Genomic DNA, 456,985 nt, shown 5'->3' on the forward strand with positions numbered 1-456,985 from the left:
ACTCTTCGGCCAGCGTAAGCTCCTCGATCCCGTCGAGCAGCAGCTGCATCTGCTCTGCATCCAGCTTCTCGCTGCTTTTGCCGAACATCCGGCGCGAGAGGGCATCGAGCTTGAGGCGCAGCAGCTTGTTTTCCAGACGCACCGCCGCAAGCTCCCCACGAAGCTCTGCGATCAAAGTGGCGGCGTCAGGTTCAGGAGTCACGAGGCTCGTGATGTGGCCTCAAGCCGCGCCCTTGTCCAGCTTCAGATGCAGGAAGCAGGAAACTATCCCGTCTCACGTTCATACCAGGGGCGCATCTTCGCGCCCCGCAGATCAATGCCGTCGGTGAGCATGGCCAGGGCCTGCGGGGCCAGGGCCAGCTTGGTCTGTGCAGGATCGGCGACAGCCGGCCAGCTGAAGGTGCCTTGTTCGAGCCGTTTGGCCAGCAGCCACCAGCCCGAACCGTCCCAGTAGAGGATCTTGAGCACCGAGTGGCGCCTGTTGCTGAAGACAAAGAGCGAGCCGCTGCGGGGATCGTCCTGCAACTGCGCACTGACCATGCCCTGAAGGGTGCCCACCCCGGCCCTCATGTCACAGGGTTGAAGGGCGATGAAGACCTTGAGGCTGCCTGAGAAGCTCAGCATGAGTGGAGGTCCGGGGAATGCTTGAGTTCGAGTTGACGCAGCAGCGCTGCAACCAGGGGCATCTGCGAGGAGCAGGACAGGTGCAGGCGGGCGGTGCCGGGCAGCAGAAGATCCAGGCGTGTCGAAGGCAGCGGGGAGATGGGGACGGCCTCCAGAAACGCCACGATGGGAGGGGAGGCAGCCTGAGTGGCAATGCAGGTGGAGATTTTGGCCTGCCTGCGCCAGGAGACCAGCGTTTGGTACTTGATGCCAGCAGATCTGGCGAACTGGGGCCCGCTCAGGCCTGAGCGGGCATAGGCCTCCAGCGCGGCGTGTCGTTGTGCCGGGGTGCTGCGCACCCTGGACCTGACATCACGCTTGAGTGGAGCTGACGCTATGGAAGAAGGATCACTATGAGTCATACCCCTCAGCTATGACTGATGGTGATAACGCTTCATAGCGACATCAGACGGGGATCGGCTTGACGCTTACTGTCAAGCTCCCGCCCGGTCACCTTCCCAGTGAATGAGGCGGGCCGGTGACCTTCACCGCCAATGGGGTGGATCAGGTGACGGGGCGGGAGCTGGCCTATCGGGGTTATGGCGTGCACGGGGCCGTGGCCCCGGGCAGCACGGTGCGGGTGTTTCATCCGCAGGCCGGGGTGGATGGCGAGGAAATCTATGTGAATCCGGAGACCGGTGCCTACGGTGCCTACTGGACCGTGTCGGGGAGTTGGGCGGGCACAGGGGTGACCCGGGTGGAGCTGCTGGTGCGTGGTTCCAAGGCAGGGGCGGGAATCGGCGGGACGCCTGCCGTGGCGGACAAACAGATGTGGGTGGTGCTACCGCCCAGCCAGGAAACCTACGAGTATGACGGTGCGGGCCGCATGGTGGGGGACGCCACCTGGGCTTACACGTGGAATGGCATGGGTTGTCTGGTGAAGATGGAGCGCAAGGCCGACACCGGTGCGGATCCCAACCTCGCCAGTGAGGTGATCACCTTCAAGTACGATGCCGACCGGCGTCGGATCAAGAAGGAGCGGACCTTGACCTACTCTGACAGCACGCCTACGCGGGTGGAGACCAGCAAGATGATTTGGAGTGGCTGGCTCCCCGCCTGTGAGGAGTTGTCAGTGAACGGCGGCACGGCCAGTAGGCGCTGGTTCATCTGGGGCCGGGACGTCAGCGGGACCTGGGATGGTGCGGGTGGCATTGGCGGGTTGGTGGCCATTGAAGAGGAAGGCGGCCGCCGCCTTCTGGTCGTGGATGACGGACTGGGCAACATCACGGCGCTGATCAACCAGGTGAATGGGGAAACGGTGGCGAAGTTCGACTACACCCCCTATGGCGAGCTGAAGGTCTCATCGGGTGACGTGAACGCCTGCCCGTTCCGTTATCAGAGCAAGTACTACGATGCGGAGACGGGGCTGAGCTACTTCGGGTTCAGGTATTACAGCGCGAAGCTGGGGCGCTGGATCAGCCGTGATCCGCTGGGGGAAGCGGGTGGGTTCAACCTGTACGGGTATTGCGGGAATGATCCGGTGAACCGGTGGGATTATTTGGGGATGTATGAGATTTTGGGGGAAATGCCTGGAGAGTTCGATGTGCGACGAAATGAAGATGGATCCGTTGCTGTGTCTGTTGGGAGACCGATCATCGCCATAAGTGATGAATGGAGGATTCCTTATAAAGTTCAGCCCTCAGAATCCGAAGTCGCGCTATATAATTTCGTGGTGACGAGAAATGAGCGATTCCTTAATCACCCTTTGTTGTGGGATGCATTTAATAGAGGTAGTTTGGATCACGTAGTTTTGGGGCTATACGACCCGGCACTATTGACGCTTATGTGTGGAATCCAAGTTATTCCAACTGGCAGTAGACCTGAATATGTCGTTCCTATTACGGAGACTCGGAACATGGGCTCAATTAGATACTCCTTTGGGGCGAAGAGTCTGCCCAAAGGAGGGGCTGCAGCTAACAAAATAGAGAAAGTAATGCGTGACTTTTCGTCGGGGCAAATAGCGCCCGGTGACGGACATCGGGGCAGGCCTGGACCAATACTGGCTCCCATGGGTGAATTCGGCAATGTCGGGGCCTATCCGCGTCCTCCTATGGCAGATCCCCTAGCCAATTCTCGGACAAAATTGTTGAAAATTCTTGAGCAGCGCAGATTGGGGAGCAGTTTTGAGCAGGGTGGGAAGTTCAATCCTCTCGAAGGGATGGGCGGAAATCGAATTCAAGAGGCATTCGGAGTAAAGATTGATCCTGCCACTCAACTAGGTGTTGACTATGTAGGGCCCGGAAGACTTGGAAACATTCAGCTAAAGGGGCCGTTCTTGAATCGTTCTACTCTGCAACCTCTCCCTGAGTCGGCTCAACAAGACGCAATGAGGAGCATTCTGCGTAGACTTCAGGATAATACTGCGCCTGACAGTTTTGTTGTTGATACTCTTGGGCTCTCATCCGAGAATGCTGCCGCACTAAGGTTGGCTGTAGAGAGTTTGAAATTGTGTAAACCTGTCCACTTCCTCGAATAATGGCGCATAGCTACATACACGGTCGACGTCTGGAATTCGAAGTTAGAGACTCGGCTTGCGAGGCTGTTTTGGAACGATTAATAGACGAATTGTCGAGACCAGGTGGAAATAGGTCAGCTGCGGGGATCGTGAAGAACTGGTATACTTACTGGTATTCAATGCCTCCTGGAACGAAGGATATGAACATTGAATGTTCAGTGCCGGAGGTTCGTGATGCTGTCCTTGTAGCGTTGACTGTGGTAGTGAAGACGCTGGATCTCGATGGGGAAATGACATTGGTGGCAAGGCGTATGATGGATATATTGTCGGAAAAAGAATGACAACCCATAGCAGGCCGTGCCAACGGGCTGCTTTCGACAAATTGGAACTCCAAAACAAGCGTCTCGTGAGCAGGGGCTTTGTGGGCGTGCTCTCTTACCGTCAGAACGCATCAACACACGGTCCCGCCACCATCCAGTGTTCGTTCCCGGCAACCGTTGGGGAGGGTGAGCGGTGTCTTTCAACCTGCCTCTTGCACACGAACCGGGTTAGATGCGCGACTTGTCTGGCTATGTCACCTTGGTAATAGCCTGTCTCGTCGCACTTCAGTAGCCGGTACGCTGGCCGGATTGAGAACGGCGAGCCAGGCTTGAGCGATCCTGCGATCGGTCGGGGGATGGGTGGCGAGGAGCCAAAGGTGGCGTGACAGCGTGGTTCGAGGAGTGCGTCGTGGGGGTGGAGGGGATGATGAGTGGAAGTGCGCGGCTACGGCCTCCCCACCTGACCGGATCCGCCCCGGGTACCCAAGGTAGGCTCGCTGGAAGCTCGCCAACCGTGGGCTGTGGTACATATCCCTTTCAGGGATAGCGGGAGTTGGAGCGGATTGCAGGCGGTGCGTGTGGGAGGCGACGCGCCGGGTTGGAGCTGTTGCATCGTGAGTGGCATCCAAGTGTGTATTAAGATCCGCCCCAGAGAAGGTAGAAGAGCCGTCCCGGCTCTTGGGCGTGCGGAGGGAAGAGGTTGGGTGTGGGAGGGATAATGTCTGAGACGGTGGGATGCGACGAACGGGTCCTTGTGGGCATCGCGACGTCGGGCTGGAGGCTTGGGAGGTCTTCCCTGTCGCGATCCTGAGTCTTCTGCAAGATGCAGAAGACGGGACACGCTGGAAGCGTGCGCTCCCCAGCATCGCTGAGTTATCTCTACGAGGAACGTCACCCAGCGTGGTGCAACTTCGAGTGCTCGACTTGCTGAGGCCTAGCGGTGGCTCACCACCCGACGATGCTACAACGACACCCCGCGCTTCCAAGGAATAAAATCATCCTGCCCCAGTGACACGGCCTTGGGCACGGTAATGCCGCTGGCGGTGTCGAGGGTCAAGGCCAACAACTCCTCGCCCATGGTGAGGACGCTCTTCTCGCCGCGGATGATGGGGCCGGTGTCGAAGTCGATGACGTCACCCATGCGCTGGGCGAGCTCGGTGTTGGTGGCGATCTTGAGGGTGGGGCAGATGGGATTGCCCGTGGGGGTGCCGAGGCCGGTGGAGAAGAGGATGACGGTGCAACCGGCCCCGGCGATGGCGGTGGTGGATTCCACATCGTTGCCCGGGGTGCAGACGAGGGAGAGCCCGGGCTTCGTGATGGGCTCGGCGTAGTCCAGCACATCGGTGATCGGGGAGGTGCCACCCTTCTTCGCGGCACCGGCGGACTTGATGGCATCGGTGATGAGGCCATCCCGGATGTTGCCAGGGGATGGGTTGGCGTCGAAGCCGCTGCCGCAGGCCTGGGCGGCACGCTCATAGGTGCGCATGAGGTGGACAAAGCGGTCGGCCAGAGCGGCATTCACGCAGCGGTCGCTCAGCTCCTGCTCGATGCCGCAGAGTTCCGGGAACTCGGAGAGGGCCACGGAGGCACCGAGAGCCACGAGAAGGTCGGCGGTGTGGCCGATCGCGGGGTTCGCGGAAATGCCGGAGAATCCGTCGCTGCCGCCACACTCCACGCCCACCACCAGATCGCTCACCGGGCAGGGTTCGCGGCGGAGTTCATTGGCATCCCGCATGCCCAGAAACGTGGTCTTGATGGCGCGGGCCATCATGTCCTGCTCGGAGAGGGCCTTCTGCTGCTCGAAGATGTGCAGGGGCCGGGAGTATCCGGGATGGAACTTCTCCAGTGCCTGCTCCAGCAGGCTGACCTGGGCGTGCTGACAGCCGAGACTGAGCACCGTGGCTCCTGCGACATTCGGGTGGGCGACGTAGCCGGCCAGGAGGTTGCAAAGCGCCTCCGCATCCAGCCGGGTGCCGCCGCAGCCCATGTCGTGCTCCAGGAACTTCACCCCATCCAGGTGAGGAAAGAGAGGCACGGGAGTATGGGGGCGGGTGCCAAGGGCAAGGGTTGATTCCTCGATCTCCTGACGGGCGGCGCCGCGCTGATGCAGGCCGACGAGTTCACGAGCATAATGTTCATATGGGCCAGTGCGGCCATAGCCCAGGGCTTTCTGCAGGGCCTCCTTCATGAAGGCGAGGTTTCGGTTCTCACAGAAGACGAGGGGGATGACCAGCCAGCAGTTGGCGGTGCCGGCGCGGGTCCCGGGGCGCTTGTACCCGTTGAAGGTGGTGCGACTCCAGTTCGACAGGGTGGGAGGCGTCCAGGCCGTGTCGCGTTGTTTCCCAGAAAAGCCGGCCGTGGCGTGCTGGAGGTTGTGCGTGTGGACCAGTTCCCCTGCAGCGATGGCGACCTTGGCCCGGCCCACGGTCACGCCGTACAGGGTGACCAGGGCGTCTTTGGCAAAATCCCGGGCGGCGAACTTGTGCTTGGCCCCCACCTTGTGGCGGAGGATCCAGCTTTGCCCATCCAGGGAGACCTGCTCACCCGCCTGCAGGGGGCGGAGAGCCACGATGAGGTCGTCGGCAGGGTGGATGCGGAGGATGCTGGGAGCGGTAGCGGCGGTGGTCACGATCCCCCAAGATGAAATGAAGGGAGGGAAAATGCCAAGGCATTGTTTCCCTCCCTTCGACGAGGAGCAGCGAGGGGCTGAGGCCGACGCTATGGGGTTGCGGCGGTCGCTGGGTGGTTGAGAGTGCGGGCCAGGGCCGCTTGAGTGCGGGCGCTGCGCCACTTCACCCAGAGCCAGGCACCGCCCACATAGACCAAGCCCAGCGGCGGGATCAGCATGCCCTCCCAGGAGGGGTAGAGGCCCAGCCAGGTACCCATCCAGGTGGGGATGTCCAGCCACGTAATGGGGTGAATGGGCAGCCAGCCGACCGTCTGGAAGAGCCGGACGGTGGACCCCAGGAAGGTGACGAGCACCGTGATGACCAGGACGCCGGTGATGACCAGCAGGCGGCGGTAGGGGAGCTTGGCCCCGATGTAGAAGACGCCCAGCCCCATGCCGCTGACGATGGCCAGACCGATGCTCAGGCCGATGAGCACGGGGCGGAGGCCGGCCTCCAGCAGGAGGGACTGGAGAAACAACACGGTCTCAAAGCCCTCGCGATAGATGGTGAGGAAGCCCACGCCGATCATGGCCATGTTGGCGCTGGCCGTCTCGCCACCCGTGTTCACGGCGCGGGTCAGGCTGCGGAGCTTGGCGTTCCATTCCACCCAGTACATCTTGTGGAAGACCCAGTTCGTGACGATGAGCAGCACGATGACCGCAAGCACGGAGACCACCGCCTCCAGCGATTCACCATGCCGGCTCAGCGACTTGATGATGAGGCGGGACACGATGAAGGTGGCCACAGACGCCACTAATGCGGCAAAGACGCCGATGCCGATGTTGCGACGGATGCGGCGGTTCTCACCCCCACGCAGACCCGCGATGAGTGCGGCAAGAATGACCACGGCCTCCAGGCCCTCACGCGTGACCACAGAGATGGTCGTGTAAATGGCCGTGAGAGGGGAGATGGACATCTGCAGCAGCGCGCCGCATTCGTTCATGCCGGCGAGGGCCGCCTCATAAGCGCCCGCCAGGGCGGGGCCGCTCGCGCGGGCGTCCAGAGCGGCCTTGATGCCAGGCTGGGTCTTCGTACCATCGAGGAAGAGCTTCTCCGTGCGCAGGGCAAGATCGGGATCGCGCGGCATCGTGCGGGACTCGATCTCCAGGTCAAAGGTGGTGTAGGCCTCCAGCCGCAGAGATTCGGCGTCGGCCCACTTGCCTGCGCGCGCGGCAGCGTGCGACTCCGAGAGGAGGGTGCGCACATCCAGCAGCGTCTCCGCGATGACCTCGGACGCCTTGCCCTGGCGACGCAGACTGATGGCAAACTGGTCGGCCAGAATTTCCACCGCCTTGGCAGCCTCACGTTCCACAACCGAAGAGTCCGTCTTGGCCTGGATGGCTGCCTCCAGCTTCTCGATGGAGGAGCGCAGAGCCGGCTCATACTGGGTGAAGACATCGCCACGCTGACGCTCCCAGGGGGCGCGCAGTTCATCCAGGATCTGGCGGCTCTGAATGGTGAAAGTCTCCGCCTCGCGATACTCAATCGGGATGACGATCTCACCATCTCGCACACCAGCGGAGTACTCCACGGGAACCAGCTTGAGGAGCTTGATCAGCAGCCGCTCGCGGCGGGTGATGTCCTCTGCGGTGAGAAGGTTCGGGAGATCTCGGCGAATCTGGGCGGACCATTTCTCGAATGCCAGGGGGAAGTTTGTTTCATCAGAAGCCATGAGCACCTGCCAGGAAGCAAGATCCGGCACCGGGGGGGGGGTGTCTGGGAGCACGAGGGTGAGCAGGGGAGCGGGGAAGACCGCCAGGGTCTGGATCTCACCGCTGCGGGTGGCGATCATCTCCGGCGTGCTGCGCTTCTGCTGGATGAGCCGTTGCAGCGCATCCGTCTTCTCACGGATCAGCGTGGTCTGCCACACCAGGTACTCGCGCGCCAGCAGTTGGGACACGGCATCCCGCTGGGCTCCTTTGCCATGCTGGAGGGCCAGCACGCCCTGCACGGCGTCTGCATATTTCGGCAGCTGGATCAGTGCGCGCCACTCGCGGGCGGGCTCCAGTTGCTCCTTCTGCTGGCGGTCCAGCATCTCCAGTGCGTACACATGCTGAAGCAGCGCCTGCCTCTGTCCCAACAAATGGCCGGCAGCCGTGGTGGCGGGAGCCGCCTCCGGAAGCGTGGCCTCCGCCCAGAGTTTCCTGGCGGTGTCGGACTCCAGGTTGGAGGAGAAACTCTGCACCACCTGCCGGGTGCTGGTCCAGGTTTCAGGAGTCACTTCACCGCCGTAGAGCTCGACGATGGCGGACTCAATGCCGCGCTGCACCTCGGCCGCGGCATCCAGGACATCGGCGTGCAGCCGGGTGATGGCCATGGCCACAGCGGCCATGGCGGGGAGGAACCGGCGCGTCAGTCCGGGAGTAGAGAGGAGCTTCATGGATGCGCGATCCGAAAAAAATTAACCTGCCACCTGCACACCCACGAGCGCCGCCGCCTGCTTGATCTGGGGCACCAGCTTGTCGGTCTTGGCCTTGGCCTGGGCGGCCAGTTCATCGATCTGCGCGGTTTTGAAGACCGCCTTCTTCTCCTCGCGCTTCTCCAGCGCATCCAGGAAGGCAAAAATGTCCTTGAACCCGGAATCCACCGCCTTGCCCAGAGCCTTGTCCTTGGCGGTCACCCCGCTCTGGACGGCCTGGTACATGACTGCGCAGCTCTTCATGATGCCCTGCATGTCTGAGATGCGGCTTACGGCGAAGAACCGACCGGAGGACTCCTCGCTGTAACGGGACTCCTTCCAGTCCTCAAAGTAGTCGGAGAGCGTGGGCGTCATCGCCACCATGGCCTGGTAGCAATCCTCTACCGTCGGCACCCAGGAGCGCGCATCGGCCAGCAGTTCACCGATCTTCGCATTGGTATCCACCGCCACGGCGGTGAGAACCTCAGGCCGGGGCAGGGATTCCCGGGGGGCGATCCTGCCGTCTCCATCCAGGTCCAGGGCCACCACCCACTTCTTGCTGCCGCCCCAGAGAGCGGGTTCGATAACATAAGTGAACCCGGCACCTTCACGGTCGATCACCTCCCCCGTGCTCAGCGTCAGTTTCAGCGGGGAGATCTCCTCCGGCTGGCCTTCGTCCTTGGGCAGGCCCGCATCAAGGTACACGTCGTAGTGGGCAAACTTGTCCACGCCGGCGACGATGCCTTCCACCGTCTCATAGCCGAAGCTGTCCATCGCTTTGTAGTTCTCCTGCATCTTCGTCACCAGCGCGGCCACTTCCGGCTTCCTGGTGGCCCAGGCTTTCTCAGGACCGCCGGCAGCGCTGAGGATGGCGGCGTACTCGTTGGAGTTCTTCACGAAGTCCTCGGATGCGGCCTTCACCTTCACCAGAGTGTCCACGAGGTAGGATTTCACCTCTCCCACCTCGGCCCCAGGGGAGAAAGAGGGGATGAGCACAGAAGAAGCGGCCAGAATGACATAAGCGGCGTAGCGGTTCATGGGGGAATAAATGAGATTGAGTATCAAATGCATAACCTCTGCGGCGTCTCTCTGCAAGCTCAAGAACTGACCTTCCCCTCGTTCAGATGGAATTCTGTAGATTCGATTTGCCGATGCGTTTCAGTCTCAAGTAAGAGTAGCAACCCCGAACAAAACTTGTCCCTTTCCTCTCCTCCTGCCCATGCAAGCGATCCCGCTCACCCAGCTCAAGGATGGCTCGTCTGCCATCATCAAGGACATCCCGGTAGGGCATGACGAGCACATCACCCGGCTGCGGGAACTGGGACTGGTGCCGGGCACGAAGATCCGCGTGGTGAGGCGTGCGCCTTTGGGCGACCCTATTGAAGTGGCCGTACGGGGCTCCCGGATCGCCATGCGCCGCAGCGAGGCCCGCCACATCGAAATCCTTCCTGTTCAGGAATAGTCCGCCGCCATCTTTCCATGTCCGTTTCATCTGCCGCCCTGCCTGAGGCAGCGCCCACCTCCGCCACCCGTGAGCCCGTGATTGCCATTGTGGGCAATCCAAACTGCGGGAAGTCCACCATTTTCAATGCCCTGACTGGGTTGAAGCAAAAGGTCGCGAACTACCCTGGCGTGACCGTGGAAAAGCGCGAAGGCTCCTGTTTCTCCCAACATGGGAAGCGTCTGCGCCTGCTGGACCTGCCAGGCGCCTACAGTCTCAATGCACGCTCTCCGGACGAGGCCGTGGTGCGGGACGTGCTGATGGGACGCCGCAAAGACACGCCGCGGCCGGATGCCGTGGTGCTGGTGGCGGACGCCTCCAACCTGGAGCGCAATCTGTATCTCACCACCCAGGTCCTGGAACTCGGCCTGCCCGCCATGCTGGTGCTGAACATGATGGATGTGGCGGAGGCGAAGAAGTGGCGCATCGACCTCAAAGAGCTGGAACTGCGTCTCGGCGTGCCCGTGGTGCCCATGCAGGCCACGAGTGGCAAGGGCCTGGTGGAGCTGAAGGCGGCGATGAGCCGGCAGTTGCCCGCGCCCAAGCACACGCCACCGATGCCGACGGAAATCTCCGCCGCGCTGGATGACATTCGCCTGGATCTGACCAAGGGGGGAGTGCTCCACGACACGGCCTCCCTGCTCGAGTCGCTCTATCTTATCTCTGATCACGATCCTCAGCACTACGGCATCGCGGACGCTCACATGAGCCGGATCTCGGCCTGTCATGATGACCTGGAAAAGAAGTTCCCCGGCTGGGAGGACCGTCTCGCGGGAGCCCGGTATGAGACGGTGGAATCCATCCTGAAAGACGTGCTGCGTCGCCCGGAGAAGGACGAGGCGACTTTTTCTGACCGTATCGATGCCGTGCTGCTGAACCCCGTCTTCGGCTTCGGGATCATGCTGTCTGCGATGGTGCTGCTGCTCTACACCATCTTTGCCTTGTCTGAGGCACCGATGGGCTGGATCGAAGGTGCCTTTGGCTGGGCGGGAGACTGGGTGAAAGGCCACATGGCCGAAGGGGATCTGCGTGATCTGCTGGTGGATGGCGTCATCGCCGGGGTCGGTGGGGTGGTCATCTTCCTGCCGCAGATCATGATCCTGTTCTTCTTTATCGGTCTGATGGAGGACACGGGCTACATGGCACGCGTGGCCTTCATGATGGACCGGATCATGGGCTGGGCGGGTTTGAACGGAAAGGCCTTTGTGCCCTTCCTCAGCGCCTATGCCTGTGCGGTGCCGGGCATCATGGCCACCCGTACCATCGCGAGCTTGAAGGATCGCATTGTGACCATTCTGGTGACCCCGCTGGCCAGCTGCTCAGCGCGTCTCCCGGTGTACATGCTGATGATTGCGGCCATGTTCCCGGCCGGGCAGGTGGCGGCTTGGCAGAAGGCGCTGGTCCTGGTCTCCATGTACGCACTCGGTACCTTGGGCGCGTTTTGCTTCGGCTGGCTGTTTAACCGTACCATCATGCGTGGGGAGACCAGCCTCATGGTGCTGGAAATGCCGAGCTACAAGAGTCCTTCGCTGAAGCATCTGGTGATCTACGTGCTGGAGCGTGCGCGCATTTTCATCCGTCGTGCGGGTACCGTGATCCTGGGCCTCACCATCATCCTCTGGGCCGCCATGAACTACCCGAAGACGGAAGGAGATCCCTCCTCCCAGGTGGCGCACAGCGTCGCGGGTATGGCCGGACATGCCATCGAGCCCGTCATCAAGCCGCTGGGTTTCGACTGGAAGATTGGTATTGGTTTGATCGCCAGCTTCGCCGCGCGTGAAGTTTTCAACAGCACCATGGGCGTCATCTATGCCGTGGAAAACTCCGATGATGAAGACATTACTCCACTGCGTGAGCACATGCAGGCGGAGACCTGGCCGGATGGCGCGCCGGTGTACACCCCGCTGGTGTGCGTGAGCGTCATGGTCTTCTTCGTCTTTGCCATGCAGTGCCTGAGCACCGTGGCGGTGGTGAAGCGTGAGACCAACGGCTGGAAGTGGCCGCTGTTCCAGATCGCCTACATGACCGCTGCGGCCTACTTTGCCAGTTTGATCGTGTACCAGGGGGGGCGACTGCTGGGGTTCTAGAGCTTTGAAATTGACGCCACCGCGACCTCGGCTGCGTATTGCAAACACAGACCATGAATGCAGAACTCCAATCCTGGGCGGCCGGGGCGATTGTCCTGGCCACGGTGGCGATCTTTCTGACGCGTGCCCTGAAGGGGCGCAAGCGGAAGGCGGCGGGGAGCTGCGGGAGCAGTTGTGGATGCAGCGCCAGCCCCGCCAAGAGCAAAGTGGCCAAAGGGTAGCCCAGTTGCGGCAGCCGCTTCTTGGAGGGAGGCGTGATTGTCTAAGAGGAGATGGCAAAAAGACCCCCATTCGCGAGCTTCCAGCGAGCCTGCGTCGGGTGGGGGGGATTGAGACACCTGCTCCGAAGGAGTTGGGGCGGTCACGATCTAGTGCAGAGCGTTGGCAGACCAATAGGCTCTTCAACCTTTGGTCATGCAGCGACTGAGCCGATTGCCAATCGGCGGCACAGCAGACTGCCAGTCTGCACTACGGTCGCTTCATCAGCCCGCTGTGCCCAAGAACGCTGCCAGCGGGCTCGTGGCTGAGGCGTTCTCGGTGGCATTGGCGATGCCAATCTCATAGGCGGCGCGGCCGGCTTCCACGGCGGCGTGGAAGGCCAGGCCCATGCGGACGGGATCAGCGGCGACGGCGATGGCGGTGTTCACCAGGACGGCGTCGGCACCCATTTCCATGGCTTCGGCAGCGTGGCTGGGCACGCCGATGCCGGCGTCCACCACCACCGGGACGGTGGCCTGCTCGATGATGATCTCGATCTGGCGGCGGGTGGTGATGCCCTGATGAGAGCCGATGGGGGAGCCCAAGGGCATCACGGTGGCGGTGCCGATGTCCTGCAGGCGCTTGGCCAGGACGGGGTCAGCATTGATGTAGGGCAGGACGGTGAAGCCTTCTTTGACGAGGATCTCTGCGGCCTTGAAGGTCTCCACGGGATCTGGCAGGAGGTAGCGGGGATCGGGATGGATCTCCAGCTTCACCCAGTTGGGCAGGCCGGCGGCGACGGCGAGGCGGGCCAGGCGCACGGCCTCCTCTGCGTTCATGGCACCGCTGGTGTTGGGTAGCAGGAGATAACGATCCTGGGGAATGTAGTCCAGGATGTTGGCAAAGGGGTCCTTCTTTCCCGTCAGGTCCGCACGACGCAGGGCCACGGTGACGATCTCACACCCGCTGGAGGCCAGGGCATCCCGCATGAGTTCGCCAGAGGAGAACTTGCCGGTGCCAAGCATGAGCCGGGAGCGGAAGGTGCGGCCGGCAATGGTGAGAGAGGTCGTGGTGAGGCTCATTGAATCGTGCGGATACTGAGGGGAGGAGACGGAAGGCTGATGAGAAGGGAGAACGGAAGAGATCCGATCAGGCGAGCTGGACGCGGCGCAGGAGCTCGTCCAGAGGCAGTTGCATGCCGATGTAGAAGTCCCCGAACTCGGCGTACTTGGAGCTTACCTCATCGAACCGCATCTGATAGACGATGCCCTTGATGTGGTAGGTGTCGTGAGCCAGCAGCGTGACGCCCCACTCCATGAGATCCAGACCGGTGGAGCCAGTGATGAGCTGGCGCACCTTGCCATGCCACTGGCGGCCGATGCGGGCGTGGCCCAGCATGAGCTCCTTGCGCGCGTCGCTGGAGAGGTCGTACCAGTTGTTCACGTCGTTGCGGCGCTTGCTCATGGGGTAGAAACAGACCACCGGCCAGTCGGCCATGTTCGGGTAGAGGCGGTCCTCGTTGTACTTGGCCATGCGGGCGCGCCATTCCGCCAGGCGGAGGTCGAGGGTGTTGGTGCTGTCCAGGTCATTGGGGTTCAGCACCATCTCTGTGCCGTGTTCCTGTTGGGACTGGAGTTCCTTCACGAGCTGCTGCTTGTACTCCTCCTCTGAGGTGGCGTACTCGCTCAGTTCCGTCATGGAAAGGTAGCTGTAGGTCGGCTGGAGGACATCGGCACCCAGAGACAGTGTGAGTTCTTTCTCGAAGCGGTTTGCGTCCTGAAGGTCCGGCGTGAGCAGCATGAACCCGAGGTCAGCCTTGGGCGTGGCGACGCTGAAGGTGAGGAGCTGTGTGCGGGGATGGGAGCGGATGGTCTGGATCAGCTCTGTGAAGCGGGTCTTGGCTTCGCGCTGCTCGTCATCGCTCATCATGCGCCAGAGGCCGTGATCAATCGTGTAGAACAGGTGCACCACGTGGAGGCCCTCCACGGGAACGAGGGGCTTTACTACGGAGGCAGGGGGGGCGGCGGGAAAGGGTGTGGTGGACATGATGTGGGGTAAGGGAAGTCTGGAAGACAGAACGTTCCGGGGGTGCAACAAAGCGCGGTTTGCCCTGATTTTCAAAAAAAGGTTTGAAAGGGGGGCGGGCAACGGTATTTTGCGGCCGACTTAAACTTCTCATCAAACATGGCAGACGTTGGCAACAAGTATCCGCAGAACACCACGGGCAAATACTACGTGGATGACCAGTGCATTGACTGCGATCTGTGCCGTGAAACGGCCCCTGCCAACTTCACCCGTGATGACGACGGTGGCCACAGCTTCGTGCACAAGCAGCCCGAGAGCGAGGAAGAGCTTCGCCTCTGTGAAGAAGCGATGGCGGGCTGCCCGGTGGAGGCCATCGGCGACGACGGCGAATAAGCTTTCATCGCCTGCAGGCAGTCTCTTTGCCTCAGATTGATTTTTTCCCATCACGCCTTCGAAAAGGGGGCGTGATTTTTTATTGCGCAAAAGGCTCGGTCTGCGGGTATGGTCTGCCATGCGCTACGCGACGCGACAGCAGCGGCTCCGACACGACCTCATCACGAAGTGGCGGGGACTCGAAGGGGAGCCGTTGAATGAACTCCCCACCGTGGATGTGGGGCAGCTCATCCCGTCCATCCTGAAAGAGTGGAAGCTGGACGAACAGCTCCGTGAAGATGATGTGGCGGCCGCCTGGCAGGAGATTGTGGGAGAGTTTATCTCCCGGCACACGGCCCCTGATGGCATCAAGCGCGGCGTTTTGACGCTGCGGGTGCTGCAGCCGGCCATTCACCACACGCTCATGATGGAAAAAGGGGGACTGTTGCGGAAATTGCAGGAAAGGTTTGGCAGCGGGACCATCCGGGACATCCGATTCCGGCATGGTTGAGCGTTGGAATGCTGCATTGGGGGTGATCGCCAAATAAACATGACCTGGAAAGAGTTTGTTCAAGTTGCCCGGGTGCGGGCCGTCGAAGAGACGGATCGCGACGGGCAGATCTGGAGTGATGATGCGCTGCGGGCGGTCACCCAGGAAGTGGTCCGAAAAGGGGATGTGAGCGTAGGCCAGCTGTTGGTGCGCCGTGCGAAGCTCCTGGCTGGGCGGGCACTCCAGCCGGGCTGGGGATCGCGGTTGACCCCGCCCTCCCTGCCGCGCTGGCTCGTGACCACGGGCTGGATCATTGCCTTCCTCGTGGGTTGGTGGCTTGCTGCGCTCGGGCAGGAGAGCGAGATCAACCTGCTCTCACTCCCGCTGATCGGCATCATCGTGTGGAACCTTGTCGTGGTGGTGCTCAGTCTGCTGCCGGTGTCGAAGGGGGCGGCCCCAGCCTGGACGCAGAAGCTGGTCTCCAAGATCGACCGTCTGCCGGTGGAGGCGGATCCCGCCAGCACCCCGGCGGGCATAGGGTTGCAGCGCTTCATGGCATTAACCTCTGCGCCAGCGTTACGGCGTTTTTACCTGCGCTTCCGGGCGTGGTTTCACATCGGTGCGGCGCTGCTGGCGCTGGGCAGTGTGTCCGGGATGTATGCCCGCGGCTGGTCCAAAGAATACCGGGCGGTGTGGGAGAGCACCCTGCTGAACGAGCGAGGGGCGCAGAAGTTCTTTTCCATCCTTTTTGCTCCGGCCGCCGCGGTGACGGGGAATGCGATACCTCTGGAACAGCTTCCCCAGATGCATCGTCGGGCGGATGCCGCTGCCCCGGCCCCGGGTGAGGCCCTGCCATGGATCCATCTCTATGCGGCGACCCTGGGGCTGCTCGTGATTGTTCCCCGCGCTCTGCTGGTGTTGCTGGAGAGATTCCGCGTCACGCGCATTTCGGATGCGGAAGTCAACTCCTCCGACTGGCAGGCCTACGCCCACCGTCTGCGATCGGTGGTGCCAGGGGTGGGGGATGGGGCAATGGTATTGACCCATGGGCTGGCCCACGACGGAGCGGCGCGCAATCGCTGGCGGCAGCTGGCTCATCAGCAGTGGCGGGACGTTGGGGAGATTGACTACCACAGTGTTCCCGTGGGGGCGGAGGCGGATTTTGTTGCCACCCTGCCCCCCACCGGGGCACGATGCCTGCTTGTCTTCAACATGGCGTCCGTCCCGGAGGAGGAAGTGCAGCGCTGGCTCGTGGAGGCGCTCCTGAATCGCATGAAGAACGACAAATCATCCCCGGTGTTTCTCTCCGTCGCCCTGGATGACGCCGATCTGAGGAAGCGCTGGTCCGGATTTGCAGATGGAGAAAAGCGTCTCGCGGACAAAGCCCAGTCCTGGCGGGCCGTGATGCAGGGCCTCAATGTGAACTGGGTTTGATGAATCCCCTTGCAGCAGCCAGAATTCCGACTTTGGACAAAGACACAAGCGCCGTGCCGAAGACCATCACCCTCAGCCTTATCTCTCACACCAACGCCGGCAAGACGACGCTGGCGCGCACCCTCCTGCGTCGGGATGTGGGGGAGGTGCGGGACGCTGCCCACGTCACGCTCTACAATACCTCCTACACCCTCATGGAGGCGGACGACGCGACGCTTGTCCTTTGGGACACGCCTGGATTTGGCGATTCGTCCCGGCTTCTCAAGCGGCTCCAGCGCATGGAGCGGCCTTTGGCGTGGTTTTTCACCCAGATGTGGGACCGCTTCACGGACATGCCGCTCTGGTGCAGCCAGCAGGCCTTGCGCAACGTGCGTGAGGATGCCGACGTGGTGCTGTATCTGGTGAATGCGAGCGAGAGCCTCGCTGGCGGCACCTTCGTGGAGCCAGAGATGGAGATTCTGGGCTGGCTGGACAAGCCGGTTCTGGTGCTCCTCAACCAGACGGGGGCCCCGCGCCCTTCAGAAGAAGAGGCTGCAGAGGAGAAGGTGTGGAAGTCCCACCTGGAGAAATTCCCGATCGTGAAAGCGGTTCTGAACATGGACGCCTTTTCCCGATGCTGGGTGCAGGAGGGGGAGCTTCTGGACACTCTGGCCGAGGTCTTGCCGGAAGAGAGGCAGGAGACCTTTGCCGAGATCGAGAGGGCCTGGTCCCGCCGCAACCAGGAGGTCTTCCGCCGCTCGATGCGGGCTCTGGCGCATCAGTTGACAGCGAACGCTTTGGACGGTGTCAGCGTCAAGCCGGAGAGCTTTTTGCAGAAACTTGGCTTTCAGCGGGGGCAAATCGAATCCGAATGGAGCGAAGCCCGCCAGAAGCTCAGCCAGTCCCTCGCCGCCCGGGCGGAACAGACCATGAACGAACTCATCGCCCTCCACGACCTGGAAGGTGCGGATGGGGAAGGTGAGATGATCAAGGCCGCCCGGCAGGATTTTTCCACCCCACAGCATGTGGAGGCGGCGGTTTGGGGAGCGCTGAGCGGTATCGCCTCTGGAGCCCTTGCGGGGCTCGTGGTGGACCTCAAGGCAGGCGGGCTGACCTTTGGCGGTGGTGCCTTGATCGGCGGCATCAGCGGAGGTCTGGGAGCGTACGCGCTGATTAAAAGCTACCACCTCGTCCGTGGAGATGACAACAAGCTGCATTGGTCCAAGGAACATTTCCGGGAGCAGGTGAAGCTGGCTCTGCTCAGCTACCTGGCGGTGGCCCACTTCGGGAGGGGGCGCGGGGCCTGGAAGCGCGATCCTCGCCCTGCGCACTGGCAGCAGGAAGTGTCGGTCATCGTCGAGGCGCTCAAAGACAAGGTGGACGCCGTTTGGATGCGCTCCTCCAAGCGCGACGTGGGGGTGAGCAGCCTGAATGAAGAGATGGAGACCTTGGTCGTGGAGCTGGGGACAGTGATCCTGGCGCACCTGTACCCCAAGGCAACGTTGTGAGCCTGGGATGATTGATGCTGCTCCTCGCGGTCAGCAAGCCCACCTCGGGGTGCGGTCGAGCCCAAAGGGGGCCGAGCCTCTCCACGTGGGTGAGCTTTCGGCGAGTTTACGTTGAGTGGCGGCTGAGAACCAGGGCGGTCACCCTACGATGCCGGGGGTCAGATTTTTCCGGCCTCCCAGGCCAGAAAAAAGAGAGGCTCTCCGGCCTTTCGACCGGAGAGCCAGCGATCCAGCAACCAATACGAGGATCGGAACGAAAGGAAACAGCAAACCAGGCTGCGCCCAATCGGCCTGCCAAACTTGGAGTCCGCAGAACAAGGGAATCTTAAAATCTTTTGAGGGGGCGTCAATCCTAACAGGTCACTTTTTCAAAAACAGGTTCGCTTTATCATTTATGCGAACCGAGAGTCGGCGATGGAGGGAGTATATTTTATTATTTTTCCGATTGACATAGATGCATGCCATCTTTGGCAGATAAGGGAAACCTAATGTTTCCGTCCAAAAAGTGTCCAAACTGACCGATGGAGACGGTGTGAACGCACGGATTTCCAAGGCTCACTTTGGCACTGACTGCCAAGTCTCTGCCTGATAGATTTCAGCTCTGGGAGGCGTTCCATCGCCCCGCCCGTGCTGGCATCATCGTGCAGGAGACAGGTACTTCGTCCCGACTTGCAGTCTGTAGAAAGTCCCCCGTCGATTCGCCCTCTGCCCATCCCACAACTTCCCATGCTTACTCTCACACGCCTTTACGGTCTGCTGGCCGTTGCAGCTTTGATACCCGGAGGCACCTCCCCGGCTGCCGAAACGAAGGAGGCCCATCAGTGGGCCGTTTGGCGGGGTCCGCTGCAAACCGGTGTTTCCCTGGAGCACTACAAGCAGGGCAAACTGAACACGACGCCTCTCTGGGTGCATGATTCCAACGGTCGCGGTGCCCCGGTGATCGCGGACGGGAAGGTCTTTTCCTGGGGTTACAAGGGCAAGGACAAGGAGTTGGTGGAGACCCTCACCTGCATGGATGCCAAGACGGGCAAGGCTCTCTGGGAGCATGAGTTCAAGGATTTCCTGAGTGACACGGTTTATGACCGCTATTCCATCGGAGCCCCTGCGGTGGATCCTGTGACCAAGCGGGTTTACCTCATTACCCATTATGGCATTTTTGTGTGCTTTGATTTTGAGGGGAAGGAGCAGTGGCGGATCTCCACCATGGAGGACTATGGCCGATTGAGCTTTCCCAACTCCCGTGTGGGGACTCCGGTCATCGAAGGGGATCTGGTCATTATTCACGGCATCACCTCCAACTGGGGTGCGGACGGTCCCGCTGCAGACCGCTTTTACGCCTATGACAAGCTCACGGGGGAACTCGTGTGGTGGAGCACTCCTGGCGTAATCCCGCCGGTGGACAGTTCGTTTTCCACCCCGGTGTTTGAGACGAGGGATGGCAAGCGGGTGTTCTACAGCGGCACGGGTTGCGGCAACATTGTGTGTGTCAACGCCCGCAACGGCAAACCACTCTGGCGCTGGCAGGCGTGCAAGAACGGAGTGAATGCCTCGGTGCTGCTCTACAAGGGCAACCTCATCTCCGTGCATGGGGATGAAAACGTGGACTCTACGGAGAAGGGGCGCCTCGCCTCCATCAAGCTTCCTGAAACCCTGGCCCCTGCGGCCCCGGGTGCTGAAACCACCGTGCTGGAGACGGCCAAAATAGAAAATTGGCGCAACCACATTGGCAGCAGCAATGGCTCACCCATCATCGTGGGCAATCAGGTGTATCAGATGGATGATACTGGCGTGCTCAACGCCGTGAACGCCGATACCGGCGAGATCGAGTGGACCAAGAAGATGTCCACCGCCAACGTGCATGCCTCACTTTCCTACGCCAATGGCTGGATTTTCGCAGCCCTCCTTGATGGTCGTCTCGTGGTGCTCAAGCCCGGTGAGAAGGATGCGGAAATCGTCTCGGAGGTGAAGCTGGAAGGCCAGTGCCTCGGTACGCCAGTCGTGTTTGACGGTCAGGTGTATGTCCACACCACAGCCAAGTTCTATTGCTTCCAGATTGAGAACAAGGGCATCACCTGGGACAAGACCCCGGTGGCTGAGGTGCCGAAGGCCGGTCCTGCCAAAGCCTTGCAAATCATTCCAGCCGAAGTGGTGCTCACTCCGGGGCACAAGCAGACCTTCCGTGTCCGCAGTACGGATGCCAACGGCTTCGTAGTGGGTGAGGTGAAGAACGCCAAGTGGGAGAGCTTCATCCCCCCGACCGCGAAGGTTAAAAGCTCCATGGACGCCACCTTCAATGAAGCGGGTGAACTGGTGGCCGCTCCTGAGGCAAAGCTCTCGGCTGGTGCTTTCAAGGCCACAGGTGAAGGCGGCATCTTCGGCACCATCCGTGGTCGGGTGCTCCAGGGCCTGCCCATCAACATGACCTTCAACGAAGTGGATCTGCACGAAGAGCAGCCCACCGAGCACATCAAGTTCTCGTACCCGCCGCTCCCCTGGATCGGAGCCCGCTTCAAGTTTGACGTGCGTGAGCTGAATGGTGAGAAGGTTTTTGCGAAGACCTTTGACCGCATCCTCTTCCAGCGCGCCACGACGTTCATCGCGCCCAGCAACCTTTCCAACTACACGCTACAGGCCGATGTGCTCACGGACGGCAGCGCCCGCGTGAAGTCGGACATTGGTCTGATCAACCAGCGCTACTCCATCGTGCTGCGCGGCAACGCCGGCCAGTTGGAAGTGAGCTCCAACCTGGAGCGCCTGAAGGAAGTGGTGCCGTACAAGATCATCGCCAACAAGTGGTACACGCTGAAGACACGCGTGGATTCCAACGCTGATGGGAGTGGTGTGGTCAAAGCCAAGGCCTGGGAAAAAGGCCAGCCGGAGCCCGAAGCCTGGTCGATCGAAGTGCCGGTCTCCATGGTGCACAAGCAAGGTGCCCCTGGGATCTTCAGCTTCACTCCGCTCAACCAGAAGCGCGCCTATCTGGACAACATCTCCGTCATCTCCAACAAATAACTCCGGGCCGTACGCCGGACGTTGATCCAACGTAATTTAGCCTACCTATGAAGAAGCAAACTCTGACCCTCCTTACCGCTGCCTTTGCAGTGGCGGGGCTGCACGCTGCTGACTGGCCCCAGTGGGGCGGTGTGAACTCGCGAAACATGGTGTCCCCCGAAACCGGCCTGCCGGTGGAGATGGCACCCGGGAAGAAGCTGGGTCCAAAGGCGGCACCCAAGATTGCCGGGCGTCTGCGTCCCGATGCCCAGGAGGCCAACACGGCCCCTGGAGCGGAGGACATTGACATCAGCACCACCAAGAACTGTCTCTGGGTGGCCAAGCTGGGCTCCCAGACCTACGGCACGCCGGTCATTGCCGACGGCAAAGTCTTCGTGGGCACGAACAACGAGAGTCCCCGCAATCCGGCGCACATCGGAGACAGGGGCATTGTGATGGTCTTCGAAGAAAAGACGGGCAAGTTCCTCTACCAGATGGTCAGCCCGAAGATGGGCACCGGCAAGGTGAACGACTGGGAGTACTTGGGCGTCTGCGCTTCGCCCACCATCGTGGGCAAGAAGGGCTACGTCCCCGGCAACCGCTGCCAGATCATCTGCTTCGATGTGGATGGGATGGCCAACGGCAACCAGGGCATGCAGGACGAAGCCGCGTTCATGGCTTCTCCGGGGCCTGACGGGAAGCCCGTAGAAGTGGCTCCCGGGGCCAAGGACATGGATATCCTCTGGGTGTATGACATGTACAAGGAACTGGGCGTGTTCCAGCACAACGCCACCTCCGGTTACCCGCTCGTTGTGGGGGACAAGGTGTTCGTCGCCACCTGCAATGGGGTGGACTGGACCCACACGAACATCCCGGCTCCGAATGCGCCGAGCTTCATCATGCTGGACGCCAACACGGGTGAACTGCTTGGGGAACAGAGCGCAGAGACGAGTGCCCGTGTGCTTCACGCTTCCTGGTCCTCCGCCATTGAGGCCAATGTCAAAGGTCAGCAGCAGATCGTCTTCGCCGCGGGTGATGGCTGGATCTACGGTCTGGCTCCTGAGACCAAGGCCAATGAAGAAGGGCTGAACCTGCTCAAGGAATACTGGCGCTATGACGCCAACCCGCCGGAGTACCGCAAAGACGAAAGCGGCAAACCCCGCAAGTACGCGGAGTTTGACGGCCCCAGCGAGATCATCTCCACCCCGGTGTACTATGATGGTCTGGTCTATGTGCCCATTGGCCAGGACCCGGAGCACGGCGAGGGCCTGGGCATGTTCAGCTGCATTGACCCGACCCAGACCGGTGACATCTCCGGCAAGGCCGTGTGGACCTTCAAGGGCATCGAGCGCTCCATCAGCACCCCGGCCATCAAGGACGGCCTCATCTATGTGGGTGATTACACCGGCCGCCTCTTCTGCCTAGATGCCAAAACCGGCAAGGAGTACTGGAAGTTCGACACCAAAGGCCACATCTGGGGCAGCCCCCTCGTGGCAGACGGCAAGGTGTACATTGGCAATGAAGAGGGTGAACTCTTCATCCTTGCCGAGGGCAAGGAGATGAAAGAACTCGGCTCCGTCGAATTCCCGTCCCCGGTGATGGGCACACCAGTGGCCGCCAATGGCGTCCTCTACGTGACCACTCATACACACCTCTACGCCTTCAAAGAAGGCGCCCAGGGTATGGCCAAGAACTAACACTGCACCTGTCAGGCTCTCACGCGGACAGGCTGGCATCCCCCGGCCTGTCCGTTTTTTGGTTTGCGCGCCCTGACCGATCCTCCATTCTCAGACAGACCGACCATGACCGCTCAAGAACGACTCGACTCCCACCTCCGCGAAATCATCCAGTGGCACTTTTCTCCCGAGACCGGCTGCCCGTTTTGGCTGGAGTGGGCCTCCAAGAACTTCGACCCCCGCCAGGAGATCCAGACCATCGGGGACATGAAGAAGTTCCCGCACTTCCAGGATGAATGGCTCCGTGACCTGCAGCCGGAAGTCTGGGTGCCCGCCGCCTACAAAGGCCGCCCCTTCAACATCTTTGAGACGGGTGGCACCACGGGCATGCCCAAGCAGCGCATCGGCTGGGAGGACTACAAGACGGACTACAGCGAGTTCTCGGAGAAGATCAGCGATGAGCACTTCCCCCGTGGCGGAGCCTGGCTCATGATGGGCCCCACCGGCCCCCGACGTCTGCGGCTCGCGATTGAACATCTCGCCAACGTGCGCGGTTCCTCCTGCTATTTCATCGATCTCGACCCCCGCTTCGTGAAGAAGCTCATCTCGAACAAGCAGTTCGACGTGGCCCGCCAGTACATGGACCACGTGGTGGACCAGGCGGCGACGATCCTCAAGCACCGCAAGGTGAGTGGTCTCTTCACCACGCCGAAACTGCTCGAAGCCCTGGCGGAGAAAGTGGACATCTTCGCCGCTGGCATCCGCGGCGTCTTCTGCGGCGGCACCACCATGCTGCCCCAGTACGTGCGTTTCATCGTGGAAGAAGTGCTGGAAAACCGCGTCGGATTCTACCCCACCTATGGGAACACGCTTATGGGACTGGCGGCCAGCGTGCCGCTGCTGCCGGAAGACAAGTTCTCCATCACGTACTATGCGCCGCAGCCACGCGCCGTGCTGCGCGTGGTGAACCCCACCAATACGGATGAAACCGTGGAGTATGACACCTGGGGGCGTGTGGAGCTCACCACGCTGACGAAGGAGTTCTTCATGCCGCGCTTCCTGGAGCGTGATGAGGCCCTCCGTCGCAAGCCACGTGCGCCCTATGAATGGGATGGGGTGGCTGAAGTGCGCCCCTTCGGTGCCATGGAAAACAAGATCGTGGAGGGCGTGTACTAATCCTTCAGATGAGCATTCCCCATCTTCCCGCCCTGCGCAAAGGCGCGCCTTACGAGAGTCTGGAAAAAGTGGAGGTCAAGGACCACCGCACGGGTGAAGTCCTGGCCACCGTGAGCCAGGTGAACGCTGGTATCCTGCGTCGTGATCTCAACCGCATCGGTGAGGCCCGCGAATCGTTGCGCAAATTCACTGTGGATGAGCTGATCGCCATCTGCGCCAAGGCTGCTGATCTTTTCCTGAATGGCGAGCTGCCGCTGGGCGACCAGGGGCACACGCAGACGCCGCAGCAGTACATGGAGACGCTCAGCCGTACCAGCGGCCTGCCCCATGTGATGGTGAAACGAAACATGGCCAAGGTGGCCGATTCCCTCACGAACATGCGGACGGTGCTGAACGGCCTGACCCGCGGTCTCGACACGAAGGTGATCGACGTGGGCTATGGTGAGCAGGCAGGCTGCCCCGTCAGCTATTATCCGACCACGAACGCGCTGGGGCTGGTCATGCCCAGCAACTCCCCGGCGGTGAATTCCCTGTGGCTGCCCGCCATCGCGCTGAAGACTCCGGTCATCATCAAGCCGGGCCGCGAGGAACCCTGGACGCCCTATCGGCTCATTCAGGCCTTCATCGCCGCCGGTGCTCCTGCGCTGGCCTTTGGCTTCTATCCCACGGACCACGAAGGTTCGGGGGAGGTGATGAAACTCTGCGGACGCGCGCTCATCTTTGGTGACGCCAATACGGTCGCCCAGTACAAGGACAATCCAAAGTTCGAATGCCACGGTCCGGGCTTCAGCAAGATCCTCATCGGTGAAGATGAGATCGAGCGCTGGCCGGAGTTCCTGGACGTCATTGCCAGCTCCATCTCCGAGAACGGGGGCCGCTCCTGCATCAACGCCTCTGCGGTGGTGGTGCCCAAGTATGCGGCTGAAATCGCGGATGCCCTTGCTCAGAAACTGGGGCCGGTGGCCCCGCTGGCGTCTGATGATCCCAACGCCCGGCTCTCCGGCTTCGCCAACCCCAAGATGGCGGAGTTCATTGACGCTGCCATTGAGCAGGGGCTCAAGGAGCCCGGTGCGGAGGACGTCACGGCGAAGTATCGGAACGGTCCGCGCAAGGCCGAGTTCAATGGCGGGGTGTACATGCGTCCCACCATCGTGCACTGCAATTCCTTCCAGCACCCCTTGAGCAACCGGGAGTACATGTGTCCCTTTGCCAGCGTCGTGCAGGTGCCCCAGGCGGACATGCTCGCCCAGATCGGACCCTCGCTGGTGGTCACCGCCATCACGAAGGATCCGCAGTTCAAGGAACAACTTCTTGATTCGCCGCTTATCGAACGCCTCAACATCGGCCCCATTTCCACGATGAGAATTTCATGGAACCAGCCGCATGAAGGGAACATGTTCGAGTTCCTCTACAAGCGCCGTTCCATTGAGGTGGCCTGAACCCGGCCGCGATTGAGAGAATTGACCGAATAGAGCCGTCCACCCTCCTCATGGGGGTGGACGCAGGCTCCGGCCTGCCCGCGTGACCTTGCAAATCCCAAGCATAAAACCAACCCGCCGTGACCGATTTGAACGCGTTTGATCATCATCCCCGCACCCGTCTGGTGTTTGGTGCGGGCACCCTGGAGAAGCTCGGTGCCCTGGCCTCAGATCTGGGAGGGAGCCGGGTGCTGGTGGTTTCTGATTCCGGCATTGTGAAGGCGGGCCACGCCGCACGGGCCATGCAGTCGCTGCAGGCGGCCGGACTGGAGACGCAGCTCTTTGACCAGGTGCATGAAAACCCCTCGACGCGGGATGTGGATGAGTGTGTGGCCGTGGCGCGGGACTTCCGGGCCGACATTCTGGTGGGGCTGGGTGGAGGCAGCAGCATGGACACCGCCAAGGGCTGCAACTTCATCTTCACCAATGGAGGGCGCATGCAGGACTACTGGGGCGTGGGCAAGGCCACCCAGCCGATGCTGCCTTTGATCGCGATTCCCACCACCTCCGGCACCGGCAGTGAGTGCCAGAGTTTCGCGTTGATCTCGGACGAGGAAACGCACGTCAAGATGGCCTGTGGCGATCCCAAGGCTGCGGCCCGGGTGGCCATCCTTGATCCGGAACTCACGATTTCACAACCGCACAAGGTCACGGCCGTCACAGGCATCGATGCCATTGCGCATGCCCTGGAAACGGCGGTGACCACCAAGCGCAACCCGGTCTCGGCGCTGTATTCTCTCGAATCCTTCCGCTATCTGCGGGCGGGATTTGACCGCGTGCTGGAATCTCCCACCGATCAGGAGGCTCGTTCATTTATGTTGTTGGGTGCAGCCTTTGCCGGCACAGCCATTGAGAACTCCATGCTTGGCGCGGCGCATTCCTGTGCCAATCCCCTGACCGCCAAGTTCGGCACCGTGCACGGTCAGGCGGTGGGGCTTATGCTTCCGCACGTCATCCGTTTTAATTCGGAGCGTTCTGAGATCGCGAGCATCTACGCCGCCTACGGCGAGCATTTGCCAGAGCAGGTGCAGCACTGGCTGCGTGCCGCAGGCCTCAGTGTCCGGCTTGCTGAACTGGGAGTGACCGAGGCGGATGTTCCAGGCCTGGCGGCAGGTGCGGCCAAGCAGTGGACGGCCAATTTCAATCCCCGTCCCGTGACCGAGGCGGACTTTGCCGCGATCTACCGTGCGGCGCTGTAGTCAGTTCATCATCCTTGTTGTTTCCTTGCCATGAAACTCGCCCTCGTCGCCTTTCTCGCTCTGGCCGCAGCCTCGGCTGCCTATTCGCAAACCGACACGAAACCCAGGTGGAAGAAGGTGTCGCCTGCATTGCCAGAGACCCTGGCGCTGCATGAGAAGGTCGAGTGTTCCAAACCGGGAGGTTATCCCGTGCTGCTGGACATCTATGTCCCCAAGGCAGATGGCAAGTATCCGACTATTCTCCTGATCCATGGCGGGGGCTGGCAGAAACGCCAGGTGGAGGCGGACAAGCCTCTGGCCGAGCGCCTCGCGGCGCGTGGTTATGTGGTGGCTCAGGTGGCTTACCGCCTGTCCACGGATGCGCCGTACCCGGCCGCACTGCATGACTGCAAAGCGGCTCTGCGATTTCTGCGGGCCCATGCGGCGGAGTACAAGATTGATCCTGCGCGTATCGGCTGTGCAGGCGGCTCGGCAGGCGGGCACCTGAGCGGGTTGGTGGGGATGACGGGTGAAGTGAATGCGTTGGAAGGCACGGGTGGGAATCCGGAGCAGTCCACCGCCATCAAGGCCTGCGTGGTCATGGCGGCCACCATGGATCTGGTTGAGGCGAACAAGGAAAAGAATGCGGAGAGTGCCGTCCTTTTCTTTGGGCCGTTCGTCGAAAAGAAGGCCACTTATGTGGAGGCGTCGCCGATCACCCATGCGGGCAAAGGCAGTCCGCCGACCTTGTACATTGAAGGGGAGAAGGACACGCTGAAGGTGGGTCGTGCGGAAATGCAGGAAAAGCTGCGTGCGGCTGGCGTGCCCACCGAGCTTGTGACCTTGAAGGAAGCTCCGCATCCCTTCTGGATGAGCCAGCCATGGCTTGATGAGACCGCCAGGGCGATTGGGGACTGGTTTGACAAGTATTTGAAGTAGGTGCTTGGTGCTTGGTGCTTGGTGCTTGGTGCTTGGTGCTTGGTGCTTGGTGCTTGGTGCTTGGTGCTTGGTGCTTGGTGCTTGGTGCTTTTGCGCGTTATCTCATGAACCCGGAGGGTTCGCCATGAATAGCCATGGGTCGGCCGAGCGGAGCGAGGACTACCCATGGTGTGGCGGTTGGGAATTCTACCGCGGAGCGGTAGGCCAATGGGGTCCAGATGACTGATGGCGCGAATCACGCGATGGTCTTCCGGGGGCGGCAATGCGATGGGCCTACCGCTCCGCGGTAGAGCGCCGGGGGCGATGCAACCACAGGTAGCCCTCGCTACGCTCGGTCGACCTGTGGCTATTCATGGTGAACCCTCCGGGTTCGGGAAATATGGGTATGCTGAGTGATTATGCCATCGGGCAAGGGGCGGACGTGTTCAGAAATGTGGTAGAGCCGTCCCGGCTCTTGGCGGCGCAGCGTCTAGCCCGACTTGGCGGATTGCCGGGGTTGATGATCCTCCAGCCCTTGATTTTGCGACATTGGGTTCAAAAAGTCTTCACTACATCTTCCGCCATTTCGCGACCTTCCGGGGTCTGCTTCAACCAGTGATTTTGGGCGGGGCCTGTTCAGGCAGCGTGATCTTGAGCTGGTCCAGCAGCAGTTGCAGATCCTTTGAAGGCTGCGTGTGGCGGCTCATCACCACCTCCCTTCCATCAGTTGTGGGCAGATGCACATCGAGCATCTGCACCGTCGCGAACTTCTCCAGCACACTTCGCGGTGTCAGCCCGCTGGCCGTCAGCCTCAAGCGCGCCTTGAGCGTCACCTGCAGGCAGTACGCCAGGAACGACACGAAGAGGTGCGCTTCAATGCGATGGTCCAACTGGTGGTGCACCGGCCGGATCCCCAGATCGTGTTTGAGCTCCTTGAACGCCTGCTCCACCTCCACCAGTTGCAGGTAATACTCCCAGAGCTTCGCGGGATCGGTCTCCGTCAAATTGGTGCGCAGCAGGTAACGCCCCTCCCGCCGCCATCCTTCACGCAACAGCTTGCGGTCCAGCTCCCAGCTCAGAGTCGCCCGCTGCCGGCCCTTGCCCTTGCTCTTGCTCTTGCTCTGGTCTTTGCCTGTTGCTGGCTGCAACTGCACGCTGACCTTGACAAAGCGCGCATCCCGCCCCGCCTCCTTTTTGGCGGCACCCAACGCTTCGTACATCGCATCACGGTGCAGGGGGCGCTTGCGCTTGCGCAACCCTTCCAGGGCATCCAGATACTTGCGCAGCCGGCGCCGACGCATCGAGCGTTCCTTGGCCACACGGTCCTGGCTTTGGGCCAGTACATAAGTCTCCCCTTCATGCGGCAGCAGTTTGACGCGCACCTGGGGGCGGGCCTGCTGCCAGGGTTGCCGGGCCAGTGACTCCTCCAGCTTGCTCAAGCGTCCTTTGGGCGTGCCCACCAGATAGCTCACCGGCGGAGTGCTCTGCCGCATCTGTTCAAGGGTCTCTTCAGTCGGGATGCCCCGGTCCATGACCCAGATGCGTTGGGCCTTGCCGTACTGGTCTTCGATCCTGGCCAGGAAGCTCTTGAGGGTGCTCTTGTCGGTGGTGTTGCCCGGCAGCACCTCATAGGCCAGCGGGAAGCCTTCGGGGGTGACGATGAGGGCAATGACCACCTGCACGCAGTCGCTGCGCTTGTCGCGGCTGTAACCAAAGCGGCGCAGACCGGTGGGGTTGTCCGGCGGGTTGCTTTCAAAGTAGGTGCTGGTCAGATCATACAGCAGCACCTCATAACGGGCTCCAAACAGGTCGCGCCAGCGCTCGGTGAGATGATCAAACAAGGCACGCTTGTGGGCCAGGATCTTGTCATGGCATTCGTAGAGACGGTGGATCTCGGCCAGGGCGAAGTCCGCGCCCAGCAGGTCGGCAATGGCCGTCTGGTCAAACCAGTGGCGGTGCAGCCGCCATTCGCTGCCCGGTTCGATGAGCCGGTAGAGCACCAGGGTCTGGAGCACCAGATCCCAGCGGGTGCCCTCACGACTGGGCGGCAGACGTGGTCGCCAGAAGTCAGCCAGGAGCAACTGCTCCCAGAGCAGGCAGGCCAGCCAGCAGGCCCCCCATTGCCGGGGCCGTTCCAGCCGCATGGCCGCAAGGCGCAGACGCACAATGGGCAACTCATCAACACCGACCTGCTCGGGAGCATGATCTTCGGCAAAGAGGGCCACCTGTTGAGGAGCGCTCTGGTCTTTGCCGAAGAGTTCAACCGTCTTGCGCCAGGAGGCTTCCTGACGACCATTGAGTTCACCCAGATAAAGGACGTGCCGCTGGACCACCTGCCGGGAACTGATCCGCCGGTTTTCGACGATGCTCCAGTAGAGGTGCTCTTTGCCATCCTTGAGCCGTTTGGTGGAACGCAGGAACATGATGGCCCAAGAAGTTAGCCAGCAAAACGCGCGTGCAACCACCAAGGTCTGCACTACAAGCCGTTTTTGAAACGGACCCTCGCAAAATCAAGGGTTGCAGCTCGATGGCAGGCCCAAAAATGCCAAAATCGGCCGCGAATCCGCCAAGTTGGGCTAGCAAGAACAAGAACCGAGACGGTTCTTCTACAGTGGCTGTCGCAAGAGCGATGAGGAGTGACATGGCCTCGCGCCAGGGCCACGAGCTACCTGGCAGTCCGGAGGGCGGTTCGGTCTGCAACGTTTGTCAGGCAGATCAGAATCACGCCGCAGAGGCGTAGAGGGTCAGGATATCCCCCTGAAACAGCAGCACCCCGATGATCAGCAAGGCTGCCATCCGGCGCAGAAGCGCGGGCGCAACCGCCTTGCCGATGTATTCCAGGGAGCAGGTTGCAGCGTGAAGCTGTAACCGAACAGGAAAGCGAACCAGCGGTAGAACTTGGTCTCGAACAACAGGGCGACGAGCCACCTCGCCCCTTGGCTTCACACGTCGGCAAACTGGGGATCGATCACGCCGCTCCCATAGTAGGGCGAAGCAAAGGCCATAATGTTCACCAGCAGGATGCCCGCCAGGACCAGGCCGCGCAGGGCGTCCAGCTCCTCGATGCGGGTCGAGGACCTGCCGATGGGGTGGCAGCGGGACTGGTGAGAGCGCCTGCCGGAGCTGACAAGGGGACATGCAGCCATGTCCCGGACTCAGGTCTGGTGCGCCTTGAAATTGTGTCCATCGGTCACGGCGGGCGATGCGTTGCGGGTTTGCCGTGGGCTACGGGTTGTCCGCCTGGGCCGGTGATGAAGCGGGGGCATGAAAAAAGGGAGTCGCGAGACTCCCTTTTCCAATTCGATCCTGGTCCGTGTCCGATCAACCCATGCGACCGCTCAGATAGCGCTCGGTCTGCTCGTTCTCCGGGGTGGAGAAGAGGGTCATGGTGTTGTTGAATTCGATCAACTTGCCCAGATAGAAGAAGGCGGTCTTGTCGGAGACGCGGACGGCCTGCTCCATGTTGTGGGTGACGATGACAATGGTGTAGTCTTTCTTGAGCTGGTGGATGAGCTCTTCGATCTTGGCCGTGGCGATCGGGTCCAGCGCGGCACACGGCTCGTCCATGAGCACCACTTCCGGTCTCACGGAAAGGGTGCGGGCGATGCAAAGACGCTGCTGCTGACCCCCGGAGAGGCCGAGGGCGCTTTCATGAAGGCGGTCCTTCACTTCTTCCCAAAGGGTTGCGGAACGCAGGCTGCGCTCCACGGTCTCAGCGATGAGCTTCTTGTTTTTCATGCCCGCCACTTCGAGACCGTAGGCCACATTCTCGAAGATGCTGCGGGGGAAGGGATTGTACTTCTGGAACACCATGCCGACCTTGCGGCGTAACGCGATGACGTCGAGGTCCGGGTGGTTGATGTCCACATTCCCCAAGGTAATGTTGCCCTTGGTGATGCGGGCACCTTCGATCATGTCGTTGATGCGGTTGATGCAGCGCAGCAGAGTGGACTTGCCGCAGCCGGACGGGCCGATGAAAGCGGTGACCTCGCGCTGGGCGATGCCCATGTTGACTCCGAAGAGCGTCTGGCGGGCACCATAGGCGAAATCCACTTCATTGATCTTCAGCAGCGGCTGCGTGGTCGCGGACGACGCAGCAGCAGTGCTGGCGGAGGAGCTGGACACGGAAGGAGGGGCGACTGTTTGAGTCATGGGGCAGGGTGGGTTCGCACTCTTTTGCCGGAAATAGGAGGGAGGGCGGCGGAGTGATCAGCTGAACTGACCACGGACGTAGTCTTCCGTTTTCTTCTGCTGGGGATTGCCGAAGATCTGGTCAGTTTCAGCGAACTCGATGAGTTCTCCCAGATACATGAAGGCGGTGAGTTCCGCCACACGGCGGGCCTGCTGCATGTTGTGGGTGACGATGACCACGGTGTAGTCTTTCTTCAGATCCACGATGAGTTCTTCCACCTTGAGGGTGGCGATGGGGTCGAGGGCGGAGCAAGGCTCATCCATGAGCAGCACGTCCGGCTTGACGGCCACGGCGCGGGCGATGCAGAGGCGCTGCATCTGGCCGCCGGAGAGGCCGAAGGCGTTGGTCTTCAGACGGTCCTTGCATTCCTCCCAGAGGGCTGCGGCCTTCAGTGCGTACTCGCAGGCGTCATCCAGCTCGGACTTCTTCTTCACACCGTTGATGCGGAGACCGTACACGACGTTCTCGTAGATGCTCTTGGGGAAGGGATTGTACTTCTGGAAGACCATGCCCACCTGACGGCGGAGCTGGGTGGTGTCCACATCGGCATCATAGATGTTCTTGCCCTTGATGACCACCTCACCGCCGGAGATGTGAGCTCCAGCGATACGGTCGTTGATGCGGTTGAAGCAGCGCAGGAGGGTGGACTTGCCGCAACCGGAGGGACCAATGAATGCGGTGACCTGGCGGGAAGGGATCTCCATGTTGATGCCATGGAGGGCGCGCTTGGTTCCGTAGTTGAAGTCCATGTTCCGGACGGAAATCATAGTCTCCCCGGTAGGGGCGGCCTCAGGTGCCTCGACCGATTTCGTTTCGGTAGTTTTAAGAACTTCCACGGCTTTTTGGGGTGGTTCGGCGGTTACCATTTGTATTTGGCGCGGAGTTTACGACGGAGCAAGACCGAAGCGGTGGCAAGGGTCATGACGAGAACGAGGAAGACGAAAACGGAGCCATACTGGGCGCGCTCCGAGTATTCATTCTGCGGGATGCGGGCGGCCAGGGTGTAGATGTGATAGGGAAGGGCCTGCACGGACTCCGTGAAGACGCCCCCGAAGCCTGCTTCACCCTGCCAGGGCAGCTTGTCTTTGAAGGCCAGGGCTGCGGTGAACATGATCGGGGCTGTCTCGCCAGCGGCGCGGGCGATGCCCAAGATGCTGGAGGTCAAGATGCCCGGCATGGCAAAGGGCAGCACGCTGCGCCAGATGGTCTGCCAGCGGGTGGCACCCAGGGCGAGGGAAGTCTCGCGGAAACCCATTGGCACCGCGCGGAGGCACTCCTCACTGGCGGTGATGATGACCGGAAGGATGACGAAGGCGAGGGTGAAGGCACCGCTCAGGACGCTCGTGTCCCAGCCCTGGAAGCTCATCTGGGTGAATCCCAGCGGAATCACCAGCAGGGCCCTATCCAGCGGGGTGTTGGTAAAGACGGGAGCTGCCAGAACGAAGACCCCGAGACCAAAGAGGCCGAAGACCACGGAGGGCACGCCAGCGAGGTTCAGGATGGCCAGCCGTACCCACTCAATGAACTTGCCGGGCTTGGCGTACTCGCTGAGGTAGATCGCTGATGAGATGCCGAGGAAGAGGGCAACCACAATGCAGACCAAGACCAGCAGGAAGGTGCCCACAATGGGGCCGAGGATCCCGCCGCCGGAGTAGGAGATGGTCTTTTCCTGGCGGAGGTTGTCACCGAGCTGGTGCTTGATGGCATCCGCTCCTTTCGGGTCGGTCTTGTAGATGTGGCCCTGCTTGTCCTCCAGCACGTGGAGGGTTTCAGGCAGCTTCGTGAGGAACTCCACATTGATGAAAGGGGCTTTGGCCTGGAACAGGATGGGCGAGCCCTTGACAATGATGTGGAGAAAGATCGCCGCGGTGGCGAACAGGATGAGGTAGGTGGCGCCGCGCAACACGGATCTGACGATGAACTCGTAAGTCTCGAGGTGCGACCTGCGCTTTGCAAAGGGGTTTTCCAGCAGGGCTGAAGGGGCGGGTGCGTGCATGGGAGCAGGAGAGGGTGGTCTCAATCTCTGGTATTAGGAAAGAACCAAATCGCTTGGGGGTCAGATCTTGGGAAGCTGGAAGCGCTTCACGACTTTGCGGGAGACGAAGTTGATGAAGAGGGAGATGGTGAAAAGGAGGATGCCCACCATGAAAAGCGCCTGCCAGTGGGAGCTGCCCTTGGACACCTCACCCAGTTCCTGGGCGATAATGCCTGTGAGGGTGTGGGCTGGCTGAAAGACAGTGCCGATGCCGTCAGAGAAGTCGGGGATGGCAATTCGGTTGCCTGCGACCAGGAGCACCACCATCGTTTCACCAATGATACGGCCCAAGCCCAGGAGCATCGCGGCAAACACACCGGAGAGGGAGGCGGGGAAGATCACGCGGAAGACGGTCTGGAGCTTGGTGGCCCCCAGGGCCTCGCTGGCCTCACTGAAGGCACGAGGCACGTTCTGGATGGCATCCTCGGCGAGGCTGAACATCGTGGGGATGGCCATGAGCGCGAGCAGCAGGCCGGCGTTGAACATGTTTAGTCGTTCCTGAACCGGGAAACCGGGGATCCATTGTAACCAGGCCACATTGCTGGTCTCCTTGATGAGGTCGCCCACCACGGAGATGCCGATGAAGCCGAGCACCACGGAGGGGATGGCCTGGATGAATTCAATGAAGGGCTTGATGAGCTCCTGCTCGCGGGGGGAGGCGAACTGGTTCGTGTAGATCGCGGCAGCCACGCTCAAAGGCAGGGCGATGACCAGGGCGATGATGGCGATCATGAGGGAGCCGGTCAGCAGGGGCACCACACCGTAAAAGTCCTGCCAGGAGCTGTTGGTGATCCAGTCGCCGCCGAACAGGAAGGCGGTAAGGGCTTGAACCATCGGAATGGGCTTGTCCCATTGCCAGGCTTTCATGAGGGCCGGGGACTCTTCAGCATGACTGAGGTGCTTGGGGAGCTGCTTGCGCACTTCATTGATGAGTGCGGTGGACTCCTTGGTTTCACCCTTCTGGGGGACCTTTTCCATGGCGGCCCTAATGGCGGCGACATAGGTTGGGACCATGGCCTCATACTCGGGAAGCTTGGCCACGATGGGCTCGATCTTGCTCTTGTAGTCGATGGCCTCCAGCGAGGTGGCATCCGCCTCTTTCTGGAAGTTGGCTTTGGCTTCGGGGGTCTTGGCGGATTCAGCGGCGGCCAGCAACTGGGCCTTGGCGTCTTCTGCCATATGCTGCTGCACAGCGGCCTCTTTTGTGGACTTGGCCAGTTCGGCGATTCCATCGTGAAGCTCCACGATGGGTTCGGCAGCCTCTTCAAAGGCCTCAACGGCTTCGAGGAAACCCGCGTATTTATCTTTGGCGATGCGGTCCTGCTCGGCGAACTCGGCGCTCAGGGTCTTGAGGATCGCGGGAAGTTCGGCGGCGTCGGGCTGTAGCGTGCTGAGATCGGAAGCGATCTGGCGGCGTTCTTCAGCGCTGAACACATCCGGGAAAACCTCTTCAGCCACGGCTTTTGCGTTGGCCTCGTTGAGGGCCTGGCGGGCTTGTGCGAGTTTTTCCGGCGGGGTGCCGGCAGTTTCGACGGCCTCAGTGACGGCCTCCCTGAGGCGGGCCGTTTTTTCCTCAATCCTGCCTTTGGCCAGGAACAGGGCGTCGCGGCGGACCTGGGCTTTTTGGGTGAGGGTGGCCGTGTCCGCGTTGACCGCGCGGTTCAGTTTGCTCAGGAGTGCGGTGTTTTCCGTAAGGGGCTTCTGGATGAAGTCGCAGAACTCCAGGCCCGCCTGGCGGTACACCTTCAGTTCAAACTGGTAGGTGGGGATGAATCCCGTGCCTTCTTTGAGCAGGGAGTACATGATGAGGAAGAGCGTCAGGATCGTGACGGCGGCGCTTCCTGTGAAAAAGTGTTTGATCAAGCTTTGGCGGTCCACCCGCAGCCCGAGGAAAGTGGGCGGCTTGATGAGACCTTGAAAGTCACTGCTGGGGCTGGGCTTGTCCTCGTTCATGCGATGTTACGGGCAAAACTTGATCGAAGCTGGGACTGGAAGAGGGAGCTAAGTCTGGTGAGACAAAAAGCCCGAGGGGAGGCGGCAGATGCTGTCTCCCATCGGGCGAGATTCACGGGATGAGTCTGTTTCGGAGTCTTACTTGGCGGGGATGAAGCCCACCAGCTGGGAGACCTTCTTGCCAGCGTCGCTGTGCACGAAGTCGATGAACTCTTTCACTTTGCCCTGGGGGGCACCGTTCGTGTAGAAGAAGGTGGGGCGGCTGTAAGCATAGCCTTTCACGTTCTCAGGGGTGGGGGCGGTGCCATCAATGGAGATCGCTTTGACGCCTTTGCCATGAGCGTAGGCGAGGCCCACGTAACCGACGCCACCGGCGTTGCCAGCCGTTTCGGACACGATCTGCTCGTTGCCAGCCATCTTCTGGCTGCTGGAGGCGTAGTCTTTGCCCTTCATAGCAAGGGACTGCCAGTCTTTGTAGGTGCCGGAGGAGGTGTTGCGGGTGTACACGGAGATCGGGCCGGGGGTGCCGCCCACTTCGCTCCAGTCTTTAATGGCACCGGTGAAGATCCCAGCGATCTGCTTCTTGGTCAGATTGGTCACCGGGTTGTTCTTGTTCACCACAACGGCGATCATGTCCCAGGCCACTTCGTGTTCGGTGAGGAACACGCCCTTCGTCTTGGCGAAAGTGCGCTCGTCATCCTTCACCTTGCGGGAGGACATGCCGATTTCGGCGGTGCCTGCGGCGAGGTTGGTGAAAGCGGTGGAGGATCCTTCAGCCGCGATGTCAAAGCTGACGCCGCCGCCCTGCTTCTTAAACTGTTCTGCCCACTGGGGGACGAGCTTCGCACCCAGCGTGTCGGAGCCGCGCACGCGCAGCACGCTCTGGGCGTTCAATCCGGCCGTGAACGCGAGGGCCAGCAGCGAGGTGATGATGGTGGATTTCATGTGTTGGTGTGTTCGATTGGGTTTGCTAACCGGCTTTGAACCGGCTCCTCCACCTTCGGGAACAGCCCCACCTCCAGCAAGGTGGGGTGGGTGAACAAAACGTCACAGGAACATTGGGGGAGACTTCCCTCTCAATTCAAGCAGTCTGACTGCATCGCAAAGGGGGGAATTTCCGCGGTTGCAAGTCGTGGGCGCGAAAAGTACTTGTGATGATGGCGGGATAATTTGTGCAATTTTGATAATTTTCGCAATACAAGGGTCTCGTTGGCACTCCCATCGGCTTTTTGAAGGGGGAAATGGTAAGATTCGGAACAAAGCCTACGGCTGTGGTGGGAGGCGCAGTCGCCCTTGCGGCGGGGCTGCACTGCATAAGCTTGGGGAAAGGGGGGGGCGGGCTAGCTGAGTGGGAGTTCTTGACGAGCCGCACCTTCGACTCGAACGTGCCGGGTTTGACTCTCTCACGGCCTTCCTGCCTGCTCATGTCCCGATTTCGGAACCCTCTCACACTGCTCGCTTTGACGGTCGCCCCAGTTCTGGGAACCGGCATGCTGGATGCCCAGTCCCCCGTGGCCATGAAGGCCGTGCCTGTGAATGAAGATCCAGGCGACCCGCCCGCGAAGAAAAAGGAGCTTACGGCTGGATGGAAAACGGAAAGCGAGGCGCGAGCGCTCAATCTGAACATTCCGGCGCCCCGTGGACAGATCGTGGACCGCAATGGCGTCCCGCTGGCCCAATCCCGGGTGGTGATGTATCTGGCGCTGAACTATCCCTTCCTTGGCAAAGGGGCAACGGACGCTGAAATCGTCGGTTACGGCCGGTCCCGCATCATGCAGGCCAACTCTCTCCTGGGGAAGCGGTGGGATCTGGCACCGGACAAGCTGCTCTCCCACTACAAGAACCGGCGGTGGCTTCCAATGGTTTTTTCAACCGTGGACGGCTTGAATGAGGAGATTACCCCCGATCAGCAGAGGAAATTGACGCCGCTGCTCAAGCCGGGCAGCGGAATGCTGCTACAGGCGGCTTACCTGCGCGTGTACCCCAAAGGGGCCAGCGCCCCGCATGTCATCGGCTTCGTGGGGCGCAAGCGGGCGTTACCCACCACGCCCGCACAGGATGGTGATCCTATTTTTGAGGAGACGGAAGGTCGAGATGGCCTGGAGAAGTCTTTCGACAAAGATCTGGAGGGCAAGCCCGGGGTGGTGAACGTCCTCTTTAATTCGGACGGCTCAAAGGCGACTGAAGAAATGGTGCGCCGTCCCATGCCGGGTAACAACGTGGTCACCACGTTGGACTACAACTTCCAGAAGTACGCTGAAGAAGCCCTGGCACAGAACACGAAGGGCGGTGCCATGGTGATCATGGATGTGAAGTCTGGCGATGTGCTGGCCCTGGCGTCGTACCCCTTGTTTGACCCCAATCTTTTCATCCCAGGGATCACCTCAGAGAATTTCCAGCGTTTGAATGAGAACAAGCAGTTGCCGATGCTGGCCCGGGCCTTCCGTGGTGAGTACCCCCCGGCGTCCACCTTCAAGGTGGTGGTGTCCCTCGCGGCTCTGGAGAGCGGCGTGGTGACGGCCCGTACCGGCTACGACTGCAGCCCCAGTCTCTGGATTGGTGATCGTTATTTCAAAAACTGGAACCGTGACGGAGAAGGTTACATGAACGTGGTGAGCGCCATCAAGCGCTCGTGCAACACCTGGTTCTACCAGGCGGGCATGGCCATTGGGGCCCCGGCCATCTCGGATACAGCCATGCGACTTGGCTTTGGGGAACGCACGGGCATCCCCCTTGCTGCGGAATCGCCCGGTTTCGTCCCTACCGACGGGTGGTGGATGGGGCGCTACGGCTCCAAAATGATGAGCGGCGACATCGCAAACTTCTCCATCGGCCAGGGGGCCACGCTGGTGACCCCGCTGCAGACCGTACAAGCCATGGCAGCGCTCGCTGATGGGGTGAACATGCCCCAGGCGCGGTTGGTGAAGCAGATTCAGGATCCCAATGACCGGGTGGTCCAGGCCTTTGCGCCTGCCACCCGTCGCCGGGTGGACCTGCGTCAAGACGTGCGTGATTCAGTGGTGAAAGGCATGGTGGCGGTGGTCAACGGCTCTGGTGGCACGGGGCGTGCTGCGGCGCTTGAGCAGTGCCAGATTGCCGGGAAGACCGGCACCGCACAGTGGAAGCCGGCGGAGGACCGGAATCTCGCCTGGTTCACCGGCTTCCTTCCTGCAGACAATCCGGTCTATGCGTATGCCGTCATCTATGAAGGGCAGCCCGGTGAAGATGTCAGCGGTGGGCGTAAAGCAGCTCCGATTGTGCATGATGTGTTTGAGCGCATTCTGAAGGATGGAAATCCTGAGGAGCCTCTTCTGCTGGCTGTACAGGCCGAAGGCTCTGCCAAGGGCATACCTCTCTCTAGCGAGGACGAAGAAGTCGAAGGGGGACGCAGCTACGCTGCTGGCTCCGGCCCTGCAGGCGGCGCGCCGCCTCCGCCTCCCCCTCCGCCGCAGGAAGATCGCAAGGGATTGGGCGGATTCCTGAGAAAGCTGTTTGGTCGTTGATTGCAAGAAGGACAAGCCCAAGCAGGGTTCTGTCACGATTCACCCAGACAGCATGCAACTTCTGCTCGCCACCCTTTGTGATTTTGCTGCGGACTATCAGGGGAAGCTCTGTATCACAGGGGCTTTCGACACCTTGTGCGCCCCGGAGTTTCCGGTGGTGCATCCTCAGTGCTCCCTGGCCGTCCGGCTTCTGTTTGAGCCTCGCGATGTTGGGCGTCATCAGATGCGCATTGTGCTACAGGACGAAAGTGGAGCGGAGGTGATGCCCCCCTATCCGCCCACGGTGGATGTGGCCTTTCCTCCTGGCGCGGTGCCCTTTGTCACGCGCAACATCGTTCTCAATCTCCAGCGGTTGCGGTTTGAAAAGACGGGTGTCTATCGTTTCGTGGTCAGCCTGGACGAACAATTGCTCATCACCGTTCCGTTCCGCGTGACCCGGTTTGAAGAAATGCGGGCTTCCAGCGGACCTGCTGGTTGAGGCTGTGGGGATTTCCACCGCCTGAGCCGGTCTCTGTCGCGTAGTTTGTTGCAGGATGCGCCAAAGACTTGCCTGATTCCTGCGTCACGATTCCCATCATGTCCTCATCCATCGAGATTCCGCCGCTCACTCTGGAAATCACCCAGGCCCAGTCACCTGTCCGCCAGATATCCGTGTTCCTTCACAACCAGGTGGGGGCTCTGCTCTCCCTGGTCAAGCTGCTCAACGATCATGAGATCGAGGTGCTGGGCTTTTCCGTGCAGGACTCAGTCGAGTTGACGCTGGTCCGCCTGGTGGTCACAGATCCGGAAGGGGCGCACCATACGCTGATGCAGCACGGCCACTCCTGCACCTCCCGCACCATTGTGGTGGTGGAACTGAAGGAGGGGGTGCATGACCTCGGGCATGCGCTGGCCGCGCTGCTGGGGGCGGAGATCAACATCCATCACACCTATCCGTTGTTGGCTAGAACCCACGGCAAGCCTTTGCTGGCCTTGTATCTGGATGATGCGGAGGTGGGGGCGGAGGCGCTCAACAAGAGCGGCTTTGTGGTGCTTTCCCAGGGTGATCTGAGCCGCTAGACTCCGGTTGCCGGGTGGTGGGGTCCTTGCGCACGACTCTCCATGAGTGTCAGAATGTTTGGAATTGCTCAATACGTGACGCAATCGTAACACAGCCTGTCTCGACGGTTTTAAGTGTCAACGCCAGTATTGGCGCGCCGAGCCCCCTCGGCGATCAACACACACAACTCCGACAAGACACGCATGAAACTGAAAACATCTCTGTTCCTGCTTACCGCAGGTCTTCTCTCCAGCGCCCACGCTGGCGAGGTGATGGTCGCCTCCGGAAAGGGCGTTGAGCCCGCGGTGCAACCCGCCGGATCCGAAAAGTCCATCTACGACAAGATCTGGGGACTGGCCACACTCTACAAGAGCGATGACAATCCGGTGCTTCAGGAGTTCGCTCTCCAGGGCCGTCTTCAACTCCAGTGGGCCGACGGTTCTTCCGACCAGGGTGACTACGGGACCGCTGACCGTCCGGATGAAGTCCTTTGGGGTGACCTGGAAGTGCGCCGCTGGCGTCTTGGCTTCAAGTCGAAGTGGTTCCGCCAGTTCAAGCTTGAAGGTCAGATTGACGTCTCGCCGAACTGGGACCCCGAGTTCTACGGCAAGATCTATGATCTGAACCTGACCTGGACCCCGTCCGAGGCATTCAACATCGGCATCGGCAAGTACAAGGCGAACTTCTTCTCCGTTGAGCAGGCCACCTCCTCGAAGGAAATCCTTACCTTTGAGCGTGCACTCCTTTCGAACACCCTCTTCACCGGCGAGCTCACGGGTGCCCGCGTGAACGGCAAGATTGACAACCTCATCTACACCGCCGGTGTTTACGCCGGTGATGATCAGCGTGAATTCACTGAATTCGACGCAGGTGTGGTTTACCAGGCCGGCATTGGCTATGACCTCACGAGCGTGACTGGGTTTGACAAGACGATCGTCAAGTTCGACTACCAGTACAGCGATGACGCCGCCAACGCTGGTGGCGGTGCGAACTATGAGCACGCCTTCTCATTCAACAGCACCTGGGAAAAAGGCCGCTTTGGCCTCTTCACGGATGTGCTTGGGGGTACTGGTCGTGGTTCGGTGAGCGACGTTTGGGGTTTCCATGTGATTCCCTCGTACTTCATCGCTGATGGTCTGCAGCTGGTGGCCCGCTATCAGTACGCAAGTGGTGACAATGACGGTCTTCGTCTTCAGAGCCGCTATGAGCGCCTTGCCTCCGATCTTACAGACGGTGGCCGCGGTGACGAATATCAGGCTGTTTACCTTGGCTTGAACTACTACCTCTACGGCCACAAGCTCAAGCTCATGGCTGGTACCGAGTACCACAACATGAGTGGCGGTGGAGACGGTGGCGACTTTGACGGCTGGACCACGCTGGTGGGTCTGCGCATGTTCTTCTAAGCTGAACTATTCTAGGGTCAGGTTGGGTTTGGTTGTTTCCAACTGGGCTTAAAAAAACAAAGGCGTGGTGGCAACACCACGCCTTTCGTGTTTTTAATGAACCACCTTGACGAAAGCGTTGCTTGGACGGGAACGCGGGAGATGATAGCGCAGAGGTGTGACTTCATCCGCCACCCTGGAAGGGCCCCGTGAGGGGCAGACCCGCAGCCTCCCTGCCTGGACGCTGGAGCTGGCTCTGCCTGCCCTGGTGCTTGTGGCGGGTGGTTATGTCATGAACCTAACCGGGGTGGACCTGAAGGTTCAGCGCCTCTTTTATTCAGCCGAGACGGGCTGGCACCTGGGTGGCAGGTTCCCCTGGCATGCGCTCTACCACTTTGGCACGTTGCCAGCCATGCTGGCGGTGCTGATGGCGCTGGGCGGCCTGATATTGAAGGTGGGGCGGCGTCTGCCCGCAGAGCGAAACTTCGCCACCGTGTATCTCGCCCTGGTGCTCGCGGTCGGGCCCGGTCTGGTGGCGAACGCCATCCTCAAGGATCACTGGGGGAGGCCGAGACCGCGTGATGTGGTCGAATTTGGCGGGCGGCACGCTTATGAACCGGCCTGGGTGCGGGATGGGAGGAGCACGGGCAAGTCCTTCCCCTGCGGGCACGCCACCATGGGTTTCTTCTTTTTCTCCTACTACTTCATCCACCGGCGCCGGAATGCGCAACTGGCGTGGGCGGGGTTGGGGGGCGGGCTGGTGCTGGGGTGGCTCATCGGGCTGGCCCGTGCAGTTCAAGGAGGTCACTTTCTCACCGACACCTGGTGGGCGATGGGGCTCATGTGGTTCACCTGTGCCGGTCTCTGGACCGGCACCCAGATACTGGAGCGACGGCAGTGGTTCGCCAGGGGTTTTGACTGGCTGTTGAAGCACCCGCGAAGCGGAGGGGCCGTTGTGGGAGGACTGGTGTGTCTGGCCACGACAGCAGCTCTGCTGGCCACCCCCTACCAGCGCCATCAAGTGGTGACCGGGCCAGACCTCCCTGTGAAGGGGAATCTGAAACTCTCAGGAACCTTTCAGGAGGGCAACCTGGATATCGTGGCCGGTACCGCGCCCAGAATGTCCGTGGACGCCAGCGGCCACGGCATGGTCTGGAGCGTGGTGCTTACCGGCGTGCGGTTGAGGCTGGGGACGGTGCAGGACCTCCCCGAGGTCCGCTATGTCCAGACGCGCAAGGGATGGTTCACGGAGCTAAACCAGAACCTGAAGCTGGAGTTTCCCCTGGAGCGTGTGTCTGAGGCCGTTTTCACTTTGGATGGGACAGAGGTCCTGCTCAATCCCGGCAGTGCCACTGTAAGGCAACAGTGGAAGTTTGTCGGGCAAGGGGAGGTGGAACTGGTGGTGCCCCCAGACCGTGAGGTGCTGGTGGTTACGGGTGCCGAGATCGTGGTGGAAGATGCAACGGGCAAGTTCACTCATGCAGGAGGACGGTGGTTCAAACCTGGCCAGCCTCCTCAACTCCGCCTTCAAGGATCCATGGAGCGAGGCGTGATCCGGCTTGTCGGGGCGGGCAGATGAGATGAAGCAAGCCTGAGAACCTGTTTGGATAAAAACATCCGGGTGTGGCAGGTTCAATTAAGGGAATGAGATCAGAGCGGCTTCGCCGAGCCTGATAACGGCCCCTCCGGGTTGCGGTCCTTTTTAGCCTGGACGGCGTTGCGCATCGATTGTGAATCTCGCTTCACGCCCTCTTCGCGCTTTGTCCAGACTCAAAGCGCCCGGCAACACACCCTGCGTTATTATCCAAAAAGGTTCTGAGGTGACGGTAGCTTTGCACAGATGTTTTCGCGAAGGCATTGGGATTGGCGAGGGTGAGGCCACAGCTTCAACCCATCCCATGAGTTCTTCCATTGCACCCCGCTGCATCCGGCTCAAAAGAGTGCCGGTGACCCCAAAAATGTGGCCGGACATCCGGCTGCTCTGGCTGGAGATGGTCGGCGTCATTTCCCGGCATCGCTGGAAGATGGTTGTCGCAACGGTCGTTGTGGTGGGGCTGGTGTTTGCCTTCCTCGTGCCGAGAGATGCGGAGGTGCTCAAGCTGGTGCAGCTCAAGCAGATGCCGAACCGGGAGCTTCGTCAGGATCTGAAGGACCTCTCGGGGGAGATCGGGAAGTGGGGCGACTTTGCGGGATACAATCTGGTGCTCGTGATCGGCATCTGGATGGCGGGACGTCTGTTCAAGTCGCGTTATTTCCAGAGACTGGCCGTGGCCAGCATGCTGTGCGCCATCTTTGCCGGGCTGGTGGCCAATGTCTTCCGCTTCACGGTCGGGCGTCCCCGGCCCAACGCCATCGCGAAGAAAGGGGTGCCGGACGGCTGGTATGGTCCCCAGGTGAAGTGGGACTTCAACTCCTTCCCCTCCGGTCACACTGCGACCGCATTTGGCTCCTCGATCCCGCTGGCCGTGGCCATGCCTGTGGTGGGCGTGCCCGCCCTGCTCTGCGCCACCAGCGTCTGCTGGGCCCGCATGTACGGGAATCAGCACCATCCCTCGGACGTGGCCGTGGCCATCTGGATTGCCACGTTGTTTGGCGTTCCCCTGGGGCTGGCGGTGCGCCGCACCCGGTTCAAGAAAGCGGTCGGGGATCCCGAAGATGCCGCGGCTTCAGAAATGATAAATGATGAATTGGAAATTAGAAATTAGGGATGAGCCGCCGGGTTCTCCGGCCCAAGATCTTCTTACTTCGGCACGATCAGCCTCAACTCCACCCAACTGCTTCGGGCGAGGTTGTATCCCTCCACATCGACCAGCCGGGCATCAGGCAGACTGGCGGAAACGGCATCCACTTCCTTCTGATTGTCCTTGCTGGTGGTGATGGGGCTGCCTGTGCGCCATTGTTTGATTCGGTCGCTCAGGGTCCATTCCCTCCTTAGCATCACGACGGCTCCGGCACGGCCTTTGGCCAGGCGTTCCTTCACGCGTTCCATCTTGGAGAGCATGGTCCACTGGCGGTCGGAGTAGAACACCAGGCTCGGTTCTGTGAACCCCCAGGCGAGGAGATCCTTGTCTCCTGAAACTTGTGCCAGTTCCGGAGCAAGCCGGATGACGGGATGCTCGGTCCGTAGCGCCTTGCCGAAGCACACCAGGCAGGCTGTCGCAAGGACGACAGCCAATCCCATGGCGATACGGTGCCCGCGCTCTGCGGCGATTCCCAGGGCCACGAGAGCCAGCAGCAGACCGGCGCCCGCCGTGATTGCCCAGCGCAGCGCATTCACCGTCACCCAGGAACCGGACCAGGCCAAGCTGAGGGCAGCCATGGCCACCAGCGACATCAACGCGGCGTAAACCCAGCCGAACCTTCCCCAGGCGATCCCTTGCTTCGAGGGAGCCGCAGCGAGTGTGGCACCCAATAGCAGGAAGAAGCCCGGGAATCCAGGCATCACGTAGTGGGGGAGTTGCGTGGCATAGGCCAGAAAGATCAAATACGGCGCGGTGAACCAGCCCAGCAGCAAGGCGGTCTGGGCATTCCAGGATGCGCGCAGGTGCTTCCACACCAAGGGCAGAAACGCAATCCAAGGCAGGAGGCTGAGGAAAGCCGTGGCGAAGTAGTAGAAGGGCAGGATGACCCGCCCATTGAAGGCCTGGGTGCCGCGCTTCACGACGTGTTCTCCCATACCCACCTTCCAGAAAAGTCCATGAGTCTGCATGAGTGCGGGGATGCCCCAGGCGGAGACGATGACCAATGTCATGAGCAAGCCCCAGCCCATGCCCAGCCGCCGCCATGGTGCCGGTTTGCGCCAGAAAGCGAACCGCCATAGCAACACCGCCAGCACGGGTACGAGCAGAGCAATGGGGCCCTTGGCCAGGAAGCCAGCGCCGAGCGAGAGCCAGAGCTGCCACCAGGCTGCCGGGAAGCTGCGGCCTGACACCTCCCGCCCGGTGAGGAGCTCCACCAGGGCGGCCATGGCCAGCGTGACACATAGAACCATGGGCATGTCTGCCACACAGAGCCGCCCGTGAATGAGGGCCTGCAGGCACGTGAGCCAGCCCACTGACGCCCACCAGCCCGCAGTGAGGCTGAAAAGCCGCTTTCCTGTGCGAAACACCACCATGGCCACCAGCCAGACGGCCACTACGGAATGCAGCCGGGCGGCCAGCTCATTGAAGCCAAGCAGAAGGTAGTGCAGACGCATCCACCAGTAAGTGAGCGGCGGCTTGTCGAAACGGTACTCACCATTGAAATAGGGGATCAGCCAGGTGTCTCGCTGCATCATCTCCATGGTCGCGTGGGCGAATCTGGGCTCATCGCGGTCCATCAGCGGAATGTCTCCTGTGCCGGGCAGATAGAGAAGGGCCGTCAGAAGGAGCAGCAGAAGCCACGCGGGAAGGGGGCGCTTCTGAGGAAGGCAGGGGGAGGCGGAAGGAGAGGCAGTCTGCGGATCAGCGGTCATGGGTGCGTACCGTCGCCTCTCGACCTGAAACCCTTGCTCCGTCCATGAGGGCAAAGCAAAGATCTTGTGACATGGCGGAGCCCCTCGTGGTCAGGCACAAAAAAACCGCCCCCTGAGAGTGGGGGCGGTTGGGAGTGACTGGCAAATTTCTGACTGGTAGCTTAGCCCTTGTGGACGCTGTGGCAGGCCTTGCAGTTGCCGGCGGTTTGCAATTCCTGCAGAGCACCGGGCTTTTTGGCCGCGACGTCTTCGGTGGCTTTGACCAGCTTGTCGGTCTTTTCCTTCCAACTGGCCGCATCACCCTTCTCAGGAGACTCGGCAGGGAGGGATTTCACATACTTCAGCAGCTTTTGGGCATCTTCATCAGAGCCCTTGCCGGTGGCTACCTTCTTGTAAAGGCTGGTTTCGCCTTTCATGGCCTCCTTCATGGTGGTGGAGATGTCCGCGAAGGCCGGGGCGGCGAGAGCAAGGCTGAGCAAGCAGGCAAGATTGAATGGGATCGATTTCATGGAGTTGCAGATGTCCCAGAGGAGCAGCCCAGGGAATTTGAGGCGCAATTACAGGCAAAAACGCAAATGGAAGCAAGAAAAACTCCACGAGGCAAAGAGATTATGTTCTTTCGGAAAAGAATGGAGAAATTTGGCTATGCGATAGGTGGAAATTTTCCCAAGTCGCCCTCACGGGTTGCCTCGCCAGCTCAACTGGGTATGGAAGACGATGCCCCACAACCTTGATCTCATCCTGACACTGACGGGAGGGTTGACCGCTGCGTTGGCCCTGGGTTTCATCACCCAAAAGCTCAGATTGTCTCCGATTGTCGGCTACCTGTTAGCTGGCATTCTGGTAGGCCCTTTTACTCCAGGCTTTGTTGCGGACAATGACATCGCGACGCAGTTCGCGGAGCTCGGTGTCATTCTGCTCATGTTTGGCGTGGGTCTGCACTTTCATCTCAAGGATTTGCTGGCAGTGCGGAAGGTGGCCATCCCTGGGGCCGTGGCGCAAATTGCCGCTGCCACCGCGCTTGGCGCGATCGTCACCCACTTCTTTGGCTGGTCGATTGAGGCGGGCATTGTCTTTGGGATGGCCATTTCTGTGGCGAGCACGGTAGTGCTGACCCGCGTGCTCTCGGACAACCGGGCTTTGCATACCCCCAGCGGGCACATCGCCATTGGCTGGCTCATTGTGGAGGATCTGTTCACCATTCTCGTGCTGGTGCTCCTGCCAGCGATCTTCGGCAACCCGGGAGACGCGCAGGGTGCAGGGCACGGTGCAGAGGGAGGCAATGTGTGGCTGACCATGGGCGTGGCCATGTTCAAGCTGGGGCTGTTGTGTGTGTTCACCCTGGTGGCCGGGCAGAAGATCATTCCGTGGTTCCTGGGGTATGTGGCCAAGACGGGTGCGCGGGATCTCTTCACGCTGACTGTGCTGGTGCTGGCGCTCGGCATTGCTGTGGGTTCCGCCAAGTTCTTCGGGGCTTCCATGGCCCTTGGGGCGTTCCTGGCTGGTATGGTGGTGGGGCAGTCGGAGTTCAGTGGTCGGGCGGCTTCGGAAGCGCTTCCCATGCGGGATGCGTTTGCGGTGCTCTTCTTTGTGTCTGTGGGCATGTTATTTGACCCTGGGGCGCTGAAGACAGGCTGGCCGCTGATGCTGGCCACCTTGGGCATTGTCATCATCGGGAAGCCCCTTGCGGCATTGGCGGTGGTCCTGTTCTTCAAGAAGCCCCTCTCCTCTGCTCTCTCCATCTCAGTGGCGCTGGCTCAGATTGGGGAGTTCTCTTTCATCCTGGCGGCATTGGGCACCTCAATGAAGATTCTCCCACCGGAAGCGACCAACGCCCTGGTGCTCACCTCCGTGATTTCCATTACCTTGAACCCGCTCATGTACAAGGGGATCGCTCCCTTGGTGAAGTGGCTGGAAAGCAAGGGGTGGGCACGTCCGGCCCGTCCGGCGGATATGCAGAACGCTCTGGAACTGGATGATACCGTCCACCGTGTGGTGGTGGTGGGCTTCGGCCCGGTGGGGCGCACGCTCAGCCGCATCCTGGAAGACAATGGCTTCCGCCCCGTGATCGTGGAGATGAATATCGAGACGGTGCGCAAGTTGCTGGCCGAGGGCAAACCGGCTGTGTACGGCGATGCCGCGCAGCGGGAGATCCTGCACCACGCCGGCATCGAGAAGGCGGAAGGTCTGATCATCGCCGCCTCTGGCGTTCCGGCCAAAGAGATTGTCGAGGCCGCCCGCGATCTCAATCCCAAAATCCGCATCCTGACCCGCACCTCCTATCTCAACCAAGCAGAGGCTTTGCGCCAGTGTGGAGCGAATGCCGTGTTCACCAGTGAAGGGGAAATCGCCCTGGCCATGACGGACTACCTGCTGGAAGAGATGGGGGCCACGGACGAAATGATCGACCGCGAACGCGACCGGGTGCGTGAAGAGCTGTTCACTGCACCCGAGCCCAAGACTGCGGCATCCTGACAGAGACACCTTGAGGGCCAGGAACCCGTTGATCGCGGGTGCCTGGCACCATCATTCACACAGGCAGGCGAGGGAGGCCTACCGGTTGATCTTGATCACACCATTGCCGACCTTGATGGTGCCTGAGATGGTGGGGCGGCGAGGGAGCTGAATGAAGGGGGGGCAAGGTGCTTGCGGACGGGAGTAGTAGTATCCGCTGCCGTAGTATGGGTAGGCATACCCGTAGTCGTAGTTGTACCCGGCACCATAGCCATAACCAGGGTACCACGGATAGGCGTAGCCGTTGTCCCGGCTGAGATAGCGCCGGTTCCGGTTGGATTCAGGCGAATACACCTCCGTGATGGGGGCGACTGTGGGGACTGCGGATTCCCCCTGCATCACCGCCGAGGCGGGTGCTGGAGAGCCCAGCTTAGGAGTGGGGTCTCCCGGCATGGCCGCCAGTGGTTGGGTTGGCTGGCCTGCGGAACGGGCGGAGTCGCGACGGGCTTGATCACGATCTGCCTGATCCTGAAGCCGTTTCTTCTCCTCCGCCATCAGCCCGGCCATCATGGTGCGCTCTTCCCGTTCGCGCTTTTCTTTGAGGCTGCGAACCCGGGCCACTTCCTGGTCTCTTTTTTCCTGTTCCGCCCGGGCGAACTCGCGCGCCTTCATCGGGTCGTAGTTGAACTTCTTCTGTAGATCGGGCGAAAGGAGGTCCAGGCCGATTTTTGTCACCCCCTGTTCGTGCATGACGGTCACTGTCTCTGGCGTGACTTTCACCACCCGGCAGCCGTAGTAGGTGTCACCGAAATTAGTGGTCAGTTTGAAGGGCTGGCCGGTGAAGTCCGCCAGGTCGCCTGCGGGTGCAGAGGCGGCGAGCACTCCAGATAGGAGGACCAGGAGGGTGGTTTTCATGCATCCATTCAATCAAATTCGGGGATTTTGGTCAAGACGGTTGAGAGGTGCCCACCGGGGTGACCCGGTAGCGTTTTTCTTCCACCTTGATGATTGGGGGCTGCTGGGTGGATTCAAAGGCGGTGTAGCCCGGGCGGAGATCGAGCCAGAACTTCAGCAGTGACGGATGCTCCTCCCCTGCTTGGAGGAGCCGCTCGGAGGTCATGCGGAAGGGGAACACATGCACGCCAAAGGAGGATTGCCCTCTTTTTAAAGCGGCCTCAGCCATGAGGTAAATCTCCTCAATGACGGGATCGGTCATGGCGAAGCAGCCGATCGAAACGGCCTTGCCATGCACCATGATGAAGCTGCCTGTGCGCTGGTGAGCCTGGTCAAAGGCATTGGGGTACCCGATATTGAAGGAGAGGTGGTAGCTGCTGCGGGGATTCAGGGACTTGGTCGTGACCTGGTAGAATCCCTCCGGTGCCTGACGATCGCCTTCCTTGGTCTTGGGGCCCAGCTCGCCGGACATGGCTGCGATGGGCCAGGTCTTCCACTTGCGGAAGGCAGGGGCTGACTTCGCCTTGATCCAGAGTTCGAGTTCCAACGTCTCCTTGAACACTCGGATGAAGATAGGATCACCCAGGGCAAACCCCTGACGGCGCAACTCTTCTGTCAGGCCAGGGGTGCGAAGCTTACGCACCTCCCCCAACCGCTCCTCTGGTGGCACGGAGTCCGGCACGCTGGGCGTCAGCGGTGGCGTAGGCTGTGGAGCAGGCGGGGTGGGCGTCGGTACGGGCATAGGAGGTGCCGGGGTGGGAGGCGCGGGCGCAGGCATGGGCGTGGGGGCCGGAGTCACGGGTGGGGGCGGGGCGGGAGGAGCCGTCTCGATGGGAGCGGGCGTCACCTTGACCGGAGGTGCCGGCTCTTCCTGTCCGCAGGAGGCGAGAAGGCAGGCCAGAAGGAGGGTGCAAACAGCAGTGGCTGAAGGGGTGGGCCAAACCATGGTGATCGGAAAATGCTGGGATCATTTTGTGCCTGCCAAACGACATCGTGATGATGGCCGAGTCCACTCGGACCTTGTCAGTGAGACGAGCTGAGCAGATGTTTGGTTCACTTCTCACGCCCCCAAAAATCGCCATGGACTGCCGCGCCTCACGCACCCAGGATCCCGATGACTGGATCGCCACCTGTCCAGGATTCACCCGCGAGATTTGCGAAGAGCTGCGTGATCTGATTTTCCGCTGGGAACCGGATTTGAAGGAGGGCATCAACTCCAACATGCTCTGCTTCTCAGGTCGAAAGCGGGTCTGTGCGCTGGGAGCCTTCAACGATCACGTGGAGATCGCTTTTTTTCGCGGTGGAGAAGTGGCCGATCCCGCTGGCCTGTTCAATCACGGGCTGGAGAGTCTCTCCATCCGGGGCATCAAGCTGAAGGAGCTGTCTGAGGTGCCCAAGCCCGCCTTGAGGGCCATGCTGCATGCGGCAGTGGCCGTGGATCGGAGCCCAGTGGTTCTGCCTCCTCCGAAGGTGAAGCGTGAGCCCTGGCCCATGCCAGCGGTGCTTGATGCGGCGCTCAAGAAGCACGGGAAAGCTGCCGCATTCTTTGAGAGCCTGAAGCCTACGTACCAGCGGGAGTACATGGTCTGGATCAGCACGGCCAAACGGCAAGAGACGCTGGAAAAGCGCCTGGCGGAGACGCTGAGCGCACTTTCCGCCGGGAAAAAGTGGGCTCAGCGAAAAGAAGCCTGACCTTGCCTGTCAGAAGTCGAGCAGGATCTCCGCGCGCCGGTTGCGGGAGCGTCCTTCAGGATTGTCGGAGCCGTCCGGGTTGGCGTTGGGGCTGAGGGGCAATGCCTTGCCAAAACCCACCGTTTCCACCTGGAGAGGGGGCACGCCCTGATCCAGGAAATACTGTTTCACGGCTGCTGCCCGACGCTGGGAAAGGGCCACATTGTACTGGTCGCTGCCCTTGGCATCTGTGTGGCCGCCGATCTTGAGATTCTTGCTGGGGCTGGCCTTCAAGATGGAGGCCACAATGTTGAGCTGCGCCTGGGCTCGCGGATGCAGCACCGCCTGATCGTACTCGAAGTAGAGGGCGATGCTCTCGCCGCCTTTCGGGTTCTGCACCAGGGGAGTGTAGGGTATGCCGACCATGGCAGAGGATCGGGCATTGTCGGCCAGCAGGCGTGACAGGTTCAGCCCGATGATGCGCCAACCGCTGGCGAGTTTCTCCATCTCCAGGCCAAACTCGGTCTCTTCTTTGTAAATTTCGGAACGCACCTTGGCGATGACCCAGCTAGAGGTCTCCGTTGATACGGTGGCGACCATAGGCTTGTGATCCTGCAGGGAGTATTTGCCATCTTCGAAGGCGATGCAAAGGCCGGCCAGTTTCACCGGGGGGATCTTGCTCTCATCCACATATGAGCGTGCCGTCTCGTAGTCGAGCCTAAGCAGGGCGCGGACAAAATTGCTGGCATGGGTGATGGCGTCTGGCTCGGTGTCCACCACGAAGAGGGACTGGCCGGTGCCGCCAGGAAGGGGAGGGCCGCCGGCGGGGTTGATCATGGGAGCACCGGGAGGGATGACGGCGGCCACGGCGAGTTCGAGTTCCTTGGGCAGACGCAGCTTGTGCACGCGCCAGCCCATGTTCGGGTCCTTAACGACGTCGATCTGAAGATTGAGATCCGGAGCCCCCTGGGTGCCGGTGAGCGGTATGGAGAGGCGGACCACGCCTTCGCTCTGGCCCAGGGTTTGCACCAGGCTCAAGGCACCACCTTTGTAGCCCAGCTCCTTGATCTTTTCCATCACGGCCAGGCTCGCTGCGGCTTGGGAGGGGTCTCCCGCCGCCACCAGTCCGGCGGCTGACTTCAAATCGCCTTCCGCCAAATTTTGAGTGAGCTGTTGAGCGAGGTCCTGAGGCCGGGCAAAGCCGAGGGTCTTGGGAGGGGCGGCTTTCTTTGATGGGGGTACCTCCGCACCGGGCCCTGAAGTGGTCTTGGGGGCGGGCGATGGAGGAGCTTCTGCGGCCGGTTGGGTGCTGGATTGCGGGTCAGGAGCGGGCTTCTCTTTTTCGACCCACTTTTTAGTGAATAGAAAAAACACGGCGGCACTCATTGCCAGTGCCACGATGATAATCAAGAGCGGCCCGAACGCGCCACCATGGGCGCGAGAACGGATGGAGTAACGGGCGTTGGACATAAGCATGTAATGTTCCAACCTTTCGCCCATTGCAACAGCCGGAGGCGCGTTTGTCGAGCCAGGACTGTTCCTCAGTTGGTTGCAGGTCGCGGGGCGATTTCGGCTTTGATGTTCAGGATGCGTCCGTCGCGGACCACAATCATGGGAATCTCCTGCCCGGGGCGCGCCTTGGCAATCATCAGCATCAGTTCATCCACAGAGTTGAAGGTGCGTGGACCGAACTGCATGATGACATCCCCCACCTGGATGCCAGCCTTGGCAGCGGGGGACTCCGGGTTCACCGTCTCCACCATCGCACCCAGCGTGGTGCCCAGGGCGGAATCCACCGCCACGGGTTCAGGACTTACCTCGATGCCGAGGAAGCCCAGCACCGGAGCCCCCCGGTTCATGATGGCTTGAAACGATTCCTTCACATCATTGGCCGGGACGGCGAGCCCCACCCCCTGCCAGGCCTGGTTGGTCACGGCTCCGCGGGTGAAGATGGCCACGTTGATGCCGATGATGTCACCATAGATGTTGACGAGGGGCCCGCCAGAGTTCCCGGGGTTGATGACCGTGTCGGTCTGGAGCAGGGCGTTGGACGTGTCGCTGAAGCGACGCTGTGTGGCGCTGATGATGCCCTGGGTCACGGTGCCGGTGAGGCCGAAGGGGTTGCCCACGGCAAAGACGATTTGTCCGGCGCGTGCCTCGTCCGAATTGGCAAAGTTCAGCGCAGGAAAGTTGTTTCCGCCACCCAGGATCTTGAGCACTGCAATGTCCCGCTGGCTGTCAGCGCCGATGATCTCCGTCTTGTAGGACTTGCGGTCGTTGGTGGTGATCTTGATCTGTGTGGCCCCTTTGATCACATGGTAGTTGGTGATGACGTGACCTTCTTTGCTGACGATGACGCCGGAGCCCAGGCCGGGCGACACATCGTTGCGGTAGCCGCGCAAGTAGCCAAAGATGTCTCTGACAGCCACCCGGCTGATGGTGGCGGTGTCGATGCTCACCACGGAGGGCAGGACCGACCCGGCGAGTTTGGCCGACTCTTCACTGAGCCTGGCCAGACCCGGGACATCTGCAGCCGTCAGTCGTGCAGCGGGGGGGCTGGTAAACTTCTCGGGAGTGGTGGTGTTGGTCTGAATGTAGTCGAACACGCTCTCACCACCCTGACGTGCCTGCCACTGCCGATACAGCCAGGTGGCGGCGAAAAAGATGATGATGACAAGAAGGATGCGGCGGAATTGTTCGAGCATGTCTCAGAGAGGTACGGCAGCCAGGTTGGGAGGGATGGCCCCGGGATGTTCTTCCCTTGGAAGGGGATGGACCGGGGATGTTAGATTTTTTTCGCAGTTCGGGAACTTGGGAACGGTGGTGAAATGGAGGGTTACTGCATGGTGCCCTCGCCAAAGACCTCCTCGCCGACCATCGCGCGCAGGTGGGCATGCTCCGGGTGGAGGAGTTCGGGGTCTCCCTTGAGGGTGCGCTCAGCCAGACGGCGAGCCGTTGTGACCAGGCGGGTGTCGGCGAGCAGCGAGCCGAAGCGCAACGGGGACTGGCCGCTCTGGGCGCTGCCGAGCACATCCCCCGGGCCTCGTCTGGCCAGGTCTTCTTCTGCAATCTTGAAGCCATCCGTGGTTTCCTCAAGCAGCTTGAGCCGCGCCATGGCCTCTTTGTCCCCTTTGGGAACGAAGAGAATGGCATATGACGTGTGTGCGCCACGACCAATGCGACCGCGAAGCTGGTGCAGCTGGGCCAGACCAAACCGGCCGGAGTCGTGGATGATCATGACCGTGGCATTGGGGACATCCACGCCCACCTCGATGACCGTGGTGCTGACCAGCACCTTGACGCTGCCTTCCCGGAACTGCCGCATCACCGCCTCCTTGGCCTCGGTGTCCATGCGGCCATGCAGCAGGCCAGTGGCATGCGGGGCCAGTCGTTTGGTCCACTCTTCCAGCCCGGTGGTCGCGGCCCCGGCATCGAGTTTTTCTGACTCTTCGATCAAGGGATAGACAATGTAGCACTGCCGTCCTTCTTCGAGACGGGTCAGAACAAATTTCGTGACCTCTTCCACCTTGGTGACTTCCCGCACGGCGGTGATGATTTTGCCGCGCTCTTTGGGCCGTTGGTCGATGGTCGAGACATCCAGGTCTCCGTAGAGGGTAAGCGTCAGGGTTCGAGGAATGGGAGTCGCGGTCATCACCAGCACGTCCGGTGCCTCCCCCTGGGCGATGAGGCGGGCCCGTTGGGCCACGCCAAACTTGTGCTGCTCATCGATGACCACGAGGCCCAGGCGGGGCAGGTTGCCCGCGCTGCGCTCATAGAGCAGCGCATGGGTGCCGATGACGATGTCGGGTCCGCGATCGGCTGCAGGGATCTGGGGAGCGCACGCTTCCAGCGTGCTGCATTCCGCATCCTGCGGAATGTCGTCCGGTGTCCACAGCCACGGGTAGGGTTCGTTATCTGCCACCGCGCCCGAGCGAGTGGGGTTGGTGACGATGTAGGTGAATTTTTCCTGGAGGTCGGATTCGGAGCGGATGAGGCGGTCGTAGGATTCCTTTTCCCAAACTGGATCGGTCGATTTTTCCAGCTTGTTGATCTCGTTTGCCGTGAAGGACTTGATGGAGTGAGTGATTCCGCCCAGTGAGTGGAAGGTGGCGTTTCCTTCATCATCCCAAGACTCTGGAAGCGGTTCGAGCAGGGCATGCACGTGATCAGGCATGACGACGACCGCGAAGAGATTGTATCGGATTCTGTTGAAGTATCGAAAGGCGCTCGCGACGCAATCGCGCGCCTGTGGAGACAGCTGGCGATGGTCACGGGTACTCCATGTGAGCATGTACTTGCCCCAGGGACGTTCGATATGGGGCATGCGACGCTTGTGGTAAATGGGTTCGCTTGTCCCGCTGGCGTGTGTAGTCGGCAGGATGCCGACTACGGCACGCTGGAAGCGTGCGCTCCCCAATACGTCGGCTTTTGACGTTTCAGGCTGGGAATCCAGCACCTTGTCCGCTGTGCGCAGCGCCACGCGGATGCCGAGGGGCTCCAGCCAGCGGCGGGCGTTTTCATAGTGCTGCTCCGCGAGGATCTGGGTGGGGGCCATGAGTGCCCCCTGCCGACCGGCCTCCACGGCCATGAGCATGGCGGCCAGGGCGACCACAGTCTTGCCGCTGCCCACATCGCCATGCAGGAGCCGGTTCATGGGCTGGGGCAGGGCCATGTCTGCCAGGATTTCCTCAAGCGAGCGGCTCTGGGCTCCCGTCATCTGGAACGGCAGAGTTTCCAGGAACGCGGTCAGCAGCCGTCCTTCTGCCCGCTGGGCGGTGCCACCATGATGCTTGAACTGCAACTTCCTCCGCACGGCCCGGAGCTGCATGAGGTAAAACTCCTCCAGCGCCAGATAGCGCTGGGACTTGGTGAGTTCATCGAACCCCTCCGGGTGGTGCAGGGTGCGCAGGGCGGTGGCGCGGGTCATCCCGGCGAAGTCTCCACCCGCCTTGGGCCGGGGGAGGATGTCCGGCAGGGCGACGGCGGGGAGATGCTCCATCACCTGCCAGGTGGTGCGGCGCAGGGGCTTCTGCTTCAGTCCGCCGCGCAGGCGGTACACGGGAACGATGCGGGAGGCGTGGATGCCGGCCTCGTCATCGTCATCATCGCCACGGAGGATCTCATACTCCGGGTGGTCCATGAGGAGTCGGTCCTTTATTTCCTTGATCTTGCCGTACACCATGAGCTCCATGTCCACCGCCAGGACCTTTTGCAGGTACACCATGCCGAACCACCGCAACGTGAGCTGCTGGTGCAGGGGATTGGACTCTGCCGCCTCCACCACCGTTTCAAATACGCCGCCGCGCTGGCCAAAACGCAACACACGCGTCTTTAGCACCCTCACATGGTGGCACACGGGCGTCTCGCTGGGGCCGAACCCTTTGAAGTCCATGCGCCGCCGGTCTTCGTGGCGGGCCGGGAAATGCAGGACCAGGCTTCCCACGGTGGTGAGTCCCTCCTTGGCGAGCATGCGCACGGCTGCGGGACGCAGTCCCTCCACCTGATCAAGCGGGGTCTCGATGCTGATGACGCTGGCGGCGGAACTCATTGGGGGACTGGAGGGTGTTGTCATGGCTCTGGCCGGGCGGGAATGCAAGCAGCGGACCGGGCATCCTGCATTGACACCGGAACGCCTGCCTGCTCCCATGAGGCATGGCTGCCCTTACCTCCGGACTCGTACTTGATGCCATCAGCGCAGAGCATGACACCGGAGGTGGGCACCCGGAGTCGCCCCAGCGCTACCAGGCGGTGGCCCGGGCACTCACCACTGCGGGCCTGACCAAAACGATGACGGCCATCACTTCCCGGCCGGCCACTGACGACGAAATCCTGCTCTGCCATACCCGTGAGTACCTGGAAACTGCCAAGCGCGACGTCGCAGGGGGCAGGAGTGATCTCAGCACTGGCGACACCGCGATCTGCCCGCGCTCCCTGGAGGTGGCGCGCCACGCCACCGGTAGCGTGGTGGAGGCGGTGGATGCCGTCATGACCGGGAAGCTCAAGAACGCATTTTGCGCCGTGCGACCTCCTGGGCATCATGCCCGCCCTGCGCAGGGGATGGGATTCTGCTTGTTCAACAACATCGCCGTTGGAGCCCGGGTGGCCCAGAAGAAGCACGGGGCCGGCCGGGTCTTGATCGTGGACTGGGATGTGCACCACGGCAACGGTACGCAGGATATCTTCTATGCAGATGGGAGTGTGATCTTTGCCAGCACCCACCAGGCTCCCTGGTATCCCTACACAGGGTGGGCGGAGGAGAAAGGCGAGGGGAAAGGCAAGGGAATGATCCTGAATTTCCCATTCCCGGCGGGAGCGGGCTATGGCGAGATCGGTGGAGCGCTGGAGCACCACATTTTGCAGGAAGCCGCCCGGCTCAAGCCGGATCTCGTGATGATCTCAGCAGGGTTTGACTCCCGGGTGGATGATCCTCTGGGGCAGTTTCAGCTCACCGATGCGAATTTTGCCGCGCTCACCAAGACCCTCATGAGGTTCGCGGATGAGCACTGCTCCGGAAGGCTGGTTTCCGTACTGGAGGGGGGCTACAATCTTGATGGTTTGGGAAAAGCGGTGACCGCCCATGTGACCGCTCTATCCGGGGGTTGATGGCTCCGCCTTTTGGGTTCATGGGAGGGGCGGCATCTGCAAACTCCCCCCTCTAAACACGCTTGAACTACGCGGAACTCGACAAGGCTTACACCTGGCATCCTTTCACCCCCATGCGCGACTGGTGCGCGGCGGAGCATGAGCCCCTCATGCTCTGTAGCGGAGAGGGGTGCTACCTGGTGGATCAGCATGGCAACCGCTATCTGGATGGGAACGCCTCCATCTGGACCAACATCCACGGGCACTGCCACCCGCGCATCAACGAGGCCATCAAGGCGCAGCTTGATCGCGTGGCGCACACTTCCTACCTTGGTTTTGGCAATCCGCCGGCGGCGCAGCTTGCCAGTGAACTCGTGGGGTTCTTCCCCGATGGCGGGCTGGAGAAGGTCTTTTTCTCGGACAACGGTTCCACAGCTATCGAGGCCGCCGTGCGGATGTCGCTCCAGTTCTGGAGGCAGAACGGTCAGCCTGGTCGGGACGTCATTTTGGCTTTCGATTCAGCCTATCATGGCGATACCCTGGGCGCGGCGAGTTTGGGCGGGATCCCACTTTTCAAGGGGAGTGCCAACCAGTTTGGTTATGTGGTACAGCGGGTACGAACGTTTGAGGACCTGGCAGCTCTCCCGGCTGATGATGTTCAGCACATCGCGGCGGTCATCATTGAGCCGCTGGTTCAGGGGGTGAACACCATGCGTCTCTGGCCCAAGGGCATGCTGAAGGCCCTGGAAACCTGGTGCCGGGGGCAGGGGATCTTCCTCATTCTGGACGAAGTGATGACGGGGTTCGGCCGCACTGGCACGATGTTCGCGTGCCAGCAGGAGAAAGTGGTGCCGGACTTCCTCTGTATGGCCAAGGGGCTCTCCGGTGGGTATCTGCCGCTGGCGGCCACTCTGGTGAATCAACGCGTGTATGAAGGCTTCCTGGGTGCTCCCTCAGAGGGGCGGACCTTTTTCTACGGGCACAGCTTCACCGGCAATCAATTGGGGTGCGCTGCGGCGCTCGCCAGTCTGGGCATCTTCCGGGAGGAGAAGGTGCTTGAGCAGCTGCCTGCCAAGATGAAAGTGTTCGAGCGCCTCCTCCAAGGACTGACTGGCCTGCCCCATGTCGCGGAGATCCGCCGCTGCGGTTTGATCGCGGGTATCGAGCTGGTAAAACAGCGTTCTCCACGATTGGATTACGATGCAGTGGAGCAGGTGGGCACCCGTGTGTGCCTGGCTGCCCGCAAACATGGGCTGCTGACACGCCCCATTGCCAACACCATCGTGCTCATGCCTCCGCTTTGCGTGGTGGAGTCTGAACTGAAGACGATGGTGAAGGCTGTGCGACTGGCTATCGGGGAAGTGTGTGGGGGGTGAGGACTGGGGGGCGGCGGAATAGGAGAATTCGGCCTAATAAGTTGGGCGTACCGGGCGTTGAAGGCGGTCGTACTCCTCATTTGTCTAGAGCTATTGCCCGCATGAACCGCCCCCTTGCTTCCCTCCTAATCGTTGGAATCCCACTTGCTCTTTCCGCGTGCGGCAAGAGCGAAGCCACTGTCGGCAAAGCGACTCCGGAGGTGGTGCAGCAGGAGTCAAAGGAGGCTGTTGCCGCTGCTCCCACAGAGACCGTGAAGCCGGAAGAGGCTCTGAAGACGGATCCGTCCCTGGCGATGGCTCCTGCCCCCGCTCCTCAGCCTGCCTCGCCCTACGCGGTGACTGATTCGCTCTCCGGTCTTGGAGATTTTGGCAGTGGGGAGCCCATTGAGCGGCAGGATCTTCCTGAGCGCGGGGTGATGTCCTTCAAAGTGTCCAAAGATCAGAGCACCTTTGCTCCTATGGAGCACTGGGAGCAATACAACTTCCCGTTCCAGTCAAAGCGCTGGGGACGCTACAGCGTCCGGATCTCGTATTCGCTCAAGTCTTCCACGCTGGGCGTACAGTTCAAATTCGGCGATCTCCGCCTTAAGAAGACCCTGGTGAGCACCAGTGGCGCGACGAAGCGACTCTATATCGGCGACATCTACATCCCGCAGGGCGGTGACCAGTTCATGGCGTTCTACACTCCCAATGGCGTGGCGTGGTCCACGTTCGTCTTGGAAGAAGTTGCGCTGGTCCCCACCCAGGAGGGTGAAGAGGTGAAACCGACCGAAGACGGCTCTCTCCAGTTGCTGGCCAAAGATGCCACGACTTGGAGCGAAAACATGCGCTATGAACCCAAGCCTGAGAAGAATTGCCTCGGCTTCTGGACCGAGAAGGAAGACTTTGCCGAGTGGGAGTTCACGGTGGACAAGGCCGGCAAATACAATGTGACCGTGCACCAGGGCTGCGGAGCTGGGGGCGGCAGCGAGGTGGCCATCCAGCTTGGCGAACAGGCGCTCACCTTCAAAGTGCAGGACACTGGCGGCTTCCAGAAGTGGGCTCCCGTGAATGTGGGTGAACTTGAGATCAAAGAACCCGGCACCTATCGCCTGGCGGTGAAGCCCCAGAGCAAAAATGGCGGGGCCATCATGGATGTGCAGAAGATCGTTCTCGCGCCTGTCTCGTGAGTTGGGGAGGAGTGTTGCCGGACCCGCAATGGCGGGTCTGGGGTTTCTGGCGAGAGCTCTTTGACGGATCGGCCGGAGTTCCCTGAGTGGGGTGCCAGCGTCAGCAAGGTGGAAGAACCGTCTCGGTTCTTGCTTCCGCGAGATCCAGTTTGTGCATAAAGGGCCGAGACGGCTCTTTTTCTTTACCAAGGCTTCGCTGCCAGTCGAAGTACGCCAGCGGAGCGACTGGCCTCCCTCCTTAGCCCTTCTTCTTCGTGGAGACCTTCCGGCTCTCCTCTTCCTTCGCCGGCGCAGGGGCCACAAAATCTCCGGAGACCAGGTCCAGTAAGCGTTTGCCTGCGGCGGTGAGGGTGCCTTTTTCTCCGCTGCCTGCGATGTAACCGCGGGTGTAGTAACCGTGGGGCATGCCGCGATCCTTCACCCACGTGATCTGAGCCCTGACCACAGCAAGCGAGCTGGGCTGGACGCGGATGGGCAGACCAGAGTCGCCGAAGGTGATCTCCCAGGAGGCGGAGGGGGAGGCGGGCGAGTCGGCAAGCCAAGGGTAGTGGCTCAGCAGTTCCAGGTCCCCTTTGCGTGGTATCACAGCTTTCCAGGTGGGCTCTGTGTTGCGGACAAAGGTGGCAATGGTAAGGCCCGGGTCTTTCTGATGTGCCAGATAGAAGCCAGCGATGTTGATCCCCGTCAGGTTGATTCCGTTGTAGATGCCGTGCTTGTTGGGGCTGGGGCGGAAGTTCTGGGCGTGCCAGTCATCGAAACGGCTGCTCAGCATGAGGTTGAGCTCCAGGTGGACGTGGGCCCGCTTCTGGTTCAGCCCGCTGCCTGTGTAGCCCATGACGCCCAAGGGCGTGCCGAGGTGGACTTCCTGACCTGCCTGCACGCCTATCTTGCTGAGATGGGCATAGAGGGAGAAGAAGGAACCGTCTGGAGTGTCGTGCTGCACCACCACGTAGCGACCGTAGTTGCTGGCCCCGGCGAGCAGGGAGCAGTGCACCACTTTACCAGGGGAGATGGCGCGGACTTCATCGGTGGGATCGCCTGCGGCATCCCGTTTTGTCGGAGCAATGTCAATGCCCTCATGGAAGGCCATCAACACCATCTCCCCACCATGTCTGACCGGTCCCCGGACGTAGCCGTACTGGCCGCCTTCCCAAGGAGTGGAGACCTGATTCTCAAAAATCCGGTCCACATACATGTAGAAGGAGGCGTTGTCCCCGCGCAGCAGCGCATCGTTGTCCGTGGGCAGGCCGAGCGGGAACGAGGCTGCTGGAGGGGGGGGCGGCGTCCCCAACGTCGATGGGGCTTGAGCGGTCAAGCTGGCAGTGGCGGCCAGCAGGCAGGCAACGGCGGGGACGATCCGGATCATGCTGCGAAGACGGGTGTGCGGGCTTTTTTATGGCTGAAACTAGCGCTGGGGCAACAGCGGCTCGGTGGGGACGGTGGGGATGGGATTTGACGGAGGGATGTACGGCTCAGGGGCACCGGGGCGCACGGGCGTGGGAGCCATGGTGGGGGCGGCTCCTTCCACAGGGATGCGGCTCGTCGTCGGAGCTACCGGCAGGCTGGGGACTTCAGGTTCCGTGGAACGGCCTTCCTTGCGGGCTTTTTCCTTCGCTTTTTCCTCGGCCTTATGGGCTTCGTAGGCGTCTTTGCGCTCGCGTTTGCCCACAGGAGCCATTTCCATGTTCTTGTTCATGCTGGGCGGGCCGCCGGGTTTGATGCGAGGGGTCTTCTTGTCCATCTGTGCGATGATCTCAGGGGTGAATCCCTTCCAGATGGTGATCATTCCATCCGTGACCGGATCATCCATGACCACAAAGTCCACCGGCTTGCCATTTACCATGGCGATCAGGTATTCCCCCTTGCGACCACGGGTGATGATTTCCAGCGATCCCTTGCCCCGGAAATCGAGCTGGAGTGCGCATCCCTGGGTACCGTCATCTGCAGGAAAGGGATGGAAGGCCACCACGTTCTCCTGGGAGATCTCTGGAATGAGCTTGAACAGCATCCGCTGACCGCCCATGTCGAGCGGGAAGTAGGTCTTGGGGGGGTCCTGCTCCGAAGCCTGGGCATGGAAGGTGATCGAGTACGGGATCTTCTTGCTCATCCCCATGAGGAAGGGGGCGAGGAGCAGAGCAAGCAGGAAAGGGACAAGGCGCTTCATGGCGGAGATTCAAACGGCAGCGGGCGGAGAATGCAAGAGGGGAGTCGCGGGCGGGGAGCGGCAAATATTGACCAATGGCTGGCGATTTGGTTCGCTTTGATCCATGCACTTCCATTTTGGCTGGATTCCGGTGTGCGTCACCCTGGCGGGCCCGATTTTTGGGCAGGAACCGTTGGCTGGCACGTCCCCCCTGGAGGAGGCAACCGGGGAGGCCCGATCAGCTTCGATGGTGGCGGACATTGATGGGTTTGCCATGCGCCTCATTCAGGAGGCAGAGGGAAAGCGAGCAGATCTCTGGAAGCGGGACCTGAGTTCTGCCAAGGCTTACGAGGCCTCGGTAGAGCCCCAGCGGGCCCGTTTGGCGACGATCCTGGGAGTAAACAAACTGGACGTCCGCGTGCCGATGGTGGGGCTGGAGTACCTGAGCTCATCGGTGCATGAACTGCGTCTGGCGGACGCGGCAAAGTATGGGGTGCACGCCGTGCGTTGGCCAGTGCTGAACGGCGTAAATGGGGAGGGCATCTACCTCAAACAACGGGGCGAGACGACCGCGTGCATCGTCCTCCTGCCGGATGCTGATCAGACTCCCGAGGAGCTGGCCGGGCTGGTGCAGGGCAAAGAGGCTCTTGGCCAGGCGGCCCATGAACTGGGCCTGGCAGGGTGTGATGTGGTCATCCCGGCGCTGATCAACCGGCAGTCGGATTTTTCCGGCAATCCCGAGCTGGGCCTGCGTACCGACCAGTCGCACCGGGAGTGGATCTACCGGCAGACATTCGAGCTGGGGCGGAATGTGGGGGGCTACGAGCTCCACAAAGTCCTGGCGCTGGTGGAGTGGATGAGCGCACGGAAGGTGCCAGTGGGCGTCGCTGGCTATGGCGAAGGCGGACGGCTGGCGCTGATGGCGGCTGCACTCGACAAGCGGATCGATGCGACGCTGGTGAGCGGGGCTTGGGAGGAGTTGGAAGAGACCTGGCAACGCCCGCTGGAGCGGAACGGCTTTGGGCTGGTGAAGGAGTTTGGCGAGGCCGAAATCGCCGGTCTGGTGATGCCTCGTCCCCTCATCATCGCCCACGGCCAATATGCCGCCCTCCCTGCCCCGGTGGAGCCAGCTGTGGGTGTGAGGAAAAACGCCGCCCCTGGCACTCTGACCCCACCTGATGAGGAATCCGTGAGAAAAGGGATCAAGCGGGCCCGCCAACTGGTGGGGGACAAGTTGACCGAGCATCTCCGGCTCGTGATCGCCGACGAAGGGGAGCTGGCGATCTTTCCCGTGGAGGCTGTAGGCTGGCTCCGCAAAGCGTTGCGCCTGGGCAAGCTGGACGCCCCTTCTGAACTGCGCATTCGGCGCGGGTCTCTGCCAGATGATAGAGCGCGGCAACAGCGTCTGGTGAGCGAGCTGGTGGATCACGCCCGGCGGGCGCTTCAGGTCTGCGAGCGCCAGCGGAACACTCTGGTGTGGAAGCCGCTGGCTGCCGCCAAGACCGACGTAGAGCGGTCGGTTGCCACGGCGAAGCTGCGGGAGAGTTTTTGGGAGGAGTCGATTGGGCGTCTGCCTGATCCTGCGGGGCCACCCGCCGCCCGGAGCCGCGTTCTGGATCAGAACTCCGAGTTCGTGACTCATGAGGTGATGCTGGAGGTCTGGCCCGGCGTGCCGGCCTGGGGTTATTTGCTTGTACCGAAGGGCATCAAGGAAGGCGGGCGGCGCCCGGTGGTGGTCTGTCAGCACGGATTGGAAGGCCTGCCGGAAGATGTGGTGAATGAGGCCCCTTCAGCCAGAGCCTACGGGGCCTACAAAGGCTTTGCCGCCACTCTGGCCCGCAAGGGCTATGTCGTGTTTGCTCCGCATAACTTCTACCGCGGCAAGGATCACTTTCGGGTCATTCAGCGGAAGCTCAATCTCGTGGGGCTGAGCCTGTTTTCCGTCATCATCGGGCAGCATCAACAGACGCTCGAGTGGCTGAAGACGCAGCCCTTTGTGGATGGGGGGCGAATCGCCTTCTACGGCCTCAGCTACGGCGGCAAGTCGGCCATGCGCATCCCCGCGGTGCTGCCGGATTATGCCCTCTCCATCTGCTCGGGTGACTTCAATGAGTGGGTGCGAAAGTGCGCCACGGTGGACCTGCCTTTGAGCTATGTTTACAGCGGCGAGTATGAGATCTGGGAATGGAATCTTGGCAACACCTTCAACTATGCCGAGATGGCGGCGCTGATCGCACCCCGCCCCTTCATGGTGGAGCGCGGCCACGACGATGGCGTGGGCCTGGATGAATGGGTGGCCTATGAGTACGCCAAGGTCTTCCGGTATTACAACAAGCTGGGACTGGGGGAGAAGTCTCGGATCGAGTATTTTAATGGTCCGCACACCATTCATGGGGTGGGGACGTTTGAGTTTCTGGAGCGACACTTGGGACGGTGAGCCGGTAGCCGGTGCGGGTTCGAGGTAATCCAATGTGGAAGAGTGGGTCATGGCTGGTAGAGCGGTGACCGCCTAAAGGCGGAACTCCAACCATGAAATGGGAGCGGAGAGGGTTGGAGTTCCGCCTTTAGGCGGGTCAGTGGGTCTTGTGCGCTTCTCCTGCAAGATGGTGGTCAACTGATGGCGTTTTGGTTGAAGCTCAGTACAGGAGCTGCTTCTGTTTTCCACCTCCCCATGAATCGCCGATCTTTCATCACGACCACTCTCTCCCTCTCCACTGTCCCACTCATGGCCCAAAAAGGGGCGACGGTGATTTCACCTGAGGGAGCGAAGTCCGCGACAATCACCTCAGAGCCGGTGCCCAGCACCAGCCCGGCGCAGCCTGCCAAGCCCGCGGCCAAGCCTTTGACCTGGCACGATGCCGCTCCGTATCTGGAAGGGCGGGGCTGGCCGGATGAGGCCCGCAAGCGGTACTATGATCGCTTCCCTTCTGTAGCGGAAGGCAAGGTGACGGACACGGTGTGGAATCTGAGCCGCGACAGCGCGGGCATGCTGGTGCGCTTCAAAAGCAACGCCACGAACATCCAGGTGCGGTACAAATTGCTCAAGGCCAACCTGGCCTTGCCGCACATGCCGGCCACCGGAGTGAGCGGCGTGGATCTCTATGCCAAGGCTGAAGATGGCAAGTGGCGCTGGGTGGGGGTAAGCAAGCCGGACAAACAGGAGCTTCAGGCGGATCTCACAGGCACCATCAAAGGGGACGCCCGGGAGTGGATGCTGTATCTGCCGCTCTTCAACGGCGTGGAGAAGCTGGAGATCGGCGTGAGTGAAGGGGCCACCTTTGAGGGGCAGACGGCGCGGCCAAAGCCGGTGGTGTTCTACGGCACCTCCATCACGCACGGGGCCTGTGCCTCACGGCCCGGCATGGTGCACACTGCCATTCTCGGGCGTCGGTTGGACCGGCACGTCATGAACCTCGGCTTCTCCGGCAACGGCAAAATGGATGCGGCCGTGGGGGATCAATTGGTGAAGCTCGATCCCGCGGTGTATGTCATCGACTGCAACCCGAACATGGGAGCAGAACTGATCCGCGAGCGTTGTGTCCCGCTCGTCAAGCAACTGCGCGCTGCCCGGCCCAAGACCCCGATTGTGCTGGTGGAAGACCGCCGCAACACGAACTCATGGATCCATCCCGAGCGTGCCAAATACCACACGGACAACCACGCGGCGCTCAAGGAGGCCTTCGACAAGCTCAAGGCCGAAAACGTGACGGCACTCTTCTACATCCCGGGGGACAATCTGCTGGGAGAGGATGCGGACGGCTCGACGGATGGCTCGCACCCGAGCGATCTGGGATTCTTCCGCCAGGCGGATGCCTTTGAGCCGGTATTGCGGGAGGCGCTGAAGGCCGCAGAGTAGCGGCCTTCCTCTGGTTGACCCTTTTCGTCAGGCGGCGGTGTCCCAGGACTGCGCCTGGCGAATCCATTCGCGTACCGTGTCCAGTGTGGGCAGCTTCCGCACCAGACGCTGTTCGGAGTTTACCTCCTCCATCCAGCGCAACAGCTTCTCTGGCTGGTTCTTTGCCAGATCTGTGGGCGAGGTGATGCCGGAGGCGCTGAGCAGGGAGGCGAAAGACTTTTCGGTGGCCGGGAGGATCTGGGTCAGGGGCGTGATGTTGTTGGTCGTCATGTCCAAGGGGTAAAGGAGGGGTAATGGCCTCCCCTTTTAGCCACGGTCACGGCCCCTGTATGTAAAATTGGGTCCCATCCAAAATAGGGGGGCACCTTAAGTCCATGCTCCTCTTTCAGGGTTGCGAGTGACCAGGATCTGGGTATCAACCTCAGTTTCAAATCCATGCCCGCTCCCAGCCACCGCCGCCCCATCCGTCCCCGTCAAGTTCCCACCGGAAGCGAAGGCTGGTCCATGCCCTGGGTGCAGATCAAGTACTACAATTTTCACCCGAATTTCTTCCCGAACATGATCATGGCGGCTTCGCCCGATGCGAAGCGCGGCGATACGGTCACGGTGTATGACAAAGAGGGCAAGCCTTTTGGGCACGGCTTCTTCAGTCCCGGAGCCCGGGTGCCGCTGCGCGTGTTCCGGCACGGCGCGGAGCCTCTTGATCCCGATCATTTTACCAAGGCGTTGCGCCAGGCGGTGGACCTGCGTCTGAAGACCTTGGGCCTGCCTCAGCAGACGGATGCCTTCCGCGTGGTGCATGCGGATGCCGATGGCATCCCAGGACTGATGGTGGACAAGTTCGGTGAAGTGCTGGCGGTCGAGTTGAGCAATGCCTCGGCCCTCCAGCGCGCAGGGGAGTGGATTCCCCTTCTGCATGAACTGCTGGGCACGACCCGGGCGGTGGTGCATTTCGACGATGCCCCAATCCGTGCCGAAGGGCTGGTGCCGCACCAAGTTCTGGAACAGGTCAGTCAACTCAGCGCTCCGGAGGCGGGCACGAAAATCATAGAGAACGGCATGCGGTTCCATGTGAACTTTGCCGAAGGCCACAAGACGGGTTTCTTCTGTGATCAGCGGAACAACCGGGCTCAACTGGGCCGGTGGGTGAAGGACTGCCGTGTGCTGGATGTCTGCTGCTACTCCGGCGGCTTCTCCGTGGCGGCCAAGCTGGGCGGTGCGGCAGAGGTCATCGGCGTGGATCTGGATGAGAAGGCGGTGGAACAGGCCAGGAAAAATGCCAACCTGAACCAGCAGCGCATCGATTTTGTGCATGCCGATGCCTTTACCTACATGCGGCAGATGCAGAGGAATGGGGCCACGTGGGATGCGGTGGTGCTGGATCCGCCCAAGCTGGTGCACTCCCGCGAGGGGTTCGAGGAAGGCAAGGCCAGATACCATGACCTCAACAAGCTGGCCCTTTCCCTGGTGGCCAGGGGCGGGCTCTTCGTGACCTGCTCCTGCTCCGGGCTCATGCCGGTGGAGCAGTTCGAGGAACTTGTGATCGGCATCGCCCACCGCAATGGGCGCAAGTTGCAGATTCTCGACCGCACCGGCGCAGGCCCGGATCATCCGGTCATGTCCAACTGCCCGGAGAGCCGCTACCTTAAGACCCTGTGGGCACGGGTGTGGTAGGATGCCATGTGTGCGGCCCAGGCGGGGCGAGATCGGTGTGAAGAGATTGAGGGCTCTATGCTCTCGCAGATGGGCTTGGGTCCCATGTCTTGGACGCTTCGCCCCCGGAGAAGGTTTCACGACAGGGGGTGAAATTCACAACCGTCGGGACTCTTGTTAATTTTTTTTACGAATAAATAGTGTGTAGAGCAACCGGCCTGATGTGCGGGACATCAGGATGGTGTTGGGGACTTGGGTTCATGCGCGTGCATGAGCTTCTGCGGCCCTGGCACTGAACGCTCTCATCATGAAACTCCCTCCGTTTGCGCTAAAGCATTTTGCTGCTGCACTGCTTTCACTATGGATCGCACCCACCCTGGCCTGGAGCCAGGGCGGGTTGACGTTGGAACGCTGGTCGGGCGTGGAAGGCCCCCATCTGGGAGGGTTGACCAGCGTGCTCAGTTCCCAGGCACCTGCCTTGAGTTCCTTTCAGGCGGGTTCAGCAGCGATGTTGTGCTCGCTTCCCTACCGCCTCGACGCTGGGGCCAGACTGCGAGGCACGCTGACGATCCCGACGGAAGAAGTACGAAAAGACAGGCTATTACGAAGGAAGGAAGTTGACTGCGCAGTCTTTTAAGGCGATGGGGACCTCATGGCTTCGCCTCGATACTTTGCCGATCAGATGGTTCCGGTTGCGTACTACCACTGCATTTCTCGGGTGGTGGAGCGGCGGCTGGCGTTTGGGCCGGAGGAGAAGGAGCAGTTTGTGCGTTTGATGCGGGCCTATGAGGGGTTCTGTCAGGTGCGGGTGTTGTCCTATTGTGTGATGTCCAACCACTTCCACATCATGGTGGAAGTCAGGAAGCGGCCTGAAGGGGAGGTGTATTCGGATGAATGGCTGCTCAAGCAGGCGGCGTTGATCTATTCCCAACCGGCGGTGCGGATGCTCAAGGAGACGCTGGAAACCTTTCGCAGCCAGGGGCATGACGCGGCGGCCGAGGAGCTCAAGGAAAGATACCTGGGCCGGATGTGGGATGTGAGCCAGTTCATGAAGGAACTCAAACAGCGCTTCAGCTTGTGGTTCAACAAGAGGGAGAATCGCAAGGGCACCCTCTGGGAGGAGCGCTTCACCAGTGTGCTGCTGGAAGGTGAGCTGGCCACGCTCTCGGTGATGAGTGCCTACATTGATCTCAATCCGGTGCGAGCGGGACTGGTGGAGGATCCCAAGGACTACCGGTGGTGCAGCTATGCGGAGGCGGTAGCGGGTGGACGCAAGGCGTTGTCAGCCCTGTACACGATCACGAATGAGCACCGGGCGCATGAGCGGAACCAGCCAGGGGGCTCGCAACGGATCCCCAGTGCGGCCAAGATCCTTTCCGGCTACCGGGTATGGCTCTTTGGCCAGGGGGAGGAGGTTCGAGACGGTCACGGTTCGGACAGCCGGGTGCTGCGCAAGGGGATCAAGCGTGAGGTGGTGGAGCAGGTGCGCACTGAAGACGGCAAGATGACGCTCGCGGAGACGCTGCGTCATCGGGTGACGTACTTCACGCTAGGTGTGGCCTTGGGAAGCCGGGGGTTTGTGGATGAGTTCTTTGAGGCACGGCGAGAACAGTTTGATGCCCGCCGCCAACGAGGTGCCCGCCCCATGAAGGGCGGGAGTTTTGCCGGAATGTTCGCCTTTCGAGCGCCGAGAGTCGGGGTGGTGTGACGGCAATAAGTGGTGCCGCAAAGAAGGGTGACCGGTATAAACGGGAATAGGGACAAATGAGCATTGAGCCCTTGGTGAATCTGTGGACTCGTATCCATGAAGAGCGCTGATTTGCTGCCCGGAACGCAGTGAGTAAGTACGCCGAATGGCGTGAAATGCGACAGAGGTTGGAGGCATGCCTCGAATGATGATTTGGATTGTGAGTTTCTCTTTCTGGATTTTGGCGTATAGTCTGTCTTTTCGTATTTGCATCTAACCCATTGCCCCTCTTTCGCATCGGGACGCTGACGTTGGCAGGGGGGCAGCGTGCCGCTTTCCTCGAAGCTGGGCGACCGTCAGTCGGGGGGATTGGCGGCGTCGTTGTCCTGACGACTTTTTGGGGCAAGATGCAGGAGGATGTTCTTCATGAGTTCCCGATCACGAACCAGTGTGTCCAGGATTTCGCCGTGGTAGTTGCTGACACGTGCCTTGACCTCCCCGAGGTCGTGAAGCGTGGCGGAGTGGATTTTGCTCTGGATTTGGACGAGTCGCTCAAGGGTTTGTAGATAGGCTTCCACCTGGGGAGGCACCTTGCTGGGAGACAGGGCTTTTCTTTGCTGGCGGGCCGCTTTTTCCAGGCCTTTGGCCTCCTTGATGAACTGGTAGGCTTTTTCCCGCCCGCTCTTTCTGGACGCCGAGGCGGAGTCAGACGCATGCGTGCCCTCAGCGCCTGACGGATCAGGACTTGAGGGGGCTTCAAGAGGGTGGGGCTTTTTTGCTCGAACCGGAGATGAAATGACCTGGGTCATCAGTTCAAGCAGGCGGGCGGCGACCGCATCGATGCCATGGCGGTTGCGGATGGTCGCCTGGCCGAGGAGCCCCTTTTTGAGAGCCAGATCCGGATTGGCATACACCTCCTTCATGGCTGCGGCCGCGGTCGGGATGTCGGCTTCCGCCCAGATATGATTGGGGGGATACGGGAGAGCACCGGCCCCCACTGCGACGATTTGATAAGGGATCAGCCACGAGTTCTCAGGGGTCATGAACTCCAGATTGCCGGAATATCCGGTGGCGATGCAGGGCTTGCCCAGGGACATGCACTCCATCAAGGTGAGCCCCAGGCCCTCGGAACGATGGAGGGAGACATAGCAGTTGGCCCGCGCCATGAGGGAATTGCGCTGGACTGGAGTCATCCAGCCGTCCAGAAAAAGTATGTCCGGCCGATGGCGATATCGGGTGGTTAGTTCCAGCCATTCCAGCTCATGGTGCGATTGGCCCGCGATGCTCTTGATCACACAGAGGGGGCCGTCGGGGGAGGGGGAGGGAAACGCACGAATGAAAGACTCGCAGACCGCATGGGGGTTCTTGCGCCGCGTGACGCTGCGGAAGTCAAAGCTGAAGAGAAAGACAAACCGGTCATTCTGGAGGGGCGCTGGTAGTTCCAGGGAATCTGGAACTGCGAGCGGCTTCATCAGATGGGGGAACTTGCGCACCGGCACCGGAGCGGTACGGGACAGGTTGTCGGCGATGAACTGGCTGGTGACCCAGACTTCATCGACCCACTGGTATCCATCGAGATGAGCCTTGGGGGGCTCCTGCTCTGTCTCCCAGTACCACACACCGACGATGCGGCGGTTTTGGAGCCAACTGCCGGGGAGGCTCTCCCCAATGATGTTGTAGGCATCTCCGTTCCATGAAATGATGCTGAGAGGGGCGCGTGGCGGGGCGGAATGGCCTTCGGGCAAAGCAAATCTCTTCGACAGCGGCATCCTGCCGGGAGAGAGAGGCAGGTCCAGCACCTCATAAGGGATCTGCATGTGGCGGACGGCTTCGACCATCTCCCTTCCACACTCGCAGAGGGCTGTCTGTCCGGCATAGTCTCCCATGAGATGCACCCCCAGGTCAGCCAGCAGAGGGTGAAGCGGGGATACGGTGGCTGGCTGCATGGGGGTCGTCGGATGGTGCCCAGGAAGAAAACCTGAACGAGGACCAAGCATGGCCAGTGGTCGCCCGGCGTCAAGAGCGGGGCCTGAAGGGGTGATGGTCGGAGGTGACTGGGGATCCAACCGTCTGCGGCGTCCGGAGACGGGCGACTGAGCGGGGCTGGGAACCCCCGCCTCCTTTACTGATGGGAGGTCGTCAGGGGTGAGTTCGTGGGCTGGGTGCGTGCGGTCTTGCCCCAGCATGTTCGACCCCAGGTAAAGGAGGCGGGATCTCCGGTCCCGCGGGGGAGCGGAGGGGGTAGGTGGGCTGAGTTGATTGAGAATTTGGCTGTCTGCTGCGTCAGGAGACGGGCGACTGAGCGGGGCTGGGAACCGCCGCCTCCTTTGTGGAGGGGGCGGTCGTCAGGGGTGAGTTCGTGGGCTGGGTGCGTGCGGTCTTGCCCCAGCATGTTCGTCCCCAGGTAAAGGAGGCGGGATCTCCGGTCCCGCGGGGGAGCGGAGGGGGTAGGTGGGCTGAGGTGATTGAGAATTTGGCTGTCTGCTGCGTCAGGAGACGGGCGACTGAGCGGGGCTGGGAACCGCCGCCTCCTTTGTGGAGGGGGCGGTCGTCAGGGGTGAGTTCGTGGGCTGGGTGCGTGCGGTCTTGCCCCAGCACGTTCGACCCCAGGTAAAGGAGGCGGGATCTCCGGTCCCGCGGGGGGAGCGGAGGGCGTAGGTGGGTTGAGGTGATTGAGAATTTGGCTGTCTGCGGCGTCAGGAGACGGGCGACTAAGCGGGCCTTCGAACCCCCGCCTCCTTTGTTGAGCAGTTGCCACTACGGCGTCTCGTTCCAATAGATCTTGACGTTCTTGGTCCGACGTCCAGCGGCGATGATGTCGGGCTTTTTGTCGCCATCGAGATCGGCCACGGCGAGGTCTTCGCAAGCCATCTGGTTGTCGTCGATGCTGTAGTCCTTCCACGCTGACCCAGTTGCGTCTGGTACCCACATCTTGATGCCCACGCGGGCCAGTTTGTTGGCATTGGCGCGCCAGCCGGCGACGATCTGGTTGCGGCCCAGACCGAGGAGGTCGGCACAGGCGAGGGCATGGCCGTCGTCGAGGGTGGTGGTGAGGGCGGTGCGCACGGGTGCGGCATCGCCAGTAGCGGGGACGCTGTAAACGGCTAGGTCTGTGCCGTGCATAGGTTCAATCGATGCCACAAAGGTGGACGTCCCCAGCTTGCCTTCCCGCACTTCGCCGGCTCCTTTGAGCGGCCCGCCAGCCTCGTGCTTCACCCGGTGCACCTTCTTCCAGTCAGTGTCGGAGGGGGTGAGCCATTCAATCCCCTCCTTGCCGCCCAGTCGCAGGCGCTCGAAAGGCTCACCGGGATACTGCACCACATCGAAGTTGTGGGTCATGTGCAGGTCTCCGGACACAAGCTCGGTCTTCCATTCGGCTTTGGGATCGGCGGGCTTCTGATAGGCCAGGACCTTCACGCCCTCGCCTTCACCATTCTTGTTGCCGCGTCCGTGAAGCGGCACCACCAGCAGGTCATAGCGATCAGGGCTGCGTTTCACCCACTTCATGCGATGGGTGGTGGGTTCATGAGTCAATTTTACCGGCTCCCACTTCTGGGTGCGGTCGGCCGGAGGAATGAGGTAAAACACGGCCCCGCTGTTGACGGTGTCGGAAGGGTTCCACTCTGCGCCCACGGCGATCTCGCATTTGCCATCGCCATCGATGTCCCGGGCGGCGATGCAGACGTTGTCTTTGGCGGTCAGGTTCTCGGCAATGACATGCTTTTTCCAGGAGGGATTTTCGTACCAGACGAAGGCGGTTTTGTCTGCCAGCAGGATGTCAGGCTTGCCATCGCCCTGCACATCCGCAATGGCGAGGCCGTAGCCGATCTGGATCTGGTTGTCGATCTCCTGGGCTTTGAACACCGGAGTCTTGTCCTGTGCAAAGGTGGAAAGACAGGAGGTGCCGAGGAGGAGGGCGAGCGTGGAAAGTGCGTTCATGAGGAGGCCGGGCAAGGGTTGCCTAAGAGCGTGGAAGCTGACGTAACGGGTCATGCTGCAAAAACCTGTCGGGCATCGCGTAATTGAATGGTGAAACGAGTTCCCCATCTAGCAATCAAGACAGGTGTGATGGTCGCGGCAGTCGGAGTACTGCTGGGCCGGACTTCAGCAAAGGCGGCAGACGATCTTCCCAAAGAGCTGGCCCCGTACTTCACCCCACCGGCTGAGTACGCCGACAAAGTGACGCCGGGCCCCCACCTGGTGGATCTGGGTTCTGGCAAGACCCCGCAATCCAAGGAAGACTGGGCCATCCGCCGCAGTGAGATCCTTAAGACCTGGCAGGGCTTCATGGGGGAGTGGCCGCCGGTGCTGGAGGACCCGAAGCTGGAGATCCTGGAGACGACCCGGCGCGAGGACTTCACCCAGCACCGCATCCGCCTGGAGATTGCTCCTGGCCAGACGGGGGAGGGTTATCTCCTCATCCCTGATGGCAAGGGGCCTTTCCCCGCCGTGTACGTCCCATTTTATGATCCGGAAACCAGCATCGGTCTGGGGAAGATGCCCCTGCGGGACTTTGCGTATCAGCTCACGAAGCGGGGATTTGTGAGCCTGAGCATGGGGGCGCCCGGGGGCGACGCCCGCAAGCCGGTGTTGTCCGACGGCGCGAAATGCCAGCCGCTCTCCTATCTCGGCTATCTGTCTGCCAATGCCTGGCAGGCCCTGGCGGACCGCCCGGAGGTGGATCGCAAGCGCATTGGCGTGATGGGGCACTCCTACGGCGGCAAGTGGGCCATGTTTGGCTCCTGCCTGTGGGAGAAGTTTGCCTGTGCCGTGTGGTCGGATCCCGGGATCGTGTTTGATGAGGCCCGCCCGAGCATCAACTACTGGGAGCCCTGGTACCTGGGCTATGAGCCAGGCTATACGCGCGAGCGGGGCCTGATCACCGCGCAAAGTCCCCGGACGGGGCCTTACAAGCAGATCATGGAGCAGGGCCGCAGCTTGAGCGAGTTTCAGATGCTGATGGCCCCCCGGCCCTTTTTGGTTTCCGGTGGCTCAGAGGACTTTGCTGCACGATGGCTGGATCTGAACCGGGTTCGTGAAGCTTACACGGTGCTGAAGGTGCCGGTGCTGGCAGGCATGCACAACCGGCCTCTGCATGGACCCACGGAGGAATCCAACGCTCTTGCGTACCGGTTTATGGAGTGGGCGCTCAAGGAGCGGCCCATTGAGTAAAGGGGGCACAAAAAGGCCCGTAACCCCAATGCGGGGTTACGGGCTCTTGAAGGGCTCAACGAACCGGCAAATCAGGCAGCCGGTTCGGCATCATTGGCAGCCGCCGCAGTGGTGGCTGCTTCTTTGCGGGCCTTCCACCACTCAAAGGCGATGGGCAGCAGGGAGACGACGATGATCAGAATGATGGTGGCCTCGAAGTTCTTCTTGATGATCGGGATCGTGCCCAGGAAGTAACCCGCGAGGGTGAGGCTAACCACCCAGATGATCGCGCCCAGAATGTTAAAGTAGGCAAAGGAGCTGTACTTCATGCGGCCGATGCCAGCGACGAAGGGGGCGAAGGTGCGAACGATGGGGACAAAGCGTGCCAGGATGATGGCCTTGCCGCCGTGTTTGTCATAGAATTGCTGGGCCTTGATGAGGTAGTCCTTGCGGAGCAGACGGCCGCTCTCCCGGCTGAAGACGGCGGGGCCGAGTCTTCGCCCGATGGCGTAGTTCACGGCGTCTCCCAAGACACCAGCCACAATCATGAGCGGGATCACGTACTCAAGCCGCAGGCTGTTCGTGAAGGCATCATTGGCTGCCACGGCTCCCACGGCGAAGAGGAGGGAGTCACCCGGCAGGAACGGGGTCACCACCAGACCGGTCTCGCAGAAGATGATGAGGAACAGAAGGCCGTAGATCCAAATGCCGTGCTGGCTGATGAAATCCGGGAGGCTTTCATCCAGGTGCATGACGAAGTGCAGGAACTGCTTGAGTAACTCCATAGGCGAAGAGCCTACACCACCCCCAGCGGGCGGGGAAACGAAAAAGGCCTCTTTTGCGTGACGGGCCTGTCACGCCGGGGTGCCCGGCCAGGCCCGCAGTTCCGCCTCCAGAGCGGCATGCCGGTCGTGGTGGTAGTGATGGCTGACGAATCCGAGGCGCTGTCCCGTCGCGATATTGTCCTCCAGATCATCGATATAGAACGTGCGGGCGGGATCGAGTCCGTACGCAGCCACCGCCTGCTGGAAGATCGCGTCGTGGGGCTTCATGCACCGCGCTTCATGGGAGTAGATCCCCCCTGCGAAGTGCCGGAATACAGGGAATTTGGCAAAGAGCCACTCCTTGTGCAGACCGCTGGTGTTGGAGAGGAGGTACAGAGGTACCTGCCCGGACAGTTCCTCCACGAGAGCGATCATGGGGGCGTTTTCCGTAAAGATGTCTCCCCAGGCCGTGACAAATTCCTCCCGAGTGCCATGAAAGCCGATAAGGCGGGTGCTCTCGCGGATGAAGTCGTCATCGCTGATTCGGCCTGACTCCAGATCATCCTTGAACGGCCGGAGCCGGGCGAGCACTTCGGCTTCAGTGGCATCGCTCAGTTCTGCGAATCGGCGTGCGGCAGGGGTGAAATCAAAATGGACCAGCACATTGCCGATGTCGAAGAGCAGGGCGGAGTCGGGCATGGCTTGGGTCACGGAGCGTGGGCGATCACCCAAGAGGCGATTTTCAAGGCGGCATCCGGCTCGCTGAGCGCCTTCATGTTGGCCTTCATCCGCCGTGCTTCCGAGCGATTGTTGGCCAGGAGCCGGGCGGCTTCTTTGCCAGTCTGTTCCGGGGTGGTGGTGGTCACGCCACACTCGTGTTTGGTCAGCAGCTCGGCGTTGCCTTCCTCCTGGCCGGGTACGACGTAGTCGATGATGGCCGGGCAGGTGGCGGCGAGGGACTCGTGCAGGATGGCCCCGCCTGCCTTGCAGATGACGAAGTCATGAGTCTGCAGGAGCCGGGGGATGCGGTTGGTCCAGCCAATGATCTCCACGGAGCCATCTGGGACGGAGTCCACAAACTGGGTCACCACGTGATAGAGCCGGGAGGCGTGTTTGCCGACCGGCAGGGTCAGCTTGGTGCCGGCGAGCAGCAGCGGGCGCAGGGAGGTCAGCGTGCGCTGCACGTGCTTCAGCCCCGTGGAGGGCAGGTAGAGGATCTTCCCATGGGGAGAGGCGCACTCTTCAGGCGTGGGCTGGTCCAGGAAGTCGAGGCTCACGGGAAAGCCTGCCACATGAATCTCATCCGCCGCCCGGCAAAGCCGGAGGGCGCTCTGCCGGGAGTCTTCATCCGCGACGAAATAGGCGTCACTGGGGGCGATGAACCAGATGGGGTGGATGCTGATTGAGTCCGTGATGACCGTGTAGATCGGCGGAGTGGAGATCCCGGTGGCCTGAATCTGCTTGAGCAGTTTTGGATAGATCGGGTAGGTGCAAACGATCGCGCGGGGGCGGTGCTTTTTCAGCAGACCCGCCAGCGCTTTGCGGAGGCCGGCGAGAATGTCGGGGCTCCCGTCAAAGCTCACTTTTGCAGAGCGACCGTAGATCCAGGCCCACACAGAGGGGGCACGGGTGATGAGCATCTGGTAGTTCTCCTTCATCACGGGAGAGAGAACTGGATGCGCGATGTCGAACAAATCCACCACCAGGGCCTCTTCATGGGGCGCAAGACGGCGCAAACCGCCCGCCACGTTGCGTGCCGCTGTGTTGTGTCCGTCGCCGAAGCCTGCCGTAAGGATAAGTATCACGTGAGAGAGCCGATCTAGTAGCCGTCATGCAGACAAGCGCGAACAGAAAATCACATTTCTGTCACGCGCGATGTTTTTGTCCATTTCAGCCCCTCCAGGCGGGGGCTGACAGGGTGGGAATCAGTCTTCAGTGAGGTCGTCGTCCCCTTTGTGAATCTCATCCAGCGGGAGCCGTCCGTTGAGGGTGTCATCGATCACTTCGCGGAACACCACGTGAATGTCGTCATGCTTGCGGGAGAGGCGTTTTCCCTTAAGCCGCGCAATGGAAGGGAGCGCCACGACGGCTCGAAGAAGCTTCTTCACATCGTACTCCGTGCGCTGCACCTCGCGGCCGGTCGGGTAGATGTCCACCCCGATTTTCTCCAGAATTTCCAGGCCCTGCCCGGTGATGTGGAAGTCATCCATTGCCTCGGCCTTGGAGATGTGGGTGTTGTCGGGGATGCTGCTTTCGATCCAGGTGAGCCATTCTTCCACCGCCTTCAGCCAGCGATCAAATTCCGCCACTTTCCCGGGCAGATCGGGATGGCGTTCGAAGGCTCGTCGATAGCCGCGTTTGGAGGTGTTGTCCGGGGAGGTGGAGGAGGGGTTCATCAAAAGGGCGGCTCGTTGTTTCGAGGGTGGAATAATTATGAGAATGGCGTTTTGGTCAATGTGATACCGGATGATGCTTCACCCAATGGTGGTGCAAAAAGCAGGAAGAGGGCCGGGTGCAGGGCGAGGGTGAAAGAAAAACTCCCGCTGTCACAAGAGTTTTTTTCTCCACATGCAGAGCGTGGTGACCTGCGTTCGCAGGAGAGAACCCTCCATCCACCCGTTATCCCATGAAACCCTTATCGCTGTTGTCCCTGATGTTCTCGAACCGAAGCAAGTCCCTGTGGCGGGGGCTCCTGGCCCTGGTGCTCGCGGCCGCGGGGAGCCAGTGTGCTTCACCGGTATCTTCCTCATCCGATGGTACCTTGGGAGGGAGCGCGCGTACAGCCTCCACCCCGGCAGAAATGCGGCGTCCCGGGCTGGGTACCGGCTTTGGAGAGGCGCGCTGGTCTGAGGTGGACAGCACGACTTTTCGCCGATCCAGCTCCACCCCTGATGCGACCACGAAGGTTTTCTACAACGACCGGCAGGGAGTGCAGGCGGCGGCGGGGTATGGCGGTGACAAGTTCAATGACTACAAGCAGGTGGCCGGCGGCTTGGTTTCCTTTGGTTTGAAAAGTGAGGGTGGGTGGCTACGTGGGGTGGAGAGCGGTGGAGAGGTGTATGTGATGGGTGAGCCCGGGGACCGCTATGACATCCTGCTGAGAAACGAGTCCCACCGCCGGATCGAGGTGGTGGTGTCGGTGGATGGGCTGGACGTCCTGGATGGCCGGCCCGCATCCGTGCAGAAGCGTGGCTATGTGATCCCGGCACAAGGCTCCGTCCGCATCGAAGGCTGGCGTACCTCCATGAACCAAGTGGCGGCCTTCCGGTTTGCCAATGTGCGGAACTCCTATGCGGCGCTGAAACACGGGAACACGAAAAACGTGGGGGTGATCGGCGTGGCGGTGTTCACGGAAGATCATCCTCGTGCGGTGGTTGTGGAACCTTCACCTGGTCTCTGGAGAACGGGCGATGTGCAGCGCCGACGCGATGCGAATCCCTTCCCAGCGAGCAGTCGTTGGGCGACGCCTCCCTGATCCTGGCTCTGCTGCTGACCATGAGGGCCAAGAATCACCCGCTTGGCCTTGCAAGTTCCTGGTCTGGGTCTTGAGTTCCCGTTATGAGAATTGGCATCACGGGTGGGTTGGGATTCATCGGCACCGCTGTAGGGCGTGAAGCCCGGCAGCGTGGTCATCAGGTGGTGGTCTATTCGCGCAAGCCTCAGGCCCCGCCTGACTGGGCGGTGGAGCGCAGGGTGCTGGACATGGCCGAGAAGCCGGTTCTGAACCTCAGCGGTCTGGATGCTGTGGTCCATCTGGCTGGGGAGAGCGTGATGGGCTACTGGACCGACTCTAAAAAACAGCGGATTCGCGAGAGCCGCATCCCGGTGACAAAAGCTGTGGTAGAGGCCATGAAGTCCTGCCCTGACGGTCCCAAGGTGCTCCTCTGCGCCTCCGGAACCGGAGCCTATGGGAACCGCGGAGACGAGGTGCTCACAGAGGAGTCGCCCATGGGGGCAGGCTTTCTGGCAGAGGTCTGCCGGGACTGGGAGAAGGCAGCCAGAGAAGCGAACCAGATCCCCGGAGCCCGGGTGGCTCTGCTACGCACCGGCATGGTGCTGGGGCAGGGCGGGGCAGCCTGGCCCATGCTAAAAAAGATCTTCAGCCTGCGTCTGGGCAGCCGCCTGGGGGATGGAAAGCAATGGGTGCCCTGGATCCATCTGGACGACGAGGTGGGCCTCATCCTGCACCTGCTGGAGCACCCGGAGTGCGAAGGGCCTTTCAATCTCTCCGCCCCGAATCCCGTGACCAATGCAGAGATGACGCAGCAGATCGCCAGCGTGCTCGGGAAGACCACGTTCATCCCCACCCCTGCCTTCGGCATGAAACTGCTCATGGGGGAGCTGGCCTCTGTGGTGCTGGAGAGCCAGCGGGCGGTGCCCCAGGCGGCGCTTGACAGTGGCTACGTCTTCAAGCACTCGCAGTTCCGCGAGGCTGTGGCTTCGCTCGTTTGACTCCTTTGACCCGCGTTCCGTTTTCCTCCCCCTCACTCCTTCCTCATGGCAGCCGCACAGACCACTATTGGCCTTGTTTACGACTATGATCAGACCCTCAGCCCGTACTACATGACGGATGAGGTCGTGTTCCCGCACTTCGGCATCCATGTGGAGCAGTTCTGGAAGAAGGCCCATGCCCTGGTGAGGGAGGATGGCTTCGACAATGAGCTGGCCTACCTTAAAGTCATGCTGGACTGCCTGACTCCCGTCAGGCCTTCCAATGCGGAACTGCGTGCTCTGGGGTCCAAGCTGCATTTCTACCCCGGGCTGCCGGACATGTTCCAGGAGATGAACGGCGTGCTGCGCCCGGAACACAAGACCATGGGCATCAAGCTGGAGCACTACATCATCTCCTCAGGTCTCAAGGAGTTGATCGAAGGCAGCGCGCTGCGACCGCATGTGAATGCCGTGTTTGGGTGTGAATTCTCTGAAGACCGCGAGGGCCGCATCAACTTCCCCAAGCGGGTCATCGGTCACACCACGAAGACGCAGTACCTCTTCCGCATCAATAAAGGCATGCTGGAACCGGGCGATGATGTGAACGACCATATGCCGTCGGACATGCGCCCCATACCGTTCCAGCACATGATCTACATTGGTGACGGCCCCACAGATGTGCCGTGCTTCACCCTCATGCGCAAGTATGGCGGCAACGCGGTGGCGGTGTACAACCCGGCGGACACCACCCGCAGCAGCTTCCGCAAGTGTTACCAGCTCACGGCCCATGCCGACCGGGTGAAGTACATCGCGCCCAGCGACTACCGCGCTGGCAGCCACCTCCGCCTGCTGCTGGAGGAGATGGTTTTGGAAATAGCGGATGGCATGCTCCGGCGGAAGCGGTTTGAGATCGAGAGCTCCACGGTGAGTGCTCCGGGATTCTAGCCAATTCTGAATTACAAATTAGGAATGATAAATTAGGTTCCAGTGGGCTGGTTGAGGGCGGCGTTCATGAGAGGAACGTCGATGTAGGGCGAGAACTTGGTGATCTTGCCCTCCTCCACCTGCCAGACGTGCACGACGGGGACCTCGAAGCTGGCACCGTTGGCGTTCACGGTGCCGCGGGTGGTGCCGATGGCGACGATGCACTCCCCGGCGTCGATGTAGCGCTCTACGGTCACCTGGGAGTCGATGTGCTGGAGGAGAATGCCAAAGAAGCGGCTGAAACCCTCCAGTCCCTCAAAGGTGCCACCCCAGGGGAGTTGGGCGCACTGGGTGATGATGGCGTGCGAGCCCAGGAGACTGGCCACCGTGGCGACATCACGGTGCTCAAACGCGGCGTACAGCTTCTGGACAAGCTCCAGAGCTGGCGAGGGGGGCGAAGGGACGGAGTTTTTTTCCATGGTTGGGGCCTTTATCCCGGTTTCCCACTGGGGATGCAAGCGTGGGTTTACTTCGTGTGAACGATGTCATCACCAGAGGAAGATGCAGGCAGGCAAACACTCGCTTGCACGGACGCCTGCTCCACTCTAAGAAGCGCGGCTCAGCTTTGCGCATTTTCCGGATTTCCCCAGTCATCGATTCATGAGTCAGACCAAGCACTTTCACTTCATCGGTATTTGCGGTACCGCCATGGGATCAGCCGCGGCCGCTTTCCGCCAGCTGGGACACAAGATCACGGGTTCTGACAATGCGGTGTATCCGCCCATGTCAACGATGCTGGAGAGCCATGGCATTGAGATCGCCAGTGGGTACAAGGCGGAAAATCTGCCTGATGAGGCGGACATGTATGTGGTGGGAAATGCGGTCTCCCGCGGCAATCCCGAGGTGGAGGCCCTCCTGGAGTGCAAGCTGCCCTATACCTCCCTCCCGGAGCTGCTGAAATGGGAGGTCATGCAGGGGAAGAGGAACTTTGTCGTGTCTGGCACCCACGGAAAAACCACGACGACCTCCATCCTCACGTGGTTGCTGGAGCACGCGGGAAGGAATCCCGGTTATCTCATTGGTGGGGTGCCGGACAATTTCGACGTGGGGGCCCGATACACGGAATCAGAATATTTTGTCATTGAAGGGGATGAGTACGACACCGCCTTCTTCGACAAGCGGTCCAAGTTTCTGCATTACCTGCCGGAAGCGGTGATCGTGAACAACATCGAGTTCGATCACGCGGACATTTTTAACACGCTGGATGACATTTTGCTGACCTTCAGCCGGCTTCTGCGGGTGGTGCCGCGCAACGGCAAGGTGTTTCTGAACGGGGATGAGGGGAACTGTCGCAAACTGCTGGAGGCCTGCCCGGCCCCGGCCGTGACAGTGGGCACCGGGGAGGATTGCGAAGTGCGCCTGCGCGTGACCTCTGCGGCACCGGAGCACACGGACTTTGAGCTCAATGGCGTGGCCTTCCGCCTGCCGATGGTGGGGGAATTCAACGCCCGCAACGCCGCGATGGCCATCTGTGTGGCCCGTTTTGCCGGTCTAACTGACCATGAGATCCGCGCGGCCCTGCTGGAGTTCCGCGGGGTGAAACGCCGCCAGACGGAGCGCGGTCAGGTGCATGGCATCACGATCATTGACGACTTTGGCCACCATCCCACCGCCATCCGGGAGACGCTGCGGGGCTTGCGTCAGAAGTATCCCCACAGCCGCCTTTGGGCGTTGTTTGAGCCGCGGTCCAACACCAGCCGCCGCAACACCTTGCAGGGTGAGCTGATAGACGCGCTCAAGGAGGCGGATGGGAGCATCATCGCGGCGGTGAACATGCCGGAAAAAGTGCCCGCCGGGCAGCTCCTGGACGTGGATGCCGTGGCCGCGGCCGTCAGCGCCTCCGGGCGACCGAGCTACCACGAGCGGAATGTGGACGCCATCATTGAGCGCCTGAAGCCTCTGGCCAAGGAGGGCGATGTGGTGATCGTCTTCAGCAATGGCGGGTTTGAGGGCATCCATGGCAAACTGATGGATCGGCTCTGAGAGGCGCGTTTTGCAGGTCGGCGGCCCTCCGCAGACGTAGTGAAATGCAGCCTTGAAAACTGCCACGACCCCCACGATGCCCGTCCACCCTCTGGCCAACCACCGAGCCCATGACTACCGGGCTCTGGTGAGGGAGTGGCGGGTGCTGGCGAAGGAGGCGGGTTTGAAGATGCAGGCGTTCGCCCGGGTCGGGGGGCAGTTGCCCGTGTATGTCCTCCGAACCAAGGATGCGGCCAATGATCGGCGTCCGACCATCTACCTCTCGGCTGGCATTCATGGCGATGAGGCCGCTGCCCCCTGGGGGCTGCTGGACTGGGCGAGGGAGAATGTAGCCCTGCTCAGGGAGGGCCGGTTTCTCATCTTTCCGGTGCTGAATCCGCATGGTCTGATCCTCAATACCCGGGCCGACCAGGACGGGGCGGATCTGAACCGGAGCTTCAATGTGCCGGAGCACCCCCTGATCACTGTCTGGCGGCAACTCGTGGAGGGGCGCGAGTTTTCGCTGGCTCTCTGTCTGCATGAGGACTATGACGGGCAGGGCTGCTACCTGTATGAACTGAACCCGCGCGGCCCGGTGGTGGGGCATGCGATCTTGAACGACTGCTCACTCGTCCTGCCCATCGATCAGCGAAAGCGGATCGATGGGCGTGCTGCCAAGGGCGGCCTGATCGTGCGTCGGATGTTGCCGGAAATGCCTGGCCATCCCGAAGCCATTGTGTTGCATTTGATGGGTACACCGCTCACACTTACCTTCGAATCCCCCTCGGAGTTTTCCCTGCATGACCGTATCGAAGCGCAAAAGACCTTCATCCGGTCCGCCCTGGAGCACGGCCTCCGCCGTGGCTGACCTGCCAGCTGCCAGTGCCCATGAATCCAAACTGCAGGCGTTTTGCTCCTTCTGGTGCGGCATGTTCTGCCTGCTGCTGGCCAGTTGCGGGAGCCCCGGGGCGGCCCGTCAGATGAAGCCTGAACTGGGAGCCCAGACCTGGCGGAGCTACGACGGGAAGGTCATGCCCTGGCGGGATGGCAAGCCGGTCAAGGGCGGCAAGCCCAAGGCGGTGGTCATCACCGTGCACGGGCTGAGCGGGGCCGCGCTGGATTTCTGGATGCTGCGGGATGCCTGGCCGGAGCTGGGCATGGCCGTGTACGGGATGGAAATGCGGGGACAGGGGAACGACCCGGACCGTCGCCGCCGGGGAGACATCTCCTCCGCCGAGGTCTGGCAGAAGGATCTGCTCACTTTTCACCGTCTGGTGCGGGAGCGGCATCCCGGGGTGCCCATCATCTGGTATGCGGAAAGTCTGGGCACGCTGATCGCTCTGCACACGGTGACGGACCAGATGCGTGACCCCGCAGAGCTCCCTGCGGGACTGGTGCTATCCTCACCCGCGGCGGGACTGCGCCTGCGGCCCAAAGGGGCGCGGGCCACCCTGCTGTACTCCGCCATTGCCATGACCCCTTGGATCAAGGTGAACCTGGAACGGCTGGGCGGGGTGGATGACCGGCAGATCCGGGTGACGCATGACACCACCCATGGGGCCCAGATGGCCATCACCTCCCACTACGTGTCCCACTTCACCCTCCGGCTGCTGGGAGAGGTGGATGGCATGATGCGGACTGCTCCCCAGGCAGCCACTCAACTGCAAGTGCCGGTGCTGGTGCTGGCGAGTCCGAACGACGTGATCGCCAGTGAAGAGCAGATCCAGATCTTCTACGACCAGATCGGCAGTGCGGACAAAACGATCCGCTGGTACCGCCAGTCCTACCACCTGCTCCTGCATGACGCCCAGCGTCAGGAGGTGCTGGAGGATGCCACGAACTGGGTGAAACGTCACACGCAGGAGCGACAGAGATGATCGGGGGGATTTGAAGCAGCTGGGCGTGGATCAAGTAAAAAGCGGCTCTGTCCAGCCAACTATCCAGACAGAGCCACGGGGTTGCTAATCAGTGCCGAGTTTTTGACGCTCAGCCCAGCGCACGGCATAGCGGAGGACGGAGGCACCGTCTTCCAGCTTGAGCTTTTCGCGGATGTGGGCGCGGTGCACTTCCACTGTCTTGACGCTGATGTTCAGGGCATCGCCAATCTGCTGGGTGCTTTTGCCCTCACTGATGAGCTGGAAGACCTCGAACTCGCGATCGCTCAGGCGCTGTACGCCATCCACGGGGCGGGCGGCACCGCGACCGGAGAAGGCTTCCATGATCTGGGCGCTCATGGCCGGGCTGACGTAGCGGCCGCCTTCCAGGACATTGCGGATGGCCTGGAGGAGGGTGGTGCTCTCTGCGTCCTTCATGACATAGCCACGGGCTCCCGCCTTCAGCACCCGCTGGGCGTAGAAGCTCTCATCATGCATGGAGATGACGAGGATGGGCAGGTCGGGATGGAGGGCGAGGGCGTCCTTGATAAGCTCCAGGCCGTTGCGTCCGGGCAGGGAGATGTCCACCGCCAGCATGTCCGGCTTGCCCTGCTCCAGCTGCTGTAGTGCGTCCTGCGTATTGCTTGCTGTCCAGTAGCAGCAGAGGTCTGGCTGGCTCTCCACCAGCTTCTGCAGCCCGTCTCGCAGCATGGTGTGATCGTCCACAAAGGCGATCTTTTTCTTGTCGGAGTGGGGATCGTCAGGGTCGGTGTATGGCTTGCTCATGGCGGTCATTAGTTGGGATTGCAGGTGGAATGGGAGGCGATGACCACAGCGGCGGTGCCCCGGATTCCGTCTTTGCGCGGAGAAATGCGTACGTTTGCCCCGATCGCATTGACGCGATAATGGATAATTTTTAAACCCATGCCCGTTCTATTCTCCGGAGTGTCGCGAAATTCCACTCCGTCATTCAAAACCTCGATTTTCACGGATTCGGTGTTCATTTCGAGGCGGATGTCGATTCGGGTGGCATTGCCATGGCGGGCGGCGTTGTTAACAAGTTCCTGGGATATGCGGTATAAGTTTACCGCAGCGTTGGGGTTGTCCACCATCACAGAATGCGGACAATAAAAGAAGCACGGGATTTCATACATGGACTCGACATTCTTCGTGAGCTTGGCGAGGGCACCCATGAGGCCGTCGCCCTCCAGGTCCACCGGGGCCAGGCCGCGGGCGATATTCCGGCACACGGAGGTGGCCTCTGCGATCTGGCTGCTGATTTCTGACGCCTGGGCCAGATTGGGGGGCAACTGGCGGCGGAGGCGGTCGGTGAAGAGCTCACACTTGAGCTTGATGGCGGCCAGCCGCTGGCAGAGATCATCATGCAGATCGTGGCCGATGTTGCGCCGCTCGCGCTCGCTCACATTGAGCATTTGTTGCTCTGAGGCCTTGCGGTCGGTGACATCCCGGCACAGCGCAGCCACGCGGTGCACCTCGCCCGCGGCGTTCTTGACGGGGAAGAGGCGGCCCTCAATCCAGCGGATGGAGCCGTCGGGATGGCGGATGCGGTACTCGCACTGGGTCATGGTGGCCCCATGCATGAGCGGGTCCATGGAGTGGTCCAGCATCTCTACATACTCCTCAAGCACGTAGTCCCTCCAGCTTTCCGGGTCCTCCATGAGCCGGTGGATGCTGCGGCCCCACATGGTCTCATAGGCGGGGTTCACGTAGATGACTTTCCGGTCCCGGGTGAAGATGAAGAAAAGGTCCCCGACGTTGTCGGCAAGCTGGTGAAAGCGGTCCTGGTTCTCGCGCAAGGCGCGGCTCAGCTCGGCGAACTCATCGCCGCCTGAGAGGGGCTCGGGCAGGGCGGTGCCGGCCTCAGTGATGCGCGCATTTTCGAGCAACTGGCGGGTGCGCCGGGTGAAGAACTGGTGCAGCCCCAGCCACAGGAGCAGGCAGGCCGCGGCATGCACACCGGCGGAGACAAGGCCCTGGCTGCGGGCGCTGCGGTAGGCAATGGCCACTGCTTTGGTGAGATCATGCTCCACGATCACGAGCCACTGGAGGGGGTCATCCGACTCACTGGGCAGCGGGCGCACGGCGTAGGCGGCCTGTTTGTGATCGGTGCTGAAGGCGGGGGCGCGGTCCCGGGCCGCGCGGAGGGCCAACGCCATCGCCTGTGGAGGCAGGCTAGAGGCGGCGGGTTGACCCAGCCAGCCTTCCTGGGTCTGGGTGGTGAAGACGATGGTTTGGTCTTGATTGCAGATGACGGCCCAGTGCACGCGGGGATCCCGCCCCAGGAAGGCCAGCTCCCGCTTGAGGTCGGCCTCACTGGTGCCCTGCCGGGAGGAGACCATCTCCGCCAGACGCGCTGCGGTCCGCTCCGCTTGATCGATGACCCGGTCCTCCGCAAGGCGCAGATCACTCCGGAGAAGCAACCACGTGTTGAGCGTAACAAACCCGAGACTGAAGACCAGCATCAGCAGTGGGATGCTGATGCGGAGCGGCGGCGGAAATCGCTGCCAGAATGACGTCATGCTCCAAGAACAACGCAAGCAAGGACAAAACGCAAGTGCGGATTGTCAGGGCTGCTGCTGAAAGTCGATGAAACAATGCCCCCGGTGAGGTCCCTGCTAGGGCTTGCTGCCGACGGGGGCGGTGATCCATGCGGCGCGGGTGTTGGTCTTGCGTTTGTAGATTTTGTCCCCGGCACAGACGAAGAGCCAGTCCCGGCCGGGGCCGGCGAACTCCACGCTGACGATCTTGGCCCCCGCGTAGGGCGGAGCGATGGTGCCGGAGAGACGGCCCATGGCATCGAAGACCTGGATGCCGAGCTCGGTGGTGACATAGTAGCGGCCTTTTTCGTCGGTGGTGGCCCCGTCACCCAGGGCCTCACCCTTGGCATTGTTGGGCGAGACGAGCATCGTCATGTAGGGAGCCCCGCCCTTGAGCGTGCCATCAGGCTGAATCTGCCAGGCCCAGACCTTGCTGCCACCATGCTCAGACACGGCCAGCGTGTTCTGATCGGCGGAGAGGGTGATGCCGTTGGGCCGGAGCACGTGGCCTTCATCCGCCACGAAGGCTTTGCCGTCGGGTGTGATGCAGTGAATGCGCTTCGTCGGAGTTTCTGTGAAGTAAACGTACCCTCTGGCAGTGACGATAAGATCATTGGGCTTCACGTCCTTGACCAGCTCCTTCACGGTGCCGTCCTTCTCAAAGACCACGACCTTGCCAGCCTTGTTCTGGCAGGCGTAGAGGCGGCCTTCCGGGCCCGTGGCCAGGCCGCTGATGCCAGGCTGGTTGTCGATAAGGAGGCTGACTTTGCCATCCTGGCCCAGCTGATAGATGCCCTTGCCGGCCTTCACATCCGTGAAGAGGAGATTGCCCGCGGTATCGGAGGCCAGGCCATCTGTGAAGGCATAGCCCGTGACGGCCTCCTGCCAGCCTTCGCCGGGCAGGAGATTGTCATGAAGGGAGGTGTCCTGGGCGGCGAGTCCAGCGAATGGGGCAAGCAGCAGGGCGGCGACGAGAAATTGTTTCATAAAGCCTTGGTAAAATGAGGACGTGAGCAGGGAAGGGGGGGCAAAACGGCTATTGCTTGCGCCAGAGCCACTGCATGGCCTCCGGGAAGATGGAGCCGCCGTGCTTGCTGTTGTGCTGCCCGTCGCCGTACTCGAACTTCACGTCGTACTTCATGAAGGTGAGGGAGGCCAACATCATCTGGTTGGCCAGGGGCCAGTTGCCATAGGGATTGTCCAGATCATTGGCCCCGTCCTGGAGGAAGATGCGCAGGGGTTTGCGCTCGGTGACGCGGATCAGGTACGGGTAGGCATGGCCACCGGCCAGGTCCACATAGCTGCCAATGGTGGAGAAGACCTTGCGGAACTTGTCCGGCCGTTCCCACGCGACGGTGAAGGCGCAGATGGCCCCGCTACTGGCCCCGCCGATGGCCCACTGCTCTGGATCATCCACCAGCTTGTACTGCTTCTGCACTTCGGGGATGATTTCATCGAGCAGGAACTTTGAATACGTGTTGCCCAGGGTGTTGTATTCCTTGCCACGGTTGTTGGACTTCCACGCGCTCTGGGGCTTCTCAGGGCCCAGATGGCCAGGGTTGATGAAAATCCCGATGGTGGGCGGCATGGCACCAGAGGCGATGAGGTTGTCGAAGACGGTGGGCACGCGCCAGTTGCCCTTGGCGTTCACATAGTCGTGCCCGTCCTGAAAGACCATGAGCGCGGCGGGCTTCTCCGGGGTGTACTGGGCGGGTGCATAGACCCACCAGTCCCGTGTGGTGCCAGCGTACACCTTGGAGTTCCACGTGGGCATCTGAGTCAGGGTGCCTTTGGGCACGCCCGGCTTCTCCAGCGCCAGGTCGCCGATCTTGTAGTCATCAATGGCAGAGGCCTGCGAGGCGAGGAGCAGGACGGAGAGGAGGACGGGAAGGCGCATGCGCATGGTGGCTGCTATCAACGCCCGGCGGGCGGAAAATGTTTCCTACGATCGCCTCGTGCACTGGCCCCCGGCGATCTCGAGCACTTCGTCGCACAACATCTCGATCTCATCCCGGGCATGGCTGACGTAGATCATCGGGATGGAGAACTCGCGGCGGACGGCCTGGAGATAAGGGAGCACGCGCTGACGCAGCCTTTGATCGAGGCTGGAGAGAGGCTCATCCATGAGCAGGATGGCCGGGGAGGCGAGGAGGGCGCGGCCCAGGGCAACGCGTTGTTTCTCCCCACCGCTGAGGTGATGCACCCGACGGTCCAGGAGCGGGGCGAGTTCGAGGATTTCCACCACCTTGAGGCTGGAAATGGGGCCGCCTGGAGCGTGGCCGAACTCCAGATTGGCCCGCGCATTGAGGTGCGGGAACAGGGCGAGATCCTGGGGGACGTAGCCCACATGACGCTTCTCTGGGGCCAGGTGCCGACGGGTCGCGGCGTCATCGAGGACGCGACCATGCAGTTGAACGCGACCTGCGGAAGGGCGGCGCAGACCCGCGACGACCTCAAGCAGGGAGGTTTTGCCCGCGCCGGAAGGGCCGAAGAGGCCAGTGACTGGGGCAGCGAGCTCCACATTCACCTCAAGGGCGAAGTCGGCCAGGGGAAGGCGCAGGTTTGCCAGGACCAGGCTCATGAGGGCTGTTTCCGGCGGGTGAGGAGTTCACTGATCCAAAGGGCGGCGAAGGCCAGCACCACGGAGATGCCCAGGAGCTTCATCGCGTGGGCGTCCTGGCCGGTCTGCACGAGTTGGTAGATCGAGAGGGAGAGCGTGGAGGTCTTGCCCGAGATGTAGCCAGCCACCATGATGGTGGCACCGAACTCGCCCAGCGCCCGGGCGAAGGACAGGACGACTCCCGCAGCCAGACCGCGCCGGGCCAGCGGGAGGGTAACGGTCCAGAAGACATTCCACGGGCCGCGCCCCAAGGTGCGGGCGATGCCTTCCAGCCGCACGGGCACCCCTTCAAAGGCGGTGCGGAGGCTGCGGACGAGCAGGGGGAAGGACATGACGGCGAGGGCGACCACCACGGCCTTCCAGGTGAAGACAATCTCCCAGCCAAAGGTGTTGTACAGCCAGCCGCCGACGGGGCCGCGTCGGCCGAGCAGCTTGAGCAGGACCAGCCCGGTGGCCACAGGGGGCACGACCAGAGGCAGGGCCACCAGGGTCTCCACGAGCGTCTTCCCCGGCCAGCGCTTCCGTGCCAGCAGCCAGGCCAGTGCAGCCCCAGGGGGGAGGATGAGCGCCACCGCCGCTGCCGCCGTCCAGAGGGTGAGCCAGAGGGTCTGCCAGTCGTCAGGGGTCATGAATGAGGTGGAATCGCGGAAGGAGCCGGGCTTTAAGTCCCTAAGGCTCGATCAGGGGGCTGTCAATTCTGCCCGGGCGCTCCGGGATGGTCCTTGACCTGCCGGGCAATGCAGACTTGCTTGCCACCCCTCCCATGAAACCGCTTTCCTTCCTCGCCGCCCTCCTTCTTACGCTTGTGCCTGCCACGGGGCGTGCGGATCTGACTCTGGTGCAAAAGTCCAACGCCCCAGGGGCAAAGAATCCCCTGGTGATGAAGGTGAAGGGCGGCAAGATCCGGATCGACTTCGGCAGTGACCAGACCAACATGGTGGACACGGCGACCGGGGAGATGATCGTGCTCAATCATCTGACCAAGAAGATGACCAAGTCCAACTACAAGACTGGGCCCATGGCTGTGGAGATTGCCAGAAACCTGGCGTCCGCCAAGTTGCACCGGCCTCTTAGTACGGGCAAGACGGAGAAGGTGGGGGCATACGACTGTGATATTCACGAATGGGATTTTGGCGGCGGGATCAAGAGCAAGCTCTGGGTCGCGAAGAACTATCCCAACTATGAGGCGATCAAGGCGGACCTGGCCACCATGAGCGCCCTGGGGGGCGCGAATGTGCTGACCGATATCAATGGCATGGTGGTGAAGAACCACATCGATCTCGGCGGTGCCACCGCCACGACGACTCTGGAGGAGGCCAAGATCGATCCACTGCCAGACACCGACTTCGTGGTGCCTGCGGGCTATGTGCTGGAGGAAGGGAAGAAGTAAGCAAATCTGAGTGCAGGCCAAAGAAAACCGGGCTGCCCTGGAGGACGGCCCGGTCTTGCTGAAGGAGTCAAAGGTGAAAGACGGCGGGCCTATTTGGCCGGAACGGGTGCTGCGGTCGTCTTGGCCGCGGGCTCAGCTGGACTGGCGGTGCCTGCATGGCCCGCCTGCCAGAGCCAGCGTAGGGTATCAGGAAACAAAGAGGCGCCGTGCTTGCCGTTGTGGGTGCCTTCTCCCAGGACGAACTGATAGTTCCAGTCCGCGAACTTGAGCGCGGCGGCCATATCCTGATTGGCCAGAGGCCAGTTGCCAAACTGGTTGTCCAGGTCATTCTTGCCGTCCTGGAGGAACACGCGAATCTTGCGGCGGGATTCCAGGAGCTTCTGGAGTTCGGGCGTGTTGTAGGTGTTCTTGGCCACCTCCAGATTGGTCTTGCGGATGAGGGCCGGGTAGATGTAACCGCCGCGGATGTTCGTGAAGCTGCCGATGTGGCTGATCACTTTGCGGAAGGCATCGGGCCGCTCCCAGGCCACGGTGAAGGCGCAGATGCCGCCGCTGCTGCCGCCAGCGATGGCGCGCTGCTCGGGATCGTCCGTCAGTTTGTATTGCTTGCTCACTTCCGGAAGGATCTCTTCGAGGAGGAACCGGGCGTATTGATCAGAAGGCGTGTCGTACTCAAAGCTCCGGTTGCTGCGGGGCTTCTCGGTCGGGCTGGCTGCGGGGAAGCTGCCGGGACTGATGAAGATGCCGATGGTGACGGGCAAATGCTTTTTGTGGATCAGGTTGTCCAGTACGTAGGTGGCATTGTTGGGGCCCGTCTGCTTGGGATCGCCTTTGGAGGCGCCACCGTCTTGCAGCACGAGCACACTGGCTGGCGTGGAGCCGTCGTACTGGGCAGGCACATAGATCCACCAGTCGCGTGTCGTGCCTTCAAAGATCTTGGACTTCCAGGGTGGCATCGGGATCACCTTGCCGCGCGGCACGCCGTCCTGGGCGAGGGAGTCCGGACCCAGGACATATTGGTCATCCTGCGGTGCGGCGGAGAGGGATAGGGAGAGTGGGAGAGTTGCGGTGGCAGCGAGCAAGGGGAGCGCAAGGTAGAGGCGGGTCCGGGCGAAAGAGGAGGAGAGGGTGCGGAAGGTCATGGCAGGATGCCGGCGTGAAAGAAGGCGGCAGGCTGAGACGAACGGAGGGGCGGGCGGGGATCTTTCGGGGGGCGCGGGGGAGGGGGAAAGCTTGCCGGGAATGTAGAAGTGCCGTCCCGGCTCTTGGGCTGGACACTGGTTGGGCGGGCAGGCGGGGCGTGGAGATGCTGGTTGCGGCGAAGGAGAAGCTGGTGTCGTCAGGGTCCACACCTTGAATTCCCACCTGAGGACACCCTAGCTAGCTTCGCTGGTTGGCTCAACCGATTGAGGGGAAGATGACGCGGTCCGGAACAGGAATAAGGTGTCGAAATAAAGTGTCTGTCCCTTTGTCGGATGTGTGAACTCGGCTACCAATGGATGCGGGGATATTTGCCGGGCAGTGTCAAAGACCTCTCGGCCCTGTCTCGAGGAAAGGTCTCCGAGCGGATCGTTGGCAAGTTTCCTGTTGGTCAGGATGGCCATCGTCGGAATCCGTTACTTGAAACCATTCGTGGTGATCAGGTCGAGCGCATGCTTGCCAATCGATTCAAGCAAACCGTTTCTGCAAGGAAGCGGTGGCATCCCGGCGAACCTCTGCCGCCTCATCTAGTGTCCCTGGAAGCATGCCGGAATCATGCCACGGCATCCGAAAATGAATGCCATGGCATAGCCGAGGCAATCCCACAAGAATGCCCACCACCCACCACCCACCAGTATTAGAACACACACTCCGCGCGAGGGGGGCGACTCCTGGCCGACGGTGGACGAGGTGGTCGCCTACGCCGAGCAGCAAGCAGCCTTGGCTGTTCACTCTTCCAGGTGCGGCCCTCGTGGGTACAAAGTGTCTGTCCCTTTGTGGCTACAAAGAACGGCCGGAAGATTACGACGGCACTGCCTCAGAAGGGCTGTATGTCATTGCGGTGCGAGGTGATGGTCCGGACTACATCAGTATCGACACTCATCCCTCTCGATTGGGGCGCTGTTTTGACAGCTTTTCAGGCGATCATGCCACCGAGGGTAGTCGTGTCATCGCTCTGTCGTTTGCAGAAATGCTCAACAAACTCGTCGTCTGGAGGCAGGAGGGATACTTCTGGGAGGAGGAGTTTTATGGTTACTTTGGGCAACCGGATCCTTTGTTGAAGTTGCAAGGGCGGGGGCAAAAGCGCGTAAACCTTCCTTGAGGTGCTGATGCCACCGTGGCTTTCTCGATCAACTATGTCTTCAGTAGAGCTAACACGAGCGGCCCTCCGGGTAGTTTTCGAAACAAATGCCGAAGCAGGGTTGCCTCTCGACGATATTCGGAAGGTTCTCTCGTTTACAGAGAGTCTTCCGGATGGCGCTATGGTGCGTTACTTGAGTTTTGAGACTTCCTATGGACACACGGTTGAGGTCAACGACTCCGACGTTGGTTGGGAAAGCGTATTGGAAGCCGTGCCCCGTGTCCTGGAGGGCACGGATGGAGCTTTCTCCGCGGTTGGATTTCCCTTGCCAGATGAGCCTGCAGTGGTGGTTTATTCGCGTGATGCATGACTCTCGATCTGAACCAACCATCTTGTGAGCGAACGTGCAAGTTACCAAGCTCCCGTATGTGTGTGCTTGCGGTGAACAAGAACTGGAACCGACGAAGTACGTTCGAGCGATCGGAACATTGAGATTCATCGAGTGAACAAAGACGCGCGCCTATGAGATCTCTCGGTTTTACCCTCCCTGATGACTTGCTTGGCTATTGGTGGGTGGGGCATGGTTTCGAGGGTTCACCAGGTGTTCTCATTTTCGATGAGAAAGGGCATGCGGTACAGTTCCTTACGACGAAGGACCGACGCAAGGGGCAGTCGATCATGCGACTTTGGGTTAGGGTGGATGATCCGGTTACGTTGAGATTTCGGTTGTCGTCCAAAGGGGAGAGTTGGACGAGGACGATTGAGCGCACTGAATCCGGATTTACGATTTTTGCCGGGGATATCGCCTTTCCTGTCTGGCGTGCCGAACGGACTGAATTGCCTGGTTGGCTTGAGGCGGACTATCAGGCTGCGATTCAGAAAATGGTGGAGCAAGAGAATGACGCTTGATGCTAGATGGTTGCGGATGAGAGCCGCGATCCGACGTCCCTCCGGGACGGGAGATTATTGTGTTCGTAGTCCGGTGGTTCCCGGCCTGATGACAGGCCTCCACCACCGGCTAATTTCCGACGTCCCTCCGGGACGACTGCATATTGCTTCGAACTCCGTGCTCAAGGGACAACCTCCAGGCCGCCCCTCCGGGACGGGGGCTTTGAGAAGCGGGAAATGTTTGTAGGGTGTAACGAGCTCCAGCGCTTGCAGCCTCGCGAAGCGTCTTGGAGTGCGTGTGGCTCGACACCGCTTTGGCGGCTGTGGTGATGGGATAGAACCTTGGTTTGGGAGCAGGGGCGGTGCGTTGTCTAAAAGAGATAGAGGCTTTCGCGGGTGAGCGGCGCGAGGGGGGGTGCTTGTGGCCTAGCGAGTAGGCTTCGCCAGCTGGCAACGGTCGAGTTGGGCTTGCGTGCTTCTGTCGCAGGCGAAAGCGGCGTCAAGCCGCCAGCGCTCCAAGACACAGGCGTGCAGGGGGGCGGTGCCAGGGTGAGGGGGCAGCTTCTGCAAAGTGCGCAGGAGTGATGTGATCATGCTTTTGCGCGAAATTTTGCCCCAACCGCTTCGTTCTAGCGCGCGAAATCAGCATTGCTTTCCTATGAAGATGAAATTCTTTGGTTTGGTAGTGGTTGCGTTGAGTTCCGTATCCTGGCTTCGTGCGGCCGATCTGGTTCTCGCTGAGAAGGGGAAAGGGGCTCTTCCCATTGTCTTGGCGAAAGAGTCTTCAGCTTTCACGCGGGAGGCGGTGAAGGAACTGGCAGTTTCCATTGAAAAGGTCACTGGGGCGCGTCCGCAGATCATCGAAGGTGAGCCGGCGGTCGTGCCGCCACAGGCGATCTGGGTGGGGGTGCAGCCGGGTGTCGCGAAACTGTTTCCTGGAACGAACTTCGAGTTTCAACATCCTGAAGAGACGCTTCTGGCAGCGAACGACAAGCATGTGGTGATTGCGGGCCGGGATCGCTGGGTGGCTCCCAATGCACAGACCGAATACGGCACGGTGAACGCTGTGTACTCTTTTATGCAGGACCAGTTGGGCGTGCGCTGGCTGTGGCCAGGGGAGCTGGGGGAGGATGTGATTCCCAAGGAGCGCATTGTGATCGCACCGTTTGAGCAACGGTATCATCCCCAGATCCGTTCCCGGGAAGGGGTCTTTCACTATTCCAGCCTGGACAACAAAGGGTATGGCAAATCTCATGAGTGGACGCTCCGGCAGCGGCTCCAGTTGGGCTCTTTGGCCATGGAGGGCGGGCATGGTTTTGGAGACTGGTGGGAACGTTACCATGACAAGCACCCGGAGATCTTCGCCCTGCAGCCGGATGGCACGCGCAGCGGGTTCCCGAATCCCCGTACTGCAAAGCTTTGTGTCTCGAACCCGCTGGTCTTGAAGCTTTGGCTGGAGGACGTGGAGGCTGACTTGAAAGCGAATCCCGGCAAGACGGTCTTCAATGCGTCTCCCAACGATGGATGGGCCAGCGGTCACTGCGTGTGCGTCAATTGCCGGGCGTGGGATCACCCTGATGGTGAGCCAAGGCGCTTCAACTGGTACAAACTTGCTGAGGTGCACCCGGCTCTTTCTGACCGGGACGTGACCTTTGCCAACAAGGCAGGCGAATTGTTGAAAGCCAGGTACCCCGGAAAGGACTACCGTGTGCTCATGCTGAGCTATGGCCACTCCCGACCTGCGCCGGTAGCGGCCCGGCCCGCGGACAATGTGCTCATGACCTTGGTGGCGAACTTCTATGGCAGGACCGGGCTGGTGGATATCGGGTCCACAAGAGGTGACACGTATCGTGAGCAGTTCGATGCGTGGACCAAGGTTTCTTCGTCGTTTCTCTGGCGGCCGAACACCGGGAGCCCTGCGGGTTGGCAACAGGGCCTGCCCGATCTGTCCACCCAGCAGACGATCCGTGATTTGAAAGATGTCGCGGCGGCGGGTTGTGTGGGCATCTTCATTGATGGAGTCTGGGAACACTGGGCGACATTGGGCCCCCAATACTACGTGATGGCTCAACTGGTGTGGGATCCGAACAAGGATGCGCAAGCGATTCTTGCGGACTACTATCAACGTGGCTTCGGGCCGGCGGCTGGGCCGGTGAGGGAGTACTATGAGGCCCTTGAGAAAGCGCGCATGGCATTCACGGCCAAGAATCTCGACGGAGGGGTGTTCTTGTTTCCTGAACTCTACACTCCGGAGCTTCTACGCGAATCGCAAGGGAGGCTGGACCGTGCGGCTGCGGCGGTGCCTGCGGGGTCGGTGTATCAGCGTCGGGTGGCGTTTGTCCAGGTGGGGCTGGATTACACACGGCTGATCATGGAGAACGTAACGCTGATGGGGCGCTATTGGAAAAAGAAGGACGAGTCCGTGGCGAAGCAGGTGAGAGACAACTGGGCTGCCATCGACAAGCTGATCAATACCACCCCCTACGCGATCAATGTTGGTCCCGTCCGTCCGATCACGCCACGCATGGCAGGGCTGCATCCCGACTATCCGCCTGCAAAGGTGAAGAAGGCGCGGGCGGTGGATTTGGATTTGAATTAGCCGCGAGTTGAGGAGGGGGACGGGCTCGTGCTTTGTTCCCCTCTCACTCTGCCCAGCCATAGTACTGGGCCAGGACGTTCAGCAGCATCAGGATGATCAGACCCACCAGCAGTATTCTTGCTATCTGGGTAACGTCGGAGGTCAGGCGAAAGACATGATCGCAGCTCTGGCAGCGCATCGCTTTGCTGCTGCTGGCGCTCCATAGCAGGGAGAGGAGAAAACCACCCAACAACCAGGCCCAGATGCTGAAGTGTCGCTTGAAAGGCTCGGCATGGAGCAGGTCGTGGCTGCCGCACTTGGGGCAGGGATCAGAGGGCGGAGGCATGGAAACTGGACGGTGAAGAAATGTCTGTGTCGAATAAACGATGAATTGTACGGACCACAACGGCAAAGCAATGGGCGGGCGCGCTGCGCAAGCGAGCTTCAGAACCTGCTGCAAAGCTTCGTGATCTTCCTGCGTATGCATCCACGCATGCGACATCTTCTCTGTCTTTCCCTTGTCCTCGCTACTGCACCGCTCCCGATGCTCCACGCGCAGAGCGCGCCGTATGATGTCTTTCCCGCGGCGGAGGTGCCGTACTACCGGGTGAGGTATGAGGCTTCCAAGGAGCCGGGCGGATTGATCTTTCCGGTGAACTACACGGTCTGGATTCCGCCGGGGGTGAAGACCTTGCGTGGGGTGATCGTGCACCAGCATGGTTGCGGTGAAGGCTCATGCAAATCTGGGCTGACGGGGGCGTTTGACCTGCACTGGCAGGCACTGGCGAAGAAGCACGACTGCGCGTTGCTCTCCCCAGCGTATGAACAGCCTGAGAAGGCTGACTGCCAGATGTGGTGCGACCCCCGCAATGGTTCCGGTGCGGCGTTTGAAAAAGCGTTGGGAGCCTTGGGGAAGGCGAGTGGACATCCGGAGTTGGCGACGGTGCCTTGGGCGCTTTGGGGACATAGCGGGGGTGGACATTGGGCGGGGGGCATGACGCTGCTGCATCCGGAGCGGGTCGCGGCGGCGTGGCTGCGCAGCGGGGCCCCGCTGCTGAAGGCCAATCCTGAACGGTCGGCGATCAAGGCGCACACCCTCTCCCAGGCGGTGGTGCAGGTGCCGGTCATGTGCAACCTGGGTACCAAAGAGGGCGTCACGGTCAAAGAGGGGCGCTTCGCGGGAGTCTGGCCTTCGAATGAGACGTTTTTCAGCGAGCTGCGGGCCAGAGGAGGCCTGGTGGGCGTGGCGGTGGACCCGCTGACGAGTCATGAGTGCGGCAACCAGCGCTATCTGGCGATTCGGTGGCTGGATGCGTGCATGGCGGCGCGTTTGCCAGAACAGAGTGGCGGGGATATGAAGTCGATGTCGAAGCAAGGGGCGTGGCTGGCACCGTTGCTGGGGACGGAGGCGGTTCCCGCGGCAAAGTTCGCGGGTGAGGCGGCGACGTCCGTTTGGTTGCCGGATGAGGCGACCGCAAAGGCCTGGATGCAGTACGTCAAAGACACGGCGATTATGGACGCCACCCCGCCGCCTGCGCCGACGAATGTGCGGGTCGAGGCTGGGGAGTTGAAATGGGACGCGGTGGCGGATCTGGAAAGTGGCATCGGCCACTTCATTATTGAGCGTGACGGTCAGGAGATTTCGACGGTGCCTGCACAACCGAAGAATCCTTTTGGCAGGCCGGTGTTTCAGGGGCTGCAGTACAGCGACACGCCAGCGATGCCGCTGGTGAAGATGAGCTTCGCTGTGGCGGAGGGGGCGAAAGGGGATGGCTACCGGGTGATTGCCGTGAATACGGCGGGGCTGAGGTCTGGGAAATAACGTGACAGGAGGGTTGTTGGTTCGGCGGTGGCGGTGGGGTGGGCCGATAAGCCAGAGCGCCGCAACTCTTTCGGAGCAGGTGCCTCTATTCGCCCACCGCCATTAACGCCTTCAGGTCGGGCGGAGGCGATGTCGTGTGCTGACTGACGTTCGCGGCAAGATGTCGCGAACAGCACGCAGGATGCGTGCGCTCCCCAAGCTTCTCTGGCACAGGCCATTTGAGGTCTATCCAAGGAAGTGAGTAGGTGGCATCAACCCTTGGGCTTCTTGTCCAGTTCCTTCATGAGCACTTCGCGGCTGCGGGTGAGGGCGTCGCGATGCTCCTGGGGGAATTCGGGCCAGGCAAGGTGGAACTTCTTCATCTCGGCGCGGATGATGGTGGCCACGAGCAGGCGCATGTTCTTCTTGCTGTCGGCTGGGACGATGTACCAGGGCGATTCCGGGGTGGCTGTTTCGCGGATGGCCTTCTGATAGCACTTCTGGTAGTCGTCCCAGTACTGCCGTTCTGCGAGGTCGCCTTCGTTGAATTTCCAGTTCTTCTCCGGGTCATCCAGGCGGGAGAGAAAGCGCTTGGCCTGTTCGCGTTTGGAGACGTTGAGAAAGAACTTCACGACATGGGTGCCGTTGCGCGTCAGGTGCTTCTCCAGATCTCGGATGCTGTCGTAGCGCTGCTCGTAGAGCTTGTTCATGTTTCTCACCGCGCGCTCGGGGAGCCGCTGGATCTTGGTGACAATCTCGGGGTGCACCTTGCAGACGAGGACTTCTTCATAGTAGCTGCGATTAAACACAGCAATCTTGCCGCGGCCCGGCATCAGGGTGTTGGCCCTCCAGAGGAAGTCGTGATCCAGTTCTTCCTCGCTGGGTTTCTTGAAGGAGTAAACATCCACGCCCTGGGGATTCACCCCGCTGAAGACGTGCTCGATGGTGCTGTCCTTGCCCGCCGCATCCATGGCCTGGAAGATGGCCAGCATGGCGTAGCGGTCATGCGCGTACATCTGGAGCTGCATCTCATGCAGGTCATCGCGATACTTTCCCAGCTTCTCCAGGTAGTCCGTTTCATCCAGGTAGAGACTGGGGATCTTGGTGGGGTAGTCCTCCAGCTTGAAGGCTTCGCCTCGGGTGACGCGGAATTGCTCGATATCTGGGCCTTTGCTCATTGGCTGGGATGGGGAGGGCAGGCGGAGTCTCGCCGTATCCCATCTTCGTGGAGGAAAGGGTAAAACCAAAGCTCAATGTTTGGGAAGATGGGGCTTCAGTGCCTCGCCCCAGATGGCATAGCCCTTCTCCCCGGGATGCAGGAAATCTGGCATCACATCCCGTGAGATTGTGCCGTCGGGGTTGGTGAGCTTGCTGGTGAGATCCAGCAGAGTCACGCCATTGCGCTTGCCCAGCGGGACGAGGTGTTCGTTGATCTCCTTGATCTTTACACGATAAGTGTTGTCCGGTTTCTCCCCACGGGGGAACACGGACATGATCACGATGGCGGCGTCCGGGCACTTCTCATGCACGCGGTCCACGATGGCCCCCACGCCTTCGGCGATCTCTGCCGGGGTGTTGGCGCGGGCGTTCTTGGTGCCGGCCAGGTTGTTGGTGCCGATGTGGATCACCACGAGCCTGGGGATGAGGCCGTCCAGTTCACCTTGCTGAATACGGTACAGCACGTTTTGGGTGCGATCCCAGCCAAAGCCGAGGTTCAGGACCGGCAGATCGCCAAAGGTGGCGGCCCAGGCTTCCTTGCCCCGATTGCCCCTGGGCTCATTCGGCGGACCGGCCCAGAAGTGGGTGATGGAGTCGCCAATCAAAACGACCTGGGGCTTCACCTGGTCTTTCACTGCGAGGATCGCGGCATGGCGCTGGTCCCAGTCGTACATGTCCTTCTCCAGTTTCCCCACGGGGATGATGGCCGTGTTCCCTGTCGGTGCGGCAGCGGGCGGGCTTGCGGGGGCGACTGGGGCCGCTGGTTCGGCATGCAGGGTCGAGCTAAGGGCAAGGAGTGAGGCGAGGGAGAGCGGGGAAAGCCAGGCGATGCGCATGGGCATTATTCAGCAGGCTGATTCGGGAGAGTGCAAGTTGCCAAGTGGGCTGGGTTCGATTTTCCAGGCGCGGCAGTTTGGATGCGCTCTTGCAGGCAGGCGCTTGGGGGACGCCGACGGATTTCCGGCTGGCCAAAGCGGCGTCGAGCCGTACGCACTCCGAAGACGCTTCGCGACGGAGGCCGTGATGAGGCTGGCGGGCCCACATTTGGCGGGAATCCACCCATGCATGATCTGCGCATCCATCATGGGAAATCTGGTAGCGGTGTGGGATTTCACATCGCCCTGACGATTTACGTTTGGTGACATGATCTGATGCCGCTGTGGGAGGGCGTATGCCGCCGCCGTCCGTGCCATCTGGATCGCCCCTGTCGCCTTTTTCCATTTTCAGACAGAACACGACCCCGCCCGTCTTCCATGATATCATCCTTCCCATCTGCTTCCGTCCGGTTCGCGTCGCTGCTGGCTCTTGCCACCCTTTCCTGGCCTTCGCAGGGAAATGCCGCCCCGAAGAAAGAGGAGGTGGTGGACCCCAATGCGCCGGTCAGCTTCTACAAGCAGATCCGCCCCATCTTTCAGGGGCAGTGCTACGGATGCCACCAGCCCTCCAAGGCCAAGGGCGACTACATCATGACGGAATTCACCCGCCTGATGAAGGGCGGGGAGGAGGGACATGCGGTGGTGGCCGGGCAGCCGGATGTCAGCCATCTGCTCAAGGAGATCACCCCCGATGCCTCGGGCAAGGCGGAGATGCCTCAGAAGGCGGACCCTTTGCACGCCACCCAGATCGCGTTGATCAAACGCTGGATCACTGAGGGGGCCAAGGACGATACGCCGGCCTCGGCGCGGCAGCAATATGACATGGAGCACCCGCCCGTGTACGCAACTGCCCCGCTGATCACCTCCCTGGACTATGCACCGGATGGCAAGCTCATCGCGGTGGCAGGGTACCATGAGGTGCTGCTGCATCGGGCGGATGGCAGCGGCATTGAGGCCCGGCTGGTGGGGCTGTCGGAGCGCATCCAAAAGGTGGCGTTTTCCCCGGATGGCAGCCGTCTGGCTGTGGCCGGAGGCAGCCCGGGACGCATGGGCGAGATCCAGGTGTGGGATGTGGCGAAGCGGAAACTGGAGGTGAGCGCAAGCATCACCTTTGACACGCTGTACGGGGCGAGCTGGTCTCCAGACGGCAAGCTCATCGCCTTTGGCGGGGCGGACAACTCCCTGCGGGCGATCGAGGCCGCCACGGGCAAGGAAGTGCTTTTCACCGGATCGGCCAATGACTGGGTGCTGGACACGGTGTGGAGCAAGGACGGCAGCCACGTCATGGGTGCGGGCCGGGACATGTCCGCAAAGCTGACCGAGGTGGCGACGAAGCGGTTCGTGGACAACATCACCTCCATCACCCCCGGTGCGCTCAAGGGCGGCATGCATGCGGTGACGAGGCACCCGCAGAGGGATGAGATCCTCATCGGCGGGGCCGATGGTGTGCCGCAGATCTACCGCGTGTTCCGTGAGACGAAGCGGGTTATTGGAGACAACGCCAACCTCATCCGCCGGTTCCCTGCGGTGGAGGGGCGCATCTTCACCGTGGACTACAGCCCTGATGGCAAGGTCATCGCCTGTGGCAGCAGCTATGAGGGGCGCGGCGGTGTCACCCTGTACAGCGCGGAGTTTGATCCCGCCATGCCGAAGGAGATCCAGGCGATTGTACAGAAGGTGGTGAGCAGTCAGAGCGCGGATGAGAAAAAGCAGCTAGAGGCCTGGGTGACGAAGGATGTGAAGCAGCTCAAGTCCGTGCCGATGGAGCGTGGGGTGTTTGCCCTGACTTTCAGCCCTGATGGCAAAACGGTGGCGGTGGGCGGGGAGGATGGCCGGCTGCGCCTGGTGGACGTGGCTGCCGGTACGGTGGTGAAGGAGGTGATGAGCGTGCCGCTGGCGGATGAGAATACTCTGGCGGCGCTGGATGCGGCCACCCCGGATGAGACGGTGCGGAGCAGTGTGGAGAAGTCCTTGACTCCTGAAACCCTGCCCCAGGGCGCGGTCATTGGCTCGCTGGAAGTCAGCCCCCGCAACATCCAGATTGGCAAGCGGACGGAGTACGCCCAGGTGCTGGTGACGGCGAACTTTACCGATGGCACCCGGGCGGACGTGACGCGCCAGGTGAAGATGAAAGCCAAAGGCCTGCCGGTGGCGGTGTCTGCACGCGGTCTGGTGCGTCCGGAGGAGGATGGCAAGGGCACGCTTGTGGTCTCCCTGGGCACTCATCAGGTGGAGGTCCCCGTGGAGGTGTCAGGGGTGAAGGCCAGGTTCGAGCCCGACTACGTGAGGGACGTCATGCCGGTGCTTTCCAAGGCGGGGTGCAACATGGGCACTTGTCATGGATCGAAGGATGGGAAGAACGGCTTCAAGCTCTCCCTTCGTGGTTATGACCCCATTTATGACGTGTCTGCCTTCTCCGAGGAACTCTGGAGCCGCCGGGCCAACATCGCTGCGCCGGGCCACAGCCTGATGCTGCTGAAGGCCAGTGGGAGTGTGCCCCACGAAGGCGGCCAGATCACCGTGCCGGGTGAGCTCTACTATGAGACGATCAAAGCCTGGATCGCCAATGGCACCCGGCTGAAGATGGACTCGCCCCGCGTGACACGGATCGAGGTGCTCCCGCGCAATCCCGTGGTGGAGGTGATCGGCTCCCGCCAGCAGATGCGGGTGCTGGCCACCTATGCGGATGGGGTGACCAAGGACGTCACGGCCGAGGCTTTCATCGAGAGCGGCAACATCGAGGTGGCGGAATCCGACAAGCAGGGCCTGGTGACCACCCTCCGCCGTGGCGAAGCCCCCATGCTGGCCCGCTTTGAGGGAGCGTATGCCGCCACCACCATCACTGTGATGGGGGACCGCTCCGGCTTCGCCTGGGTGGAGCCGCCCAAGCACAACAAGATTGATGAATACGTGGCTTCCAAGTGGCAGCGCATGAAGATCCTGCCCTCCGAGCTGTGCAGCGACACCGACTTCATCCGCCGCGTCTATCTGGATCTCACGGGCCTGCCGCCTTCGGCTGCAGAGGTGCGCGCCTTCCTGGCCGATCCCGGCGAGTCCCGCGCGAAGCGGGATCAACTGGTGGACAAGCTGATCGGCAGCCCTGCCTTTGTGGACCAGTGGGCCAACAAATGGGCGGACATGCTGCAGGTGAACAGCAAGTTCCTGGGGGATGAAGGTGCCAGGATGTTCCGCGAATGGATCCGCGCGCAGGTGGAATCGAACCTGCCGTACGACAAGTTTGTTTACTCGATCCTCACGGCTTCAGGGTCCAACAAGGAGCATCCCGCGGCGAGCTACTACAAGATCCTGCGTACGCCGGAGGAGACGATGGAGAACACCACACACCTCTTTCTGGCCATCCGGTTCAACTGCAACAAGTGCCACGATCACCCGTTTGAGAAGTGGAACCAGGACCAGTACTACCAGACGGCGGCCTTCTTCTCCCAGATCGGTTTTGACCGTGATCCGGCGAGTGGGGAGCGGAACGTCGGCGGCACGGCCGTGGAAGGGGCCAAGCCGTTGTTCGAGATCGTGAAGGACACGGGCAAAGGTGAGATGATCCACCTGCGCACGAACAAGCCTGCGGCACCGGAGTTCCCGTACCCGGCCAAGTTCGCAACGCCCAAAGAATCACCGCGACGCGAACGACTTGCCGCGTGGATGACCAGTGCGGACAACCAGTACTTTGCCATGAGCTATGCCAACCGCATCTGGGGCTACCTCACCGGCACCGGGGTGATCGAGCCGCTGGATGACATCCGCGCGGGCAATCCGCCGAGCAATCCGGAACTGCTGAGCTATCTGACCCAGGAGTTCACCAACAGTGGGTTCAATGTCCGGCACCTCATGCAGATGATCTGCAAGTCCCGCACCTACCAGTTGGGCATTTCGACGAACAAATGGAATGAGGATGACAAGATCAACTACAGCCATGCCAAGGCACGTCGCCTGCCGGCGGAGGCGCTGTTTGACGCCATCTACACGGTGACCGGTGCCACCAGCAAGATCCCCGGCGTGGCTCCTGGTACCCGGGCTGCCCAGCTGGCGGATTCGCAGACCAAGATCCCTGATGGGTTCCTGGGGAACTTTGGCCGCCCGGTGCGGGAGAGCGCCTGTGAATGCGAGCGCAGCAACGATGTGCAGCTTGGCCCGGTGATGGCGCTGATCAGCGGACCCACGGTGGGAGATGCCATCAGCGATCCTGGCAACGCCATTGCCAAGCTGGCCAAAGAGATCCCCGATGACGCGAAGCTCGTGGAGGAGCTCTTCATGCGCATCCTGAATCGTCCACCCACCCCGCAGGAGATCAATGCCGCCCTGGCGGCCATGGCGGGCATGGATGCGGAGAACAAAGGGCTCCTGGCCGAGTGGAGTGCGCAGGAGGTGAAGCAGGCACCGGAAATCGCCCGCATGGAGCAGGAACGCCGGGACAAGATCGCCACGGCGGAGAGCAGGCTGGAAGGTTATAAGAAAGAACAAGCTCCGATCGTGGCCAAGAAAGAGGCCGACCGGGCCGCCGCGATCAAGAAGGCGGAGGAGGCCTCCGCCGCGCTGGTGCAGGCTGCGGTGCCCAAACAGGAAGCCTGGGAGCCGTACGTGGACCTCTCCACCGTGTGGGTGCCGCTGGATCTCACCGTGGTGGATGCCAAGGGGGTGCAGAAGATCGAGAAGCAACCGGACGGCTCACTCTTCGTCACCGGCACGCCCGAGGGGCCCAATGTGGACGCCATCTACACGCTGCGTGGCAGCACGAACCTAAAGGGCATCACGGGCATCAAGATCGAGGCCCTGCCGGATGTCCGCCTGCCCAACAACGGGCCGGGCCTCGCTCCGGATGGCAACTTTGTCCTCACTGAGTTCATGGTGAGCCAGACGCCCGCCGGGCAGAAGGCTCCGGGCGCCCCCAAGCGCAATGCGGATCTGAAGGGGGCGGTGAAGCTCCTGTCCCCCAAGGCCACCTTTGAGCAGAAGGACTTTTCCGCCGCCGCCTCCATCAACGGCAGTCGCGATGTGGCGGACCGGGGGTGGGCAGTCTCCCCCAACACCGGACGGTACCTGCAGGCCGTGTTTGAGACGGATCCCGCCACCACCGGGTACGAGGAAGGTACGCAGTTCACCATCGTCATGCAGCAGGGCTACCAGCGGCAACGGTATCAACTGGGGCGGTTCAAAATTTCCGTGACGACTGCGCAAGCGCCCTTGCGTTATGGAGCCTCCCAGTTGGTGGCGGACGCCGTGCGCCGGGCACCTGACAAGCGTAGCAAAGAACAGCAGGCGGCTCTGAAGGAGGGATACCTGCTCACAGATCTGGGGTATCAGAAGGCCCAGCAGCAGTTGGTGGCGGCGCGCAAGCCGCTGCCGGAGGACGCGAAGCTCAAAGAACTGGATGGAATGCTCGCGGATGCGAAGAGCCCGATTCAGCTAGACCCCAAGCTGTTGCAGTTGCGTCGTGATGCGGAGTTGAGCAAGGAGCAGATGGCGAATCAACGGCTTACGGCGGCGCAGGATCTGGCGTGGGCGTTGATCAACTCGCCTGCTTTCTTGTTCAATCATTGAGGGCTGCTTCGCAGCAGACAGAAGACTGGAAAATAGGAGACGAAAGACCTGAGGTGCTGGACGGGAAGGCAGAAGAGCCGTCCCGGCTCTTGGGCATTGAGGGGCGGGGAGCCAAAGCCTGCTACCCTCACTCCCCCGGGAAAAACAGCCGCCGCAATTTCTGTCCGAAATTGCTGGCCTTGACCTGCTGGGTCCGGAGTTTTTCGCCCAGTCGGAATGCTTTCTCCTTGGCGGCTTGCAACCTGGCTCTGTCGTCGACGCGTTCTTGCTCGAGCCGTTTCACACGGTCGGACAACTGGGCGATTTTCTCCTGGAGTAGTTTGCTCTCTCCGCCCGGGCCTTCAATGCCAAACCAGCCCAGGAGTGCCCGCCTGACCCAGGGTGGCGAGGTTTTCAACATGGGCCGGATCACCCGAAGATGGTTCGTATGGAAGGCCCCCCTACGGCTGAAGCTATGCGGCAGATGCCGATAGTAAAAGAGCGACTGAGGCACGACGTCAAGGTCGTGCCCAGAGTGGACGAGCCTGCCGAGGAACTCCCAGTCTTCAAGGCTGAAGCCGGGGATCTCGCGGAATCCTCCGAGCTTCTGAAACACCTCGGCGCGGATGATGAAATTGGTGTCGCCGAACACATTGGTCAGAAAACCCGCTTCGAGACAGGGGCCCACCGCGTGATACTCCGCGAACCAGGAGGGATTGGCGGGAAGAGCGTCTCCTTCGAATAACAAAAAGTGGCAGGAAAGCGCGTCGGCTCCCGCCCGGTGTATGGCGTTGCTCAAAACTTCCAGCATTTCGGGCCGGGCGACATTGTCGGAATCCATGAACACCAGGTGGGTGGTTTCAGCCAGCCCTGCGGCATGGTTCCGCGCTCCTGACGCCCCCCGGTTGGTGGACCTTATGAACTGCCACCCCCGATGCCGGTACTGACTTTCCAGCGTATGGAAGGTGGCGAGCGAGTCTGCGTCCGTGGAGCCGTCGTCCACAATGATGACGGTGAAGTCCGCAAACGTCTGGGCGGCCAGTGAGGCGAGCGCCTCCGCCAGATACGCACCGTGATTGTGATGGGCCATGCAGACGGTGACCGCAGGTGGTGCTCCCTTTGACGTGGGGCGGGTGACATGCATCGACCTTAGGTCCTGTAATTCCTGAAGCCACCGGGCCCACGCAGTGTTGGCCTCATTTTCGGACCCAAAGAGGGGAAGTGTCACCCGGGTATCAGGAAACTCCCAGCCCTGCTCCTGGTCCCAGGCTTTCACGTCAGAGGCGGGCAGGATGGCGAGATGCGCATGCTGGACGGACCAGCGCTCCGCATGACAGGTGATAAGATGGTCCAAGGTGCCAGCCGGAAAACTGCCACGACATTCCATCTCGCGTTCGGTGCCGCCATGCACCGTCGTCGTGACCACGGGATTGCCTGGCAGACCCAGCGTGCGGCATCGTTGCAATGCGACGAAGCCGTTGCCTTTCCAGTCTTGAAAATGGATGAAGTGAAACTCCCGGGTGCTGAGAAAATCTGCCACCTGCACAGAGAGCGCTAGGTCTGCACAAGGTGGGAAGTGAGGGTGATCTCCCACTGGGGCTTGCAAGAAGCACTCCTCCACTCCTGGAAGCAGAGGGGGCGGAGTTCCATCACTGGAGACCACACCGCCCGCTGCATAGAGGATGGTCACTGGTTGGTTCTGGCTCTGGAGCCATGCTGCGAACCCCAGACAATGGGCACGAATGGGCTTCAGCCACTCGCCTTCGCCAGCGGAGGGATGAAAAGGGGCGACAACGCAGTGCCGGGACAGGATTGAGGTTGGGGGGGCGATGTTATCAAGCTAGGCTCAGAACCTTTTTTTGCAATACGACGGTGGGCAGGTGCAACTCCCCCGTCATTCGACAAGGGGGTACGCGCCTGCCCTGAAGGTCGAAGCGGGATCCTGCGTGTCAGTTTCCCTGCAAGGAGGCAATGGGCGGAAATGGCTGGGAGAGAATACGCACTGGCGGTTCATTCAACGCTTCCAGGAACGCCTTCAAGTCCGCCAGCTCCCCGGCGTCCATTTTCAAAGGCTTCAGGAGAGGATCGGTTTTTGGGAAGAGCGGGTCGTTCTCTTGTCCGGGTTTGGGCCGGGGGCGGGGCATGCCGGCATTGTAGAGCCGCAGGACCCCGTCGAGGGACGGGAAAAGGCCGTTGTGCATCCATGGCCCGGTGCGGGCGACATTCCGGAGCGTTGGGGTCTTGAACCTCCCAACATCCTCGGGTTTGCCGGTCACCTTGTAGCGCCCCAGGTCCTCATACTTCCGGCCGTAGTAGGTGAGGCCGAGGTTGTGGAAGGTATCGCTCTGCAGCATGGGCCCCTGGTGGCAGTTCAGGCAGCGTCCTTTGGTGCGGAAGAGATGCAGCCCCCGGACGGCGGCATCACTCAGAGACTCAGGCTTGCCCGCAATGAACTTGTCAAAAGGGGAGCGCCCCACCTTGAGGCTGCGTTGAAAGGCCGCCAACGCCTGGACCACACGCTGAAAATTGATGTTGGCATCGCCAAAGGCCTTGGTGAAAAGCGGCGCGTAGAATCCAGCCTCCATCTGCAGGCGCGCCACGACCTCTGTGGGATCGCCGGCCATCTCATCTGGGTTGGTGATCACTTCTGTCGCCTGATCTTCCAGGGAGCTTTGACGGCCATCCCAAAAGTACGAGGCAGCGTGCCCAATCCCGAGCAGGGAAGGAGTGTGACGTTTCAGAGTGCGACGGAAATTCCCGGCAGCAAAGGAACGACCGTCAGCCCAGCCCAGCTCCGGACTATGGCAGCTGGCGCAGGAGATCTGCTGGCTGCCAGAGAGGCGAGGATCAAAAAAGAGGCTCAAGCCCAGCGTGGCTTTGGCGGGCGAGGTGGGATTGTCGGCCGGGCCTGCTGGGATCGTGGGGGTGCTGAGTTCCGCGTACATCACGCCGGGATCGATCTCCGGAGTCGGCCACTCGCTGGAGGGGTGGCTGTAGCGTTGACGTAGATCGGCAGTGAGGGCGGCGAGCAAGGCGGGATCGCGCTCCGGTGGAACTGCGGCTTCCGCATTCTCACCCTCCTCTGTGCCAGGATCCTGCGCGTGCAGGAGCATGCTGCCACCCAGGATGGCCAGCATGCTCCAGATGAATGACAGACGGAGCGGTCTAGCGGGTCTCCACATGGCCGTCGGCATAGAGCCAGTTGATCGCTGTCCCGTTCTTCCACGGGTAGAAGTAATACTGTTTGGAAGCATTGCGAGGGCCGCCGTTGCTTGATGACTCAGCCACATTTCTCACGCTCGGGATGGTGAAGGTATGGGCGTTCCAGAGCAGGAGGAGTTTTCCGAGGTTTTTCTGCATTCCGAGAGCCTTTTGGGTGACATCCGGGGCACGGGACCAGGCGTAGGTGTTGCCATACCGGACGAGCTTGGGATTTGGGCGGGGGCTCATCCAGACTTGCTCATCCTCGAGCCAGGGGTCAATGACCTGGCAGAGGCTGAGGCGGTCTTCATAAGCGCGGAATGAGGAGTTTCCAATCTCCTCACGTGTGTAGAAGTAGCCGTTGTTCTCTGCCGCGCGCGCCATGACGCCGTTGCCGATCTTCCGCATCTGGGAGATGTCCTTGACACAGAGGGCCTTCAATTTGATGGCATTGTAGCCACTGAAGCCGATGGTTGCCAGAATCGCGAGGATCACGATGGTGACCAGCAGTTCCATCAGCGTGAATGCTTTGGGTGATGTAGGTTTCATGAAATAGAAAAATTGACAGAGGATGCTGGGCGACGGCGGCGCAGGAAGGCGGTGGCGAGCCCGGCCATGAGGAGAAGCGCGCGGGAGGGCTCGGGCACCAGATCCAGGCGCAGGAGCGTGCCGTGGTCATACAGACCGCCCTGTCGGGTGAGCAGGTAGAGAGCGGGAATGCCGTCCCAATCGGAAAACGCGAAGCCGCTCTGAACGTCTCCGCCCAAGTTGTTTCCTGTATCTGAGCTGAGGTCGTAGAGGACGGTGTTGGTGGAAGTGGCCAGGTCAAACTGGTTGATGGTGCCACCGTTATAGAGGCCGCCCTGGCGGGTGGCGTAGTAGAGAGAGCCTCCCCACTCAAAGGCCGAACCGTAGATAAAGCGGCCATCGGGGAAGGGGCCAGAGGAGGTGGGGGCTCCGGTCACTTCGTAGAGAGTGATGAGGGTGCCGGTGGCGATATCAAACTTCTGCAGGCTGCCTGGCTGGGCAGCCGTTCCCACGGTGGTGAAGAAGAGAGCGTTCTGCGCAGCGCTGTAGAAGGGGTTGTGCGCAGGGAGTCGTGTGGAACCATCGCCCAGTGGCAGAAGAGCCAGCGTGCTGAGCGCTTCACTCCCGCTTGTCGTTACATCCAGAACGGAAAGCGTGCCGGCACCGTTTCCTGAGGCGGGGGTTTGGCCCGTGGTGGTGGCATTTCCTCCAGTGAAGGTATTGAAGTAGAGCTGGTTGCCCACCTGGGTGAAGCCCTCAAAGGGCTGGCGGCCCTGTGTCGCGCCACCTGTAAACTCGTGCACCGTGGTCGTAAGGCCGGTCGCCGTATTGTATCGCTGAATGGTGCCGAACCCGGAGCCGCTGGCACCGCCATTGCCGGTCATGAAATAGACATCCTTTCCGGCGGCCCCGCGGTCCACGATCGCCACGTTTCCAGACGGGCTGTTCGGATTCGTGGCGGGAGAGTTGGCGGGGGAGTTCCACAGAGTGGTGTTGGTACCTGTGGTGGTGTCGTACACGTTTAACGTACCCCGGTCACCGGTGCCTCCCCGGGTTGTGGTGTAGTACAGGAGGTTCCCATCCCGCGTGAAGCTGGTAGTGGGGGTGTTTCCCTGATCGTAAGGGGAATCCTCGCCGGGCACCCCTAGATCCAGTCGTTTTGTCAGGGTATTGGTCGCCAGGTTGAAGCTCGCCAAAGTTCCGAACCCCACCTCGCCACCACCTTCGGAGGTAAACCAGAGTTCCGACCCGATCACCAACGGGGTGCTCATGGGGTTCTGAACACTCTCCCGCGTACCGGTGTTGTTGAAATCGATGAGCTTGGTGATGGTGGCACCATGAGCTGGGACCGTCGCCAAGGTGATGGCAATGAGGGGAATAAGGCCAAGAGAGAGGGAGGGGGGCCGCATAGGTAGCTGTCATTTATGCAAATCGGTCTCATTAGCAATGCTTGTTGCTACTAAGTCTCAATCTTGTTAAGGTAGGCTGTTGCCTGATGGAGTTTCGTGTTTTCTGTGAGGTTTTGGTCCGCAGTTGCTCTGAGCAAGATCCTCAATTGCAGGAGCAGGATAGTGCAGTGCTGCGGGCAGGTGGGGTGCAATGCTGGGGTGACGGCTGGCGTTCTTTCCGGCATCATCGTGTCATCAACCCACCCCGACTGCCATGTTCCGCATCCCCGGCCAGCTAGCCAAAGACCTGTGTGATTCCCACCTGGGGCTGACCCGGCGCGATGTATTGCGCATCGGCGGGGCCGGTATGGTGGGCATGACGCTCAACAATATCTTCCGCGCCCAAGCTGCTGCGGCGGCCAGTGGGGCTGGCGCGGCGGGCTCACCGGGCTGGGGCAAAGCCAAGAATATGGTCATGATCTACCTCCAGGGTGGGCCGAGCCATATTGACTTGTGGGATCCGAAGCAGAACGTGCCGGACAAAGTGCGCAGCGCTTTCAACACCATCCCCACGAAGATTCCCGGGCATCACTTCACGGAGATCCTGCCCCGTCTGGCCAAGGTGAACGACAAGTTCACCATGATCAACAGCATGAGCTACACGCCAAATGGGCTCTTCAACCATACGGCGGCCATCTACCAGATCATGACGGGCTACACCACGGACAAGGTGAGCCCCTCCGGCCAGCTCGAGCCGCCGAATGCGAAAGACTACCCAAACTTCGGCTCCAACATCATCCGCCTGCGTCCGCTGGATGAGCCGATGCTGCCGTTCGTGATGCTGCCGCGTCCGCTCCAGGAGTCCAACGTGATCGGCAAGGGCGGCACGGCCGGCTTTCTGGGCAAGAGCTATGATCCCTATACGCTGTATCCGGACGGCGATGACATGGACATGCTGAAGATGAGCCGCATCAAGATCGATGACCTGCAACTGCGGCCGGATCTCTTCAGCGTGCGTCTGCAGCGCCGGGCCCGCCTGCGTGAGGCGTTGAGCGACCAGATGCCGGCCATCGAGAATGCGGTGAAGGACATGAGCCTGGACGACTACTACAGCCGTGCGCTCAACCTCATTGCCAGCGGCCGGGCGCGTGATGCGTTCGCGTTGGACCGCGAACCCGAGAAGATGCGCGAGAGTTATGGGAAAAACACCTTTGGCCAGAGCCTGCTGCTGGCCCGTCGTCTCATTGAGGCTGGCACCCGCGTGGTGGAGGTGATCTGGCCCAAGGTGGCGAACTCAGACAATCACTCGTGGGACCATCATGTGGGCCTGACGAAGCGCATGAAGGACCAGAGCGGCCCGATGCTGGATGCCGGTCTGTCTGCGTTCTTTGACGACATGGACAGCCGCGGTCTGCTGGATGAAACGCTTGTGGTGGCGATTGGGGAGTTTGGCCGCAGCCCAGAGAAGGGCGTGAGCACGAGCGGCAATGGCAACAGTGCCGACGGGCGCGACCACTGGCCCTACTGCTACACCAGCATTGTGGCGGGTGCGGGCATCAAGCGCGGTTATGTGCACGGCAAGTCGGATGCCACGGCCTCTTCTCCGGCCGAGAGCCCGGTCCACCCGGCAGAGTTGCTGGCGACCATCTACCATGCATTCGGCATCGATCCGGAGACGATTGTGTACAACCATCTGAACCAACCGCGCGAGCTGGTGAAGGCGAAGGCGGTGACGCAGTTGTTTGCGTAGGAGAACAGCCCACCAAGCACCCTGTGGTTGGTGGATTTCGAACCCGGAGGGTTCACCATGAATAGCCACGGGTTAGGCGAGTTTAGCGAGCCATACCCGTGGAAAGTGTCAACACCGTGCTACCGCGGAGCGGTAGGCCTTGGGCGGGTAGTGTCTGCTCGGGGTGTTTGACTGCGATGATGGCCTACCGCTCCGCGGTAGAGTTTCCGCGCCACGTTTTCCATGGGTTTCACTCGCTCCGCTCGTTGCACCACATGGCTATTCATGGTGAACCCTCCGGGTTCGACTGAGTGGGTGGCCGAATCAGAGCGAGAATTGCGTGAGTGACAGCAAGCATTGCCTCGCTTCGGCTGCCGCATCGGGAGTCTCCTGGACCCATTTTCTGACACTGGCGCAAAAAAGCCGCGCTGCCTCAAAGTAGGCGGGCGCGGCAGATGCGATTCCTGGGAAGGTTATTTCACCGATTCCGCCAGGGCGGCCATGGAGGCCTTCATGTCGGGAGGTCCAAAGGAGGAGGTGCCCGCGACGAAGAGATTGGCCCCGTGCTGGCGGGCGATGGGGGCAGTGGTCACATAGATGCCGCCGTCCACCTGGAGATGGTATTTCAGCCCGTGAGCCTCCCGGTAGTCGCGGGCGGCGGCGAGCTTGGGCATGGTCTCTTTTTCCATGAAGGGTTGCCCGCCAAAACCAGGCACCACGGTCATGATGAGAAGGAGGTCGATCAGGTGCAGATAGGGGATGGCCGCTTCAAAAGGCGTGCTGGGATTGAGCACGAGACCCGCGCTGAGCCCGGCGGACTTGATCCGCTGCAGGGTGGAGAGCAGGGAGGTGTCGTAGCGGGCCTCGACGTGCACGCTGATATTGCCTGCACCGGCCTTGATGAAGCGGTCCAGGAAGTGGTCGGCGCGCTGGATCATGAGATGCACGTCCAGGAACATGTCCGTGTGGCGCTTCACGGCCTCGATCATGGCGGGGCCGAAGGAGATGTTGTCCACGAAGTTTCCATCCATCACATCCAGGTGCAGCCATTGGGCACCGGCGTCCTCGGCACGTTTTACTTCCGCAGCGACGTTGGAAAAATCGGCAGCGAGCAGGGAGGGGAGGATGAGAGGCGTAAAACAGTCCATTACCAGGCAGTATGCGCGGCCCTGGCGGCTTTTCAAACGGTGAGGTGCGGGCGCGAGGTCAGAACTGGTCACAACCGATTGCGCACTGGCCTGGGATTGCGCATGTTGGCCGGTGGATTTTGAGATCAACTTCGAAGACCCCCTGGGTGATGAGCACTATATGAGGGAGGCTCTGCGCCAGGCGCGCAAGGCTGCACGGCAGGATGAGGTGCCGATTGGGGCCGTCATTGTCCACGGCAGCCAGATCATTGCCCGCGCGTGGAATCAGGTGGAGACGCTGAAAGACGCCACCGCCCATGCGGAGATGATCGCTCTCACCCAGGCCCAGGGGGCGCTGGGGGACTGGCGGCTCAACGAGTGTGATCTCTACGTGACCAAGGAGCCCTGCCCCATGTGCGCCGGGGCCATCATGCACTGCCGCGTCCGGCGCGTCATCTTCGGCTGTCCGGACCTCAAGGGCGGGGCGGCTGGCGGGTACTGGAACCTGCTCCAGTCACCGAACCTGAACCACCGCTCTGAGATCACCGCCGGGGTGCTGGGGGAGGAGTGCGTGGAGGTGCTGAAGAGCTTCTTCCGCGAGGCGCGTGCGAGGAAGGTCAACGGCATCAACCACAAAAAAGGCATTTCCGACGCGGGTTCCTGAGCAGGTGCGTGAAGGCCGGGTGAAGATCGGGTGAAAAGGGTGTGAAGCCCCACTTAGCCGTTGCCAAAGCGGGCATGGGGTCGTTAGTTTTCTCCCATGCCAATGGAAAACTCTGCCCGCTACTGGCAATCGGCAGCCAGGCGACTGGCTCAATTTGTAAATCTGGGCTGGTGGTTGGAAAGCTGGCTCACCTGGGTGGTCTCGGCCGGGCTCGCGGGCGCGGTGGCGATTCTGCTGGTGCGGTGGATGGAGGGGGTGGAACTGCGCTGGGTGTGGGCCGCCCTGGGAGGCGTGCTCGTGACGGGTGCCCTTGTGGCCTGGGGGACGGTGCGAAGGAAGTTTGAGTCTGAGGAGGCTTCGCGCATCCGTCTTGAGGACGCGATGGGGCTGAAGACCCGACTGACCGCTGCGGCTCAAGGCGTGGGTCCATGGCCGGAGCCCGCCGAAAAGATCACCTGGCCGGTGCGCTGGAGGTGGCAGCCTCCCGTCATCACCGTAGGGCTGGTGGCCGCGCTGCTGGCGCTGGCGGCGTGGGTGCCCATTGAGGCCCGGGCGGCCTCAAAGAAGCGGACCATCGAAAAGCCGTCCGCGGTGAAAGACGTGGAGCAGTGGATCGAAGAGATGCGTCACAAGGACGCTGCGGAGGACGAGTCGCTCAAGGAACTGGAGAAGAAGATCGCCGAGCTCCTGGAGCGCCCTGCGGAGAACTGGTATGAGCACGGCAGTCTGGAAGCGGCTGGCAATTTGAAAGAGCAGACCTCAGAAATGCTGCGGGAACTCTCTGAGAACCTGGCCGACGCGGAGCGAGCGGCCTCTGCGTTGCGGGCCGCGGGCGATGCCTTCCCCCAAGAGGCCAAGGAGGCGATCGGTGGTGAGCTGGCCAATGCCGCCCAAGGTTTGCGTACCGGGGGCATCAAACCTGGCGAGCAACTCTTGAAACAGCTTCAACAAGCTTCCAACGGGCAGGGGCAGAATGGCATGGGCAATCTGTCCAAGGAGCAGCTAGAGCAGCTGGCCCAAATGCTACGGGACAACGCCAAGGCGCTGGCTGAGGCCCTGGCGAACTCCCCGGAACTGAAGCTGAGCCAGTGCGCTGGCGGGAATGGCGAAGGTGAGGGGGATGGTCCAGGTAAAGGGGGGATCAAGCGCGGGCCGGGCACTGCGCCGCTCTCCTTCAAAAAGGATGAGACCAATCTGGATACCAAGAAGCTTGAGACCCTGAACTCCCAACTCGACCTCAATCGCATCGCCCCCGGGGACGTCATGGGGGTGCAGGATGGCAAGCACGATGTGGACGAGAACGCCTACACGGGCTCGAAGCAGGGCGGTACCATCCAGAATGCGGGTGATGGCGGCGCAGCGGTGTGGCAGAACTCCCTGCTGCCCGGTGAACGGGAGGCGCTTAAGCGTTATTTCAAATGACTTCTGGTCCCGTCTTGGAAGGGGCTGTCGGCCGGCCCAGGTGCGAGGTCGGCCGCTTGTCACCCTCTCACTACCCACCGCTGCGGCGGTCACATCTACAGATTTTTGCACAAACTTCAGCCATCTCCTCATGACCCCCATCCAGCCACTTACTGAAGAAGAAGCCGCCCAGGGTGCCGCCTCCATCAATCGCCTGCGCACTGCGCTACAGCAGGTGCTTTTTGGCCAGGAGGCCCTCATTGATCATGTGATCACCGGCCTGCTGGCGCGGGGGCACCTGTTGCTGGAAGGTCTGCCGGGCCTGGGCAAGACGGAGCTTGTAAAGGGCCTGTCCAAGGCCCTGGCGCTGGAGGCCAAGCGTGTGCAGTTCACCCCGGACCTGTTGCCGGGCGACATCACGGGCAACCCCATGCTCCAGGATACGCCGGAAGGCCGGCGCTTTGTGTTCCAGCCGGGGCCCCTTTTCGCGAACCTGGTGCTGGCGGATGAGATCAACCGCGCCTCACCTAAGACGCAGTCGGCTCTGCTGGAGGCCATGCAGGAGCGTCGTGTGACGGTGATGGGAGAATCCCACCCGCTGCCACAGCCGTTTTTTGTGCTGGCCACGCAGAACCCCATCGAGCTGGAGGGCACCTATCCTCTGCCTGAGGCGCAGCTCGACCGGTTTCTTTTCAAGCTGGATGTGAAGAGCAACGATGCCGAAACGCTGGAGAAGATTGTGCTGCATCGCGAGATCGGCGTGGAGCCCACGGTGGAGACGGTGATGACCGCTGATTCATTGAACCATCTGCTGGACATGACCCGCCGCGTGTTCATGCCGCAGCCAGTCGCCAATTTTATTGCCCGCCTGGTCAAGGCCACGCATCCTGGCGAGCCTCACGCTGGCGGGGTGAAGTACGGAGCGAGCCCCCGTGCTGCCCTGGCCCTGGCCGCTGCCTCCAAGGCACGGGCGTTGATGGATCAACGTCTGAATGCCAGCTACGAAGATGTCCGTGCAGTGGCTCCGGCCGTGCTGCGTCACCGTTTGCTGCTCGACTATGGGGCCAAGCTGGAAGGGCTCACGCCGGACCTCATCGTGGCACGTCTGCTGGAGCAGGTGCCCGCGCAGGACAAGCCGCTGCCTACCAGTCTGAAGGCTGCCAAGATCTGACCTCGCCCGCCGCCATGCCCCGGCGGTGGGTTTGTGTGCTGTTTTTTTCATCATCGTGTTGGTCATGAGGGCGCATGATCCGCGCACTCCGTTTTACCCCGCTGCATTGTTTCCTATGATCCGCATCTTTCTGTGTTCCCTGCTGGCAGGAGGCCTGTTTTTGCCACTGTACGGCGGGACATCCTACTCGCCCGGAGTGGAGACCGGGGCCAACTTCCATGTGGAGGTGAAGTCCTGGCTGGAGACGTGTCCTCAGTACGGGCTGGTTCCGCTGGAGTTGCGCATTCGCAACGGCGACTCCCGGCCCCACACCTGGACCCTGCGGGCGGGCAACCTTTACGGTGGCGGCCTCTCGACCGAGGCGAAGCTCACAGTGGAGGCGGAATCCTCCGGGCGCGTCATGGTGTATGCCCCAGTCACACCGCCGACGGACAACTCCTACTACTACGGCAACCTCGGCATCACGGTGGAGGGCCCGGGCATCAACCGCCCCCAGGCGGGGAACTTGCACAGCCAGGGTTCGGCCTACCGCAGTAGCAGCACGGAGTTCATCGCGATGGGAAGGAAGCTCTCCACCAAAGGATGGAGCGGACTGCGCGGCAAGATCAATGGCGGTACCGGCAGTTCCAGCTCGAACAACGAACTCATCGGGAGTGAAGTGGATATGAAGGACGCGCCGGATGACTGGCGCGGGTACACGGGGCTGGCGCATCTGTGGCTGGACGCTGGGGAGTGGCAGGGGATTGACGCCAAGACCAAGGGAGCGATCCTCGACTGGGTCTCGCTCGGAGGCCGGCTCTATGTTTTGAACGCAGGTTCTGGAGGCAACTCGGTAAAAGAGCTGTTCCCCATGGTGAACGGGCCCGAGGAGCGCCCGGGCAAGATGCGGCACGGTGCAGGTCGGCTGGAGGTGCTGACGTGGGACGGGAACACTTTCCCACTGGATGAAGTGACAAAGCGTGTGAAGAGCGGGGGCGACCTCGGGAGCTGGAATCGGCTGGACGACTATGACCAGAGATGGCTCCTCAAGGAGAGGGTGGGCAAGCTCACGCTGAAATCGGGATTGATCTTCACCTTCATCCTGACCTTCGGGGTTCTCATTGGTCCGGTGAACTTGTTCTGGCTGGCGGGTGGGGCACGACGGCACAGGCTCTTCTGGACGACGCCGGCCATAGCTCTGGCGGGCAGTGCGCTGCTGGTCGCGCTGATGGTCCTGCAGGATGGTACGGGTGGATCGGGATCGCGACTGATTCTGGCCACGCTCATGCCGGACCAGAAGCGGATGACGATCTTGCAGGAGCAGGTGTCCCGTACGGGCGTGCTCATGGGCAGCACCTTCCCGGTCACGGAGCCGGTATGGATGATGCCCCTGGACATTGATGACGAGCATGTGCCCAATTTTGGCACCTCGAACCGCGTGGGTACTTTTGGCGATAATGGAGAATCCCGTTGGGGGGACTGGTACGCCAGCCGGTCTGTGCAGGGGCAGCTCATTCAGACGGTGCGGCCGACGCGGGCGGCGGTGGAGTTCCAGCCTGCGGTGGGAGACGCCACACCGGTGGTGTTGTCCAGCCTGGAGGTGCCTTTGAAGAAGATCTTCATTGTGGAGGAGGGGCCGCGTTTCTGGGTGGCGGATGATCTCGGCACCGGCGAAAAGAAGCCGCTGCGTGCCGCGACGGAGCAGGACTTCAGAGGCTGGATTCGGGAGAAGGTGGAGTCTGATGGTGGACCGATCGCTCAACAGGTGTTGGGGCCCGTCAAGGGACTGCCAGGCCGCATCTACGCTGAGGCGGCCGACGCTGAAAAGCTGGCCGTGCCCACGCTCAGCTCCATCCGCTGGAAAGACGACCGCCTGATCATCCTGGGCAACTACGTGAAGAAGCTCTAACTCACCCACCGGCAGAGCGGATGTTGTTGCCTCATGGAACCGCCGCCACGCCGACTCGATTCAACCCTTTCCTGTCTTCGCCATCATGGAAACTCCCGCTGCTGCCGCCCCCGCTGTCGAACCGCCGCAGTCTGCCCCGGCGGACGTTAGTTCGGCCCCGCCACCGCCACCCCTGCCGGAGACCCTGGTGGAGGTGCGGCATCTGCACCGGGTGTTTGACAACGTGCATGCGGTGAAGGATCTCAACTTTGACATCCATCGTGGGCAGGTGGTGGGGTTCATCGGTGCCAACGGGGCGGGCAAGACGACGACCATGCGCATCATGGCCACCCTGGACTCGCCCACCAGCGGCATGGTGCGGGTGGCTGGTGTGAATGTGATGGACCGTCCGGAGAAGGTGCGTCGTCTCATCGGCTGGATGCCGGACCACTACGGCACCTACTCCTGCATGACGGTGTATGAGTACCTTGACTTCTTCGCCCGCGCCTATGGTTTCAAGCGGGCCGAGCGCCGCGCCCGCGTGGAGGAGGTCATGGATTTTGCCGACCTGCTGGTGCTGGCGGACCGTCCCATGAACAAGCTCAGCAAGGGCATGGGGCAGCGTCTTTGTTTCGGCCGCATGCTGCTGCCTGATCCGGACTTCATGATCCTGGATGAACCGGCGGCGGGTCTGGATCCCAAAGCGCGCCTGGAGTTCAAAAACCTCGTCCGCCTCCTCGCCCAGCGCGGCAAGACTCTCTTCATCAGCAGCCACATCCTCAGTGAGCTGGGGGAGATGTGCGACACGCTGCTGTTCATCGACGGGGGCAAGCTCGTCTATCACGGGGCTGCGGAAACCCTCCGACGCGGTGCCGGCCGAGCCAGCAACGGCGACTCCCAACTGGTGGTGGACATCACCGTGCTCGGCAAGGTGGAGGAACTCCACCTCTGGGCCGGCATGAACCCCGGCTGGAGTCTGGTGGAACAACGCCGCGACGGCGCCCGCCTCGCCCTCGCCAGTGATGACCTCAACCTCCTCTCTGCGGGCCTGAAAAAAATGGTCAACGAAGGGATCCCCGTCGTGGAGTTCCACCGCGAGGTCCGACGGTTGGAGGATGCGTTTGTGGATATGCTGAAAAAACAGTAAGTCAGTGGGCAGTGGGCAGTGGGCAGTGGGCAGTGGGCAGTGGGCAGTGGGCAGTGGGCAGTTTTACCGTTGAAGATGATGAGTGCAGACGAAGTCAATAGTTCAAAGAAGATATTGAAAGTGGCTCGGTCCTATCGGGATTTGGAGCTCTATCGTCAGGCATTCTTGTTTCAGCAGGCAGTGTTCAAGGTGACCCAATCGTTCCCCAAGGAGGAGCGGTATTCACTGACGGATCAGGTAAGAAGAAGCTCACGGGCCGTTGGAGCCAACATTGCTGAAGCCTGGTCCAAGAGGCGGTATGAAGCCCACTTTTTGAGCAAGCTCACAGATGCCGATGGCGAGTTGCAAGAGACCCTCCACTGGCTGCGCACCGCCTACTCCTGCAAATACCTTTCCAAAGAAACGTGTGAAACCCTCGTCAACCAGGCTTCTGAATTGGGGCGCATCCTTGGTTCCATGATAACCAACCATCGCAGATTCTGCATCATGCCCCCGACGTCGGAACACTGACGCACTGGCAACTGCCCACTGCCCACTGAACTCCTCCCCCCTGACTCCCCATGTCCTCACCTGCCACAACAGCCCCTCTGAATACCCTCCCGCCTCCAGACTTTTCCGATTGGCTCAGTCCTATCTTGGTCAAAGAACTCCGGCAGGGGTTGAAGACGAAGGCGTTTATTGCCATCTTCATTCTGGTGCAGGTGGTCATGACGTTGCTGGTGGGCATGCAGCTGCTGGCGCTGGCCAACGGGGCTTCGCGAGGCGCGATGGTGGGCTTCGACGGATTCTTCTGGGCCTTTGTCTGGATTCCTCTGCTGGTGCTGATGCCGGCGCGGGGGCTGTTGGCGGTGAGTGATGAGGTGAAGGCGAACACGCTGGACCTTGTGCAGCTCACCCGGATGAGTGCCTTCCGCATTGTGCTGGGGAAGTGGGTGGCGCTGGTGGCGCAGTCGTTGTTGCTGGTGGCGGCGGTGCTGCCCTATGCGGTGCTGCGTTACTTCTTCGGCCAGGTGAACGTGGTGGATGATCTGACGGTCATCGCCGTCATGGTGGCGGTTTCTTTTGTGTTCACGGCCTTCGCCGTGGCGCTCTCCAGTGCGCCCATGGTGTTTCGCATCATCGCCCTGGTGGTGTTTCTGCCCTTTATGTTTTCCGTCGGCATCAGCAGCCTGTTTGCCAACCGCCTTGGATTCATGGGCATGTCAGGCAGTGCGCCTTCGGTCTGGTTGATCGTCACGGTGGTGGGGCTCTATGTGTACCTGCTGCTGGAGATTGCGGCCACCCGGATTGCCCCAGTTTCCGAGAACCATTCGGCGCGGAAGCGTCTGACGGCCCTGGGCATGGCGGTGGTGGCCAATGTGCTGGCCTACACGGCGGATGAAGATGTGTCTGGCTTGTGGTTTCTGCTGTGCACCCCCATCTGGGGATGGATTATCCTGGAGGCGCTGTGTGAGCACACGGTGCGCCTGCCCAGCCTGTATTCGTCGTGGGCACGGCGGGGGCTTATGGGCCGGATTGCGGGCCGGGTGCTTTATCCGGGTTGGGCGACAGCCCTGCTCTTCACGGGCATCCTGTACATCGCCCAGTTCAATGCGGTGTATCAGATCTCGCAGCAGGCCGGGTCCGGCCTGACCGATCTGAAGCAGATGGAGCTGATCGTCACCTTTGTGCTGATCTATGCCTCGGCCATCGCCCCGTTGCCGGTGTTGCTCCTGTTCCCGCGCGTGCGCCAGCCGATCTGGTTGTATGTGCTGATTCAGGCGCTCTTTGGCCTGCTGTTTGCCATTGCCTCCATTGTGGCGGGCACTCCTGGGGTGACCAAGGAAGCGGCCTACCGTTGGCTGGCCCCGTTCCCCCCCAGTGCTCTGTTCGCGTTCATGGAGGGGGGCACAGATGGCACACCGCTGGACTTCTATTTCAAGGTGACGCTGGCGGTGGTGGTCGTGTTGGTGGGTTATCTGGGCTTCCGCATGATCAAGGAGTTTCGCGCCATCTCAGGCCTGGAAGATCAATCACGGCCTGATGGCGAGGACCGCGTCACCCCAGCCTCACAGTCATCCTCATGAGCACGGCATCACCCCAGATGGATCTGATGGCGGCGGACTTTCGGTCCCCAGCACTCGCGTCTGTGCACCAGCGGATGAAGGGCGCGGCGGCTGTGGCCCGGCTCCCTTTGCGCAGTGGTCACTGGAGCGGGGTGGCGGGCAGCGTGCTGGGGCAGGGTACGGGGAGCTCCATCGACTTTCAGGACCAGCGTCCCTACATCCCTGGGGATGACCCGCGCCACATCAACTGGCAGGCCTATGCGCGCACGGGGAACTACACCATGAAGCTCTACCGTCAGGAGGTGACGCCCAAGGTGGACCTGCTGCTGGACTTGAGCGCCTCCATGTTCCTCACGCCTGCCAAGGCGATGCGTACCTGGGAACTGGTGTACTTCTGCCTGGAAAGCGCCCTGCGGCTGGGTGCGGCGGTGCGGATTCACGCACTGGGCCGGGATGCGGTGGACGTGCCGCTCGAGCGGGCGCTGGCGCATGACTGGCCCGGTGGCGAAGTTTCAACGAACCCCAATGTCAAAGCCGATGTCGCAGGGATGTTGGAGCGGTGCCCGCTCCGCGCAGGATCTCTGCGGGTGCTGGTGAGCGATCTGCTGAGCGAGACCCCGCCGGAGCGGATGATGAACGCCCTACTGCATGGGAAGGGGCGGGCGCTGGTGTTTGCCCCTTTCTGCATTGAGGAGGCTCATCCGGCCTGGGACGGCAACATCGAGTTCGAAGAGTGCGAGTCGGCCCTTCGCGACAAGCGGCGCGTGGACAAGGACATCCTCGTCCGCTACCTCCGGGCGTACCAGATGCACTTCTCCCTCTGGCGTGAGCAGGCCGTGCGCCGTGGGGCGGGCCTGGCCAGGGTGGCGGCAGAGCCTCCCTTCCTGGTTGCCCTCCGGGCGGAGGCACTGAGCGCGGGTGTGGTGGAAATGGGCTGACCCGGACGCGGAGTTGATGTTGAATGAAACTTGATCGTCTCCGCCTCGGGTGCCGCCCGAATCGGCTCCATCGTAACCTTCTCTGAATCCTACTAATCCCACTTTTCTCATCCACATGAAACTGATCCACTTCACCGCAGCCGTCCTCCTGACCGTTGCACTGTCCTCCTGCAACAAGAAAACGGGAACCCAAGGCGACAGCACCGGCGCTGTTGTGCCTGCTGAGGACGGCCCCAGTTGCACGACTGGCGCTGGCGCGGCCCGCAGCCGCATGATCACTGGTGAAGACACCAAGGAAGCGGGGAGCGAGAAGGAGAAGCCTGCGGAGGGCGGCAGCCGCCTGAAAGAAGCGGCCCCCAATGCGCCTGCCAAGCTGGGCAGCACCGGAACCGAAGACAGCTCCGGTCCTGTCCCGGGTGAAAGCAAGGAGGTGGAGTTCGAGGTGAAAACCAAGGGCAATGATGACGCCACCCGGGCTGCCCTGGACAAGATCCTGGACAAGACCCCGACTGTGAAGCCCTGATGTGACCCTGGTGACCGACCGTTGATCCGCCCCCATGCGACTGCTCCTCGCCAATCCTGCCGGCCTCTGGGCCCTCCTGGCCATCCCGGCTGTGTTGGTCATCCACTTCCTTCAGGAGCGCTCCCGGCGGCTGCGCGTGAGCACGCTCTTCCTCCTGGAAAGAGTGAGGCCGGAGAGCACGGGCGGGGCCAAGTTTGAGCGGCTGCGGAACTCGGTGCCTCTCTGGCTCCAGCTCCTGGCGGCGCTCATCTTGACCTGGCTGCTGGTGGAGCCCCGCTGGATCAAGGAAGACTCCCGCCAGACGGTGGTGGTGGTGCTGGACAGCTCCGTCTCCATGGAGGCGTTCAAGGAGCCAACGCGTGAGCTGCTGGCAGAAAAACTGCGGGGCTGGAGCCGGGCGGCAGCGCGGACGGAATGGCACCTGCTGGAGACGGATGTGCGCAAGCCCACTCTCTACACCGGGGCGGAGCTGGCCGGAGTGCTGCGGGCGTATGATGGCTGGAAGCCTGTGCTGGGCACTCACCGGCCGGATGAAGCCCTGCAAGTGGGCTCGGGTTTGGTGAAAGAACATGGCATCGTCATCTTTGTGACGGATCGCAAAGTGGACGTGGCTGCCGGAGTGGCGGTGCTCTCTGCGGGAGAGGAGATTGAGAACGTTGGCTGGGCCGGGGTGGAGACGACTCTGGTCAAGCCGGGGGTTGCCGACTCAGGCGTGAAGTGGTCGGTGCTGGTACGCAACTATGGCAAAGCACCGCAGACCCGCCAGTGGTGGGTGGAGCAGGAGGGGGGCACGGAGCCGAAGCGCTCCAGTCTGACCTTGGCCCCAGGACAGACCGGAGAACTGGGCGGCGAGCTGCCGCCGGGCGTGGATCGGGCCACGCTGGTGCTGAGCGGAGACCAGTTCACCTGGGATGATCGCATGCCCTTGCAACGCCCCGTGGAACGGGTGGTGAATCTTGCGTTTGAGGCGGGTTCGGCCCCTGGGGCGGTGCTCAAGAAGATGATGCAGGCGTTGGATGGCGTGGCCGTGACGCCCGTCACCCAAGCACCTGACCTCACGGTGGCGGAACTGGGCAACCCGGTGAACACGGATGCGGTGCAGATTCTGGGGGGCGGAGGCGAGAATCTGCCGCTGGACGGCAGCTACACCGTGGCGGAGGACCATCCGCTCACCCGGGACCTCAACTGGATGAGCCTGTTGACTCCTCGTCCCATGGAGCTGGGCCTGACAGACCGGGACGAACCGTTGCTCTGGAAGGGCGGGCGCCCGCTGGCCCTGCTCCGGCATGACCTCACCGCCACCGGCACGCCAGTGCGTCGCCTGCTCCTGGCCTGGGACCTCTCCCAGTCGAATGCCGCCCGGCACCCGGCGTTGCTCGTGATGCTGCATCGTTATGTGGAGCAGTTGCGCCGGGCGAAGCGCGAGCCGTGGGCAGGCAACTTCGAAGCGGGTCAGAATCTGGATGTGCCTCCGCCGCTGGCCGCTTCTGGGGCAGCCCCGGCTGCGCTCACGCTGCGTCGCGATGATGGCACTCGCGCAGAGTTCACGGGGCGCGTTCCGGATGGAGTCGGCTTCTTTGACCTGAAGGAAGGTGGTAAAACCATGATCCGTGGGGCCATTCATTTTGCCGACACTCGTGAAGCAGATTTCCGTGAGGCCGCTCCGCTGGATACAGTGGATGCGCGGCGCTGGGAGGCCGCCCTCAAACAAACGGAGGCCGATCCGCTGACGGGCCTGTGGGTGCTGCTGGTGCTCGGCTGTCTGCTGGGGGCCTGGGGCTGGCGGTCCGGCCCGGCGCGTGCGTCTGCCGGCTCCATCGTCGCCGCCCGAAGCTGAGCGGCGTGTCTGTTTCCTGAAACTCTGAATTTCTCATGCGTCTCCTTTCCCCTGAATGGTTGCTTCTCATCCCCGTGCTGGCGGTGGCGGGGTGGTTCTGGCGTGGACTGAAGCTGGCGCGGCCGTTGCGTGTGCTTTGTCTCCTGGTCGTGACCGCTCTGCTGGTGCAGCCGCAGGTGCGCAAGCAAAGTGATGCGCTGGACCTCTGGGTGCTGGTGGACCAGTCGGAGTCGGCGGGCGATCTGTTGGGCCCCAGAATCTCGGAGTGGGAGACCATTCTGGAGAAGTCCCGTCGCCCGTCTGACCGGCTCCACTTTGTGGACTTTGCAGGGGAGGCGGTGACTCGTGGAGCGCAGATTCGCGCGGGCTCCGGCACCCAGTATGCGGGCCCTCGTGGGGCCACGCGGCTGAAGTCGGCAGCTTCCTATACCCTGGCGCAGATCCCAGAGAGCCGGGCCAGTCGCCTGCTGGTGCTGACTGACGGTTTCAGTACGGAGCCTCTGGACGGCCTGGCCGAGCGCCTGCGTGAGCAGAGGGTGCCGCTTGACTACCGCCTCGCGGCCCAGAGCACCGTGGGGGACTGGCGCATTGCCGCGCTGGCCCTGCCGCGTCGCGTCCAGTTGCGTGAGGCCTTCCTGGCTGAGGTGGTGGTGCTGGGGGATCGCGATGGCAAGATCCCGGTGGAACTGACCCGGAACAACCAGAGCATTGGCCGGCGGGAAGTGGAGGTCATCAATGGCGTGGGACGTCTCCGCTTCACTGATCGTCTCGGCGTGGCAGGGGCCTTTCACTATGAGGCCCGGCTCATGGCGGCGGATGATGCGGTGGCAGGAAACAATGCGGCCTCCCAGTGGGTGGAGGTGCAGGGCGGCCCGCGCGTGGTGCTGGCGACTGCGTATGAGAATGACCCCCTGGCCCAGGCGCTCCGGGCCCAGGGGTTCGAGGTTGAAGCCATCACCGATCTGGGCCTGCTCAATGTGGGCACGCTCACCGGGACCAAGGTGGTGGTGCTCAACAACGTGCCCGCCTACCGCCTGGATCCTCGGTTCACCAAGGCCCTGGATTTCTTTGTCAACCATCAGGGCGGCGGTCTGGCGATGGTCGGCGGCAAGCACAGCTTCGCCGCGGGTGGCTATTTTGGATCCCCGGTGGAGCCGCTGCTGCCGGTGAGCATGGAGTTGAAACAGGAGCACCGGAAGCTGGCGGTGGCCATGGCCATTGTCATGGATCGTTCTGGCAGCATGTCGATGACGGCCCCCGGCACCTCCCTGGTGAAGATGCAACTGGCCAACGAAGGCGCGGCACGCGGCATCGAACTGCTGGGGGACAGTGACATGGCCTGTGTCTATGCCGTGGACAGTGAGCCGCATGAAGTGAGTCCGTTGGTGGCGGTGGGGAGCAATCGTGGCACACTCCAGAATGCCGTGCGTCGCGTGGAGAGCACGGGCGGGGGCATCTATGTTTACCAGGGACTGAAGCGGGCCTGGGCTGAGCTGGAAAAGGCAAAGGTGGGACAGCGCCACATCATCCTGTTCGCGGATGCGGCAGATGCTGAGGAGCCCGGCGAATACAAGGCCCTGCTGGAGAAGATGAGCAAGGAGAAGGGGACGGTAAGCGTCATTGGTCTGGGCACGGAGAAAGACAGTGACGCGGATTTCCTGAAGGATGTGGCGCTGCGCGGCAATGGGCGCATCTTCTTTAACTCCGACCCGAAGGAACTGCCCGCCCTCTTTGCGCAGGAGACGGTGGCCGTGGCGCGTTCAGCCTTCATCGAGGAGCCCATTGATCTGAAGGGTACCCCGGGTTGGATGGAGATGGCCTCGGGCAATCTGGAATGGCTGTCCAAGGTGGACGGCTACAACCTGAGCTATCTGCGGCCGGGGGCGACCCAAGCCGCCGTGAGTGGGGATGAGTACGCCGCGCCGCTGGTGGCCTTCTGGCAGCGGGGGGCGGGGCGGGTGGCTACGGTATCGTTTCCCCTGGGGGGCGATTTCTCGGCCACGACGCGGAGCTGGCCGGGTTACGGTGGGTTTGCCCAGAGCCTGGCCCGTTGGCTGATGGGGGAGACCGTGCCGCCTGGGGTGGGGCTGCGCACGGCTCTGGAAGGCAGCAAGCTGAGGGCCGATCTGTTCTATGATGAGAGCTGGAATCAGCGCATCGCCGCGCATGCGCCGGAGCTGGTCCTGGTTCAAGGGGATGACATCCAGGCGGCCCCGGCAGAGTGGGAGCGTCTGGCCCCGGGACACTACCGGGCGACGGTGGAGTTGGTGCCTGGAACCTATCTGCGTGGGGCGGTGAAGATCGGCGATGCAGCGTTCGCCTTCGGTCCCGTGAATGCCGTCACGAATCCCGAATGGAGCTTTGATCGCAAGCGGCTTGATGAACTGAAGTCCGTGAGCGCCCGCAGTGGTGGGGCGGAGCGGGTGGACCTGAGCGATGTGTGGAATGCGCCGCGCCCCCCGGCATGGAAGGATTTCCAGAGATGGCTGGCAGTGGCTCTCGTGCTGGTCCTGCTGCTGGAGGCCTGGCAGACGCGGACGGGGTGGGGAGTGGGATGGTTCAAGCGGGCAGACAAGCAGGCGCCCGAAGCCGTGTCTTGAAGTGTCGATCGCAAGGAATTGTGTTTTACCACGCATGCCTGTAGGCTGCGATCTCCATGAAGCGTTCTTTTTCCCCTTTGGTTTTCGCCGGTCTTGTTGCCGTGGCCTCGCTGGGCATGGTGGGCTGCAACAGCCGGTTTGAGGTGAATGACAATGTCAGCAACACGGTGCCGACAGCAGAGGCGAAGGCCCGGCTGGAGACGTTCATGAAGGAGGAGCTGGAACGTCTCTCCAAAGGCCCCGGTGCCGATCTGTCAGTCATCAAGGCCTGGTGTACCGTGGAGCTGGCCCATCTGCTGGAGGTTGAGGAAGCCCGCGGCAAGGCCTATGGCGAAGGCTTCGCCGCCGCCAAGGGTGACCCCGCCCATGTGGAGAAGCCACCGTTTGCCGATTCAGGTTATTTCATCAGTGCCACGATGGAGGGTGAGATGAGCGCGGCGGTGACGGAGGCGGAGGTGGCCAGCAAGGGGGAGGACAGGAGTCGGGCGCGCTTTGAGGTGAAGTTTACGTCCAGGGCGGATGGCAAGAGTTATGACCAGGGCCAGGAAGTGGTGGTCATGGCTCAGGAGAACGGAGCTTGGAGGATTGCCGAGGTGGAGTTCTCGGATGGCATGACGCTGACGAAGATGCTGAAGCGGCCAACGTACATGGAGCTGCCGGCTGAGGGGGCGAAGTGACCCAAAGTAGTCACAGGCTTCAGCCTGTTCAGGTGCGTGGCGGATGTGGTGCGTCGCCCGACCGCCGCAACTCCTTCGGAGTAGGAGTCATCGTTTCATGCACCCAACGTAGACTCGGTGGAAGCTCGTCAACGTTGGGCTTGTAGCCGCATCCTCTTCGAGGAACAATGACAAATGCCAGCGAACGATCCTCTGGAGCGTCGCGATAGGTGTAGTCCGATGGTCCCCATCGGCTCAGTCGCTGCGGGGATGTACAATCAAATGCCGAAGGACGGCAGTGGACCTTATGGTGTTGGCCTATGCCATCCCTTCGCTCCCCAACCGACGGGGACCGTCGGACTACAACGACTGATACAACGCATCAATGCGCTGCAGATCCAGTCCTGCGGGTGCGGTTTCGAGCAGTCGTTTCAGGTCCTCTTTGGCTCCGGGGCTGTCGCCGGTCTTCATGCGGGTGAAGGCGCGGTTCAAACGTTCGCCGGGTGAATCGGGCTCCAGGGCGAGGATCAGATCCAGATAGGGCAGGGACAGCTCCGGTTTCTTGGCGAAACTGGTCAGGTTGTAGAGCAGTCGCAAAATCATGGCCCTCGGCGTGGCAGGCTCCCGCTGGGCTTCGCTGACCACCTGCCCTGTGGTCTGGATGATGAACCGCTCGGCTTCGGAAGGTTGGAGGAATTTACCCCCGTCAAACACGTCGATGTAGGTCACCACCTTCTCGCCGCCAAACTGCTCGCGGTAGGCGACCATGAAACGTCCCGGGAGGGAGACGCCATAGACATCCGTGAGGCCAAGCTGACGGGAAAGTTCGAGGAATACAATGGACAGTGTGATGGGGATTCCTTCGCGGTCATCCAGCACCTGGTTGAGGTAGCTGTTGGAGAGGTCGTCGATGGCATCGCTGCGGGACCCGTGAAAACCGTTTTCCTTGAAGAGGTATTGCGCGAGCCGGGCCGCGGCCTTGGAGGTGGAGCCGGAGGTGATCTCGGGATCCTTCTTCAGCTCATTGGCCATGCGCTCCACGGCACGCAAGTAGGCATCGGTGTCCAGCTCGGCGTTGTCATGTCGCGCGACCAGCAGGGCGGCTCGCATCAGCTCGGTCTGGTCAGCGGGGCGTTGCAGCACTTTCACCAGTTCCTCCGCGGTGTTGCGGCGATGCACCTCCCGCCCGAGCTTGCGCAGCGTGGCGGCCTGCTCCTCCAAGGTCTTGGCGCGCTGCTCCAGCAGACTGCGGGAAGCGGCAGGCTCGGCCAGGAGCTTTTCCATCGTCTTGTCCTTGGGCCCCTTGTGCGCGAGGTAGTCGGTGAGTTCAGCGTTGAGCTGCAAGGCGAGCTGGTCAGAGATCTGGTTGTGTGAGACCTTTTCCCCGACCTGGAAATGTTTGAAGCAGGCCTTCGTCTGGCGGAACTTGCAGAGGCCCACCCGGCCGCCACGCAGTCCGGTGTCCTGCTGCTCCGTCACCAGGGTGTCATTCACGAAGCACTGGATCTTGTTCTCATCCACCCGCACCCGGAGCGTGTTCCAGTCCCCGGAACGGTAGGCAGGGCTGGCGGCATCGCTGAGGATGGACCACGAGAAGACATCGGGTCCATTGAACCTGGTGAGGCGCAGTTTTCCAGCGCTGGGGTAGAAGCCGTAGTGCACATCTTTGCCGTCTGCGCAGAAACTCAGTCCTGCTGCTCCGCTCTCTTCATCCAGCTTTACGGTGACGCTGGCTTCAAACGGCGTGGCAGGCGGATTTTCTTTGCTGAGGCACAGTGAGCGGCCCCCAAAACCTTCACCGGATCCGTCCACCTGGATGACTCCTGCGTGCTGGGTCCAGCTGGCTCCTTGCAGTGGTTCCCAGAGCCGGTCGTCCAGGCGGCCGATGGTGAGCCAGCGCTGCATGGGGATGGGGTTGGGCTTTTCCAGAAGGAGCCGCAGGTCATTCACCGAGTGGGCAAAGCCCAGATTGTTCGTGACGGCGCTCTTGAGCGTGATCACGCCCTGTACTTCGCCCTTGAGGTTGAGCAGGGGCCCGCCGCTGTTGCCCTCTTCGATCGGGATGGCGATCTGGATCATGTTGGACCCTTCCACCTCCCGGAGGGCAGAGATCACGCCCTCCACCACGCTGAATTCCAGTCCTTGGGGATTGCCCAGAGCGACCACAGGTTGGCCCTGTTTGATCGAGTCGGAGTCGCCCAAGGGCAGCGCGGTGAGGTCTTTCTTGCCGATGCGGATGATGGCGAGGTCTAGGGTGGGGTCGGTGGCATGCACCTCCGTGACCTCGTGCATGGAGCCATCGGAGAGCTGTACCTTGATGCGGCGGGCGTTCCCGATGACGTGCAGATTCGTGGCGATGAGGCCATCCGTACTGATGATGAACCCGGTGCCCAGCGCCTCCTGACTGCCTCCGCGGCCGATCTGGGTGACTGTGACCAACGAGGGGCGAGCCGCCACGGTGAGCTCCTCCACGGAGTGGGCGTGCGTGCCTGCGGCCGAGTCGGCCTTGGGCTTGGGTTTGGCCAAAACCAGGCCGCTGCCGAGGGCCAGCCACAGCGCAGTGAAAAGCAACGGGCGCATGATAAAGAAGATGTAGCAAGTTTCGCGCAGGGTGGACAGGGAAATTTCCCCTTGCAGGAGACGGTTTGGAAGTAACCCCGGAAACTCGCCAGGGCAGCAGAATTCAACGTTCCGGCCGGGGGCATTCTTATGCCTGACCTTGCCGGGCGTCAGCAATCTGGCGGAGCAGGCGGTCACGCTGGGCCTGGTATTCCGCTTTCGCGGACTCCATTCCTTGGGCTTTCTGGAAGTTGGAGAAGAGCTGATAGGCAATGAAACCTGCCACCACCAGCCCGAAGATGGGGAACACTGCCGGAGCCCCCATGGAGGTGGCGGTGCTGATCCAAAAAATCAGGAACGGGATGCCGATCACCGCCCCGATCACCGCTCCCGCGGGGCTGGGTGGGCTCCGGTGGCCGTTTTTCCCTGAGACGTAAAAGGTCTCCCGGTGGTCTGTCCATTCGCGATCGAGGCGCTCCAACTCGTTTTGGAGTTCGATCACCTTCAGGTTTCCCGCCATCTGGCTCGTGGTGGCCGCGATCTGCTCAATGACCTCCGTGTAGGCGGCCGAGCCGGTCTGTTTCACCGCGAGCTGGCTGTGGCAGAACTGGCAGGTGACAAACCGGGTGGCGGGGCCGACTTCGAGAGGGGCTCCACAGTGATTGCAGCGCAGGGCGACCGTTTCCACGGGGACAGGGTAGGTGGGGGGGCGGGGTGTGGAAAGGGGATTTTTGGGTGTCAGTGCGTCAGTGCGTCAGTGCGTCAGTGCGTCAGTGCGTCAGTGCGTCAGTGCGTCAGTGCGTCAGTGCGTCAGTGCGTCAGTGCGTCAGTGCGTCAGTGCGTCAGTTTTTGGGTTCGAGGTAAGTTGTAGACATGGAGGGGGGCGCTGGGTGGAGGTATCCTGACCGCGTAAACGCGGAACTCCAACCCTGCTGGCGGGAGCGGAGAGGGTTGGAGTACCGACTTTAGTCGGCTCAGTGGGGCTGTAGGTCGCCGCTCCTGTGGCGGAGACTTTTCATCAATTCCCGTACCCCGTGGAGATCGTGATTTCCAGGGTGGCGTTCTTAACATCGGTCAGTACTTCGTTGATCAAGTGGACGCTTCCCAAGTGGGTGTCAACTTTGGGGCCTTCTTCGGAGTTGGCGATGACATTGCCAGAGGGATCCAGCAGCCGGGCAGAGTCAAAGTTTGCACCAATGACATGGAATCCAGTACCCTTGATATCGCCGCCGAGGAAGATCATCACATTCCACTGCGTGAGCACGGGATGGTCGATGGGCGTGTTCCATTGGCCAGAGCTCCAGGGGACCTGGATGGTTTCGTGCTGAGGTTCAGCGACGAACTGAAAATCTGCGACCAAGCTAACAATGCTGCCGTCAGCAGCGAGGCCCCAATAGCAAGGTGACTCGCCGGAAGTATCGCCAGCATTTACACAGATTGCGTCTGGATTCTCCGGCGGTGTTGACCTCAAATGCATGGTCCGGTGCGTCTCAGTGATGTTCTTTCTTATCGGTTCGAGGTACGAGAGATTGAAAAGACGTTCTTTCTCTCTTTTCTCCAGTGACATCATGGCCCCGGCATCCACAAAGGCGAGATTCATATAGGCTATCTGCGTGTGGTGAGCGCCTCCGTTCACAGTTGGGGCTGGCACCCATGTGGCGACTTCGCGGTCGGGTTGGAAAACGACACGCGCGGCAGCTCCGTACCCATGGGCGATGGCGAGCTCTACGGGATAATCACCTGGCACAACTGAGCGGCTCAAGGGAAGGAAGTCATCATTGTCTCTCCCTAGGTCACAAACTCCAATGATACCGGAGGGCAGATGAAGAAGGCCAGCGGATGCCACCTTCAATGGGGTTTCGAGACCCATGACTCTGATCACCCGGTTGTCTTCAAAAAGCCGACCGCAATTTGGGCTGATGCCGGGCGGCAAATCTGGCAGGGGAGCATCGGGTTTCACCATCGCCAGGACTTGGTTCTTGAGCGAGTCCGAGAACAATCGCTCGCCTTCCGGCGCATAGAAGGGTGATACCTTGGTGATCCGCCAGTCGTTGCCCACGTGTTTCAACTCATACTCATAGAAGGCAGGAAAATGTTCGGCGTTCTCCGTTTCTATGACCGCGGAATCGATTTCTGCGCTGACATTGATGATGCATTCGTGCGCTGAATGGTGGGGAGGCTGGCTCCAGGAGAAGCCGAAGCCGAATTCATCTTTTGGGGCATCAGGGGTGAAGTGACGTTGGTGCACCTCTTTGCAGGCCTCGTTCCATTTCTGGAACGCCACCGGGTCGTAGTCAAAGGGTCCGCTGCCCATGGAGTCCCTGGCTGCAAGCCATTGGAGATACAAGTCGGAAATGTAGGCGCGGACGCGGGCCTCGGGGCTTTCGAAAATAGGGTCTGCCATAGCGAGGTGGGTGGTGAGTCAGTCGGGGGCGAGATGCTTGTGCTCGGGGCCAGGAGCCTGACCGCGTAAACGCGGAACTCCAACCCTACTGGCGGGAACGGAGAGGGTTGGAGTTCCGCCTTTAGGCGGCTCAGGGAGAGAGTGAGATTGTCCAGCGGGTGCTAGTGGCCGCTCACACCGGATACTCCCACGGCCCGCGATAGGCGCGGCTGAGGAGCTTGTTGGCCTCGGCGTCGCCGGGGATCACTTCTTTTTCACCGTCCCAGGCAATGCTGCGGCCGAGCTTGTAGGAGAGCATGCCCAGGAGGGGCAGGCAGGAGGAGCGGTGGGCGCTTTCGATGCCGGCGACGGGCTCGCGCTTCTGCTCGATGGAATCGAGGAAGTCGGCCCAGAGGAGGGCGATGTTGTGACCGTCGGGCTCCTGGAGCTGGTGATCGCCGTGGGCACCGGCGTCCTTGCTGTTGGCCGGGTAGAAGGTCCAGCCATCCCGCCAGCCGATGTGGAGCACGCCTTTCTCGCCGAAGAAGCGGGTGCCGATGGGGTGCTTCTCGTCGCCGCTGCCGGCGAATTTGCGGTGCTCCCAGGTGGCGGTGAACTGCTCGAACTGGAAGACGGCGACCTGGTGGTCAGGGGCGTCGCTGGTCTGCTGTTTGTCTGTCAGCACGATGGGGCCGGCCACAGGGCGGCCGCCGGTGCAATAGACGCTCTTGGGTGCCTTCTCATCGGTCCAGAGGAGCACTTGATCCAGCCAGTGCACGCCCCAGTCGGCCATGGTGCCGTTGGCAAAGTCGAGGAAATTACGCCAGCCGCCGGGGTGGATCTTGGTGTTGAAGGGCCGCAGCGGGGCAGGGCCGCAGTACATGTCCCAGTCCATGCCGTCGGGTGGCTCGCTGTTGGGCTTGGGCACCTCTGGCCCCCCCTTGCCTGCGACGAGGCATCGCACTTCGCCGATCTTGCCCAGGGCTCCGCTCTTGAGGAACTTTATGGCCTCCACATGATGGGGGCCGATGCGGCGGTGCAGGCCCACCTGCACCTTCACCCCGGCGTCCCGGGCGGCCCGCACCATGGCGGAGCTTTCCTTCACTGTGTGGCCAGTGGGCTTCTCCACATAGATGTGCGCGCCCGCCATTGCGGCGGCAATGCTCTGCAGGGCGTGCCAGTGGTCCGGGGTGGCGATGATGACCACCTCTGGCTTCTCCTTGTCCAGCAGTTCGCGGTAGTCCTTGTAGGTCTTGGGTTCCTTGCCGGAATCGATGGCCACATCCCCTGCGGCGTTGGTGAGGACGTTCTCATCCACATCGCAAAGCGCGACCACATCAATGCGCTTGGAGGCCATGGCCTCCCGCAGGATATTCATGCCCCACCAGCCCGAGCCGATGAGCGCGGTGCGGTATCTCTTGTCCGACTTCTGCCCCAGCAGGGGAATGGCACCGAAGGCGGCCGAGGCTGCGGCGGCGGATTGGAGGAAATGACGGCGTTGCATGAGGGACAAACCAGAGGAGGAAGGCGAATGCGAGAAACGAGGGGATTAACCGGGGAACTTCATCTTCTTCCACCAGGCTTCCAGCTCATCGGCACCGAAGTCGGCCAGGATATGGCCATCGACATCGATGCTGGGGGCTTTGCTTTGACCGGTGAGTTCATGCATCTCGGCACGGGCTTCGCGATCACTGGTGACGTCGAGCACTTCGTATTTCACGTTGTGGTCTTCGAGCCAGTCGATGGCTTCGTCACACCAAGGGCAGCCGGGTTTGATGAAAAGGCGGATACTCATTTGAAGAAAGGATGCGGGAAATAAAGGGGGGATGGGGGTCAGCCTTTCACGTCCAGGCAGACCACGTCGCCGGCGGCGTTGCGGCAGTAGATGCGGCCGTTGGCCAGCACAGGCACGGTCCAGCAGCGTCCGCTCAGCACCTGGGCGCGGGAGAGGGGCTTGAAGGCGTCCTTGGAAGCCTCGGCGATGATGAGCTCGCCTTTTTCGCTGAGCACGATGAGCTTCCCGTCCGCCACGGTGACGGACCCGGCTCCCGCGCTCTTCTCTGACCACTTCTCCGTGCCGGTGCTGAACTCGATGCACTTCAGCGAGGCGTCCTTGCCTTCATTGCCATCGATGCCGTAGAGATGCCCGTCGATCAGTACGGAGGGGTTCATCTGATTGCGCATCACGCGGCTCTGCCAGACGACGTCGGCATTGCTGCCGGCGGTCTCGAGGAGGGCAGCCCCCTTGTTGTAGCCCGAGGAAATAAACACCAGATCCCCCTGCGCGACCGGGTCGGCGGCATTCACGCCATAGCTGGTGTTCCACGGGTGCTCCCAGAGCTTCTGCCCATTCGCCGGGTCCACGGCCACGTAGGAACGTCCAGAGCCAAGGATGACCTCAGTCTTGCCGTTGCGCTCAATGGGATAAGGGGTGGAGTAGCCCGCGTTCCGGTCATCCGATTCCCACACGATCTTGCCGGAGGTTTTCTCCAGAGCCAGCCCGCCCTGGCCAACATTGAGGATGAGCAGATTCTTCCACACGAGAGGCGAGCCGCCAAAACCCCAGTCAGGGATGCGGGCGTCGGTCTCCTTTTGCACATTCTTGGACCAGACGATCTTGCCGGTGGCGGCTTCGAAACAGAAGACGTCCCCCCAGCGGCTCAGTTGATAGAGCTTGTCGCCATCGACGGCAGGCGTGCCGGTGGTCCCGCCTTCGAAATACTTGTCACCCAGATCGGCGTCGTAGGCGTGCTTCCAGATCTCCTTGCCTGTCGTCGCGTCGAAGCAGAAGACGGTGTCTTTGTTGTCGGCATTTCCCGTGGTGTAAACTTTGCCATGGGCCACCGTGAAGGAGGCGAAACCGGTGCCGACGTTGGCTTTCCAGAGGACCTTGGGAGCGGTGCTCCACCGGGCGTTCCAACCGCTCTCGGCGGAGATGCCATTGCGATTCGGGCCACGCCATTGCGGCCAGTCGGCAGCAAGAGCAGCCTGGGCGCAGAGGGCGGTGGCGAGACAGAGGGAGGTAGAGAAGGGGTTCATGGGGGGATCGATAGGGGCCCCGCCGACGGCGGGCGGTTGATTACGCTACGTTCCAGACGGGACTCCCGCAGGCATCCATTGCCTCACGGTTTCACGACTTTCACCAGATGGGTCTTGGTGCGGAAGAAGAGGGCGCCATCGGCCACGGCGGGCGAGGCGGTGACGGGTTCATTGAACTTGTTGCGGGCCAATACCTTGAACTCGGGGCTCGGCGCGATGACCGTGGCGTCACCCGTATCACTCACGAAGTAGATGCGCTCCTTGGTGGCGATGGGCGCGGCGACGAATTTGCCGGGAGAGATGCGCTCACTCCAGACATCGGCACCATCCTGCAGGTTCACGCAGACGCCCACGCCTGCGCCGGTGGCCTGGAAGATATGGCCATTCACGAGCACGGGTGTGGAGAGGGTGGCGTTGCGCTTCTCACGATCCCAGAGCACGTGACTCTCTGTAATGTCACCCTTGGCCGTATCATCCAGCTTCACCGCCATGAGGTGGGCGCGCTCCGAGCCGGTGTTGATGTAGGCGATGTTGCCCAAGGAGAGGGGGCGGGCGGAGGCGTTGAACTCCTTGTGTCGGATGGTCCAGAGTTCCTTGCCGGTGTTCAGGTCATAGCCAAAGGCGGCACGGGAGCCAACGGAGAGCAGTTGGAGCGTGTTGCCCACTTTCATGACGGAGGGCGTGCCATAGGCCTTGCGCAGGTCACCGTCACGGGTGGGCTTGCCTTCTTTGTCGAGGTCGCCGTAGTCGGTGGTCCGGTTCGTGGTCCAGAGCGTCTTGCCGGTGGCCTTGTCCAGCGCGGTGACGAACTGTTTGTCGATCCCGTCGAAGGTCAGGATCAGCAGACTGTCATAGATGATGGGGGAGGAACCTGGGCCGCGGAAGTGGCGCACATTGATGTCCCGCCGCTGCCACACGACCGCGCCTGTTTTGGGGTCGAGCCGGGCTGTGCCATAGGTGCCGAAGTGGGCGTACAGGGCGTCCTCCTCCAAGACGCAGGAGGGGGCCGCGTAGTTGTTGATGGGGTTGCCCAGTTCCTCGGGGGCCTCGTTTTGGAAGAGGAGCTTGTGGTGCACGATCTTCCCATCATGCCGGTTGATGGCGTAGAGGAACATCTTGTGACCGTCCTTGGTGGCGGAGGTGAACCAGATCAGATCGCCACCGATCACGGGTGTGGAGTGGCCTTCATCTTCGATCGGGGTGGACCAGGCAATGCCCTTGCCAGAGGCCTCGTCCCACTCCAGCGGCAGTTTGGCGGCCTCGGATTCCGGGATCAGGCAATCCTTCGTGGGACCCTGCCGGTCTGGCCAGAACAGCGGTGTCACCGCCGGAGTGGCCGCGTGGCTGCTGCTGACACCTACGGCGAGCAGAAGGGCGGCGAGACGGGAGGAAAGGAGGGCGTTCACAGGCATGGTTCAAAGGCAGGGATAAAGGTGTGGGCGAACAAGAAAAACAAAACGCTGACAGAATGGCAATCTCTCGCTGGTTGAAGGGATGTTCCCACCACCGCACCCGTTTCTCTCATGAGCCCACTTTTACCCCGCTTTTTTGTCCTTGCAGGTTGCACCGGACTCGCCCTCGTCATGGCCACCCCCGGACGGGCAGAGCTCACGGCTGAGCAGCACCAGGTGCCACTGGAGGAGGAGAGCCCTGACCCCAAGCTGACCAAGATCGTCCTCATCGCCGGGACGCCGAGCAACAAACCGCTGCAGCACGAGTACTTCGCCGGATGTGCGCTCATGCGCCAGTGGCTGAAAGAGGTGCCGGGCGTGTGGCCCGTGCTGGTGGCGGAAGGATGGCCCAGGAATGAAAAAGTGCTGGACGGGGCCAAGGCCGTGCTCTGCTACATGGATGGCGGGGACAAGCTGGCCCTGCTGGAGCCCGCCCGGTGGGCGAAGATCAAAGGGCTCATGAATCAGAAGGCGGGGCTGGTGATGCTGCATCAGGCTGTGGAGGTGCCAGCGGCCCAGGCCCAGGAGTTCCAATCCTGGCTGGGGGCGGTGTGGCAGAAGGACATCGGCTCCCGCGGGCACTGGGACATGGCTTTCAAGAGCATCCCCTCCCATTCGACCACACGTGGGGTGCAGGTCTTTGCTGCGCCCAAGGATGGGTGGTTGTTTAATCTGCACTTTGCCGAGAAAGGTGTGACGCCTCTCTTGGTGGGGGCAGTGCCGGACTCAGGGCGATCCACGGCGGATGCCAAAAGCCACACCGGGCGGGCGGAAGTGATCGCGTGGGCTTATGAACGCCCCAACGGCGGACGCAGTGTGGGCTTCACCGGTTGCGACCTGCACATCGGTTGGGGGTGGGAGAGCCAGCGTCGGTTCCTGTTGAACTCCCTGCTCTGGAGTGCCGGGCTGGAGGTGCCTGCCGATGGTGTCACGGTGAAGTGGGACGCGACCTCGCTGAACACGAACCTGGACCGGAAGGTCTTTGCTGCCAAAACGAAGAAGGCGGCAGCGCCAGCGGAAGCTGCCAGCGTGCCGCCTGCGGTAGTGAAGTAGGGCTCGGAGGGTTACTCAGCAAGGAGGCGCTCGACCTCGCTCTCGACCTTGCCCCGGGCATTGGTCTGGGCGAGCAGGCCCTGCTTGTTGATGAGCCACATCACGGGGATCATCTCGATGCCGAAGCGCTTGCAGAGTTCCCCGTCGCCCCCTTTGCCATCGAAATGCTGGGGCCACTTTAGGTTGTTCTGGCGGACGAAGGTCTCCAATGCGCCGCGATCCTGGTCGAGGGAGATGGCGACGACTTCGAAGCCTTTGTCGCGGTACTTTTCATAGGCTTTCGTGACATGCGGGAGTTCCTCGACACATGGGCCACACCAGGTGGCCCAGAAGTCGATGAGCACCACCTTGCCCCGCAGGGTTTCGAGATTCACTTCACGGCCGTCCAGGGCCGTGAATTTCAGATCCAGAGGCTTGGTGCGATACGGGGTGGTGAGCTGACTGCTGGCGAGCAGACGCTTGATTATCGCGTTGCGTGGGGAGAGCGGGTATTTCTCCAGGTGCTCGGCGGCCAGCTTTTCCCAGGCGGCAGCGCTGGCAGTGCTGCCGTCATTGGTCTCGTCCTGCATCACGCGCAGGGCACTGGCTTCAGACTTCGTGCGGTTGTCGGCATCGGGGGCGTTCAGAATCTGGGCGATGGCGTCCTTGGAGCCCTCGCGTACGGGCACGCCCAGCTCCTCGCGGGAACTGTTGGTCTGGCTTTCAAAGAGCAGCGCGCTCCAGCGGCGTGGGTCGGTGGGGAACTTCTCCACGAGCTCGCTGTAGGCGGCGTCATAGGCTGCGATGCTGGTCTTGTAGTACTCCTTGGCTTCCTCCTTGTTCTGGAACTGCTTGGTGGGGCTGGTGAGAGCCTGACGTGCGGCGCTGACTTTCTCCCAGAGGGCGTCCGCAGAGGAGGCGTCTGCCGCATGGAGAGAGGAGGTGAGTGAAAGCAGCAGGGCGGCAAAGAGAGGCAGGGCAGGTTTCATGGAAGCGTTCACAGCAGGGGAGGGAATGGGGAGGCTATCGAAAGGGTCAGACTAAAACGTACGATGCCACCGATCTCCGAACGTGTTTTTTGCCGAAACACAGCTTCAATGGCGCTGGGCGTGGGCAATTCTCCTGCAATCCAGTCCAACCTTGCGCGTATCCGGGGTCTTTACTACGATCCCTCTCCATGATGAAAAGTCTGCCTCTCCTCACTGCCTCTGCAATTGGGCTCCTGGCCGGAGCTGTCTTGCTGACCTCCCAAGCCGCGGATGCGCCTGCCGCTGCCGCCGCCTCTGAAAAGCCGACCACTGGCCTGCAGCTCTACAGTCTGCGGAGCCAGTTCAAGCTGCGCGGGGTGGCCTGGACGCTGGACCAGGTCAAGAGCTTTGGCATCACCGAGGTGGAGCTGGCGGGCACCTATGACCAGACGCCGGAACAGTTCAAAGGCGAGCTGGAAAAGCGCGGTCTCAAGGCGGTGAGCTCCCACTTCCCCTTTGGCCGTCTGAAAGGCGACATCGCCGGTGTGGTGAAGGACGCCAAGGCGCTTGGGCTCAAATACGCAGGGTGTGCCTGGATCGACCACAAGGATGGGTTCGATGAAGCAGAATGTCGCGAAGCCGCCTCCGTCTTCAACAAAGCTGGCGAAGCGCTGGCGAAGGAAGGCATCACCTTCTTCTACCACCCGCACGGGTATGAGTTCGTGCCTCATGGTGAGGGCACGCTGTTCGACGTGCTCTTTGCCGAGACGAAGCCGGAGTTTGTGAGCTACCAGATGGACGTGCTCTGGATCATCTTCCCCGGCCAGGATCCGGTGAAGCTGCTGGAGAAATACAGCAACCGCTGGAAGCTGATGCACTTGAAGGACCTGAAGAAGGGCGTGGCCACGGGCTCCCTGTCCGGCAAGACAGACCTGGAAAATGATGTGGTGCTGGGCTCCGGCCAGACCAACTATCCCTCCGTGCTGGAAACGGCCAAGAAGGTGGGCGTGAAACATTATTTCATCGAAGACGAATCCCCCTCCGTCATGGAGCAGGTGCCCCAGAGCCTGAAGTACATGAAGTCTCAGGGATTTGAGTGAGATTGGGTTGCGCGCTGATTAGCGAGTGAATTTAGAGGCCGGGGGTGCGAACCTCCGGCCTTTTTGTTTGAGGAGGTGAGGACTAGACGCCTGAACCAGTGCGCTGCGACACCATCGACACCCTTTTTGGAGGTTCACTGAGAAAGAGAGGAGGTGTTTTTTGGGGTAAGTTGTAAAAAGGGTGTCGATGGTGTCGCAGAGAGCGAGGTTTTGGGGGTGCTGACTGGATGGCCTGCTCCCTATTGCGCGAGCGCACAGGCTGCCTGCCAAGAAACCGACTCCGGTTCAGTTCGCAGTTTATCCCTGAAGGGGATATCTAGCACAGCCCAGTGGTTGGACGAGCCTTAAGCGAGTCAACCCTGGGTACCCTCCGCAGAGGATGATCAGGTGGGAAGGCTGACAGCATTCGCTTTCTTGCCACCGCTTTCAACGCCTCCACGTCAGACGGATGCGATGTCATGTGCTGTCTGACGTTCGCGGCAAGATGCCGTGAACAGCACGCAGGGATGCGTGCGCTCCCCGAGCTTCCCATGCACAGGTCATGTTGAGGAACTGCCAGACCGCTACAACTCCTTCGGAGTAAAAACCTCCAACACCCGTACCCAACGTAGACTCGCTGGAAGCTCGTCAACGTTGGGCTTGTAGCCCCATCCTCTTCGAGGAAGAACTTCGACTGAGGGCGTGGACGGTTGGTGTCTTGGTGGCCACCCCGAGCGTGGGGCTTGGGCAGTTTTTCTTAGGTAGTCAACCACAGGGGTGTCTGTGAACAGGTGTTTTGCGACACCATCGACACCCTTTTTACAACTTACCCCAAAAAATACCCCCTCTCTTTTTTTGTGAACCTCCAAAAAGGGTGTCGATGGTGTCGCAGAGAGCGAGGTTCTGGGTGTGCTGACTGGATGGCCTGCTTCCTATTGCGCGAGCGCACCGGCTGCCTGCCAAGAAACCGACTCCGGTTCAGTTCGCAGTTTATCCCCGAAGGGGATATCTAGCACAGCCCAGTGGTTGGACGAGCCTTAAGCGAGTCAACCCTGGGTATCTCCGCAGAGGATGATCAGGTGGGACGGCCGACAGCATTCGCTTCTTGCCACCGCCATCAACGCCTCCACGTCAGACGGATGCGATGTCATGTGCTGCGTGCGCTCCCCGAGCTTCCCATGCACAGGTCATTTTGAGGAAATGCCAGACCGCTACAACTCCTTCGGAGTAAAAACCTCCAACGCCCGTGCCCAACGTAGACTCGCTGGAAGCTCGTCAACGGTGGGCTTGTGGCCCCATCCTCTTTGAGGAAGAACTTCGACTGAGCGCATGGACGGTTGGTGTCTTGGTGGCCACCCCGAGCGTGGGGCTTGGGCGGTTTCCCTTAGGTCGTCAACCACAGCGGCGTCTGTGAACAGGTATTCTGCGACACCATCGACACCCTTTTTACAACTTACACCAAAAAAACACCCCTCTCTTTTTCTGTGAACCTCCAAAAAGGGTGTCGATGGTGTCGCAGAGGGCGAGGTCCCGGGGGTGCTGACTGGATGGCCCGCTTCCTATCGCACCAACGCGCAGGCGGTCGGCGTGTTGTAGGCCGGGAGACTCTGACCGGAACGGTGTGCCCGCGCCTCCTCTCAACCAACAAAAAACCCCGGAAGCTGCCTTCCGGGGTCCTTTGAATTTTGACGTTTGAATTTTGAAGTTTTATTTCCTCCTACTGCCCTGGCAGCGCCACTTGGGAGTCGCTCGTCAAATAGGCCATGAGGTTGCGCACCTGCTCGTCGGTCAGCGCCAGCAGCAGTCCCTCGGGCATCAAGGACACGGGCAGCTCCTGGATGCTGGTGATGTCTCCGCGCTCCACGACCTGCTCCTGGCCCACCATCTTGATGGTGAGGGTGCGGTCGGTCTTCGCAGCGATGTTGCCACTGAGGATGCGGCCATCCTTGAGGTTCACCACGGACATCTTGTAGTCGGCGGCCAGCGTGGCGCTGGGATCCGCGATGTTCTCGATGAGGTAGTTCACGTCCTTGCGGCCGCTGCCGGTGAGGTCGGGGCCGATGAGGTTGCCCTCACCGTAGAGCTTGTGGCAGGCGGCGCACACCTGGTTGAAGATCACCCGCCCGGCGCTGGCGTCTGCCTTGGACACGAGTTCCTTGGTCAGCTTGCCTTTGAGGGCGGCGATGAGTTGCTGCTTGTCGGCACTGGATTCGCGGATGTCGCCCCACACTTCGGTGAGTTGCTTGTCCAGCTCGGCGTCCTTGAAGCTGCGCATCTGCCGGGCCTGGTAGGGGGTGATGTCCTTCCGGGGGATCTGGTTGGGAGCCGTGCCCACCTGCTTGAGCATCGCCTTGGCGAAGTTTGCCCGGGAGGTGAGGGTGTCCATCACCGCCGGTTGCTCGTTGGGGTAGAAGCTGCGGTAGCTCTTGGCCAGGGACTCGCCGATCTTCAGGTCGTCATACAGCGCCAGCCCGCGCACGGCGGTCATGTTCAGATCGCGCGTCTTGAGCAGCTTCTCGCACACCTCGCGCAGGCCGTCGGCCTTGGCAGCAATGAGGGACTGCAAAGCGTTGCGCCGGGCGGCGAAGTCTGCCTTGTCATCCAGCACCAGTTTCTTGATGTCGTCGAGCGCGCGGCCGTCGCCAAAGAGGGCGCTCAGGGCGCGGAGCTGTTCCTGCTGGGTGGCCTCTGACACCTTTGCGGCAAAAGCATCCCAGGCGGCGGGCTTCTTCGCCTTGGCCCAGCCCTTGAGGCCGTCAGTCATCCCTTGCAGGATGTCGGCGGAGTTCGAGGGGGCAACGTTGCCCAGCAGGGTGTTGAGCGGAGCCGGGTTAGTCTCGATGTCCTCCGTGCAGCGGCGGGCGATGAACTGGCGGACCAGCGGGATCTGGCACCCGGGCTCCAGCTTGGCGAGCTCTGCCGGGGGCATGTCCATGATGCCATACCAGTACATCAGCGGCAGGTAGGCGTCCTTGGCATCGTCAGCATGACTTAGGAGCTGGTTGGCCAGGGCGGGCTTTTCTGCATCGGCCAGTCGGCCAAGAGCGGAGGCCAGATGCAGGCGGACGAATGCGCTGTCCTCCTCCTTGGCGAGGCTCGCCAAGATGCGCGCGGTGCGGGGCGTGGGGCCCTCAGCCGTGATGGATTGCAGCACCCAGCGGCGCAGGAATTCGCTATCGGACTTGATCATCTCCGCCACCATGGCGGCGATGGCATCCTGGGCGGCGGGGGAGTCTGCTCCCAGCAGCCCGGCGTATCCCATGGTCCACCAGGCGTTGAGCTTCTTGGCGGGGGTGGGGGCGGTCTTGAAGGTGTCGAGCACCTGCTTGGCCACTGCGGGTACTTTGCCGCGGTGGGCGCGCTCGCGCAGCTCCCAGCGGGCCATGCGCACGAGCCACTCGTTGTCGCTGAGCTGGAGTTTCACCAGCTCTTCATCGCTGAGCTTGGTGACGTCTGTCTCCTTGGGCTTCACCGCATCGCCGTAGGTCACTTTGAAGATGCGGCCGGAGTTGCGATGCACGCCGTCATTCTCATGGCACTCGCCGATGTCGCTCCAGTCCAGGATATACACGCCGCCGTCCGGCCCGTAGGTGAGCTCCACGCCGCGGAACCACGTGTCGTCGCTCTTCAGGATGTCGGGCTCATGCTTGCCGACGAAGGTGCTGCCCTGGCGCTCCAGACGTTCCACATTGATGCGGCGTCCGTGCAGGTTCAGGGTCATCACCTTGTCCCGGTATTCTTTGGGCCAGTTCGTGCCCTGGTAGAGGATCATGCCGACGTGGGCGTGGCCGCCGCCCAACTGGTCGTTCACACCCACTCCGCCACGGGAGTCCGTCCAGCTCTTGCCGGTATCCCAGTGGTAGTGGTCGGCGATCTGGTCCATGAGCTGGTAGGCCCGGGGATTGAGATCCTGCCCGTGCATGCGCTTGAGGTGGGCTCCGTCAATGCCGTGCCAGAGGTGGCCGATGACGGTGTTGATGAAAATGAGGTCGCCTGTGGCGGTCCAGTCATGGCCCCAGGGGTTCGTGGTGCCGTAGCACACGATCTCAAACTTTTTCTGCCCGGGCTGGTAGCGCCACAGGCCTCCAGCAATTCCCTGGCGTTTCTCCACCGGGGTTTCCGGCGTGCCCACGTAGGACGTGCTGCTGATGCCGCAACGTCCGTAGAGCCAGCCATCTGGACCCCACTTCAGGCCGTTGGCAAAGGTGTGCCGACTGGCGGCCTGGGTGCTGAAGCCGTCCAGCATGACCTGCGGAGGACCGTCAGGCTTGTCGTCGCCGTCCTTGTCCGGGATGAAGAGCAAATGAGGCGGGCACACGGCCCAGACGCCACCCAGGCCACGCTCGATGCTGGTGAGCATCTGCACCTCATCTGAGAACACGGTGCGTTTGTCGTATTTGCCGTCGTTGTCCGTGTCCTCGAAGATGAGGATCCGGTCACGAAGCTTCATGTCGTAGCGCTCTTTGGTGTCGGAGTAGGTGAAGTTCTCCGCGACCCAGAGGCGGCCTTTCTCGTCCCAGCAGCAGGCGATGGGATTGTTGACGTCTGGCTCTGCGGCGAAGAGCGTGGCTTTGAAGCCCTGAGGAAGGTTCAGCTTCTTGAGCGACTCTTCTGCGGTCGGGAAGGGTATGGTAAGAGGCTGGTTGTCTGGTGGTACCGGGAAGTCTCCCGTCGCGAAAACGGGCAGGGCCATCGCGACCGTCAGGCAGGACGCCCCTAAGAGGGCGATTCGTGAGAGGGTGTTGCAGTAGGGCATGGGCAGGTCTGGGAGCTGAAAAGCAAGGCATCGCCCGCTGGCAGCGGTGAGGGCGCTTCCGGGCGGGCGGGAGATTTACAACGGTCCCAAAACTGAAACCCTGTCGTGCAACTTGCTCAGAAGGGTGAGCACATCGTTGCATTCGGCAAGAGGAGGACGCCCCAATAAGCTGGGGGATGCTCTGTGAAGTGCTCAGAATGAGTGAATTACATCGCTTCTGGAGGCGTGGCATATTCACCGCTGGAAAGGGGTGAGAATGGTTGCCCCACCGGGCCGCCGGATTCCAACCCCTGTACCCATGAAACTCATTCTTTCGGCACTGACCCTGGGAACCGCCCTCGCACTGAGCAGTTGCGAATCTCCGCCTCCTCCGCCGACGGTGACGACCCAGACGACGACGGAAACTGTTCGTACAACCTTAAGCCCGGTCACGACCACGACAGGCAACGTGACGACCTATCATAGTCCGGCACGGCGTTCAGTGACGACCACGGAGACCACGACCTTGCGCTAAGAACCTGCGGTCTATGCAGGTCGGGCGGCAGATGTCCCCTCTGAACAACCCGGTGGCGGCAATGCGCCCCACCGGGTCTTTCTTATACAAATGTGACATTTCAGACGGTGGTCTGGCAGTTTTTCAACAACCGTCTGGCGGGGGAAACCCGCTTCGGTTTAAGAACCGTGCTGGATCAGCTCGATCTCGTAACCTTCAGGGGCATCGATGAACGCAAATTTGCCGCTGGAGCTCTGGGTGGGGCCATCGGAAAGCGGGTAGCCCTTCTCAGCGGCATGCTTGGCAAACGCCTCCAGATCATCCACCTGGAAGGCCAGGTGAGTGAGGTCTGGGCCCACGACCACAGGGCCGCTGGCAGGATAGCAGCAGATCTCCAGCAGTTCCTCGCTGCCGGGTGTTTTCAGGAAGACGAGCTCGGAGCCCCGCGGAGACTTGTGACGTCTCACCTCTTCCAGCCCCAGAACGTCTTTGTAGAAGGAGATCGTCTTGTCCAGATCGGCGACGCGATAGCGGGTGTGAAGGAGTTTGGTGACCATGATTGGGAGCGATAGGGTAGAACTGGAATACGGGCAAGGACCGTTTGGTGGACTGGACGAGATGAAACAATCGTATTAGATAAGATTTCATGGCGGGCGGTAAAAGACCCCGCTATAGGCACGATTCGTCTCTCTTCTTCATCTCCTCACCTCACTTCCATGTCCACCTATTACCTCGGCATCGACAGCGGCACCCAGAGCTCCAAAGCGATCGTGCTGGAATTTGAAACCGGTCGGATTGTTGCCCACGCGAAGCGGGAGTATGACCTGATCCCCGGCCTGCCGTCGGGCCATCTGGAGCAACATCCGCAGGACTGGATCGATGCCATCAACGGCTGCATCACGGACTGTCTGGATCAACTGGGCACCGGGCGATCCCAGGTGGCGGGCATTGGCGTGAGCGGCCAGCAGCACGGTCTGGTGGTGCTGGATGGGGAGGATCAGGTGGTGCGCCCTGCGAAACTGTGGTGTGACACCTCCACCCAGGAGCAGTGCGCGGAGATTGCCCACGAGTTCGGTGGGCAGCCGGGCTGCATTTCCCTGGCCGGGAATGCCATGCTGCCGGGCTACACCCTGCCGAAAATCCTCTGGCTGAAGCAGAACGAGCCGCAGAATTTTGACAAGGTGAAGACCATCCTGCTGCCGCATGACTACATCAACTTCTGGCTCAGCGGGGTGAAGCGCATGGAATACGGTGATGCCAGCGGCACGGCCCTGCTGGATGTGCGGACGCGGGAGTGGTCCAAGGAACTGGCCGACTTCATCGATCCGCGCTTGATCGACATGCTTCCTCCAGTGGGCTCCTCCAATGAGGTGCACGGGACCCTCCGCCCGGATCTGGCCAAGCAGTGGGGATTGAGCGAGAGCGTCATCATCAGCGCCGGTGGCGGTGACAACATGATGGGCGCAATCGGCACCGGCAACGTGAAGCCCGGTGTGATCACTGCCAGCTTTGGCACCAGTGGCACGCTTTACGGCGTGGCGGATTCGCCCGTGGTGGATGGTCAGGGCGAAGTGGCGGCTTTCTGCGACAGCACCGACCAATGGCTGCCGCTGGTGTGCACCATGAACGTCACCGTGGTGACGGAGCAGATCCGCGAGATGTTCGGCTGGACGATTCCGCAACTGGAAGCCGCGGTGGCCAGCGCTCCGGTGGGAGCGGGCGGCGTCACCTTCCTGCCGTATCTGAATGGCGAGCGCACGCCGAACCTGCCCAACGGAACGGGCGTGCTCCACGGACTGCGCACCACGAACATGAGCCCGGCCCATCTGGCCCGCGCCGCGGTGGAAGGGGCCACGCTGGGCCTCGCCTATGGCTTGAAGCGTTTCCGCGAACTCGGCCTGTCTCCCAGTGAGATCCGTCTCACTGGCGGGGGCAGCCAGAGCGCCGTGTGGCGTCAAATTGCGGCCAACGTCTTCAATGCGGAAGTGGTCACTCTGGCCACGGCCGAGGGTGCGGCGCTGGGCTCCGCCATCCAGGCGGCATTCGCACTGCTCAAGCAGCAGGGCAAGGTGAGCAAGTATGAGGAACTAACGGACCGCCTCGTCGCGCTGGACGAAAGCACCCGCTGCAAGCCGGAGCCGGAGGCGGTGGCTTTCTACGATGCGCAACTGGAAAAGTTCACCGGGCTGACACGGCGCCTGCACGAGGTGGAATACCTCTAGCCTTGGCCCGGTTTCACTCGTAGAGAATTGCGTGGCAAAGATAAGGCTCAAGAATCCCGGACGTCCGGTGGCATGGTTGATCCGTGCCATCGGCAACACCCTGAAGTACCGCATCATCAACCGGGCTGGCATGGCTTACCCGACGGATGAGCGGCACATCTGGGTGTTCTGGCACAACCGCATGTTCCTCATTCCCTGGCTGCGGCAGAACTTGATTCCCGGTCAGGAGGGGGCCTTCCTCACCAGCCCCAGCGGGGATGGGCAGATTATTGCCGAGGCCTGCTCGGACTTCGGGCTCAAGCCGGTGCGCGGCTCCAGTTCCAAGCGGGGTGCGCAGGCCATGGTGGAGCTGGCGCATTATGTGAAGACCGGCCATGACATCGGCATCACCCCAGACGGACCCCGCGGGCCGAAGTACCACATGAACATGGGCGTGATCAAGCTGGCCCAGCTCACCGGTGGCAAGCTCATGCCGGTGCACATCCGCTACGACAAGGCGTTCACCTTTAAGACCTGGGACGGATTCCAGCTGCCCCTGCCGTTCTCTGGCGTGGAGATTGAGTTCGCTGAGCCGTTCTCGGTTCCCCGGAGGATGACCGAGGAGGAATGCGAGGCGCAACGTGCGGAACTGGAGCGGATCCTGCGGGAGGGAACGAGGGAATTTCCGGTGGATCGGTAGGTCAGTGCGTCAGTGCGTCAGTGCGTCAGTGCGTCAGTGCGTCAGTGCGTCAGTGCGTCAGTTGGGGTTCGAGGTAACCTTTATTGAATGGTAAGTCGTGGGCCGGAGTGGGGTGACCGGGTAAACGCGGAACTCCAACCCTCTCCGTTCCGCCAGCAGGGTTGGAGTTCCGTCTCGCATGCGGGACGGTCAGGGTACAAATACCCAGTGCGTTGCATTGCAGAAAGAACTCAGTTTTGGAGTATCGCCTTTAGGCGGCTCAGGGAATTCTGAGTGGTGCGGGGGCATTGTGCTGAAATCGACGGTCGTCCCCATTTCCCACCCCGGGACTTGCCGCCCAGCCTGGCGCGTGTTAGGGACATTCATGCAGTTGATCAAAGGATCTGAAGTGGCCGCCAAGGTGCTGGCGGAGTGCCAGCAGGACATCGCCGCCCTGGCTGCCCAGGGGCACAAGCCCGGGCTGGCCGTCGTGCTGGTGGGGGATGATCCCGCGTCCCGCGCCTATGTGCGCAGCAAGGACAAGAAGTGCCGCGATCTGGGGCTGCACTCGGTGAAGCTGGAACTGCCGGCCGAGACGACCCAGGAGGAACTGCTGGCGCACATCGCCTCCCTCAACGCCGATCCTGCCATTCACGGCATTCTCGTGCAGAGCCCGCCTCCCAAGCATATCGATGAGAGCGCCGTCGTGCTGGCCATTGATCCCCGCAAGGATGTGGATGGATTTCACCCGGTGAACGTGGCGAAGCTGGCGCTGGAGGATTCCTCCGGATTTGTGCCCTGCACGCCGGCGGGCTGCCAGCGGTTGCTGCTGGATGCCGGTGTGGAAACCAGCGGGGCCAAGGTGGTGGTGCTGGGACGCAGCATGATCGTGGGCAAGCCCATGGCGTTGCTCCTCATGGCCAAAGGCAAAGGGGGGGACGCGACCGTGACGGTGGCTCATTCCCGTACGAAGAATCTGGCTGAAGTCACCCGCGAGGCCGACATCATCATCGCCGCCATCGGTCGGCCGAACTTTGTCCGCGCCGAGCATGTCAAGGAAGGTGCGGTGATCATCGACGTGGGCATCAACCGCGTGGAAGACCCGGGTTCAGAAAAAGGCTACAAGATCGTGGGTGATGTGGCCTTCGACGAAGTGGCCCCCAAGTGCCGCGCCATCACCCCGGTGCCCGGCGGTGTGGGCCCGATGACCATTGCCATGCTCATGGCGAACACGATCAAGGCCTGCAAGCAGTTGGTTGGGGCTTAGTCGGTGCGTTGGTGCGTTGGTGCGTTGGTGCGTTGGTGCGTTGGTGCGTTGGTGCGTTGGTGCGTTGGTGCGTTGGTGCGTTGGTGCGTTGGTGCGTTGGTGCGTTGGTGCGTTGGTGCGTTGGTGCGTTGATTTGCGTGTTATCTCATGAACCCGGAGGGTTCGCCATGAGTAGCCATGGGTCGGCGGAGCGTAGCGAGGCCTACCCATGGAAGTCTGGACGAAGGTTTCTACCGCGCAGGGGTAGGCCGATCGCGTTGCGAACCCCACACGAGATCCCGCCACACCACCCACTCAGACTTTGGTCGCCATGGGCCTACCGCTCCGCGGTAGAAATCTCCATGTTGCTGTCCACGGGTAGCCATCGCTTCGTTCGGTCCACCCGTGGCTACTCATGGTGAACCCTCCGGGTTCGGCGTATGATGGAAGGTTCTAGGTGGTGACGACTTGGTCAGGGTGGGAGGTTGTTCGTAGTTCAAACTTTAGTTTGCTCAGTTTGCGGAATATCCCCTGAGGCAAACTAAAGTTTGAACTACGAACAGAGCCTCGCAAGCCATGTCAGGGGGCGATGGAGCGGTCGCGAGGTGAGTTGCCTGAGCTATCGTGAAAGGGGGAGGAGATTGTTTTCATGAATCACCTTCTTCCTCAGCCCAATCCTTCTGATTCTAGTGAGCCCTCTGTGTTCTCTGTGCCTCTTTGGTTAATCTTCAGGAACACTCTGGCATATCAAAAGCGGGCGGATTCTCCTCCGCCCGCTCTGTTTGGTTTTTGTTTTCGGTTTGGTTTTGGGGTGGGAAATCCTGTCGGCCAACTTAGTTTAACTCACTTGCCGGGCGCTGTGGCAAGGTGTCGCGCTTCACCATCATGGCCATGAGGGCATCCAGGAGGCCGCTGCCACCCTGGGCACCTGTGACGGCGACATCGGGCACGACGCGGACGTTGCGCTCGCCGATGATCTGCATGAGCTGGAGCATGGCGTAGTTCTGGTGGCCCAGTGACTCAACACCTGCCGTATAGGCTTCGGCCTTGGCGGTACCGGTGGCTCGAATGGCGTCGGCTTCACCATTGGCCCGCAGGCGGATGCTTTCGGCCTCACCCTCGCTCTTGCGCACGCTGGCACGGGCTTGAAGTTCGGCGATCTGCACGCCCTGCTCTGCGCCCACCACCTGATGCTGAATGTCTGCGAGTGAGGTCTGGCGTACCAACTGCTGGCGTTGGGTCTCCGCCGCCTCCTGCATCTCATAGGTCTTGCGCTGCTCCTCCGCAATCTTGCGATCCGTCTGCGTCTTCATGAGTTGCTCGGGCGGGGTGATGTCGCCGATCAAAGTGTCGATGGCCTCCACATCGTACTCGCGCAGGGCGGCGGCAATGTGTTCCGCGGCCTCCGACTGGCGGTGACTGCGGGCACTGAGGAAGTCGAGCACGGTGTAGTCCTGGGCGGAGTTTCGGAAGTAGTTGCCCACGATGGGCTGCAGCACGTGGTCGATGAGGTTTTGGAGCGAGCCGGCGCGGCTGATCACTTTGGGAGCTTCGAGGGCGCCAATGTGAATGATCTGGGACACGTCGAGATTGAAAGCGAAACCGTCACGCGAGCGCACGGTGATGGAGCTGAGCTTGGCATCAAACTGGTGCGACTCCGTGCGGGTGGCCCAGTTCAGGACGATGTTGGTGGTGGGAACCAGCTCCACGCGCATGATGCGGGTGTTGAGCGGGTGTTTGCCCGGGTAGAGAGGGGAGATCCAGACGCCCTTGTGCCCGGGCAGGACGAGGTCGCCGTGCTTGAAGTCCACGCCGCTCACGTCCTCATGGGCTTGTCCAACGTAGGAAATAACAACGCCAACGTGGCCGATGGGGATCTCCACCATGGGCACCTGCTCGACCTGGGCAAACCAGGGGTTGAGGTTCCACACGCCGCTCAGCAGAACCTGCTCCTGCAGGCCGCGGTGGCCTTCACTGTCGAGGAAGGATTGCGCGTTCTGGAAGTTGTCGTGCCCGGGGATGCTCGTGCCCGCGATCTCACCTTCTGCGATGGGGGCACCGTCCAGGGTGGTGACAATGCCCACGCGATCAGGCTCTACCTTGTAGAGTCGCAGCATCTCGGGGTTCAGGCCGTGATCCGTGGCGTTCCAGGAGGTGATCACGGTGAAGAGGGCGGAGTTAATCCGGTAGGTGCCGGCGGTAAGGATGGCGAGCTGGCGGCCTTTCTCCCCGCCTGCCGCCAGGAACGCCCGGGCGTTCTCAAAGTGGTTGCAGGGCACGGTGCGACCGAGGATTCGACCCGGAGGGATGGGGGCGCCGGCGGCGGCCACGACGAGGGCAATCTCACCGGAGGGCACATAGGTGAGCGGCAAGTGAAGGATTCGGTACTGCCACTTCCAGTAGAAGAAGTGCAGGCCGGGCGGGAGCACATCCGCCTGGTAGCCGGCCTCGCCTTTCAGCGCGATGATCTGCCCCGGGGGGAGGTTGCGCATGGCGAAGCGCTTGATGACAATGCCGACCTTCTGCTCCCCGATGTAAACAACACCAAGGAAGTACCAGAGGGCGATGAGGCTGAGGGGGATTTTCAGCCACCAGCTGTTCCAAATGAACTCTAAGATGTTCGTGATCATAAAATGCAGGGTAATGAGGTGCGAGGGGAATCTTGGATGACGATATGAGTGGTAGTTTCCTGGTGTCCCGTTTGCAGACGAGAGAGCGAGGCGTGGGCCTTGGGCGCACGTATTCCCTGTGCCGTTGACCCGGAGGCGGACCTCCGGCGGAGACACCAGATGGAATTGGGGGCGTATTACCGCGAACCGTGTCGCGGTGGCACGGGAAGATTCAGAACCTGAACCCTAGGGCGCGATGGGGCGCAGGAAGGGCTGGTGGGATGACGGACTGCCGTGCAGCCGTCGGTGAATGGCGTGGCGCCGGTGCGTTGAGCAGTTGGCGCTGGCTGGGTATTTCATGTTCTCGTTGACCTTGCCGAACGAGACGGTCACCCGCCACGTGCAGCATGTTGCTGTTGGGGAGACCATGAAGCCTGCGAAGCAGACCCCAGAGAGATCGTCCCTCCCAAAATTGCCTGCGAGGTTAGCTGACGGGCTGGACCTTGGAAGTGGTCCCTGCAAGCGGTTGCCCGCTTCGTTCGCCCCGTCCTGATTCTCTTGCGAAAACCAGGAGTTCGGTTCCCCCGCGCCACTACTGAGGAAGCAGTAATGACTTCGGCTGACAGTGGGATGTTATTCCATGGACCTTTTTTGTCAAATGGAACCGGTGACACCCCGGGCGGACCCTGCGCAAGTCCTTGTGATTCATGCTTGAAGTTGCGGGCGTTCGTTGTCTTTATCGGGTGTGAGCGAAAGCATTTCCAATGCGCCATTGGGCGTCTTTGATTCCGGAGTGGGCGGCCTGACGGTGGTGCGCGCCCTGCTGGATCTTCTGCCGAACGAATCGATCATTTATCTCGGCGATACCGCCCGGGTGCCCTATGGATCCAAGTCGCCCGACACAATCCGCAAGTTCTCGGTGGAGGACACCCAGTTCCTGCTGAGCAAAGGGGTGAAGGCGGTGGTGGTGGCCTGCAACACCGCGACGGCCCACGCGTTGCCGCAGTTGCGGCAGATGTTTCGTGTGCCGGTGGTGGGCGTGTTGGAACCTGGTGTGGAGGCTACGCTGGCCGATCCTGCCTGTCAGCGGGTGGGGATCATCGGCACAGCGGGAACCATCAAGAGTCATGCCTATCAGCATGAGCTGGCCATGCGTCGTCCAGACCTGCAGATCTATGCCGAGGCGACGCCTCTGCTGGTGCCGCTGGTGGAGGAGGACTGGATCGACCATCCGGCGACCAAGATGGTGCTGCGGGAGTATCTCAAGCCCATGCTGGACAAGGGCATGGACACTCTGGTCCTAGGGTGCACTCACTACCCCCTGCTGAAGCCCTTGTTAAAGCGGATCTTGAACAACAAGGTGCGGATGGTGGACTCTGCTCTGACCTGTGCCGAGCACGTCAAACGCATGCTGGCGGAGCAGGGGCTGGAACGCACCGCCAAGGGCAAGCCCAAGCTGGAGGTGTATCTGACGGACTTGTCAGAGCACTCTGAGGAGTTGGCGAAGCGGTTCCTGCATACCGAATTCGGCAAGGTGCAGCGCGCCAGCCTGGCATCGTAGGCACGGTGAGAGAGCGGGCGGCTCAGCCGCTCACGGCAGGGCGGATATTCAGGATGCCCTTGGCGATCGCTTCCGCCAGCTTTTGACGGTGGGAGGGGGTGTTGCAGAGGATCGCCTCGGCGGGATTGCTCAAGAAGCCGCACTCCACCAGAACGGCGGGGCCTTTGGTACGGGTGAGGACGGCAAAGTCCTGGTACGTGATACCCCGATCTACGCCGGGCACGTTTTCCTTGAGGGAGGTCTGGATGCTTTGGGCAATCTCCTTGCTCATAGCTCCCCGATAGAACGTCTCATACCCGGAGATGCCGGAGACGCGGATCGCATTGAAGTGAATGCTGACCAGCAGGGAGTTGGGGAACCGGTTGGCCATGATGGCCCGATCGTCCAGCGAGACGGTTTTATCATAGCGCCGGGTCATGACGGTGGTGACGCCTTGGTCCCGGAGAATTGTTTCGAGGCGCTTCGCGACGTCCAGCGTGAGCGTCTTCTCCAGCAATCCGTGCCAAGAAGTGCCTCCATCGGCACCTCCATGCCCAGGGTCAACAACGACCAGTTGAAAGGCTCGGGCAGGGGGCGTGCTGGCGAAGAGCGTCAAAAATCCCCAAACGAGAATGGCAGCGAGAGTGAGAGGGGGCCGCTGGGGGCGGGGAGAGACGAGCTTGCCTGGGAGGGACATAAAGCTGTCGAGGTGAAGGGTGCTTTCTCGATGCTCGCGTGCTCCGGTGGTCTCCCGGCCTCAGTTGGAATTGCTAACGGGGAACCTTTAGGGATTTTCCGATGCTCAAGAAGTCGGAGCTCATACCGTTGGCGGCCTTGAGTTTTGCGACTGTGGTGCCATTGCGCCGGGCGATGGCTGAGAGGGTGTCGCCTTTCTTCACCACATAGCTGCCACCGCCGCCTCCGCTGCTGCCGGACTTGGAGTTCCCTGACTTGGATTTGGAAGAGGCGGTCTTGGAGCTGGAGCTCTTGGACTTGGGGGTGGTCTTGATGACAATGCGTCGTCCCGTGGCGGCACCTTCGTGTGAACCGGACCATTTTTCCTGGTCGGCAGAGGTGGCAGCGGCGGCACGACCGGAACGACGCTCGCCTTCGGCTGCCCAATCACTGACGTAGCGACCATCGGAGTCGAACGGATAGGCATGGCTGGGCATCGAGTGGGGAGGGGTCCGAACGGTTCCTGTCAACGTGATCGGCGGGAGTTTGTCAGGAATGCCTTTGATCTTGGACGTGGAGGAGCACGAGCTCAGTCCGAGCATGGGCAGCGCAGCCAGGGCGATGAGGGCGAGGGTGCGGAGATTCATCCTAGAGGCGAAGGCAGACATGTCGGGAAGGATGCTAGCACGGAGAAGGAATTGCGCCAGCAGGCGATTTGAATCGCCGGGGAAGAGGCTTGAACTGGGGGAGTTCGTATTGCGGTCGCAAGAATCGCAACACCCACGGTCCCTGGCTGGTGGGATGGCCATCAGCCGGGAGCTCGACGTGGGGGCAGGGAGGTCTAGTTCAACTTGGCCAGCTCTTTGGGCAGGAATTTGCCGTTCTTGCGGATCAGCACGTTGTCGAACCAGATCTCACCCCCGCCGTAGTCGGGGCGCTGGATATTGACGAGGTCCCAATGCACCTGACTGCGGTTGCCATTGTCTGCCACACCTTCATAAGCCTGGCCGGGCGTGAAGTGGAAGGAGCCGGCGATCTTCTCGTCGAACAAAATGTCGCGCATGGGCTCGCGAATCTCGCGATTGAAGCCAATGGCGAACTCGCCGATGTAGCGGGCGCCTTCGTCGCTGTCGAGGATCTTGTTGATGGCCTTCGTGTTGTTGGCCGTGGCATTGACGATCTTGCCCTTGCTAAACTCGAGGCGGACGTTGTCGAAAGCGATGCCCTGGTAAACGGTCGGGGCATTATAGGAGATGACGCCCTCCACGCTGTCGCGGACCGGAGCAGAGAAGACTTCGCCGTCGGGGATGTTGTGGGTGCCGCCACAGGCGATGGCCTTGAGACCCTTGAGGCTGAATTTCAGATCGGTGCCGGGCCCCTTGATGTGGACCTGGTTGGCTTTGTCCATGAGCTTCTTCAGGGAGTTCATGGCGGGGAGGAGGGCCTTGTAGTCCAGCAGGCAGACGCGGAAGTAGAAGTCCTCGAAGGCCTCGGTGCTCATGCTCGCCTGTTGGGCCATGGCGGAAGTGGGCCAGCGCAGGACGCACCACCGGGTGTTGTTGACGCGCTCGTTGATGACGGGGCGCATCTTCTCCATGACCAGCTTCATCTTGTCCGCGGGAACGTCCGCCATCTCGGTGATGTTATGGCTGCCGCGGATGGCGATGTACACCTCGATCTCCTTCATGAGATCGAGGTTGTTCTTGGCGAGGAGATCATAGCCATTCGGGTCCGCGTGCTTCATGAGCTCGCGGGTGATGGTGGCGTCGTGGAGTTTGACAACAGGAATGGCTTTGGCAGCGACGACGGCACGGATCAGGGCCAGGCAGATGGAGTTCGGCGCGTCGTAAATGTCGAGTAGGACGCGGTCGCCTTTTTTCACACTGGTCGAATAGCGGACGAGTTGAGTGGCGAGTTGATCTATGCGTGGGTCGTGCATGGCGATTTTGTAACGGCAGCCCCAGCAAAGCGCAAGCCCGATGCGGCGTCAGCTTTCGGTTTCAGGATCAGGGATGCGCGTGAAGGCGATTCGCATGGGGGTGTACTCCAAAGCCCCCAGAGCGCCGCCAAAGCACACGGCGTTCTGGCCGTAACGTTTGTTGATGGCATCCATCAGTCCGCAGAGTTGCTGTTGTCGTTTGTCAAATTCCAGCAGGCTCGGCGTGACCTTGGTGGCAGGGGCAAGGCCGGAGAGGTTGACGCCGGTGGCCTTGGGCTCCAGGCCCGCTCGACGGGGACGTCGATCCCAGAGCACTTCGAAGGCTTCCAACAGGCGGAAGGTGTCCTGCGTATCACAGAAGGAGATGTCGGAGGACCAGGAGGGGCTGTTGGTGTACTTGATGAACAATTCAAGGCGGCAGGTGAAGTGGTCCATTTTCCTCAGGCGCATCGCCGCTTTCTGAAGAAGGCGGCAGCTCACGGCGTGAGTGCCAAGATCGTTCCGCAGCCGGGTGGGAAGCACGTGGGAATGGCCGATGACGCGGCGTTGGGTGGGCGGCGGTTCGGTCACCTCGCCCCGAAGCCAGTGCCAGAGGTGGACGCCGCCAATACCACCCCAGACGTGATGGAGGGTTTCGCGAGTCGCGGAGGTGAGCTGCGCCACGGTGCGTATGCCGTGGGCGACCAGGCGGGTTTCCATTTTCTGGCCGATCCCGCAGAAGTCCCTGAGCTTCAACTGGTGCAGGCAGTGGGGGAGATCCGCCTGCTCGATCATGAAGAGGCCATCGGGCTTGCCCATATCCGAGGCGAGCTTGGCGAGGAAGCGATTCGGAGCGATGCCGATCGAGTAGGTGAGCCAGTCGCCCACCTGGCTGGTGAGCGTGGCCTTGAGCGAGCGTGCAAACGCCTCCGCCTGCGTGCGATTCGTCACGGATTTCGGCAGTAGGCACCAAGCTTCATCAATGGACATGACCTCCGCCACCTGGATGCGAGACTCCAGAGCGGTGACGAAGCGCTGATGAAACTCCGTGTACAGACGCGGCCGGGATTCTACAAAGACGATCTCCGGGCACAACTGCCGGGCATCCCGCACGCGAGTGCCCGTCTTCACCCCAAACCGGCGGGCCTCCTTGCTCGCGGCAATGCAAGACGTGGACTCCGACTTCACCGGCACCACTCCCACCGGCCTTCCCCTCAGGCGTGGATCGAGCTGCTGCTCCACCGAGGCAAAGAAGCTATCCAGATCAAGAATAAGGTCCGGTCCCATTCTAAATAATACTGTTCACAAGAACATTTAAAATTGCATTTGCATCAATAAAGTGTCTGTCCCTTTATAAGGTATGCGGCAATCTCGTTTGAAGGCTCCGAAGGAATGGCCGGTGGCTTACTACCACTGTGTGTCGCGGGTGGTGGATCGCCGATTCGTGTTTGAGAAGGAGGAGAAGCGCCGGTTCGTGGAGTTGATGCGGTTTTATGAGCGGTTCTGTCAGGTGCAGGTGGTCACGTTCTGCGTCATGTCGAACCACTTTCATCTCTTGCTGGAGGTGCCGCAGCGCCCGCAGGTAATGCCGTCGGAGGAGTGGCTGATCGGGCACATCAAGGGGTGCTTTGGTGAGGCGATGGCGGGGGTGGTCGCGGAGCAGATCCGTCAGTTTCGTCAGGTCGGGGCAGACGGAGCGGCGGCAGAGGTGATCCAGGGCTGGTTTTCCCGCATGTGGGATGTGAGCCAGTTCATGAAGACGCTGAAGCAGCGCTTCACGCAGTGGTTCAACAAGCACCATGAGCGCCGGGGGACGCTGTGGGAGGACCGGTACAAGAGCACGATGGTGGAGGGAGGGCCAGCAGCACTGGGCATCATGGCCGCTTACATAGACCTGAATCCGGTGCGTGCTGGTTTGGTGAAGGACCCGAAGGACTACCCATGGAGTGGGTACGGTGCCGCAGTGGCAGGGGCGAGCCGAGCAGGGAGGGGGCTGGCGATCGTGGCGAACTGCCTGGCCCAGCGCGAATTGCGACCCGCAGAGGTTTTGGCTCTCTACAGGCAGATGCTTTATGTCGCGGGAAATGCAGGTGATGATCTCAGCATTCAGCTTCGCAGGGAAGCCGGGACACAGAAAGCGGGCCTCCACAACGACGAAGTGACCAAGGTGCACGCCCAAGGTGGAAAACTCACGCTACAGGAGATGCTGCGCTGTCGGGTGCGCTACTTCACGGCAGGAGCGGCGGTGGGCAGTCGGGAGTTTGTGAATGCCGTGTTTGATTCTGCCCGCGGTCGTTTTGGGGCGACACGGATCGAAGGAGCCCGCCCCATGCGAGGAGCGGATTTCATGGGGCTGTGCAGCCTGCGTGATCTGCAAAAGCGCGTGATCACCCATCCCTCAGACGCGGGTGGAGGCGTCAACTGAAGCCTGGGTGATGCACTCAAGCACCGAGGGGCGTTGAGCCCAGATCTCCTGGCTTACGCCAACCCTGCCTCGGCAAGTCGGTCGTGGATCTCACTGGCCTGCAGCTTGTCCACCAAATCCCCAATGCGACCGTCCACGAACATATCCAGGTTGTAGAGCGTCACATCGATCCGGTGATCGGTGATGCGGTTCTGCGGGTAGTTGTAGGTGCGGATCTTCTCTTCGCGACCACCTCCACCGATGAGTGCCTTGCGGTGGGCGGAGTATTTGGCGGCCTCTTCCTGCTGCTTTTTTTCCAGCAGGCGGGACCGCATGATCGTGATCGCCTTTTCCTTGTTCTTGAGCTGGCTGCGGCCGTCCTGGCAGCGCACAATCATGCCCGTGGGAAGGTGCATCACCTGCACAGCGGAGTCGGTCGTGTTCACCCCCTGGCCGCCGTGACCGCTGGCGCGGCATACTTCAATGCGAAGCTCGTCCGGCTTGAGTTGCAGGTCCACCTCCTCGGCCTCGGGCAGCACGGCCACCGTGGCGGCAGAGGTGTGAATGCGACCCTGAGCCTCGGTGGCTGGCACCCGCTGCACGCGGTGCACGCCGCTCTCATACTTCAAGGTGCGAAAGACGTCCTCGCCACTGACCTTGAACACCACTTCCTTGTACCCACCTGCGTCTGAAGGGCTGGCTTCCATGGACTCGATCTTCCAGCCGCGCTCCTCCGCATAGCGGTTGTACATGCGGTAGAGATCGCCGGCGAAAATGGCGGCTTCGTCGCCGCCGGTACCAGCGCGGATTTCCATGATGACATCGCGACCTTCCAGCGGGTCAGGGGGCAGGATGTGCCGTTGGACTTCGCCTTCCAGTTCCAACAGACGTGCCTGTAGCGTCGGCAGTTCTTCTTCGGCCAGGGCTGCCAGTTCGGCATCGCCAGACTTCGCCAGTTCCTGGTTGTCGGCAATCTGCTGCTCCGTGCGCTGATATTCGCTCCAAGCTTTGACGAGAGCTTCAAGCGAGCGGTGCTCCCGAAGCAGGTCGCCAGCTTTGCGGTTGTCGTCGTAGAAGTTTGGGTGGCCCATCATCTCTTCCAACTCAGAGAAGCGGTCCTTCTTCTTTTCGATGATCGAGGAATAGTCCATGGCGGGGAAAGGAGAGAGCTGAGATTGGGGATCCGAGGGCAGAGTCGGGGGGGAACCGAATCCGTATCCGAATCTGGTAGCCGGGATGCAACCCAACAAGTTGACAAAAGAACTTACGGCAGCCGAAGCAGCGAAAACAATGGGACAGGCAGACGAGAAACAAAAAACGGTGACGCGCCACCAAGGGCGCGATCACCGTTTTTCTGAAAAGCAAAGATGCCGTCGCTAGGCCGTGGGGGCAGCAGCCTTGGGCTTGGTGCGGCGGGTGGCGGAGGTCGAACCGTAACGCTGGGCGAACTTGTCAACGCGACCAGCGGTGTCCACGAAGCGCTGCTCACCGGTGAAGAACGGGTGGCACTGGGCGCAAATACCGATACGGAGGTTTTTCACCGTGGAGAGCGTATGATAGACCGCTCCACAAGTACAGGTGATCGTGGTTTCGTGAGTTTCGGGATGAATTTCCTTTTTCATGGCAGGGATCGAATGTTATGGGGCATTCGGGGCCGCGCGTTGGCGCGGAAAGGGAAGCGACTGTACACATCTTACCACCTGGGTCAAGTTTATTTCCCCGTCTGCGGAATGTGCCGGGAAACGGTGAGATTGTCATTCGGATGCAAAACGCCGCGTCTCAGGCCGTTGTACGCGTGATTGCTCCACGCGATCCTTTTCCAAAACGGTGTCATGTCCAGACCCAGTTTGCCCCTGACCCACCTCACCCTGCTTGGGATTGGGGTGATTTCGCTTCCATTGATGGGGGCGGGCGCGGAGCGAACGCCTGATTTCGACCGCGATGTGCGCCCGATCCTCGCAGAGCATTGCCTGGAGTGCCACAGTCTGGACAAGGCCAAGGGCGGGCTGGCCCTTACCACAAAGGGCGGTGCCATGAAGGTGCTCAAGAGCGGGCATGCTGGCATTGTCCCGGGCGATGCCGGGGCCAGTGCGGTGATTGCCCGGGTGGAAACGCATCAGATCGACGAACGCATGCCTCCCGAGGACCGCAAGCCTCTCACACCCAGCCAAGTGGCCACCCTGCGGGCTTGGGTGGCGGCGGGTGCCGACTGGCCGGCGCACTGGGCCTATCGTCCTCTGGCCCAGCCCATCCTGCCTGAGGTGCGAAACACTCAGTGGCCTCGGGGAGAGATCGACCGATTCGTCCTGGCCAAACTGGAGGCCGCTGGCATTCAGCCCTCCCAGGAGGCGAGCCGTGCCACGCTCATTCGCCGGGTCTATTTGGATCTTCTAGGCCTGCCTCCCACTCCCAGACAGGTGGAGGACTTCGTAGGAGATTCTTCTTCTGATGCCTATGAGAGGATCGTGGATGCCGCTCTGGCCTCCCAGCACTTTGGCGAACGTTGGGGCCGACACTGGCTGGACATGGCCCGCTATGCGGACAGTGACGGGTATGAGAAAGACCGGCCACGACCTGATGCTTGGCGTTATCGCGACTGGGTGATCCAGGCCTTCAATGACGATCTGCCGTTCGACCGCTTCACCATTGAGCAGCTGGCGGGGGACCTGCTTCCAGCGGCAGGACCTGAGCAGGTGCTGGCCACCGCCTTTCATCGGCAGACGCTGACGAACACCGAAGGAGGGGCTGATCAGGAGCAGTTCCGAGTCGAAGCCGTGTTTGATCGGACTGAGACGACAGGCTCCGTTTGGCTGGGGCTGAGCGTTGGATGCGCCCGCTGCCATTCGCACAAGTACGACCAGATCTCCCACCAGGAGTACTTCCAGCTATACGCCTTCTTCAACAATAGCGATGAGGCGACCCGGCAGGTCGCCACCTCCCAGCGTGCCTGGCAGGAGTATGAGAAACAACACGGCGCTGACGCCGCCAAGCTCGGTGTCCTGCAGAAGCGGCTGGATGAGGCACGGGCCGATCTTCGCGGCCGTCTGGCCGAATGGGAGAGAGTTTTGCAGGAGCGGCTGGCGGCCGCCCGTCGAAATCCGGCCAAGGCCATTTATGAACCGCTGGTGGTTTCAGGCGTGCACTCGTCAGGCAGGCAGACCACCTTCACCCGCCAGGAGGATGGCTCCTGGCTGGCCGGCAGTGAGCAATCGAAACAAGAGATCTATGAAATCACGGTGGACTCCTGGCGCGAGCCGCTGGTGGCCCTGCAATTGGAAGTGTTGCCTGACTCTTCCCTACCCGGCGGTGGACCCGGACGGGCCGGGAAGGGAAACTTTGTGCTGAGCGAGCTCAAGGTTTCCCTGGGGCGGGATGCGGCCTCCGCCGTGCCGGTGGCATTGCACTCTCCAGCGGCGGATTTTGAACAAAAAAGCTTCACCGGCAAAGCTGCGGTGGACGGGGATCGCGAGACGGGATGGGCCGTGCAACCCCAGTTTGGCAAGGCTCACCAGCTTACGGTTCAGTTCGAGGAGCCCGCCAAACCAAGTCCGGGAATGAAGCTCTTCGTCAACCTGCACCAGGCCTACAAAAGCGGGAACCACAACATCGGACGGTTCAGACTGCTGGGGAGTGCGGTGCTCACGGAGGAGTCGGTGGTGCCGGCAGAAGTGCTGCGGGTGTTGAATGAGGAGCCGCTCCGCCGCAACGAGGTCGTGATCAAACCGCTGCTGGACTGGGTGGAGAAGCGCGACCCGCAGACCAAGGCTGCGACCGACGCCCTGGAGGCAGCCCGTGGACGACTGCCGAAGGCCCCGCTCATGGATGTCCGGGTCATCGCCCAGCGAACTCAGGACACCAGGGTCACGCATCGTCTGCACCGTGGTGATTTCCTGAGCCCCGCGGAGACCGTTTCTCCGGGTGGGCTCGCGGTCCTGCCAGCGCTGGCCGGGCGGAGCGGGAATGGCAGGGCGGCAGACCGCCTGGATCTGGCGCAGTGGTTGGTAAGTCAGGAGAACCCGCTGACTCCCCGTGTCGCCGTGAACCACATCTGGGCTCGTCTCTTTGGTGAAGGATTGGTTCGCACGGTGAATGACTTCGGGGTGCGGGGCGAGCGCCCGTCTCATCCTGAACTGCTCGACTGGCTGGCTGGGGATTTTGTGTCTCGAAAAGGCTGGAGCCGCAAGCGCTTCATCAAGACCATCCTGATGTCCGCCACCTACCGGCAGTCCAGCGGCCATCGGCCGGAGCTGGCCGATGTTGATCCCTTGAACCGCCTGCTGCATCGCCAGAACCGCCTGCGCGTGGAGGCGGAGATTGTGCGGGATCTTCATCTGTCCGCCAGCGGGCTGCTGTGCCCCAGGGTGGGCGGCCCCAGCGTCTATCCGCCCCTGCCGCCGAACATCGCGGAGTTGAGCTATGCCAACAACTTCAAGTGGGCCACCAGCAGCGGGGAAGATCGCTATCGGCGCGGGATGTACACGTTTTTCAAACGGACTGCGCCCCATCCCGACCTGACGACCTTTGACTGTCCAGACGCCAACACGACCAACGTGAAACGCACGGTGAGCAACACCCCGTTGCAGGCACTCACAACACTCAATGCCGGCACCTTTGCGGATGCGGCGAAGGGGCTGGCTACGCGCGTGCTAAAGGAAGGGCCGACCGCCGATGCCCAGGGGTTGGACCGGTTGCTGGTCATTTGTCTCTCCCGCCATGGCGCGGCTGGTGAACTGGCTTCACTCCAGGGGTTGCTGAACGATTCTCGCCGCTGGTATCTCGCGCACCCGGAGGAGGCGGCAAAGTTCGTGAAGGGGTTCGAGGTGTCATCCGTGGCTCCCGCCGAGCTCGCCGCCTGGGCGGCCACGGCGCGCATGGTGCTGAATCTGGACGAATTCATCACGCGAGAATAACCCGCCACCTCACCCCATCCCGATGACCGCCATGCACCCCCTTGCAGCCCAGACCCGCCGGGAATTTCTGACCACCACCGCCAGCGGTCTGGGCATGATGGCGCTGGGATCCATGCTCACGCAGGAGGGGCTCTTGGTGCCTGCCAGCGCCGCGGCCGATGGGCAGGGAGGCGTGGTGTTGGATCCGCTGGCGCCACGCCTTCCGCACTTCCCGGCCCGGGCCAAGAATTGCATCTGCATTTTCATGGAGGGGGCTCCCAGCCAGATGGATCTCTTCGATCCCAAACCCAAGCTCAATGAACTGCATGGCCAGCCGTTGCCGGAGAGCATGACGAAGAACGTCCGGTTCGCCTTCATCAAGAAGGAGACCGCCCGCCTGTTGGGGAGTCCGCGCACTTTCAGCAAACACGGCGAGTGCGGCATGGATTTTAGCGACCTGCTGCCGCATCTGGCGACCTGTGCCGACGATCTGCTCATGGTGCGGTCGATGCACACGGACCAGTTTAATCACCACCCAGGCCAGCTTCTTTTGCACAGTGGACGGGCCACGTTTGGCCTGCCAACGATGGGTTCGTGGTTAAACTACGGCCTGGGCAGCGAGTCCCAAAATTTGCCGGGCTATGTCGTGCTGACCGCCGGGCGGGGGACCAGCGGGGGGGCTTCCCTCTGGCAGAGCGGATTCCTGCCCAGCCACTATGCCGGAGTGCTGTTCCGCAATCAGGGTGAGCCGGTGCTCAATTTGCAAAATCCGGAAGGGCTTCCACCAGAGTTGCAACGCCGCGGGTTGGACGCGCTGATGGAGCTGAACCAGGCCCGATTTGACCAGTTCAAGGATCCCGAGATTCGCAGCCGCATCTCAGCTTACGAACTGGCCTTCCGCATGCAGAGTGCCGCGCCGGAGCTTATCGATCTAAAAGGGGAGACGGCGCAGACGTTGGAGATGTACGGGGTGAACCGCAAAGACATGGACGTGAAGGCCTCCCGGGCCGGCGGTCCCGGCCAGTACAAGAGTTTTGCCTCGAACTGTCTGGTGGCCCGACGCCTTGTGGAGCGCGGGGTGCGCTTCGTCAGCATCATGCATGCGTCCTGGGATCATCACTCCAACCTGAACCCGGAGCTGGCCTTTAACTCCGGCATGGCGGACCAGCCGATTGCCGCGCTCATCAAAGATCTGAAAGACCGCGGCCTGCTGGACTCCACCATGGTCATCTGGTGCAGCGAGTTTGGCAGGACTCCGCTCGGTGAGAACCGGGGTGGCAATCCCAATGTTACAGGGCGGGATCATCATCCCTTTGCCTTCACCATGCTCATGGCCGGCGGCGGCATCAAGGGCGGGCAGACCTATGGTGAGACGGATGAAATCGGCTGGAGCATCACCAAGGATCCCGTGCATATCAATGACTTCCACGCCACGCTGTTGCACCTCTTTGGTCTGGATCACCTGAAACTCACGCATCGGTTCCAGGGCCGGGACTTCCGGCTGACCGATGTGGGGGGCAGGGTGATTCCGGAGTGGGTGGCGTGATTGCCGGATCTTGTGAGAGTTGCGGAGCAGGGTTGTGGGGAAGAGCCGTCCCGGCTCTTGGGGGAGCTGGGTGGTGCGTGGACAAGAACCGAGACGGTTCTTCTACCATGGCGGTTGCCCGCGAGAGAGAAGGTAGAGGAGCCGTCCCGGCTCTTGGGTGCGCTGGATGGTGCGGGGACAAGAACCGGGACGGTTCTTCTACCCTGGCTGATGTCCGCGAGAGGGAATGTGGAAGAGCCGTCCCGGCTCTTGGGTGCGCTGGGTGACGCGTGGACAAGAACCGGGACGGTTCTTCTACCGTGGCGGTTGCCCGCGAGAGAGAAGGTAGAAGAGCCGTCCCGGCTCTTGGGTGCGCTGGATGGTGCGTGGACAAGAACCGGGACGGTTCTTCTACCGTGGCGGTTGCCTGCGAGAGAGAAGGTAGAGGAGCCGTCCCGGCTCTTGGGTGCGCTGGATGGTGCGGGGACAAGAACCGAGACGGTTCTTCTACCGTGGCGGTTGCCTGCGAGAGAGAATGTAGAAGAGCCGTCCCGGCTCTTGGGTGCGCTGGGTGACGCGTGGACAAGAACCGGGACGGTTCTTCTACCGTGGCGGTTGCCCGAGAGAGAGAATGTAGAAGAGCCGTCCCGGCTCTTGGGTGCGCTGGGTGACGCGTGGACAAGAACCGGGACGGTTCTTCTACTATGGCGGATTTCCGCACGTAGCTTAGAGCTGTGAGGATATTCAAGTGTTGGTTCCTTCGCTCAACTGCCTATTGCTCCCCACATATTCTGGATGTTCGCGAATGTAGTTCCGGATTCGCTCCAGACTGGCGCGGCTGCGCACGATGTGGTCGAAAGACTCGCGTTGCCATACCCTGCGATTCGGAAAATGAGATCGCAGCCCAGGCAGATGATCATCGATGATTTTGTTGAGTCGATGCGCTGAGTAGGACTTCCAAGAATGCAGAATCTTGGAGAGATCATGTTCGGGATTTGGCGTCAAGATGGCGTGGACATGGTTTGACGCTACGACGTACTCGTCCAACTCGTAGCGAGCTCCAGCAAAATGACGGATGGTTTGGGATGCGGAGTCCTTTGCGGGTTGATGGCTTAAAAGGCATGAACCACTGTTTGCATCCAACCAGCGCTGGAGACGCCTGGGAAATCGATCATAGTACTCCTGACGGGTTAGCTTGTCATGAGGTTCGGGATGGCGCTTGAGCCAGTCTTCTCGATCCAGATGCCATTGATGTAGCTTGTCTTGAGGCAAAGCATCAGCCAGTCGAAAGGTGATGAAATAGGTCGTCGAGGCCTGCCTCCAATGTGGAAGATTCCCCGAAAGCACTTCTGTCGGAACGAGCTCTGAGTAGTAGACCCGGCTCTCATCTGGATTGGGAACGGGTTTATCCGGGGAATCCATGCGAAAACGAAGTGGCAGGTGTGCGGTAAAAGCCTGCCCATGTTGCGCCATGGTTTGGTTGGGCGCAACCGACTCTTGGGAGTGCTGAGCCGTGCGGGGGCAAGAACCGGGACGGTTCTTCTACCCTGGCTGATGTCCGCGAGGGGGAAAGTGGAAGAGCCGTCTCGGCTCTTGATGGCGCTGAGCCGTGCGGGGGCAAGAACCGGGACGGTTCTTCTACCCTGGCTGATGTCCGCGAGGGGGGAAAGTGGAAGAGCCGTCTCGGCTCTTGATGGCGCTGGGCCGTGCGGGGCCAAGAACCGGGACGGTTCTTCTACTGTCCGGGATTCACTCAGGCCGTACCCCGTGGTACCGTCAGGCGGGCAATCACATCTGCCTCATTGCGCCAGGCAGTGTAGGCATTCATCTGGCTCTGCATGTGTTTTTCAATCCAGTGGGCGATGTCCTGGGCGGCCATAACGAGTTCAGGACGTGACTGTGGAAATCTCTCGGAGGCGTCTCTCAGGAGGGAGAGGGCGGGCTCGGTGGCGAGGTTGGCTCCCAGAACTCGAAAGCGCAGCATGGCAGATGCTGCGGTGTCGGGCAGTTCGGGGCTGCGGTGCAGTTCATCCAGGGCCTGGGAGGGCATTCCGAGTTCGAGGTAACCTTCGATGACACCGGCGATGGCCAGGCTTTCGTCGAGGGGCTCAGGCTTGTCCTTGAGGATCACGCCTTGAAGTCGCTGGGTGATGGCCTTGGGGAGCTGCCCGTTCTGAACCGTGGTGGTGCTGCCTGCTTCGTCCTCGGTGGTGACCATGTAAACCCAGCCGTCGCCCTCTTTGTTCAGCCGCCACTGGTTGTAGGTCAGGACGACGACGAGACCGATGATTGCCACGGTGGTCTCCAGGATGAAGGGCGTGGCGAAGATCGAAAACAGCATGGCCACCGCATCGCGAGTGACTTCGCGCGCGGAGGGGCTGTAGATCAGGAGGGCAGTGAACCCTGCCACGCTCAGGAACGTCCAGATCCAGGGCCAGAGATGTCGCATTGAGGTGGGGGATGACATGGTGGTGCGGCGGAGCCCGTCTGCCCCGCATCCACTAATATATAAGCCTCTTGGGCTACTTGACCAGTTCGGCTTTTACCACCGGTGGGTCAGGGGCGACAGGGATTGCCTTTGGGGGGCTCACTGATGGCGGGGGCACTTGGAAGGTCTGCGTCGCCGTCTGGCGGATTTCACCCGACCTGGCGGCGACGGAATCGGACGGCTCGAGGTGATCAGTCGTCGCTGGGGCAGGAGGGGGCGCTTCCCGGTTCTGCTGGAAGGCTTGGGCTACCAAATAGGAAGCACCTAAAAGAAGTGTGATGGCGCAGGCGATGGCCATGGCCTTGAGTTCGCGCCCGAGGGGGTCTCTGGCCCCAATGGCCTTGTTGAGGGGGCGACCTGGGGTGGAGGTTCGGCGGCGAGCAAACGCGGAGGGCAACACCCACTCCGGAGTCCGTCGCAACCCAGGCAGGTCCGACTTGGAGTCTGGAGGGTGTGGAGCGGCCAGCCGGGCCAATGCCTCGCCAGCATCGACCTCCAGCCGGGCCGCGTAGGCCTTGAGGGACATCCGGACGTAAGCGATGCCGCCAAAGGTCGTGTACTCGTCGTTTTCCAGATCCCTGAGACGGGACACCGGGATACGGGTCTCATGGGCCAGATCGGCCAACGTGAGGTACTGGAGTTCCCGAGCCCTGCGAAGCTGCTGACCGAGAGTTGGGGACATGGGAGGGGAGGTTCCCTTGGGTTACGCGCGACAAGGCGTACTTGGCGGTCAGAGTTCCACAAGAATTTCGCGGGGCTTGGCCCCTTCTCCTGGCCCGATGATCCCACGCTCCTCCAAGATATCCATCATGCGGGCGGCCCGGGTGTAGCCGAGGCGCAGACGCCGCTGAATGAGGCTGGTGGAGGCCTTCTTTTCAGTGCTGATGACATCCAGTACTTTCTCCAGAATGGCTTCATCCTCAGGGGTGACTTCCTCCCCGCCTTCGCCGTCCATTTCGTCAAAGCTGTCCGCCAAGGTGGCCTCGAAGACTGGTTTGCCTTGGGCGCAGGCGTGATCTACAAGGTCGTGCAGCTCGTCGTCGGTCACCATGGTGCCCTGGGCACGGATGAGCTGGCTGGTCCCGGGAGGGAGGTAGAGCATATCCCCTTTGCCCACGAGGCGGTCGGCCCCTTTGCGGTCCAGAATGACGCGGCTGTCGAGCGCCGAAGCCACCTGGAAGGCAATTCGGGAGGGGACGTTGGCCTTGATGATGCCGGTGACCACGTCAGCGCGGGGCGTCTGGGTGGCGAGAATGAGGTGAATGCCGGCCGCACGGGCCTTCTGGGCGATACGGGCGATGGCCACCTCAATATCGGCGGGGGCCGTCTGCATGAGGTCTGCCAGCTCGTCCACAATCACCACGATGTAGGGCATGGAGTCTGGGATCTCGAGCTCGGGCTCCTTGCGCTTGGGCGGCTCCGAGCTGCCTGCCCAGACGGAGGCGTCCGTGGTGTCAGTGCGGAAATCTGGCTCCTCCTCCATGGGATCGTAGTCGTCCGGCAGGACGGGCGCGGCAGCGGGAACGGGCACTGCTTTGGCCTTGTTGCCAGCACCCACCCGTGACGTGGTGCGGGGCGAGGACTTGCGATTGTTGAAGGTCTCGAAGTTGCGGCACCCTTCCTGGGCGAAGATCTGGTACCGCTTTTCCATCTCATTCACCACCCAGCGCAGGGCCAGGAGGGCCTGCTTGGGATCGGTCACTACGGGCAGGGCGAGGTGGGGCAGGTCTTTGTAGCCCTGCATTTCCACGACCTTCGGGTCGATCATGATGAACCGGAGCTCATCCGGCGCGAACCGGCAGAGGAGGCTGGTGATGATGCTGTTGATGCAGACGGACTTCCCTGAACCGGTGGCCCCAGCGACGAGGAGGTGCGGCATGGTCGCCAGATCGGCGATGATGGCCTTGCCGTACACGTCTTTGCCCAGTGCGAGCGGCAGTTTGGCCTTGCCCTTCTGAAACTCGTCGTCCTCCAGGAGTTCCCGGATGGGCACCACGATCTTGTCGCGGTTGGGGAGTTCGATGCCCACGGTGTCTTTGCCTGGGATGGGGGCCAGGATGTTGAGCCGCTCCGCTTTCGTGGCGCGGGCGATGTCGGCCTCCAGGTTGGCGATGCGGCTGACGCGGAGACCTTCGCTGGGATAGACCTCATAGCGCGTGATCGCAGGCCCCTTGGTGATGTCACCCGGGGTGACATTGATCCCAAAGGTGGAAAGGGTCTTGATGATGTTGCTCTGGGTCTCGCGCAGGATGGCCTCGTCCGCAGGGGTGCGAGCCTTCACTTCCGGCCACTGCAGCAGGTCCAGCGGCGGCACCGAGTAGCCCTTGTAGCGGGCGGTGAGGCTGGCAGGCTTGGCAAAGAGCGCCCGTTCATCCTTCTGAGCCTGCCGCTTCTGCCACACCTCAGCGAGCTGTGGCTTGGCCTTGGGCTCTTTCGGGAAAGAGGAATCGATGATCTTCGGCAGAGGATGCACCTCCGGCAATTCCAGCTGTGTGGCGGGGCCAGAGGGGAACTCCTTCTCTTCCTCATCGTCCAGCATCGCGGCGGCAGCAGCTTTCTTCCGCCCTCTGGTCTTGGCAGGCGGAGGGGCGCTAAGGGGCAGGATGGCTTCTTCTTCCGCTTCCAGACGACGGCGCTGGCGCTCGGTCCACCAGTTCACAAACGCGCGGCCCGCCATGTCCTTGCCCTGCACCAGGACCTGCACGGGGTGCATACCGGTGACAAAGATCATCCCAACAAGGTAAATCACCCCCATTACGAGAAGGGAGCCCACTTCGCCCAAAATGCCGAGCAACAGAATGCCCGCCACCACGTGGCCGAGGCCGCCGCCCGCGCCATAGGGGGTGACACGGTGATTGTCCCACTCCCAGAAGTTCTGGAGGTACAGGATGCCTGCTCCACAAACGATCATGAGGCAGAAGCCCACCCAGGAGCGGAGAGTGATCTTGGTATGGGAGGCCAGCTTGCAGACGCCGAACCAGGTGAGGCAGGCGGGGATGATGTAGTTCGCACCCCCGAACATCCAGAAAGTGTAGCCCGCCATCACGGCCCCCAGGCGACCGATGAGGTTGTGCGCCATGGGGGTGGCCGTATCACTCAGGGCCAGGTGACACCAAGTGGGAAGATCCGCTGGGTCATAAGAAACCAGCGCCAGAAAGTAAAAAAGGGCCGCAACGATGAACAGAAACCCGACCGACACATGCCACGTGGGGCTCTCAGCGGGCGGCTCGGTGGAGCGGCTGCGGGTCTGGCGCTGAGGGGTGCGGGCGGACATGGGCGGGGCAGGGGACCAGGAAAGCAGCGGTTCCGGTGAAAATTAGCGGTGAATTCTAAACGATCAATCTTAGTAGAATTTCCGGAGTTATTCAAGGGGGGAGCTAAAACGAGTCGAAACTAGCTGGCCACCGACAAATCCGAACGACGGCCGGGAAGGGGGTTGACCCCTCCCAAAGACCCGGTAACCGTATTGAATGATCGCGTCCCATGAACTTTCCGTTTTGCAGTTCGCGCCGATTTATCAGGAACGGGTGTGGGGGGGGCGGAATCTTGAGCGCCTCTATGGCCGCCACCTTCCTGAGGCGGGCCCTCCCTACGGAGAAAGCTGGGAAATTTGTGATCGGGAAGAGGCTCAGAGTGTGGTGACCGCAGGTCCTCTGCAAGGGTGGAGCCTGCATGATCTCTGGACGCAAGCCCGGAATGAAGTCTTCGGCTTTGCCTATGCCGGGCATTCCTCGCCGCGGTTTCCGCTGCTGATCAAGATTCTGGATGCCCAGGAGGATCTCTCCATGCAGGTGCACCCAGATGATGCTTCCGCGGCCGGGGTGGGTGGGGAGGCCAAGAGCGAGGCATGGTACGTGACTCACACCCAGCCGGGTGCCACCCTGTATGCGGGCATGCGTCCCGGCACCACCTCAGAGATATTTAGGCAGGCCATGGTGGAGGGTTCGGTTGCTGAGCATGCGCTCTCGCTGAAGGTCGCCCCTGGGGATTGCCTGGCGGTCCCGGGCGGCACGCTGCACGCCATTGGAGCTGGGGTCGTTATTTTTGAGATTCAGCAGAACAGCGACACGACCTACCGGGTGTTTGACTGGAATCGCTTGGGGCTGGATGGCAAGCCCCGCGCCCTCCATCAAGAGGAGGCCATGAAGGTGCTCCATTTTGACGCTGAGCCGCCTGATCTTCAGAAACCGCAAGGGGGCCGCCTGCTGGACTGGCCCTACTTTAAGATCGACCGCTGGGAGATGACCAAGTTCGAAGGGCGCTCCGTGATCGGCCGTTCCCGTTTCAAGATCGGGGCGGTGGTGGATGGGGAGATTTCCTGGCGCAAGGGGAATACCATGAAGGCAGGGGACTTCTTCCTGGTGCCTGCCTGCCTCGGGGACGAACAACGACAATTCAAATGCACCAGTGCGCGGGCGACGTTGTTGTGGATCTCCCTCTGAGTGGGATTGCCCATCGGAGAGTGGAACCGCGAAGCCAAACCCAGCAGCGCAAGGTGCTTTGTTCCGGCAGTCTTGATGATGCAGGGCAGGCTGCCCACTTGATCCCTGTGTTCCTGACCGGGTGCCACCCGCGAGGGGAATTTGTCCGGGATTGTGGTTGAGTGGTCCTCTTTTGCTTGACCGGGTTGGTACTGCGTGATGAATTTCGGGGAACACTTGATTTTTCATGAAGAAACCAGCCATTATCTTGTTCGCCGCCAGTGCTTTTGGCGGGCTCGCCCTGCTTGCCCAAACTCCCGCTGCACCCGCCGGGGGGAAGGTGGACTTCGAAAAGGAGATCTACCCGATCTTCAAGACGAAGTGCCTGAAGTGCCATGAGACTGAGCACACGGATGCCACGGGCAAGCTGAAGAAGCCCAAGGGTGGTCTGATTATGGACACAGTGGAAGGCTTGAAAAAGGGTGGCAAGGAGTCCGGGGAGAAGACCCTTGTGGCAGGCAAGGCCGCCGAGAGCGAGCTCTACAAGGTGACGACGCTGCCCGTCAGCGACGAGATGGCCATGCCCCCAGAGGGCAAGGGCGACCCGCTCACCGATGCAGAAAAAGAACTGCTGAAGAAGTGGATCGACCAGGGTGCTGATTTTGGTGCCTGGAAGGGTGCTCCGGCCAAGTAATTTTTGGAACGACTCCAAGTATTTTAAGCTGCCCGGTCTCTGGAAACGGAGCCGGGCAGTTCTTTTTTGGGTTCCCGGGATACGTGAAAGAAAACCAGCATTCGTCTCACAAATGCCTTGCGCCTGCCCCGCACCAGGTTAACCTCCCGACCCTCTTTTTAACGGCAAACCTTTTACTCAGCCATGTCCCAGCATCGTAGTCTCAAGTCTTCCGGTGGTTCCGTCGGCACCAAGCGCAGCGTCCTCAAGCGTGGCGAACGTATCAAGCTGATGAAAGCCCGTGGCCAGTGGAATGAAGGCCGCAGCCTTTACAACCTGCCCAAGACCAAGCCGGAAGCTTAATCCCGCCGAGTGCGTCTTAATCGCTATCTCAGTTCCTGCGGTCTTGGTTCTCGCCGAGGCTGCGAGCAGTTGGTTCGCGATGGCAGAGTCATCCTGAACGGGAAGATCTGCACCAATTTGTCCACCACGGTCACGGACTCCGATGACGTCGTGGTGGATGGAAACAAGGTCCGCCCTCACAAAGGGGTCGTGATTGTGCTGCACAAGCCGAGAGGTCTGGTGTGCAGCCGCCGCGATGAACGAGACCGCGACACGATTTACAGCCTTCTCCCAGAGAAGTTTCATACCCTGCATCACGTAGGGCGTCTGGACAAGGAGAGCGAAGGCCTCCTGCTCATGACCAACCGCGGGGAAGTCTCCCAGCGGCTCCTGCACCCCAGCCAGGGCGTGGAGAAGGAGTACGAAGTGATCCTTGAGACTCGCTTCGACCCTGAGAACCTCACCCGGCTCACCAAGGGATTCCACACCGAAGACGGTTATGCCAAGGCGGAACGTGCCTGGATGATCGGCGACTACAAGATCGGCATGGTGCTGAAGCAGGGGCTCAAGCGACAGATTCGCATGATGCTCTATTTCCTCGGCTACGAGGTGAAGCGCCTCGTGCGAGTGCGCATCGGCAATCTGGCCATCAAAGGCATCCTCGAAGGCAACTGGAAGGAGCTCAGTGACAAGGATGTGGACAAGATGCTCCTCAATCCGCTGGCCAAAGACCGGCCGAAGATGAGCAAGCCGAAAACGGCCTCCGTCCGCAAAAGCCTGGAGATTCACCGCCAGAAGGAAGCCAAGCGCAGCAGCCGAAAGACTGGTGCGCGGAAGCGGACTGGCGGCACGAGCCCGGCCTCTGGGGCGGGTGCGGGTAGCAGCTTCGGTGGTGATCGTGGCCAAAGTGCTGGCGAAGGCGCTGCGCGTGGCCCTCGTGGTGGGAGTATCCGTGGTCGTGAACGTGATGGAGGTTCCAAAGGTTCCAGGGGTCCCAAAAGTGAAAGCGGCCCAAGAAGTGGCAGCAGTCCCAGGGGCGGTCGTGACGGTGACAGCAGCGGCCGTGGCGGCAAAAGCGGTGGCACCGGCCCGACCGGGCGTCGTCGTTCGCCCCGGCGTGAGGTCTGATTTTTTTTCCGGCAAAGTTGTCGGAAATGGAGAAGTTGATGCATGAGTTCCCTCGTGCCCTTTGATGCCCTATGGAAGCGGGTGATTGCGGAATGCGCGCCCAAGTGGATGTCAGTCCACGGGCCGGATCACTGGCGGCGGGTGGAGCGGAACGCGCTGATTCTTACCACCCAGACCGGGGCGGACGTTGATGTCGTGCGGCTGTTCGCCTTGTTCCACGATTCCCAACGGCTGAATGATGGCTTTGATCTGGAGCATGGTCCCCGGGCGGCGGTGTATGTCCGCAGTCTGCGGGGGCCTGCGTTTGAGCTTCCGGACGAGGCTTTTGAGAAGCTGGTGTATGCCTGTGAATGGCATACGACGGGATTGCATCATGTGGATCCCACGATCGCGACCTGCTGGGACGCGGATCGCCTGGACCTGGGCCGGGTGAGTATCATCCCCAATGAGAAATTCATGAGCACAGCATTCGGGAAGGAGATAGCCAGGTATGGCTCGTTGCAGCCTTGGGCGCATCTGGCACCTCCGATCTTTGGATCGTAGTCCCAAGTTCCTCTTTTCCCAATCTGGGGCTTTAGCTCGTCAGGATGACCGAGGCCCGCGATCACTCTGCCTGGCGTAGTGTCGAGCCGTGTGTCTCTCTCTGGCCAGCAAGCCTTACCGCCAGCTTGACCGCGTGGCTCATGCTGCCCGCGTTGGCCTTACCCTGCCAGGCGATGTCCAGGGCGGTGCCGTGGTCCACGCTGGTGCGGATGACTGGCAGACCGAGGGTCGTGTTGACGGCGTTGTCAAAGGCCAGTGCCTTGACGGGGATGTGCCCCTGGTCGTGATACATGCAGACGAAGGCGTCGGTGCTGCGACGTTTCCACGGGAGGAAGGCGGTATCAGGAGGCAACGGCCCCTCGACATCCAGACCCTGGGCGCGGGCGGCTTCGATGGCGGGGATGATGATGCGCTCTTCCTCACGGTTGCCAAAGAGGCCGTGCTCCCCGGCGTGAGGGTTCAAGCCACAGACCACGATCTTAGGGGCGCGACCCCGGATCTTCTGAAGCGCTTCCGCCGTGAGTTCGATCACCTCCAGAATACGCTTGAGGGTGAGCAGCGCGGGCACCTCCGCGTACCCGCAATGCACGGTGACAAAGGTGCAGGTAATTTCCTCAGAGTACTGCATCATGCACCACCGGTCGGAGGATGTGCGGGAGGCGAAGATTTCCGTGTGACCGGGGAAATGGATGCCGGCCATGTGCATGGCCTCCTTGTTCAGCGGGCCCGTGGCCACGGCAGCGACCTCACCAGCCAGGGCGGCATCGATGGCTAGGTTCACATACCCATAGGCGGCAGCTCCAGTGTGAGCACCGATGATGCCAGGTGTCACCGAGGATGGGTTCACTTCGCCGAGGTCCAGGATCGCGGGAGTATCCAACGTGGTGTGCGCCTGTGACCACGCATCCCTTGGGATCAATCTGGCTGGGATGGGGAATCCTGTGGCCTTGGAAACTCTCTCCAAAATGGCAGCACTGCCGAAGATGACCGGGGAGCACTGGGAGGTGACTTCCTCATTGGCGAGCAGTTGCAGGCTGACCTCCGGACCGACGCCGGCGGGGTCGCCCATGGTGATGGCGATGATGGGTTTTCTGGACATGAGCGGGGAGTGCGTCGGCACCAGTACACTCCATGGCAGGGGGCGCGCAAGGGAGGCCATGCTGCTCCTTGTCACAGGGGGGAATCTGCGTCAGGCTCAAGCAACCTTTTCCTATGCCCACTCTGAGACTTGCCCGGCGCGACGACCTCGGTGCCATCAACGACATCTACAACCACTACGTGCTGCACTCAACGTGCACCTATCAGACCGAGCCCTCCACGCTGGAAGAGCGGCAGGCCTGGTTTGAGGTGCACGGCGTTCGTCATCCGGTGACGGTGTTGGAGGAAGAGGGCCGGGTCATTGGCTGGGGTGCCTTGAATAAGTTTCACCCCCGGGCAGCGTATGGGCACACGGTGGAAAATTCCGTCTATCTGCATCACGATCAGCAGGGGCGCGGGTTGGGGAGTGTATTGCTGGCGGACTTGATGGATCGGGCAGCGCAACTGGGGCACCACGTGGTCATTGCGGTCATTGATGCCAGCCAGGCTCCCAGCGTGGGACTGCATGCCAAGTTTGGCTTTGTGCAATGTGGCCATTTTCGTGAGGTCGGGTTCAAGTTCGGCCAGTGGCTGGATGTGGTCTATATGCAGAAGGTGATTTAGGTGGGGGGGGCGGGAGCGGGAGTGATGGAGTGATGGAGTGATGGAGTGATGGAGTGATGGAGTGATGGAGTGATGGAGTGATGGAGTGATGGAGTGATGGAGTGGGCTTCTGGGAAGCTTGGGGAGCGCACGCATCTTGCGTGCTGTTCTCGGCATCTTGCCGGGAACGTCAGTCAGGGCGTTGTCGCGAAATGCACGTCCATATGGGAATGTGTCGTCGCTGCTGGAAATGGTAGAAGAGCCGTCCCGGCTCTTGGCTTTGGAAGAGGGAGACGTCGATCAATGACTGATGGCCATGGAGATGCAGAAGGCACCGGGCTGGGCGCAAGTCTTGTCGCCCTCCCCACCTGATCACCTTCTCCGGAGATACCCAGGGTCTCCGTCCACTTCGTGGCCTTTGCTCCTGGGCTGGGCTCTGAGGGCCTTTCAGGCACCAAACCCGCTCCGGAGACTATCAACGGAGGACCGACCCGCCAAGGAACCGCCTCCAGGGCGTTCGAATGCGATGTTGCACGAATGTTTGGTTGCGCCTCACGAGGCCCCCCGCTGACTGACGTTCCCGGCAGGATGCCGGAAACAGCACGCAAGATGCGTGCGCTCCCCAGGCTGCTCCCCCGGCACCCCTTTTCGTGCATTACCCTGAGTCAGCCATCAGGTTTAAGGAATTGACGAAAATGAGTTGATAGAAGGTTCTGTTTTACTGGGCATCTATTGTGGCTGGCAACCAACAGGCCGCATTCCAAAATTCTGGGATTAGATCCATCCGTGTGGAGTCAAGAGAGCGATCCCCCAGTGTTGTCGATGACGTCAACAACACCAAACAAACTGACCCATGAAAATACTGACCCTACCCACCATCGCCGCAGCCCTGTTCGCCGGTTTTGCCATGCTTGCTACCGCCTCTGCTGAGGAAAAGAGCGCTTTGAGCGCTGCTGACCAAACGTTCGTGAAGACTGCCTCCCAGAGCGGAATGAGCGAAGTGAAGGTCGCAGAGCTTGGAGTGAAAAAGGCCGAAAACTCCGAGGTGAAGTCCTTCGCTGAGATGCTGGTCAAGCATCACACCGAGGCCAACACCGAACTTGGCAAGCTGGCCGAGGCCAAAGGAGTGCAACTCTCGGCCTCCGCACCGGCAGAAGCCGCTGACAAGGTCCAAGGCCTTGAGAAACAGAGTGGCAAGAACTTCGACAAAGAGTTCCTGCAAGGCTTGATTTCAAGCCACAAGAAGTCCATCAATAATTTTGAGAACGTCTCAGCTGAATCGAAGGATAGCGAGCTCAAGTCCTGGGTGGACAAAACCCTGCCGACTCTGAAGGCGCACCTTGAGCAGGCGCAGGCATTGGAAGCCAAGTACTAACGGCTCCAACGAAGTCCCGCAGCGTCTGTGGGCTTTCGAGAATAAATCCCCGGCCCCCTTGCTGATCCCTATTTGTGATTGGTGAGGGGGTTTTTTTGAAGGGAAAGGGATCCTCCCCAAACAAAAACACAACCCACTGAGATCATGGTTATTCCTACAGACAGCTTGAAGGGAAAGGTAGCTGTGGTGACGGGTGCCGGTTCTGGACTGGGCAAAGCCACTGCAAAGGTCCTGGCACATGCCGGGGCCAGGGTGCTGGTGTTGGGGCGTACCGCAGAGGAGATTCAGTGCACCGCAGAGGAGATCCATCACGGTGGCGGCGAGGCCATGGCTATCGAGGCAGATGTGGCCAAGGATGCAGATGTGAAGGCTGCCATGGCCCGGGCGGTAGGGACGGAGGGGCGAATTGACGTGGTATTTGCCAACGCCGGGATCAATGGCGTCTGGGCACCCATTGAGCTGATTGAGGAGAAAGAATGGGATGAGACCCTGGCCATCAATCTCAAGGGGACCTTCCTGACGATCAAGCATGCCCTGCCTTTCATGAGGCAAGAGGGCGGTTCCGTGGTGGTGACCGCTTCGATCAATGGTACTCGCATTTTCAGCAACTCAGGAGCAACGGCCTATGCGTGCTCCAAGGCGGGGCAGGTGGCGCTGGTGAAGATGCTGGCGCTGGAACTGGCGCGCCATCGCATTCGGGTGAATGTCATTTGTCCTGGAGCGATTGAGAGCCGGATCGATGAGTCAACTGAGAAGCGGGAGCTGGAAGGGATTCACCTCCCGGTCGAGTTTCCGCAGGGGAATGTGCCCCTGACGGGAGGCGGGGCGGGGGCTGCAGGTCAGGTGGCAGAGCTGGTGTGGTTTCTGGCTTCTGACCTTTCATCGCACATTACGGGGACCGAGGTTTATATTGATGGGGCGCAGTCGTTGTTGCAGGGGTGAGGGGGAAGGAATTAGAAATTAGAAATTAGAAATTAGGAATGATGAATTAGGAATGATGAATTAGGAATGATGAATTAGGAATGGGGGCACGAGCTTCAAGCTCCCTCCTGGTGCGGCCTTGCTCGTGACTCGTGGCTGCGTTTGTCAAAACGCGGTCAGAGGCGTTGCTTGCACCTCAAGGCAGCAAGCCATCCTTTACGGTCGCCTGCACCCACGCATTCTTACGAATGCGTCCACGAGCTTCAAGCTCCCTCCTGGTGCGGCCCTGTTCGTGACTCGTGGCTGCGTTTGTTAAAACGCGGTCAGCGGCGTTTCTTGGACCTTAGGGAAGCAAGCCATCCGTTACCGTCGCCCGCACCCACGCATTCTTACGAATGCATCCACGAGCATCGAGTTGCCTCGTGGTGCGGCCCTGTTCGTGACTCGTGGCTGCGTTTGTTAAAACGCGGTCAGCGGCGTTTCTTGGACCTTAGGGAAGCAAGCCATCCGTTACCGTCGCCCGCACCCACGCATTCTTACGAATGCATCCACGAGCATCGAGTTGCCTCGTGGTGCGGCCCTGTTCGTGACTCGTGGCTGCGTTTGTCAAAACGCGGTCAGAGGCGTCGCTTGCACCTCAAGGCAGCAAGCCATCCCGCATGGTCGCCCGCACCTACGCATTCTTACGAATGCGTCCACGAGCTTCGAGTTCGCCCTCGTGATCGGTGTCCACTTCAGGGATGAATTGCAGAAAAGCCCGCGTTACCGCTCATACAAATCCGTCGCATCTGCCGCAGCGAGTTCGACCAAATAACTCGCAAGACGGCTGGAGAGCAGGGCGGCGTATTGGGCGCCTTTTTCCGCGGTGGATGCCGCTGGCGTGCCGCTGCCGGTGTCTTGGGTGGCCTGGGTCCAGGCACGTTGTGCCCAGGCCCATTTCTCCTTCATGGCCTGGAGCTTCCAGGCGTTGGCTTTGCCGTCGCCCCAGGTCTCTTTGGGCAGCACCAGCTCGGGATGAAAGTGGAGCATGAGGCTGGTCTCGCGTTCGTCGGCGTGATCCCCGAGCACGTCGAAGATGCCGGCACCGCTGTCGATATTGGGCCAGAAGACGGTGCTGAGAAAGATCTGGGGCCACTTGGCCTGGAGCTCCCGGAGCATCTGCTTGAAGTCACTTCCTCCGTGCCCGTTAAAGACCACGAGCTTGGGGATGCCTACGCCGACCAGGGAGGCAATGACATCATTCAAAAGCGCCAGCTGGGTGCTGGGGTTCATGTTGATGCAGAAGGGGATGTCGAGCTGACCCGTCTGCACGCCGAAGGGGATGTTGGGCAGGATGGCCACCTTGGCCCCTTGTTCCCAGGCCTGGCGACCGGCTTCAGAGCAGAGGGCGACGTTCTGAAAGCTGTCGGTTCCGTAGGGAAGGTGCCAGTTGTGGGCCTCGGTGGCGCCCATGGGGAGCACGGCCACCTCATACTTGGTGGACTGGACCTGCTTCCAGTTGGTCTCGGCAATGATCCAGGGGCGGGGGGCGGAGGATGAGGTGGACATGGCAGGAAGAGATTGGCGGGCCGACAGGCTGTGGGTGCCTACCGGTAGCGAGTGAGGGATTCCAGGAAATGACGCGCCAGGTCGGTTCCGGGCTGCTCGAAGAACTGGCTGGCAGGTGCCGACTCGACGACAACACCGTGGTCAAGAAACACCACCCAGTCTGCAACCTTGCGGGCAAAGGTGATCTCATGCGTGGAGAGCACGGTGCGCTGGCCGTCTTCCGCCAGACGGAGGATGAGGTCGAGCACCTCCTGTGTCATGACGGGATCGAGGGCTGAGGTGGGCTCATCCAGCAGGAGCAGGCCGGGCTTGGGAGCGATGGCGCGGGCCAGGGCGACGCGCTGCTGCTGACCGCCGGACATTTCTGCGGGCCGCTTCTTCACATGCTCGGCCAGGCCAAACTTTTCGAGCGTCTCATGGGCCTGGTGAAGGGCCACCCGGGCGTTGATATCGTGAACCTCCCGCAGCGGCAGGGCGACATTTTCCTCGGCGCTGAGGTGGGGAAAGAGGTTGAAGCTCTGGAAGACGAACCCATTGCCGCGTCGCTGTTTGAGCATGGCCTCGTCTGTCCAACCCAAGGCAGTTCCGTTGATGTGGATGCTGCCTGAATCGGGAGTGAGCAGTGAGCCGAGAACTCGAAGCAGGGTGGACTTGCCGCTGCCCGATGCCCCCAACAGGACGAGGCAGTCCACATCAGCGGGCACCTCAAATGAGGCTCCGTCGAGAGCGACGTGGCTGCCGTAGCGTTTGACGAGCTGGCTGACCTGAATATGCATGCAGCGAAAGGTGGTGGGGCGGAAGCGGCAGCGTGACCTAGGTTTCAAACTTGTAGCGTTCCTCGATCCGACGGGTCCACCAGGAAAGGGGGATGGTGAGCAGGATGTAAAGCACGGCCAGGGGGATGAACCCCTCCAGCGCCGTGTAGGCCTGGGCATTGGCGGCACGCACCATCTGCGTTAACTCCTCGACGCCAATCACGCTGAGGAGGGAGGAGTCCTTGATGAGCGAGACCATCTGGCCGGCGGTGCCCGGCAGGGCGCGGCGGAAGGCCTGGGGAAAGATGACAAAACGCCAGGTCTGCTGCTGATTGAAGCCCACCGCGCGAGCGGCCTCCAGCTGGGAGGCACCGATGGACTCCCAAGCACCGCGGAAGATCTCGGAGAGGTAGGAACTGTGGAACAGTGCCAGGAGGCAGACCCCGGGCAGCCAGGGCTTGGCGATGCCGAGGGCATTGGCCACGCCATAGTAGCCGATGAGCAGCAGCACGAGCAGCGGGGTGCCCCGCACGAGCTCCACACATCCCCGGCAGGCCAGACGCACGGGGATCCACCGGCTGCGCTGGCCAAACATGAGAAGCAGCCCCAAGGGGACGCTGACCATGAGGGCCAGTGCGGAGACTACGACGGTAGCGCCCCAGCCACGGAGAATGAGCCACCGCCACTTCCACAGGGATTCCCAGTGCCAGTTGTACTTGATGGCGTGGAAGACGAACCAGATTCCGAGAAGCATTCCCAAGCCCAGAAGGAGGTTCCAGACAACCTCTGCGAGAAGGGTTCGAGGTTTGGATTCTGGGGTCATGAAGGAAGGCGGGGCACGGTGAAGTTGCCCCGGCGGATGGTCAAGCGATTCAAGGGGGAGGGGGCTCTGGTGCCGGAGAGGCATCCGCTGCCACGGGGGGCGCGGCCCCTGGCGAAGGGGTTCCTTCAGCCGGGGTGACCGGCGCTTCCGGCGTAGCAGAGTTTTCCGGATCAGGTTTGGGCTCCGGTTCCATGGCGGGGTCCTGTTCGTCCACCAACACAGGTGGGGGCTCAAACCGCAGCCCCCGCCGGGGATTCATCTGGATGGCGCGCAGGTACTGCACGACGCCGTTGGCGACGGCTCCGATTACGCCGTCTTTGTACCCGTTGTCCGTGAAACAGAGCGACTCTGCCTGATGGGTGAGGTAGCCGCACTCCACAAGGATGGCGGGGCATTCAGTCTGCATCACCACGATGAACTGGCAATCCCGCACATTCCGATCCGGTGCGCCGGTGGTACGGCAGACCCGGCTGTGAACCATTCCTGCGAGCCATTCACTGCGCACGTCTCGCACCGGGATGTCATGCCTCAAGCCCAGTAGCTCTCTGAGAGGGGCCATGCTGAACAGTTTTTTGCGAGAGCTGTAGTAGGTCTCGATCCCGTGAGTCTCAGCCGACTTGGCATCCGCATTGAGATGGAGGCTGATGAAGACTGCCGCCTTGGCCTGGTTTGCCACCTCGCAACGCTCCTCCAGGGTCAGGTAGGTGTCGTCTTTTCGGGTCATGAGCACCTGACAGCCAGCCTCCTGCAGGCGTTTCTCCAGGCGGAGCGCCAGATCCAGGGAGATTTCTTTTTCCAATTGGCCAAAGCCCTGAGTACCCCCGTCGATCCCACCGTGGCCGGCGTCCACCACGACCAGAAATGGCAGCGGATCCGCTGCGGCCGCCTCGCTGAGCTGCTTTACGAGCCGTTCTTGCTCGTCGTCCCAGCTTTTTTCCACCATCCACAGGCAGACAACTGCCCCCAGCAGAGCGCTGGACGACAGGAACAGGCGGATGGCACCTCCGGGTGACATGAAGGGGGGAAGACTTAAGCGCGATGGGAGCTTACAAAATTTCCGGTGGATTTGATGATTAAATTTTATAAAATGGTCTCATGCGTCCGCCTGGTCTCCACCTTTGCGGCATCGTGGCTCTGGCGTTCATGGCCAGCCCGATTCATGCCGCCAGCAAAAGCTCCTCTGCCAAACCCAAAACCCCGGCGAAGAGCAGTACGGTGAAGGCCGATACCGCGAAGTCGAAGTCTGGAAAGGACTCCGACGCGAAAGAACATGTCGTGAAAAAGGGGGAGACGCTCTGGAGCATCTCCCAGAAATACAGCACCAGCGTGGGCGAGGTGATGGAGCTCAACAAGCTGCCCAAGGAGTATGTGCGGGAGGGCATGAAGCTCAAGATACCGCCACGCGGCGGGTTGGTGGACCCCCGTACGGAGCGGCGCAAGGTCCACGTAGTGGATGATGAGGAGACGTTTTGGAGCATCGCCGGGGCATACAACATCTCCCCGGAGGCACTGGCCAACGCCAACCCGAATGTGAACCCCAACCGGTTGCACCCGGACATGGAGCTCATCATCCCTCCTTCCGACGGGAGTAAAACGGCCAAGCCAGGCGTGCCGCTGAAGCCAGCCGTGACCCTGAAAGATCCCGATGGCCAGAGTCCGGCTGACAAGCCGCCTGTGAAGCCTGGTGAGGTGAAGCCGATGACCAAGCCTGCCAGTACGGCGCTGGCGAACTCCTCCCCTGCCTCGGGCAAAGAGTATGTCATTGAAGAGGGGGACACCTTTTACGCTTTGGGCCGAAAGTTCGGAGTGCCCATGGAGGCCATTCTGGCGGCCAACCCTCAGGTGGATCCCCGCCGGATGAAGAACGGAACCAAGATCGTGATCCCTGAGAAAGTGGACAAGCCGGTCAAGCCGCCCACAGGGACAGCTCCCGCAGAGGAGGGGCATGCGGGCTCCAAGCCCGGCGTGACGGAGCCAGTGCCAACTACCAAACCTCCCACAGCCGCTCAGACGACGGTGGCCAAGATCACGAAGCCGCTGCCGTCCATTCCTGGACCAGAAACATTGCCCATCCCCAAGCCGAAAGTGACCGCCCTGGCCTCTGAGCAGGTGAAAAAACAGATCGTCAATCCCGTGAGTGACAAGAAGGGGACGAATGGCAATACCTCGCCGGTGGTGATTGCGGCTCCAAACGTGCCGCCGCCAGCACCGTCAGAGACCAAGCCGACGGTGAATCCACCTGCATCGGGATCGGTAGACGCACCGCCCTCCGCGCCTGTGATGGCCAAGGCTGACAAGCACGAGGAAAAGACCTCAGACGAGCACGCTCCGGTGGCGAACAAGGGAAGTGATGCGTCCTCTTCACCACTCCCGCCCGCTGCGATCAAGACCGTCCCTGCCTCTATCGGCACTCATGAATTGGCCTCAGGCAAACGACAGACCAACACGGTGGGCAGCGATGGCGTGATCCGCTCCTATATTGTGAGCGATGGGGAATCCGAGGGCACCATCTGTGAGGCGTTTGGGATCTCCAAGGAGCAGCTCTATGAGTACAACCGCCTGCCCGCCTCGGCGCGTCTGAAGGCGGGCGATGAGATCATGATTCCCCGGGTGGCGAAGATCCGGTGAGTCAGGGGTGGAAGACGCTTTTTTGAGACAGGATTGACAAGATTTTGAAGGATTAACAGGATTGGGATTGGGGTGAAGATGAGGGTGTTTTCAGAGTCCTGACGGGGGAATGAAAAGTCCTGAGTACGGCGGCGAAGTTGCCGGGCACCCAGGACCTCAGGTCTTCTGTCTTCTCGCGCAGCGGGCCCTACTTCTTCACGACCCAGATGTTTCGATAGCGCACCGGGTCGCCGTGGTTCTGGAGGTGGAGGGGACCGGGGCTGGCGTCCTCTGGGAGCTTGGCTCCGCCAGTGACTTTGGGCAGTTCTTGATCTTGATGGATGACCACGCCGTTGTGCTTCACGGTCATCTTGGCGTTGGCGGTCTTGTTGCCGGAGGCGTCGAATTTGGCGGCGGTGAAGTCGATATCGTAAGTCTGCCAGGTCAGAGGCGGGAAGCACATGTTCACCTTGGGTTTGGCGATCTTGTAGAGGCCGCCGCACTCGTTGTCCTCACCGCTCAGACCGAAGCTGTCGAGCATTTGGACTTCGTACCGATGCTGAAGGTAGAGCCCGCTGTTGCCACGCTTCTGGCCGCGACCCGTGGGCGTGTAGGGCAGACGGAACTCAATGTGGAGGGTGAAATCCTGGAACTTTTCTGTGCTGGTGGCTCCTTCCATGAGAAGTCCGTCTTCTGTCACGCGGGAACCGGCGAAATCGTTCTTGTCCTTGCCGCTGAAGAGAACCACGGCACCTGCGGGTGGGGCGGCTTCCAGAGTGGGAGAGGCGCGTTGCACGCGGGAGAGTTCGAAAACCTTCTCTCCGTCCTTGGAGTACACCGCGATGGAGCTGCCATCCACAGTGCCCTGGATATCACCGGTGTCGGCTTCGAAGGTCACGGTATTTTGGCCGGCTTCACGTTGACCTGCAGTGCGGGTCACCTTGCTGGTGTCCCCGTCCCAGCCATCGCCAGGAAGGCCGCCGGGATAACTGATTGCTTCAAACTTGCCTTCGCCCAAGGCGATGATCTGAGCCCCAAACTTCTTGCCATCCTGCTCTCCTGCATATTCGCCTTGGATCGGGAAGTCTTCATCCGTCTTGTCCGGATCCGCATAAGCCTTGGGCGGCGGCGGCTTGGGAGCGTCTTGCTTGGGGGCCGGCGTTTGGGCTTGGAGGGAGAGAGCAGCCAGGAAGGGCAGAAAGTGAGTGAGGCGCATGGGCGGAGGAGTGAAAAGTAAAAAGTAGTAAGTGAAAAGTGAGGAACCACTGAAGTATGCCAAACGCATCTTGCGAGGTTGTTTGAAGCTCAACTTTTCACTTTTTACTTACCACTTTTCACAGCGTCGCCCCGCCCCTCAGTCCTCCACCCGCCTAATCTGCACCTCCACGCACAGTTCCCGGGTGCCCTTGCCACGGAAGGTGCCGCTCACGGGCTTGATGTCCCCGTAGTCCCGACCGACGGCGAGCTTCACATACCGGGTGTCGGGGACGCGGTTGTGAGTGGGGTCGAAGCCCTTCCAGCCGTAGCCGGGCAGGTACACTTCCACCCAGGCGTGGCTGGCCTCGATCTCGTCCGGAAGTCGGTTGGGATTGAAGAAATAGCCGCTGATGTACCGGGCGGGAATGCCGTGGCTGCGGCACATGCCGAGCATGACATGGGCGAAGTCCTGGCAGACACCGCGACGGCTCAGCACCACCTCGGCGGGGCGGGTGTTCACCGTGGTGGTGAAGGGGGTGTAGGTGAAGCTCTTGTAGATGTGACGACCCACGGCGAGCGCATCGTGCCACAGGTCGCTTACCCCGTTGGGGAGAGCGTCGATGGACTCTCGCCAGACTTCTTTGTCCAAGGAGACAAAGTGGGAGTCATTGAGGAAGTCGAAGTAGTCCTCCACCTCGGCATGGTCCTTCAGGGCAGAGGGGGGATTGACCGCTGGAATAGGGCCGCGGGTGTCCGCACAAGTGGCGACACGGGAGAAGGCCTCCACTTCGAGCCGCGCATGCTTCTGCGGCACGTCAAAGTAGTGCACACAGTTGCCGTAGAAATCCGGGTAGTCTCGCAGGCTGGTGGCCGTGGGCTCGACTCTCAGATGGAATTCCCGACATTCTTGGGCAGTATCGCTGACCGGCTGGAGGCGAGCTTCATTGAAGCTGTCCCAGACATCATCGTGGTAGTCGTAGCGCGTCAAATGGCGGACGCTCAACAAGAGAGGGTCCGTCCATTCATCGTCCTGGGTGCTGCCTTCGGCGGGATCACTCATGCCGCCGGCTGTTGCTGCTGCTGCATCTCCTGCTGATGCAGCCGGATCTCCGCCTCCATGTCAGTGGGGGGATGGTACATGAACTCCTGATAAATGAAGTCATCCAGGTGGTCGATGGTGCTTTGGATGTTCCCGAGGAACTCGTGCAATCCGAGATTAAAAACGTCGTCGATGCTGAGCGTCCGCATGTCGCCGAGGAGTTTCTCAAAAGCCTCCTCCTCCGGGGTGTTGCAGACGCCGTTCTCCGTCTCGGTGAGGAGATGAAGGTACTGGTAGAGCCGCTCCAGGCTGTAGCGGATGGAGCGGGGGAAGGATGGGGAAAAGATGAGAAACTCCGCCACTTTCCTGGGCAGAATGTCCGACATGTGGAAGCGCCGGTACGCCTCCAAGGCGCTGGCAGAGCGCAACACGGCCTGCCACTGGGCGGCATCCACGGCACCACCGACATCCGACACGCTGGGGAGCAGGATGTGGTACTTGATATCCAGGATGCGGGTCGTCTTGTCAGCACGTTCCAGGAACTTGCCGAATTGGATAAACTCGTAGCCCTCATTCCGGGAGAAGGTGGAGTTCGTGAGCCCCTGGAAGAGGTGGGAGTACTTCTTGATCTGGTCGTAGAACTCGTGGGCACCGCTGTCCCAGATCTCGCGGGCGTTCTTCGACTTCAGGAAGAGGTAGCACTCGTTGAGCGCCTCGAACATCTCCAGCGAGATCTGATCACGGATCTGGCGGGCGTTTTCGCGGGCGGCAAAGAGGCAGGAGATGACCGAGTTGGGATTCTCCTCCCGGAAGGTCATGAACTCGGTGACGGTGCGGCTGTTCGCCACCGTATAGTGCTTGAAGAACGTCTCCTCATCTCCTGCGGAGCGGAGAATGGGGAGCCAGTGCTCCTTGAGCTGCTCATCATCCAGATGGGAGAAGTCCAGCATGAGCTGGAGGTTCACATCCAGCAGGCGCGAGATGTTCTCGGCCCGCTCGATGTAGCGGCTCATCCAGTAGAGAGAGTTTGCCACCCGCGACAGCATGATTTCGCTGCCGCGATGCGTGGTGACGGGGAGCTGGGGAAGGGGAAGGGACATGCGAGGTGGTGAAGCGCTGGGAAAGGCGGGAGATTCAAGACCTGGGCAGACAGGTCTTCGGTAGCGGAATGGAGGTCGGGGTCAATCTTATTCGTTGTCGTGGAGGACCCAGGTATCCTTGGAGCCGCCCCCTTGGGAGGAGTTCACCACTAGCGAACCCTTGCGGAGGGCCACCCGGGTGAGGCCGCCAGGGGTCACCTTGATTTTCTCGCCAAAGAGGATGTAGGGGCGCAGATCCACATGCCGGCCCTCGAAGTCATCCCCCACCCAGGTGGGGTGGCGGGAGAGAGAGATGGGAGGTTGCCCAATGAAGTTGCGCGGATTGGCGATGATGTTTTTGCGGAAGTCTTCAATCTCCTCCTGCGTGGCCCAGGGGCCCATGAGCATGCCGTAGCCGCCTGCTTCGTTGGCGGACTTCACCACCAGCTTCTCCAGGTTTTCGAGGATGTACTTCCGGTCCTGGGGCTCGCTGGCCAGATACGTATCCACATTCGGTAGAATGGGATCCTCGCCCAGGTAGTACTTGATGATGCGGGGGACGAAGTAGTAGATGACCTTGTCATCCGCGATGCCGGTGCCGATGCTGTTGGCCAGGCTGACGTTGCCAGCGCGGTAGGCGTTGACAAGTCCGGGTACTCCGAGCAGGGAGTCTGGACGGAAGACGGAGGGGTCCAGGAAGTCGTCGTCGATACGGCGGTAGATGACGTCCACCGGCATGAGACCCGCGGTGGTGCGCATATACACCTTTAGATCACGGACGAGGAGATCGCGGCCTTCCACGATCGGGATGCCCATCTGGCGGGCCAGGAAGGCATGCTCGAAGTACGCGCTGTTGTACACGCCGGGGGTGAGCAGCACGACGTTGGGCTTGTCGCTTCCGATATTGTCCGGGGTGACGTAGTTGAGCACCTTGCGGAGATCGGCGGCGTAGTTGTCCACCCCACGAACGCCAGCGGATTGGAAAAGGTTGGGGAAGGCGCGCTTCAGGGCGGCGCGGTTCTCCAGCATGTACGAGGCACCCGACGGGCAGCGGAGGTTGTCCTCCAGCACGAGGTATTCTCCATCGCGACCGCGGATGAGGTCGGTGCCGCAGATGTGGACGTAGATGTCCTTGGCCACATTGCAGTTCATGAACTCACGCCGGAAATGCTTGGCCCCAAGGATGTAGTGGGGCGGGATGACGCGGTCGCGGAGGATCTTCTGCTCGTGGTAAATGTCGTGCAGAAACATGTTCAGCGCCTGGATGCGCTGAATGAGGCCTTTTTCCACCCTCTCCCATTCTGCCGCGGGTATGACCCGGGGCATGAGGTCGAAGGGGAAGATGCGCTCCGTCCCCTGGTTGTCATTGTACACCGTGAAAGTCACGCCACCGCGCATGAAGGCGAGGTCCACGGCCGTCTGCCTTCGATGGTAGTCTCCCGCGTCGAGTCGCTGCATCCGCTCGAGCACCTTGCGGTAGTGAGGTCGCACAGCGGCTTCCTCGTCGAACATTTCATCAAAAAAGTTTTCCTTATCGTAGCTGTCCAGCAGCATGGGCATGGGAGGAGGGGTGCGGGTTAAATGTATTTAACGGAAAGCAAAAACGGGGCCAAGTCCGAAAATGGATGTCTCTTCCGATCTTGAGCGGCGGAACTGACTGGCTAGAGTGACCCCATGCACCTCCAACACGGCATCCACCTGGGCTACTGCACGAACATTCACCGCGGCGAAACTTGGGCACAGACCTGGCGCACCCTGGAGGACTATACCCTGAGGGTGAAGGATCGCGTGGCGGGAGGCAAGCCTTATGGCATCGGATTGCGGTTGGGGGACCAGGCTTCCCGGGAGCTGGCTGAGCCCTGCCAGCTGGCGGAGTTCCAGGAGTGGCTGGAGAAGCACAACTGTTATGTCTTTACCATCAATGGATTCCCCTATGGTAATTTCCATGGCGCGCGGGTGAAGGAACAGGTCTTCAAGCCGGACTGGACCTCCAAGGATCGGCTGGAATACACGAACCGGTTGTTTGACATTCTCTCCCAGCTCCTGCCCAAGGGCATGAGTGGCAGTGTGAGCACGCTGCCGGGTTCACACAAGGAGTTTGGCATTGGCATTGAGGAATTGGAAGCAATCTTCGCGAACCTCAAGGCCTGTAGTGAGCACATACAGAGCATCTGTGACCGCACGGGTCAGGATCTGCACCTGGGCCTGGAGCCAGAGCCCCTGGGGCTGGTGGAGACAAGCGGGGAGCTGCTCAAGTTCTTTGGCCTCTATGTGGACCAGTACCCGGGGGATCGTACTTTCCTGAAACGGGTGGGGGTGAACTACGACTGTTGTCACCTCGCAGTCGAGTTCGAGGAAGCAAATGAGGCGCTCAGCCGCATCCACGATGCCGGCATCCGCCTGAGCAAGCTGCACCTGAGCTCCGCACTCAAGCTCAAGCCCACGCCGGAGAATCTGGACCGCCTGAAGAGCTTCGATGAGCCGGTGTATTTCCACCAAGTGGTCATCCGTGAAGGCGACACTCCCCTCCGCCGTCTGCGCGACATCCCCAATGCCATGGAACTGGCCGCGAGCATGCCGTATGAGATCGGCGACGAATGGCGCGTGCACTTCCACGTGCCGCTCCACGCCGAACCGAGCGGCGGGTTCTCCGACACCAAGGACCACATCCTCGGTGCCCTGGACTGGCTGGCGAAACATCCCACCGCCTGCCAGCATCTGGAAATGGAGACCTATACCTGGGAAGTGCTGCCCGAGGAGTTGCGCACGGGGGATGTGGTGGACCAGTTGAGCGCGGAGTATGCGTGGACGCTGGGGGAACTGGGGAAACGCGGATTCAGTGGGCAGTAGGCAGAGGGCAGTGGGCAAGGTGTTGGTCGATCCAACCCAAATGGAGATGATATCAGCTTGCTATGTCATCTCGCCACTCCATCCGGCGGGACGCTGGGAGCACGCACCGGCGGGAAGCCGGTGTCACCTGTGGTGTTAGCAAGCTCTGGGGATGCTTAGGTTGAGATGGGCGTCCAACACCTTGCCCACTGAGAACTGCCTACTGCCCACTGAACTCAAGCCCGCTCCCTCTCCCGTCCCACGCTCAGGGCCCCCGCAGTTGCTTGAATATGCGCCAGGCCCACGGCCAGGGCATCGGCGGCATCAGAGGGCGGGGTTTCACGCAGGCGGAGCATGGAGCGCATCATGAAGGCGACCTGTTCCTTGGCGGCGGCCCCTTTGCCCACGGCAGCCTGTTTCACTTCGCGCGGGGCGTAGTCGTAGATGGGGAGGCCGTGTTCGGCAGCGGCGATCAAGACCGCGCCACGGACGCTGCCGAGGGTGATGGCGGTCTTGTAGCTCTGCACGTAGATGGTGGATTCAACCGCGCAGGAAGTGGGGCCGAATTTCTTGATGACCTCGCTTAGCTGTTCTCGAATCGCGACAAGGCACCCGGAGGTGAGGAGTTTGGCGGGATTCTGAATCACGCCATAGGCCAGTGCCGTGGTGGTGCGCCCCTCATGCTGGAGAACAGCCCAGCCGGTGTTGCGAAGCGCAGGATCGACCGCGAGAATGCGGACGGGGGCGGCTGGGGTGGACATGTGGAATGGAACTCGAAGAGGAGAACTTAGACAGAATTGACGGAATTAACAGAATTCCACTGATCTGAGAGGAGCTAATTCAGGTATGCAGCGGGCCGATGTGGGTTGGTCCACATCGGCTGTCCAAGTTCTAGGAAAAGACGAAGACCGTTTCCACTCAGAGATAGATCGCCTTGCGCTGTTTCTTGCCGCGAGAGAAGAGGGCGTCCACGGAGAGCCAGCCGGGTCCCTTGATAATGAGCGTGATGGCGATGAGCAGGAAAAGGATGCACGACTCGGCACCGAAGCTCTGGCCCACGCGATTGCACACCCAGAGGGCACCGAGCGTGACAGGGATGAAGGCGACGGAGGCGAACCGGGTGAAGAACCCGAGGATCCAGCACACTGCGGTGAAGATCGCTGCACCGGCAGCGAAGGCGGCGAGGACCTTCGGGAGGGGGAGGCCGGACTGCTCCACCACGCCAATGACTTCCCAGGGTTCCTGGTTCCAGACGGCACCCCAAGCCAGGAAGGCGTGCTGCCAGGCGTGCATGTAGAGCAGGGTGAGCCCTGCACCGATGCGCAGAGGGATGACGTCGATCAACGGCTGCTCTGGGCTGCCGGGGGCGGTTTCGTAAGGCATGCCGAAAGGGGGGGTGGGGGTTGCGCAGAGATACGGATCAGAGCGAGTCTGAGAACGTCACAATATCGCCTGGCTCCAGCGGGATTTCCGAGTTTAGATAGTTCACGTGAAAGGCGCGCTGGCCATTGCGTGTGACATACACGGCCGTGGCAGTCGGATCGCCGGTGCGGCCGCCAGCGTAGCGGAGCACCGAGGCAGGGGTGGCTCCCTCAACAAATTGAATGATGCCGGGCTGCTTCACAGCGCCGCGAATGCTTAACAGAGGGAGGTCTTCCACCCGGATGACCTGCACGTTGATGAGAGACTGGCCACGTTGACGGCGAAAGGCGCTCTCCAGCGGCAGCACCGCCTCATGCAGGCGCAGGCCGCCCAGCTTGACGGTGCCGTACTTGCCCAGATCCACCAGACCGCTTTCGTCCACCATCACGCGACCCACGAACATTTTGCTGGGGGAGATTTGGCCAGCATAGGCGGCAATCTCGAGGGTGTGTCCTGCACTCAGCGGTTGATTGAGCTGGAAGGGCAGGGAGGGGTCATCGGAAGGAGCCGTGCTGTCGGTGCCGACAAAAGGCACTTTGACCTTCATGTCGGGCAGCTTGGGCATGGAGACCTTGGGAAGCTTCTCCAAGGTGCCACAGGCAGAAAGGGCGAGTGCCAGCGGCAGGCTGAGCAACGAGAGCGGAGAGAGGGGGCGAAGCTTCATGCGGTCCGTCATCATGGACAGACTTCCCCGGGTGACAAGCAGAACTGTGCACCCCGTTCCGCTCGGGGAATCACAGAACAGGCGGATCCAATGGGGGGATCAAGCGCGAGCAAGCTTTTCCATGCCGAGCTGCATCAACTGCGCGGCGAGCTCCGGCGTGTAGCGCAGGATGTCGTGGGCAAGGATCTCGAGGTCGAACATGCTCGGCTCGCTCTGGAGACGAGGCTCGAAGGTGAGATCGGCAGCGGCCAGCATGCCTGACTCAACTTCCGGCGTAAACTGAAGCACCGGAGGAAAGGGGGAGCAGAGTTCCTTGTTCATGAGTGTGGTGGTGATAGGGGAAATTTAAGCGCTCGCGATCTGCACCTTGCCTTCACCCGTGGAGACCCACTCTTTCGGTTTCAGGAGCCCTTTGAGGACCAGCTCCTGAATGGAGTTGTTCAGCAGGTGTTTTGCAACGTCCTGCGGACTTCCCCCACCGAAAATACCCTGCACGGAAAGCACTTCGAGATAGTGCTTGAGCTGGGGCGTGACCGAGATGGTCATGCTTACCGTTTCAACCGTGTTTGCGGGCCGCGCCATGAGTTAAGGCCGGTAAAAACCGGATATTAACCGTGTTTTTACCAGACCTGCGGAATTCCGCAAGTATTAATGGCGTTTAAATGGGGATAATACCGGTTCTTTGGGAGGTTTAAACGGGGTTCTTAACTGGGGGCTGTTTTTGAAAGTCGTTCAGGCTGAAAGATGGATCGCAGATGGCGAAGGTCAGACTGCATGTCCTGGACCACTCCATGGGGGATTTTAATCCCTTCCATATGGATCCAGCCGCGGTAGTTAATTCCGTCCAGCGCCTCTTTCACCCGGGTGAAATTCATGCTGCCTTTGCCATATAAATCGTCGTAGTCCTTGGCGTGGACCTCGCAGATGCGCTCCCGGCCGAGGCGCAGGATGGCAGCGTGGATGTCCTCGCTCTCCTTCTGCATGTTCCCCACATCATAGTAAACCTTAATGGCGGGCGACTTCACGGCGTCGAGGATGCGCTCCAGATCGGCGACCTTGAGCCAGGACTCGATCCCGTAGGTGATGCCGGCGGCCTCGGCCGTGGGGGCCAGGGCCTTGAGGCGGGAAATCGTGGCAGCGATGCCAGCCTCATCTTGGCGGAGATCCCCTTTTCCGAAAAAGGCGAGGAGCACCACCGGAGTCTTGAGCTTCACGGCCACGGGCACGCTGTCCAGCACCCACTTCTCGGCGCTGGCCTCACTCTTGTAGGCGATGGAATTGAGCACGCCAAGGGCGAGGGAGGGGATGGCAATTCCCGTCGCTTGCGATTTGGCGAGAAATTCCTCCTGGAGCTTGGGATCATGTAAAGGGAGGGAGCCATCGGCCGCGGGCGTGTGGCCAAAGTCCACCTGCACGCCATCGAGACCGATCTCCTTCGCCACGTCGAGCGAGGCGGGATTGGCCGTCTGGCGCAGGGTCCAGTCGCAGGCACCAATGCCGGTGAGCTGGCATTTGCCGCCTGGAGCGGCGACACCGTGGGCATTCCAAGCGCCCAAGACGGGCAGCGTGGCAAGGCTCTGGACAAAGTGACGGCGTCTCATCCTTGAGATGGTCTCTAGTTACACCACAACAGGGCGGAGTCGTCAATCCTTTAACAAACCTTTAAGATCTGGGGCGAGGACCTCTTTGTCCGCCAGCAGTTCCTGCCAGGTGACCATATGACCCTTGTACGCGGCGCTTCGCACCAAGAGGGAGGTAAGGTTGCTGGTGAGGCTGGGTTCAAGCGTGGGGTTGGTGAAGTCGCCCTCCGTGATGGCTTTGTGGAAGGTGGTCATGTTCTCGCTGATGCCGGTGCGGTAGAGTTCCCGGTTCTCTCCACCCCGGTAGAAGGTATCCGCCCCGCCGCGGATGATGACGTTGCCACCATACTCGCTGAGGAGGGCACCCTTGCTGCCGTAGAGGTCGAACTTGATCCCCTCCGGGGCGCCCTGCGCATCAAACTGGCGGGAACTGAAGGTCACGCCGACCTGGTTGGGGTACTCCAGCAGTCCGCTGAAGGTGTCGTTGGCATCACCCACATCGATGCGGACCCGGCGGGCGCAGGTGGCGGTGGCCTTGAGCGGGCCGGCGTTGCCGAAGGCCCAGGACATCATGTCCAGGGTGTGGATGTTCTGCTCCACGACGATGTCTCCGCTGAGCGCCTTGTCGAAAACCCAGTTGTTGAGGCGATCTTCCGGTGTGGTCCCGGTGCCTTTGGGCTTGAGGCGGCCAGCATGGTAGCGGGCCTCACCGAAGGCGAGATCGCCCAGAGCCCCGGCTTGGACGCGCTTCATCGCTTCTATAAAGAAGGAGTCGGTGCGGGACTGAAAGTCGATCAGGAAGACGCGCTTTTTGGCACGGGCCTGTTCGCCACTGGTCCGGACACTCTGGATGCCTGGCACATCCACAGCGACGGGTTTGGCCAGGTACACATGCAGGCCAGCGTCCACGGCGGCCTTGGCCTGGGCGGGGTGAAAGTAAGGCGGACTGATGATGGCGATGGCGTCGAGGCCGCCCTTGGCGATCATTTTCTCTGCGCACTCAAGGCCGGAGAAGGCGCGGTCGGCACCGAGTTGATAAGCGCTGCCCAGCTTCTGAGCCTTGTCCGCGAAGTAGTCTGCGGCACCGCCGATCTCAAAGTAGCCGTTCTCGACAAACATCTTGGCGATCAGTCCGCCGCGTCCGCCGCAGCCCACCATGCCGACCTTGATGCGGCTGTTCGCCTGCGAGCCGAAGGCGGTGCGTGCGCTGATAGTGGCCACCAGGGCGGTGGTGGAGGTTTTGAGGAAAGAGCGGCGGGTGGGCGAGTTCATGGGGGGAGGGCTTGATGTGCAGGGGGGAGTCACTACGGCTGCTGCGATTGGATTCTGCGAAACGACGATGGCGGCAGTCAAGCGGCCGGGTATGATAGGATCAGATAATTCATGGATCGAGATGATGTCTGAAGTGTCTGCCTAAACTTGTCGTTGCGCGGCCTGATGCGTTGGAAGAGCATGGTTGGAAAAATTTCTCCCACATGCCTCTCTCTCTGACCAAAGAACAACGGGCGAAGGTTGTCGATTCCCTTCAGCGATTTGCTGACGGCCACTTGGACCAGGAAATGACTGATTTGCAGGCGGGGGCTTTCCTCGACTACATTCTCAAAGAGATCGCCCCCTTTGCTTACAACCAGGGAGTGGAGGATGCACAGAAGAGCTTGATTCGATTTTCAGAGGATCTCGCGGCTTCCTGCTTTGAAGAGCCCATGACCTATTGGGATGAGCGGGGAGCGACGCGGGTGGTTCGACGCAAGCCGTGAGGGATGACGGAAGATAGGGGAGGGCGATGCGATCCCTTCGCTCAACCGTTTCGTGAGTGTGCGTTGTTCCCGGTTACAAAGCGGTGTCAAGCCACCGGCACTCCAAGACGCTGGCGCGAATGCGTGCGTGCTTTTGGAGATTGGTAGTGCCTAGAACCTTGGGGGTTCGGCGTGCCGGAATGCTGCCAGCAAGAGTAAAGGAGGCGGGGGTTCCCAGCCCCGCTCAGTCGAGCAAGCCCTGATATTGCAGACGGTGGGGGCGGCGTTTCGAAGGACGTGGTCGGTCGCTTCGTTCGCCAGCGGGACCGGAGATCCCGCCTCCTTTACCGGCAGACGGGAGCGCTTCACGGTGTGGGGCGTGTGCTGGGCTGGCGAAAGCGGTGTCGAGCCGTACGCGCCATCCATCTGTCGCCGGTGTGCACGCCTCGCCCAGCCTTCATCAAACCTTCACACGCAATTCATGCTTTGTGCATTGCTGGCAAAACACTGCCGACGCATGTTCCCGGAAGCAAACCAACGGACCTGCATATGACTCCAACCACTGCCATCCGCCGTTTTCGCATCGTTCTTGGCCTTTTCATCGTGGGGTTGATCGTGAGCGGCGTCACTGCTTTTCCGCTGCTCCCGGAAATGAAGCTGCTCGCCGGTTGGCTGGGGGTGGGGGATGCCGTTTCCCCGGCGGGGCACGACGGCCTCACGTTTTGGATTCTCACGGTGAAGTGCGGACTCGAAGACATGTATGGCCAGTATCCCTGGATTGCCTATGGCACGGACTGGCTGGCCTTTGCGCACATTGTGATCGCCCTGTTCTTCATCGGTCCCTTGATCAAGCCGAGGGAGGCGCGGTCCGCAATCTGGACGGGCATCGCGGCGTGTTTCCTGGTGATCCCACTCGCGCTGATCTGCGGCCCGGTGCGCGGTATTCCTTTGTATTGGCGGCTGATTGATTGCTCGTTCGGGGTGCTCGGTTCGGTGCCGTTGTTCTATTGTTTGAGTTTGCTGAGAGATGTTTCACCTCCCTCGGAAGAGCAGCGATGACGGACTCTAATACAATCGGGTAGTTGCTCACTCATCCCCACAACCAACACTCGCCGGAAGCTCCTCAACGTCGGGCTTGTGGCCAGATCCTCTTCGAGGAAGAGTTTCGGGATCTCAAGGCGCATTCACGCCTTCTGCGAAAGATCGAAAAAATATCATGAAGGCCGGGTTGATCGGCTGATGCTTAGGGGTGAAAAGTCCTGCACCATGCAAGCCGACCCCAAGACGTGGTCCCCCTTACAGTCACCCCAAACGCGGGAGATCCGTGCTCACATGACGGAGTCCGAAAAATCCGGGGCGGCATGGAGGGCTGCGTTCTATGGTGTGTGGTGTGCGGGAACGTTGGCATTGCCTCTCCCTTACGTCTTTCTGGGCCAGGAGCCGTGGGTCACCTACGGGGCCGCGGCACTCGTGGTGATTCATCTGGTGTGCATTCCCATATGGACCAAGATGCAACGTCGCTTTCTGTGCTCCACTGCATGGGCTCGTGCTCAGGGCATCAGGCCGGAGGGGCTGGTGCTGTTTTCCTCCCGGTAGTGCCGCAGCGACTTGCCGCTCGCGCCGCATTCAACCGGCGGAGTCTCCTGACGACAAGGAAGGCCAGGGAAGCCACGCAAAGCAGGATGAGGCTGGCGCGCAGATAGGTGGCGGTGGGCAGGGTGATGCCGATGCCGGTGGCCAGGGCCACGTACCCCGCCACACAGGCGGGGCACTTGGGAATGAGGGCCAGAGTGGCCGTAGGCAACAGCCAACTGGCGATCTCGCCTCCGCGTCCCCACTTGGAGGCCGGGGCTTTATTCCTGCTGCAACATGCGGAAGCTTTCATGCTGGTGATGAGGTGGTGCAGCCACAGCCAGTGGCGCGGGTGGAGCCGGTGGCGATCTCCGGCCAGTAGGGCTTGTCGGAGTCGGCGAACTCCTGCTGGCTTGCCTCATAGCGGTCATGGTATCGAACCCAGTCCATCGCAAAGGGAAGGTCGTCTTCATCGCGACCTTTTGGCATCATATCGAGGATGCGGTAGGTGCCGAGAAGCTGGTCCAGCCCCCGTCCGTAGGTGGAGTAGGTGTGGTAGATGTCGCCGGCGTCATCCTTGTAAAAGACGCTGAGACCGGGGCCTTCTGCGCTGGGGAACTCCTGCTCGGTGTAGTTGTAGTACACCTTGCCTTTGGCCTGTTCCTCCGGCGTGAAGGAGACATGGAAGTCGGTGTTGAAGTCGCTCTCACAAGCCGACACCCAGTTGAAATGCCAGCCCATGCGTTTTTTGAAGGCGTCGAGCTTGGCGAATGGCGCGTGCGAAATGGCCACGAGGGTGACATCCCGCGCGGCGAGATGGGGTAGTGCGGCGTCATTGTGGTCTGACACGTATGAGCAGCTCGGGCAGCCTTCCTGCCAGTCGGTGCCAAACATGAAGTGATAGACGGCGAGTTGGTTGCGACCGGCGAAAAGTTCCGCCAGGGCGACCTTGCCGTTGGGGCCATCAAACACGTAGTTCTTCGTGATCTTCACCCAGGGCAGGTTGCGGCGTTGCTCGCTGAGTTGATCAAGGAGGCGGGTGGTCTCCTTTTCTTTCTTCAGCAGTTCCTTGCGGGCGGTGACCCATTCGTCTTGGGAGACGATACGATGTTTGTCCTTCAGAATCTGTGGTCTGGGTGCTGTGGCAATGGTGCTCATGGTTTCCTTGGGTTGTGGGCATGGCGGTCCCTTTCCAGAGGGCCTGCCCTTTTCTGGTTATCTTGCTCGGTTCACAGGCACGACGAACGGGCAGTCAGCGCCCGGACAAGCGTGCCTGAAAAATTTCAGGAAGTTGCAGGTGGCTTCGCCAGCTACTTACTCTCCAGATAGGCGGCGAGGGTATCGATGATGCGGCCCCAGCCACGTGCGTGGTTGTCGCGGCTTTCTGTGGTGGCGAAGCGGGTGTGCGTGAAGAACATCTCCGTCTGCGCACCTCGTGGGATGAACTCCACGGTGATCTCGGTCGTGTTGCCTTCCAGCTCGCCAAACTCGTCTCCACTGCCGTCTTTCTCCCAGTCCCAGGTGTAAACGAGTTTTTCCGGCGGCGTCACTTCCTGGAACTCCCCTGCGGCGGTGAAGTACTCGCCGTCTTCATCCTGCATCTGGATGCGGAATCGGCCACCCACGCGCAGATCCATCTTTGCCGAGCGGGTGCTCATTCCGGGCTCGGGCCTCATCCAGTGCTGGATGTGCTCCGGTGATGTCCAAACTCTGAAGGCCAGCTCCTGTGGCGCGTTCAGCACCCGGCGGAGGATCAGGGAGGCATTGTCCGGCTTCTGCAATTCATTGGTCTGCGTCATCATGTTTAGGCTCCTGTTTGTGTAGTTTTTCCAGGTAAGTGGCAAAGCTGTCCAGGTTGGCGTCCCAGAACTTCCGGTACTGGTCGAGCCAGGCCTGCGCTTCCTGCATGGGCTTGGGATCCAGCGTCATGGAATGGACCCGCCCGTTGCGCTGACGCTTCACGAGTCCGGCCTTTTCCAGAACGCCCAAGTGCTTCGATACTGCCGCCAGCGAAATGGCGTGGGGACGCGCCAGATCGGTGACACAAGTCTCTCCGGCCGAGAGTTGGGCCAGCATCTGCCGTCGCGTCGGGTCGGCCAGGGCGCCGAAGGTCCGGTCGAGCAGTTCTGAGCTATATTCAACCATATGGTTGTATATCGCCGGAAGCTGTCGAAAGCGCAAGGGTAATATTCAATGTTTTGGTTGAATGATGGAGCGCCGGGAGATTTTCCCGGTGGGTGGCGGTGAGCTTCATCCAGTCAGAGCGGCGATGGTGCCTCCTGAATGAAGACGGGCCCTTGGCGTTGAGAATCCAGTTGTCTGCAAGCTTGGATTTGTGCTCGTCGAAGACAAGCAGGGCCGGGAGCAGAACATGCGATGGATGGTGATTACGCCGCCAGGGGCCAAAGGATGCGGTCAATTGCCGCAGAACGCCCTGAGCAACCACCACGCCGCTTGGACTCACTCGCGCGACCCCTCCGCTGCCTGAGCCGACGGGGACCGTCGGACGACTCTTCAGCATCGCCAGGGGCCTAGTCCGGTTGTGCCAACCGGCTCAGTCGGCGAAGGGACATGCGGTCAAATGTCGGAAGACGTCCTGCGCAACCAGACGGTCATCAAGCCGCAGGCGCGGTGCGGCTCAGCCAGTCGGCAAAGGAGGTGGTGCCGAGGCGTGGGTGGGCACCCGGAGTCAGGCTCTGATCATTCACGGGCGTGCCGAAGTAACCGGCGGCATCGTCGGCAACGACGGTGCGGGAGTCCTGATGCGCCTGCAGGTAGGCTTGAACGATTTCGGTGATCGGTTTGGCTTCTGGTCCGGCAAGGTCAAAGGTGCCGTTGAGCGGCTCTGCCACGGCCGCCTCTGCCACGGCCTGGGCGACATCGCCGGAGAAGATGGGCTGCATCAGTGCCGTGGAAAGGCGCACGGTCTCGCCGGATGTGGCGGCCTGGGCGATGCTGCCGACGAACTCAAAGAACTGGGTAGCGCGGACGATGGTGTAGGGAATCGGGGAGGCCTTGATCATGGTTTCCTGAACCAGCTTCGCGCGGAAGTAACCGCTGGCGAGGAGCCGCTCGGTACCGACCACGGAGAGGGCCACATGATGCTCCACCCCGGCGGCCGCTTCTGCGGCGACCAGATTGCGGTTGGAGCTCTCGAAGAACTCCATGACCGCTTTGTCCTCAAAGGAGGGTGAGTTCGACACGTCCACTACGACCTGGGTGCCGACCAGGGCTTCCTGGAGCCCTTTACCCGTCACGGCGTTGATGCCGAGGGAAGGGGAGGCGGGGATCACTTCATGCCCCAGGAGGCGGAGGTTGCTCACCACCTTGGTGCCGATCAAGCCGGTGCCGCCGAGGACGACGATTCTGAGTTTTCCACTGGTGCCGTTGCTGCTGGATGTTTGGTTTTTCATAACGGCACCAGCATGTCATGACCGCCGAAAATCGGTAGCCACGGCGTGTCGCTATCAGCTATACACGTTTTGCATGACCGCCTTCGAAGACCTCTCGCTGCTTCGCGCCTTCATCAGCATTGTGGAATGCGGGAGCATCTCTGCCGGGGCGCGACGGCTTCGCATCACCCAGCCCACCTTGAGCCGGCAGCTCAAGACCCTGGAAGAGCGCTGCGGCATGGCTTTGCTGAGGCGGGACACGCATCAGATGAGCCTGACGGAGGCTGGACATCGCGTGCTGGCCGACGGGCATGCCCTGCTGGCGCAGGTGGAGGCGGCCGACAAGCGGTTGCGGGAAAGTCACACGACGCTGTCCGGGCACTTGAGGCTCTTTGCGACGATCGACTTCGGCCAGTTTGGAGCGACCCGGATGATCAGTCAGTTTCTCCTGGCTCATCCCAAGGTGAGTGCCTCCCTAGCTCTGACCAACCGGCCCCTGCACATGATCCAGGAGGGCGCGGATGTGGGCGTCTTGCCCGGCAAAGTGACGGATGATAGCGTCATCGCACGTCGGGTGGGGGCCTTCTCGTTGATCCTGGCTGTAGCACCCGCGCTGGTGAAACGGCAGCCGCCGGCCAAGAAGCCGGACGATCTGACATCTTGGCCCTGGATCGCGCTGGCGGGTGCCCAGTTCTGGAATGCACGGGAGCTGGCCCTGCGGGGGCGATCGGGCAAGACTCATACCTTGCGGATTGATCCGGTCTTCACCTCAGAGGGAGTGACAAGCTGCCGGGAAGCTGCGCTGGCGGGAGTGGGTTTGACGGTGCTGCCGCGATGGATGATCGAGGGCGATCTCAGGGAGGGAAACCTCCTGCAAGTGCTTCCTGATTGGAACCCCGGAGACCTCCCTGTGCACGTGATTTACGCAGGGCATCGGTTGCTGCCGGTTCGGGTGAGCGCATTTATTGATTTTGCGGTGAAGTATTTTTCCAAAGGGGGTGAAGGAGCCATTGGGTGATGGGTTCTAGGGGATAATCTGATGGGAGGCTGCAAGCTCCAGGATGGGCATCAGGAAAGTGGCTGCGTTCGTGAGAACGCGGAAAGGGTTGGGGAGTGCTGGAGGGACAAGCTACGCTGAAGGTGTCGGCGGCATGATCCGCATTTTTACAAATGCAGCCACGAGCTGCTGGATGGGCATCAGGAAAGTGGCTGCGTTCGTGAGAACGCGGAAAGGGTTGGGGAGTGCTGGAGGGACAAGCTACGCTGAAGGTGTCGGCGGCATGATCCGCATTTTTACAAATGCAGCCACGAGTTGCTGGATGGGCATCAGGAAAGTGGCTGCGTTCGTGAGAACGCGGAAGGGGGGGGGAGGTGGTGGAGGGACAAGCCACGCTGAAGGTGTCGGCGGCGCGATCCGCATTTTTGCCAATGCAGCCACGAGTTGCTGGATGGGCATCAGGAAAGTGGCTGCGTTCGTGAGAACGCGGAAGGGGTGGGGAGGTGGTGGAGGGACAAGCCACGCTGAAGGTGTCGGCGGCATGATCCGCATTTTTACAAATGCAGCTACGAGCCCGGTACAAGTCGCCCTTCTTGGCGAAACGTAATTTTCACGAGGGCAGTGCAAGCTTGCCACGTCGCAGTTCACCCGCTTCAATGGCGCACCTATGAGTTCCGAAGTCGAATACATCACCGTAGCAACTCGTGTCGAAGCGCCTGTGGCGAAAGTTTGGGAGTGCTGGACCGAACCCGACCATATCGTGCAGTGGAATGCCGCATCGGACGACTGGTGCTGCCCCCGGGCCTCGAATGATGTTCGCGTGGGCGGGGAGCTGAACAGCCGTATGGAAGCCCGCGATGGCAGCATGGGGTTTGATTTCTCCGCCACCTATACCGAGGTGGAGCCCAATGCCCTCCTGGCCTTCCGTATGGGAGAAGGGGAAGAGGCCCGCGGTGTGCGGGTGGAGTTTAAGGAAGACGGCGACGGTACGGTGGTGACCGAGACCTTCAAACCCGAGAACACCTTCCCGATCGAGATGCAACGCGCTGGATGGCAGAGCATCCTCGACCGGTTCAAGGCGCATGTGGAGGGGCAAGGGTGATTCCAGTGCGTCAGTGCGTCAGTGCGTCAGTGCGTCAGTGCGTCAGTGCGTCAGTGCGTCAGTGCGTCAGTGCGTCAGTGCGTCAGTGCGTCAGTGCGTCAGTGCGTCAGTGCGTCATCTGTTGCGTGTTGACTCATGAACCTTGTTTGTGCTGGCGCAATTGGCAATAGATGACGAAGGCATCGTAGATGGTAGCCTGGGGTCGAGGGAGGAGAGCGACCGAACACCCCTGGTAATCCCCCTTGCCGTGCATCCTGAAGGGATGCCGGAAGGCGGGAGGTGCAATGGTGTCCCCTCTCGTGCTGGGAAGGTCATTTTGTGATTCCCAATCCCGATCCTTTGGTGTGAGATTGGAAAAACCCATTTTGCGGCATGCCTTCAACTTCCAGCAAACTCAAAGCACTCCAGAAGAAATCGGTGGAAAAGGGCCATTGGCAGGTGGTTGCGGCCATTTCCGCGCTGATGGCGGATGAGTCCTCGTTGGATGCTCGCATCAACCTCATCGGGGCGATGCAGGAGGTGGGGCTGCTCTCCAACAGCCTGGAGCCGTGGTGGAAGGAATGGCGTTCTGACGACCAGACCACCGCGGAATGGGCGGGACGTTGTCTGGACCGTCTCAAGTCCGTGGACACAGACTACTGGGCGCTGACGGGACTGCTGGGCCTCCCGCTGGAGGCGGCAACCGGGGCCCTGGCTGCCAGGAACTATCATCTGCTCGGGATCCGGTTTGCCACGACTTACAAGGACGGTCGGTGGTTGATCGCGACGTTCTGCTTACAGCGTCCCTCGCCCATGTCCAAGGTGGCCGCTCCCATCATCGAGGTCGGCTGGAGTGAGGGCGTGGTGACGGAAGCCTCGCGGTGGCGAGCAGTGATTCTCTCTGAGCAAAGCGAAGTGGCTGGAAACCTGTTTGGAAAGGGCAGTGGCACCTACTATCTGCGAGCCAAGTTGCCTTACGGTTGCTGGCGCATTGCCGAGGATGTCTTTGAGCTGCGTGAAGACTGGATGGTGCCGAAGTCGGAAACGCCCTTGGCGGACTACCCGGTGCTGTAAGGTGCAAAGGGTTGTTGCCTCAGACCGGTTGCACCGGAGCGCTGCGAAGTCGAAGCATCGGAGTGGCGGGATCGACGGGGCGAAGTGAGCCCACTCCCGCGATGTGATACTCACGCTGAAGTCTGGCGGAGATCTTTTCCACGGCATCCAGGTAGGGGGCATAGATGCTGTCCAGCACGGCTGGCTGGCGCATTTCATCGTAAGTGTAGAAGGTTTGCCAGTGGCCTTCCAGGGTGCGGGAAACGCTGCTGAAGTGGAAGAAGACCAATGGCTGGTCATCCACAAGCACCCCCTGTGGAGTCTGGGTCAGCCGGTGGCTGCCAATGTTCCACGGGGCCAGGTTGAAGCCGGGATGGGACAGGGCCACCACGCCATCATGCCGGGATGTCCAGCGGTTCAAATATCCCTGGTTCATGAAACGCTCGCCTTCCACGCGGCTGTAGCACCAGTCAAGGCACTCGGCCTTCCAGTCACGGAGCACGGCGAGACCCTTCGCGTCATGCTTCCAAAGTCCGAATCCGGCGTTGTACAGGCCGTAGATGGAGAGGTGTTCTGTGCCCGGGCTGAAGCGATGTGGACTGATGACTACGGAGGTCTGCGCTGAGATGACTGCGAATGTCTCGACCGGGCTGGAATAGAAAAAGGTGTCTGCATCCAGGAATGCGACCCATTCCCCGGGGGCGACCGCATTTTCCAGGACATGCAGCACGAGGAGCGGCTTCTGGCTGGCAAAGAATTCCCATGGTGTTCTCGCGGAGCGAATGGCCGCCAGGCGCGGTTCCAGTGCTGCAAGGTCCTCGCACGTCAGGAGGGTGAGGCCGGTGGGAAATGCATCCTGAAGAATCCTGCCGATCAGGTCATCCAGACAGAGGACGGTGAAGCTGCAGCCGGGGCACCAGCGCCTCAGAGACGTGAGCATGGCCAATCCCTGGGCGGCATAGTGCGAGTCAAAGTAAGTGATGAAATGCGGCGTCATTTGAGACTTGGAATGGGAGTGGCCGGAGAGAGGGGGGCGGTATGTGCCCGCAGGGCCTGCGTGGCAGCAAGGAGTTCGGCCTGGTCACAGGCGAACCAGTGGTTCAGGCGCTCGCACAATTGGTCCAGCGCATCTGGCAGCGTGGCGGGTGTGAGGTGGTTCACAAAACTCCGGGCCAGCCACGCGGAGCGAGCCCCCAGGCAGGCATAGCGGGCCAGGAGGAGGTCGGCAGGCACGGGCAAATGGGCCAGGCCCTCGATCCCCGGGGCGGCCACGCCTCCAAATCCAAAGGCCAGGCCGGCCTCCCGGGTGATGCGGGAAATGTCATCCAACACCGGGGATGCGGCCATCTGCATGGGGTGGCACAGGCCCATGGACTGGCTGAGATCATTCAGCCCGACCATGAGCTCGCTCACGCCCGGGATGGAAACGACTGCTTTGAGTTCGAGGAAAGCGCCAGCCGTCTCCAGGAGGAGCAGGGCTTCCGCTCGTCCATCAATCCAGTCCACGAAACGATGGGCCTCGGCCGCGCACTGGAACTGCGGGAGCATGATGGCCCGAGCACCCAGGGCGATGGCTGTGTCGATTTCCCGCTGCGTCTCGGCGTGAAGGGGGTTGAGACGGATGAACGGACGGGCGTGACGGATGCTGGCGACGACTTGGGAAAGGTCTGAGAGTTCGTGATCCGAGATGCGTGCGTCGGGGATGTGGCGTTGGCGCTCGTGTTTGCCCAGACGTTCGATATCAATACCAATGCGGGCCACCCCAGCGCTGTCTGCCGCCGCGATCCAGGCCGGATCGCGCGACAGCAAGGTGAAGGTGTACCCGCGAGGGGCGGGGGCGCTGGCCATGGCTCGCTTGCTTCCGGCTCAGACGAGATTTGTGGGAAGGGCGGGAGAGTCGGGGGCGAGCGTCCAGTCGTCGGGATTCTCGTAGTCAAAGGCCACGTCATTCAGCACAATGAAAACCGACTCATCGGCTCCAATGTTACGCAGGCAATGCCAGACGCCCGGCGGGATGTGGAGGTAGCGCGGGCGATGGAGGTTGAAGTTCAAGGCAAAGGACTTCCCATGTGTGGGGGACTCCGGACGGGCATCGTAGAGGCCGATGCGCAAGTATCCCCGCACGGGAAAGACGATGTCCCGCTGGATGTGGTGGCAGTGCCACTGTGTCACCAGTCCGGGCAGGAGTGAGACGTGAACCACGTGGCCCACCGGGAACTCGTCCTTAAACCACTCAGGGCGGTAGAGCTCAGTCAAAAGACCGCCACGATAGACCACATTCTTGACGTCTCGCACGTACACCCCGTCGATCGGCGGGGGATGAATGGGATCCCATTCGCTGTTCAGGGTTTGCCGCGCTCTGGCCTCGACGAGAATGCCGCCCTCCATCTTTTCCTGGGTGGGGATGAACTCTGAAGTGCCGGGGTTGGAGGAAGGGGCGGTAGCGCTCACGGGCACCACCTTACGAGTGGGCCGGGGTGGGTCAAGCCTCGTGCCGTGAAGTGTGACGCTTCCTGTGAACCAGCTTATCTTTCTCCCAGGTAGATGGCATGCACGCCCGCTTTCCTAGCCAGGGGTGTTCCCTCCTTTGGGCCCAGTGCGAGCAGGGCAGTGGACCAGGAGTCGGCCTGAAAACAGGTGTCAGCGACCACGGAAACGGACACGGCACGATGCGTGACCGGGCGACCTGTACGGCCATCAAGGACATGCGCATGGCGATGCCCACCTGCTTCATAGTACTGGCGGTAGGTGCCAGAGGTGGACAGGGCTTGATTTACCAAAGGCATGCGGATCACCGTCTCGCCCTTAACGGCGTTGGGTTGTTGAATGCCCACCTGCCACGGGGTGCCGTCGGTCTTGTTCCCCCGGGCGACCAACTCGCCACCGACATCAAGAAGGAAGTCATGATATCCAGCAGCTTCCAGCTTGCGCACGATGTCGTCTGCGGCGTAGCCTTCCACCAGGGCGGAGACGTTGATCTGAAGATCAGGGTGCGTTTTCCGGAGCTGGGGAGGATTTAGTTTTACCTCCAACCGCTGCCAGCCACACTGGCTCTGGGCGTGGATGATGCTGGCCTCATCTGGCGGCGTGACGCGACGGCCCTTTGCTCCAAAGCCCCAGAGATCAATAAGCGGGCTCAGGGTGATGTCGAAGGCTCCATCGGTCTCCTGACTGAGTTTTTGAGCCTGCGTCACGACTTCGGCGAGCTCTTTCGGTACGACCTGCCAGTCAGTGCTGGTGGACTGATTGAACCTGGAGACAGGAGAGTCGGGCTTCCAGTTGGTGAAGAGGGATTCGAGTTCATCGAGTCTGGCTTGAATGAAGCTGCTGGGCGTGGCTGACGATGCCTGACTCGGCGCGTTAACCAGTTGAATGCTCCAGGTGGTGCCCATGGTCCGGCCTTCTGCACGGACCACCTGCGGGCCGTGGTCGCGGCAGGCAGTCAGCGACAACACAAAGGCCAGGAGGATATCGCAAGGCTTGGTGGTCATGGGCAGAGTGCACTATTCTCACACAAAGGCACGAAGGCACAAAGGTTTGAGATGCTTCAATTCTCCAGTTGGCAACACGACAGGGTCAGTTCTTTGTGCCTTCGTGCCTTTGTGTGAGGAATGGCAATGGGCCGATTGCCAATCTGCGCTACTGGAGGAGAGGCAGGATGTGCGCTCGCTGCCAGAGGATGAGCAATGCGAGCCCCACCAGGATCAGCGCGGCGATGTCCCGCTTGCCGAAAGTGTCGCCATGACCGGCGTAGCGGATGAACTTGAACAGCGCGCCGGTGGGACAGCCGTATTTGCAATAGGCCATGGGGATGAAGAGAGAAGCGACGAGGCCCACGATGGCGACGGTGAGCGTGCCCCAGCCGGCCACGCGGATCAGCCATGCGTCAAAGGGCTCCATGGCGTTGAGGTTCACGTTGAGCCCGAGCATGGAGATCAGGACCACGGCGACCAGGAGCGTCCAGGGGATGCGTTCCGGCCAGCGGGCCACTTTGGGCGGAATGTGAAAGCGGACCTTGGTACCGAGCCGGTTGGCCAGCACCATCTGAAGCGTGCCGTGGGGGCAATAGTGATGGCAGTAGAACTGACGGCGGAAGAAGACGGGGATGGAGAGCGCCAGCGCAGCCAGAAGAACCAGCATGGGGGCCGTCTGCCACGGGACGCCATGTCTGGCCCAGCCGACCAGGAGGCCTTGGGAGAGCATGGCACCACTGAAGGCTCCTGCGTAGCCGATGAGCACGGCATGGTGCAGCCAGCGCAGCCATTTTTTTCCCCGCCACGGGGAAAAGGTGAGCAGCGTGGAAAGAACCAAGACCCCAAGCAGCCCCCAGTCGGCCGCCTTCATGGATAGGCTCCCCAGCACGTCGGTGGCCTGGGGCAGGGGCGCGCTGAGCACCGCCGCGCGTTTCTTCAATCCCTCCGCCACAGACCAACTCGTCTCGGTGGCCCCAGACACTCCTTCGATGTGAGACTGGGCGAAGTCGATCTTGCCCAGCTCGTCGAGCGTCTTGCCATTGAAGAGATTCAGGAAATAGCTGTCGTCCGTGACATAGCCCACATAGTCCTTGGTATCGAAGCTCTTCCGCAGGCGGATGCCGGTGACTTTCTCCCCGGCGGCGTCCAGCATGACCAGCGTATCGGTGGGGCCTTTGTAGCCGATGATGGTATCCGCAGAAGGGGAGGTGCGCGTGACCTGGCCGATGCGGGTGCCTTTCTCATCCAGCACTTCCAGAATGCCGGCGCGCTCCGCCAGGGGGCGGAGGGATGCTGCACCTTCAATGAGCGGCTTCACCTCCTCCAAGGCAATTTCCTGGGGGAATCTCAGAGACTTGCCCTCCTGGCCCAGGCGGCGGCGCACGCCATCTGCGATGGCGGTGCTGGTGAGGGTGGCCCCGCTGACCGCGTCCACCTTGAGCTGGGCGTCGTGATCGCCCAACTTCAGCCCCTTGAAAGCCTCAAAGAACGGGCGGTGGCGAATGATCTCCGCCAAGTGGTCGGGGGTGTCATCGCTGTGGAGGATGCGCAGGCCGATGACTTTCTTTTGAGCATCGCAGACAATCAGGGAGTTGGTAGGGCCGGCGTAGCCGAGGATCTTGTCAGAGATTGGGGCCGTCTGGGTGACCATGCCCAAGACGCTGCCGGACTCGCCGAGCACCTGCTGCACGCCGGTCTCGGGATCGCGGGGGCCCATGGAGACGGCATCGGGGAAGAAGTCCTTCACCTTTGAGACCGGGATCGTAGCCTCCCGCTGGGCCTTCATCCACTGGTGCTGGTTGTGAAGCAGCCAGACGATGATGGCCAACACTCCCACGCGGTAAAGACGGATCAAAATCGGGGTGACGCGGGAGGTGGACATGGGTGATCTGAGCGGAAATCTAAAAACGCAGACTAGTGGAGGATTTGGACGGGGAAAAGGCTCGTGTAGGTGCCATAGAGAGTCCTTAAACTCCAGAGATTGGACATGACGAGCGAGCGTGGCGCTGATTGGCAATAGGCACTCCTTGGAGGAGTCGGGTAGGGAGGATTCTCACGCGAAGGCACAAAGGCACGAAGGTGTGAGGATTGGGCGTTGCTTGACTCTCCCGCGCGAACCGGCATGGCAGGTGGAGACTGGCGAGCCGCCAATCTCAGCAGGTGGGCCACCTGCGCTCCCCGAGTATCCAAACGCAAAACGCCCCGGGGATTGCTCCGCGGGGCGTTTCAAAGTGATCTCCTTGTCGAACGGTCTTAGGCGAGGCGCTGGAGCAGCCAGCCGAGGAGTTCGCTGATCTTCACGCGGTGCTGGGCGTTGCTGTCACGCTCGCGAACGGTGACGGTGTCTTTGAGCTCGTCGCCTTTTTCGCCGAGGGTCTCGAAGTCGATCGTCACGCCGAAGGGGGTGCCAGCTTCGTCCTGGCGGGCGTAGCGGCGGCCGATGGCGGCGGTTTCATCGTAGAAGCAGTTCATGTGCTTCTTGAGCAGGTCGTACACTTCGCGAGCCTTGCCCACGAGTTCCGGCTTGTTCTTCAGCAGCGGGAACACGCCCACCTTGATGGGGGCGATACGTGGGTGCAGACGCATGATGGTGCGCACTTCCGTCTTGCCGTTGACGTCGGCCTTCTCCTCCTCTGTGAAGGCCTGGGCCAGCACAGCGAGAGCGAGGCGGTCGAGACCAGCGGACGGCTCGATGACGTGCGGGACGTAGAAGCCCTTGAAGAGGCGGTCGAACCAGGCGCGGACTTCAGCCTCCGTGAGAGGGGTGCCCTTGGTCTTGGCGGCCTCGAACGCGATGCGCTTCTGGATGAGTGCTTCCTTCTGCTCGTCCGTGAGCTTGGCGGCGGCCATCTTGAGCTCGTCGTCGAAGAATTCCTGCGGCTTGCCGCTGTGCTTCTGGTGCTGGCTGAGGTCGAAATCACCACGAGCGGCAATCCCTTCCAGCTCTTCCGTTCCAAACGGGAACTTGAAGAGGATGTCCACGCACGCACGGGCGTAGTGGGCGAGGTCGTCCGGACCCTGCCAGTAGTAGTCCAGCACATCCGTGCCCAGACCGATGGAGTTGTAGTACTCCACGCGCTGGCTCACCCAGTAGCGGTGCCACATGTCCCAGCCCCAGTTGGGCTGTGGGGTGGAGAGGTCGGCACCTTCTGACCACGTGACCACGGAGCCAGCGAGGATTTCGACGGCTTCGTCGGGCTTGATGAAGAACTCGAGCTCCATTTGCTCGAACTCGCGGGAGCGGAAGGTGAAGTTCTTCGGCGTCACCTCGTTGCGGAAGGCCTTGCCGATCTGGCAGATGCCGAAGGGCACCTTCACGCGGGAGGAGTCCACCACGTTGCGGAACTGGGCGAAGATCGCCTGGGCGGTCTCCGGGCGCAGGTATGCCACGTCCTTCTCCGTGGCGGTCGGGCCCACGTAGGTCTTGAACATGAGGTTGAACGGGCGCGGCTCCGTGAGTTGGGCACCGTTCTCGGGGTTGTAGGCGCGGGTGTTCTCCACCTTCTCGCCCTGCTCGCCGCCGGTTGGCTCCGGCGTCTTCACACCACGGGATTCGTAGAAGAGCTTGGCCACTTTCAGGGCGGACTCACGGGGCTTGCCGAAGGGGGTGAGCACTGCGAAGGGTACGTCACTCTTGGTGCCTTCCTCACCAGTTGCGCCGGTGAAGTGGTACACCATGCCGCTCTGGAGATCCACATGGTCGGCGCGGAAGCGCTTCTTCGTGAGCAGGCAGTCCGCCATGGGGTCCGTGAAGGTGTCCACGTGACCGCTGGCTTTCCAGATCTGCGGGTGCATGATGATAGTCGCATCCAGGCCCACCACGTCTTCACGCTCGCGGGTCATGGCGCGCCACCAGGTGTCGCGCAGGTTGCGCTTGAGCTCGGCTCCGAGCGGACCGTAGTCCCAGAAGCCGCCGATACCGCCGTAGATCTCGCTCGACTGGTAGATGAAGCCTCTGCGCTTGCAGAGACTGACGAGCTTTTCCATGGAGGACGTGTCTTTCTTGTCGGTGGACATGCTGGGGTCTGGGTTGAAAGGGACCGCGAAGAAGCCACCTTTCGGGGGAAAAGCAAACGGGCTTTTGTTTGCTTGCAGCGCCCGCCAAATCCGTACAGTTCAATGACAATGAGCATCGTAAATCTCGGACTGATCCAAACCCACGCCACGGAAGACAAGGCGGACAACCTTCGCCGCACCCTGCAACTGATCCGGGATGCGGCCGCGAAGGGTGCGAACATCGTGTGCCTGCAGGAGCTGTTTCTGACGCCCTATTTTTGCAAACGGGAGGACACCGATCTCTTTGACCTGGCGGAAGATGTTCCGGGAGACACCACGGCCCAGTGCCAGGCGCTGGCCAAGGAGTTGGGCGTCGTGATCATCGCCTCCCTCTTCGAAAAACGCGCCCCCGGCCTGTACCACAACACGGCGGCGATCATCGACGCAGACGGCACCTACCTGGGCAAGTACCGGAAGATGCACATCCCCGAAGATCCAGGGTTCAACGAGAAATTCTACTTCACCCCTGGGGATCTGGGCTACCGGGTCTGGGACACGAAGTTCGGCCGCATTGGCGTACTCGTGTGCTGGGACCAGTGGTACCCAGAGGCGGCCCGCCTCACGGCCATGGCCGGAGCGCAGATCCTCTTCTACCCCACGGCGATCGGGTGGCTGAAGTCGGAGAAAGACAGCCTCGGCACCTCCCAGCATTGCGCCTGGGAAACGGTGCAGCGTGGCCATGCCGTGGCCAATGGCTGCTACCTCGCTGCGGTGAACCGCGTGGGGACCGAGGAGGAGACGGAATTCTGGGGCCAGTCCTTCGTGGCCAGCCCGTATGGGGAATTCGTGGGCAAGGCGTCCTCCGACAAGGAGGAGATCCTCATCGTGCCCTGCGATCTGAAGGCCGTGGAGGACTTCCGCCGCATCTGGCCGTTCTTCCGTGACCGGCGGATCGACAGCTACGAGGACGTGACCAAGCGGTGGCGTGATCGCGATTGAGGCTGCCTTTTTGAGACAGGATGAACAAGATTTCGGGCAGATTGACAAGATGGGTCCGGAGTTTTTGGGGAGGGGTTTGGACAGAATTAACAGAATTTACGGAATTAGGGTTTCCTGATTCGGGCCAGGTAGGGAGGGGGGGAGTATTTGGAACCATGCTTCCTCCAGCCTGCGAAGCGGGCGTCTCAACGGCCCGCTTGCTGGCCCCTCAACCAACGAAGTGTCTCAACCAGCGCAGCGTCTCAACTACCTTCCCCGGCGGGGATGGTATGTGGCGAGGTTGCCAACAGAAAGGGATTGAGTCGAGACTGATTCTCGCTTTGAAAGGGGGACGATGTCTGCCAGCAACGCTACCCTTGATTCAAGCGAAAACTATTACATGCCTGCCGAGTGGGCACCGCAGGAGGCCGTTTGGCTTTCCTGGCCCGCCAATCGTGACAGCGCGCCGGAGACGCATGAGGCGTTGCAGGCCAAGTTCGGGGAGATTGCCTCGGCAATCACTAAGTTTGAGCCGGTGCGGATCAATGCGGCCGGGGACTGGCACAAGCGCATCTGGGCCGCGATTGAGGCGCAGAAGGGCGATATGTCCAAGGTGGAGCTTTATGAGCACCCGACCAATGATGTGTGGTGCCGGGACCATGGGCCCATCTTTGTGAAGCACAAGGAGACGGGCAAACTGGCGCTGACGGACTGGCAGTTCAACGCTTGGGGCGGCAAGTTCCCGCCATGGAATCTGGACAACGAGGTGCCGGAGCGGGTGGCCAAGGCGCTGGACCTGCCGCGTTTTGCCTCGTCCATGATCCTGGAAGGCGGATCCATCGAGGTGAACGGTGAAGGCGTGCTTCTCACCACGGAGGCGGTCTTGCTGAACAAGAATCGCAACCACGAGTGGTCGCGCAAGGAGATCGAGGCGGAGATCAAGCGCCACCTCGGCATCAGCAGCATCTTCTGGCTGCGTGAAGGCATCGAAGGGGATGACACGGATGGGCACATTGATGACATCACGCGCTTCATTCGCGAAGACGTGGTGCTGACCATGGTGGAGAAGCGCCAGAGCGATGCGAACTACAAGATTCTGGAAGAGAACCGCGAGAAGCTGGCGGATCTTCGCACGACCAAGGGCGGGAAGGTCGAGGTATTAACCCTGGAGATGCCCGAGCCCCTGGTGCCCAAGGCGGGCTGGCGCCTGGATCGCCTGCCCGGCAGCTATGCGAACTTCCTGATCGTGAACGGCGGTGTGCTCGTGCCGGTGTTTGACCAAGGCAAGCGCGATGATCATGCCCTGGGCTTCATCCGCGAATGCTTCCCCGGTCGCGAGGTGATTGGCATCGAGTCCTCGGACATCGTGTTCGAAGGCGGCGCGCTGCATTGCATTTCCCAGCAGCAGCCCAGATAGAGGGAAAAGGGAAGAGGGGTAAGGGATAAGTATCAGGTTAGACAGAATTAACAGAATTTACGGAATTAGGGTTTCTGATTTCTATTCTGTTAATTCTGTCTGGATCCTCACCCTTTCTTGCTTTCCTCGAACTGCTTCCGCCAGTACTCGAGGCGTTCGCGGACGCGGGCTTCCATGCCGTTGTCGCTGGGCATGTAGTAGATGCGGCCTTCGCCTTCGGGCAGGTAGGACTGGGGGACGTAGCCGCCTTCGTAGTCGTGGCTGTACTTGTAGCCTTCGCCGTGGCCGAACTGCTTGGCCCCTTTGTAGTGACCGTCACGCAGGTGCTTGGGGACGGGGAGGGTGCGGCCGTTTTTGACGTCGTCCATGGCCTTGCCAATGGCGACCGTGGTGCGGTTGCTCTTGGGGGCGGTGGCGAGGTAAACGGTGCAGTGGGCCAGGATGTGGGCGGCCTCAGGCATGCCGATGAACTCGGCGGCGTGCTGGGCAGCCACGGCCACGCGTAGGCCGTTGGAGTCGGCCATGCCGATGTCCTCGCTCGCGGAGATGACGAGGCGGCGGCAGAGGAAACGGATGTCCTCGCCCGCGTAGAGCATTTTGGCCAGCCAGTAGATGGCGGCGTCGGGATCTGAGCCGCGGATGGATTTGATGAAGGCGCTGATGGTGTCGTAGTGCGCGTCGCCGTCGCCGTCATACACCACGGTCTTCTGCTGCACAGATTCCTCTGCCACGGCCAGGTGGATGTGCACTTTGCCATCGGCACCGGCCGGGGTGGTGAGGGCGGCGAGCTCCAGGGCATTCAGACACTTGCGACCATCGCCATCGCAGACCACGGCGAGATGGCGTTTGGCCTCGGGGGTGATTTCTACATGCAGTTTGCCCAGGCCGCGTTCTTCATCCGCAATGGCCTGGTCGATGAGGCGCTCCAGGTGCTCAACGGTGAGGGGTTCGAGGGTGAACACCTGGGATCGGCTCACGAGCGGGCTGTTGATGTAGAAGAAGGGATTGTGCGTGGTAGCCCCGATGAACCGCAGGGAGCCGCGCTCCAGATGGGGGAGCAGCACATCCTGCTGGGATTTGTTGAAGCGGTGGATCTCATCCACAAACAAGACGGTGCCGATGCCGTTGAGGCGCTCTTCTTTCTCCGCCGCGTCTGCGACCATGCGGATCTCGGCCACGTTGCTCTCCACGCCGCTCAGGGTGACGAAGCGGGAGTGCGTCTCGTTGGAGATGATGGTGGCCAGGGTGGTCTTGCCCACGCCTGGGGGCCCGTAGAAGATGAGGGAGGAGAACCGGTCGGCCATGATGGCCCGGCGCAGGAGTTTGCCTTCCCCTAGGATGTGCTCCTGACCGACATACTCGTCCATGGAACGCGGCCGCATGCGGGCGGCCAACGGGGCGTGGCGGGAGAAGGCGGCCTTGCCCTTCGTCGGCATCTGGCCGCGAACTTTGCGTGGGGGTTCGTCGTCTTCGGGGTTGAAAAAGTCGGCCATCGGAATCGAAAACATCGCCCACGGGGCAGGGGAGGGCAACGGCAAAGCAAGCCGCCGTCGCCCGCGGGAAAATCCAGACAAAATTGATAGGGAATCTTGAAATGTGTCCTCGTCGGCGCTAACGACGGGAAGTGAAAATTTCGAAGAAAGCCGAATACGCCCTCCGAGCGGTGCTGGCCATGAGCCGCAGCGCTACGGGCACGATCTTCTCCATCCAGAGTCTGGCGGAAGAGGAGCGTATTCCCTTGAAGTTCCTTGAGCAGATTCTGCTGATCCTTCGCAAGGGCGGCATCATGCACAGTCGCCGTGGGGCGGGTGGGGGCTACCAGCTCGTGCGTCCGGCGTCCCGGATCACCGTGGGCGAGATTTTGGAACTGGTGGATGGGCCGATCGAACTGCTGCCAGATGGCAACTCCCTGTCGCCAGGACTGACGTCAGCTTTCCAGGAACTCCAGGGGGAGATGCAGGCGTGGCTCACGAAGATGACGCTGGCGGATGTGATGCAACGGGAGCAGCTGCGCGGAGCGGTGAGCTTCGATATTTAGGAGTTGAGACGCCCGGTCCGTGCTGGTTGAGGGGGCCGCAAGCGGCCTGGTGAGACGCGTTGCTGGTTGAGACGGGCTACGCCCTGGAGGGGGGCATCGAGATCAGCGACGGGAAATGTGTGAAGTTGCTGTATCCCCTTGCTTTTCTGTCACATGGCGTTATGATCAGTCAGTGACTTTCACTTGGGGGCGTTCTGGTTTCGACGGATTGCTAGAAGTGGAGGCTGCATGCCGCGGATGATTCGTTGGCCGCGTTACCAATTCGGATCAAACAAACTAAATGCGAACTCTAACGAGCTTGCCCTCGCCGCTTAATTGACGGTGACGTTCCTCCAGTGAAGTCTGTGAATTGGAGGGGCGACTACTTACAGGCTGGCCAAAAGAGCGGGCGACCGGCTCCGAGGCGAGATCTACAGGCCGCTGGGTGGACGGTATCCTGGCAGTAGGAGACTGGACATCGAGATCAAATTATTGCCTGAGCATGGAGACGCTTTCATGGAAGGTGGTTCGGACAGGGGTTCAACTCCCCTCGCCTCCACCACTTACAAACTCCCGTAAGTGGTTGAATTTGAGTCAGTTGTGAGTCAGTTTAGGGTTCATTCAGATTCGGACTATTCCGCACTTTTCCCTTGTTTTCCCGCCTTTTCCGGGAGTAAAAGGGAGTATGGGGAAGGCTGAAAAGGACGACAGTATCGAGGTGAAATTCGGCGGGGCGCGTGTCCTGGTAAAGCAGCGTCCCGGTGATGGGCTCTGGGTTGCCCGCTGGCGACTTGCTGGAAAGGGTTGCAATACGACCGCCCGGACCAAAGAGGGAATACTCAAACTCGCGGGGAAAAAAGTCCGCGAGCTATCGCGTCAGCAAGGTGGGCGCGTCATGACTGCGGAGGATGCCGAGCTTGTTGAGCGGCTGAAAAAGATTGCGGGCGAGAGATCCCCTTTTTCCCTGCTCTCTCAGATCGAGCGAGCTTGTGCAAAGCTTGGGGGGTGGGACTTCCTTGAGCGGGCGGTGCAGCACTACGAAAAGAGCGGCATGGCGCAAGTTGACCGGGTCTCGATTGCGGACGCGAAAAACAAGTTCCTGCGGCTCTACAAGGCTGATCAAGTCTATACCGTGGCGGGGCTCCGAAAGGAGCTTGATGGGTTGGTGAAGGTTCATCCCACGATGGATGTGTGTGACCTTACGGAAGACTTCCTACAGGCTTGGGTGGATCGAGGTGACCCGGGACCGGTGTTCCAGAACAATCGTATCGATACCTGGCGCACCTTCCTGAACAAATGCAGGAAATGGAACTACTGGCCCAAGGGGGAAAAGCACCCTGCAGAATTGGTTGAGCGGGCTGTCGAGCCCGACAAGATCCCGGAAATTTTCACTGTAGAGCAAGCGCAAAAGATCTTGGATTCGGTGCCGTTAAAGCGAATCCCCTACGTCGTGATTGGCGGCTGGCTTGGTCTTAGGCCTACTGAGATGACAAGGATTTTCTGGGAGCGCGATTGGGATTGGGAGCGGCGTTATTTGCACGTGCCTCCCGACGTGGCGCGGAAGACGATGAGGGAAAGGTACGTGCCTATTCCTGACGCTGCATATGAGATGCTTGCGCCCTGGCGTGGTGCGAAGGGTAAATGCTGCCTCACGCATGATCGTGAGTACATCAGCAAGGATCTCCGTGACGCTGGTGTCATCGAGGAGTGGCCTCAGGACGTGCTGAGGCATAGCTCAATCAGCTATCGAATTGCGAAGGGCGATAGCATCGGCCTTGTGGCTGAGCATCACGGCAACTCTGAAACGGAGATTCGTCAGAGCTACAGAAGGCCGCTCCGAAAGGAGGACGGTGAAGCGTGGTTTTCGCTTCGAAGGACGGTCGATAATGGCGCGCACGTGCGCGCCAATTCTAACGGGACCGGCGAGACGCTTTAGCGTCTGTGTGCTCGAAGTGATTCACCACGGCTGCGGCGAGGAAAATGAAGATGCCTGCTCCGATGGTGGGTAGTGCCCAATCCCCAGTGAAAAACGCCAATAGGAGTACGGCGATACTGAGGCCGAAAAGGGATAGGGACTTCATGGGGCAAGGATGCGGTTTTTGTCTTACGGGGTCAACCTTAAGGTTTATTCCTTAGGGTATATTTAAAGTCAGGAGATTTTAGCTATTGAATAAAAAAACGCGGGAACGCTATAAGGTTCGCTGGCGGTGCTGGAAGCACTTCTAAGCGGTACGTTTCTTGGCGGGGTTGTTCGGTTTGGGGAGTGGTAGCACCTTGCTTTGCTCGTCCTTATCCCCCTGGAAAAGGTCTTGTTCCTTCTCCAGAATGTCTTGGGCTCCCTGCATGATCACGTCATGATAAAACTCATGATGGAGGGAGTAGCCGCCGACCTTCATGGCCTTTTCAATCTCCATCCATTCGGAGTGAGAGAACTTGAGGTCGTCCATCACGCCTGAGCTCTGGGTGGGGGTGGCAATCCGTGAAATAGCCTTGAGTGACCAGAGGGGGAATCCTTTTTGGCTGAGCCAGTTGTCCACGGTGCCTTTGGAGACGCCAAGTTCATCGGCAAGCGTGAGTCGCGTCCGACCTGTGGCGGTCATCCACGCTTCGATTTCTTCCTTGGTCGTCAGTTCCATGGCAAAACGGTGAATCCTTATTCGCAAATCGTCAATTTTTTTGTTGTAGACTTCGCGATTTGCGAATATCATTTCGCAAATCATGAAAACATCGACTTCGATTCTTGAGGATCTGGATATTGATGAGGACACTCTGAGCATCTATCGCCGCGAGGCGGTGCGTCGGAAGGTGCCCGTCATGGCAATCATCAAGGAGAAGCTTCTTGAGGCGGCTCGGGAGATGAATGCCAAGTCCAATCGGCGTCAGGGGGTGGTGGCGTGAGTGCGCGTGGGCTAAGGCTTAAGAAAGGTTCGGCTGCGATGGCTGCGCTCGTTGGCTCGATCTGCGCGGATATTAAGCGTGATCATAAGCTTATGCTTGAGCGTGCTCGCAAAGCTGATTCGGTCCTGTACTTCTATTACAAGGGGCGGCGGGGTGCTCAACTTGAGATCCTTGGCAAGCTCCTCTACCCAGACGGTCGAGGGTGGGCTGCTCGATATGAGGGGCCGATGGAGGAATTTAGGGTTCGTCTCGACTATGTTGCTGCTGCGAAGTCTAGGCGTTTCGTTTCTGTTAACGGCACGTGGGGTAAACCTAGGGGGGGTGTGTCGTGAGCGCTCTCCCCTCTGCTCTCTGGAAGGTGCGCTTTTCTTGGGGCGATGGTGCCGTCAGTGACGTTACGGTTGCTGCCTGTGAGTCATCCTCTGTGCATCGTCTCGCCATAGACAAATTCCGGGCGAGATTCCCTGAGGCAAGGGTCACGCCTGCCATCGTTGCGACGTGGAAATTCAATCCGCCTAAGCGCTGGTATCTTCGGCGTGCAGGGCGTTCTTTGCGTGAGGCTATGGGTGCCTTGTGCTGTGAGGCTCTCCTGCCTTGTGGACTCTGCTTGCGTGAGTTGTTTGCTGAATCCCCTTGGTTCACGGTCTTTGTCTGTGTGTTCTATATCGGGATCTCGCTCCTTGTGCTTCTGCGGCTCGGGGGGTGGTTGATGAGTTTCCGTCCTTCGCCGTCTGTGTGGTGTGGGTACTGTCCTCAGTGCAAGCAATTCCATCCGTCGGGGCAACATGTCGCGGTGGCTATTGAGGAGTTTCCTGACCGCGAGACCTTGATTGTTCAGTATGAGGCTTACGAAGAAGAGGGGCGCATCAAGTTCCCCCAGTGCCTAAAGCGTCCTTCAGAGGGGGGGGGGCGGCCATGATTACTGGACCATTACCTCTCCGTGTGGTCGCGGAATTCCTAGGCAAGCCTGAGGGGAAGGTCGTCGATCTGATTGATCAAGACGGGCTGCCTGCGGTCAGTATCAATGCTGATTCAAGGCCTGTTCTTAAAATCTATTTCTCGCCGCTTCTGAGGTGGCTGAATCGTTCGGCGCGGAATGAGCCGATGACGGAGGACCAGCTCGAAGCGGAGCTTAAGCGGTGTATGGCTGCCGTTGCGGAACGTGATCGTGCAAAAGCGGACCGTGCGAAACGCAGAAGGGAGAAAACGGCCGCGTGAATCCATCTGGATCAAGCAGGTTGCCGGCGCATCTGTCGACCGTTGTTCGGGCGCAAGCGGAAGGGCTGCGGGCCATCGCGGGCCGCATACGTGGCATTCAGCAAACCGTCAAGGCTGATTCCCCTTTGTGGCGAGAGTTGGCCACGCTTCGCAACGACTTTTGCGTACTGCTCGCGGGGGCTAACGACGCTGTTGCCACGGTGGGCGCGCTCGTTGCCACGGGGCAGGCTGAGTCTGCACCCACGCTCAAGGTGGAAGCTCTTGAGCTTCATCCCCTCAATCACGCTGCTACTCCCAATCTGGACTCCCGCCAGAAGGCGGCAAACGACCACTCACTTCAAGATTGATTTCCTCGCCCATGGGCAAACGGACTATTCGGATCGCTGATCTCTTCTGCGGCGGTGGTGGGACCACTACCGGGGCCAAACTCGCCTGCTATGACCTTGGTTACAACGTCGACCTGGTTGGCGTCAATCACTGGGAGCGGGCGGTGGAAACGAGCAGGGCGAATCATCCGGACTCGCGGCACTACTGCGCGAGCTTGGACAACATAAACCCCCGGCATATCTACGGCGAAGGTGAGTTAGATGTGCTCTGGGCGTCGCCTGAATGCACAAATCACTCTCCTGCTCGCGGAGGGCTCCCCGTGGTCGATCAGAGCAGGGCCTCGGCAATGTGCGTCATCCGTTGGGCGGAGGCGCTGCGTCCCCCGATCATCTTGATTGAGAACGTGCCCGCGTTCTTGCAGTGGGGGCCGCTGGACTCGCGCAACCGCCCTATTAAGGCTCGTAAGGGTGAGATCTTCCGCGCCTGGAAGGGTATGCTGGAATCTGTTGGTTACAGGGTGGAGCATCGGTTGCTTTGTGCTGCCGACTACGGTGACCCGACTTCCCGGACGCGCTTGATCATTCAGGCGGTGCGAGGAAAGAGGCGTCCCGTTTGGCCTGATGCGACTCATGGGATCACACCTCAGGGTGAGGTGCTGTCGCTCGTGGAGCCGTACAAGACTGCCTTTGACTGCGTAGACTGGTCGCTCCCTGGCAGGTGGTTGGACGAAATGCCCGGAAAGAAGAAATACGGTGGGCTCCCGTTGTCTCCCAATACTCTCAGGCGCATTCATGCGGGGTTCTATCGCCACGGGCTTCAGCCTATGCGTGAGGGCTTGGTAAAGGGTGAGGTCGCAAATGATGGTTATTCCTACATCGTCAATCTTCGGGGCACTTCAGAGCAGGCTCTAGAGGGAAGTTCTCGGGGCATGAATGAGCCAGTGGTCACTATCACGGGCGGCGGTGGACATGTCGCGTGGGTGAATGCGTTCGTCGTCCCTATTGATCACACGGGGGGTGGGCGGATCTCCTGCTCAAGTCTCGATGTCCCGTTGAGCACCATCACGACTGAGGCGCGGCACGGTCTCTTGCAAGCCTACTTGGTGCAGACTTGCCACGGGGACGGTGGCGATGCTGGTGCCGTGCTGCGTCGCGTGCGCGGTGGTCATCAGCCGTTCCCTACCGTTTGCGGTAACCGCGGGGAATGGGCTTTGCTGAAGCCGTATGTCGTCAAGTATTACGGCAACTCTATTTCCTGTGCTCTGGACAGGCCTCTCGATACCATCACCTCACATGATCGTTTTGCCCTCGTGTGTCCTGAGATTGAGATCGCGGGGGTGAAATGCCGGGTGCGTTTTCGCTGGCGGATGTTCCAGCCTCACGAGTTGGCGAGGGCTCAAGGCTTCCCGGAGGACTATCAGTTCAAAGGAAATAAAAGTGAGGTCGTCAAGCAGATCGGCAATGCTGTCCCGGTCAATCTTAGTCGCGCCCTGGTTAAGGCTGCTCTGCGGAGGTATGCGGCATGAGTAGCGCCAAGCAAGAGGCTCGCATGAGGGGCAGTCAGGGCGTCTACGATGTCCGCAACAAAGCTTGGGTGCGCGTGGATCACGGCACTCCGGAGGCTGTGTTTGCAGACATGGATCTCAGAACTGGAATGATGGCTCCTGAATCTGACGGGGACTTCTACCGTGAGAGTGACTGTTGGAAAACGCTACTCCGTTATGTCTGGCATAACGCCCGGTGCATGAATGAGGCTTGCGCTTACTTTGGCTTTGCTGCTCTGAATGTTGATCCGCAGTATGGTTCCAGAATGGCTCAAGATGAGCTGAAGTTTGTGAGGAAGGGTAAGTTCGCGAGGGCTGAAAAAGTCTTTGGCTTGGGAAAGCGTGCGGTCTATCGGGACTGGCAGTCCTTGCAGGGATACACTCCTATCTCTGCCTTGCTCGATGGTGAGCAAGGCGAGTGGGCTCAAGATCATGAAGAGCGGGAGCGGCGGCGCGATGTCTTGCGGGCCATCCTTCGTTCTGCGTGGCAGGATCTTCGCACAAGCAAATGGACGCGCACTCTCCGGGCGGCGTTCGCGAACCTGACGGTGCTGGCTGCTGAGGATCGCGCCCTGTTGGCCTGGATCACTCAGACGGAATTTGCTCGGGGGTTCGTTGAAACGCGTGCCGCCATGTGTGCCCGTCGAAAGCGTCGTGTCCGTGTGCCGCTCGAACTCAATGGTTACTCGGGCCTGACGGCTCCCGGGGGGAAGAGTGAGAGTGCCATCGCAACCTATTCCAAGGTGCAAGAGGGTAACAAAAACCGGGCGGGCGCGGTCGAGGAATCCTTGGATGCGTTGTGGGAAAAGGAGAAGGCTCGCAAGGTTCTCCGGGAGCACTCCCATATTCCCCGTCGTCCCGGGTTGCCTACCGATCCGCGTGCTCTCAAGGCCTTTCTCAAGCGTGAGCAGGAAGCGGCGGAGCTGCGGCGGCTCACGAAACTTTTCCCGGAAATCGCCGGGGCAGAACTAGGAAAATCAGACCTCGAAACCGACAACGACCATGAGTGAACGTACCCTTGAGCCCAAAGAAGCTGAAAACCGCGCCTGGGATATCCCCCTCGCGCTGATCGATCCCTCTCCCTACAATCGCACTCGCTTCGATGAGGGGAAGCTCAATGAACTCGCGGGGAGTCTCAAGCTCCATGGGCAGCTAGATGATGCCTTGGTGCGTCCCAAAGAGGGCGGGCGTTATGAGCTTGTCGCGGGTGAGCGGCGGTGGCGCGCCTGCCCTCTGGCTGGATTCGTCTCACTGCGGGCGAAGATTAAGGAAATGACGGACAACGAAGCTCACGAGCTGGTGCTCGTTGAGCAGCTCCAACACGAGGAATGGAGCGTCGTCGAAGAGGCCCGGGGCTTTGCTTCGCTGATGTCCCTCAAAGATGGTGAGGGCGCGCCCTTGTACACGCTCGAAAAGTGCGCGGTTCGGATCGATAAATCAGAGAACTACATCCGTGAGTTGCTGGCCATCCTCGACGCACCTCAGGAATTGCAGGCGGCGGTTGAGCGTGGGGAGTTGGCGAAGGCGTCGGCGGCTGTTGTTGCATCGATCCCAGATCGTGAGCAGCGGGAGTTGGCGGGAAAGATGGTGCTTCGACCTGCCAACAAAACGAGCGGTCCGCTGTCGGTGCTTGAGACAAAGGAGCTGATCAAAGACCGATTTGCCCGGAGTCTACAGGGCGCGCCATTCAAGCAGGCGGATGCCTTGCTTGTCCCAGAAATGAAAGATATCGCTGGTGCTCGCGTCATGGGTGGGGCGTGCAGTGACTGCCCGTTTCGAGCGGGTAATATGCCTGCCTTCAAAGACGATCTGGCTGTCAGCGGTGGGCGTGGTGGTGCAGGTGGTCAGTCGGGCATCAATCCCAACCTTTGTACTCAACCTAAGTGCTTCGCGAAAAAGTGCGAAGCGGTGGCTGAGACGGTACGTAAAGAGGCCTTGGCGCGGGGTTGCGAGTTGCTTGATGCAGATCAGGCAAAGAAAATTTTCGGGGAAGATGGTAAGCTCAAAGATTCGAGCGGGTATGTGGATATTGAATCCAAGGTCGATCCTACTCTGTTCAATCACTTTGATGCGGCCAAAGTCCCGACGTGGAAAGCGATCATCAAAAAACACGGCAAGGGCAAAGGTATTACCGTCTGGCTCGCTCAAGCTCCCTCGGGTGCCTTCGTTGAATTGGTGAAGTGGGAGGAAGCGGTTGCCTTGGTCAACAAGGAGACTGAGCCTCCCGCGAGTGGGGCTGATCCGGTCTTTCCACCTATGCCTGAATTTTCTGACGGGCCACCAAAAGAGCCGACGCCAGAAGCTCCGCGTACCACGTGGGATGAGGGGGCGGCGAAAGAGGCTAACCGATTGGCTCGCGAAGTGGCGGCGACAAAGGAGCGTCGGACTCTGGAATTCATGGCGAAACTCCGCGTGGCCCTGCGTGTCGCGGTCGCGAAGCAGGACAAGGATATGGCTTCGCTCCTGGTGGTCGATGCTGCGGAACGTGTAGCTGGGCCGGATGCAATGAAACTACTGCGGAAGCTGCCTGGGGTGAAAGTCGAACTGGACAACCTTGAGGATGAATTCGGGCTGTCGGAGTGGCCTGACTATATCGCCCTCGTCATCATGATGTTCCTCGGACGTTGCATGTCCCAGTGGGGGCCTGGTTGGCAGGGGTGGGAGGATTGGGGGGATGCTCTCGGTGTGCGCTTTGAGACTGATCCCGTGGTTACTCCGGATGAGACATTGGGCCTTGAGTTGTCCGGGGAAAGTAAGGAAGAGCGGGCGGCGCTCGATAGTCAGTTGATGGTGTTGGCGCGGGCGGCAAATGCTGCTGATCCGATCAAATGGCTCAACGATGTTGTGAGGGATAACGCTATTTTCGTAGATCCTCAATACGTCTTGAGCTTGGAGGGTACAAAGGCCTTGCTTGATGCGGCCATGGAGGCAGCTCGCGTTCAGGGTGTGATTATTCCTTCTGAGGCTCTGGTGGGCGGTGAGAAGGCGCTTCGTGCTGAGTTGATTGGTGAGATCCGGGCGCTCGCGGAGTTGGCTGAGGGGGCGGAATATCCCGATCTAGTGCAGGGGTGGATTGATTCTGTCGCCCGTGACAACGGCTTGAAGTCCACTTCTGATGAGAGTGCGACCATGGATGATCTCCAAACTCTCCTTGTGCGGGCGAATGAGGAAGTGAAGTCTCTTCAATCGCGAGATGTGCCTGAGGGCGGCTCTGATAAAGTGGGCGCTGAGCCTTTGCGGGAGACGTCTGACTTTCACCTAGTCTCGGCTTCCGAGGCGGCATCGCCAGAGGGAAGCGGGGGCGTCGTCGTCCTCGATGAAATCAAAAGCGAAGTGCAGCCAGAGTTGGACATCGCCTCCGGTGGCGATGGCTTTTTCCTTAAGGCTCACAAGGCGGTCGAGGCTGCGAGGAAGATTGTGAAACAGAAGTCCAAGATAGCCGCGAAAAAGGCGGCTGAAGCCTCGCGCCAAGTGGTGAAGAAATCCGCAAAGGCGGTGGCTAAAAAGGTTGCCAAGCCTGCCAAGAAATCGGCGGTCAAAAAGGCTGGCACGAAGAAAGGAGGGGCCTCGAAATGAGTATCGCGGTTGAATTGGCGTGGGCAATTGTGCCCATTGCTGAGGCTGTGGAGCGGGATGAGCGTTCGTCGCGCTTCCGGTTTGAGGAAATCATTGCCTCGGCTCGGCAGCGGAAGTTGCTGAAGGATGTTGTTGGCTTGGTGGGTGAGGTGCCAGCCGACAAGATTGAGCTTTTGGAGAAGTGGATGGGCTACGTCATCCGCAATAAGGCGATGATGACTTTGAGCCAGACGACTTTTCGGGTCATTGGAACGGAAACCGAAAAGGAATATCAGATTGTGTGGAGTCCTGCACGGGGCAGGAGCGTGGTGCAGGAATGGCCTTCGAAACTTCCGATGATGCAGCAAACGGTTTTGCTCTGTGCTCTCAGGGGACCTGATGGCCTTCGGAAAGAGTCACCAGCAAAAGCGGTGCTGCGGGCCTACAGGCGGGTCATCCTGCTTTCGGCCATGGACGGACTTGTCCTGGCGGACGCATATGTCCCCGGTGGAGGGTCCTTCACGGGGCCTTGCTCTCATCCTGATCGGCTACAGGGCGCAATGAGGGACTTTATTCGTGGGGTTGATGAGATGCCTCATCACTTCCTGATGCACTTCATTCATGCAGTCGAGATCGTTGGCTACAAGCACCCTGATCCCTTGGTCGCGGGGGAATGGGGTGCGTTCTATACGGCTCTCTGCAAGGGCCTTCATATGAATGAGGAGACAATGGAGCAGCTCGACCATCGTCTCGGCGATAATCGTGAGCGGTGGATTGAGACCCAGCAAACCCCGATTGGGGAAATCGTGCAATGACGCCCCGTCGGCCACTCATTAGATACCATGGCGGCAAGTGGCGGCTTGCCCCATGGATCATCTCGCATTTTCCGAAGCATCGAGTTTACGTCGAGCCATTCGGGGGTGGCGGTAGTGTGTTGCTGCGAAAGGAGCGGAGCTATGCGGAGATCTACAACGACCTTGACTCTGAGGTCGTGAATCTCTTCAGGGTGGTGCGCGATGACGGATTGAGATTGAGGGAGGCGCTTCGCTGCACACCTTTTGCGCGGGCGGAGTTTTTGGGTGCGTGGTTGCCGGCCGATTCCTCCTTTGAGCAGGCTAGGCGTTCCGTTGTCCGGGCATATATGGGATTCGGCTCTGGTGGTGTGTCGGAATCTCGCCCCAATGGACGGGTGATGACTGGATTTCGGTCAAACACTTCGAGAGCTTATTCCACACCGGCCTCAAACTGGCATTCCTTCCCGCAAGCGTTAGAGTTGATTGTTGAGCGCTTGCGCGGCGTTGTGATCGAAAACCGAGAGGCTGTGCAAGTCATGAGTGCTCACGATGAGCGAACAACGCTTCACTACGTTGATCCCCCGTATGTGGGTTCTGCGCGTGGCGATGGGTGTGGCGAGTACCGTCATGAAATGACGGATGAGCAGCATCAGGAGCTTGGTGAATACCTTTCAAGGCTATCGGGTTTCGTTGTTGTTTCCGGTTACCCGTCAGCTCTGTACAATGAAATATTCAAAGGGTGGTTTCGTGTTGAGCGTAGGGCAATGGCTGACGGGGCGCGGCCTCGAACCGAGGTTCTATGGATGAACTATGAGCCGCCGAATACGGCGCTCGGTGTGACGGATGGAGTGTTTAACTGGCCTCAGGAATAATTCTGCGACAATGGAATCGGACGAAAATCCTCGTGGATGGTATCAGGCGGAAGACGTGCGTCAGGCGGCGAACGGGAGGTGGGTCGACGTGCTTGCTCGTTTTGGTGTACCTACTGACCTGCTGACGGGCAAGCATTGCCGTTGCCCTGGCTGCGGTGGCAGGGATCGCTTTCGCTTCGATGACCGCGATGGGGATGGGACTTTCTTTTGCTCTCAGGGCGGCGGGGGTAACTTGTCCGGCGATGGTCTGATGCTGCTCGCGCACGTCACGCGGTGGGAGTGGAAGCGGTGCGTCGAGGAAGTGGGCAGGTATCTCCTCCCTGATGCTGTGAGAACCTCGCACACGCGGCGACTCTACGGACCTGTTGAGCCGGGCGTTGCGCCTCGCCCTACGATGCCTGCGAAAGAGAAGCGTCCGCCTTTCGATCTGGCGAAGCTTGAGCGTTTCGTTGAGGGGGTTCAGCCGATTGACCGCGAGTGGCTCAGTCGTCGCTCGCCTAAGCCGGTGCAAAACATGACTGCTGCGGATTTTATCGAGACGATGTATTCCAAGGATGAGCGAGTCTTGATTTTCACCTCGGAATACTCGCAGGGTGATTTTATCCATAGGTCCGGCTTTGGGAGCTATCGCCTCGCGGCGGAGCGAGGGGTTAAGGCGGTGCCTTCAGCGTTGCCGACCACGGGGAGGTGTGGCGTTTGGTTTCTGACGAATCCCGTCACGGGGCAATGGGAGAATAAGGCAACCAAGATTCGTCACGGTGACCGGGCGGGTGAACTAAACGCGGAGTGGACGCGTCGGAGCTGGCCCAATATCACCTCGTGGCGACATATGATTCTTGAAAGTGACGAGGCTCCGGAAGAGCTTTGGTTGCGCGCCCTGGTCAAGCTGGCTCTCCCAGTCGTTGCTATCTACAGTTCCGGAAAACGCTCCCTGCATGCCCTGGTGCGTGTGGATGCAGGGAGTAAAGTAGAATGGGATGCCATTCGTGATTTCATTGGCCCGATGCTGGCCCCTATTGGGGCAGATCCGGGGGCTTTGTCTGCCGTGCGACTTTCCCGCCTGCCGTGTTGTTTCCGCGAGGGGTATGTCGACAAGAAAACAAAACAATACATTCGATTTCCTAAACCCCAATTGCAGGAGCTTGTTTACCTGCATCCTGAGCCTCCCATGAAGCCAATTCTGACTCTCAAAGAGAGGGCAATTCATGCTTAGTGCAGATTCATCGGCTAAAGACATCACGGTCCCGCGTGGGCTGTTGGAAGCGCTCAGGCCTCAGATTGAGGCTCTCGGCGAAAATCTGCCGGGGTTCGACCGCATCGTTCCCAAGGTGGATCTTGACCTCGGGGTTCGTGAGATGGGTATGCAGCTCGGCGGCATGCTGAAGAATTGCGGGCTCTACCGCAAGGGGATCAGTCGTCGCCTTGTGGCCATGTTTTCCGATGAGGGTTGGAAGGAAATGACGCCTCATCGCTTCCCGGGGTGGGTCGAGAAATTCGTGACCTGCTACAAAAACCATCGTGGGGGCAAAGGTGGGTACTATATGCAGGAGACTTCCATGGGGAAGGATCTGGCGGCGAAGGTCCTGGAAACCGATGACTTCCTAGTCCAGATCCCAATCATCGAGCACGTCGTGAACGTGCGCGCCCCCGTGCTTAGGAAGGATGGAAAGATCGAGTTGCTGAGGCCCGGGTATGATCACGACAGTCAGATTTGGTGTGATGACGCTGTGCCCTATCGCCTGGACATGACTCCCGCTGAGGCAATCGACGTGATCAACGAATTTTGCTGCGAGTTCCCGTATGCCGACATGAAGCAGCCCTTCAAAAAGCACGCCTGGACGAATCGCTCATTCCTTGTGCATGTCGCGGGTATGCTGGGGGTCTTCAACCGCTTCCTGCTTTCGCCGGGGGTCATTCGTCCGTTGATGATGTACTTTTCTAACGATCAGGGTTCTGGCAAATCGATTCAGGTGGCTATGTCCCTCGCGTCTCTCTACGGGATTGCGGGCAATACTGATCTTCCCATCAGTGGGAACGGCGGGCTCAACCAAGATAGATTCACGGCTCTGCTTGAGACGGCGGCTCAGAGCAGCGCGCCCTTTCTCTTCCTTGATGACGTGCCTCCATCAGTCTTTTCGAACGCGCTCAATCGATTTGTGACCTCCCCGAAACACGTGGGGCGCAAGTACGGCGGCAACGATGAGATGTTCGAGGTTCCTGCGGTCACGCAAGTATTCGTTACAGGAAACAACGTTAACGTGACCCGTGACATGCAGCAACGCGGGCTCATCTGCGAGCTGTTCTTGAATGTGGATGCAGAGTCGATCAAGCACTCGCACAACATGACTGCGCATTGGATGGGGCTGGCTCCTCAGCGTGAGCGGCTCTTATCCGCGCTGTGGGCGATGACTCGCCACTGGATCACGCTGGGGCAACCTCCGGCCACGTTCAGCAAACCCCGTGCCCCTGAGTGGAGTGCCCTGGTGGGTGGCATCATGGAGTCACTCGGGGTTACTGATGATCCGTTCGTTGCGGCTGAGCTTCCGTTCTCGGGCGATAAGCAGACGGATGAAATGCGCAAGCTCCTGACGGCTCTCGCGGATGATGTCGAGGAAGACTATGAGATCTGGCTAGAGGATCAGGATGAGGAAAAGGAGCCGTGGGCTGGCAAGTTGATCACGACGACTGTTGTCGTCGAGAAGGCCCGGAAAATCGGCGTCCTCATCGAGGTTGTCGGTGGGCCGGAAGAGAAGCAGCCCCCTAAGGCTGGCGACCTGCGCAAGCTCGGGAGGCGGCTTGAGAAGTGGCGCGGCAAGGAGGATCTACGTAGCTCCAAGGGGCGGCGCTTCCGCTTTGGTAAGCGCAAGCAGGAGCACGGGCAGATTTACCCGATTGAATGGCTCGATGAGCTTCCGGTCGCGCCTAAACCTGAGGGGGGCTAGTGGTATCTTTATGCCGAGATCCAGAGCCGAAATTCATCTGCAGTAGCGAATTTTTCTATCAGTCCTTGAGGTTGAGGGGTGGCGTCTTCTCGACCTCTGTCGCCTCGCGGGCGAGCTTTTCCTCGGCAGCTTCCCTCAGCCATTCTACCAGCTTTTTGCCCTGCTTGCCTGCTGCCTTCACGCACCTGGTCTTGAGGTGTCCGAAATCGGCGATCACTCTTCCTCGCCCGTGGATCTTCTCTTCCTCGGGCTTGGTGGCATTCTGGTTGCCCGTGGGCGCTCCTCTCTGTTTGGGCTTTTCGTCGGGGGGCTCGCTGGCTATGGGTTGCTGCATGAGATTATTCGCGAAAGCGGTTTGGATGGGTGTCGTAGTCGTCGGCGGTCTCCTGGGTGTGCTCTGGGTAGAGCGTCCCGGCTATTTCTGCAAGGCTTGAGATCTCGCCACCTTCCGTTGAGGGGCAGGGAATCTTCTCTGTCATGAGGCGGGTTGCGATTGCGGTGATCCTCTCCATCCTTTGCAGCACGGTTTCCAGAGCGTTTGCGGTTGCGAGGCCTCGCTCGTAGCGCTGCATGGTGGAGGCAACTTCCTTGGTGATGAACTGCCACCGGATCTCCTGGCCTTGGGAGTTTGAAAACCCGGTCTGCTCAAAGTGGAACTCGTGGGTGAGTCTGCTCGCTAGGTGCTGATTGTCCCTGATTCTGCTCAGATCCCGCCTGCTGTAGACTCCTGAGGCTCGGGCTTCCCGATACGTTTCCTCGGCGTTGAGGGAGGTCCAGAAGGGCGCAAGGATCTCGCGGGCGCGATTAAGCCGCGTCTGGGCGTCTGTAAGGGTTTTGTGGCAACTAGTCATTGTCGTGAAGATTGAATTTGCTTTTTTGACTTTCAAGCGGGCTTCCCAGAGGGCGGCGGTTTCTGAGCCGCCCTCTGGGAGGATTCGATTTATCAGGCCTTCAGTTGCTTCATGCCCTCAGCGAGAGCCCAAAGCGCCCGATTGAGATTGGTGTTCTGATCGATGCCGCGCACCTCGCGGGTCTGCCTGCGGGCCACACGGCGCCCTTGATCGTCACGTTGAATGTAGCTGATGCCGCCTCTGATGACGTTCTCTTGAACTGTGTTGAGGGTGTTCCAGAGATTGGAGGGTGCGTCATCCCTGCGCCGGACGTTGAGCAGTTGGGTGGCGGTGACTGGGGCCGGCTCGTCTCCGTACTTGGCGATCAGGGCGGAAGATGCAAAGAGAGCCTGCTCTTCGGATGTGAGACGAAGGTCGCTCATTTGGCGAACGCTCTCGCTCACCTCGGGGAGGCGGTTAAGAACCTCGACGCAACCATCGAGCACGAGATCCGACACGTTGCCTTTGTGTGAGATCCTTACGTCTGCCACGCTGTTTTCAGCCACGACCATTCCGTTCCCGCAGACAAGACGGAAGACTCCGGCCATGAGGCGATATGAGCTCGTGCCGTCATGGCTATTGAGCAGCACAATCTCATTATGTGTGCCACCTACGGTCAGGGCCTGGGAGGCGTGGCGGAGTCTAAGGAGGTGCTTTGTGAAGCCTCTCTTCTGCTCGTCGCGGCTCCCGCCCTGCATCACGGCGTGGACCTGGAAGTCTTCAGCCATCAGCCGGGTGAGCACCTCGCTGGTGGGAATGTGAGTGTAACGGTTAGAGCGGGACTCGTGAGCGCTGTCAGCGAAGATGGAGGGGGCGGCAGCTTGGATTTGGCCAAGGGTCAAGGGGGTGTCTGAGCGAAGGTGAGTAGCGCCAGATCCGAACCGATTAATGCGAGTGCTAAGGGTATTCATGTTAGGTGTCCGGGAATTGGCCCGCCCGGTCGGGAGTTGAGTTTGTCTTGCGGCGTTGTGTCGCTCGACATTTGAATAGTATATACAAATCAAAACATTGCAAGAGGGTTTCTCAACTTTCTTTTGCCGAGTATGTGCGCGCCATTGTCATCGGCCCTCGCTCCCCCGTGCCCCTGGGTGGATCATGGTCCCTCGGGTGATTGATGGCGGTGACCCGGTGACTACCTCCTCTCCGCCTATGGCTCGCCCGTGAAGCGGGCCTATTGAGGCGAGGGTGTGCCTCGGGTGATTGACGAGCAACCGCCCATGATGCGCCCCCTCTCTCTACCTTCGCCCGCGAAGCGGGCCACTTGATGCGCATGAGAGGTCCCTCGGGTCTATACCCTCCCCTTCGACCCTATTTCTTGCCCCCTCTCCCCTCGCGCTCCCCTCGCGAAGCGACTCTTTTGCCGGGGAGGGCGCGCCCTCCCCGTGCCCCCTCCCCGTACCCCTCATCATCATCTTGGCAGGCATCTTGCCAGCCCGCGAGGGGCCGAAAGACCAAGGTTTCTGACAAGATGCTAAGTCTGACAAGAGAGAGGGATTGCAGTTTGCTTCTTTGCGGGGTATCCCCCGGTGACAGAACGCGGGGACAACATGTCAGACTTGCCATGTATTGACTCTTAAGGTGTGTTAATTGTCCTTGCTGATAGATACTAAGGCCCCCTTAAGGAATCTTTTGGCCCCCCGTCCCGGGAGCGAGTAGGTAAAGCGTCCCCCCCGCTTTTTGAGAGGGGGTGTCACGATTCCATAACGTCCCCGCTAGGGTGTCCCCGTGCCTCTAGGGCGCGCTGTGGCGGTGCGGTCGGGGTGCCGGGGACAAATTGACACGCGGTCGACCGCGTGCCCCATGGTTGCTGAATTCGCCCACATCCTGACCAAGCTCGCGTGCGGGGGAAACCTGAACGGGGACGAAATGACCCGGCTGACAAGTGGGCCGTCCTGCTCGTCTGAGACCCGGGAGTTGCAGAGGGCGCGCCTCGCTGCCCTGGTGAGGCGGTGGGCGAAGGGTGGTGACCTCACGAAAGAAGAGATCCGGGAGATGGGAACCACGGTCCCAGACGGGCGAGCTGGTGCTCAGCGTGTGACCGCTGAGAAGTACAAACACACGCTCGCGCACTATGCGGCTCAGCTCGGGCTCGACTCGAAAGATCCGACCCGGAAGCTCAAGAGGTGGATACAGGCAGGGCGGGGTAAGTCTCCTCCGGACCTGCCTCCCTTCGATGACTTGCCATCCATGGCGGACTGGTGGGAGCGCAACATGGAATGGCGAGTGCCTGACTACCTGCTCAAGCTCAAGGGTGGTGTGCCTACGTCGCCTCCTACCGTGCAGGTGACGCAAGGGGCGGCTGCGGCTCCTCCCGGGGGTGCTGGCGCGTCAGACGACGCGTTGCCTCCTCCTACCCTCGACATGGATGCGGACGTATCCTCTGACCTCGGCTTGCGTCAGGTCCGCGCCCTGGTCGTCGGTGTCTTTGATCAGATGGAGAAAGCGAGGTTGGCGCAAAACTTCACTCAGTACCGTACCTTGCAAGCTGAGTGGCAAAAGCTCGTCGGCACCCTCAGGCAGTGGGAAAAAGATAGCGTGAAGATTCAAGAGGCGAACGGCTCGGTCATCCGGGCCAGTGTGCTGAATGCCGAGATGGTGGGTATGCTGTCGGTCATGTCCTATTCTATCTTCAATGCTATGATGGTCCTGTCGGAAAAGTTGGCTCCTCATATCGCACCCAGTGACAGGCGCGCCATCGTTGTTCCGCTGCGCGATGCTGTCTTCATGCACCTTAAGAAGACTCGATACCGCTCCGCGTGGGACGGCACTCAGAAACTCACTGATCCTGCATGGACCTCTTCAGTAGCCTGAATCCAGCGTTCCCGCTGTGCATACCGTATCAACTGCAACCGTCGACCACTCCGGAGCATCGTTGGCTAGCGGGGCATGCTGATCGGTGCTTTCGAGGGAAGCCTACTGAGGCGGCGTGGCAGTGGGCGGGGCGTGAAGTCTGGTTGGGCGGCAAGATGTCCGCCACCCCCAAGCAGTACGACGTCAGCAACACTCCCTGGACAAAGGAGTGGCAAGAGTTGCCCCTGCGTTCTGACGTGCGTGTCGGGGCATACATGAAATCCTCTCGAACGGGGGTCACTGAGGGCGCGCTCAACATCCTCCGGTGGATGCCTGAGAATTGGCCGGGGAATGCGCTCTACTCCATCACGTCAGACAAGAAGGCCCGGGAGATTGTCGACCGCCGAATGTTGACCACGATGTCGGCGGGGGTGCTGTCGGCAGACCCGAAGGACACGGGCCTCTCTCGGATCTCACTCGACTCCATGGACATGGTCTTCAGCGGCTCGGGCTCCGCAGATCCATTTCAGGAAATTTGGTATCGCCTCATCATCCTAGATGAGATCGAGAACCACGTAAAAAATCAGGAAACAACTACCTACAAGCGAGCACGGTCCCGGCAAACGGACGTGCCTGACGGGCTGGTGCTGGCCATTGCCAAGCCTGAGTTGGCGGGCGGAATCATCGATGAGATATTCATCTCGGGGACTCAGAAGAAATTCCTGATCCCTTGCCCTCGATGTGAGCGATTGATCGAATTGCGGACTGATCACCTGGTTGTCGAGGGGTGCTATGAAGGAGGTGAATGGGATCTCGCCCGGGTGGTGACGGAAACTTACTATCAATGCCAGCTCTGCCACGGAAGGATTGAAGAGAAGGAAAAGCGCTCGATGGTCAATAGTGACCTTGCGCGACAGGTGCCCACGCCTCCCAGTGAGCGGCGGCGTTCGCCTTCGGGGAAGTATGTGCCTCCTGAGCCCGGGGTGGAAAGCTATCACATCAGCGACCTGTACTCGCTGCATGAGCGCGTGAGTTGGGGTGAGCTGAAACAAATGCACCTGCTCGCCCATGTGATCAATCCCACCCAAGAGGCGAAGAAATATTTCCGAATCAACCACGAGGGATGGCCTTGGGAAGATGAAGTGTATTCGGTCACGGCGGAGTCGGTCAAAGCGCTGAAGGCTGGCAGGGTGGAAGACGTGAAGGTCTCGAATGCGGACGGCACGGAAACCATTATTAAGACGACGCTGGCCCCCCTCTGCCTGCTCACTGATCACAATGGCGATCCGCGAAACCCTGTCTTCTATATGGCCTATAAGGACGGGAAGCCTCAGGGCCGATTGCCGTTCAAGCCTGTTTGGATCACCATGACTGCTGACAAGCAGTTCAGTTATTTGAAATATACTGTCTTTGGCTGGTTGCCTGATGGGCAAGCCTTCTGGATCGACCGTGGCACCGTGCAGGATGAGGATCAGCTTGACGCGACATTGCGGCTCCGTCCCTACTTTATCGAGGGCGAGGAAGAGCCGATGTTCATCACGGCGGGGCTTATCGACTCGGGACATAGGCCTCATGAGGTCTATCGTTTTTGCTTGAAGATGATAAACCTTCACGGGTGGATGATCCTCCCTGCGAGGGGTGAGGGCGAGCACGAAGGGTATAAAGGTAAAACGTGGCGGCTCGTGAAAGACTATGTGGACGGCACTCCCATCATGGTCAGATACTTTTTCGACCATGGCATCAAGAATGAGTTCTATCTCAGTCACGTGCAAAAGAGGGCTGAGCCTCGGCTCTGGTTGCCTCATGACCTTCCTGAGACCTCAATCGCGGAGCTGACGGCTGAACGATACTCAGAGGAAGAAAAGAAGTGGATTCACGAAAAATCAAAATACGGGCCTAACGATGAGGGTGACGGCTGCAAGATGCAGTACGTCCTATTTCATGAGAACCGAGACGCGTTACGGGCGCTCGGTCGATAGCCGTCTTGACAGCCTTATACCCGTAGATGTCCGAATCGAAAGATGCTCAGACGGCACTCTTGCAGGCCCTGCATGATCAAGGGGTTGCGGGCAACTTGGTGTGTCGCTTCCGGGGTTACGGTGTGCTCGTGCTGTGCCTCCCGGAGTACGGCAATGCAGAGCAGTTGCTTTTGGAGCCTACGCCTCCTGTGTCGGTGAATGAAGGCTCTGGGCCATAAGTGCGAATACCCTTAGCTCGTTGTGCCGCGTGGGACATTGACACGCATTTCCCAGCGTGTCCGCCCTGCAAGCAAACCCTGAGTTGTTAATCAGTTCCCTCCTGCGTCATGCAGGGACGTTGCCAGACGGCAAGGGGTGGCTAGTCACCACTCAAAACACGGCTCGAACCGCCTGGATGAGTGGGGATGAGTACGCGACTCAAGTCTCAGATCAGGGGAGCAACACGAGCTGGATGCGGGAAATCGCCGCTCACGTGCTCGACCAGCTCTGCGAGTCAGCCATTCAAAGGCTGGAACTCACTGAGGAAACGGGTGGATCAAAGCCGCCTGTTGGAAATCTGAGCTACGCGGATTTCAGCGGCGGGCCTTGCACCATGGGATAATCTATGAGCAGACGCAAAAGGTACTCTCATCAGCAAAACAATGGCGCGCACGTGCGCGCCATTTCCGCTCCAGACCTGACGCTCTCTGCCATGCAGGGTTCGTTTCAGGGTGCCGAATTTTCCCGGGATCGAGGGTATATCTACCTTCCCACTCTCGATACAAAAAAGGAAGTCGATGAGTGGAGCCGACTTGAGCTGCTCAAGCGGAGTCGCTTCATCTACAACTCCGGGGGTGGGTTGATTCATCGGGCCGTCAATGGTGTCGCTCGAATGGTGGTTGGCACTGGACTGATGCCTTACCCGCTGGTGAAAAACAAGGAGTGGAGTCGGCGCGTCCGGATGCTCTACTCAAGCCGTTGCGGATCGGCCAATACCTTCCACCTCGGCAAGCGCTTCAACACTGGTCAGGCTCAGCGAGCTATCATTCGCTGCAAGATCAAAGATGGTGACGGGGCTGCGGTGTTGGCTCGGGACGAGGAAACGAATCGCCTGCGTATCGCGCTCTACGAATCCAACCAAATCGGAAACGGTCGGAAGCATGAACCAAACAAGCGTTGGCATGACGGTGTGTTGCTTGATCAACACACGGCAGCGCAAGCCTTCCGATTCTTGGGCACGAATGACCGGAATCAGGAAACGACTGTTGATGTCCCGGCAGAGAACGTCCTGTTCTTTGCGAATTACGAGCGCATCAATCAGGTGCGCGGGCTCACTCGATTCTATCCAGTGCTTAACAAGGTGCTGGATCGTGGTGAGATCATGGCGGCTCTGACAAAGGGCATCAAGGTCGCGAGCCATATCGCCTACGTTATTGAGGAAGCGGCTCAGCAAACGAGCAATGTTGCTGGAGCTGGGGGGGCTTTGGCTCCTCGTCCTCAAAAGTTCATCGAAACGAATGACGGGAAAAAGATCTCTCTTGAGCAGTTCCTCATGGGCGGGGAAGCGTGGGGCCTAAAGCCCGGGCAGACCTTCAAAATGGTTCAGTCCACGAATCCTAGCCAGAACGTCAGGGAGCACCTGAATGACCTGGTTAGAGACGTGGCTCTCGCGCTCGATTATTTCCCTGAAATCCTCTGGAACATCATTGGCCTCGGTGGCGCGAATATGCGCTTCGTGCAGGCGGACACTCAGAGCAAGATCGAGGAAGAGCAGGAGGACTTGGTTGATCAGTTCCTCGGGCCTCACTACATCGCCTGGTTGCGCGACATGATCGAGCACGGTGAGATTGAGGATATTGAGGGGTGGGAAAATCACGCGTGGCTCGCGCCCGCTCGCTTGACCGTCGACTTTGGTCGGGACGGAAAGCTTCACATCGAGCAATACAAGCGGGGCATGATCACCATGAAATCCCTCTACGGGTTTCGCGGTGAAGAGTGGCAGATCGAGATTGATCAGTATCTCGACGAACGGCTCTACATCAAAGAGGGAGTCGAGGCCCGCAAGCTCACGTGGGAGGAAGCTTATCCAGAGCAGCGGCAGCAAACCATTGAGCCTGCCAAAGATGAGGAAGAGGAAGAAGACAAGATCCCTGAGGTAACACCATGAATTTCTCCCACCTTTTACGTGCAATGTACTTCGAGCCGCTCAGCGTTGAGCCCTCGGTTTTTCAGGCTATGCATGCAACTATTTGGCCGCGCATCGTTGGCGGTCATAGCTTGGAAAACCTTGAGTTGCAAGCTGCCGGCTCTGGACAGAATTCGAAGGTCTATCGAAATCCGTACTCTTCACGGCGTGCCACTCAGCTCTTTCCCTCGGTGGACCGGATGTCGGGGCAGGTGGTCAATGATGAGTTCTTTTATCGCCTCGAAGGTAAATCGAATGTGGCGGTCATCCCGATCTATGGAGTCTTGGCGAAGAATGCAGGCCTCCTTCAGCAAGTCTGCATGGGTTTCTGTGACATCAATCCAATCGCTCACGCGGTCAATCAGGCGGCGAAAGCAAAGGATGTCTCGACCATTGTGCTCGATATTGCCAGCCCTGGCGGTCAGGTGAAGGGTATTCGTGAAACCGCCTCAGCGGTGAGGGCTGCGGCGAAGACTCGTGGCAAAACGGTCTATGCCTTTTCAGATGAGAATATGGCAAGCTCTGCCTACTACCTTGGTAGTCAGGCGAATGAAATCTACGTCACGCCATCTGCCACCGTGGGGAGTATAGGAACTTACCTCGCGTGGCTCGATCCCACGATGAAGCTCGCCATGGAAGGCTTGAAGCTTGAGTTCTTCGGGGCGGGGCAGCACAAGGGAATGGGGCTGCCTGGAAAGCCTTTGAGCGAAGGTGACCGCGTCTTGCTTCAGGCCACCGTGGATGAGTTCAATGGATGGTTTACCTCCGCCGTACAAGGGGCGCGTCCGAAAGTGGTGAATGCCACTATGCAGGGGCAATCCTTCAGTGGTGAGCGGGCGGTGGGGGTTCGACTCGCTGACGGCATCTGTGATACGTGGGACGAATTCATCGATCTGCTCTGAGTTATTCGACAACGGTCTCAGTGCATGAAGAGAATCGTTCAAGTCCTCGTGGTTGTCTGCCTTTTCTGTTGGGAGGCATTGAACACTCTTGCCATCAACAAGCTGATGTCTGCGGACGAAAGTCTTGCGGCGGCGCTGGGCGACTCCGCTCGAAATGAGAATTGGATGCGAGGTGAGGTCGATGAGCTTTGGCAGGAGTGTCAGAGGATCGATGGCGGTGTGTTCTTTAACCGATATTTCCACGACAGGCTTCGCGAGCGAGTGGATAGAATGGAGTCAGCTCCCCGTGATCTCAAAATAAACCCTGTGCTTCCTTCGGAATGATATGAAACTTTTCGCAATCAATGACTACGAGGTTTGGATGGGGCCTTCGAAAGAAGCGGTTCTTGAGGGATTGAAGTCTGAGTACGTCGAGCTTGAAGATTTAGTTTTCGAGGATGGCGTTAAAGAGTTGTCAGATGAGGCTCTTGATCGCTTGATGTTCAATGATTCCGATGATCGGGATTATACCGGTTTCCATCATTGGCAATGTGAGTGCGGAGCCATGGCGGACGCTCGTTGCAGGTGGAATGGTCAGGCTTACGAGCATCCTCACCCTTACCCTGTTGGGCACGTGCTCATGAAGAATATTCATCGGCGGCCCTTCCGTGAGGAGCTGGCTCGTTTGGTTGCCTCTGGAGCGGGGGTGCAGATGTTTTCCTCAACCGAATACTGAATGAGTGTGGGTGAGCAGATGCATCTCCTGTTGGGCAGTGACAACGTGCCCTGCGTGTGTTGTGGTGGCCGTTCGTGCGAGCATCTGGATGATTGCCCGGTTTTCTCAAAATCGTTGCAGGAGCACCTAGAGGAGTTGGATAACTGGCTATGGAATGAATCTGAACTCTATCGCATGGAAAAGAGCGGTGAGTTGAGAAGACGTCGGAGGCTCCTCAGTATTGACAGACCTTTGGCAGGGTATGAAGAAACGCTCTGCCCTTGTTCCCCTGATCTCCGGTGCGATCCTTATCGCGATGCTGGTGCCGATGGCTCTGGCCTTCGGAATGATTCCTCTCCCTGACCTCGTTACCTTGGGGGCGGGCGCTCCTCATGTCACCTCGGGGGGCGTTCTTTGCGCGAGTCTGGGCGGAATGATGTTCCTGCGTCCGCCTCTAATGGAGGCTGAGGATGACGTGCCTCCCGGGTCTGGGGGCGGCGGCAAGGGCGATGGTCCTCAGGCGACCATGACTATCGCTCAGCGATTTGTGGCGGCAGCCTCTCTGATAGCCAAAGGTGAAAAGGCTGTGGCGGATCTCAACGCGACGATTGATCAGCTAACTTCTGATGTGTCCGCCAGAGACGCAACTATAACTGAGTTGCAGGGAAACTTGACCGCTGCGAACGAAAGAGTCGCTGCTCTCGAAGCTGAAGCGAAGGCTACGGAAGATGCGCTCAAAGCGATTGAGACGGAATCCGAAAAACTTAAGGCGAAGGAAGCGGACGTTGAAAAGAGGGCGGACTCCAAAGCAAAAGAGAAGGTGGCGGCTCTTGGTTTCCCTGCTGGTAAGCTCCCTGCGGCGACCTCTGATAATCCGGGCGAAGTCTCGGCGGAGGATCAGATTCGCAAGCTCCGGGGCTCTGAGCGCATTCGTGCAGGTATCGAATTCAAGCAGAAGGGGAAGCTCCCGGATTGGGTGCCTGATGCAGTCGCAAAGCTTGAGGCGGCAGCGAAGAAATAACCCTCCGCGTTGACATAGGTCGCCCCTCGTTACCCAACAGTCTAACTTACCTAAACTATCATGCCTCAAGGTCGAATCACCATTGTTGATGCGATGCAGCCCCATCTTGTGTTGGGCAACATCGTTGAAGAGAACGTCGCTCAGACGCCTGAACTGGGGGTGATCCCGGTTCGTGTGCTCGAAAGTGGCATCAGGTACAACACTCTCGCCATGGTCGAGTTGCCAACCACGGGCTTTCGTAAGCTTGGCGAGGGCATGCCTGCCAGCAAGGGGCGCTATGAGCCGCGTGAGCACAAGTGTTTCCTTTTCGGCGGACGCGTCGAGGTGGAGAGGGCTGCTGCTGCTGCTGACGCTGGCGGGATGTCCGCCATTGAGGCGCGTGCAACCCGGGGTGTTATGCTCTCGGCCCTGGCGACGCTTGGGCCTCAGATCTTCTACGGCACTGATCGCGGTGCCGATGGCTTTCAGGGTCTCAAGGCCTTCACTCCTTTCGGTGGTGCGTATACCAAAAACGCCACGGGTACGACTGCCTCAACGGCTACGTCAGTGTTTGGCGTGAAGCTTGGCGAGGATTACGCTGAGTTGATCGCGGGTCAGGGCAATGTCTTCGACCTCGGTGAGTTCCGTGATCAGGACATCCTGGGGACGAACAACAAGCCGCTCCCCGGTCGGGTCGCTGATCTTGAGGGCTGGATCGGTCTTCAGCTCAATCACAAGGCCAGTGCCGTTCGAGTGTGCAACATCACTGCCGACGTGGGCAAGGGTTGCACGGACAAGTTGCTCGGTGACGCACTGGACTTGCTGCCTGTGGGTGCGGAGCCTGATTACTGGTTCATGAATAAGCGCTCCCGCAATCAGCTTCGCCTGAGCCGCTCCACTCCGGAGAATGTGTATCCTGACATGCCGACTGAATCGAACGGCATCCCGATCATCTGCACGGATTCGATCCTCAACACGGATGCCATCGAAGTCTAGTCCCTGGCTGATCAGCGCGTCCGTCTGACTTAAACCCACTCTTTCAATCGGAGATAAATTTTATGCCTCCCTCCTCATATCCCGGAAAAATTCGCGACACTCAACTCAAGGTCAGCAAAGTGTTGCCTGCGGCTAACGCCAACAACAACACTGACCCTATCGACCTGATCGCCGATAACCCTGGTATCAATGCCCGGGGCTACGAGGCTGAGATTGTGGTCGATGTACTGCCTTCCTTGGTGGATACCAAGAAGGTCACCGTGACGGTTCAGGACAGTGCAGACGGCACGAACTTCGCGGCCATCCCTGAGCTTGCTACCGTCGTCCTGACAGGGGCGGGTGGTGTCGGTGCTGCTGCGGTCACTCGCACGGTGAAGTTGCCTCAGACTGTGCGCCGTTACATCCGCCTCAACACGGCGGTCGAGGCGGCTGGCGGTGACAATACCGCCAAGAGCGTCGCTCTCTCCATCGTCTTCTGATCCTCAATCCGGATCGGGTCAACTCAAAAAGTTCTTTCCTGTAACTCATGAAAACCGTTCATTACCATCAAGCTGGCAAGCCTCCCACCGAAATGCATGTCGTAAAGACGCATCCCGGGGGCGCGAAGGTGGATCTTGCATACGAAGAAAAAGGTGAGGTGGTCGTCTCTGGCTGCGTCCTCAGCCTCACGCCTGAGATTGGCTCGGCGACAGTCATCGTCGACGAATCCGACAAGGGGAAGAAGAAGACTGAAGCGAAGGTCAAGCTCCCTGAGGGTGGTGCGCCTCCCGCTCCTGCTGTCCCTCCGGTCGGCGGCGAGAGTGGTCCCCCGGTTGAGGGAGATCCCAAATAACTTTCTGGCCATAAGGCTGGATGCTACCAAGGTTGTGTGTCACAAACGCCGTTCGGGACTTCTCCCCCGGGCGGCGTTTTCTTTGACAGTAGTTCGCTTGCATGCCCTCTGCTGCTGCTGTTCGTGCCGCCTTTGACCGTGACAGGGAGATGCGCCACGCGTGCTATGCGAAGGACGTGACGCTCGATGGCACGAAGAAAACGGGGATCTATTCCCCTCCCGTGTTTGAACGTGTGCAGGCGGGTGAAGGTGGTGGCTCCGAATATGACTTCGATGCAACGGTCAAACTTAAGAAGGCGGATTGGCCCGCGTTCCCGACCTCGGTGTCATTCAATGAAAAGATCATCAAGATCCACTTGGAAGGCGGGCTCGTGGTCTATCAGATCAAGGCTGTGACTGATCTCCATAATACCGGGGAATGGAAGCTGGTGCTTGAGGCGATGGTTTGACAGGTGCTCGCCTTCAATGAGTGAAATGCCCGTTGAACCGAGGATTCTGGTTGGTGACATTGAAACTACTGGCTTGGATGAGAGGCGGCATAGCATCCTAAAGATTGGCCTGACCTGGATGACTGGGGGAGTTGGGCAGTTCTCCATTCAATGCCGCATGTGGGAAGGTGCGGAATGGGATGCGCGGGCGGCGGAGGTGCACGGCATCAGTTTCAAGGAGGCTAATGATCCAGCGTTGCCGACTGAGCATGATGCAGTTTCGAACGCGTTCGATTGGATTGGGCAGGAAAAGTTCATCTTCGCGGGATTGAATCCCCATATGGATCGGCGCTTTCTGAATTATGCCCGTATCCGTCCTGGCTTTCAACGCGGGGTGCTTCCAGACATTGGCCATCGGATGATTGATCTGCATTCCTTGGCGGTGCCTTTCGCTTTGGCTTCGGGGGCTGCTGTGCCTCCCCGTGGTTTCAATACGGATGAGATTTACAGTCTTCTGGGGATGCCTCCAGAGCCTCGCCCTCATGACGCGATCACTGGGGCCTTGATGGAGGCTGAGGCGTTCCGAATCCTGTTCGGGTGGCCTACGCTCTCAGAGGTGCAACCATGAATTCGGCCATTGAACAAGGCCTGCGTGCGTACCTCACCGAGAAGTTCGGGGCGGTCGACACCCTGATTGGTGAGGGTGTGGGCGCGGTTACCCTGTTGGCTTGCGTGATTGAGGGGGCAACGGTCTCCCTGCACTGCAACGTTGGGAAAGACGTTCTGCCGGACTCCGTTCCATACGTGATCGTTGGGATCAAGGATGTCCAGCATCGAGTTGGTGAGCTGTACGATGGTGAAGTCTTAATCGCGGTCTCCACTCCTGACAACGTGGCGGGAGTGAGTGAGGTGCAGCATCGAGCGGTGGTCAAGGCTCTGCGGCAGTGCTGGCCAGATATGCAGAGGCTTTACGCGGATCGCGCCCGGGCCGTATCGGCGGAAGACATTGCGGCCACTCAGGCAGCGTTGGATGCGGGGCTTGCGAATACTGCGGCGATTTCTGCGGCTCTGGAGGCTGCTGCGGGGGTTTCCACGGCGGGCTACTTTTTTCAAGGTGTGGGTGAGAGTCTTGGCAACAACCGCTGGCAAGCTCAGATCAGGATCAAGCTAGGGTTGCGGGAGGTTTGACAACCTCTTTCCACCATGGCTGCTGCAATCGGAGTTCTTTCTACTTTTGGCATCGTGCTCCCGGATGGGGCGGAGGCTCAATCATCGCAACGGACGCAATCCGTAGAGATCTCCGAACTTGTCGGAGCTGCGGGTGAGTATGTGAAAGCTGATCCGCTGCACGCCAAAAAGACGGATGTCACTGTGACCTATGTAGGCGAGCCGATGCATGCCTCTGTGACATCGGCAGCTATCGCGCTGCCTGCAACTATGACGATCATCAAGAGTGATGCGACTGAGGTCAACAATGGTCGCGTCTCTTGCACCGTGATGGCGTCAGGGCATTCGGCCTTTACTGACGCTGCGGGGGCGAGCCCTGGTGTGGGCGCTGGTGATCCGGATGAGGACACGCTCAACATCGTTAGTTGTTCCTTCTCCCTAGCGGAGAACGTTCAGGTTTCCCACGAGGTTCAGGACAAAATGATTCTGGGGGGCGATGGTGCTCCCGGGGCTCGTGCGACCTGCCTTCAGAAGAATTCCTTCACGACGCGCTTTCGTGGTGACCTTCCTGCCGGGGTGGTACTGGGCACCTCTGGCGCGGGCGTCAAGGGCTTGGAGGACGGCAAGCTTCTTGTGAATCAGCTCATGGAAGAGCAGAAAATGGATGATTTCAACGGCGGGTCGGTCGGTGGAAACCACTACCCTCTCGCGGCATGAGTCTTTGGCTCGGCTGTGTGCCTGTGGTGTTCCACGAGCGCGATCTTGTTGCCCGCATTCCTTCTTGCGTCCCTATCGTGGCTGCGGTCATGGCTGCGGGTTGGCGGCTCTCCAATGATGGTTTCCCCAACCATACCGACGTGTTGGAGGGGGTGGCGCATGTGCAGGATTTTAAGCGCGCCAGTCCCTCCAAATTGTCACGTGTGATCACGTTTCGTTTCCGTACTCAAAGGATCGCCTGCGAAGGTGACTTGATGCGGATCGAGGAATTCGTTGCTCGGTGTCAGAGCGAGCCTGCGTTCCTCCGTGCGGCAAAGGCGCTCCCTCGCTATGAGCACTGGATCAGGCAGCTTTGTGCCAAGCTGCCGGAGGTCCCCCGTTCGCTGCAAGCCTCGGAGCCTGATGCTCATGATCGCACCTTGGTTGTTCCCATGCATGGGCGGCCCGATTGGGTGAGGCGGTTCGCTCAACAATATGAGGATGGATTCTGACCATGGAGCTGAATGATTTCGAGCGATCCCTCTTTCTGGATCTCGCGTTCTTCGCGGAAGACTCGTCCTTTGAATCGCATGACCTTCGCCCTGTCTCACTGGCAAGCTTTAAGGCGATGGAGATCATGGGGATTAAGCTGATGGAGTTGGACCCGGGTCTTTCGGTCGAGGAAGAGACTCAGCAAATCGCGGCCTTCATCTGGCTGCACGGACAGCCTTTGCCTGCTGTGTGCTCCGCACTTTGGTCGGGGCGTTGGAGGGTGGTAATGGAGTCTTTCAATGAACCCATGCCGAGCATCGTTGCTGCCTTTCGCCAGTGGCGAATTCGCATTGTGGCGATGATTCACGCGGCAAGCATCAACATTCGGCCTAGGCCGAAAAAGGTGGGTGCTAAAGATGATTCGCCCCGTGACCTTGTTGGGCCTAGCCAGTTCGCGTTCACTATCGGAACCATTGCCAGCTATACCCATTTCAGTCGCCAAGAGATCAAGTGGCATATCTTTCTCCCTGAGGCGATGCAATACTACCACGCGGCTTTGCGCGACTCGGGTTACTGGACGGTCCCCGTGGGGAGGCGGGTCACTGAGGAAGATGTCTCGGACCTTGTTCCGGACTTCCTCAAGGGTGCGGTTGACACGGGGCAACCTCCGTGAATGAGAGATGGCCTTACACTAAAAACGGATCGCTTCGCCCGGGCAATGACCCTGCTGGCGGGCTATACGAGTAAGACTATCGAAGATGAAATGCTCTCTCAGTCGAAGGGGGTAATTCGTGAGGTGCTTTCGATCACGCCACCCGCACAACGGGGCGAGGGCGTCAAGCTGATGGGCGTAGCTGCTCGTCGAGCTGGTGAGGCAAGAATTGATGCGGATCTACGCGGAGTGTTTCAGGGTGTGAAGATCCGGGGCTTTCGGATGGTGCCTCATCTCTTTGGTGATCGCTCGCCTGAGGTGGGGAAAAAGCCGCCCTATCGCGTCGCGACCAAAGAGAAGCATTTGAACGTTGAGGGCATTTACAATGCCCGTCAGGCCTCGCGTTCACGTCGAGGCAAGAAGTCTCTGACTCGTGGGCAGAGGGCTCCTTACTATGTGGATGAAAAGAAGCTCGATGCCCTGGCGCGAAAGCTGAAGGGGAACGTCGGGAAATTGGCGCAAGGGTTCAAGCCTGCGGCTGATCGCCTAGGGTTGGCGATGCCTGTCTATGCGCGGGGTCAACACAATGCGCCCGGGTCCATCGACATCGATTTTAAGCCGAATCACCTCCGCATCGTTTTCACAAACAATGTTTCATACAGTGCCCTGGTGCCTGATATGCCTCGTCGGATGCAATGGGCTGTTGATCAACAGGCCCGAAAGATTGAGCGGCAGCTTCCCTATCTGATCCGGAAGGCTGCTCGTGACAGTGGTTTCAAAGTGCGTTCATAAATATGATCCAAGGTGAGTTAGATCTAGAACTTGCGCGGTTCAACACGCGGCTCGCTGAGGCGGTGAACAGTTCCGCAAGGGCTGGCGATGCCATGCGGCGAAATATGTCCGGCGTGGGTGACGCTGCCGCTGCTGGAGCTGGTGGTGTCGGCGATGCTGTTGCCGAGCAGATCACGGGGTTGCTTGCGGTTGGGGGTATTGCCGGGGTGGCCTCGGCAATCAAGTCGATCACGAAAAGCATGGGGGACTTGAGTGACATGTCCACCCGCCTTAATGAGAGTCCTGAGACGCTGCAACGTGTTGGGGCTGCGGCGTCCTGGACGGATAGCTCTGTAGAGGGGTTGGCGAATAGTTTTCTCAAGCTTGAGAAGTCATTGGGGACCATCGACAACGAGCCAGCCGTTGAGGCTCTGGAGAGGTACGGATTGACCGCCTCTCAGTTGGCGGGGATGCCTCTGGACCAAAAGATTCTGGCTCTGGCTGGGGCCTTCCAGAAGGCTCGGGAGACTGGCACGGGGCTCGCGGATCTGCAAACGCTGTTGGGCAAGTCTGCCTCGGAGCTGATCCCGCTTCTATCCATGAGTACGGATGAGATCAAGGAAATGTTTGAAAGTGTTTCCGTCGTGTCTGATGAGGTGATCGACCGCCTTGCCTATCTCGATGATCGGATGGATCAGATTGGGCAGTCGGCATCGACAATGGCGGCAACGGTGATTGATGCCTTTGCGGGGATTCTAGAATTCTCGTGGGATTCACTGGCTCATGGTGGCCCTGGTCTGGCCTTCGAGCGGCTCGGAGAAAAGCAGTACGAGGCTCAGTTGGCGCGTGCGAAGCGTGCGCGGGAGCGGGAGGAGAGTCGCGCAAAGGCGGCGGAGGGTGTGGGTGCCGCTCAGAGTGTGGCAAAGGAAGAGGAGGCGAAGAAGAAGAGCGAAGCCTCAACCAAGAAACTCGATGAATCGAAGGAGTCTGTGCAGTCCCGCAAGTATGAGGGGATGACTGACATGGACAAGCTGAGGGCTCTCGATGAGGAGTTGAAGGCCATCTTCGATAAGATGCAGAACTCTGGAGGCAAATTCTTCGCCTCCACCATCGAGGGGTTAGAGCAGTGGGCTAAGAAGCTCGAAGGCATGGGCATGAAGGATGAGGCCACTAAGGTCTATGAAATGCTCAGGAAGGCCCTTGAGGTCACTCAGAAGATGGACGGCATCAGCTCGGGCATGCGTGAGAAAGCGGCTCAAGAGGCGGAAACGAAGCAAAAGGAGCTGGAAAAACTGAGGGATGACTCGGATGAGAAAGAGGGCAAGTTGCTCAGTCCGGAGGAGCAGGCGACTCAGCTCCGGGAAAAGCTTGCTCAGTCCCTCGGGCTTAAGATCACGAGTGCTGCTGATGTTTCCAAGGGGCTTGAGAAGGCTCGTGCAGAAGTTGAGGAGAAGAAAAAGAGCGGTGACGTGAACGGTGAGCTTGAGGCAAGGAAGCGCTATAACACTGCTCTTGAGCAGGCAGATCAGCTTTCGGGTTTGGCCAGTGGGGCAAGGGCTCCCGCTGCCCTCGCGGGCGAAACGGCCGGCGCTCTAAGTCTTCTGATGGGCGGTAGTGGGAACGACCTGGTGCTTGATGAAACCAAGCAGCAAGGGCAGACCCTCAAGGATATTCAACGCGTTCTTGAACGGATCGAAAAAGGTGCAGAGGGCGGGTATACGGGAAACAACTCCGGATTTGGATTTGATCTAAACTAGCATGAGGATACAACTCAAGGGCATCACTGGGGGAAAGGATCGTCGCGGGCTGTTGGGCCTTTCGTATCGGTTCCTGTTTACCGACTCATCGGAATCGGAAGCGCTGCTTGCGGCTTTGCCCGTGTCCATCGGTCTTCCAGAGGTGGATCGGAATATCAGTGAGTGGGATGTCGACAATAGCGGTTTCATCGTTCAAGCGAATTTTGAGGGCTTGGTCGATGAGCCGGGGGAGGATCAGGATCAATACATTATCCGCCCTGAGTGGAGAGAGGAGCCGATTGAGGCGTTTCCAGATCGCGGCACGCTTGAAACAAAGTACGGGGCATATGAGGAAGAGGGGCGCATTAAGTTTCCGCAATACATGGAGCGTCCTTCAGAGTTGGGCGGGTCGAGCGCGAAAGAGGATGAGCCCAATCCGCTCTTTGGCACTACGACTTATCCCGTGATGAGGATCACGGCCTCGCATAGCTATGTGAGGTTTCGCGTGCCTTCATCCGTCTATACCAACGTCGGCAAGGTGGTGAAGCGGTTGCCTTCGGGGTTTCAAGATCCACCCAAGCGGACTTGGATTGTGGATGTGCCTCAGGTGCGTCGACGGGGTAACTGCTGGGAAATCGTCGAGACGTGGAAGGAAGTGGATCGACTGAAGCACCTTGAGGCCCTGTATCTTCTGTTGGGTAAACTTGGAAACAAATGACGAACCATCTCACGCGGACGGGGCCGATACGTGTGCATCAGTATCGGGCAGGTGTCGCCATCGTGGCGGATCTGGCAACCCCGGGATATTTGGGGGCCTTCAAGGTCGCCATGGCGGGAGCTGCTGCGGTGCGCGTGGGCTTGGGGCTCATTGAGAACATTGTGCCAAAGCTCCGACGTGTCCCCTTGGATGGTCGTGACTCGAAGGGGCGTCGTGTGTCGGTGCCGGTGCTCAAGGTCGAGGATGGTCCGAACAAAGACTTGCAATCGTGGGTGTGTCTCAAGGTCACCGTCGACAAGCTTGGGGTGATCGATGCAAAGGCAGAGATTCCGGTCGACGTGGTGCATTTGAATGACCTGACGGGGAAGTTCGCCAACGGTTTTAGCGTCGATCAGGATGGCGTGGGATACCTACCGATTGCGCTGCTCCTCTGGCGTGATCAACGTCGGCTGTTCAAGGTTGTTCAGAACGTCTACTTCAATCAGCGACATTCCTTTGCGCCTCCGGAAAAGGACGGCGGCAAAGGGTGGCACGTCTTCTCTCCTGTTGCATGAGTGGCGGCAACCGTATCTTGAGCCTTGTTGCTTTGGAGGGTGCGCCCTGGCGGCATCCTTGGGGTGTTCGCCTGAGGTGGAATCGGAAGCTTGAGGTGTGGGAGTGTAATATCAAAGCGGGCCTCGTGAACTGCGTTGATCCAACGATCTCCATCCCGGGTAAGCAGGCCCCTAAAAGGACTGTGGCGAGGTTGGGTCGTTTGGCTGCTGAGCAGGCTGTTGATGCATGGTTGACCGAATCCCCTTGGTTCGAGGTTGGTCCACTTAGGGCGATAGGTCCTGACAGTTCGCCGGAAGGTGTTTCCTCCAATCCTGACGGGAGCCTCAACCTCACGTTTGAGGCGGTGCCGGAATTCTTCAGCTATCGGGGTGTCGGTCCTCCGCCTGCGGCTACGTTTGATCCTGCGGGTTTAGGTGGGCAGGCGGTGTCCGGACTGTTGGATAAGTCCGGTCAGGGCACGCGGCTCCTGCGGGCGTGTGACCTGGTGCTTTTCATAGACCGTCCGTCCAACTCTACTCAGTGGGATACTGGCTCGGGTGTGGATGGATTGTTTGCTCAATTCACGGTCACGACTGTTGAGAAGCCGAATGCTAAGGAGCGTCCCTATATTCGGCTCACGTCCAAGTGGGAGCCTCCCATAGATTCAGCGGCTTCTGACAAGCTTGCAGGGGATTGGGAGGGTCAGCCTTGGGATGAGTATCTCATCGCCACGGTGTTCTTGATGTCGCCACCCAATGCGGCTTTGGACAGTCCTCCCGATGGATCATGGAGTGCCTTTGTGAAGCACTCCTTGTTTTGGAATTTGCATCATGGGGTGAGTCGACTCGATCCCTCTCTGGCGAGATTGCAATTGTCTCTGCAGACGGGTTTGGCGGGCGGCGTTGGCGATGCCTTGGGGCTCTTTATTCAGGCTCAAATCAATGATGCAAATAGCGCTGCCTCTGAGTTCCTTGGGCGAGAGGAAATTCAAACGCACCTCTGGACGGTTTGACTCGCGGTCCGTTTCATGGCTGGACTCGACAAGGCGTCACGAATGGAAAGGGAGCGAGCGGATAGGCTCGCGGCAGAGAGGAAAAAGAATCGATCCTTAGACCCTAGATTCCCGTTCGTGGCGCGGGCGCTGAATCCAAGCTTCTTTCGCCTGCTGGGTCGGCGGAAGCTTTGACAGCCTCGCGCTCTCGTGCAGGGGATACTTTACGCAAACATCACGGCGCTGGAATTGCGCGGGGCGCTCGACGGCGGAGAATACTCCTTTCCAAAGGTTGTTGCTGGTTCTCACCTCTCCCTCAAGCTGCGGCTCTCTCAAGATCTTGAGGGGGAGCCTGCCGATGTAAGGCGAACTGTCCACGCTATCAAGGCTTCACTCGGGCGGGCGGATGCGCGTCCTTTGGGGGGTGGTTTCCAGCTCAAGCTGGGGGATGCTGCGGAATCGGCGGGGGTTAATGTGACCGTTCCGCTCGCCTATAATTGCACGGCGGCTCAGCTTGAGTCGGCGATCAACGGCTTATCCGGTGTCCCGGACCTCAGGCCCTGCAAGGTGCAGTTTGCAGAAGGCTCATTCGAGATCCGGTTTGCTGATGATTCAGCTCCGGTCGAGATCGTGTGTGTCGACAACGATCTTTGGCCCGTGTCCTTCGTCAATGCCTCAGCGGTCGCGTTCGATGAGGGGTTCACCCACGAACTTAGGTTGGTGCAGTCTCCTGTAGCTCAGACGGTCGAGTTTGGGTTGATTGTCCCTGATCCGCCTGAGGTGATTAGGCTGCAAGCGGGGGGTGAGAATACCGGTGTGACCTTCAATGAAATACAGAAGCTCACGATCCCCGTTGAGTTCCGCGGGGCCTTCCAGCTTTCCCGGGGGTTTCGTCGGACGGCTCCCATAGGCCTTCCTACGGATGGCGATGAGGTGTTGGAAAAGATTGAAGCTCTTGCTGATGTCGATGGCGTTTTCAGTGTGACGGAAGAGCAAGGTTCGCTCTTGATTGAGTTCGGCGGTTCCATGGCGGGTGAAGAGCAAGAGTTGCTCGCGGTCACGGTTTTCGATCCTCCCCCCGGTGATCTCTTGATCAACCTGGACACGGACAAGGCGGAGATGTATCGCCTCATGCGGGGCGTCGACCGCAACGGCGAGGTGAAGGTGCCTCTTGAGATCACTCTTACCCTCGAAGATGAGCAGTTCCCCGATGTTCTTCGCTCGGTGGTCTTCCGGTCTGAAGTGACTTTTGTTCCGCGTGTAAATGCGGAGGCTCAGAATGTCACGCCTTCGCTAGAGTGGAATCAGCCGCCCGCAAAGAGGCGTTACATTCCGTTCAGTCCTGATCAAATCCTCATCGGTCAGAGAAACTACCGGGCTCCCTTCGGGGATGGGGTGGCAACGGGTTATACCTTTAACCATGATCTAGACACCTCAGAGTTGCATGTCACCGTGAGGCAAAACGTTGAAGGGGGTGAAAGGATTCCTGACGACGAATACACGCTGACTTACGACAACGACAACTCGGTGACGGTGTCGTTCGTGGCTGCTCCTGCCGTGAATGCGCTGGTGGTCCTCATTACCACGGCAGACTTTCCCGCGACGTTTCAGGCACACAATCACGCCATCGGGGAGGTGGATGGACTCGACTTGATTCTAGCTGAGTTGGGAAGCCGTTTGACCGAATTGGAAACGCTTGTGCCGTCTGGGTCTCTGACCGCTAGTCCAAAGCAGGAGTTGCCTGTTGCCCAATGGGTCTTGCCGGACATTCTGGAGTTGTTTCCTGTGCCACGTTCCTATGAGCTTCCGGGCTCCGCTACCAACGGTTTGGCGGATCTGATCAAGGCTGACTTGCCTCGTATCGGTGGCCTGCTGCCTGCCGTGCATGATGCCGCATCGGAGGCGTTGAGTCTCCCGCTTGCCACGGCCCCCAGCGACAGTTTGGAGGGCAAGGTTTTCCAGAATACTTCTGGCGCAGTCGTGCAGCTCCCTGGCGGGCTCGGTAGGAGGGCAGTGGCTCTCAGGGCCAATGAATACTGCGCGTGTGTGTCAGAGGCTCCCAATCGACTCTCTTGGTATCGGGTGGCGAAAGCGGTCGGATCGGAAACGAGCTGGTACCCTACAGACTTCGACCGCGAGTTGTTTATGCTTTCGGTGAATGACAAGCAGTTGCGTTATAAGAAGACGCTTCAGGTTGGTTTCGCTCTTGAGCTTGCAATCTTTGCCTCAAACACTCGGGCTCATTACGTCGTGGTCATCGAGTGGGGTAAGTATGCTGACGACTTGGTGCCGGAAAGTGCTGCAAAGACTTTCACTGCCAACTTTTCAACGAATGTACTGACCTCAGTCGCGCACGGGTTGGGTAACGGCACTCCTCTCAGGTTGGCGAGCAGCACGGCGCTCCCTGCGGGCCTAGGTGCGGGTAATCGCTACTATGTGATCAACGCTGCTGCCGACACGTTTCAAGTGTCTCTAACGCTGGGTGGTGCGGCGGTTGATTTTGCGGACGCTGGGACGGGGGTGCATCAAGCATTTGCCGTTACGGGCCTAAACCTTGCGTCAATCACCTGGCAGACGGCCGCGCCGATTCTGCAACAACGGGTGATCCTGACCTCGGTGCCTTGCACACATGTCTTCGGGTGCCGCATCAAGCGTGAGTTGTTGGGTGGCGTAGACACTCTTTCCTCGGTCCGTATTCTCTATGGCGGGGAGGAAGGTGGGGCGAGCGCTCCCGATTCCGCCAACTTTGCCCTGCGGGCGCGGCTCATCCGCTTCGACACGGAGAACTCGGAGGCTGATCCTCGGGGCCTTGTTGGCATCGCGGGACTTAAGCGCGTTGTTGGGGCTGAGGAGTCCGGAGGCGCGGGAACGGCTCAAATCATTTAATTCGCCATGGCTGCACCTGTCATCGATCCAACTACATCCATCCTCGCCTACCGGGTTGGTGAGCATTTCGTTTATCAGCCCGCTGCAACAAACTCCCCCACGAGCTGGACGGCTGAGGGGCTTCCTGCGGGCCTTGCTATCACCTCCGGGACGGGGCGGATCAGCGGGGCAGCTACTGAGGCGGGTGTCTACAACGTCGCCTTGAGGGCGATCAATGGAGACGGGGCGAGTGCTCCGCTCTTCGTGGCTATCGGCATCGAGACGAGTGCCTATAGGCCCGACGCGTTCGTTGAGGTGAATGTGGACATTTCCACGGGGAAAGTTTCTCTGGTTGGGGGTGAGGTCAGTGAGACGGCTGTGCTCTTCGGAAAAAAGGGTGACTGGCTGATGTTGTCGGTTGGCTTCGTCAAGGGTGGCATCTTGCAGGATTTGCCTGTTTCAGTGCTGACGTACGTCATCAAGGAATATGACCTTGAGGGTATTCTTGTGCAGAGTGCAGGCGACTTTGAGAAGATTGGGTCCTATGAGGCAACGCGTTATCGCATCGTGTGCCACCTCGACCCGGTGCCGGTTGGCAATGCCCTGATCAACTACGATGACGACAAGGGCACGAGCTTTGATGCCGTGAGTGAATTGCGGTGGGGCATCTTGCATGAGCTTCCGGGCGATGAAGATCCCGCGGAATTCGAACGGTCTTCCCAGAACTTCACAACGGCGATCTGGCGCGATTTGGCTCCCGACCTGGCTTGATTATGGCAATAGCCACGATGAACTTTCCTGCGGCGAAACGCTATGCCAAAGCAGGCTATGCCATTCGCCGTGTAATCTGGGGCGCTGAGGGCGGTCTGCCTTTGGCATGGGTCACTTATCGGTGGGGGCTCTATCATTTCACTACGGCCTCTGAGGCGCGAGTAGTGCGGGCGCAAGACGTGGATGTCGATGATCTGCGGGCAAGTGACTGGACGCTTCAGGGTGTCGACGGCGTGGCTGTCGACGTTCCTCCGGTGGATGAGTTGCCAGACGGTCCGGGTGCGCCTCCTTCGGGCGGCGGCTCCTCTGGGGGGGCTAGCGGCGGCGGCGGTGGCTCAGGCGGCGGTGGTGGTGGTGGCCCTGGTGACTACCCGGGTGGTGAAGGTCCTGGTGACCTTGACAATCCCAACGGCGGCGGTGGCCCTGGGGATGGTGACGGCGGCGGTGGGGATGGTCCACCCCGGAAGCCTAAGCCTGCGCCCACGGCTACGGGCATGACGCTCGATGTCACCCGCACCTCTGGAGATTGCATCGTGCAGGTGGGGGGTGCTCCTAATCAAGGGGATGTGACGGACAATTTTTCGTTTACCCTTGAGCTGTCGGGAACAACCGATGCTCCTGCGGGCTTGTGGATGTATACTGTTCGTCACGGCTCGCCTACAGGGCCAAAAGTTGCGGGGCGTGGCACCATTGCTCCCGGTGATTCAGCGGATGGGGTGTTTGAAATAACGGCTCCTCGGGGCTCAGGGTCGTTCAAAGTTTGGGCAAGTGCTTATCGTTCGTACACGGGCTACAGTGCGCAAGCGAGCACTCAGGCTCAGATGCGCAACACTGATTGTCCTCCGGTGGGGCATCGCTATGACGGTGGGGGAAGTCTGACGGGTGGAACGGGGGAGGTGAATCTTTTGCTAGGCTGGCTCGCTGGTGATCTCCTGGCGTTCCCGTTTGCGGAGATTGATGATATTCCCGTTGAGTCGCCCGCTGATGGGCGGGCTGCTCTGGCTGCTGCTCTCTCGTCCTCGGTTGATGATCTCACGGTAACGGCTGGTTTAGTGGACGATACTTGGGAGGTTCAGGTCAACGGTGATCCTGTGTTGGTAAATGTAGAGTGGGCCATCTACACGGATGGCAATCCTTTGGATGGAGGCACGCACGGTGGAGGTGGCACGATGTTCGCGGTGGACTGGGTTTGACATATAGCGCCGTCGATGCGCATAGTTAACCTTACTTATGATCTCGGGTCCGGCGAGCTGTCGGCTGATTCCACCGTCAATCTCTTCAAGGGGTGCAGTCTTGAGCTGCGTCTGAAGTGTGTTTCGGGTGGTGCTCCGGAGCTGCTCCCTGTGGGGAGCTTCCTCGTTGCGGCAATGCGGGCAGATCTCGACGGTGAGGCTGTCACTGCTCTATCGGAATGGGTGTCGCCACCTGATTACAAGGGGTATTACAAGGGGGTGCTCGTGCTCGCTGGTGATGAGATGGAGGCGTTATTTCCTGTGGAAGTGTCGGAAAAGCGCGTCTGGCTTCAGATCATCCACCGTCCCACGGAAGGAGACTTCCCGATCTTCTCCGGTTTCGTTGAATGTGTCGTCAGGAAGCCTGCGGTGCATCCGGATGATGCGCCTCCCTTGGTGACGGCTCCCAATCCCTTCGCCGTCACGGACGCCCGTTATGCGGCGGTGCAAGAGTCGTTGACGGCGGTGGTCGACATCACGGGCGATGATGACACGGGGGAGATTGGCAAGCCGGGCCGGCCCTTCTTGACCATGCAGGCCGCTCTCTCCGCCATCATGGCGGCGGAGGCTTCAAATCCTTCCGATGTCTTTGTGTTGCGTGTGAAGCGCTTGGCTAGCTATGAGCCAGAAGTCACGGTTCCGGAGGTGGATTACCGTACCATTTTCCTCGACCTTGAGCCGGGTTACGGTGCGACTACTGGCACCCTGAACCTGACGATAACCTTCGTCCCGGGCGCTGCCCACTCGATGACGATCTTGCTTCGGGGTGAGATGTCCAACCTGTACGCAAAGGGTATTTCCCTTACGCTCGTTGGTCAGGGTGGGATTGTCTCTGGGATTGAGATTTCAGATCCAAGTGATGAGCAGAACAATCCGTATGCGGCTCTTTCCGCTTATGGGGACCTGCAAATTCAAGGTAGCATCAACGCATTCGGTGCCAGTGGTGTTCCGGGTAAGAATGTGAGTCTGGGTGGGCGGGTTAACTTCGCTAACAACGCTGTCTCCATCTCGACGAATGGTTCTCCCATGGGGAGCATCAGTGTGCAGGATTTTGCGCGAGTGTGTCCCATGAACGGCGGGTTGAGTGTTCTGCCCAACCTGGACTCTTCCATTCTGCGGGCGGGGGTGCGTGATTATCGCTCGATTAACACGTATACTTTGACCTCGACGCCTCAACAGATGGGGGGGTATGTGGAGCTTCCTTCACCCGGTCTCTGGCTTCTGAGTGGGCAGGCGGTTGTGCAGCTTGCGGGAGCGACCTTTTCATCGAGCCGCACGATCTCGCTGCGCTTCCGTAGGGTCAACAACACTGAGGCGGATGTCGGGAATGCGCTTGAGATGCCGACTCAGGTGGCATCCAATCAGACGCGTAGTCTGGGGTCGTGCGCCCTGCCTGTGCAGTTGTATCAGACGATTCGGTCCGGCGACCGAATCTCGCTATTTGGTGGCGTCTCCGTTTCGCCGTCGGCGGGGAATCTTGAGGTGGTGGGCTGGAGTATGCTGGCCTTCCGGGTTGCGTAGTCGTCCATTGTTTTGACAGGTGGCGGTGCCAAGAGGTGCCGCCACTTTTTTATGATCATCACGTTCGCTGTAGAGAAAGGAAATAACAAAGAATGCTCACGCTGATGAATCTCTTTGCTCTCATTCACCACGCCGAGCCTCATTGGAAATGGGCGCTGGCTGCTGGAGCGGGGATTATTGCGGCTGTGGGAGATATTGTTACACCGCCTGAGGCGGTCTGGGAGGATCGCACTTGGAAGGGCATCCTTGTGGCGGTGATCATCTTCCTTTTCAAGTTGCTTCTGAGTCAGCAAAAGGAGCATAAAGCGGAAAATCTTGAGCGGGAAAAGAGCATTGAGTCCTCCATGAAGGAGTTGAAAGAGAGCCTTGAAAAAGTGACCGAGTCGAATCAGAAGCTTGTCACTGTGACGGAAGAGCAGACCGGGTTTTTTAAGGCTGTTACCCGTGATCTTGTGAAAGAGCGATTGGTCGGCAAAAAGGAGGCTAGGGAAACAAGAGATCTGCCATGAAACGAGGATATTGGAAATTAGCTCTGCTGTCGTCCGGGGCGATGGCTTTCGTGTTGCTCCTCTTTGGAGTGCTTTTCATGGTCCCTGGGAATCCTGCCAGAAAGTGCCAGTGGAAGCCAAGCGCACCCTGTACATGTGCAGGCATTCGTGGGCCTTACGTCTATGCTTGTGAATGCTGTGAGGCGAGCCCTTGTGTGCCTGAGTCGAATCTCAAGCTCGATGCCATTCTCAAGGATCAGCGCGAGAGGGCTCGGAAGGCCCACGAGGCGGGCAAAGAACTGCGGGATCAGCCGCATGAAGAAATTTTACGGAAATAACTCGATGAACAAAGTTCGCCTCATTCTTCTTTTGGTGGCCCTGCCTCTCACCTCCTGTTATCTCCAAAACTACAAGCGGACCTACAGTGTCAGCTACATCACTCCGGAGGGGCAGCAAGTCGGGGTGGGGGCCACCTTCGACCCGGTGAAAAGATCGAGCAAGTAGGTATGCAGAATCACCCTAAGCAACCCTACGCGCTTCCAATTCCATCGCCTGATGATGGCCCTCTCTATCGGGTCACATCAGATTGGAGCTATGTTTGGAAGATCAACAGGCGAACCTATCGCCTTAGGGTTCCCAGAGGCTTTGAGTTCGACGGCGCTTCCGTGCCCTGGTGGATGTGGTCACTGTTGCGCGTTCCTCCGGATGGGCTCCATAGGGCTGCGGCTCTGGCTCACGACTACTTGTATCGCCATGTTGGACGGGTCCCTCTGGGGCATCAGCAAGAGTTGATTCGGGGGAAGTGGATGGACTGCACCTCTCCGTGGCTGCGTGAGGAAGCGGATGCCCTCTTTGCGCGGATTCTCCGGGAGTGTGGCGTGAGCATGGTTCGACGGCGGCTCATGTACCTCGGTGTCCGGATCTTTGGCAAAAGCAGTTGGAAGACAAGAATCGTATGACGCTGGATCAAATCATCAGAGAGGTGCAACGTGAGTTGCGTGTCGTGCAAGACGGGAAGCCTGGGCCTGGGACGTGGTCGGCCATTCATGAGCGCATTGTCCCCCGGGTGGTGCCTACTGTGGTCACTGGCGGTCGGGTGGATGATCGTAGCGAGCGAATGATTGCTACCCTTGTTCCGGAGGTCAGGGGGTACGCTCGAACGCTGGTGCAGCGTGCTGCGGCCATGGGGGTCGAGATCAAGGTCATCAGTGGCACGCGGACCTACGAGGCTCAGGATGCCTTGTACGCGCAAGGCAGGACGGCTCCGGGCTCGATTGTGACAAAGGCCCGGGGTGGCTACTCGAATCACAATTTCGGCATAGCGTTCGATATTGGTGTCTTTGAGGGTACCGAATACATCGGGGAGAGCCCTAAATACGCGGCAGTTGCGGCTATCGCGAAAGACTTGGGTCTTGAGTGGGGTGGGGATTGGAAGAGTATCCAAGATCAACCGCATTTCCAGTTGCGCCCTGTGTGGGCGCTTGGCATGAAGGAATCAGTCATGCTTGCTCAGCTCCGGGCTCGCGTGGCGGCGGGAAAGCCGATCTTCGATGGTCCGTGACTTTTTGAGGCTTGGGGAGTATTCAGGGAGTATTCAGAAACAAGCGACGTAAAGCATTGATAATGAACGGTGACGCAAGGCTTCAACTCCCCTCGCCTCCACCAAGTGACTGCCCCCGCAAACGCGGGGCGACAAGTGGGCCCAAAAATGGGTCACCTCGAACCCACAGCCGGATTTCAAACTCCTGTTGCCGCAGACTGCCCGTCCCGAAGGGACGAAGGATGGGAGCCGGTGGTGCAGGGAGCCTTGGCGACCGCAACCACCGGCTCCGGGTCCGCATTTCCACTCGTCCCGGAGGGACGCCGGAAGCCTGCCACAAGTTCCTGGCTCAGTTGCTCCGCCGGGATCGCCGTGTTGGCCAGCGCATTGGCGAACATCCCCACCAGCTCAATGTTCTCTTCCGTGCTCACGCCGGCAGATTGCGCACTGGCCGCTGTCGCCAGTAATCCCTGCACCAGGTCATTCAGCCCCGCGGCCGTCTCCGGCTCGATCCGGTTGATCGCCGCCATTGCCTTCGCCGCCTCTTGTTTCGCGGCCTCCTTGTTCAGCCCCTGGAACTTCGCCAGCACATTCGCGATCCCCCCCCCTCCGCGTCCCCCATCGCCTGGTTGAACTCAAAGCCCTCCCGGGTCACCGCCGCCACTGCAGCCAGGCCACGCACCGCCGCACTCATGCGACCGATCGCCCCCGTGAATCCACTCCCGATGCTCCCCAGGATCCCCTCCGTCTGACCCTTGAACCCCTTGATAACCCCCGCCGTCTCCTTCGTCCCCTGCACCACCTGACTGCCATCCCATCCTACTCTGGTGACGACATCGGCGGAGTTGGGCATATCGGCAGGGTTGGGATTCCCCCACACCCCGCTGTCAATCCGACCTGTTTAACAAAGAGCCGCTTTTTGTTATACGAAGGACCAACTTTCATGAAAGTGGCCTAGGCTGTTCAAAAAACCTGTCCGCGCTGCAGCCCTTGTAGAATGGGCGTCGCAGCGGTTTTCAGCCCTGCTGCAAACTGTATGCTCCTTGCGCTTGATCACCACTAGACCTAAAATCAATACAGATGGCTTCGTACAAAGAGACCCCACCCAAAAGATCAGTCCTTGCACGGACTGTTTCTCAAGGATGGGGTCGATTGTCGGAGATAACGGCGAAGACTCGCAATTACCTCGTTCGATTCATACACATCGAATCTAAGGTGCTGGAAACAGGATTGCAAGCTGAGCTCCCACGGAATGTGGAACATTCCCAGCAACCCCGCACACAACCATCACCTTATGACTCCCAGTCATCCGACGGTGGAATGTGGGCTCAGCCGAACCATCGACCATCGATGGCGTCTTGAGGTCAAGGTGAGTCATCGCCTTCACAGTCATTCCCTTACGACGTACGGAGAGCACATCTTCACCCGCAAGCACGAGGCCGCCAGGTTCAAGAAGGAACTGAAGCGCCGATACAGTTAACTGTATCTCCCTCTCAAGCGATCCCGCCGGCAATTTAGCCCCGCTAATTTGCTGGCGGGAACCTTTTCCCTCTCCCCTTAAACCACTCACACATCCGCTCCCAATACCTCCCCACCCGGCTCAGCTTCCGGTCCGGCCACTGCATCGGCTTTCCAGCCAGCACACAGCCCGCGTGGATCAGCACCAGCCCCTTGGCCTTCGAGATCTCCCACTCGATCTGGTAGAGCGTCAATGAGAGCACTGCCCGCGCCAGCAAGACCACATACTGGGCCGCTGAGACCGGCAATGGTAGTTTCCTTTGTCAGTCCATCCGTCGCTCGAACTTGTTCTCCTGGATCCACGCCGCACTCTCCGCCAGGTGGTGCAGGCACTGCGCACGCGCATACGGGATCCGGTTCGAAACCACCACAAAGTACGACTTGCTCGTGATCGTCACCCGCACCGTCCCGTACTTGGAGCCATGGCGCTTGATCCACGCCGACACTGCAACTCCTAGCCGCTGCGCCGCCGCATTGTAGCCCGCCGCCAGTTTGCCCACCGCGGCCCGCGTCTCCTTCTCGAGCGCCCGGAATTTCCTGTCACTCACATACTACGCCTGCTTCCGGCCTCGCGTCATCTTCCCATCGTGGCGCCGCTGCCTCCGTTGGTTGTAGATCACAATCAGGTCCGAATGCGTCTCCGTCGTCGGCACCGTGTACGGCGGCTGCCTCTTGATCCCCTCCGGATTCTTCTCGCCGAACAGGTGCGGAACCACCCGCTTGCCCTTCATGCGGACGGGTTGAAATACCCGCATTAGATCCCGGCACACACTCTCCTCCCCTTGCTTCTTCGCGGCCGCACCCGTCGTGCCCACGCTGGCCGGAGGCGTGATCGCGATCACCGTCTTCACGAACCCCTTCGCCTCCTGCGGGATTACCGTCGCCATCGTGTCCTGCATCACCTGCGGCACCGCCGCCAGCTTCTTCAGCAGCACACCGATCTCCACCCTCGTCTTGCGCTGCGCAGCCATTCTCCGCCAAGCACCAAGCACCACGAATTGGTTCAACACACCCCAGCCGCCACGCCACCTCATGGCGATCACGGCCGCCCACCTCGTTCACCTTGTAGGTTTCGTTCCCCTGCTTCACCAGCGTCCCCACACTCGGCTCCCCAAGCATCGCCGACTTGGGAATCAGCACCGTCATGCCACGAATCGGCCGCAAGCCTCCCTGCGGCGTCTCCTTCATCATCGTCCCCTTGTCTACCGCCGCCTCATAACACCACCCCGCCGATCACCACCTGGCCGCTATACACCGCCAGAATCGTCGTCACCAACATTCCCTGGAATGCCTTCAGCGCTGCTTGGTTCATCGTCGCTGGCGCGTGTCAATTCTTTCTCACGGCCCACTAAGGTCATGTAGGCAACCAACATGGCGTGGCGCAGCGCCGGGATCTCCTCCAGCACCCGAATAAATTGGCTCTTCGTAAAAGCCCGTGGGATTTTTGGTTGGGCTGGATAGATTGCGCCTCATGCAGGACACAGAGTTTTATGAGCGGTTGCTGGGCTTGAGCAAGCCTTGGAAGGTGACGGATGTCGACATGGACATAGCCGCTGGTGAAGTCCGGGTGAAGGTGACTTGCAATACCACTGTTTGGGTGGGGGATGCGGGACAACGTCTCCATGTTCACGGCCACGAACAGCGTCGCTGGCGGCATTTGGACACCTGCCAGTTTCGCACCATCATCGAAGCCTCGGTGCCCCGTGTGCTTGACCCTGCCGATGGCAAAACACAGATGGTGCAGGTTCCCTGGGCGGGGCCACGCAGCGGATGGACCCTCATGTTTGAGCACTTTGTCGTCCGGGTCCTGCTAGCTTGCACCACTCTCAGTGATGCTCTGCGTCTTACCGGGCTGGAGTGGCACCAGGCTCAAGGGATCATGAGCAGAGCCGTTGAGCGTGGCCTGCAAAGGCGCAAGCTGGAGCAGGTTGACTATGTGGGGCTGGACGAGAAGAGCTTTCGGCGGGGGCAGGACTACATCTCTGTGATGACTGACCTTGTGGCTCAGCGGGTGCTGGAGGTGCAACCCGGACGGGACACCGCCGCAGTGCTGAAGCTTTGGGAACTGTTGCCCGAAAACACCCGACAGCAGGTGCAAGCGGCGGCCATGGACTTTGGAGCGGCCTATGCAGCGGCAACGCGCCAGGCGGTGCCGCATGCGCTCATTGTCTATGACAAGTTCCATGTGAGCCAGATGTTGAGCAAGGCGGTGGACACCGTGCGACGTCAGGAACACAAGATCTTGATGGGACAGGGTGATGACACGCTCAAAGGCTCCAGATATGTCTGGCTGCGTGGACTTGAAAAGATGAGCGACGCGGAGTTTTTGAACTTCCAGCAACTGGTGGAACTCTCGTTGAAGACCTCGCGGGCGTGGGAGCACAAGGAGCTGTTTGCGGCCTTCTGGGAACAGCGCACTGCCGCAGAAGGGGCCAAGTTCTTTGCCCGATGGTTGAAGCGGGTCATGAGTTCACGTCTTGAGCCCGTCAAGAAAGCAGCGCGCACGTTGAAGACGCACCTACAGGGGTTGCTCAACTACTTTACCCACCCCATCACCAACGCGCTGACAGAAGGGCTCAACAGCCGCATTCAACTGCTCAAGGCGTCGGCACGGGGCTTTCGCAACTTCGACAACTACCGCATACGCATCCTGTTCTTCCTCGGCGGGCTCGACATGCTCCCCGCCTTGTCAAAATCCCACGGAAACTAACGAAGAACCAATAAATTCTTGCTTATCACGCACCATCCTTGGGGGCTGATCCGGCGTTCCCTTTAAATCCTCCACGAGGAACTTCCGCTTGGCTTTCATCTCTGGACTCGACATTCCTCTAATCAGAGCACGCGTTGGATCACCCTGAAACTGCAATGGGACTCTTTGCAACATGAGCTCCATGCGTCTCTCAGCCACATCATACTTCGCGACCAAGTGACTCACTTCGAGTTGCCGGTTCATCGCTGCAGCGAGAGTCGTCGTCGCCTGCGTCTGGGCGTTCATTGCATCAATCTGCTCGCGGGCCAGTAATTTATCAGCAGCGTGCCGCACTTCCGAGGCGACATCATCTTTATGCTTTACGTGCAGCCCGTAGGCAACGGCAGCAAAACCCACGATCGCCACCACGGCATTCAACGCACCGAAGCTGTCCCCAAAGACACCACGTTGGCCGGGATCACAGATTTGCCTACCTAGCACCCAGTGATAAGCCAAGGCAATGAGGATCGCCCCAGCGAGGGCTCCGAGCATCATAAGTGGAAACTTGGGTTTCTCCATCCTCCAACCCTGCCCCATCCCCACCACCCCGCAACTTAAAACCCTTGTCCCTTCCCCCTCTTCCCTTCCATAAAACAAGAACGCCCGCCTGGATCTCTCCAGGCTGCGGCTATGGCTGAGGGACTGAGGATGAACACCGACAAACAAAGACACCTGTCAAAACAACCACATCAGCCCAGCAGCAGCGCAAGGTGCTACGCCTGGAGGTAGATCCCGTGATTGGCCCGGATGGTTATACCATCGACCTCAACCTCGCCCCCGAGGTCACAGAGTTCGAAGGTTTCATCAACTACGGCAGCCCCATCAACACTGCTTCGACGGATGCGCTCGGCAATCCCACCACCGTCACGCTCACGGAGAACAAAATCGAGCAACCTGTCTTCTCCACCCGCAAGGTCACCACTGCGGTGACTGTCTGGGATGGCCAGACTGTCGCCATGGGCGGCCTCATCCGCGAGGATGTCCAGGATGTGGAAGACAAGGTGCCGATCCTCGGCGACCTGCCCTTTCTGGGGCGACTGTTCCAGAGCAAGGCCGAAGATCACTTCAAGCGCAACCTCATGATCCTCGTGACTGCCAAGCTGATTGATCCCTCCGGCGAGCCCGTCCGCAAACCCGCGCCTGCCCCCACAGCGCCCGTGTCTGGCGGAGCGAGCACCACTCCCGTCAGCCTGGATGGCGGCCCGGGACTGCTGCCCGCGGTGAACCCGTGAGAGAGCAAAGGGTGCGGTGGGTCAGCAGGAGAGTCTGGCCCACCGCATTTTTTGAGTAAGGTTCTCGTTAATTTAAAGCACAAGAGCACGCACAGTTTTCTCGGCCGACCACAGTTCCGACTCACCCAACGAAAAGTTCGACCAGTTGACACTTTTATTCATCCCATTTCCCGCTCATCTGCATCGTCGATAGAAGACAGAGCCCCGGATCGATGGAGATTGCAGCATTTGCGTTGAATATAGCGGTCTCGGCACTGGACATCGTTCGCCACTTACTCGAGATCTTATCTGTCGGGGCAGTAGCGTAGACACTTCTCCAGCAGGCGGTGACGGGCACTTCGAGTGAAGTGCCGGAGGGGGCCTGCCTCTACCGACGATTTAAGTAGCAACGTAAAAATATATTCCTTGATGCTTTAGAGTAAACTACATTACATTTGTGCTCCCTTTTGGAGCCACATTCGTATGCGTCTCGAAACGATAGAAGTCAGAAATTTTCGACTATTGCGCCGATTGTCGATCGACCTTACCAAGGAGAAGACGACGACAATTCTTGTGGGGCCAAACAACAGCGGGAAGACATCTGTGATGGACGCCCTCCGATTGTTCGCTGGAGTCGGCTCAGACGCCCTCCGGATTACATTTCACGATCTGTCCCAGCTACGGCACCGGAATCTAAGGTGGATCGAAACCAAGCTCAGCAGATCCAAAGACGCGGAGGAAAAGATCGCGGTCCTGAAGCGATTTTCGCCACGCATGCGCCTGGATCTAACCTTTACTTACGATGAAAGCCCAGCCGATCTTGTGGCCGCCACGCGGCTGTTGATGGACCTGAACCCAAGCACCAACAAGGTTCGGCTACGGATTGAATATGCACTGGACAATGCCAAAAAGCTGCTAGACGATTTCGACAATAGGCAACGGAAAGCACAAACTCTTTGCGAATTTCTTCGGGACAGTTTCCGTGAATACTTCAAACGGACCTTTTTCAAGATCTCCTTGAACGGTCAAGAGGTCGAATTACTCGAGGAAAGCGGGCTCCTCAATACCCTTCTGCGTATCGACATCGTGCCTGCACAGCGCCATGTCGATGATGATGACAACAGCAGATCGGCAAAGCTTTCCAAGCTACTGCACGATCACTACGAACGATATTACAAAGTTGACAATGCCGCTGGCTATCAAGCACTAGAAAACGCTGTGACAGAGAGCGCTAGCGATCTAACGGTCAAATACAGTCTTGCTTTCGGGCGTCTCACTAAACGCCTCAAGAGCTTCGGATATCCGTCCGGCCAAACAGCACCCGATCTTCGCGTCCGCGCCGAATTGAGTACCGAGACAATCTACCGTGACAACGCCCGCATCTTCTACGCAAGTGAGCATGCAGGGAAGCAAGGTTTGAAGGAGAAATTCGAACTCCCCGAAAAATACAACGGACTGGGCTTCAAAAACCTCATCTATATCGTACTTCAGCTCGAATCTTTCCGAGCGGCAATTGACGCACTCACGGGCGAAAAACCCCGCGTTCACATTATCGCTGTTGAGGAACCGGAGGCGCATCTCCATCCTCAGATGCAGACCGTTTTCATCAGCGAGATTTCCAAGGTGCTTGAAAATGACGGAGGCTCCACCGCTCAGGTCCTGCTTTCTACGCATTCGTCACATATGATCGCCCACTCGGGGTTTGAACCGATTCGATACTTCCGTCGAATCGGACGCGAGGTTGTCATACGAGACTTGTCGAAGCTCCCGTTGGACCACGATGACTCCGACCTGCTTGGATTTCTAAGGCGATATATCCGCCTGACCCATTGCGACCTGTTTTTCGCAGACAAAGCGATCTTTGTTGAGGGCCAGGTCGAGAGGTTGCTATTGCCGATGATGATCGAAGAGCTCGCCAAGGAAGAGGGTTGCGAAAACTTAGCCAGCCAATATATCAGCATATCCGAGGTCGGGGGAGGTCACGCCCACAAGTTCAAACCGATCATTGATTTTTTAGGCATACCGACTTTGATCATTACCGACTTGGATTCCGTGGATGGAAATGGAGAAAAATGCCCAGTAGCCGACGGCGAAGGCACAAGCAATGCCTGCTTGCGCGAATGGATTCCAGCAAAAAAGACCGTCGGCGAACTACGTGCATGCGTTGACCACGAGAAAACACGTGGAAGCATCCGAGTTGCCTATCAGGTAACCCAAGAGCGCTACTGCGGTCGCTCGTTCGAAGAGGCTTTCATTTATGCTAACATTCCTTGGCTTACAGCCAACTTCGGCAAACTCAGCACCACCAAAGCTGCAATCAAGAAGGCCTTGAAGAATGGCCTCGCAACCCAGGCCTGGGACTTGAGTGGGAAGCTCGGGAAGGTGGATTTTGCCCTCGATCTAATCAGCGAGCCTGGTTGGAGCACCCCCCTCTATATTAAACAGGGACTTACTTGGCTCGCACAATTTCCATCAAGATGATCACCGAGGCAGATGCAAAGATTCTTGAATGTATAAAGGAGAGGCGAAGTTTTTTGATAGACGCCGGAGCGGGATCTGGCAAAACATCGTCCCTCATTCGCGCCTTGGATCACCTTCGTGGCCCTGATCGCATAAAATTTTTGACTTGCAATCAACAGATAGCTTGCATCACTTTCACGAACGTCGCCAAAAACGAAATTATAGAGAGAACTGAGCACGATCCTCTGTTTGTTGTCACTACCATCCACGATTTTCTCTGGGCAGCGATTAGCCCTTTTCAAAAGGAGCTGAAACTAGCACTACAGTCATTCAACGCCAGCCTCCCAGGTCGAAGCCGCCGCAAGCAGGATGAAACTGAGTTGGAGAAAGCCCTAAAGGGGGGGGCAGAGATCCGTTATTCCGATCGAGGTGCCAATTTCATGGAAGGCCGCATTTTCCATGACGACCTTCTTGGCGTAGCGCATTTCATGTTCCGCGATCATTTCATGCTTTCCAAGGTGGTGGCCGCACGCTTCCCGTTCATCTTCGTGGATGAATATCAGGACACCGATCCGCAAGTAATCTCCATCCTACTAGACCATCTCATCAAAACCGATTCGCCCCCACTTCTCGGATTCTTTGGCGATAAAATGCAAAACATTTACACGGGCGGAGTGGGCGAACTGTCGCCCGATCACCAGAGCATGCTTGTGCAGATCAAAAAGGAAGAGAACTACCGCTGCTCCAAGGCAGTGATCAATCTGCTCAATAAAGTGCGAACTGATATTAGACAAGAGCCTGCCGGTAACAATCTCTCCGGCGGGGCCGTCTATTTGAACTTCGCCGGCATTGATCCGGCCGTCGACCTGACCAGGATGGAAGTTCAGAAGGTGCGAGAAAAATTCTACTGGGAACTGGAAGGCGAGCTGAAAGTCCTTTTCCTCACCCATCGGCTCATTGCTCGGAAGGCTCGCTATGAGGCATTGTGGACCGCCTACAGCGAACTGGGCGGCTTCGCGAGCGACCGCTTTCATGGCGGTGAAGATCCGATTGCCATCTTCTTCCTCGACGAGGTTGAATCCGTGATCACCTCCTGGCGACAAGGAAAAGTTGGCCGCACCATCAGTCTAATTAGTGATCGACCCCAACCAATTGCGGCGCGACTTGAGAAAGTCCGAGTGAAGACTGCACTGGATGGTTTGATCGCATTAGTTGATGGCGGCGCAACCGTAGAAGCGGTTCTGAAACATCTCAAGGCCACCGAATTGGTGCCCCTGCTTGACGACCTCGAAGATGGAATTTCAGGAAAGCTAACGCCAGCCGAAGCCGGGACACCTGAGGCACAGCATCAAGCCTTCATTGCCAAGATACTAGCCACCCCTTATGCCGAAGTCAGTAACTATTGCGCTGTGCTTCAAAAGAATCTCCCCTATTCCACAAAGCATGGCGTAAAGGGCGATCAGTTTCAGAACGTGTTAGTCATTCTAGACGATGCCGGAGCAAATTGGAATCAATATGCTTTCGACAAACTACTAGCCGAAACAGACACTAGTGAAGCTCGCACGAAGAGGTCGCGAAATCTCTTCTACGTATGCTGCTCAAGGGCAAAGGATAAGCTGATTGTGGTGAACATGGGCGCAACCAACCAGACAAAGATCGAAGCGCTTTTTGGAGCAACAGCGGTAGCGATGTAAGGGTAGTCAGTTCGACTTTCTTGAGTCCGATTCTCCGACGTCAACAGTATGAGAAAATGTACGAATGGGCGGGCTCTGCCAACACGCAATCATTCAGCCAGCTTACCAAGATGACCCCGCCAGAACTCTGAGGAGCTCGATGTTCGTTGACAGTAAGCAGATCAGCAAGGCCGTCTGGTGCGCGGAGCGCAGCCGGGCAAGTTTGCGCGTATGCCTCGATATACAGCCCTGCAACGTCGTCGTCTAGTGCGCCAGTTTCAATCCAGCGGCCTGACCCTGGCAACTTTTTGCCGGCTTCATTCTTTGAGTGTCTCAAGCCTTTGTGCCTGGCGTCGCCATGTTGAACTTCAGAAGCGCTCCTCTGATCCTGCGCCGCCTCCATGGCTGCCGGTGGAAGTTTCCTCACCTCCGGGGAGCACTGCTGCGGGACTTCCCGGCTTGGATTATCTCATCGAAGCGGGTCTCTGGCGTCTGCACGTCCCTTCAGGCTTTGGCCGCGATGAAGTGGCCGCCCTCCTTGAACTTCTCCATGCCAGGCAGGGAGGTGCCCCATGCTAAGCCTGGGTCCTGCCACCAAAGTCCATTTGCTGGCAGGCGCCACCGACATGCGCCTTGGGTTTGAGGGGCTGCTCGCCCTGGCTTCTGGTCTGTTGCGCGAGGATCCTTTGAGCGGTCACCTCTTTGTCTTTTGCAACAAGCACCGCACCCGTCTCAAGGCCCTCTACTGGGACGGCTCGGGCTTGTGGGTGTGCGCCAAGCGGCTGGAGAAGGGGCGCTTCCACTGGCCGCAGCCCCCAGCGCAAGGAGCTTCACGCAAGGTGGTGCTCACCCAGGCGGAGCTCACTTTGCTGCTGGCGGGCATTGACCTGGAAGGCACCCAACGGAGGGCCTGGCACCGGGTCGGGTGAGGGTGCGGGAAGAGGTGTTTTTTAGGGTTCGCGGTAACAACTTGTTGCAACGAGCCCGCTGCTGGGCATCATGCAGCTCCCGCTGCTCATGCCCGCCACTCCTGCCACCCCGGATCTGCCTGAAGCCCTGTTGCTTTCTTTGGGACCCCGGGAGCGTCTTGCCCTGGAGGAGATCCTGCGTCAGCGCGATGAGCGTATTGCCACCCTGGAACTGGAAGTGCGCCTGCGTGAGGAGCAGTTGCGGCTGGCCCTCATCAAGAAGTACGGTCCCAAAGGCGAGGGCCTCGGCAAAGACCAGGCCCTGCTGCTGGATCTGGAGCCCGGCGTGCAGGAGGCCGAGGTGGCCCTTGAAGTGGGCCTGGCCCTGGCGGACAAGACCCTGCCCGAGGCTGGACGCCTGGAACAGGAGCAGGCCGCCCGGCTCAAAAAGAAAAAGCCCGGCACCCCGCGCTACGCCCAAGTGCATCCTGGGCGGCACGAACTGCCCGCGCATCTGCCGCGGGTGGAAGTCATCCTACCATGCTTGGAAGCGGCGCAAGGCGAACTGGTGGGCTATGAGATCAAGGAAGAGCTCGTCATCAAGCCTGCGGAGTTCTTTGTGCGGGTGCTCAAGCGCGAGAAGCGAGTCATCCAGCTGGGGGACCGTCGCACGGTGGCCACAGCCGCCTCCCCTGGGCGCATCGTCGACAAAGGGCAGCTGGCCAACGAGACGGTGGTGGAGCTGGTGGTGCGCAAGTACGCCGATTATCTGCCGGTGTACCGTCAGCTACAGGGGTGGGAGCGCGATCACAGTGTGACCGTGCGTCAGGCCACGGCGACGCGGGCGGTGATGGCCGCAGGAGCGTTGCTGCAACCTCTGGCGCGGGCCATCGGCCAGGAGCTGCGGCAGGGGCCGCTCATTCAGGCCGATGAGACGAGGCTGCCGGTGCTGCAAGATCTGGGTAAAGGCCGCAACGATGTGGCGTGGTTGTGGCAGTACTCCATCCCCGGAGGGCTGGTGTACTTCGAGTACCAGGACAACCGTGCCCAGGCGGGGGCGAGGGCCTATTTGAAGGACTACGGAGGCATCCTGCAAAGCGACGGCTATGTGGTCTATGACTGTCTGGAGGGGCAGGTGCAGCGGCATGCGGGATGTTTTGCCCACGTGCGACGCAAGTTCGTGGAGGCGTGCCAGGCCGCCCCCAAGGAAGTGCCGTGCGAACCGGGGCTGGCGGTGGTGGCCAGCATCGGCGCGTTGTATGGAGTTGAAGAGCGGGCGCGGGAAAAGCAGTTGAAGGGGCAGGCCCGTCTGGACTACCGGCAGGAGCAGGGTGTGGCGCAAAAGCTCTCCAGCCTCAAGGCGCAGATCCTGGAGGTGCGGGCCAAGGCCCTCCTGCCGCAGAGCCTGCTGGCCAAGGCCTGTGACTATGCGCTCAACCAGTGGGAGAAGCTGGAGGTGTATGCCAGCCACGGGGAGGTGGAGATAGACAACAACTGGTGTGAGAATGCCATGAGGCCGGTGGCGCTGGGGCGCAAGAACTGGCTGCATCTAGGAAGCCACGAGAGCGGGCCCAAAGTAGCGGCGATCCTGACGGTGCTGGCCAGTGCTCAGCGGCTGGGGCTCAACGTGCGGGAGTATCTTGGGGAGGCGCTGGAGACCCTGTGTGACGGTGAGGGGTTCAACATCACGCGCATCGGGGAACTGCTGCCCAGCCGCTGGAAGCCCAAACCTGCGTCAGGGCTCGAACCTGAAGCTATGCCACGGGATTGCTGAACTGCATACCGTTGACACGTTGCAAGTGACACATGGTAGAGACAAGAGAAAAGGACATCGTAGCAACCAATCAATGACCAACATCCTTCCCTTTGCCACGAGCGAATCCTTTCAAACTGCTTCTCCAAAGAGCCACTCGGGCGTAAAGCCTAGCAGCTCCTTGGAATGTGGACACAAAGAGACAATCTCAGGCCTCAGAAAGCATATTCACAATGCGTTCCTAAAAATCCTCTTGGACCCAACTCACAAATCTTCACTTGGTGGAGGCGAGGGGAGTTGAACCCCTGTCCGAACCACCTTTCATGAAAGCGTCTCCATGCTCAGGCAATTATTTGATCTCGATGTCCAGCCTCCAACTGCCAGGATGCCGTCCATCCAGCGTCCTGTAGATCTCGCCTTGGGGCCGTTCGCCCGCCCTTTTGGCCAGCATGTAAGTAGTCGCTCCTCCAATTCACAGACTTCACTGGAGGAACGTCACCGTCAATTAAGCGGCGAGAGCAAGCTCGTTAGAGTCCGCATTTAGTTTTTTGATCCGAATTGTTAAAGCGGCCAACGAATCATCCGCGGCATGCAGCCTCCACTTCTAGTAATCCGTCGAAACCAGAACGCCCCCAAGTGAAAGTCACTTTTTCAAAGTGGTGGTACGTGCGGAGAATGCAAGTGGAGACATTCTGAACAGGGCCTTTTAGGAATTTACAGGGCGGACAGGGTGCCCTGTCCGCCCTGCACGAAGGGGGAGGTTTTGAATTCTCAGCTATGGATTGATGGTGGGCAACAATCCGGGGCCGCCATCCAGGCCTACGGGAGAGGGTGAGGTGGGCGCAGGGGCGACCGGGGTGGGGGTAGGCTTGCGGACGGGCTCGCCGGAGGGATCAATCAGCTTGGCAGTCACGAAGATCATGAGGTTGCGCTTGAAGTGATCTTCGGCCTTGCTCTGGAACAGACGACCGAGAAAGGGCAGATCGCCGAGGATCGGCACCTTGTCTTCCACATCCTGGACGTCTTCGCGGATGAGGCCGCCCATGGCGACGGTCTGGCCGTCCCACACGGTAACAGCGGTGGTGACCTTGCGGGTGGAGAAGACGGGTTGCTCGATCTTGTTCTCCGTGAGCGTCACGGTGGTGGGGTTGCCGAGCGCGTCGGTGGAGGCGGTGTTGATGGGGCTGCCGTAGTTGATGAAACCTTCGAACTCCGTGACCTCGGGGGCGAGGTTGAGATCGATGGTATAACCATCCGGGCCAATCACGGGATCTACCTCAAGACGGACGCCGACGGGGCGCATCTCAAACGCGGTGGGCGTGGTGGGGGTGACGGGAAACGAGGAGGTGGAGGAGGTGCCGGTGGTGGAGGTGGAGCTGGTGGCACCGAAGTTCTGGGGAATCTGCGGTGGATCGAACTCCGTGGGATAGATGAATTCACGAATGACCTCTACGGTGGCGCGCTGACCGGAGCGAGTGGTCACACTGGGGGCACTCATGAGATCCACGCCTTTCTTCTGGCTGAGCGCCCGAATGGTGACCTGAAACTGGGGATCGGTGAAGACCCCGGCCAGGGTGAAGACTCCGGGGGCCACGCTGGAGGCCTGGCTCTGGCCGGAGATGAGACCATCAATGGAGTCTGCGGCGATGGCGGAACTGCCAGAGCGGTTCCCGGAAGTAACGGAATAGCCCCCAATCGCCGTGCCGTCCTGGGTGAAGGAATAGTTGCTGGAGGTGGCCGCGGTGCCGCCGGATGCGAAGGTTCTGCCTCCGATGTCGAACTGCCCGAGCAGCCAGTCAAAGCCCAGTTCATCCGTGTTCTTCTGACTCACCTCCACGAACTTGGTGGTGATGTAGATCTGCTGGGGCACAGCCTTGGTGAGCCCTTCCACAAAGGCTTCCACCTGGTCCAGATTGGGCTGGGTGTTGCGCACAATGAGCTGGGAGGTGGCGGCTACGAAGGTGGCGGAGGAGCCTTCGGGGAAGTTGATGCCGTTGTTGCGAAGAATCTCCAGGGCGGTGGCCTTGGGCTTGAGCGTGGCTGCGGCGGTGGAGGCACCACCGCTGGCGAAGGGATCGGCCGCAGTGGCCGGGGAGGCGGCTGAGCTGTCCTGACCCAGGCTCAGAAACGATGGCGGCACCTTGAAAGTGCGGGTGTACTGTTCCGTGCCTACATCCGACAACGGCACCACCACCACGGCATAGGGCTCGATCTTGTACTTCATGCCCGCGAGTTCGGTGATATAACGGAGGGCCTCGACCATGGGCACGTCTTTGAGATCCAGGCTGATCTGTGCCGTGGATGGGGAGGCTCCTGACTTGAGGATGAGATTGACACCCCGCCTGCTGGGATCGCGCTCCACCGTGTCATAGTCGCGGCTCTTGATGCGCATGAACTCGATGGCTTCGTCAATGCTCGCACCCTGGAACTGCACGGCGGGGAAGATGATGCGCTGCATCTTCTCCGTGTAGTAGCGGGAGGCGTCGGGGCCGCCAGTGTAAACATCGGTGACGGTGGAGGTCACCGCCGCCGGGACCTGGTCCTCCCAACCGGCGTTCACCGCGTTGAGCATCTTGGCGCGCTGATGATCGCGGGCGGTGTCGTAGTACTCGGCACGCTTCTGCTCTGCGCGCTCCATGCCGCGACGTGCGGCACCGTTGTGCTTGTCGATGCGCAGTGCATCTTGAAAGGTCCGAATGGCGGCATCGTAGTCGCCAATGTTGTAGTAGCTGTAACCCATCTGCAATGTCGTCTCCACCTGGGCCACGTTCTTCACGTGCTCTGGTGTGAGGGCTGGCTCGTAGCGGGCGGGGTCATCGAGATCGGCCAGGAGCTTTCGCGCCGACTCAGAGGGGGAGTTGAGTTTCAACACACCCTCCAGAAGGGTGCGTGCCTCCGCGTAGCGTCCGTTCTTGGCGCGCTCCCTGGCGAGGCACACGGCGGCATCGCCATAGCGGGCCATGGCCTCCTCCCTGAGCGCCTGGGTTCTAGGAGCATCGGGGAGGAGGTCGATGGCGGCCTGGTACTCCCGGGCTGCGGCTTCACAGTCTGCGTCCTTCATGAGGGCATCCCCCCTGGTCAGGCATTCCCGGGCCTCAGTCTCGCGCTGCATGCGCCTGGCGAGTTCCCGTTCAGCGAGGCTGGCGGCTCCTCCGCCAGGAAGAGGGGCTCCGGCCATGGCGGGGGCCAGGGCGCAGCAGCACATGAGGGAGGTGTGACAGAAGATGAGGGCGGGATTCATGGGGGGGGACGGAAGGTGGTCAGTCAGAAGCAGATGAGTCGCGGGCGCGTTTCATCGAACCCGCGACCGTCTGGGGGGCCGGGGCGGGATCGATGCGTGGGGCTGGAACGGTGAAAGCGCTAGCGGGAGGACAGGAAGTAACGACGTGATCCTGTCACAGTCATTTTGAGGGTTTCGGAGCTTTCAGAGACCTCGTCGATGGTCTTGGGGGTGATGGCTGCGAGGAAGTCAGGATCGCTGAGGAAGTCGAAGACATCCGTCAGCACCACCGTGGTATCCTCATCGGTGCTGATTTCGGCGAGACTTTCCGCAATCTGCTGGGCCAGGCCGGCGACGATGGACTGGGCGTCTGGGTTGATCAGGGTGAGCTGCCCGGTGCCGCTAAAGCGGAGCTGGGGATAGGTCTTGGTGATCTTGGCCACAAAGTTGCCGTTGGCCACGAAGCCACGGCCGCCGTTGTTGACCACGCTGCTGGAAGCATTGACCGAAGAGCTTGATGTGGTCTGCGAGCTGGTGCTAGATTGCTCGTCAAGAGTCACTTCCGACTGGGAGTTGAACACACACGTGACCTCACGCGTCTCCATGTCCGACATGCCCGTGGCATTGCCAAAAAACGCCACCCCCTTGTAATAGAGTACGGCGCGATTGAGGTAACTGCCCACGGATGAGGCTGAAGTGGTGGTCGTACTGCTGGATGAGGATGACCCGGACGAAGCCGAGGGGCCGAGGTCTGCGTTGTTGGCCCATTGCACGTAGCCGCTGCCATTCTTGTAACGGATGGAGGCCTGATAGACCCCCTGGTCATCGAGCGTCGCGCTATAGTCTCCGTTGTCAAACGGCCCTCCCACCCAGGCAAGAGCCGAGGTGTGACTAATCAAGAAGAGTAGGCCTGCCAGGAGGCAGGCGAAGGAGGACTTCCGCTGGGGGTGATAGAGGGGGGGCATAGCTGTATGGTTGGGGTGGTCTAACATGGTTGGGTTCAGCGAATTCCGCGGGCATGTCGCAACTGACCTGCCGGTGTGGTGTTGTGAATGAGTGTCAGTCAGTTTTTCGGCCTGCCAGAAGGCTTCGCTCTGTGCGGAGAATGATGGAGGGCATCAACGAGGTCGAACCTCTTGGTACCAAGCCGGGGAATGATGTCGCAGACGCCTTGAAAGTGATGACGAAACAATCTCCCCTCCGCTGGCGGCAATGCCGCCCCAAGCCCATCCCATGCGGGTTGGGCGACGCAGGAATCATCAGAAACCTGTTGCAGTGCGCCCTTGAAAACGGCTTGATGACCGGAGCTGTCACGCAAGTGCGCGGGCAGACTGGACAGGAGAGTGCAGATCGCATGCCATCATACCCGGGGCGGTTCACGGTATCGCGTCGCTCACGCTCCACTTTGTCTGTGACAGAAGGTGAAACTGAACATCCACCCGAAGAGGCCGGGGGGCCACTTAACAAATTTCATGAACCCTGATGCTTCTTCCAGTGTTGCAAAGGTGTCTGGAGGAGATCCCAGTCGCCCCGATCCAAGAACTCGTGCGCTGGAGGATGACCTCAGGTTTGAGAGGACCACCAGGGTGGTAAATGTGATTCTCTGGCCGATGCTGGCGGTGCTGTTCGCCACGCAGTTCAAGTTTTCAGCAGCCCATTCCTGGACCTTTGCCCTGCTCTTCGGGGCCATGATCTGGATGCCGTGGATGCTGTTGACCCCGGTTATTGTCAGAGGAGTCAAGCGCTGGTGCACGACGCCCCATCACCTGGCCATGGACATGCTCGCGTGGACGGTGGGCATGGTGCTGTGTGTGGGATTCTACGCCGTGGTGGCAGAAGCGGGCATGGATGAGGCGAGGGACAAGACCCGGGATTTGCGACGTCCACCGCCCTCGTCCTGGCGGGAGAACCCTCCCCCCAAGCCGCCGATGTTTGTCCCGCAAGTGTTGGTGGGAATGCCTGTCTATCTGGGGATCACCGCGTTTGCCGTGATGTCGGTGGCCAGAGTCAAGATGCGGGAACGGGAGCGCCGGGTACTGCAGGCCACAGCGGAGCTGCATCGGTCACGATTGGAGATGCTCTATGCGCAACTGCGACCACACTTCCTGTTCAACACCCTCAATACGATCGCCTCGCTGGTGCATCGTGAGCCGGAGGTGGTGGATCGCATCGTCACCTCGCTGGGGGTGTTGCTGCACGAGACTCTGGAAAGCGACGTCAACCGTGAGGTCACCTTGGAGCACGAGATCGAACTGGTGGAGATGTACCTCAAAATCGAGCGCGCGAGATTTGGCGAGGGATTGAAGCTCACGACGGACATCGACGCAGACTGTCTGACGTGGATGGTGCCGGTGTTGATCCTGCAGCCAGTGGTGGAGAACGCCGTGCGGCACGGACTGGGACCCCGAAAAGGGGTCGGGACCATCGCCATCAAGGCGCGTCTCGAACCCGAGCGGCAGATGCTGCGTCTGGAGGTGCGGGATGACGGGGTGGGGATCAAGGAACCGCTTCGCGACGGTATTGGGCTGGAGAACACCCGCGCCCGGCTACGGGCGGCGTATGGAGATATGGAAGGGCTCGATGATAGAGTCACGGTGCTGCCCTGCGAAGGAGGCGGCTCTATCGCGGTGATCGAAATTCTACATGGGAGGCGACTGTGAAGAACTGGAATCTGCTGGTGGTCGAAGACGAGACGCCTGCCCGTGAGCGGATGCGGCGGCTCTTGTCGGCCCATGGTGATATAGAGGTGGCGGAGGTGGAAGACGGGGCGCAAGCCATGCGCTGGCTGGACAGCCACGAGGTGCACATCATGCTGCTGGATGTGCAGCTTCCTGATGTGAGCGGACTCGAAATTCTGCAACGGATGAAGAACGTGCAGCCACCGGTGACCATTCTGGTGACGGCATCCAGAGCGCATGCGCTGGACGCCTTTGAATTCAGCGCGATCGACTACCTGCTCAAGCCAGTGGAGAACCGGCGGTTGGATGTGGCGCTGGACAGGGCGAGGAAAATACTCACTGCATTGCAGGATCAGCCCGTGAAGCCGGCGCTGGAAGCGGGGCCGGGAGCTCTGCCGCAGTCGCTGGCAAGGATCCTGGTGCGCTCTGGCATGCGGGAGCAGATCGTGAGGGTAGAGCACATCCTGTGGGTGGAGGCTGATGGCAACTATGTGAACCTGCACTGTGTGAAGGAGAAACACTTCATCCGTGAAAACATCGGCAAGCTGGAGCAGATGCTGCCGTCCTCCCAGTTTGTGCGGGTGAACCGCTCCGCGCTGGTGAACATCGAGAGCATTGTGGAGATCCGCCATTCCGGGAAGGCGGCACGAGCGGTGCTGACGGACGGGAGTGAGTTGCCCCTGACCTGTGCGATGCGGGAGCTGAGGGACCGGATGCAGTTTGGAGGAGGGTAGGGCGGTGATTCAGTAGATCGGTGCGTCGGTGTTGCAAGGTTGTCTCATGGACCTGGAGGGTTCGCCATGGGGCGGCCGAGCAAAGCGAGAACTTTCCATGGTCTGGGTAGTTGTTTATGGGAACCGCCGGGTTCGGGGACCGCAAATGCGGAGTGGTGTTTCGACGTAAGTTGAATTGCGGGTGGAGAAGGGGACGTAGCCTCTTTGATGAGTGATAGCCGTGATTGGAGGGCCTCGCTTCCGCCTGACGTGGCTGCGTTGATGGCGGTTGGGGGAAAGCGAATGCTGTCTGCCTTCCCACCTGATCATCCTCTGCGGAGCTGCCCTATGTTGGCTCGCTTGCCGCACGTCCAACGTTGGGCTGAGCTAAAGATCCCCGCTGAGGATCAACTTCGAACTGAGACGGGCACCTCAAGGAACCAGCGATCCCGTGGAGATGGAAGCTCCCAGCAATCATCACTAAAATAGTGAGGCAGCACGCGGCATTCATGATCCGGTGCAGGTAACCAGGGGAAATGCCGTGGCTTCCCCGATACGGGAAGAGGCGAGGTTCTTAGGCGCGCCCGATGGATACAGCCCGAACCCTCATTGGACCCCCTGTCTGGACCGGGACACGCTTCACCCATGGCACCCTTAGGATGTATGGGCGTGCACCGCCCGTGCGGGCTTCGCTTCCAACCCACCAAAACCCTACCAAAATGAAAAATCGCCCCTTTTCGGGTCGCAAGGCCTTCGCCTTCGGCTGCCTGCTGACCCCCATGCTTGCATTTTCCGCCCTCGCGCAGAGTCCAACGACACCCACTGCAACCGCCCCCGACCCGGATGCACCTCGACTGGAGGTGCAAACGCAAGCAGAGGGCTTCACGCTTTTTAATGGTAAAATGTATCGCATTAGCAACGGTCAAGCCATGCCGGTGACTGAGGAGAAAACGCTGCGCATCACCAGCAGTGGGGCAACGGACTTCACCGGGCAACCTCTGAAGATTCCGGCTGGATCCATGCTCACTGCGGGCGGACGGGTGGTGCCCATGCCGGGCGGCATCCGATTTACCGACGGCTCAGCGGCGACGACGGATACCAGCCCGCCGCCCGCGACACCCGCCAATGCAGGCGCAGTGGCAGATCGGGCCTCCCTTCCGCCCTTGGGGGGCAATCCAGGCTATCCTGATCGGGGTGTCACGGGTGAAAACCTCTCCGGGCTGGCTCCTGCGACGGGCAGCCCGGCTGCCTCGTCTGGCGCTTCCCAGCAAAGCGGGCAGAACATGACCTCTCCAACTGCTGCCGGCGGTAGCGGCAGTGATCATAGCTCTCCCAATTCCCCGGATCGTGATCCCAACGGGGGCGTGGCCAATCCGGGACTGCCAGTCATCATTGGGCCCGGTACGGGAGTGAGCGGGGGCATTCCGGGGGGAAATGCCGTAAACACGGGGACAGCAGCCGCCAGTGCCGCAACCAACGCGAACCCCAATGCCGCGGCTCCAAATAATAACAATGGCAATGGCAACATGAATCGTGGAAACACGGGCAATGGAGCTGGAAACAACTCAATTGCCAACCCTGCCGCCACCAACACGGGAGCCACCGGGACGGCACCGGGAGCCAGGAGCACCGATTCCAACAGCAATACCACGAACCCGAATGCGGTGCCGGCCAGAGGTAGCAACGCCACCCAGCCTCCGGCGGGCGGTGCGAATACGGCTCCAGGCGGCCCTGCCTCCAGCGAGATCAATCGGCGCACACCTGCGGCAGGTCAGAATAACGGGGCAGGCACTGGCACAAATAATGGGGCGACTCGCCCAGCCAGTGGAGCCTCCGGTTCCGGCGCGAGCACGGGTGCAGGCGGTGCAGGACGATAAGGGGCATCCCAGAAACGTGGCTCCCCCGCCAGTGCAGCGGCTTCCAGAGAAAAGAGTTTGGGTTTTTCAATCAGAACAAGAACAACTCACCTGTGAAATCCATGAACTTGAGAACCTCCCTTCTGTTTGCCGGCGCGGGAGCCGGTGCGAGTTTGGTTGCCGCCGTGGCGGTGGGATTGATCTCCCTCGGCGGGCTGGCCCCTTCGTCAGCCCGTGCCCAGAACGTGGTGGTGGAAGCTCCTCCCGGAGCGACGGGGGCCACTTTGCAGACCGCTCCACGCCTTGAGCAATACAAGGTGGTGGACATCTCTACCGTCCCAGTCGCCAGGGCATCGGGTGGGCCGGTGGGGACGCTGGAGGGGGTGCTAAATGGCCTGGCGGCAGAGGGGTGGAGACTCCGGGAGGCTACGGGAAATTACCTCATTTTTGCGAGATGAGATTCGCTTGATGGGGCGTCCCTTAGTGACAGGAGGGACATTTGGTTTTTGCGGAGATTAACAAGATGCGGCGGGGCGGAGGCAGGCACCCGGCGTGGAGCGGCTATGGAATTGATGGGGTGCGCGTGACGGAGGGTGGCGGGAATTGTTTTTAATTGTGCCTTTTTTGCGTCCACCTGATTAGATGCGAATCGAGATCCAAGAAGAGATCGGCGCAGAAAAATTACAGCAGGTGACGCGCTTCGTTGAGCCTGCAGGGCTGATCAGACGCCTCAAGCCAGGTGGCGGTAGATGATGGGTTCATGGAAAAAACGAACAATTTTGAAGCGGCGTCTCCCGACAGAGGTGCCTGGCAGCAATGGAAACGGGTGTTGCGCATGACTTTTCTGGCGTATCGTTGTTGAGATGAAGAATCAGAACGCGCTCAATGCGGGGCTGTTTGGTGCTGCCCCCGTCCCCCACCCAGAACCGACAGCGGAGTCCTGGAAGGAGATTGTGCGCAAGTACCAGGTGCCCTCCTCGTGGCGCGCGAGCTGGCAGGTGGTGAACACGCTTGTGCCGTACGTGGCTCTGTGGGCGCTCATGTACTGGGCGATGTCTGTTTCTTACTGGCTGGTGGTGCCGCTGGCCATTCTGGCCGGCGGTTTTGTGGTGCGCACCTTCATCATCTTTCACGACTGCACCCACGGCTCTTTTTACGCTTCTCGGCGCGCGAATGACATTCTGGGTTTTATCACGGGCGTCTTGACCTTCACGCCCTATCAGCACTGGAAATGGGAGCACACGGTGCATCATGCCAGCGCGGGGAATCTGGACCGGCGTGGCATGGGGGATGTGTGGACTCTCACCGTCCAGGAGTACCTTGACGCTTCGCGCTGGAAACGCTTTTCCTACAAGCTGTCTCGCAATCCGGTGGTCTTGTTCGCCCTGGCTCCGTTGGGACTCTTTCTTGTTTTGAATCGGCTGACCGCCAAAGGGGCGAAGGAGAAGGAGCGGCGCTCAGTTTACATCACCAACGTGATGCTGCTCGTGATCGCAGGTCTGCTGACCTGGGCCTTCGGCTGGAAGGCGTATCTCATCATTCAGCTTACCATCCTGGTCGTGGCAGGCACGGCGGGCGTGTGGTTGTTCTATGTGCAGCATCAGTTTGAGGACGTGTACTGGGAGCGGCATGATGAGTGGGACTTTGCCCAGGCAGCGCTGCAAGGCAGCTCTTTCTACAAGCTTCCCAAGATCCTCCAGTGGTTCTCCGGGAACATTGGTTTCCACCACATTCACCATCTCAGCCCGCGTATCCCCAACTACCGCCTGGAGCGTGCTCACAAGTCGGAGCCGCTCTTCCAAAGCGTGCAGCCATTGACGTTGCGCAAGAGCTTGAAATCACTGACCTTCCGGTTGTGGGATGAAGGCAAGCGCAAGCTGGTGGGGTACAAGGCGGCGAGGCTGGCACGGGCGGAAAGGGCGAAAAAGGCGGCGGCGGAGTGATTGGAGATGCTGAGGTTCAACCACAGAGACACCGAGCGCACAGAGTTGTGATCTTTTTAGATGACTGAGTTTCTGGGTGAAGGCAGTGAGTGATGATGTCCCCGCACCTTTGGGTCTGGATTCAAAACCTCCTTTGCGTGGTAGTGCTGATTCTCGGCCCCGCGACGGCGGGCTTTGGGAATCACTTTGAAGGAATGTCCCGGTGGGGCGTACAGGTGTTGGGCGGAGCTTTGATTTTGCGAGGGGCGTGGCTCGGCATCGCCGGGGTCCGGGATCTTGGCAGCAGTCGCTCACCGCACCCGCAGCCGCTGGAGAGCGGTCAACTGGTGACCCATGGTGTGTATGCACGTGTGAGACATCCGCTGTACAGCAGTCTCATTCACGTGGCCTTCGGCTGGTCTCTCGTCTGGGGGAGTTTCGCTGGGATGCTGGCTTCCGGGTTTTTGACCGTGTGGTTGATCGCGAAGGCGCGGTTGGAGGAGGGGTTGATGAGGAGTCGATACCTTGGGTATGCGGACTACGAAAAGCGGGTGAGGGGATTCTAGCGGAGTTGCGTTTTTTGCACCGTCAAAGGCGTGTCAAAGTTGCATCATTGAATGGTTGAACGTTTTTTCTTGTGAGCAACTTTCCGGTGCATCGTTGGACCGGACAAAATGAAGAAGCGCACTCTACCGTCGGGATCAAAAAGTTCGGAGTTTGGCAGCTCAGTCGAACCTGAAGCTCGATCATCTTTGGGCCGTGCGAAGGACGAAGCAAGGTTCACTGCTGCGCCTTCCAAGCTGGGGCTTCCAGATGCGTATGGGACCGCCTTACAGGAACTCAAGCTAAGAATTGGGAAAGAAAGAGTGCGTGCAGTTCTTGCTGCAAACGCGGCCATGGTCTTGCTCTACTGGGATGTTGGGCGCGTGATACTGGAACGTCAGTCTGCTGAAGGATGGGGCGCAAAGGTGATCGACAGGCTGTCGTCAGATCTTCGCGAAGCGTTTCCCGACATGAAGGGCCTGAGTCCTCGCAACCTCAAGTACATGCGTGCTTTTGCTGAGGCTTGGCCAGACAAGGCCATTGTGCAAGGGCCTCTTGCACAAATTACGTGGTATCACAATATCGCTCTCTTGGAGAAGCTCGACCAGCCGCAGGTCAGGTTGTGGTACGCCGAGAAAATACGTGAGTGTGGCTGGTCACACAACGTCCTGATTCTGCAAATTCAAGGTCAGGCCCATGAACGAACCGGAAAGTTGACGAACAATTTCGAACTTACGCTGCCTCCAGCCCAGTCTGATCTGGCAGTCCAAATTTTCAAAGACCCCTATCTGTTCGACTTTCTCGGGACGGCAGACCCAAGGACGGAGCGCGAGATGGAGGTGGCACTGGTTGATCACATCCAGAAGTTTCTACTTGAGTTGGGGGCTGGGTTTGCGTTTGTGGGCAGGCAAGTGCACTTGGAAATTGGAAACGAGGATTTCTACATTGATCTCTTGTTCTATCACCTTCGCCTGCGTTGCTTCGTGGTGGTAGAGCTGAAGTCGGTGGCATTTGATGCGGCATTTGTTGGACAGCTGAATCTTTACCTTTCTGCTGTTGATGACTTGCTCCGACACACTGACGACAAGCCGACAATTGGCCTGCTGCTCTGCCGATCACGCAACAAGTTGGTGGTCGAGTATGCTCTGCGGGATCTGAAGAAACCCGTTGGCGTAGCAGAATGGCAAACTCGGCTGACTCAGTCGTTGCCCAAAGATCTCAAGGGGAGTTTGCCGAGTATCGCCGAAATCGAGGCTGAGCTGGCAGCGGGGGAGATCGAGCCGCTAAAAGTCGGCAAAAAGTCTCCGTCTCAACGAAAAAGACGATGACCTACGAGGGGGCAAACAGCGTGGCAATTTATTCTGAAGTGCTTTCTGCCAGAGAGGCATTGCTCGGACAGGGCAGGAGTTTGCCATGCTGAAAGCTTTGCGTAGGTGCGGAGTCTCCTCAGGTTCGTTGGAATGGTTGTCCTGCGCAGAACTACGACTTCAGGTCAGGTGGACGGCCTATTGAAATGCGCTGAAGGGACATCGCTTCCTCGATGACATCCGGGTGTCACTGCATGGCTCCCCTCAAGGTCTCTTGTTCGGAGTGGGTGTAGCGTTCTTCCCAGCAGCGAGCCTGGCTTTGTTCTTCTGGGCTTCAGCCAGGGCTTTGTGAAGGTCCGTACCAACCCAAACTTCGGTGCAGACTGCCGGGGCGTTGGCGAAGTCGCCGTTGAGATTGATGATGAGGGCGTCGCCCACAGCGAGATCCTTAAGTGCGGCGTGTGTCTCAAGTGTCCCTTTCCACACCTTGGTGTCCTTGTTGAGGCGAATGAGGCTGCGGCCGATGTCGGGCGGGCGCTCCATGTCACCGTTGTAATTCTTCACCTCGGGGATCTGCCAGCTTACGTTCACGGTGAGGCTGGAGGGATCTGTGGAATTCAGCGTGGGCTGGAGGGACTCCACACGATAGGTCATGGCGTTGGTGGCCAGACGGGTGAATTCATCGGTGACGAGGCTGGCCTTTGTGAACTTGCCCTGCTCATCCTGGAAGAGATGAAAGCGGCAGCGGGTACCGATTGGCAGATCTGCCAGGGTGGCATCGGTATTGAGATACTTCACCGTCCCGAGGTTCTGCGGCAGGAGGCTGAAGTCCACTAGCTCGCCCGTGCGGTCGGTTTTGAACTGGCCGGTGCGGGTGGCAGCGTCCACTTTCGTCAGTTCTCCTAGAACCACGTGCTGGGCGAAGGGGGGCGGAGCGATGCCGGGTTTGAGCTGGTACCAAGGTAGGTGTTCGTTGCCAAAGTCGGTGCGGAAGGGGAACTGATCGGGATACTCCTTGGCGGGGTTTTCCTCGAGTTCAGGAGTCTGAAGACGGCCGAAACCATAGCCCATCAGGCTCTCGCCATAGAACTGGTCCTTGGTGGGCCAGCCGGAGCCAAAGAAGCGGACGACGCGTCCTTTGCGGAAGCCCTCCAGCATGTTGGAGACCTTGAACGTTGCGCGAATGCCGCTGTTGCCATAGCCATCGGTGGGGATCCGCTCGGAGGCGATGATGCTGCAACCGTCCTTGTCCACGCCTGGATTCCAGGTGCGCAGATCCTGGTTGGCCACACAAAGATTGCCACCCTTGCCCTGGGCGAGCACCTCGCCGTAGAGAGTCTGGTACAGCTTGGCATCGCCGCTGAAGAAGGTGACCGTCACCGTATTGCCCTCGGTCTTGGTCACCCAGCCGGGCAGGCCGCGATGTTTGGTGAAGGCGTCAAACTTCTCGCGCATCTGTTTGGTGGCCAGGGCGTGGGTTTCCACGCCTGCCCAGATGTCTGTGCAAACGCCGGGGTTCGAGGAAGTCTTTCCCGTGAGGGTGTAAAGCAGTTCGTCGCCGGGTTTGAGATCTGCTGGTTTGATCTGGTCTGTTCCTCGCCAGCAGCGGGTGGCGGGAGTGAGCAGCAGTTCCTTCTTGCCCAGATCCTCCTGTTTCTTGCTGATGCTGTGCTTGGTGGTAAGAAGCTTGTTCTCCGCCAGCTTCACCTCATCCAGCCGGTAGGTGAAGCTGCGGCTGGCGTCCATGGTGTACTGGTCCTGCATGGTGGCCAGCCGGGTCCAACCGCCCTGGGTGTCCTGGTTCAGGAAAAACAGGAAGAACGTGCCCAGCGGGAGATCGCGGAGCGAGGCCTCTGAATTCAGATACTGTGCGGTGCCATAAGGGGGCAGGGTGAACTCCACGAGTTCCCCGGTTTTGGTGGCGCGAAACTGGCCGATGCGGCGGATGAAATCGATGCTGACCAGTTCCCCGCTGATCCGCTGGTCCGAATGGTGGGCAGGGAATGCCGGTGAGGAGGTGGTGCTGGTAGTCGCTGCTGGGGGGGCGGCGGCCTTTGCGTACGCGGGAGGCAGGAGGGTGTTGCAAGATAGGAGGACGCAGAGAGCGTGGAGGAAGCGGCGTTGCATCGGCGGAGTTGTCAGTGGGCAGTGGGCAGTGGGGTGGATGATCGGAAATATTCGGAGGAGCAGGTCAATCCAAAATCACAAATCACAATTCCCAAATCCGTCTCTCCTACACGATCTCTGATATGGGGCCGAGGCTGTCCACGAAGGTCTCTGAGTTGACTTCCATCTTCTGAAGCATGGTGAGCAGCACGTTGTTGAGGCGGGCTTTGGAGTCTTTGGGTTTGCCGCAGAGGCTGCGCCATTCGTCGTAGCTCAGGGTGTAGTCTTCCTTCAGGTGAGGGCGGTTGTAGTCGAGGTGCTGGCCGTGCTTCAGCCCCAGGCCCCTGCCGCCGGCGAGGAGGATGGGCAGGTTGCTGTTGCAGTGGCTGTGACCATAACTCATGCCGCTGCCAAAGAGGACCATGGTGCGATCGAGCAGGGGGGCGTCACCGTCTTTGACTGTTTGAAGTTCATTCAAAAAGTGGGCGAACTGCTCCATGAGGAATGCGTCGCTCTTGGCCAGGCGTTCCAGCACGACTGGGTCGCCATTGTGGTGGGAAAGATTGTGGCGGGCCTGAGTGATGCCGATTTCCGGAATGGCGAGGCCATTGCCCTCACTGCCATTCATGTAAGTGACCACTCGTGTCATGTCGGTGCGCAGGGCCAGGACGATGAGGTCAAACATGGTGCGCCAGTATTCACCGGCCTGGGCTTTGGGGACGTCTTTCTGGAAGGGGGCGGAGCTCTTGTTGTCCACCGCGGGCTTGGGGACATCCAGCCACGAGTCCAGTCGCTCGGTGCGTTGCTCAACATCGCGAACGGCGTGCAGGTACTCGTCCAGCTTGGTGCGATCTTCAGTGCCCAGCGCCAGTCTCAAGGACTTGGCGTCATCCATGACCGCATCCAGGACGCTGCGACGTTTGGTCAACCGGGCCCGCTGGGCGGCGATGCCGCCGGTTTCTTCACCAAAGAGACGGTTGAAGATGACTCGTGGATTGTCATCCGCAGGGAGGGGGACGCCATCCCGGGAAAAGGCGAGGGTGTTGCTGTTGAAGGGCTGACCCGTGCCTGAGGAAATGGAGAGCTCCAAGGAGGGGAAACGAGTCTGTTGGCCCGTGACCTCGGCCATGACCTGATCGCAGGACACACTGTTCTCGTACTTTCGTCCACCTTGGGCATCGATCTTGGCACCGGTGAGCCAGGTGTCCGCGCAGACGTGGGCCTGGCCCAATCCATTAGGATGATGCAGGCCGCTGAAGACGGTGAAATCCGACTTGTACTTGGCCAGGGGTTTTAACGACTCGGACAGTTCGTAGTCCCGGCCGGCCTGCTTCACCTGCCAGGTCATGCCGTTCACGCCATTGGGCACATACACGAACACGCTGCGCCGCGGCTTGGCGGCTGCTGCCACACTGGCGGTGGTGGCGCGCACCTTCATGGGCAGCATGGCATCCAAAAGTGGCAGCGCCATGGTGGTGCCGAGGCCGCGCAAGAAGCGGCGGCGGTCGAGGAGCCAGTTCTGGGAGAGGATGTTGCTCATGGAGTTGGTGAAGTGAAAAGTGGCTAGTGAAAAGTAAAAAGTGAAGTCAGTCGCCTGTGGTGGGTTAGCGCTTCTGGAAGAGAGGGCTGGTGACGAAGGCTTCGATGAGGGATTGGATCTTGTAGTCGGAGGACTGAGCCTGATCGGAGATCTGCTTCAGTTCCTCACGGTCGCTGAAGGTCATGCCGCGACGCAGGGCGTAGGTGGCCAGTTTTTCGGTGAAGGCGAGGGCGAACTTGTCGGCGTCGGAGAGGAGCAGTTGCTTGAGTTCGGCTCCGTTCTTGAAGGCGCGGCCGTCGGGCAGGGCTCCACTGGGATCGAGCTGGGGATCCGCGCCGGTGCCATCACGTACTGTCTCCACGGTGCGCCAGCGACCGATGGCGTCATAGTTGTCGAAGGCGACGCCCAGGGGATCGATCTTGTTGTGGCAGGCGGTGCAGTTTGGATCCGCACGATGCTGCTCCAGTTTCTCGCGCACGGTCACCTTCTTCTCTCCAGCAGCCGGCGTGGTGAGCGCGGGCACGTTCGCAGGGGGCGGGGGCGGGGGCTTGCCGATGATGGACTCCAGCACCCATACGCCCCGGTGCACGGGGCGATGACGGGTCCCGTCTGAACTGAGGCTGAGAATCGCTCCCTGCGTGAGCAATCCTCCGCGGTGATCTTCTGGTTTCAGTGAGACGCGCTGCACTTTGTCCCCCCGGACGCCCGGGATGCCGTAGTGCGCGGCCAGACGCTCATTGAGCATGGTCCAGTCGGAATCGAGGAAAGCACGCAGGCTGTCATTCTTCTTCAGCACCTCGCCAAAGAAACCCACCGTCTCCGCCACCATGCTCTGCTCCAGGTTTTCATCGTATTCAGGGTAGAGCACTTTGTCCGGCGGGAACATGCCCACCTTGCGCAGTAGCAGCCACTGGCGGGGGAAGCTGTCGGAGAATTCCGCGGCCTTGGGATCGGCCAGCATACGCCGCACTTCTGCACGGAGTACTTCCGGTTCGTGGAGTTTGCCGGATCGCGCCTGGTTGAGCAGGCGGTCGTCTGGCATGCTGCTCCACAAGAAGTAGGAGAGGCGGGAGGCAAGCTCCCAGTCGGTCAGGCGGGGGGAGCCGTGGGACGCGTTGCCCTCCTCCAGATAAAGGAAGCTTTTCGAGCACAAGATGGCCACCAAGCCACCGCGGACAGCGGACTCGAAGCCCTCGCCCAGTTGCTGGGCTTTCTCCACAGGTTTCAGGAAACGATCAATTTCTCCGGGCTGCACCGGGCGACGCCAGGCCTTCTCCGCGAAGCGGGCGAGGATCTCCCGGGCATACGGGATGTCCTTGTCTTGCTCGGGGACATCACTGCCACGGAAGAAGGCGCGCTGGTGCGCGGGGGTGGGCCAGGACTCCACGATGGGCCCGTCCCACTCCACGGAGTCGATGATCAACGTGGGCTGGATGGGCTTGTAGTCATCATCCGTCAGCTTCATCTGCCACGGCACGCGGCTCTTCGTGGTGGTGAAGGCATTGGCGGTGCCAGAGTGGCGGGAGCGACGGGCTTCCGGATTGGGCCCGGGCACGGAGTTGATGAGGCGGATCGGATACTTCCCGGCGATCAGGTGCACGCGGGCCTCCACGGTGATGGGCGAGTTCTCCGGGGCATCCACATCCTGCTCCAGCAAGGTCTTGTCCACGCTGGACATGTACACCTTCAGGCGGGGAGCCCGGCCCCCCTCCGGACGCAGACCGCTGAGCTTCACCCGCAGGAGGTAGTCTCCCGTGGTTTTCACCTCCAGGGGCCAGGTGTCTGTGGTGTAGTTGTTCGGGACGATCTCGATGCGTACCTGATCTGCGATGCCCCGGGCTTCGTACTCCTTTGCGAATCCCTTCCAGCGCATGTCAAACGGCATCCACCGGATGACGTCGCGCTTGGGCTCCGGACGGAGGGAGAGAGCTTCATCCAAGACGGCCTCTGCGGCAGCAAGGTGCTTCTCAACATGAGCGGGAGACAATGTCAGCACTGGCCCGATGCGCTCGAAGCCGTGCCAGTCCGGGTCCTCCGGCAGACCGGAAGGGCCTTTGACATCAAAGTTCACCCCTAGCAGGTCGCGGACGCTGTTTGCATACTCGCGCCGGGAGAGCTTGCGAAAGGAGACACGCTCCGCACCGGAAGCCTGGTTCTGTGCTTCCGCCTCGCGGAGCTGGCCCACAATCCACTCGGCGACTTTGGCCACCTCAGCGGGGGCGGGGCGCGGCTCATCGTCAGGTGGCATGTCGCCGGAGTTGATCCGGTTCATGATCTCCTCCCAGTGCCCCATGGTCTTGGGAGAGCGGGCGTTGATCAGGAGCGTGTCCGTGCGCAGATCCGCCTTCTGCTTCTTCTCCCCGTGGCAGGCGTTGCAGTGCTGCTGGAAGAAAGGACGTACGACGTCATCGAGTCCGGCAGGGGTGCCAGTCCCTGCGGCGGCAGTTGACTCTGCCGACCAGAGGGAGGGGCAAGACCCTGCTGCCAGCAAGGCGGCCATACCCAGTACTGGGAGAGGGAGAGGGAAAGGGAAGATGGGACGTGACGGGGAGGAAATCATGGAGCAGGACTGAGCAAACAAAGGGCGCACGGATGCAGACCTTTCGGGGAGTGACCCCCGAGTTTTCGGGGTGGCACGGTCACTTCTGGCGGAAGATCTCGCTCTTCACGCACTGGAGGATGATCTCACGAAGAGGGAAATCGGCCTCTGCCGTGCCCTCCACGATACGACGGATGGCCGGGCGGTCCGTGACTTCCAGATCGCGGCCCAGCGCGTGAATGAAGAGCTTCTCTACCAGACAGCGGGCGAACTGGTCACGTCGGTTGAGCAGCTCCGCCTTGAACCCGGTGACGTCGTTAAAATGCGTGCTGCCGAACTGACCGCTCGCATCCACCGGCAGAGCGGTCTTGTTGTTGAGGTAATGCCCCCGCCAGCGGCCGATGGCGTCGAAGTTCTCCAGGGCAAAGCCCGGCGGATCAATCTGGCGATGGCAGCTGCGGCAGCTCCCGCTGGCCTGGTGCTTCATGAGCTGGTCCCGGATCGTCTTCGCCCCGCGGATGTCCGGCTCAATGGCGGGTACATTGGGCGGGGGAGGTGATGGTGTGGCCCCCAGGATGTTTTCCAACAGCCAGACTCCGCGGATGACGGGCGAGGTGTCCACCCCATTCGCGGTGAGCGTGAGCACACTGGCATGGCCCAGCACCCCGCCACGGCGGCGATCGGTGAGCTTTACCTGCGTGAAGCCGAGCGATGGTGCGTGCCCGGCCCCGTCAGGGACCAGCTCCTGGGGCGTCAGTCCCGGCACTGCGGTAGCAAGGTTCTTTGAGACAACTTCCGGGCTCATCCCGTAGAGCCGGGCCAGGTCCAGGTTCACCAGCGTGTAGTCAGAGTCCAGCAGACGGGTGGCGGGGCCGTTCGTGTGAAGGAGCTGGCGGAAATAGAGGCGCGTCTCCATCCGCATGGCGGGTTCGAGGTCATTGTCATAGTAGGTGGCAAACTTGTGCACGTCTGGGGCCATGGTGCCGAGCTTGCGCAGGTCCAGCCATCCGTTGAGGAACTCCTCCACGAAGGCCTCTGAGCGAGGATCGGCCAGCAGCCGCAGAGCCTCCCGGCGCAGCACTTCTGGCCGGGCAATTTCCCCGCTTCTGGCAAGCTTCATCAGGGGCTCATCCGGCATGGAAGACCACAAGAAATAGGACAAACGCGAGGCGAGCTCGTAGCCCGTGAGCTGAGACGCCTTTTCCTCGCGATAGAGGAACTCCGGCGCACAAAGGATGGCCTTGACGCCCTCCTGGATGGCTGCCTCTGCACTCATGCCGGATTGCTCTGCCTGCATCACGAGCGCGAGGAGAGGAGCCACCTCGGTATCTGCCACCGGCCGCCGCCATGCCTTGGAGGAGAAGTGTTTCAATACTTCCGCCGCAGACTCTTTGCGATAGGGGGCGCTGCCGAAGATGGCCTGATGGCTCTCCGGTGGCCAGGTGTCGTGCAGAGGGCCAGTAACCTCTATGTGGGAGACCTGGATGCGTGGTGACTCGAACCACATGAAGAGGTTCCAGTCATTGGACTTGTCCTGCTCGTACCTGGCCCGTTGCTCTGCATTTAGCAGCCGCTCAAAGTTCGCTTTGAAATAGTTGCGCAGCCGGTTGTTGCTGTCGCTGGGACCATTGGGGAAGCCCAGGCGGGGGAACTGCCCACGATCCATCCACACGCGACATTCCAACCACGTGGCCTGATCATCGGGCAGATCCCAGACGGCGAGCTGGCGCTGGCCCGACTGGTAGCCCGTCGCGGCCGTGTCCAGCGCCTCTTTATTCTCGGGGTCAATGCCCTCCAGCGTGCCGGTGTAGATGCCCAACCGGATGGGCTCGGAAGGATCCCAGAGAGAGGGGAACTTTTGTTTCCTCAAATCCAGGGCGGGATCCTTGGGATCCAGGTCGGCATAGCGGTGCTTCGCCTCGGCGCGGATGCGGATCTGGTACCAGCCACTCTCCGGGACTCCGGCGCGCAGTTCATCCACTGGCGCATAGCCCATCTGGGGAAGCCCACGCATCCGCTCTGTGAGTGACTGGTGAGGGGGACACTGGCGCAGCGTCTTCTGATAGTACGCGTTCTCTGCGTAGGCGAAGCCTCGCGTGGTGCGGTCAAAGGGCGGCACCAGGTGCCATTGCTGCACCTTCGGCTGCGCGCGGAACTGCACGGCCCGGGTCACAATCTGCTCTGCGGATTCCAGATACTGCCGCAGCAGGAAGCTGGAGGTGACGAGCTTCTCCCCGTTGCTGGCGAAGCCATGAACCCGGGTGTCCTCTGGAAACTCACGGCTGGGGTCAAAGCTGCTCACGTCCAGGTGCAGCAGATCTCGAATCGTGAGCCGGTACTCGGTACGGTTCAGGCGGCGCAGGGTGGCGGGCCGGTGGGCGGCACTCCCCACCGCCGTGACCTGGCCCCGGGCGTGAGCCACGAGCTTGTCCTCCAGCGTCTGCACCACGGTGTGCCGCTCCTCACGAGGGGGCTGGTCTTTGTCCGCTGGCGGCATGTTCTGTCGCTCGATCTGCTGCAGGACCTTCAGCCAGTCTTTGGCATTGGCCGGGGTGATGGTGGCGTCCAGATGCTCCATGCTGAAACCGCCCTTCTTCGTGGAGTCATCATGACAGTCAAGACAGCGTTCCGAGACGAAGGTCCCCAAGTCAGGGCCCGCACCGACGAGGGAACTGGAGACTATGGGAAATAACAGTGATGCGAGAGCGGCGGCCGGCGTCATGGGAGGGAGAGTCAGATCACGCCATTCATCGTGCCTGTGCTGTAGCCAAAGCGCTCCGCATCCCGGCCAAAGCGCTGCGCCATCGTGAGGTAGAGGTTGCTCAGCGGCACCTTCCTGCCTTCCTCCTCCGGCATCCTCACATGAGTCTGGTGGCGATATCCTCCTCCGGCCACCAGGATGGGCAGATTGCGATTGGTATGAGCGCTGCCGTCTCCCATGCCGCTGCCAAAGAGCACCTGAGTGCTGTCCAGCAGGCCGAGGTCAGAGAGCTTGGTGATGAATCGGGCGAGCTGGGTCATCTGGTAGCGCTCCACCTTCCGCATCCCCGCCATCAGCGTGGGGTCCTTGCCATGGTGAGAGTAGGCGTGGTATCCCTTGGCCTCGATGCCCACTGCCCCTGTGTCGAAGGCACCGGGAATCTCGATGGTGGCCACTCGTGTGGAATCGGTTTGCAGGGCCAGGGCAATGAGGTCGAACAGAATCGGGAGCTGCTGCGTCACCGTGCCATTTTTGGGCTCTTTCATCTCCACCTTGGGACGTGGACGGGAGACCCAGTCCCGCTCCTGCTGGAGGGTCTTTTCCACTTCACGGATCGAGGTGAAATACTGGTCGAGCTTCTCCTTGTCGCCGTGACTCAGCCGGCTGTTCATCAGCCGGGCCTGTTCCTGAATGGTGTCGAGAATGGAACCCTGCTGCTGATACCGGGCGGTGCGCTGGGCCGCCTTCTCGGCAGGATCATCCACAAAGAGCATCTGAAAAACCTGGCTCACCTTTTGGATGGAGGGCACCATCACTCCAGAGCGTGTCCATGAGAGCTCGACACCGCCGCCATTGTTGCTACCCGCAGAGGTGTTCAGCACGGGGAAGCGGCTGGCCCCTGCCACCTGCTCGGCACAGTACTGGTCCAGCGTGATGTTCCCGTCCGGCATGCCTGCGGCCTCGGAGGATCTCACTCCAGAGAGAAACGCATGGGTCCCGGAGTGGCCTCCGTTCAGTCCGTGGTCCAGATGGGAAAAGACTGTGAACCTCCCCCGCACCTCCTCCAGGGGCTGGAGGCTCTCTGGCAGGGCGGCGTTCAACCCCGTTTCTGCAGGGAAGAAGGCGTCCTGAATCATGCCGAATGGGTTGGCCACGCAGACGAAGCGTTGCACGCTGGTCTGACCTGGGATCCCCTGACCCATGGCCTCCAGAAACGGCAGGGCGAGGCAGGCCCCCGCCCCGCGGAGCAGATGGCGGCGGGAGAGACGTCGGCGGTAAGTCAGGATGTGGCTCATGGCGGAAAGGCAGGGACAGGCGCTCGGAGAGTAACGGACGGAATCCTGAATTGCCTCCCCCGAGTTCTCGGGGTGAACAGGTGAAAATGGTGGATGGCAAACGCAGGTCGCGAAGCTAAGCTGGGCGGGTCCCACCGATGAACGCTGCTCTACGCGAACGAGATTCCTTCCCTCCAACCGTCCGGTGGGGGAAGGGGGGGACGCGCAGGACGGCGACCTTGGTCGTGGCCGGGGCTGCATGGGGGCTGGCTCTGTTCTCCCTCCCGTGCCACGCCGGTATTTTGGAGTGGTTAAGCCCGGAGCTCGCCCACATGGAGCGGGAGCGCGCGGACCTGGAGCAGCAGCTTCCCAGCCTCCCTGCTGCGCCTGCTGTGCATCCGTCCGAGCGGATCGGGTGGCACAGCGTTTATTTAGGCTCGCCCGACACGGAGCAGTGGGTGGATCTCCGGCTGGGCCGGCCACAGGTTGTCGATGCTGTGGTGCTGATTGCTCCTCCACCTGGCGGTGCGACGACGAAAGCGGGCTATGGCTTTCCCAAGCGTTTCCGCGTGGAGGCGATTGTGGCAGAGGATGCGCAAGACGGCACCGATGACGATGGTCCTGTGGTACTGGCGGACTACACGCGGCAAGATTTCCCCAATCCCGGCAATCTGCCAGTATGGATCCCGGTGGGGGGGAGGATGATCAGGGAGCTTCGCATCACGGCGACCCGCCTGTACACTGAGGGCGGGCGCAGTTTTGTAGCGCTGGGGGAGGTGATGGTGATGCAGGGGAAGAGAAACCTCGGGCCGGAACTGGAGGCCGTGGGGCCAGACCGGGTAAAGGCCCGTAGCAGCCAGGGCACGCGGCCCGACTGGGGGAGGATCAATCTGGTGGATGGGCACACGGTGCTGGGGCCACCGCTGGGGCGCCGCGAAAGCCCGGCGTTGGGATTCCGCAGCAAGCCAGCCAGTGAGAGTCTCGGGCTCACGCGACCGTGGGTCATGGTGGACCTGGGTGAAGTGGTGCCCGTGGATGAGGTGAGGCTGTTTCCTGCGCATCCGCCAGCCTTTGCCCACAGCCCCGGGTATGGTTTTCCGGTGCGTTATCACCTGGAACTCCGGCTGGATCAGACGGAGCTGCCGGAGTATCTGGCACCCCCGCAGTCCGGCAGCTACACGGCACCTCCCGGGGATAATGTGGTGACCCTCGTCGGGGAAGGTCGGCGCGCCCGGTTCGTCCGGCTGAATGTGGATGAGCCTCACGTCAGCAACGGCAGTGCCGTCTTTGCCCTTGCGGAACTGCAAGTGTGGTCTGGTGGGCAGAATGTGGCGCTAGGCAGGCCGGTGACTTCCTCTGACTCCACAGAAGTGGAAGGCTGGGAAAAAGGGGCGCTGGTGGATGGCTATGCCAGCGTGGCCGACATTGTGGACTGGCCCGACTGGCTGGAGGGCCTTTCAAAGCGTCGGGAACTGGAGCAGCAACTGGCGGCGCTGGCTGTGCTGCGTGGTAGCATCGTCCAGCGCTGGCAGCGGGCGGGCTTGCTGATTCTGGGTGGATTGGCTGCGGCAGCCGTGCTCGCCATGGTGGGTTGGAATTTGCGCCAGCGTCAGCTGCGGCGGTCGGAAATGGAGGCCCTGCGGGAACGAATTTCCCAGGACCTGCATGACGAGATCGGCAGCAGCCTCGGCAGCATTGCCCTGATCAGCCAGGACGCTCTGGCCATGGCACCGGATGATGATCTCAGGCGGGAGTTGCAGGAAATACGGGATACCGCCCAGCAGACGCTGGACTCCATGCGGGATATTGTGCGGCTGGCCCAGAGCGGGGTCTATGGGCAGGGAGACCTGACTGCGCATCTGCGGGAGATCGCGGACCGCATGCTGCGTGGCATTCCGCATGAGTGGACGTCCGACCCAACAGTGGACCGGGCCTTCAACGCGCTGCCGATGAACCAGCGGCGGGACCTGGTGCTGATGTTCAAGGAGACCTTGCACAACATCATGCGCCACTCCCGCGCGACAAACGTCCAAATCCACTTGAACCGCGAGAACTCCATGGTCGAGGTCTCGGTCCGGGACAACGGGTGCGGGTTTGCCTCCACAGCGCAAAAGGCAGGATCATCGGCCAATGGCAGCGGCATGGGACTGTCCAATCTGCAGCGGCGCGCTGCCAAACACGGCGGGCGTACCATCATTGATTCCACTCCCGGACAGGGCACCCACATTCGCCTCCGGCTCCCACTTTCCTAGACCATCATGGCTGACGCATCTGCCCCTTCTCATTCCCCTGTGCCTGTCTGGCTGGTGGAGGATCACAAAACCTATGGCGAGCGGCTCATGCGGGCTCTCAACCGGCTGGACGGCATCACCTGTGGACAGCGATTCACCGCGGTGGAGGATGCCGTGGCCCGGTTGCAAGCGGTGGGTGGCAGCGATCCTCCGGCAGTGCTGCTGTTGGATGTGGAACTCCCTGGCATGAGCGGCATTGAGGGAATCGCGTCCTTGAAGGCTCATGCGCCGAACCTGGCAATCGTCATTCTCACCGTGTTCGAAGATGACGACAAGATCTTCCGCGCCATCTGCGCCGGTGCCGCAGGCTATCTGCTGAAAACCGCCGGGGTGGAGGACATTGCCGGGGCCATCAGGACGGCAGCCAGCGGAGGATCACCCATCAATCCCGCAATCGCCAGGCGGGTGCTGGAGATGTTCTCCAAAGTGAATGCAGGACGGGCGGGGGATCAAGGAAACACCGTTGGGTCAGAAGGAGCAGTGAACCGCGGAGGTCAGGTCTCGTACGGCCTGACCCCTCGGGAGCTGCAGATCCTGGAGCTGCTGGTGCAGGGGCACACCATCAAGCAGGCAGCGGGAGAGATGGGCATCGGCTACTACACGGCGGACGAGTACATCCGCAGCGTGTACGAGAAGCTACAGGTGCGCAGTCGTGGTGGAGCGATTGCCAAAGCCGTGAAAGAACGGTTGGTTTGAGAAACGGGTAGGCCCGCAGGGGAAATTAGGAATTAGGAATTAGGAATTAGGAATTAGGAGGTTTGAGGTTTGAGGTTTGAGGTTTGAGGTTTGAGGTTTTGAAATGGTTGGGTGCTCACGACAGGATTCGCACCTGCACTGGCGGCGCTCTCAACGCCGTGCCTCTGCTGTTGGGCTACGCGAGCGAAGTGATGGTAAATTGGCAACCCCAGCCGGATTCGCACCGGCATTCTTCGATAGAAAGTCGAAGGTCTTGGCTGATTAGACGATGGGGTCAAGGGGAAAGGGAAGAGGGATAAGCCTGCTTCTAGAATTGGCGGAACGCGGAGGACATGCTCCCCATCGCACAGTAGAGTACGACGAATCCGTTAGCACCGGGCCCCAGCGCGCTTGTCTGGTTCACGTTCCGTTGAGAGAGGTAAGGGTTTAGACTGAGTATGATGGGTTGGCGTAGCACCAAGAGAGGAGGGAAGCCTGAGATGGGTGGTTTCGCGCTCAGGTGGAGGAGGTGAAGAGTAGTTTGAGGGCGTGTTGGCCTTGCCGGATCACGAGACGTTCGAACCTGGGGCAATGAGATGGTCCCGATGGCAGGAGTTGCACCTGCACTGACTCCGGTTTGAGCGGAGCGCCTCTGCTGTTGGGCTACACCGGGGGAAGAGAAAATGGTGCTCGTGGCAGGACTTGCACCCGCATGGGTCTATTACGGTTTCAAGGAGTTAGAAACTCCAGCCGATACACGAGCATGGTGGAGATGAAGTTGGTCCCGGCGGCAGGATTCGCACCCGCACTGGCTCCGTTCTAAGCGGAGTGCCTCTGCTGTTGGGCTACGCCGGGGAAATGGTGCTCGCGGCAGGACTTGCACCCGCATGAGTCTGTTACGGTTTCAATGGGTTCGAAGCCCAAGCCGATACGCGAGCATGAATAGTAAAGTGGACCCACAGTCATCCCATAGCCCTGCAAAAGCAGCGCCAGAGGCTTGAGTTGGTGATGTTTTGAAGTGCCTTTTGCGAAAGTGATTTCTCAAACGGGGCGGTCCTGCTCCGTTATGCGACGCCTGCTGTCCCATAGACGGGGGGCTCCAGCCCAGGCAGATACACGCTTTGCGGGCTGGCTCGCATCTTCCATGGACCGCCTGCTGTCCCATAGAACGCCAGCAATCTGAGCAGATCCACCCGGCTCCAAGTCACCCCTCGGATCATCGTGAAGAGGCGGGTGAAGCTGTGCGGCCAGCCCGATACTTGTGCCAGGAACCGCAGCAGCACATAGAGCAACAGGGCCGCCCAGAGCTGCCAGCGGATCGCGTTTTTGCTATGTCCCAAAAAATCACAGATGCAGAGCGTTTGCTTGATCTGCTTGAAGAACACTTCAATGCCCCAGCGGCTCTGGTAGAGTTCTCCTACCGTGCTGGCGGCCCATTCTGTCTGGTTGGTGATAAAGGCCATGCGCACTTCCTTGCCGTCAAGCTCCACGAGCATCTCCACCCGGCGCAGCGGGCCGGGATGTTGCGAAAGGCTCCTGGCTCCTTTGAGCACAATGAGGTCATCGCGCAGCACCTTGCCTTGCGGCCGTGCCTGGAGCTTGCGCGTCACCCGGTAGCTCATGTTGTCCTTGGCACGGGTGACCCAGAAGATGCCCCGCCCGGTCAACTCCCAGAGGTGGGCAAAGTTGATGTAAGCCTTGTCAAACAAGGCAATTTCCCCGTCTTTGAGGCTGGCACAAAGCGCGCGGGAGCGCGAGTCATCATGATGAGAGGCTTCTTCGATGATGGCAAAGGCTGGCAGGAAGGTTTGCAGGTTGAGACGCAAATGGAGCTTGGCCGCCGCCTTGCGCTGCCGGTGCTTGGCCCAACTCATACAGTTGGCCACCAGGGCGATGGTGCTGGAGTCGATGGCGTAGATGGCCCGTCTAAACCGCCGGGGCAGTCCTTCATAGCGCAGGCCAAACCCGGGGTGCCGATGCTGGAGATGATCCAACATCTTCCAAAAGAGGGTCTCCATCAGGTCGCTGTCCCGATTCTTATTGGCATGGGACAGGGTGTTGCGGGCTGGCGGTGTCGCTCCGCGGATGGCAGCGAGGGCCCCGGCATGATGCCTCAAGCTGTCGCACACATCGTTGAGACTGATGGAGTGTGTCAGTTGCGCGTAGAGCAGGCTGACCACGTGACTCCAGGAACTGAAGGTGCGCGGCTGGCTGCCGTGGTGGTGTTGAGCGCAGAGGTTCGCGACCAAGTGCCCGGGAATGAGCTTGCAAAGCTGCCCCAGAACGCTTCCAATGACTTTGGCTGGTTTGAATTTCATCTCAGGCCTACCCTGTGTGGGGTAGGCCGCCAGTCACCTTTTTGTTTCGCTGTGGGACGGCTGTGAAGTGGACCTGTGAGTTGCTTGCTGCCCCGCAATTCACCAAGCGGCTCCGGATGGATTTGCACCATCAACCACCCGGTCCAAAGCCGGGTGCTCTGTCTGATTGAGCTACGGAGCTCCTCGTGGTGAATCTGAAACATGGTGGCAAGGGGGATTGGTCGGGCGCGTCCGAGTTGCACGGCTCAACTCCACACCGAATGGAGCATGCTGCTGTCACATCCCGCGCCCGGGATCTTTGAGCACTGAAAACTGGTCACGCAGGCAGGACTCGCACCTGCTTCCACTTGTCTCCCGGACAAGTGCCTCGTCTGCTTTGGCCTCTGCGTGAGCTGGGGTTCATGAAACACTGAAGGGAAGTTGGACGCACGCCCCGGACCTTCACCGGGTAATCCGGTTTTGCAGACCGGTGGCGCGAGGACTTTGCCTTGCGTGCGATTGGCGGGAGAAATTGGGGTGATCAACGGGACTTGCACCCGCACGTCAGCCTTCACAGGGCTGGATGCTAACTATTACATCATGATCACCATTTGATAAGGGGGCTAAAAAGTTTGGCGGAAGCCGGAGGGCATGCTCCCCATTCCACTGTTGGAGTGGAACGATCCGTGTTCGAGACGGTCCCGGCGCGCTGGTCCGGTTCAGCTTCCAGCATATAGAGGGGGACGGAGAAAAAAGCGGAAGTCAGTGGACATGCTCCACAGCCCGGGAAATCCAGGCCCGGCCGGTTTCCAGCCGGCGGCGGCTCGCTTGTCCGCTTTGACTTCCAAAATTGTTGAGGTTGAGAAATGGTGCGCCATGCCGGATCTGCCCCGGCACCCGCGGTTTGGAAGACCGACATGCTGCTGTTACACCAATGACGCGTTAAATGAAGTGGTGGCTGCGTCCGGTATCGCGCCGGACTCTCTTCGTCTTCAGCGAAGCGCTAATCTGTCTCAGCTACACAGCCTTTTGAAAAGTGGTCCTTCCGGCAGGGTTCGCACCTGCGACCTGCGGCTTATCGGGCCGCTGCTCTGCTGACTGAGCTACGAAAGGTGGTGGAATAAAATGAGGTGGTATGAAATAAAGCGGAGCACCAGGGACTTGCACCCTGAACGCCTGGAATGCAGGCGCGGCTGGTTTCAAAGCAGCGTCCTCGTCTGGCCGGTCGTGCTCCATGCAATGCTATGTGGCAATCTAAGAAATTAAGAAATGGTCGCGCACCCCGGTGCTGCCCCGGGCGACGCCTCGTTCCAAACGAGTCGGGTTCGCTGGCTCCCTCATGCGCGATGAAGTTGTTGAAAAAAGTACCGCGTCCAGGTAATGCTCCTGGCCGATCCTCGAGGGATTTTGGTTTTACAGACCAATTCGTGTCTTTAACGAACTACCGCGGCGTTGGGAAAATGGTTGCGGGACGTGGGGTCGCACCACGATGGGAAAGCTTATGAGACTTTCCAGGTTCTCAACCTTCCCGCGGTTGAATTTGGACGGCTCCAGAATTGGAAACTGGACCAGAATTGACGGAAAAATGGTAGCGGGGGCAGGAATCGAACCTGCTCAGTCTCCGGTTTATGAGACCGGTGCCTTCCCATTTGGCGACCCCGCCGTTTAACGACGACGAATGGCACGGCGTCCCGGTGCTGCTCCGGGCGGGCTGAGTTTTGGAGGCTCTGCTGCGCGGCTGGCGCACGCCGTGTTCGACATTTTTTGACTAATTGTTTCCTGAAGCGGAAACGCTGTATTTTGACTCTTCAATAAATGATCGCTCACCGCTGCCAGCTCTCCTTGAGCTCGCACCCGCAGGTGATTTCACGGCGGATGTTTCGGTGATTTTGAGGCACACCTCCTAAATTGGGTGCAGCGAGGTTCACCCTGATGGAGGGTGTAGTCGGGCTGCGGCCCAGGCCTGTTGGGATTTGTCTGAAAAGTGGATGCCCGCAGAGGGGAGAGGCGTTGGTGCGGTGCAAAAGTATCCCTAAGTTAGGCCACCCAGTTCCAACTAAGTGGATAAGTGGATGGGATAACTTGACAGTGGGAGGGCGTGCTGCCACTGTTATAGTGGAAGCCAGACCATGGAACCCAGTCTCTGCTAGGGACGGTTTATGTATCGGTGACCAATCCGGCTCCGTCGTCAGTTGCCGCTGACGGCGGGGCCTTTTTCACCTGAGGGGGCGGATGTTTGTTGGGTGGGGCACGCTCCTTTCCAGGAGTGGACCATTAAGGTCCTTGTGTAAGTGGTTGAAAATGAAGAACCCTGCGAGCCTTTTGAAGGCGGGCAGGGTTCTCGGAAAAGGGATCCTCGGATGGAGGTCTTGAGAACTAGCTGCCGGCGTCTGCGCACAGAATGCCCATAAACTCGGATTGCTCGTGATACGGCAATCCTCTCAGGGCTTCCATGGAGCGACTGCGATACCCCCAGGGTATTCCTGGAAGTTTCGAGAGGTCGCTGTGCCGGAGTGAGTTCATTTGCTTTGAATAGATGATGTTTAACTCGATGTTATTCAATCGTCAATGAAAATTCACATAACTTTCTGCGAATTTTTCTCCGTGTGGGAGGGGATTGGTTGGGAATGTGTTAGGGTATAGAACCTGGGTGTGGGAGGTTTATGCCGTCTCCGGACAACGGAGCCCCGGCAGTCAGGTCAGGATGCATGAGACTGTTTCCTGGCCCGACTGCCGGGGTTTCTTCGACTGCTGGTCGCCACGTGGCGCGAAGGTGCTAGGTGCACCCGCGCATGAGGAAGAAAATAAGGAGCACAGGGATGGGTACGCCCAGGAGCCAGAGGAGAATCCAGCCTGCCTTGCCCTCTTGTTGACGTTGCCAAAGGGTTTGGAGTTTTGTTTTCATATCCCTGAATCGGGAGTTCCTGCCAGTGGGATGGATCAAATGTGAGCAGGGCTGTCATCTTTGGGGATGCAGTGGTGGGTACACCTCGGGGGCGAACCATCTCGTGACGGATGGCTCTGCCAAACTTGCGCTATTTGAGCTTTTCTTCCGTCTCTCGATACAAAAGTGCTCTGTCCGCAACACCGGCACAGGGGCTGCGTTCTGTTCTCCTCATGTCTGATGCCGATCTCCTTGCCCAACTTGCCCCTCTGTACGCCGCTGTTGTTGCCGATGTGCTGGACGGACTGGGTTTCCCCAACCAAACGCTGCCCGCGAATCTGCGTCCGCTCACCCAGGTCCACAAGATTTATGGAAGGGTGTTTCCTGCCCAGGCCACGACGGTGACAGAAGTGCCTGCTGAACCGTACAAGCTGGAGATTGCCGCAGTGGACGCCATGACCCGTGGGGATGTGCTGGTGGTGGACGTGGGCAATGATGAGACCTGCGGATTTTGGGGGGAGTTGCTGACCACCGCCTGCCTTTTCAAAGGGGTGCATGGGGTGGTGATGAGTGCCTGCACCCGGGACATGTGGAAAATTCGGGAACTCGGCTTCCCAGTGTTTGGCATTGGATATCATCCTGCCGACAGCAAGGGGCGCGCCGACATCGTGGAGATTGCGGAGCCAATCCGGCTGGGAAACGTGGTGGTGAAGAAAGGTGACTACATTCTGGGTGATGAGGACGGTCTGGTGGTGATCCCGCAGGAAGTGGCGACTGAGGCGATCCGCCTGGCCAATGAAAAGGTTCAAGGTGAGAACATCGCCCGCGAGGACTTGGCCCGCGGGGTGCCCATGGGCGAGGTGTTCCGGAAATACGGCATCCTTTGAGATCCAGGCATGAGACCCCGGATACTTCTTGCAGGCTTGTTTCATGAAACCCACACCTTTGTGGAGGGCGAGACTTGTCTGGCGGATTTTGCCACGCTGCGTGGGAACGATATTCTGGCCTGCAGAGGCGACGCTTCACCTCTGGGTGGCGTGCTGGAGGCTGCGGAGAGGCTGGGCTGGGAGGTCATCCCGGCCATTGACATGCGGGCCTCGCCGGGGGGCATGGTGCCGGATGAAGTGGTGGAGACATGGTGGCGGGAGTTTGCCCTGGTGGCGGATGCGGCACTCCGGACCGGACTGGATGCGGTGTATCTGGTGCTGCACGGGGCGATGGTGTCCCCGGTGCATGAGGATGTGGAAGGGGAGCTCTTGAGCCGGATCAGGGAGCTGCCGGGGGCAACTTCCTTGCCGGTGTTCGGTGTCTTTGACCTGCATGCCAACTACACGCCACGCATGGCGGCCGGGGCCAACTGTCTGGTGGCCTACCGTGAGAATCCCCACACCGACGGGCGTGCAATGGCCGTTCATGCTGCGGAACTGCTGCATCGTTGTTTGAATGCGGGAAAAGCTCCCCGCCAATATTGGCGGCATGCCCGTGTGGTCTGGCCTCCCACCGGCACAGGCACGGCTGCGCCCCCCATGCGAGATCTGGAGAGCATGGCGCGGGCACTGGAGGCCCGGCATAAAGCCTTCTATGCAGTGAATGTGGTGGCTGGCTTCTCCTTTGCTGACACAGCGGAAACTGGTGTGAGCTTTTGCATCTCCTCTGAAGGTGAGTCGGCCGAGGCAGAGGCGGCCCTTGCCGATCTCTGCAACCTCGCGTGGGAGCTGCGCGAGGCTGGAAATGTGCGGGACGTCTCTCTGGACGAGGTGATGGCCCAGGTGATCGATGCTTCGCAGACACCTTTCCGCGGTCCGGTGGTGATTGCCGAGCCGGCCGACAATATCGGAGGTGGGGCACCGGGCGATGGTACCGGGCTGCTCCGGGCGTTTGTGAAACACGACCTGCAGAATGCTGCCATTTGCATCAATGACCCCGAGGCAGTGAGTCGCTTGCAGGGGAGTTCACCTGGCTCCAAGGCAATGTTGCCCATTGGCGGCCGCGGGAGCTCGCTGGATGACGGGCCACTCCACCTCGAGGTGGAGGTGGTGTCTCTAAAAGATGGGCTCTTCCGTCTGGAGGACCGCCGCAGCCACCTCGCCAGCATGTGTGGAGACGCTTTTTACATGGGCCCATGTGCGGTGGTGCGTCACCGCGGGGTGACAATCCTGCTAACCTCCAACAAGACTCCGCCCTTCGATCTGGGGCAGTGGACCTCCCAGGGCATCGCTCCAGAGAAGCTTGAGGTTATAGGAGTCAAAGCAGCGGTGGCCCATCGCCGGGCCTATGAGGGCATCGCCTCGCTTATGCTTTGGGCGGACACCCCTGGCCCCTGCCGCAGTGATGTGACAAAGATGCCCTACCGCAGGCTGCGGCCTGATGTTTACCCTTTTGTGAATAGCTGAATCTGCTTGAAGCCAGACACTCCCGTCAGACAACGAACTCCCCATTAACTCATGACAGTTTCCTATCCCCGCGATCCCAATACTCCCGTCTCACATCTCCCCTTCAGCCCCGTGGTGGTGGCAGGTGAGCTTGTCCTCATTTCCGGGCAAGCCTCCGTGGATGAAACGGGGCAGATTGTGAGCGACACCTTTGAAGGAGAATTCCGGCGCTCAATCGAGAACGTGCGCAAGGTGCTGGCTGCGGCGGGGTGCACCCTGGCTGACGTGATCCAGACCCGCAACTATGTGCGCGATCCCGCCGATGTGCCGCTCTACAATCAGCTCTACCGGGAGTATTTCTCCGAGCCATTCCCGACTCGCACCACCATCACCAACTGCCTGCCTCCGGCCTTGAAGTATGAGATCGAGGCGGTGGCGGTGAAGCCCAAGGGCCAAGGTTGAAGATTGGCAAACTATTGCTGAGCAGCGTGAATGAGTGACTCTGACCTTGTTCGTTTCCGTGGCAGGGTTGGAGTTCCGCGTTTACGCGGCTCAGTTGAATTATTGGGAGAAAACAGACGTTCGCACTGAACCGCCTAAACGCCAATGCCATCAGGGAAAACGCATCGTCTTGCTGTTTTGCCTTGGCGCGCCTCGGAGCCGCGATGGTGCAACCGCCACGACTGTAACTGGTGAGCCCCTTGCAGAAGGGCCGAAGGTCCGGGTTCATACCAGCCTGGGGCAACGCCCCGGGGATAGATGGCCAAACTACCCTTGAGGGCTGTAGGCCCGGTGTCATCAAGTCTGCCTATGACGAGCATCCCTGAATGACGTCGGGCCTGCAGCCCTCAAGATCTAAAACGAGCGCCTACCTTGGGCGTTGCCCAAGGCTGCAATGATGCCGGACCTTCGGCCCTCAATACTTTCACAAAAGGGAGATGCTCGACCTCTCCACTTTTCCCTGATGGCATTGGTCCCGCATGCGGGACGGGACTCCAACCCTGTTTGAGATATTAAAGGGGGAGGTGAGTGGACTCTGTGAGGTCGCCGCCTCCTGATAACATCATGCCTCCGCGATCTTCCGGTCGGCATTGATCCCAAACGACAAAATCCCTGCGAGGGTGAAGGCCAACGCGCAGGCGATGAAAAGCTCCTGCTGGTCACCGTTCTTGTCGAACGTCTTCAGGAGCCATCCCGCAGTTGCGGCCTGGATGGCGGCACCAAAGTTGCCCCACATGTTGGCCCAGCCGAAGATCGGCGCGACATTGCGGCCGCCGACGTCCTGGGCCCAGGCCCACACTGCGGGCAGGGCGGAGTCGGTGGAGAAGACCATGAGGCCCAGGCACACAGCGAGCAGCCAGGGGCTGTCTGCCCAGAGGCAGGCCAGACACATGCCCGCTGAAAGGAAGCGGGTGACCGACAAGGGAAGCAGCCTGCCCAGACGCAGTCCCAACTTGCGTGTCAGCCAGTCCGTGAGCAGGCCGCCTAGCAACAAGCCGAACATGCCGATAAACAGCGTGAGCGTGGAGATATAGCCGTTCATGTCCTCACTCAGGTGGCGCACATCCCGCAGGTAGGTGGACATGGAGTTGATGACGAAGGCCCAGCCGAAATTGGTGAGCATCTGGTAGAAGCACATCATCCACAGGCTGCGATCACGAAGGACTGCCTTGAGCGGAAACCGGTAGCCGGGGCCACCTGCCTTGGTGTCGGCGGGAGCGGCGGGAGCGGCGGTCCGTCCTTCGGCGAGCAGGGCGCGCTCCGCCTCATTGCTGCCCGGGTGTTCCTCCGGCGTCTCGCGGAAAGCCATCCAGAACAGCCATGCGACCAGGAGCCCGGACAATCCATACGCCCACCCCGCCCATCGCCAACTGCCGAAAAGGAGGATCACCTTCACGGTGATGAGCGGGGCCAGCACAAACCCCAACCGTCCGCCGAGCGATACCACGCCGCTGGCGAAGCCCCGCCAGTTGATGTGCGCCCAGCGACTGAGCAGGCTGCCGCTGATGGGGTAGGCACCCGCCTCCGCGATGCCGCAGCCAATGCGAGCGATGAACAGCATCGCGACGCCATTGGCAAAGCCAGATAGCGCAGTGAATGCGCTCCACAGCACAATGAGCACCGTCATGAGTGTGCGCTTGCCAAAGCGTTCTGCAAGCCACCCAGCCGGAACTTGCGCCAGCGCGTAAGCCCAGAAGAACGCGCTCTTCAAATGACTGGCCTGATCGTTGGTAAGATGGATCTCGTCCTTGAACGACTGGGAGTCCAGCATCCACGCGAGGCAAGCTCGATCAATGTACATCAAGAACGCCGAAAGGGTCGTGACGGCGAGAATCCAGTGGCGGACAGGCGTGGGGGAGGGCTTCAATTGGGTGGCAAGTTCTAGCAACTACGCTGCCACTCGCACCGGGTCTTAGCGGATGATCATTAATGTATCACAATGGGATACATTGGGGTGGAGCAGATGGGGGAGCTCCGAATTTCAAAAAGCAAACTTCAAGGGGAGCCTGGATCGAGCTCCCTGAGGTCGTGGAGAGGGCTGGAGGAGGTAAGTTTCTCCAGTCTGATTCTAGCGGCCCTCTGGGGGAGGGCTGTTGCTGGCATGATGGTGCTCAATTTCAACGCGATGCAGAGAAACGGGCGGTCGGCACCTGGGAAACCGGGGCTGCCCGGAGCCGTCTGTCAAGCAAGTTTCCCGTCAGGCTTGGCAAGCGAAAATCGCCCCCCTGCACGTTTTGGGTTGCCGCTGGCGGGTGGGGTCGCTAATTCACCTTTGCACGTTCCTTCCCCCTCATTTGATCCATGAATCTGAAACACGTTGAAACCATCGCCCGCGAGCTGAATGTCAAAGCTTCGCAGGTGAGTGCCACGGCCAAGCTGATCGCCGAAGGCGGCACAGTGCCGTTCATCGCCCGTTATCGTAAAGAAGTGACCGGCTCGCTGGATGAGGTGGCCATCACCGGGATCCGCGACGGCATGCTGCGCTTGGCCCAGCTCGATGAGCGCCGTGAAGCCATTGTGAAGTCCCTGGAGGAGCGCAAGCTCATGACAGACGCCCTCAAGTCGAAGATCGAAAAGGCCGAGACCATGGCCGTGCTGGAGGACTTGTTTGCCCCCTACCGTCCGAAGCGCCGCACCCGGGCCACCATCGCCAAGGAAAAGGGCCTTGAGCCCCTGGCTGATTTCATCGAGCAGAATCAGACTGTCTCCAGCGCTGATCCGGCCAAGGAAGCTGCGAACTACATCAAGACCGAAGATGTGGCGGATGAGTTGAAAGTTGCCAGTGCAGATGAGGCTCTGGCAGGTGCCCGCGACATCATTGCGGAGCGGGTGAGCGATGCAGCCGAGGCCCGCGCGGCGATCCGCAAGCTCATTGCGGAGCAGGCCACGATCAGCTCGAAGGTGATGTTTGGGAAGGAAGAGGACAAGGATGCCGCGAAGTTCCGTGACTACTTTGACTGGAGCGAGCCGCTCAAAGCCATTCCCTCGCACCGCATGCTGGCCATCCGCCGTGGGGAGAAGGAAGGCTTCCTCATGATGCGCATCACCGCGCCGGAAGGTGAGGCCATCCGTCTGTTGGAATCCCAGTTTGTGAAAGGGCACACCGCCTGCGCCAGACAGGTATCCGAGGCTGTGCAGGACGGCTACAAGCGCCTTCTGGCCCCCTCCATGGAGACCGAAGCCCGCCTGGAAGGCAAGAAGAAGGCGGATGCCGAGGCCGTGAAAGTGTTCGCAGATAATCTCCGCGAACTCCTTCTGGCCGCCCCCCTGGGCCAGAAGCGTGTGATGGGCGTGGATCCCGGCTTCCGCACGGGTTGCAAGATCGTGTGTCTGGATGCCCAGGGCAAGCTGCTGCACAACGACGTGATCTACCTCCTGGGTGAGGGCAACTCTCTTGTGCAGGCGCGAACCCTGATTCTCAATCTTGTGGAGCGCTTCAAGATCGAGGCCGTGGCGATTGGCAACGGTACCGCCAGCCGCGAGACGGAAATGTTCTTCAACAAGATCGGACTGCCCAAGTCGATCCTCATCCTCATGGTGAATGAGAGCGGCGCATCCATCTACTCCGCCAGTGAGGTGGCTCGTGAAGAGTTCCCGAACCATGACGTCACCGTGCGTGGTTCCGTTTCCATCGCCCGCCGTCTCATGGATCCCCTTGCCGAGCTGGTGAAGCTTGATCCCAAGTCGATCGGGGTTGGTCAGTACCAGCACGACGTGGATCAGACCCTGCTGAAGGACGGCCTGGATGACGTGGTCATGAGCAGCGTGAACGCCGTGGGCGTGGAAGTGAACACGGCCAGCAAGCAGCTGCTGTCCTACGTCTCCGGCTTGAACCAGAGCCTGGCCGCCAACATCGTGGCGTACCGCAACGAGAACGGTCCCTTCAAGAGCCGTGCCGAATTGCGCAACGTGCCGCGTCTGGGTGACAAAGCATTTGAGCAGGCCGCAGGTTTCCTGCGAATCCGAGCTGCGGAAAACCCGCTGGACTCCAGCGCCGTGCACCCGGAGCGCTATGAAGTCGTGACCCGCATGGCCAAGGATCTCTCCTCGGATGTGAGCGACCTCCTCACGAAGGAAGAGCTGCGCAAGAAGATCGATCTCAAGAAGTATGTCACGGAGGATGTGGGGCTGCCCACCCTTCAGGATATCGTGAACGAACTCGCCAAGCCGGGCCGTGACCCGCGCAAACAGTTTGAGGTGTTCAAGTTCCAGGAAGGCGTGGAAAAGCCCGAAGACCTTAAGGTGGGCATGAAGCTCCCCGGCATCGTCACCAACGTGACCGCCTTTGGCGCCTTTGTGGACATTGGCGTGCACCAGGACGGTCTCGTTCACGTGAGCCAGCTCTCGGATCACTTTGTGAAGGATGCGAGCGAGGTGGTGAAGGTGCAGCAGAAGGTGCAGGTGACCGTGACCGAGGTGGATCTGCAGCGCAAGCGCATCGCTCTCTCCATGAAGTCGAAGCCGGACTTTGAGAAGAAGTCTGGCGGTGGCGGTGCGGGTGGCGGGAATCGTCAAGGCCCCGGTGGCCCCGGTGGTGGCGGCGGAAACCGCAGCTTTGGCGGCGGTGGCGGTAACCGTGGCAGTGGTGGTTTTGGCGGCGGCTCCGGTGGCGGTGGTGTGGACTGGTTCTCCGCAGCCGTGTCCAAGGGCAAGAAGTAAGCGGGTGCCCGGTGCCGAGCTGAAATAGAAATGATCTATGAAAACCCCGGTCCGTATGAGGCGGCCGGGGTTTTCTTTTTGGGAGAGCAACGAGGGCCAGTGGCTCGTTTGAACTCGTCCAGGTGGAGCACAGCGCTTCCGTGTTGGGCGGCCAGGATGCTGTTAGTTTGACAAGTCGTGCCCTCTGCTCCCGCACCGACGGGGGCCGTCGGACTACTGTGCAGCGTCGCTTCGGGTGTAGTCCGGATGTGTCATCCGGCTCGGTCGCCGCAGAAACGCACGATCAGAGCACCGATCCGCTTTCGCCGCAGTGATCAGTATAATTTGGTCCTGCTGACGGATTTATCCACCCCGGTTGACAACCAGTCATTCGGCGGTTTGTCTGCCACGATGAAAGCCCAACAGTCCGCCGCGGTGTTTCAGGTGTCCAACCTGGAGGTGGCACTCCAACACTACGTGGAGGTGCTGGGCTTCAAGGAGGATTTCCGATTTGGCGAGTACGCGGGAGTCATGATCGGTGACGTGAGTTTGCACCTCTGTGAGCATGCCATTCACCAGCGTCCCGTGGGGGGCGGCACGGTGTGCATCTTTGCCGATGAGGTTGATTCCTATTACCGGGAAATTCTGGCAAGAGGGGCGCAGATCAAAGCGGAGCCTCGCGATTATCCCTATGGCATGCGGGACTTCATGGTGGTGGACCTGGACGGGAACCACCTGTCCTTTGGCTGTGAGGTGACAGGCTCATAAAGCTCTCTATGTCTGAATGACCGTCAACCACCTCCCCAAAAACCGAACCAGCCCCGGGCCACAGGCACTGGACCTGTGGGCAGCCGACGCAAGGCCGACTCTTTCCGGGACTGGTTTAATGGTCTAAATCTTGGATGGGGGCAGTGACAATTCTACTTCCCCTGTTCATCAAGTGATTCGTCTGCCAAGCGTTACTGGATGCCCAGGGATTCGAGGAGGTAACTGTCCACGCGTCCGGTCACGGGCAGGTTGTAGTCCTGCTGGTAGTTGATGATGGCGGAGCGGGATCCAGGACCGATCTGGCCGTCGATCTCACCATAGTAATAGCCCGCGTTGGCCAGTTCTACCTGCACGGCATAGAGGGTCTCCAGATCATATCCGTAGCCATCATAGGCCGGGCGTGCCGGGTAGCTGTAACCTGAGTTGTAGGCCGGACCGCTGGTGTCAAAGATAAAGGTGGCCATCAGGTCATTGTAGTAGCGGTGCTGGCGATGAACGCGGTAGTAGTCGTAGTCATAGTCCCAGCCGTTGTTGCGATACCAGTCATGCGAGTGGTGCTCATGACGGCTGTGATAGTGTCCCCGATCGCGTTGGCGGACATTGTGGCTGTGGCGCGGTTCTCGGTGGCTGCTGACGTAGCGATTGCGGTCATGGTCGCGGTCGCTGCGCACCACATGCTTCCTGTCCGAATCTCTGCGGACCGGGGCGCGGCGGATGTCGTGATGGCGGTCAGCGCTGCGGGCGATGGCACGGCTCCTGGCATCTCTTTCGCGCTGGGAGATGGAAGAGGATCGCCTGACAGGCGAACTCTTTGTCACTCGGTGATCACGGTTGCGATCATTGTCATGGCGATGGACGGAAGCTGAGGCCAGACGTTGCTGCGGCACCCGACTGCGGGACGAAGAACGCGATGCGATGTGCTTCTTTACAGGCTTGCGCTGAATGGTTCGCGACGGGCTCGGCCGGTGTCGGCTGCTGGCCACGGCGCGGCTCTTTGAACTGTGGCTGCGAGACGGGGCAGACCTGCGGGCCACTTGGGCATTCCGGGGGGTGCCCCGATTTTCCCGGTGCTGCACGCTGGACCGGCTTTTCTTCTTGCTGCGGTCATCATCCTTCTTCTTCGCTTCCGCCGCAGGAGGGACGCTCAGTCCCAGCGCCAGCATGGCCGCCAGAGCTGGCGTGAGATATCGTGAGGGGGTCGTTTTCATGTGAGTCATCATCTTGGTTCACAGGTTTCGACTCCCTCTCGTCACGAGGTATTCAAGGATGGGGAAAGATAGAGAGACATTTTGGCACCAAAAAAGAGGGCCGTTTGCAGGCGGCATACGTATCGCCGATAAATTGTGGATCGGGAATAATTGACCAGGGTTGAGTGAGTGTGACTCCTTGAACCGGTGGGGGTAGATGTCACCATGAAAAAGCCGCTCCCCGGGTGGAGGGAACGGCTCAGAAACGGCGGACGGAGTCTGGTGGTGATCAGAGGCTGATCTTGGTGCCCAGCACTTCCAGGAACTTGGCCAGGAAGGCCGGATGGGCTGGCCAGGCGGGGGCGGTGACCAGATTGCCTTCCACAAAAGCCCCGTCCACGGCGATGTTTTGGAATTCCCCGCCAGCCAGAGTCACTTCCGGCCCGCAGGCATAGTAGCCAGCGCACTTGCGCCCTTTGAGTCCACCCGCGGCGGAGAGCAACTGGACGCCGTGACAGACTGCGGCGATCGGTTTACCTGACTCGGTAAAGTGACGGACGGTGTTGAGAACGATTTCGTGAAGGCGGAGGTACTCCGGGGCGCGACCGCCGGGGATGAGCAGGGCGTCATAGTCAGCTGGATTGATCTCGGCAAAGGTCGCATTGAGCGTGAAGTTGTGACCGGGCTTTTCAGAGTAGGTTTGGTCGCCTTCAAAGTCGTGGATGGCCGTGCGCACCTTGTCGCCAGCCTTTTTGTCCGGGCAGACGACATCGACCTGATGACCCACCATGACGAGAGCCTGATAGGGCACCATCAGTTCGTAGTCTTCGACGAAATCACCAGCCAGACAGAGAATCTTTTTTGCGCTCATAGATGGCAGGAGATTACGAAACGGCGACCCGGTTGGGCGCGGTTGAAAAGCGTCCTGTTTCAAATGTCACAGAAATCGCGGGGGACAGTGGTCCAGAGAAGTCAAATCCCTGCTGAAGTGGTGAAGGATGATTTGGGGAAGTGGCGTTTGTGAGAATTATGCATCGCCACTTCGCCGCCGTCATTGTCGTCCTACAGGTCTTTTCCATCGTGGCTTCCGCAGACAACGCGGTCGCCGTGAAGGACCAGTTGATCGCATTGGGTGGCAAGCTGGTGGAGAAGGGCGGTGCCATCACGGAGCTTACGATCACGGACTGCAAGAAGCTGGGGCCAGCGGAGTTCAAGCTGATCGGCCAAGTGACGACGTTGAAGAAACTGACTCTCTACGGGGGCTGCCATGGGCTGAACGATGAAACCCTGCCCAGTCTGGCGGGACTGAAAGAGCTTGAGGCCATCGGCACGGATGGCTTGAAAGTCACCGATGACGGACTCAAGCATTTTGCCGCCTTCGGGAACCTCAAACAGGCGTCATTCTTTCACACCTCCTTTGGCATGCCGGGCTTCACTGGTGTGGGCTTTGGACATTTGAAGGCCTGTCCCAAACTGGAGCGGCTGACGGTCGCAGGCATCTCCATGGGTGACGAGGGATTCGCGGCCATTGCGACCATCTCCCAGATCAAGGACTTCTCCACCTGGCACACGTATCAGACGGAGGCAGGAAATGCCCACATTGCCAAGCTCCCCAATCTCCGCTCTCTGAAGCTGGGGCAGCGTCTCCCTGGCAAGGACCGGAAAGCCACCAGCCTGAGCGATGCCTCGCTGCCGACCCTCGTTGGCATAAAGACGCTGGAGGATCTGAAGATCGGTGAAGCACGCTTCACCCTGGAAGGGGTGAAGGTGCTGAAGGGGCTTCCCTCTCTGAAAACCCTGTTGCTCTACGAAACCGATTTTCCTGTAACGGGACTGGAACCCCTGAAACAGGCACTGCCCAATGTCAGGGTGACGCTCGAGCCGCTCACGGAGCCGCAGCGGAAAAAGCTGGATCAGTATGTGCCTCTGCACTGATTGCCTGGCCACCCTTCGCAGAACTTGCTGGATGGGGTGAAGCTCCTCCAGAGGGACTTGCGGTGCCCCGTTATGACTTGGTGGACTGGGGCAATTCAGCCTCAACCAGTTTCAGCAGCCCGGGGAAACGCTGGTCCAGCTCCTTCTTGCGGAGGGAAGTCATGCACTTGGTCCCCTCTGACTGCGTGTGAATGATGCCAGCCTGACGGAGCACGTCGAAGTGGTGGGAGCGGGTGGCTTTTGAAACCTCCAGCGGCACCTCGTGGCAGGCCAGAGAGACGTCGCGGGTGAGAAGTTCCCGCACAATCGCCACCCGGCACGGGTCCGCCAGTGCTTGCATCACAGCAGGCAGAGTGACGTCTTCCATGGGAGGATGGTGGTAGGTCTTCATTTCTCTGGGGCGTTTGATTTACCACTGGGCGTGGGGTTCGACAATGGATGGAAGTATTTTCATGCAAAAGAATGCGTCCATGGTTCGACGAAGCTCGAACTTGCTGGGAATTCATCACCATATGCCTTCCCTTCAAGATCCTCTCCAAGTCGGCGCCTGGACGCTGCCCAACCGCATTATCATGGCCCCGCTCACACGGTGCCGTTCCAGCGAGGGCCGGGTGCCCAACGCGATGATGCAGGAATACTACGCGCAGCGGGCTGACGCGGGACTCATCATCTCAGAAGCCACGTCCGTCACCCCTATGGGGGTGGGCTATCCCGACACTCCGGGCATCTGGTCAGACGCCCAAGTGGAAGGCTGGAAAGGCGTGACCGATGCGGTTCACGCGAAGGGTGGGCGCATTCTTCTACAGCTCTGGCACGTGGGGCGTGTCTCGGACCCAGTGTATTTAAACGGGGAACTGCCCGTGGCTCCCAGTGCTGTCCAGCCGGCTGGGCATGTCAGCCTCATTCGCCCGGAGAAGGCCTTTGTCACCCCGCGCGCGCTGGAGCTTGATGAAATCCCCGGGATCATTGAGGCCTACCGCAAAGGCGCGGAGAATGCCAAGGCGGCGGGCTTTGATGGGGTGGAGATCCATGGTGCCAATGGCTACCTTTTGGACCAGTTCCTTCAAGACAAAACGAACCTGCGCACGGACGAGTACGGTGGGAGCGTGGAGAATCGCGCCCGCCTCATGCTGGAGGTGACGGACGCCGTGATCTCCGTGTGGGGGGCAGATCGCGTAGGCATGCATCTGGCTCCGCGTGGAGACGCTCATGACATGGGGGACAGCCACCCACTGTCCACCTTTGCCTATGTGGCCAAAGAGTTGGGAGCTCGAGGGATCGCTTTCATTTGCGCCCGCGAGTCTCTGGGAGAGAAACGCAGTGGCCCGGCCCTCAAGCGGACCTTCGGCGGCGTGTACATCTCCAATGAGCGCTTTACGAAAGAAACGGCCGAGCAGGTGCTGGCTGCTGGCGAGGCTGATGCAGTGGCCTTTGGCGTGGCTTTCATTGCCAACCCCGATCTTGTGGAACGCTTCCGCCAGGATGCTCCGCTGAACGCACCGGATCCCTCCACTTTCTACGGCAAGGGACCCAAGGGCTACACCGACTATCCCACGCTGAAAGAAGTGGCAGCACTGGCCTGATCCCATCGCGATCCCTTAAAGAGCAACAAAGACAATTGCCACACCATGAGCACACTCTCTCACGCGCCTGACCTCTCCCAGCGCCCGCCGCGCAGTCCCCGAGTCCGCCTTGGCGGATATGTCATCCTGCCCCGAATGCTCGACAAAGGACGCGCCTCCCTCATCGGCAAAAATGGCGAATACCACTATGCCTGCCCGCTGGATCAGCGATTTCTGGCCTTCGCCGGCATCGATGCCGAGAAGCTGAAAGAGCAACTCGCGACCGGTGCGGGCGATGAAGAGGTGTTGAACTGGATCACGCAAAACAGCAGCACGAAGCCCCAGGACTGGGAGATTGCCCACTGGACCACCTATCAGGAGCAGCGCACCCCCTCGGATGTGGAGACGAAAGGTTATTTCGCGAAACTTCAGTCTTCCGTGAGCGAGACGCGGGAAGACATCCTGACGTGGTTCGACCTGCTGGATGCGGACGATTTCGTCAGCTACGGCGGCAAACCTTGACCCGACTGCTCCGGGCTTCATGCCACAGCATGAAGTCCGGAGCTTTGCCTGGTCAATAACCGAGCTGTCTGCTTTTTTGTCTTTGGTTGCCCCCCCCTTCCCAGAATCCCTCCTGAACTCCTCGATCGCACCTCCTATGAAAGCTGCCCGTGGTTACGCCGCCCAAAGTGCCGAAAGCCCGCTGAACTCCTATTCGTTCGAACGTCGGGATCCCCAGCCCCACGATGTGCAGATGGAGGTTCTTTACTGTGGGGTCTGCCATTCAGATCTTCATCAGGCCCGTAATGAGTGGCAGAACACGATCTACCCCTGTGTGCCCGGGCATGAGATCGTAGGGCGGGTGACGGCGGTGGGGGGCAGTGTGACGAAGTTCAAGGAGGGGGATCTGGCCGCTGTGGGCTGCATGGTGGACTCCTGTCGCGAATGTGAAAACTGTAGGGCAGGGGAGGAGCAATACTGTGATCAAGCGCCAGTATTCACCTACAATGGGCCTGACAAACACACCGGCACCCAGACCTTTGGCGGCTACTCGGACAGCATCGTGGTGGATGAAGCCTTTGTTCTGAAGGTTCCCGCCAATCTGGACCTTGCTGCAGTGGCTCCGCTGCTCTGTGCGGGCATCACCACGTACTCCCCTCTACGCCACTGGAACGTGAAGAAAGGGCAGAAGGTCGGCATCGTGGGCCTGGGCGGATTGGGCCACATGGGGTTGAAGTTCGCCCATGCCTTTGGTGCCCACACCGTCCTCTTCACCACCTCTCCGAACAAGGTGGAGGATGCTCTGAAGCTCGGCGCAGATGAGGTCATCATCTCCAAGGATGAGGACGCGATGAACAAGCACGCCCTGAGCTTTGACTTTATCCTGGATGCGGTGTCCGCCCAACATGATCTGAATGCCTACCTGAACCTGCTCAAGCGAGACGGCACTCTGACGTTGGTGGGCGCCCCGGAGCACCCACTGCCGGTGTCTTCCTTCAGCCTGCTGTTCAAGCGTCGTCAACTGGCCGGGTCCCTGATTGGCGGCATTGCAGAAACTCAGGAGATGCTGGATTTCTGCGGCACCCACAACATCACGTCAGAGATCGAACTGATCAAGATTCAGCAGGTGAATGAAGCCTATGACCGGCTGCTGAAGAGCGATGTGAAGTATCGATTCGTCATCGACATGGCTTCGCTCAAGGAGAGCGCTGCGGCATAGGCTGGGCCTGTAGAGGGCGAGGATGGAGACCTGCCTGTCCAGTCTCGGAAATCCTCCTTGCCTACTGCGGAAGTGGTGTAAGAAGAGGACGCACGCAACTCGTGTGAACCGATGATCCGTCCCTCCTCCTCTCGCACTTCTGTCACCCTGCATCGATCCACTTTGTGGATGATGGCGGCAGCGTGTGGGGCATCGGCGGCGAACATTTTCTACAACCAGCCCCTGCTGGGAAAGTTCGCGCTCGCCTATCAGGCCAGCCCTTCCAAGGCCGGGTTGGTGGCGACCGCGGCGCAGGTCGGCTACGGCATCGGGCTGTTCCTCTTTGTGCCATTGGGGGATCTGCTGAACCGCCGCAAGGTGGTCTTGCTCCTCATGAGCTTGTGTACAGCTCTGCTGGCCGCCACGGCTGCCGCGCCAGGGCTGCTGACGTTGATCTGGCTGCACCTGCTCATTGGCATCACCACCATGAACGCGCAGATCCTCATTCCCTTCGGCATGGAGCTTTCTCCGCCGAAAGAACGGGGGCGCACGGTGGGGGTGCTCATGGCCGGTCTGCTGTGCGGAGTGCTGCTGGCGAGGGTCGTCTCAGGCTTTGTCGGGGAGCACATCGGCTGGCGCATGGTGTACGTCCTGGCCGCGGTGATCATGCTCGTGATCCTCGTTTCCTTGTACCGGGGGCTGCCTCATCGCCCTCCGGTGGCGGCGCACATGAGCTACGGGAGGTTCATGAAAGAAATGTTCCAGCTCTGGGGACGGCTTCCGGCCCTGTGGACCGCCTCTGCGGTAGGCGGCTTGTCGTTTGGGTGCTTCACCGCGTTCTGGACCACGCTTTCTTTCCTTCTGATGGATCGTTTCGGGATGGGCGCGTCGGCCGCTGGCACCTTTGGAGTGATCGGCCTGGCCGGAGTACTGGCTGCACCGCTGGCTGGCAGGGTCTCAGACCGTCGCGGCCCCCGCTTCACGGTGACCGTTTCGCTGTTGCTGATTGCCCTTTCATTTGTCGGCATGTCCTTTTGGCTTACCCTGCCCATGCTGGTGTTGGGCGTGATCTTCATGGACCTGGGAGTACAGGCCATTCAAGTGGCCGCTCAGACCCGCGTCATCTCCCTCGTGCCTGATGCCGGGAGCAGGCTGAACACCTTTTACATGGTGATGCGATTTGTCGGGGGAGCGTTGGGTTCCTTCCTGGGGGCGACGGCGTGGGCCCACTGGCAATGGCCCGGCGTCTGCTGCGTGGCGGTGGGGTTGGTGTTGGCGGCGTTAGTTGTGCATACCGTGGACCGGGGAGGTCGGTGACTCGGTAAATCAGTAATTCGGTGAACCGGTAAGCCAGTAGCCCAGTGGGCAGTTGAAGTCTCAGGGCGAAGGGAAAGGCAGGTGACAGATGGACGCAAAAAAACGGCGACCCGGTGAAGGCCGCCGTTCTCTGAAACTGATGAGGAGCAGTTGTCTTCCGCTTACTTCTCCAGCCGCACCATGAGGTCCTTGCTCTCGACCGTGCTGCCCACGGCCACGAGGATTTCCTTCACCACGCCGGTGACCGGGGAGGTGACGGTGGTAAACATCTTCATGGCCTCGAGCGTAAGGAGGGCGTCGCCTTCCTTGACTTTGGCTCCGGGATTGACAGCGATGCTAGCCACCATGCCGGGCATGGGGGCACCCACCTGCAACGAATCTGCCGGATCCGCCTTGAGGTTGGTCTTCACTTCCTTGCCCAGAGATTTGTCCCGGATCTGGACGTGGCGGGGATAGCCGTTGAGTTCGAAGATGGCCGTGCGCTGCCCGGCCTGGTCGGCCTCGGTGATGTTGAGCAGGCGTGCGAACAGGGTTTTGCCCGCCTCGAGGTTGATGGTGATCTCTTCCTTGTCCTTCAGCCCGTAGAAGTATGCCGAGGTGGGCAGGACGCTGATGTCGCTGTACGAGTCGCGGAACTTCACGAAGTCTGCGAAGACCTGTGGGTACATGAGGTGGCTGTACAGATCGTCGTCGGTGACGGCGTCTTCGGCCACCCCGAGGCTGGTGGCGAGCCCGGCACGGGTCTTGGCCAGATCCACCTTCTCGGCGCGTTCGCCGGGGCGGTTGGTGAAGGGCTTGCGCTTGCCGAGGATGATCTTTTGCACATCCGCAGGCCAACCGCCCATGGGCTGGCCGAGGCCACCCTGGAGCATGTCGATGACGCTCTCCGGGAAGCTGGTGCCAGGCGGGAGGCTGTGCAGGTAGCTTCGCGCCTCTCCGGACTTCACGCCACGGGTCACCATGAACATGCACATGTCTCCCACCACTTTGCTGGAAGGGGTGACCTTGACGATGTCGCCAAAGAGCTCGTTCACCTCTGCATACATGCGGGCGATCTCTGGCCAGCGATGCCCGATGCCCATGCTTTCGGCCTGTTCCTTGAGGTTGGTGTATTGACCGCCGGGCATCTCATGGAGATACACCTCAGCGGTGCCGTAAGGCTCGGCGGTGTCGAAGGGCTTGTAGAAGGCTCGAACCGCGGCCCAGTAGTCGCTGAACTCCTGAAGCGCGTCAGAATCCAGTCCGGTGTCGCGTGGCGTGTGCTGAAGGGCGGCGACGATGCTGTTGAGGTTGGGCTGGCTGGTGCAGCCGGAGAGGCTGGAAAGAGCGGCATCGCAAACGTCCACTCCCGCCTCGGCGGCCATGAGAATGCTGCTGGCGTTCAGCCCGCTGGTGTCATGCGTGTGGAAGTGGATGGGGATGCCGATCTCTTCCTTGAGGGCTTTGACGAGCTTCTTGGCGGCCATGGGGCGGCAGAGGCCGGCCATGTCCTTGATGCAGAGCATGTGGGCTCCCATCTTTTCCAGCTCCTTGGCCAGCTTCACATAGTACTGCAGGGAGTACTTGTCGCGCTTGGGATCGAGGATGTTGCCGGTGTAGCAGATAGTGCCTTCGCAGATGGACTGCGTTTCTTCACGGACCGCCTGCATGGCCTCAGTGAGGTTCGGCAGATAGTTGAGGCTGTCGAAGATTCGGAAGATGTCCATCCCGTTCTGCGCCGCGTGCTTGATGAAGCCGCGCACCACGTTGTCGGGATAGTTCGTGTAGCCAACCGCATTGCTGCCGCGGAAGAGCATCTGGAAGCAGATGTTCGGGATGCGCTCACGCAGATCGCGCAAGCGTTCCCAGGGGCACTCCCGCAGGAAGCGCATGGCGGTGTCGAAGGTGGCACCTCCCCACATTTCCATGGAGAAGAGCTGGGGTGCCCGGTGCGCCACGGCATCGGCGATGGCCAGCATGTCATAGCTGCGCACGCGGGTGGCGAGGAGGGACTGGTGCGCATCGCGCATGGTGGTGTCCGTCAGGAGCAGTCGCTTCTGCTTGCCCACCCACTCGGCGAATTTCTCCGGCCCGAGCTTGGTCAGGAGCTGCTTGGTGCCCTCCTGCGGAGCGGTGAGGTGGTCGTAGGCCACTTTGGGCGCGGAGACGAAGGCCTTGGCAGGCTTGTAGCCTTTGGCATTGGGGTTTCCGTTCACTGTGACATCCGCAAGGTAGCTCAGGAGCTTGGTGGCGCGGTCTTTGCGCTTTTCAAACTGGAACAGCTGCGGGTTGGTGTCGATGAAGCGGGTCGTGGCCTTGCCTTCCGAGAAGATGGGGTTGGAGATGACGTTCTCCAGGAAGGGGATGTTCGTCTTCACCCCGCGGATGCGGAACTCGCGCAGGGCGCGGTCCATCCGGCTGAGGCTCTGCTGGTAGGTGCGGCCGAAGGTGGTGACCTTCACCAGCATGGAGTCATAGTACGGCGTGATGACGGCGTTGTTCGTGCCCAGGGCACCGTCCAGACGTACGCCGAAGCCGCCCGCGCTGCGGTAAGTGAGGATCTTGCCAAAGTCTGGCGTGAAGTTGTTTTCCGGATCCTCGGTGGTGATGCGGCACTGAATGGCGTAGCCGCTCTTTTCCACCTGATCCTGTGCGGGCAGGCCAATGGGCTCCTCGTGAAGCTTGTGCCCCTGCGCGATGAGGATCTGACAGCGCACGATGTCGATGCCGGTGACTTCCTCCGTCACGGTGTGCTCCACCTGGATGCGGGGGTTCATTTCGATGAAATACCAGTCGCCGGTATCCACATCCACGAGGTATTCCACCGTGCCGGCGTGAGAGTAGTTCACCTCTCTGGCGATGTTCACCGCGGAGGCACAGAGGCCGTCGATGATGTTCTGGTCAATGCCGTAGCTGGGGGCCTGCTCAATGACCTTCTGGTGGCGACGTTGCACTGAGCAGTCGCGCTCATGCAGGTGCAGCACGTTGCCGTGCTTGTCTGCGAGGATCTGCACTTCGATGTGCTTGGCGCGGCCCACGAACTTCTCCAGGAAGACGGCTCCATTGCCAAAGGCGCGCTTGGCCTCGGTCTGGGCTTCGTCGAGCAGGCGCTCCAGTTCCTCAGGCTTCTGCACGACGCGCATGCCGCGACCACCACCACCGAAGGCTGCCTTGATGATGAGGGGGAAGCCGATCTTTTTGGCGGCGGAGAGGGCTTCCTTGCGGTTGTCGATCGGGTCATGCGTGCCCTGCAGGGTGGGGACCTTGAGCTTGTCCGCCACGTTGCGGGCGGCGGTCTTGTCACCCATCATGTTCAGCACCTTGGGATCGGGGCCGATGAAGATGATGCCTTCGCGGGCACAGGCGGCGGCGAAGTCAGGGTTCTCGGAGAGAAAGCCGTAGCCTGGGTGGATGGCATCCACGCCTTTTTCCTTGGCCAGGGCGACGATGCCTTCGATGTCGAGATAGGCTCCGAGCGGTCCTTTTTCGGTGTTGAGCTGGTAGGCTTCGTCTGCCTTGAAGCGGTGGGGGCAGAAGCGGTCCTCATTGGCGTAGATCGCCACCGTACGGATGCCCAGTTCCGTGGCTGCCCGCATCACGCGGATAGCGATTTCTGACCGGTTGGCCACCATCAGCTTTTTGATCGGCCGGATCGCTGGGGCGGCGGACTCGGCGACGGGTGCGGCAGTCTTGGTCTTGGCAGTCTTGGGCATGGTTGGTTGAGGAAGGAGGATGGGAGTCCAAATGGGAAGCTCGCGATTGTCGGATTGGATACCGGGGTTTGCAAACGGATCATGGGAAACGTCAGTAACCGGCGATATTTTGAGCAGGATTGGCACAAGTTGGCGATTGGCATTTGCGTCTGGGCGCGCTTGAATGGCGGGATGAAGACGCCTGCAGTTGCCCTGGTCACTGGAGCTGGAAAAGGGATCGGCCGGGAGGTGGCCCGGTTGCTGGTGGAAAAGGGGCTGGAAGTATGGGTGGCAGCGCGCAATGCGGGACAAGCTGCGGAGGTGGCAGAGGCTCTGGGACCTCAGGCGCATGCCGTGACGTTGGATGTTACGCATGAAGGTTCGGTGCAGGCCGCCGCAGCGGAAGTGGAGCAACGGTCTGGCCGGCTTGATGTGCTGATTAACAACGCCGCCGTCCTGCTGGACCGGGCAGATGACATCGCTGCCGTGCCGGTGGAAGTCCTACGGCACACGCTGGAAACCAACGTGCTCGGGGTGTGGCGGGTCGTTCAGGCCTTCCTGCCCCTGCTGGAGAAGAGTGCGGCTCCACGAATCGTCAATGTCTCCAGTGGAGCCGGGCAACTCAGCGACCCTGGCAACTGGGCTCCGGCCTACAGTGTCTCCAAGACGGCCCTCAATGGCGTGACCACTCAGCTCGCGGTGGCGCGCCCGCACATGGCGGTGAACGCCGTATCTCCCGGATGGTGCCGTACGGACATGGGCGGACCTGGCGCGACGAAGTCTGCCGAGGAAGGTGCGGACAGCATTGTCTGGTTGGCGGTAGAGGCACCCCAGAACCTGACCGGGAAGTTTATCTCAGACCGGCGGGAGATGGCTTGGTAGTCAGGGGTGAGAGGGCGTTTTTTTAGACAGGATTGACAAGATTTCTGAAGGATTAACAAAAGGGGATTTAGGTTGCATCTTGAGGGGCGGGGAGACTAACGGTTGGTCGCCCTCCGAGCCAGCGCTGGTCACGTCTTTGAAGGTCACAAGGCCCTTCTTACTCCAGGTAGATGTCGTCTCCCAGGAGGAGTTTATCGAGGTAATAGCTCTTCAGGTAACCAAGGGTGGGGTGCGTATCGAGATCGCCCGTGTATTTAAAGTGGACCGGCACCCATGGGTCACCGGTAGAGGGGAGCTGCACCGGGGATTCCAAGGAGCGGCTCGTCTGCGTCAGTTCCACCGGAGTTGAGAGCAGCGGGGAGGTGACAGTGAGGGAGGACTGGCTGCGGTTCTCTCCCATAAACCGCACGCGCAACTTCAGCACAGGTTCACCTTCCAGATTGCGGGGCAGCTTCAGCCACAGGGTGCCCTCTTGTTTGCCCCAAATGAGCAGATGACCATCTTTGGTCCTGGGTTTGGTTGAAGCAAAGTCACCCCAGTGGATCTGGGGCTGTAGCCCCAGGTTTTGAGTCAGCGTGGGGGGCGGCAGACGAAAGAGGCGTTCCTCACCCAGCTGGACTTGGTAGGCGGTGCCAGGGGTCTTGCGGAAGAAGAAGAGACTGTCTCCAGCTTCGCCTTTCACCGGAGGCACGAGCTCAACGAGAGACATCTGGGGGTGCAACGCTTTCAGGGTGGATTCCTGCCATTGGCGGGTGGCAATGATGAACCCTCTTTCAGCGGCGCTCTCAAGCACGGCGGTGCGTGAGAGCGCTTCGCCTTGAGGGCTGGGCACCAACCTGATATAGCTGCCGTTCAGTTCGAGATAGGGCGTTTTATCAGGGGCCTCCGAGTAGGTGAATAGAGGGAAATCGGCAGCTGGCTTGCTGGGGCCTTCCTTGAGCGTGGTGCTGATCTGGCTGAGGACTGCTTTCGAATAAAGCGACATTTCGAGATGGCGATGGCCTCCCGCGTCGCTGAAATGGGCACCTTGATCAAGGCGGAACATCATAATGCCCCGGCCCAGGCCAAACTGATGCCACCCCAGTGCCGCCAGAAGCACGAAGCTCAGGCTGCCCGCGAGCGGTGGCAGCCAACGTTCTGATTTGACCAGAATCCTGCTGCCGCGATCCACGACAACCAGCAGGCCTCCGAGTGCGGAGAACGTGGCCAGCGGCCCCCAGCACCAGTTGGGGATATCCTTGGCCAAATCCCAGAGGTGCTGGGGATGGAAAGGCAGGGGGACGTGGGGCAGATGGGCCACGACCAGCGACGGCAGCAGCGCCGCAAACGGGAATACAAGTATGGCAGCCAGGCCAGGCTGCCAGGGCTGGCGACGCCAGTGCATCAGCATCACGAGCATGCCCGCCAGGGCCACCGCGCCCACATATGGACGTGTCGCCCAGTGGTTCAAAAAGAAAACGTGCGCGAAATCCGACTTCCCGTCCAGGGGCGAGCGGGCGCAGGGCGTGAACTCCACTGGCAGCAGCAGCCAGCAGGCTGCCATGGAGGAAACGAGTGCCGCCAGGCCCACGCCAGCTTGTTTTCCTTGAACCCGCTGATGCCAGTAGCCAAGGATGGAGTCGATGGGTTTGTTCAGGTTCCAGAGGGCTGCCATCCCAACCACGGTGCCCACACCGGCAAGCCATTGAGGCTGGTGCAGCATGGTGGCCAGTGAGAAGGAGAGGGGGAGCCCACACCACCACGCGACGGCGAGCAGATGCCGGCCCGGCCGCATCAGAGGCTGGAGCACAAGCACGAGACAGAGGAACACCGCCAGATAGGGGATGGTGATGGCTCCAAACCCAAAGGCCAAACTGAAGAGGGCCCCGGCCTCCACCCCGGCCTGGCCTGACTCACCCCGGGCAGCCGCCCAAACCCATCGGGCCATTCCGGCAAACAGGAAGAACACGGCGAAGGCAGTCTCCTTGGCACTGATGAAGAGCCCGTAGTCACCCATCATGGTCGTCAGGAAAAGGATGTAGAGGACGAACGGGGCCCATGCGCTGCTGGCACCGGGAAGGAAGGCGCACAGGCGTTTGGAACAAAAGAATGCCAGAAGATTGAGCACCAGTTTGCTCCCGGCTGCGACCGTGGCAGCAGGGATGGTTGGAGCCAATAACACTGAGGGCCAGTAGAGCCAGGCGATGTAACCCGGTGAACCCTGGGCCGTCAGAAAGCTCACGCCGGGCTTCATCACCGCACCCGCCATCCAATACAGGGCGGCGTTGTCCGAAGCGTAAGGGAACTGGAAAATGGCAAAGGCGGCAAATGACAGTGCGAGGGCCATCCCTGCCAGGTTGAGCGGCTGGCAAAGCTGTCTCACCAGACCCGTCAGCAGCGTGATGTAGTTCTTCCAGAATCCTGGGCTGGACAGGCTGCAAAACGCGATCAAGGCCGCATCCGTCCCTTGTTTGACAAGCCATGCGGTCGCAGGCTGGCCTTTGAGATCCAGCGCCAGGGCATGCACCACGAAGAATTGCAACGTGGACCAGAGCAGACCGAGGGCCATGGCGTGCACTGCGGTGTCTCCGGCCGCGGAGGAGAAGGGGATCCATTTTGCGCACCGGATCCGGAGGGCGTATCCAGGCAGCATCAATCCTGCGAGAAACCAAAAGACGGTAAGCGATGACGCAAGAATGAGAGCGGACATGACAGCGCGCCCCCTCTACCCCTGGGAAGGCCAAACGTGTCAACGCCTGGTGTGGAGATTCAGCAGTCTCTTGCAGGCCGGTTTAGCGGCATGACTTTGGAATATTTGGCGGACTCTTTCGTATGGTGGTTGTTCGCAACCTCCCATACACCATGACGCGCCGACACTTCCTCGCCACCACCTCCGCCGCTGCTGCATCCCTCCCTTCTCTTCAGGCTGCCCAGGGGGGCAAACTGAAGGTGGCGGTAATCGGGCACTCCGGTCGCGGTGCGTACGGGCATGGGCTGGACACGATGTGGCTGCAAGTGCCAGAGACGGAAATCGTGGGCGTGGCGGATGCGGATGAAAAAGGGCTGGCTGGCGCGGTGACGAAGCTCAAGCTCAAGAGCGAGCAGGGATTTGCAGAATACGCAAAGATGCTGGCGACGGTGAAGCCCGACATCGTGGCCATTGGTCCGCGTCACGTTGACCAGCATCGCGACATGTTGCTGGCTGCGATCAACTCGGGGGCGAAGGGCATCTACATTGAGAAGCCGTTCGTTCGCACGCTGGCCGAGGCCGATGAGGTGCTGGCTGCGGCGAAGGCGAAGAACGTGAAGATTTCGATCGCTCATCGCAACCGCTTTCACCCTGTGCTGCCTGTGGTGCAGAAGCTCATCGACGACGGCACGGTGGGCCAGGTGCTGGAGATGCGCGGTCGTGGGAAGGAAGACCAGCGTGGGGGCGGACTGGACCTCTGGGTGCTGGGCACTCATGTGATGAATCTGGCCTGTTACTTCGGGGGCAAACCGTTGGAGTGCTCCGCCGTCGTTTTGCAGAACGGCAAGCCGGTCACCAAGGCTGACGTGGCGGAAGGAGCGGAGGGCATTGGTCTGCTCGCCGGGAATGAAGTGCATGCCCGTTACCAGATGGAGCGCGGCATGCCGGTCTATTTTGACTCCATTCAGAATGCGGGGGTGAAGGAGGCAGCTTTCGGGCTGCAGATCATCGGCACCAAGGGCATCGTCGATTTTCGCATTGATGTGGAACCCCTTGCGCACTTCCTGCCGGGGAATCCTTTCCGTCCCGTGAAGGAGCCCCGAGTGTGGCAGCCTATCACTACCGGTGGCATTGGCCAACAGGAGCCGATTGCGAACCTCGGGAAGAATGTCGGTGGACACCTCACTGCGGCGGCAGACCTGATCGCTGCCGTCCGGGAGAACCGAGAGCCGCTTTGCAGTGGCGAAGAGGGGCGCACTACTGTGGAAATCGTGGCCGGAGCGTTCGAGTCCCACCGGCTGGGGGGGGCTAGAGTGGCCCTGCCGCTGAGTGACCGCGGAAATCCTCTGGCGAAGTTGTAGGGACCGCACCGAGTGTTCCAGAATTTATCGACTCAGAGAGACGATCTTGTGCACCTTCTCAAAACTCGCGTTTGACAGGGCCGCCAAAATGAATTTCATCGCCTATGGGCGAAATCTCATTGTCTCTCTCTTTCGACGACGTGCTTCTGCTGCCTGGCAGAAGTGAAGTGCTTCCTGGTGAAGTTTTTCTGGGTACGCAGCTGACCAAGGCGCTGCCTCTGAACATTCCCGTGCTGTCCTCCGCCATGGACACTGTCACGGAAAGCGAACTGGCCATCGCACTGGCCCGTGAAGGTGGCATGGGAGTCATCCACCGCGCCTGCACCATCGACTTTCAGGCTGAGCAGGTGGCCCGGGTGAAGCGGTCGGAGAACACGGTCATTCAGAAGCCCCTGACTGTCCGCCCCGACACCACCCTGGCCGAACTCGCCCGCCTCATGCGGGAGAAGGGCGTCAGCGGCTTCCCGGTGGTCGATGAAAAGAACGTTCTCGTGGGCATGGTGACCAGCCGTGACATGTGGTACCTCGAAGACGAGTCCACCCCGGCACACAAGATGATGACGCCTCGCGAAAAGCTGGCGGTGGGTGAGCCGGATACGAACTGGGAAGAGGCGCTCAAGATCCTCTATATCAATCGCATTGAGAAGCTTCCCCTGGTGGATGCGGCCGGACACCTGGCTGGTCTGATCACCAAGCAGGATATCGAGAAGCGCCAGATGTTCACCAGCGCCGCCAAGGACGGCCAGGGCCGTCTCCGGGCCGGTGCTGCGGTGGGCGTGAGCGAAGACTGCGTGGATCGCGCACTGGCCATGCAGGCGGCAGGGGCGGATGCCATCTTCATTGATGCCGCCACGGGACACACCTCCCGTGTCATGAACGTGATCAGCCGACTGCGTGAAGCGCTGGGCGACGGCACCCCAGTTGTCGCTGGCAACGTGGTCACCAAAGACGGCGCGAAGGATCTCTGCGACGCGGGTGCCTCCGCCATCAAAGTGGGCGTGGGACCAGGGTCTATCTGTACCACGCGCATCATCTCCGGCGTGGGCATGCCGCAGTTCAGCGCGGTGCAGGAGGTGGCCGAAATCTGCCGCCCCCGCGGTGTGACAGTCATTTCTGACGGTGGGATTCGTTTTTCTGGTGACGTGGTCAAAGCCATCGCCGCTGGCGCGGATCTGGTGATGTTGGGCTCACTTCTCGCTGGTACCGCGGAAAGCCCGGGGGCCATGGTCAAGTGGCAGGGCCGCACCTTCAAGGAGTACCGTGGCATGGGCTCCCTCAAGGCCATGCGCAAGGGGGCAGGCGACCGCTACGGTCAGAACTCCTCTGGCAAACTGGTTCCTGAAGGCGTCGAGGCCCGAGTGCCCTACAAGGGGCCGCTTGCCGACGTCGTCTTCCAGCTCATGGGCGGCCTCCGCTCCGGCATGGGCTACGTAGGCGCGGACAACCTTCAGCAACTGCGCGACAAAGCCCGCTTCGTCCGCATCACCGCTGGCGGTCTCAAGGAAAGCCATCCTCACGACATCGTGATCACGGAAGAGCCCGTGAACTACGAAGTGGGTTGATGGGAAAGCAAAGACTGTAGACAGAGATCTAAGTTTGAAGCCTCCCGCATCGGTGCCGCTTGTTGGCTGGTGCGGGAGGCTTTGTGTTTAGAGCTTGCTCGCCAGACATTGAACTGCTGGTTCGCGAGTGGAGTGAAGAACTTGAGTGTTCTCCGATGCGGCAGTTCCCATTTGTTCGTGAAATGCTTTGGTGCCTCCTATGGAACAGAACGCTTCTCCTGACGCTTTTGAGTTTGCCTCGCTCTGGGAGCGACTGGCCGCGCATCTCATTGATGGCGTGATCATGATCGCCATTTTTCTTGCTCTCATGTTCATGTTTACCCAGCTGGGCTCTTACAGTCCGCTTCCGGAAAACGCTGCATTGGTAGGGACGATGGTCTTGGTAGTGGGGTATCGGCTCTTCGGGGATGCTGCAATGGGTGGGCGCGCGATTGGGAAGAGGCGGATGGGAATTAAGGTCGTTGACGCAACCACTCGGAAAGCTTGCACTTTCTGGCAGGGTGCACTTCGGAACGTGCTGTTCTTCATCCCACTGCTGAATGTCCTTGATCTGCTCTTTCTGTTGCTGGGGAGGCAGGAGCGGCTTGGCGACAGACTCGCCCGTACCTATGTGATCCGGAATGAACTTCTAGGGCCCCGACCTCAGAAATCCCTGTATTGAAAGTGCTCCCACCTGGTAAGGTTCGGCGTAGTGACGGGCTTTACCTCTCACAAAGGGGCTGGGCTCTCGGGAGCCATTCGGGCCTTAATACCTTTCAAACAAGCCTGGATACGTATCTCGCCGGACCTCGGTAACTCACTTATCCCCTCCCCAACGCCTGATTCAGAGCCGCAATGGCAGACGTCAGTTCCTGGAGATTACATCCTCCGCCGAAGCCAATCACGCGGTCGCTGAGGACAATGACGCCACGGTGTTGGACCTCGGTGGTCTGCTGGTTTCCAGAATTGGATTGGATGGATTGGAAGATGCCGGTGCGGATGTCCTGAACCTCTGCGGCGGGAACGAGGGTTTCATGCTGGGTAGCTCCGCAGGTTTCCACGACTTGCAGCGCCTCAGGCGTGGCCGTGATCTGGTGATGCGTGCGATTCATACGCCAGCCTGTGATCATGACCCCCAGTCCCATGACGCCGAAGGTGGCAACTCCGCCGCACCAGAAGAGGCAGAATCCGTTCCACAGGAGTCTGAAGAACAGTGGTGGACCATCTGAAGAGTTAATCCACATGCGTGCTCCCATCACGATCATGAAGGTGGCCACCGCCACGAAGACTGTCCCCATGATCAGAATGCCCTTGCCGATCTTTCCAGGAGAGATGTGGACCACGCTGCCATGACCCCGGCGTTCCACTTTGATCCGTGAGCGTGGGGCGGAGCCCAGTATGGAAGTGTTATCGCGCAGAGGGGCCTCGGCAGATGCTGATAAGGGGGCGGCAGTGTGACGGAGGCTCACGGCTTGACGCAGTTCCTCACAAAGCCAGGCCTTCTCCTCCGCTGTCAGCGCGCTGCCAAACTTGATCTTCCTGGGGCCAGCCTTGATTTCAATGCCGTGGACCGGTTTGTAGTTTTCAGTGTAGAAGACCACAAGCTCGATGCTCGATATATCCTGACGAGGTAGTGATCTGCGCTTCAGCCGGCCCAACGTCCGTCGTTCATGGATGAGTTCCACCGCATCCACCTGTAGAATGTGAAAGCTGTGGGATTGGCACAAACCGGCATAGATCAACCCGACGCCGATCAGAACAAAGGTGCCGACGATCAAGATCGCTCCGAGTTCAATGCCGCCCGGTTTATTCGCCGACAGCATGGAGACCACGAAGAAGGAAGAGAACAGGAACCAGATGATGCCGAACAGAAGTATGCCGCTGCATCCGCCCTTCGCTGGAACCGTCCAGGTACGGGTGGTGCCGTTGACTTCGACAGTGATCCTGGAACTGGGCGGCAGGACGGATTGGAGCCGTCCTTCTCCCAGCAAGTCCTCGGGAGTCTTGTCGCGATCTGCGGCGATTTCCATGAGCGATGTCGTGTGGCCACAGTGGGGGCAGGTCACCAGCATGTCCCACAGGGCGTCGTTCAGCCGTTGTGGGAGGGGTACGTGTCCCTGGCATTGGGGACAAGGGAGAGAGCGTTTTCCTTTCCGGATTTTACGTTCGAGGAACCAGCGCAACAGAGCGCGCTGCCAACGGGGCAGAGTTTGGACTGACATAGGAGTCAGATGAATGACTTGTTACTGAAATGATGATCCTCATGGGAGGGATCCAGCAGGTTTGCTGGGAGACCATGGGGGATGGATTGGATCTGCTGGCAGAACCGCTGTGGCCCGGGGATGGCTCGCAGGGATCGGTCAGGGGAAGGTCACTCATGTCCCAGCGCTTGCTTGAGCGCGGTCGTGGTGGCGGTGAGTTCAGGCAGACTGCACTCACCGCCAAAGCTGATCACGCGATCTTGCAGGACGATGAGGGCGCAGTGGTTCACCTTGGTGGCTCTATGGGGGCCTGAACCGGAAGCCATGGTGAAATAGATGCTGGTGCGGATGTCCCTCACCCCTGAGGCGGGGACGAGTGTTTCATGTTGCCAGTTCCCATGGCTCTCCAGCACCTGTAGAGCCTGGGGAGTGGCGGTGATCTTGAAGTGGGTGCGCAGCATGCGATAACCCGTGAGAAGGGTGCCCAGCCCCAAACCCACGAAGAGGATGACGCTGAGGCACCATAGGATGAAGAGGCCATTCCAAATCAGAACCAACGGCAGGGGCCAGGTTCCCGAGAATGGCAACCACAGGCTCCGTGCCATGATCAGCAAGAAGGTCGCGAAGGCGAAGATCACGCAGCCGAAGATCATGATCCCCTTGCCCAAGTTCCCCGGGGCCACGTGAACGACGCATCCCTGTCCGGGAGCCTCGATAACTATGCGGGGTGCTGGTGCTGACCCGGCGCTGTCTGTGGTTGTCACCTCTGACGAGATGGGGTCCCGTCGCTGCCCAAGGAGGGTGCGACGAAGATCGCCGCAGAGCCCTGATTTTTCGTTGGGAGGGAGCGCGCTTCCGAACCGAATCCTCCCTGATTGACCCTTGATTTCGATCACATAGACGGGACGACGGTTCTGGGAGTACAGGCGCTCCAACTCCACGCTGACGATGTCCTCACGGGGAAGAAACTGGCGTTTGGTGGAGCCAAACACGTTTCTCTCGTGGACCAGTCCCGAAGCATCCAGCGACAAGACATGGCTTGAGAAACTCTGGAGCATGCCGGCGATGAGCAGTCCGACGCCGAGCAGGACAAACCCCACCGCGATCAGGGGAGGTGCGTACCCCTGACTGGCGGCTTTTTCAGAAGAGAGAACGGCAAACGCGACGAAGGCGCAGAACGCCGTCCAAAGGGTGCCGAACCTGAGCAGCGGGTTCCAACTCTTGGGCGCGGGCAGCGTCCAGGTGTGAGTTGCCCCGTTGTGCTCGTGATGGATGTGCGAGGTGGCTGGAGGGCTCTCTTCTATGTGCTCCCCGGCAAATTCTTCTTTGACGCTCTTGTGGCGGTAGGAGGCGGTTTCCAGGACGGAGCACGCATGACCGCATGCTGGACAGGTAACGACTGCCTCCCACAGGATATCATCGCTCAACCGATGGGGGGTGGGAATATCTCCCTGGCACTGGGGACAGGGCAGAGAACGCACTCCTTTTCGGAGTTGTCGCTCTAAAAACCAGCGCAACACGGTGCGCTGCCAACGGGGCACTAGGTGTACTGACATGCATTGCCGGACCCTCCGGCGCGGCTAGCAACGCGCATGGACGGAAAAAATCAACTCCTTCCTCGCGAAACCTTTGTCACTTGGTGATGGATTCCCTGGGCGGTCGGTGGGACGGTGGGACCCCACCATGCGAAGAAAAGCCCGTTCGGATGCCGAGATTGCCACGCTTTACCAGCGGTTGGCGGCTCATTTTATTGATAGCTGCATCATGGTGGCGCTGATGCTCGTGTTTGTGATTCTTGCGGCAATGATGGAGAATGTGAGCAGCCATCTCGCAGGAGCCATGCGAGTTCTGGGAGGCCTGGCGGCGCTCGCCTACCGGCTGCTGGTGGATGGATTCAGGCAAGGCCAGGGGGTGGGAAAGAGACGCATGGGCATTCGGGTGGTGGCCAGCTCAACGGGGCATCCCTGCGGGTTGGGACAGTCTGTGGTGAGGGCGTTGCCGATTTTCATCCCCTTCATCGGTCCGGCGGATGTGTTCCTACTTTTGGTAAACAAGCGTCGACGTCTGGGGGATTTCCTCGCCCGAACAGAGGTGCTACAGGGCAACCCTCCGCCACCACCCGCGCGGAAAAAGAGACAGCGGGCAAAGAAGAAGGGCTGAGGGTTTCAAGGGTGGTTTCGGAGTGTAGGCAACAAAATTGCTGCAACATGCCGCCAATCTGTAGAGAATCGGCGATGAAAAAGGTCAGCGGGGGAGGGCCTATCGTGTGTTAGGCCGTTGCCCGTGATCAGATAGCAATGCCCTGCCACCTGCGATTTTCCCCATGACTGAGATCATCAAACCGACTGAACTGGAAACCGCGTCTGTTGCCCAACGGGTGGTGGCGCATCTCATTGATTTGGCGGTGATGTTTGGGGCAATGATGTTGCCGGTGATGCTAAACCCAGGTGGGAATGTGGAGGTGCTGATGCTCTTTTGCAGCATGTTCGCCGTTTTGGGCTACCGGTTGTTCGGCGACGCGGTCTTTGGCGGAGCGGCATTGGGCAAGCGCCTGCTGGGACTGCGGGTGGTGGATGCGGAGACTCGCCATCCCTGTTCCTACATGCAGTGTGCCATCCGTACCGGCATCACGCTCATACCCCTGGCTCCGGTGGTGGAGTTCATCCTCCTGGCCATTGATGGTCAACAGCGCTGGGGTGACCAGCTTGCCCGCACCTATGTGCTGCGCCGTCACGCGAAGGCGGAGCCCTATCACGCTCCTTCGCATCCCATTGATTTCGCTGGATTGAAAGAAACGGTCAGTCACCTGCATCCTCACGGGCATGCGGAGGATGAGGTGAAGCGGTAGGTCAGTGCGTCAGTGCGTCAGTTTTTGGGTTCGAGGTAAGTTTATGGTGTGTTTGATGCTGGTCTCCCAGGAAATCACTTCTGCTGTGCCCTCGTGGCGGGCTCACGCCCCAGATATCCGCCCACTGGTGTTTGATCGCCAACCATCCATCGCCCTGTAGTTGTCGACGGGAGGAGAACGGACCAGCCGCGCGCGTTTTTTGGGGTGGCCGCCAGGGAGCCACCTTGAGGCGGCCGCCCCAGATCGAAGTTGATCCCCAGCGGGGATCTCTAACACAGCCCAACGTTGGACGAGCCCTAAGCGAGTCAACGTTGGGTGCCTCCCAGAATGATGATCAGGTGGGTAGGCCGACAGCATCTGCTTTCTCCCCACCGCCATCAACACCCCCACGTCAATGGGACCCGATGTCATGCGCTGACTGACGTTCCCGGCAAGATGCCGGAAACAGCAAGCAGGATGCGTGCGCTCCCCTGAGGATCCCTGGCAGGCACTAGCCTCTGCGTCGGCAACCTTCGCGTTCGCGTCATGTCACCAAGATTCGAAAGACGCTGGGGCTCCATGAAGAGGATTAGAGGCAAGTTTGACGAAGTCCAGCTCTCGTCAAGGCCGGGCTAGAGCTCTGGACAGCTCTTACAGACAAGTCTTGAATGCGAGCGAGTGCTTTAGGAGGGCGAACTGCGTGAATCTGAACCGACCGTTAGACGGTTGATTTCCTGCCGCAGAGCTTCGTTCTCACTTTCAAGTATTCGAATCTGTTCGTGAATGGGGAGAGGCGGCGGGCCGGAACCTGGTTGCACAACCCTCTCGTGGCGGATCAGGACATGATGATGGGGGCCAGTCTGCGCAAGTGCTTCATGAATCCGGCCAGTCTGATCTTGATATCTGATCCTGTAGGTGCGATACAGACTCCTTCCATTAAGGAATGCTTCGGAACTGCATGACAGGAGGGTGTACCCCAAGGCTGTCACATGTCGAGCGATCAATCGGCGGCTTCTTCGACTCAATTCGCTGTAGCAGAGAATTGCCACGGCTGCCATGAACAACGAGCATGCAGGAAACCACACATAGAGAACGTCAACTGTCATGCCGTTGTGGAGTGGAGTCGAGATTCCTCGTTGCTCTGCAACTCTGCCAGACGGTGTTTCAAGAGGCGATTCTCCTCCTGAAGTTTGAGGAGATGTCGCAAATCCGATTCTGAGAGCAGGTCAATGGTGTTGGTAGGCGTGTAGATGGGGGTCCAGTGTTCTTGAGGTGCCTGAACCGGGGTTGCTGCATCTTTAGAGTTGAGGGGCTTCTGTTCACCGATGAACACACCAGCGATAGGCGTCACGGCCGCGACAGCTTCATATTCCTGCCCTTCTGCATCGCAGTAACGGATGGCATAGAGGGCGCCGTCCAAGGCCACGTGAGCACGCTGTGAGCGCTTTCCTGCTGTCAGTGTCAGGCCTCTGAGAGCCAGATACTCGCCGATGCGTCGAAGGTTCTTCGGTTTGCCAACGCCGTATTTCCAGTAGAGAAAGAGGGGCAAGATCGCGATGGTTGCCAAAAGGAGCCAGCCAATCGTGCAGATGAAATTCCTGGCGAGCTCCGGAGACATGGTTTGGTCGAACACCTTAAGGAATGCGAGTGACGGGGTCAAGATGTACCGGCCAGGCTGTCCTTTGCAAGTCGTCAACTAAGAGAGAGGACTTGCTGAGTTCAGGGGAACTTGAGATATGCAAGCTGGGAGCCGACGGTATCTTCTTGGCAATACTGGATGCTCATCAGGAGAGCTTTTTCGAAATGCATAAAAGCCCACGGCTTTTGAGAAAAAAATCAGCAAGAATGAACCCAAGGGAGGCGTAAAAACCCGCAGGATGTTTTGCCGATACATGCTAAAAGTGTGGAGGTCTCATTCGCCTTATCCAGTATAATCATCTCCCCCCAATCAAAATCATGCGCTGCTTGCTTTCTGTTGCCCTATTGAGTCTAGCCTTTGCCTCTGTTTGCGCGGGGCAATCGATTGGCCATTTCGACCAAAAAACGGCTAAGGGGGCTTTCTATGTGTCGGTCGATGATCGGGCGACTCTTTACATCAATGGGATGCTCATTCACCGATGGTCGGTGGGGGAAGAACGTTCTCCTGAAATTGAAATTCGCACAGGAGATCGAATCACCGTGAAGCTGGAAGATGACGGTGGAGAAAAGAGGTTCATGATGATCTTCGCTTCCACAGATGGTCAGACGGTAGTGAGCTTTCGGAACCGGGATTTCAAAATCATCCCGGAACTTGATGCTACGGATTTCACTCCTGAAGAGTTTGAGAAGTGGAAGAAGTTTGCCGTCCAGTTCAAACACAAAGACCGCTTGCCCATAAAGAGTTATTCGGATTGGGTGTGGGGGGATTTGAAGAACTCGATTCTGGGTTGCGTGCTCATGCCCAAGATGTTCACGCAGAAGCCCAGGTAACTTTTGGCAGCCTCGTTTTCTTGTCCTCGGGCGGAAATGTCTGGCGCTTTGGATTGAGTCACTGCCGACGGTCGCCTGTGACATGAGGCATGGGTGGCCACTGAGTGCCTATTTTAATATTGCGTCGATAAACCATCTCGACAAAATAAAACCGCTCCGCCGGAGCAAAGCTCAACAGCAGAGCGGTTTAGAGTCCCACCTGTGTCGTCTCAGAAGCTGGCTGCCGTTCCCAAGGAAAGCGACAGGGTGGAGACCCGCATAAAGTGCGTTTGCCGTCCAGTGAAGGCGTGGCAGCGGCACCCAAAGCGCAGTCTCCGGTGCTATCAATTATCGGTTCGGGCCATGTGCGTCTGCAAAAACGAACACCGCAGGAGAGGGGATTCCGTTTCCGGAAAAGTTGATGTCAAAGATCGAAAGAAAAAGCTCCAAGAAGGGCTGTTACCGGATGGTAGCGGGGAGCGTGCCAACCAGCGTTTTCAGCACACGGGCGTGCGCTTCATCCACTTCTTTCGCCGCCAACGTGCGGTCGGACGCACGATACGTCAAGCACCACGCCACGGACTTTTTGTCACTGGCGAGCTTTTGTCCCGTGGTGTCTGTGAACACGTCGAAGAGCGAGGCTCCAGCGAACAAGGGCTCCTTGAGCGTGCTGAAAAATGCGGCCACTTTGGCGGTCGCCAGATCGGCAGGCACCTCGAGCGCGACGTCGCGTGTTATGCTGGGGAAGCGGGGCAGATCACTGAACTTGGCCACGCCTTGGGCACCTTGTTGGAGGGCGCTGATGGCGAGCTCTGCGACGAAGACGGGGCTGCGGGCATCCAGCTCGCGAGCGCGGGAGGGATGGAGCTGGGCCACCCAGCCGAGCGTCTTGCTGCCGCGTTTCACCTCGGCGCTCAGGAGCCAGCCGGGGAGGGGCTTGGGCACCAACTCCAGGCCCAGGCCAGCCAGACCGGGCAGCGCTTCCAGAAGGCCGCGGAGGTCTGTGAATTCCAGCGCGGGGCTTTCTTTGGTGTGCCAACTGGGCGGCAGAGAAGGGCCGCTCAGGAGCAGGGCGAGGCGTTCTTCCTCACGAGTGCTGCCATTGGGATTTTTCAAGAAGACGCGACCGATCTCGAAGAAGCGCAGGCGCTGAAGGCTCTGCCGGATGTTGAGGGCGGCGGTGGCGATCAGTCCGGGGACAAGGCTGGGGCGCAGGGTGGTGTGATCTTCGCTGAGGGGATTCTTCACTCCCACGGCTTTGTCCGGCGTCAGGGCAGGCCCGAGGACGTCGGTGAGCTGGGAGCCGGAGATGAGGCGCAGGGTCTGGGCCTCAAAGACGTCCCGGTTCACCAAGGCCTGGCGCAGGGTCATGGTGAAGTCATAGGTACGGTCGGGGGCGAGGCTCGGGGAGAAGGCGGCGGCGGTGCGGCTGGGCACACGGTCCAGACCGATCACGCGAGCGACTTCCTCGACCAAGTCCACGGAGCGCTGGAGATCCCCACGGTAGGAGGGGATGTGCCAGAGGGAGGTGGTATCCGTCTCACTCTTCTTCGCCAGGCCCAGACCGGTGAGCACGCCGTGCATCTCTTCACGGCTCAGGTCGGGGATGCCGATGAGATTGCGGGCGCGGGTTTCGTCAAAGGTGACGTCCTGGGTGAGCTGGGGGGCGGTGCCCGCCACGAGGACCTCGGCCTCAGCCGTGCCGCCGGCAATGTCGAGGATGAGTTTCACTGCCAGGTCTGATCCAGCCAGGGGACCCTGCGGGTCCACGCCACGCTCAAAGCGGTAGCTGGAGTCAGAACTGATGCCCAGACGCCGGGCGGTGCGTCGAATGAAGCTGGGGGTGAAGTAGGCTGACTCCAGCAGGAGATCGGTGGTTGTCTCCGTGACGCTGGAGGCTTCGCCACCCATGACTCCGGCGATGGCCACCGGGGCACTCGTATCTGCGATGACGAGGTCGTCGGTGGTGAGCTCATAGGTGGCCGCATCGAGAGCCACGATCTTCTCACCCTCCATCGCCTGGCGGACGATGATCCCGCCGTTCAGCTTGTCGAGATCGAACGCGTGCAGCGGCTGGCCCACCTCGAGCAGGACGAAGTTCGTGATGTCCACCACGTTGTTGATGGGGCGCAGACCTACGCTCTGAAGACGGCGCTGGAGCCACTCGGGGCTCGGGCCCACCTTCACGCCCTTGATGATGCGGGCGCTGTAGAGAGGGCAGCGCTCGGTCGTGTCCAGACGCACCTGATCGGGTGTCGCCTCCTTCACTGTTGCCTGCGGGACGGGGGGCTTGGGTTCGAGACCTTTCTTGGTCAAGGCGGCCAGTTCGCGGGCCAGACCAGTGTGGCTCAGCAGATCAGGGCGGTTGGGGGTGATTTCCAGATCGAACACCACATCTGGCGGCACCACTTCCGTGAAGGGCGTGCCCACCTTCAAAGCAGGATCCAGGATCATGAGGCCGGCGTGGTCATCGCCGATGCCAAGCTCGCGACCGCTGCACATCATGCCATTGGAGACCACATCGCGGAGCTTGCCCGCCTTGATCTCCAGTCCGCCGGGGAGAATGGCTCCCGGCAGTGCCAGCGGGACCTTGTCGCCCACCTTGTAGTTCTTCGCCCCGCAGACAATCTGGCGCGGCGTGCCGCTGCCGTCATCCACCTGGCAGACACTCAGGCGGTCCGCATTGGGATGCTGGAGGGACTCAAGGACCTGCGCGACCACGATCTTGTCGGAGTCAACACCCCGAACCTCAATGTCCTCCACCTCAATGCCCGCAAACGTGAGGAGGTCACGCATGCTGTCCACGGTGTTGCCGGAGAGGTCGAGGTGCGTTTTAAGCCAGGAGAGGGAGACTTTCATAGAAGAAAAAGGGTTTGGACAGAATTAACAGAATTTACAAAATTAGATTTCTTGAGATCAGGCTCTGGGGTTGATGCGGGCCTTCTTCTTAAACTCGAGCGAACGGGAGCCGAAGTTCAGCAGCAATCCATCGTCAATGCCGGTGGCTGAGAGGTAGTTCACGACTTGGACTTCGTGGGCAGCACTCAACTTCTCGATGGCTTTTAGCTCGATGATGAGTTTGCCCTCGACAAAGACGTCCGCGAAGTAGCTGCCGACTTCGATGCCGCGGTAGCGGACCTTGATGGGCTCTTCGGTCACGTACTTGATCCCGGCTTCTTTGAGCTCCACGCAAAGGGCATTGCGATAGATAATCTCCAAGAACCCAGGGCCGAGCGTGCGGTGTACCCGCATGGCGCATCCAATCACCTCTCCGGCAAGATCGTAGTCCCGACTCATACCTAATTCCGTTAATTCTGTTAATTCTGTCTGAATGAATTCGAATTAGAATTGGGACAAGAACCGGACGTCGTTCTCAATGAGATGGCGGATGTCGGTGATGCCGTGCAGGATCATCGCGAGGCGGTCGAGGCCCATGCCGAAGGCGAAGCCGGTGACTTCCTCGGGATTGAAGAGGTTGTCACCGCGCATCTGGGACACCGCCTGGAAGACGGCGGGGTCCACCATGCCGCAGCCTGCGATCTCGATCCAACGGGCCTCCTGGCCTTTCACCTCGAGCTTGATGTCGATCTCAAAGCTGGGCTCGGTGAAAGGGAAGAAGTGAGGGCGGAAACGGACCTGGGTCTGGGGGCCAAAGATCTCCTGGAAGAAGACTTCCAGGGTGCCTTTGAGGTCGGCGAGGCTGACATTCTTGTCCACGTACAGGCCTTCGAGCTGATTGAAGACGCTGAGGTGGGTGGCATCGATCTCATCGCGGCGGTAGGCGGCACCGGGAGCGATGATGCGCACGGGGAGGGCCTTCACGGACTCCATGGTGCGGATCTGCACGGAGGAGGTGTGCGTGCGCAGCAGACGGCCGTCCGGAAGATAGAAGGTGTCCTTCTCATTGCGGGCCGGGTGGTCGGCCGGCGTGTTCAGAGCGTCGAAGCAGTGCCACTCCGTTTCAATCTCCGGGCCGTCTGCGACGGCGAAGCCCATGCGGCGGAGGGTCTGGATGGCGCGGTCACGAATGCGGGACAGCGGGTGGAGCGTGGCGCTGGGTGAGGGGCGGCCAGGAAGCGTGATATCGATCCCCTGAACGGAAGCCGCGTCTTTTTCGGCCTGAAGGGAGAGGAGTTTTTGCTCGATGCCAGCCGTCAGGGCGGTGCGGACTTCGTTGAGTTTGGCACCGACGGCGGCTTTCTGGTCGGGAGGGACGTCCCGCATCTGGGAGGCGACTGCGGTGAGGCGGCCTTTTTTGCCCAGGAAGTTCACTCGCAGGGCTTCGAGAGCGGTTTCATCGCCCACGGAGGCCAGCAGGGTGAGACCTTCGAGCTGGATGGTGTCGAGTTCTGAGAGCATGGGAAAGGGGAGGAGTGCGGGAAAATCAGGTCAGGTCAGACCGGTTAAAAAAACAAAAAAGCCGGAGCAAAGCTGCCCCGGCTTTCGTAGAATTTTTTGGAGGGGTAAAGTGTGCTTTTCGTCGCGAAACCGACACACCTTACGGGGTTGGCTCCGGATGCTTAGGCAGCGGCCTTCTTCTCCAGGGCTGTTTTGGCTTGCTGGATGATGGCGTTGAAAGCAGCGGCGTCCTTGATGGCGATATCGGAGAGGACCTTGCGGTCAAGCTCGATGCCCGCGGCCTTCAAGCCCTCGGTAAATCGGCTGTAGCTCAGGCCCTGGGCGCGAGTGGCGGCGTTGATACGCTGGATCCACAGCTTGCGGAACTCACGCTTGCGGACCTTGCGGTCACGGTAGGCGTAGGTCATCGCCTTGCGGACAGCGTCCTTGGCGTAACGGAACAATTTCGAACGGAAACCGCGGAAACCCTTGGCTTTCTGAAGGGTACGCTTGCGGCGGGCGCGACTGGCGGGTGCGTTGGTGGCTCTTGGCATTTTCTTCTTTCCTGGATCAAGCTGTTGGTTTGGAACTCGACGGTGGCCTCACTTGATCGAAGGTCCCGCTAAAAGAAGCGAAACCAGGCCGGGTCGTCGTGGCTGCATAAGCAGCCTTCATGGTCACTTGGAAGCGAGCATCAGGACCAAGGCATGTTGGCCTTGACTGCTGCGGCGTCCGTGTGGTCCACGAGGACGGTCTTACCGAGGGAGCGTTTCCGTTTGCGGCTCTTGTTCTGGAGCAAGTGACGCTTGCCCTGCCGGCGACGGAGCACTTTGCCCGTTCCGGTGATTTTGAACCGCTTGGAAACTGCTTTCCGCGTTTTGGCGATGCCTGCGTTTTTGGACATAGGGGTCGCGAGGATACGGGAAAAGCAGGGCGACGCAAGGGAATTCTGCCTTGCTCGCCAAGAACCTTGTCACCAGTTTGGCGGGATTGGAGACTGTTTCCATAAAAATCGCGCACTTCAATAACCCCTGCGTGCCATTTACCATAATATGGGTGAGACTGAAAAAATGGCTTTGCTGAAAAGCTCGCAACATGCTAAAAGCTAAGGACTGTTAACTATTATGGCCGACATGTCCGCCCTCGCCGTCGAAACTCCCCGCTCGCGCGTCTGCGCAGCTCCCGACACGGGCGCAGATCCGCTGAAGACGGCCCATCTGGCCAACTCCTTTTTGCGTACCGCGCTCGATCAAGCGAGCGAGGGCATCATGATTGTGGAGGCCAACCTCTCCCACCGTCTGGGTCCCCGTATTCTGCTCCACAACACCCGTATGGCTGCCATGGTAGGAGCCGAACCCGAGAGCGGGCTGCGGGAGCGCTTCGTCACGCAACTGGTGGCCTCCCAGGCCGAGGCAGACGATCTCATGCAAACCCTGCGTGGAGCGGTGAAACAGGGTGGGGCTTCCCAGTGGGAAGGCAGCCTGAAGACGCTCTATGGTGGTGGTGCGCAGCGCTGTGTGTGGCGTATCCGCGCGGTGCAGGACGAGCACGGCAGCGTCTATAATTACACCCTCACGGTGGCACCCGCTCTCGCGGCTCCGGCGGCGAGTCCTGCTGGTGGACCAGGAGTAGTGGAGGTGGATGACAGTCGGCGCCTGCGCAATGACAACCTTGCGACGCTTTCCCTTGGGGTGTTCCACGATCTGAACAACCTGCTGGGCATCATGATGACCAATCTCTCCGAGGCGGCCCGGCTTTCCCCGGGTGGCGTCCCGGCCGTGGGGCATCACGTGGATGAGGCCTTGGCAGCCTCCCAGCAGGCGCGTGCCTTTATTCAGCAGACTATGAAGATGGCCAAGGACATTCCCGCCTCCCGTGAGCCGGTGGACATGGCTGATCTGATTCGCGAGACTGCCCGCGTCGCCCAGAGTGGCAGTGGCGTGACCCTGCACATGCATCTGCCCAAGGACCTTTGGTGGTCGGTCGTGGATGGCGCAAAGATCACCCAAGTCCTGCAGAACCTGATCATCAATGCGATCCAAGCTATGAACAATCATGGCTACATGGATGTGCTGGCCCGCAATGTGGTGGTGCCCCAGGGCCATCACCAGTTGCAGCCCGGGCCCTATGTCGAGCTGCTGGTGCGAGACCGCGGGTGCGGCATGGATCCTGACGTGGCCCGTCGCGTCTTCCAGGAATCCTTCACCACCAAGCCGGATGGCAACGGCATCGGCCTCACCACCTGCCGTCGCATCATTCTGGAGCACGCTGGCCACATTGTGGCTTCCTCGATGAAGAATGTCGGCACGGAAATCACCTTCTGGCTCCCAGCGACGCAGCCACGCGCCAAGCAGGCTGCCACTGCACCCTCCAAGCCCGCCTCACGTGGTCTGCAGTCGGGCGTGGGAACGGTCCTCGTGGTGGACGACGAAAATCGCCTGCGGCAGGTGATTCTGGCCGTGCTTAAACAGTGCGGATACAAGGTTTACGAAGCAGAGAGCGGTGAACAAGCTGTCTCCACCTACCGGAGCCTTCTTCTGGAAGGAGAGCAGGTGGACATCGTGATCATGGATCTGACGCTGAAAGGCGGACTCAATGGCGAGGAATCCATGAAGGCCATCAAGGCCCTCGATCCCGCAGCCCGCGTCATCGCCTCCAGTGGTGGCATGGTGGAGGAGACACGCGAAAGCTACATCTGCCAGGGCTTCGACGACATTCTCCCGAAGCCCTACCTCGCGCCCGATGTGGCTGCAGTGGTGCATCGTGTGCTGCATCAGGGCAAAAGCGCCTCAAAAGGCAACATGGTGGCTGCGTGACAGGCTTCGCGTGAGGCAGAGGTCGAAAGACATGAGGCCCAACGGCAGGGCGACTGAACCGGGAAGGAATGTCTCGCTGATCGCGCCACACCCTGCGTCAGCTCAAGTCTTCTGTCCTGAGTCTTCTAGTCTTGGGTCTTTTTTGAACTTGCTGCCTGCGGTCTCGCTGCGATAGAGACGCCATGAATATCTGGGTTGCCGCCATCACTGCCATCACTCTGGCCTACTTGAGCGGTTCGCTGCCATTTGGCTATTGGGCGGGGTTGATGAAGGGGGTGGATATCCGCAAGCATGGGAGCGGCAATATTGGCGCGACCAATGTGATCCGCGTGCTGGGCAAGAAGACTGGCATTCCCGTTTTCATCCTTGATATGTTGAAGGGGTTGTTGCCGACACTGTTTGCGCAGGCATGGCTCAGCAGCCTTGGGGCTTCCAGCACCATGGTCACCACGGTGGCGGTGTTGTGTGCGGCGGCGTCGGTCATCGGGCACAGCTTCACCTTCTGGCTGGGTTTCAAGGGGGGGAAAGGCGTGGCCACCTCTGCGGGGGCTTTTCTCGGGCTGGCACCTTGGGCACTGTTGGTGGCGTTTCTAGTGTGGCTGGTTCTTTTCTTCACGACCCGCTATGTGGCGCTGGCCTCGATCGGGGCCGCCATCAGCCTGCCGATCTCCATGTATGTCATCATGCTGGTAGGGGGCGGGCTCAATGTAGGGGCCTACATCCTGCTTGCCCTCGGGCTGGTGATGGGCGTTCTAGTGGTGGTGCGGCACCGCTCCAACATCAAGCGGATGATGGCCGGGACTGAGAGCCGGTTCAATCGGAAGTCCAAGGGCAAAAAAGGGGGCGTGAATTAGCAGTCATGGGTGAGCGAATCGTGAAGATGGAGCGTGCGATTGTCATGGGTGCAGGCAGCTGGGGGACGGCCCTGGCGGCGATGCTGGCCCAGCGGGGGCTGCGAGTGCAGTTCTGGGGGAGGGATGAGGCTCTCATGCAGGAGATTGCCTCCACCCGGAGCAATGAGAGGTATCTGCCCGGTCTGATCATCGAAGGGGAGCTGGAAGCCACGCACGAACTCAACCGACTACAGCCGGCAGATCTCGTCTTGTTTGTCACCCCATCCAAGGCCATGCGCACCGTCGCGGGGGCATTGCGAGACGCTTCGGTGCTCGGCGGAGACGAGGTGCTGGTCTCCTGCACGAAGGGGATTGAGCTTGCCACGGGGCGGCGCATGTCGCAGCTCCTGGAGGAGTACTTCCCGCAGCACCATCTGGCGGCGCTCTCCGGGCCGAATCATGCGGAGGAGGTCTCGCGAAAGATGCCTTCGGCTGCCGTGGTGGCCTGTGCGGACGCTGTCTCTGGAGTAGCGCTCCAGAGCTGCTTCACCCTGCCGTGGTTTCGCTGCTATACCAGCGAAGATGTTCCGGGCGTGGAGTGGGCGGGTGCTTTGAAAAATGCTTACGCGATCGCGGCCGGGATTGCCCAGGGATTGAATCTTGGTGATAACGCCATTGCGGCGCTGGTGACGCGTGGGCTGGCTGAGATGGTGCGTCTCGGGGTAGCCTCGGGGGGGCAGGTGGAGACCTTTTACGGCTTGAGCGGCGTCGGGGATCTGGTGGCGACATGCTATTCAGAGCACAGCCGCAACCACCGGGTGGGCAAGTTGCTTGGCCAGGGCATGCCCCTGGCGGAGATCGTCTCCAGCACCCGCATGGTGGCAGAGGGCGTGCCGAACACTGAGAGTCTCTGGCATGCTGCCCGTGCGGCGGAGGTTCGCACTCCGCTGCTGGATGAGGTGTATGCGGTGCTCTACCAAAATAAATCTCCCAAGCTCGCACTACGGGAATTGCTTGGTCGGGATCCGCGTCCAGAAGTAGATTAAAACCGCATGATCCATATTTTGTCGATGGCGAGGACAAGGAGTGATCATTCAGGGTGCCAGTGTGACTGTTTTCTGCTCTAGAGTGCGGGAAAAGAGCGTCGTCGCTTTCGTGATTTAGTGGGATCAAGCGCTTGCAAGATGTGCTTGCATGTTTCAAGCTCCCCGCGCTCCGCCTTGGAGCTCTCTGAGTTTTCTCCATGCACGACTTCAGCCCCAAGCCCGGTAATTCTCATACTCCGCCAGACCACCACTATATGTGTGCTTTGGGAGGTATGTACAGGGTACAAACGGTGCGCTAAAGTTCCGCGGTGGGTGTCACCCGTGTGTCGCTACACCTGTCATAAATGTATCATTCGAAATTAACTGTTCATCCCAGGAGGTCCCCAACGTGAAGTTCAAGTGCCCATCATGTGACATGAGTCTGAAGGCCGAGCCGGAATGGGCTGGCAAAGTGGTCCGCTGCCCCGGCTGCAACACCAAGCTGCAGATTCCTGAGAACATCGGTGGTGCGCCGCCTGCGGCAGAGGCTCCCGCTCCTGGTCCTGCTCCGTCCTTCAGCAGCTCTGCGCCGCTGCCAGATGCTGCTCCGCCTCCGCCTATTGGCGGCGGTTTGGATAGTTTCGTGCAGCGTCCAGAGCGCCTCGGTTGGAAGGAAAGCGATCCCACCAACCCCAACGGTTACCTCAGCTTTGCCATCGGTGTCGTGCTGACCGTTGCGTGGTTTGGCATTGTCTATCCCTTCCAGGCACCAGCCGCCAAGGCGGTGGCGGAGTACAGCTCGATGGAAACGATCGCGAACGTGTTCTTCAAGCACTTCCTGATCAGCTTCATCAACACGATGTTCTTCTTCTGGGCTGCGGCGATTCTTTATCTCAAGCTGGGCAAGTTGAAGCATCAGCGTGAAGCCTTGTTCTTGGACGTCCTCCCGGCAGAGTTGGGCCGTGAGATCAACGGCCAAAACGTCGGCAACTTCATCGATCACCTCTACAATATGCCTGTCCGTCTGCGTGACAGCTTGATGGTGAACCGCATCCGCAAGGCGCTGGAACTCTTCGAAGTTCGCCAGAACACGCCGGATGTCGGCTCCATGATGTCCAGCCAGTCCAGCATCGATGGTGCCCGTATCGGCGGCAGTTACATCATGCTGAAGGCGTTCCTTTGGGCCATTCCGCTCATGGGCTTCATTGGTACGGTTATCGGTCTTTCCCACGCCATCGGGGGCATGAGTTTTGCCAACATGGATGACGTGAGCGCGATTGTGGGTTCCATCAGTGCGGTGACGAGCGGTCTCGGTACCGCTTTCGACGCGACGCTGTTGGGCCTTGTGCTTGCGGTGTTCCTGAATTTCCCAATGAACGCCCTCGCCAAGAACGAGGACGAGATGCTCAACGAGATCGACGCCTTCTGCAACGAAGTGCTCCTGCCCCGCCTGAACGACGGTGCTGGCGCGGGTGGTGGCGATGTGGCGGCAATCGCCGACTCCGTGATGCGCGGCCTGGCCGGCGCTCAGAAGGAGTTCCTTGTGGACCTCAATGAGCTGTCGAAGCGGATGAACGAATACGCCAGCAATCTGGACAAACGCTCTGACGCCTTCCAGCAGGTGGTCACCAAGGAGTTCATCAACAACACGACCCAGATGCGCACGGAGATGCAGGAGTCGCTCAAAGATTCCCTCAAGGTTGTCACCCAGTACATGGGCGCGCTTGAGACGGGTGTGCGTGGCTTGAACACCGTGCTCAAGGAGCTGGGTGAAAAGCAAATTCTCGTACAGCAGGTGAAGAAGAAGGGCTGGTTCGGCCGCGACTGATTTCCTCCTGCGTGCCTGTGCTGACTCTTTCAACCCTACAACTCTGAGCCGCTGACCGCTGATCCATGAGCCGCCGCCGCCACAAGACTGAGGAGCTTCTCCTGATTCCCTTCCTGGACATTCTGTGTTCCCTGATTGGGGTGCTGATCCTCATCATCGTGGTGCTGTGCGTGGCCCAGTCCCAGCAGACCAACGGACGCACGCCGGAAGAACTGGCGATGTCCAAGGAGTTCGTGGAGCTTCAGAAGAAGCAGAAGGAAGACGTCAGCACGGAGACGCTTATCAAGGAAAAACTCGCCGCCTTGGAGAAGCTCAAGAAAGAGCTCCAGGAAAAAGAGGAGCGGTCGGCCAAGCTGCGCAAGCTCCTAAGCACCGGGGCGGACATTCAAAAGATGAACGAGGAGTTGAGCCAGAACCTGATGAAGGAACTCGACAATCTTCTCCTCGAAATCGAAGGCCTCACCAAGACTCAGACGGAGATGAAAAAGGAGATCGCGGTGCTCATGGAAGAACTCAAGAAGCTCCAGATCCCGCCGGACAAAAAGCCCCCGCCAGTGATGGTGCAACCGGGCGGTTCCGGTTTGGCAAAGGGCTCCAAGGTCTTCTTTGTTGAAGCGGGTGGTGGTCGTATCATCATTTATTGGGATGCCAAGCAGCGCACGCAGGTGAGTGCATCCGCTGAAGTCATCGTGGCAGATGCAGCCTACAATCACTTCCTCAAAGAGGTGAAGAACGTGCCCAACTCCAAGATCATCTTCCTCATGAGGGATGATGGCACGGGGGCTTTCAATAACGCGGCAGGTTGGGCCCAGACGACCTATAATTATCAAGTCACCCAGATCGGGAAACTGCTGCTTCCGGGCCGTGGCGATGTGGACCTCCAGATGTTCAAGGATTTCCTCGGCACCCTGCCTCCGCCACCGGAGGCCAAGCTCATGCCCCCCGCTGGTGCCGCTCCTGCGGCGGCACCGAAGCCAGCAGCTGCCGCTGCTCCTGCTGCATCCGCAATGGCCCCTGCTCCTGTCGCAGGAGCCCAGCCCCCCAAGCCTTAAGCCCAGTCTGATCGAAGCCTCAGCCCCTTACTGCCATGGCCAAACGCAGAGAAGCTCATGACGAAGAATTGCCCTTCGTCGCCCTCATGGACACCATGACCAACGTGGTGGGCGTGTTGATCATCGTGCTGGTGATGATCGGCATCAGCCTTGCCCAAGCGGTGCGCAAGGTGCTTTCTGATCTGCCGCCCGTCACCAAAGAACAGCTGGAAGAGCTGAAGAAGGTGGTGGTCAAGGATACCCCCAAGGAAGATCCCAAGAAGCTTGAGGAAGAGATGAAGGAGACTCAGCAGGCTCTCAAAAAGGCCAGCGAGGAACTCAAGACCATGGATCTTTCCATGGATAAGAGCTCGCCCAAGCACATGGACTTGGACGAGTTGCGCAAGCAGCTTGAGGAGCGCAAGAAGGTGCGCGACACCAGCAAGGAAGAGGTGGACAAGCTCCTGGCCGAAGTGGACAAGCTCAAGAAAGCGATTGATTCCACGCCGCGGTACGTGCCACCGCCCGCGACAGTGGTGAAGTTGCCCAATCCACGTGAAATTCCTGAAAATGCCACGGTACAGCGCTTCATCGTCACTGGCGGCAAGGTGTACTATCTGAACGACATTGAGTTCATGAAGTACGTCGTGCAGGAAATCGAGAAGAATCAGAAGAGTCTCGTCTTCGGTGAAGTGCCCGTGAAAGACACGTTTGGCAATCCGGTCATGGAGAAGGTGCGCGGCAAGGATGTGCCCAAGATGAAGACCGTGTTCGACCAGAAGAAGATTGTTCAACATTTCGTGAACCTTCGGCTTCCAGTGCGTGATCTGAAAATGGAACTGGTGGAGGCACCCAACGCCCCTCGTATGCCCATGCGACTGACCCCCAATCCCCAAGGAGGGGAAGGCATTGAGCAGTTCAAGAACCCCGCTTCCACGTATCAACGTGCGGTCCGCAAATTTAAAAGCGAGCCCAACACCGTGATGTGGTTCTATGTGTTTAAGGATTCGGTGGAAGCCTTTCTTGCCGCTCGTGACTATGCTGACACCGAAGGTGTGCCTGTGGTGTGGGAGCTCTACGGCAATCCCTTCTATCAGAGGAACGTGGCTGAGTTCGAGGTGAACTTCACCCCGCCCAAGCCGCAACCGCCTCCGCCACCTGGTACAGTGAAGATCGCTGCACCGAAGATGACGGCGGACTGATGACCGCCCGGTGTGCGGGAGAGGAAAGGCCAAAGACTTCTGCTGCTGGGACGACGAGGAGTCGTCCCAGTTTGCGTTTGGGCGCGATGTCGATTGACCCGCCTGAAGGCCGGAACTCCAACCACGGTGCGGGCATTGAAGGAAGTATTCGAGTCCATCTCGCTGTTCGAGATTTCACATCATCAGGAGCAAAGCGTACCCAAAATACGCAACGGCGTTCGAAGCAGCGTTGGAGTTTCGTCCCGCATGCGGGACCAATGCCATCAGGGAAAACGCATTGTCTTGCTGTTTTGCCTTCGCGCGCCTCGGAGCCGCGATGGTGCAACCGCCACGACTGTAACTGGTGAGCCCCATTCAGAAGGGCCGAAAGTCCGGGTTCATACCAGCCTGGGGCAACGCCCCAGGGATAGATGGCCAAACTACCCATGAGGGCTGTAGGCCCGGTGTCATCAAGTCTGCCTATGACGAGCATCCCTGAATGACGTCGGGCCTACAGCCCTCAACATCTAAAACGAGCGCCTACCTTGGGCGTTGCCCAAGGCTGCAATGATGCCGGACCTTCGGCCCTCAATGCTTTCACAAAAGGGAGATGCTCGACACTTTCCGCAATCCAACACGTTCCCCTCCGCTCCCACTACCGACGGGGACCGTCGGACTACACCCTGCGCCCCGCCACAGGGTTGGAGTTGCGCTTTTAGACCAATGCCATCAGGGAAAGCTGGCGAGGTTTTACAAACAGGAGGCCAAGCGTGGAGTAAGCGAGCCGTTTACTGATGGCTCTGTCATAGAGACGGCGCTTGAGAATGAGGGCTAGCAGAGTCATCGCGGCTGGCTCCGGTAATGAGACTTCCCAACAGGGGCCCTACGGCGAGCGAAGCGCAGTAGAATGCCAAATTGGCATTGATGGGGAGAAGCCGGGCTATGAATACAATGAACCGCTCCGCGAGCTGCACAACGGGTCGTGTGGCTGCCACCACCATGACCACCAGCACAAATTTGGGTTCAGTGAAGTTGAGTCCCTCTATATAGTGCACCGCTTCTGCGACAGAGCGGTTGAAGGCGGCGATTCCCACAAAAAGAGCTGCTGCCCAAAGGCCGAAGACGACTTCTGTTTCGGCCAGGAAGTGCAGGGCGTTTTCACGCACGGACCCTTTGGGATAGCGGTGTGCCCAGTGCGCGAAGCGCTTCACGCAGAAAGTATGGACGACGGCCAGGGCGAAGATGGCAGTGGCGAGGATCTCGTCAGGAGTGGGGTTCATGGATGGAGGCACGGAGTCAGATCACGAATGGCGACCCTACCACCCAAACTGTGTCACTCCTGGTCGGAACACGCCCAGACCAGAAACCTTTCCAAGGTGTATAGTTTCCTGCGAATCGAAGTCAACCGAGAGCGGAGACCGTGACAGGATTTCGATCCCAGCGAGACGATAGCTTCAGTCTGATGGAGGGGCTATTTGGGCCAGATATAGCCCAGATAGACGAAATAGGATAGCAACAGGACTCCTCCCTCCCAGCGGCGGATGATCAGGCCGCTCCAGAGCATGGGGATCATCAAGACTGCCACGGCGGTCATGTAGATCAGGTCGAGCTGGCTGATGCCGGGCCCATGCAAAGGTGTGGCCAAGCCCGAGATGCCGAGAATGGCGAACAAATTGAAGATGTTGGAGCCAATGATGTTGCCCACGGCGACATCTGCTTGTTTACGAAGGGCAGCGACGACGGATGACGCCAGCTCGGGAAGGCTGGTGCCTGCGGCGACAATGGTGAGTCCGATGATGGCCTCTGGTACTTGAAGCGTTCTGGCGATGTTGACCGCCCCCGACACAAAGGCCTGCGAGCCGCAGGCCAGAGTGAGAAGCCCACCCCCGATCAGCAGGATGATCATGGCGATACTGAGCTGAGGCTTCGCCTCGACATCGATCATCTCCTGGGCAAATTCCTCTTTCACTTCGCGTGAGGCCTGCCGTTTGGCCAGCCAGATATTCAGCGCCAAGTAGAGGATGATAAGGATGACAAATCCCGCGGCCTCACCTTGTGACACTGTCCGGTCTGAGAAAGCCCAGAGGAACAGAAGGGTTGCCACCACCATGAAGGGGGTGTCGAACTTGAGGAGTTGGAACTGCACCTTCAGCGGTACGATCAATGCCGTCACCGCGAGGATGAACGCGATGTTGAAAATGTTGGACCCAACGACATTTCCCAATGCGATATCCCCCTGGCCGCCAAGGCTGGCGGTGAGGCTTACCACCAGTTCCGGGCTGCTTGTCCCAAACGCCACGACGGTGAGTCCCGCGATTAATGGGGACATCCCAAGCTTCAATGCCAGAGAGGTTGCTCCCCGGACGAGCCATTCGGCTCCAAAATAGAGAGCAAGCAGTCCTATGCCAATCAGTGACCAGCTCAGTATCATAGGGCAATATCCGGGACACCTCCTTTTGGGCAAGGTAAACCGTCGAAAAACGGCGGTTTTTCACGTGACTGGGAAGTCACCTGATGGTCAGCCAACCGACGATCGCCAGAATCGGAACCAAGATGGGGATGGAGAAGCAGAAGAGGTAGCCGAGAAAACCGGGGGTGTGGATTTTTGCTTTGTCTGCAATGGCCTTGACCATAAAATTGGGGCCGTTTCCAATGTAGCTGCCTGCCCCAAAAAAGACGGCCCCCAGAGAAATGGCAACAACATAAGATGCATGACTGGAGAGGTAGGAGACCACATCTCCGGGATTCCCCACATCCAGATGGGCATTGCCCATGGCTGCGGCCAGGAAGGTAAGGTAAGTTGGGGCGTTGTCGAGGAATGCAGACAGGGAGCCGCTGGCGAAGTAGTACTGGAGGGGGGCGGTAAGTGTGATCCCTTTGCCTGAACCGAGGAGTTCCAGAGCGGGCACCATGGTGAGAAAGATGCCGATAAAAAGGTAACCCACCTCTTTGACCGGCCCAAAATTGAAGTCGTTGGCTTCATGAACCGGTTTTGAGGTGGTCAGGTAGGATGCAACTGCTGCCGCGACCATGATGAGGGCGGTCACGCTGATGGAGAACTGTTCGGTACCGATTTTCCAGGATTGGGGGAGGAAGACCGCAATGAGAACGACCAGCAGGAACCCAACATTATGCAGCCCCCGGAAGAGCCAGGTTTCATTGGCAGCCTCTTTAGCGGCAACTTCTTTGGGGGCGCGTGCAAAGTTCTTTTTGTCCAGGACAAAGAATACGCCGAGCAACAGTGCCATGGCCCAAAGCCAGGTAGTCCACACGTGCTGGATGACCCACCAGAACGGAACGCCGCGCAAGAAGCCCAGAAAGAGCGGTGGATCGCCGATGGGAGTAAGGGCTCCTCCGACATTGCTGACGATGAAGATGAAGAAAACAATGTGGAACTTGGTAATACGATACTTGTTCATCTTGATCCATGGGCGGATCAAAAGCATCGAGGCTCCGGTGGTGCCAATCAGGTTGGCGAGGACACCGCCAATGAGAAGGAATACCGTGTTCACAAATGGCGTGGCTTCGCCCTTGACCCGGATGTTGATGCCACCGGAGATGACGAAGAGTGAACCGATGAGGGCCATGAAACTCACATACTCCATCATGGAATGCAGCACCGCTGCGCCATGATGCAGACCGAACAGATAGTAGGCTGCTGTGACCAAGCCGAGTCCTATGGCCACCTTGGGGTACTGATGTTCCCAGAAGTGGCTGGCGAACAGGGGCATGAGCGCGATGCAGAGGAGCAGCAGGGCAAATGGGGCGACCATCCAGGGTGAAGGAAGAGCCGTGGTATGAGCCGCACTGCTGGCGGAGGAGAAGAGGGGCGTCATGTTGAAGGTCGTCGGTAGGTCCGCACCGTGTCTCAGGTAGCCTCGGAGTTACTGTGAATCAAGGAGCCGACGGGCTGACAGGGACGTTTTTGTCCGCTCATCGAACTCGGTCTCGGGGCTGTTCCGGGCAGTTGCCCCCATGGGGTCGGGGGGGCGAGGGAACCCCAGCCGTTGTCAACGCCTGCCTCTGGCTGCCGCCCTTCGGAGTAGTGGAAATAACAGGTTGTTCCGTGGGCATGGCCCGGCTGCCATCTGCGATGCCTTCGGCAGGGAGACGGGGAATCGGCATCCCTGGCTTTTTGCGCACCCCCGAATTTTCTGTGGGGCAAACGCTGCGACAGCGGCGAGTGTTCCCCGAACCTGCGCGGGTCCCCTCCACCTCGTCTGGGAGGACGTGATAGAGCCACCTGCGACACCATCGACACCCTTTTTGGACTTTTTGCCAAAATCGCATTTGTTGCGATTTATTGTGTATGCTTCTGGCGGTGAGCAAGATGTGATGGAAAAAGTGCGCGTGTTCGATGGATTGAGTTTATCATCAGACTGGCCCGTGGGTCCGGTATGCCGAAGGCCTTGCAGAAGGTAGCCAGGGAAGTAATCGCAGCGATACCCTGGAAAGCCGCCAGTCATTCGCTGGCGTGGGCATGATCCTTTGCTTAACTGTTGTCGTGTTTCTTGGTGAAGCACGGTCAGAAAACGGTGCCGAGCCACCGTACTCCAAGACGCTTCGCGAGGATTGGGAGTGCCGGGCGGGGCTGGGCCGAGGGTGGTTTGGTTCTACAACCCAGAATGGGAAGAGGCCAGGGGGGTGGAGAAGGTGCGCGGGTCCCCTCCACCTCGTCTGGGAGGACGTGATAGAGCCACCTGCGACACCATCGACACCCTTTTTGGACTTTTTGCCAAAATCGCATTTGTTGCGATTTATTGTGTATACTTCTGGCGGTGAGCAAGATGTGATGGAAAAGTGCGCGTATTCGATGGATTGAGTTTATCATCAGACTGGCCCGTGGGCCCGGTATGCCGAAGGCCTTGCAGAAGGCATTGTAGAAGGTGAACGCCATGATGAGCGCAGCGATACCCTTGGAAAGCCGCTCCCTCTTTGGCAACCGTGGAGGGTGCTTGATCGTCTTTCAGTCGGTGGCATGGGTGCCCTCCTCCGGCACCCTGTAGGCGGACCAAACATCGTTTGTAAGTGTTTCGCAAAATTCTGGAGTATGTCGCTCACGCTCAGAGAGATGTGCCAAAAACACATAACTTTTCGTTTTTGGCAAAAAGTCCAAAAAGGGTGTCGATGGTGTCGCACCTAGGCTCTCTCGAGCCAAAAAAAGCCCCGCACCGGGTGAGGTGCAGGGCGGAAATCAGCAGCAAAGGCGCGGCACGGCCGCGCGCGGTGGCTTACAGGAGGGCTCGCATGGTCACGGGAAGTGTTGCTGCAAGGCGGTCGCGGCGGCTGACGGGTAGCGGGGTGGTGAGGGTACGCTGGCCGGGAAGAACGATGCGGCGGGTCGGGGCGTCGGCATTCAGGTCGTTGTCCATGGCTGCAGGGGCGACGAAGTTCGCACCGGCTGTCTCCACGATCATCCAATAGCGCAGTGCTCGCAAGGGGATGGAGACTTCGAACTGGTCGAGGAGCCACTTGCGGGTTTCCGTGACGTTCTGCCATTGATGCCGCTCGATGCCTTCTCGGAAGGCCCGCACCACATGCTGAGGCAGGCGGGAAACGGCGGTGCTGTCCAGTAGCTTGGCAAAGCCACCATTGCGCCACGCGGCCAGACAGCCGGCCACGCTCGCGCGGGACATGGTGCCAGCTTCGGCCAGGCGGGTAAGACTGCGCTCGCCCATAAGGGCAAGGCGGAGGACGTTCAGGCGTTCCCTGTGGCGACGGGGACTGCGGGCGGCGCACAAAAGGCGTTCGACGGCAACGGCTTCACGGGATGGGGTGGGATGGGGGGACCGGATTCGAGTCATGAGCAAAGGGGTTCGGGTTGTCATGCTCAGAGCACCGGCCATGCCATTAATGAAGTATTGATGGAGGACCTTAGTGAAAATGATTCTTTTGTGATCGAAAAATTGGAATGTTTTTCCATTGCACGTGTCTCTACAAGCATTTCTGTATCAGATCAAGTCACATTCCTGTTGCACAGGACATGGGTTTGTTCGCTCTTGCTCAATGGGTTGTGATTTTTGCACGGGAGGCTGTGATGGATGCTTTATTTGGCCTGTATTTGATCTGGAAGTGATGTTAAAACGGAGGAGTGAAATCACTTTTCGTCGCTACCGGCAACCCGCACAAAACGGGCGAGATTCGCAGCATGCTTGGAGACGCTTATGACGTTTCGGACATGACTGCGCACCCACATCTGCCCCTACCTGAGGAAACGGGCGAGACGTTTGAGGCCAATGCCACGATCAAGGCTCTGGCGGCCAGCTCGGCACTCCCTGATGCACTTGTGCTCTCTGACGATTCAGGGCTGGAGGTGGATGCTCTGGGTGGGGCACCTGGCGTCATCTCCGCGAGGTACGCAGGTGCCAATGCTACGGACTCAGACAATCGCAGGCTCTTGAAGGAACAACTTGCCCAACTGGCGAAGCAGACGGAAACACCACTTTTCAACGGTCGATTCCGTTGCTGCATGGTGCTGGCACAGAATGGGCGCGTTCTGGGCGTGTTCGACGGAGCTGTGGAAGGGTGTCTCCTGCTGGCGGAGGATGGGGGAGGCGGCTTCGGCTATGATCCGTTGTTTGTTCCCGAAGGTTATGAGAACAGCTTCGGCGTGCTGCCACTGGAAGTGAAGAATCAACTCAGTCATCGGTCCCGCGCCCTGGCCAAGGTGGTGGCATGGCTGGCGGAGCAGGCCTGATCTGCAGATCTTGACTTGGAGGACAGTGGCATGACCTGGCGACTCGCATTGATCCTGCTGCTGGCCACAGGACTGCCTGGCGGCGGCAGACTCCCGGCGCAGGATGTTGTTGTTTCCTTGGGCCATGGAGTGGTGTGGAGCCGCAAGGACATCAGTGCTCCACTGGAAGGATGGTTGCAGGTAGTAACTTTTGATGCCTCCAAAGTGAAGGTGGAGGTGCTGGCGAGGCAGGACAGGGAGACTGCGCTCCCCATGCATCGCTGGATGACGGAGGCGCGGGCGATCGCCGGTTGCAATGGGGGGTATTTTGATCCCGCCACCTTTGCTCCTTCAGGGCTCCAGGTGGTGGAAGGTCTGGCCACGGGCAAGTACCAGCAGTTCGGAGAGTGGGGTGGCGGATTCGGGGTGCGGTCAGGGAAAGCCCAGATCTGGACGGAGCAGGAAATACTCGCGATGCCAACGTTTGAAGCGGAATCCTTTGTTCAGTGCAGTCCCGTGCTGGTCGATGGAGTTCGTCGATTTACAGGTGCTGGGGAGGATGTTCGCGCACGCAGGACATTCATCGCCCACGACGGTGGGGCACGCTGGGCCCTGGGGGTGACGTCAGGGATCGGATTGAGAGAGCTGGCCGAATTGCTGGTCAACCAAGGGGCTGGACTTTTGGGGTTCAAGGTGAGCCGCGCACTGAATCTTGATGGTGGTCCCTCCACAGGGCTGTGGGGCAGAGATGAAAAAGGGAAAGTGGTGGTCCACGAGAAGGAGATGTGGTCTGTGAAAAACTGTGTGGTGATCCGCCCTCTGCAGTGAGAGAGAGCGTTCTCAAGATCTTCTTGAGTTTCCGGGGCGGAATCGTTCTGTGCCTCATGGTTTCCTCCTTCCGGCTCATTTCGCATCTTGCTCCGTTATTTCTGGTGATGGGGGTGATCGTTGAGACGCTGCCTGCGCAGTGGACGGTGCGATCTCAAGCCGGGCCCGTTAAACTGCCCGGTGGTGCGATACAGGTGAAGAAGCAGCTTGCGGGCCCCACCGAGGCGGAGTTGAACCTGATCCTTTTCACCGCTGGCAAGTATGAGATGCGGGTGGTTCATCAGCCTGAGCGTGACAAGGGGGTGTCTCTGGCCACGAAGATGCGTGAACTGGGGGCCATTGCGGGGTGCAACGGAGGATACTTTACGCCAGATTTTTTGCCCCTCGGGTTGGAAGTGAGTGATGGGGTGCGCAGTGGAACGTTTCAGCGCAGTTCCCTGCTAGGGGGCGTCTTTTTGGTGAGGCACGGCAGGCCAGCCATGGTCTGGAAGGATGAATACATCGAGCAGAAGGGGGTCACCCAGCTCTTACAGGCGGGACCGCGCCTGGTTCACGCGGGACTGCCCGTGGCGGGCCTGGAGGCGACGAAGCGCCGTGCACGAACCTTCATCCTGACCGACCAGGCAGGGAACTGGGCGCTCGGCACCTGCAAAAGTGTCACTCTCCGGGAACTCTCGGATCTGCTCTCGACCCGCGCTCTGCTGCCGGAGGTCACGGTGAAGCGGGCCTTGAACTTCGATGGTGGCAACTCCACCGGGCTGTGGTGGCGGGCGGAGGGTGGCCAGGAGCACGGTGAAAGGGAGTATGCCCGGGTTCGAAACTTCCTGGTGCTTATGCCCAAGACGCCCGTGGCCGCCCGTTGAGCGTAGCGTGATTTGAGGATTTCTGGCGCGCGGTCTGCGAAGCTGTCGCGCTTGATTGATCCCTGTACTTGTGCCCTCTGTCAGGATCTGGTTCTAATTGGACCCCGTCGATCTGGGCTCAACCACGATCCAGTAGAACTTCTCCAACCCTTCTCTTCACCGCCCTCAGTCCCATGCTTGAAGCACCTGCCAAAGAATTCCTCCTCGACTATCTCAACACTCCCAGCCCGACCGGGTTCGAATGGCGGGGCCAGCGCAAGTGGGCCGACTACGTGCGCAAGTTTTCCGATCGTGTGGAGAGCGATGCGTACGGCACCGCCTGGGCCACGCTGGAAGGCAGCGCCAAGAAGCCCAAGCAGATCATGCTGGAGTCCCATGCTGATGAGATTGGCTTCATGGTGAAGATGATCACCAAGGACGGGTTCCTCTACCTTGATCGTGTGGGCGGGTCTGATGCGGCTACGGCCCGGGGGCGTCGTCTGGACATCTTGGGCGACAAAGGGGTGGTGCGCGGCATCATTGGCAACACGGCGATTCACATCCGTGAACGGGAAAATGAAAAGGCACCCCAGGTGCACGAGCTGTATGTGGATATTGGCGCCTCGAACCCCAAGGAAGTCGCTGAAGCAGGCATCCGCGTGGGCCATCCGGCTGTGTATTCCTACGGTGCCGAGTTCATGGGCAAGGAGTTGCTTCTGGGCCGGGCGCTGGACAACCGCATCGGTGGCTTCATCATCGCGCAGGTCATGAAGCGCCTGAGTGCGAAGAAAAAGCGCCCTGGTGCCACGGTGGTGGCGGTGAACGCCATCCAGGAGGAAATCGGCGGCAACGGGGCCAAGATGATCGCCAACCGGCTCATGCCGGACGTGGCGGTGGTTCTGGATGTCACGCATGCCACGGACACGCCGGGCATCGACAAGGCCAAGCACGGTGATGTGACTCTGGGAGGCGGCCCCAGCATCACCCACGGCACTTGCAACCATCCCATGGTGGTGCAACGCCTCCTTGACTCCGCGGAGAAGGTCAAGGTGGAGATCCAGCACGAGTCCTCCTCCCGGTACAGCGGGACGGACACGGACAGCATCTTCACGGTGGGCAACGGGATTCCCAGCGGATTGATCTCCCTGCCGCTGCGCTACATGCACTCCGTGGTGGAGATGGCCAATCTCAAGGACGTGCAACAGGTCATTGACGTGCTGGTGGCGTTCGTGGAGAGCGTGGGGCCTGACGACGAGTTCAAGATCAAGATCTAGTCTTGAGGCCCGGTCTGGTGTAGGAAAGAGTCAGAATCTGGATCTGGATCCCGGTCTGAACCTCCCACTCCACCTGTGACGCCTCCGCCCGCCCCTCGTCTGCTTTTGAGCCTCCGCGATGGCACACCCGTGTTGTTGCGGATGTTCACCCCGGCCGATCGGGCGGCGGTGCAGGAGGCCTTCCGCCGCCTGTCGCTGGATTCCCATTACTACCGGTTTTGGACTCAGCATCGCGACTTGCCCGACTCGCTGCTCACGCGATTTCTCAACCCTGAACCGGGGCTGCATGAAACCTGGGCGGTGCTCGATCCTGCCCTGCCAGACGAGCCGGGTCAGGGAGGTGGGTCTTTTTGGAGGCTGGAAGAAGAGCCCTGGCGGGCTGAGATCTCCTTCACGGTGGCAGACGAGGTGCAGCACCGTGGGGTGGGCAGCTTGCTCCTCGCCCTTCTCTGGATGCGCGCATGCGGAGCTGGCATCACCGAGTTCTTCGGCGTGGTGTTGCCAGACAACTACACCGTGTTGGACTGGTTTCGCGCTCTCGGTGCACGGATGACGCTACATGGGGGACAGTATGTTTTTGAGCTGGATCTGAATGAGGCAAAGCTTAAACCGACTCCCACGACGGAGCGCTTCAAGCAGCGATTGCGGGAGGTGGAAGCGGCGCTGACGGGGGCCGAAGACCAGGGGCCCTGAACGGGATCGACTTTTCCGGCTCAGGCCCCAAGCCCGTAGGCCTCCGCCAGGATCTCCTCGTCTTCCTCCCAGAAGGAGATGCTCATGGGGCGACAGCAGACCTCACAGTCATAGTCCACCGTGCACGGTACCTCTGAGAAGTGCGGGGCCGGGACCTCGAACTCCTCAAAACAAGTGGGGCAGGTGACGGAGGGCATGGGTGTGAAGTGCTTGGTGCTTGGTTTGAGTGGAGCATGAGGCTCGCGAGTTTCGCACGAAGCACTCGGAACTTTCTCACGGCAACTTCCACGCTGAGCGCATTTTCTGGTACTCACTCTGCGGGAGGAGCACGTAGTAGGGGTACTTGTCCGTCTTGATCCAGCGGATCATGGACTCGAGATTCTCCACGGCCATGGTGGTGCAGCCTGCGCTGGGGCGGGTAGGGCCGCGGCGGACATGAAAGAAGATGGCGCTGCCGTATCCCGGGGAGGCGGGATTGGTGTTGTGGCGGATTTCCAGGAGCCACTTGTAGGCGTCATCGCCCAGGCGCATGCGCTGGCTTTCAAACCACGGGGGCACATTCTGAGGATCTACCCGCACGTGCTGATTGTAGTGGGGAAGCCGAGGGTCATCCACCCATGCGTCCCATGGGCCCACTTGCAGGTATGGCCAGGAGGCCCCTTTCGGTGGGGTGGCAGCGGCTCCATGCAGTCGTCCCAGCTCAAACACGCCTGCCGGTGCCTTACCGTCCTTTTCCACCTTCCAGGGGATTTCTGGATTGCTCGGTTGGAATACTCCACGCCCCCATGCCAGTCCGTGCCGGCCTAAGTTCACTGGCCAGGCATTCTTAAAGACGGGACGCCACGGGCTCTCAGCGGAGGGGCGTTCCCAGCACTGGAGGGTGGCGGTAGCGCTTTCCCAGCTGGGGGCCACGGCCACAATGACCTGCCTCGCAGAGCTGGGAATCTGGGAATAGGCTGATCCAGGAGATAAAAAATTCGCGATCGCCAACAAAACAGCGATGCATGTAATTACGGAGTGGTTACAATGGAAGGTCATTGGCGGAAAATCTTTGGTTTAATTGCTGCGTTGTAGAGATTTTTCTTTGCACAGAGAGGGTAAGTAGGTATTTTTGCACAAAGCGATCCCGTTGGATCATTGTCCTCTAGGTTTTGGGGGTTTTTTTTCCTAGAGTCAACCCAGCGGGATCGCTTTTTTATGCCTAAATGCCATTTTCTTGGGTTTCATGAGGGTGGGAGAGACGGGCATGCCTAGATACGCAGCCACTTTCGGCACGGACGGCGGCAGGTAGCAACAAATGCGGTAGGCAAGAATGCTCCCGTTGAGACGTACTTCTGCCTCCTCATTCAAGCGATTTCCGCGTTCTTCCCATGATGGCTATTCAGATGCCTGCGCTGGTGTCCGCCCTGCTGGTGGCATCCTCCGCTGCCCTATCCGCAGCAGGTGACGCCCCTGTCAGGCGCATCAGCTTCAACCGGGATATCCGGCCCATCCTTTCCGACAACTGCTTTGCGTGTCACGGCTTTGACGCAAAACATCGGAAGGCAGGACTGCGGCTGGATATCGAGGACGGTGCCCGGCAGCCCAATGACGACGGACGTGTGGCAGTGAAACCAGGCGATCTGGCCTCCAGTGAGGTGTGGCAACGCATCATCACGGACGATGCAGATGAGTTGATGCCGCCACAGGATTCTCACAAGACTCTCAAGCCTGCGCAGCGCGAATTGATCCGCCGTTGGATTGAGGAGGGGGGCGAGTATGAGATCCACTGGTCATTTATCGCGCCAAGTTTACCCAAGGTGCCGGATCTGCTACGGTCGGAGAACTTGGGGCCAAGCGGGGCAGTGGATGCCTTTGTCACATCCCGGCTTAAGTCTGAGGGGCTCCAGCCGTCTCCAGAGGCAGATCGTGCGACGCTGATCCGTCGCGTGACCTTTGATCTCACTGGCCTGCCGCCGACTCCGTCAGAGGTGGATGACTATTTGCGGGACGCTTCGCCACAGGCCTATGAACGAGTGGTGGATCGCCTCCTGAATGGCTCTGCCTTTGGCGAACAGATGGCGCGTTACTGGCTGGACCTGGCGCGCTATGCGGATACCCACGGGCTGCATCTGGACAATGAGAGATCCATGTGGCCCTATCGGGACTGGGTGGTGCGGGCGTTTAACGAGAATCTGCCCTTTGACCAATTCACGGAGTGGCAGCTTGCTGGTGATCTTATTCCCCAAGCATCTCGGGATCAGGAGATCGCCTCGGGGTTCAATCGGTGCAATGTCACCACCAGTGAGGGGGGCAGCATCAATGAGGAGTTCGTCTTCCGCTATGCAGTGGATCGCGCCTCCACCGCTGTGGAGGTGTGGATGGGGCTGACGGCTGGCTGTGCCGTCTGCCACGATCACAAGTTTGATCCTATTTCGCAGAAAGAGTTTTATTCCCTCTACGCCTTCTTCAACAGCGCGGCGGACCCGGCGATGGATGGCAATATCCTGCTCACCCCACCGGTGCTGAAGCTGAGCAGTGCAGAGCAGGCCCGCCAGTTGAAGGAGTACGATGAGAAGCTGGCTTCCCTGAGCGCGCGCATGACATCGATGCTGGCGCAGATGCCGTACACGGATCCCGCCACCGTTCAGCCCCGTCCTCCGGTTCAGGAGTCGGAGACCGTGTGGGTGGAGGATGATTTCCCTGCCGGTGTGACGGCCCAGCATGCGGGGCAGCATCCGCTCCAGTGGATCGCAGATGCTGCGGGCAAGATCTTCAGCGGCAAGAGAGTCATCATGCGGAAGGACACTGGTCTGGCGCAGGATTTCTTTTCCGGCCTGAGGGAGCCGTTTGTCCTCCCTGCCGGTGGGCGGATTTTCGTGCACGTCTATCTTGAACCTGAGAATCTGCCCAAGGCAGTGATGCTGCAACTGCACTTGGATGGCTGGTCGCACCGGGCGGTATGGGGTGACGTTGAAGCGATTCCGTTTGGAGAGGTGAATACAGAGCAGCGCAAGAGCATGGGGCCTTTGCCGAAGGCGGGCGAATGGGTGCGCTTGGAAGTGCCCATGGAGGCGCTCAAGCTCAAGGCGGGGACGAAGGTGACGGGGCTGGCCTTCACACAGCAGGGGGGCACCGTGTACTGGGACAAGGCGGGCGTGAAGAGCCGGGTGGATCCCGTGACGGCTGAGGAAGAGTCTGAGACTGCGTGGCTGACGAAATGGCAGGGCAAACGCCATCCTGAGGCACCCGACGATGTGCGTGACATTCTGCGCACCAAGAAGCCAGAGGAGCGCGCAGACGCTCAGAAACAGCGGCTGCGTGCCTACTGGCTTGAGAAAGTGAGTCGGGCGGGCCGGGCTCTGGTGGCGGACCTTCAGGCGGAACGCGCCCCCGTGGAGCAGGCCAGGAAGCAACTGGATGAGGCCATACCTGCTACGCTGATGATGAAGGACCTGCCCACACCGCGGGACAGCTTTGTCATGAAACGCGGCCAGTATGATCAGCCAGGGGAGAAGGTGCAGCGCGGTACACCTGCGGTCTTTCCAGGTCTGAAGAAGCGCGATGGGGATGCCAAAGCGGACTACGACCGCCTGGACCTTGCCCGGTGGCTGGTGAGTCCAGACCATCCGCTCACAGCACGGGTTGCTGTGAATCGGCTCTGGCAGCAGTTCTTTGGAATCGGGCTGGTGAAGACGAGCGCGGACTTCGGTTCCCAAGGTGAACCGCCCAGCCACCCGGAACTGCTGGACTGGCTCGCGGTCACCTATCGCGAAAGTGGGTGGGACACGAAGGCTTTTGTCCGCCTGCTGGTAACCTCCCAGACCTATCGTCAGAGCAGCCGCGTGACGCCAGAGTTGCTGGCCCGGGATCCGGAAAACCGTCTGCTGGCGCGGGGGCCCCGCTTCCGCCTGGATGCGGAGCAGCTTCGAGACAACGCGCTGTATGTCAGTGGCCTCCTCGATCCCACGATGGGCGGCAAAGGGGTGAAGCCCTACCAGCCGGAGAACATCTGGGAGCCGGTGGGCTTTGGCGGCAGCAACACCCGCAACTACAAGCAGGATGCCGGCAGTGCGTTGTATCGCCGCACGCTCTACACCTTTCTCAAACGCACCGCCCCGCCGCCAAGCATGACCACGTTCGATGCGCCGAACCGCGAGCAGAGCTGCACCCGGCGGGAACGGAGCAATACGCCCCTGCAGGCGCTGCAGCTCATGAATGATGTGCAGCACTTCGAGGCTGCGCGCCACTTCGGTCAGAGGATGATCAAGGAAGGCGGCCGTGCTAATTGGGAGCGTCTCTCCTGGGGCTGGAAGGTGGCCACGTCGCGCCTGCCTACGGATGATGAAATGGCCGTGGTTCAGGAAACGCTCAAGTTGCATCTGGAGCGCTACCGCTCCAGCCCGGACGCGGCGAAGCTGGTAATGAGCGCTGGCGAGTCAAAGCCCGACCCCGCCCTGGAGCCCGGAGAGCTGGCAGCCTACACCATGGTGGCGAACCTGCTGCTGAACCTGGACGAAACCCTCACCCGGAACTGATTGCCTCCATGAACCCGTTTGTTGACTATCACCAGCAGACCACCCGGCGTCGGTTTTTTCAGGGCACCGGGTTGCGGTTGGGCGCGCTCAGCCTGAGCTACTGTTTGGGGGATCGCCTGTTGTTGGGGGCTTCTGGCGCGGGTCCCGTGGCCCAGGTGCATCCTCCCCAGCCAGGTTTTCCGCACTTTGCGCCGAAGGCCAGGCGGCTGATCTACCTGCACATGAACGGGGCGCCGTCGCAGCTGGATCTTTTCGACTACAAGCCAGGGTTGCGGGAGTACTTTGACAAGGATCTGCCGGACAGTGTGCGCAACGGACAGCGCATCACGGGGATGACCAGTGGGCAGTCTCGCCTGCCGGTGGCACCCAGCATGTTTAAGTTCAGCCAGTGTGGTCAGAGTGGCACCTGGATGAGCGAGCTGGTGCCGCACATGCAGACTGTGGCAGACGACCTGGCGATGATCCGCACCGTGCACACCTCCGCCATCAATCATGACCCGGCCTGTACCTTTGTCATGACGGGCAGTGAGGTGCCGGGCAAGCCCAGCCTGGGCTCGTGGCTGAGCTACGGCCTGGGCAGCGTGAGCAACAATCTGCCAGCGTTTGTCGTCTTCACGCCCACCTTTCCGTCCACAGGCAATGCGCAGGCGCTGTTCACGCGCATGTGGTCCAGCGGGTTCCTCCCAACGAGTCACAATGGCGTGGCGTTGCGCGGGCAGGGCGATCCGGTGTTGTACATCAAGAACCCACCCGGAGTGGAAGGCGGAGACCGCCGCACGATGCTGAACGCGCTGAACAAGCTCAATCAGCAGAGCTTTGACCGCTTTGGTGATCCGGAGATTCAGACGCGCATTTCCCAGTATGAGATGGCGTTCCGCATGCAAACGAGTGTGCCGGAGCTAACCGACCTGAGCACGGAGAGCAAGGCCACGCTGGATCTGTACGGGCCGGATGTGCAGCGCATGGGCTCCTTTGCCTCCAGCGCGCTCCTGGCCCGTCGTCTGGTGGAGCGTGGCACACGAGTGGTGCAGATCCTGCACCGCGGTTGGGATCAGCACAGCGGCCTGCCCAAGAACATCAAGGCGCAGTGCCTGGATGTCGATCAGGCTTGCGCCGGCCTGATCAAGGATCTCAAGCAGCGCGGTCTGCTCGATGACACCCTCGTGGTGTGGGGTGGGGAGTTTGGTCGCACGGTGTACTCCCAAGGCACCCTGACCAAGGACAACTACGGTCGCGACCACCATCCGCGGAATTTCTGCATGTGGATGGCCGGCGGCGGCGTGAAAGCCGGGACGACCTATGGCGAGACGGATGACTTCAGCTACAACATCGTGAAGGACCCTGTGCACATCAATGACCTCAACGCTACGATTTTGCACCAGATGGGGGTGGATCACTCCAAGTTCAGCTTCAAGTTCCAGGGGCTCGATCAGCGGCTGACCGGCGTGGAAGAGGCGAAGGTGGTGAAGGGCGTGCTGGGGTGAGAGGCGGGGGCTCTTGAGACAGGATTAACAAGATTTTTAGAAGATTAACAAGATGGGGTGTGAGGATGGCGGGTTTGGTTTAGCCTGGCCGGGGATGTGCAGTACATGTGAGGATGGAGGCCTGTTGAGGGTTCAAGCCTTCACAAGCTGTCCATCACCTGGATGCGAAGCATCTTGGGGAATGCGGCGAGATTCGCCGCTTTGGGGAGTTCTGTGTCGGGCTGCCAAGAAAGAGCTGCAACGGAGTTCCTGACTTCATTGCGGTTGACGATAGCTTCGAGCTTGTCACAAGGCGTAGCCAAAGCGGTGATGCGCACCGCAGTCCAAAATCCTGCTGCGCAGGATCAGGTGGAGGAGGTGATGGGAGAGGGGGGGGCGTTTCAGGCTTTCGATGTCGGAGGGACGGCACTCAGACCATCAGGGTAATGCATGAGGCAATAATGCCCAGGAAGGTGTCGAATGCGTCGCGCATAAGGAGGCAAAGTGACGGTGGAGACTCAGACTTTGATCTTTATCGACTGGCCGGTGGCGGGATCCAGTTCGTAGGTCTTGCCTTCCTCGTTGGTGACTCGAAGGGTGGCGTTCCCGCTGGAGGGGCTTCCTGTAGGCCAGTGGACCTCCATCTTCTTGATGAAGACCCACTGAACGTCTTGCTCGATGAGAGGATTCGTCTGAACGGTGTACAGTTGCTTTTCCCACCGCTTCTTGCCGGTGCGGATGTCCGTTGCCGTGACAACCCCCATGGTGTCGGGGCAATTGTTGACAGTGAACTGAATTCCTTTGAGGGTGATTGGCGGAACCTGAGGCAGAGCGGCGCGCTTGGCGTGGAGGGCAGTGGTGCTTGCTGCCGCGATGAGGAGAAGGAGAAAGAATGCGGTCGGCAGCTGGCGGCGAGAGTGGTGCGAATTGCTCAGACCGCGGACTGAAGCAGGATGAAATCCTGCAATGCCGACAGGTTGGGAAACCTGTCCTACCAATGCGGACTGAACTGGCGGGACGCCAGTACCACGCACCGGCAAGATGCCGGTGTCACTCGCAGGCAAAAAAAAGGCGTTGGACGATTCACGGTCCAACGCCTTGACGCACTGACAACTGGCGCACTGCCCACTGGCGCACTGCCCACTGGCACGCAACATCAACGAGGCGTGCCAGCTTTCAAAACCACCCAGCGCCTACCGACGCCTTTTGGCCGTTTTCCGGCCGGTCATGATGGCCTTGGCTTTGTCTTCGTTGTCGAGGACGGTGGTGAACTTGTACTTGAAGCCGTCGAGCTTCCGGCGCTCGATCTTCTGATCGATGAGGCGCTCGATGGAGTGGACGTAGGAGATCTCATCTGCGGCAAAGAGGGTGAAGGCATCGCCCTCTTTTTGCGCGCGACCGGTACGGCCAATGCGGTGCACGTAGTCTTCAGGATTCTCGGGCACCATGTAGTTGATCACATGGGTCACGCCGCTCACGTCAAGCCCACGGGCGGCAAGGTCGGTGGCGACAATGATGTCGAAGGCACCGTCGCGGAAGCCTTGAAGGGCTTTCTCACGGTCACGCTGATTGATGTCGGAGTGCATCACCGCCACCTTGTATTTCCCAGTCTGCTGAATGGCGGCGAAGAGACGGTCGGCATGCACTTTCATGCGGGTGAAGATCATCACGCTGTGGAACTCCGTGCTCTGCAGCAGGGCCAGCAGCAGTTCCTCACGTTGATCGCTCGCGACGGGATACATGTAGTGGCTCACCGTCTCCGCAGGGGAGAAGCGCAGGCCCACTTCGATGCTCTCAGGCTCACGCAGGGCCCATTCGGCCAAGCCCTTGATCTGAGGGGGCATGGTGGCAGAGAAGAAAAGCGTCTGTCGTGATTTAGGGGTCTCACTCACGATGCGGCGCACATCAGGCAGGAAGCCCATGTCGAGCATGCGGTCCACTTCATCCAGAATGAGCACTTCGATGTCGGCGAGGTTCACGGTGCCATCGCTCATGAAATCGAGGAGGCGCCCAGGGGTGGCCACCACGATGTCCACGCCGCGCTGCAGGCCTTCGCGCTGCTTGCCGTAACCCACGCCGCCATGCACGAGAAGCGTGCGGAGGCCGGTGTGCCGGTTGAACTTGTCGAATGCTTCCACGACCTGGGCGGCGAGTTCGCGGGTGGGCTCCAGGATCAGGCAGCGCAGTTTGCCAGGAGCGCCAAGGCGGGAAAGAGTGGGCAGACCAAAGGCGGCAGTTTTGCCCGTACCTGTCTGGGAGGCGCCGATGACATCTTTACCGGCGAGAACTACGGGGGCGGTGCGGGCTTGAATTTCAGTGGGCTTTTCATAGCCCATATCGCGCACACCGGAGAGAACAGCGGGGGAGAGCCCCAAGATTTCAAAAGCTTCTGGATAAGGACCTTCAGGAACGGGCGGTGCGGGCGGCGGGGGTACGGCGGCAACGGCGGGGGCGTGGCGGCGGTCTCCAGCTTCGCGTTCCTCGCGCGGGGCCCGGTCCCGGTCGCGTTCACGACCTCCCCGGCCCTGGCGACGGTCTCCGTCGCGGCCGGAACGGGGGCGCTCACGGTCGCGTTCCCCAGTGCGGGGTGGACGGCCAGCCCCGGCTCCGCCTCCTTCTCGCTGGCGGTCGCGATCGCGTCCACGATTGCCATCGCGGTCCCGCTCACGCTCCACTTTGGGGCGATGTTCGGCGGCATCTCTGCGGGTGGCGGCCTTCGCGGCATGCAGCTTCTCCGGGTGCTTTTCGTGATGTTTCGCGCTGTCGTCAGCGGTTTTCTTCTTGCCCAGGCCCGTGAGGCGTTTCAGCCCTGACGTGATTCGTTGAAGCAGGGAGGGTTTGGTCTTGGTCGATTGGCTCACGAGCGATAGATGGGGAAGAACAGGGGGGCACTAGATAGAAGAACCCCTAATCCGATGTCATCCCACTTTTTTACACCTTTTGCAAACGGAGATGTGCCCCGGAGCGGGAATCGCCCCGGGGGACGGGCGTTTTTCTAGTGCATTTCCACCGAGCAGGATCCCAGGCCGCCACGGAAGTAGTTGAACTGGACGTTGGGGTGGTCAGCGAGCAGGGACATCGGCACGGCAGAGTCCGCCAGGCCTTTGGAGATCATGAGGGCGGTGAGCCGCTGCCCCAGCGGGTTGTCATGCGTGCCCGCCTGCCAGATGCTGACCTTCTCTGCGAGCCAGGTCTCTTTGGGGCCCACGGTGATGGCGGTCTTGGGAACCATGGTGATGTTGCCACCACCGCTGGTGCGGGCGTTCTGCGCCAGGGTGATCGGATGCAGTTCTACGATGCGGGTGCCCAGCTTCCGGTATTCCTCGGGTGTGGGGGGCTCGTTCTTGTACTTGCCCGTACGCTTGAGGGGATCGTTGAAGGCCCAGTGCTTGATGTCGCCCTGCCCTCCCTGCATGACGGCGCAACGCACGCCGGCGCTCCAGCTCTGCACGTACTCCTTCACATCCCCCTTCGGGAAATGGAGGTTGGCATCTGGCATGGCGAGCTTCTTCTGGATGCGGTTGAAGAGCAGCTCACGGTCGGCTTTTTCAAAGGAGAGGGGGTGAGTGATGGGCACCTCCTTCTTGGTCTCCACGTCGTACCACTCGTCCATGCCCCAGAAGTGGGAGGTCTTGAGGCTGAGGCCCAGTTCGTTGACGAGGCGGGCCACCAGGGGGAGCTGTTCGGTCGGCCCGATGGGGCCGCAGACACCCACGGGATTGTCGGCCGTGGATTGGCGCCAGGCGGAGATGTATTCCAGCGCCTCAGCCAGGTAGAAGTCCTCCAGCGTGTCATACATCACGACCTTGAACCCCGGACGGGAGAGCTGGCGAAGATCCTTCTCCGTGAGCTTGGCGGCGTCGTTGATGAGGCTGCTGTCCAGGGTGGTGTAGTCCCACCAGTCGGGGGCGATGTGGCTGAGTTTGCGAGGCATTTGGGGAACAGTGAAAAGTTTAGAGTGAGAAGTGAAAAGTGAGGAGTCTGAGGTCGGGGGACGATTGTGAGTCTTGGCGGGAGAAATGAGTGAAGTTTGGAGTTTGAATTTTCGACAGCGGAGGTGTCGCCTACTCTTCGAGCCAGCGTTCGTAGGCCTCGTTGATGAGGCAGTCGTCGCCGAGGGTTTCTTTGAGAGGGTCGGAGTCGGTGGCGCTGAAGCCGAGGTGGAGGTGGCGACGCCAGCCTTCGGCATGGGTGAAATTGCCGGAGAGGGTGCCGACTTTTTGAGCGGCCTCGTCCATGGAGATGAGGTAGGAGTCCATGCCCTGGCTCACATCCAGCCAGTGCTTCTGGCTCTCGTGCGCGGCGAGGGCCTGACGCTTGATTTCATGAACCGGGTCGGTGTTCACATAGGATCCGGCGTGGATGCGTTTGCGCAGCGGGTCCCGCAGACCGTGGGGCATGGCGTGATACACGGTGACGTCATGAAAGTAGGCGTCGCGCGGGGGATCGGTGATGAAGTTGGGGATGCCGTGGGTGAAGGCCGCAGTCACGGCCAGGCGGGAGGCGGCCATGTGATCCTCCATGTAGTCGCTGGGCGCGTGGGTGAGCACGATGCGCGGCTGGGCCTCGCGTACAATGGCGGCGACTTTTTTGAGTGCCTCCGGGTTGTAGGTAAGAACCAGGTCGTCACTGATGGGAGGGTAGAATGCAGCCCCGAGGATGCGGGCTGCCTCCTGGGCCTCTTCGAGGCGCTTGCGGGCGGTGGTGGGGCCGTCCATCTGCACGGAGCCGCCGTGGCCGTTGCAGAGGTTCACATAATGCAGGTCCCAGCCACGGGCCTTGAGCTGGAGCATGGTGCCGGCGGCGACGAATTCGATGTCATCAGGATGGGCGAAAATGGCGAGGACGGAAGGCATGGGGAGAGGGAAAAGGAAAAACGAAAAAGGGAAGAGGGGGAAGGGATAAGGGCTACGGCTTCCGTCGCAGATCTGAAATGCAGAGGACGGTGTCCTGTGGATGTTCGCGGGAGGGAACCCACCCGCCAGTTGCCGTGTCCTTGGCGAGGATCATCAGATCAATGTCATCCAAATCAGCGTCCGCCTGGGCGCGATGGTATGGCACCCCGACCAAGCGCCCATCCTGAAGTGGGTGGTGTTCCAGGGCCTTTGAGCGGAATGGGCCCCGGAAACTGTTATGGGGGACCAGGGTGAGAGGGGGGCTCGAAGGGGGCAGTGTTGCATAGAGCTCCTTGCGAGAGATGTCCGGCCGGATGCTCTTCAGTGCCTCTTTCGTTTGCGAGAGGGAGGGCGCTGCTGCTGTCTCAGGTTTGGAGGCGCAGGACACCGTGGCCCCCGCAAAAACTGCCACAGCCAGCGCCTTGATGAGGGGCCGCGTGGTCTGTGGCAGTCGGATCATTGCAGGAGGGTCGGGAAGGGAGCGGGGCTAGGCCAGCTCGCTGATTTTCACGGGACGGCCGCCTTCCTCGGCGGACTTGTCGGCGGCGAAGAGGACCTCGAAGCTCTTCAGAGACTCGCGCAGGCTGGTGAGGGGCATGGCTTCCCCTTTTTCCAAGGAAGCGAAGAAGGTCTCAAACTGCGTCTGGTACGGGTGATCGCTCACGTCGCCGCTGTCGAGCATCTTCATGTTCAGGTTGCTCCAGCCCGCCTTGTTGGTGTGGAGCTTCATGGAGTGGAAGCGATTGTCCAGCAGGCTGCCCTCACTGCCGCACAGGTGGGTGTGGAAGTAGTAGGGCTGCAGGCAGTCCACGACGGCGGAGCATTTGCCCACCTTGCCGTCCTTGAAATGGACGAGGGTGATGCTGGTGGTGTTGTACTCGTAGGGGGCGAAGATGTCGCTCTTGGATTTGGTGGAGAGGCTGGTCACGCTTTCCACCTCGCTGCCCATGACCATGAGCAGGGCGTCAAGTGCGTGGCAACCGGCGGTGAGCAGGGCGCTGCCACCATTTTCCTTGCCGATGTTCCAGCGGAACTGGCCGTACCAGGGCCCGATGCCGTGGTAGTAGTCCACTTCACCGTAGTGGAGCTCGCCCAGCAGACCCTGGTCAAGAATGGCCTTGGTGGACTGGAACTGGCCGGAGAAACGGCACTCGAAACAGACGCAGCCAAGCACCTTGTTGGCTTCTGCGGCGTTGACGATGTCCCGGCATTCCTGGAGAGACATGCCGAGGGGTTTCTCGATGATGAGGTGCTTTCCCGCGCTGGCGGCGGCCACCGCCTGGTCGCGGTGCTGGGCAGGCATGGAGCAAATGTCCACCACCTGGATGTTGGAAGCGAGGAACTCGTCGAAGTCCGTGTAAGTCTTGACCGGGCAGCCGTGGCGGGCGCTGACTTCCGCATTGTCGAGCTTGCGGGAAGAGAAGATGGCGGTGACCTGGGCGTGCGGGGTGGCGTTGATCGCCGCGATGTGGGCACCTGCGGCCCAGCCATATCCGATGATTCCGACGTTGTATTTCTTCATGTTGTTGCGTTAGAAAGGGCCTTGTGAGCGTGTTCTTTGTGACATCAAACTCATGTCCGCCTTATGAAAAATGATACGCTTTTTAAGCCAACAATTTGTCAAGCGGGCAAGGGCCTGTTGACCCTGGGAATCGTGCTCTATGGGTGGTGTTTGCAAGGGCCGGCGCAGGAGCCCGTGCCGCCCCGCGCGCTCCGTGATTTAAATACCAGTTACTTTCCTTTCACGCCAGTCAAGGATGCGGCTGCCTGGGCGAAACGTCGGACGGAAGTCGAGCACCGGGTGCGGCTGGCGTCCGGGCTATGGCCCATGCCGGAACGTCCACCGCTCAATGCCGTCATTCACGGCCGCATTGAACGGGAGGATTACACGGTGGACAAGGTTTACTTTATGTCCGTTCCCGGTCATTTTGTGACTGGAAACTTGTACCTTCCCAAGAACCCGCCGGCCAAGATGCCGGTCGTGCTCTGCCCGCATGGACACTGGCCGGATGGGCGGTTCATGCGCGCCAATGATGCAACGGTGGCCAGGGAACTGGCAACGGGGGCGGAGCGCTGGGAAAACGGGGCGCGCTCGCCCTTGCAGGCCCGCTGTGTGCAACTGGCGAGGATGGGGTGCGCCGTTTTCTTTTACGACATGCTCGGGTATGCGGACAGCATTCAATTTCCTGAGCACCGCCATGGACCGCAGGAGGAGGGGTTTATGAGTGTGGATGCAGAGCAGAACCTGTACGGTTATTTCCCGCTCCAGATCTGGAACGGCGTGCGGGCGCTGGATTTCCTGCTTTCCGTTCCGGGGGCAGATCCCGCCCGGGTGGGATGCACAGGCGCGAGCGGTGGCGGTACGCAGACGATGGTGCTGGCGGGCATTGATTCCAGGATCACAGCGGCATTTCCCTGCGTGATGGTCTCCACTGCCATGCAGGGGGGCTGCACGTGTGAGAACTCGAACCACCTGCGCATCAACCAGGGGAACATTGACATTGCGGCTCTCACCGCTCCACGCCCGCTGGGGCTGACGGCCGCCAATGACTGGACGAAGGAGCTGGAGACCAAGGGGTTTCCGGACCTGAAAGGGCTCTACCAGATGACGGGCAGCCCTGGGAATGTGAGTGCGTTGTTTGCCACCCATTTTCCGCACAACTACAACCACGTGGCGCGCACTGCGATGTACGGCTTTTTCAACAAACACTTCAAGCTGGGCCTCGCAGAACCGGTGCTGGAGCGCGACTTTGTGCTCTGCAGCCAAGACGAGCTGAGCGTGTGGGATGCGCAACATCCCGCACCCGCCGGAGACCAGGTGGGCAAGCCACACGAGGTGGCGGTGGGCAGGTGGTTCAAGGAGCAAACGGCGAACACCCTGGCTCCGCTGCTGGCGGCCAAAACGGATGAAGAACGCTCCAAGACGGACGAGGTGGTGGGCGAGGCTTGGCGCATCCTGGTGGGACGCACCCTGCCGGGCAAGGGCGAGACCTCGTTTGACGTCGGGGCCAAGGAGGAGCGGGGAGATCACTTTCTGATTCGCGGTCAGGTGCATTTCAAGGACACGGATCACGTTGACGTCACTTTCCTCTATCCCAAAAACTGGAACAACAAGGCGCTCCTGTGGCTGAGCGGAAAGGGGCCCGAATCCTTGGTGAGTGCGAGCGGGGATCTGACCGGCGCGGGCCGCAAGCTTCTGGCAGAGGGCTATGCCGTGGCGTGCCCGGTGCCGTATCTGGCCGGGGCTGCCCGCAACCCCAACGTGTATGGGAAACGGAAGCTGGAGACATATGAAGGGTATGCCGGCTACCACTATGGGTATAATCCCAGCCTTTTCGCGGAGCGGGTGCGGGATGCCCTGACTGTGATCGCGATGATCCGCGACCATGACAAATATCACACTGATCAGATCCTGGTAGCTGGCTTGGAGGGCAGCGGTCAGGTCGCCGCGGCAGCCGTGGCCCAGGCCAAGTCTGTGGTGGCTCAGGGAGTGATCGCCACGGGCGGATTCCGCTTTGGGAGTCTCAAAGACGTGTGGGATGTGAATTTCGTGCCCGGCGCGGTGAAGTATGGGGATGTCCCGGCACTGCTTGCGCTCTGTGCTCCGGTGAGTTTGAAAGTCCTGGATGAGGCGAAACCCGGAGAGGTGGAGTTTGTGCTGGGGTCGTTGGGGCAGTGAGCCGGGCGTCCCGACTGTGAGTGCCACCCGCATCCTGCCGGTGGTTCGAGGTATGCGCGGAGGTGTTGGGTGGTTGATCGTCAAACTCCGCCGACTGCAGTCCAATGCCATCAGGGAAATAAGTCGCTTCATCGTGGCACCTCCCAGGGGGTGCAAGTTGAGGACTGAAAGCCCGGAATAATTCCAGCCTTGGGCAACGCCCAAGGTCATTGGGGAATAGTGATGCTCAGGGCTGTAGGCCCGGTTCATTCAGGGATGTTTGTCGTGGGCAGGTTTGATGAGGTCGGGCCTTCAGCCCTCAATGAGTCTTTGATCTGCAAACTTTGGGCGATGCCCAAGGCTGCAATGAGGCCGGACCTTCGGTCCATTTGAACCTGTGATCTCACCAACTGGAACCTCAATGCGCCAGCCTGACGCCGATCCCATTCTGAAACCCATTGGCAGTCAAAACAGCGGTGCCATCACTTTTCCCTGATGGCATTGGACTTCAGTCGGCTCAGTGGTGAAGCGTGTGCGTGTTCGACTCGCAACTTGCAAGATGTCTTGCGAGGTGCCATGCAGGTTGCCCACGGCGATGGCCGGTTTAGGGGAGGGGTGTCTTTGCGTAAGTGGTTGATTGAGAGTGAGGTGAGGGGTGTCCAAGGCGGGTGGCCTGAGTTATGCGCAAGGAAGGGGCACCCCGGCGCTTTTGCGTCGGGTCGCGCGGCAAAGACCCCTTTCACTCCCAAACCAAATCCAGATGAACCACATGAAAACGTACCTTTTCTCAGCCTTGGCCGCCGCAATGATCCTCCCCAGCTGCGCTTCTTCAGATGTGGCCAGAAACAGCACGCCGGGTCAGCCTATGGCGATTGACCGGGCGGAACGGAAGATCTACGCAACGCCGACGCCGGTATCGGAGGACCCCACCTCACCGCTTTATCATGTGGAGGCCAATGGAAGCTCCGCCAGTGTGGCGTTGGCCAGCTTTTAGCATCTCGCGGCCCGGCCGGTGTCCGTCGGTTTGGGCTCGTGTTTTTGGTGCCGTCTTGCTAAACTGGTCAAACAATTCACTCATGAAAACGACACTTGTCAGCTCCGCATTGGTTATTTTTGCCTCGACCCTGCTCCCGGGTTGTGCCTCCAGCGACCCCACCTCCTCCGGTCAGCCGGTGGCTGCGCAACGGGAGGAGGCGAGGAAATATGGCACCCCAACGCGGCTGTCATCCGACCCCTCCTCGCCGTTGCATGGTCTGGAATCCAACAAGGGACAGGTCAGCACGAAGATTGCGGAGTTTTAGGCTGAATGAAGCCCGTCTGCATACTGGAGTAACAAGATGGCGTCTCGGGTTGGAATGGCCAACCCGAGGGGGCAATGCTGGATGGGCTATTTGGTTTCCTTCAACCGCGACTGCCAGCCTATGGGCTGGGTCCACGCCATTTCGGTCTGGCCATCGTAGCTGGGGCGGGGGTGCGGGCGGTTCGAGGTGACGATGGCGCGCACGTACAGTTCGTCCCCTTTCAACCGGTATTCTGCCACGGGACCTTCTACGGTTGCGAAGGTCTTGCCCACATCGGTGGAGTAGATAATGCGCTCGGGGCGGAAGTCGTCCGCAGGCGTCTTGACGGTGGTGGTGGTTTTATCGAACCCGGTCGGGGTGCCGACGAACTTGATGGTGTAGGCGACGCCATTTTGGGGTTGGACTTGAACCTTGAGGATGCCGTCCTTGAAGCTGACGTCTTCCAGCGTGACACCGCTGGAGGCATAGAAGTCGCCCGCCCGCATGGCCGCGATGAGTTTATCCGGAGCGAGCGCTTCGCTGCGCACCATGACCCACCCTCGCCCGGGAGCGCTGTCTTCCCCGTGGTAGTGGTGGGCGTCATCTGTGCCCACTCCGTAGAGAGGGGGGGCGTTGAATTGGGTGATACGCAAGGTGTTGGCCACATCCCAGATGGTTTCATGACCGGGACGGGTGGCGTCGCCCAGGTAGTTGATCATGGGGTGGCCGTTGTAGATCTCGAAGAAGTTCTCCTCCAGCACGGCAGCGAGGTCTTCCGGGGTGAGTGCCCAGCGGAAGTTGGGGTGGTTTACATGAGCCAGCACGGGGCGGCCGGTAGCGCGGCCTTGTTCGTGGATGGCTTGCAGACTCTTGCGCATCACGTCTTGGATGCTGGTCCCATCAGGCGGCAGGATGGCTTCCTGGATGTTGAGCGCGTTTATGTGGATGGGGACCCGTTTCTTGAGCTCCATCGCGTAGTTGGCGCTCAGTTCTTCCGCCTGGATCAGAAGGAATTCTTCCGGGCGCTCAAACTTCGGTCGGTATTCCTCCAGCTTCTTGAGTCGAACCTCTTTAGCGCCGTCTTTCTCACGGGTCTCGACCCAAGGGGTGCCAAAGCGGGCCAGATATTTATCCAGGGCAGGGGGGGCACCAGGGGCCGTCTGGCGCGTTTTCACCAGCTCCTCGGTGACCCAGACTTCCTTGGCCTGGAGGACGTTGTGATCAGAGATGGCGAGGAACTGGTACCCGTTCTTCTGGTACCAGTCGGTGATCATCTCTGGAAAGTCATTGCCATCGCTCCAGAGGCTGTGGGAGTGAGTGTTGCCCTTGTACCACTTTTTCGCAGGAGCGGGTGAATCGGCGGCGGCCAAAGAGAGGGAAAGGGCCAGGCTGGCGGCTCCAAGGGTGGCGTTGAGGGCGAATGTGCGACGGGTCAAGTGGCGGGTGGGAGTCATGTGGGACGCGCGGTTGAGTATCTGGAATACTGGAGGGCGAGCGCGTTTCTTCTTGGGAAATGGTGGTGGGCGGGGAGAGGGGTGTTCGTAGAGGTAAATGGCTTACTGGACATCGGAGGCCAAGGCGAGGTACACGAGCCCAATAGCGTCCCGCACCTGGATGCGAAGCATCTTTAGGAGTGTGGTGAGAATCGCCGCTTTTGGGAGTCCTGTGTCGGTCAAACTAACGATGCGTCTTGGGCGGAGCGTGTGATGTCATTCGACTTCTGCGGCCGACATCAGGTTCAAGGTTGTCTCAAGGCTTAGCCAAAGCGGTGATGCTCACCGCAGTCCTAAAATCCTGCTGCGCAGGATCAGGTGTTGGGTGTCTGGGGTGGGATGGCGATTTTGGGCAGCTTGCCAGATCGAAGACGTGAAAAGTAAAAGGCCTGCGATGCGCCGGGGCGGCATCGCAGGCCTGGGGTTTGTTTTTCTATGGTGGCCCTCTCACAGGCCGGTTGGTCGCACAGGGGTTATTGCACCGCGATGACGCGCGGTTTGGCGGCTTCCTTGACGGGAAGGTTCAAGGTTAGGACGCCGTCCTCCAGCTTGGCGGAGAGTGCAGCCTCATCCACCTTGGCGGTGACCTTGAGCTGGAGCTTGTAGCCATAGCTGCCAAGTTCACGATGAAGGGACTTCCAGGCTTCCTGGGCGACAGGTTTGCGCTGCGCGCTGAGGGTGAGGATCCCTTGGTCAAGTTTGACATGGACGCTGTCTTTGGCGGCACCGGGAAGGTCCACCCGGACCTGGTAGGCATCTTTGGCGCTGTTGACGGAGTAGCGGGGTTTCACGAAGTTCTGCGCCTGAGTGGTCGTGTTGGTGGAGGCGGTGGCGCAGGCGCTATCAGGAGTGCAAGTGGTCATGGTCGTATGGGGTTGGAAGGAAGGTGGATATGATATGTGCTATGGGTGACTTGCCGCGGCCGGGGCTCAGGGGCAGCGCCTGGCCAGCGGATGGGGATCTTTTTTAGCGAACAAGCGAGATCACTGCACCTCGATGGTTCGCGGTTTGTGCGCTTCAGCTTTTGGCAGAGTGACGGTCAGAATACCGTCTTCCACCTTGGCCGCGATGGCGTCGGACTTGACACTGTCTGGCACGGAGACGGAGCGGGTGGAGGTGAAGCTGGATTCGCTTTCGCCGTTCTTCTCTTTGCGCACGACGGTGACGGTAAGAAGGCGGTCGTTGAACTCGACCTTCACATCTTCTTTCTTCACGCCGGGGATTTCGAAGGTAGCGTAGTAGTTGTCCTTGTCCTCGTGGATGTCCGTGGCAAGGCGGCCGGTCACGGCCCCACCGAAAGCGGTGTCCCAATCGAACGCTCGAGCCAGGGCTGGCAGGTTGCCAAATGGATGGCTGAACCAAGTTTCGAGATTGGAGACAGGATGATTATAACGTGTAAGTTTCATGGTGTTTGTTTTGTGGGAACCAAGAGTTGTCTTGGACGCGTGATGATTACCGGTCCTAGTGTTGCAAGCCTTGTGCCACCTTCATTGATTTGATTGCAGCGTGTTGAAAATGAACATGTAATGCGTAGCTTGCGTTTTGATCGGATTCGATCATCCCCCCCAAGTGAGAGACAATGTGACTCTTAAGAGTTATTTTGGAGCGCGGTCGAGAAGAGTCATAATGACTCTAATGATGAATATTCCACCGGCCAGCGCTCAGGTCAGCGGCCATCAACCAAAGTGAAACTACGTCTTTGCGGTTGCAATTACCATAATTACCATTATTTTAGATTGACCTGCCAACACCCCCGTCCAAGGCATCATGAAACTCCTGCTGAAAATCGCCATCGTTGTGATTGTGGCCCGCTTTATGGTTCACACGCCGAAGGGGGCAAATCACACCCTGGATGCGGTGAACAGCTTCACGCTCCGCGACATGGCGATGCGGGTGGATAGCCTTTTCGTCTTCATCGAAGAGACCGTGATGAGCTGGTTCTCCTAGCTTCGGAAACTAGCCCGCATTTCTCATACCCCCTGACTTGACAACCCAAGATCAGCGGGTTTTTGGGTGTGCGCCTTCTGTGGGGGGAGACTTGGTGGGCGAAATGGGTCGGGCCAGGGGACTGAAGGCTCTCAGGGCGTGTTCAAGAGGCCTGGATGCTCTTTGCCCAGGGTTCGAAGGCATAAGCATCCCTCTGCATGGGCTGCAGATGTCCCTTTGAGTGAAAAGCCCCCGGTCTCAGGGGCTGCATCCAGCCAGTCTTCGCTGGGCCAGACCATAGACTTCTTTGAGAGTGCAGGCACTTGGCAGCTGCACATAAATGCGCCTCACGCTCACGGTGATCAGGGCCGCGATTTTGAGCAACTTCAGCCGGATCGTGCCCACCGTGGCTGTAGCCAGAGGCGTGCCGTGCAAGGCCACCGCACGCATCTGGCTCAACAGCAAATAGGCAAAAGTCGAAAACCACAGACGCAACTGGTTGCTGCTCTTCCAGGCAGTTGAAGTGCGGTCGGCAAACAGGTCCAGCTGCTGTTCCTTGATGCGGTTCTCCATGTTGCCCCGGGCGCAATAGAAGCGTTCATACAACCCGCTGCCCGTGGCAAACTGCTCCTCCCCCTGCGCCCATGGCTCCCTGGAACTGATGTTGGTGACAATGAAACGGGGGTTGGTCTTGCCCTGGGTTATTTCGGCCTTGCCGATGACACGCCGTTCCCGGCTCCAGGTCTTGAGCGTGCGGTAGCTCAACTCCTCAAACTCCCGTGCGGTTCCTTCCAGTTCGGGCGGAGCCTTGGCTCCGGCAGCTTTTGCAAGGCGCACCGCCTCGGCATCGAGCTTCGCGGCCGTCCGCCAGAAGGTGGGGGCGAGCATCTCCTGCAAGCGGACGTTGCGGGCCAGTCCAAAAACATAGTACAGCTGCGGCTGGGTCTCGATCCAGCTCATGAGCTCATCGCGGCAGAACCCGCTGTCGGCACGCACAATGATGACCACCTGCCTGCCAAACCGGCCGCGGATGGCCTTCACGATCTTCTGGAGGGCCTCCAGGGTGCCGCCTGCCGCATCCCCGTCGGCGGTGCGCAACTGTGACCACAGAGGCACATCCCCACAAAAGCAATAAAGGGGCAGGTAACAGTAGCCTTTGTAGTAACCGTGATAGAAGCGGCCTTCCTGGTGGCCGTGAAGCAGGTCGTCGGTGGCATCAAAGTCCAGGACAATGACCCCGCTTTTGCGTGGGATGGCCGCCACCGCCATCTGCAAAAGCAGGTCTTGGATCCTGTCGGCATCAGCGTGGATCTTTTTGGTGAGCGCGTGTTCCTGGGCACCCAGCTCCATGCGGTTGAGGGTGCTCTTGCCCGCCAGGGGGCAGCCTGCATCCTGCGCATGATGCCGCTCCTGCCCCAAGACATCGGCCCGCCCGCAAGCGGCAGCCAGGAGGGGATCTCGGCGCAGACAGTCGTGGTCATTGAGGTCTTCGTAGCCCAGGGCCAGACCAAAAATACGCTGACGCAGCATGCCCGCCAGATCGTGTTCGACGAAGCGCTGGTCGCGTCGGTCCGTGAAACAACCCGCCAGCTTCTCACACAGGCCCAGCTTCTGGTCGATCTGGCGCAACAGGAGGCTGCCCCCTTCACTGGAGAGGTAACCTCCTGAGAAATCCGCCTCCACGCGCCTGCCACCCAGCGCTTGAAACTCCAACTTGGCCTGTGTACACTGTGTCGCTGCTTGAGTCTGGTGCATGCCTTGGTTTTTGCCTTGGTAATCAAAGACTAATGCGCCGCTGCACCCGGCTCAAGCTTCTCGCGTATGAGAAATGCGGGCTAGGAATGATGAATTCGGAATTAGAAATGAAGCTTCCTCTTCAAAGCTGGTCTGGGAAATGCGGAAGGACCTTTGCCGATGGATTGACAATACCACTAATTCAGCATCCCTAGTTCCCAATTCCTGCTTTCCCCGGTGCCTCCGTAGTTATTTCCAGTGTCCCTCTCTCACGCTTTCTCGAGGAACAGCCGTCCTGCCTTGCGGCGGAGGCGGAGTTGGCTGGGGAGATTCACTCGGGACACGCGGGGAGAGCTGAGGAGTTCGAGGGCGCTCTCGATCTCGGCATTGCCGATATTCGGCACGGCATGAACTTCGCGCAGCCACCACCGGAGAATGCGGCTCTGGAGCGCGGGGTGGGCGGTTTTCAGCGCGGAGTTGACCGTGAGGCTGCGGTCTGCCTGAAGGAGTTGGTGATCTGTGAGAAACGCGCTGGTGGCGGATTGCAGGAAGTCTTCATCGCGACCGGCCAGCCGGGCAAAGCGCTGGAGCGTGCCAGCGACTTCGCGTTGGAACATCTCCTTTAGAAAGGGGAGCACGCGGTGGCGGATGCGGTTGCGGGTGGGGGCTCCCAGACTTGATCCCGCGTTGGTGGAGTCCTCTCTGAAAGCGAGGCCGTGCGTGGTGATGTAGGTGTCGATCTCCTCGCGCGTGATTTCCAAGAACGGTCGCGTGATCAGAAGTCCACCAGGAGAGTTGGAGATGGGATCCATCCCTCGGATGCCTCGAAGGCCACTGCCGCGAAAGAGGTGATGCAGGATGGTTTCCACATCGTCGTCCGCATGGTGCGCCAGGAAGACGTTACGGCAATCGTGACGGGCGGCGGCTTGCTCAAAGAAGGCTCGTCGGGCGTCCCGACCGGCCGTTTCGAGGGAGGTCTTCGTGCGGGCCGCCTCTGCAGTGATGTCCACGGTGATCTCCTCATGCCCCAATCCGTGGGCGATGGCGAGATCCCGCACGAACTGGGCGTCAGTATTCGACTCGGCGTCGCGCAACTGGTGATTCAGATGGCAGACGATGAGTTTCCTGTAACCCAGGAGCAGGAGGAAGTGCAGCAACGCTACCGAATCCCGTCCGCCGGAGACGCCCACCAGTTGCGGGGCATCGAGCGATAGCTCCGACCGCTGCCCCTGCAGGTTGCGCAGAGTGGTGCGAGCCTTGCGTTCCAAACGGGTGAGGGCCGCCGACGCGTGTGTGCGCGCCGACGGGGAAATCACGGGGGATGCCTCGGGATCAGCCGATTTTTTCTGTGCCGAAGTAGCGCTGGAGCGGGGCAGGGATGGTGATGCTGCCGTCTGCTTGCTGGTACGTTTCGACGAGGGCGACGAAGAGACGCGCGAGCGCGGTGCCGGATCCGTTGAGCGTGTGGCAGAATCGGTTTTTGCCATTCTCATCTTTGTAGCGCAGATTCATGCGGCGCGCTTGGAATTCGCCGAAATTGCTGCAGCTGGACACTTCCAGATAGGTGCCCTGGCCGGGGGCCCAGACTTCGATGTCGTAGGTCTTGGTCGAGCCAAAACCCACGTCCCCGGTGCAAAGCTCAATGATGCGGTAGTGCAGCCCCAGGGTCTGGAGGACGGCTTCGGCGTTGGCGGTGAGCTTCTCCAGTTCGTCCATGGAGGTCTCCGGGGTGGTGATCTTTACGAGCTCCACCTTGTCGAACTGGTGCATGCGGATGAGGCCGCGAGTCCCCAGGCCGGCGCTGCCTGCCTCACGACGGAAGCAGGGGGTGTAAGCGGCGTACTGAATGGGCAGAGATTCCGCCTTCACGATCTCCTCACGATGGAGGTTTGTCACCGGCACCTCGGCGGTGGGGACGAGGTAGAGGTCGTCCTCCTGGCAGTGGTACACCTGATCGGCGAACTTCGGGAGTTGGGTGGTGCCGACAAGAGCGTCGGCCTTGACCACGAACGGGGTGTTCACCTCGGTGTAACCGTGGCTGGTGGTGTGGAGGTCGAGCAGAAAGTTGATGAGGGCGCGTTCCAGTCGGGCACCTGCACCACGGTACACGACAAAAGCGCTGCCGGTGATCTTGGCACCAGCCTCGAAATCGAGCATGCCGTGCTGGGCTCCGAGGGCGACGTGGTCCTTCGGGGCGAAGTCGTAGGTGGGCTTCTCGCCCCAGACTTTCACCTCGGGATTCTGCTCGGCGCTTTCACCGATGGGGCAGGCATCGTGCGGAAGGTTGGGGATGCCCAGCATGAGGTCGCGCTGTTTGACATCCAGAGCGTCGGCGTCACGACCGATCTGCTCGATGCGGTCGCCGATGCCCCGGACCTGGGCCTCGATGGCGCTGGTGTCTTCGCCCTTTTTCTTGGCGATGCCGATCTCTTTGCTGATCCGGTTGCGGTCGCCCTGCAGCTTCTGGCGTTCCGTTTCCGCTTCGCGGCGCTGCTCGTCCAGAGAGGTCACCTCATCCACCATCGAGGAAAGGCCGGCACCACGGGTGCTGAGGCGTTCTTTGACGTAGTCGGGTTTCTCACGGAAGAGGCGGATGTCTAACATAGGGCGCGCAGACTAGCGTGGAATGGGAAAATGTCGAGCCGGAGGGCGGCGGAGGTCGGCTGGGACAAGAAGAAAGTGGCGCGCAGGGGAAAATTGCGCTTTGGTAGGCGGTTCGTGGCCACGTCTGGTCGCGGTTCCAGTCCTGTGAAACTCCATCGTCACCTCATCGAACAAATCATCGCCACCCTGGCGGAAATCTTTGCGCGGGGGGTGCATGCGGACAAGGCCATCGAGCGGATGATGAAGGCGTATCCGAAGTGGGGTGCGCGGGATCGACGCTTCTTTGCGGAGACGTCCTACGAGCTGGTGCGCTGGTGGCGCTGGTACTGGTACCTTGCCGGGTTGCCGGATTCAGAGTACAACAAGGTGGAACTGCTCAACGACGGCAAGGTTTGGCGGGTGTGGGCCGCTTACTGGATGGTGCAGCATGGTGAGGCACCACCCTTTGCCGAATGTCGAGGCTCATGGAATGCCACCGTCAAGTCCAGGTATGACGCGGACGTTCTGCCTGCGATCCGCCTTTCGATCCCTGACTGGCTCCAGGAGCGCGGCTCCAAGGAGTTTGGCAGAGAGTGGCCGGAGCTGATGAAAGCGCTCAATGAGCCCGCCGACGTCTTTCTCCGTGCCAATACGCTGCGAATTACCCCGGTGGAGCTGCAAGCCCGGCTCGAAGGCGAGGGGGTGGAATCCCATCGGGTGAAAGGGCTGCCCGATGCGCTGCGATTGAGCGTGCGCAAGAACGTGTTCACCACCCAGGCGTTCAAGGACGGCCTGTTTGAGGTGCAGGACGCCGCTTCCCAAAAAATCGCGCCATTTCTAGAGGTGGCACCGGGTCAACGGGTGGTGGATGCCTGTGCCGGGGCTGGAGGCAAGACGCTGCACCTGGCCGCGCTCATGCAGAACAAGGGTTCCTTGGTGGCCATGGATGTGCACCAGTGGAAGCTGGACGAAATGCGCCGTCGCGCCCGCCGCAATGGCGTGAGCAATGTGGAGCCGCGGCTCATTGAAGATTCCAAGTCCATCAAGCGTCTCGCCGACAAAGCGGATCGCGTGTTGCTGGATGTGCCGTGCAGTGGCCTGGGGGTGATCCGTCGCAACCCCGATGCGAAGTGGAAGCTGAGCGAGGAGGAACTCGACCGACTGGAGAAACTCCAGCAGGAGATCCTGGTAAGCCACTCCCGCATGGTGAAGCCCGGCGGGAAACTGGTGTATGCGACGTGCAGTCTTTTCCCCAGCGAGAATGACCGGCAGGTGCAGACCTTCCTCGCCTCCCATGGTGATGAATGGAAGCTGGAGGAGGAGCTGAGCCTCCGGCCGGATCGCGAAGGGTATGATGGGTTTTATGCCGCGAGATTGGTGCGGAAGAGTTGAGGGCCGCTTCGCGGCGGTTGAGGCGCTACGCTGGTTTAGGGGCCGCTTCGCGGCCGGTTGGGCGCGTTGCTGGTTGAGGTGCACAGCCGTCCGGGCTGTGAGTGGGACCGGCATCTTGCCGGTAGATCGCTCGCGGAGGGCGCTGACTTTATTCTCACACAAAGGCACAAAGGCACAAAGGCGCGAAGATCTCAGAAGTAGCGCAGACTGGCAGTCTGCTGTGCCGCCGATTGGCAATCGGCATCTGGCGCGAGTCGGGTGAGGCTCCAGCTCGACTATGAGCCCGGTGCAGTGACCGTCACAATCTGTGTCACGGAGTTGTTTCCACGATTAGCGGTTCCTCCAGCCAGCGTTTGCCATGGATGTAGAGGCGGATGGTGGTTTCACGATGTCTGGCGGTGTTTGAGCCCGCAATTCGCAACTCCCGCTGTGGCACCACCACCTGGCCTGTGTTTGCCGAGGGCAGGAGAGGCGAATTCCCACCGCAAAGTCCACAGGCGTGGTATCGGGCCGCTTCAGGAATGCGATAATACTGATCGCTCAAACAAGGAGGTGAGGGGGATGCGCCAGCGGAGCATGGGGTGTGGTGAGGCAGGGAGACTGAGCGCAATGGGGCGCGAAATCCCTCGGGATCCGGGCGTGACAAGCTGAATCGCCTTCGATTAGCATGCTGCCATGAAGTTCGTCGATGCAACCGCCTTCTTCTGCATGGCCATGACTGCGCTTCCGGTGGCGGCGAAGGAGATTCACGAGGCCGCACGGATCGGGGATCTCACCCAGTTGGAACGGTTGCTCACGGAAGGCCACGCGGCCGATGAACCGGAGGATAGCTTGGGCGTGACCGCCTGGCAAATCGCGTCCTACCATGGCAGGAAGGAGGCTCTGGACTTGCTGGCGAAGGCAGGAGCGGATGTGCAGCGCCCTTTCCCCGATCCCCAGGAAATTGTGGATCGGGTTCTCTCGCCTGCAGTGAAGAAGAACGGTCCCGGATTTGCGCTGCTGGCAGCGCGAGATGGAAAGGTGCTCTACGCCAAGGGCTACGGATTGGCGGACCTGGAAAAAGGCGTGCCCATCACTCCGGACACCGTTTTTCGCATTGGGTCGGTGACCAAGCAATTCACGGCCGCGGCGGTCTTGCTTTGTCTGGAAGACGGACTGCTCAGGCTCTCGGATCCTCTGACCAAGTATTTTTCCGGCTATTTGGATGGGGACAAGATCACTCTGGCCCATCTCTTGTCGCATCGGTCCGGCATCCGCAACTTCACTTCGTTTCCCGCTTTTTCTGAACAGGTCACCGGCCCGCGGACCCCGGGGCAGGTCATCGCCACCTTTCGCGATATGAGCCTGGAGTCGGAGCCGGGCACACGCTATGCCTACTGCAATTCGAGTTATTTCCTGTTGGCTGAAATCGTGAAGCGAGCATCGGGGGAAAAGTACGATGACCTGCTGGAGCGGCGGGTGTTTCGCTCTGCGCACATGTTCTCCACTGGTGTGCACCGGCCCGAACTGGCCCTGCAAGGGGAGGCTCTGGGGTATGCCAGAGGCGAGGACGGAAAGGGTGGCTGGCGACGGGCTTTGGACTGGCACATGTCTCAAGCGGGCGGTGCAGGGGAGTTCTACTCTACGGTAGGAGATCTCTACCGATGGAATGAGGCCGTCTTTAACGGAAAAGTTCTGTCGCCTGAGTCTCTAAGTATGGCGCATCGTCCCGCGGCACCCCATGCTGAGGTCAGTGCGGAAATGACCGGACTGGCGGCAAAGTACGGTTATGGGTGGGTGGCGGACGAGGAGCGGGGGCTGCCCAAGATCTGGCACACGGGTGGGTTGCCTGGCTTTTCTTCGATCCTGGTCAGGTATCCAGCTCAGAATTTCACGGTGGTGGTGTTGTCCAACACGCTGGAATCCATCGATGGCCAGACTGCCTCTGCCCTTGCCGCGGTGGTGGCCCGGCAGCACCTCTGGCGGGAGATGGGTGGGCAGCCCTGTTTCCGCGAACTGCCTGTGCCGGAGGGGGTGCGTCTCGCCGACTATGCGGCCCCGTTTGATTTCGGTGGCCTGGGGGTGTTGAGGTTTCGCGTGAAAGATGGCCGGCTGGAAAGCAAGCTCGCCGCCCAATCGTGGGGAGCCGTGCGTTACCACGGAGAAGATGAATTCCGCAATGATGGCGTGGATGCGACGTTCACCTTCCGGCGTGATGAAAAGGGCATGGTGAATTACGTGAAGCTTCTTCAACGTGGCTCAACTTTGGAAGGCGAGCGCTTTGACGAACCCGAGACCGGCAAGCTCTCCCGTGAAGCACTGGACGCGGTGGCTGGCCATTATGAGTTGCCGTTCGGCCAGATTCACTTCCGGGTGGACAACAAGAGCGGCGAATTGAGAGGACGGGTCAAAGGGCAGCAGGAATTTTCCTACTACCCGGTGAAGGGTGACGATGGGCGGTTTATGTGCAAAGCCGTGCGCGTCCAAGTGATGTTCCTTCGCCCTGATGGTGCGAAGGATGGGCCGGCTACGGGGCTGATCATCCAGCAAGGCGGTGGGATGGTGCCAGGACGGAAGGTTTCGGTAAGTGGTGAAAGGTAAGTGGTAAGCAGACCTGACAGCATCCTTTGTGAAGAAGGGTGTATTCGAAGGCGTCAGCTCAGGTCTTTTGTCTTGAGTCTTGAAGTCTGGTGTCTCCCGCGAAGCGGGCCTCACTCATATTCCCATTTTTGCGCCCAGGGGTCGCCCATGGTTTCCTGAAACTTTTTCAGGCGGGCTTTGTATTCTTCGAGCGTCTCGGCGAAGGCGGGGTCGGTGGCGAGGTTCTTGGTTTCGTCCGCGTCGTACTGCATGTCATACAGTTCGAACGCTGGGCGATGGATGTACTGTCCCACGGTCTTCTGACCGTAGGGGGCGTTTTCGCCTTTCTTGAGCTGGGCCTGCCAGGTGGAGGCGGCCCAGAGATCGGTGGAAAAGGGGAAGGGCAGGGGGTGGGCGATGTTCCAGATGAGCTTGTACTTCTGGTCCCGTACCACTCGCATGGGGTAGTACATCTGCACCTCATGGAAGGTGTGGGAGGCAAAGATCTCTGTGCGGGTGGGGTCATTCTCCTGCTCCAGGATGTTGAGCCAGGACCTGCCGTGGTAGGAGGAGTAGCGCCTGCCGCGGTTCTCGTACTTGGAGATGCCGCGTTCCTTCCAGAAGGCGTCGGCATCAACAGGCTTGATGGGGGCGTTTTTCTCCCGGTCCAGGCCACCGGCGAAGTCGAGCATGGTTGGGGTGAGATCGGTATGGCTGACGAGTGCGTCGTTCTTGATCCCGCGCCGTTGCACGTAGGGATTCCGGACAATGAGAGGAACCTTCAGGCCAGGCTCGTAGACGGTGGTTTTGCCCCCGGGGAAAGCCATGCCGTGGTCAGACGTAATGATGATCAACGTCTTGTCATACAATCCCGCCTCTTTGAGGAGCTTCACCAGGTGGCCGATGCCGAAATCCACCCGGGAGACGCTTTGGTAGTACTGGGTGAGTTCAGCGCGGCTCTCGATGGTGTCAGGCAGGAAGTGCGGAACGATCACGTCTTTGGGATCATAAAACACTTCGGTGATCCCCGGGATGCTGCCGCGGTTGGGCTTGTTGCCAAAGGCATTGGGTCTTCCTTCGATGTCCAGCTCGGGGCCTCCACGATGTGGGTCGGCGCTGGCGATGTAGGCGATGAAGGGTTTGTCGTTCTTGGCTGTGATGAACTCGCGGGCGTTCTCCATCAGTTCGCGGGTATTGCGCCCCTTCTCCGCCACCATCACGTCATAGGTGAAGATCTCAGTGGGGGCGACGTGGTGCTTGCCAAAGATGCCTGTGCGGTAGCCGGCAGCTTTCATGACCTGCGGCAGGGCCAGGGAGACGACATTGGGGTAGCAGGAGAAGTGGCCGGTGTCGTGCTGGTGGCCATACTGGCCGTTGGCATGGTTGTGCAGACCCGTCATCACCACGGAGCGGCTGGCGCTGCAACTGGCCGTGGTGGCATAGGCATTGGTGAAGATCGTGCCGTCTGCCGCAAGTGCGTCGATGTTGGGCGTCTTGATGGCCTTGTTCCCATAGCAGCCCAGCTCCGGGCTCATATCGTCGGCGATGAAGAAGACGATGTTCTTCTCGGCAGCGGATGAAGGCGTTGCCAGAAGCAGCATGGCAAACATGGAAGCCAGTTTCAGGCAGGACGATATGAGAGGGCGTGAAGGCATGGGCGATTAACGGAAGGAGAGTCTGGGTATTTCACTCCAGCCACGCTTTCGTGATGCTTGGAGTGATACCCTTCGATGATCACCCCAGGCAGACTGGGACGATCCCGGTGCAGCAGGCTGAAAGGCTACCGCCGTTCAAACCGCAGTCCCGGGTTCTCTATGCGAATTCCCGGTACAGCATGAGGGGGGCGAGGCCCTGCCGGGATGGTTGGCATTTTGCTGAATGAGGGGTGACCGGAGGATGCGATGATGCCTGACAGCCTTGCCCCTTGGGCGGTGACTGCGTGATGGGTGCCTGCGGGCAGGGGCGGGGCGATGACGCGAAATTCACTGCCCCGACCCTCTCCAATGGTGGGAAGGAGCGGAGAGGGGCGCGGAGGTTCGGCAGCGGGAATGAGGGGCACCATCGCTACAGCCACTACCATCGCATCGATCAGGGCCGCTTTCATGATACGAAAAGGGGTGATCTGGGAAGGATACCATGCCAGATCACCCCCTGTCACGAGTCAACTCTGTGGATGACCCGTCAATCAGGCCAACCGTTTGGGCGGGATCAGATCAATTCGCCCAGCCGTTGGCTTTGAGCCATTCACCTACCCGCTGCGGCCAGTCGTTCACGGGATTGCCAGATTTTTTCATGCCGTAGCCGTGGCCGCCTTTGCTGAAGATGTGGAGCTCGGCGCTGAGATTGGCCTTTTTGTACTCCAGATAGACGAGGGCGCTGCCTGCCGGGGTGATGCGGTCATCATGGGCATGGACGAGGCAGATGGGCGGGGCTTGCGGGCCGACTTTGATCTCGGGCTTGAGCTGGAAGTCGTTTCCTTTCTCCGTGAGGTAGGCGGGATAGACCGGGATGGAAAACGCCGGGGTGGCATCAGCGATGTCGAGCTCCGGATCCTGTGCGTAGGTGCGCTCGTTGGGGTGCAGGGTGGACATGACGCAGAGATGGCCGCCGGCGGAAAAGCCGAGGATGCCGATCTTGTCAGGCTTGATGCCCCACTCTGCGGCGTGTTTCTTGACGAGGCCCATGGCGCGCTGAGCGTCCTGAATGGGTTCCTTGCTGGGGTCGGTCTCGCTGCGCTTGGGGACGCGGTACTTGAGCAGGATGCCGGTGACGCCCAGGGTGTTGAGCCATTCACACACCTGAGAGCCCTCGTGCTCGATGGCGAGGATGCCGTAACCGCCGCCGGGGCAGACGATGACTGCGGTGCCGTTGGGTTTTTCCGGGCTATAGACCGTGATGGTGGGCTCCGTGACGTTGGTCACGCGTTTGACGTCGCTTTCATTCTTCGGCGGGATTTCCTTTTCCGCATCCATCTTGAAGCCCTCTTTCTCAGGTGCCCCTTGGGGCCAGAGCTTAAGGGTGGGACGATCCGCTGCCATGGCAGCAGTGGAGAAGCCTGCGGCGATGGCCGTGGCCAGGGCGAGGGGGAGAAGTCGGTGAGGGATGATGCTCATGCGGGGAGGGTACGGTGGGAGGAGGGAAGTTTTCAGGTTCAAGTTTTCAGTTTTCAGTGATGCGTGTGAAAAGCAAGGGGGGGCGAATGGGCTGCGAGTTGCGCACGTCTCGTGTCGTAGGGGTTGGAATGTCGATTTTTCATCTTTCCTCAATGGTGATCCCTCTTCTCGGGGCGGGGGTGTTTCTGGGTGCCGCCGTTCACGCGGCCGATGCGACTGATCCGGTGGCTGTGAACGTGGAAAAAGCACACGGCGAGATCTGGCGTCGTTTCATGGATCCGTACCACCTGCTGCTGGACTCCACGGAACTGGACGGGAAGTACGACCGGCCGACGCCAGAGGAGTGTCGGGAGGGCAAGCCCAATGCGCTGGCCTGGTGGACACCGATCGAGAACGGCGCGATGTTCAATGGCTCCTACATGGAGGCGGCATGCCTCCGCTGGCAGCAGACCAAAGCGGAGGAAGACCGGGTGAAGGCGCAAAAGGTCTCCCAGGGGCTGCTGCTGCTGGCCTCCGTCAGCAAGGTCCCGGGTTTCATCGGCAGAGGGGTGGCGACGGATGGCAAGACGCCCTATCCCATGGGGTCCAATGATCAGACTTCGCCCTGGTTCTACGGCTTGTGGCGGTACGTGGATAGCGGTATCCCGGAGACGGCAGAGCGCCGGCAGATCGTGGCGAAGATGGAGGAAGTGGCAACGGCTCTGGAGGCAACCGGCTGGCGCATGCCGTGCAATCCTCCTGCGCCGTCACCTTTCCGTGGTGACTATTCACCCTTCACTTGGGAGGGGGCACCCCGTCTGCTGTTCCTCTGCAAGGTGATGCATCACCTCACTGGCAAGGAGAAATGGGGCGCGCTGTACCAGAAGCTGCTGAGGGAGAGTGGTGGCAACCCCGCGCGGACTCGTCTGCAGATCTGCGAGGCCGGCATGCACTTTGACAATGAAAAGCACCGCCAAAGCTGGACCGGTGCCAGTGGCGTGACGGTCTTGCGCGGGCTGTGGGAACTGGAGCAGGATCCCGAAGTGAAGGCGGCTTATGGTCGTGGACTGGCGGCCAGCGCCGCCCTGGCTGCTGGGGGACTGGAGATGCATGCGAAGTTCAAAGTGGACGCGCCGCAGAAGTTTCACCATGACTGGCGGGTGCTGAACCAGTGGTGGAGGCCTCAGCATTCTGAACAGGATGCGGTGGATGTGGCGATTTTTCAGGTGAAGGAACTGGGCAAGCTCTCTCCGCAGCGCTATCAGGAGCATTCGTTTGTCCGCGAACCGTGTTATGCCGCCTGGGTGGTGACTCTGTGCCCAGACCCGGCGGTGGTCGCCGCCCATCGTGATGCCATCCGTGCCGTGCTGGGACACTACAAGTATGACCGCCTTTACTACTCCCAGTTCTTCCCAGTGGAGGCGGCCTGGTATCGGCTGCGGCAGATTCCTACGGCTGAGCCAAAGTCGTAGGCGCGTTGCGCTTTTGGTTTGTTGCGCAAGAATGGCGCATGGCGAGCCCCCGCACTAAAACGAGCAATTGGATCTGGCCGGCGGTCATCATGGTCGTCTGTCTGGCCGTTTACGTTGCCCGCGCGGTGGCTTTCCATCCGGACATTCTGACCCTGGATGAGGAGCGTTATCTGGCCTGTGCCAAGCGGATCTGCGCGGGCTATTTGGTGACGGATGACAACCCGGACTTTGTGAATGGACCCGGGTACCCTCTTGTGCTGGCTCCCTTTGTGAAGGCGGGCTTGCCCCTCTACTGGGCGCGGGCCATGAATGCGGTGTGGATCGGGTTGTGCGGGACGTTGTTGTTTGCCACCATCCGCCACTATGCCAACACTCCCTGGGCGGTGGCAGGGTCTCTGTGGACCGTGTTGCAACCCAGTCTGATGAGGTTGGGGCCCTTTCTCATGTCCGAGGCATTCATGATGTTCTGCGTGGCGGCTTTTGTCTGGACGTTCTGCCGGGCGCAGCGGGCGGAGACGAGGGTGTTCTGGCATTGCCTGCTGGCAGCGGTGGCACTGCTGGCCATGGTGATGACCCGGGTGATGTTTGGCCACGTCACCACGGCCATGTTGATCCTCACTCTGCTGGCGTTGCCCTTTGTGAAGAAACTGCGCCGCCCTGTGGGTCGTACCGCCCTGATCATGGGACTGGGGCTGACTCTGTGCCTGCCCTATCTTGCCTATACGAAGGCCAAGACCGGCAAGACATGGTGCTGGTCCACCAATAGTGGAGAGCTGCTGTACTGGGTGACGAGCTCGCACCCCGGGGAAAACGGCTTTTGGTACTGTGAGTACGATGCGCTGAATCATCCAGACCTGGCCCCTAATCACCGGGCATTCTATGAGCGGGTGATGAAGCTCCCCGTATTGGAGCGCGAAGCTGCCTTTGCGGAGAAAGCCAAAGAAAACCTGCGCACGGTGCCTCCTCAGCGTCTCGCATACAACTGGCTCTGCAATGTGTGCCGCATGGCCTTCGGATTCCCGCGGGCCTTCATGACAGAGGAGGTCTCTCGCGGCGTCATGGTGGCGTTTAACGCCCCACTCCTGCTTCTGTTGCTGGCGGCCAGTGTGGTCTGGCTGATGAGGCCCGGGTCGTTGCCTGCGGAGATCCCTCTGCTGGGGCTGGTGGCACTGGTGTATCTGGGGGGGAGCACGTTGCCGCCGGCGTTGATCCGTTATGCCATGGTGGTAACGCCGCTTGAATGGGTGGTGGTGAGCGCGGTGCTGTGGCGGAATGTGGAGGTGAGGCTCAGGCCGGCCGGCTTCGCCGGAGACAAAAGACTGGAAGACGAAAGACAGAAGCCCTGAGATCGCGAAGACCCTGTATGCGATACAGCATGACAGGCGGGCGATAGCGGGCGGCTCTGGGCGTGATTCACCGGGGATGCTCAGGCACTACGAGGGGGTGGGGCAAGACGTCGCTAAAGCTGTGAAATTATGGTAATTATCTATTTTGGGGTGTGTGTTGTCGGCGTGCACGAATGTTTCGGGCGGCATTTCAGGCGAGAGACCATGATGTTCAATGATCAGAAGGAGAGTGATAAGCTGAATTTATAGATATTTCATGTGATTGTGAGTAGATCTATCATGCTCACGATGAGGTGGTAAACGGTCGAGAGCAGGTGATTGGGTTAAGCTTTGTTGTTTAAGGCCTTCAAATATTCCCTATAAATTAAAAGCTTTTTTACGAAAGTTATTGATTTTGCGTTTCATGATTGCCATATATTGCTCTTGTGAGAACGCTCGCAAAAGTGGCTATCGTATTTGGAACGAGACCGGAGCTTATTAAGCTGGGTCCTGTGGTCCGTGAAGTGGAGCGCGTGGGGATGGAGGCTTGTGTGGTGAACACCGGGCAGCATTCTGATCTGCTGACCCCTCTGCTGGGGCACTTTCAGGTGAGGCCCAAGTATGACTTGGCCACGATGGAGCCCGGGCAGTCCCTCAATCGCCTGGGCGCACGCATTCTCGCGGGAGTGGATGAGGTGCTGACGAAGGAGCGTCCCGATGTGGTGCTGGTCCAAGGAGATACCGCCACGGCGCTGATGGGGGCGATGGCGGCATTCAACCATCGTATTCCGATCGGTCACGTGGAAGCGGGGCTGCGCTCAGGCAATCCCATGAACCCTTTCCCAGAGGAGATGAACCGCCAGATGATCTCCCGCATGGCGAGTTTCCACTTTGCCGCCACGGACAACAATGCGCGCACGCTCTTGCGTGAAGGGGTGCCTGCAGAACAGATTTACATCACGGGCAATCCGGTCGTGGACTCCCTTCGCCAGACGCTGGTGACCTCCCGGCCCAAGGGCGAGTTGTTGGACATCCTGAATCGGGTGGGACAGCGCAAGATGGTGCTGGTCACCACCCATCGCCGGGAGAATTTTGGCAGCACCATGCGCGGGCACCTGAGGGCGATCCGCCGTTTTGCCACGGCGCATCCGGAGGTGTGCGTGGTCTTTCCAGTGCACCCGAACCCCAATGTGCGTGAGGCGGCAATGGCGGAGCTCGCCGGGCATGATGGCATCGTGCTCACCCAGCCGGTGGGCTATGCGGATTTTGTGCACCTGCTTTCCCATGCCTGGCTCATTGTTTCTGACTCGGGCGGGATTCAGGAAGAAGTCACCGCGCTGGGCAAGCCCATGCTGGTGCTGCGCAACAATACCGAGCGGCCGGAGGCGGTCGAAGCCGGGGCTGCCCGTCTGGCGGGCGAGTGTCCGGCGAATCTTCACCAGATGTTGGAGGCCGCAGTGACGGACATGGAGTGGTTCGTGCGTGCCAGCCATTGCCACAGCGTCTTTGGCGATGGGCACAGTTCCCGTCACATTGTGGACATCTTGAACCAGCGGATGGTGGGCGCGGTGCAGGAGTTGCGTCTCGCTGCCTGATCGGTCTCTGCCAACCCTTTCCTCAACTCAACCTGCCTGCGCCATGCCTTTGCAGCCTGCGAGCGTCTCGATCGATCTGGACAACCTGTGGTGCTACTTGAAGACACAGGGAGAGCCGGGGTGGGAGACGTTTCCTTCTTACCTGGACCAGGTCACGCCGCGCATTTTGCAGAGGCTGGAACGGGCGGGGATCAAGGCGACGTTTTTCATCGTGGGGCGGGATGCCTCCCGGGCGGAGAACTGGTCGGCGCTCCGCTCCATCGCGGACGCCGGACATGAGATCGCCAACCATTCCTTTGATCATGATGTGTCACTGTCCGGATTCTCCCGGCATGAACTGCACCGGGACTTCGCGCGCAGTGAAGCGGCCATCCTGGATGCGACGGGGCAGATGCCGAGTGGCTTCCGGAGTCCGGGCTTTTGCATGTCGGCGCTGATGAAGGAGGTGCTTTTCCACCGTGGCTACAAGTACGATGCCTCGTCTCTGCCCACCTTTCTAGGGCCGGTGGCGAGGTGGTACTTTTACTTTTTCGCAAAGCTGCCTGCGGAGGAAAAGAAAAAGCGCTCCAGTCTCTATGGCGGCGTGGCAGGGGCTTTCCGCCAGTTGGGTCCCCATGCCATTCAGGCGGACTTTATGGAAGTGCCTGTGACGACCATGCCGCTTGTGAGGGTGCCCATGCATTTGAGCTATTTGCTGTTCCTTGCACAGCGATCAGAGGCTTTGGCCCGACTGTACTGGCAGACGGCAGTAGGGCTCTGCCGGGTGGCCGGGGTGGGGCCCTCCCTGCTCCTGCACCCTACGGATTTTCTGGATGCGAACGATGTCCCTGAGATGGGCTTCTTCCCCGCCATGCGGATGCCTGCCGACAGAAAGATGGCCATGGTGGATCTCACACTGCAATCCCTGACGCGCTACTGGCAGACGGGGACGGTGGCGGATCACGCTCAGGCCCACGTGCCCGCGGAGGCGCTGCTTCCGCTCTTTGTCGCGGAGGGGGCCCGCTTGGGGGTCTGATCCCTGGGGCTATGCACCGCTTTCCTTTTTCCGTTCGTCCACCTTCGCATTCGGGCATCTGTGTTATTTGATCTCTCTCGCACACCTTGAATCCTAACTCCCACACGGTGAATCCCTCGCTCCAATCTTCTGCTCCCATCCGGGTAGTCCTGCCTGCCTACAATGAGGAGAAAGATCTGCCACGTTTGCTTGATCGATTGCAGGCGTCGCTGAATGCAATGGGCCGGCAGTATGAGATTATCGTCGTGGATGATGGCTCCAGGGACCGCACGGCAGAGATCGCGGAGGCGGCAGCCGGGCGCATGCCCGTGCGGCTCGTGCAGCACACGGTAAACCAAGGGTTGGGGCGGGCCATGCAGACGGGACTCTCCGTCGCGGCTGATCTGGGTGGCGTGGTGGTGACCATGGACGCGGACAATTCTCACGACCCCTGCTACATTTCGGAGATGGTGGCAGTGCTGGAGCGGGAGTCGATGGGGGTGGTGATTGCCTCGCGATTCCGGCCTGGCAGCCTGGTTCAGGGGGTGCCGTGGCACCGGCGGATGTTGAGCTGGGGTTGCTTCCTGGCCATGAAGCTGGTGCTGCCGTACAAGGGGGTGCGGGATTATTCGACAGGATTTCGAGCATACAGCCCGGAAGCCATTAAGGCGCTTGTGGAAAAATACGGCGACCGCCTGGTGGAGGTCAGTGGCTTTGCCTGCATGGTGGAGATACTGGCGAAGCTGCGCACGGTAGGAACGCCTGCTAAAGAGATCCCCTACATCCTGCGCTATGACGAGAAGCAGGGGGTGAGCAAGCTGCGCATCATCCGGACACTCCGGCAGTATGGTTCTGTTGTCGGGCGCTTCTGGATGCAGGTGCCCGCCGGTGCCTGGCAACGTTCTTTATTGTTGATGGTGGCGGATGTTTGAGTTTGTGCTTCAGTGCCTCCACTACTAACGAGGCACACTGTGACGCAATTTTCTTTCCCTGAACCCGTGGCGAATGCAACAGCTGCGTCGGCAGCTGACAGTTCAAGCCCACAACTCGACAACAAAGGTGTACAGTCCCGGACTGTGGCCGTCATCGGAGGCGGCATCGCAGGGCTGACCTGTGCGCTGCGACTGGCGGAGGCTGGGCGGCAAGTCACTCTGATTGAGGCGACTGAGCAGCTTGGTGGCCTTGGCGGCACCTGCGACTACGACGGGCGCACCTTCGAAAAATTTTACCACTGCATGCTGCCAACGGATTGGCCGCTGCTGGACCTTCTTACGGATCTTGGATTGCACGACGAGGTGTACTGGAAGCCCACCACCTTTGGTTATGCCAGTGGGACGAAAATTTTCCCCCTCAACAAGGCACTGGATCTGCTTAAATTCTCCCCTTTGGGGATTTCGGATCGCATCCGGGTCGGTCTGACGGGGTTGCAGGGGCGACGCGTCTCCAGTGAGGGGTTGGATGACATCACGGCCGCGGAATGGCTCACCAAGCTCTCGGGCCGCAAAGCTTTTGAAGTCTTCTGGAAGCCGATGTTGCAGGCCAAGTTTGGCGATCGCTATGACGCAGTGCCTGCGCTGTGGTTTTGGTCGCGGTTTAATCGCGAGAAGGCTGACAAAATGGGGGAGGTGAAGGGGTATATTCGCGGAGGCTACCGGAGGATCGCGGAAATAATCGGGAAACGCATCACTTCTCTGGGGGGGGTGGTGCGTCTCCGTGAGCGAATGGTGATGCTGGATCTGGACCGGTCTGACCGGCCGCTGGTAGTGACCTCCCGTGGTGAAGCGGTGTACGACCAGGTGGTGATCACCACCCCGTGGCAGGGGATTGACCGCACGCTGGGCGCGAACCTCCGCCGGGCGCTGCCGCCGCTGGACATGAATATTGACTATCAGGGAGTGACGAATTGTCTGCTCTTCCTGCGACGTCCCCTGAGCCCCCACTACTGGGTGGCCACCCCGGAGCCCACCTATCCCTTTGATGGTGTGATTGAGACCTCCAATCTCACAGAAGAGGTTGAGCGCGGAGCCCGCCATGTGGTGTACCTCACGAAGTATATGCACCGGGAGGATCCTCGTTTTCGCGAAGATGAAGACCTGCTTTCGATCGAATGGTGGGTGGCTTTGAAGAAGCTCTTTCCGGACCTGCGTGATCAGGATCTGGAGCGCCGTCAGGTGTTTCGCGCCCCCTTTGTGGAGCCCGTGTACACCACCGGATACAGCGCCCGTCGTCCTCCAGAAGAGTTGGTGCCAGGCCGGGTGTTTCTCTCCAACACCGCTCAAGTGTATCCCATTGTGACCTCATGGAACGGGAGTGTGGCGCAGGCGAACAAGACGCTTGAGCACGTGCTGGTTGATTGTTAGCGAATGGAAATAATGTCGATCGTGTAGGGTTGACGCCAGAAGTATCGTGGACATGCTCGGGCGATGGGCCGCGCATCCCCTTCGGCGACTGAGCCCCTGGGGACCATTGGACTACACTGACTTGGTAGGGGCTGTGATCCCGCTGAGGGCGAAGCCTAACGCCGGTGGCGCACGCTGGAAGGCGGTGTCACTCGGCTCACTCTGCCCAGTTGGAGGCGGGGTAGCTGCCCAGGATCTTGATGGCATCGCCATCACTGACTACTTCGTCGAGGGCGGTCTTCAGATTGTCGTCGTTGCAGTGCCCGGTCACCTCCAGAAAGAAGCGCACATGGCTTTGGGCTGCTGACTCATCGGAAGGGACGGGACGGTTTTCGATCTGGCGGACGTTGATGCCTTGCTTGACGAAGGCTTCGAGGATCTCCAGAAGGGTGCCGACGCGATCACGGGCCGTGACCATGAGAAGGGTGTGATCGTTGCCGGTGGGAGGGGCTGGACGGCGTCCTAGAATGATGAAGCGGGCTTGGGAGGCGCTGTCATCGATCGAGGTGGCAATGATCTTGAGCCCTTGCAGCTCAGCTCCGAGGGCGGTGCCCAGAGCGGCGGAGTGGGGGTGCTCACAGGCAAAGGCCGCCGCCTGGCTGGTGGAGGGCGCTTCGCGAAGTTCGGCGTCGGGGAAGTTCACGGCAAGCCACTTGCGGCACTGGGAAATCACCTGCGGGTGGCCGTAGATGTAGTCCACCGTATCGCGGGGGCCGTTTGACATGAGGACGGTCTCCGTACGCCAAAGGAACTGGGCGTAGATCTGCAACGGAGATTCCACCAGGTGGTCCAGCGTGTGATACACGGCACCTTCCGTGGAGTGTTCGATGGGAAGCACCCCGTAGTCGGCCTCCTGGGTGGCCACGCGCTCAAAGACATCCTCAGTGCTGGCCTCTGGAAGATAGAGCACGCTGTTCCCAAATCGGCTGATCGCGGCCTGATGGGTCCAGGAGCCCGCAGGGCCGAGAAAGGGGATGCGCAGATCTTGCTCCAGTGCCAGGGCGGCAGAGATAATCTCCCGATAAATCGCACGGATGGACTTCTCCGGCAGGCGGCCTTTGTGTTCCTTGTTGGACTCCACCAGCTTGCGTAGCAGGCGTTCTTCACGGTCCGGTGCGTAGATTTCCAGGCCTTCCTTGCGTTTGATCTCGCCCACATGGTGCACGAGATCGGCCCGTTCATTCAACAGCCTCAGTAGCTGTTGATCTACGTGGTCAATGTGTGTGCGTACCTCTTCGAGTGTCATCGTGTGCGGAAAATCCGCCACGATTAAGAGCAAGGCTTTGCGGGGAGGAAAGCAGAAAATGCATGAAGCTGAAACAAGTGTGAGTCAGCGGGGTCATTTGGGGTGACAGGATGGTTGGGTGGATTGCTCCTGTGGGGTTCTTCTCAGGGCTGAGAGGGCTTTGTCAGTGCTTCAGTGGGCAGTGCGTGAGTGGTCCAGGTGTTGGAACGGACACCGTGGGGAGGGCATGGCTGGGCCTCTGAGGCATTTGTGCCCGGTGGCTTGCGATTGCTCCAGCTGAAAACTTGAAACTGAGAAGTTCTGCGAAGCAGACCTATTACAGCCCAAGCTCCATCGCGTTCTCGGCTTTTTTCTCTTTTTCCTTCGCCTCGGCCTGTTCTGGGCTTGGGCTTTCGACGGTCTCCTCGGGGGTGGGGAGCTTGACGCGGCGCAGTTCCGCAGCGTTGGGGAGGTCGTCCAAATGGCGGATGCCGAAGTGATCGAGGAACAGATCGGTGGTGGAAAAAAGCAAGGGTCGGCCTGGGAGATCGGCGCGGCCGTCAACTTTGAGCAAGTTGCGATCAAGCAGCTGCTGCACCATGGCGTCCACCGAGACACCGCGGACAGCTTCGATGGCGGACTTGGTGATGGGCTGTCGGTAGGCGATGATGGCCAGGGTCTCCAAAGCGGGGGCGCTGAGCCGGGCTGGTTTCTTGCTAGGGTAGAGAGCGCGGCACCATTCCCCGAACTCCCCCCGTGCACACAAGCGCCAGCCGGCAGTGCGTTCGATGACCGTGAAGGAGCGGCCGTCCTGCTCGTAGTGAGAGACCAGCTGGTCCAAGGCTTCGCGCACCTGGTCGTCCGTAACCGCTTCCATAGCGGCTTTTGCCTCGTCCACCTCGACGTTGTTCTCCTGAGCGAACTCCTTGGCTTCGCGCGCGGTTTCCCGGATGGCGCGCCCCATCTCCACAACAGAGAGAGGCTCTTGTGTGGCGAAAAGCAGGGCTTCAACGATCCGGGTAAGGTCCATGCGATGCGCGAGGTGAGGGGAACGGTGAATGTGGGGAGCGAAGGACAAAGTTCAAGTTTTGATTTCGCTGGGTGGTGCGGTGACGTTCGGGGACAGGATTAACAAGATGGGGTCATGGGGCTGATTGGAAGATGGGAGGGGCTTTTAGACGGAATTAACAGAATTTACGGAAGTGGTGAGGTGCCTGGCTGGGTGGGGAGCGTCGAGGGGGCAGTTTCAGGTCTTCTGTCTTTCGTCTTCCAATCTGTGGTCTCGAAAAACAAAAAACCCCTTCCGGGTGGAAGGGGTTGGTGAGGGGCTCAGGCTGGGCTGTAAACGCTTAGTTGGCGGTGGCCACCATCGGGGTGGCGGTTCCAGCGGCCGGGGGCGACCAGGAATCGACGATTTGGACCGTGGTCCCTACGGGAGCGCGGTCGAAGATGAAGTGGGCGCTTTCCAGGGGCATGCGGATGCAGCCGTGGGAGGCCGGGTAGCCGGGGAGTTCGCCTTCATGCATGCCGATGGGCATTTCGCCCACGCGCATCCAGCCGGGAAGGGGGCACTTGTAGATGGTGGAGATCTTTCCTGTGCGGATTTTCTCGGTGATCTTGAAGGTGCCGCGTGGGGTCATGCGGGGGCCGCGACCGGTGGAGATGGGGGTTTCGAAGGCGATCTGTCCGTCCTTCACAAGGAAGGCGCGCTGGGCTCCGATGTTGACGATGACGCGCAGGTCGGTGTGTTCGCGGTCCAGCACATCGCGGTAGTAACGGGGGCCGTCCTGGACCAGCTTTTGTGTTTTGATCTCAAGCTTTTCGCCAGCACGGGTGTCGCGCTGGAAGAAGGACGTGAATTTGCCGCCGGTGGGGCGGCCGACACTGACGCCGTCATCAGCCTTGGCCGAGGCTCCGCCGAAGACAAGGGCGAGCATGGCGGCGCTTAGCAGGGCTTCCTTCAGGCCGCGACCTTCCACCTCGGCAGCGTCGAGCAGGATGTAGTGATTCTGACCGGCCGCGGCACCATCATGCCAGGACTGTCCGGGCAGGGTGGAGCGCATTTCTGCCATGGTGCGGCTGTCAGCGAGCCAGATGCCCAGGAAGGTGACGCCGACGCCCTTGGTCTCAGGATGCGGGCGCAAGGTGAGCAGGGGGACGGCCTCACCCGCAAATCCGAGGGCAGCAATGCCCGCCATCTCGCGGACTGCTTCGGTGAAGACGCGGGCGAGTTCCTCAGGCGTGCCGAGGAAGTGCTCGTCCAGCAGAGCGTCGGACACTTCCTGCATCACGCCTGCCCAGTCGAAGTGGCTCATGGCGGGCCGTACGTTGATGTGAGGCTCGCCCGATTCTTCGTCGCTGGAGACTTGAATCAATTGCAGGCTGCTTTCTTCATGCAGTTCGCCGTCGAACTGGACATCCCCGTTGTCGAGCAGGAATTCGCCGGCGCGGGGCGAGGCGAAGTGCTGGAAAACCTTGAACAGTTGGGCCGCCGCAGGAGCGGTCGTGTCAAAGGCATTAAACGACAGATCCTCCCCTTCACCCGGCAGGAGCGCGGCCGGAACGAGGATCGAAAGGGAGGTGGCGGTGGTGGCAACAGCGGGCATGGCGGTGGAGGTGAGAATGGCAGAAGTACGCAGGTGAGAGCAGGAACTTTGCCCTACGCACTGTTGTAGAGTGTATGTCAACCGGAAATTGTCTGTGACAGGGCAGTTGGAAGTTGAAGACGTTTGCGTGGGGGCAGGCCGCTGGCGATCTGGTGAAGCAGTCCCTTCGCCTGGAGGGGAGACAGGTGAGGGAAGATGGAAAGCATGCGCGCAAGCAGGGCGGCGGCGCGTGGCGCGGCGAAGCTGCTGCCGGTGGCATCCCGCCGGATGCGGCCCTTCCACGGGACGTTCACATTCACTCCCAACGCAGCGAATTCCACCAGCGTGCCTGGCTGGTTGCGAAAGAGGCACTCACGCTCCGGCGTAGCGAGCATGTTGACGGTGATGACTGAGGTGAAATCTCCGGGCCACTCTGCGCGCCGGAAATCTTCATTGTTGCAGGCGGCCACGACGTGATGACCACTGAGGTAAGCCCGGTCCACCCACGACTTGAACATGAGGACCTGCGCCTTGAGCCGGGCACCGAAGCTGCAGTTCAGGATATGGTAACCACGCTCAATGGCGAGTTGGGCACCGAAGCAGATCATCTCACTCTGGGACTGATTACGGAGATCTAGGACACGGAAACTGCCAATCTCCGCCTCGGGGGCGATCTCGTGCAGAATCCCAGTGACGGCGGTGCCGTGGCCGAAGACATCCTCACCTCCCGCGGGGGCTGGGACGGCCTCCAGGCGGCCACCTTCTTCTACGATGACGAGGTCATCAGCGCGGCGCACATTGGCAAGATCCGGGTGGCTCCACTCCACTCCGGAGTCCAGCACGGCGATGCGAATGCCATGGCCGCGTCCACGGCTCATGGCGGCGACAGCTTGTTCTGGCGTGATCCACGAACCCACGATGAATAATCGACGCGGGAGGGATTAGCTTTCGTCCACGCCGATCGCGGCGCAGAGGAGTTTGTGATCCAGCAGGCGGCCGAGCAGCCGGGTGAGCAGGGTGACCTCCTCCATGGCCTCGGGTTCGAATGCGGGTGGTTCCGGGGCATCGTGATTGGCCTTGGTACGGTAGCAGGCGATGAGCCCGCGCATCTGGCCGGAGATGAAGAATGGGGCGAGGATGCGGCTACAGACGATAACGCCCAGGGCCTCGTCCAGCTTGCTTGCGCCGGAAGGGTTGGAACTGAGGTTGTTTTCACAAAACGCCTGCTGGGTGGCGAGGACCATGCCAGCGACGCCGCTGTCGATTGGCATTCTGAAGCTGAGCAGGCGACTCGAGGTGGGCCCCTCCTGATGGGCGCAGAGGAGGTTGCGGCCGGATGTGTCCATGAGCCAGATCACGCCCTCGTGAGCCCCGGCGTCGCTAAAGCAGTCGTGGATGAGCCGCGTCATGAGGGGGTCCAAAAACTCCTGGAGATTGGCCGCACGGATGAGCCCCGCAAACTGGGTGACGCGCTCCTCAATGGCCGGGACAAGCGGCACCACCCGAGGCTCCGGCAGCCAGCGCATGGTAGTGGTGGTGGAGAAATCGCCGTAGGCGGAGGACATGAACCAATTCTAGGCGGGAACGGCGTGGGCGTAAATCAGGAATTGTGGGTCAGGGTGTGGGAGGGCGATGGGGGGCGGGATTAACAAGGTTTGGAAAGATTAACAGGATGGAAAGCAAGGGGGCGGCGATGACGGCGGAGGGAAATGAGGGTGAAGGCGAGTGTGACCAGCACGGCCCGCGAGGGCTCGGGCACGGTCTCGACGGAGAAGCCGACGAAGGCGTAGTTGGCTCCTCGTCCCGAGGTGGCGGAAGTGGTGGTGTTGTCTCCCCAATACACGCGTGAGACGGCGGTGTTGTCGATCTCTGTGCCTTCATAGCCGGTGGCGGTGAGGGTGCCGTCGATGTAGAAGGAAGCATTGCCGAGCACGGGATCGTAGATGATACGGTAGTCGTGAAAGCCGGAGGATACGGTGTAGGTGGAGCCGGCGGAGTAGAGGCGCACCAGGGTGTTGCCGGAGGCGTCATTGCCAAAGTACAGGCCATAGAGGGTGCGCTTCTGGGTGCCACTCACCACGACTCCCTCATTGATGAGGAGCGTGCACCATGCGTTGTTGGACAGTGCTGTCGCTCCAAGTGGATCGGGGGGTACATACTGGATAGTGGCAGAGAGTTCCCAGCCCGTGGTGAGAGCCTGGGTGAGCTGCGGGGTGGTGAGGTTCTGATTGTAGGTCAAAGCATTGCTTCCACCGGGCTCCATGACCTGCCAGGCGCTGGTGGTGCCGGAGGTGACGGCCTGTCCCGCGCCGGAGCCTGTGAGGGCTGACGACCAGCCTTCGGTGGTGGGATTCGTGCTGCCTTGATGGCTGAACAACAGGGTGGCCCCCTTCAAGGCGGGACTGAGGAGCCCAATCCAAAAAAGAACGAGGGTCAAAGGGGCTTTCATGGACTCATCGCGTCAGCATCAGCCGTGCCCGGGGAACCCTGAGGTCAGCGGAGTATCGGAAGAGGTGACAAGCGACGGTGTGGGCGCGGCCCACCAGTTTTGAGGACGACTGCCGGTTATTGGAGAATCCCGATGCTTCGATGCGGCGGGGCCCCAAAGCTGCCAGAATGCAAAAGGCGGCACGCTGGTGCCGCCTTTCTAGCAGCCTGTCGGATTTGCTGGATGCTGCAGGAGTGCGATCGGGGAACCGGAGTCGTCGTGTCAGATGGATGAGGCGCGGTTGGAGCCAGCCGTGTCGTTGCATTTCCCGCCGCTGAGCTCGCTTGAGCCGCTTTCTTCAGGCTGGGAGCCTTGTCCCAAGGTGATACAGACGCTTGAGATTGTAACTGAGCGTGACCAGCGTCCACTCCAGCCCCACTTTCGTGAGCCCGCGCAGGCTGAACCGACGAAAGCCCATCGCAGATTTGATGATGCCAAACACAGGTTCCACCGTCTGCTTGCGCAACCCGTAGAGGGCTTTGCCCTCCTGGGTTTCCAACCGCTGCTCCATGATCGCTTTGACCGGCGCTCCGGGCGGTGGTGGCGGCGGATCGTCATGCTGCTCAATGTCCTTGACACTACGCCCGTGCTTGTGCCGTCGCGTCGCCGCATACACCTGCGGACTCACCCCGGTGTCTGCATCAGGCACCTCCACCTGTCGGATCGCCGCCTCACTGTAGTAACCGCTGTCCACCAGCACCACGCTGAGGCTCTGCACAACGGGGCTTTTGTTTTCCAGCACCGGCACCAGCTGCTCCTTGTCGTTGGGCGCATCGCTGACCAGCTGGCTCACCACAAGGCGGCTTTGCACCTCAACGGCCGCCTGCGCATTGTAACTTTGCTCAAAGTGCTCCCCACCGCCGTGTTTCATGATCCGGCTCTGTGGATCGGTAAAGTTGTACTGGTCTTTGGCTTGAGGCCCTTCCTTGGGTGGTTGAGGGGCCTTGCCTCCGGTCTTTTTGCCCCGCGCTTGTTCCCGGTCCTGGCGCTCCTGAAGCTTGCGTTCATAGGCCGCCTGCTCCTGCTGATGCCGCTCACGAGCTCTTTGCTCGATGACCTGCACTGCCTCCCGCAGCTTTTCCTGCCGCTTCTGACGCCGCCGGATCTCCTCAGGGCAGACTCAGCCCCTCGCGCAACGGCGTGCTGTCCGCGGCCTCGGCTTTGGCCGTGAGCTCTTTGATCTGCTCCTCCAGCAGCAGCAACTGCTGCTGGGCGTGCCCATGGCTCACGGCGCTGTGCTTGCTGGCGCTGGCCAAAATCTTGGTGCCATCCACCGACAACACCACCTGCCCCACTTGCAGCACGTTGAGCCGTGCGGCACACTCCAGCACCTGATGAAAACTGCTTTCCAGCAGCTCCTTGTTCTCACGCCGGAACTTGCAGATGCTGTCGTGATCGGGGTGGGTGTCCGCACACAGATAACGCACCGCCACGCTCTCATAAGTGAGCGTCTCGATCTTGCGGCTGCTGAAGGTGCCCGTGGCATAGCAATAGATCAGCAGCCCCAGCATCATGCCAGGAGGGTACTGGGCGTAACCTGTGCCCCGGGTGTTGACCCTGGCCTGGCACAGATCCAGCAGTTTGACCGCATCCATGATAAAATGCACCAGATGGTCCTCGGGAAGCCAGTCCCTCAGGTCAGGAGGCAGCAACAGAGGGGTGTCGTGATCAATGACTACAAACCGGCTCGCCATCGCTCTACCTAACACAGCCCAATCGCATTTTCAAAGTCCGACAGGCTGCTAGTGGAAATGATGGGGAGGCGTCGGAGGTGCTGACGTCGCCTATGTGATAAACCCTGGCGCTACTCCGACAATGCGGGCTGACTGGTGTAGTCCGTGCCGTCGAAGGTGTCCATGGGCACCTGGGTGAAGACTTTGTCGGAGGGGCGCAGCACGAGGATCTCACCCAGCACGCGCTCCTGCTCGATCTTCAGGAAGTTGAGCTTCATGAGCTCCAGCATGGCGAGGAAGGTGATGATGACTTCACTGCGGCTGGTGGCCTCGGTGAAGAGGCTCATGAAGGGGACCTTGCCGCCCACAGGGAGGACGGAGAGGAGATAGTCGATCTTGTCACTGACCGTCCACCGGTCGTCCACGATCTCGCGGAGCGTGTGCACGTCCTCGAACTTCTTGAGCACCTTCTGGAAGGCGCGAATGAGGTCGAAAATGCCGATTTGCGGGAGACCTTCCACCGGAGCGTTGAGGTCGGGTAGTTCGGGGTTGGCCGCAAAGAACTCCGCGCCCGAGCTGTCACGGATATGGAGGAACTGGGCGGCGTCTTTGAACTTCTTGTACTCCACGAGCTGGCGGATGAGTTCCCACCGGGGATCCTCCTCATCTGCCTCTTCATCGGGAGGCTGCACGTCCTTGGGCAGGAGAGTGCGGCTCTTGAGGTACATGAGATTGGCCGCCATGACAATGAACTCGCCGGAGAGCTCAATGTTGAGAGCCTTGAACGTCTCGATATAGCCGAGGTACTGGCTGGTGATGCGCTCGATGCTGACATCATAGATGTCTATCTCATCTTTCTTGATGAGATAGAGAAGGAGGTCGAGGGGGCCTTCGAAGATTTCGAGCTTAACCTTGTAGTCGCTGTCCGTGTTTTCCACCGCTCCACATAGAGCGTTGTTGGCGGTGGTGCAAGTGTTGTGCGTCAGGCAGAGGTGGGGGGCTCCGTGGAGACCAGGTAGCCGCGGGCGACTAATTCAAAGTCAGCGATTTGTGACTTTTCCCAAGCGGCATCGTGACCCAATTCCCGGGCGAGCAGGGTGGCCACCTTGGGTGCCATGTGAAAGGCAGCACGGGCATTGAGCAGGAGGGCTCGGGTGCGGCGGGAGAGGATGTCCTCCACGGTGCGGGCCATCTCCCGACGCGCGGCCCAGATGACCTCTGCGGCGGTGTAGGGGAGGGCGGGATCGAGTGGCTCGCCCAAGGACGGATCTTCTGTGATGAGGGCCTGAATCTCGTGGGCATCTGTGCCGTACACCCCCAGGGATCCCAGATCGGCAGTGTGGGTGTGGTAGCCGTGGATGTTGAGGGTCTTGGTGACGCAGGGCTTGTCGGGCAGGTTGCCCAAGGTGGCGGCCTGGTCCACGCAGTCCTGGGCCATGTTGCGGTAGGTGGTCCATTTCCCGCCGGCGATGCTGAGCAGGCCGCTCTGGTCGATGTGAATGGTGTGGTCCCGGGAGAGGGAGGCGGTGTTTTTGCCGTCGCCCACCTTGGCCAGAGGGCGGATCCCGGCGAAGGCGCTCAGGATGTCGGCCCGGGTGGGCTTCTTGTCCAGATAGAGGGCGGCGGTGGCCAGCATGAACTCGATCTCCTGATCCATGGGTACCGGCTCCAGTGGAGCGTGGTCGATGGCCGTGTCAGTGGTGCCCACCAGAGTGTGACCATGCCAGGGGATGGCAAACATGACGCGCCCGTCGCTGGTGTGTGGCACCATGATGGCGGTGTCGCCGGGGAGGAAGGACCGGTCCAGCACGATGTGGGCGCCCTGGCTGGGGGCGATCATGGGCGTGATGTGGGTGTCTGCGAGCTTTCGCACGGCATCGGTGAAAGGGCCGGTGGCGTTGATGACCACATGGGCATCGGCCTCAAAGGTCTGCCCGGACTCCAGATCCTGCCAGGTGACACCGTGAACCAGGTTGTCGGGTCCTTTCCTCAAACCAGTCACCGGGGCATAGTTCAGCAATACGGCACCTTGGGTGGCGGCAGTGGCCGCCATGTTGATGAGCAGGCGTGAGTCATCGAACTGTCCGTCGTAGTACACCACCCCGCCCACGAGTCCCTCGGTGTTCACATTGGGCAGACGGCGCAGCGTTTCCTCCTTGGAAATAAACTGGGAGGGGCCAAAGCCGTATTTGCCGGAGAGCATCTGGTAGAGCTTCAGTCCGATGCCGTAGAAGGGGCCCTCCCACCAGGAGTAACTGGGAACGACAAAGGGCATCTCCGTGACCAGGTGCGGGGCGTTTTGCCGGAGCATGCCACGCTCCTTGAGCGCCTCCATCACAAGCGCGACATTGCCCTGCTCCAGGTAACGCACGCCGCCATGCACCAGCTTGGTGCTGCGGCTGGATGTTCCCTTGCCAAAGTCGTGCTGCTCCAGCAGGAGCACGCTGTAGCCCCGGGTGGCGGCGTCCACCGCCACGCCCACGCCGGTGGCTCCGCCGCCGATGACGACAATATCCCAGATGCCTTGATGATCCTGGGCCGACTTGAGCATTTCGGAGCGATTCATAGGAGGAGGGGGAAGGGGAGTTGAGATGCCGCTGCGCAGCTGTTGAGACGCTACGCTGGTTGAGACGGCGCAAGCGCCTGATTGAGAAGTTTCGACGGAGTGGAAAGTCAGGGGGCTGGAAGGGACCAATAGGCGAGGGCTTGGACCGCTTCTTTCTGTTTGATCCGGCAGTCAGGGCTGTTGGTGAGGTGGTTAATGTAACAGCGGACTGATTCCCGTTGGGCGAGGTCAAGCAGCTTGAACTTTTCCAGGTTATGTGATGAGAGGTCGGTAAGTCTGTAGATAGTGCCGTAGTCTTCGTCCTGAAGAAGGGAGGCGATCAGAAATGCGGGTAGATGGAACCGCATGCCTTCCGCGTCAAAGAAGCTGAGGCTGCTGTGGCAGGCGTTCAGCGTGCTGCGGTCAATCCGATGCCAGTCGGCTTTTTCATCCTTGGCACGCAATGCAGCGCAGGTCCTTTCGTCTGCATAGTCATCCAGACCTTGGGCTTGGTGCAATCCAATACCATTCCCGAGTGTCACCCGTGAAAAGGCGGCATCGATCATTTCGATGATCTGCTGGGCTCTTTGCTCGCCGGGCGCAGGTATTTCCGCGTCCCCCATGACGACTCCGTCGTTGCTTCGGGCACGGAACTCAGTGATTCGTTCTGGCGAAGGTGAGGACAACTGGGGTTGAGGCCGCAAGAGCCTGGTTTAGCCGGCCCGGCTGAGCGCGGTTTTAGAGGTTACGCGGGATGAGAGGGCGTAGTTGCGTTTTGAATGGGAGGAGCAGGTTCCGGCTGGGCCTGCATTTTGGTTCTGTCTAAAAGGATACCGGCTGCGATCTTGATGAACAAGGTATAAATGATAAGCCCCAGGGCCCAGATGCCGGCGGTGACCTTCCATTCGATGTCGCTGGGACGGTACTCGACGATCTCGTGCAAGGTGGAGGGCACGCACCCGAGAATGATGAGGCGAGTGGTGGGGCACGATCATGGCGCTGCCGGATGGGTTTCGGCTGGTGAGGAGCAGGGGTGTCGTCGTGACCTATGCGGCTGCGGGTCACTAGCCTGTGTGAGATCTCGCGTCGATGATGTGTTGTTTCATGGCCGCCAGATGCTCTGTCAGGTGTTCAAAGGGATCACTAGCGGGAATCGATGTGAGCTCGTCGGGATTGGCCTCGGCAAAGCTGATCAGGAGATCGGCTAGTTCGAGGACGCTGTCAGCCTGCCGCTCAATGGGTTTGCGCTGTTCGCGGGTCTGCTCCCAATAGGCCTCCTGTTCGTCGGGAGTGCCAAGCGCCCGTTGTTGGCCGTAGTATTCTCTCAGCGCCTCGGCGGCCTCCAGTGTTTTGAATGCTCCGATGGCGCGGAATGCCTCGGGATGGTTGTAAATCATGGAAACGCGGCGGAAGAAGTCGCCGTCGTTGGAAAGAGTTTCATAGAAGTAGCGAAGCATTCTCCAGTCCTGCTGGCATGGGCTGAGAATTTCATGTATCTGCTCCTCGGATGCGAAGTGCCACTGCAGACCAAGGGCATCCTTCAGTTTTGCATCGATTCCGGCATCATAGTCGCTTATCCGGTTGTTTTTTTCCTGGAGGGCTTGATGCGCCGCGACCATGGTAGCCATGTGCTCGGGAGTGAAGGATTGCATGGGGTGGATGGGTGGTGCCACCATTGTAGGGCTGGATTGCGGGAACGCGAATGGTGGGGTGATTGGAGATCTGTCGCGAGAGCGGGCCTTCTGCAGGATACAGTAGGTGGCATGCAAGATGCGCGCTCCAATGCGTCGTGGATTGGGGGCTGCGTAGAGCAGACAAGGTGCCGATCAGTCACTCAAATCCCCAGACGGCCCGGGTGCGCCAGCGGCTCTTACAATCGGGACATGCGAAGACGCCGTCCGATTGATTCTTCTTCGCATCCCAACCTTGGGACATGGGAGTTGAGCAACTCGGGCAGGGCGCCGAGTTGGCGCGGGCGAAGGTTCGGAACATCCACAGGAACGCAACGAAGGCGATGACGCCGCCGATGATCTGGACGATGATGGAGTTCCATTTGAGGCCGAGGCCGAAGACACCGATGCCTGCGGCCATGCCGAGCCAGCATCGTAGGAAGTACCCAAAGGTGCGCCGGTAGTGTCCAGGGAGGACAGGGATGTCGGCAGGCGGTGGTGAGGGATTCATGAGAGGAGCGTGGAGTTCACGAAAGGTGTGTTGGCTGACCCGGCGGGCTGCCGGGAAAAGCAGGCCAGCGGCCTGCGCTCCCCCAGCTGCTATTAGGATGACGGCGGTGTATTACTACCTTGCACTTGCGTCCACTGCTTACCTCTAGCCATTCACTTCTTACCAACCTTCCGCGCCGCTCGCTTTTTTCCTGCTGCTCCCTTCGCTTCATGCGGTTCCCATTCCTTGGCGCGACCGAGGGCTTGGTTCCAGCGGCTGCGGAGTTCTTGGACGCGGGCTTTGGGCATTTTAGGTTCGAAGGTCCTCTCCACCTGCCATTGGGTGGAGATCTCCGCGGTGTTTTTCCAATAACCGACCGCAAGGCCGGCGAGGTAAGCCGCTCCGAGGGCAGTGGTCTCGACGACGGCGGGCCGAATGACGGGCACGCCGAGGATGTCGGCCTGGAACTGCATGAGAGGCTCGCTGCGGGAAGCTCCGCCGTCCACGCGGAGCTCGGGGAGCTTTTTGCCGGTGTCCGCGTGCATGGCATCGAGAAGGTCGGCCACCTGGAAGGCGACACCTTCAAGCGCGGCACGGGCGATGTGAGCCGCGGAGGTGTCACGGGTGAGGCCGACAATGGTGCCGCGGGCGTAGGCATCCCAGTGCGGGGCGCCGAGACCGGCAAAGGCGGGTACGAGGAAAACACCGCCGCTGTCCGGGACTGAGGCGGCCAGGAGATCGACCTCCTGGGCAGAGCGCACCAGCTGGAGGCCGTCGCGGAGCCATTGCACGACCGCGCCACCGATGAAGACGCTGCCTTCCAGGGCGTACTCGAGCCTGCCCTTGCTGCCGAGTTGCCAGGCCACGGTGGTGAGCAGGCGTTGCTTGGAAGCGACCGGCCTGGTGCCGATGTTCTGGAGCATGAAACATCCCGTGCCGTAAGTGTTCTTGGCCAGACCGGGCTTCACGCACATCTGTCCGAAGAGGGCGGCCTGCTGGTCGCCGGCAATGCCCGCGACGGGCACGTGAGCAAGCCCGAGGGAGGTGCTGACCTCCCCATACACCTCGCTGGAGCTGCGGACCTCAGGCAGCATGCTGGCGGGGATCTTGAAGAGCTTGAGCAGGTCCTTGTCCCAGTCACCGGTATGGATGTTGTAGAGCATGGTGCGTGAAGCATTGCTCGGATCGGTGATGTGGATGTTTTTGCCGCTGGTGAGCTTCCAGATGAGCCACGAGTCCACGGTGCCGAAGGCGAGCTTGCCCGCCTCCGCCTTGGCTCGAGCACCGGGGACGTTCTCAAGGATCCAGGCGACTTTGGTGGCGGAGAAGTAGGCGTCGAGGATGAGGCCGGTTTTCTTCTGGATCACCTTGTCATGCCCTGCAGCTCGTAGCTTGTCACACATGGGGGCGGTGCGGCGATCCTGCCAGACAATGGCGTTGTAGATATTCTCGCCGGTTTCCTTGTCCCACACCACCGTGGTTTCGCGTTGATTGGTGATGCCGATGCCTGCGACGTCACTGGGGCGAATGCGGGCCCGGCCCAGAGCCTCAACTGCGACTGCCATCTGGGAGAACCAGATCTCCTGGGGATCGTGCTCCACCCAGCCGGGCTGGGGGAAAATCTGCCGGATCTCCTTCTGGGCGACGGAACAGATGCGGCCGTCATGGTCGAAAAGAATGGACCGCACACTGGTGGTGCCGGCATCGAAGGACATGATGTAGGACATACAAAAGATGAATTAGGAATTAGGAATGATAAATGGTGAAAGCGGTGGGCAGCCTCTCAGACGTAGAGGGTGCGCTGGAGGAAGGCGCCAGCGAGGCCGCCGATGATGGGGCCAACGATGGGTACGATGGCATAACCCCAGTCGGAGGAGCCTTTGCCTGCGATAGGCAGGAGGGCGTGGGCCAGGCGGGGGCCAAGGTCACGGGCGGGGTTGATGGCATAGCCTGTGGGGCCACCGAGAGAAAGGCCAATGGCGAAGACGAGCAGGCCGACGAGCATGGGGCCGAAGCCAGTGGCCCAGCCGTTGTCAATGAGGTTCGTGCTGCTGGGGATGGCGAGGGCACCAAAGACGAGGACGGCGGTGCCGATGATTTCGCAGATCAGATTGGAGAGCCGGTTTCGGATGGCGGGAATGGTGCAGAAGACTCCCAGCTTGGTGGGGGCGTCTTTGGTGGCACCCCAGTGGGGCAGATAGGCCAGCCAGGTAAGCGTGGCTCCAAGGAAGGCGCCGAGGACCTGGGCGATAATGTACCCGGGGACTAAAGTCGCATCAAACTTGCCAATCGCGGCGAGAGCAATGGTGACAGCCGGATTCAGATGGGCTCCACTGATCTTTCCCACGGCATAGACGGCAAGCATGACCCCCATGCCCCATCCTGCTGTGATGACAATCCAGCCGCCGCCATTGCCCTTGGACTTGGTCAGGACCACGTTGGCCACGACGCCGTTTCCAAACAGGATGAGGAGGGCAGTTCCGACAAGTTCAGCCAGGTAGGGAGACATGATGGATGGGTGTTGGATGTTGGAATGGGCAGTGCGGCAATGATTGGGATGCTCGGAGGAAGGAGCGTGCTGCTGATGCGTTTATTTTGAAGAATTAGCGCTGATTGTACCGGGAGCATTGGAGCGAGACAATGGTGAAAAGAGGAGGGGGAGAAGGAGGGAGTTGAGACGCTGCGCTGGTTGAGGGGCCCGCAAGCGGGCTGTTGAGGCGCTGCGCTGGTTGAGACGGCGCAAGCGCCGGGAGAGCTGCTTGTGGTGAGCGCCAGGTGCCGGCGAGGGATTGAAGGAAATCACGGAGGTGGCCAGGCGGTTCGCAGGCTCTTTGTTTCTACAAAGTCCTTCCACACGTCCAACACCTGGATGTGAAGCATCTTTGGAGTGCGCGCGGGAACCGCCGCTTTCGCACCCCTTGTGAAGGTCTTGAACCCTTCGCCTCCAGCAACGTCCAGTGCAAGCGTCGCAGGACTTCGTTGCTGGTCTGCAGACCGTTGTCTGACACAGGACTCCCCAAGCGGTGATGCTCGCCACAGCCCCCGACAACCCATCCTGGCCCTCAGCGTAAGGCACGCGGGCACAAAAAAGGCGAACTGGCTGGCAGTTCGCCCGAAATCTCAAGTCTTCTGTCTCCCGCGAAACGGGTTCGCCTCAGTGCGCGTGAGCGTGACTCAGGCCATGGGAACCGTGCCCGGCCCTCTCCTGATCCCGGTAGGCGCATTGACCAGTCCGGCCAAGTTGATCGCACTTGGCGACGATGCGGATGGTCTTGGATGCCGGTGTGAAACCGAGACGACGGGTGATGCAGTCTTCCATCACCGCGATGTGGTCATCCTCAAATTCAACGACCCTGTCACAGTCCACGCAGATAAGGTGATTGTGTTCCGGTTTGTCCAGGAAGTTGGGGTCGTAGTAGGTCTGATCGCGGCCCAGATCCACCTCGCGCAACAGGCCGCAATCCACCAGCAGGCTGAGCGTGCGGTAAACGGTGGCCCGTGAGATGGTGCGGTCAATGCGACGCGACATGGCGTGCAGATCTTCCGCGTTGAAGTGTTCCTGCGTGCCAAAGGCAGCCTCAATGATGACATCGCGTTGTTTCGTGCGGCGAAGTCCCTTGCTGGCAAGGAAGGATTCCAGGGTCTGTCGGATGGCCTCGGTCATTTCTTATCCATTGTTCTCACGCGGAATGGAATCGTCAACCCTAGATGCATCCGGGTTTGACGGCGGTTTGCTCAAGATCGAGCGTTGAATGATGTTGATACTGGATCTCTATAAGCCTGTTGCTCGAAAAGGCAAGCCACAGAGATGGCCCCGTTGGGGGGCATGGGTGGCGGTTGCCCTGGCTGTAACAGCCTGTCATCCGGAAAATACGGCACCTAACAAACCTTTGGACGCGGCATTTATCCGGTTGTCACCTGCGGAGGTGGCGGCGTTGCCGACGGCGGTTCGCTTTGATGCGCCGATGGGCACGGAAAGCGGTGCATTCACTTACAATGCCCAGCGGTTTCGCGTGAACCGGCATCTGGGGGATGATCTCAATGGCATCGGTGGATGGAACTCGGATCTGGGAGATCCTGTCTATGCCAGTGGGGTGGGGAAGGTGATCTATGCGGGCTGGGTGGGGCCAGGATGGGGGAATATGGTGATCCTTGCACATCAAGTGCCAGATGCCTCTGCGCCAATGGGTTATCGTGTGTGCCAAACCATCTATGCCCATCTGGATGAGGTCCTCACTCAGTGCGATGCGGTGCTAGCCCGGGGGGCACAACTTGGCACGGTGGGCACGGCCAACGGCCGGTATCTGGCTCATCTTCACTTCGAAGTGAGGGAGAGCCTCTCGGTGTATCCCGGCATCGGCTATGCGGATGCGCCTCTGGATCGTGTGCCGCCTGAGGAGTTTCTGAAGCGGTACCGTGGGAAGGGTGGGGATTTGCTTTTGCCTGGGATGAGGGAATGAGGCCATCGGCAGAATGCTGGTCCCACGTCCAGTCGGGACGTCTGTGTCATGAATCAAAGCGGCAGGCGCAGCTGGGTGCGAACGGGAGGGACGAGGGTGGAAACACCGATGCCGATGAGACGAAGGGGGGACTTGACCAGCTGATGGCGAGCGAGGAGGTGACAGGCGAGACGATAGATCTCGTCGGTCTGCGTGAGCGGATCATCCACGCGAAGCTGGCGCGTCAGAGTGGTGAAATCACTGTAGCGGACTTTGACCTGGATGGTAAGGGCTCCGACGCCTTCCTTTCCCAACGTCTGGGCTACATCGAGCGCAAGCTCCTTGAGGGCAGCACGAAGCGTGGGACGGTCGTCCGTGTCATTGAGGAAGGTGTTCTCGGAACTGATGCTCTTGCGCTCGTCGGTGGGGTCAACCGGCCGCTCATCGGTGCCTAGGGCGCGCTGTTTCAAGGTGGCGGACCACGAGCCGAGGATGTCAGTCAGTGGAATCGTCGTCTCCTGGAGGTCGCCCACCGTCATGAAGCCGCGCTCGTTCAACTCCTTGGCGGTGACGGGACCGACGCCATGAATGGCCCCGACTGGCAAGGGGCGGAGGAAGGCTATCTTGTCCCTTTCCCGGATGAGGGTGAGACCATCTGGCTTTTGAAAGCCGCTGCCCAGTTTGGCAAGGAACTTGTTGGACCCGAGTCCCACCGTGGCGGTGAGTTGCACCTCCTGTTTGATGCGGGCTTTGATCTCACGGGCCATGGTCTCCGCAGCCTCCAGAGCGGTGTCCTGATCGTCGTAGTTTTGATAGGAGGGGCTGACGTCAAGGTAGGCTTCGTCCACTGATACCTGCTCGATGCAAGCGCTGAAGTTCTGGAGAACCTGCATGATCTTGGCCGACTCTGCGCGGTACACGCTCATTCGAGGGCGAACAAAGATGCCCTGGGGGCAGAGTTTTCCGGCGGTGCGGGAGGGCATGGCCGAGTGCACCTTGAAGGCGCGGGCTTCATAGCTGGCCGCGCAGACCACCCCACGTTGATCGGGCGGGGAACCGACAATGACGGGCTTGCCCTGGAACTCTGGATGATCACGCTGCTCGATGGACGCGAAGAACGCGTCCATATCCACGTGCATGACGATCCGGGGCTGAGGCATGGATGAGAGAGTACGGCGGGCAACCGATCTTTGACGGTGCCAAGTCGTCTCCCCTTTAGCCCATGGCACAAAGGTGAGCCAGTGCCGGGAGAGGATCTGACTTGGTGTCCCTGTGGAAATCCAAGGGAGCGGCAGAAGCTGGCGAACGTAGCAAGCGCCCGGTTTGAGATGGATTTATCAAAGGTTTGATAAATGGCCTGCCTCCACGCCTCCCATTTTCAAGTCCCTTGAAAGCCCCTTTCAAGGCAGGGGCATCGGTGGACGCCCGTAGAACACCCCATTGCTCTTGGGCCTCCCGTACTCATGCGCGGCCCCGTAGGCTCCCGGAATGAAGCCTGGGGCAAACTGCGACTCCACCCCATCAAAGGGATAGGCCGGATACAGCGCCAGCACGTCACGGTGGGGCCACAGCCAGTCTGTGAACGTCTGCCCCTCATGGGTATTGTTGATGCCCGCCGCTGGATCTGGGGGCTCTGGGACCGTAGGCAAAGGGGTCTCCACAATCTCCGTGCCCGGCCATGTGGTCCAGTCCCCCACATCGTACCCCTCAGGCTCCTCACCCTGCCACCAGTGCTCTTCGGGGTCGCCCCAGCTTATGCTGGGCGTCCCGTTGACCGTCAAACGCTCCTCCAGCCTCCAGCGGATGTGCACCATGCGCCATGCCATCGGGGAGGAGTCCACCTCCCAGATCCAGCGCCACCGCACCTGCTCCCTCCGGATCTCCGTCACAATCGAAGCCTCCTCCGTGCTCTTGGACTTCCGCCATAGCAACCTCGCCAGCCGGAAGGCGGTCAGTGGAAAGATGTCCGTCACGATCACATCCTCATCCTCCCACGCCGGTGGCGTCTCATCATCGGACCACGAGCGCAGCTGGTAGGCAAACGTCATCCTCGTGTACCGGCCGCGCCACTCCTCAGTGGCCAGCGGCACGCACAAGGGCGGCGGCGGGGCAAATGCCTGCATCAGCTGCACGCCCGTCATCTGCTCAATCTGCGGCTCCGGAAGCATATCACGCCATCACTTGGACGAACCCACCGGGCGGGAAGAGCACCAGCACGATGTTGCTCGTGTTCTCCGGGCTCACAGTCGGGGCCTCAGCGCCCCCGGGCCAGTTGGCACTGCCGATCCTCAAGCCCAGCTTCATCGGCTCATTCACCTCTCCCGTCATAAAGTTGAGGTCCCACACCTGCCGTGTTGGCTCCACGGAGACAATCTCAGTTTGCGCCCCAAAGATAAACGGCCCAGTAGGCCGCCATTCCACCACCTCCGTGCCCATGGCATCCGTGAAGGTGTGCTCAGTCATCGTAGGCGTCAGTTCCAGCTTCAACCACACATCCACTGAGCCACCCACCCCCAGCGTGATGTAGGGCGCAGGCACCGCATCCAGCTCCGTGTCATCCAGGGTCGGCGGGATCTGGTCTTCCTCACCCCCAAACAGAGACGTACTCACAAAACCAGGCGTCACCCGCAGTTTCGCCACTCCACCAGTCACCTCCGTCGCATACAGTGTGAGCGCCGTGGATGGCGCTTGGTCCACCGCAGCAGCCTCCAGCCGCTCCTCACCAGCAGCATCTGCATCCTTATCCTGGTCGTTATGGCGGCGGCGCGTGAGGTGAAACAAGCGAGGCCTGGCCCCGCAGAATTGTGGCAGGCCAAACTCCACCGTGGTCTGCCCAGACATCAGATCCTCAGACACACTCTGGATAAACGCCTGCATCGTCTCCCAGGCCACTTGTCCACCCGTCACATTCACACTCATGCCGGGGCGCAATCCCGTGTTGCAATCCTCCTGCACCAGCGCCATTCCCCCCTCCCAGATCAACCCGGAGTACGATTCAAACAGGCGCTCCGCCAGCCCTGGCACCGCCACATCATTGCGCCCCACTGTGATGGTCTGCACAATGGCATCCATCGCCGTTGCGTCCGCCCCATCAGGATAGTCATCCACCAGTTGAGCCGGGCGCATGCCACCCGCGCTCACTTGCAGCCCTCCGCGTTCGTAGCGGATCACCACGCCAGAGGTCACCAGATCCGGGCGCGGCATGGGTGAGCACTGCTCGATATCCCCCCAAGTGAGGACTTGCACAGTCCCCGTATCACCCCGCTTGGTGAGGTGGAAGGTGGGAGGGTCCGTCTCATAGTCGAACCATGCAATCACATCAGGATGCCACTCCAGAGCAGAGGTCACCAGCTCATCACACCGGCGGTCCAGCTTCACCGCCTTTGGCGGCTTCGCATCATCCAGCACCAGCGTCCCCACCTGCATCACTGCTCCTTTGGCAATGGCGTAGTCCAGCACCTGGCTGATGATCTCCAGTGTGGTCTGCCGCTCTCCGCTTGTGGTCGCTCCGTAGGTGTATCGCGGGGTTGTTTCCCCCCCCACCGGCAGGGTGAGCTGGGTGTATGTGAGCCGCATGAGCTGCCACCACGGCCCGCCAATCTCAATGCTCATGCCCTCCATACCTGACTGGCCAGCCACGATGGGAGACATCACCCAGCCACGGAACCACGTCACCCCGTCCCGCGTGATCACCACCTCATCATCATAGGCAAAGGGAAGCACCCCCGTGATGCCCTCCTCCGTCGTCACTTGCAGCGTCACCGTGTCAATCGCCTGATTGCGCCGCACACGTCTGCACAGCTCCACCCCCAGTGATGCCGGGCTCTGTCCGTTGATCAGATAGGTTGCCATCGCGTGTTACTCCTGACTCGTCACCTTCGCCTCCAGTGCCTTGATCCGGGCCTCTGTTTGCTTCGCTCTGTCCAGTGCTGACTGTGCCACCTTGATCAGCCGCTGCGCATTCTGGTCCTGCGTCTGGCTCGCATCCGTGAGCAGCTTGCCCACAGCGTCCAGCTCCTTGCTGTCCGCTCCATCTCGCAGCGCTTTGGCCGCAGCTTCCAGCTGCTCCTTGGCCGCCTTGCCTGCCTCGGTATTGTCATTCGCCGCCTTGGCCAGATCGCCCACCTTCTCCGTCAGATCCCGGTCTGCCGCCTTGTCCTGCCCTTGAGCTTCGCGCCGCGTCTTGTTGCGCTCCCGCTCCGCCACCGACTCCGCTTTCTGCTTCTCTTGATCCTGCTGCTGCTTGGCTCGCTCTTGCGCTTCGGTCACAGCCTTGCCGTCCCGGATGTCCTGGGTGCCCTCAGTGATGTCGAATTTCTTCTCGGCCGTCTCCCGGTCGCGCCGGATGGCGTCCACTTCATCGAGTTGTTTCTTAAACTCCTCTTCCAGCTGCTTGATGCGCGTGGTGGCGTCTTGAATCGCCTGCTGCCCCTTCGCCGCTTCCTCAGCCCACCCCTCCAGCTTTGGGTAAGCTTTGTCGAATTCATCCAGCCTCTGCTTTGCCTCGCGGAATTTCTCAGTGGCCGCATCCAGCGCGTCTAGCGCCTCTTGAGAGTTGGGATTGTCCCGATACGCCTCCGCCGCGGCGAGCCGCTCCCGCCCAGCTTCTCCCACCTCATTGGCCAGTGCCGGGCGCTGCCTCGCTGCCTCCTCACGGCGTTTGGCATTAGCGATCGTCTCCTCCTGCTCCCGGATCTCCGCCTGGGTAGCACGCCCTTTGCGTATTTGCTCGCTCTCATCGCGGGCGTAGTTGTCCAGCGCCTCCTGTTGTTTCCTTGCCCGCTCTCGCTTCTCCAACTCCTGGGTCTTGCGGAGTTTCTCCTCTTCAGTCCCGCCACCCGCTTCGATCTCCGCTCGTTGCCGGTCCGCCGCAGCATCCGCCAGCTCATTACGCCTGGCTGCCTCCTGATCGCGTAGTTGACCGACTCGCTCCAGCTTCTTCGTGATGCGATCATACAGCGCATCCTGCTGCCGCAGAGCCTCATTGTGCTCCTCAGTCTGCTTGTGCAGTGCACTCACTGCATCACGCACTTTGGCAAACGACGCCGCCGCCGCGTCAGTGTCCTTCTGGAGCTGCTCCCAGTCCGGCGTGTTGAACAAGGTCTTCCCCAGCAGCGTGCCCACATCCCACGCCGCCTGGAAGACAGTGAGCAGATCCAGGTTCATGGTCCCCAGGATCTCATTGGCATCGGTGCCGCCTTTCGTGATGCCCTTCAGTGACTCCACCGCCTCACTGCCCCCATTCACGATTGAGCCCAGCGCACCGGCCATCGTGTCCCCCAGTCCGCCCGCAGCTTCTTCGACGGACTCTGTAGCCTCCGCCAGTGCGGGCATCTCACTGCTCAGGGGTCCCACGAACTCCGCCAGCGAGTCCCCCATGCTGGTCCCCACCGCCTCCACCGCGGTACTGACTTCTTTGGCGGCCTCTTCCGCCTCCTTCATTCGGGCCAGGAACTCCGGCCCGAAGAACTGCTTTTCCTCCTCGCTCAGCGCATCGGCAGACGCTGCCACCTCCTCCACCGCCTTTGCCGCCTCCTGGATGGGGGCAGTGTCAGCGGTGGAGGTGATCCTGATGTTGATCTCTTTGTCAGCGTCTGCCATGGCCGTATTAAGAAGCCTTGAATGAAGTGATGCTCAGCCCCACCACATCGGCAGAGCCAGCACTGGGCACCACAGACACATCGCCAAAGATGGCGATGCGATCACCCGAGCGGGGCGTGACGTAGATGCCCAGCGGCATCATGCAGGAGCCGAGTGATCGGGTCTGCGAGCTCGTGATCTGTGTGGGCAGCGTCAGAGACGGGCCGCCCACATCTGCCGCCGTGTTGTTGATGCGGCGGAATCTGAACGTCATTGTCCGCGAGCTGGAGAATGTGGCAGCGGCGAACTGGAGATTGACGTTTCCGAACAACAGATAGACGCCCGGCATCGGCAGCTCGACATAGCCACCGAGTTGGGTGGATGTGGCAGTGAGAGTGTCGGTACTGGTGCGGTTGTATTGCACGATGCCTGTCTTCGCGACTGTGTTCCAGTTGAGGTTGTTTACAGCGAATTGGCCATTCTGTGGCCCCACTTGGGCATTGCCACTGATGGTGAGATCACCAGCATTCCCAGCCCCCGCACCACCGTTCCCACCGCCAGCCAGGTTGATGTTGGAGCTACCGATGAACATGCTCCCATTGTTAAAGCTCACGGCCTTGCCATTGGTGCCAGCATTGGACATATCTCCAACTGCTCCCATGCCATTGATACCACTGTTAAAAGTTACTGGCCCTTCCACGCTTAGGCCTGCTCCAGGGTTGGATTCAGTCAAGCTGTTGTCTGACACATCCACCGCGCCCACAGTGGCCGCACCCACCCCCTTGAGGGACACATAATGTCCCTTGGCAATGATGTCTCCCATCTCGCCTCGTACCGACAGTTGCAAGGTATGGAGTCCTACAGGGTCCCAGTTGACTGTGAGTGATGAGAAGGTGCCCATGTTGTTGTATCCGGGCAGCAAGTCGAAGAATAGATACCTGAAGTCTTCATCCATGGTCACCGCCTCTGATGCCGCCAGCGTACGCACACGGACGGTCCGCTGCTCATAGGTGGACGGCGCTGCAAGCAGGTCATCCAGTGCCGCTTGGATTGTCAGGTACGGCTTGCTCGGGTCACCCACGGTCCCGGTGCTGTCGTTGCCACTGGCATCCACGACGGCCGTCAGGCTCTCCTGGGGGCTGGTGATGCCCAGCGTGGCCCGGGCCGTGGCGGCATCAGCATCATCCATGAGGGTCCGCGCAAAGGCGCTGAAGTCGGTGACAGCAGCCGCATCGGAGCCCGTGAAGTAGGGCAGCTTGTCCGCCGCCGTCGTCAGCCCGGCCAGAGCCGCCAGCGTGTTGTCCGCCGCCTGTTTCCCCGCGAGGTCGCTCACCAGATTGGACACACCACTTTGCGGCACACCCGTGATGGTATTGCTGCTGCCGCTGATCGTCTTGTTGGTCAGCGTGAGCGTGGTGCTGCCCAGCAGATCAATGATCTTCTGCACCGTTGCAGATTTCGTCACCGGCGTACCGCTCGGGTCCGTCACCGTCAGCACCAGATCCGTGGCGCTCAGGCTGCTGGCCGCTGGCAGTTCCGTGATTTTCGCGGAGGTCTGGCCCATCAGGGGAGCCGCCGCCAGCAGCATCAGCGCTGCCGTTGCAAAGGGGTTGAAACGTCCTTTCATGGATATCATTTTGTTGGGTTGGGTTTGCTCGTTGCTTGCCTGCGTCACTCCGCGTCCCCCCGACCAAATTGCTCCTACAGTTGCGGCTCCTGCCTCACCACGCTGCCGCCCTCCGTGCTCAGCGGCACGCCGCCCTCCGTCGTCACCGCATGGATGTTGCCCACCCGTGTGCCCGTCAGCAGCCCGCGGATCTCATAAGTCAGATGCAGCGCCAGGCCATCCAGCTCTCCCGTGGTCAGGGTACTGATGGCGTGCAGCTCCAGTTCATCGTAGTCACCGTTGGGAGCCTCCCTCCGGAGCGTCACCATATCGGTGGACGGATACAGCTCCCGCGCCTCCTCCAGCCATGCCGCCAGCCCTTGGAAGGTGGTGAATGCTTTCACCGCTGGCACGATCAGGTGCCACGGTTGCCCAGAGGCTGGCAGGGCCAGCGCCTGACTCCAGTCATCATGGATGATTGTTCCGCCTATTGAGATGATCATGTTTCGATCTGGGTTGTGTGTTGTTGTTTCCTTGCCTCACTCTATCATCAGCGTGCTGCCATCTTCCGTCAGCAGCCCGTCCCCCTCCTCAGTCAGCACCCTTCCCATCAGTGCCAGCGGGGCACCTGTGATCGCACCGCCTTTCAACGCATACGTGATGCGTGAGCACTGCTCATAAGTCCCCGTCTGCACATCCGTGATGGTGGCAGAGGCGATCACCATTTCCCCCTCGTGCCCCATCACCTCTATGATCAGATCCACGCCACCCGTGGGCAGGCTGGCCAGTGTGTGCAGCCGGAATGCCTCAGCCGCCTGGGGAGACTCGTGCAGCCGCATCACGGTCCAGCTGATGGAGTGCATGCGGTTGCCACGGTCAAAGGTCTTGCCTCCCGCAGCCCTCACATACTTCACCTCCTGCACTTCACCTGTCTGATCGATCTTGGGAAGCCCACCTTCAAACCAAGCATCATAGTCCACCAGCACGGTGGCACCCAGCGTGATCTTCAGGGGGCTTTCCCGGACCTCAATCATATCAGTGTTTTAGGGCAAGCGCTCCGCCTGCTGTCTCAGTGTTGGAGTACCGCCTTTAGGCGGAATCAGTCAGATGCTCTGCCAGGACTGCCGCCTTAGTTGGCAGTGAGGGCATTGAGGTTGTAGGTGTTCAACTCGCTGTCCAGCACCTCCCAGGTGACGTCATACGCGTACTCCTTCTCCGCGCTCTTGCCTTCCGTCACCATCATCTCCACCCAGAGGAACATGGTGTTGATCAGCGTGTCCGTCTGATCACGTTGCTCAATCTTCAGCCATCCCGTGATGGGCTTGCTCTGCTTCAGCGGCTGTTGAGCCGTGCCAATGGTGATCGCACCCGCCAGTAGGAAGATGGACTCCATCACCAGTTGGTTGGCATCTTGCAGCTTGGCCTTGAGCGTCAGCTCCTGACTCAGCGGAATGCTCTTACGGCGGCGGTAGGTACCACGGCCAACCGGTGGAGCCTTCAACACGAGAGCGTCCGCCTTGTTGGTGACACCAAAGGTTTCCACAGCTCCCATGGCCTCATACAGCTCAGAGTCAGTGGCAGGTTTGTAATCCACACCCACGGTGTGCTCCACCATGGTGATTTCTTCCGTTTCCCCTTCACGGGCGAACCATACATGGCTCCCCAGAATGACAGTACGATTTACAAGTGACATAGCTTCTAAGTGGGTTGTTGGGTGAATTGCCTGCCACCCCGCGGTCCCGCCAAAAAGCTGTTCTGTCTATACTCCTGTTTACCTGTAGGGCAAGCGCTCCGCTTGCCTCAGCTCAAGATCCTTTCAAGCACATCACTCGGCGCATTGCCTCCCTTATACGCCGCCGCCCGCAGCACTGCCCCGGGCACACTTGCAAAGGCCGCCTCATACTCCACGGCCTCCGCATTGGATGGCCCGGGAAAGCTGCCATCGAGCGTGTACCAGATCTCCGCGCTGGCCGCGGCACAAGTCAGCGTGATGTCGCCACCGCCCACCGTCATCACCGGCACCGCAACCTGCTGCGCATTGTCTGCACCATGGTAGCAATAGACCGTGACATCATACGCCACCTTGCCCACGATATTGGCCGCCCTCACCGCGTTGCTCTCATCACCGCGGAACTCATGCTTCCGGCCCGCATCCCATCCATGCAGATACATCAGAGTATCTAGCGCGAGCTGCTCAGCGGGCACATGCGTTCCCTCGGCCCCCTCATTGACCAGCGGGTTCTCAATGATCCGCACCGTCAACTCAATCCTAAGAAAGCCCTTCACCTTGTCCACTGGCACCCCGGCTGAGGGCATCAGCACCATGGCCGCAATGCCTCCCTTGCCGTTCTTCTTGAGCATCCCCGCCAGGGCATTGTTGATGTTTGTCTGTATCAGTGTGGCCGCCCCGGCATCACGCGGGCGGACCACCGTGATGGGCACATACTGGTATTGCCCCAGCGTCCCCAGGTACCCACCCACATCCAGTTGCAGTTGTTGCAGAATGTTCATCGTTTCGTGTGCTCGTAAATGTGCGGTTGCCCAAAGTCTAGGCGTGCGTCTGCAATAGGGTGCCGTGGATTGAGTGATCCGTTCTTGATCGCTTCATCTATGGCCTTCATCACCGCATCAGCGGCCCGCAGCCTCAGTTCATACCGCTTCAATTTCTGTGCATCTGTTAGCGTTTCGTTAGTGTCCATTAGCGGTTCCTCCTCATTCCGCCGCTGTTGTCTCCATCATCTCACTCATGAAGCTCTCCGCCCCACGTTCCGCCGCCGCTGCATAATCATCATCCGTCGGCAGAATGGTCTTGTCCTCCTTGAGGTTCACCTCTTCCCTCAGCCAGTAATAGACCTCGGTCTTACGCTCTTTGCCCTTCCCCGTCACCATCGCCAGGGCCTTGGCTCCAGAGGCAAAGGGGATGAACTGGAGCAGGGGGAACTCACCCGCCCGCCGACCATAAGCCACCGCCGCCGCGGGGATCGTCAGATACCGTGAGTTGATCGCCACGATGTTCACTGCCCCAAAGGCTGGCGCGAACGCCTCCCGGCTCCCCACCGCAGACCCGCCCACCGACTTGGAGAGGTTGCTGATCGCACCCTCCCCGGTCGGGATCACCACCTCCGCACACGTCTCATCATACCAGCTCTCCACCGCTCTCGACTTGTTCTGGAAGTAGTAGGTGGGAGTGGCACCCAAACGGCTCGCCGTCTTGTGCTCACTCTTCACATTGATCAAGTGGTTGGCGGTCAGAACCTCCGCCTCACCGGCTATGTGCTTGTTCAGCTGGGTGGGATCCTCCAGCTTTGGCAGCAGCGCCGCCAGCAGTGGCGTCGCTTCATTGGTGTACGTCGCGACGATCTTCATGCTGCATCCTCCATCCCATCCAGCACCGCCAGCAGATCCACCCGCCTTGCATTCACCTGTAGGGCGACCGCTCCGGTTGCCACCTCATCCAGCACCGCCAGCAGGCCGCGCCTCATCGTTGGAGTTCCGCCTTCAGGCGGGTCAACGGCATTGATCACGGACAGCATCATCTCCCGCGCATTGCTCGCGATCTCGCGCTTCACCTGGTTGCCCAGTTCACCCGCCTCCCGGTCCGTCAGCTTGCCCGGCGTCGCCTTCAGCTTGGCAATCAACGCCGCCTTGAAGTCAGCGGGCATCCCCCGGGTGCTGAACACCGGCTCGGGGATCTCCACCTTTGGCGGGCTCTTCTGCGTTTTCGTTGACTCCTCTTCCTCACCCGTCTCAGTCTCACCACTTTTTACTTTTGACTCTTCGCTTTTTACTCCGCCGCTTGCCGCCAGCCACTCCGCCCGGGGCACCTCCCGCCAGCCCATCCCGCTGGTGAATGCAAACGGTGGATGATCCACATCCAAGGCATCGGGGAAGAGATCCCCATCACCCAGGGCCTTCCACACGGGATCACTCTTCGCCGCCATCATCAGCGTCTTGGCGCCCACGCTCACCGGCTGACCGCCCGCCTTGGTCCAGCGTTCCGCCCATCCCATGGAGCCGCTGTCAGGCGATCCACGCTCTTTCTTGCGGGGGCTGACCCTCACCAATTCCCAGGCTGGAAACTGATACACACGATCCATGCCGCGGGCCTTCTGCCCGGCTCCACGCATCAGCCCCACTTGCGTATCAAGGATCAGGTTCAGCCGCTTGTCACTGCTCAGGTCCTGCAGGCTCCCCGGCTCCGCTGGGGGAATGCCAAGCGCCTCATCACCGGCGAATCCCGTCTCAGGGTCATACAGCAGCCGCGTCAGCAGCCCCTTGAGGAAGATCCTCAGCGCTCCACGATCACTCTCATACCCACCTTTCAACTCCCTTTCCGCCGCCTCACGGATGCCGTTGAGATACACGGCATTCGCGGTCCGGGCGGAGAACACCGACCGATCCCGCAGCGCCTTGGCAAACTCCCGGCGCTGCGCCGCTGATCCCAGGGCACTGGGCAGCAGCCCACGGCTCCGCGAGCGGCGGTAAGCCTCGGGCGGGTCAGAGGGTGGAAAGAGTGCGGCCATCGTTGCTACCTCTTTTTCAGTGGCACCACCCTTGCCGCGCATTGGTCGGAGTTGGTCTCCAGCTCCTCTATCTTGCAGCCGTAGGGTTGCAGCAAAAGGTTCAAGGCCGTGAAGCTTGGGGAGGCTTTCCAGTCCCACCCAACGTATTGGCCTGGTCCTGGGGCACCACACTCCCGGCAGAAGTTGTCCTCCACCGACACATCACATTGGCATTTATAGCAAGACTCCATCACTCCATTCCTCCATTCTTTTGTTGTAGCAACGAACTCTTCACCAGCATGCCGTCCACGAACCGCCACATGCTCCCATTAAGCGCCGCCTTTCCGAACCAGTCGCCATGCCCATACCCCGGCTCAGTGATCACCTCCGGAGCCCGCCGCGCATTCACCGGCCCCGTCTTCCCCAGGGCACCATAGCCCAGCAGTCTGCCCAGTTGCGTCTTGGCCAGGGCAAGAGCCCAGTCCTTGCCCGCCACATACACACACACCCGGCCAATCGCCGCCGGATATTTGTTGAGCCCATTGGCGTCGAAGTCCGCCTCACAGGCGGCACTCACCAGATGCAGCTCCTCAATCCTCGGCCAGTCCAGCGAGGCCAGCGCATCAAGGATCACATCGCAACCATTGGAGTGGCCCACCAGCACGATGTGCCAGCCCGCGTAAAACGTCAGCGTCTTGGCCAGCTTCTCCGCACGTTTCCGCTGCCCCAGCATGCGCCCAATCGGTCCCACAAGATATTCAATCTTCTCCGCCCTGAAAGGGGTGTGCAAGTGCGTCCATGTGACCGCACGGCCATTCCAATTATCGGAAGCGCCCGGCATCGTGAGGATGCCATTCACAAAGATGAAGACGATGCGAGCAGGGTTCATGGTGTTACCTCATCCTTTGAATGAGCTTTCTACCGATCCACTCAGCAACTTGCGGAACCACGGCGTTACCCGCCGCGTGAGCCGATGCAAAGTCGGTGTCATCCAGTCCGAGGGGAATCCCGCAACGCTCAGACTCTCTGGCCCGCTCAACCATCTTATTCCATCCGTCTTGCTCAGCGACGAGTAGCTGACCACCAAGGGTGATTCGGCAGGCAGTGTTTGCGGCCAGTAGAGTATAGCCAGGCGCGCTGTGCGCGGCCCGTGCGACTTCGCCCGCAGCGAACGCGCTAGGAATGCCCTCCACTGGGCTGGCGTCAAATAGCAGCTCAGCGGGGGGGGGCTGTCCAAGGCCGCCGACCATGAAAAGGCGGCGACGTCTCTGGGGAACGCCGAAGCCTGCAGCATCCAGCACCCGGAAGCATCCCAAGTACCCGCGGTGGGCAAGGTCTTGGATGATCGTCGCAAGGTCCGCATGATCGTTGACCCAGAGCAACGCCTCGACGTTTTCAAGCACAACCCATCTGGGCCGAATCGCATCGATGATTCGTAGGGCCTCCCGGTATAGACCGCTTCGCTCACCCTTGAGCCCTGGGCGTCCTTGCTTGCTCGACGTTCCGGCAGCACTGATGTCTTGACACGGGAACCCGGCGGTAAGGACATCAACCGGTGAAAGGTTGTGCGCGCCGCACTCACGGACGTCTTCAAACTGTCGGGAATGGGGAAATCGGTCAGCAAGCACAGCCCGGTTGATGGGGTTGATTTCGACGCTCCAAGAGCATTGGAATCCAGCCCGTTCAAACCCGAGTTCAAAGCCACCGATCCCCGCGAAAAGGGAGCCGTGCGTTGGCTTCGTTTTGTGGCCTGCATCTTTTTCATAGGTCATGTCTTGCGTCTTGTGTCTTCACGTCTTCTGTCTCCCGCGCAGCGGGTCAAAGCCCGCTCAACTTCCTCCGCGTGGCCTGCCTCTTGTTCCCTGACACCTGCTCAAACACGGGCGTGGCAATCACTTCCTCACTGGGCGTGGCCGGTTGCTCAATCACCGCGTCACACTTCGCGATGCTGTCCAGGTACTTCAGCGCATCATTCTTGCGCTTCTCCCGGGTCTCATAGAGAGACGGATCATTGCCCGGCAACCGGGTCAACATCTCCCAGGCCAGCATAGCCTTGGCCGCACTCAAGGTCTCATCAGGGATGGTCATCCCCGCGCCCATCGTGTTGCTCTTGCAGGCCGCCACCCGGCTCCGGATCTGGCGCACCACCGCCTCAATCAATCCCGGCACCGGGTCAGCCTGCCCATCAGCAAGCGCCGCCGTGCGGAATGCCTCCACCTCCGGACCGGAGAGGGCCTCTTTCAGATGGATCTCTGTCAGTTCAATCCACATGAGCAATCACGGGTTCAAGTTGTTTCAAGCGCTCTTCAACCAGGGCAGCCAGGGCATCCAGCACGTCACGCTCTTCATCCGCTGGCACACCTGCCAGCCGTGCGCGCACTTGCCCCATCAGCTCCGCTGCCAGTGTTTCACGTTCCTCTTCATTCATGGCCTCAGGTCTTGAGTCTTGTGTCTTCTAGTCTGGCGTCTCCCGCGTAGCGGGCCGGTGTCGCCTGAACCGGGTGTGGAGGGTTGCCCCTCCACACCACGATTTTTCAGGAACCCACCCACTTCACTCAGCCGGTTCAGGGCTTAGCTTTGCGAAGCCGTGAGAGTCCGGATGCCCAGGGTGGAGGTGATCTTGAGCAGCTCATAGTGCTCCACCACGATCTCCCACAGCTTGGTGGAGATCTGCCGGGAGTACACGCGGAGCGGGCCACCACCCTCCACCGGAGAGGTGAAGCGCTTGATGTTGCTGGCGTCTTCCGCATCCAGCCCGGCCAGCGCGTTGAAGAGCACCACCTTGTTGCTCACAATCTCGCTCTTGGCAGCGGCCGCACTCTGGTACCGCTCACGCGACACCTTCACCTGTTCAACGCCGAAGTAGGAGGCGAGACGGTTTTCATCCCGCCCCAGGGCCATCGTTGAGCCCGCGTTTTCTTGGCTCTCATAGGCCGCAACGCGGTAATCATAGCTCGTGTCGCCATAACCCACGCGATTGGGCCGGATGCCGCTGACGTTCGTCGCGGCGATCAAGGCAGCCCGCACATCAGCATCAGGCTGGCTTGTGTTGCCCCAGGTCTTGTTGGCGTTGGTGGCAGCAGCCACCAGCAGAGCCAGGGAGCGACGCAGGGCGTTGCGGCGGATGCGGCGGATCAGCTTCTCTGTGTACTTGGTTTCCCAGTTCTGCTTGTCCGCCACCTCATCCAGATCCACCACCACGCGGAGCCCCCGGTTCTGGGTCTTGCCTTCCACTTCGCTGGCGGTGTACTCCACCGTCTTGAAGTCGCCACGCATGGCGCGGAGGTCATCCAGTTCGGAGAGCCACTCTTCAGGGTTGCTGAAGGTGCGGTAGCTGAACCGGCGCGGCACCTCACAAGCCGGGGCGAAGAACTCCAACGTCTCTTCAATGTTCGTATTGTCCTTGAACCCTACCGCGAACGCGGTCAACGGTTCAGAGAGGAACGCCTCATTGAACCTGGAGGCATTCACGGAGGTGATCAGCTCCGGGCGGTCGCTGCCGTCATCCGCCGGGTCAAAGGACTTGTTCTCCAGTCCGCCCAGCAGTTGCAGGCGGCCGTTGTACTGCTTTTGCAGGCGGGTGATCTCCGCGCTGTTGATAGTGATCTTCTTCATAGTCGTTGTCTCGATCTTGGGTTTGTGGATTGCCTGCCACCCCGCCGACCTGTCCCGCGTTACTATGATTGGGTGAGTCCGATGCCCTGGGCTTAGGTCACCACCAGCTTGATGGGCACGCAGCTTTGCACCTCCACCAGATCGCCATCAGCGCCAGAGGTAGATTGCAGGATGCCGACCTGCCAGTAAGTGCCTGCGCCCGCTGGCGTGTCTTGGATCTTGCCACCCGCCGCCGTGTACACGGGCACGCCCACCGTGGCCAGTGCTTCACTGGCCGTCATGAGCTTGGTGGGCCCAGTGCCCAGCAGGCCCACGGCAATCAGCTCCTCCGCCGCCGTGGTCTCATCCAGCGTCGTGGCATAGGGCATGTCATTGGCACCGTTGACGGCAAAGTGATCGTTATCACTGCCCCTCTTGACGAGGAGATAACGCGCAATCGCCGCGTCAGAGTACCGGCTTAGTGCCTTGTCATGGGTGCCCTCCGCGATGTTCACCGCCATCATCAGGCCCGCCAGGTGGGCCTTGCGGCGGATCAGGGAAAACGCCAGCGCCAGCACGAGGGCCAGCGCAAAGAGAAGAATGAATGTCGTCATAAGATTCAGTGGGTTTGTCGTAGTTGGTGCCTGCCACCCCGCCGCCCCGCCTGAATCAGTGTTGGAGTACCGCCTTTAGGCGGAAGGTTCCGCCGTTTTGGTTTTCTTGCCGCCTTTGGCCTCGCCGCCAGCCTCATCGGTTTTCGGCTCTTTGGCTTTCGGTGCTTTCGCGCCTTCTTCCTCGGCCAGGGCGGCGTCATGTTCCGCCTGGGCATTGAGCACGGCAACCGCCTGCTCACGGGAGAGCCCTCCGCCGCTCTCTTTGATCTTCGCGTTGATCGCGGTTTCATCGGGCGGGGTGATCTTGGGCATGTTCCGGTTCCTCTTGAGGGGTTGGGTTCTTGATCGGGTTCGTTGAAACTTTGCTTGCGTATCTCGTCAGGGGACTCTTGGCCTCAGCCTTTCGGCTTGGAGTTCATGGCGGCGATCAGCCCTTTATACTTCGGATCACGCTTCACCTGGTTGAAGGCTTCAGTGTAGGTGAGCTTCGGGTTCTTGGCCTGGGCATCAGCCACCGCCGTGTTGAGCGCGATCCGGCGGGATTGCGCATCCGAGACATCCACCTTCGCGCCACCAATCTCCAGCGCCTTGTTGTTGAAGGCGGTTTCCAGTTTGTCCAGCTTCTCAGCCTCAGCCTTGAAGGCGGCACCACCGTTGGCGATCAGCTTGCCTTCCCACTCGGCGCGTTGTGCCTCCGTGATCTTGCCGCCGTTCACCGCCATATCCAGCACCACACCGGCGTTGGTCTTGAGCGTCTCCATGGCTTTGGAGTTGGCGGTTGCCAGGGCACCCTCCATCTCTTTCTTCTTGGCCTCCAGCTCAGCAGTCTTGGCCGCTTCTGCCGTCAGGTCCGTATTCAGTTTGGTGGCTTTGTCGGCCCCTTCTTTCATGGCCGTGATCTTCGCAAAGATCTCATCGTCCGTTGCCGTGGCCGGGTCCAGGCCCAGCAGTGCGCACAGTTTCTCTTTCATCGCTTTTTCGTCGGGTTGTTTGGGTTGTGTGTCAGAGTCCTGGGAGTTGGTCCAGGGCCTCACAGTTTCAATGTTGGGGTCATTCACCATGCCCACATGATCCAGATGCACGGGGAAAATCTTGCAGGAACCGGGCGCGGGCTTGGGGTGCATCCAGCCAGGGGAGGGGAAGACCATATACCCTTCCCTGAGGTTCTCTTTGCCCAGGCTGTTCCACTCCACCTTGCCATAGAGACCGTCATCTCTGGCCTCCAGTTTCATCACCTTGCCGATCCGGCGTGGATCTGAGAAGCGCTCCGGCATCTGGGCGGGATGTCCCATGTACACCGGCACACCGCGGAACATGCGGCCCAGTTGGTCCACCGTGGAGTTGAACTCCGCCACCATCTTCCCGGCTTCATCCTTGCCGAAGACCTGCACCATCTCACCGTTGTTGGTGGGGTACTGGCCGTAAGGTGAGATCTGCATCCAGTCATCACCCTCTGCCACCGCCGCCCCGTTGTAGGCCAGACTCATCTCGCGGCTTGCCTTGCCTGCATGGTTCACAGTCATAACCAAGCCTCTGAGGGCCTTCTTCTTGGAAATCAGTCTCATAAAAAATTAGTGTTCCGTTAGTGTCAATCAGTGGTTCAAAATCACTCCCACCCCCTCAGGCCGCTTCCTCCAGGCTTGCCGCCCCATCGAAGAAAGCCCCCAGCATGATCTTCTCCCAGGCGCTCTGTTGCGCGGCATCCTGGCTGATCGCCGTGGGCAAGGTCTTGAGGAACCCTTTCAGCTCATTCTTCATCACACCATCATCCGTGATGGCCATGATGCGTTTCAGATCCTTCACCAGCATCTCCCTGTCTTCTTTGCCCGCCTCATGAAGGAGACGTGTGGCTTGCGTGATGAAGTCCATGTCAGGAGCTGCTTCACCCTTGGCATTCACAGAGGTGCCAGTGCCAGACCCCAGACCCGCCGCCGCCGCATCCGCCAGGGCCTTGCGATCTGCCGCTGACTTGAGCAGCTCCGCCCCCTCCTTGGGTTTGGCAAACCCGAACCGCTCCAGCACATCCGCGATTTCAATCGGAGCCCCCAGCTCGACAAACGCTTTGATGGCATCCAGCAGCAGCTTCATGTCCTCCTTCACCGGCACAAGGATTTTGAAATACGCTTTCGGCTTCACCCCCTTGCCGAAGTACCACTCCAGAACGTGGCGCTCGATCCCGTTCAGAGTCTCGCTCACGGTCACAGCGTCATCCAGGGCGAGGATGTCCGCCTCTCCGCCTTGCAGGCTGGCTCCGGAGCCCTCACCACTGCCCGCGCTCATCGTGCTCAGATCTGCCCCACGATACAGGGCCGCAATCTTCCGGTCGGCCCTTTCAATGAGAGAGGGAAAGGGCAGGGTGCTGTTGTTAGCCTTGGCCTCCACCAGCTCGATCTTGCCGCTGCCGTCATCACCATAGATCACCGCGCTCCAGTCATTGCCGAAGGACTCCACCGCCTCCTTGAGGGCATTGCCCGCCTCACTGCCTTGAGCCGCCGCCGTCCGTCCCAGGGTGCCCGGCATGGCAAACTTGTCACTGAAGGCAAGCCAGTCATGATAAGAGAGCCGCTTGAACGTGTAGGCAATGGAACAGGCCATCATCAGCCCTTGTCCCGTGTGCACCATCCATTCACCCCGCGGCATCTCCACCCCTTCCATGCTCACCCCATCCGGGATGAACCGCAGCTTGCCCGTCCGGTTCTCAAAGAAGTGCAAAGGCACAAACTCAAACTCCGCCGTCAGGTCATTGGCCCGTGGGGACCACACCAGATGGTGCGCCGCATACTTGTAGCTCACCGCGCTCATCATCTGCTTGATCAGACGGCTGATCCCACCCGTCTCATTGCGGTCAAAGGCATTGGTCGCCGTCGCCTGGGCCCAGAACCCATCCAGCACCTCCTTGTGCCGCTTCGCCTCCCGGCTGTCGTCCTTCGTCAGTACTTGCCAGTCGCGGTGGGCCGTGTCCGCCTCACGCTTGAATTTCACCCCAGGGATGGTGTCGTCACGTTCCGCGATGAACTCCCACAGCTGGGCCGCCTGACGCAGATCCCCGTAGATGAACGAATCCAACGCCTGGGCCAGCGTCTCCGGCGTGAGCATGCGCAGCGGATTGAACCGCATGCGCTTCTCGCGCTGGATCATGTCAGGGGTTGAAATCGGCTTCGTCTTCATGCGGGTTTGCTGAAAATGGTGCAAACGGCGTGCACACTATTTGGCATTGTCGATTTTGAGGCGGTTTAGGGGGTTGAAAACCCCTTGAGAATCCATTTGAAGCCCCCTTCACGGGTGTAGAGACGCCCAAAGCGCCAGAGGGCCGTTTCTGTGCAATTGGCGGTCATATTCCCCACCGCCCCTTTCTGCGGCCAGATCCACCCCCAGAACCCGTCGGCAAACGGGGGATGGAGTCATACCCAAAATCAGCCAGCACCCCGTTGTCCGCCTCAGAGGAAAGGGCACCGCTCCAGGCGATGTCGCAGTGACTGGCATCATTCCACTCATTGGCCGTCTCGGTGAACACCACCTTGCCGCCCTGGTGCACCTTCTGAAGCGCGTAGTAGTCGCCTGCAATATCTTGGTGTTCGTCCTTCTCACCAGCGGGGATGATCTTCTGGTGGGCACTGAGCTGGTCCATCAAGCGCATCCCCATGGTCACTTTCAGCGTGCTGAAGTTGACCCCTCTGAACTTCGTGGGGAACTCCTGCTTCATGTCCCAGCAGATGTTCCGGCCCAGCCCGGTTTCATCACCGCACCCCATGATGGCGCTCAGGTTGGTCAGGAACCAACGGCATGCACACTTCATGAAATGCCAGTCCTCTGTCTGGGTGGTCAGCAGTCCGCGAAGCTTGAAAACATCACCCTCCTTGCCGTCCACGTAGAAACTGCCTAAGTCGCCATGGCCAGAGGCAGCGATATCGAAGCCCATGCGATACATCCGCAGCGTGGCCCGCAGCTCACCAAACACCTGTTCCATCCATTGATAGATGGCAGTCTCCCGGCGCTTCTCCGTCTCGCGGTTGTAGGTGCCAAACAACTCCACCACCATCTTCTGCTTCATGTGATGGCGGGCGATCTGGTACGCCTGCACACAGGCTTGCACCGTTGCCCAGGGCACGATGGCTTCCACATTGTCCTGAGGGTTGCACATGTACGCTTCTTCAAACACCCCAGGCAGCTTGGCCCGGCGTTTGCAGTCCTCCACGAACCCCTCACGGGTAAACTTCGTTCCCCGAATCTCATTGATCTTCTCCACCAGCCCTTGAGCCACAGCATCCACAATGGTGGTGCGGTGGTGGCTCCATCCGCCTTTGCCAGCGCGGGCCTCTTTGGCAAACTGGTAGAAGAGGCTTTTGGTCCCCTTGTGGCTACCCCACACAGAGATATCATAGCCCCATGTCACACGGGCTTGAGCGACCGCCCATAGCTCCTCCCCGCGATCATGGCGGGGGAACTCATCCAATCCGACATCACCACCATAGACCAGCATGGCAGACGGGTTGCTGGTGAAAGCAATGATCCGGCTTTCGTTGTCGAACTTGATGTAGCCAATCTTCAGCTCCTCGGTGAACCCCGTGGCTTTGCCATCCTTCATCACTGGCACCTTGAGTACATCCTCACCGTGGGACACGATGCTGGCCGTGCGGTTGTACATGTCCACGAAAGTCTTGCACCCCTGCATGTATTCCAGCGCGCTGGGGTAGTCCTTGGTGCCAAAGAGGTAATCCCGCTTCTTGTGGTGCAGCCGCTTGCGCACGTTCTTGAAGCCATCTGCCCAGGTGGCCCCGATGCGGAACGACTTTTCCCAGAGAGTCATTTGAGCCTGATCCACAATCCAGTCCAGCTGGTAAGGCAGGAAATAATCCCGCTGGTTGGACGATGCCTCGCCCACCTTGTCCATGTCAGGGCCTGATTGGATGGTCACACTCATTTGCGGTTCGTGATGCCTAGGGATTCGTCCATGACTTGCAGCACCAGCTGCCGCTCTTCCGGAGTCAGCTCCGCACTGGGACGGCCCTTCGTTGCTTCCTTGATCTGATCGTAAACCTTCGCCTTCTCTTCCAGCAGCTTCACCCGCCGCTCTTCCACATCGATCTTCCGGTTTTGCACCAGCACTCTCGCCATGGCCACGAAGGTCTTGGGATCGTTGTCCTTGGTGGCCTGGGCGAGAAACATCAGGTTGCCCAGGGCGGAGATCTGCTCCGCACTCATGGCCATGTCGGACTCCTGCAACATCTGCTGGAAATCCTGCGTGACACTCTCCGTGGAGCGGAAGCGCCGGCGCATCTGAAACCACGAGTAAAACTCCGACAAGGCAGCTTGCGAGGTTTGCACGTCCCACTCCGCGGCGAGCCACTCGGCCACCTTCTTTTGTGTCCCCCCCTTGGCCTCCAGCCGGGCAATGATCTCCTCCTGCTGGTCTTCCGGCAGTGTCTTCAGGTTGGAGTCTCCTCTGTGCTTGCGCATACATCGTTGTTTCCTTGCTCGTGTCGTTAGCTCGCTGCCTCATGCTCCCGGCCCGCCTTGGTCAGGTACCACTCATCCTGCTCCAGCTCATCATTGTGTAGCCGTCCCACATGGCCCTGGTCATGGTTCCAGTTCACGGCATCACGCACCTCATCGGCACTTGCCGCCACGGCCAGCAGCTCATTCACCAGATCCGTCAGGATCTTGAGCGTGATGCGTCTGCCCTGGGGCAGTGCCATCAGCGCTTCCCGCACCTTCTTGCGCAATTGCGGCCGTGCCACCGGGGCGGCCACCTTGATGGATGTCTTGCGTTTGCTCATACCTACTTCCTGCCTCCTCTGTTGAGGGCCTTGAGTGCGGCGATGTCTTCGCCGTGTTGGTTCATGCGGTCATTCCCAGCCGCCAGACGCTTTTCATATGTCGCATCCAGATTCTCGATCTGCTTTCCCATGCGGTCCCCCACAGAGCTGATGTGCTTGTGAAGCTGCTCAATGGAGCGGCCCCTCTCTTCCTGCAACTCATCGAAGCGCCGGTTCAGGTCCGCCTTCAGATCATCGAAGTCACGGCGCGTCACATATTCCACCTCGCCCTTCACCTTCAGTGGCTGATCCGCAATCTCCGTCTTCGGCTTGCGAAGAAACGCGATGATCCCCATCCCCACCGCTGCCACCCAGCCCAGCACCGTGATGATGCTCTTGAAAAGCGCGGGCTCCACATCAGTGGGCACGGGCGGGACAGTCTGGGCAAGGATCGCAATCAAGGTCATGAGTCGTCGTCTTGGGAGTATTGTAGGGCGACCGCTCCGGTTGCCTCAGTGTTGGAGTGCCGCCTTTAGGCGGAATCAGTCAGATGCTCTGTCAGCGTTGTCTCATCGATCCTTGCTCAGCCAGAACAGGGAGGGCAGCACGGCGGCGAAGAAACAGGCACCCGTGAGAGCGCCATAGATCGCCAGCCCAGGCGATGCCATCAGAGGCACATGGAAGAACACCAGCACCAGCAGCCCGTTCAGCAGATACATCACCGCTGAAGGTAGGCCGGGGTTGCGCTTGTAGCCCTGGGCCGTGGGGATCAGGTGGGAGAACGTGGCGTCACCCAGTTGCGCACCGATCAGGAGCCCAATGAAATAGGGCTTCACCTCCTCAATCCCGTGCCCAAACCCCAACCAGATCGCACCCAGTTGCAGCCCCAGTGCAGGGGCCACGAGGAAGAGGAAGCCATGCAACGGCCTCAGCCCGGCCACGAAGGAATTGCCGCTGATCTCGCCGAAGTGCACCCACAGCGCTCCGCCCGTTTCCTCAATCGCGTGAATGATCACCACGCCCGCAAGCCAGAACATGAGAGCATGCAGAGGGGAGAGCCCAAAGCCCTTGAGGGCCAGCATCAGAATGAGAAGGAGATAAGCCATGGTCGTCAAAAGGTTCGATCCTCAAACACACACACACACACTCAGGCCTTGCCCGGCACATACCGGCGTACGCCAATGATCACCCCGGAGGAAAAGGCCGCGATACTCACCTTGTTGCCCTGGTTGCCGCCCAGCAGATACACCACATGGCCTTCCAGCCGGTCAAAGAGTGCCACATGATGCCCGCCGCTCCGCTGCGTAATCACCGTGTCACCCTGCACCGCCTGGGCCAGCGTCACCGCCTCACCCCATTCCATCCAGCGGCGGGCGCGGTAGTGCTCACGGGGCAGGCCCGTCATCGTCACATGCCCCACATAGCCACGGAAGAGCCCACACCATGCCGTGGTGGAATCATCCTGATCCAGCCAGTCCGGAGCCAGGTCAAAGAACCGGGCAATCTCTGGATTCGTCTTGGGGCCAGGATACTCCGCCACCCCCAGCCACTTACTGGCCCATTCATAGATCCTCTGGTTGTGTGGCAGTGCGATGGCGCTCATGATCGTGATGGTTGGCGTTTGAAAACCTGCCGTCTCTCCGGCTGTCACGCATAGAGCCCGTTCCCGGGACCGCCCGCGTTCACGGCTCCTTCGTTGTATGTAGTATGGCCAGCACTGCGACACTCTCTTCACGCGACCCCAGGCAGCTTATGCCCCGACTGAGTTTCGACCCGCGCTACCGCTGGCACTTGAGAAATCCTTAAGGGGGTGTGATGGCATTCACGGCAGGCACAGCGCCGCTTTCCATTGCCTTGTTGGTGACGCTCGTCTTCGCTGCCAGCTCCGCAGCCTTCGTCCTTGCCTCAGCGTCGATCCTTGCAATCTCAGCCTTGGACAGTCCCGCCGCTTCCATCTGTTTGGTTGTCTCCTGCACCTTGATGGCCGCCCCCGCGAAGTAGGCTGTCGTCAACGTGTCCAGGAACTTCCCCGCAACATCCGCCCCTTTCTCAAAGGACTTGTGCATCTCGGAAACCACCGTCACCCGTTGCGTGCCATCAGGCTTGATCTCGTAGTCAGCGGCAATGTCTCCGCCAAACTGCTTGATGGGTGGCAGGCTCGGGTGAATCGGGATCTCGGCGCATGATACCATCAGGAGCGTGATCACCACGGACAAGAGGGAAGGGAGCGCTTTCATTCCGCATCACCTCCCACACGATTGTTGAGGCGGGCGCTCATCCGCTCAAAGATCTGAGCCTTGATGATGTCCAGCTCAGTGGTAGGGCGCGCTTCAGCCGCAGCCGCCTTTTTGGAAGGCATCATATCGCTGAAGGTGTTGCAGCTGCTCAGCATCATCAGAGCCAGCATAAGGAGAGCGATGCGCCCGGCCACCTCCGAGCCCGGACGCACCGCCCATTTGGCGACAGCAACCAAACTACCTGCCGCCAAAATCAGACCCGCGATCACCGCCACGCCCTGAGGACGCCAGTTTCGGCGGAGCTTCCCATATGCTGCCACCAGCAGGCCAATCGCGGGAGCAATCACCAGCTCCCAGTTGTCAGACGCCAGTTGCGCCAAATCCTTTGCCTCATCAGTGGGCACCTCCACACCCACCACCCCGGCGATCATGCCCACCACCGTGATGATCAAGCCCAGCTTGGTCATCTTCCCCTGAAGAATCTGCGGCTTGTCATAGACCGGGCGGGCCACCGGCGCTTGTTGGAGTTCCGCTTTCAGGCGGTCATGTCCATTGATGGACGCGGGCCGGGTATGTGGATCAGAGGGCATCAGTTTGGTTGGTTGAGTTGCATTCAACCCACTCCACCAGACTGGCCCGGCCCACCATGATGTACCGGGCCAGCCCTTGCAGTCGGAGACTGCGGAGTAGCAGGCACAGCGATCATGCCCCAGCTTTCCCGATCCCAAACAATACCCGATACACTTCGGTTATTTCATCCACTTTCCCTCTCCGGGGGCGTGCCCGTCGTGGGGTAATGACGCACGCGATCGCGCTTTTGCAACGATCCGCCTTAGACGCGCTGGTCCTGCTGGGCCAGCCACTTGGCTTTTAGGGCATACACGCTCGCCATGTTCACGCGATACTTGCCGTTCTTGGCTCTCGCGTTTGGCTTCCATGCGTGAATCTCTTTCTCTTCAATCAGGAGGTACACCAGCTGCTTGTTGGGCAGGCCCAGTGCCTTTGCGGCATCGCTCACTGATCCTTCCACCAGCACCTTGCCCGGCGTCACCAGCACCCCGCCGCCCGGGTGCGGCGTCACCTTCACGGTGATAGACGAAGTGAAGCCCAGGAGGAGCTGCTTGCTCTCCTCCTGGGCCTTCTTCAACTTCGCTGGGGATTCGTAACCCATCACTACTTAGGGAACACAGTGGTAACAAATCGATCTCTCCATGCGCGGACTTTTTCCTCTGTTAGATCGTCGGCATCGATGGTTTCGGATGGCCCCTTGAAGACGTTCTCAGGCGTGGAGATCTGAATCCCGATGCTATTGGGGGCTTTTGCGTGGAATGCCAGATGACAATCCAGATGCCCATCCTCTTGAGACGCAATTGAGAGAGCCACATCCGCTTCCTTGTGAGGAGTTGGATCATCAAACAATGAAACGACATTCTCGGAGGTCGAATCAGCTGTTGCAGGAGTCTCCACGACCGCAAAGAATCCGTTGTCATTTAGTAATTTAGCTGTCTCCCCCAAGATGGGGAGCACCCTAGTTTGAATGAGGCTGTTCAGGACTTTGATCTGAGAGGCGCGATTGTTCATCTCAGCTGTCGCTTTTGCTTGCTTCTCCGACTGTGCAAGGTCGCGATCTGATCTGATGCCCTTGATGTAACTGTTAATATCCATAGGTTGTGTTTGGTTTCTCTTTGACACATCACATCTACCACGAGTCTCCACTTTTCGCAAGCAACCCCGGGACGAAGCCCTAGAGCGGCAAACTCAGCTGGCCGCTCGCCGCTTCCAGTCGCGCCCTTCTGCGGGCCAGCCTGTCCTTTGCGTCATGCCTGTTGTGCCACCGTCAGCACCACCTTGCTCTTGGTGATGGGATGCGGCTCATGGTTCCTGCACCCGCACCACTCACAGCGATTCCTCGCCCGGTAGAAGCGCACGAACTTAGACCGCAGTTTCCAATCCTTCGGATATCGGGCTTTGTTCTCAGGGAAGATGGGCATGGCTTTGTTAGTGTCTGGTTAGTGTCAGTCAGTGGTTCGCATTACTCCGCTTCTGTTGCGCACGCCTCCGCATCACCAGCGTGATCTTCAGCTGCTGGAGCTGCTCCTCATCCAGCCCCCGCCACTCAGCGGTGCCGAACTTGTCCATGGCCACTGCTTGCACATAAGGCTCAGGCCAGCCCACCAGCTCCACACCCTTCACGGCCCGTTTCAACGGCCCTTCAACCGCCCGCTGTCCCACCTGGGGATTGGAGATAGCCAGGTATTTATCGAACGCATCAAGCACCCGGTCCAGGTCGGAGTTGGTAAAGTCCTTGCTGCTCTTGTCCTTGCCCAACGCCTCAGTGTGGATCTCATGCCTCATGGCCTCCGCCTCCTTGGCAGAGTATCCGCCCAGCTTCACCAGCACATCCTTCACCGCCAGCCACCGGCTGAGATACAGTTTTTGTTGTTTAGCGTTCATGGCAACTAGAGCTTGAACCTGTTGCCATTCCCAGGGCGAAGTGCGGACGATCCACGAGAAAGCCGCTTGGTCGTGCCTGCGACTGGAATCGTCACAGGCTCTTCCTGCCCGCCCGGAGAGAGTTGAACAAACTTCGTTTTACTGGGCACAGAGAGCACCTCAAACTTTATCTCATCATCTCTGAGGGTGATCGTCTCCTTATACAGTCTGTCTTCCGCCTTCACGGCTTTGCTCATCAACTTCACCACCTTGGTGGCATCATCGATGTTGGGCAGCAGGAAGGCATCATATCCAATTTTCAGAATGGCTTTCATGGTCGTTTGGTTGGTTCGCTATCAGGGTTGGAGTACCGCCTTTAGGCGGAATCAGTCCTCAGTTCATCAGCTCAGCACAAGTCGCAGTTGTTCTTGTCCCTCGCCCACCTTCTTCGCCCGCTCCCAGGCATCACCCGTGAGTGATTTCCTGATCCTCTCGCGGCGGACGTACTCTTGAACTTCGCGCTCTGTCACCTTGCGTGACGTCGGGGCTTTGGCGGGCCGATCGCTCGGCTCAACGTCAGCATAAATCTTGTACTTCATCCAAAGCACCTCCAGCAGCTCCGCCTTGGTGGCGGCATTCTCCTTGAGCTTCGCTTCCAGCTCCTTCTCAATTTGCTTAATCTGCTCCTTGGCCATGGCCTTGGCTCGCTTCTCTCGGTCAGTGATGGCGTCAATCTGCTCCTCCATCATCTGGGCATAGTACGCAAAGCAAGCCCGCAGATCCGCCGCATCCAGTGGAGTCAGCAGAAACACCGCATGCTCCTTGGTCACGCTCATGACGGGCACCTTCACCTTGTTCATGATCCAGCTCGCACACTGCAACATCAACTTGCGCCCCCACCGGCGCTTGCCCCACACCAGCACACTGGGCCCAGCAACATCACTGCTCACACTCTCCTCAGTCAGCCCATGCTTCTTGAGGATCTCATCATACCTCAGCCGGGCGCTCTCACGCTCACCCTCGGTTGCCCCAGGGCAATCAATCAGCGTCTTCAGTTTGGCCAGCTTTTCGCGGATCGTTTCGAGGTTGGTTGTTTGGTTGTCGTTCATGGCATCAGGCACTTGGGACGGTGGAGGGTTTGACCTTTCATCTTGCGGCTCTCGCGCAGCGTGCGGGCGGTGAGGCGGTCCACATAGCGGCGGAATCGTTTCACCGCCGCCTCACCTCTGCGGATCTCACGGGCTGGATACCGCTGGCGATCCTTGGAAGCCCTCGCCTGGGCAAGCTCAGCCTCCGCCAACGCCAACACCAATTGATAGGCTTCCGTGGAGTTCATCGCTTACTTGCTCTCCGGCTGAAGGTTCAAGTCGATCACGAAGCTCTCCGCGCTTACCACCCTCGCGCCCAGTGTCGCCAGCTGGATGGTGGCAATCTGTGCCCGCTCAGCGGCCAGTGCTTTCGGATCTTCATCCTCCTCCAGGCCGTCCACTTCCTTCACCTCCTTGGCCTCGCGGAACCACTTGAGAACCGCCTCTTTGTCCGCCTCCTCAACGGTGCGCACAAAGCCCTCAGCCCAGCCACCAGATGCCTTACAAGCAATGATAAAACCTTCCTCCTTCTGCGTGCCGCTGCCGCCCGTGGGCTTGCACCACTTGACCGCTGGAGGGCTCGTCTGGAAGCCAATCTTGTGCCCGCCATAGACCTCCATCTTGCGGGCGTTGTCGCCTTCAAAGCTGGACTTGTTCTGCAACGCCCAGTTCTGCACGGTAAGCGCGTTCACCTCAAGGGTCGCCCGAAAGCTCTTGGAGTCCTTTTCCGCCTGGGCCTTCAGCTTCTCCACCGCCTGGGCAAACTCCGCCTCAATCCGGGCGATCTCACAATGCGCCTCCACATACTTGGTGAGAGCCTTGCGCATCTGCGCCTCGGTCACTTCATCCGGAGTCACCGCCACTTTGGTTGTTCTCTTGCTCATAGGTAGTTTCCTTTCGTCTTGTGTGTTGCTTCACTGAAAATCTCACTCTCCCGCAGCGTGCTTCAGCCGGGCGATGATCTCTTTCCTCCGGGGCTCACGCTCCGCCCAGCGCTGTGTCTCCAGCACGCCCGCCATCTTGACCGCCCAGTTGCGATCAAAGGCATAGTCCCGACCATCCCCCAGCTTGATCGTGATCACCGTCTTACCTCGTCCCAGCTTGGTGATGTCCTTCGTGATCGTGACGTTGTTCAAGTCGTCACCCACCATCTTGATTTCACGCTTTACGCTCATGGCTTCAGGTCTTCAGTCTTTCGTCTTCCAGTCTTCTGTCTCCGCGCAGCGGTCAGGCGGCCAGCTTGTAATCCACCACCTGCTTGGCCAAAGCCATGCGGAAGGCATCCTCAAACGTCCCGGCCCCGCGCTTGCCGTCGGCATACCAGCCCTTGGCCACGCTCACCACCTGACGCAGCGCCCGCAGCGCACCCGGGCGCTCCACCACCTCCGCCGCCAGCCCGGCCAGGTCCGCCACCGCTTCCGGCCAGGTCTTTTCCAGATACGCCTTGGCCACCTCCGCCGTGGTCCGCTTAAGGTCGCACTTCGTGGTCACACCGATCCGGCTGGGCCCGCGCTGCACCTTTCGCATGGTCGTGGCCAGCTCGCTGTTTCCCACCAGCACCACGGGGCACCCCGTGCCATCGTGAAATCCTAGAACCCACTCCAGCCCCTTCTCAGAGAGCAGGTGGGCGTTGTCGATGATCAGCAGCCGCCCCGTGCCCGTGAAGCGGTCCAGCAACCACTCACCCTTGCTCTGCTCCTTGGGGGCAAAGCTGGCCGTGTTGATCCGCCTCCAGAACGCCCGGACCATCGCCGTAGGGGTGCCGCCACCCGTCACCGTGTTCAACTCCAGTCTGATGGCCCACGGGTCCGCATCCGCGTACATCTTCAGAGCGCAGCTCTTGCCCAGCCCGGGCTCACCGATCACCATGCCCATCATGGCGTTGCGCTTGGCAATGTCACAAGTGTTGCTGATCTGCTTCACCACCAGCGTGTGGAACAGGCGCTTGTCCTCTTCCGGCATCTGGGCCCGCAACTCCGCATTGATCACCAAATCCTCCAGCTTGGCCTCCAGCGCCTTCACGTCCCCCTCCGGTTTCCCGTTGAGATACTTGCTTATGGCAGCGGGGGAGTTGCCCAGCATCTTTTGCAGATCCGTCAGGGTCCATCCATGCTGCACCTTCACCGCCAGCAGCCGTGCATGCAGCTGCTCGTTGAAGGGCTTCACCTTTGCCGCCTGGGTGTTGGTTGTTGTTGTCGTGTCCATCGTGTTTGGTTGTTGGAAATTGTCTTTGCCCGTCCTCACGCTTCGCCGCTCTGCATCGCCCTCGTTGCCTCGGCGATGTTCCTTTCAAGCCCGCTGATGCGCTGGCTCTCTTCCTGAAGGTGCTTCCCCAGCTTGGCCCTCTCGTGCCCGATCCAGAGCACCCCGGTGCGCACATGCTTTCCCGCCTCCGCCGTCCGCATCACCTCATCATGACGGGAAAGCAGCGCCTCCAGCTCAAGCTCCACAATCGCCAGCTTGCCGCTCTTCTCCTCCACCTCCCGCAACCGGGAGCGGGAAGAAACCAGCCTCTGTTCCAGTGCCATCAGTGCGTGATTGCTCATACTCTTATCGTGTTCGGTTGTGTTATTACCTTATCCCTTTTCCCTTGCCCCTTTGACCCTCTCTCTCACTCGTCCATCGGGTCCATGCCGTCCATTTGCCCCGCCGCCACTCCCAGCGGCTTCGCGCGCAGCCCTCGGCCCTTATCACTTGCCCCTCTTTCCGCCTCATCCATCACCCCCTCAGCCGCCCGCCCGGCCCGCGCATTCTTGCCCGCTGCCGTCACCTCCCGCTCCGTCACCGGCTCCCCATCCATCACCGCCTGATTGTGCTCGATCATGTGCTGACGCTGCACCACCAGAGACTGTGCATGCGCCCGGGCCTCGCCCTCCAGCTCCACGCGCAACTGCTCAATGCTGCCGTGCACCCTCATGGCTCCATCCGCATCCAGTACCCCAGACTTGGGCATCAGATTGACCAGCCCAATGGCGGCGTCTGACTCATCGCAGACCAAGGCAGTGTCAGGGCTGAAAGGGTTGGCGTACACCCTCAGCTTGTCCCCAGGGCTCAGCACCTCAATGCGTCCATGCTTGTTCGTTGCCCGCGCCATATAGACCAGACTGCCGCCACCTGGGGCGCGGTCCTTGATCTTGATCGTGTGATTGTCCTGAACCTTGGTTGCTGTCGCGTATTCGTTGGGGAGGCACAGGTTCCACAAATGCCGATTGAGTTTGGTGAGCTGATGTTTCCCACCATTGAACACCTCACGAGGGGACAGTTTCCGCAGCCGTCCATGTCCCGGCATCGCCATCAGGCGCAGGGCAAATTCCTTGGCCCGCTCATCAGGCAGCCGCAAGACATCCTCGTAGCTCATCCACTCATCTCCCCGGAGATCCACGCGCACCTCATTGGCCACAAACCCGCACTCCTCCCAGCCCTCCAAATCGTGCCAGTCACGCTGGTTCATCATCTCCATCAGCGTGTGATTCACCTGTCCAAACTCCTGCCAGGTCATCACTTCCTTGACCAGCAGAGCAGCCCGTTGCGGGGGCAGCTTCTCTGCCCATTTCAAGAGCTTGTCATTGTACTTGAGCAACGCGTAATTTTCCTCCGGAGCCGTGAGCCGTGTGCCTGTCGCGCCTTTGAGATGACTCATGATCGTGCGGACCAGTGCGAAGGAACTTTCAATGTGACTCTTGAAACGGAAGTTGCCCCGTGGCGCTCCCTTGAACGCGAGCCCCTCCAACATGGGCCCGCCCAGAATGCCGCTCGTGGCCACCTGCACCTTGCCATCCGTCACCCGGGCCAATCCCTCAGCCAGGGCCGCACGAATCGCCGCCGTGCCTTTCTCCGCCATGAAGGTCGTGCCGACGTCCGCCCGATACCCGTGCTCAGTCAGCACAAAAAGCACGAACCACGCGCAATCCTCCTCTGTCAGACGGGAACGTGATCCATCCTCAGGATTGTAGATCATCGGCTTGGCGCAATGGGCAAAGTGACAGGCACTCAGCACCTCCAGCGCATTGAACCCACTAGGCCGCATCGCCCGGCGATTGATCCCCACAAGGTTCGTGTACACGTCGTAGTCCTGGTCATCGATCTGGTACAAGGCACCAAACTCCAGCCCCACCCGCGTGCGGATGATGTTGGGGAGCATCTCCTTTGCCGCCATCGTCCCGCGGCGACGGGTGATCAGGCTGAACTTGCTCGGCTTGAGCCGGGAGAGATTCTCCTTGCTCCATCCCTCTGGCAGTCCCGTGTGCACCTGCGGCTCCGGTGGGCTGTCGTATCCAGGGATCTGCATCGTCACATCTCCCGCCCGCCACTTGCGCCACTGGGCCACCACCTTGCGGTGCACCTCCCGTCCAGTCTGGCCGCGCTGATGGGCAAAGTACATGGACTGCACAAAGTCCCGGAAAGCAGGCGGCAACCCCGCCTCACGATGCACCGGCCACTTCGCCCGGTTGATCAGCTTTTCCCAGCCGTGATCCTGCCAGTCAAACCACTTTCGGTTAAAGGTGCTAACAGGAATGCCATTCGCTTTGGCCACGCTCTCCCGCGCCGCCACAATGCCCATGCCCGTGGCCACCGCCTGCTGCACCTTGCAGAACATGGACAGCCAGCGCTCCACATCCTTCCGGCAATCATATTCCAGCTGGGACATCTCCAGATGTTCCTCAGGCTTAAGCGCAACGGTCAGGTTCATAGGGTCTCTTGGTCGTGTCTATCGGGGTCAGTGTTGGAGTTCCGCCTTTAGGCGGTCAGGTCCTGCGGTTTTGGCAGCAGGTGGGCAAAGAGCCCTTTGCCCGTTTCCGTGAGCGTCACGCTGGTCTGGTGATGGTTTGCACCTCGGGTCACGTTCACCCATCCAAACTTGGCAAAGCGGTAGATCGTAGCCTGCACACCCCGCTCATCCAGCCCCAGCTCCTTGGCTATCTGATAGGAGCCCTTGGCTGGCAGACAACACAGGATGGACAGTCCCGCGATGGTCATCTTGGTGTTGGTTTCCACCAGAGGCTTCAGCACCCGTCTAAAGCGCCTCAGCGCCTGCTTCAGTTCAACGTCTTCCATAGTAGTTTCCTCACCTTCAGTTTCTGTGATATCGCCCTCTACTCATCCAACGGGTCCGGCCTGCCTCTGCCACCCTTGCCCCTCTGGTGCTTGATGGCTTCCTCCACCATCCCCAGCGTCTTTTGCAGCTCCTGCTTGAGGAACTGCAACCCGGCTTGCTGCCCCTCGTTGGCATCCGCCACCATCGGCAGCGCGTAGATCATCGCCTCCACATTGGGCTGCATGTTCAGCTCTCCAATCGCCTCCAGCACCGGCCACACCTCCTTTTGCGCCAGCTCGTCCAGCGACAGCTTTCCGCCGCTCCCGGGCGTCCGACCATTCCCACCGCCCTGGGCTCCGTTCGCCTTTTTGCTGATTCCCCAATGGGCCATCAGACCCTTGACCGTGTTCCCGTCCGTCACCTTGGCCACCGCCTTCATGATCTCATCGCGGTCTTCGCTGGAGAGCTTCATGAGAGGAGTGTTCAGGAGATCCTTGCCTTGCAGCACCGGAATCCTCCGCTTCGCTTCCTCCGCCATGGCCATGCAATAGCGGGCCTTGTCGTCCCCGAATCCCATTTCCTTCTGGACCAGTTCTCCCCAGGAGATGGAAATTCCCGAATCGTTTCGGGAATTTCCCGGACGACCTGCTTTCACCCCGTACACCTTGTGCAGGCGGAGCAGCTCCACCCCGCACAAGATCAGGCATCCCGCCATGGCCATCGCCGCCCGGCTCGCCGCCTCCATGTACTCCCTCGCCTGGGCAAAGTCCTCCGAGACTTCGCGTGGCACACCCAGTTTCCCCGCCTTTGATTCCGGTGGCAGCACCGTCAATGTTCCTGTCTTGCTCATAATTCAGTCTTGTAGGGCGACCGCTCCGGTTGCCTCTCTTCGTTGTTAATTCCTAGTTGCTTCCAAAGTAAGCCTTCAGATCCGTGTCAGTCGGCTGCGACCTCAGCTCCGCCAGCTGCCATGTGTCGTACAGGTCCGCATCCTCCCGCTTCTCCACACCCACACGCCACACCCTGATTTTGCCTTGCTGCATGCCCAGCACCCGGCCAAGCACCATCTGGTTCATGAGCCCGCCGATGTCCCAGGCCGTCACCTGCACCAGCTCCCCAGTCTTGGGAATGCGTTTCAATCCGATCCCTGGCATGGCTACACCCCCTCCTTTCCAAGGATGGCCCGCAGCTCCCCGCGCATGACCGCTTCAGCGTACTTGAGCCCTGTGATCTCGCAGTGCAGTTGCCCCATACGATGCACGGCAATGGGATCACCGTCTTTCCGATAGCTTGCAGAGATCAGCTCCAGGCGCTTGATCTCCACCTTGACCCGGTGCCTCGCCCGCATCAGCGCTTGAGCTTCCAAAGGCACACGGGGGCGGCGTATAGAAGTGGCTTTCATATCTGCAAAAAATTAGCGTTTCGTTAGCGTCAATCAGTGGTCCCCATCCCAGTTACTTCCTTGAACGCACCCCTTGTTTGGAGTCCCCGAACTCGTCAAACGCGCTCATCTTGTCCTTCTGATCCTTGCTCAAGGACGCCAGGAACTGGGGAAACGTCCCGCCTCCCGTGGGGTCTGCCATCTCCTCCGTTTCATTGGCGATCACATACGGCACTGGGTCATCACTCTTGCCCAGGTGCAGCTCCACGGCATCATCCCACCCGTCCCCATACCCTTCACCATTGCCCAGGGCATAGCAGATTACGGCCGCTGCAATCAGGGTGATGGCACACACAAGTGTCTCACCTGAACTCAAGCTCGCCCCGATCAGGATCTGTTGGAACCCAAAGGCAAGGATCACGGTCACAACGGCATTCCTCAATTCAGCTTTCATCGTGGTTGTTTGGTTGGTTGGCGTTTGGCTGTCTGTTGTTTCACAAACCGGAGTCACTCCGGAAAAAGTCCTTGAACCGCAGTTGCAGCGATTCACTGGCGCGGAGCGATTCCGCATACCTCCGTGCATCCCGTGCAAGGGTGGGGTCCGCAGAGGCCATCACGTGAGCAATTGCGTCGTACACATCCGCCCGGTCAGCAGGCGGCATGGTCTCAGCAGCAAGTCCCGCGGCTCTCACCATCGGCTCCAGCATTGCCTTGCGAGTGGCCCGGTCCATCCTCATGGCAGGCGCAGCTCCTCCTTGATCATCTTCCGCAGCTTCGGGTGCACGGTGGGATGATTGATGACCCTACTGACCGCGTTTCTGGAGCGCTTCAGTTTCTTGGCCAAATCCGTCACAGACAGATGCCTGTCGATCAGGGCTTTTTTCACGGTGGTGGTGAAATCCGGTTGCATCAGTGGGCACTTGTGGTTAGCAGTTGGTATTAGCAGATGCACACTATTTGTCATCTCGTGCCAACAGTGCAAGCCAAAAAATGCCCAAAATGCAAAATATTGCCGAGAGGCTCCGAGTACTACGCACAAAATTAGGCATCACCCAGGAGCAGCTAGCCAACCTCCTCGGGCTGTCGAGGAACTATATTGGGCTCATGGAGAAGGGCCGCGAACCCTCCAAAGGCGTGCTCTCGCGCATTGAGCAGCTCGAAGCAGAGATGAAAGAGGGCAACGAAGTCGTGATTCCAGATGACGGCCCAGCGGTGGACATCGGCAACGCCCGCCAACTGCTCAAGCAAGCCCGCTTGCGCAAGGCCCTCACCGTGGATCAGCTCGCCAAGTCCATCAGATACAGCACCGGATACCTGCAAGCTCTGGAAGAGGGGAGAGCCCCCGCCAGTGCCAAGGTCATCGCATTGCTGGAAAAGGCTCTCAATCTTGACCCCGGCACCCTCTACCGTGGCTCAGAACCCGGAGTCATCCGCGAAGACGGACTCACCGCCCCCTACGGCACCAAGCCCCAGGTGGAGACCACCAAAGGTGTGGGCCCAGCCCGTTACATCCCCCTCATCGGCTACTCACAGGCAGGCATAGGCAACTACGAAGATCTTTACGAGCACGAATCAGTGATTGCATTTGGAACCACCGACAGCAAAGCCTTTGCCACCCGCTTGCGTGGCGACTCCATGGAGCCCAAATATTCAGAGGGAGACATCCTCTATGTCTCACCCAACGCCACGCCGAAAAACGGCGATATCGTGTTGGCAAAAGTGGACGAAGCCCATGGAGGAGACGTCATGTGCAAGCTCTACAGCAGCCGGGACGGCGGGAAAAACATCGTCCTCAGCAGCTACAATGCCGCCTATCCTCCCATGGAATTCTCACGTTCCATCATGCAGTTTGTCTATCCCGTTTCAGCAGTCCTCAAACCACTCCACTGAACCCCACACCTCACCCCATCATGAGCACCATCACCCCGTCATTCTGGGTCCGCTACAACGGCGGCGGCACCGCTGGACCATTCTCCAAACCCGAACTGATCCAGAAGATCCAGGCCGGAGAAATCCGCCCCACCAATGACATCATGGAGCAGGGCGGCACCTGGGCACCCCTCAGCTCCCGCCCCGACCTCACCCCCGCGCCCATCGCTGGCACCACCTCCCGCACCCAGGCCACGAGCAAGCCCGTCCTTCAAACCGACGTCACCAAGTACATCGGCTGGGCCCTCCTCATCACCGGCGGCGTCCTCATGGCCAGCCTCGCCACCGGCCTCGCCACACCCCTCCTGGGCATCATCGGCCTCGCCCTCGCCCTCGTCGGCCTCATCGTCCGCCTCATGGCCCCAAAATCATGAGCCCTCGAAAGCCCGTTTCAAACCCCTTGAAAGCCCCATGAATCCCCACGTCACCAAGCTTCCCAGCAACACCGCTCTGGTGATCAATGAAGCGCTCCACGAGATTGGGGACACGGAAGGTGCCGCCCTTTTCCTTGATGCCTTGGAAGTCACGGATAAGCGCCTTCGCTTCATCCCTCCCTGTTTCCTCCCTATCACCGTCACCCCACAGGTCACCCAGGCCGTGCTGTCGGTCGTCACTGCGGGCCAGCTGGATGCTTACGTGAACTCCGGAGTCGATTCACAGACCCTGCTCCTGCTGGTCACAGAGTGGCAAGCGGAGCTGTCCGGTCAGGTCTCAAGTTTACCAAACCATTGATAATTCCCCCGTGTCAGCCGGTTGCGCTGCTCAAACCTCCGCCAACGCCTGGCTGTCCGTTAGTCCACCGTAACCCGCTCACCCTCAGCGTTTATCAGGCTCCATCAGGGTTTATCAATCCCGCTGCAAGGAACGTGCGAAGGGCCGTCATTCGCCACCATCAACGGTAGATCAGCATGGAACCGCAGGCGGAACTGCTGTCCGCCGTGCTGGATGAGCAGGAGGGAGGGGCGATCCTGCCCTTCACCACTCCAGAAACAGTGGCGGATGGCATCCACCAACCCAGGGATCTTGCCCTGCCCGCGGTCCGGGAAGTGGCGTTTTGTTCCTTCGTGAAGCAATACCCACTCCTTACGCTCTGGGACGCTGCTGACGATGTAAACCAATTCTTGGGAAGTGGATTGGGTATCGGATTTCATGTGTTCATATGAACACTTTCTCTGGAAATTGTCAATCGCGATTTTGGGCGAGGGGGGTGGGGTGTAGTGTGGGAGACGAAGGCTGTCCTACGAAGATGCTGCCTGCCGGTGAATTTCGTATGAAGGCGGGCGTCCACCCCGCCACCGTTCCGCCGGAGGTGTGCCATCTGATGCCCCCAACGGAGGCTCACTGGACCATCGAACCGGTTGCTTGCTGCATCACGCTCGTCACCGCCATCTTGTCTGCTCCAGAAGAGCGTGGGGAAACGCTGGCAATTGTGGCGTGGGGAATGATCTCCGGTGCATGAATTTCGCCGCGCCAAGCCTTGGGTGGGGTGCCGCGGGCTTCGATGAAATCCTTGAAGCACTGAAGGTCCCGGGCGATGCGCAGGGAAACGAGGCGGAGAAGGGCTCCGAGGTTCTCTACGACGCCTTCTGGGGTGTAAGCCATGCGCAGAGAGACCATCGTGGCGTCATCGGCCAAGGGCTCAAACGTCACCCGACCACTGCTGCGGGGGCCGTGGGTGCTTTGCCAGGCGATAAATTGATCCGGCACCTGCTCGATGATTTCAGCCTCCCAAGTCTTGATGAATCCCCCCATCTCCACTTCCCAGTGAAGGTGGCTGTCATCGATTTGGCGGACTTCTTTGACCCCTTCCATGAAGTGGGGGAAGTCTTCAAACTGCGTCCACTGGTCGTAAACCACTTTGACCGGTCGTTCGATACGGATGGATTCTTCGACGGAGTTCATTGTCAAGGTGAAAGGAGTCAGTGCTTATATCGCCAACAGAGGGAGTATTGGACGCTGCATACACCTTTGTTGAAGGACGAAGTTTCTGAGAACATCGCATTGGGAGGCTCGGAGGGACAAACCAACAATGCCCACATTGGACACAGGATGTTAGGAATTGCTCACTTTCGGGAATTAACATCTGGCGCTTGTGGGGTTCGGCTAGAGCAGTCGAATTGTTCCATGGAGGGGGTGGGAATGGTGTCGCGTCCTGTGCCCGGGTGGCGAGCAGTGCATTGAATTTTGGGCGATTGAGCGAGGTTTGGTAAAGAATGGGAAATCACAGCAGAGTGGGCTTTTCGTCGGCGAGTGGGCTATATAGAATCACCCGGCCGAAGAGACGTTTTCATCCGATTTGAGCGTTACCCATAACTAGACAGCTACAGCCAGAGCATGACCTCCTTGCCGATGACTCCCCTCCAGGTATCAACCTTTCAGTGGCCTGAGGCAGGCGGTGAAATGGCGCGGCGTATGGCGGAACTCGATTGGACGGCGCACCCGTTGGGGCCGCCCGAGGCCTGGCCGCAGAGTCTCCGCACCACGGTGAGCATCCTGCTGGCCTCGCGGTATGACATGTGGCTGGGCTGGGGGGCGGAGTTTTACTTTTTTTGCAACGACGCCTATCTTCCCACGCTAGGCTTGAAGAAGGACTGGGCACTGGGACGACCTGCTTCTGATGTGTGGGCCGAGGTGTGGAACGACGCCGGGCCGAGGGCAGAGTCAGTGCTGCACACTGGGCGGGCGACCTGGGATGAATGTCTGTTGCTTTACCTTGAGCGGAACGGGTACCCGGAGGAGACGTACCACACCTTCTCCTACAGTCCGGTGCCTGACGACGCCGGTGGTGTGGGGGGGATGTTGTGTGTGGTGACCGAAGAGACGGAGCGTGTGATCGGGGAGCGGCGGCTGGCGGTGTTGCAGGATCTAGCCGAGAGTCTGGCGGCCGTCAGCGGCAGTGACGCGCTGATGGAGGAGTTGGGGGGCTGTCTGCAGCGGCACCGTGTGGATATGCCATTCAGCCTGGTTTATCTCTTTGACCAGCGCTCCTCCAATGGGGCTGGTCAGGCCGTGCTGCGAAGCCTGACGGGAATCCCCCGGGGGGCGCCGCTGGCACCGGCGACCCTTTCGTGCGGGCCGGACGATGAATGGGGGGGGAGTCCCTGGCCGGTGGCCCGGATGCTGGAGGAAGGCGAGCCCGTGGAGGTGTCCGTGGGACACCTGGAGGATCTGCCATCCGGCCCGCACAGCTCACCGCGCGCCGCAGTGGTGCTGCCGTTGTTTCCTCATGGCCAGGAGGAGCCGCCCGCTGGCTTTCTGGTGACGGGGGTGAACCCGTGCCGGCCGCTGGACGGTCCGTATCGTGGATTCCTCGAACTTGTGGCCGGGCAGATCAGTGCCGGGCTGGCCACAGCGGGGGCTTTTGAAATGGAGCGGGAGCGGGCGGAATCCCTTCTTGAACTGGACAGGGTGCGGCGGGAGTCCGCTGCGCAACTCCGGGAGAGCGAGGAAAGAACACGTCTGGCGGTGGAGGCGGGCAAGGTGGGGGTCTGGGACTGGAATCTGGCTGCGGGCACGGTGGGGTGGTCAGAGCTGACGCACCGCATTTTCGGCGTGGAGCCAGGAGGCTTCGACGGCACGTTCGACGGCTTCCTGGGGCTGGTGCATCCAGTGGACCGTGTGCGGGTGGCAGCGGAGGTTAATCGGGCGCATGCGGGTGACGGGAGATTCAACTGTGAACTGCGCGCGCTGCCCCCTTCCGGAGAAGTGCGGTGGATTGAGTGCCATGGGCAGACTGCCTTCAGTCCGCAAGGGGGGCCGGAGCGCATGCATGGCACCGTGCTGGACATCACTGAACGCAAACGGGGGGAGGAACTGTTGCGTGAGGCCCGGCTGAGGCTGGAGACCACGCTCTTCGCTGCGGAGATTGGTACTTGGAACTGGGACATCCGCAATGACCAGGTGACCGCGGATGAGAACATGGCGCGACTTTTCTTCGTGGATGTGCGGGAGCAGGAGAGTCCGCCGATGGAAAGATTCATACAAATGATCCACAAGGATGATGTGGCGAGGGTGCGCCGGGCCATGGATGCTGCGCTGGTAGATCCTGCTGGGAACTTTGAGCAGGACTACCGAGTGGTCTCGCCCCAGGGACAGGTGCGATGGGTGACGGCCCGCGGCCGGGTGCAGCGGGATTCGACCGGGAAGCCGGAGCGGTTTCCCGGGGTGATCATTGACATCACGGGCCGCAAGCAGGCGGAGGAGGACCTGGAGGGGAGTGAGCAGCGGCACCGGAAACTGCTCTCTCTGCTGCCGATGGCGTGCTACACGCTCAACGAGGACGGCTGGCTGACCTTCTATAACGATGCGGCGCGCGAGCTGTGGGGTCGGGCTCCGGAATTGGGCCGGGTGCGGTGGTGCGGGAGCTATCGCATGTGGTCGCTGGACGGGCAGTTCATCCCACACGAGCAGAGCCCCATGGTGGCGGCATTGCAGGAGGCGAGGCCAGCCCGCGGGGCGGAGGTGGTGGTGGAGCGGCCGGACGGCACGCAGCGCTGGGTGGCGCTGTCCTCCGATCCGCTGCATGACGCGCGCGGCAAGTGTCGCGGGCTCATCAATGTGGCGCTGGATGTGAGCGACGAGCGGCGTACGCAGAAGGCGCTGGCTCAGAGTGAAGCCTTCCTGCAGAGCGTTATTTCATCGACGGCGGACTGCATCATGGTGATGGATCCGCTAGGAGGTCTGCAGTGGACGAGTGCCAACGGCATCCGCATGCTGGAGATGGATGAGGCCAGTCTTCCTACGGGGCGCTCCTGGCTGGACATGTGGCAGGATGACACCTCCCAGCGGGTGGCCCAGGCAGCGCTGCGGCAGGCCAACGCAGGGCAGGTGGGTAGATTCCGTGGATTCTGCCCCACCTTCGCGGGCACGCCCAAATGGTGGGACGTGATGGTGACGCCAATCCCGGCCCGGGATGGCGGGGCGGCGCGCTTTCTGAGTGTGGCGCGGGATGTGACGGAGCGCACGAACGCCGAGCATGCGCTCAGCCGTCTGGCGGCCATTGTGGAGTCCTCCGATGACGCCATCATCAGCAACGATCTGGCGGGCCGCGTCCTGAGCTGGAACAAGGGGGCGGAGCGCCTCTTTGGCTACCAGGCGCGGGAGATTGTGGGACGGCCGATCATGACGCTGATTCCGGATGACCGGTTCGAGGAGGAACAGGTGATTCTGGAAAACCTCCGCGGCGGCAGCCGGCTGGAGCACTATGAAACCGTGCGTCGTCGGAAGGATGGCACGCATGTGGATGTGTCCCTCACGGTTTCGCCCATCCGGAACGAACAGGGGGTGATCGTGGGGGCGTCCAAGATCGCGCGGGACATCACCCAGAAGAAGCAGGATGAGGCGGAGTTGCGCCGCAG

At 60.2% G+C, this 456,985-nt stretch carries 405 protein-coding genes, 10 tRNA genes, 2 other RNA genes, 3 pseudogenes and 1 riboswitch (2 of these 421 cut by a window edge); of the genes and pseudogenes, 191 read left to right on the forward strand and 229 right to left on the reverse strand.

Annotation, left to right across the window (positions count from 1 at the left end; translation table 11 throughout):
• From VSP_RS07865 to tnpA (VSP_RS07875), 3 genes are all read right to left on the reverse strand, one after another.
• Positions 1–175, reverse strand: partial view of an IS66-like element ISVsp3 family transposase gene (locus VSP_RS07865; protein ID WP_044134119.1) — the start only. 1,310 nt of this gene lie to the left of the window's left edge; the window shows 175 of its 1,485 coding nt (coding positions 1–175); its start codon is at positions 173–175; its stop codon lies beyond the left edge, outside the window.
• An 89-nt stretch (positions 176–264) separates the two neighbouring features.
• Entirely contained in the window at positions 265–624 is a 360-nt protein-coding gene (gene tnpB / locus VSP_RS07870; protein ID WP_009959866.1) for an IS66 family insertion sequence element accessory protein TnpB, read from the reverse strand.
• The gene (gene tnpA, locus VSP_RS07875; protein ID WP_009958043.1) at positions 618–962 is read right to left on the reverse strand and encodes an IS66 family insertion sequence element accessory protein TnpA; all 345 of its coding nucleotides are present in this window, start codon (positions 960–962) and stop codon (positions 618–620) included. Before tnpA (VSP_RS07875) ends, tnpB (VSP_RS07870) begins: the two co-directional genes overlap by 7 nt.
• 179 nt (positions 963–1,141) lie before the next feature.
• Between tnpA (VSP_RS07875) and VSP_RS07880 the strand changes: the two genes are divergently transcribed.
• Positions 1,142–3,139, forward strand: a complete 1,998-nt coding sequence (locus tag VSP_RS07880) for an RHS repeat-associated core domain-containing protein (RefSeq protein ID WP_009959868.1) — start codon at positions 1,142–1,144, stop codon at positions 3,137–3,139.
• A gap of 1,260 nt (positions 3,140–4,399) precedes the next feature.
• Here VSP_RS07880 and VSP_RS07890 read toward each other — a convergent pair.
• From VSP_RS07890 to VSP_RS07900, 3 genes are all read right to left on the reverse strand, one after another.
• Complete coding sequence (locus VSP_RS07890; protein WP_009959870.1) at positions 4,400–6,067, reverse strand: UxaA family hydrolase; 1,668 nt, start codon at positions 6,065–6,067, stop codon at positions 4,400–4,402.
• 89 nt (positions 6,068–6,156) lie between these two features.
• Positions 6,157–8,487 (reverse strand): FTR1 family iron permease, encoded by a 2,331-nt coding sequence (locus VSP_RS39090; protein WP_009959871.1) that lies wholly within the window; start codon positions 8,485–8,487, stop codon positions 6,157–6,159.
• 21 nt (positions 8,488–8,508) lie between these two features.
• Positions 8,509–9,543, reverse strand: a complete 1,035-nt coding sequence (locus VSP_RS07900; RefSeq protein ID WP_009959873.1) for an imelysin family protein — start codon at positions 9,541–9,543, stop codon at positions 8,509–8,511.
• 181 nt (positions 9,544–9,724) lie between these two features.
• Between VSP_RS07900 and VSP_RS07905 the strand changes: the two genes are divergently transcribed.
• Genes VSP_RS07905 through VSP_RS42950 form a run of 3 tightly spaced genes read left to right on the forward strand, consistent with a single transcriptional unit; the run spans position 9,725 to position 12,314 of the window.
• On the forward strand, positions 9,725–9,967 hold the full coding sequence (locus VSP_RS07905) for a FeoA family protein (protein ID WP_009959875.1): 243 nt from the start codon (positions 9,725–9,727) through the stop codon (positions 9,965–9,967).
• Positions 9,968–9,984: 17 nt separating this feature from the next.
• Positions 9,985–12,093 (forward strand): ferrous iron transport protein B, encoded by a 2,109-nt coding sequence (feoB, locus tag VSP_RS07910; RefSeq protein ID WP_009959876.1) that lies wholly within the window; start codon positions 9,985–9,987, stop codon positions 12,091–12,093.
• 53 nt (positions 12,094–12,146) lie between these two features.
• Positions 12,147–12,314, forward strand: a complete 168-nt coding sequence (locus VSP_RS42950) for a hypothetical protein (protein WP_009959877.1) — start codon at positions 12,147–12,149, stop codon at positions 12,312–12,314.
• Between the two features lie 261 nt (positions 12,315–12,575).
• Here the strand turns inward: VSP_RS42950 and VSP_RS07920 are convergent, their stop codons facing one another.
• Positions 12,576–13,373, reverse strand: a complete 798-nt coding sequence (locus VSP_RS07920; RefSeq protein ID WP_009959878.1) for a thiazole synthase — start codon at positions 13,371–13,373, stop codon at positions 12,576–12,578.
• 67 nt (positions 13,374–13,440) lie between these two features.
• On the reverse strand, positions 13,441–14,337 hold the full coding sequence (hemQ, locus tag VSP_RS07925) for a hydrogen peroxide-dependent heme synthase (RefSeq protein ID WP_009959879.1): 897 nt from the start codon (positions 14,335–14,337) through the stop codon (positions 13,441–13,443).
• A gap of 138 nt (positions 14,338–14,475) precedes the next feature.
• Here hemQ and VSP_RS07930 point away from each other — a divergent pair, with 138 nt between their 5' ends.
• The 10 genes from VSP_RS07930 (at position 14,476) to VSP_RS07975 (ending at position 27,537) form a co-directional block, all read left to right on the forward strand.
• The gene (locus tag VSP_RS07930; RefSeq protein ID WP_009959880.1) at positions 14,476–14,709 is read left to right on the forward strand and encodes a ferredoxin; all 234 of its coding nucleotides are present in this window, start codon (positions 14,476–14,478) and stop codon (positions 14,707–14,709) included.
• 118 nt (positions 14,710–14,827) lie between these two features.
• Complete coding sequence (locus VSP_RS34480) at positions 14,828–15,199, forward strand: DciA family protein (protein ID WP_009959881.1); 372 nt, start codon at positions 14,828–14,830, stop codon at positions 15,197–15,199.
• A 39-nt stretch (positions 15,200–15,238) separates the two neighbouring features.
• Entirely contained in the window at positions 15,239–16,612 is a 1,374-nt protein-coding gene (locus tag VSP_RS07940; RefSeq protein WP_009959883.1) for a DUF2868 domain-containing protein, read from the forward strand.
• Entirely contained in the window at positions 16,612–18,099 is a 1,488-nt protein-coding gene (locus tag VSP_RS34485; RefSeq protein ID WP_009959885.1) for a DUF3482 domain-containing protein, read from the forward strand. The genes VSP_RS07940 and VSP_RS34485 overlap by 1 nt, the downstream gene beginning before the upstream one ends.
• Before the next feature lie 726 nt (positions 18,100–18,825).
• Complete coding sequence (locus VSP_RS07950; RefSeq protein WP_009959886.1) at positions 18,826–21,111, forward strand: outer membrane protein assembly factor BamB family protein; 2,286 nt, start codon at positions 18,826–18,828, stop codon at positions 21,109–21,111.
• Between the two features lie 47 nt (positions 21,112–21,158).
• Entirely contained in the window at positions 21,159–22,787 is a 1,629-nt protein-coding gene (locus VSP_RS07955) for a PQQ-binding-like beta-propeller repeat protein (RefSeq protein ID WP_009959887.1), read from the forward strand.
• A 105-nt stretch (positions 22,788–22,892) separates the two neighbouring features.
• Entirely contained in the window at positions 22,893–23,942 is a 1,050-nt protein-coding gene (locus VSP_RS07960; protein WP_009959888.1) for a hypothetical protein, read from the forward strand.
• Positions 23,943–23,950: 8 nt separating this feature from the next.
• A complete protein-coding gene (locus tag VSP_RS07965; protein WP_009959889.1) occupies positions 23,951–25,381 on the forward strand; it encodes an aldehyde dehydrogenase family protein in 1,431 nt (476 codons plus the stop codon).
• A gap of 119 nt (positions 25,382–25,500) precedes the next feature.
• A complete protein-coding gene (locus VSP_RS07970; RefSeq protein ID WP_009959890.1) occupies positions 25,501–26,619 on the forward strand; it encodes an iron-containing alcohol dehydrogenase in 1,119 nt (372 codons plus the stop codon).
• 30 nt (positions 26,620–26,649) lie between these two features.
• Positions 26,650–27,537 carry an alpha/beta hydrolase gene (locus tag VSP_RS07975; protein WP_009959892.1) on the forward strand — a complete coding sequence of 296 codons (888 nt, stop codon included), beginning with the start codon at positions 26,650–26,652 and terminating at the stop codon, positions 27,535–27,537.
• A 587-nt stretch (positions 27,538–28,124) separates the two neighbouring features.
• Here the strand turns inward: VSP_RS07975 and VSP_RS07985 are convergent.
• The 7 genes from VSP_RS07985 to VSP_RS08020 all read right to left on the reverse strand — a co-directional run bounded on the left by VSP_RS07985 (position 28,125) and on the right by VSP_RS08020 (position 36,641).
• Entirely contained in the window at positions 28,125–29,939 is a 1,815-nt protein-coding gene (locus VSP_RS07985; protein WP_009959415.1) for an IS1634-like element ISVsp1 family transposase, read from the reverse strand.
• 519 nt (positions 29,940–30,458) lie between these two features.
• Positions 30,459–30,662, reverse strand: a complete 204-nt coding sequence (locus tag VSP_RS07995) for a hypothetical protein (RefSeq protein ID WP_009959895.1) — start codon at positions 30,660–30,662, stop codon at positions 30,459–30,461.
• Positions 30,663–30,837: 175 nt separating this feature from the next.
• Entirely contained in the window at positions 30,838–31,668 is an 831-nt protein-coding gene (gene pstB / locus VSP_RS08000) for a phosphate ABC transporter ATP-binding protein PstB (protein WP_075089709.1), read from the reverse strand.
• 57 nt (positions 31,669–31,725) lie between these two features.
• Positions 31,726–32,475 (reverse strand): phosphate ABC transporter ATP-binding protein PstB, encoded by a 750-nt coding sequence (gene pstB, locus VSP_RS08005; RefSeq protein ID WP_232289553.1) that lies wholly within the window; start codon positions 32,473–32,475, stop codon positions 31,726–31,728.
• Positions 32,476–32,567: 92 nt separating this feature from the next.
• A complete protein-coding gene (locus VSP_RS08010; protein WP_009959898.1) occupies positions 32,568–33,704 on the reverse strand; it encodes a PstA family ABC transporter permease in 1,137 nt (378 codons plus the stop codon).
• A gap of 60 nt (positions 33,705–33,764) precedes the next feature.
• On the reverse strand, positions 33,765–35,696 hold the full coding sequence (gene pstC, locus VSP_RS42955) for a phosphate ABC transporter permease subunit PstC (protein ID WP_009959899.1): 1,932 nt from the start codon (positions 35,694–35,696) through the stop codon (positions 33,765–33,767).
• 138 nt (positions 35,697–35,834) lie between these two features.
• Entirely contained in the window at positions 35,835–36,641 is an 807-nt protein-coding gene (locus tag VSP_RS08020) for a phosphate ABC transporter substrate-binding protein (protein WP_009959901.1), read from the reverse strand.
• A 479-nt stretch (positions 36,642–37,120) separates the two neighbouring features.
• Here VSP_RS08020 and mrdA point away from each other — a divergent pair, with 479 nt between their 5' ends.
• The 6 genes from mrdA (at position 37,121) to VSP_RS08050 (ending at position 44,325) form a co-directional block, all read left to right on the forward strand.
• Positions 37,121–39,199: a penicillin-binding protein 2 gene (gene mrdA / locus VSP_RS08025; RefSeq protein WP_009959902.1), complete on the forward strand. Its 2,079-nt coding sequence runs from the start codon at positions 37,121–37,123 to the stop codon at positions 39,197–39,199.
• A 52-nt stretch (positions 39,200–39,251) separates the two neighbouring features.
• Complete coding sequence (locus VSP_RS08030) at positions 39,252–39,677, forward strand: DUF6941 family protein (protein WP_029190275.1); 426 nt, start codon at positions 39,252–39,254, stop codon at positions 39,675–39,677.
• Positions 39,678–39,775: 98 nt separating this feature from the next.
• A complete protein-coding gene (locus VSP_RS08035) occupies positions 39,776–40,258 on the forward strand; it encodes a hypothetical protein (protein WP_009959905.1) in 483 nt (160 codons plus the stop codon).
• A gap of 183 nt (positions 40,259–40,441) precedes the next feature.
• Complete coding sequence (locus VSP_RS08040; RefSeq protein WP_009959906.1) at positions 40,442–41,641, forward strand: porin; 1,200 nt, start codon at positions 40,442–40,444, stop codon at positions 41,639–41,641.
• 157 nt (positions 41,642–41,798) lie between these two features.
• Positions 41,799–43,199, forward strand: coding sequence for a phosphatase PAP2 family protein (locus VSP_RS39100; RefSeq protein ID WP_009959907.1), 1,401 nt, complete (start codon positions 41,799–41,801; stop codon positions 43,197–43,199).
• A 319-nt stretch (positions 43,200–43,518) separates the two neighbouring features.
• Positions 43,519–44,325: a phosphatase PAP2 family protein gene (locus VSP_RS08050; protein WP_009959908.1), complete on the forward strand. Its 807-nt coding sequence runs from the start codon at positions 43,519–43,521 to the stop codon at positions 44,323–44,325.
• A gap of 35 nt (positions 44,326–44,360) precedes the next feature.
• Here the strand turns inward: VSP_RS08050 and VSP_RS08055 are convergent, their stop codons facing one another.
• Together VSP_RS08055 and VSP_RS08060 are read right to left on the reverse strand one after the other, a co-directional pair.
• On the reverse strand, positions 44,361–46,073 hold the full coding sequence (locus tag VSP_RS08055) for an ArnT family glycosyltransferase (protein WP_009959909.1): 1,713 nt from the start codon (positions 46,071–46,073) through the stop codon (positions 44,361–44,363).
• Between the two features lie 161 nt (positions 46,074–46,234).
• The gene (locus VSP_RS08060; protein ID WP_156346219.1) at positions 46,235–46,582 is read right to left on the reverse strand and encodes a hypothetical protein; all 348 of its coding nucleotides are present in this window, start codon (positions 46,580–46,582) and stop codon (positions 46,235–46,237) included.
• 208 nt (positions 46,583–46,790) lie between these two features.
• On the opposite strand from VSP_RS08060, the gene VSP_RS08065 reads away from it, so the two are divergent.
• The gene (locus tag VSP_RS08065; protein WP_029190278.1) at positions 46,791–48,548 is read left to right on the forward strand and encodes a cation:proton antiporter; all 1,758 of its coding nucleotides are present in this window, start codon (positions 46,791–46,793) and stop codon (positions 48,546–48,548) included.
• A gap of 78 nt (positions 48,549–48,626) precedes the next feature.
• On the opposite strand, the gene VSP_RS08070 is transcribed toward VSP_RS08065, so the two are convergent.
• Positions 48,627–49,442 carry a hypothetical protein gene (locus tag VSP_RS08070; protein ID WP_009959913.1) on the reverse strand — a complete coding sequence of 272 codons (816 nt, stop codon included), beginning with the start codon at positions 49,440–49,442 and terminating at the stop codon, positions 48,627–48,629.
• 31 nt (positions 49,443–49,473) lie between these two features.
• Positions 49,474–50,427, reverse strand: coding sequence for a L,D-transpeptidase family protein (locus VSP_RS08075; protein ID WP_198141343.1), 954 nt, complete (start codon positions 50,425–50,427; stop codon positions 49,474–49,476).
• A gap of 134 nt (positions 50,428–50,561) precedes the next feature.
• Here VSP_RS08075 and VSP_RS08080 point away from each other — a divergent pair, with 134 nt between their 5' ends.
• On the forward strand, positions 50,562–51,173 hold the full coding sequence (locus tag VSP_RS08080; protein ID WP_009959917.1) for a YdeI/OmpD-associated family protein: 612 nt from the start codon (positions 50,562–50,564) through the stop codon (positions 51,171–51,173).
• Between the two features lie 9 nt (positions 51,174–51,182).
• Here VSP_RS08080 and VSP_RS39105 read toward each other — a convergent pair whose 3' ends face one another.
• The 3 genes from VSP_RS39105 to VSP_RS39110 all read right to left on the reverse strand — a co-directional run bounded on the left by VSP_RS39105 (position 51,183) and on the right by VSP_RS39110 (position 56,700).
• Positions 51,183–52,622, reverse strand: coding sequence for an OmpA family protein (locus tag VSP_RS39105; protein WP_009959918.1), 1,440 nt, complete (start codon positions 52,620–52,622; stop codon positions 51,183–51,185).
• A 71-nt stretch (positions 52,623–52,693) separates the two neighbouring features.
• Positions 52,694–53,857, reverse strand: coding sequence for a trypsin-like peptidase domain-containing protein (locus tag VSP_RS34505; RefSeq protein WP_009959919.1), 1,164 nt, complete (start codon positions 53,855–53,857; stop codon positions 52,694–52,696).
• A gap of 131 nt (positions 53,858–53,988) precedes the next feature.
• Positions 53,989–56,700, reverse strand: coding sequence for a DEAD/DEAH box helicase (locus VSP_RS39110; protein ID WP_009959920.1), 2,712 nt, complete (start codon positions 56,698–56,700; stop codon positions 53,989–53,991).
• A gap of 104 nt (positions 56,701–56,804) precedes the next feature.
• On the opposite strand from VSP_RS39110, the gene VSP_RS08100 reads away from it, so the two are divergent.
• From VSP_RS08100 to VSP_RS08110, 3 genes are all read left to right on the forward strand, one after another.
• Positions 56,805–57,755: a histone deacetylase family protein gene (locus tag VSP_RS08100; protein WP_009959921.1), complete on the forward strand. Its 951-nt coding sequence runs from the start codon at positions 56,805–56,807 to the stop codon at positions 57,753–57,755.
• Between the two features lie 62 nt (positions 57,756–57,817).
• Positions 57,818–59,110: an adenosylmethionine--8-amino-7-oxononanoate transaminase gene (gene bioA, locus VSP_RS08105; protein ID WP_009959923.1), complete on the forward strand. Its 1,293-nt coding sequence runs from the start codon at positions 57,818–57,820 to the stop codon at positions 59,108–59,110.
• Positions 59,111–59,211: 101 nt separating this feature from the next.
• Positions 59,212–60,279 (forward strand): DUF5077 domain-containing protein, encoded by a 1,068-nt coding sequence (locus VSP_RS08110; RefSeq protein ID WP_009959924.1) that lies wholly within the window; start codon positions 59,212–59,214, stop codon positions 60,277–60,279.
• 238 nt (positions 60,280–60,517) lie between these two features.
• On the opposite strand, the gene VSP_RS34520 is transcribed toward VSP_RS08110, so the two are convergent.
• Positions 60,518–61,645 (reverse strand): M23 family metallopeptidase, encoded by a 1,128-nt coding sequence (locus VSP_RS34520; protein ID WP_009959925.1) that lies wholly within the window; start codon positions 61,643–61,645, stop codon positions 60,518–60,520.
• 39 nt (positions 61,646–61,684) lie between these two features.
• The gene (locus tag VSP_RS08120; protein ID WP_009959926.1) at positions 61,685–62,443 is read right to left on the reverse strand and encodes a hypothetical protein; all 759 of its coding nucleotides are present in this window, start codon (positions 62,441–62,443) and stop codon (positions 61,685–61,687) included.
• A 103-nt stretch (positions 62,444–62,546) separates the two neighbouring features.
• On the opposite strand from VSP_RS08120, the gene VSP_RS34525 reads away from it, so the two are divergent.
• Complete coding sequence (locus VSP_RS34525) at positions 62,547–64,859, forward strand: alpha/beta hydrolase family protein (RefSeq protein ID WP_009959927.1); 2,313 nt, start codon at positions 62,547–62,549, stop codon at positions 64,857–64,859.
• A gap of 234 nt (positions 64,860–65,093) precedes the next feature.
• Positions 65,094–66,278 (forward strand): SGNH/GDSL hydrolase family protein, encoded by a 1,185-nt coding sequence (locus VSP_RS08130; protein WP_009959928.1) that lies wholly within the window; start codon positions 65,094–65,096, stop codon positions 66,276–66,278.
• 27 nt (positions 66,279–66,305) lie between these two features.
• On the opposite strand, the gene VSP_RS34530 is transcribed toward VSP_RS08130, so the two are convergent.
• Positions 66,306–66,548: a DUF4332 domain-containing protein gene (locus VSP_RS34530; protein ID WP_009959929.1), complete on the reverse strand. Its 243-nt coding sequence runs from the start codon at positions 66,546–66,548 to the stop codon at positions 66,306–66,308.
• A 165-nt stretch (positions 66,549–66,713) separates the two neighbouring features.
• Here VSP_RS34530 and VSP_RS08140 point away from each other — a divergent pair, with 165 nt between their 5' ends.
• The 3 genes from VSP_RS08140 (at position 66,714) to VSP_RS34535 (ending at position 69,639) form a co-directional block, all read left to right on the forward strand.
• Positions 66,714–67,952: a class I SAM-dependent rRNA methyltransferase gene (locus VSP_RS08140; RefSeq protein ID WP_009959931.1), complete on the forward strand. Its 1,239-nt coding sequence runs from the start codon at positions 66,714–66,716 to the stop codon at positions 67,950–67,952.
• Between the two features lie 286 nt (positions 67,953–68,238).
• On the forward strand, positions 68,239–68,568 hold the full coding sequence (locus VSP_RS42035) for a hypothetical protein (RefSeq protein ID WP_075089614.1): 330 nt from the start codon (positions 68,239–68,241) through the stop codon (positions 68,566–68,568).
• A gap of 15 nt (positions 68,569–68,583) precedes the next feature.
• Complete coding sequence (locus VSP_RS34535; RefSeq protein ID WP_009959932.1) at positions 68,584–69,639, forward strand: transposase; 1,056 nt, start codon at positions 68,584–68,586, stop codon at positions 69,637–69,639.
• Between the two features lie 335 nt (positions 69,640–69,974).
• On the opposite strand, the gene VSP_RS08150 is transcribed toward VSP_RS34535, so the two are convergent.
• On the reverse strand, positions 69,975–71,564 hold the full coding sequence (locus tag VSP_RS08150) for a glycosyltransferase family 4 protein (RefSeq protein WP_009959933.1): 1,590 nt from the start codon (positions 71,562–71,564) through the stop codon (positions 69,975–69,977).
• An 811-nt stretch (positions 71,565–72,375) separates the two neighbouring features.
• The gene (locus VSP_RS08160) at positions 72,376–73,557 is read right to left on the reverse strand and encodes an FG-GAP repeat domain-containing protein (RefSeq protein ID WP_009959935.1); all 1,182 of its coding nucleotides are present in this window, start codon (positions 73,555–73,557) and stop codon (positions 72,376–72,378) included.
• Between the two features lie 87 nt (positions 73,558–73,644).
• On the opposite strand from VSP_RS08160, the gene VSP_RS08165 reads away from it, so the two are divergent.
• On the forward strand, positions 73,645–74,790 hold the full coding sequence (locus tag VSP_RS08165; protein WP_198141344.1) for an alpha/beta hydrolase family protein: 1,146 nt from the start codon (positions 73,645–73,647) through the stop codon (positions 74,788–74,790).
• 71 nt (positions 74,791–74,861) lie between these two features.
• Here the strand turns inward: VSP_RS08165 and VSP_RS08170 are convergent, their stop codons facing one another.
• The 4 genes from VSP_RS08170 to VSP_RS08185 form a co-directional block, all read right to left on the reverse strand.
• Entirely contained in the window at positions 74,862–75,554 is a 693-nt protein-coding gene (locus VSP_RS08170; RefSeq protein ID WP_009959937.1) for a DedA family protein, read from the reverse strand.
• Positions 75,555–75,623: 69 nt separating this feature from the next.
• Positions 75,624–76,232: an HAD family hydrolase gene (locus tag VSP_RS08175; protein WP_156346208.1), complete on the reverse strand. Its 609-nt coding sequence runs from the start codon at positions 76,230–76,232 to the stop codon at positions 75,624–75,626.
• Between the two features lie 8 nt (positions 76,233–76,240).
• Positions 76,241–77,338 carry an MGDG synthase family glycosyltransferase gene (locus VSP_RS08180; protein ID WP_009959940.1) on the reverse strand — a complete coding sequence of 366 codons (1,098 nt, stop codon included), beginning with the start codon at positions 77,336–77,338 and terminating at the stop codon, positions 76,241–76,243.
• Positions 77,339–77,458: 120 nt separating this feature from the next.
• On the reverse strand, positions 77,459–77,929 hold the full coding sequence (locus VSP_RS08185; RefSeq protein WP_009959941.1) for a hypothetical protein: 471 nt from the start codon (positions 77,927–77,929) through the stop codon (positions 77,459–77,461).
• Between the two features lie 230 nt (positions 77,930–78,159).
• Here VSP_RS08185 and VSP_RS08190 point away from each other — a divergent pair, with 230 nt between their 5' ends.
• From VSP_RS08190 to VSP_RS08200, 3 genes are all read left to right on the forward strand, one after another.
• A complete protein-coding gene (locus tag VSP_RS08190) occupies positions 78,160–79,008 on the forward strand; it encodes a hypothetical protein (RefSeq protein WP_156346207.1) in 849 nt (282 codons plus the stop codon).
• Positions 79,009–79,091: 83 nt separating this feature from the next.
• On the forward strand, positions 79,092–79,985 hold the full coding sequence (locus VSP_RS08195; protein WP_009959945.1) for a TIGR01777 family oxidoreductase: 894 nt from the start codon (positions 79,092–79,094) through the stop codon (positions 79,983–79,985).
• Positions 79,986–80,030: 45 nt separating this feature from the next.
• Positions 80,031–80,909 (forward strand): HAD family hydrolase, encoded by an 879-nt coding sequence (locus VSP_RS08200; RefSeq protein WP_009959946.1) that lies wholly within the window; start codon positions 80,031–80,033, stop codon positions 80,907–80,909.
• 32 nt (positions 80,910–80,941) lie between these two features.
• Here VSP_RS08200 and VSP_RS39115 read toward each other — a convergent pair whose 3' ends face one another.
• A complete protein-coding gene (locus VSP_RS39115) occupies positions 80,942–81,367 on the reverse strand; it encodes a nuclear transport factor 2 family protein (RefSeq protein ID WP_053332321.1) in 426 nt (141 codons plus the stop codon).
• A 181-nt stretch (positions 81,368–81,548) separates the two neighbouring features.
• Between VSP_RS39115 and mpl the strand changes: the two genes are divergently transcribed.
• The 3 genes from mpl (at position 81,549) to VSP_RS08220 (ending at position 84,787) form a co-directional block, all read left to right on the forward strand.
• A complete protein-coding gene (gene mpl / locus VSP_RS08210; RefSeq protein ID WP_009959948.1) occupies positions 81,549–82,931 on the forward strand; it encodes a UDP-N-acetylmuramate:L-alanyl-gamma-D-glutamyl-meso-diaminopimelate ligase in 1,383 nt (460 codons plus the stop codon).
• Positions 82,932–83,007: 76 nt separating this feature from the next.
• Complete coding sequence (locus tag VSP_RS34545; RefSeq protein WP_009959950.1) at positions 83,008–83,778, forward strand: M14 family metallopeptidase; 771 nt, start codon at positions 83,008–83,010, stop codon at positions 83,776–83,778.
• Positions 83,711–84,787: a serine aminopeptidase domain-containing protein gene (locus tag VSP_RS08220; protein WP_081452457.1), complete on the forward strand. Its 1,077-nt coding sequence runs from the start codon at positions 83,711–83,713 to the stop codon at positions 84,785–84,787. Before VSP_RS34545 ends, VSP_RS08220 begins: the two co-directional genes overlap by 68 nt.
• Before the next feature lie 84 nt (positions 84,788–84,871).
• On the opposite strand, the gene VSP_RS34550 is transcribed toward VSP_RS08220, so the two are convergent.
• The 6 genes from VSP_RS34550 to modB all read right to left on the reverse strand — a co-directional run bounded on the left by VSP_RS34550 (position 84,872) and on the right by modB (position 90,591).
• Positions 84,872–85,570: a response regulator gene (locus tag VSP_RS34550; protein ID WP_044134145.1), complete on the reverse strand. Its 699-nt coding sequence runs from the start codon at positions 85,568–85,570 to the stop codon at positions 84,872–84,874.
• An 8-nt stretch (positions 85,571–85,578) separates the two neighbouring features.
• On the reverse strand, positions 85,579–87,324 hold the full coding sequence (locus VSP_RS08230) for a PAS domain-containing sensor histidine kinase (protein ID WP_009959955.1): 1,746 nt from the start codon (positions 87,322–87,324) through the stop codon (positions 85,579–85,581).
• A 96-nt stretch (positions 87,325–87,420) separates the two neighbouring features.
• Positions 87,421–88,329 (reverse strand): SMP-30/gluconolactonase/LRE family protein, encoded by a 909-nt coding sequence (locus VSP_RS08235; RefSeq protein WP_029190281.1) that lies wholly within the window; start codon positions 88,327–88,329, stop codon positions 87,421–87,423.
• A 49-nt stretch (positions 88,330–88,378) separates the two neighbouring features.
• Entirely contained in the window at positions 88,379–89,245 is an 867-nt protein-coding gene (locus VSP_RS08240) for an alpha/beta hydrolase (protein ID WP_029190282.1), read from the reverse strand.
• A gap of 39 nt (positions 89,246–89,284) precedes the next feature.
• Entirely contained in the window at positions 89,285–89,923 is a 639-nt protein-coding gene (locus VSP_RS34555; protein ID WP_009959956.1) for an ATP-binding cassette domain-containing protein, read from the reverse strand.
• Complete coding sequence (gene modB, locus VSP_RS08250; protein WP_009959957.1) at positions 89,920–90,591, reverse strand: molybdate ABC transporter permease subunit; 672 nt, start codon at positions 90,589–90,591, stop codon at positions 89,920–89,922. Before modB ends, VSP_RS34555 begins: the two co-directional genes overlap by 4 nt.
• 134 nt (positions 90,592–90,725) lie before the next feature.
• Between modB and VSP_RS08255 the strand changes: the two genes are divergently transcribed.
• On the forward strand, positions 90,726–91,352 hold the full coding sequence (locus VSP_RS08255) for a DUF4412 domain-containing protein (protein ID WP_157210794.1): 627 nt from the start codon (positions 90,726–90,728) through the stop codon (positions 91,350–91,352).
• An 89-nt stretch (positions 91,353–91,441) separates the two neighbouring features.
• On the opposite strand, the gene VSP_RS08260 is transcribed toward VSP_RS08255, so the two are convergent.
• Entirely contained in the window at positions 91,442–92,494 is a 1,053-nt protein-coding gene (locus VSP_RS08260; RefSeq protein ID WP_009959959.1) for an alpha/beta hydrolase, read from the reverse strand.
• A gap of 809 nt (positions 92,495–93,303) precedes the next feature.
• Between VSP_RS08260 and VSP_RS34560 the strand changes: the two genes are divergently transcribed.
• The 3 genes from VSP_RS34560 to VSP_RS08280 all read left to right on the forward strand — a co-directional run bounded on the left by VSP_RS34560 (position 93,304) and on the right by VSP_RS08280 (position 97,120).
• Entirely contained in the window at positions 93,304–93,654 is a 351-nt protein-coding gene (locus tag VSP_RS34560; protein ID WP_009959961.1) for a hypothetical protein, read from the forward strand.
• A gap of 501 nt (positions 93,655–94,155) precedes the next feature.
• A complete protein-coding gene (locus VSP_RS08275) occupies positions 94,156–94,542 on the forward strand; it encodes a hypothetical protein (RefSeq protein WP_009959964.1) in 387 nt (128 codons plus the stop codon).
• A 637-nt stretch (positions 94,543–95,179) separates the two neighbouring features.
• Positions 95,180–97,120: a DUF4838 domain-containing protein gene (locus VSP_RS08280; protein WP_009959966.1), complete on the forward strand. Its 1,941-nt coding sequence runs from the start codon at positions 95,180–95,182 to the stop codon at positions 97,118–97,120.
• A 43-nt stretch (positions 97,121–97,163) separates the two neighbouring features.
• Here the strand turns inward: VSP_RS08280 and VSP_RS08285 are convergent, their stop codons facing one another.
• Positions 97,164–97,445, reverse strand: a complete 282-nt coding sequence (locus tag VSP_RS08285) for a hypothetical protein (RefSeq protein WP_009959967.1) — start codon at positions 97,443–97,445, stop codon at positions 97,164–97,166.
• A gap of 147 nt (positions 97,446–97,592) precedes the next feature.
• On the opposite strand from VSP_RS08285, the gene VSP_RS08290 reads away from it, so the two are divergent.
• Positions 97,593–98,921 (forward strand): hypothetical protein, encoded by a 1,329-nt coding sequence (locus VSP_RS08290; RefSeq protein ID WP_157210795.1) that lies wholly within the window; start codon positions 97,593–97,595, stop codon positions 98,919–98,921.
• A gap of 251 nt (positions 98,922–99,172) precedes the next feature.
• On the opposite strand, the gene VSP_RS08295 is transcribed toward VSP_RS08290, so the two are convergent.
• A complete protein-coding gene (locus VSP_RS08295) occupies positions 99,173–100,078 on the reverse strand; it encodes a PPK2 family polyphosphate kinase (RefSeq protein WP_009959969.1) in 906 nt (301 codons plus the stop codon).
• Between the two features lie 72 nt (positions 100,079–100,150).
• Positions 100,151–100,954, reverse strand: coding sequence for a GDSL-type esterase/lipase family protein (locus tag VSP_RS08300; RefSeq protein ID WP_157210796.1), 804 nt, complete (start codon positions 100,952–100,954; stop codon positions 100,151–100,153).
• Positions 100,955–101,371: 417 nt separating this feature from the next.
• Here VSP_RS08300 and VSP_RS08310 point away from each other — a divergent pair, with 417 nt between their 5' ends.
• Positions 101,372–106,549, forward strand: a complete 5,178-nt coding sequence (locus VSP_RS08310; protein ID WP_009959973.1) for a DUF1549 domain-containing protein — start codon at positions 101,372–101,374, stop codon at positions 106,547–106,549.
• A gap of 127 nt (positions 106,550–106,676) precedes the next feature.
• Here the strand turns inward: VSP_RS08310 and VSP_RS08315 are convergent, their stop codons facing one another.
• The 4 genes from VSP_RS08315 to VSP_RS08330 form a co-directional block, all read right to left on the reverse strand.
• Positions 106,677–108,068 (reverse strand): glycosyltransferase family 2 protein, encoded by a 1,392-nt coding sequence (locus tag VSP_RS08315; RefSeq protein ID WP_157210797.1) that lies wholly within the window; start codon positions 108,066–108,068, stop codon positions 106,677–106,679.
• A gap of 409 nt (positions 108,069–108,477) precedes the next feature.
• Positions 108,478–109,710, reverse strand: a complete 1,233-nt coding sequence (locus tag VSP_RS08320) for a cytochrome-c peroxidase (RefSeq protein ID WP_198141345.1) — start codon at positions 109,708–109,710, stop codon at positions 108,478–108,480.
• A complete protein-coding gene (locus VSP_RS08325) occupies positions 109,694–110,278 on the reverse strand; it encodes a type II secretion system protein (RefSeq protein WP_029190285.1) in 585 nt (194 codons plus the stop codon). The genes VSP_RS08320 and VSP_RS08325 overlap by 17 nt, the downstream gene beginning before the upstream one ends.
• Positions 110,275–111,666, reverse strand: coding sequence for a PEP-CTERM sorting domain-containing protein (locus tag VSP_RS08330; protein ID WP_009959977.1), 1,392 nt, complete (start codon positions 111,664–111,666; stop codon positions 110,275–110,277). Before VSP_RS08330 ends, VSP_RS08325 begins: the two co-directional genes overlap by 4 nt.
• A gap of 253 nt (positions 111,667–111,919) precedes the next feature.
• Here VSP_RS08330 and VSP_RS08335 point away from each other — a divergent pair, with 253 nt between their 5' ends.
• Positions 111,920–113,395, forward strand: coding sequence for a DUF1501 domain-containing protein (locus VSP_RS08335; RefSeq protein WP_009959978.1), 1,476 nt, complete (start codon positions 111,920–111,922; stop codon positions 113,393–113,395).
• A gap of 452 nt (positions 113,396–113,847) precedes the next feature.
• Here VSP_RS08335 and rpe read toward each other — a convergent pair whose 3' ends face one another.
• Entirely contained in the window at positions 113,848–114,522 is a 675-nt protein-coding gene (gene rpe / locus VSP_RS08340; protein ID WP_009959980.1) for a ribulose-phosphate 3-epimerase, read from the reverse strand.
• Between the two features lie 112 nt (positions 114,523–114,634).
• Between rpe and tadA the strand changes: the two genes are divergently transcribed.
• The 12 genes from tadA (at position 114,635) to VSP_RS08400 (ending at position 129,371) form a co-directional block, all read left to right on the forward strand.
• Entirely contained in the window at positions 114,635–115,165 is a 531-nt protein-coding gene (gene tadA, locus VSP_RS08345; RefSeq protein WP_009959981.1) for a tRNA adenosine(34) deaminase TadA, read from the forward strand.
• A gap of 96 nt (positions 115,166–115,261) precedes the next feature.
• Positions 115,262–116,587 carry a hypothetical protein gene (locus tag VSP_RS08350; RefSeq protein WP_157210798.1) on the forward strand — a complete coding sequence of 442 codons (1,326 nt, stop codon included), beginning with the start codon at positions 115,262–115,264 and terminating at the stop codon, positions 116,585–116,587.
• 130 nt (positions 116,588–116,717) lie between these two features.
• On the forward strand, positions 116,718–117,737 hold the full coding sequence (locus tag VSP_RS08355) for an AAA family ATPase (protein WP_009959984.1): 1,020 nt from the start codon (positions 116,718–116,720) through the stop codon (positions 117,735–117,737).
• Between the two features lie 115 nt (positions 117,738–117,852).
• Entirely contained in the window at positions 117,853–119,625 is a 1,773-nt protein-coding gene (locus tag VSP_RS08360; protein ID WP_009959985.1) for a hypothetical protein, read from the forward strand.
• A gap of 85 nt (positions 119,626–119,710) precedes the next feature.
• Positions 119,711–120,751 carry an ABC transporter ATP-binding protein gene (locus VSP_RS08365; protein ID WP_009959986.1) on the forward strand — a complete coding sequence of 347 codons (1,041 nt, stop codon included), beginning with the start codon at positions 119,711–119,713 and terminating at the stop codon, positions 120,749–120,751.
• A gap of 120 nt (positions 120,752–120,871) precedes the next feature.
• Positions 120,872–121,261 carry a four helix bundle protein gene (locus tag VSP_RS08370; RefSeq protein WP_232289554.1) on the forward strand — a complete coding sequence of 130 codons (390 nt, stop codon included), beginning with the start codon at positions 120,872–120,874 and terminating at the stop codon, positions 121,259–121,261.
• Positions 121,262–121,311: 50 nt separating this feature from the next.
• A complete protein-coding gene (locus VSP_RS08375) occupies positions 121,312–122,817 on the forward strand; it encodes an ABC transporter permease (RefSeq protein WP_009959989.1) in 1,506 nt (501 codons plus the stop codon).
• Positions 122,814–123,734 carry a DUF58 domain-containing protein gene (locus VSP_RS34565; RefSeq protein WP_009959990.1) on the forward strand — a complete coding sequence of 307 codons (921 nt, stop codon included), beginning with the start codon at positions 122,814–122,816 and terminating at the stop codon, positions 123,732–123,734. Before VSP_RS08375 ends, VSP_RS34565 begins: the two co-directional genes overlap by 4 nt.
• A 115-nt stretch (positions 123,735–123,849) precedes the next feature.
• Positions 123,850–124,257, forward strand: coding sequence for a hypothetical protein (locus VSP_RS08385; RefSeq protein WP_009959991.1), 408 nt, complete (start codon positions 123,850–123,852; stop codon positions 124,255–124,257).
• Positions 124,258–124,291: 34 nt separating this feature from the next.
• Positions 124,292–126,094, forward strand: coding sequence for a BatA domain-containing protein (locus VSP_RS08390; protein ID WP_009959992.1), 1,803 nt, complete (start codon positions 124,292–124,294; stop codon positions 126,092–126,094).
• A 35-nt stretch (positions 126,095–126,129) separates the two neighbouring features.
• On the forward strand, positions 126,130–128,694 hold the full coding sequence (locus VSP_RS08395; RefSeq protein WP_009959993.1) for a VWA domain-containing protein: 2,565 nt from the start codon (positions 126,130–126,132) through the stop codon (positions 128,692–128,694).
• 56 nt (positions 128,695–128,750) lie between these two features.
• The gene (locus VSP_RS08400; protein ID WP_009959994.1) at positions 128,751–129,371 is read left to right on the forward strand and encodes a hypothetical protein; all 621 of its coding nucleotides are present in this window, start codon (positions 128,751–128,753) and stop codon (positions 129,369–129,371) included.
• Between the two features lie 339 nt (positions 129,372–129,710).
• Here VSP_RS08400 and VSP_RS39120 read toward each other — a convergent pair whose 3' ends face one another.
• The 7 genes from VSP_RS39120 to VSP_RS08435 form a co-directional block, all read right to left on the reverse strand.
• Positions 129,711–131,930, reverse strand: a complete 2,220-nt coding sequence (locus VSP_RS39120; RefSeq protein ID WP_009959995.1) for a transglutaminase family protein — start codon at positions 131,928–131,930, stop codon at positions 129,711–129,713.
• Between the two features lie 127 nt (positions 131,931–132,057).
• Positions 132,058–132,597, reverse strand: coding sequence for a hypothetical protein (locus VSP_RS08410; RefSeq protein ID WP_009959996.1), 540 nt, complete (start codon positions 132,595–132,597; stop codon positions 132,058–132,060).
• Between the two features lie 330 nt (positions 132,598–132,927).
• Positions 132,928–134,313, reverse strand: a complete 1,386-nt coding sequence (locus VSP_RS08415; protein ID WP_009959998.1) for a DUF4241 domain-containing protein — start codon at positions 134,311–134,313, stop codon at positions 132,928–132,930.
• 172 nt (positions 134,314–134,485) lie between these two features.
• Positions 134,486–135,796 carry a Gfo/Idh/MocA family protein gene (locus VSP_RS08420; protein ID WP_009960000.1) on the reverse strand — a complete coding sequence of 437 codons (1,311 nt, stop codon included), beginning with the start codon at positions 135,794–135,796 and terminating at the stop codon, positions 134,486–134,488.
• A 45-nt stretch (positions 135,797–135,841) separates the two neighbouring features.
• The gene (locus VSP_RS08425) at positions 135,842–136,087 is read right to left on the reverse strand and encodes a glutaredoxin family protein (RefSeq protein WP_009960002.1); all 246 of its coding nucleotides are present in this window, start codon (positions 136,085–136,087) and stop codon (positions 135,842–135,844) included.
• A gap of 38 nt (positions 136,088–136,125) precedes the next feature.
• Positions 136,126–137,331: a PQQ-like beta-propeller repeat protein gene (locus VSP_RS08430; RefSeq protein WP_009960004.1), complete on the reverse strand. Its 1,206-nt coding sequence runs from the start codon at positions 137,329–137,331 to the stop codon at positions 136,126–136,128.
• Between the two features lie 83 nt (positions 137,332–137,414).
• Positions 137,415–138,743 (reverse strand): outer membrane protein assembly factor BamB family protein, encoded by a 1,329-nt coding sequence (locus VSP_RS08435; RefSeq protein ID WP_009960005.1) that lies wholly within the window; start codon positions 138,741–138,743, stop codon positions 137,415–137,417.
• Positions 138,744–138,854: 111 nt separating this feature from the next.
• Between VSP_RS08435 and VSP_RS08440 the strand changes: the two genes are divergently transcribed.
• Positions 138,855–139,835 (forward strand): hypothetical protein, encoded by a 981-nt coding sequence (locus VSP_RS08440; protein ID WP_198141346.1) that lies wholly within the window; start codon positions 138,855–138,857, stop codon positions 139,833–139,835.
• 11 nt (positions 139,836–139,846) lie between these two features.
• Here VSP_RS08440 and VSP_RS39125 read toward each other — a convergent pair whose 3' ends face one another.
• On the reverse strand, positions 139,847–140,803 hold the full coding sequence (locus tag VSP_RS39125) for a TlpA family protein disulfide reductase (protein WP_009960007.1): 957 nt from the start codon (positions 140,801–140,803) through the stop codon (positions 139,847–139,849).
• 188 nt (positions 140,804–140,991) lie between these two features.
• On the opposite strand from VSP_RS39125, the gene VSP_RS08450 reads away from it, so the two are divergent.
• The gene (locus VSP_RS08450; protein WP_009960008.1) at positions 140,992–141,882 is read left to right on the forward strand and encodes a sugar phosphate isomerase/epimerase family protein; all 891 of its coding nucleotides are present in this window, start codon (positions 140,992–140,994) and stop codon (positions 141,880–141,882) included.
• 1,696 nt (positions 141,883–143,578) lie between these two features.
• On the opposite strand, the gene VSP_RS08455 is transcribed toward VSP_RS08450, so the two are convergent.
• Entirely contained in the window at positions 143,579–146,617 is a 3,039-nt protein-coding gene (locus VSP_RS08455; protein WP_009960009.1) for a PVC-type heme-binding CxxCH protein, read from the reverse strand.
• A gap of 298 nt (positions 146,618–146,915) precedes the next feature.
• On the opposite strand from VSP_RS08455, the gene VSP_RS42040 reads away from it, so the two are divergent.
• Complete coding sequence (locus VSP_RS42040) at positions 146,916–147,131, forward strand: hypothetical protein (protein WP_156346227.1); 216 nt, start codon at positions 146,916–146,918, stop codon at positions 147,129–147,131.
• 158 nt (positions 147,132–147,289) lie between these two features.
• Here VSP_RS42040 and VSP_RS08460 read toward each other — a convergent pair whose 3' ends face one another.
• On the reverse strand, positions 147,290–147,667 hold the full coding sequence (locus VSP_RS08460) for a VOC family protein (protein WP_009960011.1): 378 nt from the start codon (positions 147,665–147,667) through the stop codon (positions 147,290–147,292).
• Between the two features lie 159 nt (positions 147,668–147,826).
• Between VSP_RS08460 and xylB the strand changes: the two genes are divergently transcribed.
• The 3 genes from xylB to folD all read left to right on the forward strand — a co-directional run bounded on the left by xylB (position 147,827) and on the right by folD (position 151,257).
• A complete protein-coding gene (gene xylB, locus VSP_RS08465) occupies positions 147,827–149,332 on the forward strand; it encodes a xylulokinase (RefSeq protein WP_009960013.1) in 1,506 nt (501 codons plus the stop codon).
• Positions 149,333–149,363: 31 nt separating this feature from the next.
• On the forward strand, positions 149,364–150,011 hold the full coding sequence (locus tag VSP_RS39130) for a lysophospholipid acyltransferase family protein (RefSeq protein ID WP_009960014.1): 648 nt from the start codon (positions 149,364–149,366) through the stop codon (positions 150,009–150,011).
• 364 nt (positions 150,012–150,375) lie between these two features.
• Positions 150,376–151,257, forward strand: a complete 882-nt coding sequence (folD, locus tag VSP_RS08475) for a bifunctional methylenetetrahydrofolate dehydrogenase/methenyltetrahydrofolate cyclohydrolase FolD (RefSeq protein ID WP_029190290.1) — start codon at positions 150,376–150,378, stop codon at positions 151,255–151,257.
• Between the two features lie 812 nt (positions 151,258–152,069).
• Here the strand turns inward: folD and VSP_RS08480 are convergent.
• Entirely contained in the window at positions 152,070–153,866 is a 1,797-nt protein-coding gene (locus tag VSP_RS08480) for an SPFH domain-containing protein (RefSeq protein WP_009960016.1), read from the reverse strand.
• A 437-nt stretch (positions 153,867–154,303) separates the two neighbouring features.
• Positions 154,304–154,476, reverse strand: a riboswitch (cyclic di-AMP (ydaO/yuaA leader).
• A gap of 114 nt (positions 154,477–154,590) precedes the next feature.
• On the opposite strand from VSP_RS08480, the gene murI reads away from it, so the two are divergent.
• Positions 154,591–155,406, forward strand: a complete 816-nt coding sequence (gene murI / locus VSP_RS08490; RefSeq protein WP_009960018.1) for a glutamate racemase — start codon at positions 154,591–154,593, stop codon at positions 155,404–155,406.
• Positions 155,407–155,428: 22 nt separating this feature from the next.
• On the opposite strand, the gene VSP_RS34585 is transcribed toward murI, so the two are convergent.
• From VSP_RS34585 to VSP_RS08510, 4 genes are all read right to left on the reverse strand, one after another.
• The gene (locus tag VSP_RS34585) at positions 155,429–156,082 is read right to left on the reverse strand and encodes an N-acetylmuramoyl-L-alanine amidase (RefSeq protein ID WP_009960019.1); all 654 of its coding nucleotides are present in this window, start codon (positions 156,080–156,082) and stop codon (positions 155,429–155,431) included.
• 73 nt (positions 156,083–156,155) lie between these two features.
• Positions 156,156–156,707, reverse strand: coding sequence for a LysM peptidoglycan-binding domain-containing protein (locus VSP_RS08500; protein ID WP_009960021.1), 552 nt, complete (start codon positions 156,705–156,707; stop codon positions 156,156–156,158).
• 194 nt (positions 156,708–156,901) lie between these two features.
• Positions 156,902–157,999 (reverse strand): aminopeptidase, encoded by a 1,098-nt coding sequence (locus tag VSP_RS08505; protein WP_009960022.1) that lies wholly within the window; start codon positions 157,997–157,999, stop codon positions 156,902–156,904.
• Between the two features lie 48 nt (positions 158,000–158,047).
• Positions 158,048–159,265 carry a DNA polymerase Y family protein gene (locus VSP_RS08510; RefSeq protein ID WP_009960024.1) on the reverse strand — a complete coding sequence of 406 codons (1,218 nt, stop codon included), beginning with the start codon at positions 159,263–159,265 and terminating at the stop codon, positions 158,048–158,050.
• Between the two features lie 73 nt (positions 159,266–159,338).
• On the opposite strand from VSP_RS08510, the gene VSP_RS39135 reads away from it, so the two are divergent.
• Positions 159,339–160,403, forward strand: coding sequence for a transposase (locus tag VSP_RS39135; protein WP_009960026.1), 1,065 nt, complete (start codon positions 159,339–159,341; stop codon positions 160,401–160,403).
• Between the two features lie 53 nt (positions 160,404–160,456).
• Here the strand turns inward: VSP_RS39135 and prfA are convergent, their stop codons facing one another.
• Positions 160,457–161,533, reverse strand: coding sequence for a peptide chain release factor 1 (prfA, locus tag VSP_RS08520; RefSeq protein ID WP_009960027.1), 1,077 nt, complete (start codon positions 161,531–161,533; stop codon positions 160,457–160,459).
• 225 nt (positions 161,534–161,758) lie between these two features.
• Positions 161,759–162,004: a 50S ribosomal protein L31 gene (gene rpmE / locus VSP_RS08525; protein ID WP_009960029.1), complete on the reverse strand. Its 246-nt coding sequence runs from the start codon at positions 162,002–162,004 to the stop codon at positions 161,759–161,761.
• A gap of 210 nt (positions 162,005–162,214) precedes the next feature.
• Between rpmE and VSP_RS08530 the strand changes: the two genes are divergently transcribed.
• Together VSP_RS08530 and VSP_RS08535 are read left to right on the forward strand one after the other, a co-directional pair.
• Positions 162,215–165,292, forward strand: a complete 3,078-nt coding sequence (locus VSP_RS08530) for a PSD1 and planctomycete cytochrome C domain-containing protein (protein WP_009960030.1) — start codon at positions 162,215–162,217, stop codon at positions 165,290–165,292.
• Between the two features lie 22 nt (positions 165,293–165,314).
• Entirely contained in the window at positions 165,315–166,817 is a 1,503-nt protein-coding gene (locus tag VSP_RS08535; RefSeq protein WP_009960031.1) for a DUF1501 domain-containing protein, read from the forward strand.
• A 723-nt stretch (positions 166,818–167,540) separates the two neighbouring features.
• Here the strand turns inward: VSP_RS08535 and VSP_RS08545 are convergent.
• The 4 genes from VSP_RS08545 to VSP_RS34595 form a co-directional block, all read right to left on the reverse strand.
• Entirely contained in the window at positions 167,541–168,218 is a 678-nt protein-coding gene (locus tag VSP_RS08545) for a transposase (RefSeq protein ID WP_009960033.1), read from the reverse strand.
• A 331-nt stretch (positions 168,219–168,549) separates the two neighbouring features.
• Entirely contained in the window at positions 168,550–169,245 is a 696-nt protein-coding gene (locus VSP_RS08550) for a hypothetical protein (protein WP_009960034.1), read from the reverse strand.
• A gap of 73 nt (positions 169,246–169,318) precedes the next feature.
• Positions 169,319–169,966, reverse strand: coding sequence for a helix-turn-helix domain-containing protein (locus VSP_RS08555; RefSeq protein WP_009960036.1), 648 nt, complete (start codon positions 169,964–169,966; stop codon positions 169,319–169,321).
• Between the two features lie 48 nt (positions 169,967–170,014).
• Positions 170,015–172,558 carry a DNA translocase FtsK gene (locus VSP_RS34595; RefSeq protein WP_009960038.1) on the reverse strand — a complete coding sequence of 848 codons (2,544 nt, stop codon included), beginning with the start codon at positions 172,556–172,558 and terminating at the stop codon, positions 170,015–170,017.
• Between the two features lie 196 nt (positions 172,559–172,754).
• Between VSP_RS34595 and VSP_RS08565 the strand changes: the two genes are divergently transcribed.
• From VSP_RS08565 to VSP_RS34605, 5 genes are all read left to right on the forward strand, one after another.
• Positions 172,755–173,726 carry a type I phosphomannose isomerase catalytic subunit gene (locus VSP_RS08565; protein ID WP_009960039.1) on the forward strand — a complete coding sequence of 324 codons (972 nt, stop codon included), beginning with the start codon at positions 172,755–172,757 and terminating at the stop codon, positions 173,724–173,726.
• A gap of 226 nt (positions 173,727–173,952) precedes the next feature.
• The gene (locus VSP_RS08570) at positions 173,953–174,399 is read left to right on the forward strand and encodes a c-type cytochrome domain-containing protein (protein WP_009960040.1); all 447 of its coding nucleotides are present in this window, start codon (positions 173,953–173,955) and stop codon (positions 174,397–174,399) included.
• A 183-nt stretch (positions 174,400–174,582) separates the two neighbouring features.
• Positions 174,583–174,741 carry a small basic protein gene (locus tag VSP_RS40810; protein WP_009960041.1) on the forward strand — a complete coding sequence of 53 codons (159 nt, stop codon included), beginning with the start codon at positions 174,583–174,585 and terminating at the stop codon, positions 174,739–174,741.
• Positions 174,742–174,750: 9 nt separating this feature from the next.
• A complete protein-coding gene (locus tag VSP_RS39140) occupies positions 174,751–175,848 on the forward strand; it encodes a pseudouridine synthase (RefSeq protein WP_081452461.1) in 1,098 nt (365 codons plus the stop codon).
• Between the two features lie 42 nt (positions 175,849–175,890).
• Complete coding sequence (locus VSP_RS34605; protein WP_009960044.1) at positions 175,891–176,391, forward strand: HD domain-containing protein; 501 nt, start codon at positions 175,891–175,893, stop codon at positions 176,389–176,391.
• Between the two features lie 61 nt (positions 176,392–176,452).
• Here VSP_RS34605 and pdxA read toward each other — a convergent pair whose 3' ends face one another.
• Positions 176,453–177,490, reverse strand: a complete 1,038-nt coding sequence (pdxA, locus tag VSP_RS08590) for a 4-hydroxythreonine-4-phosphate dehydrogenase PdxA (protein WP_198141348.1) — start codon at positions 177,488–177,490, stop codon at positions 176,453–176,455.
• A gap of 113 nt (positions 177,491–177,603) precedes the next feature.
• Here pdxA and VSP_RS08595 point away from each other — a divergent pair, with 113 nt between their 5' ends.
• The 3 genes from VSP_RS08595 (at position 177,604) to VSP_RS08605 (ending at position 180,388) form a co-directional block, all read left to right on the forward strand.
• Positions 177,604–178,092 (forward strand): GNAT family N-acetyltransferase, encoded by a 489-nt coding sequence (locus VSP_RS08595; protein ID WP_009960046.1) that lies wholly within the window; start codon positions 177,604–177,606, stop codon positions 178,090–178,092.
• 832 nt (positions 178,093–178,924) lie between these two features.
• Positions 178,925–179,446 carry a DUF4142 domain-containing protein gene (locus tag VSP_RS08600; RefSeq protein ID WP_009960047.1) on the forward strand — a complete coding sequence of 174 codons (522 nt, stop codon included), beginning with the start codon at positions 178,925–178,927 and terminating at the stop codon, positions 179,444–179,446.
• A gap of 144 nt (positions 179,447–179,590) precedes the next feature.
• The gene (locus tag VSP_RS08605; RefSeq protein WP_044133468.1) at positions 179,591–180,388 is read left to right on the forward strand and encodes an SDR family oxidoreductase; all 798 of its coding nucleotides are present in this window, start codon (positions 179,591–179,593) and stop codon (positions 180,386–180,388) included.
• A 741-nt stretch (positions 180,389–181,129) separates the two neighbouring features.
• On the opposite strand, the gene VSP_RS08610 is transcribed toward VSP_RS08605, so the two are convergent.
• The 4 genes from VSP_RS08610 to VSP_RS08625 are packed head-to-tail and all read right to left on the reverse strand — an operon-like array spanning position 181,130 to position 184,508.
• A complete protein-coding gene (locus tag VSP_RS08610; RefSeq protein WP_009960051.1) occupies positions 181,130–181,915 on the reverse strand; it encodes a creatininase family protein in 786 nt (261 codons plus the stop codon).
• Positions 181,916–181,953: 38 nt separating this feature from the next.
• Positions 181,954–182,691, reverse strand: coding sequence for an amino acid ABC transporter ATP-binding protein (locus tag VSP_RS08615; RefSeq protein WP_009960052.1), 738 nt, complete (start codon positions 182,689–182,691; stop codon positions 181,954–181,956).
• A 37-nt stretch (positions 182,692–182,728) separates the two neighbouring features.
• Complete coding sequence (locus VSP_RS08620) at positions 182,729–183,493, reverse strand: amino acid ABC transporter permease (protein ID WP_009960053.1); 765 nt, start codon at positions 183,491–183,493, stop codon at positions 182,729–182,731.
• Between the two features lie 49 nt (positions 183,494–183,542).
• Positions 183,543–184,508: an N-acetylmuramoyl-L-alanine amidase family protein gene (locus VSP_RS08625; protein ID WP_009960054.1), complete on the reverse strand. Its 966-nt coding sequence runs from the start codon at positions 184,506–184,508 to the stop codon at positions 183,543–183,545.
• An 80-nt stretch (positions 184,509–184,588) separates the two neighbouring features.
• On the opposite strand from VSP_RS08625, the gene VSP_RS34610 reads away from it, so the two are divergent.
• Positions 184,589–186,121, forward strand: a complete 1,533-nt coding sequence (locus VSP_RS34610; protein ID WP_009960055.1) for a LysM peptidoglycan-binding domain-containing protein — start codon at positions 184,589–184,591, stop codon at positions 186,119–186,121.
• 187 nt (positions 186,122–186,308) lie between these two features.
• On the opposite strand, the gene VSP_RS08635 is transcribed toward VSP_RS34610, so the two are convergent.
• The 4 genes from VSP_RS08635 to VSP_RS08650 all read right to left on the reverse strand — a co-directional run bounded on the left by VSP_RS08635 (position 186,309) and on the right by VSP_RS08650 (position 190,975).
• Positions 186,309–187,316 (reverse strand): 3-keto-disaccharide hydrolase, encoded by a 1,008-nt coding sequence (locus tag VSP_RS08635; RefSeq protein ID WP_009960056.1) that lies wholly within the window; start codon positions 187,314–187,316, stop codon positions 186,309–186,311.
• Positions 187,317–187,454: 138 nt separating this feature from the next.
• Entirely contained in the window at positions 187,455–188,357 is a 903-nt protein-coding gene (locus tag VSP_RS08640; RefSeq protein WP_009960057.1) for a transglutaminase family protein, read from the reverse strand.
• Positions 188,354–189,436: an alpha-E domain-containing protein gene (locus VSP_RS08645; protein WP_009960059.1), complete on the reverse strand. Its 1,083-nt coding sequence runs from the start codon at positions 189,434–189,436 to the stop codon at positions 188,354–188,356. Before VSP_RS08645 ends, VSP_RS08640 begins: the two co-directional genes overlap by 4 nt.
• An 87-nt stretch (positions 189,437–189,523) precedes the next feature.
• Positions 189,524–190,975 carry a circularly permuted type 2 ATP-grasp protein gene (locus tag VSP_RS08650; protein WP_009960061.1) on the reverse strand — a complete coding sequence of 484 codons (1,452 nt, stop codon included), beginning with the start codon at positions 190,973–190,975 and terminating at the stop codon, positions 189,524–189,526.
• Between the two features lie 114 nt (positions 190,976–191,089).
• On the opposite strand from VSP_RS08650, the gene eboE reads away from it, so the two are divergent.
• Positions 191,090–192,265 carry a metabolite traffic protein EboE gene (gene eboE / locus VSP_RS08655; protein WP_009960062.1) on the forward strand — a complete coding sequence of 392 codons (1,176 nt, stop codon included), beginning with the start codon at positions 191,090–191,092 and terminating at the stop codon, positions 192,263–192,265.
• Between the two features lie 215 nt (positions 192,266–192,480).
• Here the strand turns inward: eboE and ruvC are convergent, their stop codons facing one another.
• The 7 genes from ruvC to VSP_RS08690 all read right to left on the reverse strand — a co-directional run bounded on the left by ruvC (position 192,481) and on the right by VSP_RS08690 (position 197,182).
• Positions 192,481–193,005: a crossover junction endodeoxyribonuclease RuvC gene (gene ruvC, locus VSP_RS08660; RefSeq protein WP_009960063.1), complete on the reverse strand. Its 525-nt coding sequence runs from the start codon at positions 193,003–193,005 to the stop codon at positions 192,481–192,483.
• Between the two features lie 157 nt (positions 193,006–193,162).
• Positions 193,163–193,627, reverse strand: a complete 465-nt coding sequence (locus VSP_RS08665) for a DoxX family protein (RefSeq protein ID WP_009960064.1) — start codon at positions 193,625–193,627, stop codon at positions 193,163–193,165.
• Between the two features lie 37 nt (positions 193,628–193,664).
• On the reverse strand, positions 193,665–194,345 hold the full coding sequence (locus VSP_RS08670; RefSeq protein WP_009960065.1) for a polysaccharide biosynthesis/export family protein: 681 nt from the start codon (positions 194,343–194,345) through the stop codon (positions 193,665–193,667).
• A gap of 84 nt (positions 194,346–194,429) precedes the next feature.
• Entirely contained in the window at positions 194,430–194,651 is a 222-nt protein-coding gene (locus VSP_RS08675; RefSeq protein WP_009960066.1) for a hypothetical protein, read from the reverse strand.
• A 24-nt stretch (positions 194,652–194,675) separates the two neighbouring features.
• Positions 194,676–194,912 (reverse strand): hypothetical protein, encoded by a 237-nt coding sequence (locus VSP_RS08680; RefSeq protein ID WP_009960069.1) that lies wholly within the window; start codon positions 194,910–194,912, stop codon positions 194,676–194,678.
• Positions 194,913–195,034: 122 nt separating this feature from the next.
• Positions 195,035–195,931, reverse strand: a complete 897-nt coding sequence (locus VSP_RS34615) for a sugar phosphate isomerase/epimerase family protein (RefSeq protein ID WP_009960070.1) — start codon at positions 195,929–195,931, stop codon at positions 195,035–195,037.
• A 42-nt stretch (positions 195,932–195,973) separates the two neighbouring features.
• Positions 195,974–197,182: a Gfo/Idh/MocA family protein gene (locus VSP_RS08690; protein WP_009960071.1), complete on the reverse strand. Its 1,209-nt coding sequence runs from the start codon at positions 197,180–197,182 to the stop codon at positions 195,974–195,976.
• A 203-nt stretch (positions 197,183–197,385) separates the two neighbouring features.
• Here VSP_RS08690 and VSP_RS08700 point away from each other — a divergent pair, with 203 nt between their 5' ends.
• Together VSP_RS08700 and VSP_RS08705 are read left to right on the forward strand one after the other, a co-directional pair.
• A complete protein-coding gene (locus tag VSP_RS08700) occupies positions 197,386–197,667 on the forward strand; it encodes a DUF2164 domain-containing protein (RefSeq protein ID WP_009960072.1) in 282 nt (93 codons plus the stop codon).
• Between the two features lie 528 nt (positions 197,668–198,195).
• Entirely contained in the window at positions 198,196–198,705 is a 510-nt protein-coding gene (locus VSP_RS08705) for a hypothetical protein (RefSeq protein WP_044133470.1), read from the forward strand.
• A gap of 499 nt (positions 198,706–199,204) precedes the next feature.
• Here the strand turns inward: VSP_RS08705 and VSP_RS08715 are convergent, their stop codons facing one another.
• The 6 genes from VSP_RS08715 to VSP_RS08735 all read right to left on the reverse strand — a co-directional run bounded on the left by VSP_RS08715 (position 199,205) and on the right by VSP_RS08735 (position 202,631).
• Positions 199,205–199,531 (reverse strand): hypothetical protein, encoded by a 327-nt coding sequence (locus tag VSP_RS08715; RefSeq protein ID WP_009960074.1) that lies wholly within the window; start codon positions 199,529–199,531, stop codon positions 199,205–199,207.
• Entirely contained in the window at positions 199,528–200,376 is an 849-nt protein-coding gene (locus VSP_RS08720; RefSeq protein WP_009960076.1) for a DUF899 domain-containing protein, read from the reverse strand. Before VSP_RS08720 ends, VSP_RS08715 begins: the two co-directional genes overlap by 4 nt.
• A 152-nt stretch (positions 200,377–200,528) precedes the next feature.
• Complete coding sequence (locus VSP_RS34620; protein WP_081452463.1) at positions 200,529–201,020, reverse strand: SRPBCC family protein; 492 nt, start codon at positions 201,018–201,020, stop codon at positions 200,529–200,531.
• A complete protein-coding gene (locus VSP_RS08730) occupies positions 201,001–201,363 on the reverse strand; it encodes an ArsR/SmtB family transcription factor (RefSeq protein ID WP_009960078.1) in 363 nt (120 codons plus the stop codon). The genes VSP_RS34620 and VSP_RS08730 overlap by 20 nt, the downstream gene beginning before the upstream one ends.
• Complete coding sequence (locus VSP_RS42960; protein WP_198141349.1) at positions 201,356–201,739, reverse strand: hypothetical protein; 384 nt, start codon at positions 201,737–201,739, stop codon at positions 201,356–201,358. The genes VSP_RS08730 and VSP_RS42960 overlap by 8 nt, the downstream gene beginning before the upstream one ends.
• Positions 201,740–201,833: 94 nt before the next feature.
• Positions 201,834–202,631, reverse strand: a complete 798-nt coding sequence (locus tag VSP_RS08735) for an SDR family oxidoreductase (protein WP_009960079.1) — start codon at positions 202,629–202,631, stop codon at positions 201,834–201,836.
• 73 nt (positions 202,632–202,704) lie between these two features.
• On the opposite strand from VSP_RS08735, the gene VSP_RS08740 reads away from it, so the two are divergent.
• The 3 genes from VSP_RS08740 to VSP_RS08755 all read left to right on the forward strand — a co-directional run bounded on the left by VSP_RS08740 (position 202,705) and on the right by VSP_RS08755 (position 205,762).
• A complete protein-coding gene (locus tag VSP_RS08740; RefSeq protein WP_009960080.1) occupies positions 202,705–203,628 on the forward strand; it encodes a LysR family transcriptional regulator in 924 nt (307 codons plus the stop codon).
• 646 nt (positions 203,629–204,274) lie between these two features.
• Positions 204,275–204,709 carry an SRPBCC family protein gene (locus VSP_RS08750; RefSeq protein ID WP_009960083.1) on the forward strand — a complete coding sequence of 145 codons (435 nt, stop codon included), beginning with the start codon at positions 204,275–204,277 and terminating at the stop codon, positions 204,707–204,709.
• 372 nt (positions 204,710–205,081) lie between these two features.
• Positions 205,082–205,762: a hypothetical protein gene (locus tag VSP_RS08755; protein WP_009960084.1), complete on the forward strand. Its 681-nt coding sequence runs from the start codon at positions 205,082–205,084 to the stop codon at positions 205,760–205,762.
• A 19-nt stretch (positions 205,763–205,781) separates the two neighbouring features.
• Here the strand turns inward: VSP_RS08755 and VSP_RS08760 are convergent, their stop codons facing one another.
• The 6 genes from VSP_RS08760 to VSP_RS08785 all read right to left on the reverse strand — a co-directional run bounded on the left by VSP_RS08760 (position 205,782) and on the right by VSP_RS08785 (position 213,231).
• Entirely contained in the window at positions 205,782–206,738 is a 957-nt protein-coding gene (locus VSP_RS08760; RefSeq protein ID WP_009960085.1) for a hypothetical protein, read from the reverse strand.
• Positions 206,735–207,589, reverse strand: a complete 855-nt coding sequence (locus tag VSP_RS34625) for an aldolase/citrate lyase family protein (RefSeq protein ID WP_009960086.1) — start codon at positions 207,587–207,589, stop codon at positions 206,735–206,737. Before VSP_RS34625 ends, VSP_RS08760 begins: the two co-directional genes overlap by 4 nt.
• 18 nt (positions 207,590–207,607) lie before the next feature.
• Positions 207,608–208,192 carry a cupin domain-containing protein gene (locus tag VSP_RS08770; protein ID WP_157210800.1) on the reverse strand — a complete coding sequence of 195 codons (585 nt, stop codon included), beginning with the start codon at positions 208,190–208,192 and terminating at the stop codon, positions 207,608–207,610.
• A gap of 74 nt (positions 208,193–208,266) precedes the next feature.
• Positions 208,267–209,232, reverse strand: a complete 966-nt coding sequence (locus VSP_RS34630; protein ID WP_009960089.1) for an FAD:protein FMN transferase — start codon at positions 209,230–209,232, stop codon at positions 208,267–208,269.
• A 148-nt stretch (positions 209,233–209,380) separates the two neighbouring features.
• Positions 209,381–211,096 (reverse strand): FMN-binding protein, encoded by a 1,716-nt coding sequence (locus VSP_RS08780; protein ID WP_009960090.1) that lies wholly within the window; start codon positions 211,094–211,096, stop codon positions 209,381–209,383.
• A gap of 371 nt (positions 211,097–211,467) precedes the next feature.
• Positions 211,468–213,231, reverse strand: a complete 1,764-nt coding sequence (locus tag VSP_RS08785; RefSeq protein ID WP_009960092.1) for a glycine--tRNA ligase — start codon at positions 213,229–213,231, stop codon at positions 211,468–211,470.
• A gap of 108 nt (positions 213,232–213,339) precedes the next feature.
• Here VSP_RS08785 and VSP_RS08790 point away from each other — a divergent pair, with 108 nt between their 5' ends.
• Positions 213,340–214,209, forward strand: a complete 870-nt coding sequence (locus tag VSP_RS08790; RefSeq protein WP_009960094.1) for a carbon-nitrogen hydrolase — start codon at positions 213,340–213,342, stop codon at positions 214,207–214,209.
• Positions 214,210–214,588: 379 nt separating this feature from the next.
• On the forward strand, positions 214,589–215,605 hold the full coding sequence (locus VSP_RS08795) for an agmatine deiminase family protein (protein ID WP_157210801.1): 1,017 nt from the start codon (positions 214,589–214,591) through the stop codon (positions 215,603–215,605).
• Between the two features lie 107 nt (positions 215,606–215,712).
• Here VSP_RS08795 and VSP_RS08800 read toward each other — a convergent pair whose 3' ends face one another.
• Positions 215,713–217,113, reverse strand: a complete 1,401-nt coding sequence (locus tag VSP_RS08800) for a replication-associated recombination protein A (RefSeq protein WP_009960096.1) — start codon at positions 217,111–217,113, stop codon at positions 215,713–215,715.
• A 116-nt stretch (positions 217,114–217,229) separates the two neighbouring features.
• Between VSP_RS08800 and VSP_RS39145 the strand changes: the two genes are divergently transcribed.
• The 3 genes from VSP_RS39145 to VSP_RS08810 all read left to right on the forward strand — a co-directional run bounded on the left by VSP_RS39145 (position 217,230) and on the right by VSP_RS08810 (position 219,558).
• Positions 217,230–217,643 (forward strand): RrF2 family transcriptional regulator, encoded by a 414-nt coding sequence (locus VSP_RS39145; protein ID WP_009960097.1) that lies wholly within the window; start codon positions 217,230–217,232, stop codon positions 217,641–217,643.
• A 185-nt stretch (positions 217,644–217,828) separates the two neighbouring features.
• Positions 217,829–218,184: a transfer-messenger RNA gene (ssrA, locus tag VSP_RS40510) on the forward strand.
• 123 nt (positions 218,185–218,307) lie between these two features.
• Positions 218,308–219,558, forward strand: a complete 1,251-nt coding sequence (locus VSP_RS08810) for a tyrosine-type recombinase/integrase (protein ID WP_009960098.1) — start codon at positions 218,308–218,310, stop codon at positions 219,556–219,558.
• 286 nt (positions 219,559–219,844) lie between these two features.
• On the opposite strand, the gene VSP_RS08820 is transcribed toward VSP_RS08810, so the two are convergent.
• Entirely contained in the window at positions 219,845–220,258 is a 414-nt protein-coding gene (locus VSP_RS08820; RefSeq protein ID WP_009960099.1) for a helix-turn-helix domain-containing protein, read from the reverse strand.
• 82 nt (positions 220,259–220,340) lie between these two features.
• Here VSP_RS08820 and VSP_RS08825 point away from each other — a divergent pair, with 82 nt between their 5' ends.
• The 10 genes and pseudogenes from VSP_RS08825 to VSP_RS08880 all read left to right on the forward strand — a co-directional run bounded on the left by VSP_RS08825 (position 220,341) and on the right by VSP_RS08880 (position 231,771).
• Positions 220,341–220,520 (forward strand): hypothetical protein, encoded by a 180-nt coding sequence (locus tag VSP_RS08825; RefSeq protein ID WP_009960100.1) that lies wholly within the window; start codon positions 220,341–220,343, stop codon positions 220,518–220,520.
• A gap of 1,355 nt (positions 220,521–221,875) precedes the next feature.
• On the forward strand, positions 221,876–222,085 hold the full coding sequence (locus tag VSP_RS42045; RefSeq protein ID WP_156345505.1) for a hypothetical protein: 210 nt from the start codon (positions 221,876–221,878) through the stop codon (positions 222,083–222,085).
• Positions 222,086–222,096: 11 nt separating this feature from the next.
• Positions 222,097–223,590, forward strand: coding sequence for a DNA cytosine methyltransferase (locus VSP_RS08850; protein ID WP_009960107.1), 1,494 nt, complete (start codon positions 222,097–222,099; stop codon positions 223,588–223,590).
• Complete coding sequence (locus VSP_RS08855) at positions 223,587–224,618, forward strand: hypothetical protein (RefSeq protein WP_009960108.1); 1,032 nt, start codon at positions 223,587–223,589, stop codon at positions 224,616–224,618. The genes VSP_RS08850 and VSP_RS08855 overlap by 4 nt, the downstream gene beginning before the upstream one ends.
• Positions 224,611–227,184: a ParB/RepB/Spo0J family partition protein gene (locus VSP_RS39150; RefSeq protein ID WP_009960109.1), complete on the forward strand. Its 2,574-nt coding sequence runs from the start codon at positions 224,611–224,613 to the stop codon at positions 227,182–227,184. Before VSP_RS08855 ends, VSP_RS39150 begins: the two co-directional genes overlap by 8 nt.
• The gene (locus VSP_RS42965) at positions 227,181–227,978 is read left to right on the forward strand and encodes a hypothetical protein (protein ID WP_009960111.1); all 798 of its coding nucleotides are present in this window, start codon (positions 227,181–227,183) and stop codon (positions 227,976–227,978) included. Before VSP_RS39150 ends, VSP_RS42965 begins: the two co-directional genes overlap by 4 nt.
• A complete protein-coding gene (locus VSP_RS43830; RefSeq protein ID WP_009960112.1) occupies positions 227,975–228,829 on the forward strand; it encodes a DNA adenine methylase in 855 nt (284 codons plus the stop codon). The genes VSP_RS42965 and VSP_RS43830 overlap by 4 nt, the downstream gene beginning before the upstream one ends.
• A 10-nt stretch (positions 228,830–228,839) precedes the next feature.
• Positions 228,840–229,064: pseudogene (locus VSP_RS43920) on the forward strand (primase-helicase zinc-binding domain-containing protein); the annotation flags it as partial.
• A 159-nt stretch (positions 229,065–229,223) separates the two neighbouring features.
• A complete protein-coding gene (locus tag VSP_RS39155; protein WP_232289555.1) occupies positions 229,224–230,042 on the forward strand; it encodes a hypothetical protein in 819 nt (272 codons plus the stop codon).
• Complete coding sequence (locus VSP_RS08880; RefSeq protein WP_009960114.1) at positions 230,035–231,771, forward strand: hypothetical protein; 1,737 nt, start codon at positions 230,035–230,037, stop codon at positions 231,769–231,771. Before VSP_RS39155 ends, VSP_RS08880 begins: the two co-directional genes overlap by 8 nt.
• Before the next feature lie 58 nt (positions 231,772–231,829).
• On the opposite strand, the gene VSP_RS08885 is transcribed toward VSP_RS08880, so the two are convergent.
• From VSP_RS08885 to VSP_RS08895, 3 genes are read right to left on the reverse strand one after another with little or no spacing between them, the layout of a single operon-like run.
• Entirely contained in the window at positions 231,830–232,105 is a 276-nt protein-coding gene (locus VSP_RS08885) for a eukaryotic translation initiation factor 4 gamma (protein WP_009960115.1), read from the reverse strand.
• Positions 232,106–232,109: 4 nt separating this feature from the next.
• Complete coding sequence (locus tag VSP_RS08890; RefSeq protein ID WP_156345501.1) at positions 232,110–232,658, reverse strand: hypothetical protein; 549 nt, start codon at positions 232,656–232,658, stop codon at positions 232,110–232,112.
• Positions 232,659–232,714: 56 nt separating this feature from the next.
• Positions 232,715–233,572 (reverse strand): DUF932 domain-containing protein, encoded by an 858-nt coding sequence (locus VSP_RS08895; protein ID WP_029190299.1) that lies wholly within the window; start codon positions 233,570–233,572, stop codon positions 232,715–232,717.
• An 889-nt stretch (positions 233,573–234,461) separates the two neighbouring features.
• Here VSP_RS08895 and VSP_RS42050 point away from each other — a divergent pair.
• The 31 genes from VSP_RS42050 to VSP_RS09055 all read left to right on the forward strand — a co-directional run bounded on the left by VSP_RS42050 (position 234,462) and on the right by VSP_RS09055 (position 260,641).
• Positions 234,462–235,472, forward strand: a complete 1,011-nt coding sequence (locus VSP_RS42050; protein ID WP_009960119.1) for a hypothetical protein — start codon at positions 234,462–234,464, stop codon at positions 235,470–235,472.
• Positions 235,473–235,627: 155 nt separating this feature from the next.
• Positions 235,628–237,430, forward strand: a complete 1,803-nt coding sequence (locus VSP_RS08905; protein ID WP_009960120.1) for a terminase gpA endonuclease subunit — start codon at positions 235,628–235,630, stop codon at positions 237,428–237,430.
• 26 nt (positions 237,431–237,456) lie between these two features.
• Complete coding sequence (locus tag VSP_RS08910; protein WP_009960121.1) at positions 237,457–237,648, forward strand: hypothetical protein; 192 nt, start codon at positions 237,457–237,459, stop codon at positions 237,646–237,648.
• Positions 237,649–237,704: 56 nt separating this feature from the next.
• Positions 237,705–238,031: a hypothetical protein gene (locus VSP_RS08915; protein WP_009960122.1), complete on the forward strand. Its 327-nt coding sequence runs from the start codon at positions 237,705–237,707 to the stop codon at positions 238,029–238,031.
• Positions 238,032–238,082: 51 nt separating this feature from the next.
• A complete protein-coding gene (locus tag VSP_RS08920; protein ID WP_172682807.1) occupies positions 238,083–239,576 on the forward strand; it encodes a phage portal protein in 1,494 nt (497 codons plus the stop codon).
• Complete coding sequence (locus VSP_RS39160) at positions 239,573–240,496, forward strand: S49 family peptidase (protein WP_075087860.1); 924 nt, start codon at positions 239,573–239,575, stop codon at positions 240,494–240,496. Before VSP_RS08920 ends, VSP_RS39160 begins: the two co-directional genes overlap by 4 nt.
• A 24-nt stretch (positions 240,497–240,520) precedes the next feature.
• Complete coding sequence (locus VSP_RS08930) at positions 240,521–240,820, forward strand: hypothetical protein (protein WP_009960126.1); 300 nt, start codon at positions 240,521–240,523, stop codon at positions 240,818–240,820.
• Between the two features lies 1 nt (position 240,821).
• On the forward strand, positions 240,822–241,211 hold the full coding sequence (locus VSP_RS08935; RefSeq protein ID WP_009960127.1) for a hypothetical protein: 390 nt from the start codon (positions 240,822–240,824) through the stop codon (positions 241,209–241,211).
• Positions 241,212–241,623: 412 nt separating this feature from the next.
• On the forward strand, positions 241,624–242,211 hold the full coding sequence (locus VSP_RS08940) for a hypothetical protein (RefSeq protein ID WP_157210802.1): 588 nt from the start codon (positions 241,624–241,626) through the stop codon (positions 242,209–242,211).
• Positions 242,212–242,271: 60 nt separating this feature from the next.
• Positions 242,272–243,186, forward strand: coding sequence for a major capsid protein (locus tag VSP_RS08945; RefSeq protein WP_029190300.1), 915 nt, complete (start codon positions 242,272–242,274; stop codon positions 243,184–243,186).
• 62 nt (positions 243,187–243,248) lie between these two features.
• Positions 243,249–243,665 (forward strand): hypothetical protein, encoded by a 417-nt coding sequence (locus VSP_RS08950; protein ID WP_009960130.1) that lies wholly within the window; start codon positions 243,249–243,251, stop codon positions 243,663–243,665.
• Between the two features lie 47 nt (positions 243,666–243,712).
• Complete coding sequence (locus VSP_RS08955; protein ID WP_009960132.1) at positions 243,713–244,018, forward strand: hypothetical protein; 306 nt, start codon at positions 243,713–243,715, stop codon at positions 244,016–244,018.
• A 101-nt stretch (positions 244,019–244,119) separates the two neighbouring features.
• A complete protein-coding gene (locus VSP_RS08960; protein ID WP_009960133.1) occupies positions 244,120–244,467 on the forward strand; it encodes a hypothetical protein in 348 nt (115 codons plus the stop codon).
• Between the two features lie 25 nt (positions 244,468–244,492).
• Positions 244,493–245,074 carry a 3'-5' exonuclease gene (locus VSP_RS43925; protein ID WP_157210803.1) on the forward strand — a complete coding sequence of 194 codons (582 nt, stop codon included), beginning with the start codon at positions 244,493–244,495 and terminating at the stop codon, positions 245,072–245,074.
• Positions 245,071–245,634: a hypothetical protein gene (locus tag VSP_RS08970; RefSeq protein ID WP_009960135.1), complete on the forward strand. Its 564-nt coding sequence runs from the start codon at positions 245,071–245,073 to the stop codon at positions 245,632–245,634. The genes VSP_RS43925 and VSP_RS08970 overlap by 4 nt, the downstream gene beginning before the upstream one ends.
• A 15-nt stretch (positions 245,635–245,649) precedes the next feature.
• Complete coding sequence (locus VSP_RS08975; RefSeq protein ID WP_009960136.1) at positions 245,650–246,330, forward strand: hypothetical protein; 681 nt, start codon at positions 245,650–245,652, stop codon at positions 246,328–246,330.
• Positions 246,327–246,821, forward strand: coding sequence for a hypothetical protein (locus VSP_RS08980; RefSeq protein ID WP_009960137.1), 495 nt, complete (start codon positions 246,327–246,329; stop codon positions 246,819–246,821). Before VSP_RS08975 ends, VSP_RS08980 begins: the two co-directional genes overlap by 4 nt.
• Before the next feature lie 2 nt (positions 246,822–246,823).
• Positions 246,824–247,474: a hypothetical protein gene (locus tag VSP_RS08985; RefSeq protein WP_009960138.1), complete on the forward strand. Its 651-nt coding sequence runs from the start codon at positions 246,824–246,826 to the stop codon at positions 247,472–247,474.
• Positions 247,475–248,245, forward strand: coding sequence for a hypothetical protein (locus tag VSP_RS08990; protein WP_009960139.1), 771 nt, complete (start codon positions 247,475–247,477; stop codon positions 248,243–248,245).
• Positions 248,246–248,247: 2 nt separating this feature from the next.
• Positions 248,248–249,981, forward strand: a complete 1,734-nt coding sequence (locus VSP_RS08995) for a hypothetical protein (protein WP_009960141.1) — start codon at positions 248,248–248,250, stop codon at positions 249,979–249,981.
• A 1-nt stretch (position 249,982) separates the two neighbouring features.
• Positions 249,983–250,678 (forward strand): hypothetical protein, encoded by a 696-nt coding sequence (locus VSP_RS09000; RefSeq protein ID WP_009960144.1) that lies wholly within the window; start codon positions 249,983–249,985, stop codon positions 250,676–250,678.
• Complete coding sequence (locus tag VSP_RS09005; protein ID WP_009960145.1) at positions 250,675–251,232, forward strand: hypothetical protein; 558 nt, start codon at positions 250,675–250,677, stop codon at positions 251,230–251,232. Before VSP_RS09000 ends, VSP_RS09005 begins: the two co-directional genes overlap by 4 nt.
• Complete coding sequence (locus VSP_RS09010) at positions 251,229–252,224, forward strand: hypothetical protein (RefSeq protein ID WP_009960147.1); 996 nt, start codon at positions 251,229–251,231, stop codon at positions 252,222–252,224. The genes VSP_RS09005 and VSP_RS09010 overlap by 4 nt, the downstream gene beginning before the upstream one ends.
• Positions 252,225–252,413: 189 nt before the next feature.
• On the forward strand, positions 252,414–255,089 hold the full coding sequence (locus tag VSP_RS09015; RefSeq protein ID WP_009960148.1) for a hypothetical protein: 2,676 nt from the start codon (positions 252,414–252,416) through the stop codon (positions 255,087–255,089).
• 6 nt (positions 255,090–255,095) lie between these two features.
• Positions 255,096–255,839, forward strand: coding sequence for an Ig domain-containing protein (locus tag VSP_RS09020; RefSeq protein WP_009960149.1), 744 nt, complete (start codon positions 255,096–255,098; stop codon positions 255,837–255,839).
• A gap of 17 nt (positions 255,840–255,856) precedes the next feature.
• Positions 255,857–257,032, forward strand: coding sequence for a hypothetical protein (locus tag VSP_RS42055; protein WP_053332322.1), 1,176 nt, complete (start codon positions 255,857–255,859; stop codon positions 257,030–257,032).
• A 150-nt stretch (positions 257,033–257,182) separates the two neighbouring features.
• Positions 257,183–258,592, forward strand: a complete 1,410-nt coding sequence (locus tag VSP_RS09030) for a hypothetical protein (protein ID WP_232289556.1) — start codon at positions 257,183–257,185, stop codon at positions 258,590–258,592.
• A 104-nt stretch (positions 258,593–258,696) separates the two neighbouring features.
• Positions 258,697–259,101: a hypothetical protein gene (locus VSP_RS09035; RefSeq protein ID WP_157210808.1), complete on the forward strand. Its 405-nt coding sequence runs from the start codon at positions 258,697–258,699 to the stop codon at positions 259,099–259,101.
• A gap of 294 nt (positions 259,102–259,395) precedes the next feature.
• Positions 259,396–259,584, forward strand: coding sequence for a hypothetical protein (locus tag VSP_RS42060; RefSeq protein WP_156345490.1), 189 nt, complete (start codon positions 259,396–259,398; stop codon positions 259,582–259,584).
• Between the two features lie 2 nt (positions 259,585–259,586).
• Complete coding sequence (locus tag VSP_RS40830; RefSeq protein ID WP_081452469.1) at positions 259,587–260,039, forward strand: DUF1353 domain-containing protein; 453 nt, start codon at positions 259,587–259,589, stop codon at positions 260,037–260,039.
• Positions 260,036–260,641 carry a M15 family metallopeptidase gene (locus VSP_RS09055; RefSeq protein WP_009960155.1) on the forward strand — a complete coding sequence of 202 codons (606 nt, stop codon included), beginning with the start codon at positions 260,036–260,038 and terminating at the stop codon, positions 260,639–260,641. Before VSP_RS40830 ends, VSP_RS09055 begins: the two co-directional genes overlap by 4 nt.
• A 176-nt stretch (positions 260,642–260,817) precedes the next feature.
• Here VSP_RS09055 and VSP_RS09060 read toward each other — a convergent pair whose 3' ends face one another.
• Entirely contained in the window at positions 260,818–261,210 is a 393-nt protein-coding gene (locus VSP_RS09060) for a hypothetical protein (protein ID WP_009960156.1), read from the reverse strand.
• Positions 261,186–261,473 (reverse strand): hypothetical protein, encoded by a 288-nt coding sequence (locus VSP_RS09065; protein ID WP_009960158.1) that lies wholly within the window; start codon positions 261,471–261,473, stop codon positions 261,186–261,188. The genes VSP_RS09060 and VSP_RS09065 overlap by 25 nt, the downstream gene beginning before the upstream one ends.
• A gap of 441 nt (positions 261,474–261,914) precedes the next feature.
• On the opposite strand from VSP_RS09065, the gene VSP_RS42970 reads away from it, so the two are divergent.
• Complete coding sequence (locus VSP_RS42970) at positions 261,915–262,100, forward strand: hypothetical protein (RefSeq protein WP_198141350.1); 186 nt, start codon at positions 261,915–261,917, stop codon at positions 262,098–262,100.
• A 43-nt stretch (positions 262,101–262,143) separates the two neighbouring features.
• Here VSP_RS42970 and VSP_RS09075 read toward each other — a convergent pair whose 3' ends face one another.
• Genes VSP_RS09075 through VSP_RS09085 form a run of 3 tightly spaced genes read right to left on the reverse strand, consistent with a single transcriptional unit; the run spans position 262,144 to position 263,109 of the window.
• Positions 262,144–262,386, reverse strand: a complete 243-nt coding sequence (locus VSP_RS09075; RefSeq protein WP_157210809.1) for a hypothetical protein — start codon at positions 262,384–262,386, stop codon at positions 262,144–262,146.
• Between the two features lie 15 nt (positions 262,387–262,401).
• Positions 262,402–262,686, reverse strand: coding sequence for a hypothetical protein (locus VSP_RS09080; protein WP_009960161.1), 285 nt, complete (start codon positions 262,684–262,686; stop codon positions 262,402–262,404).
• A 3-nt stretch (positions 262,687–262,689) separates the two neighbouring features.
• A complete protein-coding gene (locus VSP_RS09085; protein WP_009960162.1) occupies positions 262,690–263,109 on the reverse strand; it encodes a hypothetical protein in 420 nt (139 codons plus the stop codon).
• Between the two features lie 500 nt (positions 263,110–263,609).
• Between VSP_RS09085 and VSP_RS09095 the strand changes: the two genes are divergently transcribed.
• On the forward strand, positions 263,610–264,848 hold the full coding sequence (locus VSP_RS09095; RefSeq protein WP_009960166.1) for an ISL3-like element ISVsp15 family transposase: 1,239 nt from the start codon (positions 263,610–263,612) through the stop codon (positions 264,846–264,848).
• Here VSP_RS09095 and VSP_RS09100 read toward each other — a convergent pair.
• Positions 264,828–265,382, reverse strand: a complete 555-nt coding sequence (locus tag VSP_RS09100) for a hypothetical protein (RefSeq protein WP_157210810.1) — start codon at positions 265,380–265,382, stop codon at positions 264,828–264,830. The two genes, VSP_RS09095 and VSP_RS09100, sit on opposite strands and share 21 nt — an antisense overlap.
• A 176-nt stretch (positions 265,383–265,558) precedes the next feature.
• Between VSP_RS09100 and VSP_RS09105 the strand changes: the two are divergent.
• The 6 genes and pseudogenes from VSP_RS09105 to VSP_RS09130 all read left to right on the forward strand — a co-directional run.
• A pseudogene (locus VSP_RS09105) lies at positions 265,559–266,119 on the forward strand (type II secretion system protein GspD); the annotation flags it as partial.
• Positions 266,120–266,581: 462 nt separating this feature from the next.
• Positions 266,582–268,579 carry an ATP-dependent nuclease gene (locus VSP_RS09110; protein WP_009960169.1) on the forward strand — a complete coding sequence of 666 codons (1,998 nt, stop codon included), beginning with the start codon at positions 266,582–266,584 and terminating at the stop codon, positions 268,577–268,579.
• Entirely contained in the window at positions 268,576–270,252 is a 1,677-nt protein-coding gene (locus VSP_RS09115; RefSeq protein ID WP_009960170.1) for a UvrD-helicase domain-containing protein, read from the forward strand. Before VSP_RS09110 ends, VSP_RS09115 begins: the two co-directional genes overlap by 4 nt.
• Positions 270,253–270,462: 210 nt before the next feature.
• On the forward strand, positions 270,463–270,810 hold the full coding sequence (tnpA, locus tag VSP_RS43930) for an IS66 family insertion sequence element accessory protein TnpA (protein ID WP_075090741.1): 348 nt from the start codon (positions 270,463–270,465) through the stop codon (positions 270,808–270,810).
• Positions 270,804–271,160 carry an IS66 family insertion sequence element accessory protein TnpB gene (gene tnpB / locus VSP_RS09125; RefSeq protein WP_009960173.1) on the forward strand — a complete coding sequence of 119 codons (357 nt, stop codon included), beginning with the start codon at positions 270,804–270,806 and terminating at the stop codon, positions 271,158–271,160. The genes tnpA (VSP_RS43930) and tnpB (VSP_RS09125) overlap by 7 nt, the downstream gene beginning before the upstream one ends.
• Positions 271,161–271,377: 217 nt before the next feature.
• Complete coding sequence (locus VSP_RS09130) at positions 271,378–272,913, forward strand: IS66-like element ISVsp4 family transposase (RefSeq protein WP_076611853.1); 1,536 nt, start codon at positions 271,378–271,380, stop codon at positions 272,911–272,913.
• A gap of 258 nt (positions 272,914–273,171) precedes the next feature.
• Here the strand turns inward: VSP_RS09130 and ssrA (VSP_RS40515) are convergent.
• The 3 genes from ssrA (VSP_RS40515) to VSP_RS09145 form a co-directional block, all read right to left on the reverse strand.
• Positions 273,172–273,526, reverse strand: a transfer-messenger RNA (tmRNA) gene (gene ssrA, locus VSP_RS40515).
• A 141-nt stretch (positions 273,527–273,667) separates the two neighbouring features.
• Positions 273,668–276,133, reverse strand: coding sequence for an Amuc_1098 family type IV pilus outer membrane protein (locus VSP_RS43590; RefSeq protein ID WP_009960176.1), 2,466 nt, complete (start codon positions 276,131–276,133; stop codon positions 273,668–273,670).
• A 119-nt stretch (positions 276,134–276,252) separates the two neighbouring features.
• Positions 276,253–277,077, reverse strand: coding sequence for a hypothetical protein (locus VSP_RS09145; RefSeq protein ID WP_009960178.1), 825 nt, complete (start codon positions 277,075–277,077; stop codon positions 276,253–276,255).
• A gap of 507 nt (positions 277,078–277,584) precedes the next feature.
• Here VSP_RS09145 and VSP_RS39170 point away from each other — a divergent pair.
• From VSP_RS39170 to VSP_RS34675, 7 genes are all read left to right on the forward strand, one after another.
• Positions 277,585–278,772: a sensor histidine kinase gene (locus tag VSP_RS39170; protein WP_053332323.1), complete on the forward strand. Its 1,188-nt coding sequence runs from the start codon at positions 277,585–277,587 to the stop codon at positions 278,770–278,772.
• Positions 278,769–279,524 carry a LytR/AlgR family response regulator transcription factor gene (locus VSP_RS09160; RefSeq protein ID WP_009960184.1) on the forward strand — a complete coding sequence of 252 codons (756 nt, stop codon included), beginning with the start codon at positions 278,769–278,771 and terminating at the stop codon, positions 279,522–279,524. Before VSP_RS39170 ends, VSP_RS09160 begins: the two co-directional genes overlap by 4 nt.
• Positions 279,525–280,222: 698 nt before the next feature.
• On the forward strand, positions 280,223–281,380 hold the full coding sequence (locus VSP_RS09165; RefSeq protein WP_009960185.1) for a KAR9 family protein: 1,158 nt from the start codon (positions 280,223–280,225) through the stop codon (positions 281,378–281,380).
• A 101-nt stretch (positions 281,381–281,481) separates the two neighbouring features.
• Positions 281,482–281,817, forward strand: a complete 336-nt coding sequence (locus VSP_RS09170) for a hypothetical protein (protein WP_009960187.1) — start codon at positions 281,482–281,484, stop codon at positions 281,815–281,817.
• Positions 281,818–282,222: 405 nt separating this feature from the next.
• Positions 282,223–283,302, forward strand: coding sequence for a fatty acid desaturase (locus tag VSP_RS09180; RefSeq protein ID WP_009960188.1), 1,080 nt, complete (start codon positions 282,223–282,225; stop codon positions 283,300–283,302).
• A 137-nt stretch (positions 283,303–283,439) separates the two neighbouring features.
• Positions 283,440–283,847 carry a methyltransferase family protein gene (locus VSP_RS34670; protein ID WP_044134191.1) on the forward strand — a complete coding sequence of 136 codons (408 nt, stop codon included), beginning with the start codon at positions 283,440–283,442 and terminating at the stop codon, positions 283,845–283,847.
• Positions 283,848–283,955: 108 nt separating this feature from the next.
• Positions 283,956–285,152, forward strand: a complete 1,197-nt coding sequence (locus tag VSP_RS34675) for a PDDEXK nuclease domain-containing protein (RefSeq protein WP_081452470.1) — start codon at positions 283,956–283,958, stop codon at positions 285,150–285,152.
• A 243-nt stretch (positions 285,153–285,395) separates the two neighbouring features.
• Here VSP_RS34675 and VSP_RS09195 read toward each other — a convergent pair whose 3' ends face one another.
• From VSP_RS09195 to VSP_RS09215, 5 genes are all read right to left on the reverse strand, one after another.
• Positions 285,396–287,258, reverse strand: coding sequence for a hypothetical protein (locus VSP_RS09195; protein WP_009960191.1), 1,863 nt, complete (start codon positions 287,256–287,258; stop codon positions 285,396–285,398).
• A gap of 106 nt (positions 287,259–287,364) precedes the next feature.
• Positions 287,365–288,777 carry a DUF1552 domain-containing protein gene (locus tag VSP_RS09200; protein ID WP_009960192.1) on the reverse strand — a complete coding sequence of 471 codons (1,413 nt, stop codon included), beginning with the start codon at positions 288,775–288,777 and terminating at the stop codon, positions 287,365–287,367.
• A gap of 64 nt (positions 288,778–288,841) precedes the next feature.
• Entirely contained in the window at positions 288,842–291,337 is a 2,496-nt protein-coding gene (locus VSP_RS09205; protein WP_198141351.1) for a DUF1592 domain-containing protein, read from the reverse strand.
• A 79-nt stretch (positions 291,338–291,416) separates the two neighbouring features.
• A complete protein-coding gene (locus VSP_RS09210) occupies positions 291,417–294,038 on the reverse strand; it encodes a DUF1592 domain-containing protein (RefSeq protein WP_009960194.1) in 2,622 nt (873 codons plus the stop codon).
• Between the two features lie 11 nt (positions 294,039–294,049).
• Positions 294,050–295,312: a DUF1552 domain-containing protein gene (locus VSP_RS09215; RefSeq protein WP_009960195.1), complete on the reverse strand. Its 1,263-nt coding sequence runs from the start codon at positions 295,310–295,312 to the stop codon at positions 294,050–294,052.
• A gap of 137 nt (positions 295,313–295,449) precedes the next feature.
• Between VSP_RS09215 and VSP_RS09220 the strand changes: the two genes are divergently transcribed.
• Positions 295,450–297,543 (forward strand): sensor histidine kinase, encoded by a 2,094-nt coding sequence (locus VSP_RS09220; RefSeq protein ID WP_157210811.1) that lies wholly within the window; start codon positions 295,450–295,452, stop codon positions 297,541–297,543.
• Between the two features lie 6 nt (positions 297,544–297,549).
• Positions 297,550–298,278, forward strand: a complete 729-nt coding sequence (locus VSP_RS09225) for a response regulator transcription factor (protein ID WP_009960197.1) — start codon at positions 297,550–297,552, stop codon at positions 298,276–298,278.
• Between the two features lie 112 nt (positions 298,279–298,390).
• On the opposite strand, the gene VSP_RS09230 is transcribed toward VSP_RS09225, so the two are convergent.
• The 11 genes from VSP_RS09230 to VSP_RS09265 all read right to left on the reverse strand — a co-directional run bounded on the left by VSP_RS09230 (position 298,391) and on the right by VSP_RS09265 (position 302,217).
• Positions 298,391–298,463 (reverse strand) — tRNA-Leu (locus tag VSP_RS09230).
• Positions 298,464–298,478: 15 nt separating this feature from the next.
• A tRNA-Glu gene (locus VSP_RS42065) sits at positions 298,479–298,554 on the reverse strand.
• A 300-nt stretch (positions 298,555–298,854) separates the two neighbouring features.
• A tRNA-Leu gene (locus VSP_RS09235) sits at positions 298,855–298,930 on the reverse strand.
• Between the two features lie 106 nt (positions 298,931–299,036).
• Positions 299,037–299,112: transfer RNA gene (locus tag VSP_RS09240), tRNA-Leu, on the reverse strand.
• Positions 299,113–299,321: 209 nt separating this feature from the next.
• Positions 299,322–300,575: an IS4-like element ISVsp5 family transposase gene (locus VSP_RS09245; RefSeq protein ID WP_009960198.1), complete on the reverse strand. Its 1,254-nt coding sequence runs from the start codon at positions 300,573–300,575 to the stop codon at positions 299,322–299,324.
• A gap of 107 nt (positions 300,576–300,682) precedes the next feature.
• Positions 300,683–300,755, reverse strand: a tRNA-Gln gene (locus VSP_RS09250).
• A 133-nt stretch (positions 300,756–300,888) separates the two neighbouring features.
• A tRNA-Pro gene (locus VSP_RS42070) sits at positions 300,889–300,965 on the reverse strand.
• A gap of 122 nt (positions 300,966–301,087) precedes the next feature.
• Positions 301,088–301,162: transfer RNA gene (locus tag VSP_RS42075), tRNA-His, on the reverse strand.
• Positions 301,163–301,421: 259 nt separating this feature from the next.
• Positions 301,422–301,495, reverse strand: a tRNA-Gly gene (locus VSP_RS09255).
• Between the two features lie 96 nt (positions 301,496–301,591).
• Positions 301,592–301,667 (reverse strand) — tRNA-Ile (locus VSP_RS09260).
• A gap of 473 nt (positions 301,668–302,140) precedes the next feature.
• Positions 302,141–302,217, reverse strand: a tRNA-Met gene (locus tag VSP_RS09265).
• Between the two features lie 1,454 nt (positions 302,218–303,671).
• Here VSP_RS09265 and VSP_RS09275 point away from each other — a divergent pair.
• From VSP_RS09275 to VSP_RS09285, 3 genes are read left to right on the forward strand one after another with little or no spacing between them, the layout of a single operon-like run.
• Positions 303,672–304,325, forward strand: a complete 654-nt coding sequence (locus VSP_RS09275; protein ID WP_009960201.1) for an RraA family protein — start codon at positions 303,672–303,674, stop codon at positions 304,323–304,325.
• Positions 304,326–304,334: 9 nt separating this feature from the next.
• A complete protein-coding gene (locus VSP_RS09280; RefSeq protein WP_044133478.1) occupies positions 304,335–305,831 on the forward strand; it encodes a M81 family metallopeptidase in 1,497 nt (498 codons plus the stop codon).
• A 51-nt stretch (positions 305,832–305,882) separates the two neighbouring features.
• Entirely contained in the window at positions 305,883–306,272 is a 390-nt protein-coding gene (locus VSP_RS09285) for a RidA family protein (RefSeq protein WP_009960203.1), read from the forward strand.
• A gap of 601 nt (positions 306,273–306,873) precedes the next feature.
• Here the strand turns inward: VSP_RS09285 and VSP_RS09290 are convergent.
• Entirely contained in the window at positions 306,874–308,178 is a 1,305-nt protein-coding gene (locus tag VSP_RS09290; protein WP_157210812.1) for an MFS transporter, read from the reverse strand.
• 434 nt (positions 308,179–308,612) lie between these two features.
• Here VSP_RS09290 and VSP_RS09295 point away from each other — a divergent pair, with 434 nt between their 5' ends.
• Both VSP_RS09295 and VSP_RS09300 read left to right on the forward strand, forming a co-directional pair.
• Positions 308,613–310,970 (forward strand): Tex family protein, encoded by a 2,358-nt coding sequence (locus VSP_RS09295; protein WP_009960205.1) that lies wholly within the window; start codon positions 308,613–308,615, stop codon positions 310,968–310,970.
• A 390-nt stretch (positions 310,971–311,360) separates the two neighbouring features.
• Positions 311,361–311,717 (forward strand): glyoxalase superfamily protein, encoded by a 357-nt coding sequence (locus VSP_RS09300; RefSeq protein WP_009960206.1) that lies wholly within the window; start codon positions 311,361–311,363, stop codon positions 311,715–311,717.
• A 191-nt stretch (positions 311,718–311,908) separates the two neighbouring features.
• Here the strand turns inward: VSP_RS09300 and VSP_RS42975 are convergent, their stop codons facing one another.
• Both VSP_RS42975 and VSP_RS09310 read right to left on the reverse strand, forming a co-directional pair.
• Complete coding sequence (locus VSP_RS42975; protein WP_198141352.1) at positions 311,909–312,925, reverse strand: peptidoglycan-binding domain-containing protein; 1,017 nt, start codon at positions 312,923–312,925, stop codon at positions 311,909–311,911.
• A gap of 268 nt (positions 312,926–313,193) precedes the next feature.
• The gene (locus tag VSP_RS09310) at positions 313,194–313,775 is read right to left on the reverse strand and encodes a DJ-1/PfpI family protein (protein ID WP_009960208.1); all 582 of its coding nucleotides are present in this window, start codon (positions 313,773–313,775) and stop codon (positions 313,194–313,196) included.
• Positions 313,776–313,933: 158 nt separating this feature from the next.
• On the opposite strand from VSP_RS09310, the gene VSP_RS09315 reads away from it, so the two are divergent.
• Entirely contained in the window at positions 313,934–314,839 is a 906-nt protein-coding gene (locus tag VSP_RS09315; protein ID WP_009960210.1) for a hypothetical protein, read from the forward strand.
• Between the two features lie 70 nt (positions 314,840–314,909).
• On the opposite strand, the gene VSP_RS09320 is transcribed toward VSP_RS09315, so the two are convergent.
• Positions 314,910–315,206, reverse strand: coding sequence for an ArsR/SmtB family transcription factor (locus VSP_RS09320; RefSeq protein ID WP_198141353.1), 297 nt, complete (start codon positions 315,204–315,206; stop codon positions 314,910–314,912).
• 145 nt (positions 315,207–315,351) lie between these two features.
• Between VSP_RS09320 and VSP_RS09325 the strand changes: the two genes are divergently transcribed.
• From VSP_RS09325 to VSP_RS09340, 4 genes are all read left to right on the forward strand, one after another.
• The gene (locus VSP_RS09325; RefSeq protein ID WP_009960213.1) at positions 315,352–316,422 is read left to right on the forward strand and encodes an alkene reductase; all 1,071 of its coding nucleotides are present in this window, start codon (positions 315,352–315,354) and stop codon (positions 316,420–316,422) included.
• 45 nt (positions 316,423–316,467) lie between these two features.
• Positions 316,468–316,923, forward strand: coding sequence for a DUF5069 domain-containing protein (locus VSP_RS09330; protein ID WP_029190305.1), 456 nt, complete (start codon positions 316,468–316,470; stop codon positions 316,921–316,923).
• Positions 316,924–317,059: 136 nt separating this feature from the next.
• Entirely contained in the window at positions 317,060–318,121 is a 1,062-nt protein-coding gene (locus VSP_RS09335) for an NAD(P)-dependent alcohol dehydrogenase (protein WP_009960216.1), read from the forward strand.
• Positions 318,122–318,232: 111 nt separating this feature from the next.
• Complete coding sequence (locus VSP_RS09340; protein ID WP_029190306.1) at positions 318,233–319,417, forward strand: MFS transporter; 1,185 nt, start codon at positions 318,233–318,235, stop codon at positions 319,415–319,417.
• Between the two features lie 161 nt (positions 319,418–319,578).
• On the opposite strand, the gene VSP_RS09345 is transcribed toward VSP_RS09340, so the two are convergent.
• The gene (locus VSP_RS09345; protein ID WP_009960218.1) at positions 319,579–323,109 is read right to left on the reverse strand and encodes a pyruvate carboxylase; all 3,531 of its coding nucleotides are present in this window, start codon (positions 323,107–323,109) and stop codon (positions 319,579–319,581) included.
• A 171-nt stretch (positions 323,110–323,280) separates the two neighbouring features.
• Here VSP_RS09345 and VSP_RS09350 point away from each other — a divergent pair, with 171 nt between their 5' ends.
• On the forward strand, positions 323,281–323,970 hold the full coding sequence (locus VSP_RS09350; protein WP_029190308.1) for an SDR family NAD(P)-dependent oxidoreductase: 690 nt from the start codon (positions 323,281–323,283) through the stop codon (positions 323,968–323,970).
• A 157-nt stretch (positions 323,971–324,127) separates the two neighbouring features.
• Here VSP_RS09350 and VSP_RS09355 read toward each other — a convergent pair whose 3' ends face one another.
• Positions 324,128–326,659 (reverse strand): hypothetical protein, encoded by a 2,532-nt coding sequence (locus VSP_RS09355; RefSeq protein WP_157210813.1) that lies wholly within the window; start codon positions 326,657–326,659, stop codon positions 324,128–324,130.
• Positions 326,660–326,811: 152 nt separating this feature from the next.
• On the opposite strand from VSP_RS09355, the gene VSP_RS09360 reads away from it, so the two are divergent.
• The 3 genes from VSP_RS09360 to VSP_RS34685 all read left to right on the forward strand — a co-directional run bounded on the left by VSP_RS09360 (position 326,812) and on the right by VSP_RS34685 (position 330,222).
• Positions 326,812–327,999 (forward strand): Gfo/Idh/MocA family protein, encoded by a 1,188-nt coding sequence (locus VSP_RS09360; RefSeq protein ID WP_029190309.1) that lies wholly within the window; start codon positions 326,812–326,814, stop codon positions 327,997–327,999.
• 104 nt (positions 328,000–328,103) lie between these two features.
• Positions 328,104–329,561 carry an IMP dehydrogenase gene (gene guaB, locus VSP_RS09365; protein ID WP_009960223.1) on the forward strand — a complete coding sequence of 486 codons (1,458 nt, stop codon included), beginning with the start codon at positions 328,104–328,106 and terminating at the stop codon, positions 329,559–329,561.
• Between the two features lie 199 nt (positions 329,562–329,760).
• The gene (locus VSP_RS34685) at positions 329,761–330,222 is read left to right on the forward strand and encodes an RDD family protein (protein WP_009960224.1); all 462 of its coding nucleotides are present in this window, start codon (positions 329,761–329,763) and stop codon (positions 330,220–330,222) included.
• A 139-nt stretch (positions 330,223–330,361) separates the two neighbouring features.
• On the opposite strand, the gene VSP_RS09375 is transcribed toward VSP_RS34685, so the two are convergent.
• Both VSP_RS09375 and VSP_RS09385 read right to left on the reverse strand, forming a co-directional pair.
• A complete protein-coding gene (locus VSP_RS09375) occupies positions 330,362–331,570 on the reverse strand; it encodes a hypothetical protein (protein ID WP_009960225.1) in 1,209 nt (402 codons plus the stop codon).
• A gap of 341 nt (positions 331,571–331,911) precedes the next feature.
• Entirely contained in the window at positions 331,912–333,168 is a 1,257-nt protein-coding gene (locus VSP_RS09385) for a hypothetical protein (protein ID WP_009960227.1), read from the reverse strand.
• Positions 333,169–333,424: 256 nt separating this feature from the next.
• Between VSP_RS09385 and VSP_RS09390 the strand changes: the two genes are divergently transcribed.
• Together VSP_RS09390 and VSP_RS09395 are read left to right on the forward strand one after the other, a co-directional pair.
• Positions 333,425–333,901, forward strand: coding sequence for an RDD family protein (locus VSP_RS09390; RefSeq protein WP_029190310.1), 477 nt, complete (start codon positions 333,425–333,427; stop codon positions 333,899–333,901).
• A gap of 163 nt (positions 333,902–334,064) precedes the next feature.
• Positions 334,065–334,589 (forward strand): RDD family protein, encoded by a 525-nt coding sequence (locus VSP_RS09395; RefSeq protein ID WP_009960230.1) that lies wholly within the window; start codon positions 334,065–334,067, stop codon positions 334,587–334,589.
• A gap of 1,081 nt (positions 334,590–335,670) precedes the next feature.
• Here VSP_RS09395 and VSP_RS09400 read toward each other — a convergent pair.
• Positions 335,671–336,186, reverse strand: a complete 516-nt coding sequence (locus VSP_RS09400; RefSeq protein WP_009960233.1) for a hypothetical protein — start codon at positions 336,184–336,186, stop codon at positions 335,671–335,673.
• Positions 336,187–336,524: 338 nt separating this feature from the next.
• On the opposite strand from VSP_RS09400, the gene VSP_RS09410 reads away from it, so the two are divergent.
• Positions 336,525–337,037 (forward strand): hypothetical protein, encoded by a 513-nt coding sequence (locus tag VSP_RS09410; RefSeq protein ID WP_157210814.1) that lies wholly within the window; start codon positions 336,525–336,527, stop codon positions 337,035–337,037.
• A 438-nt stretch (positions 337,038–337,475) separates the two neighbouring features.
• Here VSP_RS09410 and pheT read toward each other — a convergent pair whose 3' ends face one another.
• The 5 genes from pheT to rpmI all read right to left on the reverse strand — a co-directional run bounded on the left by pheT (position 337,476) and on the right by rpmI (position 342,258).
• Positions 337,476–339,875 (reverse strand): phenylalanine--tRNA ligase subunit beta, encoded by a 2,400-nt coding sequence (gene pheT / locus VSP_RS09415; RefSeq protein ID WP_009960236.1) that lies wholly within the window; start codon positions 339,873–339,875, stop codon positions 337,476–337,478.
• Positions 339,876–339,932: 57 nt separating this feature from the next.
• Entirely contained in the window at positions 339,933–340,313 is a 381-nt protein-coding gene (locus tag VSP_RS09420) for a GxxExxY protein (RefSeq protein ID WP_009960237.1), read from the reverse strand.
• A gap of 45 nt (positions 340,314–340,358) precedes the next feature.
• On the reverse strand, positions 340,359–341,375 hold the full coding sequence (gene pheS, locus VSP_RS09425) for a phenylalanine--tRNA ligase subunit alpha (protein ID WP_009960238.1): 1,017 nt from the start codon (positions 341,373–341,375) through the stop codon (positions 340,359–340,361).
• Between the two features lie 161 nt (positions 341,376–341,536).
• Positions 341,537–341,908, reverse strand: a complete 372-nt coding sequence (gene rplT / locus VSP_RS09430) for a 50S ribosomal protein L20 (RefSeq protein ID WP_009960241.1) — start codon at positions 341,906–341,908, stop codon at positions 341,537–341,539.
• A gap of 140 nt (positions 341,909–342,048) precedes the next feature.
• Positions 342,049–342,258: a 50S ribosomal protein L35 gene (gene rpmI / locus VSP_RS09435; RefSeq protein WP_009960242.1), complete on the reverse strand. Its 210-nt coding sequence runs from the start codon at positions 342,256–342,258 to the stop codon at positions 342,049–342,051.
• Positions 342,259–342,487: 229 nt separating this feature from the next.
• Between rpmI and VSP_RS09440 the strand changes: the two genes are divergently transcribed.
• From VSP_RS09440 to VSP_RS09465, 6 genes are all read left to right on the forward strand, one after another.
• Entirely contained in the window at positions 342,488–344,170 is a 1,683-nt protein-coding gene (locus VSP_RS09440; protein ID WP_009960243.1) for an ATP-binding response regulator, read from the forward strand.
• A 182-nt stretch (positions 344,171–344,352) separates the two neighbouring features.
• Complete coding sequence (gene plsY, locus VSP_RS09445; RefSeq protein WP_009960244.1) at positions 344,353–345,024, forward strand: glycerol-3-phosphate 1-O-acyltransferase PlsY; 672 nt, start codon at positions 344,353–344,355, stop codon at positions 345,022–345,024.
• Positions 345,025–345,029: 5 nt separating this feature from the next.
• A complete protein-coding gene (locus tag VSP_RS09450; RefSeq protein WP_009960245.1) occupies positions 345,030–346,049 on the forward strand; it encodes an NAD(P)H-dependent glycerol-3-phosphate dehydrogenase in 1,020 nt (339 codons plus the stop codon).
• Positions 346,050–346,464: 415 nt separating this feature from the next.
• The gene (locus VSP_RS09455) at positions 346,465–347,856 is read left to right on the forward strand and encodes a MotA/TolQ/ExbB proton channel family protein (protein WP_009960246.1); all 1,392 of its coding nucleotides are present in this window, start codon (positions 346,465–346,467) and stop codon (positions 347,854–347,856) included.
• Positions 347,857–347,921: 65 nt separating this feature from the next.
• Entirely contained in the window at positions 347,922–348,908 is a 987-nt protein-coding gene (locus VSP_RS42980; protein WP_009960247.1) for a hypothetical protein, read from the forward strand.
• A 35-nt stretch (positions 348,909–348,943) separates the two neighbouring features.
• Positions 348,944–350,089, forward strand: coding sequence for a hypothetical protein (locus tag VSP_RS09465; RefSeq protein ID WP_009960249.1), 1,146 nt, complete (start codon positions 348,944–348,946; stop codon positions 350,087–350,089).
• A 694-nt stretch (positions 350,090–350,783) separates the two neighbouring features.
• Here VSP_RS09465 and VSP_RS43935 read toward each other — a convergent pair.
• The 5 genes from VSP_RS43935 to VSP_RS09490 form a co-directional block, all read right to left on the reverse strand.
• Complete coding sequence (locus tag VSP_RS43935; RefSeq protein WP_157210815.1) at positions 350,784–350,912, reverse strand: putative Na+/H+ antiporter; 129 nt, start codon at positions 350,910–350,912, stop codon at positions 350,784–350,786.
• Entirely contained in the window at positions 350,872–351,348 is a 477-nt protein-coding gene (locus VSP_RS09470) for a putative Na+/H+ antiporter (protein ID WP_009960250.1), read from the reverse strand. The genes VSP_RS43935 and VSP_RS09470 overlap by 41 nt, the downstream gene beginning before the upstream one ends.
• A gap of 191 nt (positions 351,349–351,539) precedes the next feature.
• Positions 351,540–352,499, reverse strand: coding sequence for a calcium/sodium antiporter (locus VSP_RS09475; protein ID WP_029190314.1), 960 nt, complete (start codon positions 352,497–352,499; stop codon positions 351,540–351,542).
• Between the two features lie 76 nt (positions 352,500–352,575).
• Positions 352,576–353,904, reverse strand: coding sequence for a sodium:proton antiporter (locus tag VSP_RS09480; RefSeq protein ID WP_009960253.1), 1,329 nt, complete (start codon positions 353,902–353,904; stop codon positions 352,576–352,578).
• A 1,395-nt stretch (positions 353,905–355,299) separates the two neighbouring features.
• Positions 355,300–355,872: a hypothetical protein gene (locus tag VSP_RS09490; RefSeq protein WP_156346245.1), complete on the reverse strand. Its 573-nt coding sequence runs from the start codon at positions 355,870–355,872 to the stop codon at positions 355,300–355,302.
• A gap of 287 nt (positions 355,873–356,159) precedes the next feature.
• Here VSP_RS09490 and VSP_RS09500 point away from each other — a divergent pair, with 287 nt between their 5' ends.
• The 5 genes from VSP_RS09500 to VSP_RS39180 all read left to right on the forward strand — a co-directional run bounded on the left by VSP_RS09500 (position 356,160) and on the right by VSP_RS39180 (position 360,381).
• Positions 356,160–356,765 (forward strand): non-canonical purine NTP pyrophosphatase, encoded by a 606-nt coding sequence (locus VSP_RS09500; protein WP_029190315.1) that lies wholly within the window; start codon positions 356,160–356,162, stop codon positions 356,763–356,765.
• A gap of 30 nt (positions 356,766–356,795) precedes the next feature.
• Positions 356,796–357,572, forward strand: coding sequence for a phosphodiester glycosidase family protein (locus VSP_RS09505; RefSeq protein WP_009960258.1), 777 nt, complete (start codon positions 356,796–356,798; stop codon positions 357,570–357,572).
• A gap of 56 nt (positions 357,573–357,628) precedes the next feature.
• Entirely contained in the window at positions 357,629–358,435 is an 807-nt protein-coding gene (locus VSP_RS09510; RefSeq protein ID WP_029190316.1) for a phosphodiester glycosidase family protein, read from the forward strand.
• Positions 358,436–358,608: 173 nt separating this feature from the next.
• Positions 358,609–359,688 carry a M20/M25/M40 family metallo-hydrolase gene (locus VSP_RS09515; protein ID WP_009960260.1) on the forward strand — a complete coding sequence of 360 codons (1,080 nt, stop codon included), beginning with the start codon at positions 358,609–358,611 and terminating at the stop codon, positions 359,686–359,688.
• 75 nt (positions 359,689–359,763) lie between these two features.
• The gene (locus VSP_RS39180; protein ID WP_157210816.1) at positions 359,764–360,381 is read left to right on the forward strand and encodes a GNAT family N-acetyltransferase; all 618 of its coding nucleotides are present in this window, start codon (positions 359,764–359,766) and stop codon (positions 360,379–360,381) included.
• A 20-nt stretch (positions 360,382–360,401) separates the two neighbouring features.
• On the opposite strand, the gene VSP_RS40840 is transcribed toward VSP_RS39180, so the two are convergent.
• Positions 360,402–360,578: a CPXCG motif-containing cysteine-rich protein gene (locus tag VSP_RS40840; RefSeq protein ID WP_009960262.1), complete on the reverse strand. Its 177-nt coding sequence runs from the start codon at positions 360,576–360,578 to the stop codon at positions 360,402–360,404.
• 76 nt (positions 360,579–360,654) lie between these two features.
• Positions 360,655–361,419 carry a L,D-transpeptidase family protein gene (locus VSP_RS34700; RefSeq protein ID WP_156346243.1) on the reverse strand — a complete coding sequence of 255 codons (765 nt, stop codon included), beginning with the start codon at positions 361,417–361,419 and terminating at the stop codon, positions 360,655–360,657.
• Positions 361,420–361,751: 332 nt separating this feature from the next.
• On the opposite strand from VSP_RS34700, the gene VSP_RS09540 reads away from it, so the two are divergent.
• Positions 361,752–364,898: a PSD1 and planctomycete cytochrome C domain-containing protein gene (locus tag VSP_RS09540; protein WP_009960264.1), complete on the forward strand. Its 3,147-nt coding sequence runs from the start codon at positions 361,752–361,754 to the stop codon at positions 364,896–364,898.
• Between the two features lie 8 nt (positions 364,899–364,906).
• Positions 364,907–366,382 (forward strand): DUF1501 domain-containing protein, encoded by a 1,476-nt coding sequence (locus VSP_RS09545; protein WP_009960265.1) that lies wholly within the window; start codon positions 364,907–364,909, stop codon positions 366,380–366,382.
• Between the two features lie 140 nt (positions 366,383–366,522).
• Here the strand turns inward: VSP_RS09545 and VSP_RS42090 are convergent, their stop codons facing one another.
• From VSP_RS42090 to VSP_RS09580, 7 genes are all read right to left on the reverse strand, one after another.
• Positions 366,523–366,699, reverse strand: a complete 177-nt coding sequence (locus tag VSP_RS42090; RefSeq protein ID WP_156346242.1) for a hypothetical protein — start codon at positions 366,697–366,699, stop codon at positions 366,523–366,525.
• Positions 366,700–366,879: 180 nt separating this feature from the next.
• Positions 366,880–367,125, reverse strand: a complete 246-nt coding sequence (locus VSP_RS42095) for a hypothetical protein (protein WP_156346241.1) — start codon at positions 367,123–367,125, stop codon at positions 366,880–366,882.
• 429 nt (positions 367,126–367,554) lie between these two features.
• Complete coding sequence (locus VSP_RS09560; RefSeq protein WP_232289558.1) at positions 367,555–369,222, reverse strand: DEAD/DEAH box helicase; 1,668 nt, start codon at positions 369,220–369,222, stop codon at positions 367,555–367,557.
• 134 nt (positions 369,223–369,356) lie between these two features.
• Positions 369,357–370,295 (reverse strand): sugar phosphate isomerase family, encoded by a 939-nt coding sequence (locus VSP_RS09565; RefSeq protein WP_009960270.1) that lies wholly within the window; start codon positions 370,293–370,295, stop codon positions 369,357–369,359.
• 130 nt (positions 370,296–370,425) lie between these two features.
• The gene (locus VSP_RS09570; RefSeq protein ID WP_009960272.1) at positions 370,426–371,217 is read right to left on the reverse strand and encodes a PIG-L deacetylase family protein; all 792 of its coding nucleotides are present in this window, start codon (positions 371,215–371,217) and stop codon (positions 370,426–370,428) included.
• 52 nt (positions 371,218–371,269) lie between these two features.
• Entirely contained in the window at positions 371,270–371,716 is a 447-nt protein-coding gene (locus VSP_RS09575; protein ID WP_009960274.1) for a hypothetical protein, read from the reverse strand.
• Positions 371,717–371,743: 27 nt separating this feature from the next.
• Positions 371,744–372,778, reverse strand: a complete 1,035-nt coding sequence (locus VSP_RS09580) for a Gfo/Idh/MocA family protein (RefSeq protein ID WP_009960275.1) — start codon at positions 372,776–372,778, stop codon at positions 371,744–371,746.
• Between the two features lie 306 nt (positions 372,779–373,084).
• On the opposite strand from VSP_RS09580, the gene VSP_RS34710 reads away from it, so the two are divergent.
• The 3 genes from VSP_RS34710 to VSP_RS09595 all read left to right on the forward strand — a co-directional run bounded on the left by VSP_RS34710 (position 373,085) and on the right by VSP_RS09595 (position 376,215).
• Positions 373,085–374,935, forward strand: coding sequence for an acetylxylan esterase (locus VSP_RS34710; protein WP_157210818.1), 1,851 nt, complete (start codon positions 373,085–373,087; stop codon positions 374,933–374,935).
• Between the two features lie 748 nt (positions 374,936–375,683).
• The gene (locus tag VSP_RS09590) at positions 375,684–375,908 is read left to right on the forward strand and encodes a hypothetical protein (protein ID WP_156346623.1); all 225 of its coding nucleotides are present in this window, start codon (positions 375,684–375,686) and stop codon (positions 375,906–375,908) included.
• An 82-nt stretch (positions 375,909–375,990) separates the two neighbouring features.
• Positions 375,991–376,215 (forward strand): hypothetical protein, encoded by a 225-nt coding sequence (locus VSP_RS09595; protein ID WP_009960281.1) that lies wholly within the window; start codon positions 375,991–375,993, stop codon positions 376,213–376,215.
• An 86-nt stretch (positions 376,216–376,301) separates the two neighbouring features.
• Here VSP_RS09595 and VSP_RS34715 read toward each other — a convergent pair whose 3' ends face one another.
• The 3 genes from VSP_RS34715 to VSP_RS34725 all read right to left on the reverse strand — a co-directional run bounded on the left by VSP_RS34715 (position 376,302) and on the right by VSP_RS34725 (position 379,093).
• Positions 376,302–377,648 (reverse strand): PHP domain-containing protein, encoded by a 1,347-nt coding sequence (locus tag VSP_RS34715; protein WP_009960282.1) that lies wholly within the window; start codon positions 377,646–377,648, stop codon positions 376,302–376,304.
• A gap of 512 nt (positions 377,649–378,160) precedes the next feature.
• Positions 378,161–378,550 (reverse strand): Hsp20/alpha crystallin family protein, encoded by a 390-nt coding sequence (locus VSP_RS34720; protein ID WP_009960284.1) that lies wholly within the window; start codon positions 378,548–378,550, stop codon positions 378,161–378,163.
• A gap of 120 nt (positions 378,551–378,670) precedes the next feature.
• The gene (locus VSP_RS34725) at positions 378,671–379,093 is read right to left on the reverse strand and encodes an Hsp20/alpha crystallin family protein (RefSeq protein WP_009960285.1); all 423 of its coding nucleotides are present in this window, start codon (positions 379,091–379,093) and stop codon (positions 378,671–378,673) included.
• 361 nt (positions 379,094–379,454) lie between these two features.
• Here VSP_RS34725 and VSP_RS09620 point away from each other — a divergent pair, with 361 nt between their 5' ends.
• Positions 379,455–379,634 carry a hypothetical protein gene (locus VSP_RS09620; RefSeq protein ID WP_009960286.1) on the forward strand — a complete coding sequence of 60 codons (180 nt, stop codon included), beginning with the start codon at positions 379,455–379,457 and terminating at the stop codon, positions 379,632–379,634.
• 237 nt (positions 379,635–379,871) lie between these two features.
• On the opposite strand, the gene VSP_RS09625 is transcribed toward VSP_RS09620, so the two are convergent.
• From VSP_RS09625 to serS, 3 genes are all read right to left on the reverse strand, one after another.
• Positions 379,872–381,368: an IS1380-like element ISVsp19 family transposase gene (locus tag VSP_RS09625; RefSeq protein ID WP_009960288.1), complete on the reverse strand. Its 1,497-nt coding sequence runs from the start codon at positions 381,366–381,368 to the stop codon at positions 379,872–379,874.
• Between the two features lie 248 nt (positions 381,369–381,616).
• A complete protein-coding gene (tilS, locus tag VSP_RS34730) occupies positions 381,617–382,663 on the reverse strand; it encodes a tRNA lysidine(34) synthetase TilS (RefSeq protein ID WP_172683144.1) in 1,047 nt (348 codons plus the stop codon).
• Positions 382,664–382,679: 16 nt separating this feature from the next.
• Positions 382,680–383,951 (reverse strand): serine--tRNA ligase, encoded by a 1,272-nt coding sequence (gene serS, locus VSP_RS09635; RefSeq protein ID WP_009960291.1) that lies wholly within the window; start codon positions 383,949–383,951, stop codon positions 382,680–382,682.
• A 144-nt stretch (positions 383,952–384,095) separates the two neighbouring features.
• Here serS and VSP_RS09640 point away from each other — a divergent pair, with 144 nt between their 5' ends.
• Entirely contained in the window at positions 384,096–385,322 is a 1,227-nt protein-coding gene (locus tag VSP_RS09640) for an RsmB/NOP family class I SAM-dependent RNA methyltransferase (RefSeq protein ID WP_009960292.1), read from the forward strand.
• A gap of 310 nt (positions 385,323–385,632) precedes the next feature.
• Here the strand turns inward: VSP_RS09640 and VSP_RS42100 are convergent, their stop codons facing one another.
• Positions 385,633–385,866: a hypothetical protein gene (locus tag VSP_RS42100; RefSeq protein ID WP_157210819.1), complete on the reverse strand. Its 234-nt coding sequence runs from the start codon at positions 385,864–385,866 to the stop codon at positions 385,633–385,635.
• A 131-nt stretch (positions 385,867–385,997) separates the two neighbouring features.
• Between VSP_RS42100 and VSP_RS39185 the strand changes: the two genes are divergently transcribed.
• Positions 385,998–387,902 (forward strand): serine hydrolase domain-containing protein, encoded by a 1,905-nt coding sequence (locus VSP_RS39185; protein WP_009960293.1) that lies wholly within the window; start codon positions 385,998–386,000, stop codon positions 387,900–387,902.
• Positions 387,903–388,012: 110 nt separating this feature from the next.
• Here VSP_RS39185 and VSP_RS09650 read toward each other — a convergent pair whose 3' ends face one another.
• From VSP_RS09650 to VSP_RS09660, 3 genes are all read right to left on the reverse strand, one after another.
• Positions 388,013–389,536 carry a sulfatase family protein gene (locus VSP_RS09650; RefSeq protein ID WP_044133487.1) on the reverse strand — a complete coding sequence of 508 codons (1,524 nt, stop codon included), beginning with the start codon at positions 389,534–389,536 and terminating at the stop codon, positions 388,013–388,015.
• Positions 389,537–389,661: 125 nt separating this feature from the next.
• On the reverse strand, positions 389,662–389,985 hold the full coding sequence (locus VSP_RS09655; RefSeq protein WP_009960295.1) for a hypothetical protein: 324 nt from the start codon (positions 389,983–389,985) through the stop codon (positions 389,662–389,664).
• 109 nt (positions 389,986–390,094) lie between these two features.
• Positions 390,095–390,994 carry an alpha/beta hydrolase gene (locus tag VSP_RS09660; RefSeq protein WP_009960296.1) on the reverse strand — a complete coding sequence of 300 codons (900 nt, stop codon included), beginning with the start codon at positions 390,992–390,994 and terminating at the stop codon, positions 390,095–390,097.
• 152 nt (positions 390,995–391,146) lie between these two features.
• On the opposite strand from VSP_RS09660, the gene VSP_RS09665 reads away from it, so the two are divergent.
• From VSP_RS09665 to VSP_RS09690, 6 genes are all read left to right on the forward strand, one after another.
• On the forward strand, positions 391,147–392,445 hold the full coding sequence (locus VSP_RS09665; RefSeq protein ID WP_009960298.1) for a hypothetical protein: 1,299 nt from the start codon (positions 391,147–391,149) through the stop codon (positions 392,443–392,445).
• A 38-nt stretch (positions 392,446–392,483) separates the two neighbouring features.
• Positions 392,484–393,791, forward strand: a complete 1,308-nt coding sequence (locus VSP_RS09670; RefSeq protein WP_009960299.1) for a hypothetical protein — start codon at positions 392,484–392,486, stop codon at positions 393,789–393,791.
• Positions 393,792–394,216: 425 nt separating this feature from the next.
• Positions 394,217–395,365, forward strand: a complete 1,149-nt coding sequence (gene wecB, locus VSP_RS34740; protein WP_044133488.1) for a non-hydrolyzing UDP-N-acetylglucosamine 2-epimerase — start codon at positions 394,217–394,219, stop codon at positions 395,363–395,365.
• A 43-nt stretch (positions 395,366–395,408) separates the two neighbouring features.
• Positions 395,409–396,380 (forward strand): polysaccharide deacetylase family protein, encoded by a 972-nt coding sequence (locus VSP_RS34745; protein ID WP_009960302.1) that lies wholly within the window; start codon positions 395,409–395,411, stop codon positions 396,378–396,380.
• Positions 396,381–396,487: 107 nt separating this feature from the next.
• Complete coding sequence (locus tag VSP_RS34750; protein WP_075089441.1) at positions 396,488–397,291, forward strand: glycosyltransferase family 2 protein; 804 nt, start codon at positions 396,488–396,490, stop codon at positions 397,289–397,291.
• A 144-nt stretch (positions 397,292–397,435) separates the two neighbouring features.
• Positions 397,436–398,719: an FAD-dependent oxidoreductase gene (locus VSP_RS09690; RefSeq protein WP_009960304.1), complete on the forward strand. Its 1,284-nt coding sequence runs from the start codon at positions 397,436–397,438 to the stop codon at positions 398,717–398,719.
• Positions 398,720–398,915: 196 nt separating this feature from the next.
• On the opposite strand, the gene pheA is transcribed toward VSP_RS09690, so the two are convergent.
• From pheA to VSP_RS09770, 16 genes and pseudogenes are all read right to left on the reverse strand, one after another.
• On the reverse strand, positions 398,916–400,004 hold the full coding sequence (pheA, locus tag VSP_RS09695) for a chorismate mutase (protein ID WP_009960305.1): 1,089 nt from the start codon (positions 400,002–400,004) through the stop codon (positions 398,916–398,918).
• A gap of 316 nt (positions 400,005–400,320) precedes the next feature.
• Positions 400,321–401,013, reverse strand: coding sequence for an SMC-Scp complex subunit ScpB (gene scpB, locus VSP_RS34755; RefSeq protein ID WP_009960306.1), 693 nt, complete (start codon positions 401,011–401,013; stop codon positions 400,321–400,323).
• Between the two features lie 319 nt (positions 401,014–401,332).
• Positions 401,333–402,589: a L,D-transpeptidase gene (locus VSP_RS09705; RefSeq protein ID WP_009960308.1), complete on the reverse strand. Its 1,257-nt coding sequence runs from the start codon at positions 402,587–402,589 to the stop codon at positions 401,333–401,335.
• Between the two features lie 77 nt (positions 402,590–402,666).
• Positions 402,667–403,446, reverse strand: coding sequence for a S8 family serine peptidase (locus VSP_RS09710; protein ID WP_198141354.1), 780 nt, complete (start codon positions 403,444–403,446; stop codon positions 402,667–402,669).
• Positions 403,447–403,509: 63 nt separating this feature from the next.
• Entirely contained in the window at positions 403,510–404,133 is a 624-nt protein-coding gene (locus VSP_RS09715) for a GAF domain-containing protein (protein WP_009960310.1), read from the reverse strand.
• Positions 404,134–404,213: 80 nt separating this feature from the next.
• Positions 404,214–405,017 carry a PEP-CTERM sorting domain-containing protein gene (locus tag VSP_RS09720; protein ID WP_009960311.1) on the reverse strand — a complete coding sequence of 268 codons (804 nt, stop codon included), beginning with the start codon at positions 405,015–405,017 and terminating at the stop codon, positions 404,214–404,216.
• A 337-nt stretch (positions 405,018–405,354) separates the two neighbouring features.
• Positions 405,355–406,750 (reverse strand): annotated as a pseudogene (locus VSP_RS34760) (IS1182-like element ISVsp16 family transposase).
• A 110-nt stretch (positions 406,751–406,860) separates the two neighbouring features.
• A complete protein-coding gene (locus VSP_RS09730; protein WP_009960312.1) occupies positions 406,861–407,667 on the reverse strand; it encodes a segregation and condensation protein A in 807 nt (268 codons plus the stop codon).
• A 44-nt stretch (positions 407,668–407,711) separates the two neighbouring features.
• Complete coding sequence (locus VSP_RS09735) at positions 407,712–409,295, reverse strand: glycerol-3-phosphate dehydrogenase/oxidase (RefSeq protein ID WP_009960313.1); 1,584 nt, start codon at positions 409,293–409,295, stop codon at positions 407,712–407,714.
• 107 nt (positions 409,296–409,402) lie between these two features.
• Positions 409,403–409,960: a DUF6714 family protein gene (locus VSP_RS34765; protein WP_063607713.1), complete on the reverse strand. Its 558-nt coding sequence runs from the start codon at positions 409,958–409,960 to the stop codon at positions 409,403–409,405.
• A gap of 59 nt (positions 409,961–410,019) precedes the next feature.
• Positions 410,020–410,229: a hypothetical protein gene (locus VSP_RS42985; protein ID WP_009960317.1), complete on the reverse strand. Its 210-nt coding sequence runs from the start codon at positions 410,227–410,229 to the stop codon at positions 410,020–410,022.
• A gap of 109 nt (positions 410,230–410,338) precedes the next feature.
• Entirely contained in the window at positions 410,339–410,926 is a 588-nt protein-coding gene (locus tag VSP_RS09750) for a hypothetical protein (protein WP_157210820.1), read from the reverse strand.
• A 178-nt stretch (positions 410,927–411,104) separates the two neighbouring features.
• Positions 411,105–411,455 carry a hypothetical protein gene (locus VSP_RS09755; RefSeq protein WP_156345772.1) on the reverse strand — a complete coding sequence of 117 codons (351 nt, stop codon included), beginning with the start codon at positions 411,453–411,455 and terminating at the stop codon, positions 411,105–411,107.
• 152 nt (positions 411,456–411,607) lie between these two features.
• Positions 411,608–413,161 (reverse strand): glycerol kinase GlpK, encoded by a 1,554-nt coding sequence (gene glpK, locus VSP_RS09760; protein ID WP_009960321.1) that lies wholly within the window; start codon positions 413,159–413,161, stop codon positions 411,608–411,610.
• 56 nt (positions 413,162–413,217) lie between these two features.
• On the reverse strand, positions 413,218–413,946 hold the full coding sequence (locus VSP_RS09765; protein ID WP_256199736.1) for an MIP/aquaporin family protein: 729 nt from the start codon (positions 413,944–413,946) through the stop codon (positions 413,218–413,220).
• Positions 413,947–414,588: 642 nt separating this feature from the next.
• Positions 414,589–415,098 carry a Fur family transcriptional regulator gene (locus tag VSP_RS09770; protein ID WP_009960323.1) on the reverse strand — a complete coding sequence of 170 codons (510 nt, stop codon included), beginning with the start codon at positions 415,096–415,098 and terminating at the stop codon, positions 414,589–414,591.
• A 226-nt stretch (positions 415,099–415,324) separates the two neighbouring features.
• Here VSP_RS09770 and VSP_RS34770 point away from each other — a divergent pair, with 226 nt between their 5' ends.
• Positions 415,325–415,894, forward strand: coding sequence for a murein hydrolase activator EnvC family protein (locus VSP_RS34770; protein ID WP_157210821.1), 570 nt, complete (start codon positions 415,325–415,327; stop codon positions 415,892–415,894).
• Positions 415,895–415,947: 53 nt separating this feature from the next.
• Here VSP_RS34770 and dinB read toward each other — a convergent pair whose 3' ends face one another.
• From dinB to VSP_RS42120, 47 genes are all read right to left on the reverse strand, one after another.
• Positions 415,948–417,033, reverse strand: coding sequence for a DNA polymerase IV (gene dinB / locus VSP_RS09780; protein ID WP_009960325.1), 1,086 nt, complete (start codon positions 417,031–417,033; stop codon positions 415,948–415,950).
• A gap of 240 nt (positions 417,034–417,273) precedes the next feature.
• A complete protein-coding gene (locus tag VSP_RS09785) occupies positions 417,274–418,041 on the reverse strand; it encodes a hypothetical protein (protein ID WP_009960327.1) in 768 nt (255 codons plus the stop codon).
• Position 418,042: 1 nt separating this feature from the next.
• Positions 418,043–419,725: a hypothetical protein gene (locus VSP_RS09790; RefSeq protein ID WP_009960329.1), complete on the reverse strand. Its 1,683-nt coding sequence runs from the start codon at positions 419,723–419,725 to the stop codon at positions 418,043–418,045.
• Between the two features lie 6 nt (positions 419,726–419,731).
• Positions 419,732–421,474, reverse strand: a complete 1,743-nt coding sequence (locus VSP_RS09795; RefSeq protein ID WP_009960330.1) for a hypothetical protein — start codon at positions 421,472–421,474, stop codon at positions 419,732–419,734.
• 7 nt (positions 421,475–421,481) lie between these two features.
• The gene (locus VSP_RS09800) at positions 421,482–423,080 is read right to left on the reverse strand and encodes a hypothetical protein (protein ID WP_009960331.1); all 1,599 of its coding nucleotides are present in this window, start codon (positions 423,078–423,080) and stop codon (positions 421,482–421,484) included.
• Positions 423,081–423,154: 74 nt separating this feature from the next.
• Complete coding sequence (locus VSP_RS09805) at positions 423,155–423,562, reverse strand: hypothetical protein (protein WP_009960332.1); 408 nt, start codon at positions 423,560–423,562, stop codon at positions 423,155–423,157.
• 36 nt (positions 423,563–423,598) lie between these two features.
• The gene (locus VSP_RS09810; RefSeq protein WP_009960333.1) at positions 423,599–424,093 is read right to left on the reverse strand and encodes a hypothetical protein; all 495 of its coding nucleotides are present in this window, start codon (positions 424,091–424,093) and stop codon (positions 423,599–423,601) included.
• A gap of 95 nt (positions 424,094–424,188) precedes the next feature.
• Positions 424,189–424,752 carry a hypothetical protein gene (locus tag VSP_RS09815; protein ID WP_009960335.1) on the reverse strand — a complete coding sequence of 188 codons (564 nt, stop codon included), beginning with the start codon at positions 424,750–424,752 and terminating at the stop codon, positions 424,189–424,191.
• 107 nt (positions 424,753–424,859) lie between these two features.
• Positions 424,860–425,570 carry an FN3 associated domain-containing protein gene (locus tag VSP_RS09820; RefSeq protein WP_009960336.1) on the reverse strand — a complete coding sequence of 237 codons (711 nt, stop codon included), beginning with the start codon at positions 425,568–425,570 and terminating at the stop codon, positions 424,860–424,862.
• Positions 425,571–425,771: 201 nt separating this feature from the next.
• Positions 425,772–426,425 (reverse strand): hypothetical protein, encoded by a 654-nt coding sequence (locus tag VSP_RS09830; RefSeq protein WP_009960338.1) that lies wholly within the window; start codon positions 426,423–426,425, stop codon positions 425,772–425,774.
• Positions 426,422–427,582, reverse strand: a complete 1,161-nt coding sequence (locus VSP_RS09835; protein WP_157210822.1) for a hypothetical protein — start codon at positions 427,580–427,582, stop codon at positions 426,422–426,424. Before VSP_RS09835 ends, VSP_RS09830 begins: the two co-directional genes overlap by 4 nt.
• Before the next feature lie 229 nt (positions 427,583–427,811).
• Entirely contained in the window at positions 427,812–428,450 is a 639-nt protein-coding gene (locus tag VSP_RS09840; protein ID WP_009960341.1) for a hypothetical protein, read from the reverse strand.
• 4 nt (positions 428,451–428,454) lie between these two features.
• Positions 428,455–429,333 (reverse strand): DNA cytosine methyltransferase, encoded by an 879-nt coding sequence (locus VSP_RS09845; protein ID WP_009960342.1) that lies wholly within the window; start codon positions 429,331–429,333, stop codon positions 428,455–428,457.
• Positions 429,334–429,379: 46 nt separating this feature from the next.
• Complete coding sequence (locus VSP_RS09850; RefSeq protein ID WP_009960344.1) at positions 429,380–429,832, reverse strand: hypothetical protein; 453 nt, start codon at positions 429,830–429,832, stop codon at positions 429,380–429,382.
• The gene (locus VSP_RS42110) at positions 429,822–429,989 is read right to left on the reverse strand and encodes a hypothetical protein (protein ID WP_009960345.1); all 168 of its coding nucleotides are present in this window, start codon (positions 429,987–429,989) and stop codon (positions 429,822–429,824) included. The genes VSP_RS09850 and VSP_RS42110 overlap by 11 nt, the downstream gene beginning before the upstream one ends.
• A gap of 143 nt (positions 429,990–430,132) precedes the next feature.
• Positions 430,133–431,176, reverse strand: a complete 1,044-nt coding sequence (locus tag VSP_RS09860) for a hypothetical protein (RefSeq protein ID WP_009960346.1) — start codon at positions 431,174–431,176, stop codon at positions 430,133–430,135.
• A 92-nt stretch (positions 431,177–431,268) separates the two neighbouring features.
• The gene (locus tag VSP_RS09865; RefSeq protein WP_009960347.1) at positions 431,269–431,769 is read right to left on the reverse strand and encodes a hypothetical protein; all 501 of its coding nucleotides are present in this window, start codon (positions 431,767–431,769) and stop codon (positions 431,269–431,271) included.
• Positions 431,770–431,844: 75 nt separating this feature from the next.
• The gene (locus VSP_RS09870) at positions 431,845–432,081 is read right to left on the reverse strand and encodes a hypothetical protein (protein ID WP_009960349.1); all 237 of its coding nucleotides are present in this window, start codon (positions 432,079–432,081) and stop codon (positions 431,845–431,847) included.
• Positions 432,082–432,164: 83 nt separating this feature from the next.
• On the reverse strand, positions 432,165–433,334 hold the full coding sequence (locus VSP_RS09875) for a phage protease (protein WP_009960350.1): 1,170 nt from the start codon (positions 433,332–433,334) through the stop codon (positions 432,165–432,167).
• 55 nt (positions 433,335–433,389) lie between these two features.
• Positions 433,390–434,937, reverse strand: coding sequence for a phage portal protein family protein (locus VSP_RS09880; protein ID WP_009960351.1), 1,548 nt, complete (start codon positions 434,935–434,937; stop codon positions 433,390–433,392).
• Between the two features lie 163 nt (positions 434,938–435,100).
• Positions 435,101–436,690 carry a hypothetical protein gene (locus VSP_RS09890; RefSeq protein ID WP_009960352.1) on the reverse strand — a complete coding sequence of 530 codons (1,590 nt, stop codon included), beginning with the start codon at positions 436,688–436,690 and terminating at the stop codon, positions 435,101–435,103.
• Positions 436,687–437,226, reverse strand: a complete 540-nt coding sequence (locus tag VSP_RS09895) for a hypothetical protein (protein WP_009960353.1) — start codon at positions 437,224–437,226, stop codon at positions 436,687–436,689. Before VSP_RS09895 ends, VSP_RS09890 begins: the two co-directional genes overlap by 4 nt.
• A 26-nt stretch (positions 437,227–437,252) precedes the next feature.
• Positions 437,253–437,546, reverse strand: coding sequence for a hypothetical protein (locus VSP_RS09900; protein WP_009960354.1), 294 nt, complete (start codon positions 437,544–437,546; stop codon positions 437,253–437,255).
• Between the two features lie 2 nt (positions 437,547–437,548).
• On the reverse strand, positions 437,549–437,992 hold the full coding sequence (locus VSP_RS09905) for a hypothetical protein (protein WP_009960355.1): 444 nt from the start codon (positions 437,990–437,992) through the stop codon (positions 437,549–437,551).
• Between the two features lie 102 nt (positions 437,993–438,094).
• Positions 438,095–438,631, reverse strand: a complete 537-nt coding sequence (locus tag VSP_RS09910) for a hypothetical protein (RefSeq protein ID WP_009960356.1) — start codon at positions 438,629–438,631, stop codon at positions 438,095–438,097.
• A gap of 41 nt (positions 438,632–438,672) precedes the next feature.
• Entirely contained in the window at positions 438,673–439,128 is a 456-nt protein-coding gene (locus VSP_RS09915) for a TIGR02594 family protein (protein WP_009960357.1), read from the reverse strand.
• Between the two features lie 199 nt (positions 439,129–439,327).
• Positions 439,328–439,762, reverse strand: a complete 435-nt coding sequence (locus VSP_RS09920) for a hypothetical protein (RefSeq protein ID WP_009960359.1) — start codon at positions 439,760–439,762, stop codon at positions 439,328–439,330.
• Positions 439,759–440,352, reverse strand: coding sequence for a hypothetical protein (locus VSP_RS09925; protein WP_009960360.1), 594 nt, complete (start codon positions 440,350–440,352; stop codon positions 439,759–439,761). Before VSP_RS09925 ends, VSP_RS09920 begins: the two co-directional genes overlap by 4 nt.
• 242 nt (positions 440,353–440,594) lie before the next feature.
• Positions 440,595–440,933 (reverse strand): hypothetical protein, encoded by a 339-nt coding sequence (locus VSP_RS09930; protein ID WP_009960362.1) that lies wholly within the window; start codon positions 440,931–440,933, stop codon positions 440,595–440,597.
• A gap of 2 nt (positions 440,934–440,935) precedes the next feature.
• Positions 440,936–441,427, reverse strand: coding sequence for a hypothetical protein (locus tag VSP_RS09935; protein WP_009960364.1), 492 nt, complete (start codon positions 441,425–441,427; stop codon positions 440,936–440,938).
• A 152-nt stretch (positions 441,428–441,579) separates the two neighbouring features.
• Positions 441,580–441,753, reverse strand: coding sequence for a hypothetical protein (locus tag VSP_RS42115; RefSeq protein ID WP_009960365.1), 174 nt, complete (start codon positions 441,751–441,753; stop codon positions 441,580–441,582).
• A 28-nt stretch (positions 441,754–441,781) separates the two neighbouring features.
• Positions 441,782–442,216: a hypothetical protein gene (locus VSP_RS09945; protein ID WP_009960366.1), complete on the reverse strand. Its 435-nt coding sequence runs from the start codon at positions 442,214–442,216 to the stop codon at positions 441,782–441,784.
• Between the two features lie 5 nt (positions 442,217–442,221).
• The gene (locus tag VSP_RS09950; protein ID WP_009960367.1) at positions 442,222–442,530 is read right to left on the reverse strand and encodes a hypothetical protein; all 309 of its coding nucleotides are present in this window, start codon (positions 442,528–442,530) and stop codon (positions 442,222–442,224) included.
• Between the two features lie 66 nt (positions 442,531–442,596).
• A complete protein-coding gene (locus VSP_RS09955; protein WP_009960369.1) occupies positions 442,597–443,304 on the reverse strand; it encodes a hypothetical protein in 708 nt (235 codons plus the stop codon).
• Positions 443,301–443,531, reverse strand: a complete 231-nt coding sequence (locus VSP_RS09960) for a hypothetical protein (protein ID WP_009960370.1) — start codon at positions 443,529–443,531, stop codon at positions 443,301–443,303. Before VSP_RS09960 ends, VSP_RS09955 begins: the two co-directional genes overlap by 4 nt.
• A 3-nt stretch (positions 443,532–443,534) precedes the next feature.
• A complete protein-coding gene (locus VSP_RS09965; RefSeq protein WP_009960371.1) occupies positions 443,535–444,167 on the reverse strand; it encodes a host-nuclease inhibitor Gam family protein in 633 nt (210 codons plus the stop codon).
• A gap of 42 nt (positions 444,168–444,209) precedes the next feature.
• A complete protein-coding gene (locus VSP_RS09970; protein ID WP_009960373.1) occupies positions 444,210–444,458 on the reverse strand; it encodes a hypothetical protein in 249 nt (82 codons plus the stop codon).
• Between the two features lie 52 nt (positions 444,459–444,510).
• Positions 444,511–445,488: an AAA family ATPase gene (locus VSP_RS09975; protein WP_009960374.1), complete on the reverse strand. Its 978-nt coding sequence runs from the start codon at positions 445,486–445,488 to the stop codon at positions 444,511–444,513.
• A 35-nt stretch (positions 445,489–445,523) separates the two neighbouring features.
• A complete protein-coding gene (locus VSP_RS09980; RefSeq protein ID WP_156345784.1) occupies positions 445,524–445,829 on the reverse strand; it encodes a hypothetical protein in 306 nt (101 codons plus the stop codon).
• Positions 445,830–445,894: 65 nt separating this feature from the next.
• Complete coding sequence (locus VSP_RS09985; protein WP_009960376.1) at positions 445,895–447,973, reverse strand: hypothetical protein; 2,079 nt, start codon at positions 447,971–447,973, stop codon at positions 445,895–445,897.
• Positions 447,974–448,020: 47 nt separating this feature from the next.
• Positions 448,021–448,338 (reverse strand): MarR family winged helix-turn-helix transcriptional regulator, encoded by a 318-nt coding sequence (locus VSP_RS09990; protein WP_009960378.1) that lies wholly within the window; start codon positions 448,336–448,338, stop codon positions 448,021–448,023.
• Positions 448,339–448,376: 38 nt separating this feature from the next.
• Positions 448,377–449,168 (reverse strand): hypothetical protein, encoded by a 792-nt coding sequence (locus tag VSP_RS09995; protein WP_009960379.1) that lies wholly within the window; start codon positions 449,166–449,168, stop codon positions 448,377–448,379.
• Between the two features lie 52 nt (positions 449,169–449,220).
• Positions 449,221–449,472: a hypothetical protein gene (locus tag VSP_RS10000; RefSeq protein WP_009960380.1), complete on the reverse strand. Its 252-nt coding sequence runs from the start codon at positions 449,470–449,472 to the stop codon at positions 449,221–449,223.
• Positions 449,473–449,474: 2 nt separating this feature from the next.
• Positions 449,475–449,720, reverse strand: coding sequence for a hypothetical protein (locus VSP_RS10005; RefSeq protein ID WP_156345788.1), 246 nt, complete (start codon positions 449,718–449,720; stop codon positions 449,475–449,477).
• Between the two features lie 52 nt (positions 449,721–449,772).
• A complete protein-coding gene (locus tag VSP_RS10010) occupies positions 449,773–450,153 on the reverse strand; it encodes a hypothetical protein (protein WP_009960382.1) in 381 nt (126 codons plus the stop codon).
• 40 nt (positions 450,154–450,193) lie between these two features.
• Positions 450,194–450,436, reverse strand: a complete 243-nt coding sequence (locus VSP_RS10015; protein WP_009960383.1) for a hypothetical protein — start codon at positions 450,434–450,436, stop codon at positions 450,194–450,196.
• Positions 450,433–450,609 carry a hypothetical protein gene (locus VSP_RS42120; protein ID WP_009960384.1) on the reverse strand — a complete coding sequence of 59 codons (177 nt, stop codon included), beginning with the start codon at positions 450,607–450,609 and terminating at the stop codon, positions 450,433–450,435. Before VSP_RS42120 ends, VSP_RS10015 begins: the two co-directional genes overlap by 4 nt.
• Positions 450,610–450,698: 89 nt before the next feature.
• Here VSP_RS42120 and VSP_RS39190 point away from each other — a divergent pair, with 89 nt between their 5' ends.
• From VSP_RS39190 to VSP_RS10035, 3 genes are read left to right on the forward strand one after another with little or no spacing between them, the layout of a single operon-like run.
• Complete coding sequence (locus VSP_RS39190; RefSeq protein WP_075088586.1) at positions 450,699–451,589, forward strand: XRE family transcriptional regulator; 891 nt, start codon at positions 450,699–450,701, stop codon at positions 451,587–451,589.
• 20 nt (positions 451,590–451,609) lie between these two features.
• A complete protein-coding gene (locus tag VSP_RS10030; RefSeq protein WP_009960387.1) occupies positions 451,610–452,002 on the forward strand; it encodes a GYF domain-containing protein in 393 nt (130 codons plus the stop codon).
• Between the two features lie 37 nt (positions 452,003–452,039).
• Positions 452,040–452,360, forward strand: coding sequence for a hypothetical protein (locus VSP_RS10035; RefSeq protein ID WP_009960388.1), 321 nt, complete (start codon positions 452,040–452,042; stop codon positions 452,358–452,360).
• Between the two features lie 104 nt (positions 452,361–452,464).
• Here the strand turns inward: VSP_RS10035 and VSP_RS42125 are convergent, their stop codons facing one another.
• Both VSP_RS42125 and VSP_RS34780 read right to left on the reverse strand, forming a co-directional pair.
• Positions 452,465–452,779: a hypothetical protein gene (locus tag VSP_RS42125; RefSeq protein WP_157210825.1), complete on the reverse strand. Its 315-nt coding sequence runs from the start codon at positions 452,777–452,779 to the stop codon at positions 452,465–452,467.
• Between the two features lie 187 nt (positions 452,780–452,966).
• Positions 452,967–453,530 carry an SRPBCC family protein gene (locus VSP_RS34780; protein ID WP_009960391.1) on the reverse strand — a complete coding sequence of 188 codons (564 nt, stop codon included), beginning with the start codon at positions 453,528–453,530 and terminating at the stop codon, positions 452,967–452,969.
• A gap of 432 nt (positions 453,531–453,962) precedes the next feature.
• On the opposite strand from VSP_RS34780, the gene VSP_RS39195 reads away from it, so the two are divergent.
• Positions 453,963–456,985, forward strand: partial view of a PAS domain S-box protein gene (locus VSP_RS39195; RefSeq protein WP_086010721.1) — the 5' portion only. It continues 2,329 nt past the right edge of the window; only the first 3,023 of its 5,352 coding nucleotides appear in the window; it begins with the start codon at positions 453,963–453,965; the stop codon falls past the right edge of the window.

Origin of the sequence: Verrucomicrobium spinosum DSM 4136 = JCM 18804 (assembly GCF_000172155.1) — a bacterium.
GTDB lineage: Bacteria > Verrucomicrobiota > Verrucomicrobiia > Verrucomicrobiales > Verrucomicrobiaceae > Verrucomicrobium > Verrucomicrobium spinosum.

Bases quoted from the DNA above. Each gene is read 5' to 3' on its own strand.
- tnpB (WP_009959866.1), bottom strand. From the start codon at position 624: ATGCTGAGCTTCTCAGGCAGCCTCAAGGTCTTCATCGCCCTTCAACCC.
- VSP_RS39090 (WP_009959871.1), bottom strand. From the start codon at position 8,487: ATGAAGCTCCTCTCTACTCCCGGACTGACGCGCCGGTTCCTCCCCGCC.
- VSP_RS07900 (WP_009959873.1), bottom strand. From the start codon at position 9,543: ATGAACCGCTACGCCGCTTATGTCATTCTGGCCGCTTCTTCTGTGCTC.
- VSP_RS07905 (WP_009959875.1), top strand. From the start codon at position 9,725: ATGCAAGCGATCCCGCTCACCCAGCTCAAGGATGGCTCGTCTGCCATC.
- feoB (WP_009959876.1), top strand. From the start codon at position 9,985: ATGTCCGTTTCATCTGCCGCCCTGCCTGAGGCAGCGCCCACCTCCGCC.
- VSP_RS42950 (WP_009959877.1), top strand. From the start codon at position 12,147: ATGAATGCAGAACTCCAATCCTGGGCGGCCGGGGCGATTGTCCTGGCC.
- VSP_RS07920 (WP_009959878.1), bottom strand. From the start codon at position 13,373: ATGAGCCTCACCACGACCTCTCTCACCATTGCCGGCCGCACCTTCCGC.
- hemQ (WP_009959879.1), bottom strand. From the start codon at position 14,337: ATGTCCACCACACCCTTTCCCGCCGCCCCCCCTGCCTCCGTAGTAAAG.
- VSP_RS07930 (WP_009959880.1), top strand. From the start codon at position 14,476: ATGGCAGACGTTGGCAACAAGTATCCGCAGAACACCACGGGCAAATAC.
- VSP_RS34480 (WP_009959881.1), top strand. From the start codon at position 14,828: ATGCGCTACGCGACGCGACAGCAGCGGCTCCGACACGACCTCATCACG.
- VSP_RS07940 (WP_009959883.1), top strand. From the start codon at position 15,239: ATGACCTGGAAAGAGTTTGTTCAAGTTGCCCGGGTGCGGGCCGTCGAA.
- VSP_RS34485 (WP_009959885.1), top strand. From the start codon at position 16,612: ATGAATCCCCTTGCAGCAGCCAGAATTCCGACTTTGGACAAAGACACA.
- VSP_RS07950 (WP_009959886.1), top strand. From the start codon at position 18,826: ATGCTTACTCTCACACGCCTTTACGGTCTGCTGGCCGTTGCAGCTTTG.
- VSP_RS07955 (WP_009959887.1), top strand. From the start codon at position 21,159: ATGAAGAAGCAAACTCTGACCCTCCTTACCGCTGCCTTTGCAGTGGCG.
- VSP_RS07960 (WP_009959888.1), top strand. From the start codon at position 22,893: ATGACCGCTCAAGAACGACTCGACTCCCACCTCCGCGAAATCATCCAG.
- VSP_RS07965 (WP_009959889.1), top strand. From the start codon at position 23,951: ATGAGCATTCCCCATCTTCCCGCCCTGCGCAAAGGCGCGCCTTACGAG.
- VSP_RS07975 (WP_009959892.1), top strand. From the start codon at position 26,650: ATGAAACTCGCCCTCGTCGCCTTTCTCGCTCTGGCCGCAGCCTCGGCT.
- VSP_RS07985 (WP_009959415.1), bottom strand. From the start codon at position 29,939: ATGTTCCTGCGTTCCACCAAACGGCTCAAGGATGGCAAAGAGCACCTC.
- VSP_RS07995 (WP_009959895.1), bottom strand. From the start codon at position 30,662: ATGGCTGCATGTCCCCTTGTCAGCTCCGGCAGGCGCTCTCACCAGTCC.
- pstB (WP_075089709.1), bottom strand. From the start codon at position 31,668: ATGACTCAAACAGTCGCCCCTCCTTCCGTGTCCAGCTCCTCCGCCAGC.
- pstB (WP_232289553.1), bottom strand. From the start codon at position 32,475: ATGATTTCCGTCCGGAACATGGACTTCAACTACGGAACCAAGCGCGCC.
- VSP_RS08010 (WP_009959898.1), bottom strand. From the start codon at position 33,704: ATGCACGCACCCGCCCCTTCAGCCCTGCTGGAAAACCCCTTTGCAAAG.
- pstC (WP_009959899.1), bottom strand. From the start codon at position 35,696: ATGAACGAGGACAAGCCCAGCCCCAGCAGTGACTTTCAAGGTCTCATC.
- VSP_RS08020 (WP_009959901.1), bottom strand. From the start codon at position 36,641: ATGAAATCCACCATCATCACCTCGCTGCTGGCCCTCGCGTTCACGGCC.
- mrdA (WP_009959902.1), top strand. From the start codon at position 37,121: ATGTCCCGATTTCGGAACCCTCTCACACTGCTCGCTTTGACGGTCGCC.
- VSP_RS08030 (WP_029190275.1), top strand. From the start codon at position 39,252: ATGCAACTTCTGCTCGCCACCCTTTGTGATTTTGCTGCGGACTATCAG.
- VSP_RS08035 (WP_009959905.1), top strand. From the start codon at position 39,776: ATGTCCTCATCCATCGAGATTCCGCCGCTCACTCTGGAAATCACCCAG.
- VSP_RS08040 (WP_009959906.1), top strand. From the start codon at position 40,442: ATGAAACTGAAAACATCTCTGTTCCTGCTTACCGCAGGTCTTCTCTCC.
- VSP_RS08050 (WP_009959908.1), top strand. From the start codon at position 43,519: ATGAGTTCTTCCATTGCACCCCGCTGCATCCGGCTCAAAAGAGTGCCG.
- VSP_RS08055 (WP_009959909.1), bottom strand. From the start codon at position 46,073: ATGACCGCTGATCCGCAGACTGCCTCTCCTTCCGCCTCCCCCTGCCTT.
- VSP_RS08060 (WP_156346219.1), bottom strand. From the start codon at position 46,582: ATGAAATCGATCCCATTCAATCTTGCCTGCTTGCTCAGCCTTGCTCTC.
- VSP_RS08065 (WP_029190278.1), top strand. From the start codon at position 46,791: ATGCCCCACAACCTTGATCTCATCCTGACACTGACGGGAGGGTTGACC.
- VSP_RS08070 (WP_009959913.1), bottom strand. From the start codon at position 49,442: ATGAAAACCACCCTCCTGGTCCTCCTATCTGGAGTGCTCGCCGCCTCT.
- VSP_RS08075 (WP_198141343.1), bottom strand. From the start codon at position 50,427: ATGGTTTGGCCCACCCCTTCAGCCACTGCTGTTTGCACCCTCCTTCTG.
- VSP_RS08080 (WP_009959917.1), top strand. From the start codon at position 50,562: ATGGACTGCCGCGCCTCACGCACCCAGGATCCCGATGACTGGATCGCC.
- VSP_RS39105 (WP_009959918.1), bottom strand. From the start codon at position 52,622: ATGTCCAACGCCCGTTACTCCATCCGTTCTCGCGCCCATGGTGGCGCG.
- VSP_RS34505 (WP_009959919.1), bottom strand. From the start codon at position 53,857: ATGCTCGAACAATTCCGCCGCATCCTTCTTGTCATCATCATCTTTTTC.
- VSP_RS39110 (WP_009959920.1), bottom strand. From the start codon at position 56,700: ATGAGTTCCGCCGCCAGCGTCATCAGCATCGAGACCCCGCTTGATCAG.
- VSP_RS08100 (WP_009959921.1), top strand. From the start codon at position 56,805: ATGGCTGCCCTTACCTCCGGACTCGTACTTGATGCCATCAGCGCAGAG.
- VSP_RS08110 (WP_009959924.1), top strand. From the start codon at position 59,212: ATGAACCGCCCCCTTGCTTCCCTCCTAATCGTTGGAATCCCACTTGCT.
- VSP_RS34520 (WP_009959925.1), bottom strand. From the start codon at position 61,645: ATGATCCGGATCGTCCCCGCCGTTGCCTGCCTGCTGGCCGCCACTGCC.
- VSP_RS08120 (WP_009959926.1), bottom strand. From the start codon at position 62,443: ATGAAGCGCCTTGTCCCTTTCCTGCTTGCTCTGCTCCTCGCCCCCTTC.
- VSP_RS34525 (WP_009959927.1), top strand. From the start codon at position 62,547: ATGCACTTCCATTTTGGCTGGATTCCGGTGTGCGTCACCCTGGCGGGC.
- VSP_RS08130 (WP_009959928.1), top strand. From the start codon at position 65,094: ATGAATCGCCGATCTTTCATCACGACCACTCTCTCCCTCTCCACTGTC.
- VSP_RS34530 (WP_009959929.1), bottom strand. From the start codon at position 66,548: ATGACGACCAACAACATCACGCCCCTGACCCAGATCCTCCCGGCCACC.
- VSP_RS08140 (WP_009959931.1), top strand. From the start codon at position 66,714: ATGCCCGCTCCCAGCCACCGCCGCCCCATCCGTCCCCGTCAAGTTCCC.
- VSP_RS42035 (WP_075089614.1), top strand. From the start codon at position 68,239: ATGAAACTCCCTCCGTTTGCGCTAAAGCATTTTGCTGCTGCACTGCTT.
- VSP_RS34535 (WP_009959932.1), top strand. From the start codon at position 68,584: ATGGCTTCGCCTCGATACTTTGCCGATCAGATGGTTCCGGTTGCGTAC.
- VSP_RS08150 (WP_009959933.1), bottom strand. From the start codon at position 71,564: ATGCAGCCAGCCACCGTATCCCCGCTTCACCCTCTGCTGGCTGACCTG.
- VSP_RS08160 (WP_009959935.1), bottom strand. From the start codon at position 73,557: ATGAACGCACTTTCCACGCTCGCCCTCCTCCTCGGCACCTCCTGTCTT.
- VSP_RS08165 (WP_198141344.1), top strand. From the start codon at position 73,645: ATGGTGAAACGAGTTCCCCATCTAGCAATCAAGACAGGTGTGATGGTC.
- VSP_RS08170 (WP_009959937.1), bottom strand. From the start codon at position 75,554: ATGGAGTTACTCAAGCAGTTCCTGCACTTCGTCATGCACCTGGATGAA.
- VSP_RS08175 (WP_156346208.1), bottom strand. From the start codon at position 76,232: ATGCCCGACTCCGCCCTGCTCTTCGACATCGGCAATGTGCTGGTCCAT.
- VSP_RS08185 (WP_009959941.1), bottom strand. From the start codon at position 77,929: ATGAACCCCTCCTCCACCTCCCCGGACAACACCTCCAAACGCGGCTAT.
- VSP_RS08190 (WP_156346207.1), top strand. From the start codon at position 78,160: ATGAAACCCTTATCGCTGTTGTCCCTGATGTTCTCGAACCGAAGCAAG.
- VSP_RS08195 (WP_009959945.1), top strand. From the start codon at position 79,092: ATGAGAATTGGCATCACGGGTGGGTTGGGATTCATCGGCACCGCTGTA.
- VSP_RS08200 (WP_009959946.1), top strand. From the start codon at position 80,031: ATGGCAGCCGCACAGACCACTATTGGCCTTGTTTACGACTATGATCAG.
- VSP_RS39115 (WP_053332321.1), bottom strand. From the start codon at position 81,367: ATGGAAAAAAACTCCGTCCCTTCGCCCCCCTCGCCAGCTCTGGAGCTT.
- mpl (WP_009959948.1), top strand. From the start codon at position 81,549: ATGAGTCAGACCAAGCACTTTCACTTCATCGGTATTTGCGGTACCGCC.
- VSP_RS34545 (WP_009959950.1), top strand. From the start codon at position 83,008: ATGCCCGTCCACCCTCTGGCCAACCACCGAGCCCATGACTACCGGGCT.
- VSP_RS08220 (WP_081452457.1), top strand. From the start codon at position 83,711: ATGACCGTATCGAAGCGCAAAAGACCTTCATCCGGTCCGCCCTGGAGC.
- VSP_RS34550 (WP_044134145.1), bottom strand. From the start codon at position 85,570: ATGAGCAAGCCATACACCGACCCTGACGATCCCCACTCCGACAAGAAA.
- VSP_RS08230 (WP_009959955.1), bottom strand. From the start codon at position 87,324: ATGACGTCATTCTGGCAGCGATTTCCGCCGCCGCTCCGCATCAGCATC.
- VSP_RS08235 (WP_029190281.1), bottom strand. From the start codon at position 88,329: ATGAAACAATTTCTCGTCGCCGCCCTGCTGCTTGCCCCATTCGCTGGA.
- VSP_RS08240 (WP_029190282.1), bottom strand. From the start codon at position 89,245: ATGCGCATGCGCCTTCCCGTCCTCCTCTCCGTCCTGCTCCTCGCCTCG.
- VSP_RS34555 (WP_009959956.1), bottom strand. From the start codon at position 89,923: ATGAGCCTGGTCCTGGCAAACCTGCGCCTTCCCCTGGCCGACTTCGCC.
- modB (WP_009959957.1), bottom strand. From the start codon at position 90,591: ATGACCCCTGACGACTGGCAGACCCTCTGGCTCACCCTCTGGACGGCG.
- VSP_RS08255 (WP_157210794.1), top strand. From the start codon at position 90,726: ATGAAACCGCTTTCCTTCCTCGCCGCCCTCCTTCTTACGCTTGTGCCT.
- VSP_RS08260 (WP_009959959.1), bottom strand. From the start codon at position 92,494: ATGACCTTCCGCACCCTCTCCTCCTCTTTCGCCCGGACCCGCCTCTAC.
- VSP_RS08275 (WP_009959964.1), top strand. From the start codon at position 94,156: ATGAGATCTCTCGGTTTTACCCTCCCTGATGACTTGCTTGGCTATTGG.
- VSP_RS08280 (WP_009959966.1), top strand. From the start codon at position 95,180: ATGAAGATGAAATTCTTTGGTTTGGTAGTGGTTGCGTTGAGTTCCGTA.
- VSP_RS08285 (WP_009959967.1), bottom strand. From the start codon at position 97,445: ATGCCTCCGCCCTCTGATCCCTGCCCCAAGTGCGGCAGCCACGACCTG.
- VSP_RS08290 (WP_157210795.1), top strand. From the start codon at position 97,593: ATGCGACATCTTCTCTGTCTTTCCCTTGTCCTCGCTACTGCACCGCTC.
- VSP_RS08295 (WP_009959969.1), bottom strand. From the start codon at position 100,078: ATGAGCAAAGGCCCAGATATCGAGCAATTCCGCGTCACCCGAGGCGAA.
- VSP_RS08300 (WP_157210796.1), bottom strand. From the start codon at position 100,954: ATGCGCATCGCCTGGCTTTCCCCGCTCTCCCTCGCCTCACTCCTTGCC.
- VSP_RS08310 (WP_009959973.1), top strand. From the start codon at position 101,372: ATGATATCATCCTTCCCATCTGCTTCCGTCCGGTTCGCGTCGCTGCTG.
- VSP_RS08320 (WP_198141345.1), bottom strand. From the start codon at position 109,710: ATGTGGAGACCCGCTAGACCGCTCCGTCTGTCATTCATCTGGAGCATG.
- VSP_RS08325 (WP_029190285.1), bottom strand. From the start codon at position 110,278: ATGAAACCTACATCACCCAAAGCATTCACGCTGATGGAACTGCTGGTC.
- VSP_RS08330 (WP_009959977.1), bottom strand. From the start codon at position 111,666: ATGCGGCCCCCCTCCCTCTCTCTTGGCCTTATTCCCCTCATTGCCATC.
- VSP_RS08335 (WP_009959978.1), top strand. From the start codon at position 111,920: ATGTTCCGCATCCCCGGCCAGCTAGCCAAAGACCTGTGTGATTCCCAC.
- rpe (WP_009959980.1), bottom strand. From the start codon at position 114,522: ATGGACTGTTTTACGCCTCTCATCCTCCCCTCCCTGCTCGCTGCCGAT.
- VSP_RS08350 (WP_157210798.1), top strand. From the start codon at position 115,262: ATGCCAATGGAAAACTCTGCCCGCTACTGGCAATCGGCAGCCAGGCGA.
- VSP_RS08355 (WP_009959984.1), top strand. From the start codon at position 116,718: ATGACCCCCATCCAGCCACTTACTGAAGAAGAAGCCGCCCAGGGTGCC.
- VSP_RS08360 (WP_009959985.1), top strand. From the start codon at position 117,853: ATGATCCGCATCTTTCTGTGTTCCCTGCTGGCAGGAGGCCTGTTTTTG.
- VSP_RS08365 (WP_009959986.1), top strand. From the start codon at position 119,711: ATGGAAACTCCCGCTGCTGCCGCCCCCGCTGTCGAACCGCCGCAGTCT.
- VSP_RS08375 (WP_009959989.1), top strand. From the start codon at position 121,312: ATGTCCTCACCTGCCACAACAGCCCCTCTGAATACCCTCCCGCCTCCA.
- VSP_RS34565 (WP_009959990.1), top strand. From the start codon at position 122,814: ATGAGCACGGCATCACCCCAGATGGATCTGATGGCGGCGGACTTTCGG.
- VSP_RS08385 (WP_009959991.1), top strand. From the start codon at position 123,850: ATGAAACTGATCCACTTCACCGCAGCCGTCCTCCTGACCGTTGCACTG.
- VSP_RS08390 (WP_009959992.1), top strand. From the start codon at position 124,292: ATGCGACTGCTCCTCGCCAATCCTGCCGGCCTCTGGGCCCTCCTGGCC.
- VSP_RS08395 (WP_009959993.1), top strand. From the start codon at position 126,130: ATGCGTCTCCTTTCCCCTGAATGGTTGCTTCTCATCCCCGTGCTGGCG.
- VSP_RS08400 (WP_009959994.1), top strand. From the start codon at position 128,751: ATGAAGCGTTCTTTTTCCCCTTTGGTTTTCGCCGGTCTTGTTGCCGTG.
- VSP_RS39120 (WP_009959995.1), bottom strand. From the start codon at position 131,930: ATGCGCCCGTTGCTTTTCACTGCGCTGTGGCTGGCCCTCGGCAGCGGC.
- VSP_RS08415 (WP_009959998.1), bottom strand. From the start codon at position 134,313: ATGGCAGACCCTATTTTCGAAAGCCCCGAGGCCCGCGTCCGCGCCTAC.
- VSP_RS08420 (WP_009960000.1), bottom strand. From the start codon at position 135,796: ATGCAACGCCGTCATTTCCTCCAATCCGCCGCCGCAGCCTCGGCCGCC.
- VSP_RS08425 (WP_009960002.1), bottom strand. From the start codon at position 136,087: ATGAGTATCCGCCTTTTCATCAAACCCGGCTGCCCTTGGTGTGACGAA.
- VSP_RS08430 (WP_009960004.1), bottom strand. From the start codon at position 137,331: ATGAACCCCTTCTCTACCTCCCTCTGTCTCGCCACCGCCCTCTGCGCC.
- VSP_RS08435 (WP_009960005.1), bottom strand. From the start codon at position 138,743: ATGCCTGTGAACGCCCTCCTTTCCTCCCGTCTCGCCGCCCTTCTGCTC.
- VSP_RS08440 (WP_198141346.1), top strand. From the start codon at position 138,855: ATGAGCCCACTTTTACCCCGCTTTTTTGTCCTTGCAGGTTGCACCGGA.
- VSP_RS39125 (WP_009960007.1), bottom strand. From the start codon at position 140,803: ATGAAACCTGCCCTGCCTCTCTTTGCCGCCCTGCTGCTTTCACTCACC.
- VSP_RS08450 (WP_009960008.1), top strand. From the start codon at position 140,992: ATGATGAAAAGTCTGCCTCTCCTCACTGCCTCTGCAATTGGGCTCCTG.
- VSP_RS08455 (WP_009960009.1), bottom strand. From the start codon at position 146,617: ATGCCCTACTGCAACACCCTCTCACGAATCGCCCTCTTAGGGGCGTCC.
- VSP_RS42040 (WP_156346227.1), top strand. From the start codon at position 146,916: ATGAAACTCATTCTTTCGGCACTGACCCTGGGAACCGCCCTCGCACTG.
- VSP_RS08460 (WP_009960011.1), bottom strand. From the start codon at position 147,667: ATGGTCACCAAACTCCTTCACACCCGCTATCGCGTCGCCGATCTGGAC.
- xylB (WP_009960013.1), top strand. From the start codon at position 147,827: ATGTCCACCTATTACCTCGGCATCGACAGCGGCACCCAGAGCTCCAAA.
- folD (WP_029190290.1), top strand. From the start codon at position 150,376: ATGCAGTTGATCAAAGGATCTGAAGTGGCCGCCAAGGTGCTGGCGGAG.
- VSP_RS08480 (WP_009960016.1), bottom strand. From the start codon at position 153,866: ATGATCACGAACATCTTAGAGTTCATTTGGAACAGCTGGTGGCTGAAA.
- VSP_RS34585 (WP_009960019.1), bottom strand. From the start codon at position 156,082: ATGTCCCTCCCAGGCAAGCTCGTCTCTCCCCGCCCCCAGCGGCCCCCT.
- VSP_RS08500 (WP_009960021.1), bottom strand. From the start codon at position 156,707: ATGAATCTCCGCACCCTCGCCCTCATCGCCCTGGCTGCGCTGCCCATG.
- VSP_RS08505 (WP_009960022.1), bottom strand. From the start codon at position 157,999: ATGCACGACCCACGCATAGATCAACTCGCCACTCAACTCGTCCGCTAT.
- VSP_RS08510 (WP_009960024.1), bottom strand. From the start codon at position 159,265: ATGGGACCGGACCTTATTCTTGATCTGGATAGCTTCTTTGCCTCGGTG.
- VSP_RS39135 (WP_009960026.1), top strand. From the start codon at position 159,339: ATGCGGCAATCTCGTTTGAAGGCTCCGAAGGAATGGCCGGTGGCTTAC.
- prfA (WP_009960027.1), bottom strand. From the start codon at position 161,533: ATGGACTATTCCTCGATCATCGAAAAGAAGAAGGACCGCTTCTCTGAG.
- rpmE (WP_009960029.1), bottom strand. From the start codon at position 162,004: ATGAAAAAGGAAATTCATCCCGAAACTCACGAAACCACGATCACCTGT.
- VSP_RS08530 (WP_009960030.1), top strand. From the start codon at position 162,215: ATGTCCAGACCCAGTTTGCCCCTGACCCACCTCACCCTGCTTGGGATT.
- VSP_RS08535 (WP_009960031.1), top strand. From the start codon at position 165,315: ATGACCGCCATGCACCCCCTTGCAGCCCAGACCCGCCGGGAATTTCTG.
- VSP_RS08545 (WP_009960033.1), bottom strand. From the start codon at position 168,218: ATGGATTCCCCGGATAAACCCGTTCCCAATCCAGATGAGAGCCGGGTC.
- VSP_RS08550 (WP_009960034.1), bottom strand. From the start codon at position 169,245: ATGCGACATCTCTGGCCCTGGATCTGGACGTTCCTGAGCGTGGCAGGG.
- VSP_RS08555 (WP_009960036.1), bottom strand. From the start codon at position 169,966: ATGTCCCCAACTCTCGGTCAGCAGCTTCGCAGGGCTCGGGAACTCCAG.
- VSP_RS34595 (WP_009960038.1), bottom strand. From the start codon at position 172,558: ATGTCCGCCCGCACCCCTCAGCGCCAGACCCGCAGCCGCTCCACCGAG.
- VSP_RS08565 (WP_009960039.1), top strand. From the start codon at position 172,755: ATGATCGCGTCCCATGAACTTTCCGTTTTGCAGTTCGCGCCGATTTAT.
- VSP_RS08570 (WP_009960040.1), top strand. From the start codon at position 173,953: ATGAAGAAACCAGCCATTATCTTGTTCGCCGCCAGTGCTTTTGGCGGG.
- VSP_RS40810 (WP_009960041.1), top strand. From the start codon at position 174,583: ATGTCCCAGCATCGTAGTCTCAAGTCTTCCGGTGGTTCCGTCGGCACC.
- VSP_RS34605 (WP_009960044.1), top strand. From the start codon at position 175,891: ATGAGTTCCCTCGTGCCCTTTGATGCCCTATGGAAGCGGGTGATTGCG.
- pdxA (WP_198141348.1), bottom strand. From the start codon at position 177,490: ATGTCCAGAAAACCCATCATCGCCATCACCATGGGCGACCCCGCCGGC.
- VSP_RS08595 (WP_009960046.1), top strand. From the start codon at position 177,604: ATGCCCACTCTGAGACTTGCCCGGCGCGACGACCTCGGTGCCATCAAC.
- VSP_RS08600 (WP_009960047.1), top strand. From the start codon at position 178,925: ATGAAAATACTGACCCTACCCACCATCGCCGCAGCCCTGTTCGCCGGT.
- VSP_RS08605 (WP_044133468.1), top strand. From the start codon at position 179,591: ATGGTTATTCCTACAGACAGCTTGAAGGGAAAGGTAGCTGTGGTGACG.
- VSP_RS08610 (WP_009960051.1), bottom strand. From the start codon at position 181,915: ATGTCCACCTCATCCTCCGCCCCCCGCCCCTGGATCATTGCCGAGACC.
- VSP_RS08615 (WP_009960052.1), bottom strand. From the start codon at position 182,691: ATGCATATTCAGGTCAGCCAGCTCGTCAAACGCTACGGCAGCCACGTC.
- VSP_RS08620 (WP_009960053.1), bottom strand. From the start codon at position 183,493: ATGACCCCAGAATCCAAACCTCGAACCCTTCTCGCAGAGGTTGTCTGG.
- VSP_RS08625 (WP_009960054.1), bottom strand. From the start codon at position 184,508: ATGTCACCCGGAGGTGCCATCCGCCTGTTCCTGTCGTCCAGCGCTCTG.
- VSP_RS34610 (WP_009960055.1), top strand. From the start codon at position 184,589: ATGCGTCCGCCTGGTCTCCACCTTTGCGGCATCGTGGCTCTGGCGTTC.
- VSP_RS08635 (WP_009960056.1), bottom strand. From the start codon at position 187,316: ATGCGCCTCACTCACTTTCTGCCCTTCCTGGCTGCTCTCTCCCTCCAA.
- VSP_RS08640 (WP_009960057.1), bottom strand. From the start codon at position 188,357: ATGAGTGATCCCGCCGAAGGCAGCACCCAGGACGATGAATGGACGGAC.
- VSP_RS08645 (WP_009960059.1), bottom strand. From the start codon at position 189,436: ATGTCCCTTCCCCTTCCCCAGCTCCCCGTCACCACGCATCGCGGCAGC.
- VSP_RS08650 (WP_009960061.1), bottom strand. From the start codon at position 190,975: ATGCCCATGCTGCTGGACAGCTACGATAAGGAAAACTTTTTTGATGAA.
- eboE (WP_009960062.1), top strand. From the start codon at position 191,090: ATGCACCTCCAACACGGCATCCACCTGGGCTACTGCACGAACATTCAC.
- ruvC (WP_009960063.1), bottom strand. From the start codon at position 193,005: ATGTCCACCCCAGCCGCCCCCGTCCGCATTCTCGCGGTCGATCCTGCG.
- VSP_RS08665 (WP_009960064.1), bottom strand. From the start codon at position 193,627: ATGCCTTACGAAACCGCCCCCGGCAGCCCAGAGCAGCCGTTGATCGAC.
- VSP_RS08670 (WP_009960065.1), bottom strand. From the start codon at position 194,345: ATGATGACGGACCGCATGAAGCTTCGCCCCCTCTCTCCGCTCTCGTTG.
- VSP_RS08675 (WP_009960066.1), bottom strand. From the start codon at position 194,651: ATGAACAAGGAACTCTGCTCCCCCTTTCCTCCGGTGCTTCAGTTTACG.
- VSP_RS08680 (WP_009960069.1), bottom strand. From the start codon at position 194,912: ATGGCGCGGCCCGCAAACACGGTTGAAACGGTAAGCATGACCATCTCG.
- VSP_RS34615 (WP_009960070.1), bottom strand. From the start codon at position 195,931: ATGAGACGCCGTCACTTTGTCCAGAGCCTTGCCACGCTGCCCGTCTTG.
- VSP_RS08690 (WP_009960071.1), bottom strand. From the start codon at position 197,182: ATGAACTCGCCCACCCGCCGCTCTTTCCTCAAAACCTCCACCACCGCC.
- VSP_RS08700 (WP_009960072.1), top strand. From the start codon at position 197,386: ATGCCTCTCTCTCTGACCAAAGAACAACGGGCGAAGGTTGTCGATTCC.
- VSP_RS08705 (WP_044133470.1), top strand. From the start codon at position 198,196: ATGACTCCAACCACTGCCATCCGCCGTTTTCGCATCGTTCTTGGCCTT.
- VSP_RS08715 (WP_009960074.1), bottom strand. From the start codon at position 199,531: ATGAAAGCTTCCGCATGTTGCAGCAGGAATAAAGCCCCGGCCTCCAAG.
- VSP_RS08720 (WP_009960076.1), bottom strand. From the start codon at position 200,376: ATGAGCACCATTGCCACAGCACCCAGACCACAGATTCTGAAGGACAAA.
- VSP_RS34620 (WP_081452463.1), bottom strand. From the start codon at position 201,020: ATGATGACGCAGACCAATGAATTGCAGAAGCCGGACAATGCCTCCCTG.
- VSP_RS08730 (WP_009960078.1), bottom strand. From the start codon at position 201,363: ATGGTTGAATATAGCTCAGAACTGCTCGACCGGACCTTCGGCGCCCTG.
- VSP_RS42960 (WP_198141349.1), bottom strand. From the start codon at position 201,739: ATGCTGAAGAGTCGTCCGACGGTCCCCGTCGGCTCAGGCAGCGGAGGG.
- VSP_RS08735 (WP_009960079.1), bottom strand. From the start codon at position 202,631: ATGAAAAACCAAACATCCAGCAGCAACGGCACCAGTGGAAAACTCAGA.
- VSP_RS08740 (WP_009960080.1), top strand. From the start codon at position 202,705: ATGACCGCCTTCGAAGACCTCTCGCTGCTTCGCGCCTTCATCAGCATT.
- VSP_RS08750 (WP_009960083.1), top strand. From the start codon at position 204,275: ATGAGTTCCGAAGTCGAATACATCACCGTAGCAACTCGTGTCGAAGCG.
- VSP_RS08755 (WP_009960084.1), top strand. From the start codon at position 205,082: ATGCCTTCAACTTCCAGCAAACTCAAAGCACTCCAGAAGAAATCGGTG.
- VSP_RS08760 (WP_009960085.1), bottom strand. From the start codon at position 206,738: ATGACGCCGCATTTCATCACTTACTTTGACTCGCACTATGCCGCCCAG.
- VSP_RS34625 (WP_009960086.1), bottom strand. From the start codon at position 207,589: ATGGCCAGCGCCCCCGCCCCTCGCGGGTACACCTTCACCTTGCTGTCG.
- VSP_RS34630 (WP_009960089.1), bottom strand. From the start codon at position 209,232: ATGACCACCAAGCCTTGCGATATCCTCCTGGCCTTTGTGTTGTCGCTG.
- VSP_RS08780 (WP_009960090.1), bottom strand. From the start codon at position 211,096: ATGTCCACCTCCCGCGTCACCCCGATTTTGATCCGTCTTTACCGCGTG.
- VSP_RS08785 (WP_009960092.1), bottom strand. From the start codon at position 213,231: ATGTCCACCGACAAGAAAGACACGTCCTCCATGGAAAAGCTCGTCAGT.
- VSP_RS08790 (WP_009960094.1), top strand. From the start codon at position 213,340: ATGAGCATCGTAAATCTCGGACTGATCCAAACCCACGCCACGGAAGAC.
- VSP_RS08795 (WP_157210801.1), top strand. From the start codon at position 214,589: ATGCCTGCCGAGTGGGCACCGCAGGAGGCCGTTTGGCTTTCCTGGCCC.
- VSP_RS08800 (WP_009960096.1), bottom strand. From the start codon at position 217,113: ATGTTTTCGATTCCGATGGCCGACTTTTTCAACCCCGAAGACGACGAA.
- VSP_RS08810 (WP_009960098.1), top strand. From the start codon at position 218,308: ATGGGGAAGGCTGAAAAGGACGACAGTATCGAGGTGAAATTCGGCGGG.
- VSP_RS08820 (WP_009960099.1), bottom strand. From the start codon at position 220,258: ATGGAACTGACGACCAAGGAAGAAATCGAAGCGTGGATGACCGCCACA.
- VSP_RS08825 (WP_009960100.1), top strand. From the start codon at position 220,341: ATGAAAACATCGACTTCGATTCTTGAGGATCTGGATATTGATGAGGAC.
- VSP_RS08850 (WP_009960107.1), top strand. From the start codon at position 222,097: ATGGGCAAACGGACTATTCGGATCGCTGATCTCTTCTGCGGCGGTGGT.
- VSP_RS08855 (WP_009960108.1), top strand. From the start codon at position 223,587: ATGAGTAGCGCCAAGCAAGAGGCTCGCATGAGGGGCAGTCAGGGCGTC.
- VSP_RS39150 (WP_009960109.1), top strand. From the start codon at position 224,611: ATGAGTGAACGTACCCTTGAGCCCAAAGAAGCTGAAAACCGCGCCTGG.
- VSP_RS42965 (WP_009960111.1), top strand. From the start codon at position 227,181: ATGAGTATCGCGGTTGAATTGGCGTGGGCAATTGTGCCCATTGCTGAG.
- VSP_RS43830 (WP_009960112.1), top strand. From the start codon at position 227,975: ATGACGCCCCGTCGGCCACTCATTAGATACCATGGCGGCAAGTGGCGG.
- VSP_RS39155 (WP_232289555.1), top strand. From the start codon at position 229,224: ATGCCTGCGAAAGAGAAGCGTCCGCCTTTCGATCTGGCGAAGCTTGAG.
- VSP_RS08880 (WP_009960114.1), top strand. From the start codon at position 230,035: ATGCTTAGTGCAGATTCATCGGCTAAAGACATCACGGTCCCGCGTGGG.
- VSP_RS08885 (WP_009960115.1), bottom strand. From the start codon at position 232,105: ATGCAGCAACCCATAGCCAGCGAGCCCCCCGACGAAAAGCCCAAACAG.
- VSP_RS08895 (WP_029190299.1), bottom strand. From the start codon at position 233,572: ATGAATACCCTTAGCACTCGCATTAATCGGTTCGGATCTGGCGCTACT.
- VSP_RS42050 (WP_009960119.1), top strand. From the start codon at position 234,462: ATGGTTGCTGAATTCGCCCACATCCTGACCAAGCTCGCGTGCGGGGGA.
- VSP_RS08905 (WP_009960120.1), top strand. From the start codon at position 235,628: ATGTCCGCCACCCCCAAGCAGTACGACGTCAGCAACACTCCCTGGACA.
- VSP_RS08910 (WP_009960121.1), top strand. From the start codon at position 237,457: ATGTCCGAATCGAAAGATGCTCAGACGGCACTCTTGCAGGCCCTGCAT.
- VSP_RS39160 (WP_075087860.1), top strand. From the start codon at position 239,573: ATGAATTTCTCCCACCTTTTACGTGCAATGTACTTCGAGCCGCTCAGC.
- VSP_RS08930 (WP_009960126.1), top strand. From the start codon at position 240,521: ATGAAGAGAATCGTTCAAGTCCTCGTGGTTGTCTGCCTTTTCTGTTGG.
- VSP_RS08935 (WP_009960127.1), top strand. From the start codon at position 240,822: ATGAAACTTTTCGCAATCAATGACTACGAGGTTTGGATGGGGCCTTCG.
- VSP_RS08940 (WP_157210802.1), top strand. From the start codon at position 241,624: ATGATGTTCCTGCGTCCGCCTCTAATGGAGGCTGAGGATGACGTGCCT.
- VSP_RS08945 (WP_029190300.1), top strand. From the start codon at position 242,272: ATGCCTCAAGGTCGAATCACCATTGTTGATGCGATGCAGCCCCATCTT.
- VSP_RS08950 (WP_009960130.1), top strand. From the start codon at position 243,249: ATGCCTCCCTCCTCATATCCCGGAAAAATTCGCGACACTCAACTCAAG.
- VSP_RS08955 (WP_009960132.1), top strand. From the start codon at position 243,713: ATGAAAACCGTTCATTACCATCAAGCTGGCAAGCCTCCCACCGAAATG.
- VSP_RS08960 (WP_009960133.1), top strand. From the start codon at position 244,120: ATGCCCTCTGCTGCTGCTGTTCGTGCCGCCTTTGACCGTGACAGGGAG.
- VSP_RS43925 (WP_157210803.1), top strand. From the start codon at position 244,493: ATGCCCGTTGAACCGAGGATTCTGGTTGGTGACATTGAAACTACTGGC.
- VSP_RS08970 (WP_009960135.1), top strand. From the start codon at position 245,071: ATGAATTCGGCCATTGAACAAGGCCTGCGTGCGTACCTCACCGAGAAG.
- VSP_RS08975 (WP_009960136.1), top strand. From the start codon at position 245,650: ATGGCTGCTGCAATCGGAGTTCTTTCTACTTTTGGCATCGTGCTCCCG.
- VSP_RS08980 (WP_009960137.1), top strand. From the start codon at position 246,327: ATGAGTCTTTGGCTCGGCTGTGTGCCTGTGGTGTTCCACGAGCGCGAT.
- VSP_RS08985 (WP_009960138.1), top strand. From the start codon at position 246,824: ATGGAGCTGAATGATTTCGAGCGATCCCTCTTTCTGGATCTCGCGTTC.
- VSP_RS08990 (WP_009960139.1), top strand. From the start codon at position 247,475: ATGAGAGATGGCCTTACACTAAAAACGGATCGCTTCGCCCGGGCAATG.
- VSP_RS08995 (WP_009960141.1), top strand. From the start codon at position 248,248: ATGATCCAAGGTGAGTTAGATCTAGAACTTGCGCGGTTCAACACGCGG.
- VSP_RS09000 (WP_009960144.1), top strand. From the start codon at position 249,983: ATGAGGATACAACTCAAGGGCATCACTGGGGGAAAGGATCGTCGCGGG.
- VSP_RS09005 (WP_009960145.1), top strand. From the start codon at position 250,675: ATGACGAACCATCTCACGCGGACGGGGCCGATACGTGTGCATCAGTAT.
- VSP_RS09010 (WP_009960147.1), top strand. From the start codon at position 251,229: ATGAGTGGCGGCAACCGTATCTTGAGCCTTGTTGCTTTGGAGGGTGCG.
- VSP_RS09020 (WP_009960149.1), top strand. From the start codon at position 255,096: ATGGCTGCACCTGTCATCGATCCAACTACATCCATCCTCGCCTACCGG.
- VSP_RS42055 (WP_053332322.1), top strand. From the start codon at position 255,857: ATGAACTTTCCTGCGGCGAAACGCTATGCCAAAGCAGGCTATGCCATT.
- VSP_RS09035 (WP_157210808.1), top strand. From the start codon at position 258,697: ATGAATCTCTTTGCTCTCATTCACCACGCCGAGCCTCATTGGAAATGG.
- VSP_RS42060 (WP_156345490.1), top strand. From the start codon at position 259,396: ATGAAGAAATTTTACGGAAATAACTCGATGAACAAAGTTCGCCTCATT.
- VSP_RS40830 (WP_081452469.1), top strand. From the start codon at position 259,587: ATGCAGAATCACCCTAAGCAACCCTACGCGCTTCCAATTCCATCGCCT.
- VSP_RS09055 (WP_009960155.1), top strand. From the start codon at position 260,036: ATGACGCTGGATCAAATCATCAGAGAGGTGCAACGTGAGTTGCGTGTC.
- VSP_RS09065 (WP_009960158.1), bottom strand. From the start codon at position 261,473: ATGCCCAACTCCGCCGATGTCGTCACCAGAGTAGGATGGGATGGCAGT.
- VSP_RS42970 (WP_198141350.1), top strand. From the start codon at position 261,915: ATGACTCCCAGTCATCCGACGGTGGAATGTGGGCTCAGCCGAACCATC.
- VSP_RS09085 (WP_009960162.1), bottom strand. From the start codon at position 263,109: ATGGCTGCGCAGCGCAAGACGAGGGTGGAGATCGGTGTGCTGCTGAAG.
- VSP_RS09095 (WP_009960166.1), top strand. From the start codon at position 263,610: ATGCAGGACACAGAGTTTTATGAGCGGTTGCTGGGCTTGAGCAAGCCT.
- VSP_RS09100 (WP_157210810.1), bottom strand. From the start codon at position 265,382: ATGATGCTCGGAGCCCTCGCTGGGGCGATCCTCATTGCCTTGGCTTAT.
- VSP_RS09110 (WP_009960169.1), top strand. From the start codon at position 266,582: ATGCGTCTCGAAACGATAGAAGTCAGAAATTTTCGACTATTGCGCCGA.
- VSP_RS09115 (WP_009960170.1), top strand. From the start codon at position 268,576: ATGATCACCGAGGCAGATGCAAAGATTCTTGAATGTATAAAGGAGAGG.
- tnpA (WP_075090741.1), top strand. From the start codon at position 270,463: ATGCCTCGATATACAGCCCTGCAACGTCGTCGTCTAGTGCGCCAGTTT.
- tnpB (WP_009960173.1), top strand. From the start codon at position 270,804: ATGCTAAGCCTGGGTCCTGCCACCAAAGTCCATTTGCTGGCAGGCGCC.
- VSP_RS43590 (WP_009960176.1), bottom strand. From the start codon at position 276,133: ATGAATCCCGCCCTCATCTTCTGTCACACCTCCCTCATGTGCTGCTGC.
- VSP_RS09145 (WP_009960178.1), bottom strand. From the start codon at position 277,077: ATGCCCCCCCTCTATCACCCCCAGCGGAAGTCCTCCTTCGCCTGCCTC.
- VSP_RS39170 (WP_053332323.1), top strand. From the start codon at position 277,585: ATGAACCCTGATGCTTCTTCCAGTGTTGCAAAGGTGTCTGGAGGAGAT.
- VSP_RS09165 (WP_009960185.1), top strand. From the start codon at position 280,223: ATGAAAAATCGCCCCTTTTCGGGTCGCAAGGCCTTCGCCTTCGGCTGC.
- VSP_RS09170 (WP_009960187.1), top strand. From the start codon at position 281,482: ATGAACTTGAGAACCTCCCTTCTGTTTGCCGGCGCGGGAGCCGGTGCG.
- VSP_RS09180 (WP_009960188.1), top strand. From the start codon at position 282,223: ATGAAGAATCAGAACGCGCTCAATGCGGGGCTGTTTGGTGCTGCCCCC.
- VSP_RS34675 (WP_081452470.1), top strand. From the start codon at position 283,956: ATGAAGAAGCGCACTCTACCGTCGGGATCAAAAAGTTCGGAGTTTGGC.
- VSP_RS09195 (WP_009960191.1), bottom strand. From the start codon at position 287,258: ATGCAACGCCGCTTCCTCCACGCTCTCTGCGTCCTCCTATCTTGCAAC.
- VSP_RS09200 (WP_009960192.1), bottom strand. From the start codon at position 288,777: ATGAGCAACATCCTCTCCCAGAACTGGCTCCTCGACCGCCGCCGCTTC.
- VSP_RS09205 (WP_198141351.1), bottom strand. From the start codon at position 291,337: ATGATTTCCTCCCCGTCACGTCCCATCTTCCCTTTCCCTCTCCCTCTC.
- VSP_RS09210 (WP_009960194.1), bottom strand. From the start codon at position 294,038: ATGACGCCGGCCGCCGCTCTCGCATCACTGTTATTTCCCATAGTCTCC.
- VSP_RS09215 (WP_009960195.1), bottom strand. From the start codon at position 295,312: ATGAGCCACATCCTGACTTACCGCCGACGTCTCTCCCGCCGCCATCTG.
- VSP_RS09220 (WP_157210811.1), top strand. From the start codon at position 295,450: ATGAACGCTGCTCTACGCGAACGAGATTCCTTCCCTCCAACCGTCCGG.
- VSP_RS09225 (WP_009960197.1), top strand. From the start codon at position 297,550: ATGGCTGACGCATCTGCCCCTTCTCATTCCCCTGTGCCTGTCTGGCTG.
- VSP_RS09245 (WP_009960198.1), bottom strand. From the start codon at position 300,575: ATGAAATTCAAACCAGCCAAAGTCATTGGAAGCGTTCTGGGGCAGCTT.
- VSP_RS09275 (WP_009960201.1), top strand. From the start codon at position 303,672: ATGTCTGATGCCGATCTCCTTGCCCAACTTGCCCCTCTGTACGCCGCT.
- VSP_RS09280 (WP_044133478.1), top strand. From the start codon at position 304,335: ATGAGACCCCGGATACTTCTTGCAGGCTTGTTTCATGAAACCCACACC.
- VSP_RS09285 (WP_009960203.1), top strand. From the start codon at position 305,883: ATGACAGTTTCCTATCCCCGCGATCCCAATACTCCCGTCTCACATCTC.
- VSP_RS09295 (WP_009960205.1), top strand. From the start codon at position 308,613: ATGAATCTGAAACACGTTGAAACCATCGCCCGCGAGCTGAATGTCAAA.
- VSP_RS09300 (WP_009960206.1), top strand. From the start codon at position 311,361: ATGAAAGCCCAACAGTCCGCCGCGGTGTTTCAGGTGTCCAACCTGGAG.
- VSP_RS42975 (WP_198141352.1), bottom strand. From the start codon at position 312,925: ATGAAAACGACCCCCTCACGATATCTCACGCCAGCTCTGGCGGCCATG.
- VSP_RS09310 (WP_009960208.1), bottom strand. From the start codon at position 313,775: ATGAGCGCAAAAAAGATTCTCTGTCTGGCTGGTGATTTCGTCGAAGAC.
- VSP_RS09315 (WP_009960210.1), top strand. From the start codon at position 313,934: ATGCATCGCCACTTCGCCGCCGTCATTGTCGTCCTACAGGTCTTTTCC.
- VSP_RS09320 (WP_198141353.1), bottom strand. From the start codon at position 315,206: ATGGAAGACGTCACTCTGCCTGCTGTGATGCAAGCACTGGCGGACCCG.
- VSP_RS09325 (WP_009960213.1), top strand. From the start codon at position 315,352: ATGCCTTCCCTTCAAGATCCTCTCCAAGTCGGCGCCTGGACGCTGCCC.
- VSP_RS09330 (WP_029190305.1), top strand. From the start codon at position 316,468: ATGAGCACACTCTCTCACGCGCCTGACCTCTCCCAGCGCCCGCCGCGC.
- VSP_RS09335 (WP_009960216.1), top strand. From the start codon at position 317,060: ATGAAAGCTGCCCGTGGTTACGCCGCCCAAAGTGCCGAAAGCCCGCTG.
- VSP_RS09340 (WP_029190306.1), top strand. From the start codon at position 318,233: ATGATCCGTCCCTCCTCCTCTCGCACTTCTGTCACCCTGCATCGATCC.
- VSP_RS09345 (WP_009960218.1), bottom strand. From the start codon at position 323,109: ATGCCCAAGACTGCCAAGACCAAGACTGCCGCACCCGTCGCCGAGTCC.
- VSP_RS09350 (WP_029190308.1), top strand. From the start codon at position 323,281: ATGAAGACGCCTGCAGTTGCCCTGGTCACTGGAGCTGGAAAAGGGATC.
- VSP_RS09355 (WP_157210813.1), bottom strand. From the start codon at position 326,659: ATGTCCGCTCTCATTCTTGCGTCATCGCTTACCGTCTTTTGGTTTCTC.
- VSP_RS09360 (WP_029190309.1), top strand. From the start codon at position 326,812: ATGACGCGCCGACACTTCCTCGCCACCACCTCCGCCGCTGCTGCATCC.
- guaB (WP_009960223.1), top strand. From the start codon at position 328,104: ATGGGCGAAATCTCATTGTCTCTCTCTTTCGACGACGTGCTTCTGCTG.
- VSP_RS34685 (WP_009960224.1), top strand. From the start codon at position 329,761: ATGGAACAGAACGCTTCTCCTGACGCTTTTGAGTTTGCCTCGCTCTGG.
- VSP_RS09375 (WP_009960225.1), bottom strand. From the start codon at position 331,570: ATGGAAATCGCCGCAGATCGCGACAAGACTCCCGAGGACTTGCTGGGA.
- VSP_RS09390 (WP_029190310.1), top strand. From the start codon at position 333,425: ATGCGAAGAAAAGCCCGTTCGGATGCCGAGATTGCCACGCTTTACCAG.
- VSP_RS09395 (WP_009960230.1), top strand. From the start codon at position 334,065: ATGACTGAGATCATCAAACCGACTGAACTGGAAACCGCGTCTGTTGCC.
- VSP_RS09400 (WP_009960233.1), bottom strand. From the start codon at position 336,186: ATGTCTCCGGAGCTCGCCAGGAATTTCATCTGCACGATTGGCTGGCTC.
- VSP_RS09410 (WP_157210814.1), top strand. From the start codon at position 336,525: ATGCGCTGCTTGCTTTCTGTTGCCCTATTGAGTCTAGCCTTTGCCTCT.
- pheT (WP_009960236.1), bottom strand. From the start codon at position 339,875: ATGAAAGTCTCCCTCTCCTGGCTTAAAACGCACCTCGACCTCTCCGGC.
- VSP_RS09420 (WP_009960237.1), bottom strand. From the start codon at position 340,313: ATGAGTCGGGACTACGATCTTGCCGGAGAGGTGATTGGATGCGCCATG.
- pheS (WP_009960238.1), bottom strand. From the start codon at position 341,375: ATGCTCTCAGAACTCGACACCATCCAGCTCGAAGGTCTCACCCTGCTG.
- rplT (WP_009960241.1), bottom strand. From the start codon at position 341,908: ATGCCAAGAGCCACCAACGCACCCGCCAGTCGCGCCCGCCGCAAGCGT.
- rpmI (WP_009960242.1), bottom strand. From the start codon at position 342,258: ATGTCCAAAAACGCAGGCATCGCCAAAACGCGGAAAGCAGTTTCCAAG.
- VSP_RS09440 (WP_009960243.1), top strand. From the start codon at position 342,488: ATGTCCGCCCTCGCCGTCGAAACTCCCCGCTCGCGCGTCTGCGCAGCT.
- plsY (WP_009960244.1), top strand. From the start codon at position 344,353: ATGAATATCTGGGTTGCCGCCATCACTGCCATCACTCTGGCCTACTTG.
- VSP_RS09450 (WP_009960245.1), top strand. From the start codon at position 345,030: ATGGGTGAGCGAATCGTGAAGATGGAGCGTGCGATTGTCATGGGTGCA.
- VSP_RS09455 (WP_009960246.1), top strand. From the start codon at position 346,465: ATGAGTCTGAAGGCCGAGCCGGAATGGGCTGGCAAAGTGGTCCGCTGC.
- VSP_RS42980 (WP_009960247.1), top strand. From the start codon at position 347,922: ATGAGCCGCCGCCGCCACAAGACTGAGGAGCTTCTCCTGATTCCCTTC.
- VSP_RS09465 (WP_009960249.1), top strand. From the start codon at position 348,944: ATGGCCAAACGCAGAGAAGCTCATGACGAAGAATTGCCCTTCGTCGCC.
- VSP_RS43935 (WP_157210815.1), bottom strand. From the start codon at position 350,912: ATGACTCTGCTAGCCCTCATTCTCAAGCGCCGTCTCTATGACAGAGCC.
- VSP_RS09470 (WP_009960250.1), bottom strand. From the start codon at position 351,348: ATGAACCCCACTCCTGACGAGATCCTCGCCACTGCCATCTTCGCCCTG.
- VSP_RS09475 (WP_029190314.1), bottom strand. From the start codon at position 352,499: ATGATACTGAGCTGGTCACTGATTGGCATAGGACTGCTTGCTCTCTAT.
- VSP_RS09480 (WP_009960253.1), bottom strand. From the start codon at position 353,904: ATGACGCCCCTCTTCTCCTCCGCCAGCAGTGCGGCTCATACCACGGCT.
- VSP_RS09490 (WP_156346245.1), bottom strand. From the start codon at position 355,872: ATGACTCGAATCCGGTCCCCCCATCCCACCCCATCCCGTGAAGCCGTT.
- VSP_RS09505 (WP_009960258.1), top strand. From the start codon at position 356,796: ATGACCTGGCGACTCGCATTGATCCTGCTGCTGGCCACAGGACTGCCT.
- VSP_RS09510 (WP_029190316.1), top strand. From the start codon at position 357,629: ATGGTTTCCTCCTTCCGGCTCATTTCGCATCTTGCTCCGTTATTTCTG.
- VSP_RS09515 (WP_009960260.1), top strand. From the start codon at position 358,609: ATGCTTGAAGCACCTGCCAAAGAATTCCTCCTCGACTATCTCAACACT.
- VSP_RS40840 (WP_009960262.1), bottom strand. From the start codon at position 360,578: ATGCCCTCCGTCACCTGCCCCACTTGTTTTGAGGAGTTCGAGGTCCCG.
- VSP_RS34700 (WP_156346243.1), bottom strand. From the start codon at position 361,419: ATGACCTTCCATTGTAACCACTCCGTAATTACATGCATCGCTGTTTTG.
- VSP_RS09540 (WP_009960264.1), top strand. From the start codon at position 361,752: ATGATGGCTATTCAGATGCCTGCGCTGGTGTCCGCCCTGCTGGTGGCA.
- VSP_RS09545 (WP_009960265.1), top strand. From the start codon at position 364,907: ATGAACCCGTTTGTTGACTATCACCAGCAGACCACCCGGCGTCGGTTT.
- VSP_RS42095 (WP_156346241.1), bottom strand. From the start codon at position 367,125: ATGGGGGTTGTCACGGCAACGGACATCCGCACCGGCAAGAAGCGGTGG.
- VSP_RS09565 (WP_009960270.1), bottom strand. From the start codon at position 370,295: ATGCCTCGCAAACTCAGCCACATCGCCCCCGACTGGTGGGACTACACC.
- VSP_RS09570 (WP_009960272.1), bottom strand. From the start codon at position 371,217: ATGCCTTCCGTCCTCGCCATTTTCGCCCATCCTGATGACATCGAATTC.
- VSP_RS09575 (WP_009960274.1), bottom strand. From the start codon at position 371,716: ATGATCCGACTGCCACAGACCACGCGGCCCCTCATCAAGGCGCTGGCT.
- VSP_RS09580 (WP_009960275.1), bottom strand. From the start codon at position 372,778: ATGAAGAAATACAACGTCGGAATCATCGGATATGGCTGGGCCGCAGGT.
- VSP_RS34710 (WP_157210818.1), top strand. From the start codon at position 373,085: ATGCCGGAACGTCCACCGCTCAATGCCGTCATTCACGGCCGCATTGAA.
- VSP_RS09590 (WP_156346623.1), top strand. From the start codon at position 375,684: ATGAAAACGTACCTTTTCTCAGCCTTGGCCGCCGCAATGATCCTCCCC.
- VSP_RS09595 (WP_009960281.1), top strand. From the start codon at position 375,991: ATGAAAACGACACTTGTCAGCTCCGCATTGGTTATTTTTGCCTCGACC.
- VSP_RS34715 (WP_009960282.1), bottom strand. From the start codon at position 377,648: ATGACTCCCACCCGCCACTTGACCCGTCGCACATTCGCCCTCAACGCC.
- VSP_RS34720 (WP_009960284.1), bottom strand. From the start codon at position 378,550: ATGACCACTTGCACTCCTGATAGCGCCTGCGCCACCGCCTCCACCAAC.
- VSP_RS34725 (WP_009960285.1), bottom strand. From the start codon at position 379,093: ATGAAACTTACACGTTATAATCATCCTGTCTCCAATCTCGAAACTTGG.
- VSP_RS09620 (WP_009960286.1), top strand. From the start codon at position 379,455: ATGAAACTCCTGCTGAAAATCGCCATCGTTGTGATTGTGGCCCGCTTT.
- VSP_RS09625 (WP_009960288.1), bottom strand. From the start codon at position 381,368: ATGCACCAGACTCAAGCAGCGACACAGTGTACACAGGCCAAGTTGGAG.
- serS (WP_009960291.1), bottom strand. From the start codon at position 383,951: ATGTTAGACATCCGCCTCTTCCGTGAGAAACCCGACTACGTCAAAGAA.
- VSP_RS39185 (WP_009960293.1), top strand. From the start codon at position 385,998: ATGAAGTTCGTCGATGCAACCGCCTTCTTCTGCATGGCCATGACTGCG.
- VSP_RS09650 (WP_044133487.1), bottom strand. From the start codon at position 389,536: ATGCCTTCACGCCCTCTCATATCGTCCTGCCTGAAACTGGCTTCCATG.
- VSP_RS09655 (WP_009960295.1), bottom strand. From the start codon at position 389,985: ATGAAAGCGGCCCTGATCGATGCGATGGTAGTGGCTGTAGCGATGGTG.
- VSP_RS09660 (WP_009960296.1), bottom strand. From the start codon at position 390,994: ATGAGCATCATCCCTCACCGACTTCTCCCCCTCGCCCTGGCCACGGCC.
- VSP_RS09665 (WP_009960298.1), top strand. From the start codon at position 391,147: ATGGTGATCCCTCTTCTCGGGGCGGGGGTGTTTCTGGGTGCCGCCGTT.
- VSP_RS09670 (WP_009960299.1), top strand. From the start codon at position 392,484: ATGGCGAGCCCCCGCACTAAAACGAGCAATTGGATCTGGCCGGCGGTC.
- VSP_RS34745 (WP_009960302.1), top strand. From the start codon at position 395,409: ATGCCTTTGCAGCCTGCGAGCGTCTCGATCGATCTGGACAACCTGTGG.
- pheA (WP_009960305.1), bottom strand. From the start codon at position 400,004: ATGACACTCGAAGAGGTACGCACACACATTGACCACGTAGATCAACAG.
- scpB (WP_009960306.1), bottom strand. From the start codon at position 401,013: ATGGACCTTACCCGGATCGTTGAAGCCCTGCTTTTCGCCACACAAGAG.
- VSP_RS09705 (WP_009960308.1), bottom strand. From the start codon at position 402,589: ATGCCCGCTGTTGCCACCACCGCCACCTCCCTTTCGATCCTCGTTCCG.
- VSP_RS09710 (WP_198141354.1), bottom strand. From the start codon at position 403,446: ATGAGCCGTGGACGCGGCCATGGCATTCGCATCGCCGTGCTGGACTCC.
- VSP_RS09715 (WP_009960310.1), bottom strand. From the start codon at position 404,133: ATGTCCTCCGCCTACGGCGATTTCTCCACCACCACTACCATGCGCTGG.
- VSP_RS09720 (WP_009960311.1), bottom strand. From the start codon at position 405,017: ATGAAAGCCCCTTTGACCCTCGTTCTTTTTTGGATTGGGCTCCTCAGT.
- VSP_RS09735 (WP_009960313.1), bottom strand. From the start codon at position 409,295: ATGAATCGCTCCGAAATGCTCAAGTCGGCCCAGGATCATCAAGGCATC.
- VSP_RS09750 (WP_157210820.1), bottom strand. From the start codon at position 410,926: ATGCAATCCTTCACTCCCGAGCACATGGCTACCATGGTCGCGGCGCAT.
- VSP_RS09755 (WP_156345772.1), bottom strand. From the start codon at position 411,455: ATGAATCCCTCACCACCGCCTGCCGACATCCCTGTCCTCCCTGGACAC.
- glpK (WP_009960321.1), bottom strand. From the start codon at position 413,161: ATGTCCTACATCATGTCCTTCGATGCCGGCACCACCAGTGTGCGGTCC.
- VSP_RS09770 (WP_009960323.1), bottom strand. From the start codon at position 415,098: ATGACCGAGGCCATCCGACAGACCCTGGAATCCTTCCTTGCCAGCAAG.
- dinB (WP_009960325.1), bottom strand. From the start codon at position 417,033: ATGCCTCAGCCCCGGATCGTCATGCACGTGGATATGGACGCGTTCTTC.
- VSP_RS09785 (WP_009960327.1), bottom strand. From the start codon at position 418,041: ATGCTTCCGGAGCCGCAGATTGAGCAGATGACGGGCGTGCAGCTGATG.
- VSP_RS09790 (WP_009960329.1), bottom strand. From the start codon at position 419,725: ATGGCAACCTATCTGATCAACGGACAGAGCCCGGCATCACTGGGGGTG.
- VSP_RS09795 (WP_009960330.1), bottom strand. From the start codon at position 421,474: ATGGCAGACGCTGACAAAGAGATCAACATCAGGATCACCTCCACCGCT.
- VSP_RS09800 (WP_009960331.1), bottom strand. From the start codon at position 423,080: ATGAAAGGACGTTTCAACCCCTTTGCAACGGCAGCGCTGATGCTGCTG.
- VSP_RS09805 (WP_009960332.1), bottom strand. From the start codon at position 423,562: ATGATCATCTCAATAGGCGGAACAATCATCCATGATGACTGGAGTCAG.
- VSP_RS09810 (WP_009960333.1), bottom strand. From the start codon at position 424,093: ATGATTGAGGTCCGGGAAAGCCCCCTGAAGATCACGCTGGGTGCCACC.
- VSP_RS09815 (WP_009960335.1), bottom strand. From the start codon at position 424,752: ATGTCACTTGTAAATCGTACTGTCATTCTGGGGAGCCATGTATGGTTC.
- VSP_RS09820 (WP_009960336.1), bottom strand. From the start codon at position 425,570: ATGAACATTCTGCAACAACTGCAACTGGATGTGGGTGGGTACCTGGGG.
- VSP_RS09830 (WP_009960338.1), bottom strand. From the start codon at position 426,425: ATGAAGATCGTCGCGACGTACACCAATGAAGCGACGCCACTGCTGGCG.
- VSP_RS09835 (WP_157210822.1), bottom strand. From the start codon at position 427,582: ATGGCCGCACTCTTTCCACCCTCTGACCCGCCCGAGGCTTACCGCCGC.
- VSP_RS09840 (WP_009960341.1), bottom strand. From the start codon at position 428,450: ATGAACCCTGCTCGCATCGTCTTCATCTTTGTGAATGGCATCCTCACG.
- VSP_RS09845 (WP_009960342.1), bottom strand. From the start codon at position 429,333: ATGACCTATGAAAAAGATGCAGGCCACAAAACGAAGCCAACGCACGGC.
- VSP_RS09850 (WP_009960344.1), bottom strand. From the start codon at position 429,832: ATGTGGATTGAACTGACAGAGATCCATCTGAAAGAGGCCCTCTCCGGT.
- VSP_RS42110 (WP_009960345.1), bottom strand. From the start codon at position 429,989: ATGAATGAAGAGGAACGTGAAACACTGGCAGCGGAGCTGATGGGGCAA.
- VSP_RS09860 (WP_009960346.1), bottom strand. From the start codon at position 431,176: ATGAAGAAGATCACTATCAACAGCGCGGAGATCACCCGCCTGCAAAAG.
- VSP_RS09865 (WP_009960347.1), bottom strand. From the start codon at position 431,769: ATGACGACATTCATTCTTCTCTTTGCGCTGGCCCTCGTGCTGGCGCTG.
- VSP_RS09870 (WP_009960349.1), bottom strand. From the start codon at position 432,081: ATGCCCAAGATCACCCCGCCCGATGAAACCGCGATCAACGCGAAGATC.
- VSP_RS09875 (WP_009960350.1), bottom strand. From the start codon at position 433,334: ATGAGACTGATTTCCAAGAAGAAGGCCCTCAGAGGCTTGGTTATGACT.
- VSP_RS09880 (WP_009960351.1), bottom strand. From the start codon at position 434,937: ATGAAGACGAAGCCGATTTCAACCCCTGACATGATCCAGCGCGAGAAG.
- VSP_RS09890 (WP_009960352.1), bottom strand. From the start codon at position 436,690: ATGAGTGTGACCATCCAATCAGGCCCTGACATGGACAAGGTGGGCGAG.
- VSP_RS09895 (WP_009960353.1), bottom strand. From the start codon at position 437,226: ATGCGCAAGCACAGAGGAGACTCCAACCTGAAGACACTGCCGGAAGAC.
- VSP_RS09900 (WP_009960354.1), bottom strand. From the start codon at position 437,546: ATGAGCAAACGCAAGACATCCATCAAGGTGGCCGCCCCGGTGGCACGG.
- VSP_RS09905 (WP_009960355.1), bottom strand. From the start codon at position 437,992: ATGACCTTGATTGCGATCCTTGCCCAGACTGTCCCGCCCGTGCCCACT.
- VSP_RS09910 (WP_009960356.1), bottom strand. From the start codon at position 438,631: ATGGCTTATCTCCTTCTCATTCTGATGCTGGCCCTCAAGGGCTTTGGG.
- VSP_RS09915 (WP_009960357.1), bottom strand. From the start codon at position 439,128: ATGAGCGCCATCGCACTGCCACACAACCAGAGGATCTATGAATGGGCC.
- VSP_RS09920 (WP_009960359.1), bottom strand. From the start codon at position 439,762: ATGAAAGCGCTCCCTTCCCTCTTGTCCGTGGTGATCACGCTCCTGATG.
- VSP_RS09925 (WP_009960360.1), bottom strand. From the start codon at position 440,352: ATGCCCTCTGATCCACATACCCGGCCCGCGTCCATCAATGGACATGAC.
- VSP_RS09930 (WP_009960362.1), bottom strand. From the start codon at position 440,933: ATGGGTTACGAATCCCCAGCGAAGTTGAAGAAGGCCCAGGAGGAGAGC.
- VSP_RS09935 (WP_009960364.1), bottom strand. From the start codon at position 441,427: ATGGATATTAACAGTTACATCAAGGGCATCAGATCAGATCGCGACCTT.
- VSP_RS42115 (WP_009960365.1), bottom strand. From the start codon at position 441,753: ATGCCCATCTTCCCTGAGAACAAAGCCCGATATCCGAAGGATTGGAAA.
- VSP_RS09945 (WP_009960366.1), bottom strand. From the start codon at position 442,216: ATGAACGCTAAACAACAAAAACTGTATCTCAGCCGGTGGCTGGCGGTG.
- VSP_RS09950 (WP_009960367.1), bottom strand. From the start codon at position 442,530: ATGAAAGCCATTCTGAAAATTGGATATGATGCCTTCCTGCTGCCCAAC.
- VSP_RS09955 (WP_009960369.1), bottom strand. From the start codon at position 443,304: ATGAACGACAACCAAACAACCAACCTCGAAACGATCCGCGAAAAGCTG.
- VSP_RS09960 (WP_009960370.1), bottom strand. From the start codon at position 443,531: ATGAACTCCACGGAAGCCTATCAATTGGTGTTGGCGTTGGCGGAGGCT.
- VSP_RS09965 (WP_009960371.1), bottom strand. From the start codon at position 444,167: ATGAGCAAGAGAACAACCAAAGTGGCGGTGACTCCGGATGAAGTGACC.
- VSP_RS09970 (WP_009960373.1), bottom strand. From the start codon at position 444,458: ATGAGCGTAAAGCGTGAAATCAAGATGGTGGGTGACGACTTGAACAAC.
- VSP_RS09975 (WP_009960374.1), bottom strand. From the start codon at position 445,488: ATGGACACGACAACAACAACCAACACCCAGGCGGCAAAGGTGAAGCCC.
- VSP_RS09980 (WP_156345784.1), bottom strand. From the start codon at position 445,829: ATGAGCAATCACGCACTGATGGCACTGGAACAGAGGCTGGTTTCTTCC.
- VSP_RS09985 (WP_009960376.1), bottom strand. From the start codon at position 447,973: ATGAACCTGACCGTTGCGCTTAAGCCTGAGGAACATCTGGAGATGTCC.
- VSP_RS09990 (WP_009960378.1), bottom strand. From the start codon at position 448,338: ATGGAAGACGTTGAACTGAAGCAGGCGCTGAGGCGCTTTAGACGGGTG.
- VSP_RS09995 (WP_009960379.1), bottom strand. From the start codon at position 449,168: ATGAGCAAGACAGGAACATTGACGGTGCTGCCACCGGAATCAAAGGCG.
- VSP_RS10000 (WP_009960380.1), bottom strand. From the start codon at position 449,472: ATGCCAGGGATCGGATTGAAACGCATTCCCAAGACTGGGGAGCTGGTG.
- VSP_RS10005 (WP_156345788.1), bottom strand. From the start codon at position 449,720: ATGAAAGCCACTTCTATACGCCGCCCCCGTGTGCCTTTGGAAGCTCAA.
- VSP_RS10010 (WP_009960382.1), bottom strand. From the start codon at position 450,153: ATGAAAGCTGAATTGAGGAATGCCGTTGTGACCGTGATCCTTGCCTTT.
- VSP_RS10015 (WP_009960383.1), bottom strand. From the start codon at position 450,436: ATGAGGATGGACCGGGCCACTCGCAAGGCAATGCTGGAGCCGATGGTG.
- VSP_RS42120 (WP_009960384.1), bottom strand. From the start codon at position 450,609: ATGCAACCGGATTTCACCACCACCGTGAAAAAAGCCCTGATCGACAGG.
- VSP_RS39190 (WP_075088586.1), top strand. From the start codon at position 450,699: ATGCAAAATATTGCCGAGAGGCTCCGAGTACTACGCACAAAATTAGGC.
- VSP_RS10030 (WP_009960387.1), top strand. From the start codon at position 451,610: ATGAGCACCATCACCCCGTCATTCTGGGTCCGCTACAACGGCGGCGGC.
- VSP_RS10035 (WP_009960388.1), top strand. From the start codon at position 452,040: ATGAATCCCCACGTCACCAAGCTTCCCAGCAACACCGCTCTGGTGATC.
- VSP_RS42125 (WP_157210825.1), bottom strand. From the start codon at position 452,779: ATGAAATCCGATACCCAATCCACTTCCCAAGAATTGGTTTACATCGTC.
- VSP_RS34780 (WP_009960391.1), bottom strand. From the start codon at position 453,530: ATGAACTCCGTCGAAGAATCCATCCGTATCGAACGACCGGTCAAAGTG.